Here is a 452883-nt window from a genome sequence, read left to right as displayed (position 1 = left end):
TCGCCTTTGCTGTCACCCGCCGCGCCGACATCACCATCGGAGCGCTGTTCGCCTTTTCCGGCCAGATCTTCGCGCTCTTCTTCTTCATCGCCTGGCAACGCTACTGGCTGGTCCTGCCGCTCTGTCTGGCGATCGGCGCGGCGGCGGCCTTTCTCTATACGGGGCTGGCGGCGACGGTCATCGGCCGGCATGTCCTGCAGCCCCTGGGGCGGTCCGAGCCCCATGCGGTCATTGTCGGCGGCTTCGCGGTGATGATCGTTCTCATGGAAATCGCCCGGCTGGCATCGGAAACCCGCTCGATCTGGCTGCCGCCGCTTCTCAAGACGCCCGTGACGCTTCTCTCCGTTGACGGCTTTGCGGTCACTCTGACTGAGATGCAGATGCTCAACATCGCGCTCATGCTGGGCGTGCTGGCGCTTCTGGCGCTTTGGCTGGCGCGCGCCTCATGGGGGCGTCGCTGGAAGGCCGTGCGAGACGATCCGCTCGCGGCCGAACTGCTCGGCGTGGACAGCCGCTCGGTCTTCATCGAGGCCTATGTCGGCGCGGCGCTGGTCGCGACATTCGCCGGCCTGCTGATGACGGCCTATTACGGCACGATGGATTTCGGCGCGGGGCTCATGTTCGGTTTGAAGGTCGTCATGCTCGGCGCGCTGGGCGGTTATGCCTCACCACTGAAATCGGCCGCCGGTGGCGCGATCCTCGGCTTTGCCGAAACGCTCTGGACCGCCTTCGGGCCGCTGGCGCTGCGCGATATCGTGATGTTCTCGGCGCTGGTCTATATTCTGGTCATGACGCGGCGCGAGCAACTGGCGCCGTGATCCGTCACACGCTTTCGGGCAGCTTCCAGTCGATTTCCGTCATCCCCTGATCGCGCAGGAAAGCGTTGGTCTTGGAGAACGGCTTGCTGCCGAAAAAGCCGTTATGGGCGGATAGCGGCGACGGGTGAGGGGACTTGATGACCAGATGGCGTTTCGCGTCCACGAAGGCCGCCTTCTTCTGTGCGTAGGAGCCCCAGAGGATGAAAACGACCGGATGCGGCAGTTCGTTGACCTGCCGGATGACGGCGTCGGTGAACTTTTCCCAGCCCTGACCCTGATGCGAGGCCGCCTGGCCGCGTTCGACCGTCAGGACACTGTTGAGCAGCAGCACGCCCTGCTTCGCCCAGCTTTCCAGAAAGCCGTGGCGGGCGGGCACGATGCCGAGATCGCTTTCCATTTCCTTGTAGATATTGACGAGCGATGGCGGCGACCGCACGCCCGGCTGCACGGAGAAGCAGAGCCCATGCGCCTGCCCGTCGCCGTGATAGGGATCCTGTCCCAGAATGACGACCTTGACCTTGTCGAGGGGCGTGAGATCGAGCGCGCGGAAATATTCAGAGCCTTTCGGGAAAATCCACTTCCCGGCCTCTCTCTCGGCCTGCAGGAATTGCTTCAGCTGCGTCATGTAGGGGCTGGCGAATTCGCCGGCGAGCGCCACTTTCCAGCTTTCCTCCAGCCGCACGGTCTCGCTCATGGCTTCACCCATTTGTCGCGTGCCGAATCGTCCTCGTCCTTGGCGGCAACCCAGGCGCCATGCGAGCCATCGGCATTGTGTTCCTTCTTCCAGAAGGGGGCGGCGGTCTTCAGGAAGTCCATGACATAGTTCGCGCCATCGAAGGCCGCCTGCCGATGCGGGGCCGTGGCGCTGACGAGAACAATCCGCTCGCCCGGCATGATCTTGCCATAGCGGTGGATGACCGAGAGGCCGATCAGCGAGAAGCGACCGACCGCGTCTTCGGCAATGCGCTGAAGCTCGGCTTCCGCCATGCCGGGATAATGTTCGAGCTCAAGGGCGGATAGCCGGCCACCTTCGTCGCGGCAGAAGCCGGTGAACTGCACCAGCGCTCCCACACCCGGCCGCCCCTCCGTCAGGCGCGCAGCCTCGGCCGAAGGATCGAAATCCTCGTGCTGGACGGCGATATGGAGCGTCAGAGACATGAGGCTCAGCCTCCGGTCATGGGCGGGAATATGCCGATTTCGCGGACGCCCGCAATCTTCTCCGAGTGGTCCGCATGTTCCTGATTGAGTGCCACGCGGATCGCTTCCGGAAACCTCAAGGCCTCGTCATACTCTTCGCCGAGCGTCTTGAGATAGGCGAGCAGTTCACCAACCGTCGTCACCTCTGCCGGTAGGTCGAGGTCTTCCTCGCCCTTTCCGATCTTCTCGCGCACCCAGGCGAAATAGACGAGTTTCACGCTCATTCTTCATCCACCACATGTTTCAGGCCGGCGCGGAAATAGTCGTAGCCGGTATAGATGGTGATGATCGCAGCCGCCCAGAGCAGCACGATGCCGACGAGCACGGTATGGGGCACATAAGCCTCGCCCGCCGGACCCACGATGAGGAAGCCGATCGCAATCATCTGGATCGTCGTCTTCCACTTGGCGATGCGGGTGACGGGCACGGAGACCTTCAGCGCGGCCAGATATTCGCGAAGCCCCGAAACGAGAATTTCACGGCAGAGGATCGTGATTGCCGCCCAGAGCGACCAGCCGGCGATCGTCCCGTCGGCGGCCATCAGCAGCAGGATCGACGAGACAAGCAGCTTGTCAGCAATCGGGTCCAGCATGCGGCCGATATTCGACGTCTGCTTCCAGATGCGGGCGAGATAGCCATCGAAGAAATCGGTGATGGAGGCCGCCGCAAAAAGCCAGAAGGCAATCCAGCGCGCAAAATTCGTCGCATGCAGATGTCCTTCTATGAAGAAACAGAGCACGATCAGCGGGACCGTGATGATCCGGGCATAGGTGAGAAGATTGGGAATGTTATAGGCGCGGGATGCCATTTTCGCGGATTCGCCTGTTCAGTTTATGGGCATAAGAGAAGCCCTTGCGACTCAAAGGTCAACGCCGAGCTCAGCTTATCTCATGAAATATTGGTGAAATCCGCGCGTTCAATGGCAGGCGCGACAAAAATGCGAGATGCTGCGCCAATATCAGCGTGGCCGGCTCAACCCGGCCCCTCGTGAAAATGATTGTAGACGAGACGGGCAACCGATTCCGAAATGCCTTCGACCGTCATCAGATCGGAAATGCCGGCGCGGGACACCGCCTTCGCCGTGCCGAAATGCTTCAGCAGCGCGCGCTTGCGCTGTGGCCCGATGCCGGCGATTTCGTCGAGCGGGTTCTTGACCATCTCCTTCTTGCGCCGGGCGCGATGCGAGCCGATGGCGAAGCGATGCGCCTCGTCGCGCAGACGCTGGATGAAATAGAGAACCGGATCGCGCGGCGGCAGCGAGAAATCCGGGCGTCCTGTCGCAAAGAAGCGCTCGCGCCCGGCATCGCGGTCGACGCCTTTGGCCACGCCGATGGCCGTCACGGCATTGGTGATCCCAAGCTCTTCGAGAATGGCGCGCACGGCCGTCATCTGCCCCTGGCCACCATCGATGAGGATGACATCGGGCCAGGCCGGGAAGCCGCGATCCTCGGCATCAGCGGTTTGCGGCTGTGTGCGGTCCGGAATTCCTTCTTCCTTGATCAGCCGCGAGAAGCGCCGCGTCATCACCTCGCGCATCATGCCGAAGTCGTCGCCCGGCGTGATCTCTTCCGACTTGATGTTGAACTTGCGGTATTGATTCTTCACGAAGCCTTCCGGCCCCGCCACCACCATGCCGCCGACGGCATTCGTGCCCATGATATGCGAGTTGTCGTAGATCTCGATGCGGGTCGGGACATAGGAAAGCTGGAACGTCTCGGCAAAACCCTTGAGCAGCCGCGCCTGCGAGGATGTCTCGGCAAGCTTGCGCCCATGCGCCTCGCGCGCATTTCCCAGAACATGCTCGATCAGGTCGCGCTTCTCGCCGCGCTTCGGCGCCAGGATTTCCACCTTGCGGCCCGTCTTTTCGCTGAGCGCTTCGGAAAGAAGGTCGGCCTCCTCGACATCTTCCGAAAGCAGGATCTGCCGGGGGCAGGGCTTGTCGTCATAGAATTGGGCGAGGAAGGCATTGAGCACCTCTCCGCTGGTGAGTGCCGAATCGGCGCGCGGGAAATAGGCGCGGTTGCCCCAGTTCTGCCCGGTGCGGAAGAAGAAGACCTGAATGCAGGTGAGCCCGCCCTCGTGATGGATCGCGAAGGCATCGGCATCCTCGACGCTGGCCGGATTGATGCCCTGATGGCTCTGCACATGCGAGAGACCGGAAAGCCGGTCGCGCAGCACGGCGGCGCGCTCGAAATCGAGATCGTCCGCGGCTTCCGCCATAGACTTGGCGATCTGTTCCTTCACCGCCTTGCTCTTGCCCGAGAGGAAATCGCGTGCTTCCGACACCAGTTCGGCATAGCCCGCCGTGCTGATCTCGCCCGTGCAGGGGCCGGAACAGCGCTTGATCTGGTAGAGCAGGCAGGGGCGCGTGCGCCCCTCATAGGAACTGTCGGTGCAGGTGCGCAAGAGAAAGGCGCGCTGCAGCGAATTGATCGTGCTGGCCACCGCCGTTGCCGAGGCGAAGGGCCCGAAATAGTCGCCCTTGCGCGCCCGCGCGCCGCGATGCTTGTAGATCGCAGGTGCCGGGTGATCGCCAGTCAGAAGGATATAGGGAAACGACTTGTCGTCGCGCAGCAGAACGTTAAAGCGCGGGCGCAAGCGCTTGATGAGATTCGCTTCCAGCAGAAGCGCCTCGGTCTCCGTCCGCGTCGTGACGAATTCCATCGCGGTCGTGGCGGCGACCATATGGGCGATGCGGTTCGAATGAACGCGCCCCTGCGCGTAATTGCCGACGCGCTTCTTCAGCGAGCGGGCCTTGCCGACATAAAGAACGTCGCCCTTCGCGTCTAACATCCGGTAGACGCCCGGGCTGTTCGGCAATTGCTTGACATATTCGCCGATCAGTTCGGCGCCAGTCAGGCCGGTGGCGGCGGCAAGGTTTTCCGACCACTCGATGGCCGGCGCAGGTCCGGCCTCGACAGCCTCCGGCAAATCGTCCTCATCGTCTTCGGGCGTCTCGCCATAAAGGACGCCACCATCTTCCAGCTTGCCGCTCGTCATTCCGCCTTACCGAATCATTCTCTCAGAGCCTGCCATTGTAGCGGCCCGCCGACCTGTTTGCGGCATTATATAGGGATCACTCGGCCAGTCCTGCCACATCCGGCGTTTCCCACGCCAGATGTTGACCGCCGTCGAGCGCGATCATCTGACCGGTGACGGAGGTGGCGCCATGGAAATAGGCAATGGTGCGGGAAAACTCCGAAAGGTCCGGTCCCTTGCCGAGAAGCAGCGCGCCGGTCTGCTGTTCGAAATCCTGCCGCGACTGCCTTGCATTCGGCAATGTGGGGCCGGGGCCGATGGCATTCACGCGGATTCGCGGGGCGAGCGACATCGCCATCGTCTTCGTTGCCATCAGCATGGCGGCCTTGGAGAGCATATAGGAGTAATAGTTCGGCGTCGGGGCCCAGACGCGCTGGTCGATGATGTTGACGATCAGGCCCTTTTCATCCGCATCGAGCAGACGCGCATATTCGCCCGCGAGAATCGACGGTGCGCGGACATGGACATCGAAATGTCCGTCCCAGGTGGCGCGGTCGAAATCGGTCACCCAGTCCGGCTGGAAGAGCGAGGCATTGTTGACGACAACGCCGAGGCCACCCAGCGCCTTGTGCGCCTGCCGGATGAGGGCAAGCGTCTCGGCTTCGTCGCGCAGATCGGCCTTCAGCGCGACCGCGTCGGCGCCCGAGTCGCGCAACGATTGCGCGAAATTCTCCGCCTCGTCGATGGAAGAGTTGGCGTGGACGGCGATGGAAAAGCCCAAATTCGCCAGCCCTTCGCAGATCGCTCGGCCGATGCGCCGGGCGCCGCCCGTCACGAGCGCCGACTTCTTTGGCAATACATGGTCAGACACGCTTGACTGCTCCGTTTGCGGGGTTGCTCAAGTTACAGGCCAAAAGAGACCGTGTAAAATCGGGAATGCATATTAAGGAGTTATTAAAGAATTTGGCTCCGATTTCGACATAAGGGTAAACATAGTTATAATAGACAGGCATTATTGTACCAATATATGGCTGGTTTTTCGGTTATGGTTAACGAATTGCCTGTTGTAAATCGACAACATCACCTTTCGGACTTCTTTTTGACACAACAATTTCACAATCTGGCTCTTGGAATTCCTCATTCTGATATCAAATTGAGACTCAACCGGAGAGGGATCAAACCGGATTTTCGGACTGCCCACATGAATGATCTCGGGCAGGCCGTAGTGAAAAGGAGAATGTTATGCGTAAAATGATCATCGCTCTTGTGGCTTCGGCTGCTTCTATCGCTTCGGTATCGGCCGCTTATGCAGCTGACGCCATCGACTCTGTTCCGCAGGCTCCGTCTGCACCGGTCTCCGCACCGGTCGTTGGCAACTGGGCCGGCGGCTACGTCGGCGCAACCGGTTCCTGGAACTGGGGTCAGATCAAGAACTCTGGCTACGCCAATGCTTTCGGTCTCGGCGGCTACGCTGGCTATAACTTCCAGGACGGCCAGCTGGTATACGGCGTTGAAGGCAACGTGGATTACAACGGCGCACAGCGCACCACTGCCGGCATCAAGACCGAAACCGGCGTACAGGGCGCTCTGCGTGCACGCGTCGGCGTCGACATGAACCCCTTCATGCTCTACGGCGCAGCCGGTGTAGCTGCTGGTAGCGTCAAGGTTTCCGACGGCGCTGGCAACAATGACTCGCGTGGCGTTATCGGCTGGACCGCTGGCGTCGGCGCTGAAACGAAGCTGACGGAAAACGTAACGGCTCGCGTCGAATACGACTTCACGTCGTTCGGCAACCGCACCTACGTTCTCGGCGGCACCAACGTTTCGCGTGGCTACGACCAGAACGCTGTCAAGGTCGGTATCGGCTACAAGTTCTGATCCGCTTACCCAAGCGCATCAACGGAAAGGCCCGGCTCGCGCCGGGCCTTTTTGCATTTGTGATGTGACGCTGATGCAGTCAGTCCTGACGGACGACTGGATCAGGCCTTCATTGCGATTTGAATTCCGGATAGGCCGGGAAAAGCGTCTCGTAACTGCTCAGGAACGCGCGATGTCCGGGCCATATCTGTTCCCACTGGCCGGCAAAGCGCAGCCCGAGATATCCGGCAAGCGCGGCGACCGCGACATGCCCGCCGGTCAGGCCGTTTTCGAACGAAACCGGATTGGCCTCCAGATGGGCAAGGCCCCGCGTCACCTTTGACCACTGCTTGTCGAGCCACGGCTGATGGATTTTCTCCTCCGGCCGGAAGCGGCGCTCATAGACATGGGCGAGCAGGCAATCGGTGATCCCGTCGGCGAGGGCCTCCAGCACTTCAGCCTGCGTCCGCGCTTCTGCGTCGGTGGGGTAGAGCTTTCCGCCGCTGGCGCGATCGAGAAACTGCATGATGGCGCGGCTGTCGAAGACCGCGGAACCGTCGTCGCGCAGCAGAACCGGGATCTTGCCGAGCGGATTGTTGCCGATCAGCAGCGCCGGCTCGTCGTCGGTCTTGACGATCTCGCTTTCGACCGGCAGGCCGGCCTGGCGTGCGGCCATGCGGACCTTGGCGGAATAGGGCGAGGCGGGGGAGTAGAGAATTTTCATCAGCGCACCGGGGGAATATTGATGGATTTCAGGGGGCAGGCGTCGGCATCGACTTCCATGCAGTCGCGGAACTGCAGGTCCTTGGTCATGCAGATGCGAATTTCTTCCAGCATCTTCGAGGAGCAGGAGACGGCGATGCCTTTCGGGCTCATGCCGGGATTGGCAGCCAGAAACGCCTTCTCGATATCGCCGGGATTGGCGCTCTTGCCCTGGTCGAGCCTTGCGAGCGCCGGCGGGATCTTGACCTTGTCATAGGCGCTGCGGACGGTCTGCAGATAGTCGGCCTGTTTGAGGCCCGAGCAGGTGCCGTGCTTGCGCCATTCATGGCCGATGAGACCCATGGACGGGATGATGTCGAGATAACGCCGGCCGAGATTGTCGGGGATGCGATCCGATTCGCGCGTCGGGCAGAATTCCGGATAGCCGCTCTCGTTCTGCGGCCACAGCCCGTGCACGATGAAGCCGAAATCCTTGGACGGATCGCATTGCATCGTCTTCTGCCCCTGCGGATGCGTGGCGCACCAAGAGGGTGACCACGACAGCGACAGGACGTAGAAGTCGAAGCCCTGCTTCGGTTGGTCGCTGGCGCTGAGCGCCGGGCTGGCACCGAGCGTGGCGAAGGCAAGAACAGCGGCGAGGCCGGTGGAGATCGTCGTCCGCATGGCGCTCACCTGACAGACCGGCACTGGCGGCCGTCGACATACCAGGGGTCGAGGCCGGCGATGCAGAAGCGCACCCGCTCGCCAAGACCCGCATATCCCATGCCGCTCTCGATCATGTACCAGAGATCGCGGCGGTGACCGTCATTCATGTCCACCTTGGCATGGCAATAGACGCGCTGGATCGGATGCGTCTCGTCGCGATAGTCGACGCGGGTGTTCGAGACCTTGTCGAAGCCGACAATGTCGAGATTGGCCTGCAGATAGCGGCTGGCCTTGTAGTCGAAGCGGCTGTCGATGAAAGAAAGAACGCTGCTGTCGGCACAATCCGATGTGCCGGCATAGGCCGCGCCGCCGGTGAACAGGGTTCCGGCCAGCGCACAGATCGCTGTGGCCGTGGAAAGTTTCGTCATAGGCTTCCCCCAAGGATATGAAATATCTTGCGAACGAAGAATGGGGAGTTTGGCGGCACATTGCAAGTGACGATCCCGCGACGGCAGGGCGGCCTCAGATCGCCTCCCGGCCATCGCGCCTAGTCCTCGCCGCGCAGCCACATGTTGCGCGTGGAGGCGAAACGATCCTGCGCCAGAAGCGTCTTCAAAACCGGCAATATCCGCTTCAATTCCTCATGCAGCGTGAAGGGCGGATTGACGATGATGAGGCCGGAGCCGCTGAGGCCCGTGGTCTCGCGGTCGCTGCGCACCGCAAGCTCCGCGCATAGCATTTTCGGGATCTCGGTTTCCTTCAGCGCGGCATGGAAGTCGGCAATCGGCGCGCCTCTCTTGATCGGATACCAGAGGCAATAGGTGCCGCCCGGAAAGCGGCGATAGGCCTTCACGAGCCCGTCCACCAGCCGCTCATACTCGCCCTCGATCTCGAAGGGCGGATCGACGAGCACGATGCCGCGCTTCTCCTTCGGCGGCATATGCGCGCCGAGCGAAAGCCAGCCGTCAAGTTCGGTGACGCGCACATGGTAGTCGCCTTCAAAGAGGTTGCGCAGTGTCTCGCAATCTTCCGGATGCAGCTCCATCGCGGAAAGCCGGTCCTGCTCGCGCATCAGGATGCGGGTCAGTTTTGGCGAGCCGGGATAGAGCTTTACGCCGCCTTCCGGATTCAATGCGCGAACCGCATCGAGATAGGGCGCGAGGAGCGGAGCGACATCCGCCGGCAGTTCGGCGGCGATCAGCCGCCCGATGCCGTCCAGCCATTCCCCGGTCTTCTGCGCCTCGAGTGAGGAGAGGTCGTAAAGCCCGATGCCGGCATGCGTATCGACGACGCGGAAGGCCTTGTCCTTCTGCTGGAGATAGACGATCAGCCGGGCGAGCACGGCATGCTTGAGGATATCGGCGAAATTGCCCGCGTGGTAGATGTGCCGGTAATTCATTCCGTGCCCCGATCGGTCTCATGAAATCATGTCATGGCCGGCTTTTTCGTCTTCCGGCGCATTTTCGCTTCGCATATACCTGTCAGCCATGAACATTGCGACCCCCGATCTCACCCGCCCGCGCAAAGGCTTCTCGGCCTGCCCGCATGACTGTCCCTCGACCTGTGCGCTGGAAATCGACATCGGCGCGGATGGCCGCATTGGCCGCGTTCATGGCGCGAAGGCGAACAATTACACCGATGGCGTCATCTGCGCCAAGGTGGCCCGCTATGCCGAACGGCTCTACCATCCCGACCGGCTGCTGAAGCCGATGAAGCGCAAGGGCGCGAAAGGGGCGGGGAGCTGGACGGATATCAGCTGGGACGACGCGCTGGACGAGATTGCCGAAGCCTTCGTCAAGGCAGAAGCAGCTCACGGGGCAGAGGCCGTCTGGCCCTATTTCTACGCCGGCACGATGGGGCTGGTGCAGCGCGATTCCATCGAGCGCCTGCGCCATGCCAAGCGCTATTCCGGCTTTTTCGGCACGATCTGCGTCAACCCGGCCTGGACAGGCGTCACCATGGCGCTTGGCCGGCTTTCAGGCGTCGATCCGCGCGAGATGGTGAAATCCGATTGCGTCATCATCTGGGGCACGAATGCCGTGTCCACCCAGGTCAATGTGATGACCCATGCGATCAAGGCGCGCAAGGAACGCGGCGCAAAGATCGTCGCCATCGACGTCTATGACACGCCGACGATGAAGCAGGCAGACGTCAAGCTGATCCTCAAGCCCGGCACGGACGCAGCACTTGCCTGCGCCGCCATGCATGTCGCCTTCCGCGACGGCTATGCCGACCGCGCCTATCTCGCCAAATACACCGACGATCCGGCGGGTCTTGAGGCCCATCTGGCCACCCGCACGCCGCAATGGGCCGCCGAGATCACCGGCCTGACGGTCGAGGAGATCGAGGACTTCGCCCGCCTCGTCGGCACGACAAAGCGCAGCTTCTTCCGCCTCGGCTATGGCTTCACCCGCAGCCGCAACGGCACGGTCTCCATGCATGCGGCCCTGTCACTACCGACGGTGCTGGGCAGCTGGCAGCACGAGGGCGGCGGCGCTTTCCACACGAATGCCGATATTTTCGGCATGACGACCGGGCTGATCAAGGGCGCGAGCTATGCCGATCCCTCGGTGCGCGCGCTCGACCAGTCGCAGATCGGCCGCGTGCTGACAGGAGATGCGGAAGCGCTGCGCAACGGCCCGCCGGTGACGGCCATGCTGATCCAGAACACCAATCCGGTGAATATCGCCCCCGAACAGCGCGTTGTCCGCGAGGGCTTTGCCCGCGAAGATCTCTTCGTCGCGGTCCACGAGCAGTTCCTGACCGAGACGGCCGAAATGGCCGATATCGTGCTGCCGGCCACCATGTTCGTTGAACATGACGACATCTATCGCGGCGGCGGCCAGAGCCATATTCTCCTCGGGCCGAAACTGGTTGAGCCGCCGGAAACGGTGCGCACCAATCTCTTCGTCATCGAAGAACTCGCCAGTCGCCTCGGCGTCGCCGACACGGCAGGCTTCGGCATGAGCGAGCGCGACCTGATCGCAACCGTTCTCCGCCCCGGCGAGCTGGAGCAGCTGGATGGCGAGAAGTGGATCGACCGCAAATTGCCCTTCGAGGAAGCCCATTTCCTCAACGGCTTTGGCCATGCCGATGGCAAGTTCCATTTCCGCCCCGACTGGATGGGGCAACAAGCCAGCACCCGTCCGCCGGACAATGTCGGCATTCTCGGCCCGGCCTCGCGGCTGCCGGAATTCCCGGACTATTGCGCGGTGATCGAGGAGACGGATGCAGCCCATCCTTTCCGTCTCGCCACATCGCCGGCCCGCAACTTCCTCAACTCCTCCTTCGCCGAGACCAAGACGTCACGCGAGAAGGAAGGCCGGCCGGAAGTGATGATCAATCCGGATGACGCCGCAGGGCAGGGCATTGAAAACGGCGACATCGTGCGCCTTGGCAATGCGCGTGGCGATCTTCGCCTGCACGCCCGTGTCACATCCGAAGCCCGCAAGGGCGTGCTGATCGCCGAAGGCCTGTGGCCCAACAAGGCGCATCTCGACGGCGAGGGCATCAACGTGCTGACTGGCGCCGACTGCGTCGCGCCCTTTGGCGGGGCTGGTCTTCATGACAACAAGGTTTGGCTGGTCAAGGCATGACGTTTTTCAGGAAGGCCGGCGCGCGGATTGTCGAGAACCTCCATGCCTACAAGGGCTGGAACAACCTCTACCGCCTGATTATCGACTATACGCGTTCGGACGGCGAGACCGCCCGGCTGATACGCGAAGTCGTGGATCACGGCTCGGCGGGGTCGATCCTGCTTTACGATCCGGCACGGGATGTCGTGGTTCTTGTCCGCCAGTTTCGCACCGCGACCTTCTATCTCGACCGCGATCCTTTCGTGCTGGAGGCCGCTGCCGGCTTGCTGGATGGGGACGATCCGGAAGAGGCGGCTCGCAGGGAGGCGCTGGAGGAGACGGGCTATCGCGTTGGCAAGGTCTTTTCCCTGTTTCCGATGTTCGGATCGCCAGGTGCTCTCGCCGAAGAGGTCCACCTCTTCGTCGGGCTGATTGATACAAGCAACCGGGAAGCAGCCGGCGGCGGTCTGGCCGACGAGCATGAAGATATCGAAGTGGTCGAACTCCCCCTCGATACCGCGTTTTCGATGATCGGCGAGGGCCGGCTTCCCGACGCCAAGACGATCATTCTTCTGCAATGGGCGGTCATGAACCGCGCATTGCTTCAGGCGGGCTGATCAGCGCCGCCGCGCGCTTCCGAATTGAACATCAGCCGAGCGACAGGACGCACTGCGCTTCGTCCGAGCCACCGGGCAAGGTGCCGTTGGCGAAGGCCGCAAGCACGGCGCGGTAGATGCGATGCTCCTGCTTCAGCACGCGTGCCGCCAGCGCGTCCGACGTATCGCCTGCCAGAACCGGCACGACCGCCTGGGCCAGGATCGGGCCTTCATCCATGCCTTCTGTGACCAGATGCACCGTGCAGCCCGCCACCTTCATCCCCGCGTCAATGGCGCGCTGATGCGTGTGGAGACCGGCAAAGAGCGGCAGCAGGGACGGGTGGATATTGAGGATGCGGCCCTCATAGGGCCGGATGAATTCGGCCGAAAGCAGCCGCATGTAGCCGGCGAGGCAGATGATGTCGGGCGCGATCTCGGCAAGCTTGGAAAGGATCGCCGCCTCATGCGCGGCCTTGCTCTCATAGTCGCGGCGCAGGAAGGCGTAGGTCGCAATGCCTAAGCCTTGAGCCTTGGCAAGCCCGCCCGCATCCGTCTTGTCGGAAATCACAGCGACGATTTCGGCCGGAAAGTCCTGCGCGTGGGCGGCCTCGGCCAGCGCGAGCATGTTGGACCCGCTGCCGGAGATGAAGACGACAACGCGCTTGCGCTGACCCGCCATCGCGCCTGTCATAGCGTCAGCGCGCCCTTGTAGACCGTGCCATGCGCGCCTTCTGCGCGGGCGACCATGCGGCCAAGCTTGAAGACGGTTTCGCCTTCCGCTTCCAGCACGGCAGCAACCTGATCGGCCTTGTCGGGCGAAACGACGGCAATCATGCCGACGCCGCAATTGAAGGTGCGCAGCATTTCGTTCGGTGCCACGCCGCCGGTCTTGGCCAGCCAGGAGAACACAGCCGGTGCCTTGACGGCGGCCAGATCGATCTCGGCGGCCAGATGCTTCGGCAGCACGCGCGGAATGTTTTCCGGGAAGCCGCCGCCGGTGATATGGGCCAGCGCCTTGATCGCACCCGTCTCGCGGATCGCCTTCAGAAGCGGCTTCACATAGATGCGGGTCGGCGTCAGCAGCGCTTCGCCGAGCTTCTTTTCCGGCGCAAACGGCGCCGGGGCATCATAGGAGAGGCCGGACAACTCGACGATCTTGCGCACCAGCGAGAAACCGTTGGAGTGAACGCCCGAGGAGGAGAGGCCGAGGATCACGTCACCTTCGGAGACTTCTTCGGACGGCAGAAGCTGGCCGCGTTCGGCAGCACCGACCGCAAAGCCGGCAAGGTCGTAATCGCCCTTGGAATACATGCCCGGCATTTCCGCCGTCTCGCCGCCGATCAGCGCGCAGCCGGAGATGAGGCAGCCTTCGGCAATGCCCTTGACGATCGCCGCACCCTGATCCGGGTCGAGCTTGCCGGTGGCAAAATAGTCGAGGAAGAAGAGCGGTTCGGCGCCCTGCACGACGAGGTCGTTGACGCACATGGCGACGAGGTCGATGCCGACCGTGTCGTGGAAATCCGCGTCGATGGCAATCTTCAGCTTGGTGCCGACGCCGTCATTGGCAGCAACGAGGACCGGGTCCTTGAAACCGGCAGCCTTCAGGTCGAACAGGCCGCCGAAGCCGCCGATCTCGCCATCCGCACCCGGCCGGCGCGTCGAGCGGACGGCAGGCTTGATCTTCTCGACCATGAGGTTGCCGGCATCGATATCGACGCCCGCATCGCTATAGGTCAGTCCGTTGCGTCCATCCGCGCTCATGAGCGATCTCCGCTGCGATTTCCGGTATGCGCCCGCCATTCGCATGACATCCCCTCATATGCAAGACGCAACGCCTGCATCGCGCCGATTTTCACCAGATAACGCCGGCTTTGCCCTTGGAATTACCTCTTTGGCATACGAAGTAGAAGGCTGGAAACAGCCGTTTCGCCGGAGCGCGTGCATGAACATCGCCAACATCATCACCGTCGGTCGGCTGCTCTGTGTTCCCGCCGTGCTCTATTGCCTGCTGCATGGCGACATGCGGCTGGCCTTCTACATCTTCCTCATTGCGGGCCTCTCCGATGCGGTCGATGGGGCGATTGCTCGCAGGTTTAATCTGCGCACCGAGCTCGGCGCCTGGATGGACCCGGTGGCAGACAAGCTCCTGATGGTCTCTGTCTTCGTGATGCTGGCCTGGCTCGGCCTCATTCCGGACTGGATCGTCTTCCTTGCCGTCACGCGTGATGCGCTGATCGTCGGTGCTTTCCTCGTAACCACCCTGATCGGCAACCCCATCAAGGTCGCTCCGCTGATGGTTTCGAAGATCAACACGGCGTTCCAGATCGCGCTGGTTGTGACGGTTCTGAGCGACCAGGCCTTCGGTCTCGGGCTCGGTCCGCTCGTCACAATCCTTCTCTATCTCACGGCGCTCTTGACCTGCGCTTCCGGTGCGTCCTATCTCGTCGTCTGGATGCGGCACGTGGCCGGATCAAAATAAGCGCCGTGGACGGATGCCATGACCAGCAAACTCAGCTCGCACAATCTGAAACGTCAGCTCGCCTTCTGGCTTGTTGGGCTCGTTTTCCTGATCATTTTCCTCATGGTCTTCAGCTCGATCCTGCTGCCCTTCGTGGCCGGCATGGCGCTGGCCTATTTCCTTGATCCGGTGGCCGACTGGTTCGAGCGGCGCGGCCTGTCGCGCCTGATGGCGACCATCGTCATCCTCGTGCTCTTCGTCGTCTTCTTCGCGCTGGCATTGGTTCTTGTGGTGCCGCTGCTGGCCAGCCAGTTCAACCAGTTCCTGAAGGACCTGCCGGGCTATATCACCGCGTTGCAGCAGCTCATCACCAAGGCGAGCCCGGACATGCTGCCCGCCTGGGCGCGCGATCAGATCGGCGCGCTGAAGGACAATTTTTCGAGCATCCTGGGTGAGGGGACAAAGTTCCTCGCCACGCTGTTCGAGCAGATCTGGAATTCCGGCAAGGCGATTGTCGATGTCGTGTCGCTTCTCGTCGTCACTCCTGTTGTCGCTTTCTACCTGCTGCTCGACTGGGACCGCATGGTTGCCTGGCTCGACAATCTGGTTCCGCGTGATCACGTCCAGACGGTGCGCGCGCTCTCGACTGAAATCGACAAGACGATTGCCGGTTTCGTCCGCGGGCAGGGAACGCTCTGCATCGTGCTCGGGATCTATTACGGGACCGGGCTTGCGCTGACGGGCCTCAATTTCGGGCTTCTGATCGGCCTGTTTGCCGGCGCGATCAGCTTCATCCCCTATATCGGATCGACCGTCGGCCTCGTGCTCGCCGTGGGTCTCGCGCTCGTTCAGTTCTGGCCGGATTATCTCTGGATCGGCCTCGTGGCGCTCGTCTTCCTGTCGGGGCAGTTCCTTGAAGGCAATATCCTGCAGCCGCGTCTGGTCGGCCATCGTGTGGGCCTGCATCCGGTCTGGCTGATGTTCGCCCTGTTCGCCTTCGGCCTGCTGTTCGGCTTTGTCGGGTTGCTGGTTGCGGTGCCGGTTTCGGCCGCCATCGGCGTGCTGGTGCGCTTCGCCATTTCGCGCTATCTGGAGAGTGACCTCTATTACGGGCGGCAGCATCAGCTGCGCGACCTTCACCATCAGGCAGCGCAGATCAGCAAGAACAAGACGGTCGAGTGATCTCGAACGTCAGGGATGAGTAGTATCATGGCGCGTAATGCCGGTGATCACCAGTTGCCGTTGGAATTCCCGATCGAGGAGCAGACCTCGCGCGACGATCTGCGCGTGGCTGCCCCTCTCAAGGCCGCCGTGCGGATTGTCGATGGCTGGCCGAACTGGCCGTCGCCGGTCGTTGTCCTTGTCGGCCCCGTCGGTTGCGGCAAGTCGCATCTTGCCAGCATCTGGCGCGAGAATGCTGAAGCCGTCAGCATCGATCCGGTCGCGGGCTCCAACGCCGCGCTGCACGCCGCAACGCATCCTGTTCTTTTCGAGGATGTCGATCGCCGCACCTTCGATGACACGGAGCTCTTCCACGTCATCAACTCGGTTCGCGAAAACGGCACCTCTCTGCTGATGACGGCGCGCACGTCGCCATCCACCTGGGATGTCGAACTTCCGGACCTCAAGTCGCGCCTGAAGGCTGCAACCGTGGTCGAGATCGGCGAGCCGGACGAGGAGCTTCTGGCCGAGGTGCTGATGAAGCTCTTTTCCGACCGGCAGGTGGCCGTCGAGGACAAGCTGATCGCCTACATCGCCGCCCGCATGGAGCGCTCCACCGAGGCCGCGCGCCGCATTGTCGACACGCTCGACAGGCTTGCTCTGTCCAGGCAGATGAAAATCAATCGCGCGCTGGTCGCCGAAGTCCTCTCCGCCTTCGAAGAGGACGATGACAGGGATTCCGATTGACTGTCACGAATCCGTCGTCAAACTGTAATACGGCCGCTGGACAGTGGCTTGAAATGCGAGGATTTCTGACCCCATGGATACTTCGGCGCCTGCAGCAAACATAAACGAACCCCAAGTCGAAGACGTCATCGCCGCGCCCGGCGAAGAATGGTTCGACAAGCCGGAGCGCTTCGTCAACCGCGAGTTTTCCTGGCTGCAGTTCAATCGCCGCGTTCTCGAAGAAACCTTGAACAACGCGCATCCGCTGCTCGAACGCGTGCGCTTCCTGTCGATTTCGGCGACGAACCTCGATGAATTCTTCATGGTGCGCGTTGCCGGCCTCGAAGGTCAGGTCCGCCAGAACATCGCCATGCGCTCGCCGGACGGCAAGACGCCGTCCGAACAGCTCGACGCCATCCTCCACGAGATCGACAATCTGCAGATGGAGCAGCAGGCGGCACTCGCCGTGCTCCAGCAGAACCTCGCCCGCGAGGATATCCTGATCGTCCGTCCCTCGGCGCTGGGGCAGGAAGACATCGCATGGCTCGGCGATGAGTTCGTGCAGTCGATCTTCCCGGTTCTGACGCCGCTCTCCATCGACCCGGCGCATCCGTTCCCGTTCATCCCGAACCTCGGCTTCTCGATCGGTCTTCAGCTCGAAAGCAAGACCGGCCGTGAACCGATGACCGCACTGCTGAGGCTTCCCGTCGCGCTGCCGCGCTTCATCCGTCTTCCCGATGCCGGCAACACGATCCGCTACATCACGCTGGAAGATGTGGTGAGCCTCCACACCGGCAAGCTCTTCCCGGGCTATGAGGTGCGCGGCTACGGAACGTTCCGCATCATCCGCGACAGCGATATCGAAGTCGAGGAAGAGGCCGAAGACCTCGTGCGTTTCTTCGAAACGGCGCTGAAACGCCGCCGCCGCGGCTCGGTGATCCGTATCGAGACAGACTCCGAAATGCCGGACAGCCTGCGCAAGTTCGTCGTGCAGGAACTCAATGTTCCCGACAATCGCGTCGCCGTTCTGCCGGGTCTGCTGGCGCTGAACACCATGTCCGAGATCTGCAAGACCCCGCGTGAGGATCTGCTGTTTGACCCCTATAATCCGCGCTTCCCCGAGCGCGTTCGCGACCATGGCGGCGATTGCCTTGCCGCCATCCGCGAGAAGGACATGATCGTCCACCATCCGTATGAAAGCTTCGACGTCGTCGTGCAGTTCCTGCTGCAGGCCGCGCGCGATCCGGACGTTCTGGCGATCAAGCAGACGCTCTACCGCACCTCCAATGACAGCCCGATCGTCCGCGCGCTGATCGATGCCGCCGAAGCCGGCAAGTCGGTGACGGCGCTGGTTGAACTCAAGGCCCGCTTCGACGAAGAGGCCAATATCCGCTGGGCCCGCGACCTCGAACGCGCCGGCGTGCAGGTCGTCTTCGGCTTCATCGAATTGAAGACACATGCCAAGATGTCCATGGTCGTCCGCCGCGAGGAGGGGAGGCTTCGCACCTATTGCCACCTCGGCACCGGCAACTATCATCCGGTGACAGCCAAGATTTACACCGACCTGTCCTTCTTCACCTGCAATCCGGTGATCGGGCATGACATGGCCAATATCTTCAACTTCATCACCGGCTATGGCGAGCCGGAAGAGGGCATGAAGATCGCGATGTCGCCGACGACGCTGCGTCCGCGCGTGCTGCAACACATCGCCGAAGAAACCGAACATGCCAAGGCCGGCCGCCCGGCCGCGATCTGGATGAAGATGAACTCGCTGGTCGACCCGGAAATCATCGATGCGCTTTATCGCGCCAGCCAGGCCGGCGTTCCGGTCGAGCTCGTCATTCGCGGCATCTGCTGCCTGCGCCCGCAGGTTCGGGGACTGTCAGATAATATTCGGGTCAAATCCATCGTCGGCCGCTTCCTTGAACACAGCCGCATCTTCTGCTTCGGCAATGGTCACGGTCTGCCCTCGGACAAGGCGCGCCTCTATATCGGCTCGGCCGACATGATGCCGCGCAATCTCGATCGCCGCGTCGAAACCCTTGTTCCGCTTCACAATAAGACTGTGCATGAGCAGGTTCTTTCGCAGATCATGCTGGCAAACCTCATGGACAACCAGCAGAGCTACGAGATACTGGAAGACGGAACCTCGAGGCGTGTTGATGTCGCTGAAGGCGAAGAACCCTTCAATGCACAACAATACTTCATGACCAACCCCAGCCTGTCCGGCCGCGGCGAGTCATTGACCACGGGGGCACCGAAACTGTTTGCTGGCTGGAAGCCGGCGAGAAAATGAACCTGGGACAGAATGGTAGAACCTGACGCACAGGGGCGCTTGCCCGGCATCGCCCCGGTCTCCGTCGTGGATATCGGGTCGAACTCGATCCGTATCGTCGTCTATGAAGGCATGAACAGATCGCCCGCCGTGCTCTTCAACGAGAAGATGCTGTGCGGGCTCGGCCGTGGCGTGGCCTCGACCGGCCGCATGGAGCCCGAAAGCATCGCCAAGGCGCTGAAAGCGCTCACCCGCTTCAAGGCGCTCTCCGATCAGGCGCGTGCCCGCAAGATGTATGTGCTGGCAACCGCTGCCGCCCGCGAGGCTTCCAACGGCTCGAAGTTCATCCAGGAGGCCGAGGCGATCCTCGGTTGTGAAATCCGCGTGCTGACCGGCCCGGAAGAGGCGATGTTCTCCGCACTCGGCGTCATCAGCGGCTTCCACAATCCGGATGGCATTGTCGGCGATCTCGGCGGCGGCTCGCTGGAACTGATCAATGTCCATGGCGGCAGCTACGATTCCGGCATCACCCTGCCGCTCGGTGGCCTGCGTCTGGCCGATCTCTCCGGCAACTCGATCGAGAAGGCCACGGCACTGGCCCGCAAGATGCTGAAGGACGAGACCTGGCTGTCGATCGGCGAGGGACGTGCCTTCTATGCGGTGGGCGGCACATGGCGCGCGCTGGCCAAGCTTCACATGGAGCTGACGAATTATCCGCTGCATATGATGCACGGCTATGAAATCACCACCGCCGAGGCGATGGATCTTCTGGCCCATATCGCCGAGACGCGTGACGTCAAGGAACTGGCCTGGCAGACGATCTCCAAGAACCGTCGCATGCTCCTGCCTTACGGCGCGGTTGCCATGGCCGAAACGCTGAAGATCATGAAGCCGTCCAAGGTCGTCTTCTCGGTGCTCGGCGTGCGCGAAGGCTTCCTCTATTCCCTGCTGGATGACGAAGAACGCGCCAAGGACCCGCTACTGGCTGCAACGGAAGAGCTGGCACTTCTCAACGCCCGCTCGCCCGAACATGCCCGCGAACTGGTGGCCTGGACGGACAAGGTCATGCCCGCCTTCGGCATTCAGGAAACGGAAGAAGAGGCCCGCTATCGGCAGGCCGCCTGCTTCCTCGCCGATGTCAGCTGGCGCTCGCATCCGGATTATCGCGGCATCCATTCGCTGAACGTGATTGCGCAAAGCTCGCTGGCCGGCGTCACCCATCCGGGCCGCGCCTATATCGCGCTTGCCAACTACTATCGCTATGAGGGCCTGCGCGACGACGGTTCGACGGCAGCACTCCTGAGCATTGCCACGCCGCGCCTGCGCGAACTTGCGAAGCTTCTCGGCGGCCTGCTGCGCGTGGTCTATCCGTTCTCGGCGGCCATGCCCGGCGTCGTCAACGACCTCAGGTTTGAAAAGCCGGCCAACAATCCCGATCTCGATCTGGAACTGGTCGTGCCGGAACGCCTGCGCAATTTCAGCGGCGAGCGGGTCGATGGTCGCTTGCAGCAGCTGGCGAAGCTGACCGGCAAACGGCTGGGCTTCCGCATCGCCTGAACGGACAAAACGAATCCGCCGTCAAGCACTTGGCGGCGGTTCCTGAATCACTTTCGGAAGACAGAGCCGGCATGGCATCTCCTCAAACATTGCCCAACATGACCGCCGATTGCGGACGCTGTGCAGGCCTGTGCTGCGCGGCCTTCGCTTTCGAGAAGTCCGACATGTTTGCGATTGAAAAGCCGGTCGATGAAGGCTGTCCCAATCTGAAAGCCGATTTCAGCTGTCGCATCCATGGCGAGCGGGTGGAGCTAGGCTTCAAGGGCTGCACGCTGTTCGACTGTCACGGCGCCGGCCAGCGCGTCACGCAGGAGATTTTCGGCGGTCGCACCTGGCGCGATGATCCGGCACTTGCCGCGCCCATGTTCGAACTCTTCCGCAAGATGCTGAAGATCCACGACTATCTGCGGCTGATCATCATTCTGGAAGACCTGCCGCTGAGCGACGAAGAAGCACGCGCGGTTGCAGGCTTCCGCTCGGTCCTCGTGCCCGAAAAGGGCTGGGACAGGCATTCTCTTGACGCGTTCGAGGAAATGCGCGTTGTCACCGAATTCGAGCGTTTCGCGGCGAACCTCAAGGCGAGCCCCGCCGCGCGAGCCTTGCAGGCTCGGTTCTCAGGCCTCTGAAACTTCTGAGGCTTCCGTCTCGACGACAGGCGCTTCGAGCTCGACCGCTTCAATCTTCCGATTGACGAACTTGATCGCCAGCTGACCGTCGATGAGTTTCAGCGCGCGGTCGCCGAAAAGCTCCTTGCGCCAGCCATGCATGGCCGGAACATCGGCCTTCTCGCCTTCAGAGGCGATCTTTTCCAGATCGTCCGTATTGGCGATGATCTTGGCTGCCACGCCCTCGCGCTCCGCCGTCAGCTTCAGCAAAACCTTCAGCAGTTCAACGGCCGACTGCGTGCCTTCATTGGGCTGGTAGGGCTTGGCAATCTTCGGCAGCTCTTCCTTCGGGATATCCAGCGCCTCGTTGACGGCGGCTATGATCGCAGCGCCCGATGCCGAGCGTTCCCAGCCGCGCGGAACGGTGCGCAGCTTGCCCAGTGCCTCGGCGTCGCGCGGCTGCTGCTGCGCGATCTCGTAAATGGCGTCGTCCTTCAGGATACGCCCGCGCGGCACGTCGCGATTGCGCGCTTCGCGCTCGCGCCATGCCGTGACCTTCATCAGCACGGCAAGCTCGCTCGGCTTGCGCACGCGCATCTTCATGCGGGTCCAGGCGTCGTCGGGATGGAGGTCGTAGGTTTCCGGCGTTTCCAGCACGGCCATCTCGTCTTCCAGCCAATGGGCGCGGCCTTCGCGCTCCAGTTCGGCCTTCAGCGAGGCATAGATGCCGCGCAGATGCGTGACGTCGGCGAGCGCATAGTCCAGCTGCTTCTGGCTGAGCGGACGATGGCTCCAGTCGGTGAAGCGCGACGACTTGTCGATATGCTTGCCGGTGATCTTCTGCACGAGTTGGTCATAGGAGACGGAATCGCCGAAGCCGCACACCATGGCCGCCACCTGCGTGTCGAACAGCGGATGCGGGATGATGCCGCCGAGATGGTGGACGATTTCCAGATCCTGACGGGCAGCGTGAAACACCTTGACGACCGAAGCATCGGACATCAGGTCGAAAAACGGCTGAAGATCGAGCCCCTTGGCGAGCGGATCGATGAGCGCCTCGTGATCGGGGCTGGCGATCTGGATCAGGCAGAGCTGGGGCCAGAAGGTGCTCTCGCGCAGGAATTCGGTGTCTACGGTAACGAAATCGCTTTTCGCAAAGATATCGCAGGCTGCTTTAAGTTCGGCGGTCGTTTCAATCATGAACTCAGTTTCAACGCTTCGGCAGGCCGTGGCAAGGGCGGATTACGCAAATGCACGTCGTCCGCTCCGTTGGCCCCCGGGGAGCGGTGTCAGCATCTTTCGATTGCGTAAGCCTGATATACCTTTCTCTGTGGCAGAGATGCGGGCCGAGTCAATATCTCCAAGGCCCTCAAACGCCTAAACCACCCGGAGAAATGCCGTCATGCCCGTCTTTTGATGCTCGATGATGTGGCAATGGATCACCCAGTCGCCGAGATTGTCTGCGACGAGCCCCAGTTCTGCCACCTCGTCCGCCTGGATGAGATAGGTGTCCGTGAAGATCGGACGCACCGCGCCTTGCGAAGAGGAGAGCACTTTGAAGCTCATGCCATGCAGATGGATCGGATGCGCATGCGGCGTCCGGTTGGCAAGCCTGAGGATATAGGTCTTGCCATGCTTGAGCTCGGCAAGCGGGGCCATCGGGTCCGGCGTGTCGCCGCTCCACGGCGTCTTGTTGATCGCCCAGAAATTATAGCCGAGCGACCCGCAGAAGCTTTCCTTCGGCGGCGCGCCTTCCGCCGTCGCCGTCAGTTCCAGCGGCACGACCTCCGCATCCTTGACGATCGGCGCGCTCACCGGATTGGCGGGCAGGGCTTTCAGATCGCGCAGGTCGCGCTTCAGCGATGCGCCGACGGCGCGGAAGCGGGCGAGCGGATAGGTGGGGGAGGTCCGGTAATTGGTCAGCGTGGCGATCTCGCCTTCGGTGTCCGGCATCCGGAGCGCCAGTTCGATCCGCTGGCCGGGGCCGGCCTGATAGCGGTCGAGCTTGAAGGGTTCCGCAACCGGATTGCCGTCGAGCGCGATAACATTCGCCTCCGCGCCATCGACGCCGAACGAATAGATGCGCGTCACATCGGTAATCGCGATGCGCACGCGCACGATACCGCCGGCCGGAACGTCATAAACCGGATCGTCCTGCCAGTTGGCGGTCCTGTAGGTGCCATAGGTGCCGGCCTTGGCCGCATCGCGCGGCTTGAACGGATCGATGAATTGTCCATCGCCGCCGAGTCGCCAGTCGCGCAGGTTCAACACGGTCTCATGGTCGAAGGTGGGATCGGCGGGGTTCTCGACGATGAGCATGCCCGTCATGCCCCGGCCCATCTGGACCAGCGTATTGCAATGCGGGTGATACCAGAAGGTGCCGGCATCCGGCGGGGTGAAGGCATAATCGAACGAGTCGCCAGTATAGACATAAGGCTGGGTGAGGAAGGGCACACCATCCATCTTGTTGTCGATCCGAAGCCCATGCCAATGGATCGTCGTCGGTTCCTTCAGCTGGTTGACGAGTCGCGCCGCAAAAGCCTGCCCCTTCTTGAGTCGCAGCGTCGGGGGCTGCGGCCCGTCATTCCCGGACGTGGCGTTCCATGTCATGATGCCCTTGGTCGGCTGGTCGCCCTTGAGCAGTGCCTGCGTCTCGCCCGCCGTCAGCGTAATCGGCGCTGCGGCTGCCGCGCGGAAACCACCCGCAATCCCAAGTCCTGCGCCATAGGCGCCAACGACGGCGCCGGCTTTCAAAAGGGTGCGGCGGCTCAACACGACCATGAGGAAACTCCTATTAACAGCCGTTTTCTAGGCGTGTTAAAACTTGACAGCAACCGTCATTTTATGACGCCGCAAAACCATTTTGCCGCAGTCAAAAATGGCTCGGCCTTGACAAATCGGATGGCCCATGCGTTTGTCCGCCCAATTTCGAAATGCGGGCGGTCGAACCGCGCCAGCGCTCCCGGCCCGCCCCAATTCCAGGATAAGACGCATGACTATGCACCGTTACCGTAGCCACACCTGTGCAGCCCTCCGCAAGTCGGACGTGGGCTCCAATGTACGCATCTCGGGCTGGGTACATCGTGTACGAGATCACGGCGGCGTTCTCTTCATCGACCTGCGCGACCATTACGGCATGACCCAGGTCGTTGCCGACCCGGACAGCCCGGCCTTCAAGGATGCTGAAACCGTTCGCGGCGAATGGGTCATCCGCATCGACGGCAAGGTCAAGGCGCGCTCGGAAGACACGGTCAACAAAGGCATGGCGACCGGCGAGATCGAACTCTACGCCACCGAGATCGAAGTTCTGTCCACCGCCAAGGAACTGCCGCTGCCGGTCTTCGGCGAGCCTGACTATCCGGAAGACGTGCGCCTGAAGTACCGCTTCCTCGATTTGCGTCGCGAGACGCTGCACAAGAACATTGTGAAGCGCACGCAGGTCATCACCGAGATGCGCAACCAGATGTCGGGTGCCGGCTTTGGCGAATACACGACGCCGATCCTGACGGCCTCGTCGCCGGAAGGCGCGCGCGACTTCCTCGTGCCGAGCCGCATCCATCCCGGCAAGTTCTTCGCCCTTCCGCAGGCGCCGCAGCAGTACAAGCAGCTGCTGATGGTGGCCGGCTTCGACCGCTATTTCCAGATCGCACCCTGCTTCCGCGATGAAGACCCGCGCGCCGACCGCCTGCCGGGCGAATTCTACCAGCTCGACGTCGAAATGAGCTTCGTGACGCAGGAAGACATCTGGTCGACCATGCAGCCGATCATGACCTCGGTGTTCGAGAAGTTTGCCGAAGGCAAGCCGGTGACGAAGGACTGGCCGCGCATTCCTTACGACGTGGCGATCCGCAAGTATGGCACCGACAAGCCGGACCTTCGCAACCCGATCGAGATGCAGGCTGTTACCGAGCATTTTGCCGGTTCCGGCTTCAAGGTTTTCGCAGGCATGATCGCCGCAAACCCGAAGGTCGAAGTCTGGGCGATCCCGGCCAAGACCGGCGGTTCCCGCGCTTTCTGCGACCGCATGAATGCCTGGGCACAGTCCACCGGCCAGCCGGGCCTCGGCTATATCTTCTGGCGCAAGGAAAACGACGTTCTGGAAGGCGCTGGTCCGCTTGCCAAGAACATCGGCCCTGAGCGCACCGCAGCCATTGCCGAACAGCTCGGCCTTGGCGATGGCGATGCCTGCTTCTTCGTCGCTGGCGAACCGGAAAAGTTCTACAAGTTTGCAGGCGAAGCCCGCACCCGCGCCGGCGAGGAACTGAACCTCGTCGACCGCGACCGTTACGAGCTTTGCTGGATTGTCGACTTCCCGTTCTACGAATGGAACGAGGACGAGAAGAAGGTCGACTTCTCGCACAACCCCTTCTCCATGCCGCAGGGTGGTCTGGACGCGCTTGAGAACCAGGATCCGCTGACGATCAAGGCCTACCAGTACGACGCCGTCTGCAACGGCTTCGAAATCGCCTCCGGTTCGATCCGTAACCAGTCGCCGGAAACCATGGTCAAGGCCTTCGAGATCGCCGGCCTTTCGCGCGAAGACGTTGAAGAGCGTTTCGGTGGCATGTACCGCGCCTTCCAGTACGGCGCGCCTCCGCACGGCGGCTGCGCATTCGGTATCGACCGCGTCATCATGCTGCTCGTCGGCGCGAAGAACCTGCGCGAAATCACGCTCTTCCCGATGAACCAGCAGGCGCAGGACCTGTTGATGAACGCACCGGCTCCGGCCTCGCCGAAGCAGCTCATGGAGCTGGAACTTCGCGTCATGCCGAAGAAGAAGGATTGAGGCGGGTGACGGGGAGCCGGCTTCGGCTTCCCGTCGTTCGACAATGGGCGTTGGATATCGCCGCGACCGCCGTCTTATCGTTCAGCGTGCGTAACGCTTTTCGCTGCGGTCTTGATCCGTTGGGCTCGTTGCCTCGACCGCGTCGAACATCGCCCTCAGGACAGCATCGACATCGCGAATTTGCTGCTTGATCCTGCGGCGCTGCAGGCTCGGAGGCATGGTCTGGCTTCTGTGGCGCAAATCGCGCTTGATCTTCGAAAGGTGCTGGGCGTCCAGTTCCATGATGGTGGGGAAATCCGGGCTGACTTTGATTTCCACAGTGACCTTTTCCCGCTTGGTAGGCTTCTGACCCTTCAGCGTGAATTGCTCTGGAAGAAAAGGCGCATCCTGTCGCCGCCCGGCGGTGTCGTCCGAAGCAATAGCCAAAGCCTTTTCAAAGATGTCTTTCGGTATCTTCATGCCGGATCACACTCCAGTGCCTTCAATTATCATGCATTTGTGTCTACGCAAAATTAAAGACCCCTGGCCCTTCAGATTTCTTTGAGGAAAATGACCCGTCGTTTTCCGTCTGAAACATGTTGCATGACTTCAAACCTTGTTCCGGGCAAAAACAGCACCTCGTCTTCATTCGGAAATTCGGACACCGGCCCGATGATCCTGCCGCGTCGGGAAAGGATCATCATCGTTGTGTCACCTGCAAATGCCTTAGGATCGGTCCGAGACGCGCTCAGAAACCCGAATTCCTGGAAAGTCTCGATCTTGTCCAATTGCATGCCGATCTCTGGCGGCAGGAATATCCGGCGCATGGCCCAGCCTGAGAAGAGAGGAAGCTTTTGCGCCCCGGTCGCAATCGCCGTCACAAATGGTTTGATCTCTTCAATGGCAAAGGAGTCGCCCTCGCGGAGAATGCGATTGACGGTCTGGAAGGGCTGGCGCCCCAGCACATCGTCCAGCGTATAGACATGAAGGCAGACAATCTCTTCGTCAGTTAGGTTGAAGTCCCGGCCCGCCTCCAACGCTTGAGCCAACCCTGCCGAAGTCTGAACCTCATAAAAGCCGTCATAATCCAGCAGGGCAATCAGGCAGGGAGCGACCGAACTTATCTGCACGTGTGTTCCATCAAAACGGCGTCAACCGATGAATGTAACGTATGCGAGAAGTTGTATCGTCTTCAATGAAAATCTTCGGATGCGCTCGTGATCGACCGCATGCGCAAAGCGGGGCCGAAAGGCAACACGGCCCGCCTCATAAGCGGGCCGTGTTGCTTTATTCCGAGGCCTTCAGTCTGGCCGAATGCTGCGCCTGCTGGCGCTCCAGCATCCAACCCGGATATTCCGGGGGCAGGGCACTGACGGCATCGAGTGACGCCAGTTCTTCCTGCGTCAGGCGAATGCCGGTTGCCGCCAGATTGTCGTCCAGCTGCTCGACGGTCTTGGCGCCGATGATAACCGACATCACGAACTGCTTGTTGAGCACATAGGCCAGCGCAATGCGGGCCACCGACACGCCACGGGCATCCGCGATCAGGCGCATCGCGTCGATGCAATCGAAGGCGCGATCCTTGTTGACCGGCGGGAAGTCGAAGGTCACGCGGCGGCCATCGTTCGGCCCTGCACCTTCGCGGCTGTACTTGCCGGAGAGGAAGCCGCCGGCCAACGGGCTCCAGACCATGAGGCCCATCTTTTCCTCTTCGAGCAGCGGCACGATGTCCCGCTCGAGGTCGCGTCCGGCGATCGTGTAGTAGGCCTGCAGCGTCACCGGCTTGTCGAAGCCGTGCTTGTCGGCGATGCCGCGCGCCTTGGCAATGCGCCATGCCTGCCAGTTGGAAACGCCCCAGTAGCGGATATGCCCCTGACGCACGAGGTCTTCCATGGCGCGCACGGTTTCCTCAAGCGGCGTCACCGGGTCGGTGCCATGGATCTGATAGAGGTCGATATAGTCGGTCCCGAGCCGCTTCAAGCTCGCCTTGACGCCGTCCATGATATGTCCGCGCGAGGTGCCGATATCGTTGCGGCCCGGTCCGACCGAGCCGTAGACCTTCGTCGCCAGCACGATATCGGAGCGTGCGCGGCCGGAATTCTTCATCGCCTGCCCGGTAATTTCCTCCGAAAGTCCTTCGGAATAGACGTCCGCCGTGTCGATGAAGTTGACGCCCGCATCGAGCGAGCGGGCGACGATGCGGTCGGCGATCGACTGGTCGAGCGTGCCAATGGCCGTCCAGTAACCCTTGCCGCCAAAGGTCATGGTGCCGAGGCAGATTTCGGAGACGACGAGGCCGGTATTTCCCAATGTCTTGTAGCGCATGGAAAAGGTCCTTGAATCTGTATCTGAGGAATTGATCCGCGTCTGGATGCGGGTAGCCGGCAGAGGGGAACATGTGGCCGACGACGTTTCGATTTGGTCATCGTATTCCGGCATTTCAATATCGGATTTGTCAGGTCGCCAAATAAAAAGGGCCGGCGATCGCTCGCCGGCCCCTTCGAGAAGATTGTCGCGCCAGTTACTGGTTGGCGTTGACCGAAACGCCGAGCACCTGCGGCAGCGTCTGCGGTGCGCCCATGGCGGCGCCCATGATCATCGGAGCCGCAACGGGGCTTGCCGGCGCTGCCTTGATCTCCAGGCTCTTCGGGTCATCGAGGAACTTGGCAACGGCAGCCGAAACCTGGTTCTGCAGGTCCGGTACATTCAGCTGGGCGATCATGATCGGAACCATGCCCTTGAGCGACTGGGCAAACTGCTCGCCGGTCACGCCCTGTTCCTTGCCGAAATAGTCGAGCAGGCGCTTGGTGATCGAGGCGTCATCGAAGCGGATCGAGGCGCTGTTGAAACTCAGCTGCTGCAGCAGGCCCATCATCGTCATGCCAAGCGCCGCTTCGCCGGCCTTCTTGTCGGGATTGGACGCTGCAGCCTTCGTGGCATCCTGCATCGCCTTCATCAGCTGCGGCGTGTAACCTGACATGCTGAGAAGGAGATTGATCTTGCCGACGTCGCGGGCATCGATGGAAAGTTCGGTGATGTCGATCTTGCCGGTCGCGGAGGTCCACGAGCCCTTCGTCACCATGTTGCCATTGATGTTGGTCAGGCCAAGCTTGTTGATCGTTTCCTGGCCCTTCGGATCCTTGACGTCGGAGAGGTCGGCCCAGATGCCGGAAATGCTGGTATCGAAGCCGATGCCGGAGCTGTCCTCTGCAACGTTGATATTCGTTACCGTCTTTTCGATCTGGAAGACGCGCTTGCCGTCCTGCTCCACCGTGATCGGGCCGGTATGGGCGCTTTCATAGAGGATCATGCCGTCGATGCTGTCGGTGGAAGGCGTGCCCGGGATGCTCAGGCCATCGATCTGGATGTCCTTCGCCGTCACATGGCCGCCGTCCTTGCTGAGGTCGACATTCTGGAAAGCGACGTTGCCGGCATAGTAGCCGCCGTCGTCGGCTTCTTCGACATCGCTGAAGGTCACGTCGCCGATCGGCAGTTCCGTCGGCTTGTCAGCGCCTTCCACCTTGAGCTTGACGCCCTTTGCGACAACGGTCGTGTCGTCGGTCTTCACCGAGTCATAGGTGAACTGGCTGCCATAGGACGCGTAAGCTGCATTCAGCTTCTTCAGCATCTCTTCGCCGTCAAGTGCATAAGCATGACTGGAAATAAGGGCTGCCGCAGTGCCCGCAAAAAGTACTCGAGTCAGATTGAAGTGTCTCATGGATGTCCTGTCCCCAGGTTAAGCGATCAGCCGCCGATAGAATTGACGCACGGACGAAAGCTTATATTCGCTCGTCCGCGCGCCTCCAACAAAAATCGGCGTCCTGGGGCAGGACATCTTTGGGTCTACTTAACGACCAGTTCGAAACCGTCAGAGGAATAGGACGAGACGCCTCCCACGAGGTATTGGTCATATTGCGCACCGATCCGGAAGGTGTCCGGCCCGTGATAGCCTCTGGCCGGCGTATAGACGACATCCCATCCGCCGACGGTCACGCCCTTGCAGCCGCTCTGCACCTGATTTCCGGAATGGTGGGTCCACTTAAATGAAACGGCCCCATGCTGAGGCGCCCTTTCGACCAGCATCTTGGGTCTGGCCGGCTGCTGACAGCCGACGCTCCTGTCCGCCATCACATGGAAGAAGCCAAGGCTTGTCGATTTGTTGGCCGAAACTACGCGTCTCAGCGTGCTGGCATCGGCCTGTTGGGTCAGAAGGGACGCGAAAAGCGCTACGGCTACGAGCTTTACGGAAGTTTTCAAAGGAAGCCTCTGTATCTGAGAGTTGAAATTACGCCAAAGTTCATTCTGTCCCTTAATGATGTTGTAGCCTTACAATTCGGAAGATGGCCACCCTAAATTCTTGGGGGTTCGAGCCTGCCCTGTTGCGGAGACCGGCGGGCGCCAGACGCGCTCATCCACAGGCGTTTCAGCGGCTTTTGTTGCCGGGAATCACCTGAGCCGCTAAGTCAAGCCCATGGGACAAAGCATTCTTCCGCCCGATGGCGGCGACGACAAGATTCAACCGGTTGACCTCAAGGCAGCGCTTGAAGAGCGCTACCTTGCCTACGCGCTGTCGACCATCATGCACCGCGCGCTCCCCGATGTGCGCGACGGCCTGAAACCCGTGCATCGGCGCATCGTGCATGCCATGCGCGTGCTGCGCCTCGATCCGGGGCAGGCCTACAAGAAATGCGCCCGCATCGTCGGCGACGTCATGGGTAAGTTCCACCCGCATGGCGACGCCTCGATCTATGACGCGCTGGTGCGCCTCAGCCAAGATTTCGCCATCCGCTATCCGCTCGTGGACGGGCAGGGCAATTTCGGCAATATCGACGGCGATAGCCCGGCGGCCATGCGCTACACCGAAGCGCGCATGACCGATGTGGCGACGCTCCTGCTCGAAGGCATCGATCAGGACGCGGTCGATTTCCGCCCGACCTATAACGAGGAAGACGAGGAACCCATCGTCCTTCCCGGCGCATTCCCGAACCTGCTCGCCAACGGCTCCTCCGGCATCGCTGTGGGCATGGCGACCTCCATTCCGCCGCACAATGCGCATGAGCTTTGCGATGCGGCGCTGCATCTGATCAAGCATCCCGATGCGCCGGTCGAAAAGCTGGTCGAATTCGTCATCGGCCCCGATTTCCCGACCGGCGGCATCATCATCGAAGACCGTGCCTCGATCGTTGAGGCCTACAAGACCGGCCGCGGCGGCTTCCGTGTGCGGGCCAAGTGGGAGCAGGAAGACCTCGGCCGCGGCGGCTACCAGATCGTCATCACCGAGATCCCGTATCTGGTGCAGAAGTCGCGCCTCGTCGAAAAGATCGCCGAACTGCTGATCGCCCGCAAGCTGCCGCTTCTGGAAGATGTGCGCGACGAGTCGGCCGAAGACATCCGCCTCGTTCTCGTGCCGAAGAGCCGCACCGTTGATCCGACGATCCTGATGGAATCGCTCTTCAAGCTGACCGAGCTTGAAAGCCGCATCTCGCTCAACATGAACGTGCTGAGCATGGGCAAGGTGCCACGCGTCATGGCGCTGAACGAAGTCTTGCGCGAATGGCTCGACCATCGCCGCGAAGTGCTTCTGCGCCGCTCGCGCTTCCGGCTCGCCGCCATCGACCGCCGCCTTGAAATCCTCGGCGGCTATCTGATCGCCTATCTTAATATCGATGAGGTCATCCGCATCATCCGCGAGGAGGATGAGCCGAAGCAGGTCATGATGGCGCGCTTCAGCCTCACCGACCTGCAGGCCGAATCGATCCTCAACATGCGGCTCCGTTCGCTGCGCAAGCTTGAGGAATTCGAGATCAGGACCGAGCATGACGGTCTGACGGCGGAAAAGGCCACGATCGAAGCGCTGCTCGCCTCCGACGAAAAGCAGTGGCAGACGGTCTCCTGGGAAATCAGCGAGGTCAAGAAGACATTCGCCAAGGCGACCGAGATCGGCCGCCGCCGCACGCAATTCGCCGAAGCGCCGGACACCGACGATCAGGCGATCCAGCATGCCATGATCGAGAAAGAACCGATCACCGTCGTCATCTCCGAAAAAGGCTGGATCCGCGCACTTAAGGGCCACATGTCCGACGTGTCGGGCCTGACCTTCAAGGAAGGCGACGCGCTGAGGGTCGCTTTCCCGGCGCAGACGACCGACCGCATCCTGCTGCTGACGACGGGCGGCAAGGCCTACACGCTGGGCGCTGACAAGCTGCCGGGCGGGCGCGGCCATGGCGAACCGCTGCGCATCATCATCGACATGGAAAACGATCAGGACGTGCTGACAGCCTTCGTCCATGATCCGTCGCGCAAGCTGCTTCTCTCCTCGCAGGCCGGCAATGGCTTCGTGATCGCGGAGACGGAACTGGTCGCCAATACCCGCAAGGGCAAGCAGATCATGAATGTCACCATGCCCGACGAGGCCAAGCTTGTCGTGCCGATTGAAGGCGACCATGTCGCCATCGTCGGTGACAACCGCAAGATGCTCGTCTTCCCGCTGAGCCAGATTCCGGAAATGACGCGCGGCAAGGGCGTACGTCTCCAGCGCTACAAGGATGGCGGCGTTTCCGACATCCGCTGCTTCGCGCTTGAAACGGGCCTCACCTGGGATGACAGCGCCGGCCGCAGCTTCACCCGCAACAAGGACGAACTGGTCGAATGGATCGGCGAACGCGCCTCTGCCGGCCGTCCCGTCCCGCGCGGCTTCCCAAGGTCAGGCAAGTTCTCGGGGTAATTTTGGAAGGGGGCGGCGCTATTTCAACGGGACGCAGAAGTCCCTGAAGAACCGCGTCGCCCCTTCTTCGTCGATCTCGCCGGCGGCGACGGAGAGGACCAACGTATAGAGCTGACCTTCGTCTGCGTCTATTTCCCAGCCATTTTCCATCAGGAATACAGCTGCAGCGACGATTGCGATCCGCTTGTTGCCATCAATGAAGGCATGATTTTTCGCCAAGCCGTAAAGATAGGCCGCGGCAAGTTCCATCAGGTCTTCGCAGCAATAGGCGGCCTTGTTGAGCGGGCGAGCGAGCGCAGATTCCAGCACGCTTTCGTCGCGAAGCCCATAGGCGCCGCCGAAGCGCTCGATCTGCATTTCATGAAGTCGTTCGACAATCTGCCGGTGCAGAAAAACGGGCGCGCTCATTCTGCGAGCTTCTTCAGAGCAGTTTTGTACTTGTCCATGAAGCGCTCGGCATGCTGAATCTGCCGCGTGAAGTCGCTGTCGGCGGCGCGAATGGTCCATTCCCCATTCGCCTCGGAAATCTCCAGCGAATCCCCGGCCTTCAGCCCAAGCCGGCTCAGAACTTCCTTCGGAATGATGATGCCTTCGGAATTGCCGATCTTGCGGATGGTGACGTTCATGAGATGCGCCTTTGTTGATGTTGTAACGGCGTTATAACATCAAAGGGCCTCCACTTCAATCAGACGCCCTCCTCGTAAAGGTCGGGCGTGAAACGTGTCCAGCCGGCGGGCAGGAGGTGCTCCTGCGGCTGGAAGCGGACCTTGTAGGTCATCTTCTTCGAGCCACGCACCCAATAGCCGAGATAGACATGCGGCAGGCCGAGATGCTTGGCCGTGCGGATATGGTCGAGGATCATGTAGGTGCCGAAGGAGCGCTTCTCGAGATCCGGGTCATAGAAGGAATAGACCATCGAGGTCCCGTCGGTCATCAGATCGGTTAGCGCGACACCCAGCAGCCTGCCGACATTGCCGATGCCCGAACCTTCCACCCGTTCGCGATATTCAATCACGCGCGTATTCACATGCGTGTCCTCGACCATCATCGCGTAGTCGAGAACGGTCATTTCAGACATGCCGCCATTCTGGTGGCGATGGTCGAGATAGCGGCGGAAGAGTGAGAACTGCTCGGACGAGGGTTCCGCCTCAAGCTCGGTCGCAATCACATCGTCATTGATCGCCATGACCCGCCGCATCGACTTCGTCTGCTCGAACTCGTTGACCAGAATGCGAACGGAGACACAGGCCTGGCAGCGTTCGCAGGCCGGACGATAGGCAATGTTCTGGGAACGGCGGAAACCACCCTGGGTCAGAAGATCGTTGATTTCCGGTGCCTTGGGACCGATCAGGTGGGTGAATACCTTCCGCTCCATATGCCCCGCAAGATAGGGGCACCTGGCAGGGGCCGTCAGATAGAATTGCGGAGATATCCCGACCTGCGTGTTCATTCTGCCGCTTTGCAAACCTTCCCGGACCGAACCGATTTCATGAACTTAGCATGGCGCAAGAATGAAAAAGGTCAACCCTGAAGCCTGTATACAGGCTGGCCCGATACCCAGGTTTCTACGATCCGGCCGGAGAAGCGCGCGTTTTCGAACGGCGTGTTCTTCGAGCGCGAGAGCAGGCCTTCGGTGGTCGCAATCCAGGGCATGTCGAGATCCGCAAACGAGATATCGGCGGCACTGCCCGGCTTCAGCGAGCCTGCCGGCAGGCTGTAGATCGCGGCGGGCCGCGTCGAGAGCGCGTCGATGAGACGGGAAAGGGTAATGCGTTCTGCATGATAGAGCCGAAGGGCTGCGGCAAACAGTGTTTCGAGCCCGACCGCGCCATCGGCGGCATCGGCGAAGGGAACGCGCTTCGTGTCCACATCCTGCGGATCATGCGAGGAGACGATGATGTCGATATCGCCAACGGCCAGCGCCTCGACCATGGCGACACGGTCGTCTTCGGTGCGAAGGGGCGGGGAGACCTTGAAGAAGGTGCGATACTCTCCGATGTCGTTTTCGTTGAGCGTCAGATGGTTGATCGACACGGCAGACGTCACCTTCACGCCGCGCTTGCGGGCAAGCTTGATCGCCTCGACCGATTCTGGGACCGAGATCTTCGCCGCATGATAGGTGGCACCCGTCAGGCCGGCGATGCGCAGGTCACGCTCCAGCGGAATGATCTCCGCCTCGCGCGGGCTGCCGGAAAGACCGAGCCAGCTTGCAAACAGGCCTTCATTCATCACGCCATTGACGCCAAGATAGGGATCGCGCGGCTCCAGCGCCACGACGGTGCCGAAATGGCGCGCATAGGTCATCGCACGGCGCAGAACCTGGCTGTCGGGGATTGCATGCTTGCCCTGCGTCAGGCCGACGGCGCCCGCCTTCTTGAGGAGGCCAAATTCCGTCATCTCCTCGCCGGCAAGGCCCTTGGTGAGGGCCGCAGCCGGATAGACATGGATGGCCGACTTGTCGCGCGCGGTCTTCTTGACGAATTCCACGAGTGCGATGTCGTCGATCACCGGATCGGTATCCGGCATGGTGACGATCGAGGTGATGCCGCCGGCCGCTGCCGCGCGGCTGGCCGACTTGATCGTTTCGCGATGTTCGCCGCCCGGTTCGCCGATGAAGACGCGGGTGTCGACCAGGCCCGGCATGGCCAGCAACCCGCCCATGTCGCGAACGTCCGCGCCGGCGGGAATGGATTTCGCAGCGGCAGCGCCGATGGCGGCGATCTTGCCGTCTTCGATGACGATGGCGCCAACCTCGTCCATGTTCTGCGACGGGTCGATGATACGGAGATTGGTGAGAACGGTCACGGTCATGCGCGCGGCCCCTGGTTCTGCGAGACAAGGAGGGCTTCCATCACCGCCATGCGCACGGCGACACCCATTTCCACCTGTTGGCCGATCACGCTTTGCGGCCCGTCGGCAATCTCGGAGGCGATCTCGACGCCACGGTTCATCGGACCGGGATGCATCACAAGCGCACCTTCCCTGGCCGCCTTCAGCTTTTCGGCATCGAGCCCGTAGAAGCGATAATATTCGCGCACCGATGGCACGAAGGAGCCGGACATGCGCTCGCGCTGGAGCCTCAGCATCATCACGACATCCGCATCCTTCAACCCTTCCACCATGTCGTGGAAGACCTCGACGCTCATGTCGGCAATGCCCGACGGCAGCAGCGTCGGCGGGGCGACGACCCGCACCCTGGCGCCCATGGCGTTCAGCAGGATGATGTTGGAGCGGGCGACGCGCGAATGCAGCACATCGCCGCAGATGGCGACCGTGATGCCGGAGAGCCGGCCCTTGGCGCGGCGGATCGTCAGTGCGTCGAGCAGGGCCTGTGTCGGATGCTCATGCTGTCCGTCGCCGGCATTGATGACCGAGCAGGAGACTTTCTGGGAGAGGAGGGCGGCGGCACCGGCCGAGGAATGGCGGATGACCAGCACGTCGGGATGCATCGCATTCAGCGTCATCGCCGTGTCGATCAGCGTTTCGCCCTTTTTGACCGACGAATTGGCGACCGACATGTTCATCACATCCGCGCCCAGCCGCTTGCCGGCAAGCTCGAAGGATGATTGCGTGCGGGTCGAAGCCTCGAAGAAGAGGTTGATCTGGGTGAGCCCCCGCAGCGTGGAGGTCTTCTTCTCCCGCTGCCGGCTGATCTTCACGGCCTCGTCGGCCTTGTCGAGCAGATACTCGATATCGTGTGGCTGGAGACCCTTGATGCCAAGGAGATGGCGATGCGGAAAGAAGTCCATGGAACCGCCTCATGTAATGAGTTTGGGGGCTCTATAGTCAGTGTGGCTTTACCCGGCAAGCGGCGTATGAGAAGGATGGTTGAAAGGGGCCTCTCATCCCCATGCTTTTTTGAACGAATCCGGATAGAACGCGGCCATGACTGACAAGACAGAAGACGATATCTTCGCGAGCCTGAACCAGCCGCCGCTCTGGTCCGGCATCAATGCCTATCGCTCCGACCCGCTGCTGGTGGACCTGACCGCCGGCATGTCGCGGACGCTGCGTGACGAATTCGACGGCATCGGCCGCTACGCAACGCTGGCCGAAAGCCAGGAATTTGCCCGCATGGCCAATGAAGGCGCGCCGAAACTGCGCACCCATGGCCCGCGCGGCGAACGCCTCGATGTTGTGGATTTCCACCCGGCCTATCACGCGCTGATGCGCCGCTCCATGGCGAGCGGCCTGCACAGTTCCGTCTGGGACCAGACGCTGGAGGAGAAGGGGAAGGGCCATTCGGCGCGTGCCGTCCGCTTCTTCCTGACGTCGCAGCTCGAAAGCGGCCATCTCTGCCCGCTGACCATGACCAACGCCTCGCTGGCAGCGATTTCCGCCTCGCCGATCCTGCAGAAGGAATGGGCGCCGCGCATTCTTTCGCGCAAATATGATAGCTCCAACCGTCCCGCCGGCCAGAAGAGTGCCGTGACGCTCGGGATGGGCATGACCGAAAAGCAGGGCGGCACCGATGTCCGCGCCAATCGCTCGGCCGCCGAAAAGGTCTCCGACGGTATCTATCGCCTGACCGGCCACAAGTTCTTCATGTCCGCGCCGATGAGCGATGCCTTCATCATGCTCGCCAATACGGAAGAGGGCATGGGCTGCTTCCTCGTGCCCCGCCTGCTCGAAGACGGCACCGCCAACGGCCTGCGGTTCCAGCGGCTCAAGGATAAGATCGGCAACCGCTCGAACGCCTCCTCGGAAGTCGAATTTTCCGGCACCTATGGCTATCTCCTGGGCGACCCGGATGCCGGCATCCGCACCATTCTCGACATGGTGACGCTGACCCGGCTCGATTGCGCCGTGTCGTCTGCCGGCCTGATGCGCGCCAGCCTCGCCGAGGCAGTCCACCACACGCGCGGCCGCTATGCCTTCGGCAAGACGCTGATCGACCAGCCGCTGATGACCCGCGTTCTGGCTGACATGGCGCTGGACGTCGCAGCCGCCACCGGCCTCGTCTTCCGCCTTGCATCCTCCTTCGACAAGGCCGGGGAAAATCCGGAAGAGGCAGCCTTTGCCCGCGTGATGACACCGGTCGTCAAATACTGGGTCTGCAAGATCGCCCCGTCGCTGATCTATGAAGCGATGGAATGCATCGGCGGCAGCGGCTACATCGAAGAACGCCCGATTGCCCGCCACTACCGCGAAGCCCCGGTCAATGCGATCTGGGAAGGCTCCGGCAATGTCATGGCGCTCGACGTGTTGCGCGTGCTGCGCAAGGGCAAGGACCTGTTCGAAGCCGTCTTCGCCATGATCTCCCGCGACCTTGGGCCCACGGGCCCGAAGACCGTGGACGTGCTGCGCGCCGCAGCGTCGCTGTGCGAACGCGATGAAAGTGCCGCCCGCCTCTTCGTCGAACAGCTCGCCATGGCCGCCGCCGCCGCCGAGCTTCGCCGCATCGGGGCAGGGCGCATCGCCGATGCCTTCGCCGAAAGCCGTCTGGCGACCGGCTGGCGCTACACCTACGGCATGCTCGACATGCGCTTTGATGCGCGGTTTATCGTCGAACTGCTTTATCCGGCGACGTGAGCCGTCAGATAAAGCGCCAGCGGAATGGTGAAGAACGAGGCCGCCGTCTGAAGCGTGGTGACGGCGGCATAAAGTGGTGCGTCGCCGCCCATCTGTTTGGCGAGCAGATAGCCGTTCATCGCCGTGGGCACTGCGCCACAGATGCAGAGCGCCATCAGCGTCACGCCCTGAATGCCGATGGCAATGCCGAACAGCACGATCATGAGCGGTGTGAACAGCAGCTTCAGCCCGACCGGCCAGAGCGCCGTCGCATTCGGGCGCAGCGCGTCGGAAATTCTGAGCCCTGCGCCAAGCATCATGAGGCCGAGCGGGAGCGAGGTGTTGGCCACCATCTCGACCGTTGCCTCCAGCGGCGGGTAGAGGCGGATATGCAGCAGATTGAAGGCCACGCCGGTCGCACAGCCCAGTATGATGGGATTGCGGATGAACTGCTTGACGAAATCGCCCATCGTCCGCCCGCTTCCGGTCATCGCCAGAAGCACGCCGACATTGATGATATTGAGCGGTAGCACGATGATCGCCATCACATAGGCGACAACCTCGATCCCCGGCTTGCCGTATAGCTTCTCCGCAACCGCCAACGCCACAAACCCGTTCCACCGGCTCGTCGTCTGGAAGATCGACGTATAGGTCGAGGCCGAAATGCCGGCACGCCGGGCGATCGGCCAGCCCACCAGCAGGACAATCGTAACAGCCACGACCATGCCAAGTGCCGCCACCGTGATCTTGCCCGCCGGCAGGCTGCCGAAATTGGCAGTCGACAGCGTGGTGAAAAGCAGCGCCGGGAAAAGCACATAATAGCCCAGCCGCTCCAGCCCATCCCACATCGCCGCCGGCAGCCACGGCGCACGCTTGAGAAGCGCACCGAAGATGACGACGAGAAAGACGGGCAGGATGCTTTCGAAGATGGGGAGCATGAAGAGCTTTCGGATGGAATGCGATCAGGTCGGAATAAGCGGCGCGACCTCGCGCTCGCGTTCGGCCTCGCTTAGGCGCAATCCTTCGATGACGCCAGCCCGATCCGCTGCGTTGCGGTTCTGACTCATCTTGCTCTTGCCTTGAAGTGCGGTGATGGGCAGTCGAACACCGACAATGGCGCGCAACTGCATCTCTATGAATTCGCAGGGCGCATCATCGACACGCCACGCCTTCGCCCGCTTGCCCTCATGAAGATCGGTCAGCCGCGACACCAGCGCATGCAGGCGGTCACGGTCATCGAAGAATTCAATCGTGCCGACTGCCTCGATTATCTGATAATTCCATGTTGGAACAACCTTGCCATGCTCGGCCTTGGAGACATACCACGACGGAGAGACATAGGCGTCCGGTCCCATGAACAACGCCATCGCATGGCCGATCACCGGCGTGCGCCAATGCGGATTGGCGCGGGCGACATGCCCGTAAAGCGTTCCGAACTCCCCCTCGCTGTCATCGAGAAACAGCGGCAGCGGCGTAACCATCGGCCCTTCGGCGCTGGCGGTCACAAGGGTCGCGAGACCCGTTGAGCGGATCGCCTGGAAGATCGTCGCCCGGTCGGACAATGCGAAGGCAGTTGGTATGTACATGTCGAGCTTTGCGGTCGGAGTGCGTTTGTCCAAGGCTCTCAAAGCCGGTGGCGGATTGCAAGCGTCGTGGCCGATTGCTGCATCAAACCTCGTGATGAATGGCACGCGTCCCACAATCCTGTGCAAACCCGTCTGTCTCCATTGCGGGTGACAGCACGCCGGCCTAATCACCATCGGGTGACTTTGCCGAAAGACTGATTGCAACCATGACCGCCATGACCGCCGAAACCGTTGAAACGCCTGCAGCGCCTGAGAAGGAACTGCCGGTGCGCGACCGTGTGCAGACGCAAGGCCGCATCTTTCAGGCGGGCAGGGCGCTGCTGGCCGAGGGCGGGTTTCAGGCTTTCGGTGTCAATGCGGTTGCCCGCAAGGCCGGCTGCGACAAGCAGCTCATCTACCGCTATTTCGGCGGGCTCGACGGGCTTGTCGATGCCATCGGCGAAGACCTCGCCGGCTGGGTGACGCAGCACGTGCCGGAGGATCAGGGCGGGCGCTTTCTGCTCACCTATGGCGACCTGATGGAACGTCTGGCCGAGCTCTATGCCGATGCGCTGCGCGCCGATCCGCTGATGCGGCGCATTCTCGTCTGGGAACTTTCGGAAAACTCGCCGCATATCGCCCGCATGGCGGAGGCCCGCGCCAAGGGGATTGCGCAATGGATCGAACGCATGCGCGGTTCGCTGACGCCTCCGAAGGGCGCCGACACGGTGGCTCTCAACGCCGTCATCATCGCTGCCGTCCAGCAGCTGGTTCTTGCAGCCGAAACCTCCGGCAGCTTTGCCGGCCTGCCGCTGAAATCGCAGAAGGATTGGGCGAGGGCCGTTTCCGCCGTCGCCCGCATGGCCCGCGCAGCCTACGCCTGAGGTCTTTCCAGTTCTTGCGTACTGCGGCTATCCGGCAGCAATCGCTGACGCCGGAGGCGAATTATCCACACACAATCCACAGCCCGCCGCCCCGTCGTTAACCTTAACAAATGGTTTACGTTGCGCCTTTGCGCGTTAACTGGAATGGTTGCTCAATGGTTAATTTCAGCCGGGCTCGGGGCATGATGCCGCGAGGGCTGTTGCGTGAACCCGCCCTGTCCTGTGGGGCAGGCGGGAGGGTGTGTGATGCGTATGGACACCGGGCGGAACAGGGTGGTGGCGACGGCCTGCCTGGCGGCAATCTTTGCCGTATTGGCAGTCAGTCTCGTGGTTCCGTTTGTGATGGTCGCCGTCATGGGGCTGGTCGACCGGCTGCTGATGCATCTCTGGTATGGGGTGCTGCCGGATCTGATGCCGAAACTCATCGCCCGCTGGATGCCGCAGGCTGCCGGATCTGGGGAGACCGCAGCATGAAGTGGTTCCTCGTCTTCTGGCTCGGCCCGATCATCTTTCTCGGCGGCTGGTATGGCCTGTCCTACTACGACATCAATTTCGGCATCTTCATGCTGACGCGGCAGGCGCACGAACTCGTGCTGCAGCTCTATGGCGAGACGCTGGGGATCGACCCGCAATCGGTCGCGCCGCTCGTCGCCAAGGCCATCGGCACGGACAGCATCTTCGTCATCGCCATTCTGATCTTCCGCCGCCGCAAGAAGATTGCCGGCTGGTGGAAGGCCCGCCGCGCTCAGGCCTCGCCGGAGGCGGCCCTGCGCAGCGACGACAATCTGTCCAATGCGCCCTGGAGAATAAAGGACGCCGCGGCAGAATCGATCCGCTCCGCCCGCTTGGCTCTCGATACGTCCATTTCCAGCAGCGCCCGCTCGGCGGCGACTGTCGAAAGCCGCTCGTCCCAGTAAATGAAGGGCAGGGCGGTCTTCGCCTCCATGTTGCGGACGAAGGCGCGGGTTGCCTGAACGCGCGGGCCAGCACTGCCATCCATGTTCATCGGCAGCCCGATGACAAAGGCCGCAACCTTTTCCTTGGTCGCAAAGCCCAGAAGGGCATCCGCATCCGGCCCGAACTTCACCCGTTTGATCACCGGCCGCGGTGTGGCAAAGCGCAGTCCGATATCCGACAGCGAAAGCCCGATCGTCTTCGTGCCGAGATCAAGGCCGGCAACCGGCTGGCCGGCGGGCAGTGTTTCGGCAAATTCTTCAAGCGTGAGGATGGTCATGCGATGCGGCGGCTCCTGAGGCGAATTTCCACTCTGCATAACAGAGCGAACCGTTCTTGCCAAAACCACCCTGTCGCGGGCTGGCGTCTTGGCCTATAAGGCGACGAACCCCCTCCGGAACAGTCCATGCTTGCCATCTTCTCCATCACGCTGCCGATCTTCGTGCTGATCGGGACAGGCGTCATCGCCGGCCGCTTTCTGGGCCTCGAGCGCGGGGACCTGCGCGGGCTTTCGAATTTCGTCTGGTACTTCGCCCTGCCGGGGCTCATCCTGCGCGCCTTCGTTCTGCACCCGATCAGCGACTTCCTCCACCTGAACTATCTGCTGCTCTACATGACTGCCTCGCTGCTGACCTTCGGCATATCCCTGTCCGTGGCCCGCTTCGCGCGCGGCAAGACACTCACCGAAAGCGCATTGATGGCGCTCGGGTCTTCCAGCAGCAATAGCGGTTTTGTCGGCTTTCCCGTTGCCTCCCTCGTTGTCGGGCCGCTGGCACCCATCGGTCTGGCGCTGAACATGATCGTGGAAAACCTGATCATCCTGCCGGCCGGAATGGTCCTTGCGGAGGATGGTCAGAGAGGTGGCGCGGGCGCCCTGACGGCTCTTCGAGCCTCACTGATATCGCTGATCCGCAATCCGCTCATCATCTCGCTCTTCATCGGCGCGGCCATCTCGGCCTCGGGGCTCGACTTCAAGGACCTGTCGCTGTTTCATGCAATCGACATGCTGGCCAATGCGTCGGGCGCGGTCGCGTTGTTCATCGTCGGGGCAACGCTCGCCTCCACAAAGGCCACCGGCAGCCTGTTGCCGGATGCCGCGCAGGTCTCGATCGGCAAGCTGGTGCTGCATCCGCTGAGCGCCCTTGCCGTGGCCTTCCTGATGCCGGGGCTGGAGCCGGAAATGCGCAAGATGGCGATCATCTTTGCGTCGTCTCCGATGCTCACCGTCTACCCGATCATCGGCCAGCGCTTCGGCTATCAGGACATGAGTTCGGCAGCACTGCTGATGGCCACGACCGCCAGCTTCTTCACCATCTCGATCATGCTGGCGCTGGTCTGAAATTCACCAATGCGCGACGCGGTCGCCGCCGGTGAATTGCGCGCTCTTCGGCGTGTATTCGAAAAGCTCGATGCGAACGCCGTTCGGATCGGTGATCCAGCTTTGCCAGGTGTCGTCACAGCCGTGGGACTTGGCGGACGCATCGACCCCGCAATCGCGGATATGGGCAATGGCCTCGTCCATGTTCACCACCTCGAAGCAGATGTGGTTGATCTGGTTGCGTTTGGAATATTCCGCCTCCGCATTCTCGAACACCTCGACATGCGTGTCGCCGCCGGCGTCGAGATAATAGCCGAAGACGCGACCCTCGCGCGTGAAGTTGAACACTTTCTCGAAGCCCAGCACGCGGCTGTACCACTCCGCCGTCGCATCGATATCGTGCGCGAAAATGCAGACATGGGCGATCTTGCGGATGATTTTCTGTTTCATGGGGGTAAACTCCTCCTGCTCCCTGATCCGAGTATAGGCCAATCCGCGTAACGTGAAAGTGTGAGGCTGGGGGTTGATCCTCTCGCGCCAGCCCCTAATCTGCACCCGCCCTTGGGCTTGTGTGCGTCGCATGACGTCCGGCCCATCCCCCGCAAGACATCCAGGGAGAGTTCCCATGAAAATCACATGGCTCGGCCATTCGGCCTTCCGTCTCGACACCGCCAAGGCGAAGATCCTCATCGACCCCTTCTTCACCGGCAATCCGGGCTTTGAAGGCCTCGACGCCAAGGACGCCACCAGGGATATTACCCACATCCTCCTGACCCACGGCCATGGCGACCACGTTGGCGATACGCTTCAGATCGCTGCCGACACCGGCGCGACGGTTGTCGCGAACTTCGATCTCTGCATGTGGCTGGCCAACAAGGGCCTGAAGAATTTTTCGCCGGGCAATACGGGCGGCACGATCGGCATGGAAGGCTTCACCGTCACCTTCACCAACGCGCTGCATTCCTCAGCGCAGATCACCGAGGATGGCGTTTCCCATTCGCTCGGCAGCGCCAATGGTCTTGTCCTTCATTTCGATGACGAGGCGTCGCTGTTCCACATGGGCGACACGGATATCTTTTCCGACATGGGCCTGATCAACGAGCTGCACCAGCCCGATATCGGCATCGTGCCGATCGGCGACCGCTTCACCATGGGTGGCGCGGTGGCCGCTCTGGCCGCACAGCGCTTCTTCAACTTCAAGACCGCGATCCCCTGCCACTATGGCTCGTTCCCGATCATCGACCAGACGGCGGAGAAGTTCATCGCCGGCCTCGACGGCACGAAGACAAAGGTGGAAGCCCCGAAGGCCGGCGGCAGCGTCGAGGTCTGAGCCACGCTCTGTCGCAATTGGGCCGGGTCTACTTGTCCTTGATCCGGTCCCAGACAGCCGAGTATAGCGCCGGCTGTTCCGGCAACCCGAAGAGGCCGGTCATGGCCTCTTCAAAATCCCCGAACGTCTCGATCCGCTGCGCCTCGCTCTCGCCGTTTCGGCTGATCTTGAGGGCGCGGTTGAACAGCGTGTTTCGTCCGTCTTCTGTCACGCGCGCCATCATCAGGTTCGTTGGAAACGGCGCTTTGTCCCACCGGGCGCAGACGAAATTGGCCGCTTCGAAATCGGGCTGAAATGCCGGCGAACGCTCGAAGCCATAAAGCCCGTACCAGCCTTCAGATGTCTGCCGCTCCAGCACCTCTTCGCCGGTGTCTTCATCACGCCGAACGCGATAGGTCTCGCCGACAATCTCCTGAGGCTCGGCACTGTCGAGTCTGAACGGCATCATCGGCACGCCGCCGCCAAAGCCGCAATCCGCGAGATAGGTCTCATTACCGATGGTGACGATGAACGCCATATGACTGCGCGGCCCACCGCGCGGCGCACCGTTTCGGACTCGCGCCATGATCGGCATTGCCTTGAAGCCAAGCGTCGACAGTGCCGTGCCCAAGAGCGCATTCACCTCGAAGCAATAGCCGCCCCGCCGGTTCTCGACCAGCTTGCGCCACAGCGCCGCCGGATCAAGGTCCGGCACCTTGCCGGTCAGCGGGTCCATGTTCTCGAAGGGGATGTGACGCGCCTGGGCAAGCTGGAGGCGGCCAAGCGTCGCCGGGCTCGCCTCGGATGGCGTCTCGGCAATGCCGACGCGGGCCAGATAGGCCTTGAGATCAAACTGCATGGTCGCTTCCTCCATCCGCGTCAGGCTAGCTTTCCGGATGCAGAAGGCAAGGGGAGGCGCGCTGCGCCGGTTCTGCTCTCAAAAGCCCGGAAAAGCGTTGCATCCGCCAAGCGGGCTGATTATAGCGGTCGCTCAGTCTCTAGAACGATAATCCTTGACCGGAGTTCACCCGATGTCCGTCGATCTCGCCACCGTTAAGCGCGTTGCGCGCCTTGCCCGTCTCGCTGTTTCCGAAGAGGAAGCGCAAAAGATGGTCGGCGAGCTGAATGGCATGCTCGGCTTTGTCGAGCAGCTGTCGGAAGTCGACGTCAAGAATGTCGAGCCGATGACATCGGTGACACCCATGGTCATGCGCAAGCGCGCCGACGTCGTCAATGACGGCGACAAGGCGGCCGATATCATTGCCAATGCGCCGGCCACGACCGAGAATTTCTTCATGGTGCCGAAAGTGGTCGAATAAGACCGCCGCCGACCCGCACATCGCCAGAAGCCCCGATTTCAAGACGAAACGATCGCACCATGACCGAACTGACCAGCCTCACCATTGCCGAAGCCCGCACCAAGCTCGCCGCCAAGGACATCTCCGCCGTCGAACTGACGGACGCCTATCTGTCCGCCATCGAAGCCGTGAACCCGGTGATCAACGCCTATGTCACCGTGACGCCTGAAAAGGCCCGCGAGATGGCCAAGGCCTCCGATGCCCGCATCGCGGCCGGCAAGGCAGGGGCTCTCGAAGGCATTCCGCTCGGCATCAAGGACCTCTTCGCCACGCGCGATGTCCACACGCAGGCCTGCTCGCACATTCTCGACGGCTTCAAGCCCAAATACGAATCGACCGTCAGCCAGAACCTCTGGGACGATGGCGCCGTCATGCTCGGCAAGCTGAACATGGACGAATTCGCCATGGGCTCGTCCAACGAGAGCTCCTACTACGGCCCGGTCATCAATCCGTGGAAGGCCGAAGGCTCCAATCAGCAGCTCGTTCCCGGCGGCTCGTCGGGTGGTTCGTCCGCAGCCGTCGCCGCGCAGCTCTGCGCTGGTGCGACCGCCACCGACACCGGCGGCTCGATCCGCCAGCCGGCCGCCTTCACCGGCACGGTCGGCATCAAGCCGACCTATGGCCGCTGCTCGCGCTGGGGCATCGTTGCCTTCGCCTCCTCGCTCGATCAGGCCGGCCCGATCGCTCGCGATGTGCGCGACTGTGCTATCCTGCTCAAGTCCATGGCCAGCGTTGACGCCAAGGATACGACCTCGGTCGACCTGCCGGTTCCGGATTACGAGGCCGCTATCGGCCAGTCGCTGAAGGGCATGAAGATCGGCATTCCGAACGAATACCGCGTCGAAGGCATGCCGGAAGAGATCGAAAAGGTCTGGCAGCAGGGCATGGAGTGGCTGAAGGATGCTGGCGCCGAGATCGTCAACATCTCGCTGCCGCATACGAAATATGCGCTCCCGGCCTATTACATCGTCGCGCCTGCCGAAGCCTCGTCCAACCTTGCCCGCTATGACGGCGTTCGCTACGGCCTGCGCGTCGAAGGCAAGGACATTGTCGACATGTATGAGAAGACGCGTGCCGCCGGCTTCGGCCAGGAAGTCAAGCGCCGCATCATGATCGGCACCTACGTACTCTCCGCCGGTTACTACGACGCCTATTATCTGCAGGCGCAGAAGGTCCGCACGCTGATCAAGCGTGACTTCGAAATCGCCTTCGCCAACGGCGTCGATGCGATCCTGACGCCGGCAACCCCGTCGTCCGCCTTCGGCATTGCCGACGAGGATCTGGCATCCGATCCGGTCAAGATGTACCTCAACGACATCTTCACGGTAACGGTCAACATGGCAGGCCTTCCGGGCATGTCGGTTCCCGCCGGCCTCGACCACAAGGGCCTGCCGCTCGGCCTCCAGCTCATCGGCAAGCCGTTCGAGGAGGAAACCCTCTTCCGCACGGCCCATGTCATCGAACAGGCCGCGGGCACTTTTTCACCGAAGAAGTGGTGGTAAGAGCCCTCAATCATCCATGAAAAGCGGCGCGGAACACTTGGGTCCGCGCCGTTTTCATTTCTACTCACCGGTTGTCGAGCTGAGCACGAACCAGTTCGAGACCGCGCATCGTGATGCGGTAGGGCTTGCCGCCTGACGAGGCGATCGCCCGCTTGCGTTTCAGCTTGCGGAACGTGACGATGTCGATCTGGCTGAAGATCCAGCCTTCTCGCGTGTTCAGACGAAGCGTCTCGATCTTGCGGTCGTCGTTGCGGATGAGTTCGATATTGCCGCCCTGGGCGAGCAGGTGGAGAATGCGCTGTTCGGCGCTGGAAATGTCCATGGTCGTGAAGTCCGGATGGCGCCCGAATGGGCGCGTGAAAACGTATCCGACGCCGCAAGGGCATCGGGCTCGATTTCAACAGGGCCCGGCGCGCGAAACGTGTTTCGCGGGCAGGGCCTTTACCGGGACTCCGATAGACTGAACATAAGGCACTCCTTGGTGCTCCATGAAGGTAGGTATGCCTGCCCCTCGGTGTCAAGCGCGTCCCAGCTTATATTAGCTGTTGAAAACCGACCGAGGTACACGCGGCAAGACGCTGACTTTGCGGCACACGCTTCTCACGCCCGCCGCGCCGCGCAATACTCTTGTCGCTCTCGAGTGGGGATGAGGGGCTGCAGGATGGCAACGATACGCAATGCGCGTGCGGACGAAGCGGATGTTCTGGCGGCCATTGGCTTCCGGGCTTGGGATTCGTCGTCCGAGGGGTGGGGGGATGCTCCCGACATTCGCGAGAGCGCCTACCGCTCCTTCGAGACCTTCACGCGCAACAACTGGCTTTCGATCGACATTGCCGAGCGAGCAGGGCAGCTTGTGGGCTGGGCAGCGCGGGAGAAGCTCGACAACAGCATCACCGATCTTTGGGTCGATCCCGTGTTCCAGCGGCAGGGCGTCGGCGCCGCACTTCTCGAGCATCTGGAGCAGGAGATTGCTGAACACGGTCATGAGACCGCGTTGACGCAGGTCCACTCGGAGAACTCTGCCGCGCTCGCCTTCTTCCGCAAGGCCGGCTACGGCGTGTCCTGGATGACGACGGCGTGGTCGCCGAAGCTAGACAGAGACGTTGACACCGTCGGGCTCGTCAAGCGTCTCGTCGAGGAGACCGGTGGCGAGGGCTACAGCGAGTTCTGAGCCGCCTGGTCTGCGAGCATCTGGTCACGCATGCGGGCGAAGAGATCGCGGTTGCGGCAGAAGCGCGGCGCCTGCTCGGGCTCGTCATTGTCTTCGAGCCAGTCGGCGCAGTCATGCGGGCGGCTGCAGGCAAGGCAACGCTGCCCGGCACGCTTCATCACGTTGCGATGATCGGGCAACTCTTCCAGATGCGCGGTCAGGCCGAGTTTGGCGGTCATGGCTTCGAGCAGCATGGCGTGTTCGTTGACCCGGATGAAATAGTTGAGGATACTCATGCGTCTTCTCCATCGATGCCGTCACGATCGATGAAAGCCGTGCGGCCCGCCTTGATCCTGCTCAAGTCCGCCGAATACCCTCGAAAGCCGCAAATCCCTTGCGCCTTCCGGCCAATTGTTTTACCGGAGGGCTTCGAAATCCCATTGATGCCGAGAGCTTTTCCATGACCATTGTCGATGTCCGCACGCCCGACCCGAAACGCTTCATCCCCGGCGCCACCGGCGACTGGGAAGTCGTGATCGGCATGGAAGTCCATGCACAGGTTCTCTCGAAATCGAAGCTCTTCTCCGGTTCTTCGACCGAATTCGGCCGCCCGGAAAACACCAATGTCTCGCTGGTCGATGCCGCGATGCCCGGCATGCTGCCGGTGATCAACGAGGAATGCGTCAAGCAGGCGGTGCGTACAGGACTTGGCCTGAAGGCGCAGATCAACCATCGCTCGCTCTTCGACCGCAAGAACTATTTCTATCCCGACCTGCCGCAGGGCTACCAGATCTCGCAGTTCAAGGACCCGATTGTCGGCGAAGGCAAGATCGTGATTTCGCTCGGTCCCGACCGTCAGGGCAACTTCGAGGATATCGAAATCGGCATCGAGCGCCTGCACCTGGAACAGGACGCCGGCAAGCTGATGCATGACCAGCATCCGACCATGACCTATGTCGACCTCAACCGGACCGGCGTCGCGCTCATGGAAATCGTCTCCAAGCCGGACATGCGCTCGGCCGATGAGGCCAAGGCCTATATGACGAAGCTGCGCACCATCGTGCGCTATCTCGGCACCTGCGACGGCAACATGGACGAAGGCTCCATGCGCGCCGACGTCAACGTCTCCGTCCGCAAGCCGGGCGGCGAATTCGGCACGCGCTGCGAAATCAAGAACGTCAACTCCATCCGCTTCATCGGTCAGGCGATCGAATACGAAGCCCGCCGCCAGATCGCCATTCTGGAAGACGGAGGCTCGATCGATCAGGAAACCCGCCTCTTCGACGCCGGCAAGGGCGAGACGCGCTCCATGCGTTCCAAGGAAGATGCGCATGATTACCGCTACTTCCCCGATCCGGACCTGCTGCCGCTCGAATTCGACAACGCTTTCGTGGCCGAACTCCTGAAGGACCTGCCGGAACTGCCCGACGACAAGAAGGAGCGTTTCGTCAAGGATCTCGGCCTCACCGTTTACGACGCCTCGGTGCTCGTGTCGGAAAAGGCAATTGCCGCCTATTTCGAAGCCGTTGCAGAAGGCCGCGACGCCAAGATTGCCGCCAACTGGGTCATCAACGACCTGCTGGGTGCCTTGAACAAAGCCGGCAAAGACATTGAAGAGACTCCGGTTTCGCCCGCCCAGCTCGGCGGCATTATCGACCTCATCAAGGACGGCACGATCTCCGGCAAGCTCGCCAAGGACCTCTTCGAAATCGTCTTCAACGAAGGCGGCGATCCGGCGAAGATCGTCGAAGAGCGCGGCATGAAGCAGGTGACGGACACCGGCGCGATCGAAAAGGCCGTCGATGAAATCATCGCCGCCAACCCGGATCAGGTCGAAAAGGCCAGGGCCAAGCCCACGCTTGCCGGCTGGTTCGTTGGCCAGGTCATGAAGTCGACCGGCGGCAAGGCCAACCCGCAGGCTGTCCAGGCGCTCGTCAAGGCCAAGCTGGGGATCGAGGAATAATGTTCTTCGTCCGCTCGGCCAGCGAACAGGACCTGAAGAAGGTGCAGACGCTGCTGGCGGAGACCTGGCGTGCGACCTATGTGCCGTTTTACGGCACGGAAAAGGTCGAGGCGCTGATTGCCGAATGGCATTCGCCTGAGGCGCTGAAGAAGCGCCTCAAGACCCCGCATTCGGAGTTTCTGGTTGCGGATGATGGCAAGGTGCTGGCCGGCATGGCCTATGCCGCGATGGCGGACAAGCCGGCAAAGACGGCGATCCTGCATCAGCTCTATGTGCATCCCGATTTCCAGCGTCAGGGGATCGGGCGCGATCTCTTCGCGGAGATCGAAACCTGTTTCCCGGATGCCGATACGATGCGGCTGGAAGTCGAGCCGAAAAACGCCGCTGCCATCGCCTTCTATGAAAGCCATGGCTTCGTGGCGGCGGGTGAGGTTTCGAACTGCGGCGGCGGCCAGTCGGGCATCCCCGCACTCCTGATGGAAAAGCCACTCGCGACCTGAGTGGCGCTTTGAGAGGTCTCAATGTTCTTCATCCGCTCCGCCGGTGAGGCCGATCTTCCCAAGGTGCAGACGCTGCTCGCCGAAACATGGCGCGATACCTATCGCCCTTTCCATGGCGACCATGTCGTGGAAGCGATGATCGCGCACTGGCATTCCAGCGCCTCGCTCGCCAGACGCCTGCATCGTCCGGACTCGGAATTTCTGGTGGCCGATGATGGCAAGCAACTGGCCGGCATGGCCTTCGCAGCGATGTCGCGAAACACGCCGAAGCTCGCCAATCTGCACCAGCTCTACATTCATCCGCTCTGGCAGGGGCAGGGGATCGGCACGGATCTCTTTGCCGAAATCGAGACCTGCTTCCCGGATGCCGACCGGATGCACTTGGAAGTCACGGCCGAGAACGAGCGCGCCATCGAGTTCTATACCAAGGTCGGTTTCCGCGAGATCGGACGCATCGACAATGTCGGCCCGCCGGGCGCGAAATTGCCGGCCATCCTCATGGAAAAGACGCTGGCCTTCTAACTTTCGGAGACACCTCGTGAAAGCCGTCTATTTCGAACGCTTCTGCGAACCGCCCCGCATCGCAACCCTGCCGGACCCTGAGCCGGGCGTTGATGGCGTCGTCGTCAAGATCGAGGCGACGGGGCTTTGCCGGTCCGACTGGCACGGCTGGATGGGCCATGACAGCGATATCGTCCTGCCGCATGTTCCGGGCCACGAACTTGCCGGAACGGTGGTCGCCACCGGCCGCAACGTGATGCGCTGGAAGAAGGGCGACCGCGTCACAGTGCCCTTCGTCTCCGGCTGCGGTCGCTGCGCCGAATGCGCGTCGGGCAACCAGCAGGTCTGCGAGGCACAGTTCCAGCCGGGATTTACCGCCTGGGGCTCCTTTGCCGAATATTGTGCCATCGATTATGCCGACGCCAATCTCGTGCGCCTGCCGGACAGCATGGATTTTGCGACCGCCGCCGGCCTCGGCTGCCGCTTCGTCACCTCGTTCCGCGCGGTCGTCGATCAGGCCCGCGTGCAGCCCGGCGAATGGGTCGCCGTCCACGGCTGCGGCGGCGTGGGCCTGTCGGCCATCATGATTGCCAACGCCATGGGCGCGAATGTCGTCGCCGTCGATCTGTCGGACGACAAGCTGGCGCTCGCGAAGAAGCTCGGTGCCGCCGTGACGGTCAATGCGCGCAATGTCACCGATGTGCCCGCCGCCATCCGCGAACTCACCTGCGGCGGCGCGCATGCCTCGGTCGATGCGCTCGGCCATCCGACCACCTTGTCGAATTCCATCCTGTGTCTGCGCCGTCGTGGTCGCCATGTGCAGGTTGGTCTGCTGCTGGCCGACCAGTCGCGTCCGCCGGTGCCGATGGATCGCGTCATTGGCTGGGAGCTGGAGATCAAGGGCAGCCATGGCATGCAGGCGCATCGCTATGGCGCGATGTTCTCGATGATCGAGACGGGCAAGCTGAAGCCCGAACTGATGATCGGCCGGACGCTGAGCCTCGACGAGGCGCCCGAAGCCCTGATGGCGATGGACCGATTCGACGGCGTCGGCATTGGCGTGATCACGCGCTTCTGAAGTGATTTGGGGGGCTGGACCGAGGCACGGCCGATCACTTCAGCCGCTTGCGCAAGCCGTCGAGAATGACTTCGCTCACCTTGTCGTAATCGTTGTTGAAATGGTGGTCGCCGGGAAGCTCCGCCACTTCGATACCCTTGTCCTTCAGGTCCTTGCAGACGGCCTCGTCGTCGCCCGTGCCGCCGATGCATTGCACGAGCTTGGGGTCCACCTTGGCGATGGCATCGAGCGTCGTGCCGCCCTGATAGCTTCCCTCCGCGCCGAACCAGCCGGTCACCGAAATCTCATAGTCGACCGATTTCGTCAGCGCGAGCAGCGACATGAACTTCACTGGAGCCCTCTGCCGATCGGTCAATGCATCATAGGCCGAGGGGAGCACGTCCGCGCCGAAGGAATAGCCGAGCAGAAGGACGTTCTTCACCTTCCACTTCTTGCGATAGGCGTCGATGATCCGCCCCAGATCCTTCGCGGTCGTCGCCTGGTCCTTTTTCTTCCAGAAATAGCGCAGCGAATCGACCCCGACGACCGGAATGCCTTGGGTCTGGAGATATTCGCCGATCTGGCTGTCGATGTCGCGCCAGCCGCCGTCCCCGGAATAGAAGATCGCCATCGTGTCGTATTTCGGCGTTGCCGCGAGCTCGGTCAGCGGCAGGCCGAGATCGTTGGCCGCGACATCGTTGGCGGCAACCTGCGCCTTGACCGTTTCGAGCAGAAGATCGCCGGACGCGTTATCCACCTTGACCACCTTCACGTCCTGATGGGCCGCAACGATCGAAGCGACATTGCTCTTCCCATCGGCAGGGGCGTTCGGTGTCTCGAGCACGGTGACCGGGGCCGGCAAGGCGTCGTCCGTCAGCCCGTAGATATAGCCGTTCGGTGTCGGCTGCTTCGTGGCCGGTGTGCAGAGCTGTTTGGTCAGCGGGATTTCGGCGGTCGGATCGACCGCAATCGCTTCCTCGATCGTCGCCGGTGGCGACTGCGCGATCATGGCGAGAACCAGCGCGCCACCCGGCCCTTCACCGGCCAGAACCGGCGCATGATAGGCACTGTCGCCGGCGTGCCGCTGAACCTGCTGCGACAGCGACTCGATGTCGGAGATCATGTAGATGCAGTCGTCTTCATTGTCTTGCGCCATCGAGGCGACATAGGCCTTGTAGTCGATGCCGACGACGGCAGCACCCGAGGCGACGAGAGCGCTGAGGCGATCATCGTCCTTCTTCGTCCAGCCCTGAGGACCGGACAGCAGAAACACCATGGATTTCAGGCTGCCGCTCGGCAGAACGATATGGGGGGAGGGAATGAGGCCTGTGTCGTAGGCATTCTGGTCTTCGGCTTTCGAACCATACGCAGACGCGGCCAGTACCGAGCACAGCCCGGCCAGCAGCCAGTTTCTGAATTTCATTTCCCGACGACTCCTCTCAGGCCACCACCGATCAGGACCGTCACATCCATGATCGCCATGACAGGCGACGCATTGCCCGACACGGCAATATAGCGTGCTTCCCATCGCGGCGCGAACTTCGATTTGTAGGCCTTGAGGCCTTTGAAATTGTAGAAGCGCTCGGCATGTTCGAAGATGACGCCGCCAATGCGGTCCCAGACGGGAGCGGAATCCCGCTTCGACATGCCTGACAGGGGCGCCATCCCCAGATTGAACGTCTGGAACCCTTCGTCACGAAGATATTCTATGATCTGAACGAAGAGGAAATCCATGGATCCATTCGGCGCATCGGGCAGGAAGCGCATGAGATCGACAGACGCTTCCAGCTTGGCATCCGTGATGAGCAAGGTGGCGAACGCGACAATCCTGCCACGCTGCCTGAGCAGCGCCACGGGTTGTGAACGGATATAATCGGGCTCGAAGGAGCCGAGCGAGAAGGTCTTCTCGCGCGCGTCGTGCTGCTGGAGCCACGAGTCGGAAACCGCCTGCAGCTCGTCCATCACCGCATCGACCTCGGCGCCCGCATTCGCGACATGAAATTCGAGGTCTTCACGCTGCGCCTTACTGATGGCATGGCGCAGGTTGGACATGCGTCCGCCTTTCAGCTGAAAATCCGGCAGTGAGACCTTCGCCGCCTCGCCAAGCTTGTAGGCCCTGAGGCCCGCATCGGCACAGAAGCCGAGGAGGGCGGGCGTGATCTGATAGAATACCGCGCGTGCGCCATTGGCATGCGCCATCTCGACAAAGCGCCAGAGCAGCTCCGTCGCTTCCTCTTCATCGCCGACCGGGTCGAAAAGTGCCACCCAGGAGCGGCCCTGGATGCCATACATGATGAAGCAGGTGCCACTGTCCGAAAGCAGGATCTGCTTGTCGCCCATCCGCACCAGATTGGCATCGGCAGTCCCCTGAGCCATCACGATGGGCAGTGCCTTTTCCAGCGAATCCCCCGTCGGCAGTTTCGGGCGAAACTTTGCCGGACGCAGCAGGCTGTAGATGGCGACTGCCGAAGCCGCCATTGCCAGACCGGCGGCCGCCCGAAGGCCGCGCGGTACTTCGTCGGCAATCTCGAATTCCCACCAGAGGCTGTCCGAGTAGTCGACGTCGCGATAGACGAAGAAGAGCAGCGTGACGGCTGACGCGACGATGACGGCCATGGCCGCGACCCAGGACGGGGCCAGCGCCTGATGGATCAGCGACGCCGGGCGCTTGAACCGCTGATGCGTCATCGACAGCGCCAGAATGAGCGTGATCAGCAGCGAGGCCTCAAGTGCCGAAACGCCGCGCAGGTTGGCGAAGAACAGTGCCGCGATGCTCGTCGCAAGCGTGAACCACCAGGCGGCATCGAGCCTGTTGGACAGCCCCCGCGCGGCAATGAAGATCCCGAGTCCCAGAAGGCTCGTGATGAAGTGCGCGCTCTCGACGATCGGGACCGGCATGTAGTTTTCGAGCCGCACCAGCTTGTCGTCATTGGTCGGCGTGACGCTCGAAAAGATCAGGATCGCGCCAGTCAGGACCGAAAGTGCCGCAACGAGCGCCGGTGCCAGCCGTGGTTCCAGCTGCCGGAACGCGGCAGCGACCGGCACCAGCGCAAAGCGGCGGGTTTCGACGAGGATGAGGGCAAGTGCCGCAATCAGCAGCGGCAGGACATTGTAGATCAGCCGGTAGAGAAGCAGACTGCCGAGAAGGCGATCGACCGGCACATGCGCGCCGAGTGCGGAAACCATCACCGCTTCGAAAATGCCGATGCCGGCAGGCACATGGCTGATGATCCCGAGGCCGGTCGCTGTGGAATAGATCGCGAAGAACACGGGCCAGCCGATCGCGTCCTGCGGGATGAGCACATAAAGCGCGGTGGCAGAGGCTGCCATGTCGAGCGCGCTGACCAGGAACTGCTGTGACGCGGTCTTGCTGTCGGGCAGGCGAACGGTGAGGAGCCCGAGGCTGATCCTTCGCCCGCCGCGCCCCATGACGAGGAGGGTGGTCATCACCAGAAGGATGACGATTGAGATGCCGCGGATCAGGGTCGCGTCGAGGCCCGCCAGGGCTGACAGGCGTGGCGCTGTGACAAGAACCGAGATCGCAGTGACGCCAAGGATGCCAAGCCCGAAGGCGAGCGTGACGAAAGCGACGACCTTGCCGATCTCTTCCGGCGTCAGCCCAAGGCGGAGATAGGCCCGGAGACGGATGGCGCCGGCCGACAGCGCGCCGAAGCCCGCCGTGTTGCCGATGGCATAGGCGATGAAGGACGTGATGGCGACCGAGACCAGCGGCAGCTTTTTCTTGCGCACATATTCGATCGCATTGAGATCGTAGCAGATCAGTGCCGCGAAGCTCAGCGCGGTGAAGAGAAGCGACAGCAGGATTGCGGATGTGGGTGTGGCGGAGAGCGCATCGCGCACATCCTCGATGCGGATTTCCGTCGTCAGCTTGTAGATGGCATAGGCCGTCAGGCTGCTGACAATGAGGATCGCCGCGAGCATCAGATATTCGCGATAGCGCTCGAAGAGGTAGAGCAGCCGGAAGACCGCACCCTTCCTCTCTTCGGCGACCGGATTGTCTGTCTCTGTCACGCGTGTCATCAATTTGGTAAGGCCCCTGCAACGTTGTCGGAGCGGTGTTCTTTCATCATGACGAATTTGCGGCGAGGCATTTGGCTGACCCAAAAATAATCTTACATTTTCGCGTCTTCATACAGTCTCAATGTGAACTTGATTCTGTCTGTTCCAAAGCCCGACGGAACTTCCACAAAGCCGCAGGATGAATATTCCGCAGGCGCGAAAGGCTCTGGACATTCGGTGCTTCTGGCTGCATAAGCGGACTAGGGCCGGGCTTGAGAAGAGTCCCGCTGTCGAACGTCATATCCAAGGCTTTGCGATGAAGAACCTACTCCTTGAACTTTTCACCTGGTGGAATGGGCAGACCATGGGCACGCGCTTCTTCACGTGGCGCAAGGGCAAGCGGGTCGGCGAAGATCAGTTCGGCAACATCTATTACGAAGGTCCGATGTCGACCTACGGTCTGCAGAAGCGCTGGGTGATCTACAAGGGCTATGCAGAAGCGTCGGCGATTCCGCCGGGCTGGCATGGCTGGATGCATCACCGCACGGATGTTCCGCCGACAAAGCAGGACTACAAGGCGCATGACTGGCAGAAGCCGCACCACGCCAACCTGACCGGCACTGCCGCCGCATACCGTCCGCAGGGCTCGCTTGCAGAAGCCGGCCAGCGTCCGCGCGTCTCCGGTGACTATGACGCCTGGACCCCGGGCAACTGACGCCTTGTGGCCACAATCGGCATATACCGGTCGTGGCCATTGACGGTTGAAAGAGGCGAATCTTGCGAGCAACGGCTAAGCTTTCATACGGCAGAGGGCTGCTGACAGGCCTTCTTGCGGTCGTTGCGCTCGGCTTCACCGGCGAGGCGCAGGCTGCGCGTATATCCAACGCGGTTGCCGTCTTTGCCGGTCTCGACAAGATCACCGGTCGTGTCACATCCTTCGATGTCTATATCAACGAGACGGTCCAGTTTGGGGCCCTTCAGGTGACGCCGAAGGTCTGTTACTCGCGTGACGACACGGAAGCCCAGAAGGTTGACGGTTTCGTCGAGGTCGATGAAATCACCCTCGATCGCAAGATCCGCCGCATCTTCACCGGCTGGATGTTTGCCGACAGCCCCGGCCTCAACGCCGTCGAGCATCCGATCTATGACGTCTGGCTGACCGGCTGCAAGCAGAAGTCCGACGTCCCACCACCGGATGCGGCCTCCAAGGCGAACTAATCTTACTTTTAAATCGAAAGTTTACATCGTCCCTCTACCGTGGCGAGCAATTTTAGGGCTCGGCGGAGAATTCATGTCAATTTGGATAAAGGCATATCTGGCTCTCGCCTTTGTCATCGGCTGGGGTACTTTTATCTATGCGCGGGAGCTTTCCAGTGCAGATGACGAGAAGGGCGCCCAAAAGCCGATTTGGTTCGGAGGTATTCAGAATGTCTACCTGGTCTCACGGATTCTAAAGAAGCATGCCGTGAACGGAAACCGCCTCGCGCTCTGGGCATATTGGTTGAATCTTCTGATTTTTGCAGTGATGCCAATTCTCATGGTTATTCTTGTCTTTCAGGGACCGGGGAAACAGTAATATGCATGCTGCCTGCAAGGGTGCGGCTTAACTCCGCGCGAAATCGATATCCGGCCGCGATACTGCGTCAGCCAGCAATATCTCGTACTGCGCCTTCGGCACATCGATGGCGCCGAATGTCCTCAGGTGTTCGGTGGTGAATTGCGTGTCGAGCAGGCGGAAGCGCCGTTCGCGCAGGCGTTCGACCAGATGCACGAGGCAGATCTTGGAGGCGTTCGTCCGGCGCGAGAACATGCTCTCGCCGAAGAAGGCGGCGCCTAGCGATACGCCGTAAAGGCCGCCGACCAGTTCGCCATCTTCGAAGGCTTCGACGGAATGGGCGTGGCCCATCTCGTGGAGCTGGCCGTAGAGATCGAGGATCGTTTCGTTGATCCAGGTCGTCGGGCGATCGTCTGCCGGCTCGCCGCATTTCAGCATGACGTCGCGAAAGGCGGTGTTGACACGGATATCGAAGGGGGATTTGCGCATCATCTTGGCAAGGCTGCGCGAGACGTGAAAACCGTCGAGCGGGATGATGCCGCGCAGTTCCGGCTGCACCCAGAAGAGCTCCGGATCGTCAGCGGATTCGGCCATGGGGAAGAGGCCGATGGAATAAGCGCGCAGCAGGATTTCCGGTGTCAGTTCCGGGTCCTGTAGCTGCGCGCTCATGATGCTCGTCTTTACTCCGCCGGCTTTTCCGCCAGGTACTTTTCCAGCCAGTGGATGTCATAATCGCCATTGGCGATATCCTGGTTGGAAATCAGGTCCTGGAAGAGCGGCAGCGTCGTCTTGATGCCGTCGATGACAAACTCGTCAAGCACGCGGCGGAGCCGCATCATGCATTCGACGCGGGTGCGTCCATGCACGATCAGCTTGCCGATGAGGCTGTCGTAATAGGGCGGGATCTTGTAGCCCTGATAGGCTCCCGAATCGACGCGAACGCCCAGTCCACCCGGCGCATGGAAATGCGTGATCGTGCCCGGCGAGGGAACGAAGGTGCGGGGATCTTCCGCATTGATACGGCATTCGATGGCGTGACCGGAGAACTTGATCTCGTCCTGCGTGACCGAGATGCCGCCGCCGGACGCGATGCGGATCTGCTCATGCACGAGGTCGATGCCGGTGATCGCTTCGGTGATCGGATGCTCGACCTGAAGACGGGTGTTCATTTCGATGAAATAGAACTCGCCGTTTTCGTAGAGGAATTCGATCGTACCGGCACCGCGATACTTCATCTTCTTCATGGCGTCGGCGCAGATCTGGCCGATGCGCATGCGCTGCTCGACATTCAGGGCAGGGGAGTTGGCTTCTTCCCAGACCTTCTGGTGGCGGCGCTGCAGCGAGCAGTCGCGTTCGCCCAGATGCACGGCATTGCCCTCGCCATCGCCCAGAACCTGGACTTCGATATGGCGCGGCTTGCCGAGATACTTTTCCATGTAGACGGCATCATTGCCGAATGCGGCCAGAGCCTCGGAACGCGCCGTCGAAACGGCTTCTTCCAGCTCTTCCTCGGTCTTGGCGACCTTCATGCCGCGTCCACCGCCGCCGGCGGTTGCCTTGATCAGGACCGGGAAGCCGATCTCACGGGCAATTTCCAGCGCGTTTTCCGGCTTCACTTCGCCGGCCGAGCCCGGAACGACCGGGATGCCGAGTTCGACAGCCGTCTTCTTGGCGGTGATCTTGTCGCCCATCAGGCGGATATGTTCCGCCGTCGGCCCGATGAAGGTGATGCCATGGGCGTCGAGAATGTCGGCGAACTTGGCGTTTTCAGACAGGAAGCCATAGCCCGGATGCACGGCGTCAGCGCCGGTGATCTCGCAGGCCGCAACGATCTGGTGGATGTTGAGATAGCTGTCGCGCGACGGCGGCGGGCCGATGCAGACGCTCTCGTCGGCGAGGCGAACATGCATGGCATCCGCATCGGCGGTCGAATGGACGGCGACGGTCGCGATCCCGAGTTCCTTGCACGCCCGGAGGATGCGAAGCGCGATCTCGCCCCGGTTGGCAATGAGGACTTTGGAAATCATGGGACGCCCCTTATTCGATGATGATCAAGGCTTCGCCGAATTCCACCGGTTGGGCGTCCGTGACGAGGATTTCGACAACCTTGCCCGAGCGCGGTGCCGGAATCTGGTTCATGGTCTTCATGGCCTCGATGATGAGGATCGTCTGGCCTTCCTTGATGGTCTGGCCGACTTCAACGAAGGGCCGTGCGCCGGGAGCCGGCGACAGATAGGTCGTGCCGACCATGGGCGATGCGACCGTGTTCTTCGGGTCGCGGGCAGCAACGGCCGGAGCCGCGGCCTCTGCCGGTGCCACGGCAGCGACGGGGGCCGGTGCGGGAGCCGCTACGCTGTAAGGCATGTGCATGGCTGCGGGAGCAGCGCGCGAAACGCGGATGCGAAGCGCATCCTGTTCGACTTCGATTTCGGTGAGGTCGGTTTCTTTCAGGATGTTCGCGAGGTCGCGAATGAGGGCCTGATCGATGCCGGTCTTCTTCTCTGCCATGAAAATCGTCCTGTTCTTATTCTTCTCAAGCTCGCCTTTGACGACCGCGCGCGACATTGTCGCTGCGCCAGCCGGGCGGCGTCGGGGTTCTTCTATAGTCTGGACTTCAGGCAAATGGAAGCCATTGCTTGCCGTAGCGGCACGCACGGTGAATAACCGCGCATGCGCGCCACAAAGCGGTGTGGAAAACTCGTTCCTCAGCAGGTGGCCTTGCCGCAGGCGCGCATGTTGGCGACCTTCTGGGTGAGCACGTCGAGGCCGGCAGCACCCGGGATCATGTCATTTCCGATGATATAGGCGGGCGTGCCGTTGATACCGAGTGCATCGGCCAGCTGGTAGGACGACTTGACGCTCTGCTCGCCGGCATTGGCGGCGACCTGCTTGGCGATTTCGGCCTTGGAGACGCCGAGGCTTTCGGCAACCTTCAGCGCGGCGTCCTTGTTCGCATGGCCCGTGCCGCCCAGAAGCGCCATATGGAACTGGCCGTATTTTTCCGGCGCGATGGCGCGGAAGGCCAGCGCGATCTTGTGCGCCTCGATCGAATCCTGACCGAGGATCGGGAATTCCTTGAGCACGAAGCGGACATTCGAGTCCGACTTGATCAGCGCCGACATGTCCTTGATGGCGTGCTTGCAATAGGTGCAGTTGTAATCGAAGAACTCGACGATCGTCACGTCGCCCTTAGGGTTGCCCAGGACGAGGTCGGAGGCGTCGGAGAAGAGCGCCTGCTTGTTCTTGTCGATGGCGCCGGAAGCCTTGGCCGCCGTCGCCTGATCCCGCTTGGCCTGCAGCGCCTCCTGCGCTTCGATCAGGACCTCCGGGTTGTCGATCAGGTACTGGCGCACGATGTCGCCGATTTCCTTCTTCTGGCCATCGTCGAAGGCACGGGCCGGAGCCGTGGTCGCCAGAATGGACGCGACAACGAAGGCGCCTGATGCCAGCAAGTTCATGATCTTCGATGCCATTTCTGTCTCCTGGTTGCTCGGCTGTTTTTGGCGCGAAGCGGCATAACAGACGGCAATTATGTTTGGCCTGTGGCAGGACGCCCGGCGCTAAAATCATCTCCTTGCTCTTTACAATCGGCGGGGCCTGAATACAAACCGCAAAACCGGACAAAATGACCTGCTCGCGGGAATGTGAAGAGCTTGCCCCGTGATGCAGCGGACAATCGAGGAGACTGCCTTGGCCGACCTTTCGACACGTGGAAATGTTGAACCTTTCCACGCCATGGATGTTCTGGCCGAGGCGACGAAGCGCCGCGCTGCCGGCCATGCCGTCATCTCGATGGCCGTTGGCCAGCCATCGCATCCCGCTCCGAAGGCAGCACTTGCCGCCTCGCGCGCAGCCCTCGAACACGGCCGCCTCGGCTATACCGATGCGCTGGGCCTGCTGTCCCTGCGTCAGGCTTTGTCCTCGCATTATCAGGATCGCTACGGCGTCTCGATCGATCCGCAACGCATCGCCGTGACCACGGGATCTTCCGCTGGCTTCAATCTGGCCTTCCTGGCGCTTTTCGATCAGGGAGACTGGGTGGCGATCGCGCGTCCCGGCTATCCCGCCTATCGAAACATCCTCAAGGCACTCGGGCTCAACGTTCTGGAAGTCGCCGCCGATGCCGCCAGCGGCTTCACGCTGACGCCGGACAATCTGGACGCCGCGGCAAGTCAGGCCGGCATCCGCCTGAAGGGCGTCCTGCTCGCCAGCCCCGCCAACCCGACAGGGACGGTGACGGGTGCGAGGGCACTGAAGGCCCTGGCGGACTATTGCCGAGCCAATGCCATCCATTTCATCTCCGACGAGATCTATCACGGCCTCACCTATGCCGGTGAGGAGACGACCGCGCTTTCGGTGACGGACGATGCGATCATCATCAACTCGTTTTCGAAATACTATTGCATGACCGGCTGGCGCATCGGCTGGATGGTGCTGCCGGAAAACATGGTCCGCAGCTTCGAGCGCATCGCCCAGAGCCTCTACATCTCCGCACCCGAATTGTCGCAGATCGCCGCCGAGGCGGCATTGGGCGAGACGGAGGAGCTTGAGCGGGTCAAGGACAGCTATCGCCAGAACCGCGACATTCTTCTCGAAGCCCTGCCACGCATAGGCCTGACGCTCGCGTCACCCATGGACGGTGCCTTCTACGCCTATGCGGATGTCAGCCGCTTCACCAATGATTCGATGGCCTTCGCCCGCCGGATGCTGGCCGAAACCAATGTCGCGGCAACGCCCGGCATCGACTTCGATCCGATCGATGGCCATCACACGATGCGCTTCTCTTATGCGGGGGCCACGGCAGAAATGGTGGAGGCGATGGAGAGAATAGAGCACTGGCTCAAGGCGTTCTGAAGAGATCTGCGGGATTGAACCTGCAATTTGCCAATGATTGCCTTGGAATTCCGCTCCCGAAGCCTATATTGGCGAAGCCCCCGGGCATCTGGCCGATTTTGCTTTAGAGGTTCTTATGAAATCATTGGAGTTGCTTGTAGAACGCATCATTCTGTCGAGCCGCTGGATATTGGTCATCTTCTATCTGGGCCTTGCCGCAGCTCTTGCACTTTATGGCTTCTCGTTCCTTCTGAAATTCATCAAGATCGCTTCCAATGTCATGGTTTCGAGCGAAGAGGACATGATTCTCGCCATGCTCGGCCTGATTGATGCCGCACTGGTCGGTAGTCTGATCGTCATGGTGATGATTTCGGGCTACGAGAACTTCGTCAGCCGTTTCGACGAGGCTGAGGCCAATGTCGACAACAAGGAAGTTTCGTTCCTTGGCAAGCTCGACTCTGGCAGCCTCAAGATCAAGGTGGCCTCATCGATTGTTGCGATTTCCTCGATCCACCTGCTGCAGGTCTTTCTGAACGTCAATCAGTACACCGACACGAAGATCGTCCTGCTGACAGGTATCCACCTTGCCTTCGTGATCTCGGCCCTGATGCTCGGCTATCTTGAGAACATGATGTCAAAGACGAAGACGGATGTTCGCAAGCGCTGATGATTTGAACTAGCGGCGGGCAAAGGCGCGCAGGAAGGTCTTGACTGCGCGCTCTGCCATGCCGGCGCATTCCTCTTCGCTGGGGAAGCGGCCGAGCTGGAATTCCGTTCGCCACTCGGCGGTCAGCAGCGCCAGATACTGCCGCGCGGCAAGGGCCGCGTCGTCGAATTCGAGATAGCCGTTCAACGCAAGCTGCGACAGCTGCGCCGCCACCATCGAGCGCTTCCGGCCTGAGCCGAATTCACGCCAGACCGTGAACAGTTCCGGATAGCGACCGCTCTCGTTCTCTGCCAGCTTCAGCAGCCAGCGGCTCGTCTTGTTCTGCGTGACATGGTTGAGCAGACGGGCTGAAAATGCCGTGAGTTCGGCCTCGAGATTCTCCGGCCTCTCCGGAAAGTCTTCCATCAGCAGGAGAAAGTTCGCCGCAGACTTCTCGGTCAGGGCTGCCACGACGTCCTTGAAGAGCCCGTCCTTGTCGCCGACGTGGTTGTAGATCGTCTGGCGCGAGACGCCGGCCTTCGTTGCCACCGCGTCGATGCTCGCGCCCGTGTAGCCATCCTGACAGAAAACTGTCGCGGCCGCCTCTAGGATGCGGTCACGCTTGGATTTGGCAAGGTCAGGTGTTTCGGCGGTTTCAATGTCCATGAACCCGAAATAATCCTTCCATCAAAAATATTCAAGTTGGACACTCTTGTCCAATTGGACAATAGTGTCTAAAAATATGGGCGGAAACGAATTTTGTGGCGGCGAACTCCCAATGCTGCCTCGTCCACCCCCGAAAAAACTGGAGAGATTTCGATGAAGTCCTCGACGCTTTACTACGCCCTGATTCTGGGCTTCCTGTCCGCTGTCGGCGTCTCCGCGCTGGATATCTACCTGCCGGCGCTGCCCTCGATCGCCAAGGATTTCCGCACCGATGGCAGCACGCTGCAGCTCAGCCTGACCTCCTATTTCATCGCCATGGCGATTGCACAGATCGTCTATGGCTCGGTCTCCGACATGTATGGTCGCCGTCCGCCGCTGATTGCCGGCATGACCATCTACATGATCGGTGCGATCGGTTGCGCCCTGGCGCCGAGCGTTCACGCGCTGATCGCCTTCCGCTTCATTCAGGGGCTGGGCGCCGGGGCAGGGGCTGTGATTGCCCGCGCCGTTGTCCGCGATCTGCATACGGGCCCGGAAGCGGCTCGCCTCATGTCGCTCCTCATGCTGGTCTTCAGCATCTCGCCCCTGCTGGCGCCGCTGGCCGGCAGCCTGATCGTGTCCTTTGCGACCTGGCGCGATATCTTCTGGGTGTTGACGGCCTTCGGCCTTATCGGCGTCCTCCTCGTGACCTTTGTTCTCAACGAGACACGGACGAAAGAGAAGCGGCTTGAAAGCAGCCTCAGCGGCGCGTTCAAGAACTACGGACTGCTTCTGATCGATCCGCACTTCATGGGCATCGTCGGCATCGCCGCCTTCGGCATGTCGAGCTACATGGTCTATGTCTCGAACTCGTCCTTCGTGATCATCGAGCATTTCGGCCTGTCGCCTTCGGCCTATGGAATCATGTTTGCGCTGAATGCGATCCCGTTCTTCGTCTTCTCGCAGATGAACGCGCGTCTTGCGAAGCGCTACGGCCTGCGCCGGGTCGTTCGGACCGCCGCCTTGCTCTATTCCTCGATGATGGTTCTGCTGCTCGCGACCCGTCTTGCCGGCATCGATAACTTCCTCCTGATGACCGTGCTGCTTCTCGCCGGCTACGGCTTCCTGGGCCTCGTCGTGCCGTCCTCGGCCGTGCTGGCGCTGGAGGCCCACGGCCGCATTGCCGGTACGGCTTCGGCGCTGATGGGAACGCTGCAATTCGTGGCAGCCTCGGCCGTGACGGCGCTGGTCTCGCTCTTCTTCAACGGGACGTCGATGCCCATGATTGCCGGCATCGGCCTCTGCTCGATGATGGTGGTGCTATTCAGCCTGCTGACGCTGCGCCCGGTCGCCCGGACGATTGTCGCGGCGGAGTGACGCCCACGACGCAAACGACTGTCTGAAACTGAAAAGGGGAGCCGGAAGCTCCCCTTTTGTATGTTGCGATGAGGGATGTTGTCCTCAGTCGATATCCGCGACGTCCACATCCGCGCCACCGGTGACGCGGTGCGCAAGGGCTGCTTCCATGAACTCGGTGATCTCGCCATCGAGAACATCGCCAGGAGCCGAGCTTTCGACGCCCGTGCGCAGGTCCTTGACCATCTGGTAGGGCTGCAGGACGTAGGAGCGGATCTGGTGGCCCCAGCCGATATCGCTCTTCGACGCAGCTTCGGCATTTGCCGCCGCTTCGCGCCGCTCAAGTTCGGCCTCGTAAAGGCGCGAGCGCAACATTTCCCACGCCTTGGCGCGGTTCTTGTGCTGTGAACGCTCCTGCTGGCAGGCGACCACGATGCCGGAGGGCATGTGCGTGATGCGCACGGCCGAGTCGGTCGTGTTGACGTGCTGACCACCGGCGCCCGACGAGCGATAGGTGTCGATGCGGCAATCGCTTTCGTTGATGTCGATCTGGATCGAATCATCGACGACCGGATAGACCCAGACGGACGAGAAGGACGTGTGCCGGCGCGCGTTGCTGTCATAGGGCGAAATGCGCACGAGACGATGCACGCCCGACTCGGTCTTCAGCCAGCCATAGGCATTCTCGCCCTTGACGAGGATCGTCGCGGACTTGATGCCGGCTTCTTCGCCGTCATGCATTTCCAGGATTTCCACCTTGAAGCCCTGACGCTCGGCCCAGCGCGTGTACATGCGCAGAAGCATGTTCGCCCAGTCCTGGCTCTCGGTGCCACCGGCACCCGAATGGACTTCCAGATAGGTATCGTTGCCATCGGCTTCACCGGACAGCATCGCTTCGACCTGAAGCCGTGCAAACTCGGTGCGCAGCGTGCGGATCGAATCTTCGGCATCCTTCACGATGCTGTCATCGTCCTCGGCCTCGCCAAGTTCGATCAGCTCGATATTGTCCGTCAGCTCGGATTCGAGCTTCTTCAGACCGTTGATGCTCTTGTCCAGGTTCTGACGCTCGCGCATCAGCTTCTGGGCTTCGGTCGGGTTATTCCAGAGATTGGGATCTTCTGACTTGTTGTTGAGCCAGTCGAGACGTCTTATCGCCTGATCCCAGTCAAAGATGCCTCCTCAGCAGGCTTATGGCCTGCTTGATTTCGTCGACAATGTTCTCGATTTCGATACGCATGGGTCCGTTTCTGATCGTTGGTATAAGCTGGCGATGACATAATTTCTTGAGGGGCGGATGTAAACCCGCGAAACGAAAAAGCAAAGCGCGGGGAGGGGCTGTTAGCCGCTTTCGGGAGACACCGCTTTCGTCGAGGTCGCTAGCCCAAGAAATACGATGATCGACTGGTTCAGTCGCAGCATGTCGCGCTCTGCCAATTGCCCGATCCGTTTTCCGAGCTTCGACTTCTGCACAGTCGTAATCTTGTCAACCATCAGGCAGCTTTCGCGGATGAGGCCGTTTGTCTTCGACGGCTCTACCATCAGCCGGAAGAGAGGCGCTTCGGTCGTGTCGGATGTGAAGGCGCAGACCGTGATGGACTGTGTGGCTGCAAAGGCGTCGTCCTGAATGATGACAACAGGACGGGGCTTGCCCGCAGAATCATTCCCGCCGGCCACGGTCCAGATCTCGCCGCGCGTCATTCGCCTGAAAGCTCGGAAATGGCGTCGATGAAGTCCTGATCGTCATGCGCAGAAGCGCTCTGTGCAACGGCCACCGATTGCCTCAACGCCTCCGCGCGAAAACTGTCGGACCGCGTATCCGGCACCCAAATCTGCACTGGCCTCAAACCTTGAGCGCGCAACCGCGCCCGATATTCGGAGACCTTTTCCCGTGAAGACTTTCGCGCAGATCCAGAGGCCATGACACATCTCCCGTGGGTTACATGTAACCTATCACGCGTGACGCGACATGGCCAGCAGTTCGTCAGAACAGGCCCGGCTGTCCCTGCTTCACCGCATCATTGGCCTGCGGCGACTGGTTCATGATCTGCTCCGGCGTCGCATAGTCTTCGCCGCCGATGACGGAGAAGACATTGGCGGGGCCGGTGCCGGGTTTGAAGGCTTCCACGATCGTGTTCGGATCGCCGGGGCCTGCTTCCATGCCGGTCTTGCGGTCGACGGCAATCAGTTGCATGCCTTCCGGAACGATGAACTTCGACGGGGTGATGTCCTTGTCGGCATCCTGCATGAACTCGTTGAAGATCGGTGCGGAAAGGTGACCACCGGTGCCGCCGCGGCCCATCGGCTGCGGGTTGTCGTAGCCGATATAGACGCCGGCGACGAGGTCGGGTGTGAAGCCGACGAACCAGGCGTCCTTTTCGTCGTTTGTCGTGCCGGTCTTGCCGGCGACGTCGCGGTCGAGCTTGACCTGGCCTGCCGCCGTGCCGCGCTGCACCACGCCCTGCATCATCGAGGTGATCTGGTAGGCCGTCATCGGGTCGAGAACCTGCTCGCGCTTGTCGTCGACAACCGGCTCTTCCTGGTTCTTCCAGTCAGCCGCGTTGCAGTTTTCGCAGACGCGGTCCTCATGCTTGTAGATCGTCTTGCCGGTGCGGTCCTGAATGCGGTCGATCAGCGTCGGCTTGATCTGCTTGCCACCGTTGGCGATCACCGAATAGCCGGAGACCATGCGCATCACGGTCGTTTCGCCGGAGCCGAGCGACATCGCGAGGACCGGCTGCATGTGATCGTAGATGCCGAAACGTTCGGCATATTCGGCCACCGTGTCCATGCCCATGTCGTTGGCGAGGCGCACTGTCATCAGGTTTCGCGACTGTTCGATACCGCGGCGCAGTGTCGACGGACCGGAGAAGTCGCCGCCATAGTTCTTCGGCGACCAGACCTGACCGCCGGGGAGCTGCAGCTCGAACGGCGCATCCATGACCACCGAGGCGGGCGTGTAGCCGTTGTCGAGCGCGGCCGCGTAAACGAAGGGCTTGAACGACGAGCCAGGCTGGCGCATGGCCTGCGTGGCGCGGTTGAATTCCGACTGCGCGTAGGAGAAGCCGCCGACCATGGCGAGAACACGGCCCGTCTTCGGGTCCATGGCAATCATGCCGCCCTGGATCTTCGGCGGCTGGCGCAGCTTGTATTGGCCGGGCTTGCCGTCGATGGCCTGCACATAGACCACATCACCCGGCTGGAAGATGTCGATCGGGGACTTCGCCTTCGTCATCAGCGACTTCGAGGAGCGATAGGCCCATTTCATGTTGGCGTCGTCAATGCGGCCGCGCTCGCGCGCCGCGTCAACCTTGCCTGCCGGGTCATGCTCGGGACGGATGCCGATGTCGACACCCTTCGAATCGGTCGCCAGCACCACGGCAAGCTTCCACTCCGGCACGTCGCGCATTTCATCGAGCTTGGAGAGTGCCGGACCCCAATCGCCGGCGACGGCGATATGATTGATCGGACCGTGATAGCCGCGCTTGATGTCGAAATCGATCAATGCATCCTGCAGCGCCTTGCGTGCATAGATCTGCAGCTTCGGGTTCAGCGACGTGCGGACCGAAAGGCCACCTTCATACAGCGACTTCTCGCCATACTGCGCGATGATCTGGCGGCGGGCTTCCTCGGCGAAATAGTCGGAGGCGAAGAGGTAGGTCCCGTTCTTGCGGCCGGTGACGCCCAGCGGTTCCTTCTTGGCGGCGTCGCCATCGTCCTTGGCGACGTAGCCGTTCTCGACCATGCGGTCGATCACCCAGTTGCGGCGTTCAAGTGCTGCATCAGGATGGCGGAAGGGATTGTAGTTGGCCGGACCCTTGGGCAGCGACGCCAGATAGGCGCATTCGGCGATCGAAAGTTCCGTGACAGACTTGTCGAAATAGGTCAGCGCCGCCGACGCGATGCCGTAGGAGTTCAGGCCGAAGAAGATTTCGTTGAGGTAGAGCTCGAGAATGCGATCCTTGGAATAGGTCTGCTCGATGCGCAGCGACAGGATGGCTTCCTTCGCCTTGCGCGACATGGTCTGGTCGGACGAGAGCAGGAAGTTCTTCGCCACCTGCTGGGTGATCGTCGAGGCGCCAACCGGGCGGCGACCGCTGCCGACATTCTGCAGGTTGACGAGGATGGCGCGTCCGAGGCCCACCACGTCGAGACCGGGATGGCTGTAGAAATTCTTGTCCTCGGCCGAGATGAAGGCGGCCTTGACGCGGTCCGGGATCGCCTGGATCGGCAGGTAGAGCCGGCGCTCATGGGCATATTCGGCAATGAGCTGGCCGTCACCGGCATGAATGCGGGTCGTCACGGGCGGCGCATAATTCGCCAGTACTTCGTAGTCGGGCAAATCCTTCATGACCGTGTTGAGGTAGATCGCGGCGGCAGCTGCAGCGCCGAAAAACAGGATCGCGCTCAATCCGAAGAAATATCCGATCAGTCTAACCATGTGCCTTTACCGGTTTGCGTGTTCCGGAGACATCGTCAGCCGGGACCGCGTTCACCTTCATCAAAATGTGTCAGGGCGCGCCGCGCCATTGTTGCAATGTGCGGCCTTCCTCCGGACGCAGGCCATTTCTCGCACTGCGTCATTAACTCGTCTGTAAGGGTCCGAATGTGCGGAAAATAGGGCCTTCAACCCACTTCCGGAAAATCACTACACCAATCCGGTATGCCTGTTACTTATCCGACACAGGGGGATTCGTCAAAACCCGCGCCTTGTCAAGACGATGCACCCTTCCTTGCAGGTTACCCACCGAGCTTCTCGCGGTAACGCTTCACCGCGTCGGCGATCAGAGTGACCAGCTTGTCGCGGAAATCGGCCCGCTGAAGCTGCTTCACATCCTCGGGATTCGACAGGAAGCCGAGTTCGAGCAGCACGGATGGCACGTCCGGAGCGGTGAGCACGCGGAAGCCTGCCGATCGGTGCGGATTGTTGATCAGCCCGATCTGCCCTTCGAAGGAGTGAACGATGGAATTGGCAAGGCTGATCGAAAAGGCCTGCGTTTCGCGGCGCGTCAGGTCGATCAGGATGTCGTTGACCTCCGAGGGTTCCTTTTTAACCTCGACGCCCGCCACTTCGTCCGAGGTGTTTTCGCGTCTGGCAAGCTCGTCGGCAAGCTTGTCCGAGGCGCGGTCGGAGATCGTGTAGACGGTCGCCCCGCGCGTCGATTTCTCGCGCAGCGTATCGGCATGCAGCGAAATGAAGAGGTTCGCCCCGCGTGACCGGGCGATCTGCACGCGCTCTCCCAGTGAAAGGAAAATATCGGTGTCGCGGGTCAGGAAGGCCTTTATGCCCGGGCGCGTGTTGAGCTCCCTGGCAAGCGTCGTTGCGAAGTCGAGGGTGATGTTCTTCTCGTAGACGGGGTTCTTTCCGGAGGTCACCGCACCGGTGTCGATCCCGCCATGGCCAGCATCGATCGCCACGGTGAAGACGCTGTCAGGCGAGGGGGGCTGCTGCGGCGCAAGCGGCACGACGGGTGCGCTGCTGCTTTCCGAGTTGCCCCAATTGCCCTGCTTCTTCATCGCTGCATATTGGTCGGGCGTAACGATCGCGCCGTCGAGCACCAGCCGCCAGCCTTCGCCTTCGTCGTTCTTGCGCGCCTCGGCAACCTCAAGCCCGGCCGGGAGCTTGGACGTCAGGACAAGGCGCGTGCGCCCCGCGCTCATCGCACCGAAGCGGATGCGCTCATAGATGCCGCGGGCTTCCAGCTGCTCCGGCGGGAAGGCGAAATTCACCGTGCCGGCGATGTCCACGACAATCCGGTTGGGGCTTTCAAGATAGTGAACCGTGAAGTCCGGCTTGACGTCGAAGTCGATCACGATGCGCGTGCGCGCTTCGTCTCCGGCAATGCGGGCAGCCTTCGCATTGAGCTCCGTGGCGGATGCCGGAAAACTGAGAAACGACAGAAAAAGATGTGCCAGAACGAGACAGAACGCAGCCGTTCCTTGGCTTGGTCTCAGCAGGCGACCGGCATTGCTCAGCATCCGATGCGTTCCCTCTCAAGTGACGGCATGTATGACGGCCTGCTCCCCTGAAACGCCTGCGCCAGCGGGAAATCGCCGCGTTCATGACGGGTTTCGGAACAGTGGGCAACCCCGGCTGCCGGAGAAATCGTTCAACATTATGACGGCCGTTTCGGGAAGCGAGGCTTTTTCCTTGCTATTGTGACGGTTTGAACATAAAAGCTTGACCCAGGATAAAAGTATCGACGGGATAGATTCATCCCATCCGGCTGCCCACCGAAAATTGTGGCGCCCGTGACGAATCATCAGCCGTCGATGATGCTTTTATTCGCAGTGTGTTCAGGTATTTCCGGCGGTTGCCGGACAGAAACGGTGGTCTCCACCAAGCTCTTTGGAAGAGCAATTCATCGGGCCCGCAGGGGCCTATGGCTTTGGCGTTCTCGACTGGTATTCGACGTTGTCGCACCTTGTTCCGTCCCTCATCCCGAGAAGTGGGAGCCCGGTTTACCCGGTTGACGGAGCCTCGTTGCGCATGAATGCCCCCCGATCGGGAACATTTTATTCCGGCGCGCCGGCTGGCTTCATTCACAAGATTTCCGAGATGAACTTACGAATGGCCTCCATGCTGCCGCGCCGAGGAGTGCAGCATAAATGGCAGACAGAATGCTTATCGATGCGTCTCACGAGGAAGAGACGCGCGTCGTTGTCGTACGTGGCAACCGCATAGAGGAATTCGATTTCGAGTCGCAGCACAAGAAACAGCTGCGTGGGAATATCTACCTCGCGAAGGTCACCCGAGTGGAGCCTTCGCTCCAGGCCGCCTTCGTTGACTATGGCGGCAACCGTCATGGCTTCCTGGCTTTCGCCGAAATCCATCCGGATTACTACCAGATTCCGCTGGCCGACCGTCAGGCGCTTCTCGCTGAAGAGGCCGAACAGGTTCGCCGCGAGGACCGGGACGACCACGACGAGCCGGAAGCCGCCGCACCTGCTGCTGATCCCGCTGCGGCCGAACAGCCCGAGGCTGATCTTTCCGCACTGGTGACCGAAACACCGGTCGCCGTCGAGGCCGAGCCGGCTGAAAAGCCGAAGCCGCGCCGCAAGAGCCGCCGCAAGCCGAAGGCTGGCGAAGAAGTCGAAGCCGCCGCTGTCGAGCCCGCCGCTGAAACGGCCGAGGCCGTTGAGGGCGCTCCCGAAGAGGCCTCCTCCGACGACGACAGCAATCCGGACGTGATGGCTGCCGAAATCGACACCGATACGATTTCCGAAGAGTTCACGCCGCAGCGCAGCCGCCGTCGCAATCGCCGCGATGACGATGATGATGATGACGATCACGCTGAAAAGGAAGTGATCGACTCCATCGGCGCCGAAGACGCAATGGAAGAAGTTCCGGACCGCGTCGTGCGCAAGCCGCGCAAGCAGTATCGCATCCAGGAAGTCATCAAGCGCCGTCAGATCCTCCTGGTGCAGGTCGCCAAGGAAGAGCGCGGCAACAAGGGTGCTGCTCTCACCACCTATCTGTCGCTTGCAGGCCGTTACTCGGTCCTGATGCCGAACACGGCGCGTGGCGGCGGCATTTCCCGCAAGATCACCCAGCCGACGGACCGCAAGCGCCTGAAGGAAATCGCTCGCGGTCTCGACGTGCCGCAGGGCATGGGCGTGATCCTGCGCACCGCCGGTGCCAACCGCACCAAGGTCGAGATCAAGCGCGACTTCGAATACCTGATGCGCCTGTGGGAAAACGTCCGTACGCTGACGCTGAATTCCACCGCGCCCTGCCTCGTCTATGAGGAAGGCTCGCTGATCAAGCGTTCGATCCGCGACCTTTACAACAAGGACATTTCCGAGATCATCGTTGCCGGCGAGGAAGGCTATCGTGAAGCGAAAGACTTCATGAAGATGCTGATGCCGAGCCACGCCAAGGTCGTTCAGCCCTATCGCGACGTGCATCCGATCTTCTCGCGCTCCGGCATCGAGGCCCAGCTGGACCGCATGCTGCAGCCGCAGGTGACGCTGAAGTCCGGCGGCTATCTGATCATCAATCAGACCGAAGCGCTCGTCGCCATCGACGTGAACTCCGGTCGCTCCACCCGCGAACATTCGATCGAGGAAACGGCGCTTGCGACCAACCTCGAAGCCGCCGAAGAAGTTGCCCGTCAGCTTCGCCTGCGCGACCTTGCCGGCCTCGTTGTCATCGACTTCATCGACATGGAGGAGAAGCGCAACAACCGGTCCGTCGAAAAGCGTCTGAAGGATCACCTGAAGAACGACCGCGCCCGCATCCAGGTCGGCCGCATCTCGCATTTCGGTCTTCTCGAAATGTCGCGCCAGCGTATCCGCGCCTCGGTGCTGGAATCGACGACGCAGGTCTGCTCGCATTGCGGCGGCACCGGTCACGTCCGTTCGCAGTCCTCCGTCGCGCTCCACGTTCTGCGCGGTGTCGAGGAATATCTGCTCAAGAACACCACGCATGACATCACGGTCCGCACCACGCCGGACATTTCGCTCTATCTGCTCAACCAGAAGCGCGGCACGATTGTCGATTACGAAGCCCGCTTCGGTCTCTCGATCTTCATCGAGGCCGACGCCGCCGTCGGCGCGCAGCATTTCGCCATCGATCGCGGCGATCCGGTGGAAAACCCGGTCAAGGTCGAATCGCTGATGCTGATGCTGCCTGAGCCGGAAGAAGAGGAAGACATCCCCGTCGAAGAGATCGACGATGAGGATGAAGACGACATCGTCGTCGCCAAGGCGCCTGCCGAGGCGAAGTCTTCCGACGATCAGAATGGCCGCAAGCGCAAGCGCCGTCGGCGTCGTCGCGGTCGCCGTGACGATCAGGACGGTCAGAACCCGCAGGCCAATGCCGGGCAGGGCGATGATGGCGGTGAAGGTGACGACGAGGGCGATGAAGGCGACGACGAAGGTGATGCCGATGGCGCACCGGCATCCGCCTCGTCCTCGGATGACCAGCCGAAGCGCAAGCGCCGCCGCCGCGGCAAGCGTGGCGGTCGCCGTACCCGTGACGAAGACGGTGTAGAAGCCGGAAGTGCCGACGATGCCGAAGGCAATGATGAAGGCGACGACGACGGCGCCGATGAGGGCGATGAGGCCGCAGAGGTTGTCGCTGTCGAGCGTGTCGAAGCCATGGCTGTCGCTGAAGTCGCCGCCGAGCCGGTTGCCGTAGCGCCGGCCCCGGTCGTCGAAGCCCAGCCTGCTGAAGAAGCGCCTGCTGCGGCAGCGCCTGTCGTTGAAGCAGCTCCCGAGCCTGCCCCTGTTGCCGAGGCAGCAAAGGAAGAGCCGGAAGCGGAAGAAAAGCCGGCGGCCCGTACGGCACGCACGAGCGCCTCGTCTGGCCCGATCGCCACCGAGCCGGTTCTCACCTCCGGCAGCACGACCGAAGGCGGCGAACCGAAGCCGAAGAAGGTCGGCTGGTGGAAGCAGCGTGGCGGCTTCTTCTGAGGCCATCTGAAAGTCTGAATCAGAAAACCCGCCGGGCTCATGCCTCGGCGGGTTTTTCATTTCAGGGATGGAAACCCGGTCCCGGGGGGAACTGCTCGCTCAGGGGGAGAACTGCTCGCTGAGAATCCGTTCCGACCAGGAGTTGTCCGAGTCCGACAGGATGCTGACGCTCATGTCGCGCGCCTGGCGGATGCGGACATGATTGATCGACTTGACCTCCTGGTGGTCGGCGACCGCATTGACCGGCCGCTTCTCGCATTCGAGCACGGTGATATCGACGACCACCTTTTCCGGCAGCAGCGCACCGCGCCAGTGGCGCGGACGGAAGGCACTGACGGGGGTCAGCGCCATCAGTGGCGTGTCGAGCGGCAGGATCGGCCCATGGGCGGAGAGATTGTATGCCGTGGAGCCGGCCGGCGTCGCCAGCAACAGACCGTCGCAGGTGAGTTCGGCCAGGCGTGTCTTGCCGTCGATATCGACGCGCAGCTTCGCCGCCTGATAGGATTGCCTGAGCAGCGAGACCTCGTTGATGGCAAGCGCCGTATGCTTGTTGCCGTAGGCGTCCTCGGTCTTCATTTCCAGCGGATGGATGACGTTCTCCGTGGCCGCCGCGATCCGCTCATGCAGCTTCTCGACGCTGTAGCGGTTCATCAGGAAGCCGACGGAGCCCTTGTTCATGCCGTAGATGTGCTTGGACGAGTTCATCGCCTTGTGCAGCGTCTGCAGCATGAAGCCGTCGCCGCCGAGCGCCACGATCACATCCGCCTCTTCAAGCGGCGTATCGCCATAGCGCGCCACAAGCTCCTGACACGCCGCCTCTGCATCGGGTGCAGACGAGGCGGTGAAGGAGATGGTCCTGAATTCGATTGTCATGCAGATGCCCCGGCGATGCGTTGCGCCGGAACCTACATTAAAGCCAATGACATCCGCAAGACACGCGGCCTGTATCGATCGAAGATGGGACAAAGGAAAGGGTGGTGCCCCCAGAGAGACTCGAACTCCCGACCTACTGATTACAAATCAGCCGCTCTACCAACTGAGCTATAGGGGCAACGCGCGGGGAACTAGCATATTCCCCGTTTATGTAAAGTAAAAACTGCGCTTTGTTCAGCGCAAGGGCATCACCCCCGCGCGAGAAACTGCCGGCTGGCGTAAAGCGCGATTGCCGCGGCATTGGAGACATTGAGCGATTTGATCGCGCCCGGCATGTCGAGACGGGCAAGCGCGCTCACCGTTTCCCGGGTCTTCTGCCGAAGTCCCTTGCCCTCGTTGCCCATGACCAGCGCGATCTTGCCGCCCGAGAAGCTTTTCTCCAGCTCCGCCGGCCCTTCCGAATCAAGCCCGATCGAGAAGAAGCCGAGCTTGTGCAGTTCGGCGAGCGCGTCGGCGAGATTGGTGATCTGGATATAGGGGATGAGTTCCAGTGCCCCCGAGGCGGATTTCGCAAGTACACCTGATTCTGTCGGGCTGTGTCGCTGCGTGGTGATGACGGCACCTGCGCCGAACGCGACGGCCGAACGCATGATGGCGCCGACATTGTGCGGGTCCGTCACCTGGTCGAGCACCAGAACGAGCGGGCTGTCGATCAGCGCCTCCAGGCGACGCACCGGCAGCGGCCGCGTTTCCAGCATCACGCCCTGATGGATCGCCTCGGGGCCGACAATCTTCTCGATCTCCTGCGGCGTGACGATCACCAGCGGGCAGGGCGGGTTCGCCTCGTTGATCTCCAGCCGCTGCAACGCATTCAACGTTGCCGACAGGCGGATCAGCTGGCGCTGCTTGTTGTCCAGCGCGGCGCGGACCGTGTGGAGTCCATAGAGGAAGACCTGTTCGGGTGCCAACTGCGGCGCTTTCCAGTCTTCCGCGCGCGATTTGCGGCGGTCCTTGGGGGAGGGCGTGGGGATTTCGCCCCGCTCGCGTTTCTGGTCGCGGTGCGCGCGGCGCAGCGTCGCGTAATGCTTGTCGCGGTCGGAGCCGCCGGTCTTTTCATCTTTGCTCATGCGCCTCATATAGTCGTTTCGTAAGCCGAGGTCATCGCTGAGCTTTGGACTTTGACAAAAAAAATACAAAGCCTTGTTGACAGACAGGAGAAGGCCAGACTATTACGCCGCCCATGCCGTCGGGCGGTTCTGCCGCTCGAAGGCTCGAAGCGACGGACAAGCGCAAGCTTGCACGAACGCCGGATGGAAGGGTGCCCGAGTGGCTAAAGGGGACGGACTGTAAATCCGTTGGCTAAGCCTACGTTGGTTCGAATCCAACCCCTTCCACCAACTTCGCTTCCCGCGGGTATAGCTCAATGGTAGAGCAGCAGCCTTCCAAGCTGAATACGCGGGTTCGATTCCCGCTACCCGCTCCAATTTTTCTCCCCGATTAGAATTTGTTACGTCTGCTGCTTCAAGTCCGCGCGGCTCGGCTCTTGCCTTACGTCAGTTGAGCCTCTTTCGAAGCGCCGGCGCGCGCGCCAAATCTCCCGGACGTCCAGCAATTAAAGGCTTGCGCAATGGCGCGGAAAGCCTTAAACGCCACGTCCAAACCGGTCCTGCCGGTCCGCCCAAATTTTCACATGAGGACATGTTCACATGGCAAAAGGTAAATTCGAGCGCAACAAGCCGCACGTCAACATTGGCACGATCGGTCACGTTGACCATGGCAAGACGTCCCTGACGGCTGCGATCACGAAGTATTTCGGCGAGTTCAAGGCGTACGACCAGATCGACGCCGCTCCGGAAGAAAAGGCCCGCGGCATCACGATCTCGACGGCACACGTTGAGTATGAGACGGCAGCGCGCCACTACGCTCACGTTGACTGCCCCGGCCACGCCGACTACGTCAAGAACATGATCACGGGTGCTGCCCAGATGGACGGCGCGATCCTGGTTTGCTCGGCTGCTGACGGCCCGATGCCGCAGACGCGCGAACACATCCTGCTCGCTCGCCAGGTTGGCGTTCCGGCCATCGTTGTCTTCCTCAACAAGGTTGACCAGGTTGACGACGCAGAACTGCTGGAACTCGTCGAACTCGAAGTTCGCGAACTGCTTTCGTCCTACGACTTCCCGGGCGACGATATCCCGATCGTCAAGGGCTCGGCTCTTGCAGCTCTCGAAGACAGCAACAAGACGATCGGCGAAGACGCCATCCGCGAGCTGATGGCTCAGGTTGACGCCTACATCCCGACGCCTGAGCGTCCGATCGACCAGCCCTTCTTGATGCCGATCGAAGACGTGTTCTCGATCTCTGGCCGTGGTACGGTTGTGACGGGTCGCGTTGAGCGCGGTATCGTCAAGGTTGGTGAAGAAGTTGAAATCGTCGGCATCCGCGCCACGTCGAAGACGACGGTGACGGGCGTTGAAATGTTCCGCAAGCTTCTCGACCAGGGCCAGGCCGGCGACAACATCGGCGCCCTGATCCGCGGTGTGAACCGTGATGGCGTTGAGCGTGGCCAGATCCTTTGCAAGCCGGGTTCGGTCAAGCCGCACAAGAAGTTCAAGGCAGAAGCCTACATCCTGACGAAGGAAGAAGGCGGCCGTCATACGCCGTTCTTCACGAACTACCGTCCGCAGTTCTACTTCCGCACGACGGACGTTACGGGCATCGTAACGCTTCCGGAAGGCACGGAAATGGTTATGCCGGGCGACAACGTCACGGTTGACGTCGAGCTGATCGTTCCGATCGCGATGGAAGAAAAGCTGCGCTTCGCTATCCGCGAAGGCGGCCGTACCGTCGGCGCCGGCATCGTTGCCTCGATCGTCGAGTAATCGACGAGCGAAGACGGTGGCGAAAGCTGCCGACGGCGACCAAAGATGTGCAAATGGCGCGCAAGCGCGATTTGCACGCGGCGCCGGCATCGTTGCCTCGATCGTCGAATAATTAGATTTCCCGAAAGGGAAACTGAAAAGCCCCGCTGGAGACAGCGGGGCTTTTTGTTTTAGTGATTGCGTACTTAAGGCGTGAAAGTTAGAAACAGCTTCAAGATGTTTTTTCTCGTCAGAACCGCATTTCTTTTCACGCTTGCCGTGTTGCCGGCTGTCACTGTGCCAACTGTCGCGTTGGCGCGCTGCCCCGATCGCCCCGCCTGCAAGGGATGCGGCTGCAAGGGCGGTCCCGGCTATCGCGGGCCGGACGGCAGATGTGTGGGCTTCAAGCAATTGTCCAAGGTCTGCGGCAATCCGCCGGAGACCTTCTGCACGTTTGAAAACGCGCCCGGCACAGGGGCAAACCGGGAATGCGCGCTCGGGCTGGACAAGCCCGAGCCGCCTGCAACCGAGGAATAGACCTCAGTCCACCGTGATTTCCAGATAGTCGCCGCTGCGGTCGTGATAGACCTTCACGTTGATCATGCAGTCGCCCTGAAGGAGCAGGCGGCGCGCATCGCGGGTGATCGTTCCGTCGCGGATCATGCGTTCGGCCTTGGCGCGGTTGTCGACGGAGGCGAAGAACGAGTCCGGCTCGTCGCCACGCTGGCGGACGCCGAACTTGTAGTAGTTCGCCCGATCCTGACGGATGATCTGCCAGGGCTCGCGCAGGCGCTCGCCATTGGAATTGTAAAGATCTTCCTGCCCGATATAGGCGTTATATTCATCGACCAGTTCATCCGCCTTTGCGGGCGTGACGCCGATCAGCAACGGCAGCAGCAGGGCCGCACCCATTGAACGTTTCCCAAACATGAAATGTCCCCTCGTGAATGTCATTCGTTGGAAGACGCTATCGTAATTTCCATGCCTGGGGGAGAGGGGTGGACGGTTTCTCGTCTGACGCCCTTGAGAACATTTTTGCGATGGTTAGTCTCTGCGCCGGCGAGTCAGCATTCCTGACATTCGCTGCATCGGTATCGAGGAGGTAACACGATGAAAAAGCGTATTCTTTTCACGGGCGGTTCCGGCAAGGCTGGTCGTCACGTCATCCCGTGGCTCATCGCCAAGGGCTATGAAGTCCACAACATCGACCTCGTTCCGCTTAATGTCCCCGGCGTCACCAATCTGACGGTCGACATCACCGACCTCGGCGAAGTCTTCAATGCGCTCACCATGCATCGCGACTTTCCGGATCTCGAATCGGGCAGGGGCGTGCAGCCCTTCGACGCCGTCGTGCATTTCGCCGCGGTGCCGCGCATCCTCATCCTTCCCGATAACGAAACCTATCGCGTCAATGTCATGGGCACCTACAACGTCATCGAAGCCTCGGTGAAGCTCGGCATCCGCAAGGTGATCATCGCCTCCAGCGAGACGACCTATGGCATCTGCTTTGCCGAGGGTGACCGCGATCCGCACTATCTTCCCTTCGACGAGGACTACGACGTCAACCCGATGGACAGCTACGGCCTCTCCAAGGTGATCAACGAAAAGACCGCGCGCGCCTTTTCGGAGCGGACGGGCGCCGACATTTATGCGCTGCGCATCGGCAACGTCATCGAGCCGAACGAATATTCGCGCTTCCCCGGCTTTGTCGCCCACCCGGAAACCCGCCTGCGCAATGCATGGAGCTATATCGACGCGCGCGACCTCGGCCAGATCGTGCATCTGTGCATCGAGAAGGATGGCCTCGGCTACCAGGTCTTCAATGCGACGAACGACACGGTGACGACCGACTTGTCCACAGCCGAACTGGCGCAGCGCTTCTTCCCCAATGTTCCGCTCAAATGGCAGCCGGTGGGTGACGAAGCGATGATTTCGAACCGGAAAATCCGCGGAGTCCTGGGCTTCAGGGAAGAGCATAACTGGCGCAAATACGTCTGAGGCGCAGGGTGGCATCGCTGCAACGTGTGGATAGAATATCCCGCATTGCAGCAAATTTGCTGTTTGTTAACCGCTTCTCGGTCTACACTTCCTGCCGAACCGGGGAGGACAACGCGCGGTCTCCGATCTGAGGAGGCCGCCGAAAACCTGAAGGCAGGAAACCGGCTTCATGCGGAACAAATATCTCGTTGCGGCGCTCGCACTCGTCGCATTCAGTGCCTGCGAAGCGCATGCCGACAATCGCCCGCTCATCTGGGACGTGTCGCGCATCGGCGACAACGGTCTGAAGCTGCGGACCGGTTTGCAGGGCTCCAGCACCATGGAGCCGACCGCGGGCGTGACGACCGAGGTTCTGGCGGATGATGCCGGGGCAATTTCGTCTGTCCCGCTTTCCATCTGGGGATCGATCCTGTTGCACAGCTCCAGGTCTCCCGCATCGCTGCGCACCACGCAGGCAGCCATGGACTATGACGCCAATGCCGGACGGGCCCGCTTCCTCCTGTCCGAGAAACGCAGCTGGATCGAGACGGCAGCCATGGACGTTGTCAGCCGCCGGACCGTTGCGCTGAGCGCCGGAGCGGAAGGGAAGGCCGGGATTGCGGCCTCCCAGACATTCCGCCTGGAGTTTCCGGATCTCGGCGCCGCCTTCGCGACGACGGGCGTTGCCGATAGTGGTGCGCGCACCTTCACCAAGGCGATCTCCATCGAGAAGAAGCTCACCCGCCGGGCAACGGTGACGGCGAGCCTCACCGAGACCGACCGGCAGCCGACGGCCAGCCTGCGATTCGACTATTCGGTCAAGTGGTGATCCAGGCGGTGTCGCCGGCCTTGTCCTTCAGTGCGATGAGGTCGCTGATCAAATGACCGTTGATCCTCAGTCCCTCGATCTTGGCGGAGCGGATGTCGACGTTCGAGAGGTTCACATTCTCGAGCCGTGACGCCGACAGATCGACATCGCGGAGCGTCGCCGCGGTCAGGCAGACATGGCCGAATGTCGCATTCGACATCATCACATCGGTAAACGCCGCATCGCAGGCGCTGGCATTGACCACCGAGGCCTTGTCGAGATTGACATTGTAGAACTCGGAACTTTCCAGATCGACATCGTCGAAGCGCGATTGCGCAATCATCTGGTCGCGAAACTGAACCATGGTCTTCCTCCCCGGTTTCAACTCGACAGCACCAACTCACATCATGAGCCGTCGAGTGTATCACCGTCCGGCGACATTTGGCAAAGCCGGGCTGTGATCGGGGAGGGGCAAGAAAATCTGCACAAGTGCCGAAAGACGCTTGTCATTCGCGAGCAACTTGAATATGTACGCCCTCGTTCGGGATGCGGCTTGCGTTCCTTGCAGCCTTTGTAGGGGTATAGCTCAGTTGGTAGAGCGGCGGTCTCCAAAACCGCAGGTCGTAGGTTCGAGCCCTACTGCCCCTGCCATTTGCAAAGCAAAGTGAAAACGGCCACCCCGAGCAAAACCGCAAAACAAATGTCGTATTGCTCTTGTATTCGAGAGATTCGCCGTTTATGTAGCGGTAAAACAGACACGCGGCGCGTCGGGCTGGACGAACAGCTTTACGCGCCTTAATGGCGTAGGCATCAATGGCATCGAAGATGAACCCTTTCACGTTTCTGCAGCAGGTTCGCGCTGAAACGCTCAAAGTAACGTGGCCCAGCCAGCGCGAGACGGTGATCTCGACGCTGATGGTGTTTGCCATGGCTTTCTTCGCGGCTGCGTTCTTCTTTGGCGCAGACCAGCTCTTCGGCCTGCTCGTCGGCCTCGTGCTGAATGTTGGCAAGTAATAAGGCGGATATGAAGATGGCTGCGCGCTGGTATATTGTCCACGCTTATTCGAATTTCGAAAAGAAGGTCGCCGAGGATATCGAGAACAAGGCTCGCCAGAAGGGCTTGAGCCATCTGTTCGAAAAGATCCTCGTTCCGACCGAGAAGGTTGTTGAAGTGCGCCGCGGCCGCAAGGTCGACAGCGAGCGCAAGTTCTTCCCCGGTTACGTTCTGGTGCGCGCCAACCTCACGGATGAGGCGTTTCACCTGATCAAGAACACGCCGAAGGTCACCGGTTTCCTGGGTTCCGACTCCAAGCCGGTTCCGATCCCGGATAGCGAAGCCGACCGCATCCTCAATCAGGTGCAGGACGGCGTCGAGCGTCCGAAGCCGTCTGTCTCGTTCGAGATCGGCGAGCAGGTTCGCGTTTCCGACGGTCCGTTCGCATCGTTCAACGGTACGGTTCAGGATGTCGATGAAGAGCGTTCGCGCCTCAAGGTCGAAGTCTCGATCTTCGGCCGCGCAACGCCGGTCGAGCTGGAATACGGCCAGGTCGAGAAGCTTTAAGGTTTTGGGCGGACGGTTTCGTCCGTTCATTCAGCGCGTGGAAGGCGAGGGGCTTTAGCCGGTCCCGTTAATCGCCGCACCACGCAACCGCAGCCGCCGGCATTGCCGGCATAGCGCGCCCCAAAAGGCGCATTTGGAAAGGCAGAGAAATGGCTAAGAAAGTTGCAGGCCAGATCAAGCTGCAGGTCCCGGCAGGTTCGGCAAATCCGTCCCCGCCGATCGGTCCGGCACTCGGTCAGCGTGGCGTAAACATCATGGAATTCTGCAAGGCGTTCAATGCCGCTACGCAGGAAATGGAAAAGGGCATGCCGATCCCGGTCGTCATCACCTATTACCAGGACAAGTCCTTCACGTTTGCGATGAAGCAGCCCCCGGTCTCCTACTTCCTCAAGAAGGAAGCGAAGATCAAGTCGGGTTCCAAGACCCCGGGCAAGGCTTCTGCTGGTTCGATCTCGCGCGACAAGATCCGCACGATCGCTGAAGCCAAGATGAAGGATCTCAACGCCGCCGATATCGAAGGCGCGATGGCCATGGTCGAGGGCTCTGCCCGTTCGATGGGCCTCCAGGTAGAGGGTTGATCGATATGGCTAAGCTCGCAAAGCGCATTCAGAAGACCCGCGAAGGTGTTGACCCGAACAAGATGTACGGCCTGTCCGAAGCCATTTCGATGGTCAAGGAACGCGCTGTCGCCAAGTTCGACGAAACCGTTGAAATCGCGATGAACCTCGGCGTTGACCCGCGCCACGCCGACCAGATGGTCCGCGGCGTTGTCAACCTGCCGAACGGCACGGGCCGTACGGTTCGCGTTGCTGTTTTTGCACGTGGCGCCAAGGCTGACGAAGCCAAGGCTGCAGGCGCTGACATCGTCGGCGCTGAAGACCTCGTTGAAATCGTCCAGGGCGGCAAGATCGACTTCGATCGCTGCATCGCGACCCCGGACATGATGCCGCTCGTCGGTCGTCTCGGTAAGGTTCTCGGCCCGCGCGGCATGATGCCGAACCCGAAGGTTGGCACCGTGACCATGGACGTGAAGTCTGCTGTTGAAGCCTCCAAGGGCGGCGCAGTTGAATTCCGCGTTGAAAAGGCCGGTATCATCCACGCTGGCGTTGGCAAGGCATCCTTCGACGCCAAGGCGCTGGAAGAAAACATCAAGGCATTCGCCGACGCCGTCATCAAGGCGAAGCCGGCTGGCGCCAAGGGCAACTACGTCAAGAAGGTCGCGATCTCCTCGACGATGGGCCCGGGCGTGAAGGTCGAAATCTCGACCGTTACGGCCTGATTTTAAAGTTTGAGCTTTCTGGAAAGAAGGCTTTGAAAAGTTTCCGGCCTCACTGAGGGGCCGGAATTTCCGGGGTCAAACCCGGAATTCCTGTCCGAGATTGCAGGTGGGCGACCTTAATCAAGTGGCCTGCATGAGACGGGTAAGAACGGATTTTCCCGCTGGATGGCGGCATTGTCCGGTTCGAACCTCGGTTGCCTTGTGTTCCGGTTTTCCGGGCGCGAGGGGACAGGATCCTCGAGCGTTGCTCATGGGTCACTCCGATCCTTGAGCGGCAAAAGGTAACCGGCCGTAACCCGGGTTTCGGGAACGGCCAACTGGAGATAGGCAGTGGAAAGAGCGGAAAAACGCGAATTCGTCACGGAACTGAACGAAGTCTTCAAGGCTTCGGGCTCGGTTGTCGTGGCCCACTACGCCGGCGTCACCGTTGCGCAAATGAACGACTTCCGTTCGAAGATGCGCGCAGCTGGCGGCACCGTCAAAGTCGCGAAGAACCGCCTGGCCAAGATCGCTCTTCAGGGTACGCATGCGGAAACGATGACGGATCTTTTCAAGGGGCAGACGCTGATCGCGTATGCCGCTGATCCGATCACGGCTCCGAAGGTAGTCATGGACTACGCCAAGACCAACGACAAGCTCGTTATTCTCGGTGGTTCCATGGGCTCGACCGCGCTCGACGCGAACGGTGTGAAGTCGCTTGCGACACTCCCGTCTCTCGACGAGCTGCGTGCAAAGCTCCTGGGCATGATCCAGACGCCCGCTACGCGCATCGCAGGTGTGGTTCAGGCTCCGGCCAGCCAGCTTGCTCGCGTGTTTGCTGCGTATGCCAAGAAGGACGAAGCCGCATAAGGCGGTTTTTTGCTGCATTTAACCAAACAGTTCGAACCGAACACTAAGGAACTAAGAAAATGGCTGATCTCGCTAAGATCGTAGAAGACCTCTCGGCTCTCACAGTTCTGGAAGCTGCTGAGCTTTCCAAGCTGCTCGAAGAAAAGTGGGGCGTTTCCGCCGCTGCTCCGGTAGCTGTTGCTGCCGTTGCCGGTGGTGCAGCTGCTGCTCCTGCAGAAGAAGAAAAGACTGAATTCGACGTCATCCTCGTCGACGCTGGTGCAAACAAGATCAACGTCATCAAGGAAGTCCGCGCCATCACCGGTCTCGGCCTCAAGGAAGCCAAGGACCTCGTCGAAGGCGCTCCGAAGGCTGTCAAGGAAGCTATCTCCAAGGGCGAAGCTGCTGACCTCAAGAAGAAGCTTGAAGAAGCCGGCGCTAAGGTCGACGTCAAGTAATATGCGCTTCGGGGAAGGGCGGTTTATCCGCCTTTCCCCGAACGTTTCCGATCTGGAACTTTTTACCCAAAAGCCCCGCCGGGCTTTTGGGTAATGGGTTCTTCAAGAGGATGGTTCGAAGGCCAAGCATCCGGCAATCCGGCCAGATGGCTTGTCTCTTCGAACGAGTTTGATCGAACCTATATCGACGGAGCCACCTGGCCAGTGTTTTCCGTCCGTTGCAGGCCCGGATGCATAGATTTGAAGGAGCGACGATGGCTCAGACCCTTTCGTTCAATGGTCGTAGGCGCGTACGCAAGTTTTTTGGTAAAATCCCCGAAGTCGCAGAAATGCCGAACCTCATCGAGGTTCAGAAGGCATCCTACGACCAGTTTCTGATGGTTGAAGAACCCGCGGGCGGCCGCCCGGACGAGGGGCTTCAGTCCGTTTTCAAGTCCGTTTTCCCCATCACCGACTTCTCCGGCGCTTCCATGCTGGAATTCGTATCCTACGAATTCGAGCCGCCGAAGTTCGACGTCGATGAATGCCGTCAGCGCGACCTGACCTACGCAGCGCCGCTCAAGGTGACGCTGCGCCTCATCGTGTTCGATATTGACGAGGACACGGGCGCGAAGTCCATCAAGGACATCAAGGAACAGAACGTCTACATGGGCGACATGCCGCTCATGACCGACAACGCGACCTTCATCGTCAACGGCACCGAGCGCGTCATCGTTTCGCAGATGCACCGTTCGCCGGGCGTCTTCTTCGACCACGACAAGGGCAAGTCGCACTCGTCCGGCAAGCTTCTGTTTGCTGCCCGCGTGATCCCGTATCGCGGTTCCTGGCTCGACATCGAATTCGACGCCAAGGACATCGTCCATGCGCGTATCGACCGCCGCCGCAAGCTGCCCGTTTCCTCGCTCCTCATGGCGCTTGGCATGGATGGCGAAGAAATCCTGTCGACCTTCTACAACAAGGTCCAGTATCAGCGTGACGGCAAGGGCTGGCGCATCCCGTTCCAGCCGGACGCGCTCAAGGGTGCCAAGGTTACGGCCGACATGATCGACGCCGACACCGGCGAAGTCGTTGTCGAAGCCGGCAAGAAGCTGACCCCGCGTCTGCTTCGCCAGCTGTCCGACAAGGGCCTCAAGGCCCTGAAGGCATCCGACGAAGATCTCTACGGCGCATATCTTGCCGAAGACCTGGTCAACATGCAGACGGGTGAAATCTTCCTCGAAGCCGGCGATGAGCTGGACGAGAAGACGCTGCGCGTCGTGCTGGATTCCGGTTTCGAAGAACTGCCGATCCTCGACATCGACCACATCAACGTGGGCGCTTACATCCGCAACACGCTGGCTGCCGACAAGAACGAGTCGCGCCAGGATGCGCTGTTCGACATCTACCGCGTCATGCGTCCGGGCGAGCCGCCGACCATGGAATCGGCCGAGGCCATGTTCCAGTCGCTGTTCTTCGATGCCGAGCGCTACGACCTTTCGGCCGTTGGTCGCGTCAAGATGAACATGCGTCTCGACCTCGACGTCGCCGACACGGTTCGCGTTCTGCGCAAGGAAGACATCGTTGCCGTCGTCAAGATGCTCGTTGAACTCCGCGACGGTCGCGGCGAAATCGACGACATCGACAACCTCGGCAACCGTCGTGTCCGCTCCGTCGGCGAACTGATGGAAAACCAGTACCGTCTCGGCCTGCTCCGCATGGAGCGTGCGATCAAGGAACGTATGTCCTCGATCGAAATCGACACGGTCATGCCGCAGGACCTCATCAACGCCAAGCCGGCAGCCGCTGCCGTCCGCGAATTCTTCGGCTCCTCGCAGCTGTCGCAGTTCATGGACCAGGTGAACCCGCTTTCGGAAATCACCCACAAGCGCCGTCTTTCGGCTCTTGGCCCGGGTGGTCTGACCCGCGAGCGCGCTGGCTTCGAAGTCCGCGACGTTCATCCGACGCACTACGGCCGTATCTGCCCGATCGAAACGCCGGAAGGCCCGAACATCGGTCTGATCAACTCGTTGGCTACCTTCGCACGCGTCAACAAGTACGGCTTCATCGAAAGCCCGTACCGCAAGATCGTTGACGGCAAGGTGACGAATGACGTGATCTACCTCTCCGCCATGGAAGAGGCCAAGTATTACGTCGCTCAGGCCAACGCCATCCTCGACGAAGACGGTGCGTTCTCGGAAGAGTTCGTTGTTTGCCGTCACGCCGGTGACGTTATGCTGGCTCCGCGCGACACCATCAACCTGATGGACGTTTCGCCGAAGCAGCTCGTTTCCGTCGCTGCGGCTCTGATCCCGTTCCTCGAAAACGACGACGCCAACCGCGCTCTCATGGGCTCGAACATGCAGCGTCAGGCCGTTCCGCTTCTGCGCGCTGAAGCGCCGTTCGTCGGAACCGGCATGGAGCCGGTCGTTGCCCGCGACTCCGGTGCTGCCATTGCAGCCCGTCGTGGCGGCGTGGTCGACTTGGTTGACGCAACGCGTATCGTTATCCGCGCTACCGAAGACCTCGATCCGTCGAAGTCTGGCGTCGATATCTATCGCCTGCAGAAGTTCCAGCGTTCGAACCAGAACACCTGCGTCAACCAGCGTCCGCTGGTCAACGTCGGCGACGTTCTGAACAAGGGCGACATCATCGCTGACGGTCCTTCGACCGATCTCGGCGATCTGGCGCTCGGCCGCAACGCGCTCGTCGCGTTCATGCCCTGGAACGGCTACAACTACGAAGACTCGATCCTGCTGTCCGAGCGGATCGTGGCCGAAGACGTGTTCACCTCCATCCACATCGAAGAATTCGAAGTGATGGCGCGCGACACCAAGCTCGGTCCGGAAGAAATCACGCGTGATATTCCGAACGTCTCCGAAGAGGCTCTGAAGAACCTCGACGAAGCCGGCATCGTCTACATCGGCGCTGAAGTTCAGCCGGGCGACATCCTCGTCGGCAAGATCACCCCGAAGGGCGAAAGCCCGATGACGCCGGAAGAAAAGCTTCTGCGCGCCATCTTCGGCGAAAAGGCTTCCGACGTTCGCGACACGTCCATGCGCATGCCCCCGGGCACGTTCGGCACGATCGTTGAAGTTCGCGTTTTCAACCGCCACGGCGTTGAAAAGGACGAACGTGCGATGGCCATCGAGCGCGAGGAAATCGAGCGTCTTGCCAAGGACCGCGACGACGAACAGGCAATCCTTGACCGTAACGTCTACGGCCGCCTGATCGACATGCTGCGTGGTCACACGGCCGTTGCCGGTCCGAAGGGCTTCAAGAAGGGCACCGAGCTTTCCAACCAGACGATCTCGGAATATCCGCGTTCGCAATGGTGGATGTTCGCCGTCGAGGACGAAAAGGTCCAGGGCGAGATCGAAGCTCTCCGCGGCCAGTACGACGAATCCAAGTCGCGCCTTGAACAGCGCTTCATGGACAAGGTCGAAAAGGTCCAGCGCGGCGACGAAATGCCCCCGGGCGTCATGAAGATGGTCAAGGTCTTCGTCGCTGTGAAGCGCAAGATCCAGCCGGGCGACAAGATGGCCGGCCGTCACGGCAACAAGGGTGTGGTTTCGCGCATCCTGCCTGTCGAAGACATGCCGTTCCTGGAAGACGGAACCCATGTCGACGTGGTGCTGAACCCGCTCGGCGTGCCTTCGCGCATGAACGTCGGTCAGATCCTTGAAACGCACCTTGGCTGGGCTTGCGCTGGCATGGGCAAGAAGATCGGCGCGATGCTGGAGGCCTACAAGGCCGGTGCAGACATCCAGCCGCTTCGCGACACCATCGACAGCGTCATCGGCACCGGTCCGAAGGGCGAGCCGATCAAGGACTATGACGACGACTCGATCGTTCGCCTGGCCGAACAGACCAAGCGTGGCGTTTCGATCGCGACGCCGGTCTTCGACGGTGCTGTTGAAGCTGACATCAACGTCATGCTGAAGCAGGCAGGCCTGAAGGAAACGGGTCAGTCGACACTGTACGACGGTCGTACCGGCGAGCAGTTCGACCGTCAGGTCACGGTTGGCTACATCTACATGCTGAAGCTGAACCACCTTGTCGACGACAAGATCCACGCACGTTCGATCGGTCCTTACTCGCTCGTGACCCAGCAGCCGCTGGGTGGCAAGGCGCAGTTCGGTGGTCAGCGCTTCGGGGAAATGGAAGTCTGGGCGCTCGAAGCTTACGGCGCAGCCTACACGCTGCAGGAAATGCTCACCGTCAAGTCGGACGACGTGGCGGGCCGCACCAAGGTCTACGAAGCCATTGTCCGTGGCGACGACACGTTCGAAGCCGGTATTCCGGAATCGTTCAACGTTCTCGTCAAGGAAATGCGCTCGCTGGGTCTTTCGGTCGAATTGGAAAACACCAAGATCGATCCGAACGCGGCCACCGACCAGCTTCCCGACGCTGCGGAATAAAATGTGGGCCACGCGCCGGAAACGGCGCGTGGTTCTCCGGACCAGGCCTTGAGAGGCGGGCGAGGGGATTGTTGCCGCAATTCGCGGCTATCACGTTTTACAGAGCAACCCACCGGTTCCCGGGTATTTGACCGGTCGCGGTTGCGAATGGGCCTAGACGGCCCGACAAGGAGACAGGCATGAACCAAGAGGTCATGAATCTTTTCAATCCGCAGGCGCCTGCGCAGGTGTTCGATTCCATCCGGATTTCGATCGCGTCGCCTGAAAAAATCCTTTCCTGGTCCTACGGTGAGATCAAGAAGCCGGAAACGATCAACTACCGCACGTTCAAGCCGGAACGCGACGGTCTCTTCTGCGCGCGCATCTTCGGGCCCATCAAGGACTACGAATGCCTGTGCGGCAAGTACAAGCGCATGAAGTACAAGGGCATCATCTGCGAAAAGTGCGGCGTTGAAGTCACGCTGTCGCGCGTTCGCCGTGAGCGCATGGGCCATATCGAGCTCGCTGCTCCCGTTGCCCATATCTGGTTCCTGAAGTCGCTGCCGAGCCGCATCTCCACGCTGCTCGACATGACGCTGAAGGATGTCGAGCGCGTTCTCTACTTCGAAAACTACATCGTCACCGAGCCGGGCCTCACCTCGCTGAAGGAGCATCAGCTCCTCTCCGAAGAAGAGTACATGATCGCTGTCGACGAGTTCGGCGAAGACCAGTTCACCGCCATGATCGGCGCAGAAGCCATCTATGACCTTCTGGCCACGATGGACCTGGAGAAGATCGCCGGCGACCTGCGTTCGGATCTTGCTGAGACCACCTCGGATCTCAAGCAGAAGAAGCTGATGAAGCGCCTGAAGATCGTCGAGAACTTCATGGAGAGTGGCAACCGTCCGGAATGGATGATCATGAAGGTCGTCCCGGTCATCCCGCCGGACCTGCGCCCGCTGGTTCCGCTCGATGGCGGCCGTTTCGCGACGTCGGACCTGAACGATCTGTACCGCCGCGTCATCAACCGTAACAACCGTCTGAAGCGCCTGATCGAACTGCGCGCTCCGGGCATCATCATCCGCAACGAAAAGCGCATGCTGCAGGAATCTGTGGACGCGCTCTTCGACAACGGCCGCCGTGGCCGCGTCATCACCGGCGCCAACAAGCGTCCGCTGAAGTCGCTGTCCGACATGCTCAAGGGCAAGCAGGGCCGCTTCCGCCAGAACCTGCTCGGCAAGCGCGTCGACTATTCCGGCCGTTCGGTCATCGTGACGGGTCCGGAACTGAAGCTGCACCAGTGCGGCCTTCCGAAGAAGATGGCGCTCGAACTGTTCAAGCCCTTCATCTATGCCCGCCTCGACGCCAAGGGTTACTCCTCGACCGTCAAGCAGGCCAAGAAGCTGGTTGAAAAGGAAAAGCCGGAAGTCTGGGATATCCTCGACGAGGTCATCCGCGAGCATCCGGTTCTCCTGAACCGCGCACCGACGCTGCACCGCCTGGGCATCCAGGCCTTCGAACCGATCCTGGTTGAAGGCAAGGCCATCCAGCTGCATCCGCTCGTCTGCACGGCCTTCAACGCCGACTTCGACGGTGACCAGATGGCCGTTCACGTGCCGCTGTCGCTCGAAGCCCAGCTCGAAGCCCGCGTGCTGATGATGTCGACGAACAACATCCTGCACCCGGCAAACGGTGCACCGATCATCGTTCCGTCGCAGGACATGGTTCTCGGCCTGTACTACTTGTCGATCCTGAACCAGAACGAGCCGGGCGAAGGCATGGCCTTCTCCGACCTCGGCGAGCTGCATCACGCCCTTGATAACAAGGTCGTCACGCTGCATGCCAAGATCAAGGGCCGGTTCAAGACGGTTGACGCCGAAGGCAAGCCGGTTTCGAAGATCTATGACACGACCCCCGGTCGTCTCATCATCGGCGAACTGCTGCCCAAAAACGTCAACGTGCCGTTCGACATCTGCAACCAGGAAATGACCAAGAAGAACATCTCCAAGATGATCGACACGGTCTACCGTCACTGCGGCCAGAAGGACACGGTCATCTTCTGCGACCGCATCATGCAGCTCGGCTTCGCACACGCCTGCCGCGCCGGCATTTCCTTCGGCAAGGACGACATGGTCATCCCGGCTTCCAAGGCCAAGATCGTGGACGACACCGAAAGCCTGGTGAAGGAATACGAACAGCAGTACAATGACGGTCTGATCACACAGGGCGAAAAGTACAACAAGGTCGTCGACGCCTGGGGCAAGGCGACCGAAAAGGTTGCCGAAGAGATGATGGCCCGCATTAAGGCCGTCGAATTCGACCCGGCGACCAACCGCCAGAAGCCGATGAACTCGATCTACATGATGAGCCACTCGGGTGCCCGCGGTTCACCGAACCAGATGCGTCAGCTCGGCGGCATGCGCGGCCTGATGGCACGTCCGGATGGTTCGATCATCGAAACGCCGATCATCTCGAACTTCAAGGAAGGTCTGACCGTTAACGAGTACTTCAACTCGACCCACGGTGCCCGTAAGGGTCTCGCAGACACCGCCCTGAAGACGGCCAACTCCGGTTACCTGACGCGTCGTCTCGTTGACGTTGCCCAGGACTGCATCGTCACGCATGTCGATTGCGGCACCACAACCGGTCTCACCATGACGGCTATCGTTGACGCCGGTCAGGTCGTGGCCTCCATCGGCGCACGTATCCTCGGCCGTACGGCTCTCGACGACATCGACAACCCGATCACTGGCGAGAACATCGTCAAGGCCGGGACGATGATCCTCGAGCCCGATGTCATCGAGATCGAAAAGTGCGGCATCCAGTCGGTTCGCATTCGCTCGGCACTGACCTGCGAAATCCAGACCGGCGTTTGCGGCGTCTGCTATGGTCGCGACCTTGCACGCGGCACGCCCGTCAACATGGGTGAAGCCGTGGGCGTTATCGCGGCTCAGTCGATCGGTGAACCGGGCACGCAGCTGACCATGCGTACCTTCCACCTTGGTGGTACGGCGACCGTGGTCGACAGCTCGTATCTTGAAGCCTCGTACGAAGGTACGGTCCAGCTCAAGAACCGCAACGTGCTGCGCAACTCCGATGGCAACCTGGTTGCCATGGGCCGCAACATGGCGGTCACGATCCTCGACGAACGTGGCGTCGAACGCTCCTCGCAGCGCGTCGCCTACGGTTCGAAGCTGCTCGTGGACGACAATGACAAGGTCAAGCGTGGCCAGCGTCTGGCAGAATGGGACGCCTATACGCGTCCGATGCTGACGGAACTCGAAGGCACGGTTGAGTTCGAAGACGTCGTTGACGGTATCTCGGTTCTCGAGTCCGCCGACGAATCCACCGGCATCACCAAGCGTCAGGTTATCGACTGGCGTTCGACCCCGCGTGGTATCGACCTCAAGCCGGCCATCGTCATCAAGGACAAGAACGGCGCGATTGCCAAGCTGTCGCGTGGCGGTGAAGCCCGCTTCCTCCTCTCGGTGGATGCGATCCTCTCCGTTGAGCCGGGCTCCAAGGTGAGCCAGGGTGACGTTCTCGCCCGTATCCCGATGGAAAGCGCCAAGACCAAGGACATCACCGGTGGTCTGCCGCGCGTTGCCGAACTGTTCGAAGCCCGTCGTCCGAAGGACCATGCCGTCATCGCCGAGATCGATGGCACGATCCGCTTCGGTCGCGACTACAAGAACAAGCGTCGCATCATCATCGAGCCGTCGGAAGACGGTGTCGAGCCGGTCGAGTACCTGATCCCGAAGGGCAAGCCCTTCCATCTTCAGGATGGCGACTATATCGAAAAGGGTGACTACATCCTCGACGGTAACCCGGCTCCGCACGACATCCTGGCAATCAAGGGCGTGGAAGCACTCGCTTCCTACCTCGTGAACGAAATCCAGGAAGTCTACCGTCTGCAGGGCGTGGTCATCAACGACAAGCACATCGAAGTGATTGTCCGTCAGATGCTCCAGAAGGTTGAAATCACCGACGCCGGTGACTCGACCTACATCGTCGGCGACAACGTTGACCGTATCGAACTCGACAACGTCAACGACGCGCTCATCGAAGAAGGCAAGAAGCCTGCCTTTGGCGATCCGGTTCTTCTCGGTATCACCAAGGCATCGCTGCAGACGCCGTCCTTCATCTCGGCTGCATCCTTCCAGGAAACGACGAAGGTGCTCACCGAAGCCGCGATCGCTGGCAAGACCGATGGTCTGCAGGGCCTGAAGGAAAACGTCATCGTCGGCCGTCTGATCCCGGCTGGTACCGGTGGTACCATGACGCAGATCCGCCGCATCGCCACCTCGCGCGACGAGCTCATCCTCGAAGAGCGCAAGAAGGGTTCGGGCGCGGACGAAGCGACCCCGATGCTGCAGAAGATCGCAGCCGAAACGGTTCCGGCCGGCGAATAAGCCGGTCGAAAGATCCCGAAATGAAAGAGGCCGCCGGAGCGATCCGGCGGCCTCTTTGTTTGTTGATTGTGGAGGTGGGTTGAAGGTCGAGGCGTAGTCTGCTGCTGAGGCTTGGTTGCTGCGTCCTGGGGAGTAAACGATTTTTCGCAGGAAATGCCCCTTCAACTCTCGACAGGAGGGGGATTTCATTTCACTTTGTAATTATTGCACGCTGATGGCCTGGGGGGGCCTGATGACCGATAATTGCCAGCTATGCCGCTCTGCCGCCAAAGATATTGTTTCGCGCTTTGACCGTCATGGAAAGCCACTCGTCACGGTGCGGTGCAAAGGATGTGGCGTGGTAACCAATGATCCTATTCCGGACATGGAAACGCTGGCGCAATTCTACGCCCAGCACTACCGGAGGGAATACAAGGGTGCCAGCAAACCGCGCAAACGCCAGGTCTGGCGCAATTTTGGCCGCACCCTGCGGCATTTCCGGACCTTTGCGGACGTTTATGGCAAAGTCCGGACCTGCATCGACATCGGCGCGGGCAGCGGCGAGTTTCTCTATCTCGCAAAGGCCTCTGGCATCGCGACACGCGGCGTCGAGCCGAACATCGACTACGCCGGCTACTGCCGGGAAGATCTCGGTCTGGAGGTCAGGACGGGCAGGCTGGAGGACTTCGACTTTTCCAGCGACCGGTTCGATCTCATTCGGCTCAGCCATGTTCTCGAACATCTGCCCGAGCCGGTCGTCACGCTGAGACATCTCGCCGGGATGCTGGCCGAGGATGGCGTGCTCTATGTGGAAGTGCCGGACATCGCCGACGACGCGCAGCGCAAGCTCAAGGGCAGGTTGTTTCACTTCGGCCATATCTTCAACTTCAACCCGTTCACGCTCCGCGTCGCTGCGGGTCTCGCCGGGCTTGTCGAAGCGCCATCGACTGCAGGGCGCTGCGCCGGAACGACAGGCGTGTTTTTCATGCGGGCGCCGGGTGTCGTGACATTCGATGCGGGCGTCATGGCCCGCGAGGCGGACCGGATGCGCCAGGTGATGGCGGATCACTACGCGAATGTCGTTCCGGAGGGCAGGGGAAGCCGTTCTCTGCTGCGCTTTGGCAAGCGCATGTCCGAGCGCCTCTCAGAGGTCGTTGCAGGCGCCGCCTTCCGCGACAATGCCGCGATTGCGCGGCACTTTGCACGGCGATTGTCCAGCGACACTGCTCAAAAGGGAATGGCCCCGGCCGCCGGCGTCCTGGCGGACGAGGCAGGCCGGGTGAAAGTCGTCACGCAAACCGTATGATGGCGACTTCGCCTTCCAGGGCACCCTGGAAGGCGGAGGCATGCGGCTCGTCTACCGGAATTTCGGTCAGGGTCCCGATCTGGTCGAGATCGGCCTCGATGAAGCCTTCATCGGCCAGCGCGTTCAGCGTCGTGCGCACCGCCGTGTCGTCATCCGGTGCGGTCAGCATGACGTGAATGTCGACACCTTCACCTTCCTTGATATACGCCTTTCCGATAATGATGAAGACGAGCGGAAGATCGGCAATGTTGTCGTTGTCGGGAGTATTCATGAAGGGCCTCGAAGAATCGGCGTCGAAACGACAACCTTTGGGATGAAGAATCGGCGGGATGTGACCGCGCGAAGGGGTTAAGCGATTCTTAAACGCAAGCGGCGCGGAAACACAGGCATTTTTGTTAAACGGCAACCAGATTTGCGCATTCTCCGGCTCAAAAGCCCGCGTTACCGGGCTTTCAGCGCGGTGGCCTCCAAGAAAATTGCGTGGATGGCCTTGACTGTGACCCCTTAAGACAGTAAACGCCACGCCATCAGAGCCGATGTGAGGTTGGCTGTTTCGGAATGACTCGTTCTGGATGACACCTCAAACAAGGCCCTTATATCGCACGCGAAGCATTGATTGCAGCATGCAAGACGTCGCAAGGCGTCCTCTGCTTTATCGAGGGCTTTCTCCTTTTTGAGGGGAATAGCCCTGATTTTGCGCATTAATGTGCCCCGTGTAAACGCCCGAGAGGGTAACGAGACAAGACTTAAAGGGATGGGTATATGCCTACCGTAAACCAGCTGATCCGCAAGCCACGCCAGGCACAGGTTAAGCGCAACAAGGTTCCCGCTCTGCAGCAGAACCCGCAGAAGCGCGGTGTATGCACCCGCGTTTACACGACGACCCCGAAGAAGCCGAACTCGGCTCTGCGTAAGGTTGCCAAGATTCGCCTGACGAACGGCTTCGAAGTCATCGGTTACATCCCCGGTGAAGGCCATAACCTTCAGGAACACTCTGTGGTCATGATCCGCGGCGGCCGCGTAAAGGACTTGCCGGGTGTGCGTTACCACATCATCCGCGGCGTTCTCGACACCCAGGGCGTCAAGAACCGCAAGCAGCGTCGTTCGAAGTACGGCGCGAAGCGTCCGAAGTAAGAATTCCATGGGTCGGCGGGCTAGTCCCGCCATCGGCCGTTAAAACAGTTGAGAGACGAATAATATGTCCCGTCGCCACAGAGCAGAAAAGCGTGAGATCAACCCCGATCCGAAGTTCGGTGATCTTGTCGTTACGAAGTTCATGAACGCCATCATGCTGGACGGCAAGAAGTCTGTTGCCGAAACCATCGTTTATGGCGCCTTCGATGCCGTTGAAGGCAAGTCGAAGCAGGAGCCCCTGAACGTCTTCCATCAGGCGCTCGACAACATTGCTCCGCACGTTGAAGTCCGTTCGCGCCGCGTTGGTGGTGCAACCTACCAGGTCCCGGTCGACGTTCGTCCGGAGCGCCGTCAGGCTCTCGCTATCCGTTGGCTGATCGCTGCTGCTCGCAAGCGCAACGAAACGACCATGGTTGATCGCCTCTGCGGCGAACTTCTTGATGCCTCGAACAACCGTGGTTCGGCTGTCAAGAAGCGCGAAGACACCCACAAGATGGCTGACGCGAACCGCGCGTTCTCGCACTATCGCTGGTAATCTCGACAAGGAAGGCAGACCACTATGGCCCGCGAATATAAAATCGAAGACTACCGCAATTTCGGTATCATGGCGCATATCGACGCCGGCAAGACGACGACGACCGAACGCATCCTTTACTACACCGGCAAGTCCCACAAGATCGGCGAAGTCCATGACGGCGCCGCTACGATGGACTGGATGGAGCAGGAACAGGAACGCGGCATCACGATCACGTCTGCTGCCACCACGACCTACTGGAAGGGCCGTGACGGCAAGACCCGCCGCTTCAACATCATCGACACCCCCGGCCACGTTGACTTCACCATCGAAGTCGAACGTTCGCTGCGCGTTCTCGACGGTGCGATTGCCCTTCTCGATGCCAACGCAGGCGTAGAGCCGCAGACGGAAACCGTCTGGCGTCAGGCTGAGAAGTACAACGTTCCGCGCATGATCTTCTGCAACAAGATGGACAAGACCGGCGCTGACTTCTACCGTTCGGTAGAAATGATCAAGACCCGTCTTGGCGCGACCGCTGTCGTTATGCAGCTGCCGATCGGCGCTGAAAGCGACTTCCTCGGCGTTGTCGACCTGATCGAGATGAACGCGCTCGTATGGCGCGATGAATCGCTCGGCGCACAGTGGGATGTCGTTGAAATCCCGGCTGACCTGAAGGCCAAGGCTGAAGAATATCGCGAAAAGCTGATCGAGACGGTTGTCGAGATCGACGAAGAAGCGATGGAAGCCTATCTCGAAGGCGTCATGCCCGACAACGACAAGATCCGCGAACTCGTTCGTCGCGGCACGATCGACGTCAAGTTCCACCCGATGTTCTGCGGCACTGCCTTCAAGAACAAGGGCGTTCAGCCGCTGCTCGACGCAGTTGTCGACTACCTGCCTTCGCCGCTCGACATTCCGGCGATCAAGGGCATCGACTTCAAGACTGAAGCTGAAATCGAGCGTCATGCCGATGACAGCGAGCCGCTTTCCATGCTCGCATTCAAGATCATGAACGACCCCTTCGTCGGTTCGCTGACCTTCGCCCGCATCTATTCGGGCAAGCTCGAAAAGGGCGTTTCGGTTCTCAATACGGTCAAGGACAAGCGCGAGCGCGTCGGCCGCATGCTGCAGATGCACTCGAACAGCCGCGAAGACATCGAAGAAGCCTTCGCAGGCGACATCGTTGCTCTGGCTGGCCTCAAGGAAACGACGACGGGTGACACGCTCTGCGATCCGCTGAAGCCGGTTATCCTCGAGCGCATGGAATTCCCGGAACCGGTTATCCAGATCGCAATCGAGCCGAAGTCCAAGGGCGACCAGGAAAAGATGGGCCTCGCGCTCAACCGCCTGGCTGCTGAAGACCCGTCCTTCCGCGTCAAGACCGACCAGGAATCCGGCCAGACGATCATCGCTGGCATGGGCGAACTTCACCTCGACATCATCGTTGACCGTATGCGTCGCGAGTTCAAGGTTGAAGCCAACGTCGGTGCTCCGCAGGTTGCCTACCGCGAAACCATCACGCGTCAGCACGAAGAAGACTACACGCACAAGAAGCAGTCCGGTGGTACCGGCCAGTTCGCGCGCGTCAAGCTCATCTTCGAACCGAACCCGGAAGGCGACGAATTCAAGTTCGAATCCAAGATCGTCGGCGGTGCTGTTCCGAAGGAATACATCCCGGGCGTTCAGAAGGGTATCGAAAGCGTTCTGTCTTCGGGTCCGCTCGCAGGCTTCCCGATGCTCGGCGTCAAGGCGACGCTCATCGACGGCGCCTTCCACGATGTTGACTCTTCGGTTCTGGCGTTCGAAATCGCTTCCCGCGCCTGCTTCCGTGAAGCAGCGAAGAAGGCCGGCGCTCAGCTCCTCGAGCCGATGATGAAGGTCGAAGTCGTAACGCCGGAAGACTATGTCGGCGACGTTATCGGCGACCTGAACTCCCGTCGTGGCCAGATCCAGGGCCAGGAACAGCGCGGCATCGCGATCGTCATTCAGGCACATGTGCCGCTGGCGAACATGTTCAAGTACGTCGACAACCTGCGCTCCATGTCGCAGGGCCGCGCACAGTACTCGATGGTCTTCGATCATTACGCGCCGGTTCCGTCGAACGTCGCACAGGAAATCCAGGCAAAGTATTCCGGTCAGAAGTGACCGGAATACAACCGAACCTTTTTTGAATTTGATGGCCCTGAACGGGGCCCAGGAATGGAGAGCCGGAAATGGCAAAAGGTAAATTCGAGCGCAACAAGCCGCACGTCAACATTGGCACGATCGGTCACGTTGACCATGGCAAGACGTCCCTGACGGCTGCGATCACGAAGTATTTCGGCGAGTTCAAGGCGTACGACCAGATCGACGCCGCTCCGGAAGAAAAGGCCCGCGGCATCACGATCTCGACGGCACACGTTGAGTATGAGACGGCAGCGCGCCACTACGCTCACGTTGACTGCCCCGGCCACGCCGACTACGTCAAGAACATGATCACCGGTGCTGCCCAGATGGACGGCGCGATCCTGGTTTGCTCGGCTGCTGACGGCCCGATGCCGCAGACGCGCGAACACATCCTGCTCGCTCGCCAGGTTGGCGTTCCGGCCATCGTTGTCTTCCTCAACAAGGTTGACCAGGTTGACGACGCAGAACTGCTGGAACTCGTCGAACTCGAAGTTCGCGAACTGCTGTCGTCCTACGACTTCCCGGGCGACGATATCCCGATCGTCAAGGGCTCTGCTCTTGCTGCTCTGGAAGATAGCAACAAGACGATCGGCGAAGACGCCATCCGCGAGCTGATGGCTCAGGTTGACGCCTACATCCCGACGCCTGAGCGTCCGATCGACCAGCCCTTCCTGATGCCGATCGAAGACGTGTTCTCGATCTCGGGCCGTGGTACGGTTGTGACGGGTCGCGTTGAGCGCGGTATCGTCAAGGTTGGTGAAGAAGTTGAAATCGTCGGCATCCGCGCCACGTCGAAGACGACGGTGACGGGCGTTGAAATGTTCCGCAAGCTTCTCGACCAGGGCCAGGCCGGCGACAACATCGGCGCCCTGATCCGCGGTGTGAACCGTGATGGCGTTGAGCGTGGCCAGATCCTCTGCAAGCCGGGTTCGGTCAAGCCGCACAAGAAGTTCAAGGCAGAAGCCTACATCCTGACGAAGGAAGAAGGCGGCCGTCATACGCCGTTCTTCACGAACTACCGTCCGCAGTTCTACTTCCGCACGACGGACGTTACGGGCATCGTAACGCTTCCGGAAGGCACGGAAATGGTTATGCCGGGCGACAACGTCACGGTTGACGTCGAGCTGATCGTTCCGATCGCGATGGAAGAAAAGCTGCGCTTCGCTATCCGCGAAGGCGGCCGTACCGTCGGCGCCGGCATCGTTGCTTCGATCGTCGAGTAATCTCGACTAGTCGATAATGGCTTGGGGCAGGGGCTCTGAAGGGTCCCTGTCTCGCTTTAGGTAAGAACAAAAGATTCAAAACAGTTCTGCCAGGCGGAACATGTTGAACAAGGACGAAACGAATGAACGGCCAGAATATCCGCATCCGCCTGAAGGCGTTTGATCACCGGATCCTCGATGCCTCCACGCGCGAGATCGTGTCGACCGCAAAGCGCACCGGCGCTTCTGTACGCGGTCCGGTTCCGCTGCCGACCCGCATCGAAAAGTTCACTGTCAACCGGTCGCCCCACGTTGACAAGAAGAGCCGCGAACAGTTCGAGATGCGCACGCACAAGCGCCTCCTCGACATCGTGGACCCGACCCCCCAGACGGTTGACGCGCTCATGAAGCTCGACCTCGCTGCCGGCGTCGACGTAGAGATCAAGCTGTAAAAAGCTGAAAGTCCGGCGCAAGCCGAAACAACAAGGAAGGTACGTGGCCGCATGGCCAACGTCTTCTAGAAACGGGAAACCAAAGGACATCATGTCCGGATGGAATCCTTAAACAAGAGGCAAGAGGGAGCTTAACGCTCCTAAAGGACTCTCAAAAGGAATGAACCGATGCGTTCAGGTGTGATTGCACAGAAAGTGGGAATGACACGCGTCTACAACGATGCGGGTGAGCATATCCCGGTAACAGTATTGCGACTGGAAAACTGCCAGGTGGTAGCCCAGCGCACGGAAGACAAGAACGGCTACACGGCTGTTCAGCTCGGCGCCGGCTCCTCGAAGGTGAAGAACACCTCGAAGGCCATGCGCGGCAATTTTGCTGCCGCAAGCGTTGAGCCGAAGGCGAAGCTCGCTGAGTTCCGCGTTTCCGCCGACAACCTCATCGAAGTCGGCAGCGAGATCGTTGCTTCGCACTTCGTCGCTGGCCAGCTCGTCGACGTCACCGGCACGACCCAGGGTAAGGGTTTCGCCGGCGCCATCAAGCGTCACAACTTCGGCGGTCTGCGTGCAACGCACGGCGTTTCCGTTTCGCACCGTTCGCACGGTTCGACGGGTAACAACCAGGACCCGGGCAAGGTCTGGAAGGGCAAGCGCATGGCTGGTCACATGGGCCAGACACGCGTCACCACCCAGAACCTCGAAGTCGTTTCGACCGACGAAACGCGTGGCCTGATCCTCGTCAAGGGTGCAGTTCCCGGTTCTAAGGGCGCATGGATCCTCGTTCGCGATGCAGTGAAGTCCGGTGCGCCGGATAACGCTCCGCGCCCGGCTGGCGTCCGCGCCGCAGAAGCTAAGTAAGGGAGCCTTGATTATGGATCTGACCGTCAAAACCCTCGAGGGCAAGGACGCAGGGAAGGTTTCTCTTTCCGACGCAATCTTCGGCCTCGAAGTCCGTGAGGACATTATCGCTCGCATGGTGCGCTACCAGCTCGCTGCCAAGCGCCAGGGCACCCATCAGTCTCTGACCCGCGGCGAAGTTTCCCGCACGGGTGCAAAGATGTTCAAGCAGAAGGGTACGGGCCGCGCCCGCCATCACTCTGCACGCGCTCCGCAGTTCCGCGGTGGTGGTAAGGCTCATGGTCCGGTTTCCCGTGACCATTCCTACGACCTGCCGAAGAAGGTCCGCGCTCTGGCCCTGCGCCATGCGCTGTCCGCCAAGGCGAAGGCTGAAGAGCTGATCATCGTTGACAACCTGGTTGCCAACGATGCCAAGACCAAGGCTCTTGCCGGTGCATTCGCCGGCCTCGGCCTGACCAACGCTCTCATCATCGGTGGCGCCGAGCTTGACACAAACTTCAAGCTCGCTGCTCAGAACATCCCGAACATCGATGTTCTTCCGGTTCAGGGCATCAACGTTTATGACATCCTGCGCCGCGGCAAGCTCGTGCTTTCCAAGGCTGCGGTTGAAGCTCTGGAGGAGCGGTTCAAATGACTGATCTTCGCCACTACGATGTGATCCGCACTCCCGTGATCACGGAAAAGTCGACGCTGGTTTCCGAACAGAACCAGGTTGTATTCAACGTCGCCAAGGACGCTTCGAAGCCTGAAATCAAGGCTGCCGTAGAAGCGCTCTTCGGTGTGAAGGTCAAGGCTGTGAACACGCTGGTCCGCAAGGGCAAGACGAAGCGTTTCCGCGGCTTTGCCGGCAAGCAGTCGGACGTCAAGAAGGCCATCGTCACGCTCGTTGACGGTCAGTCCATCGACGTCTCCACCGGACTGTGAGGGTAAACGACAATGGCATTGAAGAATTACAACCCCACGACCCCGAGCCAGCGTCAGCTGGTCATCGTGGACCGTTCTGGCCTCTATAAGGGCAAGCCGGTCAAGTCGCTGACGGAAGGTCTGACCTCCAAGGGCGGCCGCAACAACATGGGCCGCATCACCGTGCGGTTCCAGGGCGGCGGTCACAAGCGGACTTACCGTCTCGTCGATTTCAAGCGTCGCAAGTTCGACGTTGAAGGCACGATCGCGCGTCTCGAGTATGACCCGAACCGCACCGCCTTCATCGCACTCGTGAACTACGCTGATGGCGAACAGGCCTATATCCTGGCTCCGCAGCGTATCGCTGAAGGCGACAAGGTCATCGCTTCGACCAAGGCAGTGGACGTGAAGCCCGGCAACACCATGCCGCTTCAGTACATCCCGGTCGGCACGATCATCCACAACGTCGAACTGAAGCCCGGCAAGGGCGGTCAGGTTGCCCGTTCGGCTGGCGCTTACGCCCAGCTCGTCGGCCGCGACCAGGGCATGGCGATCCTTCGTCTGAACTCGGGCGAACAGCGCCTCGTTCATGCGACCTGCCTCGCCACGATCGGCGCCGTTTCGAACCCCGACCACGGCAACATCAACGACGGCAAGGCTGGTCGTTCGCGTTGGCGCGGCAAGCGTCCGCACGTTCGCGGCGTCGTCATGAACCCGGTCGACCACCCGCATGGTGGTGGTGAAGGCCGCACCTCCGGTGGTCGCCATCCGGTGACCCCGTGGGGCAAGCCCACCAAGGGCAAGCGCACTCGTTCGAACAAGTCGACCGACAAGTTCATCATGCGCTCGCGCCACCAGAAGAAGAAGTAAGAGAGGTAGTCATAATGGCTCGTTCAGTTTGGAAAGGCCCGTTTGTTGACGGCTATCTTCTCAAGAAGGCTGAGAAGGTCCGCGAAGGCGGTCGTGCGGAAGTGATCAAGATCTGGAGCCGTCGCTCCACGATCCTGCCGCAGTTCGTTGGTCTGACGTTTGGCGTCTACAACGGCAGCAAGCACATCCCGGTTGCTGTCAATGAAGACATGGTCGGCCACAAGTTCGGTGAATTCGCTCCGACCCGTACCTACTACGGTCACGGCGCGGACAAGAAGGCGAAGAGGAAGTAATCATGGGCAAGGCTAAGACAGAACGCCGGCTTGCCGACAACGAAGCGCAGGCAATTGCCCGCACGCTCCGCGTCAGCCCGCAGAAGCTCAACCTTGTTGCCGCGACCATTCGCGGCAAGAAGGTCGACAAGGCTCTCGCCGAGCTTGAATTCTCGCGCAAGCGCATCGCAAGCCAGGTCAAGAAGACCCTGGAATCGGCGATCGCAAACGCTGAAAACAACCACGATCTCGACGTCGACTCGCTCGTTGTCGCAGAGGCTTATGTTGGCAAGTCGATCGTCATGAAGCGTTTCCACGCTCGTGGCCGCGGCCGTGCATCGCGTATCGAAAAGCCCTTCGCGCACCTGACGATCATCGTTCGGGAAGTTGAACAAGGGGAGGCCGCATAATGGGCCAGAAGATTAATCCGATCGGCTTCCGTCTGGGCATCAACCGGACCTGGGACAGCCGTTGGTTCGCCGACAACGCCGAATACGGCCAGCTGCTCCATGAAGACCTGGCGATCCGCGCCTACCTCATGGAAGAGCTCAAGGCTGCCGGCATTGCCAAGGTGGTCATCGAGCGTCCGCACAAGAAGTGCCGCGTCACGATCCACTCGGCTCGCCCGGGCCTGATCATCGGGAAGAAGGGCGCTGACATCGAGAAGCTTCGCAAGAAGATCTCGACGATGACGAACTCGGAAACGCACCTCAACATCGTTGAAGTGCGCAAGCCGGAAATCGACTCGACGCTCGTCGCCCAGTCGATCGCCCAGCAGCTCGAGCGTCGCGTGGCTTTCCGCCGTGCGATGAAGCGTGCCGTTCAGTCGGCCATGCGTCTCGGCGCCGAAGGCATCAAGATCACCTGCGCCGGCCGTCTCGGCGGTGCAGAAATCGCACGCACCGAGTGGTATCGCGAAGGTCGCGTGCCGCTGCACACGCTCCGCGCTGACATCGACTACGGTGTGGCCGAAGCTGAAACCGCGTTTGGCATCTGCGGCATCAAGGTCTGGATCTTCAAGGGCGAAATCCTTGAACACGACCCGATGGCCTCTGAGCGCCGCGCAACCGAAGGCGACGCGCAAGGGTCGAACAACCGTGAACGTGGTGAGCGTAACGAGCGCCGCCGCGAGAACGCTTGATCTACGCTGGCGAAAGATAAGCTCGGAGAAGTAAGAAAATGTTGCAGCCAAAGCGTACAAAATACCGCAAGCAGTTCAAGGGCCGCATCCATGGCGTTGCCAAGGGCGGTTTTGACCTGGCTTTCGGTGAATTCGGTCTGAAGTCCCAGGAGCCGAACCGTGTGAATGCACGCGAGATCGAAGCGGCCCGCCGCGCGATCACGCGTTACATGAAGCGCGCCGGCCGTGTGTGGATCCGCGTATTCCCTGACGTCCCGGTCACGAAGAAGCCGACCGAAGTCCGCATGGGTAAGGGTAAGGGTTCGGTCGAATATTGGGCATGCAAGGTCAAGCCCGGCCGTATCATGTTCGAAATTGATGGTGTCAGCGAAGAAATCGCCCGCGAGGCGCTTCGTCTCGGCGCCGCCAAGCTCTCTGTCAAGACGCGCTTCGTGCAGCGTATTGAAGAGTAAGGAGTGACTGAGATGAAAGCTTCCGACGTCCGCTCTTTGAGCGCCGATCAGTTGAACGATGAGCTTGCCAAGCTGAAGAAGGAGCAGTTCAACCTGCGCTTCCAGAAGGCAACCGGCCAGCTCGAAAAAGCAGCCCGCGTGAAGGAAGTCCGCAAGGACATCGCACGCATCAAGACCATTGCGGCCCAAAAGGCAGCAGAAGCCAAGGCTTGAAGGATACAAGAATATGCCGAAACGCATTCTGCAGGGCACCGTAGTCAGCGATAAGAACGACAAGACCGTTGTCGTTCGCGTTGAGCGCCGTTTTGCCCATCCCCTGCTTCAGAAGACCGTTCGCCGGTCCAAGAAGTACAAGGCGCATGACGAAACCAACCAGTACAAGGTCGGCGACGTCGTTTCCATCGAGGAATGCGCACCGATCTCCAAGGATAAGCGCTGGACGGTTGTTGCCGCCCAGTAATTAACGGAGTTTTGGGGCAGGGGCCTTGCCTTTGTCCCAGAAATCTGTATGAAGCAGCCATTGGCGTAAGGGACGCTGGAATCAGCGTCCTTTTGCTTTACGCGCTCGGCAGGTCCTTGATTGGATACCACCTTGCAAAAGATCCTTCCGCGCGAAAAACATCCGGGCGTGTTCCCGAAAGCCTGTTTCGGTTTTCGGTCCTGAACATGCCGCTTTGAATGTGTCCATAAGCTGGAATAGGGGCCTCCCTGGAGGCCAACCGTTCCGGTCAATAATAGAAGGCGACCTGACATGATTCAGATGCAGACTAACCTCGACGTTGCCGACAATTCCGGCGCGCGTCGTGTCATGTGCATCAAGGTGCTGGGCGGCTCCAAGCGCAAGTACGCTTCCATCGGCGACATCATTGTCGTTTCGATCAAGGAAGCCATCCCGCGCGGCCGCGTCAAGAAGGGCGATGTTATGAAGGCGGTTGTCGTTCGCACCGCCAAGGACATCCGTCGTCCGGACGGCAGCGTCATCCGCTTCGATAACAACGCAGCCGTTCTTATCGACAACAAGAAAGAGCCGATCGGCACCCGTATCTTCGGACCGGTTCCGCGCGAACTTCGCGCCAAGAACCACATGAAGATCATCTCGCTGGCTCCGGAAGTGCTGTAAGGAGCTGACCGATGCAAAAGATTCGTAAAGGCGACAAGGTTGTCGTTCTGACCGGCAAGGACAAGGGCAAGTCTGGCGAAGTCGTCAGCGTCAGCCCGAAGGAAAACCGTGCGGTCGTCCGTGGTGTGAACGTTGTTGTTCGTCACCAGAAGCAGACGCAGACCCAGGAAGCTGGTCTCGTCCGCAAGGAGGCCTCCATCGACCTCTCCAACCTCGCGATCGCCGACCCCAAGGACGGCAAGCCGACCCGCGTCGGTTTCAAGATCGAAGGCGACAAGAAGGTTCGCGTGGCAAAGCGTTCGGGAGTTGTGATCGATGGCTGAGACCAAGTACGAGCCCCGGCTCAAGAAGGACTACGTTGAGCGTATCCGCAAGGCGATGCAGGAGCAGTTCTCCTACGCCAACGAAATGCAGATCCCGAAGCTCGACAAGATTGTCATCAACATGGGTGTGGGCGAGGCAACTGCCGACTCCAAGAAGCCTACTGTTGCTGCTGCCGACCTTACGGCAATCGCCGGCCAGAAGGCCGTCGTGACCCGTGCCCGCAACTCGATTGCAGGCTTCAAGGTTCGCGAAAATATGCCGATCGGCGCAAAGGTTACCCTGCGCGGCGCTCGCATGTATGAATTCCTTGACCGTCTCGTGAACATCGCTCTTCCGCGCGTTCGCGACTTTAGGGGCCTGAACCCCAAGAGCTTTGACGGCCGTGGCAACTTCGCCATGGGCATCAAGGAGCACATTGTGTTCCCTGAAATCAACTACGACAAGGTTGATCAGATGTGGGGCATGGACATCATCGTTTGTACGACGGCTCCCAACGACGACGAAGCACGGGCTCTTCTGAAAGAGTTCAACTTCCCGTTCCGCGCGTAATCGTTACGGCAAGCGTTTAGAAGGAAACACAACATGGCGAAAGTCAGCGCAGTCGAAAAGAATAAGCGCCGCCGCAAGCTGGTAGCCGGTCAGGCCACCAAGCGCGCCGCGCTCAAGGCTGTGATCATGAACCAGGAACTGCCCATCGAGGAGCGGTTCAAGGCAACCCTGAAGCTTGCGGCTCTGCCGCGCAATGGCTCCAAGACCCGCATCCGTAACCGTTGCGAAGTCACTGGTCGTCCGCGCGCTTACTACCGTAAGCTCAAGATGTCGCGTATCGCGCTCCGTGAACTTGGCAACTTCGGCTCCGTGCCGGGCCTTGTTAAGTCGAGCTGGTAAGAAGGAGACAGGCAAATGACGATGACTGATCCTTTGGGCGATATGCTCACACGTATCCGCAACGGCGTATCCCGCCGCAAGTCCTCCGTAACGACGCCGGCTTCCAAGCTGCGCGCTCGCGTACTGGATGTCCTGCAGGCTGAAGGCTACATCCGCGGTTACTCCGAAGTAACGTTCGACAACGGCAAGACCGAACTGTCGATCGAACTGAAGTACTATGAAGGCGCGTCCGTGATCCGTGAGATCGCCCGCGTTTCCAAGCCGGGCCGCCGAGTTTATGTCTCGGTCAAGTCCATTCCGCAGGTCGCGAACGGCCTCGGCATCACCATCCTTTCGACTCCGAAGGGTGTGATGGCCGATCACCAGGCTCGCGAACAGAATGTTGGTGGCGAGGTTCTCTGCTCGGTCTTCTAAGACCCGAGCAGGATCTCCATAACGAACAGACAGGTTTGAAAAAATGTCTCGTATCGGTAAAAAGCCCGTTCCGGTCCCTGCAGGTGTGACGGCTTCTGTCGAAGGACAGAAGGTTTCCGCAAAGGGCCCGAAGGGCGAGCTGCACTTTGTCGTCAATGACGAAGTCCTCGTAAAGTTTGAAGACAACGCTGTCGTAGTGACTCCGGCGACGCAGACGAAGGACGCTCGGTCCAAGTGGGGCATGTCCCGCACGATGATCGAGAACATCTTCAAGGGCGTCAAGGATGGCTACGAGCGCAAGCTCGAAATCAACGGCGTCGGTTACCGCGCAGCGCTTCAGGGCAAGAATCTGCAGCTCGCGCTCGGTTTCTCGCACGACGTTGTTTATGAGCCGCCGCAGGGCATCACCATTGCCGTTCCGAAGCCGACGGAAATCGTCGTCTCTGGCATCGACAAGCAGGTTGTCGGCCAGGTCGCTGCTGAAATTCGCGAATATCGTGGCCCCGAACCCTACAAGGGCAAGGGCGTCAAGTACGCGAACGAACGCATCGTCCGCAAGGAAGGCAAGAAGAAGTAAGGATAACGCGATATGGCTAGCAGGAAAGAAACTCTTGTGCGTCGCGCCAGCCGCGTTCGCCGACAGCTTAAGAAGGTGGCCAATGGCCGCGCGCGGCTCTCCGTACACCGCACTTCGAAGAACATCTACGCGCAGATCATCGATGATGTTGCCGGCCGCACGCTGGCAGCTGCTTCGACCCTCGACACCGGCCTCAAGTCTTCGCTGAAGACCGGCGCCGATGTTGCTGCCGCCGCCGCCGTTGGCAAGCTCGTCGCCGAGCGTGCCGCTGCTGCCGGCGTCAAGACGGTCATCTTCGACCGTGGCGCGTTTCTCTACCACGGCCGCGTCAAGGCGCTCGCCGAGGCAGCCCGCGAAGGCGGTCTGGAGTTCTAAGTTTGGATCCGGGGCGGTTTACTGCCCCGGCTTCCGTTCGGGCGTCCGAAGTATTTCCAGGAAAAGCGTGAAACGGTTTTCCGTCCGGGAATGCGAAAAGAGATGGCCCGGTTTCGCCGGATCGAACTGAACCTTTAAAGAGGGCAGGGCGGTCCATTATTGTTTGCCGATTGCACCCGGAAAAGAAAAAGGAAGAGGACAATGGCACAGAAAGAACGTGCACCGCGCGAAGAGCGTCAGGGCCGTGAAGAGCGCGACAGCGAATTTGTCGACAAGCTCGTAGCAATCAACCGCGTTGCCAAGGTGGTCAAGGGTGGCCGTCGTTTCGGTTTCGCAGCACTCGTCGTTGTCGGCGACCAGAAGGGCCGCGTCGGCTTTGGTCACGGCAAGGCTCGTGAAGTGCCGGAAGCGATCCGCAAGGCAACCGAATCCGCCAAGCGCGATCTGATCTTCGTTCCGCTGCGCGATGGCCGCACGCTGCACCACGATGTGCACGGCCGTCACGGCGCCGGCAAGGTTCTGCTTCGTTCGGCCAAGGCCGGTACGGGTATCATCGCAGGCGGCCCGATGCGCGCCGTTTTCGAAACCCTCGGCATGCATGACGTCGTCGCCAAGTCGACCGGTTCGTCGAACCCCTACAACATGGTTCGCGCAACGTTCGACGCCCTCAAGCATCAGGTTCACCCGAAGGACATCGCAGCTCAGCGCGGCATCAAGTATGCAACGCTTCAGGCTCGCCGTGCTGCCTCCGGTTCTGCCTCTGAAGAATAAGGGGATTTGAACAATGGCTAAGAAAGCAACCGCTGTCGCCAAGAAGACCCTGGTCGTCGAACAGATCGGCTCGCCGATCCGCCGTCCGGACATTCAGCAGAGAACGCTGATCGGTCTCGGCCTCAACAAGATGCACCGTCGTCGTGAACTGGAAGATACGCCTTCCGTCCGCGGCATGATCCGTGCCGTCAGCCACCTCGTTCGCATCGTCGAAGAGAAGTAAGACGGGGAGACCAAGATGAAACTCAACGAAATCAAGGACAACGAAGGCGCTCTGCCTTCGAAGAAGCGCCTGGGTCGCGGTATCGGCTCTGGCAAGGGCAAGACCGGTGGTCGCGGCGTCAAGGGTCAGAAGGCTCGTTCGGGCGTTGCCATCAACGGCTTCGAAGGCGGCCAGATGCCAATCTACCGCCGTCTGCCGAAGCGCGGCTTCAACAACATCTTCGCTGCTGAATACGCAACCGTTTCGGTTGGCCGTATCCAGGCTGCGATCGATGCCAAGAAGCTCGACGCCAAGAAGACGATCGATGCTGCTGCTCTCGTTGCAGCCGGCGTTATCCGTCGCGCCAAGGACGGCGTCCGCGTTCTGTCGGACGGCGAACTGAAGGCGAAGGTCGAACTCGAAGTCAGCGGCGTCTCCAAGGCTGCTGCTGAAAAGATCGAGAAGGCCGGCGGTTCGGTCAAGGTTCTCGGCGAACCTGCTGCAGAATAATCATTGAAAATTGATCGCCCGGTGTCTTCACACCGGGCGATTTTGCTTCCATATGAAAGCCTCGCGGTCCAGGTGTCGTTGCTTCGACGTCCGGGACGTAACCAGAGCGCGGGTGAGGCATCGGGCGGCGGATTGTCGCATGGAGGCCTGCGTTTCGACCGGGCCATTTGATAAAGCGCTTTTTCGTTTGACATCTGCCCGAAACAATTGAATTCAAAGCGTGCTCGTGGCGTTCAGCCGGGGCGTGTGGGAACTAGGTCGTCGCCGACCTGCCGCTGATCAGCGGGGGAGGGGCGAGGGCCGCGCGGAGAAATAGATGGCTTCTGCAGCGGAACAATTGGCTTCAAACCTGAACTTTGCGACCTTCGCAAAGGCTGAGGATCTCAAAAAGCGGCTCTGGTTTACGCTTGGCGCGCTTCTCGTCTACCGTTTCGGCACCTATATCCCGCTTCCGGGCCTGAACCCCGATGCCTTTGCCAATGCCTTCAAGGGCCAGTCCGGCGGCATCCTCGGCCTCTTCAACATGTTCTCGGGCGGCGCCGTTTCGCGCATGGCGATCTTCGCGCTCGGCATCATGCCTTACATCTCAGCCTCGATCATCGTGCAGCTGATGACCTCAGTCGTGCCGGCGCTCGAAAACCTGAAGAAGGAAGGCGAGCAGGGCCGCAAGGTCATCAACCAGTACACCCGCTACGGCACGGTTCTGCTCGGTGCGCTGCAGGCCTATGGCATTGCAGTCGGCCTTGAGCATTCGAACGGCGTTGTCGCGGAGGCGGGCTGGTTCTTCCGCATTTCGACCGTCGTCACGCTGCTCGGCGGCACCATGTTCCTGATGTGGCTGGGTGAACAGATCACCTCGCGCGGTATCGGCAACGGCATCTCGCTGATCATCTTCTCGGGGATCGTCGCAAACCTTCCGCACGCTCTCGCCGGCACCCTCGAACTCGGCCGTACCGGCGCGCTTTCGACGGGCGTGATTCTCGCCGTGCTGATCGTTGCTGTTCTCGTCATCGCCTGCATCGTGTTCATGGAACGCGCCCAGCGCCGCCTTCTGATCCAGTATCCGAAGCGCCAGGTCGGCAACCGCATGTTCCAGGGCGACACCTCGCACCTGCCGCTGAAGCTCAACACCGCCGGCGTTATTCCCGCCATCTTCGCCTCGTCGCTGCTGCTGTTGCCGGCGACGCTCGCTGGCTTCTCCAATGCCTCGACGCTGCCCTCATGGGCGACGACGGCCATTGCAGCGCTCGGCCACGGCCAGCCGCTCTACATGGTTGCCTATGCGGCACTCATCGCCTTCTTCTCGTTCTTCTACACCGCGATCGTCTTCAACCCGACGGACACGGCCGATAACCTGAAGAAGCATGGCGGCTTCATCCCGGGCTATCGCCCCGGCGAGCGCACCGCCCAGTATATCGACTACGTTCTGACGCGCATCACGGTGCTCGGCGCGATCTACATGGTGCTGGTCTGCATCCTGCCGGAAATTCTCATCGCTGAGACAGGCGTGCCCTTCTACCTTGGTGGTACATCGCTTTTGATTGTTGTCAGCGTCACCCTCGATACGGTAGCACAGGTTCAAGGTCACCTTATCGCTCAGCAATATGAGGGCCTGATCAAGAAGTCGAAGCTCCGTGGAGGAAAGAGGGGAAAATGAGACTGATTCTTTTGGGGCCGCCGGGCGCGGGTAAGGGAACCCAGGCCCAGCGGATCGTGGAGAAGCATGGCATTCCCCAGCTCTCCACGGGCGACATGCTGCGTGCCGCCGTCAAGGCTGGCACGGAAGTTGGCAAGCGCGCAAAGGCGCTTATGGACGCGGGTTCGCTGGTCAACGATGACGTGGTGATCGGGATCGTTTCAGAACGCATCGATCAGCCGGACTGTGCCAAGGGTTTCATTCTCGACGGTTTCCCGCGCACGCTGGTTCAGGCTGATGCGACGGAAAAGATGCTCTCCTCAAAGGGGATGAAGCTGGACGTGGTCATCGAGATGCAGGTCGACGACAGTGTGCTCGTCGATCGCGTCTCCGGCCGCTACACCTGCGCCAGCTGCGGCACCGGTTACCATGACCGCCTGCAGAAGCCGAAGGTGGAAGGTGTCTGCGACAAGTGCGGCTCGACCGAGTTCAAGCGTCGTCCCGACGACAACGCCGAAACGATGACGACCAGACTTCGTGCCTACTACAAGGAAACGTCGCCGCTGATCGGCTATTACCATGCCAAGGGTCTCCTCAAGAGCATCGACGGCATGGCTGAAATCGACGAGGTCACGACCTCGATCGAAACAATTCTCGGGAAGCTTTGAGCTTTCCGAAAATTTCTAGGCGGAACGGTTGCTTTTTTGCAGCGATTCCGTTAATGACCGCGCAACTCGCGACAGGCAAGTCGATCGGCGCGGACTCTGGAAGACAGGAGCCCGGGCGCGGTCGTATTGACATGTCCCGGTCAATATATTGGAACCGCGGCCTTTCGGGGCCGAAAAACAGGAACTCCCCGCCTGGGAAGGCCGGGATATGAAGGAGAATACGCGTGGCACGTATCGCTGGCGTTAACATCCCGACTGCAAAGCGCGTTGTCATCGCGCTTCAGTACATTCACGGGATCGGCCCGAAGTTTGCTCAGGAGATCATCGAGAAGGTCGGTATTCCGGCTGAACGTCGTGTGCATCAGCTCACCGACGCCGAAGTTCTCCAGATCCGCGAAACCATCGACCGCGACTACGCAGTCGAAGGCGACCTGCGTCGCGAGACCTCGATGAACATCAAGCGTCTGATGGATCTGGGCTGCTACCGCGGCCTGCGTCATCGTCGTTCGCTTCCGGTTCGCGGTCAGCGCACGCACACCAATGCCCGCACCCGCAAGGGTCCGGCCAAGGCAATCGCCGGTAAGAAGAAGTAATTCTTGATGAATTGCGACAGGCGGGTAGCGAGTGGGGTTGTCCCGTTCGCTATCCGCTTTCCGCTATTTGTCACGAAGGTGTAGCCGCTGGAACTACGGCGGCGTAGAGATCAACGAAAGGAAATACCATGGCCAAAGAAGCCGCACGCGTTCGCCGTCGCGAACGTAAAAACATCACGTCGGGCGTTGCACACGTCAACTCGACCTTCAACAACACGATGATCACCATCACCGACGCACAGGGCAACGCCATTGCCTGGTCGTCTGCTGGCGCCAAGGGCTTCAAGGGCTCGCGCAAGTCGACCCCGTTCGCCGCACAGATTGCTGCCGAAGACTGCGCCAAGAAGGCTCAGGAGCACGGCATGAAGTCGCTCGAAGTCGAAGTTTGCGGCCCCGGTTCCGGTCGCGAATCGGCTCTGCGCGCTCTGCAGGCTGCCGGCTTCATGATCACCTCGATCCGTGACGTGACCCCGATCCCGCACAACGGCTGCCGCCCGCGCAAGAAGCGCCGCGTCTGATCATCGGAATTCACCATGCTGGCAGCCTTGCTGTCGGTGCTTCAATGCTCGGCCGTCACGATTGGATGGTGACGGCGAACGGAAGGTAAAGAAACATGATTCAGAAAAACTGGCAGGAATTGATCAAGCCGAGCAAGGTCGAGTTCACCTCTTCGGGTGCGACCAAGGCGACGCTGGTCGCCGAGCCGCTTGAGCGCGGCTTCGGCCTGACGCTCGGCAACGCGCTGCGCCGCGTTCTTCTGTCCTCGCTGCGCGGCGCTGCCGTCACGGCGGTTCAGATCGACGGCGTTCTGCACGAATTCTCGTCCATCCCGGGCGTTCGCGAAGATGTCACCGACATCGTCCTGAACATCAAGGAAATCGCCATCAAGATGGAAGGCGACGATGCCAAGCGCATGGTCGTCCGCAAGCAGGGTCCGGGCACGGTCACCGCTGGCGACATCCAGACCGTCGGCGACATCGAGATCCTGAACCCCGATCACGTCATCTGCACGCTCGACGACGGCGCTGAAATCCGCATGGAATTCACCGTCAACAACGGCAAGGGCTATGTGCCTGCAGAGCGCAACCGCGCTGAAGATGCGCCGATCGGCCTCATCCCGGTCGACAGCCTGTACTCGCCGATCAAGAAAGTGTCCTACAAGGTGGAAAACACCCGTGAAGGCCAGGTTCTTGACTACGACAAGCTGACGATGACGATCGAGACCAACGGCTCCGTCACCGGCGAAGACGCCATCGCATTCGCAGCCCGCATTCTCCAGGACCAGCTCTCGGTTTTCGTCAACTTCGACGAACCGCAGAAGGAAGCCGAAGAGGACACGGTTACCGAACTCGCCTTCAACCCGGCCCTCCTCAAGAAGGTCGACGAGCTGGAGCTTTCGGTCCGTTCTGCGAACTGCCTCAAGAACGACAACATCGTCTACATCGGCGACCTCATTCAGAAGACGGAAGCCGAAATGCTCCGCACTCCGAACTTCGGTCGCAAGTCGCTGAACGAAATCAAGGAAGTTCTCGCTTCCATGGGCCTGCACCTCGGCATGGAAGTGCCCGCATGGCCGCCTGAGAACATCGAAGATCTCGCCAAGCGCTACGAAGACCAGTATTAACACAAACCAATCAGACTACGGGTCTTCCGGCCCGCAAGTGAAGGAGAATAGCAATGCGCCATCGTAATTCCGGCCGCAAGCTGAACAGAACCGCAAGCCACCGCAAGGCAATGTTCGCGAATATGGCTGCCTCGCTCATCACGCATGAGCAGATCGTCACCACCCTGCCGAAGGCGAAGGACCTGCGTCCGATCGTTGAAAAGCTGGTTACCCTCGGCAAGCGCGGCGACCTGCATGCTCGTCGTCAGGCCATTTCCCAGGTCAAGGACATCGACGCCGTACAGAAGCTGTTCGACGCGATTGCCACCCGCTACGCTTCGCGTAACGGCGGCTACCTTCGCATCATGAAGGCCGGCTACCGTCAGGGCGACAACGCTCCGCTCGCCGTCATCGAATTCGTTGACCGCGACGTTTCCGCCAAGGGCGCAGCCGACAAGGCTCGCGTTGAGGCAGAAGCTGCTGCTGAAGCCGAAGCTGCCTGATCGTCTGATCGAGCTTGAATGAATGAAGGCCGGGTGCTCACGCAGCACCCGGCCTTTTCTTTTTGCCTGTTTCCGGTTGTCGCCTACGGCAAGAGGTGCAGCCAGACCGGGATCGTGAGAATGGAGAGTGCTGTGGCCGCGATGACGGCGGCGGCGTTCACCCGCTTGGCGACCCCGTAATATTGCGCAAAGAGATAGGCATTGACGCCCGGCGCCATGGCTGCCGTGATGACGGAGGAGCGCAGGTCCGCCACGCTCGCCGAGAACACGGAATGTGCCAGAAGATAGGTGATGGCTGGATGCAGAAGCAGCGAGCAGCCGCAGATCATCACCACCGTTGCCTTGTCGCCATCCAGCCGATAGCGCCTCAGCACCGCTCCCAGACCGAAAAGCGCCGTGGGTATGGCGGTCGCCGCCAGCATGCCGGCGGCAGACTGGACGGAGGCGGGAAGCGTGAGCCCTGTCAGATTGACGGCAAAGCCCGCCGTGATCCCGAAAATCAGCGGCTGAACGGCAACGGAGCGGACGATCCGCGCCGCGATGTGGCGCCTGGACAGGCCGTGGCCATGTGACTTTGCGATTTCCATGCAAAGAATGCCGAGACCATAGAAGATCGGCGCGTGCAGGGAGATGATGGCGAAGTTGCCCGCCAACGCCTCCGTGCCATAGGCGCGCTCTGTAATTGGCACACCGAGGAGCAGCGTGTTGGAGAACAGGCAGGCAAAGCCGATTGCCACCGCATCCGGCAGTGCACGCTTGAAGATGAGGATCGCGCCTGCAAGCCCGACAAAGAAGCTGATCAGCGCGCCGAGATAGAAGCTCAGGAGCAGACCCGCATCATAGGCGCGGGAGAGATCGAGCGCGGAGATCGACTTGAAGAGCAGGATCGGTGCGCCGATGTTCTGCGCATAGCGCATCAACCCGTCGACAGCCTCTTCCGAGAGAATCTTCATCCAGGCGGCGGCATAGCCGAGGCCGAGAACGAGGAAGACCGGGAGGATGACGTCGATGGTGGAGTTCAAGGGCGGGCACTCGGTGGGAGGATGGCTTGGTCTCTACCGATCACGGGCCGGCGACACAAGGCAAGGCACATCCGGGGGAGGGGCGACACATAGCGAAATATAAATCGATTTAAAACATTGAACGGTGCGTTCATGGTTTTGACGAAAAGCATTTAGCAACTCTTGATATGGGTCAAGCAGGGGCAGGAAGGCAAGCTTACTATCGTGGGCATCTCATCAAGCAAACGAGGTCTGAGATGTCTGATGTCATGTTTGAAACCAAGCAGGAAGAGTTGATCATTCCCGCTCTTGGTCCTGTCTATGCCAGTGTGGCCCAGCCGATGGCATGGAGTGTTTTCCGTCTCGCGGTCGGCGGCATGCTGGCCATCGAGGGATGGCCCAAGATGATGGCGCCGTTCGCACAGGTCGGCTTTGTCGAATCCCTCGGCTTCCATCCCGGCTGGGTCTGGTCGCCCTTCCTCGCCGGCCTGCAGTTCTTCGGCGGCATCCTGATCGCCGTCGGCCTTTTCACGCGGCCGATCGCTCTGGCCAATGCGGTGATGCTCGCGATCACCCTGTGGTTCCACTATGCGCATCCCTATCCGTCGGTATTGTTGACGCCTGAAGGCATCGCGGCGCTCAAGGCCGGCAGTCCCTTCTTCAATCCGGCAGCCGCAGCGCGGTTCGCGGATGGTGGTGCTGCCTTCCTGGCTCAGGTGCAGGACAAGGCGATCCTCGCCTCGCTCTTCTGGACCGGCGGCGCATTCCTCTACGCGGCCTTCGGCGGCGGCTATCTGTCGCTGGACAGGCTCTTCTTCAAGAAGCAGTTCTGATCGACGGCTTATGGATCGAAGGGGCCTATTTCGGGCCCCTTTTGCGTTTGGACAGGCGCAAGGTACTCTATTCCGGGACGTGGATGGTCGCCTTGATATGCTTGAGATGCGCCACGATGGTGAAGGTCATGATGATGACGAGCGACCACGAGCTCCACTTGCCGACATGGACAACCGACCACGCGCCGATCTGGTTGGGGTAGCGCCAGACACCGAAGAAGGTCGCGAAGTTTTCCGCCAGCCAGATGAAAAAGCCGATCAGCACGAAGGAGAGCGACCCAGCCATCCAACGAGGAAATTCTACAGGTTCGTCACCGCTTCCGGTCCCTTGGCAAACACGGAACCCATACAGACATCGATCAGCCGTTCGCGTGGTTCAAATACGAGAATGTCCGGATGCGTCGTTCCGCTAAAGGCGCGAAGTCCGGGTGAGTTGATGACATGTTCACGCATGAGATTTATCTCGGGCTTTGATGGTTCGTTCGACCCGGTTGTTCATTCCTCCTTATAGCGGATCGGCTTCTTCTTCAGCACACCGTTCGGCGCGTCCTCCTCCAGAATGGCGAGGGTGCGTTGCAGGAAGCTGCGGATAAACCGGTCATGTCCGCCAAACTCCGCGCCGCTTGAATTCCAGAGCTGGCCGATTTGAGCGTCGGAGACAGAGGGGACTAGGATGGCTTTCAGATAGAATCTCAACTCAGATGTATGCGATGGGTTGCGTCGTTCCGATAGTTGAAGTCCAAACCTGATTACATCGTCCAGAGAGGCAAACATCTCAAAATCCTGGATCATAAACGACGTGAACGATCTGAAAGCCGGAGATGTGACTAGCTTCTTGGTCATGGGATCGTCGTTTCTTGGATAGGCTGTATTCACATAGAAGCCGTTTTGACGTCTGGGGTCGTGAACGATATGCACACCTACGCCGTACGTTTGACGGATACGGGGTTCCGAATATGGAGTATCGCGATATGCCTCAATTCCCGTTCTGAAACCGTATCGTTTGGTAATGAATTCGTCTTTAATGGTGCCAGAGGCTACCTGTTGAACAATTTCTGCGTTTGATGCAATGACGTCGTTAACATAATAAGTTGCATCCTTGTCGCTGTCAAAGCTTCCGTTCCGGTGGACCGCACCGCTTACGATAGCCCAACGACTTGCGGGCGGTCCCATCCGCTCAAGTAGTTCTTCCGCAGATTTTCCTGAGTGAAACCTGAGCGTATGCGCGCCATTATAACCTTCCTCCTTGAGGAGATCTACTCGAGGTGGAATAGGCGAATCGCTAACACGTATGATGTGGCCAATGCCACCGGTCGCTCCACCCCCATCCGTCCAGCGCCCGCCATCGGCGCTGCCCGCCGGAGCACGCGGCTGGCTAGGGTTGAAATTCGCCTTCAGGAGAAGACTGAACTGCCTTCCCGCATCAAGGACAAGTTCTGCGGCGAGCCGGTGCGCCGCTGCGTGGAGTTTTGCTGAAAGTGAAACCATCGCCTTATCCTTTCTGTTGCCAAAAGGATAAGGCCGGTCGGACAAGCGTGGAAAATCGGCGGCGGCCCTTTACGCCTTCGCCAGCCGCTTCGCCTTCATCCGCTCCTTGCGCCAGTTCATGATCGGCTTCTTGAAGAGGCGGAAGCCGAGGAGCAGGGCGGTGAGCACGATATAGATCATCTGTTCGATGATCAGCACCTTCGTCGCCATGACGAAATGGGTGACGCCGGCGATGATCACGAGATAGGAGAGCTTGTGCAGCTTGTTCCAGCGCGGCCCGAGCCTGCGGATCGAGAAGCGGTTCGAGGTCAGCGCCAGCGGGATCAGCATGATGAAGCCCAGCATGCCGATGGTGATATAGGGCCGCTTGACGATATCCGGGATGATGGCGGCAAAGTCGAGCGCGCGGTCGAGTGTCAGATAGACCGTGAAATGGAAGAGCACATACCAGAAGCCGAGGAGCCCCAGCGCCCGGCGATAGGCGATCAGGTTCGGCCCGCCGAGGACAAAGATCGGCGTGATGGCGAGTGTGGCGAGCAGGAAGCGGATCGCCCAGAAGCCGAGATTATGCTCGAAGGTCGCGACCGGATCGGCGCCCAGATTGCCGGTGGCGCCGAGATAGAAATACCAGACCGCCGGCACGAGGCCGAGGATGTAGAGCGCCCAGATTTTCACCGGAAGCCAGTTGAAGGGCTTGGTGCGGGCCGCTGCGGGCTGAGTGGAAGTCGCGGTCATGGTTACAAGTCCTCAGGTGCCGCCGGCCGGAGATGGCCGGGCGGCTGGAAGGCGTTGGCCTAGAAGTCTTTCTTGATCAGGTCCATGCCGGCATAGAGGCTTGCGACCTCTTCATAGCCGTTGAACATCAGCGTATCGCGCCGCTCGCCGCCGCCGCCGAAAAAGCCGGTCTTGCCGCCGATGCGCCGCTCTGTCGCCTGGCTCCAGCGCGGATGGTCGCGCTGCGGGTTGACGTTGGAATAGAAGCCGTATTCGTTCGCTGCGGCCTTGTTCCAGGTGCAGGGCGGCTCCTTGTCGGTGAGCGTGATGCGCACGATCGACTTGATGCTCTTGAAGCCATATTTCCACGGCACGATGAGCCGGATCGGCGCGCCCGACTGGTTCGGCAGCGCCTCGCCATACATGCCGACGGCAAGAAGGGTCAGCGGCTGCATGGCCTCGTCAAGTCTCAGTCCATCGACATAGGGCCAGGGCAGCGGCTGGAAATAGCCTTTCTGGCCGGGCATTTCTTCAGGCCGCACAACGGTTTCGAAAGCGACATACTTGGCCGAGGCCAGCGGCTCCACCTTCTTCAGCAGTTCGGAAAGCTGGAACCCATCCCACGGGATGACCATGGACCAGGCTTCGACACAGCGGAAGCGATAGATACGCTCCTCGATCGGCATCGTCGCCAGCAGATCCTCGAAGCCGAAGGTCTGCGGCTTGGCGACCATGCCATCCACCTTGATCGCCCAGGGCAGCGGCTTGAACTTGCCGGAATTCTTCGCGGGATCGGACTTGTCCGTGCCGAATTCGTAGAAGTTGTTGTACGTGGTGGCGGACTCCTTTGGCGTCACCGTCTCGCCCTTGGCGTCATCCACCTTGTTGCCGATGCGGATCGGCGTCGCGGCAAAGGCGGACCCGCCGGTCAGCGCGAGCCCGCCTGCGGCGGCGGCGCCTGCAATCAGCTGGCGTCGATTGAGATAGACGCTCTTCGGCGTAATTTCTGACGAGGGTATGCGGGGCGGACGATAGGTCATGGTTCTCTTCCATCGCTTCATTCGGCTTCTTGCAGGACTATACGCTGCAAACAGCCGGAAGGTTTCATGGCAAGAGCAAAACAGGTTCCGCCATCACATGGAAGAGGGCGCCCGGCCACGATTTCGTGAGCGCAGCGTGGCTTGAACTCAGCCGCCGGTGAAGGTCCGCGTGAGAATGTTGAGATAACCGGCAGGCATCGCAAGCCAGAGGATCAGCAACACGAACACCGCAAGGACGAGCTTGCCCGCCAGTGCCGGGTTCGGCCCGCCGCCGCCAGGTCGGCGCGGCTTCTGGCGCTCGGCCTCACGGGCAGCTTCAGCCTTCTTCTTCTGCCAGTCTTTCAGGCTCACGAGGTTTTCGTCGTCGTTCTTTCCGGCCATGTGCATCTCGCAGTCTGTCAGGCGCATTGGGCGACAGGATAAACCTCTCGCTTGTGAATGTCATGTGATTGGTCGCCTAGTCGCACCAGCCGCGCCGCCGGCCTTCCCAGGTGCGGGCCAGCCCCTCGCGAACAAGAACGTCGCCCAGCGACTTTCCATCGCGCATCACCACGCGGAGCTTGCGGCCATAGCGATCGGTGTCGCGGTCAATCGGCTTGAGGTCGAAGGGGCCGGCATTCAGCAGTTCCAGCAGCCGCTGCTTGGCCGCTTCGCCCAGCGCCTGCTCGTAGGGGCAGCGGGCAGGGTGAAGTTCGGGCGTGTCGATATCGGCGATCCGGATCTTGTCGCCCGAGAGCCTGAACGTATCGCCATCCACCACGCAATTCACCATTCCGGCGCCGCCGCAGAAGGTGAAGCGCGTGGCCCGCGCGATGGATGCGGTGGTTTCAGGAGAAGGGCTCAGGTCGGGCGTGTTGCGCGCAGACGCCCTTTCGGTGAGGTTCGACACCTCCTTTTCGGGCAAGATGATCCATATGGCCGCCAGCACGGCCGCTGAAACCATCGTCCTGAAAATATGCCGCAGCATCTGTCCGCCCCACGAATCTCGCAAAGCGAACCCTAACGGGCGAACCGTTTCGATTTGCTTAGCGGGGGGGGCGTACCGGGGCGTACCGGATCGGGCCTAACCGATAGTGACAGCCCAGGTCGCTTGCTGTAGGACGAACACATAAATTTGAGGTGCGTTTTGCCACATTCAGGGCATAGAACGCCAAGAAACAGCTAAGCCCCGAGGAAAAGCCCATGCCTGCTTATCGTTCGAGAACCACGACCCATGGCCGCAACATGGCCGGTGCGCGCGGCCTTTGGCGCGCCACGGGCATGAAGGACGGCGATTTCGGCAAGCCGATCATTGCCGTGGTCAACTCCTTCACGCAGTTCGTGCCGGGCCACGTCCACCTGAAGGATCTCGGCCAGCTCGTTGCCCGCGAAATCGAAGCCGCCGGCGGTATCGCCAAGGAGTTCAACACGATCGCCGTTGATGACGGCATCGCCATGGGCCATGACGGCATGCTCTATTCGCTGCCGAGCCGCGAACTCATCGCCGACAGCGTCGAATACATGGTCAACGCGCATTGCGCCGACGCCATGGTCTGCATCTCCAACTGCGACAAGATCACTCCCGGCATGCTGATGGCCTCTCTGCGCCTCAACATCCCGTCGATCTTCGTCTCCGGCGGCCCGATGGAAGCCGGCAAGGTGGTTCTGAAGGGCAAGAAGCAGGCGCTCGACCTCGTCGACGCGATGGTTGCCGCTGCCGACGAGAGCTACACCGACGAGGAAGTCAACGCTATCGAGCGTTCGGCCTGCCCGACCTGCGGTTCCTGCTCCGGCATGTTCACGGCCAACTCGATGAACTGTCTGACGGAAGCGCTTGGCCTGTCGCTGCCCGGCAACGGCTCGACGCTGGCAACGCATGCCGACCGTCGCCGTCTCTTCGTCGAGGCCGGCCACCAGATCGTCGACATCACCCGCCGCTACTACGAGCAGGACGACGTCAACGTCCTGCCGCGCAATGTCGCCAACAAGCAGGCGTTCGAGAACGCCATGGCGCTCGACATTGCCATGGGCGGCTCGACCAACACGGTTCTGCACATTCTCGCCGCTGCTCATGAAGCCGAAATCGACTTCACCATGGACGATATCGACCGCCTGTCGCGCAAGGTGCCGTGCCTGTCGAAGGTCGCGCCCGCCAAGAACGACGTCCATATGGAAGACGTTCACCGCGCCGGCGGCATCATGGCGATCCTCGGCGAACTCGACCGTGGCGGCCTGATCAACCGTGACAGCCCGACGGTTCACGCCGCAACGCTCGGCGATGCGCTGGACCGCTGGGACATCATGCGCACCAATTCCGAAACGGTTCGCAACTTCTTCCTCGCTGCCCCCGGTGGCGTGCCGACGCAGACCGCGTTCAGCCAGGACGAGCGTTGGGAAGAACTCGACATGGACCGCAAGTCCGGCGTCATCCGCTCGGTCGAACATCCCTTCTCGAAGGATGGCGGTCTGGCTGTTCTGAAGGGCAATATCGCGCTCGACGGCTGCATCGTGAAGACGGCCGGCGTTGACGAAAGCATCCTGAAATTCACCGGCCCGGCCGTCGTTTACGAAAGCCAGGACGCTGCCGTGAAGGGTATCCTGAGCAACGAAGTCAAGGCCGGCGACGTCGTCGTCATCCGCTACGAAGGCCCGAAGGGCGGCCCGGGCATGCAGGAAATGCTCTATCCGACGAGCTACCTGAAGTCGAAGGGCCTCGGCAAGGCCTGTGCACTGCTCACCGACGGCCGCTTCTCGGGTGGTACGTCCGGCCTCTCCATCGGCCACGTCTCGCCGGAAGCCGCCAATGGCGGCCTCATCGGCATCGTCAAGACCGGCGACACGATCGAGATCGACATCCCGAACCGCACGATCAACCTGATCGTCGGCAAGGAGGAACTCGACAAGCGCCGCTCTGAGCAGGACGCCAAGGGCTGGAAGCCGGAAACGCCGCGCAAGCGCAATGTCAGCCAGGCGCTGAAGGCCTATGCCGCCTTTGCGACCTCCGCCGACAAGGGCGCCGTCCGCGTTCTGCCGGACGAGTACAACTAAGACAAAGGCCGTCAGACGGTCGATTGACGATAGAAAATGGCGCCGAACTCATTGCTGAGTTCGGCGTATTTCGTTGGTGAATAGCCGGTGAAGTGCCGGAAGTTCCGGATGAAGTGCGGCTGGTCGTAAAAATGGTCGAGCGCGTCTTCATTGAGACGCGACACGTTGCCGTCGCGTGCGAATGCTCGATAAAGCTCTTCGAAGGCCAGAATGCCCTGAAGTCGTTTCGGAGCGATGCCGATACGCTGGTTGAAGATCGTCTGCAGATGCCGCCGCGAACAGCCAAGGCGGTCCGCTATCTCTTCGATATTGAGGCGAAAGTTGTTCTGCCACATCAAATGAACAGCGGCGTTCGCCAGCAGGTCCGCGCGGTCGCTCTCCCTGCGGAAGCTCTCGAGCAGGAAGTGATGGGTAAGGCGTACAGCCTCCCCGAGGCTCGCCGCGGACGACAGTCGTTCCCGCAGCCTGCGGCCAGCCTTGCCCAGCAGCGCGTCTGCCGGCGCGATCGACGAGAAGATATCGCTCATGTCTCCGCGAAGGAAGCGTGCAAGCCCGGACGGCTTGAACTCGATGCCGATGGTGGTCGTTGGGGCAACGCTGGAAGACAGTGTCGTCGGCTCATCCCAGACGCCGATAAAAACCACCTCGCTCTCCCGGGTGGCGCGGCCATACCGCTCATTGCCGGCGTCGAGGCCGTTTCGCCACGGCACGATCAGCTTAGGCCGGCCGTTCGGAACGACGATGCGCGCGTCAGTTGCCGGAATGCCGGCCGGCGCTTCGAAGACCCAGAAGTGATGAATGAAGGGGGCAATCGAGGGGTGCGGCACAATGGTCGTCAGCTTCATCGCTTCTCCCGCATGCGGAACGAAAGGACTTCCCAAAAATACAATTCAAGCGGCCGGAACCGCGCTAGAAGAGCGCCACGGGACAGGCAATATTTCTGAGCCCGACCGCAAACGCTTTCAGGATATCACACCATGTTTATCGCCCGTATTCTCTTTTCGGCAATCCTTATGATCGGGGCCTTGCTTCACGGCTACGGCTCGTTCCTCGCATTTCCTGATCGTGGTCCGGCACTTGTCTGGTCGCTGGGGTCCAGCGCCTTCGCCATCTTTCTGGCCGCCATTTGCGTGCTCTGCGCCTACCGCACGACCGACAGGGCGCTCGCGGCCGTCTGCCTTGCCGGCTGCCTCGCCTGGGTTGCCGTCGTGATCGCCTTTGGACTGTCGATAGGCAATGTCGTTGATCCGCGCGTTCTCTATCACGCGGTTACGGGACTGGTTCTGGCTGGCCTGGCGCTCTCGAGCATCGTTGCCTCTGGCCGGGTGGCCAAATAGCGGGCCCTATTTCGAAGGTGCTGGCCGTTCGAACCTGTTGTAATCGTCCTCAAACACCTTCAGCCGGTCTTCATAGGCCTTGCGGATACAGGCCACATCCGCCTGACAGGCCTGCCGCACCTTCAGCCAGGCGGTCTGCTGGTCCTGCAACTCGCCGCGGACGCCCATGGCATACATGCCGGAGAGCCATTTGAATTCGGTCGCCATGCGCACGTCGAGATCGTTGAGTTCGCGATTGGCGCAAATGGCTGTCTCGTCGGGGGCTAGCGCCTTGGCGTCGCAGTCAAAGCTGGCCGCACGGGCGGCATGACCTGCCAGTCCCGTCAAAGTGACAAATCCAAGGGCGAGGGCGGTTCGGACGATCGTCTTCATGGAAACTCCTTCTCGGGCGGTCGATCTGGCCTTTGCCGCACAGGCCGCGCATGCCTTCGGTCCAGACCGGCTTTTCTAGAATGCTTCGGCGGGCATGACTGTTCCCTGGGGCACAAACACAAAAGGCGCCCTTGCGGGGCGCCTCACATGTTTCAAGGATTTGGCAGCTTCACTTGCGATAGAGCAGCCAGCTCTTGGTTGCGTCCTTCTTCATGCCGTCTTCGAAGAGCAGCGCCCGGTTGCGGCCGGAATTCTTGGCGCAATAGAGGGCAATGTCGGACTTCGAATAGATCTCGTTCGGATCCTCGCTGTCGCAGGCCATGGATACGCCGAGCGAAAGGGTGACCGGGCCGTAGTCGATGCCGGTCTTGGAGTTCTTGAACGGGGTCGCTTCCAGCGCCTTGCGGATACGTTCCGCGATCTGCAGGGCTTCGCCTTCGGTGTTGCCCTCGATGATGATGGCGAATTCCTCGCCGCCGGTGCGGGCCACGAACACATCCTTGCGGACATTGGCCTTGATGACATTGCCGACGGTGGCAAGGATCTTGTCGCCGACCGGGTGGCCGAAACTGTCGTTGATCTTCTTGAAGTGGTCGATGTCGCAGAGCACGAGTGCCGTCAGCGACATATGCCTCTTCTCGCTGTAGATCAGTGCAAGCTTGTCGTCGAAGGCACGGCGGTTTGCGAGCCGCGTCAGCGAGTCCGTATTGGCGATGCGCTTGTACTCGTCGAGTTCCTTGCGCACGAGGTCCATTTCGGCGGACTTCTCGACGACGTTCTGCACCATGACGGCGCCCTGTGCCATCGTGTCGCCGGTCGCGTCGGACAGGATGCTGATCGCGTTGCGCAGCAAATCCGCGCTCGACGCATTCTTGGTGTTGATGCGCGTGAAGGTCTCGCCCAGCAGCTTGTTATAGCTTTCCAGCGACGTCTGCTCCTGTTTCAGGAGGCGCAGCAGGCCTTCAAGCTCGGAAAGAACCTTGGTATGCGCGCCCTCGACAAGATTGGCACGATGCTGGTCGCCGAAATACTGCTCACCGATCGCATCCAGCTCGCGCTGCGTTGCCTTGTTGCCAAGGGCGGCCAGCTCACGGGTCAGCTTGGGGTTGGAGCCGATATAGGCTTCGTAGAAAAGCTCATAATTTCGCGGGATCGGCGGAACGCCCATGCTGCGCATGGCATAGGTGACTTGTGCAGCTATGTCCGGTACCTGGACCCTTGGTTGCACAGGCGTCGACGACATAAAATACCCCCAAATACTCAAAATGCATATTGAAAGTTCTAGGGGTAATTTCTTTGAAAAGCATTAATTATAGATCGGACTGCCTCAATTTATTGAAGAGTCACTAAAATAAAAAAAAGCCGCGGACTTCAGCGACGACTGCGTCGGTTGCCCGCGGCTACTCTGATGTACCAAACTGGATCAACCGAGGTTGAGTTCCTTAAAGAAGTCATTCCCCTTGTCATCGATGACGATGAAGGCCGGGAAGTTCTCGACTTCGATCTTCCAGACCGCTTCCATGCCGAGTTCCGGGAATTCCAGAACCTCGACCTTCCTGATGCAATCCTGTGCCAGCCGCGCAGCCGGACCGCCGATCGAGCCGAGATAGAAGCCGCCATGGCGCGCACAGGCGTCGCGCACCGCCTTGGAGCGGTTGCCCTTGGCGAGCATCACCATCGAGCCGCCGAAGGACTGGAACTGGTCGACATAGCTGTCCATGCGGCCGGCCGTTGTCGGGCCGAAGGAGCCCGAGGGCATGCCTTCCGGCGTCTTGGCCGGACCGGCGTAGTAAACCGGATGGTCCTTCATGTATTGCGGCATCTCGCCGCCGGCTTCGAGGATCGAGCGGATCTTGGCATGCGCCAGGTCGCGCGCCACGATGATCGTGCCGGTGAGCGAAAGCTGCGTCTTGACCGGATGCCTGGTGAGTTCGGCGAGAACGTCCTTCATCGGCCGGTTGAGGTCGATCTTGATGACGTGTTCGGAAAGCTTCGCCTCGTCGATTTCCGGCATGTACTTCGACGGTTCCGTCTCCAGCTGCTCGATGAAGATGCCGTCCTTGTTGATCTTGCCCTTGGCCTGACGGTCTGCCGAGCAGGAAACGCCAAGCCCGATCGGCAGCGATGCGCCGTGGCGGGGCAGGCGGATGACGCGCACGTCATGACAGAAATACTTGCCGCCGAACTGCGCGCCGACGCCGAGCGACTGCGTCAGCTTGTGGATCTCCGCTTCCATTTCGAGGTCGCGGAAGGCATGGCCCGTTTCCGAGCCCTCGGTCGGCAGCTCGTCGAGATAGCGCGCCGAGGCGAGCTTGACGGTCTTCAGGTTCATTTCGGCCGATGTGCCGCCGATGACGATCGCCAGATGGTAGGGCGGACAGGCCGAGGTGCCGAGCGTCAGGATCTTTTCCTTCAGGAACTCGACCATGCGGTCATGCGTGAGCAGGGAAGGGGTTGCCTGATAGAGATAGGTCTTGTTCGCCGAACCGCCGCCCTTGGCCATGAACAGGAACTTGTATTCGTCCGTGCCTTCCTCGTAGATGTCGATCTGCGCCGGCAGGTTGTTGCGCGTGTTCTTTTCCTCGAACATCTTCAGAGGCGCGAGCTGCGAATAGCGCAGGTTCTTCTTCTGGTAGGCATCGAGAATGCCCTTCGCCATGGCCTCGTAATCACCGCCTTCGGTCCACACGCGGCGGCCCTTCTTGGCCATCACGATCGCGGTGCCGGTGTCCTGGCACATCGGCAGGATGCCGCCGGCAGCGATATTGGCGTTCTTCAGCAGGTCATAGGCCACGAAACGGTCATTCTCGGTGGCTTCCGGATCTTCGAGAATGGTCGCGAGCTGCTTCAGATGGCTCGGCCGCAGAAGATGGTTGATGTCGGCCAGCGCCGTTTCCGCCAGAAGCCGGATACCTTCCGGCTCGACGGTCAGGATATCCTGACCGCGAAACGTTTCGACCGAAACGTAATCGCTCGAAATTTTCCGATAGGGCGTTGTGTCAGGACCGAGGGGAAAAAGATCGTCTGCCATCTGGACAGTCTCCGCTGGGAAAAAGAGGTCGGAGACTGTCTAATCATCTGATTTTTAAAATGCAATTGCCGGATGGAAGGGTTGGCGGCATTCAAACGGTTTAGTCCGTCAAAGCTTAATCCGCATCTTCCAATTGCGCCTGAAGCAGCGGCGCCAGGTAGGCTTCGATCGGAGCAAGGTCGAGGTGGCCAATATGCCATTGCCGGTCGCATTCGCGTAGCGCCTCATAATAGGGGCCTCGGTTTTCGCGAATCCGCTCGGGCACGATCTTGCGTCCTGGCAATAGTGAGCCGATCCGAACGCAGAGCAGGTAATAGCAGACGGCCCGCGCGGTGCGCCCATTACCTTCGACGAAGGGATGGATCCAATTAAGCCGCCACAGCCCATAACCTGCGAGTTGCGTAGGCGTGAGATTATCCCAGTTTTCATGGATGAAGGAAATGAAGCGATCCATGAGATCTGGCACATCGCCAAATGGCGGCGGCTTATGGCTGCCAACGTAGATCGGTTCTTGGCGGAACCGCCCGCCGAACTGCGAGATTGCCGCAACCGCAGTATGGTTCAGCGCCCACAACATATATTTGTCGATCGCCTGCGGCCCTTGCTGGATACCTATTTCGATAAAGTTGGTGAGAAGGTCGTATTGCCGGAGGAGGTTTTTCTCCAGCATTGCTTCGTAGAGATCCGGATATTGGCTTTCAGTCACAAGCATCGCCACCCTCCCAGTCGCCAGTGACCCCCGCTGCTAATCTGTGCGAAGTCTGACGGTCTTGGCCGATTGCCGAGCGGATTCCTTGGTGATTGACGAGCCTGCGGGAGCATTTCCGTAGGCAAAGCTTGCGCGTTGCTCAGCAAGCATCTCCTCGGTGAGCTTTATCTGCCGCGACTTTGCAATCAATGCATCGAGCTCGGGCCGGGCGGGAGCCGGAGCCAAAGCGGGTTTTCTCGCCACCATATCGTTCTCCTGCGGATGCCGTGCTCGTCAAAGCGGCACAGAAAATCCCCAATTCATCTCGCCAGCGATCCTAGCGCAGCCGACGAGTCGCGGCTATCGAAATTCCCGAATTTGGGAGGTGAGCCCGCTATCCGGCCTCACCCGATCATCAGCTCCGGCCGCACGATCGCGTCATACTCTTCTCCGCTCACCAGCCCGCTCTTCAGCGCCTCTTCGCGCAGCGTCGTGCCGTTCTTGTGTGCGGTCTTGGCGATCTTGGCGGCGTTGTCGTAGCCGATCTTGGGGGCAAGTGCCGTCACCAGCATCAGTGAACGTTCCAGCGCAGCCTTGATATTGTCCTCGCGCGCCTCGATGCCCCGCACGCAGTGCTCAGTGAAGGAACGGGCGGCGTCGCCGAGCAGTTGCACCGACTGCAGGAAATTGTAGGCCATGACGGGATTGTAGACATTCAGCTCGAAATGGCCCTGGCTTCCTGCGAAGGTCAGCGTCGCGTGATTGCCGAAGATCTGCGCGCAGACCTGCGTCAGTGCTTCCGACTGTGTCGGGTTGACCTTGCCGGGCATGATGGATGAGCCGGGCTCGTTTTCCGGCAGCGCCAGTTCGCCGAGGCCGGAGCGCGGGCCCGAGCCCAGGAAGCGGATATCGTTGGCAATCTTGAAGAGGGCCACGGCGGCCGCATTGATCGCGCCATGCACGAAAACCATGGCGTCATGGGCGGCCATGACCTCGAACTTGTTGGGCGCTGTGATGAAGGGCAGGGCGGTCAGTTCGGCAATGTTGAAGGCAACCTGTTCGGCAAACCCTTGCGGTGCGTTGAGCCCCGTGCCGACGGCCGTGCCGCCCTGCGCCAGGTCGTAAAGGCCGGGAAGGCTTGCCCTGATGTTGCGGATCGCCGTGCCGACCTGTGCCGCATAGCCGGAGAATTCCTGGCCGAGCGTCAGCGGCGTGGCGTCCTGCGTATGCGTGCGGCCGATCTTGATGATATGGCCGAATTCCTTGCACTTGGCGTCGAGGGCCACATGCAGTTCTTCCAGCGCCGGAATGAGGTGCCCGGTCACTTCGGTCGCCGCCGCCACATGCATCGCGGTCGGGAAAGTATCGTTGGACGACTGGCTCATGTTGACGTGATCGTTCGGATGGATCGGGTTCTTCGAACCCATCTGGCCGCCCAGCATCTCGATGGCGCGGTTGGAGATCACCTCGTTGACATTCATGTTCGTCTGCGTGCCGGAGCCCGTCTGCCAGACAGAGAGCGGGAAATGCGCATCCAGCTTGCCGGAAGACACTTCGCGCGCCGCCTTGATGATGACATCGCCGATCTCGGGCGAGAGCTTGCCAAGTTTCATGTTGGCCTTGGCGGAGGCTTCCTTGATGAGCCCCAGCGCCCGGATGATCGCGGCTGGCTGCTTTTCCCAGCCGATCTTGAAGTTGCCGAGCGATCGTTCCGCCTGCGCCCCCCAATATCGGTCGCTGGCGACTTCGATCGGGCCGAATGTATCGGTTTCGGTGCGGGTGGCGGACATGGCGGATCTCCGGAAAGGCTGCAGCGAGGGATGTGAAGCCAATATAGGTGCGGCGAGACAGAGTGAAATAACCCCAAGGGAAAAATCCTAAGGGCCTTGTATATTTCTATAATTCATGATTTCTGGAAATATGGAAAAGAAAAACGCACTCGCCGCGCTCTCCGCTCTCGGGCACGATCAGCGGCTCGAAATTTTCAGGCATCTCGTGAAGCTCGGGCCGAAGGGCGCCGTTGCGGGCGACATTGCCGCCGCGCTGTCGTCCTTGCCGAACACGCTTTCCGCCAATCTCTCGGTGCTGTCGCAGGCGGGGCTGGTGGAGAGCGAGCGGGAAGGGCGACATATCCGTTACCGTGCTGACATGAACACGATGCAGTCTCTCCTCGGATTTCTGATGGAAGACTGCTGCGGTGGCGACGCATCGCTCTGCGTTCCCGCCTTTGATGCGCTCAAGCGCTGCTGCTGAGAGGCTTTTATGCTCAATATTCTCATTCTCTGTACCGCCAACTCCGCCCGTTCGATCCTTGGCGAGGCGCTGATCAACCGCCTCGGGGAGGGCCGCTTCAAGGCCTATTCCGCCGGCTCTCATCCGCGTGGCGAGCCGAACCCGGATGGGCTGGCGATGCTGAAGGACAAGGGATACGACATCTCCGCCTTTGCCTCGAAGAGCTGGGACGTCTTTGCCGAGCCCGGCGCGCCGAAGATGGATATCGTCATCACCGTCTGCGACAGTGCGGCGGGTGAGGCTTGCCCGCTCTGGCCGGGTACGCCGGTGAAGGCGCATTGGGGCATTCCCGACCCGGCGCATCAGGGCGAGACCGCAGACGCCCGCCGTGCGGCATTCGAAGAGGCCTATCGACTGCTGGAACTGCGGGTCAGGGCACTGACGAGCCTCCCGGTGGAATCGATGACCACGCAGGACCTGCGCAGCGCGCTTGCCGACATCGGCAGGCTGGACGGCGCAACGCAGATGGCGCGGGAGGCCTGAATGCAGGCGTTCTCGCTCGACCGTCGCCTTGCCGCCGAATTCATCGGCACGGCAATCCTCCTGGCAACCGTCGTTGGCTCGGGCGTCATGGCCGAGACCCTTTCGGGCGGCAACGTGGCCATCGCGCTTCTGGGCAACACCATTCCCACCGGCGCGATCCTCTATGTGCTGATCACCATGCTTGGCCCGGTCTCCGGCGCCCACTTCAATCCGGCGGTTACACTGGCCTTTTCACTCCATGGTGACATCGCCCCCAGGCATGCCGCGCTCTATGTCGCCGCCCAGCTGGCCGGCGGTGTAGTCGGCGTCTGGCTGGCACATCTGATGTTCGATCTCACGCTCCTGCAGATATCGACAAAGGCCCGCTTCGGTGCCGGCCAATGGGTTTCAGAAATAGTGGCCACGGCCGGGCTGGTTCTGACGATCTTCGCCACGTTGCGGTCGCGGCCCGAGGCAATTGCGCAGGCAGTCGCGCTGTTCATTGTCGCCGCCTACTGGTTCACGGCATCGACGTCCTTCGCCAATCCGGCCGTGACCATCGCCCGCGCGCTCAGTGACACGTTTTCGGGCATTCGCCCGCAGGATGTACCCGCCTTCATCGCCGCGCAGATCGCAGGCTGCATTCTTGCACTTGCCCTGCTGCGCTGGCTGTTCGCCGCGCGCCGTCCCGCCTGAAACGATCCCGTGCCCTATCTGCCACAGCGCTGAAAAAAACGATTCGGCCTCTTTGGTCGCGCGTGCGCCTTCATTTCTTAAGCAAAAATTAAGCCTATAATTTTAACAAGTGTTTAGGCACTTCAGGCCGCCGCAAAACGGAAGTAATCCCGTCGTTCAATGGGCAAGGGAATATCCGGGCGCCTATGGCCGTTATCTCTTCGTTCGGCTAGCAGTGGATCGACCCCTACGCATTCCGAATATTGAATTTCAGCCGGCCCAGTGGGCCGAAGGACAGAGTCTGATATGAAAATGACCTCCAAAGCCGCCTTGCTCGCCGCTGTTACGGGAGTGGTCTTTGCCGCGCAGACCTCGGGTGCTTTTGCTCAGCGCTCGCTCTTTGACATCCTGTTCGGCGACCAGCCCCGCTACGACCGACGCGGCGCTACCCTGGAGGGCCCTGTTGGCGGTGGACCGGTCGGCAACTCAGCACGCACTGGCGCCGGGCGCGCGCCGGCCGATTTCGATGCGTCCGACCCGGATCCGCTGCCGACGGTCAAGAAGTCGCAATATTTCACCTACAAGCCGGAAGCCGAGCGCCTTGTGAAGGTTCCTGCCTTCGCGGGTCCGGTGGTCACGGGCTCGGTCTCTCCCGATAGCGCGACTGCGCCGGTCGCACCGGTGACGGTATCCCTGCGCGCCGAAGACGGCGTCGCCTCCGCGATGGAAAGCTTCTACGCCAAGGGCGACAACTATCTGTGGATCACCAACGTGGGTGTGGCGGACCGCGCGCGCGCGGCCATCTCCGTTCTCGGCAAGGCAGGAGACGTCGGCCTCAATCCGGCCGACTACAAGGTCGAGGAGCCGGTTCTGTCGGGTGATGCCGCTGCCGATCGCCAGAAGCTGATGACGTTCGAGCTGGAAATGACCAAGGCTGTCCTGACCTATGTTCAGGACGACGTTCGCGGTCGCATCGATCCCAACCGGATTTCCGACTACTACGAATTCAAGCGCAAGGACGTGAACCTCAAGGGCGCACTGGCCGTCATGCAGCGCAGCCCCGACGTGGCCGCCTATCTGTCGAGCCGCGATCCGTCGAGCCCGCAGTTCCAGGCGCTGAAGGCCGAGCTTGCCAAGCTGAACGGTGTCCAGACCACCGACCAGCAGCCGCCGGTCCAGGTGAACCTGACGTCGCTCCTGCGTCCGGGCGGCAGCAGCCCGGAGCTCTCCAAGATCGTCGAACTCATCAAGCGCCACGGCTCCGACAGCCTGAAGGCCGAGAACGCCATGGCACTCGAAGCCTACACCGGCTCCCCGGACTATTCGCCGGAGATCGTCGATGTCGTGAAGGCCTTCCAGCAGGAAAAGGGCATGAAGCCTGATGGCGTCATCGGCAAGGGCACGATCCGTGCTCTCCAGGGTGGCGAGACGCAGGGCAACAAGCTCAACAAGGTGATCTATGCGATGGAGCAGCTGCGCTGGCTGCCGAACGATCTGGGCAGCCGCCGCGTCTTCATCAACCAGCCCGCCTTCATGGTCTACTACTTCAATGACAACAAGCAGCAGCTGGCGATGAAGGTCGTGGTCGGTGGCGTCAACCACCAGACCAACTTCTTCCAGGACCAGATCGAGACCGTCGAGTTCAACCCCTATTGGGGCGTGCCGCGCTCGATCATCGTCAACGAGATGATGCCGAAGCTGCGCCAGGACCCGTCCTATCTCGACCGCATGGGCTATGAAGTCAGCGTCCGCGGCAAGGTCGTCTCGTCCTCGAGCCTCGACTGGGGTCGCAATCCGGACGTCGACGTGCGCCAGCCCCCGGGCAACGCCAACGCGCTCGGCCAGCTGAAGATCCTGTTCCCGAACAAGTTCTCGATCTACATGCACGATACGCCGCAGAAGGCCTTCTTCGCGCGTGACATGCGGGCGCTCAGCCACGGCTGTGTCCGTCTCTCCGATCCGCGCGCCATGGCCGCCGCCGTTCTCGGCGTCGACAAGGACAAGATCGCGTCCGACATCGCAACCGGCAAGAACATGTCGGTTCCGGTTCCGACCAAGATCCCGGTCTATGTCGCCTATTTCACCGCCTGGCCGGATGCCGATGGCAAGGTCCAGTTCTTCGACGACGTCTACAATCGCGACACCTATCTGCAGCGCGCCATGGACGCGACCAGCAAGGCCCGCGCCCAGAGCTGAGCAAAGAGCTGAAACGACGATCTTTTGGAAACGGCCTTCGGGCCGTTTTCTATTTGGCGAGAAGGGTGCGGACGAGGTCCGGCGTCAGTTCGTCGAAGTGACCGATGATGCGCGTCGGGTTCAGTGTCTCGACCGGCACATCCGAATAGCCGAAAGGGACGGCGATCGAGGGTATGGCGGCGTTCTGAGCTGCCAGGATATCGTTGACGCTGTCGCCCACCATCACGCTCGCTGCAGCGTTGCCACCCGCGCGCTCCACCGTCTTGAGGATATGCGCCGCATCTGGCTTGCGGACCGGGAATGTGTCGCCGCCGGCAATCGCATCGAAATAGATGTCCAGCTTCAATCCTTCGAGCAGCGGCAGCGCCAGCTTCTCGAGCTTGTTGGTGCAGACGGCAAGGCGGAAGCCTTCAGCCTTCAGCGCCTCCAGCGACCGCACGACGCCGGCATAGGGCAGGCTTTCACCCGGCATTCCGTCCAGATAGTGCCGGATGAAGAGATCGAGAAGCTCGCCGAGCCGCGCTTCGACAAGCGGCCTGCCGCGCAGCTTGAAGCCGCGCTCGATCATCGCGCGAGCACCTTGTCCGACCAGAAAGGTCATGTCGTCGTAATGGACTGGCTCGATCCCTTCGATCGCAAGCACATGGTTCAGACCGGCCATCAGGTCCGGGGCCGTATCGACGAGCGTGCCGTCGAGATCGAAGACAACGGTGGGGGTGGCGGGCATGAGGGCAGGGCTCCTGAGATGATCGATCTCTCGATAGTGCGGCGGTGCTCTGCCCGCAAGTCTTGTTCACTCCGTCGGGGGTTGTCTTCACGATGTTTGCATTTGGACTTCCGTTTGCCCTCGCGCCCGTGTAAAAGCCCCTTCATTCCAAGGAATTCAGGAGTTTTTGGCGCATGGACGCCCGCCAGATGAAGATCAAGGCTGCCGAAGCAGCGCTCGCCCATGTTGAAGACGGGATGCGGCTCGGCATCGGCACAGGCTCGACGGCGGAGGAATTCGTCCGCCTGCTGGCCGAAAAGGTTGCCGACGGCTTCCGGATCCAGGGGGTTCCGACGTCGGAGCGTACGGCGCGTCTGTGCCTCGAACTCGGCGTACCGCTCAAGTCGCTCGAAGAACTGCCGGAACTCGATCTGACGATCGATGGCGCCGACGAAGTCGACGGGCAGCTTCGGCTGATCAAGGGCGGTGGTGGTGCCCTGCTGCGCGAGAAGATCGTCGCGGCGGCATCCCGCAAGATGATCGTGATTGCCGACGAGACCAAGCTTGTCGAGACGCTTGGACATTTTCCGCTGCCGATCGAGGTCAATCCGTTCGGTCTGGCTGCAACGCGCATTGCCGTCGAAAAGGCGGCGTCCGCCCTGGGTCTGACAGGTGACATCGTGCTCCGTGGTGCATCGAAGGAAACCTTCATGACCGACGGTGGACATTACATTCTCGACGCATCATTTGGCCGTATTCCTGATGCAGAGGCCCTTTCCAACAGGCTGCATGCGATTCCGGGTGTGGTCGAACACGGACTGTTCATCAATCTGGCATCTGCTGCCGTCATCGCCGGACCGGCGGGCGCTCGAATGCTGACAGCGAAAGAATAACGGGAGTTAATAGCTATATGTTGAAGTTTGCCGCTTTTGGCCGCGTTGCGGCCGCCGCACTCATTGTCACGGGCTTCGGGTTCGCAACCGTTTCCAGGGCCGCCGAAGTCACTGACGAGCAGCTCAAGGCAGCTTACGCCGCCATCAAGGCAACTGGCGCGACCGTTCCGTTCGATTCGATCCTGCCGAATATCGCGGAGCAGATGAAGGCGAACTTCATTCAGGCCTCGCCGAACTATCAGGACATGATCTCGTCCACGGTTGACAGCGAAGCCCTCGCACTGGCAGCGCGTCGCGGCGACCTGGAGAAGGAATCGGCAACGATCTATGCCAAGACCTTCACCACTGACGAACTCAACACCATTGCCAACTTCTTCAATTCCGACGTCGGCAAGAAGTTCCTGAAGGACGTTCCGCTCGCCAATCGCGAACTCTTCAAGGCTGCCGACATCTGGAGCGCCGGCATTCAGCGCGACCTGTCGAAGAGCGCCGGCGACAAGCTGGAAAAGATGATCGGCGACAAGATCAAGGCCGGTCAGGCTCCGGCTCCGCTTCCGGCGGATGCAGTGCAGCCGCAGAGCGACAATGTGGCACCGGCGGCAGATGCACCGGCGGCCAAGGCACCTGCCGAGAAGGCGCCTGCTCCGAAGGAAAAGGCACCGGCACAGAAGGCGCCTGCCAAGGAAAAGGCGCCTGCTCAGAAGGCTCCCACCCCGCAGCAGTAAGCGGCCAGTAACGCTTTTCAAGAGCCCGGTCAGTCCGGGCTCTTTCTGTTTGAACGGTGTGTCATCCGCACCGCTCTCGGGACGGCTTGCAAAGGCGCTCAAATCGTCCCAAATGACAGGAAACATCGTCCTTTCGCATCGGCCCGGTTCGCGGCCTCTCCAGGAGACATCACGTGTCAAACTACGATTACGACCTCTTCGTCATTGGCGGCGGTTCGGGCGGCGTCCGCTCGGCCCGTGTCGCGGCAGCGCTCGGCAAGAAGGTCGCAATCGCCGAAGAGTATCGCTTCGGCGGCACATGCGTCATCCGCGGCTGCGTGCCGAAGAAGCTCTTCGTCTACGCCTCGCAATTCCCCGAACATTTCGAGGATGCCGCCGGTTTCGGTTGGACGGTCGGTGAAAGCTCCTTCGACTGGAAGGCGCTGGTCGCTGCCAAGGACAAGGAAATCACGCGCCTCGAAGGCCTCTATCGCAAGGGTCTCGAAAACGCCAAGGCCGAGCAGATCGACAGCCGCGCCGAGCTTGTCGACGCCCATACGGTGAAGATCGTCAAGACCGGCAAGACCGTGACGGCCGAGCGCATCGTGGTTGCCGTCGGCGGACGCCCGAACCCGCATGCCGCGCTGAAGGGTCATGAATTCTGCATCTCCTCCAACGAGGCCTTCCATCTGGAAGAACTGCCGAAGTCGATCCTGATTGCCGGCGGCGGTTATATCGCCGTCGAATTCGCCAACATCTTCCATGGCCTCGGGGTCGACGTGACGCTGATCTATCGTGGTGCGGAAATCCTCTCGCGCTTCGATCAGGACCTGCGCCGTGGCGTTCATGCCGCGATGGAAGCCAAGGGCATCAAGGTGCTCTGCCATGATCTCATCGAAGAGGTGTCGAAGACGGGCGAGGGCTTCACGGCGCGTACCAAGAACCACGGCACGCTCGATGTCGGCCTCGTCATGCTGGCACTTGGCCGCGAACCCAATACGGAAGGGCTCGGACTGGACAAGGCCGGTGTCGAAACCGATCACAAGGGCGCGATCATCGTCGACAAGTATTCGCGCACCAATGTGCCGTCGATCTTCGCACTCGGCGACGTCACCGACCGGGTACAGCTGACCCCCGTGGCGATCCACGAGGCCATGTGCTTCATCGAGACGGAGTACAAGGGCAACCCGACATCGCCGGATCACGACCTGATCGCCACCGCCGTCTTCTCCCAGCCGGAGATCGGCACGGTCGGCCTGTCCGAAGAGGATGCCGCCAAGAAATATGCCGAGCTCGAAGTGTATCGCGCCGAGTTCCGCCCGATGAAGGCGACGCTCTCGGGCCGGTCGGAAAAGATGCTCATGAAGCTCATCGTCAACGCCGCCGACCGCAAAGTCGTGGGCGCCCATATCCTCGGCCACGAGGCCGGCGAAATGGCCCAGCTTCTCGGCATCACACTGAAGGCCGGCTGCACGAAGGACGACTTTGACCGCACCATGGCCGTCCATCCGACGGCGGCGGAAGAACTCGTGACGATGTACACGCCGAGCTACCGCGTGAAGAACGGCGAGCGGGTCTAAGCCCCGCTCTCTGTCGCGCTCGGGGCGATACCAGCCATGACAGCGCCCGAATGGCCCAGCCGAGGCCTGCCCAGTCTGGCCCGTTCAACGGGTCTTCAAGGGCAGTGCCGGGCAGGGGGCGTTCGTGTGTCCGTTTGCCTGCGTTGAACCTGTAACGCATCGTCAGCTCCTTTCGTCCGTACTCAGACTGAGCTAGCGATGTTGGAATGCAGACTGTAGAGCGTGGAATGAAAAGCCCGTTTCATCCATGAACGATATGACACGCCGCGAAAGTCGGTATGTTTCCGGGAAGCGGGTTTGACGGGAATGACGGATGGCTGAAGCAGGCTGGGACGATTTGCAGCTTTTCTGGGAGGTTGCGCGCGAGGGGGGCTTGAGCGGTGCTGCCGCGAGGACCGGCATCAGTGCGCCCACCATCGGGCGTCGCATGCTGGCGCTGGAGCGGACGCTGGGGCGCACGCTGTTCCGCCGCAGCAAGTCGGGATACGAACTGGCGCATGACGGTCAGGTGCTTTTGGAACGGGTGCGTGCCATGCGCGCCGTGGCGGAAGGCATCACGACCTGGCATCAGGATGCATTCTCGCTGCCGATTGTCGCCATCGCTGCCGATAAATGGGTAGGAAGGCTTCTGGCAAGCCAGATCGCGGAAATCCGTGGGGCTGGCGATTCCTACCGCATCTGCTGCAACTCCGTCTCCGTCGGCTTCGACCTGACCTTCCGTTCAGCCGATGTGGCGATCCTGCCGGAATGCCCCACATCCGGAAATCTCGCCGCGCTGCGTTCTGTCACGATGCGCTATGCCATCTATCGCAGTGCCGCCGCTGCGGTGCCTGCCGAGGCCCGATGGATATCGATGGGCACCGACGCGGTCCTGGCTGCTGCCGACCGCTGGGTCTTTGAAAATCACGAGCCGAATATCATGATGTGGACGGGCGACCGTGTTCTGCTGCCTGAGCTGATTGCCGCCAGCGACTGCCAGGGCGTTCTGCCGGTTCATGTCGGCGATGCCGACCCTCGACTGGCCAGGCAGGGGGAGGTGCTTGAGTCACTCGACCATTCGCTCTGGATTGTGGCCCATGACGACGATCGTCACCGCGACGAAGTGCGCACGGTCATCGACCGGCTGGCGGCTTTCCTGAAGAGGCACAAGGCTGCGTTTTGGGGCGCATGAATGCGGATCGTCACCCTTTCAGCCAATCGATCGCCTGTGGCCAGAGTGTCTCCTTGAAGCGCGACTTGAAGAAACCGATATGGCCGATCGCTCCGCCTGCCTCGATGGGGTCGGCCCAGCGCCGCTCGACGGGTGCATTGCTGTAGTATTTTATCAGTCCGTCCATGGCAGTCGGTGTGCCCCACGGATCGTCCTTCACGCCGATGGCGAGAATGGGCGTGGTCACGGCAGCATAGGCCTCACGCGCCTTGAGGACAGGGTCGTTGAAGAAATAATCCTTGTCGCGGCACCAGCGCGCCCAGTCGCGAAAGACGCCGCCGGGCAGTTCTATGCCGATGCCCGCCCATTGCGGCACCCTGCCGGTCAGCACGGCTAAGGGCACGCCGATGAGGTTCATGGAGGTCAGCACCTTCCAGGGCTCTGCCGTGCCACGCCAATAGCCCGACATGGGGACGATCATCAGATAGCGCTGGAACGCGGCATGTCGTCCGCTCAAACCAAGCGCCTGTCCTCCATAGGATTGCCCGACCCCCACAATTGCCTTGCTTGGAACGACTGCCTTCAAGGCGTCCAGCGCGGCGGGAAGGTCCTTGTGGGCCCAGTCACGCATGCTGATCCGACGTCCATCGAACCGCGCATCACGGGAGCCGCCCGTTCCACGATAGTCATAGGTGAGTGTGGCGGAGAATCCGTGTTCTGTGACAAGGGTTTCGGCAAAGCTGCGGTAGAAGCCCCGTGGCACCGCCGTTGCGGAGGAGATGAGGGCCGCAGGTCCATCGCCGGGACCGGTGGTCAGCGTGCCGGCAAGCGGAAATCCATCTTCCGCGTCGATGCGGATATCTGTCCTGTGAATCTGATAGGACATGCTCATGGCGCACCTCCCATGCAGCCAAGATTTGACGTTTACGTGCACGTTAATAAAATCGCCGCGGCTCGACAAGAGAGATTGCGAAGCAAACGCGCCACAGCCGTCACAATTCGCGGGCCGCGATCCTTTGCAAAACCTTAAACTGCGGGTATAAGCCGGCCAAATTCGAAAATATGCGGGCCGCAGCGAAAGCTTTGCGTTGCCGCGAGGGAAGGGTGAGTGAAATGACGAGGAACTGGAACCCGCAGAGCTGGAGGCAGAAGCCCATTCAGCAGGTGCCCGATTATCCGGATGCCGCCGCGCTGAAGTCGACTGAAGAGCGTCTTGCCACCTATCCGCCGCTGGTCTTCGCCGGTGAAGCCCGCCGCCTCAAGACGGCGCTTGCCAGCGTCGCCAATGGCGACAGCTTCCTGCTGCAGGGCGGCGACTGCGCCGAGAGCTTCGCAGAGCATGGCGCGGACAATATCCGCGACTTCTTCCGCGCCTTCCTCCAGATGGCTGTTGTGCTGACCTTCGGTGCGCAGATGCCGGTCGTCAAGGTCGGCCGCATTGCCGGCCAGTTCGCCAAGCCGCGTTCGTCCAATATCGAGCGCCAGGGCGATGTCGAGCTGCCGAGCTATCGCGGCGACATCATCAACGGCATCGAATTCACCGAGGAAGCCCGCATTCCGAACCCGGAACGCCAGATCATGGCATACCGCCAGTCTGCCGCGACGCTGAACCTGCTGCGCGCCTTCGCCATGGGTGGCTATGCCAACCTGGATAACGTGCATCAGTGGATGCTTGGCTTTGTCAAGGAATCGCCGCAGGGCGAGCGTTATCGCAAGCTTGCCGAGCGCATTTCCGAGACCATGGAATTCATGCGCGCCATCGGCATCACGTCCGAGAACAACCATGTCCTGCGCGAGACCGATTTCTTCACCAGCCACGAAGCCCTGCTTCTCGGCTATGAGCAGGCGCTGACCCGCGTCGACTCGACGTCGGGCGACTGGTACGCGACCTCCGGCCACATGATCTGGATCGGCGACCGTACGCGCCAGCCCGACCATGCCCATGTCGAATACTGCCGTGGCATCAAGAACCCGATCGGTTTGAAATGCGGCCCGTCGCTGTCGGCTGAAGGCCTGATCGAGCTGATCGATCTGCTGAACCCCGCCAACGAAGCCGGCCGCCTGACGCTGATCTGCCGCTTCGGCCATGACAAGATTGCCGAACATCTGCCGCGCCTCATCCGCGCCGTGGAGAAGGAAGGCAAGAAGGTCGTCTGGTCCTGCGATCCGATGCATGGCAACACGATAACGCTCAACAACTACAAGACGCGCCCCTTCGAACGCATCCTGTCGGAAGTCGAAAGCTTCTTCCAGATCCATCGCTCCGAAGGCACGCATCCGGGCGGCATCCATATCGAGATGACCGGCAAGGACGTGACGGAATGCACGGGCGGTGCCCGCGCGCTGACCGGCACGGATCTAGGCGATCGCTACCACACGCATTGCGACCCGCGCCTCAACGCGGATCAGGCACTCGAACTGGCCTTCCTCATCGCCGAGCGGATGAAGCAGAGCCATGACGAGAAGCGTGCGCTGGTGGCTAACGGCTAAGTTTTCCTGAGCCTCTGCCTCAGCGTTTCGAATTTGATTGTCCGGGAGCAATGCGTGAAGCTTGCTCCCGGATTTTCTTATTGCAGGGAGCGCGAGAGGCATGGCGGGCGAAACACACGAAGGCGGCTGTCTTTGCGGAGCGGTGCGGTTCAGGGCGCGGGGTGCACTGCGCGCCGTCGTTGCCTGCCATTGCACGCAGTGCCGCAGGCAGTCCGGTCACTATTGGGCGGCCACGAACGTGCCGGATGTGGATCTGACAGTCGACGGTGATGAGAGCGTCATGTGGTACAGCGCCACACCGGGCATTCGCCGGGGCTTCTGCAAGACTTGCGGCTCCTTCCTCTTCTGGAAGATGGAAAGCCTTGACTACACGTCCATCGGGGCGGGGACGTTTGACGGCGGCACGGGCCTGATCATCGACCAGCATATCTATTGCGCCGACAAGGGCGACTATTATGATATCCCGGAAGGCGCTCCGGCCTATCCCGGCGCAAGCCCGGTCATTCAGACTGCCGGATAAATACGAGAGAAAAGCGCAATGATCCTGAATACGGAAAAGAGCTTCGGCCTCGTTTCCATTCTCTTTCACTGGATCATGGCGGCGCTGTTTCTCATCCAGTTCTGGATCGGTCTGACCATGGAGAGCGAACCGGTCCTTGCCGCAAAGCAGGCTTTAATCGCACGCCATGTCTCGATCGGCATTCTCATTCTTGCTCTGTGGGCTATCAGGATCGTCTGGACCCTGTGCAATCGACGCCCGGCGCTGCCGGGCGGCATGCAGCAGGGGGAGCGCAGACTGCCCCGCGCCAGCCACGTTCTGCTTCTGGCGCTGTTCGGCATCATTCCGCTGACCGGCTGGCTGCTCGTGTCGACGATGGGCGGACTTCTGCCTTTCCAGATCTTCGGCCTGTTTGCCCTACCGCGCTTCGGGCTCGGCGCGTCCCTCCACGCCGCTGGAATCTGGAGCGTTTTTCACGCCTTCCTGGCCTATTTCATGCTAATTCTGGCGGCGGTGCACGCGCTCGCGGCGCTGCGCCATCAGTTCACGCTGAAGGACGGATTGATGGTCCGCATGCTGCTGCCGGGGCGCAGCCTGATCGATGAATAGAGCATGTCCAGCAAAAGTGCTTTAGCGGTTTTGCGTCAGGACTGCGGAGAAACAAATGGAGAGATAATTTCAGGTGACCCACCGGAAATTATCTCGGCGGCAGGGAGTGGCCGCCTGCCACATGCTTCATGGGAGGAAAACATGGAAGCTGCACGCAAGCTGGAGCCGCAAAGCCGGCGCTATGGTCTGACGCCAAACGATTGCCGTCTTGACGAATTCCGCCGTCTGGTAGAGCGGACGGCCAATCTCGCCGACTATCCGAACGCGAGCGCCATCGAGAAGAATGTCGTCATCTACGACAGCGCGGCGCTCGGAAAGGCAGCCAGTGCAGATGAAGAGGCGGTCCTGGCCGAGCTTTGCGATCTCCTCATGCAGGGTCCCGGCGTTGCTGTCTTCAAGCGCGCCTTCACCGATCTCGCGGTGATCGATCGTGCAAGCCGGGTCTTCGCCGACATCATTGACGAGCAGCACCGCACCAAGACTGGCGGTGGCGATCATTTCGCCAAGCCCGGCGCCAATGACCGCATCTGGAACTCGCTGGAGAAGCATTGCCTGGCGGATCCGGAGAATTTCGCGCTCTACTATGCCAACCCGATCATCGAACTGGTCAGCCGCGCCTGGCTTGGCCCGGCCTACCAGATGACCGCGCAAGTGAACCGCGTGAACCCCGGCGGCGCGTCGCAGACCCCGCATCGCGACTACCATCTCGGCTTCCTGACGGCCGCGCAGATCGGTCGCTACCCGGCGCATGTTCATCAGCTCTCTCCCGTGCTGACACTGCAGGGCGCAGTCGCCCATTGTGACATGCCGCTCGAAAGCGGCCCGACGCTCTTCCTGCCCTTCAGCCAAGCCTACGAGCCGGGCTATGTCGCGCTGGAAAGGCAGGAGTTCAAGGACTATTTCGCCGCCAACCACGTGCAATTGCCGCTGGAGAAGGGCGACGTCGTCTTCTTCAATCCGGCGCTTTTCCATGCCGCCGGCTCCAACATCTCCAAGGACATCCTGCGGGTTGCCAACCTGCTCCAGGTCTCGTCCGCCTTCGGCCGCGCCATGGAAACGGTCAACCGGACACGTATGTGCGCCGAGCTCTATCCGGCGCTCGTCAAGCTGAAGGGCGAGGGGAGGCTGGACGCGGCGGGCATCTCCAATGCCATCGTGGCTTCAGCAGAGAGCTATTCCTTCCCGACCAATCTCGACCGCGACCCGCCGATCGGCGGCATCGCCCCAAAGCCGCAATCGATCCTTATGGCCGAGGCTCTTTCCGAGGGCTGGACGACTGAACGTTTCGAAGCGGCCCTTGCCGCCTATGACGAGAAACGTCAAAGCTGAGCGAAGCAGGGGAAGAGGATCAGTCATGAGTGAAAATTATGCGCGTCTGGACGGCCGCGTGGCCGTCATCACTGGCGGCACGCAGGGTTTGGGAGCGGCGGTCGCCCGGCTCTTTGCCGAGCGTGGGGCTGCCGGAATTGTCACCTGTGGTCGGTCGAAGGAGAAGGGCGAGGCCGTTGCCGCTGCGATCTCGTCAGCAACCGGCGTGCCGGTCCATTTCGTCGCTGCCGACCTCGGCTCCGCTGATGCACCTGCAGAAGTCATGAAGGCTTGCGACGAACGGTTTGGTCGCGTCGATGCCCTCGTCAACGTTGCGGCGATTACCGATCGCGGCTCGATTATCGACACATCGCCGGAGCTTTTCGACCGCATGTTCGCGATCAATGTACGCGCGCCTTTCTTTCTCATGCAGGAAGCGGTGAAGATGATGATCCGTGACAAGGTGGAGGGCACGATCGTCAATATCGGCTCGATGTCAGCCATGGCCGGCCAGCCGTTTCTCTCGGCCTATTGCGCGTCGAAGGGCGCGCTCGAGACTCTGACGAAGAACACGGCCTTCTCGCTGCTGAAGAACCGCATCCGCGTCAACCAGCTGAATATCGGCTGGATGGCGTCTGACGGCGAGGATCGCATCCAGCGCGACTATCACGGGGCGTCAGACGATTGGCTCAAGAAGGCCGCCGCTGCTCAGCCCTTTGGTCGGCTGGTCGATCCGCAGGAAGTGGCGCGCGCCTGCGCCTATCTGTCCTCGCCGGAATCCGGACTGATGACCGGCTCGGCGATCTGTTTCGATCAGGTTGTCTGGGGAGGGTATGAGTCCGGACCCGCGCCATCAGCACCGATGACACTCTGACGCGGGTTAGGAGGGATCAGCCGGGGCAGCCAGCGTTGCCGCGTGCCCAATGGTTGACACCGGCCGAGATCTTGGCGTGCAGCTCGCCCTGCATCAGCGGCCCAAAGGCCTGCAGCCGTGCCGGATCGCCCTCGGCCATGATGACGAGCAGCGGACGCGATTCCGGGCTATGCTTGGCAACAAGCAGCAGGCGCGGCTTGCCGCTGAAGGAATTCAGCTCCGGCGCCATCCTGTATCGTGCGAAAGCCGGATCCTTGGTGCGGAACCAGCAGGCATTCGCGCCGGTCGTAATGCGCTCCATCACGGGCAGGGCGGCGGAGCGAACGGTTGTCGGGGCTTGCGCAGCCTTCTGCGACTGGCAGGAGGACAGTGCCGCGGCAGACAGCACGACTGCGGCGGAGAGCTTGAGAAAGGCGCGCATGGAAAACCTTGTGGTCTTGAGAAATCAGGCGGCGATGACGTCGAGCGCCGAGGCAAAAAGGCCACGGCCGTCCGAACCGCCATGGGCGGCTTCGATCAGGTTTTCCGGATGCGGCATCATGCCGAGCACATTGCCCCTGGCATTGATCACGCCGGCAATGTCGTTCATCGAGCCGTTCGGATTGGTGCCTTCGGCATAGCGGAACACGACCTGGCCCTTGTCTTCCATCGCCTTCAGCGTCTCGGCATCGGCGAAATAGTTGCCGTCGTGATGCGCGACGGGGCAACGCAGCACCTGACCTTTGGCATAGGCGCGGGTGAAGGCCGTCTCGGCATTGGCGACTTCGAGCTTGACTTCGCGGCAGACGAATTTCAGCGAAGCATTGCGCATCAGCGCGCCTGGCAGCATGCCGGCTTCGAGCAGGATCTGGAAACCGTTGCAGACGCCCAGAACCTTGACGCCCTGTTCCGCCTTCTCGCGGATCGCCTGTATGACCGGCATGCGCGCCGCAATCGCGCCGCAGCGCAGATAGTCGCCATAGGAGAAGCCACCGGGGATCACGATCAGATCGACATCCGGCAACTCCGTTTCCGTCTGCCAGACCGTGACGGGCGCCTTGCCCGAAATCTTGGTCAGCGCCGCGATCATGTCGCGGTCACGATTAAGCCCGGGAAGCTGAACGACGGCAGATTTCATGGCTTTCAAAGCTCCAGTGTTCTCGAAAGCAAGTCTCTTTCGAATAGTGGTGGCAATAGGTCCATGCGGCTGGATCGTCAATTGGATTTTCCACCCGGTCCCCAAAACTTCGCCGGCGCCTAATCAACAGAATAGCGATCCTGTGCGGCTTCAGAAAATTCGCGCAGATCGAGCCGTCTTTCCGTGCGCAGCAATCGCTCTTCCAGATTGTGGATGAGTTCGTGAAGGTTGCTGATGTCGACCTGCTGCGCGGCCACGAGGCGTCTGAGTGCGATGTTGTCGGTTCGGAGGTCGCGAATGGATCTGTCTGTTTCGTCACTACGTGCATGCAAGCGCCGTAAGAGTTCTTGCAGCAGTTCCTGGCGAACTTCACTCATTTGAGACCCGTCAGGGTTCCCATTCGATCACCGAACAGGCGCGCCTTCTGAGCATCGTTTCGCGCCTGCCCCTCGGCGAGAAGCTTCAACGTCTCGCGAGATGTAGCGCGAAGCTCCTGCAGGTCCTCATTGAGCCGACGTGACTTCTCATCAAGCTTCAACAGCTCTTCGTATATCATCTCGGTCGTGATCGTCGACACGGCCTGTCGCTCCACCTTTAATTGAGAGCGATAGTATAATTCTCAATTACCGTGTTCGCCAGAAGTTTCTCGCACATGGCCTTCAGGTCGGCTTCGGCCTTGGCCTTGTCGGCGCTGTCGATCTCGATGTCGAAGACCTTGCCCTGGCGGACATGGCCGACGCCATCGAAGCCGAGCGCGCCGAGCGCGCCTTCGATTGCCTTGCCCTGCGGGTCGAGAACGCCATTTTTCAGCGTGACGGTTACGCGTGCCTTGATCACGTCTAATCCCCTGACGGTTTTACTTGACCAGAACCGGACCCGTGCCGCGCACAGGCTCGTTTTCGTTGATGATGCCGAGACGACGGGCGACTTCCTGATAGGCCTCGATCAGCCCGCCGAGATCCTTGCGGAAGATGTCCTTGTCCATGCGCTTCTTGGTCTCGATGTCCCAGAGGCGACAGCTGTCCGGCGAAATCTCGTCGGCCAGAACGATGCGCATCATGTCGCCTTCGAAAAGGCGGCCGCATTCGATCTTGAAATCGACAAGCTGGATGCCGGCGCCGAGGAAGAGACCCGAGAGAAAGTCGTTGCAGCGGATGGCGAGCGCCATGATGTCGTCAAGCTCTTGCGGGCTTGCCCAGCCGAAGGCCGTGATGTGCTCTTCGGAGACCATCGGGTCGCTGAGCTGGTCCGACTTGAAGTAGAACTCGATGATCGAGCGCGGCAGAACCACGCCTTCCTCGATACCGAGGCGGGTCGAGAGCGAGCCGGCGGCGACATTGCGCACGACGATCTCGAGCGGAATGATCTCGACTTCCTTGATCAGCTGCTCGCGCATGTTCAGCCGACGAATGAAGTGCGTCGGAATGCCCATGCGGTTCAGATGCGAGAAGATAAACTCGCTGATGCGGTTGTTCAGCACGCCCTTGCCGTCGATGACGGCATGCTTCTTGGCGTTGAAGGCGGTGGCATCATCCTTGAAGAACTGGATCAGGGTGCCCGGCTCAGGTCCTTCGTAAAGGATCTTGGCCTTGCCTTCGTAGATACGGCGGCGACGGTTCATGAAATAATCGACCTGTTCGGCGCATGTCGCTGGAATGACTCGACATGCTTGTTTTAAGTTTTGCGGCTCCTTAGCCGATCTTGGGGCATTTAACAACGCTTGGCTTCCGCGATCCCCGGTTTCGTCCACCAAGGGTTCAGTTCGGCGGCCTGAGATTGCTCAGGAACTGCGCGAAAGTCATCGTGCCTTCCGGCCACGGGCCATGCCCGGAATCGGCATTGATATGGCCGGATTCGCCCGCATCGAGGAGAAGCGAGCCCCAGGCAGCGGCAATCTCGTCGGCATGTTCGAACGTCCCGAACGGATCGTTGCGGCTGGCCACCGTCATGGACGGGAAGGGCAGCGGTTCGCGCGGATAGGGGCCGAACGTCATCAGATGCTTCGGCCGGATCGTCGGGTTGGCCACGTCCGGCGGCGCAACGAAGAAGGCGCCGGCAACAGGCTTCTTGAACAGCGGCACGGCATGGACGACGGCCGGCACGCCCAGCGAATGGGCAACCAGCACGACCGGCTTTTCCGCCGCATTCACCTCTTCGGCGACACGCGCAACCCAGTCCTCGCGCACGGGCTTGGACCATTCGGCCTGCTCGACGCGGCGCGCGGTGGAGAGCTTGTTTTCCCAGCGTGTCTGCCAATGACCGGGACCGGAATTGGTGTAGCCGGGAATAATGAGAATTTCGACGTCCGATACTTTCATAGCCCTTATGTCTGCCTTCCTTGCGCAATCGTCAAGAACCCGAATGCAGCTTATGTTGCAATGCAAAAAACAAAAGTGATTTCAAGATCTAAGACGAAAGTTTGGGCTTGCGCGCGTTTTCTGTCAGGGTACTCTGGCGTTCAGAACCACTTTGGGAGGAGTGAATATGCTCGGTTTGATGCAGGATTGGCCGCTGCTTTGCCACAAGGTTATCGACCACGCTGGCCTGTTTCATGGCAGGCGCGAGGTGATTTCCCGGTCTGTCGAGGGACCCATCCATCGCACCGATTATGCCACGGTGCGCCGTCGCTCGCTACAATTGGCAAAGCGGCTGGAGAAGGATGGGATCAAGGTCGGTGACCGGATCGGGACGCTGGCCTGGAACACCTGGCGGCACCTTGAAGCCTGGTACGGCATCATGGGCTGCGGCGCTGTCTACCATACGCTGAACCCGCGCCTTTTCCCGCAGCAGATCGCCTGGATCATGAACGATGCGGAAGACCGTTTCCTCTTCGTCGACATCACCTTCATGCCGATCGTCGAGAAGATCGCGCCGCTGGTTCCGTCGCTTGAAAAGGTGATCGTGCTGACGGATGCCGCCCATATGCCGCAGACGAGCCTGCCGAATGTCGTGCCTTACGAGGACTGGCTGGCGGAAGTCGATGACGATTACGTCTGGAAGGACCTCGACGAGCGCGCCGCTGCCGGCATGTGCTACACATCCGGCACGACGGGCGACCCGAAGGGCGTCGTCTATTCGCACCGCTCGAACGTGCTGCACTCGCTGATCTGCATCCAGCCGGATGCCATGCAGCTTTCCTCGCGTGACCGCCTGATGCCGGTCGTGCCGCTCTTCCACGCCAATGGCTGGGGGATTGCACTCTCGGCCCCGATGGTGGGCGCAACGCTCGTCATGCCGGGACCGGGCATGGACGGCAAGTCGATCTACAGCCTGCTGACCAACGAACGCGTGACCGTCACGGCGGCCGTGCCGACCGTCTGGCTTGGCCTGTTGCAATTCATGGAGAAGGAAGGCGGCAAGCTGCCGGATCTCCGCTCGGTCGTCATTGGCGGCTCGGCTGCCCCGCGCTCGATGATCAAGACCTTCAAGGAGAACTATGACGTTGACGTCGTCCATGCCTGGGGCATGACGGAGATGAGCCCGGTCGGGTCGCTCGGCAGTCTCAAACCTGAATATGACAAGCTCGAGGGCGAGGCGCGCTACGATGTCCAGATGAAGCAGGGCCATGCGCCCTTCGGCGTCGAGATGAAGGTAACGGACGACGAGGATGTCGAGCGTCCGTGGGACGGCAAGACCTTCGGCCGGCTCAAGGTGCGCGGGCCGGCGGTGGCGAGCTCCTACTACAAGGGCAGGGGCGCCGAGCAGTTCGATGAGGGCGGCTGGTTCGACACGGGCGACGTCGCCCATATGGATGCTGAAGGCTACATGCAGATCACCGACCGCTCCAAGGACGTGATCAAGTCCGGCGGCGAATGGATTTCCTCGATCGATCTGGAAAATCTCGCGGTTGGCCATCCCGATGTGGCCGAAGCGGCGGTGATTGGTGTCGCCCATCCCAAATGGGACGAACGCCCGCTGCTGATCATCGTGAAGAAGGAAGGCCGCAATCCGTCCAAATCCGATATCCTCGGCTTCATGGACGGCAAGATCGCCAAGTGGTGGATGCCGGACGATGTCGTCTTCGTGGATGCCATCCCGCATACGGCCACCGGCAAGATCCTGAAGACCGAACTGCGCGAGCAGATGAAGGAATACAGGCTGCCGATGGCGTCGTAAGTTCGGGGTCACGGGCCGGTGATGATCGCGCCGGCTCGTGGGAACTCCTCATCCGGCCCTTCGGGCCACCTTCTCCCCAAAGGGAGAAGCGGGAATATGTGCAGCAGCGTCGCGGGCCTCCTCGCCCCTTGGGGAGAGGTGCGCCGAGCGCGGTGGAGGCGCGGTGAGGGGGCGTCACGGCAGGACGGTCGAGGAATTGACGGGACAAAAAATCCCCGCCCAACAGACAGTTGAGCGGGGATTTTGATTCAGACTCTCAAGCGTGTCCTCACGTCCGCAGCACCCGGTAGATCGCCGGGATGACGAGAACGGTCAGCGCGGTCGACGATGCCAGCCCAAAGAGTAGCGAGATCGCCAACCCTTGAAAGATCGGGTCGGTCAGGATCACCGCCGCGCCGATGATGGCGGCCAGCGCGGTGAGCAGGATCGGCTTGAAGCGGATCGCACCGGCCTCGATCAGCACATCGGTCATCGTCCGACCTTCCATGTCGCTGTTGCGGATGAAATCCACCAGCAGGATCGAGTTGCGGACGATAATGCCGGCCAGCGCAATGAAGCCGATCATCGAAGTCGCCGAGAAGGGCGCACCGAACATCCAGTGGCCGGCGAGAATGCCGATGAAGGTCAGCGGCACCGGCGTCAGGATGACCAGCGGCAGCTTGAACGAGCCGAACTGCGCGACGACGAGGATATAGATCCCGAGCAGCGCCACCATGAAGGCCGCACCCATGTCGCGGAACGTGACCCATGTCACCTCCCACTCGCCATCCCAGAGTAGCGTCGGATGACGCTCGTCTTCCGGCTGGCCATGCAGCGCGATGACCGGCTTCGGCAGGTCCTTCCAATCCATTTTGTCGAGCGCATCCTGCACCGCAAGCATGCCGTAAAGCGGTGCCTCGAACTGACCGGCGAGCTCCGCCGTCACCATTTCCGCGCTGCGGCCATTGTGGCGGAAGACGGGGAAGGAGGAGAGCTCGTTCGTGACCTTCACGACATCGCCCAGCTCGACCACGCCATTGCCGCCGGGCAGGACATTGGCCGGGATCGGCGTTGTCAGGAAGGCCTCGTTGAGCTGCTGGTCGCCCTTGGCCCGCTGAACCCGGATCGGGATCGGCGTACGGCCGTTGCCGCGATGCGAATAGCCGACTGTCTGCCCGCCATTGAGGATCGAGATCGTGTTGAACACGTCGCTTTCCTCGACATGGAAGAACTCGGCCTTGTCGGTATCCACCGTCAGGCGGACGCGCTCAGCCTGCGTGCCATAGGAATTGTCGATATCGACAATATAGGGAACGCTGCGGAACGCTTCCTCGACACGGGCGGCCACCTTGCGGCGCGTTTCCGGATCGGGGCCGTAGATTTCGGCAAGCAGCGTCGCCATGACCGGCGGCCCCGGCGGCGGCTCGACCACCTTCAGGCTCGTGCCGGCAGGAACCGAAAGCTTTGCGATGCGCTGGCGGATGTCCAGCGCGATCTGGTGGGACGAGCGGTCGCGCTCGCCCTTGCCGGTGAGGTTGACGGCGACATCGCCCATATAGGGCTGGGCGCGCATATAGCTGTGGCGCACGAGCCCGTTGAAGTTGAAGGGCGCGGCGGTCCCGGCATGGGTCTGCACGGAGACGACCTCAGGCAGGTCAACGACGACGCGCGCGATATCCTGCGCCACCCGGTCGGTCGCCTCGACGGAGGCGCCTTCCGGCAGATCGATCATGACGGAGAGTTCCGACTTGTTGTCGAAGGGCAGCAGCTTCACCGTGACATGCTTCGTATAGAACAGGCTGAGCGAGCCGAGCGTCAGCGCGCCGACGGCCAGCAGGAAGATCCAGCTGCGCGCCTTCGTCTTCAGGATCGGCCGGGCAACGGCCGCATAAAGCTGCCCGAGCTTGCCGCCATGCGCCTCGTCATGATGGACAACGGGCGCCTTGCCGCTGACCTTCAGCATCAGATAGGGCGTGACGATCACGGCGACGAAGAAGGAGAAGATCATCGCAGCCGAAGCATTGGCCGGGATCGGGCTCATGTATGGCCCCATCATGCCCGAGACGAAGAGCATGGGAAGGAGGGCTGCTACCACGGTCAGCGTGGCGACAATCGTCGGATTGCCGACTTCCGCCACGGCCTCGATGGCCGCACGCCGGCGGGACCGCGTGTCATGCATGCCCCAATGCCGCGCCGTGTTCTCGATGACGACAATGGCGTCATCGACCAAAATGCCGATGGAGAAGATGAGCGCGAAGAGCGAAACGCGGTTCAGCGTATAGCCCATGACATTCGAGGCAAAGAGCGTCAGCAGGATCGTCACCGGAATGACGATGGCCACCACCAGCGCCTCGCGCCGCCCGATGGCGAGCCAGACGAGGAGAATGATCGAAACTGTCGCGAGCCCCAGATGGTAGAGCAGCTCGTTGGCCTTCTCATTGGCCGTTTCGCCATAGTTGCGGGTGACTTCCAGATGCATGTCGCCGGGGATCAGATCGCCCTTCATGAGCTCGACCCGTGCCAGCACGGCCTCGGCCACCGTCACCGCATTGGAGCCGGCGCGCTTGGCGACGGCCAGCGTGACGGACGGGACGCGCTCAACGCCCCCATCAACGCCCTTGTCAGTCTTGGTGACGGTCGCGACACGCAGGTCGGCGGTATCCGTCGTCAGCGAAATGGTTGCGACATCGCGGACATAGACCGGCCGGCCATCGCGCGATGTCAGCAGCAGGTTGCCGATCTCGGCGGGCGTCGAGAGCGTTTCGCCGGCAATCAGGCCAAGTTCCTGATTATCCTTCCGGACGGTGCCGGCGGGGAAGGCGCTGTTGGCGCTCTGTACCTTGCCGGCCAGCTGCTGCAGCGTCACGCCATAGAGCGCAAGCTTGGCCGGATCGGGCGCAATGCGGATCTGCTCGCCCGTCTCGCCGACCAGATAGGTCAGGCCAACATTGTCGATCTTCGAGACTTCGGTGCGCAGCTCGCGCATGATGCGGGTGAGGTCATTGGCGGTAATGCGATCGGCTGCTTCCGACTTCGGCGACAGCGTCAGCGAGACGATGGCGACATCGTCAATGCCTCGCCCGACGATCATCGGCTGCGGAATGCCGAGCGGGATCTTGTCCATGTTCGCCATGACCTTGTCATGGACGCGCAGCACGGCAGCATCGGAGGACGTGCCGACCTTGAAGCGCGCCGTGACCATGACATTGTCGTCGCCGGACTGCGAATAGACATGCTCGACGCCGTCGATGCTCTTGACCACCGTTTCCAGCGGCTCGGTGACGAGCTTCACGGCATCTTCCGCCTTCAGCCCCGGCGCCTGCACGATGATATCGACCATCGGCACGGAGATCTGCGGCTCTTCCTCGCGCGGCAGGCTGATCAGCGCCACCATCCCGAAGGCGAAGGCGGCCAGCAGGAAGAGGGGGGTGAGCGGCGACTTGATGAAGGCCTTGGTGAGACGCCCGGCAATGCCGAGATCCCGCATGCCCGCATCCTCGGCGTCTTCATGATGATGCTCAACCGGCCAGGGGCCTGGCTCTTCATGGCCCGGCGTGGTTGGATTCTTGTTGTTATCGTCGGTCATTTCGGTGTCACCACGGCATCGCCAGCTTTCAGACCGGTCAGAACCTCGACCATGGGCGGATTGCTGTCTTCCATCTTTTCGCCAAGGATGACGGCACGCTCGACAGACTTGCCGCTCTCTTCGACGCTGACAAAATCGATGCCGGAGCGGGTGACGATTGCTGCTTGCGGCACGAGAAGCGCCTTGCGCGTCGCCACCGGAATTTCCACCAGCACGCGGGCATTGACGAAATCGGAATTGAGCTTGGCCACCTCAACGTCAGCGGCGACACGGCCATTGGTGATTTCCGGATAGATCTTGACGAGCTTGCCCGTTTCCTTGGCCCCGCCGGCGGAGATGTGAATGCTCGCGCCCTGTTTCAGCGCGCTCGCATGCCGTTCGGGAATGGCAAGACGCAGGAAGAAGCCGCCACCGCCGATGGTCGCCACCGGCTCGCCGCCCATGATGACCGCACCCTTGGTCACGGGAACCTGCAGCACACGCCCATTGGCCGGTGCCAGCACATCGCCTTCCTTCTGCTGTTCGACAGAGACGGAGCGCTGCGCAGTCAGAGCCACGATCTGGCTGCCCAGAACATCGACGCTGGTCTTGAGCTGGTCGAGTTGCTGCTGGGTTGTGATGCCCTTGCCGACCAGCGCCGTGCCACGGGCAAGCTCTGACTGTGCATTGGCAAGCTGCGTTTCAAGCGCCTTCAGCTGCGCGTCATAGGCGGCCAGCTGGAAGTCGATCTTGTCGTCGCGCACGACCGCAATCGTCTGCCCGGCCTTCACAACATCGCCTTCGGTGACGGTGAGCTCGGTGATCACGCCGCCAATGCGCGCGCGTGCCGGCACCGTGTCCTTGGCCTCAACCTGGCCGTAAACGGCTTTCCACTCGGTCATGTCGGTCGGCTGCAGCGTGAGCGAGCCGGCCAGCGCCGGGTTCGCGAGCGCCAGCAGGCCGGCGACCATCCATGTCTTTTGCATCGAGGCAGTCCTTCAGAATGCGCAGCCGGCCTTGATGCCGAACCGCTTGAAGATCATCGCAGCCGGGCAGAACCCGGTGAATGCGGATTGTAAGAGGTTAGCCCCGATGAAGACTGTAAACCAGACGAAATAGGGGGATACGAAAACGGTCAGCAGGACCGAAAGAAGGGTCATGATGCCGGCAAAGGCGAGAACGGCGCGGTCGAGTGTCATGGCAGAGACTCCAGTCTGTTTTGAATTCAGGAAAACATATATATAATAAGATATATGTTTCAAGCCCTAAAGCTTGTTATTCGTCAGTTTGGCCGATGTTCTAATGAATGAGTGACCGGCCTGCACGAGACACGGCAGGCCGGTGACGGGTGCTACTGGGATTTCATCCAGTTCTTTCTGCCGACGCCACCCTTCTGACCGCCTGCGGCATTGAAGCGGGCATGTGCCGCAGCGATGAACTCGTCGTGACTGACCATTCCGTCATGATCGGTGTCCATGGTTTTGAAGCGACCTGCCTTTGACGTCTGCATCTGGGCCTGGCGCTTCGCATTGCCCGTTCCCGATGCTCCGGGACCCATTCGCACGGCCATGTATTCTTCAAGGGTCAGCTTGCCGTCGGAATTCGAATCCATGGCGCCAAAGACACCTTCCGCCCATGCATCGACTTCAGCCAGAGAAAGCCGTCCGTTGCCGTCTGTATCCATGGTTTTGAAGGGCGTGTTGTCGGGCGGTCCCATACGCCCCGCACCGGCGCCTTGCTGCGCGACCGCACCGCCCGCCAGAAGGGATAAGGCGAATGCCGTTGCAAGTGCCTGTCGAGTGTAGTTTGACATGATCTTTCTCCACTAATCTGACCCGCAGGAGGGACACTAGTGGAGAAATCACATAATTAGATTGATATGTATCAATCGCTAATTAAACAGGCTTACGCCTCACCGAAGACCCGGCGAAAGATCGTGTCGACATGCTTGGTGCAATTGCCGAGCTCGAACGTCTCGCGGATTTCTTGTTCGGACAGTGCTGCGCGACCCCCTTCGTCGGCAGGCAGTTTCTCCAGGAAATCCGCGCATCGTCCATGATCAAAGCGCGGTGAAGCCATTGTCCACGAAGAGATGCGCCCCATTGACGAAGCTCGCATCGTCGGAGGCGAGGAAGAGGGCGGCTTTTGCCACCTCTTCCGGCTCGCAGATCCGGCCCTGCTGCGCGGCAAGCGCTGCTTCCGAGACATCGACGCCGAGTGCCTGCAAGTCCGTCACTTCGCGAAGCCCGTGCGGCGTGCGCACGAAACCGGGGCAGACGGCGTTGCAGCGGATGTTGCGGTCGCGGAATTCGACGGCAATGGCGCGGGCAAACATATGCACGGCCCCCTTGGTCGTATCGTAAAGCACTTCCATGGGCGTCGCCGCGACTGCGGAGATGGAGGAGGTGCAGACGATCGACCCGCCGCCAGAAGCAATCATCCCCGGAAGCACGGCCTTGGTCATCAGGAACATCGACTTGACGTTCACATCATGCAGCCAGTCCCATTCCTCCTCGGTCGTCTCAAGGAAGGGCTTGATGACGATCGTGCCGGCATGATTGAACAGCACCGTGACCGGCCCGTATGCCGCCTCGATGGCCTTCACGGCAGCGTTGACCTCATCGGCCTTCGACACATCCGCCTGCTGGAACATCGCGACGCCACCGGCCGCTTCAATTTCCGCAACCTTGGCCGCACCTGCCTCCGCATTGTGGTCGATGATCGCGACCTTTGCGCCTTCCGCCGCAAACAGGCTGGACGATGCCCCGCCCATGCCTGTGGCTCCACCCGAAACGATTGCGACCTTGCCTGCCAAACGTCCTGCCATGTCAGAAACTCCTGATGTTACTGAAAGCACGATAGAAGGTCAGGGCGAGTCGTCAAACGAAAGAAGCCGGCAGCTTGGCACTACCGGCTTCAATTCAGGCTTTTGCAGAAAGGCTTACGCCTCGCCGAAGACCCGGCGGAAGATCGTGTCGACATGCTTGGTGTGATAGCCGAGGTCGAACTTCTCGCGGATGTCCTCTTCCGAAAGGGCAGTACGAACCTCGTCGTCGCCGAGCAGTTCTTCCAGGAAGTCGGCACCCTTTTCCCAGACCTTCATCGCATTGCGCTGGACGAGGCGATAGCTGTCCTCACGCGACACGCCGGCCTGGGTGAGGGCCAGAAGAACGCGCTGGCTCATCACCAGGCCCTTGAACTTGTTCATGTTCTTCAGCATGTTTTCCGGATAGATCACCAGCTTCTCGACAACGCCGGCGAGCCGGTTCAGCGCGAAATCGAGCGTGATCGTCGTGTCCGGGCCGATGCCGCGTTCGACGGAGGAGTGCGAAATGTCGCGCTCATGCCAGAGCGCCACGTTTTCCAGCGCCGGCACCACCGACATGCGCACGAGGCGGGCGAGACCGGTGAGGTTTTCCGTCAGAACCGGATTGCGCTTGTGCGGCATGGCCGACGACCCCTTCTGGCCGGGCGAGAAGAACTCTTCCGCTTCCAGAACTTCCGTGCGCTGCATGTGGCGGATTTCGATGGCGACGTTTTCGATCGACGAGGCGATGACGCCGAGCGTCGCAAAGAACATCGCATGACGGTCGCGCGGAATAACCTGCGTCGAGATCGGCTCGGGCTTGAGGCCGAGCTTTTCGCAGACATGTTCCTCGACGCTCGGGTCGATATTGGCAAACGTGCCGACAGCGCCCGAGATCGCGCCGGTCGCGACTTCAGCGCGCGCGGCAACCAGACGGTCGCGGTTGCGGCTCATCTCGGCATAGAAACGGGCAAAGGTCAGGCCCATCGTCGTCGGCTCGGCATGGATGCCATGCGAACGGCCGATGCGCACCGTGTCCTTGTGCTCGAAGGCGCGCTTCTTCAGCGCAGCCAGCAGCTTGTCCATGTCGGCCAGCAGAATGTCGGCGGCGCGGACGAGCTGGATGTTGAAGGTCGTGTCCAGCACGTCCGACGAGGTCATGCCCTGATGCACGAAGCGCGAGTCCGGACCGATGAATTCCGCCAGATGGGTGAGGAAGGCAATCACGTCATGCTTGGTGACAGCCTCGATCTCGTCGATCTTGGCAACGTCGAAGTTGGCGGCGGAACCCTTGTCCCAGATGTTCTGCGCGGCCTCCTTGGGGATGACGCCGAGATCTGCGAGCGCGAAGCAGGCATGGGCCTCGATCTCGAACCAGATGCGGAACTTGGTTTCCTGCGACCAGATGGCCACCATTTCAGGGCGGGAGTAGCGCGGGATCATGGGCCTTCGCCTTTGCGGTTTGGAATATCGTTGCCCGCGCCATAGCAAACATGGCCGGCAATCTCAACGCATGCCGGACATGAGACACAGCCTATCGGCGCGGTTGATTAAGCGCGGCCGCGTTCTGCCGCCTCGCGGATCGCCGAAATGTTGCTGCTATAGCTCTCGACGCTGCCGCCCTTGAAGACGGCGGAGCCGGCCACGAGCACATTGATGCCCGCCGCTGCGGCCGCCGGTGCGGTTTCCGGCGTAATCCCGCCATCGACTTCCAGCTCGATCGGACGATCGCCGATCATGGCGCGGACGCGCTTGGCCTTTTCGGTGACGGCGTGGATGTATTTCTGTCCGCCAAAGCCGGGGTTGACGCTCATCAGAAGAATGAGATCAACATCGTCGAGAATATATTCGAGCACGCTTTCATGCGTCGCTGGGTTCAGCGAAACGCCGGCCTTCTTGCCAAGCGCCCGGATCGCCTGCAGCGAGCGATGCAGATGCGGGCCGGCTTCGGCATGAACGGTGATGTAGTCGCAGCCCGCCTTGGCGAAGGCTTCGAGATAGGGATCGGCCGGCGAAATCATCAGGTGGCAATCGAAGACGGCATCCGTATGCGGGCGCAGCGACCTGATGATATCCGGCCCGAAGGTGATGTTCGGCACGAAATGCCCGTCCATGACATCGAGATGGATCCAGTCGGCCCCGGCGGCAACGACGTCGCGAACTTCCTGCCCGAGCTTCGAGAAGTCCGATGCCAGGATCGAGGGCGCGATGCGGATGGGTTTCATGGGGCTTGCCTCCGTAAATTCGTTGCCGCGCCGTAACATCGCTTTCCCGCGGCGGCAATGGCGCGGGGGAGGAGGCCTCTCCTTTAAAACGATATTATTGTGTCTGGCCCTGTTTCGTGGGCGTTTGCGAGGCTGGAGGGACAGGCTGCTGAAAGGCGCCGTTGCGCCATGCCATCAGACGATAGATGTTTTCGGCGCGGAAATGATCCTTCGCGAAGGTCACCGTCCCGATTGCCGTGTCGAAGCTTCCGCCGGCAATGGAGGCGGCCAGATCCTGCTTGTCGCTGATCATCGCTTCCGCCTTTTCCACGATCTGCGCGGCGGCATGCGCCGGCAGGACATAGCCCTCCGCCACGATGTTCTGCTCGCCGAGCGCATGCACGATGGCCGAGGCTTCCGGCTGCTCGCCCCAGCGCACCGGAATGGCGGCGAGAACGCCATCGGGCAGCGCAACGCCCTCGTCGGCGGCAAGAAGCTGATCCCCGCCCATGAAGCTGATCCCGGTTCCGGCCGCGTCCCGCGCAATCACGGCGATGTCGCTTCGCGCACCTGCCACGTAAACGGCGGACACGCCCGCCTTCTGCAGGCGCCGAACCAGGATTTTCTGGTTGTCAAGGCTGGGCCTGAAGGCCTCGGCCAGAACGGGCTTGATGCCCTTGGCCTCCAGCTCCAGTCTAATATTGGCGGCCAGTTCATGCGAATTCAGCGTGCCGTCGTCAAGAAGCGCAATTGCCGAACCGGCCCATGCGCCCGCGATGAAGCCCGCCGTGGCGCTTGCCTCCTCGCCGGGGCGGGAGCTCAGCGAATAGATCGGCCAGCCATGCTTGACCGCATCTTCGAAGAGAACCTTCGAACGTGCCGACAGCGTGATGGCCGGAATGGACGCATCCTTCAGCGCCTGTGCACTGCCGATGAGAGAGTCAGCACAGAGGAAGCCGATGGCGACAGAGGCACCGCCGGCAATCAGGCGGCTCGCGACATCGACGCCGGATTCGGGCGCGCAGCTTTCCGGCACCGCCAGGATCCTGTTGCCCGCCGCCTCCGCCTGGGCCTTCGCGCCTGCCATGATCTGCTTGCCGAGGACCGCAAACGGTCCGTCATCGGGCGCAACAACGCCGATCGTCAGGCCCTTGGCCTCTGCCAGACCGGCAGAAAGCAGGCTGAGAAGAGCGGCGGTTGTCAGGAGGAGCTTGGTCATCCGGTGCGGCATCCGTTTCGTATCGTGTTGAAAAGAATAGTGGGATGCGGTGTCCGCTTCAAACGGAATTACCACGTGTCGGGCGAAAACGGCAATTTGTCGGTATCGGGGCGATGAATCTTAAGATTCCCTGCTTATGTTTATGGTTGAAGAACAGACTGGAGAATGAAGTGTTGAGCGCACCCGGTATCGATCCGAAGCTCTATCGCGACGCCATGGCCCGCTATGCCGGCCATGTGCAGATCGTGACGACGGCGCATGAGGGCGTGCGACGTGGCGTGACCATTACCGCCGCCTGCTCGGTCTCCGACAGTCCCGCGATGGTTCTCGTCTGCCTCAACCGCCAGAACGAGCATAACGACATCTTCCTCGAAAGCGGCGTCTTCGCGCTGAATACGCTGGCGGCGCATCACAAGGGTCTGGCCGACACATTTGCCGGCTTCACCAAGCTTCCCGCCGAAGAGCGTTTCGCCATGGCCGAATGGGACGAGCTTGTCACAGGCGCGCCGGCGCTGAAAGATGCGATCGCCACCTATGACTGCCGCATCGTCGACACGAAATCGGTCTCGACCCACAACATCTTCTTCGGCGAGGTTGTCGGCCTGCGCCTGGGCTCCAAAGATCAGTCTCTTGTTTATATGGACCGGAGCTATCACGCGATATAGAGTCCTCCTCACGAGATGAGGAGACTCCAGAGTTCATGACCGGCATGACTGCGCGGCCGCTGCCGCAATCCATCGACGAGACCGCCAGCCTTCTTGAGAGCCATGATTATCTCGCCTCGCGCTCGCTCGCGACGGTGCTTTTTCTGGCGCTCAAGCTGAAGCGTCCGCTTTTCCTGGAAGGCGATGCCGGCGTCGGCAAGACGGAGGTCGCCAAGGTTCTGGCGAAAGCGCTCGATCGGCCGCTGATCCGCCTGCAATGCTATGAAGGCCTCGATATCTCGTCCGCCGTCTACGAGTGGAACTATCCCGCGCAGATGCTGGAAATCCGCCTCTCGGAAGCCTCCGGCGCCACCGATCGCGGCGAGATGGAAAACAGCATCTTTTCCGAAAAGCACCTGATCCGCCGTCCGGTCCTGCAAGCCATTTCCGCGCCCGCCGGCCGCGCGCCGGTCTTCCTGATCGACGAACTCGACCGCACCGACGAGGCGTTCGAAGCCTTCCTTCTCGAAGTCCTGTCCGATTTTCAGGTGACGATCCCCGAATACGGCACGATCCGCGCCGAGGAACCGCCCATCGTCATCATCACGACGAACCGTACCCGCGAGGTGCATGACGCGCTGAAACGCCGCTGCCTCTATCACTGGGTCGGCTATCCGGATGCGAAGCAGGAGCTGGAAATCGTCTCGCGCAAGGTGCCGGGCTGCAACGACATGCTGGCGCGCCAGGTCGTCGCCTATGTGCAGAAGCTGCGCGAGGTCGATCTGTTCAAGAACCCCGGCGTTGCCGAGACCATCGACTGGGCGACCGCGCTGACCGAACTCGACCGCGTTGCGCTCGATCCGGAAACCATTGCCGACACGCTCGGCACGTTGCTGAAATATCAGGACGACATCTCGCGCATTCAGGGCGGCGAGGGCACCAAGATCCTCTCCGAAGTGAAGGCCGAATTGCTGGCCGCAGGCTGATACGATGGATGTCTCGGGCGAAATCGCTGGGCGCAGGGCAGATGACGGCAGGCTTGCCGACAACATCACCTATTTCGCCCGCGCGTTGCGCAAGGCGGGGCTGAAGATCGGCCCCGGCGCGGTGATCGACGCTGTGGAGGCCGTCGAGGCCATCGGCATCGGTTCGCGTGAGGAATTCTACACCGCGCTCTTCTCGGTTTTCGTCAAGCGCCATGAGGACAAGGCCGTCTTTGATGAGGCCTTCCGCCTGTTCTGGCGCTCGCGCGAACTCATCGCCAAGATGATGCAGATGATGCTGCCCGGCACGCCGAATGTCGGCCAAAAGGAAAAGAACCGCGCCGGCCAGTCCCGCGCCGCCGATGCGCTGGTCGCCGAAAAGGATCGCCGCAGCGCCAAACCTGAAGAACCGGAAATCGAATTCGACGCCCGCTTCACCATGTCGGGCTCTGAAGTGCTGCGCAAGATGGACTTCGCCCAGATGTCGGCGAAGGAGCTGGCCATTGCGAAGGCCGAGATCGCGAAGATCCATCTGCCCTTCGACGAGGTCCGTACCCGCCGTTTCCGCCCATCGAACCGGCCGCTGATCTTCGATGCCCGCCAGACCCTGCGCGCCAGCATGAAGACGGGCGGCGATCTGCTGCTGCCGAAATTCAAGAAGCGCCGCACCGTGCATCCGCCGCTGGTGATCCTCGCCGATATTTCCGGCTCGATGAGCCAATATACCCGTATCTTCCTGCATTTCCTCCACGCCATGACGGAAAAGCGGCGGCGCGTTCACACCTTCGTCTTCGGCACGCGGCTGACCAATGTCACCCGCCAGATGCGCCACAAGGACCCGGACGAAGCGCTCGACGCCTGTTCGGCTGCCGTCACCGACTGGTCGGGCGGCACGCGCATCGGCGAGACACTGCGCGAGTTTAACCGCCTCTGGGCGCGCCGCGTTCTGGGGCAGGGCGCCAGCGTGCTCCTCATCACCGATGGGCTGGAGCGTGACAGTATCGAGGAGCTGGAAACCGAGATGGACCGGCTGCACCGCTCCTGCCGGCGCCTGATCTGGCTGAACCCGCTGCTGCGCTTCGATGGTTTCGAGGCCCGCGCCCGCGGCGTCCGCGCCATGCTGCCCCATGTTGACGAGTTCCGCCCGGTGCATAATCTGGAAGCGATCGGCGATCTGGTGGCCGCGCTTTCGGGTGAGGGCGGCGGGCGCAAGGCTGATCCGAGACGGTATCTGGGGCGGGTTTGATCGGGGCGGCGTCATCGACCCCCTCTCTTGCAAAATCTACGACTTAGCCGTTGGCTAAGATCGTGATTTTGCTTTCTCCCCCTCCAAGGGGGAGATGGGGAGAATGCCGCGCCTCCTCGCTCCAATCTCCCCCCTGGAGGGGGAGAAAGGAATTTCAGCATCTTAGCTTCAGCTAAGTGCTAGAAATTCCAAGAGAGGGGGCATGGTCCCCATATGAGTACAAACGGAGGCGCTTATGAACGACATGGCTGGCTTAGACGATCCGCTCTCGATTGCGGAAGGCTGGAAGGCGGAAGGGCGTGATGTGGCGCTGGCGACCGTTATCGAGACCTGGGGTTCCGCGCCGCGCCCGGTCGGCAGCCATCTGGTGATCGACGGCGAAGGCAATTTCCACGGTTCCGTCTCCGGCGGCTGCGTCGAAGGCGCGGTCATCACCGAGGCCATGGATGTCATCGGCTCAGGCAGCCCGCGCATGCTGGAATTCGGCGTGGCGGATGAAACGGCCTGGCGCGTGGGTCTCTCCTGTGGCGGCCGTATCCGCGTTTATGTCGAGAAGGTCGCCTGATGCGCATCGAAATCCTGAAACAGTTGAACGAAGCCAAGCGCGCCCGCCGCGCCGTTATCCTCGTGACCGACATTTCCAATGGCGAGGACCGTCTGGCCTTTGAAGGCGATACGCTGCCGGGGCTTCCCGCAGAGGCGCTGACCAAGGCTTTTCTCACGGGCAAGTCGGGGCTGGTGGAACTGGACGGCTGGAGCTTCTTCCTGAACGTCCACGTTCCGCCGCCGAAAATCGTCGTCATCGGCGCGGTCCATATCAGCCAGGCGCTCGCCGTCATGGCGCCTGCGGCCGGCTTCGATCTGGAAATCATCGACCCGCGCACGGCCTTCGCCACGCCCGAACGCTTTGCCGGCGTGACGCTGACGGCCGACTGGCCGGAGGATGTGCTGAAGCATCGCCCGCTCGATGCCTTCACGGCGCTCGTCGCGGTGACTCATGATCCGAAGATAGACGACTATCCGCTTGTTTCCGCGCTGAAAACCGGCTGCTTCTATGTCGGCGCGCTGGGCAGCCGCAAGACCCACGCCAAGCGCATCGATCGACTGAAAGAGGCCGGCTGTTCCGACGCGCAGATCGCCCGCATCTCCGCGCCCATCGGGCTCGACATCGGCGCATCCTCGCCCGGTGAAATCGCCGTTTCGATCCTCGCTGACATCATTCAGGCGCTGCGCAAGCGGCCCATCGGGGCAGGCGCATGATCTTTGGCGCGGTCCCGGTTGCCGAGGCGAAGGCCTGCGTGCTCGCCCATTCGGTGATGTTCGAAGGTGGACGCCTGCCCAAGGGACATGTCGTGACGGAAGCGGATATCGTTACGTTAGCCGCCGCCCGCGTCGAGACAGTGATTGCCGCGCGCCTTGAGCCCGGCGATATCGGCGAAGACGAAGCCGCATCCCTGGTCGCCGAGGCCCTCAAGGCCGAAGGCTTCAGCGCATCGCCCGCCGCAACCGGCCGCGTCAATTTCCATGCCGAGGCGAATGGTCTCTTCCGCGCCGACCGCGCTCTGGTCGATGCCTTCAATGCCATCCACCCCGCGCTCACGCTCGCCACACTTGCCGACCGCGCGCCGGTGCGCAAGGGCGATCTCGTCGCCACGATCAAGATCATCCCGCTCGCCGTCGCTGCCGATCTGGCGGAACGGGGCAGGGCGCTGCTCGCCTCCGGCTCCGCCTTCTCGGTCACGCCGTTCAGGAGCCTGACCGCTGGCCTGATTGCCACCATGCTCCCCTCGCTCAAACCCTCCGTCATGGACAAGACGCGGCGGCTGACCGACGACCGGCTCCGCCCGAGCGGCAGCCGGATCGCCGAGGAAACGCGCTGTTCGCATGACGCGAAGGCCGTGGCGGGCCATATCGCCGACTTTGCCAGCCGTTACAGCCTCGTCATCGTCTTCGGCGCATCCGCCATGACGGACGAAGATGACGTCATCCCCGCAGCCATCCGTCTGGCGGGCGGCGAACTTGCCATTGCCGGCATGCCGGTCGATCCGGGCAATCTTCTGGTTCTCGGCTATGTCGGCAACGTGCCGGTCATCGGCGCGCCGGGCTGCGCCAGAAGCCCGAAGGAAAACGGCTTCGACTGGATCCTGAACCGCATTCTTGCCGGCGAGCGGCCCCATCAGGCCGATGCCGCAGCTCTGGGCGTCGGAGGCCTTCTCATGGAAATTCCGCTGCGCCCGCTGCCGCGCGAAAAGGCAACCGAGGAGCCGCATCGTCCAACCGTCGGCATTGCCGTTCTCGCCGCCGGCCGCGCCAGCCGTATGGGCGGCGAGAAGCACAAGCTGCTGGCCGAATTTTCCGGCGAACCGCTGGTCCGCCGCAGCGTTGAAGCCGCCCTTGGCAGCGGCGCTGAAAAGGTCGCGGTCATGACGGGCCATCGCGCCGAAGAGGTCGAGCAGGCGCTGGATGGGCTTGACGTCGAAGCGCTGCGCAATCCCGATTTCGCCTCCGGCATGGCCTCCTCGATCCGCGTCGGCGTCGAGGCGCTGCGTGAGATGGACGGCGTCGTCATCGCGCTCGCCGACATGCCGGGCGTCACGTCGTCGGACTATTCCAAGCTGATCGAGGCGTTCCGCAGCGAGGGCGGTATCGCAATCGTGCGAGCGGTCTCCGCCGGCAAGCGCGGCAATCCGGTCATCCTGCCGAAGACGCTCTATCCGGCGCTGCTGCGCCTCGAGGGCGATGTCGGCGCGCGGCATATTATCGAGAAGAGCGGCCTGCCGGTCATCGATGTGGAGATCGGCGAGGCCGCCCATCTCGATGTCGATACGATCGAGGCGATCGAAGCGGCAGGCGGCGTTCTGAAGGGGTAAGCAATGGACAATGACCAGCTTGAGGAAATGTTTCAGGCCGTCGCCCCCATTTCGATCCGCCGCATGTTCGGCGGCAAGGGCATCTATAGCGATGGTGAGATTATCGCGATCTGGCTGCGCGACCGCATGTTGCTGAAGGGGGACGCCGAATGCGCCGCCCAATATGAGGAGGCCGGCGGCGTGCGCTGGACCTATCAGCACAAGAAAACCGGCAAGGACGTGTCCATGCCCTATTGGTCGATGCCGGAAATCGGCTGGGACGATCCGGACGAGATGGCGCAGCTCGCCCGCACAGCCTTGGGTGCCGCGCTTCGAAGCCGATAAAAAAGTCACACGTCGGCCCGTGTTTTCACGGAATTGATCCAGCCATGAAAAAGGCTGATTGGCGTACCTCATAAGAGCGTGTTAGCAATCGAGTCGTCCCGGCATTTTCCGCGGACACACGCCTCCAGGTAGCAAATGACCACTGTTCTTTCGGATGCCCAGTTCGGGCAAGCGCCGTTCTATTACAGAACGCGGGCCGCGATGACCTTTTGCGCGCCCATGATCACCAATGCGCTTCTCATGCCCTATTTCCCGGTCTGGCTTCAGTCGCTGCATCTGGCAGACTGGCAGATCGGCCTGATCACCGGCGTTCCGCTGATCGTTCGCGTCATTATCGCGCCCGTTGTCGCCGCACTGTCGGACCGGATTGGCGAGCGCGCGACGGTTCTGTTCTGGTCGGGGCTGACGTCGCTCATCACCTGCGGCGCCATGTTCTATTCGGTCACCTTCTGGCCGGTCCTGCTGATCTACGGGCTGCTCGGTGCATTCTATTCGCCTTACTCGCCGGTTGCCGAATCGCTGATGATGACCGGCGCGCGCCGCTGGGGATACCAGTATGGCCACATGCGCATGTGGGGCTCGATCCTCTTCATCGTGGCAACGCTCGCCGGCGGCTATCTGGTCGGCGCGCATGGGGCAAGCTCGGTGCTGCCGGCCATCACATTCGGCTTTTTCCTGACGGTTCTCGGTGGCCTGATCGCGCCGAAGACAGGCGTCAGCCGCCTGCGTCCGATCACCGAACCGGCCGTCGTGCTGCCTGACGAGCGGGTCTTCCGCAAGCCGGATTTCCTCCTCGTGCTGATCGGCGTCACGGTTTCCGGCTCCAGCCACGCAATGCTCTACACCTTCTCCTCGCTCTATTGGGAGCAGGTCGGCATCACCGGATCGCAGATCGGGCTTCTCTGGGGCGCGGGTGTCGCGGCGGAAGTCTGCGTGTTTCTGTGGTCGAGCTGGCTGCTGCGCCGCTTTTCGATCTGGCAGCTGATTTTTGCCGGAACGCTGATGTCGATCGTGCGCTGGGCTGCGTTCCCGCTGGCGACGGATTTCTACAGCTTCATTCCCTTGCAGGTCCTGCACGCGTTCACCTTCGCCACGGCCCATCTCGGCCTGCAGCGTCTGATCACGTTGCGCGTGCCGGGGCATCAGGAAGCAACGGCGCAGGGGCTGTATTTCTTCTACAGCAACATCTTCCTCGCCGTTTCGACCTTCTTCTGCGGCTTCGTCTTCAACCGCTTCGGCGGCGTCAGCTTCCTGTTCATGTGCGTGCTGGCGATTGCCGGAACGCTCTTCGTGCTCGCCGGCTGGCTCTATCAGCCCCAGAGGGCGGGGGCAGGCGGCAGGACGAACGACGCGTCGTAGACAAGGCCCGGCGTGCGGTCGCGCGCCAGCAGCAAAGGCCCGTCGAGATCGACGAAATCGGCATCCTGCGCAAGCAGCACGGCCGGTGCCATGGCGAGCGACGTTCCGACCATGCAGCCGACCATCACCTCGTAGCCGAGTTCACGGGCACGGTTCTTCATCTTCAGCGCTTCGGTCAGGCCGCCCGACTTGTCGAGCTTGATGTTGATCGCGTCATAGCGGTCGCGCAGCAATTCCAGCCCTTCCGTCTCATGGGCACTTTCATCCGCGCAGATCGGCACGGGATGCGGAATGCGCGCCAGCAATTCATCCTGGCCAGCCGGCAGTGGCTGCTCGATCAGGCCGATATTGCATTCGGCTGCGACGTTCAGATGATGCACCAGATTGTCAGCGCTCCAGCCTTCGTTGGCGTCGAGCACGATGGCGCTGTCGGGAGCGGCGGCGCGGATGGCGCGGATGCGCGATTCGTCGTCCGCTGTGCCGACCTTCACCTTCAGAAGCTTGCGATGCGCCCATTTCGCCGTCTGTTCGGCCATGTCCTCGGGCGAACCCAGCGAAATCGTGTAGGCGGTGACGAGCGGCCGCGCGATGCTGAGGCCCATCGCCTCCATCACCGTCATGCCGCGCTTCTTCGCTTCGAGATCCCAGAGTGCGCAGTCGACTGCGTTGCGGGCAGCCCCCGGCTTCATCAGCGACTGCAGGATGTTGCGATCCATGCCTTCCACGACCATCGGCAGAATGGCGTTGATTTCGGCCATGACGCTTTCAATCGTCTCTCCATAGCGGCGGTACGGAACACATTCGCCGCGTCCGGCGTTACCACCCTCGCGAATAGTGCACATGACGACGTCTGCCGATGTTTTGGAGCCGCGGGAAATGGTAAAGCTGCCTGCAATCGGGAAGCTCTCGATTGTGGCTTCGGCGTAACGGATCATGATTTTGCCTTGCACGAAAGTCGTTAATGGTGGGGTCGGGCTGTCGCCGGCGGGAGCTTGGTCTATATAAGAGTAAAGCATGGGACGCCAGAACTGAGGCGTCGGGGCAGCTGTCCCTCCGGGGATGCGTCAACGAGGATGAGTTTCTTGCCGGCACAAAAAGCCGTTTTCGAGGTCGAGGAGCGTGGCTCCGGCGCCGAGCGTGTTGTGACCCTTTCGGGTGATTGGCGACAGGCATCGCTGCGCGATGCGGGCCAGCAGATGATGGCGCTCGAGGGCGAATCGTTTTCCGGTCGCACAGTCATCGACATCGCTGCAGTCGAGCACCTCGATACGTCCGGCGCCTGGCTCATCCGCCGGCTGATCACGTCGGCGGGCGGCGAGACCGAAGTTGTCAACGCCAACAAGTCGCATCTCGATCTCATCAGTTCGCTCCCCGAGCGGCTGAAGGAGGATACGTCCCCGAAGCCGCCGCGCGACGGGCTCTTCGTGCGCCTGATGACCCCGATTGGCAAAGTCACGGTCGACCTGTGGAAAGATATCCTCATGTCGATGCATATTCTGGGCTCGGCAGTGAGCGGCGCGCAGCTGAAACTCGGTCGCGGCTCGGGCGTGTCGCCGGCATCGATCGTCAACCAGATCGATCGCATGGGCGTCGGCGCGGTGCCGATCATCATCCTCATGAGCTTCCTGATTGGCGCGATCATCGCGCAGCAGGGCGCGTTCCAGCTTCGCTATTTCGGGGCGGAAGTCTTCGTCGTCGACCTCGTCGGCATCCTGCAATTGCGCGAAATCGGCGTGCTCCTGACCGCCATCATGATCGCTGGCCGCTCCGGCAGCGCGATCACGGCGGAAGTGGGCTCGATGAAGATGCGCGAGGAAATCGATGCGCTGACCGTCATGGGCCTCAACCCCGTCGGCGTTCTGATCTTTCCGCGGCTTGTGGCTCTGATCATCGCCCTGCCGCTTCTGACCATCATCGCCAACTTCTCGGCCCTTTCCGGTGCCGCCGTCGTGGCATGGTCCTATTCGGGCATCACCTTCGAGGTGTTCCTGTCGCGCCTCAGGCACGCCGTCGACTATTCAACGATCATTGCCGGCCTGCTGAAGGCGCCGTTCATGGCGCTGGTCATTGGCGTCGTCGCAGCCGTCGAGGGGCTCAAGGTCGGCGGCAGCGCCGAATCGCTCGGTCTCCACGTCACGGCTTCGGTCGTTCGCGCCATCTTCGTTGTCATCCTCATGGACGGGCTCTTTGCCATGTTCTATGCGGCAATCAAGTTTTGAGGCGGGTGATGGCGGACGAAGTGCAAAACGACGACATCATCCTTTCGGTCAAGGACGTGACCGTGGCCTTTGGCACAAAGGTGGTGCTCGACAAGCTGAACCTCGATGTCCGGCGCGGCGAGATCCTCGGCTTTGTCGGCGCATCGGGCACCGGCAAGTCGGTTCTGATGCGCACGATCCTCAAGCTCGTGCCGCGCAGATCCGGCACGATCTCGATCCTCGGCCACGATTACGATTCGCTGGACGCCAAGGCACGCGTCGACATGGATACGCGGCTCGGCGTTCTCTTCCAGCATGGCGCGCTGTTCTCGGCCCTGACGGTGAAGGAGAATATCCAGCTGCCGATGCGGGAATATCTGGATCTGCCGCAGAAGATGATGGATGAGTTCGCGCGGCTGAAGATCGAGCTGGTCGGCCTTGAGCCGGATGCGGCCGACAAGTTTCCCTCGGAGCTGTCGGGCGGCATGATCAAGCGCGCGGCGCTCGCGCGTGCCCTGGCGCTCGACCCGGATCTGGTCTTTCTCGACGAACCGACATCGGGTCTCGACCCGATCGGAGCCGCCGAATTCGATGAACTGATTGCCCGCCTTCGTGATACGCTGGGTCTCACCGTCTACATGGTGACACACGATCTCGACAGTCTGTTTTCGGTTTGTGATCGTATCGCAGTTCTGGGGCAGAAACGGGTTCTGGTCGAAGGCACCATCGAGGATATGCTGGCCTTCGACGACCCATGGGTTCAGGCCTATTTCCGGGGAAAAAGGGCAAGAACGATTGTGAAGCCTGCCGCAAGCGGGCATGGATGAAATTTGAAACGGGCGAAAGCCTGATTGGCCGGACAATGGAAACCAAAGCGAATTACGCAATAGTCGGATTCTTCACGGTGGCAGTCGTCGCCGCGGCGTTTGCCTTCGTCTTCTGGATGTCCCAATACGGGCGTCAGGGGCCGATGTCAGACCTGATCATCCGCATCCCCGGTTCGGCGAACGGCCTGTCGGTCGGCTCTGCCGTGCGCTTCAACGGCATCCAGATCGGTTCGGTGAAATCGCTTGCCATCGACGCGACCGATCCGAACTATTCGGTCGCCTTCACGCAGGTCAATTCCGACGCGCCGATCTATGAATCGACAAAGGCCGTGCTGGGTATCCAGGGCCTGACGGGTGCTGCCTATATCGAACTGTCGGGCGGCAAACCCGGCGGCGTGAACCTGCTGGAAGAGGCCCGCAAGACCGGCCGTCCGCCGATGCTGATGGCCGATCAGTCGAGTGTGACCAACCTTCTGGCGACAGCCGACAAGATCATGAAGCGGGCCGACGATGCGATCAGCCAGATCCAGACCTTTGCCTCCGATGCGCGCGAACCGCTGACGCAGACCGTGAAGAATGCCCAGACCTTCAGCAAGGCGCTGGCCGACAATGCCGATGGCGTCAACAAGTTCCTCGCCAGCGTCGGCAAGCTCTCCGACACGGTAAACGGGCTTTCCGGCCGCCTCGACGGCACGCTTGCTTCCGTCGATGCCCTGATCAAGGCGGTCGATCCGAAGAAGATCGACAGCATCCTGGCCAATGCCGATACGGTGAGCGCCAACCTTGCCGCAAGCTCGGGCGAGATCAAGGTGTCGCTCGAGAAGTTCAACAAGGCTGCCGACAATATCTCGACGCTCGCCGCCTCCGCCAACGAGACGATCGCCAAGGCTGACAAGCTGATTGCCGCGATCGATCCGGCCAAGATCAGCGGTTCGGTCGATGATATTTCGAAGACCGTTGCGGATGCGCGCTCGGCGGTTGCCGACGTGAAGGCCGTGACGACCGATATCAACAACCGGCGCCAGCAGATCGACCAGGCCATCAATGACGCCACCGAGCTTGCCGCCAAGCTGAACAAGGCATCCAACCGTGTCGATGGTATACTGGCCAAGGTGGACGGCATGCTCGGCTCGGGCGATGGGTCTTCCCTGATGGCGCAGGCGAAGGAAACGCTGGCCGCCTACAAGGAGGTCGCCGTGACGCTGAATGCCAAGATCGGACCGATCGCCGACAACCTGTCGCGGTTCTCGTCTCAGGGTCTCGGCGGGATCCAGGCGCTGGTTGGCGACATGCGTCAGGCGGTTGACAATCTCAACCGCACGATCACCAATTTCGACAACGACCCGCAGCGTTTGATTTTCGGCGGTGATCAGGTGAAGACTTTTGACGGACGCAACCGTCGTTGAAGGCAAGAGTGAGGTAGTGTTGTGCAGGCTTTGACGACGACAACTCGAGTGACGAAGTTCGGTGCCGCCCTGGTTCTGGCCGGCACGATGGCCCTGTCCGCCTGCGCGACCTCCGCGCCGAAGGACACGTTCGGGCTGACCGCCACGCCATCCGCCTCCGGTCCGACGCGCAAGGGCAGGCAGGTGCTGATTGCCAATCCGGTCGCCACCCAGATGCTCGACAGCCAGAATGTCGTCGTTCACGTCTCCGGTCAGGAATACCAGTTCCTTGGCGACAGCCAGTGGTCCGACAGGCTGCCGAAGCTCGTGCAGCTGAAGCTCGCCCAGGCCTTCCAGAATTCCGGCAAGGTTGGCGGTGCCGGCCTTCCGGGTGACGGCCTGGCGATCGACGAACAGGTCCAGACGACCATCAACACATTCGAGATTTCCGCGTCGGAAGGCATGGCCGTCGTCGACATCACCGCGCGCCTGCTGAACGATCGCAACGGTCAGGTCCGAGCCTCGAAGAACTTCCGTGCCGCGGTTCCCGTCTCCGGCACCGGCAACAAGGCCTATGTCGCCGCCATGAACGCGGCCTTCAGTCAGGTCTCTGGCGCACTCGTCGCCTGGGCGCTCGCGACCATGTGACGGTCGGCCTTCATCAGGTAGCGTTCGAAGATCGCCACCGTCTCGAAGACCGCCCGGTTTTCGGGGACGTTGCTGCGGATATTGTCCTGAAAGTGCTTGAGGTTCACCAGAACCTGCCGCGCGGCCGCACTCGTATCCTTGCGAAAGCTTGAAATCACCACGCCAACGCCCTTGTCGGCGACCCAGTCGGGATTGGGTCGCTCCTGCGGCATGGTGTTGGCGTTCTTCTCGACAATGACCGGCAGTCCCATGTGCAGCGCTTCCGCCACGCTGCCGGGACCGGGCTTGCCGATGAAGAAGTCGGCGAGGCGCATGTAGTCGGCGACATTGTTGACGAAGCCGACGGGGCGGCAGCCGGGCCGCCCTTCAAGCGATTTCAGCAGCGCAGTGTTGCGCCCGCACATGACGATCGATTCGATGCCGAGCCCGGTCTTGTCCAGCTGGTTCAGGATATTGTTGGTTGCGCTGGACGCGCCGTTGCCGCCGAACATGATGAGCGCCACCGGACCCTCTGCCGAAAGGCCAAGCTGTTGGCGCGTCGGCGCGTCGGCCGGTGCGGGCGTATAGAAATTGTCCTTGAGGATCATGCCGGACACGAGATGAATGTCCTGCGGCTTGTAGAAGCCCGTGGCTACCGCCTGCCGATAGGCCATGTCCGTGCCGCAGATCATGATCTGATCCTGATCTTCCATCCAGAAATGCGGTGGGCAATCGGCGAAGTCGGTGATGACGGTGGCGTAAGGCACGCTTGGAAGTGCGCGGCGCAGCGCGCCGTAGAGAACCCAGTTGAAATTCGGGATCACGGAGACGACGAGATCGGGGCGAGGGGTCGCCGGATCTTTCCAGCGTTTCGCCAGCAGCGGTTCGATCTCGGTGGCGTAGCGGGCGATGAAGCGTTGCAGAACGGGCAGTATCGCGCCCATGCCGGTGGTGACGCCGCGCTTGAGCGCGCTGTTATAGATGTCCTGCGCCTGCCAGGGCTCGATGGCGCTGAAGTTCGGCGCGACGGGTCGCAGCAACCTTTTCAGCGAGCCGGTCACGCGGCGCGTCAGCTTGTAGACGGGATCGATGGGCTCCAGCAGCGCCTGCAGATCGACGGGCGTCACCTGCCAGCCCGGCTTTTCCTTCTCGATCAGCCGCGTCAGCGCGGTCATGGCGTTGCGATGTCCGCCACCGGCGTCGAAGTAGAAGATTTCCAGGCGGGCGTCTGGCATTCCAGGGAGAGGGGGCAAGGCGTCACCTTCTAAAGCGCAAGATCGCATGCGCGAGGCCAACCGCAAGTTCGGTCACGGCCACCGGATATTACGATTGGAAGAAAGTTTTGTGACAATCGCAAGGCTTGGCGCAACCTTCACAGGGCGTGGCGCAATCCCGACTTGCCCTGAGAGGCCAAGGGCTTTAAGAGACTGGCCTTCAACGATTTCCGCTGATTTACTCGAGAGGCTGCTCATGAGCGCGACTGCTGGCTTTTTCACCAAGACCCTTGCTGAAACCGATCCGGATATTTTCGGCGCCATCGAGAAGGAGCTCGGTCGTCAGCGTCATGAAATCGAGCTGATCGCCTCTGAAAACATCGTTTCCCGCGCCGTTCTGGAAGCGCAGGGCTCGATCATGACGAACAAGTATGCCGAAGGCTATCCGGGCAAGCGCTATTATGGCGGCTGCCAGTTCGTCGATATCGCGGAAGAACTGGCGATCGAACGCGCCAAGAAGCTCTTCGGCGTCAATTTCGCCAACGTTCAGCCGAATTCCGGTTCGCAGATGAACCAGGCCGTGTTCCTCGCGCTGCTTCAGCCGGGCGATACGTTCATGGGTCTCGACCTCAATTCGGGTGGTCACCTGACGCATGGTTCGCCGGTCAACATGTCCGGCAAGTGGTTCAACGTCGTCTCCTATGGCGTGCGCGAGGGCGACAACCTTCTCGACATGGATGCGGTTGCCGAATCGGCCCGCAAACACAAGCCGAAGCTCATCATTGCCGGCGGCACGGCCTATTCCCGTATCTGGGACTGGAAGCGCTTCCGCGAGATTGCCGATGAGGTTGGCGCCTGGCTGATGGTCGACATGGCCCATATCGCCGGTCTCGTCGCTGGTCATCAGCATCCGTCGCCATTCCCGCATTGCCATGTTGCCACCACCACGACCCACAAGTCGTTGCGCGGCCCGCGCGGCGGCATGATCCTCACCAATGACGAGGATCTGGCGAAGAAGTTCAATTCGGCTGTCTTCCCGGGCCTCCAGGGCGGCCCGCTGATGCATGTCATCGCCGCCAAGGCCGTTGCCCTTGGCGAAGCGCTGCAGCCGGAGTTCCAGGACTATGCGGCCCAGATCGTCAAGAATGCCAAGGCGCTGTCGGAAACGCTGGTAGCCGGCGGCCTCGATATCGTCTCCGGCGGCACCGACAACCACCTGATGCTCGTTGACCTGCGCAAGAAGAATGCGACCGGCAAGCGTGCGGAAGCCGGCCTCGGCCGCGCCTACATCACCTGCAACAAGAACGGCATCCCGTTCGACCCCGAAAAGCCCTTCGTCACCTCCGGCGTCCGTCTCGGCACCCCGGCCGGCACGACGCGCGGTTTCAAGGAAGCCGAATTCAAGGAAATCGGCAACCTGATCGTCGAAGTCCTCGACGGCCTGAAGATCGCCAATTCCGACGAAGGCAATGCCTCTGTCGAAGGTGCTGTGCGTTCCAAGGTGGTTGAACTGACGAACCGCTTCCCCATGTATCCCTACATGGCGTAATAACCATGGCTCCGCGCCGATTCTGGCGCGGAGCCATGTTTTTGTTTGAGGAGCAGCCCGCATGCGATGCCCCTATTGTGGATCGCTGGACAGCCAGGTGAAGGACTCACGTCCGGCGGAAGATTCGTCCGCCATTCGCCGTCGTCGTATCTGCCCGGATTGCGGCGGACGCTTCACCACGTTCGAGCGTGTGCAGCTGCGCGAGCTGATGGTGATCAAGAAGACGGGCCGCAAGGTTCCCTTCGACCGTGAAAAGCTCGTGCGTTCCTTCGAGATCGCGTTGCGCAAGCGCCCGGTCGATCGCGACCGCATCGAGCGCGCCGTCTCCGGCATCGTCCGTCGTCTCGAAAGCTCCGGCGACACGGAAATCCCCTCCGAAGAAATCGGCCTCCAGGTCCTCGAAGCCCTGAAGTCGCTGGATGACGTGGGCTTCATCCGCTACGCCTCCGTCTATCGCGATTTCACCCATATCGAGGACTTCGCGCAGGTCCTCTCCGAGGTGAACGCCAAGATCTCGCGCGATCCCGGGGACCATTGACGTGACGTCCGCCTGCCATTCCGCCGATGAGGCTTTCATGGCGGAGGCGATCGCCCTGGGCGCCACACATCTGGGGCAGACCAGCACCAATCCCTCCGTCGGCTGCGTGATCGTGAAGGACGGCAATGTCGTCGGCCGCGGCGTCACCGCAAAGTCCGGCCGGCCGCATGCCGAACCGCAGGCGCTGGCCGAGGCCGGTGAACTGGCGCGCGGCGCGACCGCCTATGTCACGCTCGAACCCTGTTCCCATTTCGGCAAGACGCCACCTTGCGTCAACGCACTGATTGCCGCCGGCGTCGCGCGCGTCGTCGTTGCCATCACGGATCCCGATCCCCGCGTCAGCGGCAATGGTATTCGCATTCTGCGCGAGGCAGGCATCGTAGTAGAGACGGGCCTGATGGAAGAGGCTGCCCGGCGCGGCCTTGCCGCCTATCTCACCCGGCAGACCGAGGGCAGGGCGCATGTCACCCTGAAACTGGCCGTTTCGAAAGACGGCTTGCTTGGCCGTCGCGGCGAGGGGCAGGTACGCATCACGGGAGCGCAATCGCGCGAGGCCGTCCAGCATCTGCGCGCCGAAAGCGACGCCATCCTCGTCGGCATCGGCACGGTGCTGGCTGACGATCCGGAGTTGACCTGCCGGCTTCCCGGACTGGAGGGGCGTTCGCCGGTCCGGCTGGTGCTTGATCGCGACCTGCAATTGCCGCTGTCATCGAAACTGGTTCGGACTTCTGGCGAGGTTCCGGTGATCGCCGTTGCTTCCATCGGCGAGGCTGCGCGCGATGAGAACTGGTTCGCCCGCCGCGCCGCGCTTCAAAAGGCGGGAGTTGAAATCGTCGAAGCGGGCACGCTCATCGACCTGCTTCGCCTGCTCGCCGCCAAAGGCCTCAGCTCTCTGATGCTGGAAGGCGGCGCGCGTGTGGCGCAGGACTTCCTCTATGCCGGCCTGGTCGATCGCATCTGGCTGTTTGCGGGATCCGGAACGGTCGGAGGAGACGGCGTCGTCTCGCCGGTCACGCCGGATCATCGTCCGGGTGGCTTTGCGCTTGTTTCCAGCGAAACGATCGGCGAGGATCGATTGGAAATTTTCGAAAGGATGCAATGAGATGTTCACGGGTATCGTCACCGATGTCGGCAAGGTGGAAAAGATCACGCCGCTCGCCGAAGGCCTGCGGCTTCGCATGGCCACGGCCTATGACCCGAAAACCATCGATATTGGCGCCTCGATTTCGCATTCCGGTGTATGCCTCACGGTGGTGACGCTGCCCGACGCGGGCTCGAATGACCGCTGGTATGAGGTTGAAGCCTGGGAAGAGGCGCTTCGCCTGACAACGATCAGCAGCTGGCGCGAAGGTTCCCGTGTCAATCTGGAGCGCGCGCTGAAGATCGGTGACGAGCTTGGCGGACATATCGTGTCCGGCCATGTCGACGGGATGGCGGAGATCGTCGCGATCGAGCCGGAAGGTGATGCGACGCGGTTCCGGCTCCGCGTGCCGCAGGAATTCGCGCGCTTCGTTGCTCCGAAGGGCTCCGTCGCCCTCGACGGCACGTCGCTCACGGTCAACGCTGTGTCCGGTTGCGACTTCGATATCCTTCTGATCCGGCACACGCTGGAGGTCACGACATGGGGTGACCGGAAGGTCGGCGACAAGGTCAATTTCGAGATCGACACCATGGCGCGCTACGCCGCGCGGCTTGCCGAGTTCAGGTAAGGCGAGAAAAGCGAAATCCCCCCGCGACTGGAGGAGCGGAGGGATTTCACGTCCGGGTTCGGCGGCTGGGCCGAAGGCGGATCATTACATGGTGTAGAACACCAGGCTGCCATCGGCCGCTTTCGTCGCGCCGGTGATTTCCTTCACTTCGACATTCTGGGCCGTCAGCTTCTTGACCAGCATCGGGTTCGCGCTGATCGTGGCCTGGATGGCCTTCAGCTGGCTTTCGGACGACGTTTCCTTAATGAAGGCCGCCTCAGCCTTCGGCAGCGAGGACACGCCGACGACCAAGAAATCGGCGCCGTTTGAGGCGCGGATGGCTGCGTCAGTCGGGGAGGTAGCAGACATGCTCGACGTTGCCGCTTCGGCCTGCTTCGTCATCTTGGCGTTTGCAACTTCAGCCGAACCGACGGTGGTGATGAGGGCTGCAAAGGTCATTGCGCCAATAGCTGTAAGCGAATTTCTCATGGGATATCTCCATCCTCAAATCTCGGGACCTCTGCAAATCGGCAGAGGCTTTAGACTTCGCGCTACGCCTCCCCATGAGGCGCATGTTCGACGCTCCGTCTCCCTGAAAGGTGCTCAGCGGTCTCGTTCTGCTGCCTTCCATGACCCAGATGCTAAGGCTGGCGTAGTTTTATGGCAACTTAATTGATTGTAATAACTACATGATTTTGTTAAATTAAATTCATGATCGTCGCCAAACTTCCGCCATGATGTCGCCCGACGCGGCGCCCGTTATCCTCTATGGTCCTGATGTGAAGGCGTTAGCGCAGGCGGTGCTTCGGTCCATCCGGCGGCGCGGGGGCGGCGAAAATACCGAATTTGCTTGCCAAGAGAGGCGGGGCATGGTTTGACCTGCCTCAATTCACCAGATTTTCAAAGATTGGACAGTCCCATGACCGAGGACCTCACGCCTCATCTCCTCATTGTCGAGGCACGCTTCTACGACGATCTTTCCGACGCGCTGCTCGACGGCGCAACGTCGGCGCTGAAGGCAGCCGGCGCGACCTTCGATGTCGTCACGGTTCCCGGCGCGCTGGAAATCCCAGCTGCCATCGCCATGGCGCTCGACGGCGGCGACACCGGTGGCGTTGTCTATGATGGCTTCGTCGCACTCGGCATCGTCATTCGCGGCGAGACCTATCATTTCGATGTCGTATCGAACGAATCCTCGCGTGCGCTGATGGATCTGGCTGTCAGCGAGTCGCTGCCTCTCGGCAACGGCATCCTGACGGTGGAGAATGATGAACAGGCCTGGGCACGCGTTCGGAAGTCCGAACTCGACAAGGGCGGCTTTGCAGCGCGCGCGGCACTGACGATGATCGCGCTGAAGGAAAAATTCGGCGGTTGACCATGACGAATGACAGTTCTGCAAAAACCGTAAAGCCGGCAAACCAGCGCGGCGCCGCCCGTCTCGCCGCCGTTCAGGCACTCTATCAGATGGATGTCGGCGGCTCCGGCGTGCTCGAGGTCGTCTCCGAATACGAGACCTATCGTCTCGGCCAGGAGATCGATGGCGACCAGTATCTCAAGGCTGATGCCTCCTGGTTCCGCTCGATCGTATCGGGCGTCGTGCGCGATCAGCTGAAGCTCGATCCGATGATCACCAGGGCGTTGCAGGAAGGCTGGACGCTCTCCCGCCTCGACAGCACGGTGCGCGCCATTCTTCGCTCCGGCACGTTCGAATTGATCGAGCGCAAGGACGTTCCCATTGCGGTTATTGTCAATGAGTATGTCGAGATCGCGCAGGCGTTTTTCGAAGAAGAAGAGCCGCGCCTCGTCAACGCCGTCCTCGATCGGATCGCAAAGCAGGTCAGGCCAAGCTGACAGGACAATTTCGGCAAGGGTGCATCGCGCATTTGCGTCCGGACTTGCCTGAAACCAGGGACCGCTGATGCCGGGTGAGGGGACTGCATGGACGCTGCCGTGACCAATCTGGGTGAGGCGCTGAAGAGCGCCAAGCGAAATGTAGCGATCCTTGCAACGGCTCAGGCGATCCAGGGGGCAGTCGCCCCCATCTCTATCTCTCTGGCGGCGCTGGCTGGCTATCAACTGCTGGCGGCCGACAAGGCGCTGGCGACAGCGCCGGCCACCGGCTTCAATGTCGGGACGGCCCTTGGGGCCGCCCTCATTGCGCTTGTGACGCGCTATGCGGGACGCAAGCAGGCTTTCATTCTCGGAGCGCTGGTTGCTTCCGCCGGCGCGCTTCTCGCCGCAACGGCTCTGATCAAGAGCAATTTCTGGCTTTTTGCCGCGGCCTTGCTGCTGCTCGGTACCTCGTCCGGCTTTGTCCAGAAGTTCCGCTTTGCCGCCGCCGATGCGTCGCCGTCGTTCTACAAGCCCAAGGCGATTTCCTGGATCCTTGTGGGCGGCGTCGTCTCTGCCGTGATCGGCCCGCAGATCGTGATCTGGCTGCGCGATAGCCTGCCCGGCATACCCTTTGCCGGTGCCTTCCTCGCAATCATCCCTCTGGCACTGGCGAGCATCGCGGTTCTCAGCATGCTCAGGCTTCCCGAGGTCGGCGCGAAACATGCCGACAGCAAACCGGCGCGACCGCTCACCGAGATCATCGGGACCCAGCGTTTCATCACCGGGATGCTCTGCGGGATCGGTTCCTATGCACTGATGACCTTCATGATGACGGGCGCGCCGCTCGCCATGGTCGTCGGCTGCGGCTATTCGCCCGAAGTCTCGACGCTCGGCATCCAGTGGCATGTGCTGGCCATGTTCGGGCCGAGCTTCTTCACCGGCCAGCTCATCACGCGCTTCGGTGTCGAGAAGGTGGTGGCCACTGGCCTCGTCGTGCTGATGGGCTGCGCAGTCGTTGCGGTGCTCGGCACGGCGATCTGGAACTTCTGGGGAGCGCTGATCCTCCTGGGGATCGGCTGGAACTTCGGCTTCATCGGCTCCACCGCCATCGTCGCTTCCAGCTACCGGCCGGAAGAGGCCGACAAGGTTCAGGGCTTCCACGACATCTTCCTCTTTACCGTCGTCGCGCTTGCCTCGTTGTCCTCCGGCAAGGTCTTCAACAGCCAGGGCTGGAACGTCATGGCGTACACGATCTGGCCGGTCTGCCTGATCTGCCTCGTCGCGCTTTTCATGCTGGTGCGGAAGTCTCCTCCGCACAAGCCGGGCAAGGTGCCGCCTGCGCCACCTTCCATCTATCAAGACTAGGGGTTGATCGACCTCAAGGCGCATTTTCTCTGGGCTGCAAAATTAAGCGCGCGCTCATTCGGGCGGGCCTTGACGTGCTCTCCCACTCCACGCACTCTCCCCTTGCAACAATGCGAGGGCGCGACGTTGGGAGGCGGAGCGCTGAAGGAGGAACTTGCGAATGACGATACTATTCGGCGTGATTGCATGTGGTTTGTTGTCTGTGGTCTATGCGATATGGGCCACGCAGTCTGTTTTGGCTGCCGACCAGGGTAATGAAAGAATGCGGGAAATCGCGGGTTATATCCGCGAGGGAGCGCAAGCCTATCTCACACGGCAGTACAAGACGATCGCCATAGTCGGCGTCATCGTGTTCATTGCGGCATGGTTGCTTCTGTCCGGAACGGCCGCCATCGGTTTCCTGATCGGCGCAGTGCTTTCGGGGGCAGCCGGTTTCATCGGCATGCACGTTTCGGTGCGCGCCAACGTGCGCACCGCGCAGGCCTCGTCCAAAAGTCTTGCCGGCGGCCTGGACATCGCCTTCAAGTCGGGCGCCATCACCGGCATGCTGGTGGCCGGCCTCGCGCTTCTCGGCGTCTCGGTCTACTACTATATCCTGACCGGCCCGCTGCACCACGAACCGGGCTCGCGTGAAGTCATCGATGCGCTGGTATCGCTGGGCTTCGGCGCCTCGCTCATCTCCATCTTCGCCCGTCTGGGCGGCGGCATCTTCACCAAGGGCGCGGATGTCGGCGGCGACCTCGTCGGCAAGGTCGAGGCCGGCATTCCGGAAGACGATCCGCGCAACCCGGCCACCATCGCCGACAACGTGGGCGACAATGTCGGCGACTGCGCCGGCATGGCGGCCGACCTTTTCGAGACCTATGCCGTCTCGGTTGTCGCAACCATGGTGCTGGCCGCGATCTTCTTTGCCGGAAGCCAGGTGCTGTCGAGCACGATGATCTATCCGCTTGCCATCTGCGGCGGCTCGATCATCACCTCGATCATCGGCACCTTCTTCGTGAAGCTCGGTTCCAACAATTCGATCATGGGCGCACTGTATAGAGGCCTGATCGTCACCGGCCTTCTCTCGATCGTCAGCCTGGGAGCCGCCACGTCGCTCACCATCGGCTGGGGCGAGGTGGGCACCGTGAACGGCCTTGTCGTCACCGGCAAAAACCTCTTCATCTCCGGTCTCGTCGGCCTCGTGGTGACGGCGCTCATCGTCGTGATCACCGAGTATTACACGGGCACCAACAAGCGGCCGGTCAACTCGATCTCGCAGGCCTCGGTGACCGGTCATGGCACCAACGTGATCCAGGGCCTTGCCGTCTCGCTGGAATCGACAGCGCTTCCGGCGATCGTCATCGTCGGCGGCATCATCTCGACCTACCAGCTTGCCGGCCTCTTCGGCACCGGCATTGCCGTCACGGCCATGCTCGGCCTTGCCGGCATGATCGTCGCGCTCGACGCCTTCGGCCCGGTCACCGACAACGCCGGCGGCATCGCCGAAATGTCGGAACTGCCGCCGGAAGTCAGAAAGGTGACGGACGCGCTCGACGCGGTCGGCAACACCACCAAGGCCGTCACCAAGGGCTATGCCATCGGTTCGGCCGGTCTTGGCGCTCTCGTCCTTTTCGCCGCCTATTCGAACGACCTGCAATATTTCGCGAGCCATTCGGACAAATATCCGTATTTCGCCAATATGGGCCCGATCTCGTTCGACCTGTCCAACCCCTACGTCGTCGCCGGCCTGATCTTCGGCGGTCTCATCCCCTACCTCTTCGGCGGTATCGCGATGACGGCGGTGGGTCGCGCTGCGGGCTCGATCGTCGAGGAGGTCCGTCGTCAGTTCAAGGCAAAGCCCGGCATCATGGCGGGTACTGAAAAGCCCGACTACGGACGTGCGGTCGACATCCTGACCAAGGCGGCGATCCGTGAAATGATCGTCCCGTCGCTGCTACCGGTGCTGGCGCCGCTCGTCGTCTATTTCGGCGTGCTGCTGATCTCCGGCTCGAAGGCCTCGGCTTTCGCGGCGCTCGGCGCATCGCTTCTCGGCGTGATCGTCAACGGCCTCTTCGTCGCCATCTCGATGACCTCGGGCGGTGGCGCCTGGGACAACGCCAAGAAGTCCTTTGAAGACGGCTTCGTCGACAAGGACGGCGTCCGCCATATGAAGGGTTCCGATGCCCACAAGGCCTCCGTCACCGGCGACACCGTGGGCGACCCCTACAAGGACACGGCCGGTCCCGCCGTCAACCCGGCGATCAAGATCACCAATATCGTGGCACTTCTGCTGCTGGCGGTGCTTGCCTGATATCCGACCTGAAATGAACAAGGCCCGCGATGGAAACATCGCGGGCCTTGTTGTTTTTGCATTCTCGTTTCGGGCGATGTGCGCCCGAAAGGGATCAATACTTCGGCGCGCCGCCCAGCAGGCCTCTTGCTGCCTGGGCACCGGAAGCGGCACCACCGGACAGGATGCGCTGCAGGAAGGTGAGTTCCGTACCGCCGGTCGGCGTCGTGCGCGAGATCATGTCGAACACCTTGCCGTCCTGCATCTGGTAGTTCGAGAGCTTCTCGACCGTGCCGTTCTTGTTGAAATAGACGGCCAGAACGCTCTGCGAAACCAGCGAAGGCTTCATGAACTCGAACTTGCGCTCACGCTTCTGCGAAATGTAGTAGAAGACTTCGCGGTCGAAGGTGGCGGTTGACGACGGGGTGCCGAGCGACAGAAGAACCTGCTCGCGGCTCGACCCGACGGGAACCAGCTTCAGCGTCTGCTCGTCCGCGATGAAGCCATTGTTGATGACTTCCCGCGATGTGCCCATGCAGCCTGATGTTACGATCGTCGAGGCAGCGAGGGCTACAAGCAGTGACGACCGCGCGATTGAGAGTTTTGACACGATAGCCAAAGTAATTCCTTTCCCGTGAGCGCGGGGCAAATACGCATTGCAATTCGTGCCTGCTTGGGTAAACCAGCTTTCACGATGATGCAACATCGGTCCGAGGCGGCAGCGCGCTTTCGAGCGTGGACAAATAATCAATACCGGGCTTTTTCATGATATTCGGGCTGTTCAGGAAAAAAAATAGCAACCAGGCCATCGTGACCCGGCAGTATGAGCATCTGACGCAGGCTGCGCGGCGTCCGCTGTTCTATTCGGACATGGGTGTTCCCGACACCGTTCTCGGTCGCTTCGAGATGCTGACGGTTGTCCTGATTCTCTATTTCCGCCGCACGGCGCAATCGGCGCGCAGCGGCCAGGAGATCGCCCAGGAGATCATCGACTACTTCTTCGAGGATATCGATCACTCGATCCGGGAGCTGGGCGTTGGCGACGTCGGGGTTCCGAAGCGCGTGAAGAAGTTTGCCCGCATGTATTATGGCCGGCTCGAATCCTATGCCTCCGCGCTCGACGGCGGCGATGTGGAAGCATTGAAGGCGGCGCTTCGGCGCAACATCCGGCCCGACGAGCCGGAAGCGCCTGACATGGCGGCGCTGGCAACCTACATGATCGAGGCGGAAGCAGCCCTCAAGGGCGTTACAGAAGATCAGATTGCGACGGGCGCGGCTCTCTTGCTTGAGCCGCAGCCGATGGAAAGGACATGAAGATGCAGCCGGTAAAAGAGAAAGGCGACGCACCGTTTTCCTACAAGGTCAAGGTTGGCCACATCTCGGCGAACCCGGTAACGGTGAAGCTCTCGGCGGATGCTCAGGAGCTCGAAGGCCTAGCAAAGCTCTGGCGCGTCGAGGCGGTCAGGCGGCTGGACAGCGAGCTGCAGATCGCGCGCTGGAAGAAGGACGGTGTTCGCATCCGTGGCCATGTCAGCGCAGAGATTGTTCAGTCCTGCGTCGTGACCCTCGATCCGGTCGAAACCGCGATCTCTGAAGAGATTGATCGCATCTATGTGCCGGAAGGTTCCCGGCTGGCGCGCCTGGTTCTCGACGACCGCGGCGAGATGGTGCTCGACCCTGAAGGCGAGGACATTCCCGAGCAGTTCAGCGGCGATACGATCGATGCGGGCGACGCGGTCTGCGAGGCGGTCGCGCTTGCGATCGATCCCTATCCCCGCAAACCGGGCGTCGCATTTTCCGATCATGTCGAGTCCACCGAGGCCGACGACAGCAAACCGTCGCCCTTTGCCGTCCTGAAGGACTGGAAGAAAACGGAGTGATCGTCTGGCGGCCGCGGAAAATTGCCTTGTTTGTGTGCGCCTTGAGCCTTGCCGGCAGGCAAATCCGTTTGAAACTCCGCAATTGCAGTTGTGCGCGGATTGAAAACGGGTATTTTGACCCCAATTTCGCAAGCGCAGGAATGCGCATGCGAACAGCAGGACAGGGTAACGCGTGGTAACAATCTCACTTGATGCGATGGGTGGCGACTTCGGTCCCAGCGTGGCGATTCCCGGAGCAGCGCGCGCGCTAGAGCGGCATCCCGATATGCGCTTCGCCATCTATGGGATCGAAGCCGAATGCCTTCCGATCCTCAACAAGTATCCGGCATTGAAGGCGAAATCCGAATTTCATCCGGTTGAAGTCGCCATCAGCATGGAAGAAAAGCCGAGCCAGGCGCTGCGCCGCGGCCGCTACAAGTCCTCCATGTGGAAGGCCATTGAAGCGGTGAAGCTCAAGGAAGCCGATGTGGCCGTCTCCGCCGGCAACACCGGCGCCCTGATGGCCATGGCGCTTTTCTGCCTGCGCACCATGGCCAATATCGAGCGTCCGGCGCTCGCCGGCATCTGGCCGACGATGAAGGGCGAAAGCGTCGTGCTGGACGTCGGTGCGACGATCGGTGCCGATGCCCAGCAGCTCGTCGATTTTGCCCTCATGGGCGGCGCCATGGCGCGTGCGCTCTTCGAACTGAAGCGCCCCTCCGTCGGCCTGCTGAATGTCGGCGTTGAAGAGGTCAAGGGCCAGGAAGAAGTCAAGGAAGCGGGCCGAATCCTGCGCGAATCCGATTTCGAATCCATCCGCTATGCCGGCTTCGTCGAGGGCGACGATCTCGGCAAGGGCACGGTGGACGTGGTCGTCAGCGAAGGCTTTACCGGCAACATCGCTCTGAAGGCAGCGGAAGGCACGGCACGTCAGCTCGCCACCTATCTGCGCATGGCCATGTCGCGCACGCTGATGGCCAAGATTGGCTATCTGTTTGCCAAGAGCGCATTCGACATGCTTCGCGACAAGATGGACCCGCGCAAGGTCAACGGGGCCGTGTTTCTCGGCCTCAACGGCATCGTCATCAAGAGCCATGGCGGCACTGACGCCGAAGGCTTCGCGGCGGCGGTGGAGGTGGGCTATGACATGGCCCGCAACAAACTGAACGAGAAGATCGAACACGATCTGAAGAATTTTCATTCCAGGCGTCTGCCCGTCAAGGTCGACGCGGATGACGACGGGGTTTGACATTTATGATCCGTTCCGCGGTGAGAGGCTTTGGAGCCTCGCTGCCTGCTCGCGTGGTGACCAACCGCGAGCTCGAAGGCCAGGTTGAAACCTCTGACGAGTGGATCGTCCAGCGGACGGGCATCCGTCAGCGCTATATTGCGGGCGAGGGGGAAACGACCGCATCCCTCGGGACTGCCGCTGCAAAGGCCGCGCTCGACCGGGCTGGCATGACAGCGGACGACATCGATCTCATCATTCTGGCGACCTCGACGCCGAACAATACCTTTCCTGCAACTGCTGTCGAAATCCAGCACCGCCTTGGCATGACCCATGGCGCGGCCTTCGACATGCAGGCCGTCTGTACCGGCTTCGTCTATGCCATGGCCACGGCCGACGCCTATCTGCGCGTTGGCCTCGCCAAGCGCGCGATCGTGATCGGTGCCGAGACCTTCTCGCGCCTTCTCGACTGGGAAGACCGCACGACATGCGTCCTTTTCGGCGATGGCGCCGGTGCGGTCGTTCTGGAGGCTGTGGAAGGCAAGGGCGACACATCCGACCGCGGCGTGCTGACGGCTCATCTTCGTTCCGATGGCGCCCATAAGGACAAGCTCTTTGTCGATGGTGGCCCCTCCACCACCGGCACCGTCGGTCATCTGCGCATGCAGGGCAGGGAAGTGTTCAAGCACGCTGTCGGCAATATCACCGACGTCATTGTCGCCGCCTTCGAGGCAACCGGGCTTTCGATAGAGCAGCTCGATTGGCTGGTTCCCCACCAGGCGAACATCCGCATCATCGAAGGTTCGGCCAAGAAGCTGGGCATTCCGATGGAGAAGGTGGTCGTCACCGTCGATCAGCATGGCAACACGTCTGCCGCCTCGATCCCGCTCGCGCTTGCGCAGGCGGCAGGTGATGGCCGAATCAAGGAAGGCGATCTCGTCCTTCTCGAAGCCATGGGTGGCGGATTTACCTGGGGATCGGTGCTCCTGCGCTGGTAGGACATTGGCCGCCTGAAATCTAATTTTCTTTGCTTTTCAACGCTTGACCGTTAACGGCAACGGAAATAGTCTCCTTTGGCTTGAGCAGCGTTCGCAGGTGTGAGGAGCATTGGCCTGCGGATCGTCGCTTTGAAGCATATGAGCGAGGCACCCGTTCCGTGGAGCCCGTATCAACAACAAGCTGTGATATGAGCGGGGAAAATGACAGGTAAAACCGTGACACGCGCCGATCTCGCCGAATCGGTCTTCCGCAAAGTGGGTCTTTCGCGCGCTGAGTCCGCCGAACTTGTCGAAACCATCATCGACGAAATCTGTAACGCCATCGTTCGCGGCGAAAGTGTGAAGCTATCGTCTTTCGCGACCTTCCAGGTTCGCGACAAGAACGAGCGCATCGGACGCAACCCGAAGACGGGTGAGGAAGTGCCGATTTCGCCGCGCCGGGTCATGACCTTCAAGGCGTCGAATGTGCTCAAGCAGCGCATTCTGAAGTCGCACCAGCAGCGTAAGGCCAAGCAGAAGCCTGCAGCGCCCGCATCCTGATCGGAACTGGCAGCAGGACGACCGTTCCTCGCCGTAAGCTTGGCCTGCAGGAAATCAGACGATGGAAAAGAGCCCCGACGCATTCCGGACGATCAGCGAGGTCGCAGACGATCTCGACCTTCCGCAGCATGTCCTGAGGTTCTGGGAAACCCGCTTTCCGCAGATCAAGCCGATGAAGCGCGGCGGTGGCCGGCGCTACTATCGCCCGGAAGACGTCGATCTTCTCAAGGGCATCCGGCATCTCCTTTATGATCATGGCTATACGATCAAGGGCGTCCAGAAGCTCCTGAAGTCGAACGGCAACAAGTTCGTCATCGCCATCGGCAATGGTGACATGGATGCCGTGGAGGCCCTGTCTCAGGCCGCCGCTGCCGAACAGGCGGCTGCCAAGGTTCAACCGCCGTCGCTTGAGGAAGACCAGATCGTCGGCAAGGCCAAGGCTCCGTCCACGCGTCGCTTCTTCGGCTTTGGCGCCTCGAATCAGGAGCCTGAAATGGGCTCTGCAGGGGTCGGCAAGGAAGACCGTGCGCTCCTCCAGGAGGCGCTCTATGACCTCCTGGAATGCAAGCGCCTGCTCGATCAGGTTCGCTGACGCCGAGGCGCCTGTCGTTACACCCATGCAATCCGTCGATTTATTCCGCAGGCCTCTTGCGCTTGCCATGCGACGCGGTTATGGAGTGCGTGCTTTCCATGAAGGCAGGTCGGAGCGTAGCGCAGCCCGGTAGCGCACTTGACTGGGGGTCAAGGGGTCGTGGGTTCGAATCCCGCCGCTCCGACCATTATTTCCCCCGATTTTCCAATGATTTCCGCGTAGGTCCTGGAGTGCATGACGTAACGTTATGCGCATCAGCTTTCCGCGCGGTTGCCGTCAGGCCTTGGAAGGCGCCTGCTGCCGCTGATAGTTCATCTCCAGCGCCCGGCAGCCCCAGATGATCCCGAGTATCATGTAGAAGTGCCGCCAGTGATCGGTGTCGATCACGTTGCCGATCCCGACATGGCCGACCAGAACGATCCAGGCGATCATCAGGTAGGGCTGCCAGGGGCGATTGCGCAGCAGGATGCGGAAGCCGGCAACGACCGTCCACACGATCAGCGTGATGTAGCTGACAAAGCCAAGCCAGCCGTAGGTGGTCAGCATTTTCAGCCAGATATTGTGTTCGTCCTCGGGGAAGATCGTGCTGAAAACCAGCGGGCCGATGCCGAGCGGCTTTTCCATCGCCATCATGAAACCCAGCCGATGCCGCTCGAAGCGGCCGAGATGGCCGCCGTCATAGGACTGGACAAGCTGGGTGCGGGCGGAGAAGAGGTCTGCCACCTGTTGAAACTGCAGCGCGATCACGATGGCCGCGACCATGAGTGCGACGCCCGCGAGGGCGAGCAGCAGAATCTTCAGGCGAAACGCTGAGGTCCGCTCCTTCAGAAGCATGATCATGACCAGCATTGCCGCCGCAAAGACATAGAGGCCCCAGGCTGCGCGCGAAAAGGCGAGCAGCAGGCCGAGCGTGATGATCAGCAGCGAGATCGCCCGCAATGGCAGGTGATAGGTCTTTCCGGTCAGGATGCCATGGATGAGATAGAGGGCAGGGGCGACGAGATAGGGGCCGAAGACGTTGGGGTCCTTGAAGGCGCCCATGGCCCGATCATAGCGGGTGAAGACTTCGGAGCCGGGAAAGGCGTGGAAATAGCCAAGGATGCCGAGCAGGGAGGTAATGACGGCCGCTGCCGTCCAGGCCTTGAACATCAGCTCCATGCGCTCGTAGCGATCTTCGAAGATCGCAGCATAGAAGATCGCCGTGAGCGCCAGGAACGCGCTGACGCCGAAATAGACGAAGCCGCCGGCGACATCGTTCATCTGCGTCAGCGAAAGCAGGCAGCCCGTCTCGACGGCGATCAGAAGCATGGCAAGCGGACCGGTGCCGCGCGTCAGCTTCAGGCCCAGGACGAACCATAGCCCCAGAAGCAGGGCGATGACCGCGTCGGTCGGTGCCGGTTCGCGGATGACGAACCCGGTCAGGAAGACGCCAAGCACCAGCAGCGCCGATCCCAGGAACCGGAACGTGGCAAGTCGCGGGCGGAAGGTCCCGCCACCCATGGCGTCAAGCGTGGTCAATAGGCGTTGTCCGTCTTGAGGAGCCGGATCGGCGTCATGATGAGGATCTTCAGGTCGAGCCAGAGCGACCAGTTTTCGATGTAGTAGAGATCGGCGGCAATACGGCCACGGATCTTCTCGTCGGTGTCGATCTCGCCGCGCCAGCCATTGATCTGCGCCCAGCCGGTCACGCCCGGCTTGACGCGATGGCGTGCGAAATAGGTGTCCACGACTTCGGCATAGACCCGGTCCTGCGTCTGGGCGGCGACAGCATGCGGGCGCGGCCCGACCAGCGACAGGCGGCCCTGCAGGACGTTGAAGAACTGCGGCAGTTCGTCGATGGAGGTCTTGCGGATGAAGCGGCCGACGGGCGTCACGCGCGGGTCGTTCTTGGTCACGGCCTGCTTTGCCGTCGGGTCGCTCATCTCGGTATACATCGAGCGGAACTTGTAGATTTCCACGACCTCGTTGTTGAAGCCATGGCGCTTCTGCTTGAAGATGATCGGGCCCCTGGAGGTGAATTTCACGGCCAAGGCCGCGCCCAGCATGATCGGCCAGAGCAGGGTGATGGCAAGGAGCGAGAAGACGATGTCGAAGACGCGCTTGGCAACCGAATCCCAGTCCGCGATCGGCTTGTCGAACACGTCGAGCATCGACACCTTGCCGATCCGCGAATAGGCGCGGGGACGGAAGCGCAGCTTGCTCGAATGGGCGGCAATGCGGATATCCACCGGCAGCACCCAGAGCTTCCGCAACAGGTCGAGGATGCGCAGTTCGGCGGAAAGCGGGAGTGCGATGATCAGGATGTCGATGCGCGCCGTGCGGGCAAACTCGACCAGCTCATCGAATGTCCCGAGCTTCGGATAGCCCGCGACCATGTCGGGAGAGCGGCGGTCGTCGCGGTCGTCGAATATGCCGCAGATCCGGATGTCGTTGTCGCTGATGCTTTCCATCTCGCGGATCAGATCGCGCGCAGGCGCACCGCCGCCGACGATGACCGCACGGCGCTCCATGAACCCGTTGCGCGTCCAGCGGCGGATTGCGTAGGCGACAAATGTTCGCTCGAGGGACAGCAGGCCTGCGCTCACCACAAAGCCAATGGCGGCGCTGGAAAAGAGCGCCGAGGCGCTGCCGCCACGATAGAGGACGACGAGGCAGAAGATGAAGGAGGCCGCGGCGAGACCACCCGCAACGCGCGGCGCGCCACGGCGCGGCGAGCGGAGAACCGGGAACAGGTAGCCGTCGAGCACCTGTGTCAGGAACGTCGCGAAAATGCCGGCGAGAGCGGCAATGAAGGTGACGGCCGGAATGCTCAGGACATGTGCTTCCGGGGCGGCAAGATAGAAGCCGAGGCAGGTGGCGGCGACCAGCACGGCTTCGCCGATACGGATGAGGCCGGCAACGATTGCAGGCTTCTTGCTATCGAGCGCAAACTGCGAGGCGATGCGAGCCGCATAGGGGTTCAGCGGCTTTGCGGGCGCAACCGACTTCACCTCGGTGTTCGCCGTTGCGTCCGAAATCTGCTTGCGGATCTTGTCGATGTCGAATTGATCGTGACGTTCGATCTGATTCATGGTGGCCGTCCATCTCTGAAGCTAGAAGATGCATAGCAGGCACCCTTGAAAGGATTGATTAAGTCCACCTGCAACCGGACAATTCTAAGAGATATGGTCAACAGACCCTTAAGGCCGGTTGCGGATTTCGACGTGAAGCGACTGATAGAGTTCGAGCATCCGCTGGCCCATGGCGTGGCTGGAAAATGTCTTCTCGAACGCGTCCATGTCCGGGCGTGTCATTTCGTGCCAGGTCGGATCGGTGGCGGCGCGCGCCATGACCTGTCCCATCGCCTGCCAGTCGCCGGCAGGCGTCAGTGCCGGATTGTTCTGTCCAAGCGCCTCCGGAATGCCGCCGACGCGTGCGGCGATGATCGGCTTTCCGGCCGCGACCGCTTCCAGGACGATATAGGGCATGGCCTCGGCGCGCGACGGCACGACCAGCGTCCGGGCCAGCCGAAACGCTTCACGCTGCTTCATCGCGGGCAGCATGGTGATGCGCTGGCCAAGGCCCAGTTGCACCATCATCTCCTGATATTTTTCCTGATCTGGGCCGTCACCGATCATTACGGCCGACATGGGACGGCCGACGATGCGCTCAGCTTCCGCAAAGGCCCGGATGAAGAGGTCGCCCCCCTTCAGGTCGCGCATCATCCCGATATACTGGAAATCCCGCGGTTCCTCGACGAGACCGGGCGAAATGAATTCGGTGCTGTCGATGCCGTTGTAGTTGACGAAGGCCTTTTTCGTCAGTCTGCCGATCTTCTCGATATAGGCGTCACGTTCGAACGCGCAGACGAAGACGGTCGCATCGCCCATCCGCTCGAGGATGCGCTCCAGCATGAAGACGGTCGATCCGGGAACGCCCGGACGAAAATGCAGGCTGCCGCCATGCGGGGAATAGAGGCGGGCTACGCAATACCTGTTGACCCGCAGCAGTGAGCCGATGACACGGGCAATTGCGCCACCCTTGGCGCCATGTCCGTGCAGAACATCCGGCTGCAAACTCTTGATTTGTTGATAGCTCTTCATGAAGGCGCCGAAGTCGGACGGACTGATGGCGCGATTGATGGGAATACGGGTGAGACCGAGTGCCAGATAGGGGCGGATCTGGTCGAACAGCTTGTCCTCGAAAGCACCACCGGTGGTGCTGTCGCAGACAATGCCGACCTCGTGGCCCGCCTTGCTGTGCTCGATGGCAAGATCGCGAACATGCCTGAATATCCCGCCGACGGGCGAGCGGAAACAATGGATGATGCGCATTTTGCCAGGTTCGGCCATAGCGGTCAGAACAGACGTTCGCGTACGTAGATCGTATCGCCTGCCAGGATCGCGTCGGTGATGGCGACACGTCCGGTCAGGACGCGCCCGTTGAGCTTGCGCGTAATGTCGGCACCGGACTGCAGCGCGCGCGGCGTGAAGCCACCGGCTGCGGCCACCGCATTCTGCACGGTCATGCCGGGGGCATAGGAATATTGTCCCGGCTGGCCGACTTCGCCCATGACATAGATGGGTCTATAGCGATCGACCTCGACCGTCACGTCCGGATCGCGCAGATAGCCCTTGCGCAATTGCGCAGCAATGGCCACCTCAAGCTCCTGCATCGTCTTGCCGCGCGCAACGACCGAACCGATCAGCGGGAAGGCGATGTAGCCGGACTGGTCGACACTGTATGTATTGGTGAGGCTCGGCTGATCAAAGACGGTGATGCGCAGACGGTCACCGGAATCGAGCCGGTAGGGCGCCATGAGCGACTGGCTGAATTCGCCGGAGGCGGGCGCAGTTGTATTGCACGCAGCCAGAGGCGCAGTCAGCGCGAGTGAGACAAATATAAACTTGCGTCTGCTGAGGTCGAGAGGCATCCCGCGGATAGCTCCGATAAAATTGAGGTTGAGGATGTTATCGATCGATTAGGGTTAATACCGGGTAAACCGGAGGCGGTGCCCGAGGCTTTTTTCGCGCAATCTGGCGCTGTCTGTCTGGCTCGCCTATGCTGCGGAAAATCAAAGAATTAACGAAAGAGTTACCATACGCGTTTACGCTTCGGCACAATTATGACGTCTATGGAGTGCGATATGTCGGGCGCAAAGCCGGGTCAGGATGTGGACATTGATCTCGGTCAGTTGTTCCGGGCTCTTTGGGAGCGGCGGCTTAAGCTTGTCGCGGTGACCGCTGGTGTCGCCGTGCTGGCTTTCGTCGGCACGCGCATGGTGGCTCCGGAATACAAGGGTGAGGCGCAGGTTCTGATCGAACTCCGCACCCCCGATTTCTCCGAGCGCACCCAGCCTGCCAACAGCAATGCCGATCCGATCCTCGACGATCTTGGCATTTCCAGCCAGGTGCAGGTCCTGCAGTCGACCGATCTGATCAAGCAGGTGGCCCGCGATCTCAAGCTTTCCGAGCGGCAGGAATTCGATCCTGCTGCCAACACATCGTTCTTCAAGCGGCTGCTGATTTCCTTTGGCGTCGTCAAGAACCCGCTCGATGTGGCTCCGGAAGAGCGTGTGCTGAAGACCTTCCGCGAGAAGCTGCAGGTCTATCAGGTCGAGAAGTCGCGCGTCATCGGCCTCAACTTCACCTCTGAAGATCCCAAGCTCGCCGCCGCCATCCCGAACAAGATGGCGCAGGTCTATCTCGCCATGCAGAGTGGCGCGAAGCTCGACACCGATTCGGAAGCGGCTCGCTGGCTGGAGCCTGAAATTGCATCGCTGCGCGAAAAGGTCCGCGAAGCTGAGAAGAAGGTGTCGGATTACCGCGCCACGACCGACCTGCAGCGCACAGGGCAGGACCAGACCTTCGCCGGTCAGCAGCTGACCAATGTCTCTGCGGAGCTGACACGCGTTCAGGCCGAACTGGGCAATGCCAATGCGCGAGCCGAATCGGTCCGCCAGGCGCTGAAGTCGGGTGGCCCGGTCGATACGATCGCAGATGTCATTGCATCGCCGACGATCCAGCAGCTGAAGGCGCAGGAAGCGCAGATCCAGAACCAGATTGCCGATCTGTCCATGTCTCTTCTCGACGGTCATCCGCGTCTGAAGGGGCTGCGGGCCCAGCTTGCCGGTATCCGCGAGCAGATCAATGTCGAGACCCGGAAGATCCTGAAGAGCCTTGAGAACGAGGCCGAGGTTGCCAAGCTTCGTCAGGCCCAGCTGGTCGCCCAGCTCAACAAGGCCAAGACGGCGTCCGCCAAGGCCGATGACCAGCAGGTTGGTCTCAATGCCCTGGAGCGTGAGGCCGCGGCCCAGCGTGACCTGCTGCAGACCTATCTCGCCCGTTATCGTGAAGCATCGTCCCGTGCAGGCAAGAATGCAGCGCCCGCCGATGCCCGCGTCATTTCAACCGCGGTCGTCCCGAACGAAGTCTATTTCCCGAAGGTCGGACCGATCGTGATGGTCGCCGCACTGGCCGCCTTCCTTCTCAGCGCCGTCTTCATCATGCTCGCCGAACTGTTCAGCGGCCGTGCCTGGAAGACCGTGACGCCGGAGACCGCACGCGTTGCCGCACCGGTGGCCGTTGCGGCGTCGCCGGAACGGATGCGTCCTTCCAGACTGCTCCGCGCCGTTCGCACGCGCCGGGAGAGCACACGGACACCTGCTGCAGCGGTTGGACCGGCGGTAGCGATCTCGTCGGTTCCCGAGGGCATGTCGAATGCGGATCCTGTCGTCGAGGCAGAGGAGGAGCATGAACAGGCGGATGTGGCCGCTCCTGCGAGCTTGCCCGCTGAAGACGCTTCGACAAACCAGGCTGTTCAGGCACCGGCTGCCGAAAAGGAAGTCGCCGCCGCTGAGCCTGAGGCCGAAGTCATTCCGCCCTTCACGACCCGCGTCATGGCGCGCCTCGATCGTACGCCAGAGCCTTCTGCCGCAGAAGAGCAGGCTGAAGAGGTCCATGAGGAACCCGCGGCTGCTACGTCCTCGGTCGATGCCCCCGCCGACGGCACGCTGGATGGCGGCGACGTGGTGGCCGTATCTCCGCTGGATGATGAGCAGGACGGCAACGACTTCTCCGTGGCGTCGGTCGCCCGATATCTGGCTGCGTCCGACAAGCGGATCGTCGCCTGCATATCTCCGACCGGTGACGATGGCTCGACCGCCTCGGTGGAACTCGTGCGCCGCATCTCCGGACTGGGATTCCGCGCCATCATCATCGACATGACCGGTTCGGCGCTTCCTTCACGCCTGATGGGCGACAGCACGAACCTGCAGGGCATTACCGACATTCTGGCGGGCAAGTCTTCGATCGCCAGCTGCATTCACGGCGACAAGTATTCGGAAGCCCACTTCATTCCGCACGGCACGGCAGATCCGGCACGCGCCATGCGCGGCGCTGATCGCCTGACGATGATCGTCGGCGCGCTGAGCGAAGCCTATGAGAAGGTGCTGATCGAATGTGGGCCTATCGACGGCCGCAGTGCCGAGCGGCTGACGCGCAACGACAATGCGGAAATCGTGCTGTCGATGCCGGGTGCCAGCGAAGAGAAGATCGCCCGCATCCTGGCCTCCTTCGAGGCAACAGGCCGCGATGAGGTCATTCTCATGAGCAACAGCCCGCTGCCTCCCGCCGGAAATGGCGACAGCCAGGTGGCCTGACGTCAGGTATCCGTTTCAGTCGTCCTGATCAGGGGCGGGCGAGCCTTGCTTGTCCGCCCTGAGCCGTTGGATGAGCGCGTAGAGAGGTCGGTTGCGCTTGATGGCGGCCTTCAGGCGCGTCGCCGCCGAAATGGCGGAAGCACCGATCCTGCCGCGCAGGCTGACCGGGATCATCACATCGTAATGCTGTGTTTCGACAGGGCACCAGCTCTTCTTGTAGAGCTGATAACCGATGCCGAAGTCGAACAGGGCGACGCGGTTGGCGCAGGCCTCTTCGATGATGAGATAGTATAGAAACTCGCCCGGGCTCGCGCCGGGCACGATATCGTCTTCTACGGATCCGAACTGGCAGATGACGTGATCGCCCTTGCGGGACAGGCCGGCAATGGCGACGATGGTGCGGTCATCATCCTTCATCCTCAGTGCATGAAGGCTGAGTGCCGTATTCGGGGCCTCCTGCGACGAATGGGCCGCATCCCTGAAGAAGGCCTGGACATTGTCTTCCCGAAACGGGTTCGGCAGGTGCATGGCCTGCAGCCGCTGCGCCTTCTGCCTGAAGAACGCCGTCAGGAGCGCGTCCTTCTCTTCCGGCGTCTCCGCGGTCACATGATCATAGCCGCCGGCCGCCTCGAACTGGCGGATCGACTTTCGATAGAGCTTGCGCTTCCGCTTGGCGTGGATCTGCTCCAGCGTCTCGTCCATCGTCGGGCGAAGGGGCAGCTGATAGGCCTTGTTCTGGTTCTCGATCCCACCGGGATAGAGCCACGGGACAGGAACGCCGCGCCATGTCTGCGGCATGTTGGTGAGCTGGATGAGATCCGCGCGGCCCGCCATCTGCTGACGGATGGAGGAAAAGATCGCCTTGAGGTCAGCCTTGCTGAGCCCTAGCGCAAAACTCTCGTTGAAGAGGCCCGTATTGAGGTTGGAATGGCGCGCGCCAATGAAGCGCGCAATTCTGCCGAGATCTGTCGAGACGATTTCAAGCGGCAGGATGAAGACGGTGCGACCCCGCATGCGCCCGACGACGATGGCGAGCTCCGGGCTCATGTTGGCCGCCCACGCCTTGCACCAGGTCAGCGACTGGTGCAGCGAGACATGCCGACCCGCCTCGAGCATGCGCCACTCCTGCTCGACCGGTTCGAAACTGTGATAGACGCAGATATCCGGCGCTGGGCGCGCCTGTGATGCCGCGGCTTCCATCGGAATGGCGTTCATGCGCGTCAGGACATCCTTGTTCGCGGGGCTGACCATCAGGTCCGCAGGGGCGGTTCGCACGCTTCTTCTCCCGGCACTTTTTGACCGTTTGCCCGATCATGCCGGCAAGGCGCCAAGGATTGGTTTATTTTGAAACGTCGCAGTGCGGAATTTGCGCTTGCGGTTAGCGCCTGCTTAACGCCGCTTGTCGTCGACGGGGCGTTCCATCCATTTGATGATGGCCATGGCGGGCGGCACCCAGAGGAGGCCCCCAACGGCAAAGAAGATGAGATGCGACCACCAGGGCGCATCCGCAAAGCGCGCCGAGGCAACCGAAAGCACGATCAGCACGTAAATGCCAATGAAGACGATCAGCCCAACCATGCCGATCAGTTTTCTCAAGCGAAGGGGCATAAGGTTACTCGTCTCCCGCGATGCTCCGGCATGTTGGCTCCGCGCCGGAGAAATCCGGCACCGAGCGGTCATGCGACCCTTTGGCGCTTGTAATGCACCGGCTTTGAGGGCAAATCAACAGTGGTTTCATAAAGGTGATGATCCATGGCGCATGTCACGGCAATACGACAGGAAACGGCGAAGACGGCGGGTGACGAACGGCGGCCCTTGCGCATCTGGCTTGGCCTCGTCGTCCTGGCGCTTTTTGCGCTCGTCATGGTCGGCGGCGCGACGCGGCTCACGCAATCCGGCCTCTCGATCACCGAATGGAAGCCGATCCATGGCGTCATGCCGCCGCTCAATGCGCAGGAATGGCAGGAGGAATTCGACCTCTACAAGCGCATCCCACAATACCAGCAGATGAACTCCGACATGACGCTGGAAGGCTTCAAGAGCATCTTCTGGTGGGAGTGGGCGCATCGCCTGTTGGCACGGAGCATCGGCATCCTGTTCTTCCTGCCGTTCCTGTATTTCCTCGTGAAGGGCAGGATCGAGCGGCGTCTGACGCTGCCGCTCTTCGGCATCTTTGTTCTCGGCGGGCTGCAAGGCGCAATCGGCTGGTGGATGGTGGCCTCGGGCCTGACCCAGCTGACAAGCGTCAGCCACTACCGGCTTGCCGTCCATCTCGTCATGGCCTGTCTGATCTTCTCGGCGACGATCTGGATCATGAGCGGCCTCACGCCGCATTCCTCGGATGCGGCGCCAAGGCGAGGGGCCGTGTTTGCCGGCGTCATCGCCTTCCTCGCTCTCTTCCAGATCTATCTCGGCGCGCTCGTCGCCGGCCTTCATGCTGGCCTTGCCTACAACACCTGGCCGCTGATGGACGGCGCCATCATCCCGGGTGATCTCTTCATCCAGAAGCCGTGGTGGATCAATCTCTTCGAAAACCCGAAGACGGTGCAGTTCGTGCACCGCTGCGGCGCCTATCTGCTGTTTGCGGCTGTAGTCGCGCAGGCCATCTGGCTTTTCCGCAACGCCCGCGGATCCACCCACTGCCGGCGCGGCATCGTTCTCCTGGCGCTGGTGACGATCCAGGCCGGTCTCGGCATTGCGGCCTTGCTGACGCAGGTGGACCTGCACGCCGCGCTGACCCATCAGGCCGGCGCACTCGTCGTGCTCGGCTTTGCCATCGCCCACTGGCGCGGTTTCATCGGCGAGTATCCGCGCGAAACACGGGCGGCGGTCTGATACGTCAGTCGCGTGACGGTTGTATCGGGCTGTGTTAACATACCCCCATGAGCCTGATCCGCAACGAACGCACCAAGCTTCTCGCCAACGCGCTTGATCGCGCGTCGACGGCCTGTGCTGCTGCCGGGTTTATTGCACCGGCGGTTGCGGCATCCGTCGGCAGCGGAACTATTCATATTTCGGTCGCGGCAGCATTCGCGACGATTGCTTGGCTTTTCGCGGCAGTCGCATTACATTTTGCAGGGAGACATGTTCTCGGGAGACTGCAACCATGACTGACGCAATGGTCTTTTATTTCTACATCCTGCCGCTGCTGATCGCGGGTCTGGGGTGGGCTATCGTTCTCCTGAACGATTGGAGCGACCGGCGACACCGCAACATGCACCCGGGCGAGTGAACTCCCGGATGCGTTTACGGCCGGGCGGGTGGCGCTTCACCCCCAGCGATAGCCCGAATAGGGCTTTTCCATCACGATTCCCTGGAACACCTGATGGCCGGCGACTTCGCCTCCTGCGCCGGCTGTGACCATGACCGGAAGGAAGTGTTCCGGTGTGGGGAAGTGGCAGGCGCGGGCATCCGGGTTGTCCCACCAATGGGCCAGCCGCTTGTCGCGCTCGCCCATGTCGGGGCTTTCCAGCGTCTCCTTCAGCCAGTCGTCGAAGGCTTTTGCCTGGGCCACATGACCTGCGTCGGTCGAGCCGAACATGCGCATGTTGTGGTAGGAGAGGCCGCTGCCGACGATCAGGATGCCTTCGTCGCGAAGCGGTGCCAATGCCCGACCGAGCGCAATATGGAAGGCGGGATCGAGGTCGCTGCGCATCGACATCTGTATGACCGGAATATCCGCGTCCGGGAAGGCGACCATCAGCGGCACGAACGTTCCGTGATCATAGCCACGCTCCGCATCCGTCCGTGTCGGGATACCGGCATCGGCCAGAACCTTGCGGACATGTTCGGCGATGTCGGGGGCGCCAGGTGCCGGATACTTGATTTCGTAGGTATGCGGCGGGAAGCCGTAATAGTCGTAATACATGCCGGGTTTCTCGGCCGTAGAAATCGTGACGGTATCGACGTCGTCCCAATGCGCGGTCACGGCAAGAATGGCCTTCGGCCTTTCCGGCAATTCGCCCTGCACGGTTTCAAGAAATGCCCTGAGATCGGACCAGCCGCCGAAGCGGGTGTTCCCATCCATCACATGCCACGGACCGCCGCCATGGGGAATGAAATATACCGGTTGCTTCTGAGACATCGCAGCACCTCTATCGATCTGTTGAGATCAATATAGGGAATTCGATTGTCTTCGCCACGAAGATTTTCTGGATAGATCGTTCGATAATCGCGAACAGACGTCACTCCGGTCGATGGCAGACGGCCTCGATGTTGTGGCCATCCGGATCGAGTACGAAGGCGCCGTAATAGTTCGGATGATAATGTGCCCGGATACCGGGCGGGCCATTGTCTTTCGCGCCGGCCTTGATCGCAGCATTGTAAAACGCATCGACCGAGGCTCGGTTGGGAGCCTGGAAGGCGACATGCAGGCGGCCCTGCAGTGCGCCGCCGATGCCGATCCAGAAGGATGGCTTGCCGGAGACACCGTAGCCCGCACCCTCATAGGTGCCGGCAGTCTCCTCAGCCGTGACCTCCATGCAGCGCTCGGCCCCAATGGTGGGCATGATCGCATCGTAGAATGCCTTCGACGTCGCATAGTCGGAGACGGAAATGCCCATATGATCGATCATTGTCTCTTTCCCCCAAAAGAGTAAGCGCGCGGCGATCAGGCCGCGAGCATCAGGTCCATGTTCTGCACGGCGGCGCCCGAAGCGCCCTTGCCGAGATTGTCGAGCAGTGCAACCAGGTTGACATGCGGCTGGCCCGGCGTGCCGAAGACGAAGAGCTTCATCGTGTCCTTGCCGGCAAGCTCGACGGCATCGACGCGCGGCAGCTTGGCGGAGACTTCAAGCGGCACCACCTCGACAATGGACTGCCCGGCATAATGCTCGACCAGAACCTTGTGGATCGTCTCGACCGACTGGCCGCCCTTCAGGTCTTCCAGGAACAGTGGAACCTGCACGATCATGCCCTGCGGGAAGCGACCGACTGAGGGCGAGAAGAGCGGCGAGCGGTCGAGAAGGCCATGGACCTTCATTTCAGGCACATGCTTGTGCTTCAGCGTCAGACCATAGACGAAATTGGGGGAGGCGATGTGATCCTCGCGGGAGGCATCTTCCATCTGGGCAATCACGGCCTTGCCGCCGCCCGTATAGCCGGACACGGCATTCACGCTGACCGGATAGCCATCGGGAAGGATTCCGGCGGCCCGCAGCGGCCGGATGAGGCCGATGGCGCCCGTCGGATAGCAGCCGGGATTGGAGACGCGCCGCGCCGCCTTGATCCTGCCAGCCTGCGCCTTGTCCATCTCGGCAAAGCCATAGGCCCAGTCCGGATCGACGCGGAAGGCGGTCGAGGCGTCGAGCAGGCGGACATTGTTATTGCCCTCGGTCATCTTCGCCGCTTCGATCGACGCGTCGTCGGGCAGGCAGAGGATCGCGATGTCGGCGGAGTTCAGCATGTCCTCGCGCATAGCGGCATTGCGCCGCTCGGCTTCCGGAATGGACAGGATCTGAAGATCGCGGCGTTCGGCCAGACGCTGCCGGATCTGCAAGCCTGTGGTGCCGTGTTCGCCATCAATGAAAATCTTCGGAGCCATGTTTTCCATCCTGCACTTGAATAGACCGTCTGCGACGCAGCGCGCCGCTTTCGGCCTGATATATAGCGCCTTCTACATGGCGACAATGGCGCTCATGTGAATGGATGCATGGCAAAGATGAATGGAAGCGAGTTACCGGCTGTCGCCGCTCTTGTCGCGGACGACGGTCGAAAGCGCTTCCCACATGTCGGCACCGGCTTCGAAGACGGAAACGCTGGCCTTGTAGGCCATGGTCGTCTCGATCATGTCGACGGCTTCCTGGGCGAAATCGACATTGGAGCTGTCGGGGGAGGTTGCGGTTCCCGATCGCGCCGTCGAGGCAGAAACGCCGCCGCCGGCATTCGCCTTCGTGGTCGTTACCAGCCGGTCATAGCCGGGCGTCAGCGCATTCGCCACATTGCTCGCGGTTGATGCCGCGCGCTGCTGCTGCGCCAGCATGCCGGAAAGTGCGGTGTTCATGGCGGAGGAAATGGAACTCATGGCATGGGTCCGGAGCTTCGATTCCCGCCATGATAATCTTGGGACGTAAGCGAATGCTGAAGCTGATCCGGCAAATTTGATTGAATGCGACGCATTCACTCTGCGCGGCTAAACCCGTAGGCACGCTCGACGCGCGCGATGCGCATCTCATAGGTCTGGTACCAATCGCGCCGGCCAAGCGTCTGGGCGGCGAGGTGGTCGACATTCCGCTTCCACGCTCGGATGGCCCCTTCGTCCTTCCAGAAGGAGTTGGTGATGCCGAAGCCATCCGCGCCGCGGGCGCTTTCCACGCCGAGAAAGCCAGGCTGCTCCCGCGCCAGCCGCTCCATTGCATCGGCCATTTCGCCATAGCCGTTGTCGCCCTCGGTTCGTTGCGACGAGAAGCAGACGACGTAGTACGGCGGTTCGGGAAGCTTTGCCTGGGCGCTCATCGCTTGTCGCCTTTGTTACTTGAGGAAGGCGTCAGCCTCGGCCCGTTGCTGAGGCGTCGGCGTCATGTCCAGATAGGTCAGCATTTCGTCCCGTAATTCCGGTTCGCTGCGCAGGCGTTCGTAAGGGACAACGAGGTAACCGAAATTGTTCTCGTGCAGCCAGGTATATGTCATGCCGTAAACCTGCCGGGCGCCTGCCTCGCCGAACGAGTGCGCCCAGTTGCGCCGGGCCCGGGTCGCCTCGATCTTCGCGAACGGGCGGCTGACGACGACGATGCGGCAATCGGGCTCGATCTTGGTGATCGCCGGCAGCATGAAGGACTGGAGCGGGTGCTTCAACACGATGAAGCCGCAGCCGGCTTCTGCGGCCTTCTGCCGCTGCTTGGCAATCCATCCGGCGAAGAACGGTTCGAACGCATTGACGCGGGGCGTCGCCTCCAGCGTGTTTTCATCAATGCAGAGCCCGAGCACCTGCTTGTATTCTGCGGGCTCGTAGGCATTCGGTGTCCGCTCATCGACCGTGTGGACATGCGGCGGGCAGGAATAGGCCCCGCACTTGTCGAGATAGCCGGCAACCGACGTGGAGCCGGAACTCCATGAGGCCAGAACGAGGATGATTTTGACGTCTTCCGCCTTCACGCGCGCGAATCTCCATGAACAATGGCGGAAATTTCGCAGCCGAAGCTTTCCTCAGGCCATTCGCCTGAAACGAAAAAGGGCCGCCCGAGGGCAGCCCTTTCGAAAGTCTGTGGTCCCAAAGCGCATCCGCGCCCTGAGCCAAACGCGATTAGCGCTTGGAGAACTGGAAGGAGCGGCGGGCCTTGGCCTTGCCGTACTTCTTACGTTCAACAACGCGGCTGTCGCGCGTCAGGAAGCCGCCCTTCTTCAGAACGGGGCGCAGGCCCGGTTCGAAGTAGGTGAGAGCCTTGGAGATGCCGTGACGAACAGCACCGGCCTGGCCGGAAAGACCGCCGCCAGCAACCGTTGCGATGATGTCGAACTGGCCGCTGCGGGCTGCTGCAACGAGCGGCTGCTGCAGGATCATCTGCAGAACCGGGCGTGCGAAATAGGCGCTGTAGTCCTTGCCGTTGACGAGGATCTTGCCGGAGCCGGCCTTGACCCAAACGCGGGCAACAGCGTCCTTACGCTTGCCGGTGGCATAGGAGCGGCCCTGAGCGTCGACCTTGCGGACGTGAGCCGGAGCAGCGACAGACTCGGAAGAGCCTGCGAGGGACTTGAGAGCAGAAAGGTCAGCCATAATCAGGCGCTCCTGGTGTTCTTGGAATTCAGCTTGGCAACGTCAAGCGTGACGGGCTGCTGGGCTTCGTGCGGATGGTTCGAGCCGGCGTAAACGCGCAGGTTCTTCATCTGGCGACGGCCGAGCGGACCGCGCGGGATCATGCGCTCAACGGCCTTCTCGATGACGCGTTCCGGGAACTTGCCTTCGATGATCTGGCGAGCCGTGCGCTCCTTGATGCCGCCCGGATAGCCGGTGTGCCAGTAGTACTTCTTGTCGGTGTACTTCTTGCCGGTCAGGACTGCCTTTTCGGCATTGATGACGATGACGTTGTCGCCGTCGTCAACGTGGGGGGTGTAAGTAGCCTTGGTCTTGCCGCGGAGGTGCATTGCAATGATGGTGGCGAGGCGGCCGACGACAAGCCCTTCGGCGTCGATCAGGATCCACTTCTTCTCCACCTCGGCAGTCTTCTGCATGAAGGTAGACATAGTCTCTTCTCTTTCGTTCGATCTCCGGAAACCGGAGCGTTTCTTGTTGCTTGAATTGACGGTGAGCCGCCAATAATGAAAGCGGCCCCAATCGGGACCGCGTTCTGTGCCGGCTTATACCTGCGGGTGAAAAAGGCGTCAAGCGCGCCCGATTTGGCGCTTGAAAAAATAAGACATAAGAATCAAAGGCTTGTATATGTGGTATTATTTTACCGCATGATTTTACCTATTTCCCGGGTTGCGAATAGGTGGCCGTGGCATGCGCGATGAGTTCGCGTGTGTCGACGCGCTCGATGGCGATCTCGATCACCGACAGCCGTTTGCCGATCTTGAGGACACGGCCAACGCCGTCGAGCGGCACCGGATCGGGCCGGCTGAGGAAGTTGATATTCATATTGGCCGTCACCGCCATGGCGACCGGGCCGATATGGGCGAGAAGCGTCACATAGGCCCCGACATCGGCCAGCGCGAACATCGCCGGTCCGCTGACAGTGCCGCCGGGACGCAGATGCAATTCGTTCGGTGTAAAACGTAATGTCGCCGTTCCGGAGGCAACATTGATCACCTCGAAAATCCGCCCCTGACTGTGAACCTGCGGAAATTCCCGCTCCAGAAACTCATTGATCTGTTCAGCCGTCAGTACGGGTGTCATTGCAATCTCCTCCGGTTTATAAAAGTATCGATACGCCTTTTTTGTTCAACTATAAACAATTTTGTCCGGAGGAAAACATGGCTGACGTCGTATCCCTGAAGGCCGATGGCGCGCCGAGCCCGCTCATCGTCGAAGAAGCAAACGGGATCTTGCGGCTGACGCTGAATTCTCCGCCGGCCAATGCGCTGTCGATCGCCATGATGGAGGCGCTGAAGTCTGAAATCGCGAGGGCGGGCACCGAAAAGTCCGTCCGTGTCATCATTCTCGCTGCCCGCGGCAAGGTCTTCTGCGCCGGCCATGACCTGAAGGAAATGACGGCCCATCGCGCCGATGCCGACCGGGGCAGGGCCTTCTTTGAAAAGACCTTCGCGCTTTGCGCCGAACTGATGCTGTCGATCACCCATTGCCCGAAGCCGGTGATTGCCGAAATCGAGGGGCTGGCAACGGCCGCCGGCTGCCAGCTTGTCGCGACCTGCGATCTGGCGATCTGCACCGACGTGGCCACCTTCTGCACGCCGGGCGTCAATATCGGCCTCTTCTGCTCGACACCGATGGTGGCCGTCTCGCGCGCCGCACATCGCAAGCAGGCCATGGAAATGTTGCTGACCGGCGAGACCATCGACGCCAGCAACGCCAAGGATTTCGGCCTCGTCAACCGCATCGTGCCGAAGGAATATCTGCGGCAGGTCGTCGACAAATACGCTGCGGTCATTGCGTCGAAATCACCGCTGACACTGAAGATCGGCAAGGAAGCCTTCTACCGCCAGATCGATATGCCGCTCGAAGAGGCCTATGCCTATACCGGCCGCGTCATGACGGAAAACATGCTGGCGCGCGACGCCGAGGAGGGCATCGGTGCCTTCCTCGACAAGCGTCACGCCGAATGGACGGGCGAATAAATCGCCACCATTCTCGCGGCCATCGCGGCCACCATGTCGCGAACCTCCTGCGGCTCCAGAACCTCGATTTCGGGGCCAAGCCGCAGGAACTCCGTTGCCGCCTGCCGGGCGGAGCCGATGGGCAAGGTCGCTTCGCGCCATCCGTCGGGCCCCGGCTCGCTCATTTCCATGCGCTTGTTCGCGTAACCGCTGTTGAAATGGGGCAGCATCTTTGCGCCCCAGTCGGAAAGCCGCACGCGGGCGACGTTCGGATGCATTTCCGCATCCAGCCGCTCGGTATTGTCGCGCCAATGGGCGGCGAGATCGAAATCGCGGGGCGGCTCGAATGTCTCCTCGGTGACGATCAGATCGAGGATGCGGGCGATGCGATAGGTCAGCGCCGCATCCTTTGAGCGTGCGACCAGATACCAGGCACCCCCCTTCAGCACGAGGCCGAGCGGCTGCGTCTCGATCGTCTTTTCCTTGCGCCATGTCTGGTAGCGCATGCGGATGACCTTGTGGTTCCAGACCGCATCCGTGATCGCCTCCAGATGCGCCGGCTGTTCACCCTCGCCAAACCAGGCGATCGTGTCGAGATGAAAACGGCTGCGCATCGCGGCGGCACTCTTGCGCAGATCTTCCGGCAGCGCGACGGCAAGCTTCTTCTCCGCGCTCGCCATCACTGCGCCAAGCCCGAGGTCGGTGCAGGGCCGGGCAGGCCACTCAGGAACAGCGCCTGCGCCTCCTTGGTCGAAAGCCCGTTCAGCCGCACGCGATAGCCATCGAGCAGCCGATAGCCGCCCTCCGGACCACGCTCGCTATAGACGGGAATGCCGGCAAGCGAGAGCTGGTCGATATCGCGATAGATGGTGCGCAGCGACACGCCATTCTCTTCGCTGAGCTCGGTCGCGGTCACAAGGCCGCGGGCCTGCAGTGTTGTCAGGATGTTGATGAGGCGGCTCGCCCGCATAGGTCAGTGTCTCCGAAAATTTTCGCGATCGTGCCGGAATGAATATGACATATTCTGACAGGTATGGGGACGTAACCTGACATGATCGTCAATCGAACGAGGAGAGAGACACCATGACCGGCAACGACCACATCACGCTCCACTACATGCCGCAAACCCGCGCCGCCGGCACGCGGATCATTCTGGAAGAGCTCGGCGCGCCCTACGATCTTCATGTCATGAACATGAAGACGGGCGAAAACCGCGAGCCCGGCTATCTGGGGATCAACCCGCTCGGCAAGGTGCCGGCGATCGAACATCGCGGCAAGCTGGTCACGGAGCAGGTGGCGATTGCCATCTATCTCGGCGATCTCTTTCCCCAGGCAGGCCTGACGCCGGCTGTCGATGATCCGGACCGCGGGCCCTATCTGCGCTGGCTGGTTTACTACGCGGCCTGCTTCGAGCCGGCACTCATGGACAAGTTCAGAAACGTCGATCCCGGTCCGATCACCCAGTCGGTCTACGGGACCTATGACCTGATGCTGGATACGCTCGAAGGCGCCCTGTCGAAAGGTCCCTATATTCTGGGCGACCGGCTGAGCCTTGCCGACATCCAGTGGGGCGTCGCGCTCAACTGGACGATGATGTTCGGCATCGTGCCGCAGCGCCCGCGCTTCGTCGAATATCGCGACCGGATTGCATCCCGCCCATCCTTCGCCAAGGTGTGGAATGAGGATGTCGCCTTTGCGGAGAAGCATGCGGCTCTGGCCGCCGCAAAGGCCTAAGCGAGTTTCAATGCCAGCGCGCCGGCGGTAATCACGCCGCCGGCCACATAGCGCCAGATGGTGCCGTTTTCGCGGAAGACGAAGATGGAGATCAGAAGCGCGAAGACGATGGATGTCTCGCGCAACGCGGCGACCAGCGCGACCGGCGCTTTCGTCATCGCCCAGAGCGCAACGCCATAAGATCCGATGGAGCCCGCGCCGCCAATCGCCGCCCGCCACCAGTTTGTTTTCAGATGTTCGCTGACGCGGACACGGCCACGCGTGTAGAGCGCATATCCGAAGAGCACGATCGGCGGCAGGATCGAAATCCACAGCACATAGGAGATCGGATCATTGGCCGTGCGCGCGCCCCAGGCGTCGAAAAGCGTGTACATGCCGATCATCACCGCATTGAGCAGCGCCAGACCCGCAGCCTTGGCGCTATTGGCGCGAACGCCCAGCGCCATGATGAAGATGCCGCCGGAAATGCAGCCGATGCCGATCAGGGCGTGGGTCGAAACGGTCTCGCCGAAGACGGTGAAGCTCAAGGCCGTCACGACAAGCGGAGCCGCGCCGCGCATCAGCGGATAGACAAGCGCGATGTCTCCCAGCCGGTAGCTTGCGGCAATCAGCAGGAAATAGATCGTCTGCAAGACGACCGAGGCCATCAGGAAAGGCCAGATCTGCCAACCGGGCATCGGGAAGAAGGGCAGGACAATCAGCGAGATCACCGCTGCACCAAGAGAAATCATCGCCGTATTGAGAACCTTGTCCTCGCCGCCCTTGATGATGGCATTCCAGCTGGCATGGAAGAGGGCGCCAAGGAGCACCAGGAGCGCGACATCGAAAGGCAAGGGAACACCGGCAGGAATGAAATATGACAGTTGCGTGACAGTGCGCCCGTCATCGTTCGGCGTCAAGCGGTCGTCGTTCTGCCGTCTTGTCAGGCCAGAAAACTCCGTATATGGTCGGCAAATGTGAACATAAGGAGAACGAATTGTCTCTGGATCCGCGTATTTCCCTCATCACGCTCGGCGTGGAGGATGTCCAGCGCTCGACCGAGTTTTACGAGCGGCTTGGCTGGAAGAAGAGCTCGGCTTCGCAGGACGCGATTACCTTCATTCAGCTGAAGGGAACCGTGCTCGCCTTGTTCTCAAGGGGTTCACTGGCCGAGGATGCGCATGTCGAGAACACGCCGAAAGGCTTCTCCGGTGTGACGCTTGCCCACAATGTCGCAAGCGAGATCGGGGTGGATGCGGTCTACAAGTTCGCACTGTCCTGCGGTGCAACGCCGGTCAAGCCACCGGAGAAGGTCTTCTGGGGCGGCTATTCCGGATATTTTGCCGATCCCGATGGCCACCTCTGGGAAGTCGCCTGCAATCCTTTCGTGCAGCAGGATGCGTCCGGCCACCTCGTCATGCCGGAATAGGAGCTCACCGGCGGCAGAAGACCGAGAAGATATCGTCGCACGGGTCCGGCTCCTGGATGCAATGAAGCACCGGGCACTGGCCGTTTGCCGAGGGAATGGTCACCTGTTCTGCGACCTGATGCGGTCCGCAATAGGCGCCGCTGCGCACATAGCGGTCGTAGAGCGGGAGGTTTGCCACCCGCTTCGAGGGATAGCGGAAGATGGCGGCCTTCTGCGTCGCGAGGATGCCCTGAACCCGCTCGCAGCTCATGGTCGTCGAATTGTATCGGGAAATCGCGCCTGCCTGACCGGCCGTCATCGTGACGGCAAGGGCGGCAGCGACAGGGAGCATGAACTTTATCATCGGACTGCCCTTTCAATTCGGGTCGGGGATTTCAATATGAACGGAATAGGGGAGCAAACTGTTCCCCATTAAGGCGGCCCACTTGTGGCGGAGGCGAGCGTGAACCACGATTTTTATCCCGATGATCTTATACGAAATATTCTGACGTCAACGAAGACGATCGCGCTGGTGGGTGCATCGCCCAAGCCCGAGCGGCCGAGCTATGGCGTGATGGCCACTCTGCTGAGGAAGGGATACAAGGTCATCCCGGTCAATCCCGGTCAGGCCGGCAAGCAGATCCACGGCCAGACGGTTGTTGCAAACCTCGCCGATATCGATGTCCCGGTCGACATGATCGACGTGTTCCGCGCACCGGAGCAGATGGGTGATGTGATCGATGATGTCTTCAAGATGAAATCGCATCCCAGATATATCTGGGGCCAGCTCGGCGTGCGCGATGATGCGGCCGCGGCGCGTGCCGAGGAGAAGGGCATCACGGTTGTCATGAACCGTTGCCCCGCAATCGAGATCCCGCGCCTCGGCCTCTGAGATCGCTGTTCAGCCCTGCTGAAACTCCGGATGCGCGCGCAATTCGCTCATCGTCTCATGGTTGGGGCAGAAATGCGCGTAGTTCTCGGACGCCGTCCCGGCATCGAGCTCGTGACGGCAGCGGCCCTTGTCCTCGCAAAGTGCGCAGGCCGTCTGCAGGCCGCGATAAAGGCCAGGCTCGTCATAGTGGACGGCATCCGGGTCGATATTGAGCGCCCGCATCAGGCGCTCCATGTCGTCGGCGGCAGAGGCGCCGTGGCGCACGATGGCCGCCAGCATCTGCGGGTTCACGCCGACATCGGTCGCCAGCATTGCCAGCCCCTGATCCCCGAGCGCTGAAAGCTCATCAAGTTCGCGCGCGATCTCCTGCCGTTCCTGCCACCAGGACTGAACCCGGCCACGAAGGCTCTGGAAGACATTGTGCTCGGTTTTGGCCATGGCGTGCGGCATTGGGGCTCTCCTCAACTTGCTTTCCGCCATTTTTGATCGACGAGAGCCTTTCCGCCTTGATCCTGATCAAGTCTCGTCAGCGCGTTTCTCTGGCCTGGCCGATCGCCACTTAGGCTTTCCAATTTTGCCCTTTGAATTAGACAATAAATCCTCGCACGGCCCGAAATGACCTGTTACCCGTTACAGCCTCGGTTCAAAGAAACATCTCTTCGGGAGGATCAAAGATGACCGCCACCACTCCGGGTTTTTCCACGCTTGCCGTTCATGCCGGTGCCAAGCCGGATCCGACGACCGGCGCGCGCGCCACGCCGATCTATCAGACGACCAGCTTCGTCTTTAACGATTCCGACCACGCTGCAGCGCTGTTCGGCCTCCAGCAGTTCGGCAACATCTACACGCGCATCATGAACCCGACGCAGGCGGTTCTGGAAGAAAAGGTCGCGGCCCTTGAAGGCGGCACGGCAGCGCTGGCCACGGCCTCCGGCCATGCCGCACAGCTGCTGATCTTCCACACGATCATGGAGCCGGGCAAGAATTTCGTCGCGGCCAAGCGCCTCTATGGCGGCTCGATCAACCAGTTCGGCCATGCCTTCAAGAACTTCGGCTGGCAGGTGCGCTGGGCCGATCCCTTCGATCTCGCCGAACTCGAACGCCAGATCGACGCCGACACCCGCGCGGTTTTCATTGAAAGCCTCGCCAATCCGGGCGGCACCTTTGTCGATATCGCAGCCATTGCCGAAGTCGCGCACAAGCACGGCCTGCCGCTCATCGTCGACAACACGATGGCGACGCCGTATCTCATTCGTCCGCTGGAGCATGGCGCCGACATCGTCGTTCACTCGCTGACCAAGTTCATGGGCGGCCATGGCAATTCCATGGGCGGCATTCTGGTCGATGGCGGCACGTTCGACTGGTCGAAATCCGGCAACTATCCGATGCTGTCCCAGCCGCGTCCGGAATATAACGGTCTCGTGCTGCATCAGGTCTTCGGCAATTTCGCCTTCGCCATCGCTGCCCGCGTTCTCGGCCTGCGCGATTTCGGACCCTCGATCTCGCCCTTCAACGCCTTCCAGCTCCTGACCGGCATCGAGACGCTGCCGCTGCGCATGCAGCGTCATTGCGAAAACGCCCTTCAGGTCGCAAGCTGGCTCAAGGCACATGAAAAGGTCAGCTGGGTTTCCTATTCCGGCCTGCCGGATGACCCGAATAATGCCCTGCAGAAGCGCTATTCGCCGCGCGGCGCGGGCGCCGTCTTCACCTTCGGTCTCAAGGGTGGCTATGCCGCCGGCAAGACCTTCGTGGAAGGCCTCAAGCTCTTCTCGCATCTCGCCAATATCGGTGACACCCGCTCGCTGGTCATCCATCCGGCATCGACCACGCACAAGCAGCTGACGGAAGCCCAGCAGATTGCAGCCGGCGCTGGTCCGGACGTTGTTCGCCTGTCGATCGGCATCGAGGATGCTGCCGACATCGTCGCCGACCTTGAGCAGTCGCTCGCAGCCGTCTGAGTGACAGGAACGCCGGAGACCGACATGACGAAGGCCTATAAATTCGACCTGTCCGCAATCGAGCCGGAGGAGGGCGCGCCCGCGCCCGACCGGCTCATCTCCGGCGATCCCCGCTTCACGACCTGGAATTTCGAAGAAGCCGACGGCGGCATTTATGCCGGCGTCTGGCAGGCAACGCCCGGCAAGTGGCGCGTCGTCTATGACGAATGGGAATATTTCCACATTCTCGAAGGTCACTCTATCCTGACGGAGGAGGGCGGCGAGCCCGTCCACCTCAGGGCCGGTGACAGCATGATCGTCCGCCCCGGTTTCACCGGAACCTGGGAAGTGATCGAGACGACCCGCAAGGACTACGTGATCCGCCTTTAGAACCCATCCGCGATCGCAGGACGGCGCGAGCCGTCTTGCACCCGCCAATTTGCAGGTATATACCCGCATCATGACTCATCCGTGTTACTGCATCGCGCTGCGCAAAGTATCGCGTCGTCTGACAGCCGTCTACGACGAGGCCTTCGCGCCGCTTGGGATTACGGTGTCGCAGTTCAGTCAGTTGCGAAACATCAAGCGCAAGCAGCCGGTTTCGCTGACGGAACTGGGGGAAATTCTGGAGCTTGACCGCTCGACGGTCGGCCGCAACACCAAGGTTCTGCAGCGCATGGGCCTGGTGGCGATGGCGGCTTCGCCGGAGGACCAGCGGGAGACGGTACTCACCTTGACCGATGAGGCACAGGCCCTTTTGAAGCGCGCCATGCCGATCTGGAATGACGTGCAGGCTCGCATCGAGGCCAAGCTCGAAGCTGCGGAATTTGATCGCCTCATCGGGGCGCTTGGGGACTTGTAATTTTTACGCCAATGCGGGCATATACCCGCATCAACGGAGAGCAACATGATGTCGAAGCGAGTCGCGGCCTTTCTTGCCGCCCGAGGCATACATTACGGCTGGCTGGTCATCGGCATCACCTTTCTCACCATGCTGGCAACGGCCGGCGCGATGGGCTCGGCGGGTGTCCTGATCCGGCCGCTCAGCAATGAGTTCGGCTGGACCACGGAAGAAATCTCCACCGCGATGGCAATCCGTCTCGTTCTATTCGGGCTGCTTGGTCCGTTTGCCGCCGTGCTGATGAACCAGTTCGGCATTCGCGCCGTGGTGACGACCGCAGCCGCCCTGATCTCCATCGGCATTCTTTGCTCGCTTTTCATGACGCAGCTCTGGCAGCTGATGCTCTTCTGGGGGCTCTTCGTTGGCGTGGGAACGGGCCTGACGGCGCTGGTTCTGGGCGCGACGGTGGCAACGCGCTGGTTCGAATCACGCCGTGGTCTCGTCGTCGGCCTGATGACGGTCAGCAACGCGACCGGGCAGCTGATTTTCCTGCCGATCCTGGCAAGCCTCACCGAGCACTATGGCTGGCGCACCGCGCTATCGCTCATGGTGGTGATCCTGGCCGCAGCCATCGTGCTGATGCTGACCTTCATGCGCAACTACCCGGCCGATGTCGGTCTAGCCCCCTTCGGCGGCAAGGCGATTGAGCCCCCGCCGCCGCGCGCGGCCTCCTTTGGCGAAATGATGATGACGCCGCTGGTTGTTCTGCGGGGGGCGATCGGCAAGCCAGTCTTCTGGGCGCTGTTCTTCTCCTTCTTCGTCTGCGGGCTCAGCACCAACGGGCTCGTCCAGACGCACTGGATCTCCATCTGCGGCGATTTCGGCATCCTGCCGGTGGCTGCTGCCGGCCTGCTCGCGACGATCGGCATCTTCGATTTCATCGGCACGCTGGGGGCCGGCTGGCTCTCCGACCGTTTTGACAATCGCTGGCTTCTGTTCTGGTTCTATGGTCTGCGCGGCCTGTCGCTGATCGCGCTCTCCATGTCCGGCTTCGATTATGTCACGCTGTCGCTCTTCGCGGTCTTCTACGGGCTCGACTGGGTGGCGACCGTACCGCCGACGGTCAAGCTGACGGTGGCAAACTTCGGTCGCGCGCAGGCCAACATCGTCTTCGGCTGGGTCTTCGCCGCCCACCAGCTCGGCGCGGCAACGGCCACCTTCGGGGCGGGCTATATCCGCACCGACTACGAGACCTTCATGCCAGCCGTCTATATTGCGGGCTTCGCCTGCCTGATTGCCGCACTCGTGGTTCTCGGGATCAACCGTGGCCGCAAGCCGCAGCCGCTTTCGGAGCAGCCGGCCTGACGCGAGAGGCATCAGGAACAAGCTGACGCGCCAGACGTTCTCGTCCCGGGGTCAAGTGGCCCCGGGGAGAGATGTGCCATGGCTGATGTCAGCAAGATTTTTTCAAAATTCGCGACCAAGACTGCCAAACTGGCCGGCCGTCCGGCGACCTTCGTGCTCGCGGTCGCCATCGTTGTTCTATGGGCCGTGACCGGTCCGCTCTTCGGCTTCTCGGATGTCTGGCAGCTCGTCATCAATACCTCGACGACAATCATCACCTTCCTGATGATCTTCCTGCTGCAGAATTCCCAGAACCGGGACAGCGAGGCAATTCAGGCCAAGCTCGATGAACTCATTCTGGTCGGTGCGGCGCAGAACCGTTTCGTCGGCGTCGAAAAGCTCGATGAAAAAGAGCTCGACAAGCTCAAGAAGCAACTGGAAGAGCGGGCGCGCACCGTCGGGGAAACACTGGAGGAGCGCGCCGGAGACGCAGGCTGACGCTGAGTCTAGACTAGCGCAGCAAGATGCTCAGCACCGGTGCAAACAGCACGTTCACCAGACCGACCAGAACCATCACCAGGCTGGCGATCGAGCCTTCCTCGCGGCCGATCTGGTTGGCGCGGGCAACACCGGCACCATGCGCGCCCATGCCGAAAAGCGCGCCGCGGGCCATGGCCGACTTGAGCGGTAGAATGTTCATGAGGACATCGCCGAGAGCCGCGCCGATGACGCCCGTGACGACCACGAAGATCGCCGTCAGATCCGGCACGCCGCCAATATCCTTCGACACCGTCATCGCAAACGGCGTGCTGAACGAGCGCGCCATCAGGCTGAGCCGCAGCGTTCCGTCAATGCTGAGCAGGCTTGCAAGTCCCCAGGCGGTGACCATGGCGGTCGTGCTGCCGACGACAACGCCGAAGGCGAGCGCCGGCCAGTAGCGGCGGATTGTGGCGCGCTGTTCGTAGATCGGAACAGCGAACGCAACTGTCGCAGGCCCCAGCATGGCGACCAGCCAATGCGTGACATGAATATATTGCGTGTAGCTCTGCTTCAGGATCAGGGCGAGGATGATCAGCAGAACCGGCGCGACCAGCAGCGGCGACAGCCAGGGGCTCGGATGGCGACGGTAGACCTGGCGGGCGGCGAGGTAGATGCCGATCGTCGCGGCAGGCCAGAAGATACTGGCGAGAATTGTTTCAATGAGCGCGGGCATGACGGTCTCCAACCCTCATCATCAGGCGGTAGCTGACATCGACGGCGAGCGCCGTGACGATCATGACCATGGTTGCGCCAACCAGAATGACGGCGAAAATCTTGACGCCGAGCAGGCCCAGGAATTCGCGATGGTCGAGCACCGCCAGAACCGCTGGAATGAAGAAGAGCAGCATTTCGGCCAGAAGGAACTTCGCACCGCTGCGCAGGCTGACAATGTTGATGCGGCCGGTGGCCAGAAGGCCCAGAACGAAAAACAGCCCGATCACGCTGCCGGGAACCGGAAGACCGAGAAGGTGGACGACGGCTTCGCCGGCCTGCCAGATGAGAATGAGCAGAGCGATCTGGAATACGGCGCTGACATGCATCATCCGACGGACGGAGAGTGTGATTTGGCGCGTTGTCATCTCTATGGCTCCTGATTTCGTGCTGGAAATATATGCTGCACTGCGATATGAGTAAAATGAATTGATCTCATGAATGTAAGTCCTGATTGGAATAGTCATGGAGCTGCGGGCATTGCGCGTCTTCACCGAGGTTATCCGCCAGGGTGGCTTCTCTCAGGCCGGCAAGACGGTCTTCCTGACGCAGTCGGCAGTGAGCAAGGCGGTGCGGCAGCTGGAAGACGAGCTGGGTTTCGCGCTGATCGACAGGTCAGGCCACAAGCCGGCGCTGACGGATGCCGGGCGCGTGGCCTTCCGGCATGCTCAGACCATGCTGACCCAGCGCGAAGACCTACTGACGGAACTGTCGGAACTGAAGGGCCTCAAGCGTGGCGCGCTGCGCCTCGGCCTGCCGCCCATCGGCAGCGACATCCTTTTCGCGCCCATTTTCGCAGAGTACCGCACCCGCCATCCGGACATTGAAATCCAGTTGGTCGAGCACGGCAGCCGGCGGCTGGAGGAAATGGTGCTGGCGGGCGAGGTCGATCTCGGCGCATCGCTGCTGCCGGTTCCCGAGGCGCTCGATTGGCAGGAGGTGACGCGCGAGCCGCTTCACGTCCTGATCGCGGAGGGCCATCCGCTGTCAAGGCGGCCCGAGATCGCCCTTGAGGAGCTGAAGGACATGCCGCTCATCTTTTTCGACAGCGGCTTCGCGCTCAATCCGATCATTCTGGAAGGCTGTCGTGAGGCTGGTTTCGAGCCGACCATTGCGGCCCGCAGCGGCCAGATCAACTTCATCGTCGAACTGGTCGGTGCAGGCCTCGGCGTCGGCTTTTTGCCGCGTCTGATTGCCGATCTGCGCGTGCGCCCCGGCGTGGTTCACGTCCCGGTCCATTCGCCGGCGATGAACTGGCACATGGCATGGGTCTGGCGCCGTGGTGGCTATCTCTCCTTCGCCGCCAAGGCCTGGCTCGATCTCGCCCGCGAGGTCACCATGAAAGCTTCAACGTCTCCAGCCCATGGAAGTGATACACATCCTTGACCTCAGGCGTTTCTGCCAGACGCAGACCCGGCAGGCGATCGAAGAGGATGGGCAGAACGGTGTTCATCTCCAGCCGCGCCAGCGGCGCGCCGATGCAGAAGTGAATGCCGGCACCAAATGAGAGGTTCTGTCCTTCATCGCGCTGCGGCTTGAAGGCGAGGGGATCGGGAAACTTTGCCGGATCGAGATTGGCGGCGGCGAGGATCAGTCCCACCTTGTCGCCCTTCTTGAACGAATGCCCGAAGACCTCGACATCCTCCAGCGCCCAGCGCTCGAAGATATGCACCGGGGCCGAAATGCGGAAACATTCCTCGACCAGCCGCTCCGTCGTCGCCTCATCACTGGTGAGTGACTTGGGGTCGAGCCCGCTGCCGAGAATGATGTTCACCGCATTGCCGATCTGATGAACGGTCGCTTCGTGACCTGCATTGAGCAGCACGATCGTTGTCGAGACGAGCTCTTCTTCCGTCAGATACTGCCCGTCGCGCGCCGGCTGAACCATGAGGCTCAGCAGATCATCCTGCGGGTTGGCGCGCTTTTCGGCGGCAAGCTTTAGGACATAGTCTGCGAACTCGCGCGACGCCTGATTGGCGCGCGCCTCGTCCTCTGCCGTGCGGCCAAACTGGTACATGCGGACATAATCATGCGACCAGTCGAGCAATTGCCGGCACATGTCGTCCGGAACGCCGATCATGCGGGCGATCACCGTCACCGGCACGATCTCGGCAAAGGCGTTGAGGAGTTCAACCTCTCCCTTCGGCTGGAACCCGTCGATCAGGCTGTGGGCCAGCGCCGCGATCTCCGGCCGCAACTTCTCGATATGGCGCGAAACGAAGGCGCGGTTGACCAGCGTGCGCAGCCGCGTGTGCTCCGGCGGCTCCAGTTCGAGGAGCGATTTCGATTCGGCGCGATCAAAATCGGCGAGCTTCGGATCGGCCGGCCCAAGGCCTGCTTCCTCGCGGCTCATGATATGGGTGATCTGCCGCCCGAAGCGACGGTCACGCAGGAGCGCATTCACGGCATCATAGCGCGTGAAATACCATTGCTTCTGCTCCCGCCAGTAAAAGGCCGGGCCGATATCGATCAGCGCCGCATAGGCGGGATTGGGGTTCTGGTAGAAGCCGGGATGGCGTGCGTCGAGAGAGACTTCGGCGCTTGCCTTGTCGATGGTCAGAAAGTTCTGCACGGGATCCGCCTCACGCTTCCGCCGGGACGGGCGTCGGCTTGCCGTCCTTGTCGAGCGCCACCATGATGAAGATGGCGTTGGTCACCTTTTCCATGCGGTCGCTGAGATAGCGCTGCGCCCAGACCTCGACATTCAGCGTGATCGATGTCCGGCCAACGGCCTGGATGTCCGAATAGACGCAGAGCGTGTCGCCGATCTTCACCGGCATGGCAAAGGCCATTTCCTTGACGGCTGCAGTGACCACACGGCCCCTGGCGCGCTCGGCGGCGCGGATGCCGCAGGCAAGGTCCATCTGCGCCATCACCCAGCCGCCGAAAATGTCGCCCGCCGCGTTCGCGTCGCCCGGCATGGCGAGCGTTCTCAGCGTCAATTCACCCTTCGGTCCGAGCGTATCCGGCATGTCATTCTCCACGATTCTTCAATGTGTTGAGGATCGCTTGACACGATCTCCAAGTCAAATTCGAGGCGGCGATTTCCGCCATTAGATTGAAATGCGGGGTCGATGCGGTTAAAGAGGGCGTCCCTGAAACGTTTTAGTTCATAACTGAAACTGACATGCCGCGTGAGTGGCAGGAGGTAGCATTGGCCGTTGATAACCTGCTGGCGAAGATGACACTCGAAGAGCAGGCTGCCCTGCTGTCTGGTGCTGATTTCTGGACGACAGTTGCGATTCCACGGCTGAAGATACCGAAGATCAAGGTCTCGGACGGACCGAACGGTGCGCGCGGTTCGGGCTCGCTGGTCGGTGGCGTCAAGTCTGCCTGTTTCCCCTGCGCGATCTCCATCGGCTCCAGCTTCGATCCGGCGCTGGCGCGTGCCATCGGCAAGGCGCTGGCGGAAGAGGCGAAGTCGAAATCCGCCCGCGTGCTTCTTGCCCCGACGGTCAACATTCACCGCTCGGGCCTCAACGGCCGCAATTTCGAATGCTATTCGGAAGACCCGTTTCTGACCTCTGAAATCGCCGTCGGCTATATCGAGGGCGTCCAGGGCGAGGGGATTGCCGCGACGATCAAGCATTTCGTCGGCAACGAATCCGAGATCGAACGCTTCACCATGTCCTCCGACATCGGCGAGCGGGCCCTGCGCGAACTCTACCTGCCGCCGTTCGAGGCGGCTGTGAAGCGCGCCGGCGTGCGCGCCATCATGTCCTCCTACAACCGCCTCAACGGTACCTTTACCAGTGAGCACCACTGGCTTCTCACGCAGGTTCTGCGCGTCGAGTGGGGCTTTGACGGCATCGTCATGTCCGACTGGTTCGGCTCCCATTCGACGGTCGCCTCGGTTGCCGCAGGTCTCGATCTCGAAATGCCTGGTCCGACGCGCGATCGTGGCGAGAAACTCGTCGCAGCCGTCAAGAACGGCGAGATCGATGCAGCCAAGGTCAAGGAATCGGCAGGTCGCATGCTGGATCTCATCCGCTGGGTCGGCGCTTTCTCCAATCCGGAAATGCATGCAGAGATCGCCGAAGACCGGCCAGAGCACCGGGCATTGATCCGGCGCGCCGGTGCGGAAGGCACGGTTCTCCTCAAGAACAACGGCGTCCTGCCGCTCAACAAGAACGAGACCGGGACGCTTGCTGTCCTCGGACCCAATTCTGCAGAGGCGCGCATCATGGGTGGCGGGTCGGCCCAGATCAACGCGCATTACTCGGTCACGCCGCTCGAAGGCATCAGGAAGGCGCTTGCCGGCTCCAATGCCATCTTCCATGTGAAGGGCGTTGCCAACAATCGCCTGGTCAAGCTGCATCGTGGCCCGGTCCATATCGACTATTTCAACTCGACCGATCTTTCGGGCGCGCCGGTCCATGCCGAGGACATCGACATGTCCGAACGCTTCTGGATGGACCCGATCAGCAAGACGTTCGACATCAATGCCTTCTCCGCGCGCGTCACCTTCACCTTCACCCCGGAGGCCGATGGCGAACATGTCTTCGGGCTGGTCTCCGCCGGCCGTTCCCGCCTGAGGGTTGCCGGACAGGATACGATCGAAAACTGGGACAGCTGGACGCGCGGCGCCAACTATTTCACCGCCGGCAATGACGAGGTTCGCAACGCCGTGGCACTGAAGGCCGGGGTGCCGGTTCAGGTCGTCGCCGAGTTCCGTTCGCCGGTTGCAGGCGACGGCGGCCTTCACCTTAACGCGATCCGCATCGGCGTCGAACTGCCGCTTGGCGACGCCGAGTTCGAAGAGGCGTTGAAGAGGGCGGAAGCCTGCGATGTCGCCATCATCTTCGCCGGACGTGAGGGCGAGTGGGATACCGAAGGTAACGACCTGCCGGACCTGCGCCTGCCTGGACGCCAGGACGAGTTGATTGCGCGCGTTGCCGCAGTCAACTCCAAGACCGTCGTCGTGCTGCAGACCGGAGGCCCGGTCGAAATGCCGTGGATCAACGACGTCGCTGCGGTGCTCCAGTCCTGGTACCCCGGGCAGGAGGCCGGCAATGCGATTGCCGACGTGCTTTTCGGCTTTGCCGAACCCGGTGGCCGCCTGCCGCAGACTTTCCCGCTGCAGCTGTCAGACAATTCCGCCATCACCGGCGATCCGCTCGTCTATCCGGGCAAGGAAGGGCATGTCGAATATCGCGAGGGCGTCTTCGTCGGCTATCGCCATCACGATACGCGCAAGATCAAGACGCTTTTCCCCTTCGGCCACGGCCTGTCCTACACAAGCTTCTCCTGGGGGCGTCCGAAGATCAGCGCCGAGGCGATGGGCAATGATGGTCTCAAGGTGACGCTGAATGTGACGAATACCGGCAAGCGGGCAGGGGCTGACGTCGTCCAGCTTTACGTGCGCCCGGTGTCCCCCAAGGTCGAGCGCCCGGAAAAGGAACTGCGCGCCTTCCGCAAGATCAGGCTTGGACCCGGCGAGGCGAAGCAGGTGGATCTCTGCATCACGTTGCGGGACCTTTGCCGCTTCGACGAGGACGCGCGCTGCTTCATCGCCGACGCCGGCGAATACGAGGCCGTGATTGCGGCAAGCGCGGAAGATATCCGTCACACCTGCCGTTTCCGTCTGGACCAGGAATGGACGCTCTCCGTCGGCCGCTGAGCGTAGACTCGGGTCATCCGCGCGGGCAGGCTGCCTTGACCTTTTTCAGCGCAGAAGCTGCTCCATTCAGCGGGAATTTTGTTTCCGCAATGCCGGCTTTGGTCGAGGCGAATGAAATCGCCTCCGCCTTGCCCAATGCGGCGGTGAGATCGTCCTTGCTCTTCAGATCGAGATAAAGCAGGCTGTCCATGTCGGCATAGGTCATGTCGCGCTCGAAGCTTTGCGAGCCGACCTTGATCGAGAACCGGCCGACGAACTCGGGATTGTCACCAGGCGGTGTAAACCCGCCAGGCGGGCCGAAGGCCATCGCCAGCGTGCCGGGCGCACCGCATTCGATGGTCAGCTCACCGCCCGCTGCATTGCAGATGCGTGCCACCATGCGGCTGCCGCCTTCGCCTTCCTCCATGGACGCGCCCCATTTGCTGCAATCGTCGGCTTGCGCGCCTGCGGCAACAACGAACATCACACTCGCCAGGATCAGTCTCATCGCTATCTCCATCCGGTGACCGAAAGGTATCATTTACCATTCGTTGCTAGCCTCTAACGTGACGGCTGCACATGCGACTGAGCTTATGCGCCTCGATTTATGCTCGCAATAACCTCGGTAACAGACATCGGCGGCGTGTTGCGATCCCGCGTCTGGAAGAGAGATGAGTATGGTGTTCTCGACTTCTCTGGCGCGGAGCGCGTCCTCGGCGGCGCTTGCCTGCCTGATCCTCTCCGGCTGCTATGATTCCGACCCGATGTCGGTCGCCGATATCGGTCCGCGCGGGAAGACCCATGCCGTCCCGCTGGCGCCGGTCAGGTCGCCTTCGAGCAACGTGGCCTATCCCATTCTGGAAGGCCCGGTTGGAAAGATCGAGCGCAGCCAGAGGGCGGCAAACCCCAACCAGGACTTGATCGAGCTGCCGGAGACGGCGCCATCGCAGGCGCCGCTGAACGATGCGGCGAGCCAGCCGCTGCCCGCCGCGACAGAGGCAAACGCCGCCGCGAAAGGCAACGAAGTCGACATGGACAAGCTCTTCGGCTTTTCCGGTCAACCGGCGCAGCAGGGACAGCAGGATCAGGGCCCCCAGATTGCCGAGGGCGATGTCGACGCTCCGGTAATTGACGGTGTCGGGACCGACAACCTTCGCGACGTGTCGAAGACCCGCAGCATTCCGGTCGATGACGCGGTCGCCAGACCGGCCGAGGTTCAGGAACAGAAGGTCGCCTATATTCCCCGGTTCAATGATCCGATGTCCGTTCCCGAAAGCCACGGCGGCATGCCAGCCTCGGAGAAGAGTTGCCGGCAGACGCTGCAGAAGCTTGGCGTCGTCTATGCCGATATTCCCGGCATTCACGATGGACCGAGTTGCGGGATCGACTATCCCGTGCAGGTGCAGTCGATCAATGGCGTGCGCATCCTTCCTGCCGCCAAGCTGAACTGCGGCATGGCGGTGACGTTCGCGCGCTGGGTGAAGGACGATCTCGTGCCGACGGCCCGCATCCGCTACTTCTCCGGCGTCAATACGATCCGGCAGATGTCGTCCTATTCCTGCCGCCCGATGAATTCGAAGCGGGGCAATCCGTGGTCTGAGCACGCCAAGGGCAACGCCATCGATGTCGGCCAGATCATCCTGAACAATGGCGAGGGGATCGACGTGCGCAAGCCCGGCTTCTTCTCGTTCCGGCAGAAGGGTCTGCTGAACTCGGTGCGGGCCGACTCCTGCAAGTATTTCAACACGGTGCTCGGCCCCGGCGATCCCTATCACGGTGACCACTTCCATTTCGACCTGCGCAGCCGCAAATCGGGGCGCCGCTATTGCAGCCTGGATTGAGTTGTACGCCGGACAAAAAAAGAGGCCGGAAGACCGGCCTCGAAAGGGTGCTGTGACGATGGGGGCGTCAGAGCTTGCAGACGCCATTCCGGAGCGGGGGCCGGAAGCAAAATCGAAAGCGTCTGCGAGGCTTTGATACCGGCTCAATGCTTCATTTGGATGACACGCGCCGGATAAGTGAGCGATACGGCGACGATAGATCCGCGTTCCACTGCGTCTCTGTGGAAAACTCGAGGATCAGTCCATCAGCCGCATTTCATTCGGCTGGATGCGCACCGCCGAAAGCGATGAGAGGAAGTTCATGCCGAGCAGGCTCGTGTCCAGCCGGCCTTCCTGCGCGACAGCCGCCGAAACATTCTTCCGCACGATGGGGCCGATGGCGAGTTCCGGGATCGTCACGGGTGCTGCCTTGGCCATGCCATTGGCCGTTGTCACCGGCATGGAGAAATTAAGGTTCTCCGGCTTCAGCCCGGCCCGTTTGGCATCCTCATAGGTCAGCGTCACCTGGCTGGCGCCTGTGTCGATGAGCATGCCGATGCGCTCTCCGTCGACATGGGCATTCACCGCAAAGTGACCGCCCTGGGTGCGGCGGATCACCACTTCATTCTCGCCGTTGAGGCCGGTCAGGACCACCGAATGCCCGGGCATCAGTTCGGCAAGCATCCGCCGCCCGACATGCTTGGCCTCATCCTGGTAGACGTAAGCGCCGACACAGACCAGGGCGACGGCGGCCCATATGGCGAGATAGGTGAGATTGCGGCGCAGCTGGCCGCGTGAAGCGACCGCGCCCGCACCGATCATGATGGCAATCGGAAGCAGGTAGATGAAATGCCCGAAATCGTCATTCGTCATCCCGAGGGTCTGGCCGCTTCCGTGGTTGAACAGAAGCAGGGCGAGACCAATCCCCAGAATGGCAAGAACGACGCCGAGCGATCTCATGAGGCGGGGCCACCCTCTGCGAGCATCCTGCGCCGCGTGATACGGCGAGGCTTGCGTTCAACCGTCTCCAGACGGGCAGGGAGCACCGCCATCACCGCCTGTCGCTCCGCGTCCGTCATTTCGATCCAGCGGGCGAGCTCGTCGAGCGTCCGGCCACAACCGAAGCAGTAGCCGGTCTTGTCATCAATCGAGCAGACGAGAATGCAGGGGGATTCCATGAGGGGCTTCTTCGATTTTCACTGGGTCTAATATCGGCAGGTCAAACGGCGACCGCAAGGGCAACACAAAGTGCGATTTCGCAAATCTGCTCGGTCGCCCCCAGGGTATCTCCCGTATGTCCTTGAATTTTGCCATGAACAAGGCGCGTGAACAGCGCAATTGCAAGCCCCGCGACAATCGCGCCGGCAATGGCAGGTCCGGCCCCGAGACCGGGCAGGATCGTGAGGGCATAGATCAAGCCGCCGGTGATCAGCGCGGTCTTGAGCGCGGCAGCATCCGGCTGACCGACCGCGGCGGCAACCCCGTCTGCGCGCGCCGGCGGCAATGCCGACCAGTGCCAGACAAGTGCCGCGCGCGAGGCGGCGTTGATGCCGACCATCGCAAGACCCGCAGCGAGCGGTCCGAGGGAGGCAATGCCGGCCAGCGCCTCTGTCCGCAGTCCCAGAGACAGGATGAGCGCAAGCCCGCCATAGGCACCAAGCCGGCTGTCCTTCATGATCTCCAGCATCCGCTCGCGTGTCCGCCCGCCGCCAAGCCCATCGGCGCAATCGGCCAGCCCGTCTTCGTGCAGCCCGCCGGTGAGGAGGATTTGAAGCGCCAGCGAGAGAAGTGCCGCCAGTTCCGCCTTCACGCCGAAATACAGGAAAATGCCGAAAAGAAGGGCCGGGGGCAGAGCGATCAGGGCGCCCGCGACCGCAAATGTGCCGCTCGTGGTCCGCATCGAACCATCATGGCCGACAAAGAAGCGAGCCGGCATCGGAATACGGCTCAGGAAGCCGAGCGCCCGCGCGGTCTCGCTTACAAGTTCATCCGGTCCCACCATTCTGGCCTGCTCCCCAAAAACCCTGGTCTCCGCGACGTCACGCGTCGCTTTTGCCGTTGCCTCGCGGCATCCGGGACAATATGAAAGCGGCATCAATGCCTGCCTCCAACTGAAATGACAAGGATACTGGGTCCATGAGCGTGAGTGGATTGCCGTTCGATGATTTTCGCGAACTTCTCAACAACCTTCCCGGCCCCGATGTCCGCGCGCTGGAAGCGGCCCGCAAGCGCGATGCGCAGCTGACCAAGCCGCCGGGCTCGCTCGGACGCCTCGAGGAAATCGCCTTCTGGCTCGCCGCCTGGTCTGGCCGGTCTCCGCAGGTGACGCGTCCGCTGGTCGCCATCTTTGCCGGCAATCACGGCGTCACGCGCCAGGGCGTTTCGCCCTATCCGCCGGAAGTCACCGAGCAGATGGTGGCGAATTTCACCGCCGGTGGCGCCGCCATCAACCAGATCTGCGTGACGCATGATCTTGGTCTCAAGGTCTTCGATCTGGCCCTGCAGATTCCGACGGGTGACATCACGCAGGAAGCGGCGCTCTCCGAGCGCGACTGCGCCGCCACCATGGCCTTCGGCATGGAAGGCATTGCCGGCGGCACTGACCTTCTCTGCATCGGTGAAATGGGCATCGGCAACACGACGATTGCCGCGGCGATCTTCTACGCGCTCTACGGCGGCAAGGCCGAAGACTGGGTTGGTCCCGGCACGGGTTCTGCCGGCTCTGTCCTCCAGCGCAAGATCGACGCCGTCGAAAAGGCCATTGCCTTCCACAAGGATCATCTGAGTGATCCGCTCGAAGTCCTGCGCCGCGTCGGCGGCCGCGAAATCGCCGCCATGGCCGGCGCAATCCTCGCTGCCCGCGTGCAGAAGATCCCCGTCCTGATCGACGGCTATGTCGCGACCGCGGCCGCAGCCATCCTGAAGGCCGCCAATCCGTCCGCACTCGACCATTGCCTCATCGGCCATGTGTCGGCCGAACCCGGGCACCTTCGCGCCATCGAACGCCTTGGCAAGACGCCGCTTCTGGCGCTTGGCATGCGGCTCGGCGAGGGCACGGGTGCGGCGCTGGCTGCAGGGATTGTCAAGGCTGCGGCTGCCTGTCACTCTGGCATGGCGACCTTCGAAGGCGCAGGTGTTTCCAACAAGGCTTGATGCATGCACGGAACCGGCAAGCCGCCCTTTGTAAAAGAGACAGGCTTTCGCCATTTCGTCTCGGCGGCGCGCTATTCCTGGCAGGGCTTCCTGCGTTTGCTGCAGGAAGCCGCCTTTCGTCAGCAGCTGGGCGGTTTCGTTCTGGGCATCATCGTGCTGCTTCTGGTCGGCGCGACGTTCGAGCGCATCTTCATCTTCGCCGGTCTGATGATGGTGCTTTTCGCCTTCGAGGCCGTCAACACGGCGATTGAAGAGCTGGTCGACCATCTGTCGCCCGAGTTCTCGATATTCGGCCGACATGCGAAGGATCTCGGATCGCTCGCCTGCGCCTGCCTCATCGGCCTCAATGCGGCCTATCTCGCTTACGCGGTTGCCGAAGTTTATCTGCGCTGAATGGAGCCGCCGTCAGGCGAAGGAGCGCCGGCGCTTCTCGTTTGAATGGGCTTCCCTGACCGCGGGCACGGTCTGCAATACGCGCTTCGGCGGCAGGATGGCAATCACCTCGGTTCCCTCGCGCAGCTTCGAGCGGAGAACAAACTCGCCGTTGTGCTTGGCGAGGATCGCCTGAACGATCGGCAGGCCAAGGCCGGTTCCCTGCTCGGCGCTCTTGATGGCAATCGAGCCCTGTCCGAAGGCCGAAAGGACGACCGGGATTTCATCCTCGGGAATGCCCGGGCCATTGTCGCGGATTGCCACATATTGCCCGCCGCCGGCGGTCCAGCCGAGCTTGACCGCGACTTCCCCGCCTTGCGGGGTGAATTTCACCGCATTGGACAGCAGATTGAGGATCACCTGGCGCATCGACTTCTCGTCGGCCCAGACCGGCGGGAGGCCCGTTTCAAACTGTTCGGTGATCCGGATATTCTTTGCGCGTGCACGAAGCTGCACCATGCCGATGCAGTCCTCGGTGATTTCTTCCAGCTTGACGGATTCCTCGTGCAGCTCGTAGCGGCCGGCCTCGATGCGGGAGAGATCGAGGATTTCGTTGATGAGGTTGAGGAGATGCTGACCGGACCGATGGATGTCGCCGACATATTCCTTGTAGGTCGAGTTGGACATGGGGCCCAGAACTTCGTGCTCCATCACCTCCGAGAAGCCGAGGATCGCGTTCAGCGGTGTCCGCAGTTCATGCGACATAGAGGCGAGGAAGCGGGATTTCGCCAGGTTTGCATCTTCGGCGCGGCGCCGCGCCTCGTCGGAGATGGATTTGGCGACTTCGAGTTCGGCGATCAGGTCGTCCTTTTCCGACTGGTAGGACAGAAGCTGGATGCTGGTGCGACGCAGCCGGCCGGTAAAGAAGACGAAAAACACCATGGCCGCCGTGAACATGGCGATCAGGCCGATTTCCATCGGCTCACGGTCGCGCCAGTAGAGATAGACAATGGCTGCAACGGTCGGAAGGAAGGTGACGAGCACCGCGCCATTCAGCATCGAAGAGGTCAGCGCAGTGGCACTGAGAACGATGAGAAGGGCCGCACCCTTGAACGTGAGATAGGATCCGATATCGCAGCTTGTGCAGCTCTGGCTGGCAAAGAGCGCCCAGCAGAAGCCTATGGCCAGCTGCAGGGCAAGCAGGCGGCGTGTCCAGTTGGCTGCCGTCTCATCCTTGATAAGCTGACGGCTCTTGATCTGCTGGAGCGCGAAGACATGGATGGCATGGACGATCAGCGTCGTCAGCGCCCACACGAGCGTATATTGGCCCATGTTGAAGGCAAGGCTGAAGGCGCCGATGCCGCAGGCAAGGATGGGCACGGCAGCTGCGCTGTCGAGGCTCGCGTCGATGAAAAGCGTGAGGCTTTCGCGCTGAAACTGGGTGGAACCTGCGTCGCCATTCTGCAACTTGGCGCGTGTTTCCCGGATCGTCCTGTTCAGCCCGGCATTGCGGCTCGCCTTGGACAGGTCCACGACGTTTTTGTCCGGAGATGTGCTGACGCGCTCGGGCATGGACTGATACAACTTCAGACGCGGAAACGATGACCAAATTCTAACTGGAAAGAGTTAAGAAGAAGCTTCCGGAAAGGATTCATTTGCCATTCTGGACGGCGCGCAGAGCCCGCCTGACAAGCGCCGCAATTTGCGTGATGGCAGGGAGATGAAGATGTTTTCACCAAGGGGAGAAGGTGACCATGAGACTGTTTGACGGGGGGAAGGCGCCCAATCCGCGCCGGGTGAGAATGTATCTCGCCGAAAAAGGCATTGCGGTCGAGCTTGTGCCGGTCGACATGGGAGCGCTTGGCCACAAGTCGGCGGAGATTGCCGCGCGCAATCCGCTGCAGCGCCTGCCGGTCCTGGAACTTGACGACGGTTCGAACCTTTCGGAGTCGATCGCGATCTGCCGCTATTTCGAGGAGCTTCATCCCGACCCACCTCTCTTCGGTCGCGATGCGCGCGAAAAGGCGTTTGTCGAAATGTGGAACCGCCGCGTCGAGCTTGGCTACCTCATGTCGGTGGCCGCGGCCTTCCGGCACATTCATCCCGCCATGAAGGATTGGGAATTGCCGCAGCTCCCCGAATGGGGCGAGATCAACAAGCCGAAGGCGATCGATTTCCTGCGCTTCATGGATGTGGAACTTGCGGACCGCCCCTTCGTTGCAGGCGATATGTTCACCGTTGCGGATATCACGATGTTCATCGCCTTCCAGTTCATGAAACCCGCCCGGATCCAATGCCCGCCGGAGCTTGCGAACGTGCTTGGCTGGTACGAGCGGATCGCCTCGCGACCGTCGGCAGAGGCGTGAGGCCTCAGCATTGAGCGACGCAGGATTGAGAGAACTGCTGGATGACATCGCGCGTTGCCGGCTTTGCCGCGACGCGCCCTTGCGCGGTGAGGCGCACAGGCTGCCGCACGAGCCGAGGCCGGTGGTCGTGGCGTCGTCCACGGCGAAGATCCTGATTGCCGGCCAGGCCCCGGGTCTGCGCGTTCATGAAACGGGCATTACCTTCAACGATGCGTCGGGCAACCGCCTGCGCGACTGGCTGGGTGTGACGCGCGACGAGTTCTACGATGTGAACCGTTTCGCGATCGTACCCATGGGTTTCTGCTTTCCGGGCTATGACGCCCACGGCGGAGACCTGCCGCCGCGCAGGGAATGCGCACCGCACTGGCGTGCGGCGGTGATGGCCGCCATGCCGCAGGTGGAACTGATCCTCGCCGTCGGCCAACATGCGCAAGGTTGGCATCTGGGGCAGCTGGTCAGGGAGAACATGACCGAGACGGTGCGGCACTGGCGCGACTATCTTGAACCGACTGGCGGCATTCCGGTCCTGCCGCTGCCGCATCCAAGCTGGCGCAACACCGGCTGGATCAAGCGGAACCCGTGGTTCGAGAAAGAGTTGTTGCCGGTCCTGAAAGAGCTTGTGCACCGCAAGATAGACTGAAACAATCGGCATCATCATCGCCGGATTCGTTCGTCAGGAACCTCCCGGCCAAGAGCGCATCGCGGATTGTCGCGCGCGAACCATAATCCTTTTTTTAGCCGACCGTGCTAGTGTCAGAAGGATTGTGCATGTTGAAAGGAAAGACCATTGGATCGTCTGGACCGCAAAATCCTGCGCCTGCTGCAGGAGGATTCCACCCTTGCCGTTGCAGATATCGCCAAGAAGGTGGGCCTCTCGACGACGCCCTGCTGGCGGCGCATCCAGAAGATGGAAGAAGATGGCGTCATCCAGCGCCAGGTCGCCGTCCTTGACCCGGTCAAGGTCAACGCCAAGGTCAACGTGTTCGTCTCGATCCGCACGAACGCGCATTCGATCGAATGGCTGAAGCGCTTCTCCGAGGTGATTGCCGAGTTTCCGGAAGTGGTCGAGTTCTACCGTATGAGCGGTGACGTGGATTACCTGCTGCGCGTCGTCGTTCCGGATATCGCCGCCTACGACGCCTTCTACAAGCGGATGATCGCCAAGATCGAAATCCGCGATGTCTCGTCTGCCTTCGCGATGGAGCAGATCAAGTACACGACCGAACTGCCGCTCGACTACATGTCGCTGGAATCGTCCAAGTCGAACGAGGACTGATCGTTCGGCAGACGACGCGGAGGCAAGCTCCGCGTCGTGCGCATTTCAAGATGTCAACGCGCATACCAGTCGGCAAACGGGTCCGGCAGCGTCTTCCAGCGTTCGGGCTGATAGGCGGTGTCGGCAACGAGACAATCGTTGAGCAGGTCGGTGATTTCTTCCTCGTTCATCGGGTCGGTGCCGATAAAGACGATTTCCTGCCGACGGTCGCCCCAGACCGGGTCCATATAGGGCGCCATGCGCTCCTTGAAACGCTTGTCCTGGGGCCATTGATCCTTCGGCACGGCAGCCCACCAGAGCCCCATCTTGCCCGTACGCACGAGCGCGCCGGCCTGGCTGAGTTCCCCGACATAATGCGGCTTGGTTGCCAGCCAGAAAAAGCCCTTGGCGCGGACGACACCCGGCCAGGAACGGTCGAGAAACGCCATGAACCTCTCCGGATTGAAGGGGCGGCGCGCGCGGTAGACGAAGGACCGGACGCCATATTCTTCCGTTTCGGGGATATGGTCCTTGAAGCCATGCATTTCCTTGAACCAGAGCGGGTTCTGCTCGGCCCGTTCGAGGTCGAAGCGACCCGTGCCCATGACCTCGGCAAGATCCACTTCGGCGAAATCCGTCTCGATGATCCGCGCGTCAGCGTTCAGCGAGCGGAGGATGGCGCGCGCTGCGGCGCGTTCGTCCGGCGTGGCCGTGCTCACCTTGTTGAGAATGATGACATCGGCAAACTCGATCTGTTCGACCAGCAGGCCGACCAGGGTCCGGTCGTCGCCTTCGCCTGCCGTTTCGCCCCGGTCTGACAGGAAGTCGGCAGAACCGTAGTCCTTCAGAAGATTTGCCGCATCGACCACGGTGACCATCGTGTCCAGCTGCGCGACGTCGGCCAGGCTCTGGCCTTCCTCATCGCGGAATTCGAAAGTGGTGGCGACGGGCAGGGGCTCCGAAATGCCGGAGGACTCGATCAGCAGGTAGTCGAAACGCCCCTGTTCGGCGAGTGACCGGACTTCCCGAAGCAGGTCGTCGCGCAGCGTACAGCAGATGCAGCCGTTGCTCATCTCCACCAGCTGCTCGTCGGTGCGCGACAGGTTCGCCCCGCCATCACGCACCAGTGCTGCGTCGATATTCACCTCGCTCATGTCGTTGACAATGACCGCGACCTTGCGGCCTTCGCGATTGTTCAGGATGTGATTGAGCAATGTCGTCTTTCCGGCGCCAAGGAATCCGGAAAGGACGGTGACGGGCAACTTTGTCTGCATGTGAACCTCGAAGAGAATGTATGTTATAACATTACATATCGACGCGAACGTCGGGCGTCAACCGTTGAAAATGGGCGCTTTGTTAACGCTGCTCGGCTAGCGTGCGGGCAAGCAGGGCTTCCAGGGACGTACGAGATGGTCGCAAATGAGAAATCCGGCAGTGATCTGGCCGGCTCGGATCGCGCGGCGCGTGGCGTCGCGCTGGGACCATTTTTCGTACTGGCAATCCTCTTCCTTGCCATCGCAGCCTATGATCTCTCAGACGGCATCCTCTTCCTGGGGGCATAGACGATACGCTGAGGGCGGTGCAGATCCGTCAATTGCTCGCCGGCAAGGGCTGGTACGATCTGACCCTGTCGGGCATTGCCATGCCCGGCCCCTATGTCTCGCCCTGGTCGAGGCTGATCGATGCGCCTTATGTGGCGATCACATGGGTACTGTCCCATCTGATGCCGATCGAGCAGGCCGTGAAGCTTGCCTTCAACCTCTGGCCGCCGGTCCTGATGCTGGTCTTTGCGTGGTTCAGCGCCGGCTGCATGAAAAAGCTGATGCCGGCCGGGCAGCGTCCGGCACTCTTGCATGTCCTCGTTGCGGCGCTGGCCATGTCCTACGCGTCGCTCGAATTCGTGCCGGGCCGGATCGACCATCACAATGTGCAACTGGTGACACTGGCAGCCGCAAGCTATGGCGTGCTGTGCTGGTCTGTTGCCGGCGGCGTGCTGATGGCCGTGGCACTCGCGCTTTCCGTCACCATTGGTCTCGAGACACTCCCGTTGATCACCGTCCTGTGGGCAGGGCTGGGGCTTGCCTGGATCGGCAAGCGTCCGGGTGCGGATGACATCTTCAGGGCATTTTCTGCTTCGATTGCCATCGCTGCGCCGCTCGCAACCCTGGTCTTTGCGGGACCGGCCGTCATGTTCGGCGTGCACAATGACATCTTCTCGGCGCCATATCTGGCCGCCTTTACCGGTTTCGGGCTGATCTCGGCGCTGGCTGCCACGCTTCTGCCGGCGAATGCCGCCATGGCCACGCGGTTCGCTGCGCTCGCCATCCCCGGTCTGCTCCTGCTGGCCGGCATTGTCGCCACGATGCCCGGCGTACTGGCCGGTCCCTATGCCATCATTGATCCGCTGTCTCGCAGTCTGTGGCTGGAGCATGTCGATCAGGAGCACACCGTGCTCCTGCTGATACGATCCGGGCAGATCTCGGCGACTTTCAATCTGGCGCTTCAGGTCACCATCAGCCTGTGCGCCGGCGGATTGGCCCTGCGAAGCCTGAGGGCCGGGCAGGCCGGACCAGCCGTCGTGCTGGCCATGGGCGTTGCGGCCTTCATGGCCAATCTCGATGCCTTTCGCTTCATCCGGTTTCCCGCCGCGATCCTTCCGCTTTTCATCCCGCAGATGCTTGGCCATATCGCGTCGCGACCGCCACAGGCGCAGAAGCGGCTGGTTTCCATTTTCGGTGCGATTGTTCTCGGATCCGCCTGCGTGTTTCAGGCGATTGCCAGCTTGATGCCGGTTCAGCGCGAACTGAACGCCGTCGATGCGGCGGACTTTCTGATGAATGACACATGTTCGGCGGCTGACAGGAAGGCGATGAAGGCGCTTCCCCTTGGACGCTACATGGTCACGCCGGCCGTCGGGTTGGCAATTCTGGAGCAGCAGGTTCCCGGCGTGGATGTGGCCGACATCAGCTATCATCGGGCGTCGCCGGGGATGCGCCTCATGTTCGAAGCTCTCTATTCCGCCGATCCTGCAGCCCGGAAGGAGGGGCTTTCACCGTTCGACTACGTGGCATTCTGCACCTATCCGGAGGCGGCAAAGGCGCGCTTCACGCCGCCGGGCGGATCACTCTTCGAGGCGCTCCTCAAGGATGCGGCCAATCCCGCCCTGATCCCGCAGCCCGTCGCGGGAAGTCGCCATCTCAAGCTTTATCGGATTGATCACGACCGTCTCTGATGCGGTCGCCGAATTTCTTCTCGAACTCGCGCACAGCGTCCTTTCCGACCCACCGTTCAGTCTTGTCCTTGCTGGCGGCGAGCCTTTCGGCCAGCGCCCAGGCAGGTTCCCGGCAGGCGACGTTCCGCTTGCCGATCTGGCGCAGCGCCCAGTTGACGGCCTTCTTGACGAAGTTGCGGGGATCGCCGGCATGCCGTTCGATGAGCGGCAGGAAGGCAAGGATATGCGCGTCCGGCTCCTTCTTCAGATGCACGGCAGCCCAGGCCATCATGGAAAAGGCCGTCCGGCGGACGAACTCGCGCTCATCTGCCGCAAACTCCGGGATGAGGACCGGCCAATGCCCGCTTTCGACAAACAGATCGGAAACGGTGTCGACGACCTCCCAGGAGTTGAAATCGCCGGCCCAGCTCCAGGCTTGTTCCAGGGAGAGCTTCCGCGGTTCCGCAGTCATGGCTGCAAGCAGCCGTGCCTCGCGGATGTCGCTCCGCCAGAGATCGAGCGCGCGAGCATGGTCCTTCTTGATCAGCCGCGCGATCCTGCGCATGTCATCCGTGGAAATGCCAAGGGCGGTGCTGGTCTCGATGCCAAAGCGCGCCATTCCGGCGACATTCGTTGCGTTGCCAAGAGACTTCAGGGTGGCGACGATGTCCGCGACACTTGAGGCGGGGTTGAGGTCCATATCAGGGCTCTCCGGGACGAAAAACCAGGCGCAGCGACTTCCAGGCCGGGTAATCCTGCCGAAAGCGCGCGGCATTGTCGATCTTTGCGCATTCGCTGGCGGCGGCAAGCACCGCCGCAACCGTCGCCGAATGTCGCGCATCACCGCCGGGCGGATCGCCGAGCTGCGGCGGTCCGTCCAGATTGCCGTCGGGGCGGAAGTTCAGCAGAAGCGCAACAGCCGGGTAGGGCGGGGCATAGCCCTTTGGAGCCTGGAAACAGCGCCCGATCGCCGCCGACACGCCTCTGCTGACATCAGCAACAACGTCCTGTCCGGCAGCAGCACCCGTCAGGGCGCCGAGATGCAGCGCCATGACGAACAAGCTGAGCCGCAGGGCGATGCCCGGTATCATTTTTCGAGCCGCGCCAGCAGGGAGGATGTATCCCACCGATTGCCGCCCATGGCCTGCACGTCGCCATAGAACTGATCGACAAGAGCGGTCACCGGCAGCTTGGCGCCGTTGTTGCGCGCTTCCGAAAGCACGATACCGAGGTCCTTGCGCATCCAGTCGATGGCAAAGCCGAAGTCATAGCGGCCTTCGTTCATCGTCTTGTGGCGGTTTTCCATCTGCCAGGAGCCGGCCGCCCCCTTCGAGATGACCTCGATCACCTTCTCGATATCGAGACCGGCGCGCTTGCCGAAATGAATGCCCTCGGCAAGACCCTGTACGACACCGGCAATGCAGATCTGGTTGACCATCTTCGTCAGCTGGCCGGCGCCGGCAGGGCCCATCAGGCCCACCATGCGGGCATAGGCGGAGATGACGGGCTTGGATTTTTCGAACGTCGCTTCATCGCCACCGCACATGACGGTCAGAACCCCGTTTTCCGCGCCCGCCTGTCCACCGGACACCGGCGCATCGACGAAGCCGAGACCCTTTGCCTTGCAGGCCACCTCGAGTTCGCGCGCGACGTCCGCGGACGCCGTCGTGTTGTCGATGAGGACGGCGCCAGGCTTCATGCCGGCGATGCAGCCCTCGTCACCCAATGTCACCGACCGGAGATCATCGTCATTGCCGACGCAGGTGAAGACGAAATCCGCATCGCGCGCGGCCTCCGCAGGCGTCCGAAACGCTGAACCGCCAAACTGCGCCGCCCAGGCTTCGGCCTTCGAAAAGGTGCGGTTATAGACGGAAACATCATGCCCGCCCTTGGTCTTGAGATGTCCGGCCATGGGATAACCCATGACGCCGAGACCGATGAACGCGACTTTGGCCATGCGATGCGACTCCGATGCTCATTTTGTCAGGCCATTCTTGTAGAACATCGGCGGGCGAAATCAAATTGCCGCGCGGGGTATGACACTCGGTCAGTCGCCCTGTATCAGCGCGATCCCGCCGCCATCCATGTCGATGAGCGTCACGCCGCCATCTTCCAGCGCCTTGCGCAGCAGCGCCGGCGTCGAGCGGTGCACGGCATGGGCGTTCGCCTCGTAGTCCCTGACGGTGCCGCGTGAAACGGCCGCACGCTCTGCCAGATCGGCCTGCGTCCAATCGAGATAGGCACGCGCGGCGCGGCACATTTCCGGTGTCAAATTCATGTGTTTTCCGTCAGCATGCATACGGTTGAACTTCGCCGAAAAAATACCCATATCTGTCGATATCGATCAAATATATCATTTTTTATAGCTCGCGCCAAGAGGAGACGCCGATGCCACACGCAACACCCCTAATCTCAACCTTGGTCGGGGGCTTCGTGCTGGCTTTCATTCTGGGCGCAATCGCACATCGCTTCCGCCTGCCGCCGCTGGTCGGCTATCTGGTCGCGGGCATTCTCGTGGGCCCCTATACGCCCGGTTTCGTCGCCGACCAGAACCTTGCGCCGGAACTGGCCGAAATTGGCGTGATCCTGCTGATGTTCGGCGTCGGCCTTCATTTCTCGCTGAAGGACCTGATGTCGGTGCGCCTCATTGCCGTGCCGGGCGCCATCGTGCAGATCGGCTTCGCGACGCTGCTCGGCTGGGGCATGGGCTATCTGATGGGCTGGACGACCGGTGGCAGTCTCGTCTTCGGCCTCGCACTCTCCGTTGCCTCGACGGTGGTCTTGCTCAAGGCGCTTCAGGAGCGGCGCATGGTCGAGACGGAAAAGGGGCGCATTGCCGTCGGCTGGCTGATCGTGGAAGACCTTGCCATGGTGCTGGCGCTGGTCCTGATCCCCGCCGTCGCCTCGGTCGGCAGCGGCGAGCGCCTGAGTGATCCTCTCGCGGTCGCTCTCGTCGATAAGAGCGGCATCGATATCGGCATCGGCGGATTGATCGCGCTGACGTTGCTGAAAGTCGCGCTCTTTGTCGCCGTCATGCTCGTCTTCGGGCGCAAGGTCATCCCGGCCATCCTGCACCGCATCGCCCATTCGGGCTCGCGTGAGCTGTTCCGTCTCGGGGTTCTGGCGATAGCGCTCGGCGTTGCCTTCGGCGCGTCGCAGCTGTTCGGCGTCTCGCTGGCGCTCGGTGCATTCTTCGCCGGCATGGTGCTTTCCGAAAGCGAACTCTCTCACAGTGCAGCCCGTGAAAGCCTGCCGTTGCGCGACGCCTTCGCGGTTCTGTTCTTCGTGTCCGTCGGCATGCTGTTTGACCCGCATATCCTGGTCACGCAGCCGCTCGCCATCCTTGCCACCGTCTTCATCATCGTCATCGGCAAGTCGGCGGCGGCCTTCCTGATCGTCATCCTCTTCCGCAAGAGCGTGTCGACGGCGCTGACCATTTCGGCCAGTCTGGCGCAGATCGGCGAGTTCTCCTTCATTCTTGCCGAACTCGGTGTCGGCCTGAAACTGCTGCCGGAAGAGGGGCGTGACTTCATTCTCGCCGGTGCCATCATCTCGATCGTGCTGAACCCGCTGATGTTCTTCCTGACGGAGCGTCTGCGTCCCCGCTTCGAAGACGCGGCCGCCCGCCGCGCCGCCCGGAAGTCGCCGCAGACCGAGGCCGCCGCGCCCGTGGCCGAGGACGAAAAGGTCGAGACCTTTGAGGAGGATACGAGAACACCGGTCGCCCACGACGGCCACTGCGTTCTGGTGGGCTATGGCCGCGTCGGCCGCATCGTCGCCGCCAACCTCAAGACGGCCAAGATCCCCTTCGTGGTCATCGAAGAAGCCGACAGGCTCGTCAGCGATCTGCACGCCGAGGGCATCGATGCGATTGCCGGCCATGCCGCCTCGGCCGGGCTGCTGTCGCTTGCCAATATCGCCCGCGCACGAAGCCTGGTCGTGGCCATCCCCGATGCCTTCGAGGCCGGCAATATCGTCGAAAGCGCCAAGAAGATGAATGGGCGCCTGCTGGTTATCGCCCGCGCCCATTCGGACGCAGAGGTTGACTATCTCAGCAATCACGGCGCCGACACGGTGATCATGGGCGAGCGCGAAGTGGCCAACGGCATGCTCAAGCGCCTCGACCAGATCCTTCACTCGGATATGTCGGAACCCGGCCCGGTTGTCGGTTGAGGACGCGGCAGGCTGGATTCGAGCCAGCTGATGAAAGCCCGCTCGCTGGCGTTGAGGCGGGCAAAGTGGCGCGCCACCAGCCAGTAACGGCCGTAGTCCATAGTCAGGTCAAACGGTCTGACCAGCCGGCCTGATGCAATCTCGCCAGCTGCGAGAACGGTATCGGCGAGCGCGACGCCCTTGCCTGCCAATGCACTCTGCAGGACGATGCCATAGTCGGAAAAGACCGGGCCGCGGGTTTCGGCCTCCGGCACGACGCCCGCAAAGGCGAGCCAGCGGGTCCAGTGGTCGCGGCGCTCTTCATGCAGCATGGGATAGCGGAGCAGGTCGGCCGGTTGATCCAGTGCAGCGCCGTCGGCCAGCAGTTGCGGCGAGAGAACCGGGGTCATGGACACGGCATAAAGCAGTCGCGACTGCGTCCCCGGCCAGGAACCGTTGCCGGACGAATGGCGGATGGCGATGCGGGCCTTGCTGGTGCGCAGATCGATGACCTGCGGATCGGAATCCAGCGTCACCTCGATCTCGGGATGTTTCTGCTGGAAATCGGAAATATGCGCGCCAAGCCAGCCGGCGGCAAAGGCAGGCTCTGCACTGATGACAATCGCACGGCGCTGTGAGGCGGGAGCGATTGCATCAAGGGCCGCACTCATGCTGTCGAAAGCCGGTGTGAGCGCATGGATGAGGACGTGGCCTTGCTCGGTCAGCGTGACGGATCGATGATGCCGCTCGAAGAGGGTGGCCCCGATTGCGTCTTCCAGCTCGCGGATCTGCCGGCTGATCGCGGCCTGCGACACATGAAGCTCGTCGGCTGCCGCCGTGAAACTTGAGAGCCGTCCCGCAGCCTCAAAGCTGCGCAGCGCGGTCAGCGGCAGGCGTCCTCGCTTCATATCCCGACTTCCCATAACCTGATGTTATCAGAGCCGACATTAAACTCGTTTGAACGGCGAAGGCAAGTTGGATGGAATGCGTGTCAAAGGAGCATTCCATGCCAAACGCGGTGATCGAAATTCTACAGGCAACCATAGCGCAAATCACATTCCAGCCGCCGTCTGCAAAGACGGAGCGGGCTGCAGGTGAATTGAATCAAGACGGGCACCCTTTACCGGGGCGCCCGTCAATCCTTCAAAATTGGTCGATCCTTCAAAACTGGCCAATCCTTCAAAACTGGCTTGTCCGCTGGAGGATCGTCTTGCCGGCTATTCGCTCTTCAGCCGCGCCACCACGAGATGGCCGGGCGAGGGCTGGCCGTTCTCCATGCGGACATTGATATCCGTCATCGAGACAATGTCGAAACCGGTCGCCGCGAGGCGGTCGGTGACATAGCTCTGCGAATGCACGAAACGCTGGCTCGGGCCGACCTTGTAGCCCAGCGGGCCGATTTCGGCGTCCGACCGCGTCTCGGAAGAGAAGACAAACAGTCCGTTGTCTTCAAGATTTTCCGCCACGCCGAAGAACAGCGGCTCCAGCGCGCCGATATAGGGCAGCACGTCGGCTGCCGTCACGAGCGCGAACGGGCCGTCTTCGTTGTCATCGAGATAATCGACGCCTTCGGCCACATAGAGCGTTTCGTAGAAGTCTTTTTCGTGGGCGATCTCGACCATGTTTTCGGAGAGATCGAGCCCGACCATCTCGCCATTGACCATGTCGCGCAGCGATGCACCGGTGAGCCCCGTGCCACAGCCGAGATCGAGCAGGCTGTCGAACGGCCCGAGCTTGAGCTCCTGCAGCTTCTGGCGGATCATCACCGGGACGCAGTAGCCGAGCTGCTCGACGAGGATTTCCTCGAAGGCTTCGGCATGCTGGTCGAACAGCGTCTCGACATAGGCGTCGGGCGCCTTGATCGGCGTTTCGCCGCGGCCGAGCGCAGCCAGCCGCACGGAAGCCCCGCCGTGATCTTCGGGGTCGAGTGCCAGAACCTCTGCGTAAGCCTTTTCGGCCGCGTCGAGGTCGCCGGACTTTTCAAGTGCGAGCGCACGGTTATAGGCCTCTGCGAGGGCCTCTTCGTCGATTTTTGCGGGTGCTTTTGCCATGCGCCGCTTTTAGTGCGCGCTTTACATTCCCGCAACTCAATTATGATCGCTCAGTGAATGATGAATTCGCCTGACAGCGCTCTCCATTCGGTTGCCGAGATCAGTTTGCGGTGAACGTAGCGGACCGAATGCAGCGGCCCGTCCAGTTTCTCCCGCCAGAATTTCAGGAAGTTCTTCATTTCCGGAAAGTCCGGCGCAAGATCGTAGTGCTGCCAGAGATAGCTCTGCAGCACGCTCGGGTGGTCGGGCATCCTGTAGAGGATCTCGGCCGTGGTCAGTCCGTAGCCTTTGAGTTGCAGTTTCATTTCTTCGTTCATGACAACCCCATGTCGTTGATGACGAAATGATGACGCATCCAGTCTGCGCCTGGATGGTTAACTGCTCCTTAAGTGCTTGCTCCCTGTCAAAATATTGTCTTTTCGAATCAGATGATTAGCAGCCTCACAGGGAGGCTGCTGCCAGTCCGTCAACGTTTCAGGTGCCGGGTCAGCCGCGCTTCCAGCACGTTCCAGAGATTGCGCAGGATCTCGACGATGACGAGATAGAAGATCGCTGCCCACAGATAGGTCTGGTAGTCGAAGGTGCGCGAGAAGGCGTATTTCGTTTCGCCCATCAGGTCATAGACGGTGACGATCGCGACGATGGCCGAAGCCTTCACCATCAGGATGATCTCGTTGCCATAGGGGCGCAGCGCCACGATCAGCGCCTGCGGCATGATGATCTTCCAGAACGAGATCCGTTTGTTGATGCCAAGCGAAATGGCGGCCTCGCGCTGGCCGCGCGGCACGCTCTCGATGGCGCCGCGCAGGATTTCCGCCTGATAGGCGGCCGTGTTGAGTGCGAAGGCGAAGACCGCGCAGTTCCAGGCATCCTTGAAGAACCACCAGAGCCCGACAGACTCAAGCTGCGGCCTGAAGCTGCCGAGCCCGTAATAGATCAGGAACACCTGCGCCAGAAGCGGTGTGCCGCGGAAGAGGTAGACATAGACATAGGCGATGCCGGAGAGGATGCGGCTCTTCGACATCCGTGCGAAGGCAAGCGGAAACGAAATGATCGCCCCGCCAATGATCGACACGGCAACGAGGCCCAGCGTCACCTGCAGGCCGCTGATATAGCGGGGCCCGTATTTCGCAAATTTCTCCCAGTCCCAGTTGTTGAACATCATCAGGGCCATGCCGCCGAGCAGCAGGACCCACAGGAGTACAAACCCCATGCCGACAAGGCGCGTGCCGGTGATCGGCTGGGCGACGGCAGGTGGTGCCGGCTGCGGCGGAAGCAGCGTGTCGACATGGCTCATCGCGCGGCCTCCGAACGGCGCGCCCAGACTTCGATGCGCGAGAAGAACACGGACGAGATGATGGCAAGGATCAGGAAGAGCAGGCAGGCAATGCCGTAGAACAGGAACGGTTCCTTCGTCGATTTCGCTGCAACACCGGTTTCGCGAAGGATATCGCTGAGGCCGACCACCGAGACAAGGGCTGTGTCCTTGAGCAGTGACATCCAGAGATTTCCAAGCCCGGGCAGGGCGATCCGAATGAGCTGCGGAATGATGACGAGGACCATGGTCTTGCCGGAGCGAATGCCGAGTGCTGCACCTGCCTCATACTGTCCGCGCGGGATCGCCTGGAAGGCAGAGAGCAGCACTTCCGAGCAATAGGCGGAGAAGACGACGCTGAGCGCGATCATGCCGGCGAAGAAGGCATTGATCTCGATGCGTCCATCATACCCGAGTGCAGATAGCCCCGTCTGGATCAGGATCTGAAGGCCATAATACACGATGAAGAGTGTGAGCAGTTCCGGCAGGCCTCGGAAGATCGTGGTGTAGATGTTGGCTGCCATCCGCGCATAGGAATCCTCCGATCGCTTGCCCAATGCCACCAGAAAACCGAGCGCCAGACCGACAGGCAACGTGACAATGGCCAGACTTGCCGTCACGAAGACGCCGGAGGCGATCTCGTCGCCCCAGCCCGTGTCGCCGCATGAAAGCAGGCCCTTGCCCGCAAGGAGTGTGAAGACCCCGACCGGTCCGCAAAATGGATCTATGACATGCCCGATCATGGGCAAAAGATCGTTCATCCGGAATTTTCCCCTGCCGCTGCTTTGCAGCGATCTTGTTATTGAGCATGTCCAGGAAAATCAGAAGCCGGTTTTCCGTTCGGAAATGCGTATAAAGATACTCAAACAAAACGGGCGGAAGGACAAGCCTGCCGCCCGCTGAATTTTAGGCCGTCAACGATCACTTGCCGTAGACGTCGAAGTCGAAATACTTGTCCTGGATCTTCTTGTAGGTGCCGTCGGCGCGGATGGCGGCGATGGCCTTGTTGATCTTCTCGCGCAGTGCGTCGTCGCCCTTGCGCACGGCAATGCCGGCGCCTTCGCCGTTGATGACCTTGTCCGTCGGAAGCACGGTCAGGATCTTGCAGCAATCGCCGTCCTTGCTCTTCACCCACTGCGTCAGAACCACGACGTCGTCGATCACGGCATCGACGCGACCGGCGGCGACGTCGAGCTTGTACTCGTCGGAGGTCGGATAAAGCTTCAGCTTGGTGTCAGGCAGATGCTTTTCGGCATAGTTGGCATGTGTCGTGGAGGTCTGTGCACCGATCGTCTTGCCCTTCAGGTCGTCAGGCGTCTTGGCGGTGCTGTCCTTCGGAACGGCGATTGCCGGCGGCGTGTTGTAGATCTTGTCGGTGAAGTCGACGAGCTTCTTGCGCTCGTCGGTGATCGACATGGACGACAGGATCATGTCGAACTTCTTGGCCTGGAGGGCAGGGATGATGCCGTCCCATTCCTGGCTGACGAAGGTGCAGTCGGCCTTCATCTGGGCGCAGAGTGCGCGGCCGATATCCATGTCGAAGCCGAGGAACTGGCCACTGGCATCGAGATATTCGAAGGGCGGATAGGTCGAATCCGTACCGATGACGAGCTTGTCGGCGGCCTGCGATGCGCCGGCGAAAAGCGTCAGCGCCAGCGCTGCGGCGGTTGCGATCTTGCGGGAAAGAGCCATGTTGTCCTCTCTGTTGGTGGGCGCCGTTTGTTATGTCGTTGGACGCCGGATATCTGCGACGCCGGGTTGTGGGGGCATGTCTTGAGGCGTTGCCGCCCGGACGATGGCACGACCGGCCAGATGAAAACTTCCTTTCACCTTGCGCGTGATATTCGGACTCTTTCTGAAAAAAATGCAACAGGAATATGCGCGCCGCCCGCAAAATGCCGGTGCTTTCCCTGGCCGCGCGCGCCGTTCGAGGTGCTGCAAGATGAACGTGGTGTTCAGCACCGGTTCATGGCAACGGAATAGCTTTCGACATCAACTGGAACGAAAAGTGCCCCATTCACGTTCCAGGTTTGGAATCATCATACCGGCGAACAAAGGAACACCGATGAAAGCCAGGAAACACCTCCTCACCCATGTCTTCGTGTCGCTTGCAGCCTTGCCTGTCGCGATGCCACCGGCGTTCGCGGCCAATGTCCCCGCAATCGGCCAGGCAGCACAGATCCCGACGCAGGCTGGTCTCAATCTGCCGGCACATTTGAACCGTTCGGCCGCCGACATTCTCGTCGCGCAGGCCGAAGAGCCGAAGCCGGAGCCGCCTCCGGGCGAGGAGGGCAAGCCGAAGAAGAAGCCGGAAGCCCCGGCAGAAAAGCCGCCGGCCGAGCCGCCGAAGGCCGAAGCTCCCAAGGCCGAGCCTCCGAAGCCTGAGCCGCCCAAGCCTGAACCGCCGAAGCCCGAACCGCCGAAGCCGGAGCCGAAGGCTGAGGCTCCGAAACCTGCTGCTCCTGTAGCAGAGCCGCCGAAGGCTGAAGCGCCAAAGCCGGCCGCACCGAAGGCCGAAGCTCCGGCTCCCGAAGCCCCGAAGCCCGAAAAGAAGCGCCCGCCGGAGCCTGATGCCCAAGCAAAGCCCCCGGCCGAGAAGCCCGCTGCCGAGGCTCCCAAGCCTGCCGCCGAGCCGAAGCCTGAAAAGCCGGCCGCGGAGGCACCCAAGCCTGCGGAGACCAAGCCGGCCGAGCCTAAGCCCGCAGAGCCGAAGCCTGCCGAAAAGCCTGCCGCCGAAGCTCCTAAGCCGGCTGCGCCGGCCCCTGCCGAGCCCAAGCCGGAAGCCCCCAAGGCTGACGCCCCGAAGGCTCCGGCCGATGCGGCACCCGCTGCCAAGTCCGCCCCGGGTGCTGAAAAGCCGGTGAAGCCGGGCGAGCCCTCGAAGCCCGCCGCTGCAGGCGAAGCACCGGCGCCAGCTGGTGCCACCAAGGAGGCGCCTGCCGCCGTTGCACCGAATGGCCAGCAGGCTCCGGTGCTCGATAGCGCGAAGTCCGCCCCGGTCCTCGACAGTGCAAAGCCCGCACCGGGTGCTGCACCTGCCGCTCAGCCGAATGCCGCACAGCCACCGGCACCGGGTCAGCCCGCTGCGCCGCCAGCCCCTGGACAGGCACCTGCGACCTTGGCGCCGGCAGCGCCTGCCGGCCAGCCTGCGCCTGTCGGTGATCGCCGTCCGCCGCCACCGCCGCCGACGTCTGACGCCGATGCACAGGCTCCGCTGCGCAACGCGCCGCCCCCGCCGCCTCCGCCGCAGCTTGCGCCGAATTCGGCTGGCTGGGATCGTGGCCAGCGCATGCAGGCGCCGCCTCGCTATGACGCCCCCAGGGACGCCCAGGTTGAGGGCCGTGTAGACGGTCGTGACGTGCTCAGCATCCTCGGTCAGATGATCGTTCGGGGTGGTGATAGCGATCGCTTCAACCGCGGCGCCGAGGACTCGTATTTCGACCAGCTGCCGGGTGGCCGGACGCGTGAAACGATCGAGCGCCCCAACGGCGTGATGATCGTTACGATCCGCAACCGCTATGGCGATGTCATCCAGCGTTCGCGCATTGGCCGTGACGGTCGCGAGACGGTGCTCTTCTATGCCCCCGATCTCGAGCAGCGGCCGGACCGCGAACGGGTCTTCCGCGACCCGTCTCTCGACCTGCCGCCGATGCAGCTCGACATCCCCGTCGATGAATACATCATCGACACGTCGAGTGCCCGCAACCCGGACTATTACGACTTCCTGCGCGAGCCGCCGGTGGAACGGGTTGAACGCGTCTACTCGCTCGATGAGGTCCGCTATTCGGCCCGTATCCGCGACAAGATGCGCCGCATCGACCTCGACACGATCCACTTTGCCACCGGCAGCGCGGAAGTGTCGATGAACGAGGCGGGCTCGATGAAGCGGATTGCCCAGGCGATCAAGAAGATCATCGACAAGAACCCGGGCGAGACCTTCCTGATCGAAGGCCACACGGATGCCGTCGGCTCGGACCAGTCCAACCTGGTTCTCTCCGACCGCCGTGCCGAATCGGTCGCCGTGACGCTCTCCGAACTCTATGACATCCCGCCGGAAAACCTGGTCACCCAGGGTTACGGCGAGCGGTTCCTGAAGGTTCAGACCGCCGGTCCGTCCGAGGAAAACCGTCGTGTCACCATCCGGCGTATCACGCCACTCGTCCGTCCGGTCGCCAACCGCTAAACCGGCGTCCTAACGCCACAACAACGGAACCCGGCAGCGTCCTCGCTGCCGGGTTTTTCGTATCCGGTGCCCGCTTAATGGCTCCATGGTGTTGGAGTTCGGGCGTGTCTCTCCAGCATTGCGCTTGATGCCTGCTGTCGCTCATCACAGCCGAAGTTCGATGACCCGCACCCCAAATAAGATAACGAATGCGATCGTCAGGTTTGCTTTCCATGAGGGTGACGTCGCAGGTTCGCCCGGAGGTCAATGAAAAGTGGGGACGGATAGGAGGCGCGCTTCAGGACTTGCAGCATCCGCAGGCCAGGAGGCGGCGCCATTGCCGGAAGGTCCTGTCGATTAGGGATAGATGGCGCTTGGCCCGTATCGTCCGTGCGCCGTTGTTGAATGTCGTGCGCGAGCATCCCCCACGGCGGTACCGAACGACGCGTTCCAGCCATCGTTGACCATCATGCTCCAGAACGAAAAACCCCGGCAGCGGATCCGCTGCCGGGGTTTCTTGTTTCCGTAACCGGAGAGCCGGGCTTAGCGCAGGCGACCGGCGGCGTGGGCGAGCATGGTGTAGACCTTGCCCGTGTCCGAGGTCAGGTAGGACTGCGTGATCGTCTTGTCCGGATCGTTGCGGGCAACGTCTGCCAGCAGGTTTTCGAAGTCTGCGATGTAGCGGTCGACGGCGGCGCGGAACTCGCCTTCACGCTCATACTTGTGCTTGATTTCGTCGAACGTTTCCTGGCCCTTCAGCGTGTAGAGGCGACGCGTGAAGATGTCGCGCTCGCCGCGCTGGTAACGACGCCACAGGTCGACCGAGGCATCGTGATCGATGGCGCGGGCGATATCGACCGACAGCGAATTCAGGCTCTCGACGACATGGCGCGGGTTGCGGGCAACCGGTGCCGGCTGTGCGGCGCGACGCTCGAACTGGGCTTCCTCGCGGGACGCGCCCTTGAGGAGATCGCTGATCCAGCCGCCCTGCTGCGAAGCCTGCTGCGGCTGGGCAGCGCGCGGAGCCGGGGCATCCATGACGGCTGCGGCCTGGCGAGCGACCGGGGCTTCCTGGCGGACCGGCTGAGCCGGAGCCGGGGCAGGCTGGTAGGCCGGCTGCGGCTGGTAGGCGGGGGCTGCTGCCGTGGCAACGGCTGCTGCCGGGCGCGACACGGTCGACAGTTCCTGACCGCGCGAGATGATGCGGGACAGGTCCTGCAGGGCCTTGATCTGCTCGGAGACGGCCTTGCGCATGTTGGCAGCGCTTTCCTTGGCCTCTTCCGGAAGGTCGAAGGCGCCGCGCTTGACTTCGGCGCGGGTCATGTCGAGCTCGCGGCGGATGTCGGTCGCGGCCTTGCGGACTTCTTCGGTCGCGCCAGAGAAGCGACCAACGGCCTCTTCGACGGCGGACTTCATGGCGTCGCGCATGCGCTGGCTGGTGGCCTCCGACTTCAAGCCGGTTTCGGCCAGCAGGCGGTCGATGTCGGACACGGTGCCGGTGATGCCGCCGCGCAGGCTTGCGGCGATCTCGTTGGCGCGGCGTTCGGCCTGGCTGAGAGCACCCTCGAGCGTGCGGCCGGCTTCTGCCGTGGCTTCGGTCAGCGACTGGCGAAGCGTCTGGGCGGCTTCCTGCGAGCGCATTTCTGCGGCCGAGAGAACGCGGTCGGCATCGGCATAGGAGCTTGCGAGGCTGGAGCGAAGGTTGGTGGCGATATGGCCCGTCCGCTCTTCGACTTCCGCCATGGCATCGCCGACGAGGGCGCCGAGCGAGCGCATGGTGCGTTCGATTTCTTCCGAACGACCGATGAGGCCGATCGAGAGGTCGCGCAGGGCCGACTGGCGCTCTTCCAGCGTCGAGGCGAGGTTCGACTGGGCAGCCGAAACAAGCTCGGAGGCCTGGCTGAGCACACGGGCATGATCGTCGAAGCGGCCGGAAATGCCGGCGATCTGGCCGAGCGTGTTGTTTGACAGATCGACGAGCTTCTCGGACTTGCCTTCAAGAAGGCGCGTCGCCGCGGTCATGACGTCCGCAGCCTTGGCTGCCTCCGTGCCGATGCGGCTTGCGGTCTGGTCGAGACGGCTGTCGGCAGCCGACAGCGTCGTTGCCGACACGTCGAGGACTTCTGCGAGGTTGCGGTTCGAGGCCTGCAGCTGCGTGATGAGGCTGGAGACGTTGTCGCGCAGGCTCGTTTCGGTGGCGTTGAGCGCCTCCGTCGTTTCGGCTGCGCGCTGGCCGATCGCGTCAAGTGCTTCGCCGGTCCGCGAGGTGAGGGCGGCGATGAGTGCGTCGTTCTCCTTGCGGATCTGTGTGGCGCTGTTCTCGGCGGCGCTGGAGATCCGGGCCGCGGCCGTGGCACTGGCATTGGCCAGAAGGTCCGCTGCCGGCTGTGCGCGCGTTTCGATCAGCTTCGACATCTCTTCGGCGCGGCCGGCGAGCATGGAGTTCAGCTCGCGGGTGCGCTCGTCGAGCGTCGTGCGGATCGTCTCGTGGCGAGCGGCGAGTGCACGTTCGGCATCGCTGAGGCCGCGGGCCATGGCTTCGCCACGCTGTGCGAGTTCCTGGTCGGCGTGGGCGATGCGACCGGTGAGCTCGTCGGCACGCTGTGCCGCCTGGCTCGCCAGTTCTTCTGCCCGTGCTGCAGCCAGCTGCGCCAGCTCTTCTGCGCGTGCCGCCGTTTCGCTGGTGAAGCGGTTGGTGGACTCGGCGAGGTTGGACGTGACCTTGTAGGCTTCCTGACCGATGATGTTGGTGACTTCGGTGGCTGCCGCAGAAAGCGACGACACGAGGCCGGAGGTCTTCTGGTCGATGGTCGTGGCAAGACGCTCCCCTGCCTCGTTGGCAAGGTTGGCAACGTTCTCGCTGGTGGTGCGCACGCGACCTTCGAGAGCGGTGAGCGAGGTCTCGATCTTGCTGCCGGAATCTTCCAGATGCGAGGAGATGTTGCCGAGGGCTGCGTCCATCCGGCCGCTGACCGTCGAGGCCAGCTGGTCGATTTCGCGGGCGGCATCCGAGAAGCGGCCGGCAACGGCGCCGGTGGTGCCGATCACGGTGTCGTTGAGGCGCGCAGCGCTCAGTTCGACGGCGTCGCGCAGCGCAGCTTCACGCTCTTCCAGCGACATTTCCAGCATGCCGGTCGCAGCCGCGATCGATGCGCCGATGGCGGTCGCCTGTTCGTTGAGCGTGTCGCCGAGCTGGCCGATGCCGTTCGAGATCGTGTCGGCAATGTTGCCATGGCTTGCCGAGAACATGCGGCTCATCTCGTTGATGCCCGAGTTCACGGTGATGTCGAACTGCGCATGGCCGCCCTGCAGCATGGCCGCAAACCGGTCCTGACCATTGCTGATCGTGCCGGACAACGCGTCTTCGTGGCTGCGCAGAACGCCTTCGAGATTGTCGATATTGGCGGACATCGTCTGGGCCGAAACGGCAACCGTCTGCGACAGCAGGTCTTCCGCCTTGGCGTGGCCGGCGGTGAAGATCGTGGCGGTCTTTTCGAGGTTGTCGGTGAACATCGCCTCTGCCTGGTCGATGCTGCTCTTGATCGCCGATGCGGTCTGGTCGAGGCCGGAGGTGAAGAGCGTTTCGGTCCGCTTCATGGTCGACTCGAAGCGGGTAACCGCCTCGCTCGAACCTTCGGCAAAGGCCGAGTTGACGCGTTCCAGGCCTGCCTCGATCGCGCCGGCGGCGCGGCCGGTGCTTTCGGCAAACGTCGTCTCCATGCTGGCGATACGATCGTCGAGCGTGCTGCGCAGCGTGTCGGAGGCAATGCCGATCGAAAGCTGCAGGCTGGCTTCGCCTTCATCCAGTGCGCCGGCAATGCTGTCTGCGCCACGGGTGATGACGGTTTCGATGGAGTTGCGGCGCTCTTCGAAGGCGCGGTCGAAGGCTTCCTCATGCGCCATCAGCGAGTTGGAAAGCTGCGACGTGCCTTCGGTCATGATGGTGGCAATGCGTTCTTCGCCGCCGACCAGCGCTTCCTCCAGCGAGGCAGCGCGCGTGTTGAACTCGCTGCTGAACTGGTTGCGCGCCTCGTCGAGGCCGGTGAAGATCCGTTCCTGTCCCTGCGAAAGAGCGGTCTCGAGCGATGCCGCGCGGGTGCTGAATTCGGAGGTGAACTGGTCGCGTGCCTGTTCGAGACCACCGAAGAGGGAGCTCGAACGCTCGGCCAGAACATTGTCGATCCGGATGTGAACGTCGTTGACCGACTGGCTGAGCGACTGGCTGTGCTGGCTGATCGTGCTGTCGATCATCTCCTGGCCGGTGCTGAGCGTCGTGGCAAGAGCGAAGGTCTGGTCGGAGAGGGCGGAGCTCAGGCGCTCGATGCTGGTGCCGAGCAGGCCCTGCATGGCGTCCTGATGCGTGCCGACCGTGGAGGTGACGCGGTCGAGGCTGTCGTTCAGCTTCGAGCCAAGCTCGCCGGCACGGCGATCGAAGGCTTCGCTGAAGGCCGAGAAGCGATCGTCGAAGGCGGCGCTGACACTGCCGATCGTCGATTCGAGCTTCTCTTCGAAGAAGCCGGTGCGCAGGTCCATATCCATGACCGCTTCGTCGGCCGCAGACTTGAGGTTCTGGCGGAAGGACGCGCCCTTTTCGTCAAGAGCGGTGTTGAGCGATGCAATGAGGTCGTCGAGACCCGTGACGATGGCGCTCTGGCCGACGGCGAGGCTGTCGTTGATTTCCTGCGTGCGGGCAATCAGCGTTTCGTTGAGCTGGCGCGTGCGTTCGGCCAGAGCCGCATTCAGCTTCGACGTATTCTGGTCGAGCGTGGAGGCGCGCGTTTCGAACTGCGACAGAAGCTCGTTGCCGCGGTTGGTGAGCGCGAAGCTCAGCTCTTCAAGTCGCGTGTCGAATTCGTTGGCGAGTGCAAAGCCTGCCGAATTCAGCGTCGAAAGCAGCGTGTCCGACTGCGTGGCGAGCATGGAGCCGATCGTGCTGGCCGCCGTTTCCGACTTCTCCATGAGCAGGGCGGAGCGCGTGTCGATCATCGAGGCGAAAGCTTCGCCGGTGATTGCCATCTGTGCGGTGAGTGATTCGGTCGCGCCTCGCATGTCGGAGGCAAGGCTGTCATGTGCGCCGGAAATGGACGAGCGGAGGCGCTCGGAGTGATTGATGATTGCTTCGCGTTCGGAGCTGAGTTCGTTGACGAGGGTGCGGACGCGCACTTCGTTTTCCGAATAGCTGCGCTCCAGCGCATTGACCTCGGAATGGACGAGCGTTTCGAGTTCGGTGGCGCGTGCAATCGTGCGCTCGATGCCTTCGCTCATGGCCGAGACTTCACGGCGAACGGCCTGGCCGATCGTCATGATACGCTGCGAGGCCATGGTTTCCGGTTCGCTGAGGCGGAGTGCAACTTCTGCCATGGAACGGGCGGCCGAGCGCATTTCCTGGGCGCGGGCCAGAATGAGGCCGAAGCCGATGATGAGGAGAACCGGGACAATGACAATGCCGGCCAGCGTCAGGAATCCGGGGCTTGTCAGCGTGCTGGCGACATTTTCGGTGCCGGCCTTCGGCGTCGAAAGCGCCAGATAGCCGAGCGCGATCGAAATGACGATCCAGATGAAGGCAAAGAGGATGGCGCTGCGAATCACGGTGCGCCCGGCACGGGTGTCGAGCGAGCGCAGCAGCGATGTGGAGGTCCGACCCGAAGGATCGTTGGCCGGTGCCAGATAAGGCGATTTGGGAGCAGGTTCAGGACCGAGTTCGCGTGCGAAATCAGGCCGTGCTTCAGATGCGGACTCGGCACTCATGGCTCTTGCAGCTCTCCCATCACCCGGACGCGCATAATTGCTCGCCGGCTGCGAAGCGGCCTTCGGCTTGGCGGTATCGTCAAAGTCGATCTGGAGGGCTTTCTCCAAAGCGTCAAACGCAGCCTGTTCAACAGGTTCGTTGCCCTTTTTTGTCGCCATGCTTTTTACGCCTCGTTACGCACTCTACTCGATGACGGGAAGGGAGGCTGTCGCATCCCGTACCGTCAAGCCTTGCACAAGCTCGGATGAATAGACCTTTCTTGTCTTCGGGTTAACCCGCATGACCTGATCTATCCACCAGAACCTGACTTCGCAGTCAGGCCCGTCGCGCATACTATCATGCGCGCCTTACGCTTGGCCACCTGTCATCATTCGGGACAGCACCGGAAGCGACCAATCCACCTCCAGCCGACCCTGTCTTCATGCGGGACGCAGCTCCCACACCATTTCCGACCGTATCGTTCCGGCACAATAGCTTAAATGCCGGTCAAGAGAGGAGTCCTTATTAATGCGGGGCTTTCGCCAAGCGCGCCCGTCCCACATGGCTCATCGTCTTTTTTCTACCAATTACGGACGTTTAGAGGATGTTAACCATGAATTAAGTTTTCCGTCCAGTTTCTGCCCGCTTTTAATCGGATGGCGAGTTTTGGCTGCTTTCATGCGCTTGTTCCCGGCGGCATCCGATGACCGGGTTCAAACTATAAAGATAAAAGGAAAACAGGTTATGGCATCCTACAACATCGCGTTCGCCGCCCCTGAAGCGCCGCAGGGCTATGGCCCGTCCGCTTCCAAACCGATCGATCTCGTTCACCTCGCACGCCAGACCATGGGCGACCGGACGGTTGAACTGGAGGTCCTCAAGATTTTCGCCCGTCAGGCCCGCCAGTGCCTCGCGGAACTCTCCGTCGCCGACCAGGATGGCAGGATTGCCACCGCGCATCGCCTCAAGGGCGCTGCCCAGGCTGTCGGCGCTTTCCCGCTTTCGAAGTTCGCCGAAGAAATGGAAGCCGGCGCCCTTGACGCCGCGCACATGGCCAAGATGACGGCCGCTGTCGCCGAGACCGAGAACTTCATCAACCGTCTCTGCCGCTGAGCCTCAAGCCGCGACGGAACACCGAATATGAGAAAGGGCGCGTTGCCATGGCGACGCGCCCTTTTTGAATGTCTGCTCCGGATGCGAAGTTAGGGGTTCTGCTTCTGCTTGCGCCGGGTCTGCAGCTCTTCCAGAATGCGCGCCACTTCCATCTCAAGCGCCACTTCGCTGCGCGGCTTTTCAGGCGCAATCTCGCGGGCGACAGGCAATTGCTGTGCGGCAGCGGCCGAAGCGCGTGCGGTCGCCGGACCAACTCCCGGCATCGGCTGAACAGGTGTCCTCTGGGCCGAGCGCGGCGTGGAGGCGGCCTGGCGGTCGTTTGCCTGCATGCGCTCGCTCAGCAGGCGCTCGAAAGTGGAAACCTGGCGACGCGAAGCGTCGGCCTGCCGGGCGGCCTGCATGGAGGCGGTGGTTGCCGCATCGTTGAGGATGCGCGAGCGCAGCATTTCGATGATCGATTCGGCATTGGCTTCGGCAACTGCCGCTGCAGACTGCTTGCCTGCGTCTTGTGCCGGGGCAGGTGCTGCGGGCTCCTGGCGGTAGCCCTGCACCTGCGGCTGCGGCGGGTAATCCTTTGCATCGAAGGCGGCGTTGGGGCCGTAATTGTAGGTGTCGTCTTCGACATCCTCGGACGGCTGTTCCTGATCCCAGTTGTTGGCGGGGGCCGCGACCGGCTGAGGTCTGGCGGGCTGCGCCTGACGCTGCGGTGCCTGGCGCTGCTGTGCCTGACGTTGGGGCGCTTCGGCAGCAACCTCCGTCGGTTCGGCACGGCGCTGCAGGGCGGCGGTCGCTGCGGCAGCGGCGCTGGCAGCCGTTGTCTCTTCCAGTCCGATACGGCTTTCGATGACCACATCGGTCGGGCCACCGATCAGCACGAGATGTTCGACATTGTCGCGGCGGATCAGCACGACGCGTCGGCGGGCATCGACCACGGCGGCGTCGATCACCGAAAGGCGCTTGGCGCGTTCACGACCGGTGATTGCCATCAACGGAGATACGGGCCGCTCACGCAGATATTTCAGCACGCCCGCATAGGCGATCAGCGCGAAGCCAACCACCGCGACCGCTATGACGAAATTCGTCGCCGTCTGCCCGTTCAAGAAGTCCATTTGTCCCCAACCCCTAACCGCACGCCAATGGGACTCATGTCGTTGACGGCGCGAAAGGCCCGTAAGGCGACACGATACTCAATACCCCGAAAAAACCGGCAAGGATTGCCGGCTGACCCCGCCGATCGTGCAAACGTGTCGCCATCCATTTCAGTTGAAACGTAACGATGCGTGCCGCCGCCTGCACGAGACTACACAAGACCTCCAACTCCGTCGAATCCTGCGCTAAAACAATTTGAAAAGCTTTTGTTTTAAAAGCAAGCGCCCGTCCCAAAAAGAGCGGTGGAGAACTGGCACCCGGCCACGAAAAGCGCCGCGGTGTTTTCGCAAGCGGTCTTGAACTTGGGCGGCAATACTAGTGAATTGGAACCGGCTCCGCATTGATTCCTTCTGATGTTGACCTGAGACAGGTGAACGCGGCGCAGACAAAGAGGCATTGATGACGCAATTCAAGCAGGCGGACGATTACAATCCGCCGATCGTGAACAGACCCGCGGGCGCGGGTGCCTGGCTGCGCATCGTCGTGCTTGCAGCTGCGCTGACACTGTCGGCGCTTGCCTTTGTCGTGTTCAAGGACCAGCTGGAAAACGAGATCGTGCTCGGCATTCTGGGCGTTCTGGCCATGTGCGGGATCTTCTTTCTGGTCTCCGCGCTGATCGGTTTCATCGAGGTGATGCCGGCGCCGCGCACCGAGGCCTATGCCAACGCATTCCTCGATTCCCATCCCGATGGCGCGATCGTCACCGACCGCAAGGGCAGGGTGATCTACGCCAACCGCGCCTATGGCGAGCTGACGGGGGCGCGTGCGATTGCCTCGACACAGACACTCGAAGCGCTGCTTTCGCGCGATCCCGATTCCAACCAGGCGCTGTTTCGGCTGGCCAACTCGCTCCGCGAAGGCAAGGCGGGTTTCGAGGAGTTTCGTCTGCGCAAGCCGCTCGGCCTGGCGGCCTCGGCAAAGTCCGAAGCCCACTGGTACCGCTTGAAGGCCCGCCTGCTGCCGGTGGTCGATGGCGAAAAGCAGCCTCTCTACATCTGGCAGATCAGCGACATCACGGCCGAACGCGAGAAGCAGGAACGCTTCTTCCGCGAACTGCAGAACGCGATCGACTATCTCGACCACGCACCGGCCGGCTTCCTCTCCGCAGGACGGCGCGGCGAAATCTTCTACATCAATGCCACACTGGCCGGCTGGCTTGGGGTGGATCTCACCACCTTCCAGCCCGGAAGCCTGAGCTTGTCGCAATTGCTGGCCGGGCAGGGGCTGGCGCTCCTCCAGTCCATCCAGGCCGAGCCCGGCCGGGAACGGACCGAGACGATCGATCTCGACATGCGCAAGATCAACGGTCAGGGCCTGCCTGTCCGTCTCGTGCATCGCGTCTCCGCCACGACCGATGGCGCGCCTGGCGACAGCCGGACGATCGTGCTTGAGCGCACGGGCCTCGGCGACAGCCAGCAGGCGGGCTCTGCCGCGTCTGCGCGCTTTAACCGCTTCTTCAACAACACGCCGATGGCCATCGCCTCGGTCGATGGATCAGGCAAGATCCTGCGCACCAACGCGCCCTTCATGACGCTCTTCTCCGACATCGTCTCCCGCGACGAGGTCGAGAAGGGGGCGCCGCTGGAGCGCATCGTCCATGAAGGCGATCGCGAGATGCTGGCGGATGCGCTGGCCGCCGCCCGCGACCGGCAGGGCAATATCGCACCGTTCGATTCGCGCCATCCGGTCCAGGAAGGCCGTCATTTCCGTTTCTATGTGAATGCCGTCATCGACCAGAGCGATGAGGCCCCGGAAGAGGCTGCCATCGTCTACGCCGTGGAAAACACGGCGCAGAAGGAACTCGAACAGCAGATGGCGCAGACGCAGAAGATGAACGCGGTCGGCACGCTCGCCGGCGGCATCGCGCATGACTTCAACAACGTGCTGACCGCGATCCTGCTCTCTGCCGACCATCTCCTTCTCCAGGCGCGTCAGGCGGATGCAAGCTTCGCCGACCTGATGGAAATCAAGCGCAACGCCAACCGCGCCGCCGTGCTGGTCCGTCAGCTGCTGGCCTTCTCGCGCAAGCAGACCATGCGTCCGACGGTGCTGAACCTGACGGATGTGGTCGGAGACCTGCGCATGCTGGTCGATCGCCTGACGTCGTCCAACGTCAAGCTCGAAATCGACTATGGCCGCGATCTCTGGCCGGTGAAGACGGACCTGTCGCAGTTCGAGCAGGTGCTGATCAATCTCTGTGTGAACGCCCGCGACGCCATGCCGAATGGCGGGACGATCACCATCCGCACCCGCAATATCAACGGCTCGGACGTGCCGGCGATGAACCTGCTCGGCATGCCGGCGGAAGATTTCGTCATGGTCGAAGTCGAGGATACCGGCACGGGTATCGCGCCCGAAATCATGGACAAGATCTTCGAGCCCTTCTTCACGACCAAGGAAGTGGGCAAGGGCACGGGTCTTGGCTTGGCCATGGTCTACGGCATCATTCGGCAGTCCGGCGGCTATATCTATCCGGAATCGGAAGTCGGCAAGGGAACGAAGTTCCGGCTCTTCCTGCCGCGCCACATTCAGGAGATCACGGCGCAGCCGGCGGGCTCTGCCAATGCCACGCAGGCCGATGGCAGCCCGGCAACACCTGAGCACAAGGTACTCGGCGCGTCCGCCAACGAGCAGGAGATGGACCTGACCGGCAATTCGGCGGTCGTTCTTCTGGTCGAGGACGAGGAAGCAGTCCGCCGCGGCGGCAAGCGCATGCTGGAGACGCGCGGCTACACCGTGCATGAGGCGGGCTCGGGCGTCGAAGCGCTCGACATCATGGAAGAACTCGACGGCAAGGTCGATATCGTCGTCTCCGACGTCGTCATGCCGGAAATGGATGGGCCGTCGCTGCTCAGGGAGCTGCGCAAGAAATATCCGGACATGAAGTTCATCTTCGTCTCCGGCTATGCCGAAGATGCCTTCGCCCGCAACCTGCCGCAGGACGCCAAGTTCGGCTTCCTGCCCAAGCCCTTCTCGCTCAAGCAGCTGGCGCAGGCCGTGCGTGAAATGCTGGATGGCTGAGACTGAGGCGATATCGCCTCAGAAGTCGAAATAGCCCGCGACCGGAACGTGGTCGGACGGCTTTTCCCAGGCGCGGACGTGCTTTTCGACCGCGACGGATTGCAAGCGGTTGGCGGCTTCCGGCGAAAGCATCAGATGGTCGATGCGGATACCGTTGTTCTTCTGCCATGCACCGGCCTGGTAGTCCCAGAACGTATAGACCGGCACGCCGTCGCTTGAGGCGCGCAGGCTGTCTGTAAACCCGAGATTTTCAAGACGGCGGAAGGCCTGTCGTGTCTTCGGCAGGAAGAGCGCGTCGCCCGCCCAGACGGCCGGGTCGTGGCAATCATGCGGCTCGGGGATAACGTTGTAGTCGCCGGCCAGAACCAGCGGCTCCTCCAGCGCGAGGCGCGACTTGGCGAAGTCTTCCAGACGCGCCATCCAGGCGAGCTTGTAGGGATACTTGACCGGATCGTCCGGCGGATTGCCGTTCGGCAGGTAGATCGAGCAGACGCGCAGCGCACCCTTCTCGGTCGAGAACACCGCTTCCATGAAGCGCGACTGTTCGTCAGCATCATCGCCCGGAAGACCGCGCGTCACCTCGTCCGGCGAAACCTTGGAGAGGATGGCAACGCCGTTGAAACCCTTCTGCCCATGCGTCTCGACATGATAGCCGAGCGCCTCGATCTCGAGGCGGGGGAAGTTCTCGTCCACCGACTTGATTTCCTGAAGGCAGACGATGTCGGGATCGCTTTCCTTCAGCCAGGTGCAGAGATTTTCAATACGGGCGCGGACGCCGTTGATGTTCCAGGTCACGATCTTCATGGCGTCCGCTTTATGCAAGTTGTGAAGTCAGGATATCAGATGGCGAAGCTGGTGCCGCAGCCGCAGCTTGCCACCGCATTGGGGTTCTTGATCTGGAAGGACTGGCCCAGCAGATTATCGACAAAATCGATCTCCGAACCTTCCATATAGACAAGCGACATCTGGTCGATCAGCACGCGCGCATTGTCGCGCTCGATGACGATATCGTCGTCCTGCCTGTCGCCGGTCAGGTCGAATTTATAGGAAAAACCGGAACAGCCGCCGCCCTCGACGGAGATGCGCAGCGCGTTCTTGTCGGCTTCTGCGGCGAGGATCTTAGCGATTCGCTTGGCCGCGCTTTCGGTCATGGTTACGTTCACATCAGTCATGTCTTCATCCTCCGGCCGGGTTCAAGGTCCGGCGGTTACGTGGAATCCCGCATAAAATGGGGGCAATTTCGATCCCGATCAATCTCTTCCTGTGCGTTCGGTCAAGTTTTTCGCCGCGGCTCCCGCAAATTCGGCGTGAACTTCTTTCAAGAGAGGTCTGGTGCGGCTATGTAGGCCAGAGATTGAACAGTTGCAGAGCGAAAATGACTTTCGACAGGAACAGGCTTGGATTCGGCTATGGCGAGCGCGCCATCTACGCGGCTGACCCCTGGACATCTCGCGGACGGCTCTATCCCGAAACGGCGAGCCCGACGCGCAGCGACTTCCAGCGCGACCGCGACCGCATCGTCCACACGACCGCCTTTCGTCGCCTGAAGCACAAGACGCAGGTCTTCATCGCCAATGACGGCGATCACTACCGCACGCGCCTGACCCACACGATCGAGGTCGCGCAGATTGCGCGTGCGCTGGCGCGTGCCATGAAGTTGGACGAGGATCTGGCGGAAGGCGTGGCGCTGGTCCACGATTTCGGCCACACGCCGTTTGGGCACACAGGCGAGGATGCGCTCGACGAATGCCTCAAGCCCTATGGCGGCTTCGACCACAATGCCCAGTCGCTTCGTCTCGTCACCAAGCTCGAGCGCCGCTATGCCGAGTTCGACGGGATCAACCTCACCTGGGAAAGCCTGGAAGGCCTCGTCAAGCACAATGGTCCGCTGATGGACAAGCAAGGCAACGGCACGCGTGGCCCGGTCCCGCAGCCGATCCTCGACTATTGCGCGCTGCATGATCTGGAGATTTCGAGCTTCGCCAGCCTTGAGGCCCAGGCCGCCGCCATTGCCGATGACATCGCCTACAATACGCATGACATAGACGACGGTCTGCGCTCCGGCTATCTCACCTTCGAAATGCTGGAGGAAATTCCGTTCCTCGCCGGCCTGATGGCCGAGGTGAGGGGCCTTTATCCGGCGCTCGACCCGTCGCGCTTCACCCATGAGATCATGCGACGGCAGATCACGCGGATGATCGAGGACGTCATATCTGTCGCCCAGCAGCGGCTGGCCGAACTCAAGCCGCAGTCGGCGCAGGATATCCGCAATGCCGACCGCATGGTCATCGAGTTCTCCGATGCGATGCGCGAGACGGACAAGGCGATCAAGGGCATGCTCTTCAAGCGCATCTATCGCCACCCGGAAATCATGCGCATCCGAAAAGGTGCCTCAGACATCGTGGTCGACCTCTACAAGGCCTTCATGGACGACCCCAAGCTGATGCGAAAGCACCACTGGTACGACCATATTTCCGAACTGCCCGAAGCCGCCAAGGCCCGGCAGGTGGGCGATTATCTGGCCGGCATGACGGACACCTATGCGATTGCGACGCACCGGCAGCTGTTTGACCAGACTCCGGATTTGCGATAGGCAGCGCCGAAATGAGCTAAGCCGCGCACAGATCTGCGGCGGCTTGGCGATGACATCTGCGAAATAGCAATGAAATGAAGCACAGGCGCGGCTCTTGAAGATCGCGATACGCTTCAGGTCGTGGGAAACGAGACCTATGAATATCTTTCATGATTTTGCCAACAAGATCAAAGCTGTCCTGAACGACATCGACGTCTTCAAGGAAAAGGGCGCAGGCGCGGATCTCTCGCGCATCACGGTCGAGGCGCCGCGCGATCCGGCCCATGGTGACGTGTCGACGAATGTCGCCATGCTGCTCGGCAAGCCGCTCGGGCTCAACCCGCGCGACTTCGCAAACTTCGTCGTCGAAAAGCTTCGGGCCGATCCCGATATCGCAGACGTCAGCGTCGCTGGCCCCGGCTTCATCAACATCCGTCTTGCGCCCATCTACTGGCAGAAGCTGCTGAACGCGATGGTTTCGGCCGGCGAAAGCTTCGGCCGTTCGGATCTCGGCAAGGGCCGCAAGGTCAATGTCGAATATGTCTCGGCCAACCCGACCGGCCCGATGCATGTCGGCCATTGCCGTGGCGCCGTCGTGGGCGACACGCTGGCAAACCTGCTCGCCTTCACCGGCCATGAGGTGACCAAGGAATATTACATCAACGATGCCGGCTCGCAGATCGATGTGCTCGCCAAGTCGGTGTATCTCCGCTACCGCGAGGCGCTGGGCGACAAGGTCGGCGAAATCCCGGCCGGCCTCTATCCGGGCGACTATCTCGTCCCCGTCGGCAAGGTTCTGGCGGAGCAATACGGCACGAAGCTTCGCGCCATGCCGGAAGACCAGTGGATGCCGATCGTCAAGAACGCGGCCATCGACGCGATGATGGTGATGATCCGCGAGGATCTGGCGGCGCTGAACGTCCATCACGACGTCTTCTTCTCCGAGCGCACGCTGCACGCCGACAACGGCGACCTGATCCTCTCGGCCATCAACGACCTGACCTACAAGGGCCATGTCTACAAGGGCAAGCTGCCGCCGCCGAAGGGCCAGGTGCCGGAAGACTGGGAAGACCGCGAGCAGACCCTGTTCCGCTCGACCGATGTCGGTGACGACATCGACCGTCCGCTGATGAAGTCGGATGGCAGCTTCACCTACTTTGCCGCCGACGTTGCCTATTTCAAGAACAAGTACGATCGTGGCTTCAACGACATGATCTATGTTCTCGGCCAGGACCATGGCGGCTACGTCAAGCGTCTGGAAGCCGTCGCCAAGGCGGTGTCCGGTGGCGCCGTTCACCTGACGGTTCTGCTCTGCCAGTTGGTCAAGCTCTACCGTGACGGCGAGCCGGTGAAGATGTCGAAGCGTTCGGGCGATTTCGTCACGCTGCGCGACGTGGTCGATGAAGTCGGCCGCGACCCGGTTCGCTTCATGATGATCTATCGCAAGAATTCCGAACCGCTCGACTTCGACTTCGCCAAAGTTACTGAGCACTCCAAGGACAATCCTGTCTTTTACGTGCAGTATGCGCATGCGCGCTGCGAATCAATTTATCGTCAGGCGCACGAAGTCTATCCGGATCTTGACCTTGCAAATCTTCCGTTTGATGACAAGATTGCGTCAATGATAGACGATCCGGCAGAGTTGCAGCTTGTCGCCAAGCTGGCCGAATACCCCCGGATTATCGAGGCTGCGGCGGTGTCGCAGGAGCCGCATCGCGTTGCTTACTACCTCTACGACCTTGCGGGCGTGTTCCATGGACACTGGAATAAGGGTAAGGAAAATACCGGCTTACGGTTTGTTAACGATAAAAACAGAGAATTGACCGTGGCCAGGCTGGGATTGGTGAGGGCAGTGGCATCCGTTTTGAAGTCGGGACTCGGGATTACCGGGACGGCTGCGCCAGACGAGATGCGGTGACCGTCGCCATTTGCCCATAATGTCCTGGCAGGTAACGCAAGCTTTTGCGAGTGGACAATATGGCAGATAACAGACGCGCCGGTGAACGGACAATCTTTCGCGGGGACGTAGAAGGAAACGATACTCTCGCGGAGATTTCCAAGGCGCTGGAGACGGAGCGGCGTTCGCCGATCGCCGTCGGGGCCGGCTTCATCCCTCCGGCCGGGGGGCAGTCGTCGAACATCCCTGCCATGGCCGATCTCGAAGATGAGCTCCTGCGCGAGTTTGCCCTTTACGAAGGGCCGCGCGAAACCGCTTCGCGTGAGCCCGCCCGAAAGGTTGAGCCGAGCTTCGAGCCTGTTGCCCGTCCGGCCGCGCCTGTGCAGGCGCCGGCGGCAGCTCTCGACGATGACGACGATACGATGCCGCCGATGGATGCGGGCAGCATGTTCCGTGCCGCCCGTCCCGCGCAGGTCGTTCGCGCCGCTGCCGCGCCTGAACCGGTTGCTGAAGCCCCGCGGATCGAGCCGGAGCCGCCCGTCGTGTTCGCCTCCGAACCGGATGCCGAGATCGAATTCGCGCCGTCTCTGGACCGTGCGGACGCTTCCGTCGAGGCTGCCGATGAACCCGTAGAGTTCTCGGGTCCCGTACCGGATCTCGCCGGCTGGGACCTCGAAGAGGAAGATGCGGTTATCCAGTCTGCAGTCGCGCCTGTGGCCGAATCGGTCGAAGAGCCGGTTGCCGTCGAAGAAGAGCCTGTCTTTGCCGGCCCGGTTCCCGATTTCGATTTCGGCGATGAAGCCGTCTTTGCCGGTCCCGTGCCGGAGATCGAGCTTGACGATGTGTTGGCTGAGCTCGCCGATGAGCCGGTTTTCGCCGGTCCTGTCCCTGATTTCGATTTCTCCGACGATGACGCCGCGGATGTGGCTGTCGCGGATGCTGCGCCCGCGAGTGTGGCTCTGGAGGAGGAACTGGAACAGTCTCTCGGTGCGCTCGACCTCGCACCCGAGGCTGCGGCCGAACCGGCATCCCCGTTTGCTGCCTGGAAGAACGATCGTCTGGTGGCGCTTGAAACGACAACGCCGGCTTGGCTTTCCTCTGCAGCGCTTGCACCAAAGACGCTGCCTCCGGCTGAAGATGTTTCCGCAGTTGCTGCTGCCGTGGCGAAGCACGAGCTTGCTGCCGCGCCTGCAGAGCCTGAAGTCGTTCACGAAGCCGAAGAGGTTGAGGTTGCTGCGTCCGCGGAGCCGGAGGCCGATCTTCTCGGTGAGTTCGAGTTCGATCTGAACGAGGATGATCTTGTAGCGGCCGAGGTGACGACACAGCACGAGGCCTCGACGTCTTACGAGGCTGATGACGCTCTGGAGCACGACGCGCCGGCGATACATGCCTTGAAGGACGCGCCCGCTGACGATGTCGCGTCCTATATTTCCGTCGAGCCTGAACTCCCGTCTTTCGCGGCAAAGACTGCTGCCGTGGCAACACCGGTCGTCGCCGATCCCGCCTTCGAAATGCCGGACTGGCTTCATTCCGTCCGCAAGGACCCGGTTGCGCCGCAACCCGTTGCCGAAAAGAACGCCGATTTCGACTTCAAGGATTTCGAGTTCGATTTCGATGAGGATGCGATTGAGGCGGAAGTCTCGCGTGCCGTGATGTCTGAACTCCAGACGGCCACCGCACAGCCGCCTGTCGATGAAATGCCCTTCGATCCGAGTGCGATCACCGAGATCGAGGACCGCATGCCTGCCTCCTTCGGCAACATGGATGTTCCGCAGGTTCCTGAGCAGGATGGCGAGACGCTCCCGAAGCCGGTGTCCGACTTCGATTACGATATCGAAGCGGAGATGGCAGAGCTGTTCGCCTTCGGCAACAAGTCCAAGGCACAGGCTGCGGATGCACAGGCCGCGAACCAGCAGGCTTCGTCCGACGATAGCGATGCCGATGGCCTCGCCAACGAGCTCATCCGCTCGATTCATGAAACACCTGCCATTCCGGCCGGCCGCGCCTTTGACATGGCGGAAATCAACGCGACGTCGACAAGCTTCGTCTCGCGGTATGCGCGCGTTGCTGCGTTTGCCGCTCTGGTCGCGTTCGCGGGCTTCGGCGCGGTAGTGCTTTGGCGTTCGGGCGATGTACCGGGTGTCGCAGGGGACGGAACGCCCCGCGTCATCATGGCCGACAAGTCGCCGATCAAGGAAGTTCCCGACCAGCCGGGCGGCAAGCAGGTGCCGAACCAGGACAAGGCGGTCTACGACCGCGTTGCCGGCAAGTCGCCGGAAGTGGTCAAGCAGGGCAGCCTGATCGCCAATGCCGAAGAGCCGGTCAACGTCGCCGCAAAGACCCTGGGTGATGAAGGCACGCAGCCTGCAGAATCTCAGGTTCCCGGTGTGTCCGATGCCACGGCTACCAATGACGCCGACGCCCGCCTGCCGGCAACGCCTTCCCAGCCGGGTGTCGATGGCCAGAAGACGAACGAATCGGTCGCGCCCCGCAAGGTGAAGACGATGATCGTTTTGCCGAACGGCACCTTGGTCGCCCGCGAAACCAATGCCCCGGCTGAACCCGTGGCCCAGCAGAAACCCGCTGCGGCAGATGCCGCGATGACCGCACCGGCTGCAACGGCCAAGGTCGAAGCGTCCCAGCCCGCAGCAACGATTGCCCCGGCAAACGGCGCACCTGCAGCGCAGGCCACACAGCCCGCAACGGCTGACAAGGCTCCGGCGACCAAGTCGGCACCCATGCCGATCCCGACCGCGCGTCCGGCCGAACAGCCGGTCAATGTTGTCGGTACGGTCACGCAGCGCGGCAATGTCGTCGGTCAGCAGACCGCAGCGGCTGAAAAGCCCACAGCCGCTCCGCAGGCACAGGCTCCCGCTGCCAAGCCGGCACCGCAGCCCGCTGCAGCGCCGGTCGCATCCAGCGCGCCCGCCGGTGCCTATGTGATCCAGATCGCATCGCTTCCCTCTGAGGCCGAGGCGCAGAAGTCCTACGCCAACCTCTCGGCCAAGTTCTCCTCGGTGATCGGCGGCAAGAGCCCGGATATCAAGCCCGCAGAAATCCCGGGCAAGGGCACGTTCTACCGCCTGCGCATCGTTGCCGGCAGCAAGGACGACGCGATTGCGCTTTGCTCCCGCTACAAGGCGGCGGGCGGAAGCTGCCTCGTTTCCCGCTGAGAGAAAATCCGTTGAATATTCAAACCATCGCCGCCTGTCAGGGCGGCGATGCTCGCTTTATGGATGGATCATGACAGACACACGCGCGCTCATCCTCGGCTGCTCCGGCCCGGTTCTCACGGACGAAGAGAAGGCCTTCTATCGCGACGTACAGCCCTGGGGCTTCATTCTCTTCGGTCGCAATATCGAAAGCCTCGACCAGATCAGGCGGCTGACCGATGATCTCAGAGAAACCGTTGCGGGCCGGCATGCGCCCGTCCTGATCGACCAGGAAGGCGGCCGCGTGCAGCGCATTCGCCCGCCGCTCGCCGACAAGTACCCGTCCGGTGCCGACCTCGGTGCGATTTATGCAGAGGACAAGGAAAAGGGACTGCGCGCCGCCTGGCTCATGTCCCGCCTTCACGCCTTCGATCTCCTGAAACTCGGCATCGATATCGATTGTCTGCCGGTGCTCGATGTTCCCGTCGCGGGCGCACATGACGTGATCGGCAGCCGCGCCTATGGCCATGATCCCGAGACCGTCACCGCCATGGGGCGCGCCGCAGCGCAGGGGCTGAAGGATGGCGGCATGCTGCCGGTCATGAAGCACATGCCGGGCCACGGCCGCGCCGGCGCCGATTCGCATCATAACCTGCCGGTCGTCGACGCCTCGCGCGAGGTGCTGGAAGCGCATGACTTCGCGCCGTTCCGCGCCCTGCGCAACGAATTGATGGCCATGAGCGCCCATGTCGTCTACACGGCAATCGACGCGGAACGACCGGGCACGACGTCCAAGATCGTCATCGACGAGATCGTTCGCGGATATATCGGTTTCGATGGCCTGCTGATGTCCGATGACACCTCGATGAATGCGCTTGCCGGAACAATTGGGGAGCGCGCGCGCGACATTGTTGCGGCGGGCTGTGATATCGTGCTTCACTGCAATGGCGTGATGGCGGAAATGCAGGCCGTCGTCGCCGAAGCGCCGGTTCTCGCCGGCAAGGCGAAGGCCCGTGCTGATGCAGCGATTGCCGGCTTTGCCAAGCCCGACGCTTCGGATGAAGCCGCATTGCGCGCCGAGTTCTTCGCGATGTTCCCGTCTGCCTGACCGGCAGGCCTGGGGGCACCCCGGGGCCGGCCTAAGGGGCAGGAAGTTCAGATGGCCGAAGGGCAGAAGCCGGCGTCCGCGCCGCTTGAGAAATTGTGGGACGCGGATGCGGAGCGTGGGGTCACCGAACCCGCGTTGCTGATCGACGTCGCCGGTTTTGAAGGGCCGCTCGACCTGCTGCTGCATCTGGCCCGCACGCAGAAGGTCGATCTGTCGCGCATTTCCGTTCTGGCGCTGGCCGAACAATATCTGGTCTTTGTCGAACAGGCCCGCGCGATCCGCATCGAGCTGGCCGCCGACTATCTCGTGATGGCTGCCTGGCTCGCCTATCTCAAATCACGCCTTCTCATTCCGCAGGCGCCCAAGGATGGCGAACCCTCCGGCGAGGAAATGGCGGCAAGCCTGGCCTTCCGGCTGAAGCGTCTCGAAGCCATGCGCGGTGCTGCCGAGAGGCTGGTCAACCGCGACAGGCTGGGGCGCGATTTTTTCCCGCGCGGTGCGCCCGAACTGATCCCCGTCGAACGCCGCTCCGCCTTCGAGGCAAGCCTCTACGACCTTCTGACCGCGTACGCGGCCCTGCGACAGCGACAGGCGGTGACCAATGTGGTAATCGCCCGCCGAAAGGTCTGGTCGCTGGTGGAGGCCAGAACGCTGCTGTCGCGCATGGTTGGCGAGATTTCGGACTGGGTGTCGCTGGACATGTATCTGGCGCGCTACACCATCGATCCGCAGGAGCGCCGCACCATGATCGCCAGCGCCTTTGCCGCATCGCTGGAGATGGCGCGCGAACGCAAGATCGAGATTCGCCAGGATGGCGCATTCAAGCCCATCTTCATGCGGCCGGGCGACAGGGCCTCTGAACTGGGTGAGGGAACTTCAGACGCATGACCATGGCCGAAACATCCGAATTGATCGACGTTACCGAGACGAGCATGGATGACCCGCGCTTTGTCGAGGCGTGCCGCATGGCGGAAGCCCTTGTCTTCGCCTCGGCGCAGCCGGTTTCCGAAGGCTTTCTGGCGGAGCGCCTGTCGCGCGGTGTCGATGTCGGCCTTGTCATGGCGACGCTGAAGAATGACTATGCCGCACGTGGCATCCACCTTGTCCGCGTCGAGGGACACTGGGCCTTCCGCACGGCGCCGGACCTCTCTTTTGCGCTCCGTTCCGACGAGCGCGAGCCAAGGAAACTCTCCCGCGCCGCGCTGGAGGTACTCGCGATCATTGCCTATCACCAGCCGGTGACACGCGCCGAAATCGAGGATATTCGCGGCGTCCAGACCTCGCGGGGAACGCTCGATGTCCTGATGGAGGCAGGCTGGGTGCGCTTCCGCGGCCGCCGCCGCACACCGGGCCGTCCAGTCACTTTTGGCACGACACGCGACTTCCTCGACCATTTCGGGCTGGAAGAGATCCGCGATCTGCCGGGTCTGGAAGAGCTGCGCGGGGCAGGGCTGCTCACGGGCCGCATGCCGCCGAACTTCAATATTCCGTCTCCCCTGTCCGATGACGAGTTGACCGAGGACGAAGATCCGCTGACGCAACTCGACCTCGAGGAACTCGGCCTCTTGACACCGGGCGGGAAAGAAGAGGAATAAGCTCCGCTTTTATCGGCCTGCCCAAAAGGCCCTCAATCCGGACGGTCTCATTGTCGAAGTCGCTCCCAAATCAGCACGTTGATCCCGAGGTCCGCAGCCGCCGAACGGCCGGCGTGACATTCGCCGCGCGTCTCGCCTTCGACGATATCCGCCACAGCTATCACGGCAAGGAAACCATCCGCGGCATTTCGCTGGTGGCGCAGCCGAGTGAAGTTCTCTGCCTTCTGGGACCGTCGGGATCGGGCAAGACGACACTGCTTCGCATCGCTGCTGGCATCGAGGTCCAGTCGAGCGGGCGGGTTCTTCTGAACGACCGTGAAATCGCTGGCCCCTCGACCTTCCTGCCACCCGAGCGTCGCGGCATCGGGCTGATTTTCCAGGACTTTGCGCTCTTTCCGCACCTGACGATCCTCGAGAATGTCCGCTTCGGTCTGACTGCCCTGCCCAAGAAGGCGGCAGTCGAAGAGGCGATGGCGGCCCTGGCGCGTGTCGGTCTCGACCATGCCGCCGAGAAATACCCGCATGCGCTGTCCGGCGGGGAGCAGCAGCGCGTGGCGCTCGCCCGCGCGCTTGCCCCGCGCCCTGCCGTTTTCCTGATGGACGAACCCTTCTCCGGTCTCGATTCCCGCCTCAAGGATTCGGTGCGGTCCGAGACGCTGGCGATCCTGCGCGAAACCCGCGCCACGGCCATCGTTGTCACGCATGATGCGGAGGAGGCGATGCTGATGGCTGACCGCATCGCGCTTCTGCGCGACGGGCGGCTGGTGCAATCCGGCCCGTCCGAAGAGCTTTACCGCCGTCCGGCCAGCCTGTTCGCTGCCGGCTTCTTTTCCGACATCAACATCTTTGCCTCGGTGGTTCGCGATGGCGCGGTGGAAACACCGCTCGGCCGCACGACAGTGAAGGGATTTGCAGACGGAACCCGTGTCAATGCGGCGGTTCGGCTGGCGGATGTCAAGGCAAGCGGCGAGGGTGGTCGCATCCCCGCAAGAATTCTCTCGCGCCGTTTTCTGGGCGTCGTCGAGGTGCTGAGACTGGCCGTACCCGGCGTCGAAGAACCGGTCCGCGCGCGAATTCGTGCCGACCAGTTGCCGCAGGGCTTGCGCGACATATCGCTAGACGTTAACGAACGCGACATAATGGTGTTTGAAAAAGACGCTTGAACGTCTTACATCGTTGGGGAACAAATAAGCCTCCGGTGTTCGGAGGCGACAGGAAGGAGATTCCGATGGGTTCTTTTAGCATGGTGCATTGGCTGATCGTTCTGGTCGTCGTGCTGCTGTTCTTCGGTCGTGGCAAGATCCCGGAATTGATGGGTGACCTGGCAAAGGGCATTCAGAACTTCAAGAAGGGCATGTCCGAGGAAGATCCGGCGGACAAGGCCAAGACGGTCGATCACAAAGCCGACGAAGCCAAGTAATATCAGCGCCGCCCGCGCAGTTCTGAGGTAATTCAATGCTGGATATCGGCTGGACCGAGCTCTTGGTCATCGCCATCGTTTTGATCGTGGTGGTCGGGCCGAAGGACCTGCCGCCCATGCTGCGCGCTTTCGGCAAAATGACGAAGCGCCTCCGCGTCATGGCTGGCGAGTTTCGCCAGCAGTTTGACGAGGCGCTTCGCGAAGCGGAGCTGGACGATGTCCGCCAGACCTTCTCCGATGCGCAGAAGCTCAATCCGGTCAATTCGCTAAAGGATGCACTGAACCCGCTGCGCCAGATGGGCAACGACATCCGCAGCGACCTGCAGAATGCTGCCAAGCCGGAGCCGACGAAGATCGGCGAACCCTGGAAGCCGGAACCTGAGGTCAAGCTCCCCGGCGAACCACCGACATTCCCTGTCGCTGAACCGGCGACAGTGACGCCGCCGACGTCGGCCGAAACGCCCGCCTCGCGCGATCCGGCTCCCGAAGCGAAGAAGCCCGCCCGCAAGCCGCGTGCGGCCAAGGAGCAGGCTGTGGCGGAAGCCGCCCCTGTGGACGCCGCGCCTAAAGCAAAGGCCGCACCGCGCAAGAAGGCTGCCGTTGTTGCCGAGACTGCCGCTGTCGCTCCGGAAGCCGTGAGTGCCCCGGTCAAGAAGCCTGCCTCCCGCAAGGCCGCGGCCGCGGCTGCCAAGGTCGAGCCGGCTGCTGAAAAGGCGGCCAAGCCGAAGAAACCCGCCGCCAAGGCCAAGAAGACGGGTGATGCATGACCGACAATATTGAAGACAAGCCGCAGCCGCTGATCGAGCATCTGGTCGAACTGCGCGCGCGCCTGATCAAGTCGCTGGCAGCGTTCTTCGTCGCATTTCTGGTCTGCTTCTTCTTCGCGAGAGACCTCTTCAACCTGTTGGTCATCCCCTACAAGTGGGCTGTCCTCTGGGCGCATCTTGATCTGAAGAAGGCGGAATTCATCTACACGGCGCCGCAGGAATTCTTCTTCACGCAATTGAAGGTGGCCATGTTCGGCGCCATGATCCTGGCCTTTCCGGTTATTGCCTCGCAGCTCTATCGTTTCGTCGCGCCCGGCCTCTACAAGAACGAACGCGCAGCCTTTCTGCCGTTTCTGATCGCATCGCCCGTGCTGTTCCTGCTCGGCGCGGCGCTGGTCTATTTCTTCTTCACCCCGATGGTGATGTGGTTCTTCCTGCGCATGGAAGTGTCCGGCTCCGAAAGCCAGGTTGCTATCCAGCTGATGCCGAAGGTCTCGGAATATCTGAGCCTGATCATGACGCTGGTGTTCTCCTTCGGTCTGGTTTTCCAGCTTCCCGTCGTGACATCGCTTCTGATCCGCGCCGATATCCTGCGCACGCAGACGCTGGTGGAGAAGCGTAAATACGCCATCGTGATGGCCTTCGTGGTCGCCGCCGTGCTGACGCCGCCCGATCCGATGTCCCAGATCGGCCTTGCGCTGCCGACGATCCTTCTCTACGAAATCGCAATCTATGCAGGTCGACTCATCGAGAAGGGTCGCGGCAAGGAGAAGGCTGCGGACGAAGAGCAGGCGACAGCAACTGACGTCGCCTCATCCTCCGCGTCTGAAGACGGCGGGGCGTGACGACCGGCCCTGCCCAATGACTCGGGGCGGGGCTTTTTGAAGACGAAGCTGCCACCCTTCGGAACTGACCCGTCTTCGAAGGCTGAAGTTCAATGCTCGACATCAAATGGATCAGGGAAAATCCGGCAGCGCTTGACGCTGCTTTGGCGAAACGTGGCGCTGAGGCCCTGTCGGCTTCCGTCATCGCGCTCGATGAGAAGCGCCGCTCCCTCGTCCAGTCAGTGCAGGACATGCAGTCGCGCCGCAACTCGGCCTCCAAGGAAATCGGCGCCGCCATGGCGCAGAAGAACACCGAGCTTGCCGAAAAGCTGAAGGCCGAAATGGCCACGCTCAAGGAAACGCTTCCGAGCGCCGAAGAGGAAGAGCGCAAGATCAGCGCCGAACTCACGGACATGCTCTCGCGCATCCCGAACATTCCGCTGGACGATGTACCGGTCGGCAAGGACGAGCATGACAACGTGGTCAAACGCGTCGTCGGCAACAAGCCCGGCTGGAACCATCCCCCGCAGGAGCATTACGAAATCGGTGAAGGCCTCGGCTACATGGATTTCGAACGTGCCGCCAAGCTTTCCGGCGCGCGCTTCACGGTTCTGACGTCTCAGCTTGCCCGCATGGAACGCGCGCTCGGCCAGTTCATGCTGGACCTGCACACCCGCGAACACGGCTACACGGAAGTCTCCTCGCCGCTGATGGTGCGCGACGAGGCCATGTATGGCACGGGCCAGCTGCCGAAGTTTGCCGAAGACCTTTTCCGCACGACCGACGGCCGCTGGCTGATCCCGACGGCGGAAGTGACGCTGACAAACCTCGTTTCCGGCGAAATCCTCGACCAGGACAAGCTGCCGCTGCGCTTCACGGCGCTGACCCCATCCTTCCGCTCGGAAGCCGGTTCCGCCGGTCGCGATACGCGCGGCATGCTGCGCCAGCACCAGTTCTGGAAATGCGAACTCGTTTCGATCACCGATGCCGAAAGCTCGATTGCCGAACATGAGCGCATGACCGCCTGCGCCGAGGAAGTGTTGAAGCGCCTCGGCCTGCATTTCCGCACCATGACGCTCTGCTCGGGCGACATGGGCTTCGGCGCGCGCAAGACCTATGACCTTGAGGTCTGGCTGCCGGGCCAGAACACCTATCGCGAAATCTCGTCCTGCTCGGTCTGTGGCGATTTCCAGGGACGCCGCATGAATGCGCGTTACCGCAACGCCTCCGAGAAGGCGCTGAACTTCGTTCACACGCTCAATGGTTCCGGCACCGCTGTCGGCCGCTGCCTCATCGCCGTGATGGAGAACTATCTGAACGAGGATGGCTCGATCACCGTTCCGGACGTGCTTCTGCCCTACATGGGCGGCATCACCCGGATCGAGAAGGCAGCCTGACCCGATGCGCATCCTGCTCACCAATGATGACGGCATTCACGCTCCGGGGCTCGCCGCCCTGGAGCGCATTGCCCGCACACTGACGGACGACGTCTGGATCGTTGCGCCGGAAACCGACCAGAGCGGGCTTGCGCATTCGCTGACGCTGAACGACCCGCTGCGCCTGCGCAAGGTGTCCGACCAGCGCTTCGCCTTGCGCGGCACGCCGACTGATTGTGTCATCATGGGTATTCAGGAAGTGATGGAGGGCAAGCCGGATCTCGTCCTGTCCGGCGTCAACTCCGGGGCCAACATGGCCGATGACGTGACCTATTCCGGCACCGTTGCCGGTGCCATGGAAGGCGCGCTGCAGGGCGTGCGTTCGATCGCGCTGTCTCAGGCCTACATCTTCGACGGCGAGCGGAAGGTTCCGTGGGACGTTGCGGAGACGCATGCGCCCGCACTTCTCGACAAGCTGATCGGCGTCGAACTGCCGGCTTTCAGCTTCCTGAACGTCAATTTCCCGAATTGCCGGCCGGAAGAGGTCAAGGGCATCGAGGTGACGAATCAGGGCAAGCTCACCTTCGGCCTCCTGGCCGAACAGCGTCGCGACGGCCGCGGCTTCCCCTATTACTGGCTGAAGTTCGACGGCCGGAAATCCGACCTGAAGACGGGGACGGATGTGAATGCACTCGCCGAGGGCCGCATTTCGGTGACGCCGCTGATGCTGGACCTGACCGATTATGCAGCGCAGAATGCGCTGAAGACCGCGCTTTCTCTGGAGTAGCTCTTTGGAACCCGGACTTGGCGATAGGGAAGAGTTTGCAGCGCTGGTCATGCGGCTGCGGTCGGATGGCATTTCCAATGCCAGCCTCTTCAATGCGATCGAGCAGGTCCCGCGCGGCCTCTTCGTGCCGCCGACCTTTGCCCGCGAGGCCTGGTCGCGGCACTCGATCCCGATCGAATGCGGTGCCTTTGCAGAAGGCGTCGATCTCGCTGCCAAGGTGGTGCATTTCCTGAACCTGCATCCCGATCATCGCGTTCTCGAAATCGGCACGGGTAGCGGCTACACCGCAAGCCTCATGGGCAAGCTGTGCCAGCGCGTCCTGACGGTCGATCGTTACCGGACGCTGGTCGAAAACGCCCATGGCCGCTTCGGCAAGATCGGCGGCGGCAACATCTTTTCCCGTCAGGCCGACGGCATGAACGGGCTGCCGGGCGAGGGCACGTTCGACCGCATTCTCGTCACCGCAGCCTTCACGACAATGCCGCGAATCTTCGCCGAGCAGGTCGTTCCGGGTGGCGAAATGCTGGCGCCGATGATTCTCGAAGATGGCCGCTGCGTGATGATCCGCTTCACCAAGGTGGGTGTCCGCTTCGAGCGGACGGAACTCTTTGAAGTGCCTTATCTGCCGCTGGAACCGCATATGGCGAGCGCTCTCTGAAGCGCCTGTCCGGGCAGGGCAACCAGCCGGCAGGATTGGCAAATCACGAAAAATAGTGACCTCCTGATACGCCGCCTTAACCCTGCGGTAACCCTAACGCGCTTTAATGGCTTCACGAGAGTTTCTTGTAGAGACGGGGCCAGTAATGCGTAACAGAATTGCGTCAGCGTACAAAAATCCGGCAGTTCGGTTCATTGCGATTGCTTTGTTGGCCGGCACTGCGGCCGGTTGCAGTTCCGATGCGACCCGCTTTGACAGTTTCTATCATTCTGCCGACAACATGAGCACCGGGTCGATCCAGGGCTCTGGTGGCAACGGTCGGGTTCCGACCCCGAGCGCCGATGTGGCCTCTGCCGGCAACCTGCCGCCGCGCTCGGATCTTTCCGATCCGATGAGCCAGCCGCTTCCTCCGGCCCAGAACGCGCAGTACGGCTCGCCGCTGCCGGTTTCGTCGAATGCCCGTGTCGTATCGAGCTCGCCCGTTCAATCCGCGGCTCTCGGTGCGCCTCTGCCGCCGGCTGCGCCTGCCGCCTCTGCGCCGGTTCGTCAGGCTGCCAACACGACTGTGCCTGCCAAGAGCAGCAGCAATATTCGCATGATCAAGGGGCCCGATCCGATCTCGACGGGTACGACGCCGGCGTCTCAGCCTGCCGCGCCGTCGAAGCAGGTCGCGGCAATCGAGCCGCAGTCTGCAGGGCAGGCAAAGGTGGCGCAGGCCCCGACGAAGATCCCTGTTCCCACCAAGGGCCCCCATCAGGAAGCCGTTCTGCCGTCTGCGCCTCAGGCCGAGAAGAAGAAGGTTGCGACCGCAGAGGCCAAGGATGGCGCCAAGGGTGCAACGCATAAGGTTGCCTCGGGCGAGAGCCTGATTGCCATCGCCAAGAAGAATGGCGTCACCGTGGAAGCGCTGCGCGCCGCCAATGGCCTGACGAGCAACGCCGTCCGCGCCGGCCAGGAACTCAAGATCCCGGCTTCTGCCCAGAAGGTCGCCGAAAAGCCCGCGACCGAAAAAGTCACCGCCGACGACATGACGACGGCCTCCGTCTCGCAGAAGCCCGACGCGCCGCTGAAGCCGAAGGCAACGCAGCCGGCTGCTGCTGCCGCCGCGGCGCCTGCCGAATCGAAGGACAGTGTTTCTTCGGCTACAGGCAACCAGGTTGCCTCCACGGCACCCGCTGAAACCGGCATCGGCAAGTATCGCTGGCCGGCAACCGGCGCAGTCATTGCCGCCTATGGCGCCAATGTCGAAGGCCAGCGCAACGACGGTATCGACATCTCCGTGCCGGAAGGCACCCCGGTCAAGGCTGCTGAAAATGGCGTTGTCATCTATGCCGGCAATGGTCTTGAAAAGCTCGGCAATACGGTTCTGATCCGCCACTCCGACGGCAAGGTCACGGTCTACGCCCATCTCAAGAGCATCGACGTCAATCGCGGTGACAAGGTCAATCGCGGTCAGGTGGTCGCCGACTCAGGGATGTCCGGCAACGCCTCGCGGCCGAAGCTGCACTTCGAAGTCCGCAAGAACTCGGCTCCGATCAACCCGATGTCCTTCCTGGAATAGTCCGACTTTCCCCGCAGAGTATTGCGTATCGGGGACTGCGTGAAGGGGCCGGCGGCAACGTCGGCCCCTTTGCCGTTTCGGGACATGTTGCGGAGCCTTTCGATTTGCTGAGAGCGGGGTTCTGAGGCCCGAAAACAATGAAGCCGCCAGGTGGGGGACCTGGCGGCTTGTCAGATGGGCGCTAATTGGGGGCTGCGCCCGAGGCTTTCGCCTCAATCGGCAGCGGTTTCGGTTGGGGGCATCCGCTGCACGAGATCCATAATGGCGACAAATGCATGAATTTAGGTAAACCTAATCTGCAAAATTTCGCATATACGAAGAGGTATGTATTCGCGCACCCGGCAATTCATCGCGAGGGGCAGCTTCCCTCTGGGCGAGTGATGTTCTATGAGAAACCCGGACCAATCTCCTCAGCCTATAGGGAAAAGAACATGACTGCCATTGTTGACATTATCGGCCGCGAGATCCTCGACAGCCGTGGCAACCCGACTGTCGAAGTCGACGTCATCCTTGAGGATGGCAGCATGGGCCGCGCGGCAGTTCCGTCGGGTGCATCCACGGGCGCTCACGAAGCCGTGGAGCTTCGCGATGGTGGCAAGCGCTATCTCGGCAAGGGCGTTGAAAAGGCAGTCGCTGCGGTCAACGGCGAAATCTTCGACGCCATCGGCGGCATGGACGCCGAAGACCAGATCGCTCTCGACCAGGCCATGATCGAACTCGACGGCACGCCGAACAAGAGCCGCATCGGCGCAAACGCCATCCTCGGGGTGTCGCTGGCTGCTGCCAAGGCTGCTGCTGACGCCGCTGGCCTGCCGCTCTATCGCTACGTGGGTGGCGCCGGCTCGTGCCTCCTGCCGGTTCCGATGATGAACATCATCAATGGCGGCGTACATGCCGACAACCCGATCGACTTCCAGGAATTCATGATCATGCCGGTGGGTGCTGAAAACATCCGCGAAGCCGTCCGCATGGGCTCGGAAGTCTTCCATACCCTGAAGAAGGAACTGGCAGCCCAGGGCCACAACACCAACGTTGGTGACGAAGGCGGCTTTGCACCGGGCCTCGAAAGCGCACCGGCTGCCCTCGACTTCATCATGAAGTCGATCGAAAAGGCCGGCTACAAGCCGGGCGACGACATGTTCATCGGCCTCGACTGCGCCTCGACCGAGTTCTTCAAGAACGGCAACTACGTTTACGAAGGCGAAGGCAAGACCCGCAGCCCGGCCGAGCAGGCCCACTATCTTGCTGACCTCGTGGCCCGCTACCCGATCATCTCGATCGAAGACGGCATGTCTGAAGACGACTGGGAAGGCTGGAAGATCCTGACCGATCTCGTCGGCGCCAAGTGCCAGTTGGTCGGCGACGACCTGTTCGTCACCAACTCGGCACGCCTGCGCGACGGTATCAAGATGGGTGTTGCCAACTCGATCCTCGTCAAGGTCAACCAGATCGGTTCCCTCTCCGAGACGCTCGACGCCGTCGAAACCGCCCACAAGGCCGGCTACACCGCCGTCATGTCGCACCGCTCCGGCGAAACGGAAGATTCGACCATTGCCGATCTCGCCGTCGCCACCAACTGCGGTCAGATCAAGACCGGCTCGCTCGCCCGTTCGGACCGGCTCGCGAAGTACAACCAGCTCATCCGCATCGAGGAAGGTCTCGGCAGCCAGGCAAAGTATGCCGGCCGCTCGATCCTGAAGGCCTGAGCTGCCTGAGGGCCGTATGGCCCTCCATAACGATACATGAAGAGGCTGCGGCATCCCTGCTGCAGCCTTTTTCGTTTCCGCTCTGGCGTGGTCAACAGAGCGTTAATCTCTGCGTTCTAATGTGTCTCTCAAAGAGTATCGCGTCACGGGTAATTCGATGTTGACCAAGCAGTACAGGAAGCGGCGGTTCGGCCGTTTCGTCTTGCCGGCGATTACGGCTGCATTCCTGGCCTATTTCGGCTATCATTCCGTCCATGGCGAGTTTGGACTGAAGGCGACCGAGAAGTTCCTCCAGCAAAAAGCCGAGAGGCAGCAGAAGCTTGCGACCCTGCAGGTGAAGCGCAAGGCGCTGGAGCGGCAGGTTTCGGCGCTCAGCGACGGCTCGATACAGAAGGATATGCTGGACGAGGAGGCGCGTGCGCAGCTCAATATGTCCCGCCCCGATGAGATCGTTATCTTTCACTGATTTCGGCAATATAACCGAAATCGGATTAATTTGATTTTTGCGTTATATTTCAAATACTTCCAATAGATGCTAGCTATGCGTTTAGGGCATTGCTGTTTTTCCTGACTTTGCCTATGGTGGTGGCCAAGGAAAAACATCAAGCCTGGGGAGGTTACTGCATGGCTCCGCGTAAACCCGCGTCTGCTGCTGCCCGCAAGTCCGCCAAAGCCGACGCTGCGGAAAAGATTTCCGAATTCAACAAGGAACAGGAACTCGCCGCCTACCGCGAGATGCTGCTCATTCGCCGCTTCGAAGAAAAGGCCGGCCAGCTTTATGGCATGGGCTTCATCGGCGGGTTCTGTCACCTCTATATCGGCCAGGAAGCTGTCGTTGTCGGCATGCAGATGGCGCTGAAGGAAGGCGATCAGGTCATCACCGGCTATCGTGATCACGGCCACATGCTGGCCTGCGGCATGAGCGCCCGTGGCGTCATGGCCGAGCTGACCGGTCGCGAAGGCGGTCTTTCCAAGGGGAAGGGCGGCTCGATGCACATGTTCTCCAAGGAAAAGAACTTCTACGGCGGTCACGGCATCGTCGGCGCACAGGTATCGCTCGGCACCGGCCTCGGCTTTGCCAACCACTACCGTGGCAATGACAACGTCTCGCTCGCCTATTTCGGCGACGGCGCTGCCAACCAGGGTCAGGTTTATGAGAGCTTCAACATGGCCGCTCTCTGGAAGCTCCCGGTGATCTACATCATCGAGAACAACCGCTACGCCATGGGTACTGCCGTATCGCGTGCCTCCTCGCAGACGGACTTCTCCCAGCGTGGTGCCTCCATCGGCATCCCGGGCCTCAAGGTCGACGGCATGGATGTTCGCGCCGTCAAGGCCGCAGCGGATTACGCTGTCGAGCATTGCCGCTCCGGCAACGGCCCGATCATCCTGGAAATGCAGACCTATCGTTACCGTGGTCACTCCATGTCTGACCCGGCCAAGTATCGTTCGAAGGACGAAGTGCAGAAGATGCGCTCCGAGCATGACCCGATCGAACAGGTCAAGGCGCGCCTGATCGAGAAGGGCTGGGCCACGGAAGATTCGCTCAAGGACATCGACAAGGAAGTCCGCGAGATCGTCGCCGATGCTGCCGATTTCGCCCAGGCAAATCCCGAGCCGGCCGTATCGGAACTCTATACCGATATCCTGCTTTGACAGCGGGCTCCGCCTTCGGGAGTGAAGGCGGAGCTTTCGCATGCCGCGCGCCGCGATATGCTGGCGCTGATCAAGAATTTTAAGGCCGAGCGCCTGAAACGAATTGGGTGAGGACCATGCCGATTGACATCCTGATGCCTGCACTGTCTCCGACGATGGAGGAAGGCACGCTCTCCAAGTGGCTGAAAAAGGAAGGCGACAAGGTCGTCTCCGGCGACGTGATCGCCGAAATCGAAACCGACAAGGCAACCATGGAAGTGGAAGCTGTCGATGAAGGCGTGATCGGCAAGCTGCTGGTCGCCGCCGGCACCGAAAACGTCAAGGTCAACGCGCCGATCGCAGTTCTGCTGCAGGAGGGCGAAAGCGCCTCCGACATCGGTTCCGCCGCGCCGAAGGCTGCGCCTGCTGCCGAGCCCGCTCCTGCGGCGGCACCGGCTCCTGCGCCTGCTGCATCCGCTCCCGTTCCGGCCGCGCCGAAGACGGAAGCCGCTTCCGATCCGGCAATCCCGGCCGGCACCGAAATGGTGACGATCACGGTGCGCGAAGCGCTCCGCGACGCCATGGCCGAAGAAATGCGCGCCAACCCGGACGTCTTCGTCATGGGTGAGGAAGTCGCCGAATATCAGGGCGCCTACAAGGTAACCCAGGGCCTCCTGCAGGAATTCGGCCCGAAGCGCGTCATCGACACGCCGATCACTGAGCACGGCTTTGCCGGCATCGGCGTCGGCGCTGCGATGGCCGGCCTTCGTCCGATCGTCGAATTCATGACCTTCAACTTCGCCATGCAGGCGATCGACCAGATCGTCAACTCGGCCGCCAAGACGCTCTACATGTCGGGTGGCCAGATGGGCGCTCCGATCGTGTTCCGCGGCCCGAACGGTGCTGCCGCTCGTGTGGCTGCCCAGCACAGCCAGGATTACGCAGCCTGGTACAGCCACATTCCGGGTCTCAAGGTCATCCAGCCCTACACGGCAGCCGACTTCAAGGGCCTGCTCAAGGCGGCGATCCGCGACCCGAACCCGGTCATCTTCCTCGAAAACGAAATCCTCTACGGCCAGACCTTCGAAGTGCCGAAGCTGGACGATTTCGTCCTGCCGATCGGCAAGGCCCGCATTCACCGTGCCGGTAACGATGTCACGCTGGTATCGTGGGGCATCGGCATGACCTATGCCGTCAAGGCCGTGGACGAACTGACCAAGCTCGGCATCGATGTCGAACTCATCGACCTGCGCACCATCCGTCCGATGGACCTGCCGGCGATCATCGAATCGGTCAAGAAGACCGGCCGTCTCGTCACCGTCGAGGAAGGCTATCCGCAGTCATCCGTCGGTGACTTCATCGCCAACCGCGTCAGCCGCGAAGCGTTCGACTATCTCGACGCCCCGGTCATCACGATTGCCGGCAAGGACGTGCCGATGCCGTATGCGGCCAACCTTGAAAAGCTGGCTCTGCCGAATGTCGGCGAAGTTATCGATGCCGTGAAGGCCGTTTGCTACAAATAAGGGGAGGGCGAGGACATGCCGATCAATATCACGATGCCGGCCCTTTCGCCGACCATGGAAGAGGGCAACCTCTCCAAGTGGCTGGTCAAGGAAGGCGACACGATCAAGTCCGGCGATGTCATCGCCGAAATCGAAACCGACAAGGCGACGATGGAAGTCGAAGCCGTCGATGAAGGCACGATCGCCAAGATCGTCGTTCCCGCCGGCACGGAAGGCGTCAAGGTCAACAGCCTGATCGCCATCCTGGCCGCTGAAGGCGAAGACGTGAAGGCCGCTGCTGCCGGTGGTGCATCCGCTGCCCCGGCACCGAAGGCTGAAACGGCGCCCGCCGCTGCTGCACCTGCCGCCGCACCGGCTCCGGCTGCTGCTGCGCCCGCCGCAGCTCCTGCCGCCGCCGTCTCTTCGGCTGCACCTGCCGGCAACCGGCCGTTCTCCTCGCCGCTGGCACGCCGCCTGGCGAAGGAAGCCGGTCTCGACATCGCTGCCATTTCCGGTACCGGCCCACATGGCCGCGTCGTCAAGTCTGACGTCGAGAAGGCTGTTTCGTCCGGCACCGGCAAGGCCGCACCTGCCGCCGCTGCTGCTCCGGCCGCCGCACCCGCTGCTGCAGCATCCGCCGCGCCGCTCGCCAAGCAGGCTTCGGAAGAGGCCGTTCTCAAGCTGTTCGAGCCGGGCTCCTACGAGCTCGTGCCGCATGACGGCATGCGCAAGACGATTGCCAAGCGCCTCGTCGAATCCAAGCAGACGATCCCGCATTTCTATGTGACGGTCGATTGCGAACTCGACGCGCTTCTCGAACTGCGCGCCCAGCTCAACCATGCGGCCCCCCGCAAGGATGACCGCGCAGCCTACAAGCTCTCGGTCAACGACATGATCATCAAGGCGCTGGCTCTGGCGCTGCGCGACGTTCCGGACGCCAACGTGTCCTGGACCGATACCAACATGGTCAAGCACAAGCACGCCGATGTCGGCGTTGCCGTCTCGATCCCCGGTGGCCTGATCACGCCGATCATCCGTCGCGCCGAAGAGAAGAGCCTGTCCACCATCTCCAACGAGATGAAGGACTATGGCAAGCGCGCCAAGGAACGGAAGCTGAAGCCCGAGGAATATCAGGGCGGCACGACCGCCGTGTCCAACATGGGCATGATGGGCGTCAAGCACTTCGCAGCCGTCGTCAACCCGCCGCATGCGACCATCCTCGCAGTCGGCGCAGGCGAACAGCGCGTCGTCGTCAAGAACGGCGAAATGGTCATCGCTCAGGTCATGACGGTGACGCTCTCCACCGACCATCGCTGCGTCGATGGTGCGCTGGGTGCCGAACTGCTCGGAGCCTTCAAGGCCTACATCGAAAACCCGATGTCGATGCTGGTTTGATCAGCGCGAACCTGCCGAAACGCAGACGTGACTTTGCATTGTGTTGGCCCCATTTATAGAGGGGCCAACAACGCAAGGACGAGGTGAGTGGCGATGACGAAGGAACCCGGTGACATGATCCTGCCGATGCTGCGCGAAATGCGCAAGGAGACGCGGGAGGGATTTGAGGAGGTCCGCAACGAGTTTGTGGATGTCCGGAAGCGTCTCGACAAGCTGGATGAGGGGCAGAAGAATTTTCGCAATGCTCTTTCAGCTGACAGTCTGATGTCCAAATTTGTCATCGGCGACTTTGAGGAGCGGCTTGCCGCTCTGGAGCGCAAGTTCGACGATATCATGAAGGCGAAGTGATCAGCACATGAAAACCATCCTCGCCTATGGAGACAGCCTGACCTGGGGTCATGATGCGGAACGACTGGGCCGTCATGCCCATGAGGACCGTTGGCCCTCGGTCCTGCAAAAGGCTCTCGGCCATGGCGTCCGCGTGATCCCGGAAGGGTTGGGTGGTCGCACGACGGCCTATGAAGATCAGTTGGCCGATTGCGACCGCAATGGCGCGCGCATCCTGCCGACGCTGCTTCATACGCATGCGCCGATCGATCTTGTGATCCTGATGCTCGGCACGAACGACTTGAAGCCTTCCGTCGTTGGCACCGCCCATGGCGCAGCCAAGGGTGTGGCCCGTCTCGTCCAGCTCATTCGCTATCACGCCTGGCCGTTTGAATACGAGACGCCGGAAATCCTGATCGTCTCGCCGCCGCATGTGCGCGAGACGGCGAACTCTGACTATGCGGCCGCCTTCGCGGGCGCAGTGGAACAGTCGAAGATGCTCGCGACCTTCTATCGCGACATGGCAGACGAAATGGGCTGCGGCTTTTTCGATTCGGCCTCGGTTGCCGTCGCGACGCCGGTCGATGGCGTCCATCTGGATGCCGAGAATACACGGGCCATCGGACGGGCATTGGAGCCCATCGTCCGCATGCAGCTCGGGATGTGAATGAGGGGAGTTGATCAGGGTCAAGGAAGAGATCGGCGTTGCGGGTAGCCTGACAGTGTCAAACGTTTCTGAAGGGGATCGGACATGTCGAACACACCGCACGAACTGCACGAGGAATTCCCGGAATATGCCGCCAAGATCCGCCATCTGCGCGAGATTGACGGCCACTTCTATCGCATCTCGAACGAGTATCACGAGGTGAACCGGGCCATACATCGCGCCGAGACCGATATCGAACCTGCTGATGACTTCCATGTGGCTGAGATGCGCAAGAAGCGCATGCAGCTGAAAGATGAAATCTACGCGATGCTGGTGGGCCACGAACAGGTCGAACCCATCGTCTGAGGTGGGCGGACATCCGCTCCCTTGAAAAAAAGAGGAGTGGAGACGCCCATGTCGAATGCTTATGATCTCATTGTTATCGGCTCCGGCCCCGGCGGCTATATCGCCGCCATCCGGGCTTCCCAGCTGGGGCTGAAGGTCGCCGTGGTCGAGCGCGAGCATCTGGCCGGCATCTGCTCCAACTGGGGCTGCATCCCGACCAAGGCGCTGCTGCGGACCGCCGATGTGATGCACACGGCAAGCCATGCCAAGGATTACGGTCTTGTGCTGGAAGGCACGATGAAGCCGGACATCAAGGCAATCGTTGCCCGCTCGCGCGGCATTGCCGCCCGCATGAACAACGGCGTCGGCTTCCTGTTCAAGAAGAACAAGGTCGACATCATCTGGGGTGAAGCCAAGATCACCAAGCCGGGCGAGATCGTCGTCGGCAAGAGCGCCAAGCCGGTGGTTCAGCCGCAGGGTCCGGTTCCGAAGAACACGCTGGGCGAGGGCACCTATACCGCCAAGCATATCATCATCGCGACCGGCGCCCGCCCGCGTGCACTGCCCGGCATCGAACCCGATGGCAAGCTGATCTGGACCTATTTCGAGGCGATGAAGCCGGAAGAAATGCCCAAATCCCTACTCGTCATGGGCTCGGGCGCCATCGGTATCGAATTCGCCAGCTTCTACCGCACCATGGGCGTCGATGTGACCGTCGTCGAAATCATGAAGCAGGTTATGCCGGTCGAGGACGAGGAAATCTCCGTCTTCGCCAAGAAGCAGCTCGAAAAGCAGGGCATGAAGATCATGCTCGAAGCGAAGGTCGCCAAGGTCGACAAGGGTGCAAACTCCGTCACCGCCACGATCGAGAAGAAGGACGGCTCGGTTGAGAAGATCACCGCCGACCGCATGATCTCCGCCGTTGGCGTTCAGGCCAATATCGAAGGCATCGGCCTTGAGGCCGTCGGCGTGAAGACTGATCGCGGCTTCATCGTCATCGACGGCTACGGCAATACGAACGTGCCTGGAATCTACGCCATCGGCGACGTTGCAGGCCCGCCGATGCTCGCCCACAAGGCCGAGCACGAAGCGGTCATCTGCGTCGAGAAGATTGCAGGCGTGCCGAACGTTCACCCGATGGACAAGAACAAGATCCCCGGCTGCACCTATTGCAATCCGCAGGTAGCCTCTGTCGGGCTCACGGAAGCCAAGGCGAAGGCCGAAGGACGCGACATCCGCGTCGGCCGCTTCAACTTCGCCGCCAACGGCAAGGCCGTGGCGCTCGGCGAAGACCAGGGCCTGATCAAGACCATCTTCGACAAGAAGACGGGCGAGCTGATCGGCGCGCACATGGTCGGTGCGGAAGTCACTGAACTCATCCAGGGCTTCGTGGTCGCCATGAACCTCGAGACGACCGAGGAAGACCTGATGCACACGATCTTCCCGCATCCGACGATCTCGGAAACGATGAAGGAAAGTGTGCTTGACGCCTATGGCAAGGTTCTGAACGCCTGATTTGGAAAGTCGCCGCAAGGTGACATTGGCGAGGGGCTTGGCAAGCTCCGGCTTTGCAACGATAAATGGCTCGGATGGCGGCGGGCTCTTGAACGGGCGCCGCCAGTCCATATGTCAGGCTGGAACAAACTCGGAGAGTAAAGATGCATGATGCATTTCAAGTCGGCTGGTTGATGGCCATCATCATCGGCGGTATCGCAGGCTGGCTCGCTGGCAAGTTCATGAACATGCCGAGCGGCATTTTCATGAATATCATTCTCGGCATCGTCGGCGCGGTTGTCGCCAATGCCGTTCTCGGCGTTTTCGGCATCGTGATCTTCGGTGGCTGGCTCGCCTATCTGATCGCCGGCTTTATCGGCGCCTGCATTCTTCTCTTCGTGGTCAAACTCATCCGGAGCTGATCCGGAAAGGACTGAAATTTCATGGTCACCATTCTCGACAACGTCGCTGGCGATGCAAAGCGCGTCCGCCACCCGGAAAAGGCACACAAGCCGGATACCGAAATCCTGCGCAAGCCGGACTGGATCCGCGTGAAGGCGCCGGTGTCGAAGGGCTATCAGGAAACGCGCGAGCTCGTGCGTTCCCACAATCTGGTGACCGTTTGCGAGGAAGCCGGTTGTCCCAACATTGGCGAATGCTGGGACAAGAAACATGCGACGTTCATGATCATGGGCGAGATCTGCACCCGCGCCTGCGCCTTCTGCAACGTGGCGACCGGCCGTCCGCTGCCGCTTGATCTCGAAGAGCCCGCCAATGTCGCCAAGGCCGTCAAGCAGATGGGCCTCAGCCATGTCGTCATCACCTCCGTGGACCGCGATGACCTGGAGGACGGTGGCGCTGAACATTTCGAAAAGGTGATCTGGGCGATCCGCGAGGCCTCGCCGGCGACGACCATTGAAATCCTGACGCCGGACTTTTTGAAGAAGCCCGGCGCGCTGGAGCGGGTCGTGGCGGCCAAGCCCGATGTCTTCAACCATAATCTCGAAACCGTGCCGGGCAACTATCTGACGGTGCGGCCGGGCGCACGCTATTTCCATTCCATCCGCCTCTTGCAGAGGGTGAAGGAACTCGACCCGACCATGTTCACCAAGTCCGGCATCATGGTGGGCCTCGGCGAAGAGCGCAACGAAGTGCTGCAGCTGATGGACGACCTGCGCACCGCTGACGTCGATTTCATGACCATCGGCCAATATCTCCAGCCGACCCGCAAGCACCACAAGGTGGAAGCTTTCGTGACGCCGGAAGAGTTCAAGGCTTACGAGACGGTCGCCTATTCCAAGGGCTTCCTGATGGTGGCGTCCTCGCCGCTGACTCGCTCGTCGCATCATGCGGGCGATGATTTCGCACGGCTGAAGGCGGCTCGGGAACGGAAGCTTCAGGCGGCGGAATAGGGCGGCTTTGATTTTCGGTTCTTTTTCATGATACGATCCTTCAAGGATAAGCAGACCGAAAAGATATTCGAGAGCGCCAATTCGCGTCGGCTGCCGGCGGAAATTTCGGTTCGGGCTCGGCGAAAGCTGATGTCTTTGCATGCTGCTAATATGCTCGATGATCTCAGGGTGCCGCCGAGCAATCGCCTCGAGCGCCTGAAAGGTGATCGAGAGGGGCAATACTCGATCAGGATCAATGATCAGTGGCGCATCTGCTTCCGGTTCGAGGATGGCGACGCTTTCGACGTCGAAATTTGTGATTATCATTGAGGCGGCCAATGCTTTTCGTTCCGACAGATCCTATTCATCCCGGCGAAATCATCAGGGAAGAGTTCATGGCAGACTATCAACTCACCCAACAGAAGCTGGCGAGCGAGATCGGCATCGAGCAGGATCGCTTGGGCGCGGTTTTGGATGCAGCGGCCGCGCTTGATGCGGACCTGGCGCTGCGGCTCTCTCGTTATTTTTCAAACTCCCCGGAATACTGGCTGAACCTGCAACGAACCTATGATCTGGCCGTTGCGCTCAAGCAGTCGAAGGGGCTGGATGCGATCCGGCCTATTCAGGCGGCCTGAGTTCGAATTGTTGCAGCTTCCGAGTTGATTTTGCCGGTCTTCGACCGTATTTCCCAATCATGCCCCAGTTCGAAACCCGCCGCCCAGTACCGCAATCTCCCGACCAGATGTTCGCGCTTGTCGCGGATGTGGAGCAGTATCCGCAATTCCTGCCGCTTTGCGAGGGCTTGGTCGTCCGCAGCCGCAAGGAGCGTGATGGCAAGGCGTTGCTGGTGGCGGACATGACGGTGGGCTACAAGGCGATCCGCGAGACCTTCACGACGCAGGTTCTGCTGAACCCGGCTGAGCGCGCCATCGACGTCAAATATCTCGACGGGCCATTCCGCTATCTCGACAACCGCTGGCGCTTCAACGCACTGCCGGATGGCGGCTGCGAAGTGCATTTCTTCATCGACTACGAATTCAAAAGCCGTATTCTCGGCGCGGTCATGGGCTCCATGTTCGACCGTGCCTTCCGCATGTTTTCGGAAGCCTTCGAGGCGCGGGCCACAAAGATTTACGCCACGCCCGCCTGACGGCCGCGTGCACGAAAGGGAACGACATGAGCTTCTTCTCCAAAATCGCATCGATCTTCGGCGGCGGCGCATCCTCGGGCGAGGCCAAGGGGGCGGCGAAAGAGCATATGCGCGAGATCGCCGGGCTCCGTGTCTTCGCAACCCCGCAGCGCGAAGGCGCACAGTTCCGTCTGGCCGGTCGCATCGAGAAGGATCAGGACGGCGTGACGCTGACGCGCGAATTCGTTCGCGCAGACCTCTTCTCGACGGAGGACGACGCCGTTGACATCACCTTCCGCAAGGCGGAGCAGATCATCAGCCAGAACGGCAAAGCCCTGTTTGCCGATGGCGCGACGACAGGTCGTGCATAAGGAAATATCACCCTGCGGTGACTTTTCGTCAAACTTAGAAGCACAACGAAAAACGGCGCCACAAGGCGCCGTTTTCCTGTTTGTGGACTGCCTGACGATCAGAGCATGAGGCGGTACTTGGCGAAGCCGTTCTCGCCGGCGCCTGCATCTTCAATCTTCGCGCCCTTAACGTCGCCGGCATACTGCTTGCCCTTCGCGCCCGTTTCGAAGACGGCCGTCGTGCCGGGCATGGCCTTGAAGCGCCAGTTGCCATCGGCGGACGGGTTGATCGTGCCTTCCTGAACGATGTAGCGCACGATTACGTCGCGGTTCGTATCCGGAGCCACGAAGACGATCTTGTCACCCGCGATTTCCGGGAAGTTGCCGCCGCCGCCAGCGCGATAGTTGTTGGTGGCCACGACGAACTTCTGTGCAAGGTCAATCGGCTTGCCCTGGAATTGCAGGTTGACGATACGACCGGCGCTCTCGCCGACCTTCTTGCCGTCCTTGTCATACATGGCCGGCTGCGACAGGTCGATTTCGTAGGTCACGCCGTCGATCACGTCATAGTTATAGGACGGGAAGTCGGGGTTGAGGAGCGGCGCATCCTTTGCGCCTTCCTTGACCTGATTGAACATGCCCGCAGACATTTCCAGCCAGCCCTTGACCTGCGCGCCAGTAATGACGACCGCGCGAACTGTGTTCGGGAACAGGTAGAGGTCGGAGACGTTCTTGATGGCAATGTCACCGGCGGGGACATCCGTGTAGTAGTCTGCGCCGCCACGGCCGCCGGCCTTGAACGGAGCGGCAGCCGAGAGGACCGGAAGATCCTTGTACGGCGTCTCCTTCAGCATGTCCTTGATATACCAGCTCTGTGCGTTGGAAACGATCTGCACGGACGGGTCATCGGCCACGAGGGCGAAATAGGAATAGAGCGGTGCCGAGGTCTTGCCGACCGGCGTGCGGACGTAAGCCAGCGTCGCCTCATGCTCGTCCTTCACCGCCGCGACGATTTCCGGCTTGTCGGTGACATCTGCGACGACCTTCTTGGCATCGTCGCGGTGATAGATCGGGCGCGCCTCGGTCGTGAAATCAACGACCTTCCAGCCCTTGCCGTCCTTTTCGATCAGCAGGTCGATCAGGCCCATATGCGAGCCCCAGAAGCCGCCCATGACGGCGGGCTTGCCGAACAGCGTGCCCTTGACGGCATCGACATCATGCATGCCGTCCCAGGTTTTCGGACCGGGGAAGACGAGATGCTGGTGGCCGGTGAAGACGGCATCAATGCCATCGACGGCGGCAACGTAAAGCGAGGCATTTTCCATGCTGTCGGTCGGCTTGGCCGCATCGATACCAGAGTGCGAAAGCGCGATCACGATATCCGCACCCGCTTCCTTCATCGCCGGCACCCAGGCCTTGGCGGCGGAAACGATGTCACGCGCCATGGCCTTGCCTTCGAGGTTCTTGGCGTCCCAGATCATGATCTGCGGCGGCACGAAGCCGATGAAGCCAACCTTCACGGTGCTTTCATTGCCGGCGCCGTCCTTGATCTTCTTGTCGAGGATCACATAGGGCTTGAAGAAGAGTTCGTCCTGCTTCGGATCTGACGCCAGCTTGCCCTTGGTCAGGTTGGCGCAGACAATCGGGAAATTCGCGCCGCCCAGCACGTTGAACATGAAGTCGAGGCCATAGTTGAACTCGTGGTTCCCGAGCGTGCCGACATCGTATTTCAGCACGTTCATGGCCTTCATGACCGGATGCATGTCGCCGGCCTTCATACCCTTCTTGTAGGCCATGTAGTCGCCCATCGGGTTGCCTTGCAGAAGGTCGCCGTTGTCGATCAGCATCGAGTTGCCGGCTTCGGCACGGATCTTGTCGATGATCGAGGCCGTGCGCGCCAGGCCCATCGTGTCGTTGGGCTTATCCGCATAATAGTCATACGGCATGATGTTCACATGGATGTCGGTCGTTTCCATGATGCGCAGATGCGCCTGGTTTGCGGCCGCGCGCGCTGCAAAGGGATGCAGCATGATCATCGCCGCGCCGGCGGCAGCGCCACCGAGAAGCGAGCGGCGCGTCAGGGTGAATTTCGGGTGTTCGAGCGTCATGGAAGTTCTCCAGTAATTGCGCGGGAGCGGGGTCTTCTGCCCCCGATGGGCGGCGCTTCTTGAAGCGGCGCTGCATCTTGGCGGCGTTTGACGACAGCAAGATGTCAGCAATCGAAAAGTTTGACCAGATGGAAAAACATTAACAATATTCCGAGATCGAAGAGAAAATGTTTCCCTTCGGCTTACAGGCCCGCGTTCGGCCGATCGATGATTTCCCGGAGCGCGAAGGACGAGTTGATCTTCACGACATGGGGCAGGGCGGAGAGCCAGTCGCGGTGGATGCGCTCGTAGTCTTCGAGATCCTTTGCTGCGACCCGGAGAATGTAGTCGTATTCGCCTGACATCAGATAACAGACGACGACATTCGGACAGCGGCGAACGGCTGCCTCGAACTCTGTCAGCGTCTTGGCGAACTGGCCGGACAGTGAGATATGGACGATGACCATCATCTTGTAACCGATCGCCTTGTTGGACAGGCGGGCGTGATAGCCGGAAATGACACCGGACTTCTCCAGAATATCGAGGCGGCGCGAACACGCCGATGCGGACAGTCCGACCCGCTGTGCCAGGTCCGCATTGGAAATTCGGCCGTCCTTCTGAAGCTCCCTCAGAATCGCAGTATCGATCGTATCGAGTTCGGACAACGCAATCTCCTTCGAATTTTTGACACAAAACGCAAGAATATTCGAAAAATGTGTTCTGAGCAAAGTGCATTTGCAAGGACGTTCGACGCGCTTTCTCCTTTAATCGACGCATTATCGACCCGTGTTCAGCGGGCGGAAATACATCGAGAGGAACAAGAATGATCGTCGGCTGTCCCAAGGAAATCAAAAATCACGAGTATCGCGTCGGCCTGACGCCGGGCGCTGCCCGCGAATATGTGGCCCATGGTCACCAGGTGTTGATCGAGAGCGGGGCGGGTGCCGGCATCGGCGCGGATGACGCGGCCTACGAAGCCGTCGGCGCCAAGATTGTTGCGACGGCCGCCGAGATTTTCGCGAAGTCAGACATGGTCGTGAAGGTCAAGGAGCCGCAGCCGCAGGAGTGGGCGCAGCTTCGCGAAGGCCAGATCCTCTACACCTATCTCCACCTCGCGCCCGATCCGGAACAGACAAAGGGCCTTCTGGCCTCCGGCGTCACCGGCGTGGCATACGAAACCGTGACGGATGCCGCAGGCGCGCTGCCGCTTCTCGCTCCGATGTCGGAAGTGGCCGGGCGTCTCTCGATCCAGGCCGGTGCGACAGCGCTGCAGAAAGCCCATGGCGGCCGCGGCGTGCTGCTCGGTGGCGTGCCGGGCGTGCGTCCGGGCAAGGTCGTGGTGATCGGCGGCGGCGTCGTCGGTCTGCATGCGGCGAAGATGGCTGTCGGCCTCGGCGCGGATGTGACCGTGCTCGATCGTTCGCTCCCGCGCCTGCGCCAGCTCGACGACATCTTCCATGGCTCGATCCACACGCTTTACTCCTCGATCGACAATCTCGAGCGTGAAGTCTTCTCGGCCGATCTCGTCGTCGGTGCGGTTCTCATTCCGGGTGCGGCGGCTCCGAAGCTCGTCTCCAAGGCCATGCTCTCCTCGATGAAGCCGGGCTCGGTCATCGTCGACGTCGCCATCGACCAGGGGGGCTGCTTCGAGACGTCGCATGCGACGACTCATTCCGACCCGACCTATGTCGTGGATGGTGTCGTTCACTACTGCGTCGCCAACATGCCGGGCGCGGTGCCATACACGTCGACCCACGCACTCAACAACGCGACTCTCGTCCATGGTTTGGCGCTGGCAGACAAGGGCCTGAAGGCGATTGCCGAGGATCAGCATCTGCGCAATGGCCTGAATGTCCACAGGGGCAAGATCACCAACAAGGCCGTTGCTGAAAGCCTGAGCCTCGACCTCGTTTCGCCGGTCGATGCGCTGAAGGCCGCGTGAACTCGGCTCTTTGATCGACATCATCTATGAAATCGGACCGGCGTCTCCACCTTCCTCTGGAAGTGGACGGCGCCGGTTCCTATATGCGGCTCATCCGACAACGCATTGAACTCCCCGAGAGATTTGGTGGTCCACTTCGGCTCCCTGATTGGAGAGCTATCCCCTGTTGCCGGGTTGCCGGTGTCGGTTGCAGTTGAACCGGTCGACTTCACGAAGTTTTTATCGTGTTTGAATTGCTCTGTGGGCAGTTTGCTTTCGTAACGCCGTATTAAGGAGCAAGCGTCCATGAAACTCGTCATTCTCCATGTGTGTCTTGAAGTTCGCCCTCCTGACACTCTATGTAGGGAATGAGAAATTTCGATGATTCCCGGATCAGCTGCGAAATCCGGACCCAACGTTTGAAGGTAGAAGATGAGCAATCCTGTTGATACCGCAATGGCACTGATCCCGATGGTCGTCGAACAGACCAATCGCGGCGAGCGGTCCTATGACATCTATTCGCGGCTTCTGAAGGAACGCATCATCTTCCTGACGGGCCCGGTCGAAGATCACATGGCGACGCTCGTTTCGGCGCAGTTGCTCTTCCTCGAAGCCGAGAACCCGAAGAAGGAAATCGCGCTCTACATCAATTCGCCGGGTGGCGTCGTCACCGCCGGCATGGCCATCTATGACACGATGCAGTTCATCAAGCCGGCTGTCTCGACGCTCTGCATCGGTCAGGCTGCTTCGATGGGTTCGCTGCTTCTGGCCGCTGGCCACAAGGACATGCGCATTGCCATGCCGAACGCCCGCATCATGGTTCACCAGCCCTCGGGCGGTTTCCAGGGCCAGGCGTCCGACATCGAGCGCCACGCGCGCGACATCCTGAAGATGAAGCGTCGCCTGAACGAAATCTACGTGAAGCACACGGGCCGCACCTACGAAGAAGTCGAAACGGCACTCGACCGCGACAACTTCATGGACGCGCAGGAAGCCAAGAACTGGGGTCTGGTCGATCAGGTCTTCACCTCGCGTGAAGAGATCGAAGGCCCGGCCGGCGCCTGATCAGCTGGGGATTGGCGCCATTCTTGACAAGGATCAAGGCCGGCGTCAGCCTAAGGTGCAGGATATGGAATTAATGCTATGTTGAATTTTTATGACATAGCATTCAGTTGAGAGTGGGGGATTCGTTGCAAGCTGCCGGATAAAGTGATTTGTTCGGATCAGCTAGTACCCCCGGAAACCCTTTCCGATGCGACACGAGGCGCAGATCCAAAGGGTGGAAAAGGTTCCGTGTATTCCCTCAGCGGGTAACGCCGGTATGCTTGGAAGGAAAGTGACATGAGCAAGGTCAGCGGTAGCAGCGGCGGTGACTCGAAGAATACCCTTTATTGCTCTTTCTGCGGCAAGAGCCAGCATGAAGTGCGCAAGCTGATTGCCGGACCAACGGTCTTCATCTGCGACGAGTGCGTCGAACTCTGCATGGACATCATCCGTGAAGAGAACAAGACCTCGATGGTCAAGTCGCGCGATGGCGTGCCGACCCCGCAGGAAATCATCAAGGTCCTGGACGAATACGTCATCGGCCAGCAGCAGGCGAAGCGCATCCTCTCCGTAGCGGTTCACAACCACTACAAGAGGCTGGCGCATGCCTCCAAGAATGGCGATGTGGAACTGGCAAAGTCGAACATCCTTCTGGTCGGCCCGACCGGCTGCGGCAAGACCTATCTTGCCCAGACGCTCGCCCGCATCATCGACGTGCCGTTCACCATGGCGGACGCCACGACGCTGACGGAAGCCGGCTATGTCGGTGAAGACGTCGAAAACATCATTCTGAAGCTGCTTCAGTCTGCGGATTACAATGTCGAGCGCGCCCAGCGCGGCATCGTCTATATCGACGAAGTTGACAAGATCTCCCGCAAGTCGGACAACCCCTCCATCACGAGGGACGTGTCGGGCGAGGGCGTTCAGCAGGCGCTTCTCAAGATCATGGAAGGCACGGTTGCTTCCGTTCCGCCGCAGGGTGGCCGCAAGCATCCCCAGCAGGAATTCCTGCAGGTCGACACGACGAACATCCTGTTCATCTGCGGCGGTGCCTTTGCTGGTCTCGACAAGCTGATTTCGGCCCGTGGCGAGAAGACCTCGATCGGTTTCTCGGCCAGCGTCAAGTCGCCGGAAGATCGCCGCGTCGGCGAAGTTTTGCGCGAACTGGAGCCGGAAGATCTGGTCAAGTTCGGCCTCATCCCGGAATTCATCGGTCGTCTGCCGGTTCTGGCAACGCTCGAAGACCTGGATGAAGATGCACTGATCCAGATCCTGTCCGAGCCGAAGAACGCCCTGATCAAGCAGTATCAGCGCCTTTTCGAGATGGAAGATGTCGAACTGACCTTCCACGAGGACGCCCTGCGCGCCATCGCCAAGCGGGCCATCGTCCGCAAGACCGGTGCCCGCGGCCTTCGTTCGATCATGGAAAAGATCCTGCTCGACACGATGTTCGAGCTGCCGGCCCTGGAAGGTGTCCGCGAAGTGGTCATTTCCGACGACGTGGTCGAAGGCAAGGCACGTCCGCTCTACATCTATTCGGAGCGGAACGAAGAAAAGGCCAACGTATCGGCGTAACCGCCACAATACATCGTATGCAATAGACAAGCCCGGGGCCAAGTCCCGGGCTTTTTTCATGGGTTTAATGTCGTTAAATCGTCGTAATCCGGGTCTTTTTGAGTTGCGTACTATGTAAAGTACCGCGATAGTGAACGCAGAATCCGCGTGGGAATACAGCGTATCGCGGCACCAAGTTGAGAGCCGGCAAGCCTCGCGACAGCGGAACGGGGCAAGGTTGGATCTGAAGGCGGGACAATGGGTGGATACGCGTTGATTGTCTTGAAAAGACATCCGTGAGACTCCACTTAAGGAGCGGTAATGAGAAGCATCGGGGCTCCCCGCCCGATGCGAAGGGTGGCCCAGCTGGGAACCCTATGGAAAGGAACTCACATGACCAAGAAGACGTTGCCTGCAGACAGCATTGCCTATCCGGTACTGCCGCTGCGCGACATTGTCGTCTTTCCGCACATGATCGTGCCGCTCTTCGTCGGCCGTGAAAAGTCCATCCGCGCTCTGGAAGAGGTGATGGGCTCTGATCGCCAGATCATGCTGGTAACCCAGATCAATGCGAGCGACGACGATCCGAAGCCCTCCGCGATCTATACCGTCGGCACGGTTGCCAATGTCCTCCAGCTGCTCAAGCTGCCCGATGGGACCGTCAAGGTTCTGGTCGAGGGCCGCGCACGCGCTGAAATCGATGGCTACACCGAACGCGACGAGTTTTACGAAGCGATGGCGCATGTTCTCTCCGAACCTGCCGAAGATGCCGTCGAGATCGAGGCCCTGTCTCGCTCGGTCGTTTCCGAGTTCGAGAACTATGTGAAGCTGAACAAGAAGATTTCCCCGGAAGTGGTCGGCGCTGCCAGCCAGATCGAGGATTATTCGAAGCTCGCCGACACGGTTGCCTCGCATCTCTCCATCAAGATCACCGAAAAGCAGGAAATGCTCGAAACGGTGAGCGTCAAGACGCGTCTTGAAAAGGCGCTCGGCTTCATGGAAGGCGAAATTTCCGTCCTCCAGGTCGAGAAGCGCATCCGGTCGCGCGTCAAGCGCCAGATGGAAAAGACGCAGCGCGAATATTACCTCAACGAGCAGATGAAGGCGATCCAGAAGGAGCTCGGCGACGGCGAAGACGGCCGTGACGAGATGGCCGAACTGGAAGAGCGCATCAAGAAGACGAAGCTTTCCAAGGAGGCCCGCGAAAAGGCGGATGCCGAGCTGAAGAAGCTGCGCCAGATGAGCCCGATGTCGGCGGAAGCCACCGTCGTGCGCAACTATCTCGACTGGTTGACCGGTCTGCCCTGGGGCAAGCGCTCGAAGGTAAAGGCCGACCTGAACTTTGCCGAGGAAGTGCTCGCCGGCGATCACTTCGGCCTCGACAAGGTCAAGGAACGCATCGTCGAATATCTCGCCGTTCAGGCGCGCTCGAAGAAGATCAAGGGTCCGATCCTTTGCCTCGTCGGCCCGCCCGGCGTCGGCAAGACCTCGCTCGCCCGCTCGATCGCCAAGGCGACCGGCCGCGAATATGTGCGCATGGCACTTGGCGGCGTCCGTGACGAAGCCGAGATCCGTGGTCACCGCCGCACCTATATCGGCTCGATGCCCGGCAAGGTCATCCAGTCGCTGAAGAAGGCGAAGAAGGCCAACCCGCTCTTCCTGCTCGATGAAATCGACAAGATGGGCCAGGACTTCCGCGGCGATCCGTCTTCTGCTCTGCTCGAGGTGCTCGATCCGGAACAGAACGCAACGTTCATGGACCACTATCTGGAAGTCGAATACGACCTTTCGGATGTGATGTTCATCACGACGGCGAACACGCTGAACATCCCTGCGCCCCTCATGGACCGCATGGAGATCATCCGCATCGCCGGCTACACGGAAGATGAGAAGCGGGAAATCGCCCGTCGTCACCTTCTGCCGAAGGCGATCCGCGATCATGCCCTGCAGCCGAGCGAGTTCTCGGTCTCCGACGACGCGCTGATGGCGGTGATCCGCCAGTACACGCGCGAAGCCGGTGTCCGTTCGCTGGAACGCGAGCTGATGAAGCTCGCCCGCAAGGCCGTGACCGAAATCCTCAAGGGCAAGGCGACCTCGATCGAGGTGACCGCCGAGAACGTGTCCGACTATCTTGGCGTTCCGCGCTTCCGCCACGGCGAGGCTGAACGCGAGGATCAGGTCGGTGTTGTCACGGGCCTCGCCTGGACGGAAGTCGGCGGCGAGCTGCTGACGATCGAAGGCGTGATGATGCCGGGTGGCAAGGGCCGCATGACGGTGACCGGCAACCTGAAGGACGTGATGAAGGAATCGATTTCGGCGGCGGCCTCCTATGTCCGCTCGCGCTCCATCGATTTCGGCATCGAGCCCCCGCGCTTCGACAAGGCCGACATCCACGTCCACGTGCCGGAAGGTGCGACGCCGAAGGATGGACCGTCTGCCGGTGTCGCGATGGCAACGGCGATCGTGTCGATCATGACGGGAATTCCGGTTTCGAAGGATGTCGCCATGACTGGCGAAATCACCCTTCGCGGTCGCGTTCTCCCGATTGGTGGCCTGAAGGAAAAGCTGCTTGCGGCACTCCGCGGCGGCATCAAGAAGGTGCTGATCCCGGAAGAAAACGCCAAGGATCTGGCGGATATTCCGGACAACGTGAAGAACGAGATGGAAATCATCCCGGTCTCGCGGATGGGCGAAGTCCTGCAGCACGCGCTGGTTCGCCAGCCCCAGCCGATCGTCTGGGAGCCCAAGCCTGACACAACTGTCGTTGCTGTCGATTCGGGCGAAGAAAGTGGTGTAGGCGTCGCGCATTGACGCGATCCGGCCTCAATTGCGCCGGAATGAACCTGATAAGAACCCGAGGCCGGCAGAAATGCCGGCCTTTTTTAACGAAAACGGCGCGCAAACCCCTGCAAAACAAGGGATTGAGCGCATTTTCGGTTGCGGTGGACGCGCTCCTGCGTATTCTGCCCGCGATGACCAATCGAATCGTTTCATACCAGTAAGAAAGGGGTGGAAACATGAACAAGAACGAGCTCGTATCCGCAGTTGCGGAAAAGGCTGGCCTGTCCAAGACCGATGCTGCATCGGCTGTTGACGCTGTGTTCGAAGCAATCCAGGGCGAACTGAAGAATGGCGGCGACGTCCGTCTCGTTGGCTTCGGCAATTTCTCGGTTACCCGCCGCGAAGCTTCCACCGGCCGCAACCCGTCCACGGGCGCTGAAGTTGCCATCCCGGCCCGCAACGTGCCGAAGTTCTCGGCCGGCAAGGGTCTGAAGGACGCCGTCAACTAAGATCGGCTTTCTGCCTGCCACCCGCCAGTTTCGACTGGAACAGGCAAGCAAGAGTTTTGAGACCCGGTGCGTTCGTCGCACCGGGTCTTTTTGTATCTTCGGTCCAGTGAAGCGGCAGATATGTCAGCAATCTTGCCGCAATTGCGAATTCGTCCTATCAATGGCGCGTCGGCTTGTCCGGCAATCGTTCTCAGGGCGGGGTGAAACTCCCCACCGGCGGTAAGGGGTTCGCCCCGAGCCCGCGAGCGCCGCAGCTTCGATGAGAGGGTGCGGGTCAGCAGATCCGGTGTAATTCCGGAGCCGACGGTCACAGTCCGGATGAAAGAGAATGAGGCCCATGTCTGCCGTCGTGTCCGCGTTTCGCGGCGCGATGAGAGGCGTGGAATTCTCATGCCCTGATTTGTGTCGATCCTGTTCTGGGAAAGTGAACATGAATCAGATTGGAAATCTTCGCCAACGCTATCCGGCGATCGCTGCCGCCGCCATCATGGTCCTCGCGGGCGTCGCCTTTGCCGCGATCAACGTCCTCACCCAATGGGTGACGATGAAACTGGGCTTCGGCTCGGTCTCCACCGCCTTCTGGCAATATGGCATCGCATTGCTGTTTTCGCTGCCCTATCTCTGGCGCACCGGGATCGGCACCATGCGGACGCGCTATCCGGCAAGCCACATCATCCGGGTAGCATTTTCCGTCTTCGGTGTTCAGGCCTGGGTGATGGGGCTCGCGCATGTCCCGATCTGGCAGGCCATCGCGCTCGTCATGACATCACCCTTCTTCATCATTCTCGGCGCGCGGATCTTTCTCGGCGAACGCGTGGGCCCGGCTCGCTGGGCCGCGACCGCCACCGGCTTTGCCGGAGCGATGATCATCCTGCAGCCATGGGCGGATACGTTCACCTGGGCAGCGCTTCTGCCGGTCCTGGCCGCACTTCTTTGGGGCGCCACCTCGCTCTACACGAAAAGCCTGACCCACGACGAATCACCCGAAACCATCACCGTCTGGCTGTTGCTGCTGCTGACCCCGGTCAACGGCGCCTTCGCGCTGGCCTCTGGCTTCGAGATACCCCATGGCTCGGCGCTGGCGATCTTCGTGATCCTGGGACTGCTGACTGCGATTGCGCAATATCTACTGACGCTCGCCTACGCCACGGCGGATGCCGCCTATGTCCAGCCGTTCGACGATCTGAAACTGCCGCTCAACGTTCTCGCCGGCTGGCTGGTCTTCGGTTATGCGCCGGCGGGCACGCTCTGGCTCGGCGCTGTGCTGATTCTCGGCGCGTCCCTTTTCATCATGACCTACGAATCACGGCGGGAGAGGGCGGTCGCTCCGGCCGCCGAATAAGCGCAAACGAAAACGGGGGCCGAAGCCCCCGTTTCAAACTGCCCTGCGTCTGTTTCAGAACGCGTGGAACGTGATCGTGGTCAGCGTCCGTTCGACATCCGGGATGCTGACGAAGATGTCGTTGACGTAGCGGCCGATATCCTGGCCGTCCGGAACATAGATTTTCGCGATGAGGTCGTAGTCGCCGCTCGTCGAATAGAGCTCGGAGACCACTTCCTTCTCATAGATCTTGTTGGCAACTTCGTAGGTCTGGCCCGGCCGGCAACGGACCTGGGTAAAAATGCAGCGCATGTCGCCTCCATCTGTGTTGATTCTTCCTGGCTGCGGCAACATTAGCCAAAGCCCGGTGGCATTTGAAGTGTCGCGCCCTTGCCATCGGCCCGCCGGATACGGCAAAACATCTGCGGGAGGGCTTAAATACACCCGATCGTTCAGGAGGACCCCATGTCCATGCCGCCCGAAGAATTCTATGGCAACAACAAGCCTCAGAATGAAGAGCCTGTTCAACCCCGATGGCTGGTTGTCTCGCGCATGACCTCGGCGCTGGTCTTTCTACGCACCGGCTTCATTGGGGCTTTCATCGCCATTGCTGCAATTCATCTGCTGGGGCCGCGATTCGGATATGGCGGCAACGCGTATGATCTCGGCGGCCTTGTCATCGGATTCGGTCTTGGCACCATTTTCGAGATCGTTCGTCGCAGGCAGGGGGAAAAGTCTCCCGAAGCGTCGACCGGCCAGTCCTGAGTTGATGAAGGTCAAGGCGGGCAAAGACCGCCGCGCCTATCCAGACAGCCAGTAAGCTCCTTGTCGGGGAATCGGATCGCATGACCATTCTGGCATTCATCACGGCAGTGCTGGCGCTCCTGCTGGCGCCCGGGCCCACCAATACGCTGATGGGCGTGGCTGGAACCCAAAGCGGCATTGCCATAGCCGCGCGACTGATTCCTGCAGAACTGGCCGGCTACCTCACTGCAATCCTGCCACTGACGATCGTCGGCTCGCGATTCTTTGCGGAGTTTCCGGTTGCCTCGCTTGTGCTCAAGTCGGCCGCCGCCGTCTGGGTGATGTTTCTCGCCATCCAGCTGTGGGGCAGGGCACAGCAGGAAGGGCGCCTGGGGACGGTCACGGCAGCCAGAGTCTATATGACGACCGCGCTCAATCCGAAGGCCCTTGTCGTCAGCTTCATTCTTTTGCCGTCGACCAGCGATCCGGCTTTCATCTCGCGCCTTGCCACGTTCTGCGGTCTCGTCGTCGCTGTCGCACTTGTCTGGATGAGCGCCGGAAGTCTGCTGAGTGGCGGAAACCCTGGGAAACGGGCACGAATCGTGGAGCGCGTCGCCTCTGTCTGGCTGGCGGCCGTGTCCGTCCTGCTGATCGTCACTGTTCTGAAAAGCTGAATTCGATCAACACGAACACCGAACACGCGACTGTCATCAGTGCGTTGGCGGCTGTTCTTCATGTTGTTTGGGAAAGAATGGTGGGCGATGAGAGACTCGAACTCCCGACATCCTCGGTGTAAACGAGGCGCTCTACCAACTGAGCTAATCGCCCGCCGCGTTGGTGGGGGTGATCTATTCGCAAAGACTGTGATCCGCAAGAGGGCGATTGGCATTTTTCGCATTTTTTTTGACCTGCGGCGATCATTCCGGGCATCTGTCAAAAAAATGTCGTCAGCGCGATTTTTTGTTTTCAAATCTGCTTGACACTCATCCGTCTACCCCCTAGAAACCGCCTCACCGAACGAGGCGGCGACGCGGTTCGGGAAAATGCGCGGGTGTAGCTCAGTCGGTTAGAGTGCCGGCCTGTCACGCCGGAGGTCGCGGGTTCGAGCCCCGTCACTCGCGCCATTCTCTTTCTTAACAGTAAGATATGAGAATAGGTTCATCGAAAAGGTGAACGCAATTTCCTCCTCCATCCAATACCTGAAGCTGTGTTTCGTTGCTCGCGACTCACGTCGTAAACTTGCGCAGCTGCGCGTCGTTCGGGCGCAGGTCCTCTGTGCTTCAGCTGTGGAAATGTATCGTGCCTGCAGTGCTGATCGAACATTTCTTTCGAATTGACCCTCGTCATATTGCGCTGCGAAACGGTGCTGCGGCATCTGTGTCGTGAATTGGTAAAGTTCATGATGTTAATCGCTGTTTTGCGGTTCAAATCGCTTGCGCCGCAAGACGGGCTGCGCTAGTCACGATGACGTTGCAACGAAGACCTACGCCCTGTCGGCAACTGCCCGGCGCGCCCGACGCGACCGCTCTCAAGGACAGGCAAGGACGGACAGAATGACAGATCTCCTTAGTTCCTATCTCCCGATCGCGATCTTCATAGGCGTGTCGCTGATTATCGGCATCTCGCTGTTGATCGCGCCCTTCGCACTTGCGTTCAAGGCGCCCGATTCGGAAAAGCTTTCCTCGTTCGAGTGCGGGTTCAACGCATTCGATGATGCGCGCATGAAGTTCGACATCCGCTTCTATCTCGTGTCGATCCTGTTCATCATCTTCGACCTGGAAGTCGCTTTCCTGTTCCCCTGGGCCGTGTCGTTCAGCAGCATCGGTTGGGTCGGTTTCTGGTCCATGATGGTCTTCCTCGGCGTCCTCACGATCGGCTTCATTTATGAATGGAAGAAGGGAGCACTCGAATGGGAGTGACATCCGGCAACACCACGCTCGTCGCGCCGCAGCCGAAGGGGATCATCGATCCCTCGACCGGCAAGCCGCTTGGCGCGAACGACAAGTTCTTCGGTGAAATCAACAACGAGCTGGCCGACAAGGGCTTCCTCGTCACCGCAACGGACGAGCTCATCACCTGGGCCCGTACCGGCTCGCTGATGTGGATGCAGTTCGGTCTGGCCTGCTGCGCCGTTGAGGGCCTGATGCAGGCTTCCGGCCCGCGTTACGACATGGAGCGCTTCGGCGTTGCTCCGCGCGCATCACCGCGCCAGTCGGACGTCATGATCGTTGCTGGCACTCTGACCAACAAGATGGCGCCCGCTCTGCGCAAGGTCTATGACCAGATGCCCGAGCCCCGTTACGTCATCTCGATGGGTTCCTGCGCCAATGGCGGCGGCTACTATCATTATTCCTATTCGGTCGTGCGTGGTTGTGACCGCGTCGTTCCGGTAGACGTTTATGTTCCGGGCTGTCCCCCCACGGCCGAGGCTCTGCTCTACGGCGTGCTGCTTCTTCAGAAGAAGATCCGGCGCACCGGAACGATCGAGCGCTAAGGCTGAAGGGTTAAGCAATGAGCGAAGCACTGAACGAGCTTTCGGTCCGGATCGGCGAACAGAAGGGTTCGCTGGTTCTGGCGTCGGAAGTTGCCCATGGCGAACTGAGCATAACAGTCGCGCCGGAAAACATCCTGGATGTTCTGCAGTTCCTCCATGACGACGCTGCCTGTCGTTTCGTCAATCTGACGGATATCTGCGGTGTCGATTATCCGGGCCGTGAAGAGCGTTTCGAGGTGGTCTATCACCTTCTGTCGCCGTCGAAGAATTTGCGTATCCGCATCAAGGTTTCGACGAGCGAAGACAAGCCGGTTCCCTCCGCCTGCGATATCTATCCGGGCGCAAACTGGTTCGAGCGCGAAACCTACGACATGTACGGCATTCTTTTCTCGGGCCATCCCGATCTGCGCCGCATCCTCACCGACTACGGTTTCGAGGGGCATCCGCTGCGCAAGGACTTCCCGATGACCGGCTATGTCGAAGTGCGCTACGACGACGAGGCAAAGCGGGTGGTCTATGAACCCGTGCAACTGCGCCAGGAGTTCCGCAATTTTGACTTCCTCTCGCCCTGGGAAGGCACGGATTATGTGCTGCCCGGCGACGAGAAGGCAGCGAAGTAAGGGGCGGAAGACATGACAATGACGAAAGAACATTCCGTCCGCAACTTCACGATCAACTTCGGTCCCGAGCATCCGTCGGCACACGGCGTTCTGCGTCTGGTTCTCGAACTTGACGGCGAAATCGTCGAGCGCGCGGACCCGCATATCGGCCTTCTGCATCGCGGCACCGAAAAGCTGATCGAAGCCAAGACCTATCTGCAGGCCGTTCCCTATTTCGACCGTCTCGACTACGTCGCGCCGATGAACCAGGAACATGCGTACTGCCTCGCGATCGAGAAGCTGCTGGGCATCGACGTTCCGAAGCGCGGTCAGTTGATCCGCGTGCTCTTTTCGGAAATCGGCCGCATCCTGTCGCACATCATGAACGTGACCACGCAGGCCATGGACGTTGGCGCGATGACGCCGCCGGTCTGGGGCTTCGAAGAGCGCGAAAAGCTGATGGTGTTCTATGAGCGCGCCTGTGGCGCGCGCATGCACGCAGCCTATTTCCGTCCGGGTGGCGTGCATCAGGATATCCCGCACAAGCTGGTCGAAGACATCGCCGCCTGGTGCGATCCCTTCCTCAAGGTTCTCGACGATATCGAAGGCCTGCTGACCGGCAACCGTATCTTCAAGCAGCGTAACGTCGACATTGGCGTCGTGTCGCTGGAAGACGCATGGAAGTGGGGTTTCTCGGGTGTGATGGTTCGCGGTTCGGGCGCTGCCTGGGACCTGCGTCGCGCGCAGCCGTATGAGTGCTACTCGGAACTCGACTTCGATATCCCGATCGGCAAGAATGGCGACTGTTACGACCGTTACCTGATCCGCATGATCGAAATGCGCGAAGCCGTGAAGATCATGAAGCAATGCTGCGCACGCCTGCTTGGGAGCGAAAAGGTTGGTCCGGTTTCGGCACTCGACGGCAAGGTCGTTCCGCCGAAGCGTGGCGAGATGAAGCGCTCGATGGAAGCGCTGATCCACCACTTCAAGCTCTACACCGAAGGCTTCCACGTTCCGGCCGGCGAAGTGTATGCGGCTGTCGAAGCGCCGAAGGGCGAATTCGGCGTCTATCTTGTCTCCGACGGTTCCAACAAGCCGTATCGCTGCAAGATCCGCGCCCCGGGCTTCGTGCATCTTCAAGCGATGGATTTCCTGAGCTCCGGCCACATGCTGGCAGACGTGACGGCGATCCTTGGCTCGCTCGACATCGTGTTCGGTGAGGTTGACAGATGATGTCTCGGATCGCCCTGGCGACTTTCATCATGGTTCTGGCGTCTGCGGCCTCCGCCGAGACGCTCGGTGGCAATACGGGCAAGAATGCGCCCCAGCCGCCGTCCACGATGAAGGATCTTCTTGGCCAGGGCTACGAGATCAAGGCCGCCGTTCCGAACGGCGCCAAGTTCGTGATATTTATGCAGAAAGACCAGTCGGCCTACGCTTGCGAATTCGTGTCCGTCACGAATACCAAATGCGGTGCCATCAACTGACAAGGCGTGAAAGAGAATGTCCGTTCGACGACTAGCCGATGATAACGTCCAGCCGCAGAGCTTCGCCTTCAACGAAGCCAACAGCGCGTGGGCGGCTGAAACGATCAAGAAGTATCCTGCTGGCCGCCAGCAGTCGGCGGTGATCCCGCTGCTGATGCGCGCTCAGGAACAGGATGGCTGGGTCACGCGTGCGGCGATCGAAAAGATCGCGGACATGCTGGAAATGCCCTATATCCGCGTTCTCGAAGTCGCGACCTTCTACACGCAGTTCCAGATCAAGCCGGTCGGTACGCGCGCTCACGTTCAGGTCTGTGGCACCACGCCCTGCATGCTGCGCGGCGCCGAAGACCTGATCGCGGTCTGCAAGAAGAAGATCCACCACGATCCGCTTCACACCAACGAGAGCGGTACGCTGTCGTGGGAAGAAGTCGAATGTCAGGGCGCCTGCGTCAACGCGCCGATGGTTGTCATCTTCAAGGACACCTATGAGGACCTGACGCCGACGCAGCTTGAATACATCATCGACCGTTTCGAAGCCGGCAAGGGCGGTGACGTCACCCCCGGTCCGCAGATCGATCGGGTCTACTCGGCTCCGGCCGGTGCGCCTGTGACACTGACATCCGATACGCCGGCACCCAAGGCTGCCAAGCCCGTTGAGGCTGTGGCTCCGGTCGCGCCCGCTGCTGAAGCACCGGCTGCCGCTGCAAAGGCAGACGCCAAGCCGTCGCTCGATGATCCGAACCGTCCTGCGGCCGTCGAAAAGCCGGCAACACCGGACGACCTCAAGATGATTTCCGGCGTTGGCCCGGTTATGGAAACCAAGCTTCATGATCTCGGCATCTACACGTTCGCGCAGATCGCCAAGTGGACCGAGAAGGAAATCGCCTGGGTCGATGGCTATCTCGCATTCCGCGGCCGCATTGTCCGCGACGACTGGATCAAGCAGGCTGACGCGCTGGCGCGCGGCGGCGAAGAAGAATATGTGCGCGTTTTCGGCAAGAAGCCGCGTTGAGAGGTGAGACATGCTTAAAGACGAAGATCGCATTTTCACCAACCTTTACGGTCTCAAGGACAAGTCCCTGAAGGGCGCGATGTCGCGCGGCCACTGGGACGGCACCAAGCAGATCATCGAAAAGGGTCGCGACTGGATCATCGAGGAAATGAAGGCTTCAGGTCTTCGTGGCCGCGGTGGCGCTGGCTTCCCGACGGGTCTCAAGTGGTCGTTCATGCCCAAGCAGAGCGACGGCCGCCCGCATTACCTCGTCGTCAATGCCGACGAATCCGAGCCCGGTACCTGCAAGGACCGCGACATCATGCGCCACGATCCGCATACGCTGATCGAAGGCTGCGTGATTGCCGGTTTCGCCATGGGCGCAAACACCGCCTACATCTACCTGCGCGGCGAATACATGCGCGAGCGTGAAGCCCTGCAGGCGGCCGTAGACGAGTGCTACGATGCCGGCCTTCTCGGCAAGAACAACAAGAACGGCTGGGACTTCGACGTCTACCTGCACCACGGTGCAGGCGCCTACATCTGTGGCGAAGAAACGGCACTGCTCGAAAGCCTTGAAGGCAAGAAGGGCCAGCCGCGCCTGAAGCCGCCGTTCCCGGCCAATATGGGCCTCTATGGCTGCCCGACCACGGTCAACAACGTCGAATCGATCGCCGTTGCCCCGACCATCCTGCGTCGCGGCGCCTCGTGGTTCTCCTCGATCGGCCGTGCGAACAATGTCGGCACCAAGCTGTTCATGGTCTCCGGTCACGTCAACAAGCCCTGCACCTTCGAAGAAGCGATGGGCCTGTCCTTCCGCGAGATCATCGAAACGCATTGCGGCGGCATCCGTGGCGGCTGGGACAACCTGCTCGCCGTCATTCCGGGTGGTGCTTCGTGCCCCGTCGTCAAGGGCGAGGACATGAAGGATGCCATCATGGACTTCGACGGCATGCGCGAAGTGAAGTCTTCCTTCGGCACCGGCGGCATGATCGTCATGGACAAGTCCACCGACATCATCAAGGCCATCTGGCGCATCGCCGCCTTCTTCAAGCACGAGAGCTGCGGTCAGTGCACGCCCTGCCGCGAAGGCACGGGCTGGATGATGCGCGTTCTCGAGCGCATGGTGAAGGGCAACGCGCAGAAGCGCGAAATCGACATGCTGTTTGAAGTCTCGAAGCAGATCGAAGGTCACACGATCTGTGCATTGGGTGACGCTGCCGCCTGGCCGATCCAGGGTCTGATCCGCAATTTCCGTCCGGAAATCGAAAAGCGGATCGACCAGTACACGGCCAACGCCATGGCGCACGGCGCGGTTCTGGAGGCTGCCGAGTAAGCTTCCATGAACGCTCAGCGCAACGATCATCGTGACGACATGTCCGCGCCGCATGATGCGGTTGCGAACCTTGTTCGAGCGACGAATGAGGCGATGGAGGCGTTCATGAAGACCGACTGGACGAAGGACAGGGACAAGGAAGAGGGCGTTGCGCTCAATCCGCTGATGGCCAACCCGGCCATCATGATGGCAGCGGCAACGGCTTACGGGATCCGGATGACGGGCCAGTGGGCAAGTCTCTTCCTCAATGCACTGCAGGATCAGGCAGACCGCGCGAATGCGGAAACCCAGGAACCTGCTGTCGCGGATGTGGCGCCTGCTGCCGAGCCGGTCGTGGCGAAGGTTGCAGAAGCCGAACCGGCGGAGCCGGTGGTCACTGGTGCGCCGAGCAAGGCTCGCTCTGCGAAGCCGGCGGTCGAAGAGGTGATCGAGAAGCATGCGCGCAAGGCGGTCAAGTCTGCCAAGGCGCGCAAGTCAGCCGAAAAGGCTGCGGTGGTTAAGACCTCGGCTTCGGCCAAAGACGACTTGAAGCGGATTTCGGGCATTGGCCCGAAGCTGGCCAATGTGCTGATCGGTCACGGTGTGGTGACATTCGCGCAGCTGGCGAAAATGGACGAAGCAGCGCTTGCTGCGCTCGACGCGGAACTTGGCCTTGAAGGCCGGATTTTGCGGGATGATTGGGCAGGGCAGGCACGGACGATCTTGGCGACCGGACACTGAGCCGCAAGGCTTGGTTCAAGGGCGTGAAATGAAATAGGCGAGGGTGGTCCGCATCAAGGACTGCGCGGACCACGACAGAAACTCTGGCTTGATGCGCGGTTGAGCGCGGAAGCGGGAAGGCGAATATGGCGAAGCTGAAAGTCGACGGTAAGGAAATCGAAGTTCCGGATCATTTCACGCTGTTGCAGGCGTGTGAGGAAGCCGGGGCGGAGGTGCCGCGCTTCTGTTTTCACGAGCGGCTGTCGGTTGCCGGCAACTGCCGCATGTGTCTCGTCGAGGTCAAGGGTGGCCCGCCGAAGCCGGCAGCTTCCTGCGCCATGGGCGTGCGCGACATCCGCGGTGGCCCGAACGGCGAACTGCCGGAAGTCTACACCAATACGCCGATGGTCAAGAAGGCCCGCGAAGGCGTGATGGAATTCCTGCTGATCAACCATCCGCTGGATTGCCCGATTTGCGACCAGGGTGGCGAATGCGACCTGCAGGACCAGGCCATGGCCTTCGGCATGGATGGCACGCGCTACAATGAAAACAAGCGCGCCGTCGAAGACAAGTATATCGGCCCGCTCGTCAAGACCGTGATGAACCGCTGCATTCACTGCACGCGCTGCGTCCGCTTCACGACGGAAGTCGCGGGCATTTCCGAACTCGGCCTGATCGGTCGCGGTGAAGATGCCGAAATCACCACCTATCTCGAGCAGGCCATGACCTCCGAGCTGCAGGGCAACGTTGTTGACCTCTGCCCGGTTGGCGCACTGACCTCCAAGCCCTTCGCCTTCACGGCCCGCCCGTGGGAGCTGAACAAGACCGAGACGATCGACGTCATGGACGCGCTGGGCTCCTCGATCCGCGTCGACACGCGTGGTCGCGAAGTCATGCGCATCATGCCGCGCATCAATGAAGACGTGAACGAGGAGTGGATCTCCGACAAGTCGCGCTTCGTCTGGGACGGCCTGCGCACGCAGCGCCTCGACAAGCCCTATGTCCGCAAGGACGGCCGCCTGGTTCCGGCGACCTGGGGTGAAGCCTTCGCTTCGATCAAGGATGCCGTTTCCAAGACCTCTGGCTCGAAGATCGGCGCGATCGCCGGCGATCTCGCCTCCGTCGAGGAAATCTATGCGCTTGGCGAACTGATGGCCGCGCTTGGCTCCAAGAATGTGGACGCCCGTCAGGATGGCGCATTTGCTGATCCGTCGCTCGGCCGCACTTCCTACATCTTCAACCCGACTGTTGCCGGTATCGAGAAGGCAGATGCCTTCCTGCTCGTCGGCTCGAATCCGCGCTTCGAAGCGGCCGTTCTCAACGCCCGCATCCGCAAGCGCTGGCGCCAGGGCGGCGTCGCCGTTGGCGTGATCGGTCAGGATGGCGAATTCCGCTACGGCCACGAATATCTCGGCGCCGGCACCGATACGCTCGCAGCCGTTGCTGATGGCTCGAACGGCTTCGCTGAAAAGCTGAAAGCCGCCAAGAACCCGATGATCATCGTCGGCCAGGGCGCACTCAAGGGCGCAAACGGCGCGGCTGTTCTTGCTGCTGCCGCCAAGATCGCTGTCGAGTATGGCGCTGTCACCGACGAGTGGAACGGCTTTGCCGTCCTGCACACGGCAGCCTCGCGCGTCGGCGCACTCGATCTCGGCTTCGTGCCGGGTGAGGGCGGTGCGGATGCTGCAACGCAGGTAGGCACGATGGATGTTCTCTTCCTGCTCGGCGCTGACGAACTAGACTTCTCGGCCAAGAAGGCCGGCTTCACGGTCTATATCGGCAGCCATGGCGACGCCGGCGCTTCCGCCGCTGACGTCATCCTGCCGGGTGCCGCCTACACGGAAAAGTCCGGCACCTGGGTCAACACCGAAGGCCGCGTCCAGATGAGCGCGCGCGCCGGCTTCGCACCGGGCGATGCCCGCGAAGACTGGGCGATCATCCGTGCGCTTTCCGACGTGCTCGGCAAGAAGCTTCCCTTTGATTCGCTTGGTGCATTGCGTGCAAAGCTCTATGCAAGCCACCCGCATTTCGCCCAGCTGGACGCGATCCAGCCCGGCTCTGCGGCTGAAATTGCTGCATTGGCGAAAAAAACCGGTGCTCTGGAGAAATCCGCATTTGCAAGCGCGGTCAAAGACTTCTATTTGACGAACCCGATAGCGAGGGCCTCTGCCGTCATGGCTGAGTGTTCCGCGCTGGCGGCCAACAACTTCAAGGTTGCCGCGGAGTAAGGGCAGGGATCATGGACCAGTTTTTCTTCACCTATGTCTGGCCGGCGCTGATCATTGTAGGGCAGTCCCTGCTGCTGCTCGTCGCGCTGCTGCTCTTCATCGCATACATCCTGCTCGCAGACCGCAAGATCTGGGCTGCCGTCCAGATGCGTCGCGGTCCTAACGTGGTGGGTCCCTGGGGACTTTTCCAGTCCTTCGCCGACCTTTTGAAGTTCGTGCTCAAGGAACCGGTCATTCCGGCAAGCGCCAACAAGGGCGTCTTCCTTCTGGCGCCGCTGGTTGCCGTGACGCTGGCACTGGCCACCTGGGCCGTCATTCCATTGAATGCCGGCTGGGTGATCGCCAACATCAATGTCGGCATCCTCTATGTCTTCGCGATCTCCTCGCTCGAAGTCTACGGCATCATCATGGGTGGCTGGGCTTCGAACTCGAAGTATCCCTTCCTCGGCGCGCTCCGCTCCGCCGCGCAGATGGTGTCCTACGAAGTCTCGATCGGTTTCGTGATCGTCACGGTTCTTCTGACCGTCGGCTCGCTGAACCTTTCCGACATCGTCATGGCGCAGAACACGGGTTTGGGCACCAAGCTTGGCCTGCCGCCGTCGCTGCTCGACTGGAACTGGCTCGCGCTCTTCCCGGTCTTCATCATCTTCTTCATCTCGGCGCTTGCTGAAACGAACCGTCCGCCTTTCGACCTTCCGGAAGCGGAATCGGAACTCGTGGCCGGCTTCATGGTCGAATACGGCTCCACGCCCTACATGATGTTCATGCTCGGCGAATATTCGGCCATCGTCCTGATGTGCGCGCTGACGACGATCCTCTTCCTTGGCGGCTGGCTGCCTCCGGTTGATGTATGGTTCCTGAACTGGGTGCCTGGCGTTATCTGGTTCATCCTCAAGGCGTCCATGGTGTTCTTCATGTTCGGCCTGGTGAAGGCATTCGTGCCGCGCTACCGCTACGACCAGCTGATGCGCCTCGGCTGGAAGGTCTTCCTTCCGCTGTCGCTCTTCTTCCTGATCGTAACCGCATTCGTACTCAAGCTGACGGGATGGGCGTGATTATGGCCTCTGCTTCCCAATTCGTTAAGTCGCTGTTCCTGCGCGAGTTTGTCAGCGCCATCGGTCTGACCATGCGCTACTTCTTCCGGCCCAAGGCGACTGTGAACTACCCGTTCGAAAAGGGCCCGGTCTCTCCGCGCTTCCGTGGTGAGCATGCGCTGCGCCGTTATCCGAATGGTGAAGAGCGTTGCATCGCCTGCAAGCTCTGCGAAGCGATCTGTCCCGCACAGGCCATCACCATCGAAGCCGGCCCGCGCCGCAATGACGGCACGCGCCGTACGGTTCGTTACGACATCGACATGGTGAAGTGCATCTATTGCGGCTTCTGCCAGGAAGCCTGCCCGGTCGACGCCATCGTCGAAGGCCCGAACTTCGAATTCGCGACGGAAACGCGCGAAGAACTTTATTACGACAAGGCCCGTCTTCTCGACAACGGCGACCGCTGGGAGCGGGAAATCGCGGCCAATATCGCAATGGACGCACCGTACCGGTGATCCGCATCTGACATGAAACGCGCTTCGCCAGTCTGGGCGGGCGCGCAAAAGGGGCATGGCGCGCCGGCAACCGGTGCGTCTCACCGGATGGGCCGGCGACGGACCGTCGTCCTCCGGAAAGCTGAAAAAGGCATCGACATGGGTCTTCAGGCTCTATTCTTTTATCTGTTCGCCTTCATCGCCATCGCATCGGCGTTCATGGTGATTTCGGCGCGGAACCCGGTTCACTCCGTCCTGTTCCTGATCCTGACCTTCTTCAACGCGGCCGGGCTCTTCCTGCTGACCGGCGCCGAGTTCCTGGCGATGATCCTTCTCGTCGTCTATGTCGGCGCGGTGGCGGTTCTCTTCCTCTTCGTCGTGATGATGCTCGACGTCGACTTCGCGGCCCTTCGCACGAAGGCGCTGGAATATGCCCCGATCGGCGGCCTGATCGGCATCATCCTGGCGCTCGAACTGATCTTCGTGATCGGCGGCTCCACGATTTCGCCTGAGATTGCCAAGAAGGCGGCGGTTCCGATCCCGGCACTGACGGAGCGCAGCAACACGCAGGCGCTCGGCGACGTGCTCTACACGCACTACATCTACTTCTTCCAGATCGCCGGACTTGTTCTTCTCGTTGCGATGATCGGCGCGATCGTGCTGACGCTGAAGCATCGGACGAACGTCAAGCGGCAGAACATTTCGGCCCAGGTGGCCCGCACACCCGAGACGGCGGTCACGATCGTCAAGGTGAAGCCGGGGCAGGGCATCTAAGGCAGGCGACCGGACATTCAAGGAAAGACAATCATGGAAATCGGTATTTCCCATTATCTCACGGTCAGCGCCATTCTCTTCGTGCTGGGTATCTTCGGGATTTTCCTGAACCGCAAGAACATCATCGTCATCCTGATGTCGGTCGAGCTCATCCTGCTCGCGGTCAACATCAACATGGTGGCCTTCTCGACCTTCCTGCATGACATTGCAGGCCAGGTCTTCGCTCTGTTCATTCTGACCGTTGCGGCTGCTGAAGCGGCCATCGGTCTTGCAATTCTCGTCGTCTTCTACCGCAACCGCGGCTCCATCGCGGTCGATGACGTCAACGTCATGAAGGGCTGATCGAACCATGGACATGCTCTACAAAGCCATCGTCTTCCTTCCGCTGATCGGCTTCCTCATTGCAGGCCTCGGTGGCAACACCATTGGCGCAAAAGCCTCCGAATTCGTCACGACGAGCCTCATGATCGTCGTTGCTGTGCTGTCCTGGGTGGTCTTCTTCAACGTGGCGCTGGGCCATCATGAGGAAGTGATCAAGGTTCAGGTTCTGCACTGGATCCAGTCCGGCGGCCTCGACGTCTCCTGGGCGTTCCGCATCGACACGCTGACCGCCGTCATGTTCGTCGTGGTCAACACCGTGTCGTCGCTCGTGCATCTCTACTCGATCGGCTACATGCATCACGACCCGCATCGGCCGCGCTTCTTCGCTTACCTTTCGCTCTTCACCTTCGCGATGCTCATGCTCATCACGTCGGACAACCTGCTGCAGATGTTCTTCGGCTGGGAAGGCGTGGGTCTGGCGTCCTACCTGCTCATCGGCTTCTGGTTCAAGAAGCCGTCGGCCAGTGCTGCCGCCATGAAGGCCTTCATCGTCAACCGCGTCGGCGACTTCGGCTTCGTTCTCGGCATCTTCAGCGTCTTCGTGCTGTTCGGCTCGATCAATTTCGACACGATCTTTGCAGCCGCTCCGACCTACATTCCGGCCGCAGGGCAGGGCAAGGTTGTCATCAACCTGTTCGGCATGCAGCTTGACCAGGGCCACGCGATCACCGCGACCTGCCTGCTGCTGTTCCTCGGCGCGATGGGCAAGTCTGCTCAGTTCCTGCTGCACACCTGGCTTCCGGACGCCATGGAAGGCCCGACACCGGTTTCGGCACTTATCCATGCTGCAACCATGGTCACCGCCGGCGTCTTCCTCGTCGCCCGCATGTCGCCGCTGTTCGAACTGTCGCCCGATGCGCTGACCGTCGTCACGATCATCGGAGCCATCACGGCCTTCTTCGCCGCGACCGTCGGTCTCGTCCAGAACGACATCAAGCGCGTGATCGCCTATTCGACCTGCTCGCAGCTCGGTTACATGTTTGCGGCCCTCGGCGTTGGCGCCTATGGCGCGGCCGTTTTCCACCTCTTCACGCACGCCTTCTTCAAGGCGCTTCTGTTCCTTGGCGCCGGCTCGGTCATCCACGCCGTCGATGGCGAGCAGGACATGCGTTACATGGGTGGCCTTCGCAAGCACATCAAGATGACCTACTGGGCCATGATGATCGGCACGCTTGCGCTCACGGGTGTTGGCGTTCCCTTCACCGTCATCGGTACGGCCGGCTTCTTCTCCAAGGACGCCATCATCGAAGCGACCTATGCCGCGCACAGCGCCTCCGGTCAGTTCGCCTTCTGGCTCCTAGTCATCGCCGCCTTCTTCACGAGCTTCTACTCGTGGCGTCTGGTTCACATGACCTTCCACGGCAAGCCGCGCGCCTCGCATGAGGTCATGCACCACGTGCATGAATCGCCGGCTGTCATGCTGCTGCCGCTGCTGATCCTGTCGATCGGTGCGCTGTTCGCAGGCTTCCTGTTCCATGATCATTTCTTCGGTGAAGAATATGCGGAATTCTGGAAGGGTGCGCTCTTCACGCTCCCGACCAACGAGATCCTGCATCACGTTCATGGTGTTCCGGCGCTGGTGAAGCTCAGCCCCTTCATCGCCATGGTGCTCGGCTTCCTGCTGTCCTACTGGATGTACATCGTCTCGCCGAATGTGCCGAAGGTTCTCGCCGAACAGCATCGCGTTCTCTACCAGTTCCTCTTGAACAAGTGGTACTTTGACGAGATCTACGACTTCCTGTTCGTCCGCTCGGCCAAGTGGCTCGGCAACTTCCTCTGGAAGGAGGGCGATGGCCGCGTGATCGATGGCTTCGGCCCGAACGGTGTTGCTGCCCGTGTCATGGATGTGACCGGTCGCGTTGTCCGGCTCCAGTCCGGCTACCTTTACCATTACGCGTTCGCGATGCTGATCGGCATTGCCGCGCTTGTTACCTGGATGATCGTCGGGAGTGCCCTCTGATGACCGATTGGCCAATTCTGACCGTCGTCACCTTCCTGCCGCTGGTCGGCGTACTGTTGCTGCTTTTGACGCGTGACGACTCCCCGTCCGGCCGTCGCAATGTGCTGAGCATCGCGCTGCTGACCACTGTTGTGACCTTTGCCGTGTCGCTGTTCATCTGGATCGGCTTTGACAATGCCAATCCCGGCTTCCAGATGGTCGAAAAGCATGCCTGGCTGAACACCGGCATTTCCTATGCCGTCGGTGTCGATGGCATTTCCATGCTCTTCGTGATCCTGACGACCTTCCTCATGCCCTTCTGCGTGCTCGCCAGCTGGTTCGCCGTCGAGAAGCGCATCAAGGAATACATGATTGCCTTCCTGATCCTCGAAGTGCTGATGCTCGGCGTGTTCGTCTCGCTCGACATCGTTCTCTTCTACGTCTTCTTCGAGGCAGGCCTGATCCCGATGTTCATCATCATCGGCGTCTGGGGTGGCAAGGATCGCGTCTACGCATCTTACAAGTTCTTCCTCTACACGCTGCTCGGCTCGGTGCTGATGCTGCTTGCCATCATGGCGATGTACTGGGACGCCGGCACGACCAGCATTCCGGAACTGCTGAGCCACAAGTTCCCCGCGGGGATGCAGACCTGGCTGTGGCTTGCCTTCTTCGCCTCCTTCGCGGTGAAGATGCCGATGTGGCCGGTCCACACATGGCTTCCCGATGCGCACGTTCAGGCACCGACCGCGGGTTCGGTTATCCTGGCCGGCATCCTCCTGAAGCTCGGCGGCTATGGTTTCATCCGCTTCTCGCTGGCCATGTTCCCGGTCGCGTCCGAGCACTTCGCACCCTTTGTCTTCACGCTGTCGGTTCTGGCGATCATCTATACGTCGCTGGTCGCCCTCATGCAGACGGACATCAAGAAGCTGATCGCCTATTCATCGATCGCCCACATGGGCTATGTGACCATGGGTATCTTTGCAGCCAACGTTCAGGGTCTGCAGGGCGCGATCTACCAGATGCTTTCGCACGGCATCGTCTCCGGCGCGCTCTTCCTCTGCGTTGGCGTTGTCTATGACCGGATGCATACCCGCGAGATCTCGGCCTATGGCGGTCTGGTCAACAACATGCCGAAATATGCCGTCGCCTTCATGATCTTCACGATGGCGAATGTGGGCCTGCCGGGCACCTCGGGTTTCGTGGGTGAATTCCTGACGCTTCTCGGTGCCTTCCGCGCCAACACCTTCGTGGCTCTGTTTGCCGCAACAGGTGTCATCCTCTCGGCGGCCTACGCGCTCTGGCTCTATCGCCGAGTCATCTTCGGTGCGCTGGACAAGGATACGCTGAAGAGCCTGCTCGACCTGTCGGCCCGCGAAAAGCTCATCCTTTATCCGCTGGCCATCGCCACCATCTTCTTCGGCGTCTATCCTGCTCCGGTCTTCAATGCGACCGCAGCTTCCGTAGACCTGCTGCTCAAGAACTATACTGCTGCAATCGAAGCCGCGCATTCTGTCGCGGTCACGATGAACTGACGACGGGATTTACGAGATCATGACCGCAGAAACGCTCATTGCCAGCCTGCAGCTTTCGCTTCCGGAGCTGGTTCTCGCTGTCGGCGCGCTGATCCTCTTGATGATCGGCGTCTTCTCCGGCGACAAGTCGGCGGGAACTGTCACCGGCCTTTCGGTGCTCCTGCTGATTGCCGTCGGCGCGCTTGTCGTCTTCAAGGGTGTCGATGGCACTGCTTATGCAGGCGCCTATCGCTCGGATGCCTTCGTTCGCTTCATGAAGCTGCTGTCGCTCGGCGGCTCCATCGTCGCGCTCGTTCTTGCCATCGGCCATCGCCGGTCGGAGCCTGATATGCGCTTCGAATATCCGGTGCTGATGGTGCTTGCGACGCTCGGCATGATGCTGATGATTTCGGCCAACGATATCATCTCGCTCTACCTGTCGCTCGAACTGCAATCGCTGGCGCTCTACGTTGTCGCCGCGATCAACCGTGACAGCGTTAAGTCGACTGAAGCCGGCCTGAAATATTTCGTTCTCGGCGCGCTCTCTTCGGGCATGCTGCTTTACGGCATGTCGCTGGTCTACGGCTTCACCGGCCAGACGGGCTTCTCCGAAATCGCCGCTGCGTTGACCGCCGAACATCGTTCGCTGGGTCTCGTCTTCGGCCTGGTCTTCGTGCTCGCCGGCATCGCCTTCAAGATTTCGGCCGTGCCGTTCCACATGTGGACGCCGGACGTCTATGAAGGTGCGCCGACCCCGGTCACGGCCTTCTTCTCGGCAGCACCCAAGGTTGCCGCCATGGCGATCCTCATCCACCTCGTTGCCGTTGCCTTCAAGCCGATCGTGCACGACTGGCAGCAGATCATCGTCTTCATCTCGATTGCCTCGATGGCGCTCGGTGCCTTCGCCGCGATCGGCCAGACGAACGTCAAGCGTCTGATGGCCTATTCGTCGATCGGTCACATGGGCTATGCGCTGGTCGGCATTGCTGCCGGCAACCAGGAAGGCATTTCAGGCGTCCTGATTTACCTGCTGATCTACTCGGTCATGTCGCTCGGCGCATTCGCCTGCATCCTCGCCATGCGCGTGAAGGACGGCGGCGCTGTTGAAGGCATCAACGATCTCGCGGGCCTGTCCAAGACCAATCCGGCCATGGCCCTGGTTCTGACGCTGCTGATGTTCTCGCTGGCCGGCATTCCGCCGCTCGCAGGCTTCTTCGCCAAGTATTTCGTCTTCATGGCTGCCATCAAGGCGAACCTTCTGACGCTCGCAATCCTCGGCGTTCTGTCGTCTGTTGTCGGTGCCTACTACTACCTGCGCATCGTCAAGGTCATGTGGTTCGACGATGCCAAGCACGAGTTCGTGCGTCCGGCAGGTGAGCTGAAGCTGGTCTATGGCCTCTCCGGTCTCTTCGTCATCGGCTATCTGCTGATCGGTGGACCGCTGGGTGCGGCGGCTGAAGCCGCTGCCCGTTCCTTCTACTGATGGACGGCATCGAGTCTCGCCGGAAGCCGGATACCGGCTTTCGGCACATTGAACTGAATGAAACGCAATCGACCAATCTCGAATGTCTCGAACGTGCGCGTGCTGGCGATCCGGGCAATCTCTGGGTCACCGCGCGCAAGCAGACCGGCGGTCGGGCGCGACGCGGCCGGTCCTGGGTGTCCGAGCCCGGCAATCTCTATGCTTCCCTGCTTCTGATCGATCCTGCGCCGCTTGACCGCCTTGCGAGCCTTCCGCTCGCGGTGTCGCTGGCCGTATATGACGCGATCCGGCGCGAACTTCCCGCCGATGTCGATGTCAAGATCAAGTGGCCGAACGACGTCCTTGTCGAGGGCTGCAAGGTGAGCGGCATCCTTCTGGAAGGTGAAGCTCTGCCACAGGGGCATCATGCGCTCGTGATTGGCTGCGGCATCAACATTGCCCACAAGCCTGCCGAAACTCTCTATCCGGTGACATGTCTTGCCGAGCGCGGCGCCACCTGCAGCCCGGACATCCTGTTTGCCCGCCTTTACGAGGCGATGGAGCATATGTTGAAAGTCTGGAACCGAGGCGAGGGTACGTCCATTCTCGTCGATCGGTGGCGGCAGGTCGCCAAGGGTATCGGCGAGCCGGTGGCGGTGAACCTTCCCGATCGCTCATTGCAGGGAATTTTTTCCGGGATTGATCCGCAGGGCATGCTATTGCTCGATCTTCCCGATGGGACGCGCCAGGCAATCGCTGCCGGTGATGTATTTTTCTTGAAAGCCGGAAGAAGTTGAGAATGGCGAAATCTGAAGACCTGGTATTTCTGCCGCTCGGTGGTGTCGGCGAAATCGGCATGAATCTCGCGCTCTACGGCTTTGGTCCCCCGGCCAAGCGCCAATGGATCATGGTCGATTGCGGCGTGACCTTCGCAGGTCCCGATCTGCCGGGCGCCGACCTCGTGCTGCCCGACATTGCCTTCATCAAGGAGCGGCGCACCGACCTCAAGGGCATTATCATCACGCACGCCCATGAAGACCATTATGGCGCGCTGTCGGATCTCTGGCGCGAGCTCAATGTGCCTGTCTACGCCTCGCCGTTTACCGCCGGCATGCTGGAAGCAAAGCGCGAATACGAACAGAGCCGCGGCGAAGTGCCGATTACCATCTTCAAGGCCGGAGACCGCATCAATGTCGGTCCCTTCGAGATCGAGGCGGTGGCCGTCACCCATTCGATCCCCGAGCCGATGTCGCTTTTCATCCGCACGCCGCTGGGCAATCTGGTTCACACCGGCGACTGGAAGATCGACATGTATCCGTCCGGCGGGCCGCTGACGGATGAAAACCGCTTCCGCGCCATCGGCGACGAGGGCGTTCTCGCGCTGATGTGCGACAGCACCAATGCCATGCGCGAAGGCATTTCACCCTCCGAGAAGGAGGTGGCGGAGAGCCTGACCAAGATCATCGAGCAGGCCGAAGGCCGCGTCGCGATTACCACCTTCTCCTCGAATGTCGGCCGCATCCGCTCCATCGCCCAGGCCGCCGAACGCGCCGGGCGCGACGTTCTCCTGCTCGGCAGTTCGATGAAGCGCGTCACTGATGTGGCGCGCGACTGCGGTCTGATGGAGGGCGTGAAGCCGTTCATCAGCGAAGACCAGTATGGCTACATCCCGCGCGACAAGGTCGTGGTGATCCTGACGGGCAGCCAGGGCGAGGCGAGGGCGGCTCTGGCCAAGCTTTCGCGCGACGAAATGCGCAATGTGGCGCTGGCGCCGGGTGATCTCGTCGTATTTTCCTCGCGCACCATTCCGGGCAATGAAAAGCCGATCCTCGACATCTGCAACGGCCTGATCGACCAGGGCATCAAGATCATCGGAGACAGCGATGCCCTCGTGCATGTCTCCGGTCACCCGCGCCGTGCGGAACTGCGCCAGATGTATGAATGGGTCCGCCCGAAGATCCTCGTTCCGGTTCATGGCGAGGCCGCGCATCTGAATGCCCAGGCAGAACTGGGCAGCAGTGCCGGTATCGAGACGGTCCAGCAGGTTCGCAACGGCGACATGCTGCGTCTTGCGCCGGGACCGGCCGTGATCCTCGAAAAGGTGCACTTCGGCCGCATCTACAAGGACGGCAACCTGATCGGCGACTTCGACGAAGTGGGAATTGGCGAACGCCGCAAACTCGCTTATGTCGGACATGTCGCCGTGAATGTCCTGCTCGACGCACGCTACGACTTCGTGGATGACCCGGATGTAGTCAGCTTTGGCTTGCCAGCCTTCGACGATGAAGGCGATGCCATGGATGACGCCATCTATGATGCCGTTCTGGGAGCCGTCGAGAGCATTCCGCGCGCGCGCCGGAAGGACCTTGAAGCCGTCAAGGAGTCCGTTCGCCGTGCGGTGAGGGCGACGGTCAACCAGAGCTGGGGCAAGAAGCCGGTCGTGACCGTGTTTCTGAACCGGGTTACCTGAACCGGAATTGAGGAGAGAGACATGCTGGGAAGGGTCAATCACATCGCAATCGCCGTCCCGGATCTCACCGCCGCGACCACGGTCTATCGGGATACGCTGGGGGCGAAGGTTTCGCAGGCGCAGGCACTGCCTGAGCATGGCGTGACCGTCGTCTTCGTGGAGCTGCCGAACACCAAGGTGGAACTCCTCGAACCACTGGGCGAAAACTCTCCGATCGCGGCTTTCCTCGCCAAGAACGCCTCCGGCGGCATGCACCACATCTGCTACGAGGTCGCCGACATCATCGCGGCGCGCGACCAGCTGGCGGCCGGTGGTGCCCGCGTTCTGGGCGATGGGACGCCCAAGATCGGCGCGCATGGCAAACCGGTTCTCTTCCTGCATCCGAAGGACTTTCAGGGCACTCTGGTCGAGCTGGAGCAGGTGTGACGCTTTGGCGCAGCGCCATTTGGTTCACTGTCCAGCATAAGTATCTGATTTTCATCAAGGGCGATGAAAGCACGCAATCCGCGTGCTCTTTGCAGGCGGCACAGGTTGGGCGTAGATGATGGTCTGGCTGCGTTTTGATGTCGGGCGTCGGGAGGATGTCGCGTGAACTGGTTCTTTGGCTTTGCCGTCTATTTCATCATCTGGTGGCTGACGCTGTTTCTCATCCTGCCCTTCGGCTTCCGCAGCCAGCAGGAAGAGGGCGAGCGGCTTCTCGGAACCGTGGCAAGCGCGCCTGCGCATCACCGGGCCTGGCGGACCTTTCTGTTAACGACGTTGGTCGCCGCTGCGATCTTCGCCGGCTGGTTTCTGATCTCGATGTATTTCGGCTTTACCTTCGATTCCATCCCGCAATTTTACCCGGACTACCGCTCACTCTGACGCACGCGTGATACGCACCTGAGGACCAACACGCATGGTGGCGGTCCGCCGAGGCCTGGACGTCTGGACAATCTCTGGAAAGTATGAAGCAGCGAAGAGGGCGCCTCAGCCATTCATCCGCGCTGTTCGAATGAAAGCAAAAAAAAACAAGGCCTTTTGAGCCTTGTTTCCAAATTCTTCGCGTGACCCTTAGCCGTTTCCGGCGGCAGCGACTGAGCGCGCCTACGATCTGATCCTCCCAAGACTTGACCGCGAAATTAGCAGAGTTTGTTGATCTCTGCCTGTTTTGTAGGCTGAACCTAGCGAATTGATTTGGGCTTGTCATCAGGTTTTTTTGCATTTTTGACACAGTTGTCGGAATTTTTCCTATTGACAATGAAATTTCACATTCTCGTCATGCGGGTCTTGCCGTTACGTAAGATGCCGCCGTTACGGCAGCTTGTGTGTGTCGTTCTGGCACGTATGCGCAGGCGGGTTTTCTTCCGGACCGGAAGCGTTTAAGAACGCTTCGAATTCGACAACCGCAAGCCCGATTCTCCAGCCTCTGGAGACGGCTTTTCGTCTGGAACCCGTCATGCGTCTCTCCCGCTTCTTTCTGCCCATCCTCAAGGAAAACCCCAAGGAGGCGGAAATCGTCTCCCACCGCCTGATGCTGCGCTCGGCCATGGTCCGCCAGCAGTCGGCCGGCATCTATTCCTGGCTGCCGCTCGGCAAGCGTGTGCTCGACAAGGTCTGCAAGATCGTTCGCGAAGAGCAGAACCGCGCCGGCGCCATCGAGCTGCTGATGCCTACTTTGCAGTCAGCCGAGCTGTGGCAGGAAAGCGGTCGTTATGACGACTACGGCAAGGAGATGCTGCGCATCAAGGACCGTCAGGACCGCGCCATGCTCTATGGTCCGACGAACGAGGAGATGATCACCGACATTTTCCGGTCCTACGTCAAGTCCTACAAGCACCTGCCGCTGAACCTCTATCATATCCAGCTGAAGTTCCGTGACGAGATCCGTCCGCGCTTCGGCACGATGCGTTCGCGCGAATTCCTGATGAAGGATGCCTATTCCTTCGACCTGACGAAGGAAGGCGCGATCCATTCCTACAACAAGATGTTCGCGGCCTATCTGCGCACCTTCTCGCGCCTTGGGCTGCGCGCCATCCCGATGCGTGCAGACACCGGCCCGATCGGTGGCAATCACAGCCATGAATTCATCATCCTGGCTGAAACCGGCGAGTCGGAAGTGTTCTGCCACAAGGATTTCGTGAATTTCGACATTCCGGCCGAGAACACCGATTTCGACGATGTGCCCGCGCTGCAGTCGATCTTCGACAAGTGGACCTCGGCCTATGCCGCAACGTCCGAAATGCATGATGCGGCCGAGTTCGACGCGATCCCCGAAGGTGACCGTCTTTCCGCGCGCGGCATCGAAGTTGGCCACATCTTCTACTTCGGCACGAAATATTCCGATCCCATGGGTGCCAAGGTCCTGGGTCCCGACGGCAAGGAACACATTGTCCACATGGGTTCGTACGGCATCGGCCCGACACGCCTCGTTCCCGCCATCATCGAAGCCTCCCATGACGAGAACGGAATCATCTGGCCGCGCTCCGTTGCACCGTTCGATGCGACGATCATCAACATGAAAACCGGTGACGCAGGCTGCGATGAAGCCTCTTCGCGCATTTACGAAAGCCTCGCGAATGCCGGGAAGGACATACTGCTGGATGACACGGACGAACGGGCGGGTTCCAAATTCGCAACGGCCGATCTCATCGGCGTTCCGGATCAGGTCATTGTCGGCCCCCGTTCGGTGGCCAGTGGCGAAGTGGAACTGAAGGACCGCAAGACCGGCGAGCGTCAGACCCTGACGATCGAGGCGGCGATCAACAAACTCATCGGCTGACAGCCGATACGGAGACGACATGGCGAAAGGCGACAGCGGCGCAAGCGCAACGGCAAACCGGATCACGAAAACGGGGCCGTTTTCCGCCTTCGAACGCATGGTGGCCTGGCGCTATCTGCGCGCCCGGCGCAAGGAAGCGTTCATTTCGGTCATTGCCGGCTTTTCCTTCGTGGGCATCATGCTGGGTGTGGCGACGCTCATCATCGTCATGGCGGTGATGAACGGCTTCCGCACCGAGCTGATCTCGCGCATCCTCGGCGTCAACGGGCACATGATCATCCAGCCCGTCGACACGCCACTCAACAACTATAATGAACTCGCCCAGAAATTCTCCGCCGTTCCCGGCGTGAAGATGGCCATTCCGCTGGTCGAGGGGCAGACGCTGGCGTCTGGCAAGAACGGCGCCGGCTCCGGCGCCCTTGTGCGCGGCATTCGCGCCGAAGACATCACCAAGCTTAAATATGTCGCCGACAATATCAAATCCGGTGACCTCGTGGGCTTTGCCGCCGGCGACGGGATCGCCATCGGATCGCGGCTCGCCGCATCATTGGGAGTGGGCGTTGGCGACACGGTGACACTGATATCACCGGAAGGTGACGTGACGCCGATGGGTGTCAATCCGCGCGTCAAGTCCTACAAGGTCTCGGCCGTCTTCGAGATCGGCATGTCGGAATATGATTCCAGCATCATCTTCATGCCGCTGGAGCAGGCACAGCTCTATTTCAACGCCGACGGCATCGTCCAGTCGATCGAACTCTTCGTGAACAACCCGGACAAGATCGACGAACTGCGCGAGCCGATCGAAAAGGCTGCCGGTCGACAGATCTTTATCACCGACTGGAGACAGCGCAATTCGACCTTCTTCTCCGCCCTTCAGGTCGAGCGGAACGTCATGTTCATGATCCTGACGCTGATCGTGCTGGTCGCAGCCCTCAACATCATCTCCGGCCTGATCATGCTGGTGAAGGACAAGGGACACGACATCGCCATCCTGCGCACGATGGGCGCGACGTCCGGGGCGGTCATGCGCATCTTCTTCATGACAGGCGCCGCGATCGGCACGACGGGCACATTTGCTGGCCTGATCCTCGGCGTCGTGGTGTGCCTGAATGTGGAGCGCATCCGGCAGTTCTTCTCCTGGCTCTCGGGGACGACGCTCTTCAATCCGGAACTCTATTTCCTGAGCCAGCTGCCGGCCGAGATGAACCTTGGCGAGACGCTCTCCGTCCTCGTCATGGCGCTGGCGCTGTCCTTCCTCGCCACGATTTTCCCGGCCTGGCGCGCCGCCAAGCTGGACCCTGTCCAGGCGCTGAGATACGAATAAGAAGGCTCCCAACCCGATGAAGCAGCAACCAGTCCTGGAACTGAAGAACATCCGGCGCAGCTACGGGCAGGGCGATCAGGAACTGTCGATCCTCAAGGGCGCCAATTTCACGCTGAGAAGCGGCGAGACCGTCGCGCTTGTCGCGCCCTCCGGCACCGGCAAGTCGACGCTTCTGCACATTGCCGGTCTGCTTGAGCGGCCAAGCGAAGGCGATGTCATCGTCAGTGGCCATTCCTGCGCCGAAATGTCCGATGACGAACGCACCGCCGTGCGCCGTGCCGAGATCGGCTTCGTCTACCAGTTCCATCATCTCCTGCCGGAATTCAGCGCGCTGGAGAATATCATGATGCCGCAGCTCATTGCCGGCCTGTCCCGCAAGGACGCCTCAGAGCGCGCCGAGCAGTTGCTGGCCTACATGCGTATCGGCCATCGCGGCACCCATCGCCCGGCAGAACTGTCCGGCGGTGAGCAGCAGCGCGTGGCGATTGCGCGCGCGGTCGCCAACGCGCCGCAGATCCTGCTCGCCGACGAGCCGACCGGCAATCTCGATCCGGATACCGCCGGCTACGTCTTCGAAGCGCTCACGGCGCTCGTCCGGCAGTCCGGCCTTGCGGCCATGATCGCGACCCATAACCACGAGCTCGCCTCGAAGATGGATCGCCGCATCACGCTGGACGAGGGCAGGGTTCTCGAATTCTGAGAACCACGCCCAGGGTCGCCAACCTTCCCACTTCCGCTCCCTGAGCCTTTTCGGACGGGCACCTCCGCGGTGCGCGGCCGAGTCTTGCTTTGATTTCAGACACTTCCGAGAATCTTTCGGAGGGGTGCTTGACTCTGTGAACGTAATGAGAACATTATGTGAACATAAGTGGAAAGGAGCCCGCTATGACTGACATCCTTCGTGATCTCGCTGCATTCGCATCCATGACCATGTTCGTCGCCACCATGTCTCTCATCCTCATGGCCATGTGAATTTAGGGGACGCTTCGGCCTGTCACTGCGATACGACTGGACAGGACACCTGCTGATTTCCCACAATGCGACCTTGATTCAGAAAATGGAGAATGGGCGATGGGCGATCTGGTAACGGGTAAGCCGGCAGCGACAGGCGCTACCGGAGCGCAGACCGGTCCCGGTTTCGTCCATCTGCGTGTGCATTCCGCCTTTTCGCTTCTCGAAGGGGCGCTGCCACTCAAGAAAATCCTGTCGATCGCCGTATCTGACGAGCAGCCGGCGATCGCGATTACCGATACCAACAATCTCTTTGTTGCCCTGGAATTTGCCCAGAAGGCGATCTCGGACGGGATTCAGCCGATCATCGGCTGCCAGATGTCGCTCGACATGCAGGACGCCACCGAGAACGATCGGCGGGGCGGCGTTCAGGCGTCTCTCGCCAAATTGCCGTCGCTGATCCTGCTGGCCTCGACCGAGCGGGGCTATGATCGGTTGATGGAACTGGTCAGTCGTGCCTATCTCGACGGTGAGGGCAATCAGGCGGCGCACCTGCTGTTGTCCTGGCTGGAGGATGGGACGGATGGGCTGATTGCCCTGACGGGAGCCACGACCGGTCCCGTGGACATGGCGGTCAAGGACGGCCATGCGGCGCTGGCGGCGCAGCGCCTGCTGTCTCTGGCGCGGCTCTTTCCCGGTCGCCTCTATGTCGAGCTGCAGCGGCAGGAAGGCTATAGCCGCCGGCATGAGCAGAAGATGATCGATCTTGCCTACCGGCACGATCTGCCTCTGGTTGCCACCAACGAGGCCTTCTTCCCGGCGCGCAAGGATTTCGATGCCCATGATGCATTGATGGCGGTGGCGCATAACGCCATGGTGTCGGATGACAACCGTTTCCGCCTGACGCAGGACCACTATCTGAAAAGTCGCGCGGAAATGTGCGCCCTGTTTTCCGATCTTCCCGAGGCGTTGCAGAATTCCGTCGAGATCGCCAGGCGGTGCTCGTTCGTGCTGAACACTCGCAAGCCGATCCTGCCACGCTTCACCGGCGCGACGGACGATGCGGAAGAGGCCGAGCGTGCGGAGTCGGAAGAGTTGAAGCGTCAGGCGATCGAGGGCCTGGCAATGCGCATCGAAACGCTGGGAATAGCGCCGGGATATACCCGCGAGGAGTATGATGAACGGCTGGCCTTCGAGTTGAGCATCATCGAGCGCATGAAGTTCCCGGGCTACTTCCTGATCGTTGCCGACTTCATCAAATGGGCCAAGCAGCACGACATCCCGGTCGGCCCCGGCCGCGGTTCGGGTGCAGGCTCGCTCGTTGCCTATGCGCTGACGATCACCGACGTTGATCCGCTCCGCTTCTCGCTGCTCTTCGAACGCTTCCTCAATCCGGAACGCGTGTCGATGCCCGACTTTGATATCGACTTCTGCCAGGACCGCCGCGAAGAGGTCATTCGCTACGTCCAGCAGAAATATGGCCGCGAGCAGGTCGCGCAGATCATCACCTTCGGTTCGCTCCAGGCTCGCGCCGCACTCCGCGACGTCGGTCGCGTGCTCGAAATGTCCTATGGCCAGGTCGACAAGATCTGCAAGCTCGTGCCGAACAATCCGGCCAATCCGACCCCGCTTTCCAAGGCGATCGAGGAGGAGCCGAAGCTTCAGGAAGAGGCCGATCGCGAGCCCGTTGTCGCGCGGCTTCTCGACATTGCGCAGAAGATCGAGGGTCTTTATCGCCATGCCTCTACCCATGCCGCCGGGATCGTGATCGGCGACCGGCCGCTGTCGCAGCTCGTGCCGATGTATCGCGATCCGCGCTCGGACATGCCGGTCACCCAGTTCAACATGAAGTGGGTCGAGCAGGCGGGCCTCGTAAAGTTCGACTTCCTCGGTCTGAAGACGCTGACGGTCCTGAAGACCGCCGTCGACTTCGTGGCCAAGCGCGGCATTGCGGTCGATCTGGCGGCCCTGCCGCTTGATGACAAGCTCACCTATGACATGCTCTCGCGCGGCGAGACGGTCGGCGTGTTCCAGGTTGAAAGTGCCGGCATGCGCAAGGCGCTGATCGGCATGCGGCCGGACTGCATCGAGGACATCATCGCGCTTGTGGCGCTCTATCGTCCGGGTCCGATGGAGAACATCCCGGTCTACAACGCCCGCAAGCACGGCGAGGAGGAGATCGAGTCGATCCATCCGATGATCGATTATCTCCTGAAGGAAACGCAGGGCGTTATCGTCTATCAGGAACAGGTGATGCAGATCGCCCAGGTCCTGTCCGGCTATTCGCTCGGCGAGGCCGATCTTCTGCGTCGCGCCATGGGCAAGAAGATCAAGGAGGAGATGGACAAGCAGCGCGCCCGCTTCGTCGAAGGCGCGGTCAAGAATGGCGTGTCCAAGGCGCAGTCCGACATCATCTTCGACCTTCTGGCGAAATTCGCCAACTACGGCTTCAACAAGTCGCATGCCGCCGCCTATGCCATCGTCTCCTATCAGACGGCGTATATGAAGGCGCATTACCCCGTCGAGTTCCTGGCGGCGTCGATGACGCTCGACATGCAGAACACCGACAAGGTCAACGATTTCCGCCAGGATGCCCGCCGTCTCTGCATCGAGGTCGTGCCGCCGTCCGTCCAGACCTCGTTCCGTCATTTCGAGACGGGCGAGAACCGCATCTACTATTCGCTTGCGGCGCTCAAGGGTGTCGGTGAGGCGGTGGTCGATCATATTGTCGCCGTGCGCGGCGACAAGCCTTTCGCCTCGCTCGAGGAATTCTGCCTGCGCATCGATGCCAAGCTCGTCAACCGGCGTGTGCTGGAAAGCCTCATTCACGGAGGCGCATTCGACTGCTTCGGATTTGACCGGGCAGTTCTTTCGGCCGGCATCGATCGCATCATCGGCTATGCCCAGCGCGAGAGCGAAAACCGCGCAAGCGGTCAGAGCGACATGTTCGGGGGCGGTGCGGCTGGCGAGGAAAAGTTGACCTTCCCGACCGTGACGCCGTGGCTGCCTTCGGAACGTCTCATGCGCGAATTCCAGGTTCTCGGCTTCTATCTGTCGGCACACCCGCTCGATTCCTATAGCGAGGTGCTGGCCAAGATGCGTGTGCAGAATTTTGCCGACTTCGCCGCTGCCGTGAAGCAGGGCGCCAGCGCCGGGCGGCTTGCCGGAACGGTGACCTCGAAGCAGGAGCGCAAGACGCGGACCGGCAACAAGATGGGTATCGTGAATTTCTCTGACGCCACCGGCCAGTTCGAGGCGGTGCTGTTCTCCGAAACCCTCAACCAGTACCGCGACGTGCTGGAGGCCGGCAAATCCTTCGTCATGACGGTGGCCGCCGACGAGCGCCCCGAGGGGATCGGCCTGCGCATCCAGACGCTGAACTCTCTGGAAGAGAAGTCCGTGCAGATGCAGAAGGCTTTGCGCGTCTATGTGCGCGACAGCGGTCCGCTGAAGGCGGTTGCTCCGCATCTCAATGCCCGGGGTGACGGTCTCGTCTCATTCATCGTGATCAAGGATTCGGGCCGGCGCGAAATCGAAGTGGAACTACCGGGCCGCTACCGCATCTCGCCGGAAATCGCCGCAGCGCTCAGGGCAGCGCCCGGCATTCTCGATGTTGAGCTTGTGTGATTGCCGTTGAGCTGGCGATCGGCTCAACCCTTGTTGACCGTCTTGTCGGCCAGCTTGTTCGCCGGCTTGTCGGTCGGATCGGTCAGCGTGATGAAGTTCGTGCCAAGGCCGGTCTCGCTGAGGCTCTCGACATCCGTCACCGTGATCGAAGAACCTTCGCCAAGAAACTCGCCGAGCTTCTGCTTGGCTTCGTCGCTCATATGAACGCGATCCAGGGCTGCGGTAACCGAATCGGCTGTCGCCATGTCGGCATCTTCAGTGATCCCGAGGCGCTTCTTGGCGGCATCGGGAATTCGGTTTGACAGGCTGAACCCATACCATTCCGCAAAACCAGTGCGGGGATCGACGTTTCGGGCCTCGACGAAGTGGGTGCCCAGTGCCTTGGGTTCGTTGTCGAGCGTGACGGGGGCGCGGTAGATTTCCGCAAAATTGCGCCGGATCACCAAGATCCCGTTCTGCGGTAGCGGCCGCCCGGCCTTGGTGAAGAGGGCCGCGACCAGAGCGTCATCCGCCATGGTGCCATCCAGCAGGCCGCTATCCTTGCGGAATTTTGCGATCGCAGCATTGGTCTGCGCTCCGGCGGCGCCATCGACCGTACCCGCATCGTAGCCGAACTGGTTGAGGAGCGCCTGAACCTCCGGCATGACGCTGCGGTGGTCGGCGCGCGTGATGAGAACATAGATGGGCTCGCGCGGTTTTTCCGGGCGCAGGCTTGCTTTCGACTGCGAGGCGGCATCATTCATCGCCAGCTCGGTCCCGGCAACGGCGCTTTGTGCAGGGGCGGGCGCCATGGCGACATCGCTCATGAAGGTCGGACCGACCGGCGAAGAGACGGGACGCGGAAGCGTTGCGCTGCGGATGCGCTGCGGCTCGACGGGCGCGTCGGTGATGACCACATGCGCGCCGCGCTCCGTCATCTTGAAGAGCTCTTGTGCAAAGGCCGCCGGCAGGCGCACGCAGCCATGCGAGGCCGGATAGTTCGGAACGCTGTTTGATTCGTGCAGCGCGACGCCCGACCATGTGATGCGCTGCATCCACGGCATCGGCGCATCGGAATACTTGTTCGAACGATGGAACTTCTGCTTCTCCAGGATGGAGAAGATCCCCGTCGGCGTGTCGTGTCCGGGCTTGCCGGTCGAGACCTTGGAGGTCGCAACGACCTTGTCGCCGTCATACACCTTGAGCGACTGAAGGTCGCGCGAAACGATAATCTGCAGGGCTTGCCCGTCGCCAGCCATGGCGTGACCGAGCCCGAAGGCGGCGATGAAGACACCAATGGAAAGAATGCGCCCTGTGAGCATGATCCGCCGTCCAAAATCTTGAGTGATTGCCGAATGCTAAACCAGTAGTTCTTAAAGAATGCTGTCTTTCGGGTGGTGACTCGTCAGCGCGAGCGGCCATCCGTCGGACGAAATGTATAGCCGGTCTCGACACTGCGATTGCCGAACTTGTCGCGCAGGATATCGATCGCGGCTTCCGCCTTGGCGCGCCGTGCCGCCTGCTGGTCGACGAGGTCCTGCGGGTCCGCCAGCGTCGTTTCCCCCAGCGTTGTCACGCCGATGCCGATCAGGCGGAATTTGGCGCTGCCGACTTCCTTCTCGAGCATCGAAATTCCGGTGCGGAATATGCGGTCCGCCAGTTGCGTGGGGCTGTCCAGGCTGAAATTGCGCGACCGCGACTTGAAGTCATGGGTCTTCAGTTTCAGGACCACTGTCTGTCCCGCAAGACCACCGCGCTTGAGGCGGCGGGAGACTTTTTCCGACAGGGCGCGCAGATGGGCGGCCAGCGCATCAAAATCCGAAATGTCCTCGAAGAATGTCGTCTCGGCCGACACGCTCTTGGCCTCGCCGTCGCTGTGAACCTGCCTGTCGTCCTCGCCGCGGGAGAGCCTGAAGAGCCGCTGGCCCATCGTGCCGTAGCGCCGCATCAGTGTCGCTTCATCCATATGCTGCAGCTGGCCGATTTCGCGGATGCCGTCCTGTGCCAGCTTTTCGGCAAAGGCGCGGCCCACGCCCCAGATCAGCGTGACCGGTTTCGGCGCCAGGAACGACAGGGCCTCCTCGCGCCCGATCACGCTGAAGCCGCGCGGCTTGCGCATGTCGGAGGCGACCTTGGCGAGGAACTTGCAATAGGAAAGCCCGACCGAGACCGTCACGCCCACTTCGTCTTCGACCCGGCGTGCGAAGCGGGCAAGCAGCCGCGCAGGGGGCTCGTGGTGGTGGATGAGCTCGGTTCCCCGGAGGTCGAGGAACGCCTCGTCGATCGACAGAGGCTCCACGAGCGGCGTCAGGTCCTGCATCATCTGCCGAATCTGGCGGCCGACGCGGCTGTATTTCTCCATGTCCGGCCTGACGACGACGGCATCCGGGCATGCCTCAAGCGCCTTGAACATGGGCATGGCGGAGCGCACGCCCCGGATGCGGGCAATGTAGCAGCAGGTGGAAACAACGCCGCGCTTGCCGCCGCCAACGATCACGGGCTTGTCCGCAAGCTCCGGATTGTCGCGCTTTTCAACAGAGGCATAGAAGGCGTCACAGTCGATATGGGCGAGATGAAGAGCGTTCAGTTCCCGATGCCTGACCAGCCGCGGGCTGCCACAGCCCTTGCAACGCTCCGCATGGCTCGCGACCTGCTCGAAGCAGTCACGGCAGAAGCCCGGCAGAGTGTCGTCGCCCGTCATGAGTCTCTGGAACAAAGGTTGAACATCGAGACATTAGGCGAAATCCGTCGCGGGCTCAAGGGCCTGATGGGCCGGAAAAATGGGCCTTGATGATCGGGGCGGCTTCGGCCCAGTCGCGGACGATGCGGGCCGTCTCCGGCGGCTTCGGCGCCATCGCATGAACCTCCGATGGCGGGGCAAGGCTCAGGAGCAGGCAGTCCGGCAGGTGCTCGGAGACCGAGGCGAGATTGTGGGCCATGTCATCCAAGAAGACGACGGGTGCCGTGTGCCGGTCGCGGATCATCGAGGCGATGGGTCCCTTGGCCGTCTCGACGGCAACCATCGGGAAATGCAGTCCCAGTGTGTCGAGAAGCTGGCGTCGCTTGGCCGTGAACTTCGGCGGCATGGCGGTCAGGAAAACCACATCCGCTTCTTCTGCGAGCGCCGGCAGGGCCGACATCACATGCTGGAACGGCGTCTGCCAGACATGCTGCTCGTCGAAAAAGTCGTGAAGCGACTTCTGAACCACCTCTTCGGTGACCGGTGTCTCATCATCCGTCCGCACAACGTTTCCGGTCAGGCGGAAGGAGCGCGGCAGGAACTTGAGGCCTTGCGCATTCAGAAAGCGCTGGTAGGGCGCGATGAATTCCAGGATGACGTCGTCGACGTCGCTGATGATGAGCGGTCGGCCGGTCAGGCGGATGTGGCTGAGATCGGTCATGTCAGGCTCCTGTTCCGTCATAGTAGGGCCCGCTGAGCTTCTGCCATGCGGCCGCAACCGTTTCCGGAGGAATGCCGGATTTCGCGCTGAAGGCCATGAGGCTCGGTTCGTGTGCCATGACGAATTCCATCAGCGCGGATGCAAAGCCGGGCTCGCGCGAAAACTGCCTGAGCGACGACGCGTCCACACCGCTCAGCGCCAGGAACCGCGTCAGCATGTCCGGCTCTTCACCGAGCCATGTGAGAATGGCGACCGCAATTTCTTGCGCATCCGGCGCGGCGCCGGCGTTCTTCTCGGGCTTCAGGCGCATTATCTACCCCGGGTTACGAATTATTCAAACAAATCTGAGTAGTGTTCTCGGGAACAACTTCAGGAATCGCGACGTTCGCGATGGACGATCTGGTTCTATCGCAGTCTGCAGGCGACGGAAACAGATTCCCGCGTAATCTGCAGGGTGGCGACGTCGGCGATCGGCCGTGGCAATCGCCACCCGCTGACCTCCTGATGTTCGAATGAAAGGCGACGGATAGAAGCATGGTCAAACGCGTGATGATCGTCGAGGACAATGAGCTCAACATGAAGCTCTTCCGAGACCTGATCGAGGCATCGGGATATCAGACGATTCAGACCCGTAACGGTATGGAAGCGCTCGACCTCGCACGCCTGCACAAACCGGACCTCATCCTGATGGACATTCAGCTGCCTGAGGTCTCCGGCCTCGATGTGACGCGCTGGCTCAAGGAAGATCCGGAGCTTCACCCGATCCCGGTGATTGCCGTGACCGCCTTCGCGATGAAGGGCGACGAGGAGCGTATCCGCCAGGGCGGCTGCGAGGCCTATGTCTCCAAGCCGATTTCGGTGCCGAAGTTCATCGAGACGATCAAGACCTATCTGGGCGACGCCTGAGGAGTGCGGACATGACAGCGCGCATTCTGGTCGTTGACGACATCCCGGCCAACGTGAAGATGCTCGAGGCACGGCTGCTGGCCGAGTATTTCGATGTCATCACCGCCGAGAACGGCTTTGCCGCGCTGGAGCTCTGCGACAAGACGCAGGTCGATCTCATTCTCCTCGACATCATGATGCCGGGCATCGACGGGTTCACCGTCTGCGAGCGGCTGAAGGCCAACCCGCGCACCGCCCATATTCCGGTTGTCATGGTGACGGCGCTCGACCAGCCTTCCGACCGGGTCCGCGGGCTCAAGGCCGGCGCTGACGACTTCCTGACCAAGCCGGTCAACGACATGCAGCTCATGTCGCGCGTCAAGAGCCTGCTTCGGCTCAAGGCGCTCTCCGACGAGCTGCGGGTGAGGGCGGAAACCGCACGCAAGTTCGGCATGCCCATCGATGATATCGCGCTGGAGAACGAGGCGAGCGAGCCGGGGCAGATCCTCCTCGTCGATGCCCGCGCTTCGTCCCAGGATCGCGTCATCAGGGCGCTTCGGCCGATCGCCGACGTCACTGCCATCTCCGACCCGCAGGCGGCCCTCTTCTACGCTGCCGAAAATGCGACCGAGCTGGTCATCGTCAATTCCAATCTCGAAGACTACGATCCTCTCCGCCTGTGTTCGCAGCTTCGTTCGCTGGATCGGACGCGCTTCATTCCGGTCCTCTTGATGGCGGATCAGGATTCAGGCCCGGTGATCGTTCGTGCACTCGAACTCGGCGTCAACGATTACATCGTGCGACCGGTTGATCCGAACGAGCTGGTGGCCCGCAGCCTGACGCAGATCCGGCGCAAGCGCTACAATGACCGCCTGCGCTCCAGCGTCGAGCACACGATCGAGCTCGCCGTCACCGATGGCCTGACCGGGCTCAACAACCGTCGCTATCTCGACAACCATCTGAAGCTGCTCTTTGACCGTGCCACCGCGCGGGGCAGGTCGCTTTCCGTCTGCCTGACCGATATCGACCGCTTCAAGTCGATCAACGACACCTATGGCCACGATGCGGGCGACGAAGTGCTCAAGGAGCTTGCCGCGCGCATTCGTTCGACCGTGCGCGGTGCCGATCTCGCCTGCCGCTATGGCGGCGAGGAATTCGTCGTGGTGATGCCGGACACCTCGCTGGACATGGCCACAACGATCGCCGAGCGCCTGCGTGGCGCGATCGAAGGCAAGCCTTTCCATCTTGCGGCAGCAGGTCTGGAACTCAATGTGACGGCATCGCTGGGGATCGCGGCTATTTCTCAGGCAGTCGAAAATCCCACACAGCTCATGAAAGCGGCGGACCAGGCGCTTTATGAGGCAAAGAATGCCGGTCGCAATCGCGTCGTTGCTGCCGCGGCCTGAGACTTTCCACAACTTTTCAATCTGATAGCTGCGAGCCTCACCTTACGTGAGCCTTTTCGGCCTGCCTCTGGCCGAAAATGCGACCGTTCGTCGTTATCCGGTTCAGAGCTGATAGATAAGCCTCTGATTCAGTGTACTAAATTTCTACGCTCGGATGCCGGATTAGTCAGGGCGTATCATTGTCATCCAGTATAAATATATCAGTCGAGAAGGATATTTCGCGTCCTTGCGATGATTTTCTGACGAAAAGCGGTAGTCAAACCGCCCTAAAATTAACCTTCAAATTATATCGCGGTTTGAGCTGGTTAAGAAATCGTTGATTTTTTTTAGAAAACGGGCGATCTTTTGGGCAATGAAGGATGTCTGAAGACATTCAGTTACCCCATGATGTCAGGTCCGCCGCATCTCCTGGGTCGTGGGGTTGGCTGACCAGCGAGCGGTATGAGCGGTTTCCTCGTGCCGCCACCGTGAGCTGGTCAGCCGCCGTTTCCCTCATCAACATGTTCCCTGAAAAATTGGCGCGTTCGCCGTTGATGTCTGCTCAACGGCTGCGCAGCTGTGCTGCCCCGTTTGGGGGATGAGCACAGTCTGTTGGCGCATGGCCATGCCCCAAAAAGAAACGGGGCCTTGCGGCCCCGGTCTTAAACGGAAATCAATCAAGCAGATTACTTGATCTTGGTTTCCTTGAACTCGACGTGCTTCTTGACGACCGGGTCGTACTTCGTCTTCGTCATCTTGTCCGTCATGGTACGGCTGTTCTTGGTGGTGACGTAGAAGAAGCCCGTGTCGGCAGTCGACAGAAGCTTGATCTTGATGGTTGTTGCTTTCGCCATTTTTCAGTGCCTCAATAAAAAGCGTCGCCGAAGCGGTGTATCCGGCTCAGGCGAAATCTGGCGCGAAACTACAAATCGCGCCCGAAAAGTCAAGCCTTTTTGGGCCGGAAAATCATTCGCAGCCCGGAAAGCACAAAATAGAGGCCGAAGAAGAAGGCAATCGCCCAGGCAAATCCCTGCTGGCCGTAGCCATATTTCGCGCTGGCATCCATGGCCGCGCCAATGACCTGAGGGCCGGCCACGGTTCCAACCGCATAGCAGAAGATGAAGGCCGCGTTTGCGGCGACCAGATCCGCACCTGTCAGCCGCGAACCGAGGTGGCTGAGCCCAACCGTGTACAAACCGGCCACAGAGCCTCCCCAGAAGAGAAGGACAACGGCGAGCAACTCCCAGCTATCCGAGAGAAAGGGCAGCGTGAAGGCCCCTATGAGCCCGCAAAAGGCCATGATGAACAAGAGGATGCGCCGATCCTTCAACCGGTCCGAAATCAGGCCGAGCGGGATCTGGAAAAGCATGTTGCCGAGGCCCATGAGCGTCAGCAGCAGTGCTGCCTGTGCTTCCGAGAAGCCGCTTCGCGTCGCATAGATCGGGAAGAGCGACAGGCCGCCCGCCTCGACCGCGCCGAAGACGAAGACGGCCGCGGTGGCTGTGGGCACCAGCAGGATGTAGCGCATGAAATGCAGTTCCGGCTTTTCGTCGATCACCGGGCATTCATCCCGTGCGATAAAGACCGGAACCGCGGCAATCAGCAGGACAACCGCCCCCAGCAGGAACGGATAGATCCCGTCGCTGCCGATTCGCGCGAAGATGAGAGGCCCAAGCGCGAACCCCACCGACAGCACCGTCGCATAGACGCCGAGCGCCAGACCTCGCTTCTTGGGAGGCGCAGAGGCGTTGATCCAGAATTCCGACAGGATGAAGAGCGTCGTCGTCGCGCCGTGGAAAACGATTCGCAGCGGGAACCACAGCCAGAAATTCTCCGCGAAATAGAAACCGGGTGCGCTGAGGGCTGCCAGCAGTACGGCACCGATCATGGTTGCCGGCACGCTGAAACGATGGGCAAGCTTGGTCGTCACCGGTGCTGCTGCCATGGCTGCGATGCCGGCCATGGCGGAATTAAGCCCGATGAGCGTCGAGGGAACCCCCCGCTTTTCCAGAATCATCGAGAGCAAAGGCAGACCAAGACCGATGGCCACGCCAACGGCCGTCACCGATGCGGTGGCGGCGATGAATGACGGCCACCGGATGTTTTCCGGATCTTGCGAACTCTTCTGCACGGGCAATTCCATGAAATTCTCAAATCTCTTCGCGGACGAACTTGCCGCTGCGCATGTAATAGAAGGGAACCGGCAGGTCGACAGTCAATTCCGGCGAAATTTTCAGCATGGCTGCGATATCGGCAAGGATGGCTAGCGTGATGCCGGGCATCTTCAGGTCGCCGATTTCCTCGACATTGACCCATTCCAGCGCTTCAAGCTCGGCGCTTGGGCGCAGGCCGGAAAGGTCGAGGTTCACCTCTTCGGCAAACAGCGCGAAGAAGCGGGTGTCGAACCGGCGGGAACGACCGGGCGGCGTAATCGCTCGGCCCACGAGCCGCAGCGGGCTGATATCAGGTATGAAGGGCAGCGCTGCCTTCAGCCTGTCGTGTGGCTGTCCTATCGCAAGGCCAGCCTCCTCATAAGTCTCGCGGATGGCGGCAACAGCCAGCGCCCGCATGCGCGCCTCGGTCATCCGGGCACCGGACTTGTAGGCCAGCTTGCGGGCGATGCTCTCCTGGAGCGAGCCGGAAACGAGGATGCGCGAATCGGTCGGGTCGCGGCGCCCGCCCGGAAAGACATAGACGCCCGGCATGAACTTGTGCTTGTCGCTGCGCCGTCCCGACAGAACCTGCGTCTTGCCCTGATCGCGCCGCAGCAGCAGGAGCGTCGCCGCATCGCGTGGGCGCAAGGTCGGATATCCGCCTTGTGCTGCCAGCGTTGCCGCGTTGGGGAGATAGGCCTGGCCCGGCGCTTCCGTCATGTCCGGTCCTCCGGCTCCTCTTTCGGGTCGTTTGGATCAACGCCGCCGAAGCCGTGCATACGCAGTGCCCATTGCAGTCCGATGACACCGCCCTTGATGGGTTGGATAATGGCAACAGCGCAGAGAACGGTGAGCGGCACCCAGATCAGGAACTGTACCCAGAGTGCCTTCGGCAGGTAGTCGTCGGTCAGCATGTAAGCCGTGAGCAGCACATGGCCGACGACCACGATGACGATATAGGGCGGAAGGTCGTCAGCCCGCTGGGCCGTGTAGTCCGTCCCGCAGGCTGCACAGGCATCGACAGGCTTCAGGAACGCTTTGAATAGCCGGCTGGAGCCGCAGGCGGGGCAGGTGTTGAGGAGGCCGCGCCGGATCGAGCGCCAGAGCGGGCGATGCTCCTCATCGATCACGACATTGCTTGTATCCGTGTTTACACTCATCGTGCTGCCTCCCATGTCGCCCGAAGGCGCTGGCCACTTAGCGGCGGCCACGCGGCGGCCGTGTTCCCGGCCGTTTGACAGGCTTGCGGCCTGACTTGTGGAACGATCGGGCCGCCGTCGGCATGCGCCGGCCCTCGCTCAGCATCTCGAACCGCAGCGAACCGGCAAGCGGGATGGCTTCGGCCAGGCGAACCTCGACATTGTCGCCAAGACGGTAGCCAAGCCCGGTCTTCTCGCCCGTCAGCGCCTGATGCGCTTCGTCATATATGAAATAATCCATGCCGAGTGTCGAGACCGGCACGAAACCATCCGCGCCGAACTGCGGCAGCGAGATGAACAGGCCGGACTTCGTCACGCCAGAGACGCGCCCGTCGAAGCTCTCGCCAATGCGGCCGGCCAGATGATGCGCGATCAGGCGATCGACCGTGTCGCGCTCGGCGGCCATGGCGCGGCGCTCGAAGGTGGAGATTTCGGCCGCGATGTCGTCGAGGACTTCTTCCTCCTCCATCGTCAGCCCGCCTTCGCCAAGGTTCAGCGCCTTGACGAGGCCGCGATGCACGATCAGGTCGGAATAGCGGCGGATCGGCGAGGTGAAATGCGCATATTTCATCAGGTTCAGGCCGAAATGCCCGAGATTTTCCGGGCTGTAGATCGCCTGGCTCTGTGAGCGCAGCACCATTTCCGAAACCATGGTCTCGACAGGCGTTCCGCGCGCCTTGTCGAGGATCTGGTTGAAATGGCTGGAACGCAGGTTTCCGCGCGCCAAGGTCATTTCCAGCGTGCCAAGGAATTCGCGCAACACTTCCTGCTTGGCGAGCGAGGGCGTGTCGTGGACGCGGTAAAGCAGCGGCTGGCGCGCCTTCTCCAGCGTTTCGGCGGCGGCGACATTCGCCTGGATCATCATCTCTTCGATCAGCCGATGCGCATCCAGACGCGGCGGCACGAAGACGCGGTCCACCGTGCCGTCACTCTTCAAGAGGATCTTGCGCTCCGGCAGATCGAGTTCCAGCGGCTCGCGGCGATCACGGCCGACCGTCATGATGCGATAGGCATGCCACAGCGGCTTGAGGATCGGATCGAGAAACGGCGCGGTCTTCTCGTCGGGGTTCCCGTCGATGGCTGCCTGTGCCTGCTGGTAGGAGAGCTTGGCCGCGCTCTTCATCATGACGCGATGGAACGTATGGCCAGCCTTCCTGCCCGCCTTGGAAAAGACCATGCGGACGGCAATCGCCGGGCGGTCCTCGCCCTCGCGCAGCGAGCAGAGATCGTTGGAAATCCGCTCCGGCAACATCGGCACAACGCGATCCGGGAAATAGACAGAGTTGCCGCGCTTCAGTGCCTCACGGTCGAGCGGCGAATTCGGCCGCACATACCAGGAGACGTCGGCAATGGCGACGGTGACGATCACGCCGCCCGGATTGTCGGGCGAGGGGTCGTCTTCGGCATAGACCGCGTCGTCATGGTCCTTCGCATCCGCCGGGTCGATTGTGATGAGCGGCACCTTGCGCCAGTCCTCGCGCTTCGACATCGAGGCGGGCTTTGCAGCCTCCGCCTCGGCCATCACCTTGTCCGGGAAGATATAGGGAATGCCATGCGCATGAATGGCGATCATCGAAATCGCCTTTTCAGAGGCGACCGAACCGATGACCGAGAGGATTTTTGCGCGCGCCAGACCGAAACGGCCCAGGCGCAGCGCCTCGATCTCGACCAGATCGCCGTCCTTGGCCTCGCCCGTGAAATCCGGATCGACGACCAGCTCTTCGCCGCGCCGTTCGATCGGCAGCACGCGACCGCCGCCGCCGGGGCTTTCGCGGAAGACGCCCATGCCGGCATTCTTGCGCTTGTCGAGAACCTTGATGATCCGCGCGGTGTAGGCGGGGCCGGCGCGGTCGCTCGAGGGGAAGATCTTCGCCAGAACGCGGTCGCCAAGACCGGCCACAGGGGCCTTGTCGCGGCCGGAACGGCCAGCATTCGAAGACTGGCGGATGGCGACCGCCGGAGCGACGCCCATCTCCTCCAGCCACTCGGCCGGACGCGCGATCAATTCGCCATCCTTGCCGCGAACGGTAATGTCGAGAACGGTCACGGGCGGCAGCGCGCCGGGGCGCACCAGCGACTTGCGGTTTTTCTCGACCATGCCTTCGGCTTCGAGATCGCGCAGCATGTCTTTCAGCGCAATGCGGTCGTCGCCCTTGATGCCAAAGGCCTTGTAGAGCTCGCGCTTGGAGGCCTTTTGCGGATAATCGGCAATGAAACGCAACACGACTTCGCGCGAGGGCAATTGCCCATAGACAAAATCCGGGGCTGGCGCGGCAGTCTTGCTACCACGCTTGCCGCCACGGTTTGCAGCTGTGCCGTGCGTGACGGCACCATCGATGTCATCGTGCCGCTTGCGTGTCATGGATCAGTCCTTCTTGGCTTTCGGCGCTGCCTTTGGTTTTGCCGGAGCCTTCGCCTTGGCAGGCGCTTTCGCCTTGGTTGTCTTTGCCGCTGCCGGCTTGTCGGCAGCCGCCTTCGCGGTCTTGGTCGACTTCGCTGCGCGCGTGCCCTTGGCCTTCGGCGCAGGCATCTTGCCGGCCTTTTCCGTGATCAGCGCCAGGGCCTCCTCGACCGTCACCGATTGCGGATCCTTGCCCCGCGGCAGCGTCGCATTGACCTTGCCCCAGTTGACGTAGGGTCCGTAACGGCCCTCGCGGACGGTCATCGCACCGCCGCTCGGATGCTCGCCCAGATCCTTCAGCGCCGTGGCACCGGCACGCGCCGGCTTGCCGCCACGCGCCTGCTTTTCGGCAATAAGCGTGACCGCGCGATTGAGGCCGACCGTGAAGACATCTTCGACGGATTCGAGGTTCGCATAGGCGCCGTCATGCAGCAGGAACGGCCCATAGCGGCCTATGCTCGCGGAAATCACCTTGCCGGTTTCCGGATGAACGCCCACTTCGCGCGGCAGCGACAGCAGCGACATGGCGCGTTCCAGCGTCGTCGTATCCGGCTTCCAGCCCTTCGGCAGGCTGGCGCGCTTGGCTTCCTTGCCATCGCCGCGCTGGACGTAGGGCCCGAAGCGACCGGAGCGCAGCGACACTTCCTCGCCGGTTTCCGGATCGGTGCCCAGCACCGTCGGACCATCGGCAGCACCCCCGTCCTCGGCATTGGCGTCGGCGGAAAGCTGGCGCGTGAAGTTGCATTCCGGATAGTTCGAGCAACCGACGAAAGCGCCATATTTGCCGAGCTTCAGCGACAGGTTGCCCGTGCCGCAGACCTGGCATATGCGCGGATCGGACCCGTCCTCGCGCTTCGGGAAGACGAGAGGAGCCAGCGCCTCGTTCAGCGCGTCGAGCACGTTGGTAACGCGCAGTTCCTTCGTATCCTCGATCTGCGCGAAGAAGTCGTTCCAGAATTCGCGGAGAACCTTCTTCCAGTCGAGTTCGCCTGCCGAGATCTTGTCGAGCTTTTCTTCCAGATCGGCGGTGAAATCATATTCGACATATTTGGCGAAGAAGTTTTCGAGGAACGCCGTGACAAGACGGCCCTTGGCATCCGGGATCAGCTTGCGCTTGTCGATGGTCACATATTCGCGGTCGCGCAGCGTGGCGATCGTCGCGGCATAGGTGGAGGGTCGGCCGATGCCGAGCTCTTCCATCTTCTTGATCAGCGAGGCTTCCGAATAGCGCGGCGGCGGTTCGGTGAAGTGCTGCGACGCATTCACCTTCTGCTTGCCGAGCTTTTCGCGGGCATTGATCTCCGGCAGGCGGCCATCGTCCTCGCCATCTTCCGCCGGCTCGTTTTCCTCGCGCTGGTCGGTATAGGCGGCAATGAAGCCGTCGAAACGGATGACAGAGCCAACGGCGCGGAGACCCGCCTTGCGGCCGGAATTGTCGGCAAGGATTTCAACCGTGGTGCGCTCGATTTCGGCGCCCGCCATCTGGCTCGCGATACCGCGCTTCCAGATCAGTTCATAAAGGCGCAGCTGGTCGTGATCAAGGAAGCGGCGCACCTTGTCAGGCGAACGCGAGAAATCCGTGGGACGGATCGCTTCGTGCGCTTCCTGGGCATTCTTCGCCTTGGTGGAATAGAAGCGCGGCTTTTCCGGGCAGTAGCGCGGGCCGAACTGATCGACGATGGCTGCACGCGCCGCGTCGATCGCTTCCGGCGCCATCTGCACGCCGTCCGTACGCATATAGGTGATCAGACCGACGGTCTCGCCGCCAAGGTCGATACCTTCATAGAGCCGCTGCGCGATCTGCATGGTGCGCGAGGCCGAGAAGCCGAGGCGGGAGGAGGCGGCCTGCTGCAGCGTCGAGGTGGTGAAGGGCGGGCCGGGATTGCGCTTGACCGGCTTGGCCTCGACCGACTCGACCGCATAGGCCGCGCCTTCGAGCAGACCCTTCAGGTCATTGGCCTGTTCGCCATTGCCGATCGACTTGTTCTGCAAACGCTTGCCGTCTGCCGATACAAGGCGCGCTTCGAATTCGTCGCCGCGCGGCGTCTTCAGGATGGCCGAGAGGTTCCAGTATTCTTCCGAAACGAAGCGCTCGATCTCGGACTCGCGATCGCAGACGAGACGCAGCGCCACCGACTGCACGCGGCCGGCCGAACGCGCGCCGGGCAGCTTGCGCCACAGAACCGGCGACAGGTTGAAGCCGACGAGATAGTCGAGCGCGCGGCGGGCGAGATAGGCGTCCACCAGCGGAATATCGATGTCGCGCGGCTGCGCCATGGCATCGAGAACGGCCTTCTTGGTGATGGCGTTGAAGACAACGCGCTTCACCGTCTTGGAGCCGATCACCTTTCTCTTCTTCAGAAGATCCAGCACATGCCAGGAAATGGCTTCCCCTTCGCGATCCGGGTCGGTTGCGAGAATGAGGCCGTCGGCATCCTTCAGGGCGTCGGCAATATCCTTGACGCGCTTGGCGGAAGCGGCATCCACCTCCCAGGACATTTCGAAATCCTGATCGGGAAGCACCGAGCCATCCTTGGCCGGCAGATCGCGGACATGGCCGAACGAGGCGAGCACCTTGTAGCCGGGGCCGAGATACTTGTTGATCGTCTTGGCCTTCGCAGGCGATTCCACCACGACTACATTCATCATACTATCCAGATCCGCTCGGGGCTCTAGCGCGGGAACACGCAAAAAGGGGCGGACGCATTTGAGGTCGCAATTTTACACCCCGACATGGACAGGGAATTCGCTGCGGTCAAGGGGGCGAGCCCAAATTTCGCGGCCACTAAACCGTATGCAACCATCAATGGTTGCAATGAATGTTGCAATTATAGATTATTTCACTATGCTTGCGCTTCAAGGGACGCCGCACGAATGCCAATGCATTTTTATGGGAAAAGAGAGCGTAGGACATGAATTCGATCCATCGAAATAGTGGAACCGACGCCGGGAAGACAAAGGAAAACATCGCCTATCTGAGGCAAATGCTGGGAGAGCTGCGGCTCGTCGCCAAAAGCGAGGGGGCTGATCTGCTCTGCTATCTGATCGAAATGGCCTATGTGGAGGCTGGCGACATACAGTCAGGCCGCAGCCGACTCAGCCCGCGTCCCGAGCGGGCGCTCAATAGTCAAGGCTGACCAGGCCACCCTTGTGGCGTACGAGGCGGCCGGCAAGGTCCAGTTCCAGGAGCACAAGATAGACCGCCTGCGGCGAAAGGCCCGTGTGGCGGACAATGTCATCGATCTCTGCCGGCGTCGGGCCGAGAGCATTGACGATCCGAAAGCGGTCGTCATCGTCCGGCGGCTCATAGCTTTCCAATGGCTGCTCGGGATCCGGCTCCCTGGCATCGGCGGCGGAGAAGAGGTCCGTCTCCACAAGTGGCCTCAGTGCCTCGATGACATCTTCCGGCGTCGTGACAATGGTCGCCCCGTCCTTCAGCAACTGGTTCGTCCCGTGGCAGCGCGGATCGAGCGGGGAGCCCGGAACAGCAAAGACGAGCCTGCCGAAATCCGCGGCCCGCGCGGCCGTAATGAGGGAACCCGAACGCGACGCGGCCTCTATCACGACCGTACCGAGAGAGATGCCGGCAATCAGCCGGTTTCTTCTGGGAAAGTCACGCGCCCGGGCTTCCCAGCCGAAGGGCATCTCGCTGACGACCAGCCCGCCGCCGTCGCAGATCGCCTCGTAAAGCGGCAGGTTTTCAGGCGGGTAGGGGCGATCGATGCCGCCGGCCAGCGCGGCAATGGTTCCGGTCGACAGGCTCGCCCGATGCGCGGCCGTATCGATCCCGCGTGCGAGGCCTGAAATCACCGAGAAGCCGGCCCGACCCGCTTCGCTGGCAATCATCGCCGCAAACTTTGCGCCGGCCACGGAGGCGTTGCGCGAACCGACAATGCCGAGCGCGGGTGCATGGAAGGCTGCAAGGTCGCCCTTGACCGCAAGAAGCGGCGGTGCCCCGTCGATCTGGCGCAGTGCCGCCGGATAGTCCGGCTCGCCGATGCCGATGAATTGAGCACCATGCCGGCGGGCGGCTTCAAGCTCAGCAATCGCGTCCTGTTCGCTGGCAACCCGAATGGCGCGCGATGATCCGCCACGCGCGGACAATTCCGGCAGCATGGCAAGTGCCGTTTCCGCTGTCCCGAAATGGTTGATAAGGTCGCGGAAGGTGACGGGGCCGACATTGTCGGAGCGGATGAGCCGAAGCCAGGCGATGCGCTGCTTGTCGGTCAGTCTGATGCCCTTCGCAGCGCGCTCCGCCATATGTCCGTCCCGTTTATCCCTTCTGGCCGATCCTGCTTTCCGTGCCGGCGAGAAGACGCTCGATATTTGCCTTGTGCTTGATCCAGGTAATCACCGTCATCACGGCAAGCGCGACGGCAATCCTGTGATCCCCCGCGAACCACTCTACAACCGGAACCAGCAATGTTGCAACCAATGCGGAAAGTGAGGAGTAGCGGGTGATCTTCGCGCAGCCCAGCCACAGGACGGCGAAGACGATAACCATCAGCGGTGCAAGGCCGAGCAGCACGCCGATATAGGTCGCAACACCCTTGCCGCCCTTGAACTTGAGCCAGACCGGATAGAGATGGCCGATGAAGGCGGCAAAGCCGGCCGCAATGCCGGCCTCAAGCGAGATGAAATGGGCGGCCACGACCGCCGCAACCGTCGCCTTCAGCGCGTCGAGCAGCAACGTCGCGGCGGCCAGCTTCTTGTTGCCGGTGCGCAGCACGTTCGTTGCGCCGATATTGCCGGAGCCGATCTTGCGCACGTCGCCGAGCCCGGCCGCGCGGGTGAGGATCAGGCCGAACGGGATCGAGCCAAGCAGATAGCCGAAAACCACGGAGAGAAGGATGGGAGGTGTGAGCATGTCCACGGCGAGCACCAGTCAATGAAAGAGTTGGGATCGGTCATAGCGCCATCCGCTCCGCACCGAAAGCGGGATGCGGGCGGACAAGCAAAAAAGCGGAGGATTGCTCCCCCGCTTTTCTTGATTTCTTCGATGATCGGAAGATCAGATCGAATAGTACATGTCGAATTCGACCGGATGCGGCGTCATTTCGAAACGCATCACTTCGACCATCTTCAGTTCGATGAAGGCATCGATCTGGTCGTCGTCGAACACGCCGCCGGCGGTCAGGAACTTGCGATCCTTGTCGAGGCTTTCGAGTGCTTCGCGCAGCGAACCGCAAACCGTCGGGATCTTCTTCAGTTCCTTCGGCGGCAGGTCGTAAAGATCCTTGTCCATGGCCTTGCCGGGATGGATCTTGTTCTTGATGCCGTCGAGGCCGGCCATCAGCATGGCAGCAAAGCCGAGATAGGGGTTCTGTGCCGGGTCGGGGAAGCGAACTTCCACGCGCTTGGCCTTCGGCGAGGAGCCGAACGGAATGCGGCAAGACGCCGAACGGTTGCGAGCCGAATAGGCGAGCAGCACCGGCGCTTCATAACCCGGAACGAGACGCTTGTAGGAGTTCGTCGTCGGGTTGGTGAAGGCATTGATCGCCTTGGCATGCTTGATGATGCCGCCGATATAGTAGAGGCACGATTCCGACAGGCCGGCATATTCGTCGCCCGCGAAGGTCGGCTTGCCGTCCTTCCAGATCGACTGGTGAACGTGCATGCCCGAGCCGTTGTCGCCGAAGATCGGCTTCGGCATGAAGGTTGCCGTCTTGCCGTAAGCGTTGGCGACCTGGTGCACGACATACTTGTAGATCTGCATCTTGTCGGCGTTGCGCACCAGCGTGTCGAACTTCACGCCAAGCTCATGCTGGGCGGCAGCGACTTCGTGGTGATGCTTTTCAACGACCACGCCCATTTCGGTCAGGATCGTCAGCATTTCGGAGCGCATGTCCTGCAGGCTGTCGACCGGCGGAACCGGGAAATAGCCGCCCTTGACGCGCGGACGGTGGCCAAGGTTGCCGGTCTCGTAGTCGGTGTCGTCGTTGGACGGCAGTTCCGACGAGTCCAGCTTGAAGCCCGTGTTGTACGGGTCAGCCTTGTACTTCACGTCGTCGAAGACGAAGAATTCAGGCTCAGGACCGACGAAGATCGTGTCGCCGATGCCGGAGGCCTTGAGATAGGCTTCGGCCTTCTTGGCGGTGCCGCGCGGGTCGCGGTTATAGGGCTCGCCGGAAACCGGGTCGAGAATGTCGCAGACGATGGCCATGGTCGACTGCGCGAAGAACGGGTCCACATGAGCCGTTTCCGCATCGGGCATGAGCACCATGTCGGACTCGTTGATGGCCTTCCAGCCGCCGATCGACGAACCGTCGAACATGACGCCGTCGGCAAACATGTCTTCATCGACGCAGGTTACGTCCATGGTCACATGCTGCAGCTTGCCCTTGGGATCCGTGAAGCGGAGGTCAACGAACTTCACGTCGTTGTCCTTGATCTGCTTCAGAATATCTTTCGATTTCGCCATTTGAGTTTATCCCTTTTTGATGACGACAGGTGTTTCCAGTCCCTAATGTCCCGACCCGTTTCCGGGGCAGGGTCAGATGGCGTCGAGGCCCGTCTCACCGGTACGGATACGGATGACTTCCTCGATATTGGACACGAAGATCTTTCCGTCGCCGATACGGCCGGTCTGCGCCGCCTTGCGGATCGTCTCGATGACGGTTTCCGCATTCTCGTCCGCAAGCACCACTTCGACCTTCACCTTGGGGAGGAAGTCGACGACATATTCGGCGCCGCGATAGAGTTCAGTATGGCCCTTCTGACGGCCAAAGCCCTTGGCTTCCGTCACAGTAATACCCTGCAGACCAACTTCCTGCAGCGCTTCCTTCACTTCGTCGAGCTTGAAGGGCTTGATGATCGCTTCGATCTTTTTCATGAGAAAATACTTCTCCGCTTCTCCCGTTGACGTGAGGCGAATATTCGCCCCGCGCCCCAATCAATGCAGATATCGTGCCAATTGCCTGATGTTGCGGCAAAATTCGGTTGATATCCGACTGGTCATAAAGAGTTTTCACCCAAATCGGCTTAAAAGGCCAGTGGCATTCGGAGAATTCTCCGCGAAATTGCGATGCATGGTAGCAGAGCCCTCTGACACAGGTCCGATTGCCGAACGAGACATGCCTGATACATGCGCATTCGTTAATCAAATGCACAAAAAACGCCCAAAAATTGGTCGCGGAAACGCCTTTTCGGGAAACGGGGAACGGGATGACGCAAGAATTTGAACGAATTCTCATCGGTCCGCGTGAAATGGGCGAGGTGGATGCGGACGCAGCGGCGTCCGGCATCGACTCGTTTCGGCTCATGCAGAATGCAGGCGAGGCGGTTGCTGCTCTGGCGCTCGCTCAGTATCCGCAAACCCTCCGTTTCGCGGTCCTGTGCGGTCCCGGCAACAATGGCGGCGATGGCTATGTCGCGGCCGCCGCACTTGCGCGTTCCGGCGCTAACGTCGCTGTCTACGGCCTCGGGGTCGAAGGCCTGAAAGGCGATGCGGCACTTGCCCGGGCGGCATTCGAGGGCGAGGTGAAGCCGCTTTCAGCTTACGCGCCCAGAGCACAAGATGTGATCGTCGACGCGATCTTCGGTGCCGGCCTCAGCCGGGACGTTCCGGACGACGTGGCCAGGGTCATTGCTGAAAGCGCCCGGTTGAGGCTCCCGGTCATCGCCGCCGATGTCCCGTCGGGTCTCGACGGCGAAACGGGCGAGATCCGCGGCGCTTCCTTTGCTGCTCAGCATACCGTCACGTTCATGGCGCGGAAGCCGGGTCATCTTCTTCTGCCGGGACGGGAACTCTGCGGCACCCTTCACGTCTGCCACATTGGCATCCCGATGCGCCTGGTTGCGGCGCGTGCAGGCAGGCTCTGGGAAAACGGCCCGGAACTTTTCTCCGCAGCGCTGGCCGGGCCGACGGCCGACAGCCACAAATATGCCCGTGGCCACGTTGCCGTCTTCTCGGGCGGGCCAACGAGTTCCGGGGCCGCGCGGCTTTCCGCCATGGCGGCCCTCAAGGCAGGCGCCGGTGCGGTGACGCTGGTGTCTCCACCCGATGCGCTTGCCGTCAACGCCGCGCATCTCAACGCAGTCATGCTGCGCGAGGCGGACGGTCGCGCCATCCGCGCCATGCTCAGCGACCATCGCGTCAGCGCTTTCGTGGTCGGTCCCGGCTATGGCGTCAGTGCCTCGCTGCGCGAACTGGCGCTCTCGCTTCTCACAAAGCCGACCGTTCTCGACGCCGACGCGCTGACGGCCTTTGCCAGCGAGCCGAAGTCGCTGTTCGAGGCCATTCGCGCGGAAGGCGCGACCGTCGTCATGACGCCACACGAGGGGGAATTCGGCAGGCTGTTCCCGGATCTTGCCTCTGCCGGCGGCTCGAAGGTCGAGCGGGCGCGCAAGGCCGCCGCACGCTCAGGGGCCGTGATCGTCTACAAGGGCTCGGATACGGTCGTTGCGGCACCCGACGGTCGTGCCGTCATCAACACCAATGCGCCTGCCGATCTGGCGACCGCCGGTTCCGGCGACGTGTTGGCCGGCATCTCGGCCGCCATGCTGGCCCATGGAGCGCCTGCCTTCGAGGCGGCCTGTGCGGCCGTCTGGATCCATGGCCGGGCCGGACAGATTGCGGGCAGGGGGCTGACGGCCGAGACGCTTGTCGAGGTCATCCCGCAGGCGGTCCCGGAGACCGTCTGAGCGGCAGAGACAATCAGGCTGTTTCAGGATCGCGAAGGACGATCGCGCGCGCCGTTTCTCCGGCGGCCAGCGGCGGCGCAAAGGGTTCCCGGATGATGAGGCAGCCGGCCTGCGCCAGCACGTTCATCATCGAGGAATCCTGCTTGTCGAACGGTGTCGCGACAAGCCGCCCCTGTTCGTTGCGGTCGAGCGTGGCGCGCAGGTGGTCGCGCCGCTTGTCGTTTTCGCCGAGCGCCCTGGCCACGATCACATCGGCCTCGCGCTTTGGCGCTGCCAGACCTGCGAGTTTCGCCAGGACCGGCTCCAGGAACAGCAGGCTGCAGACCAGGCTCGAAACCGGATTGCCGGGCAGGCCGATGACGACCATGTCGCCGAGCGAGCCGACCATCAGCGGCTTTCCGGGGCGCATGGCGATCTGCCAGAAATCCAGCTGCATGCCGGCGTCCTTGAGCGCCTTCTGCACGAGGTCATGGTCGCCGACGGAGGCTCCGCCGAGCGTGACGAGAACGTCGAGCCGTGCGGCGCGCGCCGCGGCGATCCGCGCGGCAAGATCTTCCATCGTGTCGCGGGCAATACCGAGATCGGTTATGTCGGCGCCGCAGTCGCGTGCAAGGGCTGCAACCGCAAACGTGTTCGACGCGATGATCTGGCTTGCCGCGCGCGGCTCGCCGGGCCGCACCAGTTCGTCGCCCGTGGCGAGCAGGCCGACCCGGGTGTGCCGCCTGACCGAGAGTTCAGCATGGTCCATCGCCGCAGCGACCATGAGGCGCGATGGCGTCATCACGGCGCCGGTCTTCAGGATCGTTTCACCTTCGCGGAAATCCTGACCCCGCGGCCGGATATGCCGGCGTGGTTCGGGAAAGAAGCTCATCCCGATCGTACCATCCTCATGGCGAATGGCGTCTTCCTGCAGGAGGACCGCATCGGCGCCTTCCGGCACCGGCGCGCCGGTGAAGATGCGCACCGTTTCTCCCGGTCCGACAACACCGTCGAAGGCATGGCCCGCGGCGGATTCGCCGATCAGCGTGAGCCGCACATCGGCACGCGCGTCCGCGGCGCGGATCGCGTAACCGTCCATGGCGGAGGAGTCGAAGGGCGGCTGGGTGAGCCGGGCTGTCAGATCCGAGGCGAGAACGCGGCCGGCGCAGGCGTCAAGCGGCAGCGTTTCGCTCTCGGAAATGGGCTTGGCGAGCGCGAGCAGCCGGGCGAGCGCCGTATCAACCGGCAACAATGTCATCGCCCGCTCCGCCCTCATACGAATAATCGCCGGACTTGCCGCCAGACTTCGCCAGCAGGCGGATGGGGCCGATTTCCATGCCCTTTTCGGCGGCCTTGGCCATGTCATAGATCGTGAGACAGGCGACAGAACACGCTGTCAGCGCTTCCATCTCCACGCCCGTCTTGCCGGTCAGCTTCGCCGTCGTCACGACGCGATAGCCGGGCAGCGTCGGCACTTCCTCGATCTCCACCGTGACCTTTGTCAGCATCAGCGGATGGCACAGGGGAATGAGGTTCGAGGTCTGCTTGGCGGCCATGATGCCGGCGATGCGTGCGGTCGCAAGCACGTCGCCTTTCTTGGCCGAGCCGGAGCGAATGAGCGCCAGCGTCTCCGGCTTCATGCGAATGAAGCCCTCGGCACTCGCCGTCCGCTCTGTCTCAGCCTTGGCACCCACATCGACCATGTGGGCGTCGCCCTTTTCGTTGATATGGGTCAGCCCGTCCGTCATTCGGCTGCAACGCTTGTTGCCTGACCGGTGAGCAGCAGGCGCGTTGCCGCAGCCACGTCCGCCTGCCGCATCAGGCTTTCGCCAACGAGGAAGGTCGAAATGCCGCTCGCCTTCAGGCGCTGGCAGTCGTCGTGGGTGAAAATGCCGCTTTCGCCGACGAGAAGCTTGTCGGCAGGCACCATCTTTGCAAGCCGCTCGCTGACGTTGAGACTGACTTCGAAGGTTCTCAGGTTGCGGTTGTTGATGCCGAGGAGCGGCGAGGTGAGCTTGAGCGCCCGTTCCGTTTCCTCTTCGTCATGCACCTCGACCAGAACATCCATACCGAGCGAAAAGGCTTCGTCTTCGAGCCGGCGGGCTTCGTCGTCGGAGAGGCTCGCCATGATGAGAAGAATGGCATCCGCACCCCAGGCGCGTGCTTCATGGACCTGATAGGTCTCGAACATGAAATCCTTGCGCAGGGCGGGAAGCGAGCAGGCCTTGCGGGCTTCCGTCAGAAATTCCGGTGCACCCTGAAAGCTGGGCGTGTCGGTCAGCACGGACAGGCAGGCTGCGCCGCCGGCTTCATAGGCTGCGGCCAGAGCCGGCGGATCGAAATCGGGACGGATGAGCCCCTTCGAGGGGCTTGCCTTCTTGATCTCGGCGATCAGGCCGAAAACACCTGCGTCCTGTTTCGCCTTCAGAGCTTTTGCAAAACCGCGTGGCGCCGCTTGGTCGGCTGCCCGGGCTTTCAGTTCTGCGAGCGGAACGGCAGCCTTTGCAGCGGCGATTTCCTCGCGCTTGTAGGCTTCGATCTTTTTCAGGATATCAGTCACGGGAGGCTCCTGCCCATTCGCTTATTCGGCGGAATTCGACACGGCAATCAGCGTGTCGAGCGCGCCAGCGGTAGCGCCGCTTTCGAGCGATTCGATGGCGATCGTCATGCCGGTCTTGATGTCTGCGGCAACACCCGCCACCACCAGGGACGCAGCCGCATTGGCGAGCGCAATATCCCGATAGGCGTTCTTCTCGCCATCGAGAACGGCACGCAGAGCCCTCGCATTCTCTTCGCCATCGCCACCGCGAATGTCATCGAGCGTCGCCGTCTCCAGACCGAAATCGGCCGGGGTGAGTTTGAAGGCGCGGATCTTGCCGTCTTCCAGGGCCACGACATCCGTCGTCCCGGTTGTCGTCACTTCGTCAAGCCCGCTGCCATGCACGACCCAGACGCTTTCCGAGCCGAGTTCACGCAGCGTCTCTGCGATAGGATGCAGCCATTGCGGCGAGAAGACGCCGACCAGCTGCCGCTTGACGCCAGCCGGGTTTGCAAGCGGTCCTAGAATGTTGAAGATCGTGCGCGTGCCGAGTTCGGCGCGGGCAGGGCCAACATGGCGCATCGCCGAATGATGGAGCTGCGCAAACATGAAGCCGATGCCGGCCTCGCGAATGCAGGCCGATATTTCCTGCGGCCCGATATCCAGTTTCACGCCAAGCGCCGTCAAGGCATCGGCGGCGCCAGACTTCGAGGAAAGGGCCCGGTTCCCGTGCTTGGCAACGGGCACGCCCGTACCCGCCACGATCAGCGATGCGAGCGTCGAGATGTTGTAGGTCTTCATCCCGTCGCCGCCGGTGCCGACGATATCGACGGCATTGGCCGGGGCATCAACCCGAAGCATCTTCTCGCGCATGACGCCGACGGCGCCGGCAATCTCCGGCACGGTCTCGCCGCGAACGCGAAGCGCCATCAGGAAGCCCCCGATCTGCGCCAGCGTGGCTTCGCCGCTCATGATGATCGAGAAGGCGTCCCGCGCCTCCTCGACATTCAGGCTTTCGCCGGCCGCGACCTTTGCGATGTGCTGCTTCAAGTCAGGCATGAAAACTCCCCCGGCTCGCAAGCCGCCTTATCGCGTGACCGCCTGCTGGGCGAGCGTCTGGTTGATCGAGACGCCGTACTGGCCCTGCAGCTTGGTGACCATTTCGTCGAGCATGTCGTCGCCGGCAGAATTGGCGAGCTGCTCGATCTGGCGGTTGTCGCCAGCGAGCGGATCGACATTCGTGTCCGTGCCGGTTGCCGTGACCTGCAGAATGATCTTCTCGCTCTTGTCCGCCGTCCATGCTGCATCGGCATGACCTTCGGCGCCACCGAATGCTGCGGCAATTGCCTGCGGGCTGAGAACGGCATCCTCGGCGTTGCGCTTGATGCCCGTCTTTTCCTCGACATTCACGCCAAGACCTGCCGCAACCTCGGCAAGCGCCTTGCCGCCCTTGATGTCCTTCAGGATCGCCTCTGCCTTCGCATCGACTTCCTTCTGCGTCTGCTCGGTCGTCCAGTCGGCGAGAACGCGATCGCGAACCTCATCCAGCTTGCGGTCGCGGGCGGCGATGACATCCTTCACGTCGAACCAGACATAGCCGTCCTGGCCGATGCTGATCGGCAACGCGTCGACGCCCTGTTCGGTCTTGAAGACCTCGCCCAGAAGCTTCTGCTGGGCAGGAAGGTCCTTGACGGGCTCGCCCTTCATGTCCTTGCCTGTCGCATCAACGGCCTCGACCGTCATGGAGCTGAGCTTTAGCTGCTTGGCAGCTTCTTCAAGCGACGCGCCCGATGCGCGCAGGTCTTCGTAGCGGTCGCGGACATTCATGATGTCCTGTGCGGCCTGCGCGAGGGCGATTTCGCGACGGATCTTGTCCTTGACCTGATCCAGCGAGCTCTGGCTGTCGGGCTTGATGTTTGTGACGCGCAGGATGACCGGGCCGAACGCGCCCTCGACAACACCGCTGACGCCGCCATCGGCGGGAATGGCAAAGGCTGCTTCGGCGATCTTCGGATCCGGAACCTTGGACTTCTCGAAATTGCCGAGCATGACGTCAGCAGGCTTACGGCCGGTCTCCTCGATGAACTTGTCGAAAGTGATCTCGCCCGATTTCAGACGCTGGTCCGCCTTGTCGGCGGCGGCCTTGTCCGGGAAGGGGAGCAGTTCGATCGACCGCGAGCCCGGCGTCAGGTAGCGGCTCTTGTTCTTCTCGTAGTCCGCCTTGATGTCGGCATCCGAGATCGCAGCCGCGTCCTGAATGTCGGCGGGCTCGAGCTTCATGTAGGTGAACTTGCGGTATTCGGGCGCGCGATAGGCCGCCTTGTGCTCGTCATACCACTTGGAGAGCACGTCATCTGCCGGCGGCTTGACGGCTTCGACATTCGACGAGGACAGAAGTACATACTTGATGTCACGCGTCTGCGAACGATACTGCGCCATTGCGTCCGTCAGCGTCTTGGGTGCCTTGAAGCCATCGGCAATGGCGTCGACGAGCTGGCTGCGGATCGCAACCTTCGTCTGGCTCTGGATATAGTCCGCTTCGGTGAAGCCTGCATTGCGCAGCGTTGCGGCAAAGACCTGGCGGTCGAACTTGCCGTTGGCAGCACGGAAAGCCGGCTCCTTGGCGATTTCTTCGGCGAGACGCGCCTCGGAAAGACCGAGCTTCATCTTGATGGAAAGCTGATCGAGTGCAGCACCGGCAGCGAGCTGCCCGAAGACCTGCTGTTCGATGCCGAACGCACGCGCCTGCTCGGGCGTGATCCGCTGGCCGATCTGGCGCGAGATGCCGGAGATCTGCCGTTCATAGGCCAGACGATATTCATGCATCCCGACCTTCTGGTCGCCCACCGTAATGACGGCGTCCGGCGTGCTGGCGACGAGCGAACGGGAAACACCCCACACGCCGAACGAGCCGACCAGTAGCACGAAGAAGATTTTGGCGACCCAGGTTTGCGCGCCGCGCCTCAGGAGATCGAGCATTGACGAAGGTGTCCTCGCATTGATCCGGGCCGACTGACCCGACATGAACGGTTTTTTGCGTGTTCCATAAAAGAAAAGCAAGGCAACGTGAAGCCTTTAAAGCGTGTCAGGGAAAAGTGCGCGGTAGTTTTGCGATAAGGTCGGGGTCAAAACCGGGAGCAGAAGCATGATCTCAAGGAGAACATCTCCTGGCATGGTTCCAAAGAAAACCGGTCGCTCCCGGCTGAAACCGGTGCGGACCAGTATGTTCAGGCGATGCGCTTGCTGGAGCCGAGCTTGATGACATCCTTGCCGATCAGCTCGCGCTGGGCAAGCCAGAGCGCGGCGTCGGACGGGGTCAATGCCTTGGAGAACAGGAAGCCCTGGGCCTGATCACAGCCGAGCTCGATGAGCTTTTCCGCTTCTTCGCGGGTTTCCACGCCTTCCACGAGAATCGCAAGGTCGAGCGCATTGCCGAGGGTGAGGAGGGCGGTCACCAGCGCCTGATTGTGCTTGTTGTGCGCAATGCCGGTGATGAAGTTGCGGTCGATCTTCAGGCGGTCGATCCGCATGTCGATGAGATAGGAGAGCGACGAGTGCCCCATGCCGAAGTCGTCCACCGCGATCTTGAAGCCTGCCTTCTTGAGGCGGACGAGCTGGTGGTTTGAGCTCTTGGTGTCGAACAGCGTCTCTTCCGTGATTTCGATCTCGATCCGGTCGGGATCGATATTGTATTCGGCTGCGACCTCGATGAACATGTCGGCAGGCGAGACGTTGGCGAATTCGCGCGGCGAAATGTTGACGGCAACCGGGATGTCGAGGCGCCCGGCATCACCGATGGCGCGCAGGAATTCGCAGGCCTTCGTCAGCATGAAGCGCGTCACATGGTGGCCCATATGCGCATTGGCCGCGACTTCCCCGATTTCCTGCGGATTGACGTGGCCGAGAACCGGATCGTACCAGCGCATCAGGGTCTCGAAACCGATGACGTCGCCATTGATCAGCGAGACCTGCGGCTGGAAGACGGCGCGCACGTCGCCATTGGCAATCGCCGCCGGCAGTGTTGCCTCGATGAGGCGCTGCCGGTTCAGGCGTTCGCGCAGCGTGCTGTTGAAGACCGAAACGAGACGTCGGCCACGCTCCTTGGCGTCGTAGAGCGCCATGTCCGCGGCAGCAAAGAGACCGTCGGGTTCGCGTGCATGTTCCGGTGCAAAGGAGACGCCGGCGCTGGCACCGCTTCGCGTCTGCAGACCGCCCTCGATGATCGGATCGCGAAAGCCTTCGACGACCCGGGTCGCGAAGATGCGCGAGCGCTCGGTTGCTCCGGTACCGGAAATGACGGCCGCGAACTCGTCGCCGCCCAGGCGCGCAAGAAGATCCTCGGGGCCGGAGAGGGTTCTCAGCTTGCGCGTGAAGGCCAGAAGCAGCTTGTCGCCGGCACGGTGACCATAGGTGTCGTTGACGGCCTTGAAGCGGTCGAGGTCGAAGAGCACGAGGGCGAGTTCGTCCGTGCCGCTCAGTTCGGAAAGCCGGGCATTTAGGGCTTCATTGAAAGAGGCGCGATTGGATAGTCCGGTGAGGGCGTCCTGCCGGGCGAGCACTTCGAGTTGCTTGTTCGAATCCACGATATGCGCGTTGGCATTGTAGAGCGATTTCGCCAGAGCTCGCGCTTCGAGTGCGCTGCGCGTGCGGGCAAGAAACTGTCGTTCGGCCTCGAACGTGTTACGGACGATGATGACCGTCAGGACCACCGCGTTCGCACCGATGAGGAAGCCCGTCGACGTTCCCGAAAACAGCATGATCGTGTCGAGCGCAAACAGCGGTGGCGTCAGGAATGCAAGTGCTGCAATCGCGTAGGCGGCATCCTGGATCAGCGTGCCAGCCGTGATCCCGGTGATGATGAAGATGACATAGCTGTCGTGGCTGTCGGCGATATTGGACAGCGCAATCGGAACGATCGACCAGCAGATGCCGCTCATCAGCGCGCCAAGCGCCAGGAAGTTCAGGACCAGCTGGGGATTTCGCTTCAGCGTTTCGCGCCGGCGAATGCCGATGACATAGGCGAAGCGCACCGCATTGATCACCAGCACGGCCACGAGCCAGTAAAGCACCGGCCGGCTGGGCCTGTCGATCACGAGAAGGGCGGCCAGCGAAATGGCGATGAAGCTGTTCATGGCAAGCGACAGAAACAAGCCGGACAAGGCCGACTTCGCCTGCGCCACCTTCATCGCTTTTTCAAATCTGCTCGCGTCCGACAATAAACCGCCCGCCGTTCATCAATGGCTATTAAACATAGTGAGTCAGTAATAAGAATGGATTAATAGAGTGTGTGCCCAGATTGTGCAAAGGGTGATTGTTCGCCCGTTGGGAACGATCTGTACCGGCCCGGGGTTTACAGCCTTGCGTCCGGTATGCCAAAAGCCGGCCATCCCGATCCCCAGACATCAATAAGGATAAAGTCGTGAAACCGGAAGAAATCCGCAAGCTCGAGGCCTATCTGAAGCGCAATCTCAATCCGGCCCTCGTCGTGAAGGCGCGCCCGCGCAAGGACGATTCCGCCGAAGTCTATCTCGAGGACGAGTTTCTCGGCGTGATCTACAAGGACGAGGAAGAGGGCGAACTGTCCTATAATTTCTCGATGGCCATTCTCGATATCGATCTCTGAGACCCTGCCGAAGCCTCCTGTGGCGCGTTCGTTCTGTTCGCGCCGCAGCAATTGCCAAAAGCGAATAAATTCATAAATTTGATATATTTATCCTCGCGCGTCCTCTTTGTGCGGGAGCTCTCTTGGGTTGACTTTTTTGTGCGCTGCATATAAAGATGCGGCCTCTTCTCGAACTCAAGGGTGAAGCAATGTTCAATTTTGATGAAGCCAGCCACAAGAGCAAGGAAGCCATGGACACGATGCTGAAGAACTATTCGGCCGTCACCAAGGGTTTCCAGGCGATTGCGACTGAAGCGGCGGATTTCTCCAAGAAGTCCTTCGAGGACAGCGTGGCTCACGTTGAAAAGCTTGCAGGCGTGAAGAGCATCGAAGCCGCCGTCGAGCTGCAGACCTCCTTCGTCAAGGCTTCCTTCGACAAGATGGTCGCCGAAGCCACGAAGATCGGCGAACTCTACGCTGAAGTCGCAAAGACCGCCTATGCTCCGTACCAGAGCGCCCTGAACAAGGCGAACGTCCAGGCTCCGCAGTTCAACGAAGCTGCCTGATACCCGACGCCTCACAGGCGTCTTGAAAGAGTTTTGGAAACCGGCTCCCTTGTGGGCCGGTTTTTGTTTTTTCGGCCAGGATAGCGCGTTCTGTTTCGCGCAATCGGCGTCTCTCTCACGAAGAAATGTAGGGGCTTGCCCGCCTCGGCCATCATTTCCCGTTGCGGACCGGCCGGAAGGCCTTAAAATAGCACGACGGCGCACTTAGATAGGAACTTGGCCTCCCCGGCCGGGCGCGTGTACACAGCCGGCCGAAAGAATGGAAATGCCGAAGGAGTTTATCTGGAAATGATCGTCATGCCGGTCCAAATGCAGGCTGAAAATGATGATGACAACAGGACGGGCAGCAATCGCGGCACCGCCGTGATCACACGAACCAAGCCGAAGACAAAGCGCCCCAGCCTCTATCGCGTCCTGCTTCTCAACGACGATTATACCCCGATGGAATTTGTGATCCACATTCTGGAGCGTTTCTTCCAGAAGGATCGGGAGGCCGCGACCCGCATCATGCTGCATGTCCATAACCATGGCGTCGGCGAGTGCGGAATTTTCACCTACGAGGTGGCGGAGACAAAGGTGACGCAGGTGATGGATTTCGCCCGGCAACACCAGCATCCGCTGCAATGTGTCATGGAAAAGAAGTGAGGGAAAATCGTGCCGACATTTTCGCCAAGTCTGGAAAAAGCGCTCCATCAGGCCCTCACGTTTGCCAACGAGCGCCATCATGAATATGCAACGCTGGAGCATCTGCTTCTCGCGCTGATCGAGGATACGGATGCCGCCGCCGTCATGGGCGCTTGCAATGTCGATCTCGACGCGCTGCGCAAGACCGTCATCGACTATATCGATACCGAACTCGGCAGCCTGGTCACCGGCTACGAGGAGGATTCCAAGCCGACCTCGGGTTTCCAGCGTGTCATTCAGCGCGCAGTCATCCACGTCCAGTCCTCGGGTCGCGAGGAAGTGACGGGGGCAAACGTGCTTGTCGCCATTTTCGCCGAGCGCGAAAGCCACGCCGCCTTCTTCCTGCAGGAGCAGGAAATGACCCGCTACGACGCGGTCAACTATATCTCGCACGGCATCGGCAAGCGTCCGGGCTCAAGCGAAGTCCGCGCCCCGCGTGGCGTGACCGAGGAAACCGAGAACGGCCCGACTGCCCAGCGCGGCAGCAACGAGCATGAGGAAGGCGAGGGCAAGAAGAAGCAGGATGCCCTGAAGGCCTATTGCGTCAACCTCAACGAGAAGGCCAAGGTCGGCAAGATCGACCCGCTGATCGGCCGTCACGACGAGGTCAACCGCACGATCCAGATTCTCTGCCGCCGTTCCAAGAACAACCCGCTTTATGTGGGCGATCCGGGCGTGGGCAAGACGGCGATCGCGGAAGGTCTCGCCAAGCGCATCGTAGAGAAGAAGGTTCCGGAAGCGCTTGAAAACGCGACGATCTTCTCGCTCGACATGGGTACGCTTCTCGCCGGCACCCGCTATCGCGGCGATTTCGAAGAGCGCCTGAAGCAGGTCGTCAAGGAGCTGGAAGACTATCCCGGCGCTATCCTCTTCATCGATGAAATCCACACCGTGATCGGGGCGGGAGCCACGTCCGGCGGCGCGATGGATGCATCGAACCTCCTGAAGCCGGCGCTCTCCTCCGGCGCGATCCGCTGCATCGGCTCGACCACCTACAAGGAATATCGCCAGTTCTTCGAAAAGGACCGCGCGCTCGTCCGTCGCTTCCAGAAAATCGACGTCAACGAGCCGTCCATCGATGATGCCATCGACATCATGAAGGGCCTCAAGCCCTATTTCGAAGATTACCACAAGCTGAAATACACGAACGACGCCATCAAGGCGGCGGTCGAGCTTTCGGCCCGCTACATCTCCGACCGCAAGTTGCCGGACAAGGCGATCGACGTGATCGATGAGGCCGGTGCCGCACAGATGCTGCTGCCTGCCTCGCGTCGCCGCAAGACGATCACAGACAAGGAGATCGAGGCAACGATCGCCACCATGGCCCGCATCCCGCCCAAGACCGTGTCGAAGGACGACGAGATGGTTCTCGCCAATCTCGACAAGGAACTGCGCTCGGTCGTCTACGGTCAGGACAATGCCATCGACGCGCTGTCGTCGGCGATCAAGCTGGCGCGTGCCGGCCTGCGCGAGCCGAACAAGCCGATCGGCTGCTATGTCTTTGCGGGTCCCACGGGCGTCGGCAAGACGGAAGTTGCCAAGCAGCTGGCCTCGTCGCTCGGCGTCGAACTGCTGCGCTTCGACATGTCGGAATATATGGAACGGCATACCGTGTCGCGCCTGCTTGGCGCACCTCCCGGCTATGTCGGCTTCGACCAGGGCGGTCTGCTGACCGATGGCGTCGACCAGCATCCGCATTGCGTGCTGCTGCTTGACGAAATCGAGAAGGCGCATCCGGATATCTTCAACATTCTGCTACAGGTCATGGACCACGGTTCGCTGACCGACCACAACGGCAAGAAGATCGACTTCCGCAATGTCATCCTGATCATGACGACCAATGCGGGCGCGGCTGAAATGGCAAAGTCGGCCATCGGCTTCGGATCTTCGAAGCGGACGGACGAGGATGTCGAGGCGATGAACCGCCTGTTCACGCCGGAATTCCGCAACCGTCTCGACGCGACGATCCAGTTCGCGCCGCTGCCGCCGCAGGTCATCCATCAGGTGGTCCAGAAGTTCGTGATGCAGCTCGAGGCGCAGCTCTCGGAACGCAACGTGACCTTCGAACTCACCGACGAAGCGACCGACTGGCTGGCCAAGAAGGGCTACGACGACAAGATGGGTGCCCGCCCGCTGTCGCGCGTCATCCAGGAAAACATCAAGAAGAAGCTCGCCGATGAAATCCTCTTCGGCAGGCTCAAGAAGGGCGGCGTGGTCCGCGTTTCCGTCGATGGGGACGAGCTGAAGCTCGACTTCATCCCGGAAGGCGCCAAGATCGAGCCGAAGCCGGAAGCCGAGGAAGAGGCTGCCGCCAAGGCCGCCATCAAGTCCCCGGCCAAGCCCAAGGCCTCGCGTGCGAAGAAGAACGCGCCCGTCTGATCTGATATGCGACGCGGCCTCCATGGCCGCGTCGTTCCCGCCTTGCCATCCCCGGATTTCCTGACATGAGTGAACGATGACGGACATGCTCCCCGAGCAGTCCCGCCGCTACTGGTTTGTCCAGGGCATGAAGGGGCTCTTTTCGCTTCCCGGCTTCATCCTCATGTCGGCCTTTGTCGGCTTCACCGCGCTGGCGTTTCAATCGGGCCTGACGCGTGGGGAGGCGGCGTTTCTCACCTTCTTCGTCTGGGCGCTGCCCTCGCAGATGATCGTCGTCGGCGCGATTTCGTCCGGCATGGGCGTGCTTGCGGCCTTTCTGGCCGTCAGCCTCGCCTCGATCCGCATGACGCCGATGGTGGCCGCACTGGTTCCGGAAATCCGTGAGAAGAAGACCTCCTCGGCGCTCCTCATCTTTCTCTCGCATTTTGTTGCGATCACCGCCTGGGTCTATACGCTGAAAAAGGTGCAGGACATTCCGCGTGAAGGAAGGCTGGCCTTCTTCGCCGGTCTCGGCATCACGCTGACGCTCGTCAACACGGCCATCGTCTTCGGCCTTTATGGCGTTGTCTCGCAGCTGCCGCCGATTGCCGCCGGCACGCTCTATTTCCTGACGCCGATGTATTTCGTCATGTCGATCTGGGAATCGGCCCGTCAGCCTGTGATCTATTGGGCGCTGGCGCTCGGCGTGATCATCGCGCCGGCGTCGCACTATGTCGCGCCGCAGATCGACATGCTGGTCACAGGCCTTGTTGCCGGCACGTTCGCCTATGTCATCGACCGCTCCAGACGGAGGCGCGCGTCATGACCGCACAGGACATCGGCGTCTTCGTTTTCATCCTGATTGCCGGTACGCTCGGCACCGATATCTGGCGCTGGCTCGGTGTCTTCGGAGGCAAGCAGCTTTCCGAGGAGAGCGAGGCGCTGGTCTGGGTCCGCTCCGTCGCGACGGCACTGGTCGCCGGCGTCATCGCCAGCCAGGTTCTCTATCCCGGCGGCGTTCTGGCCGGCACGCCGGTAACGCTACGCATCGGGGCGGCTGCCGCCGGCTTCGCCGTCTTCCTTTTGCTCAAGAAGAACATGCTCGCCGGCATTGCCGTTGCGCTGGCTGTATTGGCCATCGGCCTTCATCTTCTGGGGATCTGAAAGCGGCTCAGAGCGCCGCCTTCAGCTTTTCGGCATTCGCCTTCAGGATCTCCATATCCTCCATCTTGCCGCTATGCGGCTTCATCGCCATGCCTTCGAAGCGCGGGATGATGTGGAAATGCAGATGGTAGACGGTCTGGCCCGAAGCCGGCTCATTGAACTGCACGATCTGGATACCGTCGGCGGCAAAGGCCTTCTTGGCGGCCACGGCAATCTTCTGCACGACCGGGATCGTCTTCGACAGCACAGCCGGATCGGCATCGAGCAGGTTGCGCGACGGTGCCTTCGGGATGACCAGCGTGTGGCCGGGCGATTGCGGCATCACGTCCATGAAGGCGAGCGTGTCGGCATCCTCATAGACCTTGAAGGCCGGAATTTCGCCGCGCAGGATCTTGGCGAAGATGTTGTTGTCGTCATAGGTCGCGGACATGTCATGTCTCCCTGTCGTCTTGTGCCGTCACGGCTGCTCTTCGCCCTTCCGGAAAGGGCTGTGTTCGGAAAGATATTCGCCGGTTTCGGTGATGGCCTCGCGCTCGCGCTCCAGATAGTCGGCAACCGCGTTGCGCAGGCCCGGATGGGCGATGTAATGCGCCGAATGGGTCGTCACCGGCAGATAGCCGCGCGCCAGCTTGTGCTCCCCTTGCGCGCCCGCCTCGACCCGGTCGAGCTTGTGGGCCAGCGCGAAGTCGATCGCCTGATGATAGCAGACCTCGAAATGCAGGAAGGGATGATCCTCGATACAGCCCCAATGCCGGCCGTAAAACGCATCCTCGCCGATGAAATTGATCGCGCCGGCGACATAGCGCCCGTCGCGCTTCGCCATGACGAGCAGGATATCCTCCGCCATCCGCTCGCCGATCAGCGAATAGAATTCGCGGGTCAGATATGGTCGGCCCCATTTGCGGCTGCCGGTATCCATGTAGAAGGCGAAGAACTGGTCCCAGATATCTTCCGTGAGATCGCTGCCGGTCAGCCAGTCTATGCTGAGGCCGTTCTCAAGGGCCGAGCGCCGCTCCTTGCGCAGGTTCTTGCGCTTGGAGGAGGAGAGTTCGGCGAGGAAATCGTCGTGGCTCCCATAGCCCTTGTTGATAAAGTGAAACTGCTGGTCGGTGCGATGCAGATAACCATCCGCTTCCAGCACCGCGAGATCGTCTTCCTGAAGAAAGGTGACATGGGCCGAGGATAGTCCCAGCCGGTCCGTTTCCTCGCGCAGCGCCTGCGCAAGCGTGGCCTTCAGGTCGGTCCGGCCATCCGCCACCAGTAGGCGAGGGCCGCTGGCCGGCGTGAAGGGAACCGTGCACTGGAATTTCGGATAATAGCGCCCGCCGGCCCGCTCGAAGGCATCCGCCCAGGCATGGTCGAAGACATATTCGCCCTGGCTGTGCGACTTGCCGTAACAGGGGAGTACTGCGGCGAGCTGTCCGTCATCACCGGGAAGCCCGATATGCCGGGGCTGCCATCCGGCGCGGGAGACCGCCGAGCCGGAATCTTCCAGCGCCGAGAGATAGGGATGCGAAACGAAGGGATTGTAGGGGATACGCCCGCCACGCGCGGCACCGTCGAGCCTATCCCACTCCGCCTTCGGGACGGAGGAAATCTTCTCGATGATGCGAATGGCGGGCTTGGGCATCAGGCGGCTTTTGTCTCGCGCGGGTCGAAACCCTCGAAGGTCATCTGGTCGGCATTGTCGAAGGTCTGCTTGATCGCAGCCTCGTCACGCACCGTCCAGGTGATGACGGGAATACCCTTCTTACGCAGACCGTCCGTGAACGGATTGGGCAGATGGGCGTAATGATAGGAGGTGAAGTCGAGACCGATTTCCATCTCCTTCGCCTGCCGATCCCAGATCTCCGGCTTGTCGCCATAGGCGGTGAGGCCAACGGGGTAGGGCACGCCGATTTCCTTGAGTTCCCGCAACAGCCAATGGTCGAAACTCATCAGAGCGACCTGGCCCTGATAGCCTTCCAGCACGTCCAGAACCGATTCGACGAAGCCGTCGTCATCGCCTGCACGGCCCTTGAGTTCGATGACCAGCGGAACCTTGCCCTTGACGAGGTTCAGCATGTCCCTGAGCCGCGGCACGCGATCCTTCGTGCCGCCGATCGAGAGCAACGCAAGCTCGGACGAGCTCTTCGAGCGCACATCGCCTGGAATATTGCAGAGCCGCTGCAGTTCGTCGTCATGAAAGACGACCGGCACGCCATCGGCAGCATATTGCAGATCACATTCTATCGCAAAACCGGCGTCCACGGCGCGGGAGAAGGCCGAGAGCGTGTTTTCCCAGACGGTCTTGTTCATGTCGTGAAAGCCGCGATGCGCGATCGGGCGTTCGGTCAGCCAGGCAAAGTCAGACATCACGCGATTTCCAGAATGGCGTCGATCTCGACGGAGGCATTCAGCGGCAGGCAGGCCATGCCGACGGCAGCGCGGGCATGCTTTCCGGCTTCGCCGAGCACGTTGACCAGCAGGTCGGAGGCGCCATTGATGACGAGATGCTGATTGGTGAAATCAGGCGCGGAGGCGACGAAGCCGTTGATCTTGATCAGCCGCTTGATGCGTCCAAGATCGCCACCGAGCGCAGCCGAGGCCTGGGCGAGAATATTGATGGCGCAGAGTTCAGCCGCGCGCCTGGCGGCATCGAGCTCGACATCCTTGCCAACGATGCCGGTCACGGCGACCTTGCCGCCCTCGATGGGAAGCTGGCCGGAAAGATAGAGCGTGTTGCCGGAAATGACGTAAGGCACATAGTTCGCAGCCGGCGCGGCAGCGACGGGGAGGGTGATCCCCAGTGTTTCGAGTCGCTTGGAAATTTCGTCAGTCATATGTCACTCCAATCTTGCCGATCGCCTTTGCGCCGGCAATCAGTCTATCCTGTGTCCCGGCAATCACCATTGCCTGATTCCAACGCTCGGTCTTCATCATGAAGGTAATTTGACGCTCGCCTTTTTAAAGGCCACTCATTATAGCATCGGGAAAATCATGCGGCTCTGGCCCGGAGGAATAGAATGTTTCGGCGACACCTTGCAAAGGCTTTTTGCGCGAGTGCGGCGATCGCGGCTTTAGGCCCGCTGCCTGCCACCGCTGGAGCCGCCGACGGGCTTGTCGCGCATCGGGCGATTTATGATCTCGTCTTGAAACACTCGTCGGAAAATTCCGGCATCGACGACATGTATGGCCGCATGGTCTATGAGTTCACAGGCTCGGCCTGCAAGGGCTTCAACGTCAAGTTCCGCTTCGTCACCGCCGTCGACATGGGTGGCGAAAAGCGCCTGACGGACCAGCAGACGATGACCTTCGAGGATCTGCCGAAGGGCCAGTTCCAGTTCGAGACGAAGTCCTATTCCGACGACAAGCTGAGCCAGAATGTGCGCGGCGAAGCGCAGGCCGGTAAATCCGGGCTTCAGGTCAGCCTCAACCAGCCCGAGCGCCGCAAGCTGGAGCTTGCCAAGAGCAGCTTCCCGACCGAGCAGATGATCGAGGTGATCGAAAAGGCCCGGGCCGGCGTGCACTTCTTCGAAACCCGCGTCTTCGACGGCTCCGACACGGGCGACAAGTCCCTCTACACGACGACCGTCGTCGGCGATCTGGTGAAGCCTGATGCCGCCAAGCCGGATATGGACGGGGAGAACCCGGGCGTGCTGGCCAGCGAGGCCTATTGGCCGGTGACGGTGGCCTATTTCGACGACAAGACGGGCAAGGACGTGCTGCCGACCTATCGCGTCTCCTTCAAGCTCTATGGAAATGGCGTGACGCGCGACATGGTCATGGACTATGGCGACTTCGTCCTTTCCGGCAAACTCACCGAACTGGATCTTTTGAAGAGCGATCCGGGCTGCAAGTAACGCTTCCAGCCTGAAAATTGGCCTTAAATCGGCTCGGGGGCTTGTGTTTTACGCGACTCCATTATAAAGGCCGCCCATTCCACACGTGGGGCTAGGGACTTTCCGGGAGAAATCCGGATGTTCCGCCGGTGGCGCGAAAGCGTCGTTGTCCCACGGAGGTTCAACCGGAAAAGGACACGATAAGCATGGCATTGCCTGATTTTTCCATGCGTCAGCTGCTTGAAGCTGGCGTACACTTCGGCCACCAGACCCACCGCTGGAACCCGAAGATGAAGCCGTATATCTTCGGCGACCGCAACAACGTTCACATCATCGACCTCGGCCAGACCGTCCCGATGCTGCACACGGCCCTCAAGGCTGTCAGCGACACGGTAGCCGGCGGCGGCCGCGTTCTCTTCGTCGGCACCAAGCGCCAGGCGTCGGAAATCATCGCTGACGCTGCCAAGCGTTCGGCTCAGTACTACGTCAACTCCCGCTGGCTCGGCGGCATGATGACGAACTGGAAGACGATCTCCAACTCGATCCAGCGTCTGCGCAAGCTCGACGAAATCCTGAATGGCGAAGCCCAGGGTTACTCGAAGAAGGAGCGCCTGAACCTTGAGCGCGAACGCGAAAAGCTTGACAAGGCTCTCGGCGGTATCCGCGACATGGGCGGCACCCCGGACCTGATGTTCATCATCGACACCAACAAGGAAAAGATCGCCATCGACGAAGCAAAGCGTCTTGGCATCCCGGTTGTTGCGATCATCGACTCGAACTGCGATCCGGACGCGATCGACTACCCGATCCCCGGTAACGACGACGCTTCGCGCGCCATCGCTCTTTACTGCGACCTGATCGCACGCGCTGCCATCGACGGCATTGCACGTCAGCAGGGCGCATCGGGCCGCGACCTCGGCGCTTCGGCTGAAGCCATGATCGAGCCGGCTCTTGCAGAGGCAGAAGGCGAAGCCTGATAGGCCTATATTGACGGCGCGGGCCTGCCCCGCGCCCGACAGGGCTTTTGAAGTCCGGGGCCGCCAGCAGCACATGTCTGGCGGCTTTCGTTTTATCACGATGCGGTTCTTCATCACCCTGTAACAATTCGCGGGCGAGTTAGGCCCAAAATGAAATGGTGCGCGATTCCGCACCGCTCGAAATAAAAGAGGCGAGACATGGAAATTACCGCTGCAATGGTCAAGGAACTGCGCGAAAAGAGCGGCGCAGGCATGATGGACTGCAAGAAGGCACTTGCCGAAACCGCTGGCGACATGGAAGCCGCGATCGACTGGCTGCGCGCCAAGGGCATTGCCAAGGCCGACAAGAAGTCGGGCCGCACGGCTGCCGAAGGCCTCATCGCGATCGCTTCCGCCGGCCACAAGGCTGTTGTCGTCGAAGTCAACTCCGAAACCGACTTCGTTGCCCGCAACGACGCATTCCAGGACCTCGTCCGCGGCATTGCCCAGGTTGCTCTCTCCACCGACGGCACTGTTGAAGCTGTTGGCGCCGCGACCTACCCGGCAACCGGCAAGTCCGTCACCGACTCGATCAAGGACGCAATCGCCACGATCGGCGAAAACATGGCGCTCCGTCGTTCGGCCGCCCTCGAAGTCGAGCACGGCGTTGTCGCGACCTACATCCACAACGCTGCCGGCGACGGCATCGGCAAGCTCGGCGTTCTCGTCGCTCTGAAGTCGGTTGGCGATAAGGCCGTCCTGACCTCGATCGGCCGTCAGGTTGCCATGCACATTGCTGCAACGAACCCGCTCGCCATCCGCGCCGAAGAAGTCGACCAGGCTGCTGCCGACCGCGAACGCGCGATCTTCATCGAACAGGCACGCGCTTCCGGCAAGCCGGACTCGATCATCGAAAAGATGGTTGACGGCCGCATGCGCAAGTTCTTCGAAGAAGTTGCACTTCTCTCGCAGGCATTCGTCGTGAACCCCGACCTGACGGTCGGTGCTGCTGTCAAGGAAGCCGAAAAGGAAGCTGGCGCCGCGATCGAAGTCGTCGGCATGGCTCGTCTTCTGCTCGGCGAAGGCATCGAGAAGGAAGCCTCCGACTTTGCAGCCGAAGTGGCTGCCGTCGCCAAGGGCTGATCGAATTCCATTAAGGAAAACTGAGGGGCATCGCGTGACAACGCGGTGCCCTTCGTGTATGCGGCGATAGGTCATATCTATGGCTGCGGCCTCGCCGCGCCGATACCAGCCGCCCCTGCGGCATCTATTCAATCACGGAGCGTTCATGTCGTCCTCACCCCTCTACAAGCGCGTTCTCCTCAAGGCCTCTGGCGAAGCTCTGATGGGTGATCAGGGCTTCGGGATCGACGTTGCTGTCGCGGACCGGATTGCGGCGGATATCGCCGATGCGCGCAAGATGGGAGTCGAAGTGGGCGTCGTCGTCGGCGGCGGCAACATCTTCCGCGGCGTGGCGGTTGCCTCCAAGGGCGGAGACCGCGTGACCGGCGACCATATGGGCATGCTGAGCACGGTGATCAATTCGCTGGCGCTGGCGACTTCGCTGCGCAAGCTCGACATCGACACGGTCGTTCTGTCGGCCATTGCCATGCCCGAGATTTGCGAAAGCTTCTCGCAGCGTGCTGCCATCTATCATCTCTCGCTCGGCCGCGTCGTGATCTTCGCCGGCGGCACGGGCAACCCCTATTTCACCACCGATTCCGCAGCAGCGCTCCGCGCCGCTGAAATCGGTGCGCAGGCCCTTTTCAAGGGAACCCAGGTCGACGGCATCTATTCCGCCGATCCCAAAAAGGTTCCCGATGCGACCCGCTTCGACCGATTGACGCATAAGGAAGTCCTCGATAGGGGACTTGCTGTCATGGACGTCGCGGCTGTTGCACTGGCGCGGGAAAACTCGATCCCGATCGTCGTTTTCTCGATCCACGAGCGCGGTGGCTTCCCGGCAATCTTGACCGGCGGCGGCCGCGGGACCATCGTAACGGACAACTGACGGAGACACGGCTCGATTCTGTGTCGAGCCCTCGTGTCACATGAATAATGGAGTAAAGACCATGGCAGGTGGTGCCGATCTCAACGATATCAAGCGCAGGATGGATGGCGCCGTAACGGCGTTCAAGAGCGATATTGCATCGCTGAGAACCGGACGCGCGTCCGCAAACCTCCTCGATACGGTGATGGTGGAAGCCTATGGTTCGCGCGTGCCGCTGAACCAGGTTGCCAACATTACGGTTCCCGAGCCGCGCATGCTGGGCGTATCGATCTGGGACAAGCAGATGGTCAGCGCGGTCGATCGCGGCATCCGCGAGTCCAATCTGGGCCTCAATCCGATCGTCGACGGCCAGAACCTGCGCATTCCGCTGCCGGAGCTCAACGAAGAGCGCCGCAAGTCGCTGGTCAAGCTCGCGCATGAATATGCTGAAAAGGGCAAGGTTGCCGCGCGTCATGTGCGCCGCGACGGCATGGATGCCTTGAAGAAGGCTGAAAAGGATGGCGATATCGGCCAGGATGAAAGCCGTGTCCTTTCCGAAAAGATCCAGAAGATGACCGATGACACGATCGTCGAGATCGACAAGGCTCTGGTCGATAAGGAAAAGGAAATCATGCAGGTCTGAGGTTTTTCCTTGGGCTTTTGGGGGCGCTCGAATTTGGACGGGGCGATGGATAACGCGGGGCAGGCAGGGGTTCCCAGGCATGTCGCCATCATCATGGATGGCAACGGCCGTTGGGCCAAGGCAAGAGGCATGCCTCGCGGTTTCGGTCACCGCAAGGGTGTGGAAGCCGTGCGCGAGGCGGTGAAGTCCGCCCGCCATTTCGGCATTTCCTACCTCACGCTCTATGCCTTCTCGTCGGAAAACTGGCGCAGGCCTGCCGATGAGGTGAGCGACCTGATGGGGCTGCTCAAGCTCTTCATCAAGCGCGATCTGGCAGAGCTTCATGCCGCCGATGTACGGATTCGTGTCATTGGCGAGCGCGAGCGCCTGTCAGGCGATATCCTGCAGTTGCTGCTCGAGGCCGAGGAAACGACGAAGGCCAACAAGGGCCTGGTTCTCGTCATCGCCTTCAACTACGGCGCCCGTGACGAGATTGCGCGCGCCTGCCGGCGGATTGCACAGGACGTCGCTGCCGGAAAGATCGATCCCGAGGATATTTCGGCAGAGATGCTCAACGACCGGCTCGATACCGCCGATATGCCGGATCCCGATGTGATCATCCGTACCAGCGGCGAAGAACGGCTGTCGAACTTCCTGCTCTGGCAGGCCGCCTATAGCGAGCTCGTCTTCGTGCCGGAGCTCTGGCCGGATTTCGACAGAAGCGTCTTCCGCAGGGCCCTTGAGACCTTTGCCGCTCGCGATCGCCGCTTCGGCGGTGTGGAGAGTGCGGAGAAAGCCGTCGGCTCACCATGAGCGAGGAACTGCGGCTCCGGATCCTCTCTGCCATCGTTCTCGCCATCATCGTTCTGGCCGCGACCTGGATGGGTGGCGTCTATTTTGCGGTTCTGGCCGTCGTCATTGCGCTTCTGGTCTATTACGAATGGACGAAGATCACCGATGCGCAGCGCCTTGACCCGGAGGCTTACTGGGTCGGGTGGGGCGCGATCGCGCTGGTCGGCTTCGACGTGCTTGTCGAGCTGGGCACCGAGGCCTGGAACGAATATATCTGGGGCGGTGTTGCGCTGCTTTTCGTCTACGCTCTGATCCGCGCGAAGAATCGCTGGAACCCGGCCGGTATCGTCTATGCGGGCCTGACCGGCGTATCGCTGGCCGAAATCCGTGGCGACGACTTCACCGGCTTCATCGCCATGATCTTCATCTTTGCCGTTGTCTGGGGAACGGACATCGCGGCCTACTTCACCGGACGCGCGATCGGCGGCAAGAAACTGGCGCCGTCCATTTCGCCGGGCAAGACCTGGTCTGGCGCCATCGGCGGTGCGGTCGCGGCCATGATCTGCGGTTCGCTGGTCGTGCTGTCCTACATGAAGCATGTTTCGCTCTGGATCGTCGGGCTCGCGCTTGTCCTGTCGGTCTTCAGCCAGATCGGCGATCTCTTCGAATCGTTCATGAAGCGCCGCTACAAGGTCAAGGATTCGAGCCATCTGATCCCCGGCCATGGCGGCGTGATGGATCGCATAGACGGCCTCGTTTTCGCCTGTTCCTGCGCCTTCATCCTCAAAATGCTTCTCTCATCTTGGAATCACGGTGTGGGAACCTTTATATTGGGCGCAGTTTCGCAATGATGTCCGGAAGCCGCGATCAGGCGGGCTTTTCGACCTGGAGGATTTCCGATGCACGCGGTTGAAACAGTGGCCGGATTCATGGGCGGCTACATCGTGCCGTTCATCCTCGTTCTCTCGTTGCTCGTTTTCGTGCACGAGATGGGGCACTATCTGGCCGGACGCTGGTCCGGCATCCGGATCCTGGCCTTTTCGATCGGCTTCGGCCCGGAACTGGTCGGCTGGACCGACAGCCACGGCACGCGCTGGAAAATCTCGATCATCCCGCTCGGCGGCTATGTCCGGTTCTACGGCGATGACGATGCCTCCAGCCGTCCCGATTTCGAAACGCTGGAAAAGCTGAGCGACGCCGAGCGCGCGCAGACCTTCACCGGTGCAAAGCTGTGGAAACGTGCGGTCACCGTGGCCGCCGGCCCGATTGCCAACTTCATCCTCGCCATCGCCATCTTCGCGGTGATCTTCTCGATCTACGGCAAGCCGGTCAGTGACCCCGTCGTTTCGGAAGTAAAGGCCGGCAGCGCCGCCGAACAGGCCGGCTTCAAGCCTGGCGACCGTATCGTCTCGGTCGACGGCAACGCGGTTGCGACCTTCACCGACCTGCAGCGCTATGTCAGCATGCGCCCGGGCATCCGCATCGACGCCAAGGTCGAGCGTGCGGGTCAGACCATCGATCTGTTCGTCACGCCGGTTTCCACCGAAATTCCCGACAATTTCGGCAACAAGATCGAAGTCGGCATCATCGGCATCATGAGCAATGCGCAGTCCGGCAACTTCCGAGTCGAGACGTTGAACCCGATCCAGGCCGTGGGCGAGGGCGCCCTGCAGAGCTGGCATGTCGTGACGGGAACGTATGACTACATTTCCAACATGATTGCCGGACGGATGAAGGCTGATCAGCTCGGTGGGCCGATCCGTATCGCGCAGGCTTCGGGTGAAATGGCGTCCCTCGGAATTGCGGCTCTCCTCCAGCTTGCAGCGGTGCTTTCCGTTTCAATCGGACTTTTGAACCTGATGCCGGTTCCGGTGCTTGATGGCGGCCATCTTCTGTTCTATGCAATCGAAGCCGTGAGGGGACGGCCGGTGGGACCCGCCGCGCAAGAGATTGCGTTCCGGATCGGTCTTGCTATGGTTCTGTCTCTCATGGTGTTCGCCACCTGGAATGACATCGCCCGGCTTGTCAGCTGATTTTGTTTTGGAAATGGTTTGTTTACCCTGTTTGAAGCGAGGCGTGTCGATTGAGCCACGCTTTGAATTGAAGTAAACAGAATTTAACCTCCGGCCTTGCTTGTATGGCAAAAGCCGTTAAAACGGCAAGCATGACCGGAGTCGTTCTTTGGGCTGTCTACGGCCAAGGTAAAAAAGGTAAAGTTTGAAATGAAGGCTGGTTCAAGATTTTTGAACGCTGTATCGGCAGTTGCGTTGTCTGCCGGCGTTGCGGGTGCGGGCGTCATAGTATCTCTGCCCGATGATGCAGCTGCAGCGGTCATCCGCCGTGTCGAGGTTCGTGGGGCAAACCGCGTCGGTGCACAGACAGTCAAAGACAATTTGACGATCCAGCCTGGCAAGGATTTCAGCCCGTCCGATATCGACGCGTCCGTTAAGCGTCTTTATTCGACCGGCTTCTTCTCGGATGTCCGCATCAACGTGTCCGGTGGGACGCTTGTTGTCAGCGTGAACGAGAACCAGCTCCTCAACGCCGTCGTGTTCAACGGCAACAAGAAGCTCAAGGACGAGAAGCTGGCTGCGGCCGTGCAGTCGCGTCCGCTCGGGCCGTACAGCCAGGCGATGATCGATAGCGATATCGCAGCCATCAAGAAGGCCTATGCCGCGATCGGTCGCTCGGACGTCACGGTCACGACCCAGACATACAATGTCGGCAGTGGCCGCGTGAACCTTGCCTTCGACATCAATGAAGGCGAGCGCACGAAGATTTCCCACATCAACTTCGTCGGCAACCGCGCGTTTGGCGATACCCGCCTGCACAGCGTTCTCGCCACGAAGGAATCGGGCATCCTGTCCTTCATCACGCGTCAGGACATCTATGATCCGGCCAAGATGAAGGCGGACGAAGACGCGCTGCGTCAGTTCTACTATAACCACGGCTATGCCGACTTCCGTATCGTTTCGGACGACGTCCAGCTCAACGAGCAGACGAACGAGTACACGATCACCCTCACGGTTGATGAAGGCGAGCAGTACAAGATCGGTAACGTCAACGTTCAGTCGACGGTTCCGGGCGTCAATGGTGACGATCTGAAGTCGCTGGTTGTCAGCCGTTCGGGCGACACCTACAAGGCGCGCGATATCGAAAAGTCGGTTTCCGCCATTTCCAAGCGTGTTGCCTCTGCCGGTTATCCGTTTGCCCGCGTCACCCCGCGCGGCAACCGCGAAGTTGGCAGCAACACGATTTCTGTGGATTACCTGGTTGATCAGGGCGAGCGCGCCTATGTCGAGCGCATCGAAATCCGCGGCAACACGATCACGCGCGACTACGTTATCCGTCGCGAATTCGATCTGGCCGAAGGCGATGCGTTCAACCAGGAAGCCATCCTGGAAGCCAAGCGCCGTCTCGAAAAGCTCGGCTACTTCTCCGCCGTCAACATCTCGACCGCTCCGGGCAGCTCGCCTGACCGTGTTGTCATCATCGTTGACGTGCAGGATCAGCCGTCCGCTTCGTTCGGTATCGGCGCAGGTTACGTGACTGGCGGCGAAGGCTTCGTTCTCGAAGCTTCGATCGAAGACAAGAACTTCCTCGGTCGCGGTCAGTACATCCGCGTTGCTGCCAGCGGCGGTCTCAAGACCCGCAACTACTCGCTGTCGTTCACGGAGCCTTATTTCCTCGGCTACCGTCTCGCAGCCGGCTTCGACATCTACAAGACGACGGACTCGAGCCAGTCGAACTACACGTTCGACACCGAAGGCTTCAACCTTCGCATGTCGGCACCGATCACCGATGAGCTGACCGCTTCGGCGACTTACGCTTTCGCGAAGATCAACTACAAGAGCAGCAACACGGCAGCGCTTTCCGCTCCGTACCAGAATGTTGTTGCCAACAGCCCGTGGTATCGTTCGTCGATCGCCACCACGCTGTCCTACAACTCCCTGGATGACCAGAAGGCTCCGCATGAAGGCTTCGTCGGCAACATCACGCAGGAAGTTGCAGGCCTCGGCGGTGACTCGCGTTACTACAAGCTGAGCGGCAAGGTTCGCTATTACCACACGCTGTCCGACGAAGCCGACATCATCGGTTCGTTGAGCGTGGGTGGCGGTGTCATGCGCTCGCTCAAGGGCGGCGCGCTGGTATTCGACCAGTTCAAGATCGGCTCCAACGAAATCCGTGGCTTCTCGTCGACCGGTATCGGTCCGCGCATGGCAAACGGCGACGTTCTGGGCGGCCTGAACTACTTCACGGCTTCGGCTGAAGCGACGTTCCCGATGCCGGGCATTCCGGAAGACTACGGTCTGCGCGGTGCGGTCTTCGCCGATGCGGCGACGCTGTTCGGCAACTCGGTCGATCTTGGTGGCCAGTCGGCTGTCGGCATCAGCCAGTCCTGGCGTGCATCCGTCGGTGCCAGCGTGATCTGGGCTTCGCCGTTCGGTCCGCTGCGCGTGGACTACGCTTTCCCGGTCAAGAAGCAGTCTTTCGACCAGGTCGAAAGAATCAAGTTCGGCATCCAGACGAATTTCTGATAAAGCCTGTCCGGAACACGAAACACGGTTATCCGTTCTGGGGCTTGGCCTATGGAAAGAGATATGTTTTTCCCGCGTCACGAAGGTGTGGCGCTGGGGAAGCTTGCGGAGCGCCTTGGCGCTTCGCTTAACAAGCCTGAACACGCAGATGTGCTGATCCGATCGGTCGCGCCGGTATACCGCGCGGTCGACGGCGACATTTGCTACATGCTTTCACGCAAGAACAAGAGTGAGCTGGAGACCTGCAAGGCCTCCGCGATCATCTGTGACGAAGCGCTTGTCTCGCTGGTGCCCGATCATGTTCCGGCACTGGTGGCGAAGAACGCGCATGCGGCCTTCGCGCTCGCCGGCCAGATCCTGCACCCGTCTGCCGTTCGTCCCGAGACGATTGCGCAGGGCGAGGGCGTGTCGCCGCTCGCCGTCGTTCATCCGACCGCCAGTCTCGAGCCGGGCGTCACCGTCGAGCCTCATGCGGTCGTCGGTGCACATGTTGCCATTGGCTCCGGGACCCGCATCGGTCCTGGCGCGCTGATTGGCAATGGCGTGAAGATCGGTCGCGACTGCACGATTGCAGGCGGCGCCAGCATTCTGTGCGCGCTCATCGGCAACAACGTCATCATCCACAACGGTGCCCGCATCGGCCAGGATGGCTTCGGCTATGCGCCGGGTCCGACCGGCATGATCAAGATCGTCCAGATCGGCCGCGTCATCATCCAGGACCACGTCGAAATCGGCGCCGAGACGACGATCGATCGCGGCACCATGGACGACACCGTCATTGGTGAAGGGACCAAGATCGACAATCAGGTGCAGATCGGACATAACGTCCGCATCGGTCGCCACTGCGCGCTGGTCAGCAAGGTTGGCATCGCCGGAAGCGCCAAGATTGGCAACGGCGTGCAGATCGGTGGTGCGGCTGGCATCAACGGACACATCACGATCGGCGATGGTGCGCAGATTGCAGCACTCAGCGGCGTCATGAGCGACGTGCCGCCCGGCGAAAAGGTGGCTGGTCAGCCAGCGCGTCCCATCAAGGAGTTTTTCCGCGAAATCGCCGAGCGCGCGGCGAGGTCCGGCGGGCGAAAGGCAAAAGGCGGAGAGAGCGCATGAGCGAAGACGTGAAATCGCAATTGGCAACGGCGGAAATTCAGGAGCTCATGGCTCTGCTTCCGCATCGCTATCCTTTTCTTCTTGTCGACAAGATCATCGAGATCGACGGCGACAATTCCGCGATCGGCATCAAGAACGTGACGGTGAACGAGCCGCAGTTCATGGGGCACTTCCCCGGTGAGCCGATCATGCCGGGCGTATTGCTCGTCGAAGGCATGGCGCAGACTGCTGGCGCCATCTGCGCCCGCATGCAGGGCGCTGGCCCGAAGCTCGTCTATTTCATGACGATCGACAACGCGCGCTTCCGCAAGCCGGTTCGCCCCGGTGACCGCGTCGAGTATCATGTGACCAAGCAGAAACAGCGTGGCAACATCTGGAAGTTCCACTGCGACGCCAAGGTCGACGGCCAGCTCGTGGCCGAGGCTGACATCGGCGCCATGCTGCATAACAAGGACTGATAATGAGCAAGATCGCAGGCAGCGCCCGGGTTCACCCGATGTCGGTCGTCGACGAAGGCGCCGAGATTGGCGAAGGCGTTGTCATCGGGCCCTTCTGTCATGTCGGTCCCAAGGTCATTCTCGGTGACAATGTCGAGCTGGTCAGCCATGCCGTCGTCATTGGCCGTACGACCGTGGGTGAAGGCACGCGCATCTTCCAGTCTGCCGTGATTGGTGGCGATTCCCAGAGTGCCAAGCACAGCGCCGTCGACACGACCCTCGAGATCGGTCGCAACTGCACCATCCGCGAAGGTGTCACGATGAACACCGGCACGGTGGAGCACGGCGGACGTACGGTGGTCGGCGACAATTGCCTGTTTCTGGCCTATTCGCATGTCGCGCATGATTGCCGCGTCGGCAACCATGTGATCATGTCCAACAACGTGCTTCTGGCGGGCCATGTGATGGTTGGTGATCACGCGATCATCGGTGGCGGCGCCGCAGTCCACCAGTTTACCCGTATCGGACGCAATGCCTTCATCGGCGGCCTCTCGGCCGTCGCCTATGACGTGATCCCCTATGGCATTCTCAATGGCAATCCCGGCCTGCTCGAAGGCCTGAATGTCGTCGGCATGAGCCGTTCGGGCATCGACCGCGCCGTGATCCATCGCGTCCGTCACGCCTACAAGGCCATTTTCGAAGGCGAGGGCTCTGTCCGCGACAAGGCGGCAGCGATCCGCAGCGAATACGAGGATTGCCCGCAGGTCGTCGAGATTCTCGATTTCATCGCGGCCGACGCCGATCGTGCGCTGTCGACGCCTGCCCGCCGCCGCAAGGGTTGAGACGCCATGCTGGCCGGCGATGGTGCAGCGTCCGGCAGGTTGGCGATCATCGCCGGTGGTGGCCTGCTTCCGCATTACCTGGCGGATGCGGCGCGGCGCAACGGCGAGAACCCTCTGATCATCCAGTTGCTTGACGAGCCTGCGCCGGAGTGGCGCGGCTTTGATGTCGAGCACGCCTCCGTCGGCGATTTCTCCGGGATGCGGCGGCATTTCCAGCGCTATTCGATTTCCCGTGTCGTTTTGTCCGGCTCCGTGCGGCGGCGTCCCGAGTGGCGGCAGATCCGCCCGACGCTCGGCTTCCTGGCGCAGGTTCCCTTTGTCCTCAAGACGCTGCGCCGCGGTGGCGACAACGCCGTGCTGGAAATGGTCATCGGATTGCTGGAGGCGCTGGGATGCAAGGTCATCGGGGCGCACGAAATCGCGCCGGACCTGCTGGCGAGTGCCGGCCCCGTCGGAGCCCTGAGGCCTGACACCGAGGCTGAAGACGATATCCGGGTTGCCATCGATGCAGCTCTGCAGCTCGGCCGGCTCGATATCGGGCAGGGGGCGGTCGCGGTGGGCGGGCGCGTGGTGGCGCTGGAGGGGCCAGAGGGCACCGACGCAATGCTGGCCCGTGTTGCCGAAATGCGTGCCAACGGCCGGATCTCGCGCCGACGCAAGGGCGTCCTCGTCAAGCTCGCCAAGCCGCAGCAGGATGAGCGCGCCGACCTGCCGGCGCTTGGCCTCGTGACACTGGAAAATGCCCGGCTTGCAGGCCTTTCCGGCATTGTCGGCGAGGCTGGACGCGCCCTCATACTCGATCGCACCGAACTTGCCCGTGCGGCGGATGCAGCCGGCATGTTCGTTCATGGCGTCGAGATCGCCAGACCGGAGGTTCGATGATGCGCACGCTGAAGCTTGCCGTCATTGCTGGCGAAGTCTCCGGTGACATTCTCGGTGGCGATCTGGTTGCAGCGCTCCGGCGCTCGGGCCGCGACGTGGAGCTCATCGGCGTCGGTGGCGACCGTCTGCAGGGCGAGGGGCTGAAATCCCTGTTCGATTTTTCCGAACTCTCGGTGATGGGCATTGCCGATGTGCTCGCCAAGCTGCCCTCGCTGATCCGCCGCATCCGCCAGACGGCGGAGGCAATCATCGCCGCGCGTCCGGATGCGCTTCTCATCATCGACAGTCCCGATTTCACGCACCGTGTCGCCAGGCGCGTGCGCAAGGCTCTGCCTGATCTGCCGGTCATTCAGTATGTCTGCCCCAGCGTCTGGGCGTGGAAGGAATATCGCGCGCAGGCGATGCTGGACTATGTCGATCTGGTTCTGGCCGTCCTGCCGTTCGAGCCGGTCGTCATGCAGCGGCTCGGGGGACCCAAGACCATCTATGTCGGGCACAGGCTGGCAGCGGATCCTGATATCCTGCGGGTTCGTGCAGCACGCCAGGCCCGCGAGCCGGCGGCTGCTCCCACGATCCTGTTGCTCCCCGGATCGCGCAGCTCGGAGATCAAGCGTCTCACCGATGTGATGGGCGAGGCCGTCAGCGAGATCAAGGCGCGACACCCGGATGCCAGGTTCCTTCTGCCCGCCGTGGCAAGACAGGAGGCCTTTATCCGGCAAAAGATTTCCACCTGGACCGTTCAACCCGAATGCGCCACCGGCGATGCATTCAAATGGGAAGCCTTTGCCAAGGCCGATGCGGCGATTGCGGCGTCAGGAACCGTCATCCTCGAACTCGCCATGGCGGGCGTTCCTGCCGTGTCGATCTATCGGACCGATCCGATCATCAAGTTTCTGGCAAGCCGCATCAAGGTCTGGACCGCGGCACTCCCGAACCTCATTGCCGACTATCCCGTGATACCGGAATATATCAACGAGCTGCTGCGCCCCGGTGCTCCCGTTCGCTGGGTGGATCGGCTGATGACCGACACGCCGCAACGCGCGGCCATGCTGGCGGGCTATGCGGATGTCTGGTCGCGCATGAATGTGGAAAAACCCTCCGGCGAGCTCGCTGCAGAGGCGCTTCTCAGTCTTCTGGTCGGACGCCCCAGCCGTCCCTAAGCGCGGGTCAACCGGGCTTCTACCTTTCATTGGCCAAAACGAATCGCCATTTCCCTGCGAAGGTGCACCATCGCAAGTGTTGCTTCGGCAGAGTGTTTGCCGCCTCCTGACGCTCCATTTCATGACAATCCGCAAGCCTCATTCTCTCCGCACCGAGCCCCGTCACGAAAATTGAACAGGCCTGTTCCTAACGTTGAAATTTTCTGGTGCAGGTCCGGGAAAGGTAGCAAAAAAGGTTCTGATCAATGATGCGGAGAATGTGCGATGAAACGAAGAGATTTGCTGTGGGGGGCAGGAGCCCTGGCCCTTGTCGGCGGCAGCGCGGCGGCTATCAGCTTCTATCAGACGGGCTCGTCGGAGGCCTATGAAGCCGCGGCTCTCGACGCCAGGTCAACACTGGCTCAAAACCCTGATCTGAAAGATCTTGTCCGATATGCCACGCTGGCCGCCAATGGGCACAATACCCAGCCATGGCGCTTTCACCTGACAGACGGCCGCATCGAGATCCGCCCGGATTTGAGCCGCCGTACACCTGTCGTCGATGCAGACGATCATCACCTCTTCGTCAGCCTTGGCTGTGCTGCAGAAAACCTGTCGCTTGCGGCACAGGCACGCGGCATGCCCGGGGACGTCCGCTTCGATCCGGCCGGCGAAGGTGCGGTCACGTTCGACTACGCGCGCGGCGCAGCCGTCCAGTCTGTCCTGTTTGATGCAATTCCAAAGAGACAGTCGACTCGTAGCGAATATGATGGCCGCGCGGTCACGGCAGATGACTTGAAGGCGCTTGCTGATGCGGCTGCCGTCCCCGGCGTGGATGTCAAGCTCATCACCGACAAGCCCGGGATTGCCAGGGTCCGCGATGTCGTCGTTGCGGCCAACAGCGTGCAGATGGCTCAGGATGGATTCATGCCGGAGCTCAAGAGCTGGCTGCGCTTCAATCCGCGCGCTGCCATGTCGATGCGCGACGGTCTCTTCACCGCCACCGGCGGCAACCCCGCCATCCCGTCCTGGCTCGGGCCGATCATGCTGGATCTCACGATGAGCGCCAGCTCGGAGAATGACAGGTACAGCGCCCAGATGATCTCATCGTCGGGCATCGCAGTCTTTACCGCGGAGAAGGCCGATCATGAGCATTGGGTGCTGGCGGGCCGCGCATGCCAGCGCTTCACGCTGCAGGCAACTGCTCTCGGCATGAAGGTGGCCTATATGAACCAGCCGGTCGAAGTCGAAAGCTTTCGTCCGGAACTCGCCTCTCTGATCGGCCTGCCGGGCAGACGGCCCGACATCGTCATCCGCTTCGGCTATGCGCCGGCACTGCCATATTCGTTGCGCCGACCCGTCGAAGCCGTGCTCGTCTGACAGGGCGATAAGGCGCAACGATACGGCAATACCGTTCGAAGCCATGTTGGCGGCGGCTTCAATGCCGCCCACTGCCCATAAAAAAGCCGGCGCTGAGCCGGCTTTTTCGTTTGTCTGGTGAGAGAGCGCTTAGCGCTTGTCGACCTTCACATAGTCGCGCTTCGGAGCGCCCGTGTAGAGCTGGCGCGGACGGCCGATGCGCTGCTGCGGGTCTTCGATCATTTCGTTCCACTGTGCGACCCAACCGACGGTGCGGGCAAGCGCGAAGAGAACCGTGAACATGGTCGTGGGGAAGCCGAGCGCGCGCAGCGTGATGCCCGAATAGAAGTCGACGTTCGGGTAGAGCTTCTTTTCGACGAAATAGGGATCGTTGAGGGCGATCTTTTCGAGTTCCAGCGCAACCTTCATCAGCGGATCATCGCCATGGCCGGTCGCTTCCAGCACTTCATACATCGTCTTCTGCATGATGCGGGCGCGCGGGTCATAGTTCTTGTAGACGCGGTGACCGAAGCCCATCAGGCGGAACGGATCGTTCTTGTCCTTGGCCTTGGCGATATATTCCGGAATACGGTCAACCGTGCCGATTTCCATCAGCATGTTGAGGGCTGCTTCGTTGGCGCCGCCGTGAGCCGGGCCCCAGAGGCAGGCAATGCCGGCCGCGATGCAGGCAAACGGGTTGGCACCGGACGAGCCGGCGAGACGAACGGTCGATGTCGAGGCGTTCTGCTCGTGGTCGGCGTGAAGGATGAAGATGCGGTCCATGGCGCGGGCCAGAACCGGGTTCACCTTGTATTCCTCGCATGGTACGGCAAAGCACATGTGCAGGAAGTTGGCGGCGTAATCGAGATCGTTCTTCGGGTAAACGAAGGGCTGGCCGATATGGTACTTGTAGGCCATGGCGGCGATCGTCGGCATCTTGGCGATCATGCGCAGCGAAGCGACCATGCGCTGGTGCGGATCGGTGATGTCGGTCGAGTCGTGATAGAAGGCGGAGAGCGCGCCAACCGTGCCGACCATGACGGCCATAGGATGGGCGTCGCGGCGGTAGCCGGTGAAGAAGCGGCTCATCTGCTCGTGAACCATCGTGTGGCGCGTGACGCGCGTGTCGAAGTCCTTCTTCTGCGCAGCCGTCGGCAGTTCGCCGTAAAGCAGCAGATAGCAGGTTTCCAGGAAGTCGCCCTGTTCGGCGAGCTGCTCGATCGGATAGCCGCGGTGCAGGAGCACGCCTTCGTCACCGTCGATATAGGTGATCTTGGATTCGCACGATGCCGTCGAGGTGAAGCCCGGGTCATAAGTGAACATGCCGGTATTCTTGTAGAGTGCGCCGATGTCGACGACGTCCGGCCCGATCGTGCCCTTTCGGACCGTCATATCTGCCTTCTTGTCGTCGAGAGTGAAAACCGCATTATCGGCCATGTTTGCCTCCGGGAGTTCGATGATAGCCACGGCTGCGCCGCGGGCACTGAATGAGACTATGGCGAATTTGCTATCCGATTTATGAGCCCCTGCCAAGCACTCCTTGTGGCGAATTGTGCATGCGCGAAATCAACTTTCGGAAGTTTCACATCACTTTGCTGCATTTTTCAAAACGCAGATTTCATTCAATCGATTAAAAACAACATGCTGAAATTTAGGGACTTTTTTCGTCATGAAACGTGGCGCTTGCGCGTGTCCATTTTAGGTTGCAATCTGTCAGGGTTGCGAGGCCGGGGGCGGCGGCGTGGGGACGGATCACGACATTCTGGAGGTGGATGACGCGCCGCAGCGAAGGCGTCCGCCGCCGCGTGCCCCGGGTGCATTCCAGCCGATCCGCAGCGGGAAGAAGCCGCGTCTCTTATGGCCGAATTTCCCGCGCGCATGGGCACGCCTGCGACTTTCGCTTCTTGCGGCCTTCGAAGAGGAGGCCGCCCATGGCCACCTCTTTCTGCTCTACCCTGTCTTCATGATCATCGGCGCGGTCTGGTGGTTCTCAGCGCCGCAGGATCCGCCCGCCGTCAGGCTGATCGCCTGGACCGTTGTCCTGTTGCCGCTCGCTTATGTCACCCGCTACGCTGCGACGCCAGTTCAGGTGCCGGTACGCCTCGGCGTCTTCGTTCTGGCGGGCGCGCTCGCCGCATGGTGCCAGACGGCGCGCAGCACGACGGTCGTCATAGACAGCCCGATCACCACGACGATCACGGCGCGGGTCATCGATGTCGAAATGCGGGAGGCCGGGCGGTGGCGCTACACGGTGGAAATTCTCAAGACGGAGAAGCCGAGACTGAAGCGCCCGCCGACCGCGGCATTGCTGGGCGTGCGCGGGCAGGGTGCATCCTTTCCTCCGGGCACAGTCATCAAGGGACTTGCACGTCTCCAGCCGCCCGCAGGACCGGCAATCCCCGGGCTGAACGACTTTGCCTTCAGCAGCTATTTCAATGGAATAGGCGCGATCGGCGGCTTCATGGGGCACCCGCATACGGTCGACGCCGGTCCGCCCGCGTCCTCCAGCCTCTCCCGCGCCTTTCAGGACTGGCTTTCATCCGTTCGCAGCGCCATCAACCAGCGCATTCTCTCCGTCTTGCCCGGCGATACGGGCGCATTCGCCAGCGCGCTGGTGACGAATGATACGGCGGCCTTCTCCAAGGAGGGGATGGAGGCCCTGCGAATCTCCGGGCTCGCGCATGTCATCTCGATTTCCGGCCTGCATATGGTGCTGGCCGCCGGCATCTCGTTTGTCGGTCTGCGCATGGTGTTCAGCCTGTTTCCGGGCTTCATCCAGTCGCGTCCCGCCAAGACCTATGCGGCGATCGGCGCCATTACCGCCAGCGGTCTCTATCTGCTGATCTCCGGCATGCCTGTGCCGGCCGTTCGCTCCTTCATCATGCTGGCTGTCGGAATGGGCGGCGTCATTGCGGCGCGGACGGTTCTGACCCTCAGAAGTGTCGCACTCGCGACCTTCGCGATCCTCATCGTCTCGCCGTCAAGCGCGCTGGGTCCCAGTTTCCAGATGTCCTTTGCCGCGGCGGCGGCACTCATCTCCGGTTATTCGCTCTGGAAGCTGCGGCCCACGGAGTTTCGCCGGTTGAGCGGGCTGCCGTTCTATGCGGCAGTGCTGCCGGCCATCCGCGCGGTGGGTGGCGTCATGCTCACGTCCGAAATCGCCGGCATAGCCACCGCGGTCTTCTCCGTCACGCATTTCCATCGACTGACGCTGCTGGGAACGCTCGGCAATGTCGCCGCCATGCCCTTCATCACCTTCATCGTCATGCCAGCCGGTTTTCTGGCGGTCCTTCTCATGCCGTTCGGACTGGACTACTATCCACTCATCATCATGGGGCTCGGTCTTCAGGGGACCATGGCCGTCGCCCGCTTCGTATCCTCGCTCGGAGGTGACATCGTCACGGGGCAGATGGCGCCATGGGTTCTGCCGGCAGCAAGCCTCGCCTTCGTTCTGGCCATTCTTCCCCACAGCCGGCTTTTCCGTCTGGTGGGAGCCAGCCTGTTCACCGCGACACTCGCCCTCATCGTAGCGTTCGGTTCGGCTAAGCGTCCGGACATGGTGATTGCCGAAACTGCCGATCTCGTCGGCATCCGCTCCTCGCATGTGCTTGCGACCAACACGGCTCGACCGCCCAGCTTCATCATGGACCAGTGGACGCGAGCGCTTGTGGTGAAGGAGGTTGCAAGCCCGGATCCGGCCGCAAAACTGGTGCTTGAGCGCGAAGGGCCGCGAAAGCCGCTGACGGAGGCCGATGAATGGAAGGTCGAAGACGCCATGGAGGCCGCAGGCAAGAGCGTTCCAACCGGAACATTCGTCTGCTCTGGTCGCGACTGGTGCATGGGCAAGCTTGCAGACGGTCTGCTGATTGCGACCTTCACTGATTTTGCGTTTCAGGGGGCGGCGTGCCGGCAGGCCCAGATCGTGATCGCCGCAGCCTTCCTGCGCCAGCCGGAATGCGGGCAGGGCGAAGCCCAGATTTTCGACCGCAATGCACTCAGGCGCCGTGGCGCACTTGCGCTCTACCTAGAGCCAGCTTCGAACGAACCCTCAGAAACGTCAAATGCCGGAGCGTCCCCGGCATTTCGCATCATCGGTGCACTGGACGGCCGCGACCGGCCCTGGCTTCGCCATCACTTCTACAACTGGCGAAGCAACAGCTACGGCGAAGCCTATCACGCCGATCAGTGGTAGCGGCGGATGAGGCCGACAAGCTTGCCCTGGATCTTGACCCGGTCGGGGCCGAAGATGCGGGTCTCGTAGGCCGGGTTGGCAGCCTCGAGCGCAATCGAGGCACCCTTGCGGCGGAACCGCTTCAGGGTGGCTTCCTCGTCATCGATGAGGGCGACAACGATCTCGCCCGGGCTCGCATTCGACGTATTACGGATGATGACCGTATCGCCGTCGAGAATGCCGGCATCGATCATCGAATCGCCCTTCACCTCCAGCGCATAGTGTTCACCATTGCCCAGCATCTGCGAGGGAACGGCAATGTCATGCGTGTTGTTCTGGATCGCCGAAATCGGCACGCCGGCGGCAATGCGCCCCATGACCGGGACCGAGACGCTGGCATCGTCATTGGCGGCGACCTGCGGCTTCGGCGGTTCCGGTGCCTTGCCGAGACTGCCCTCGATGACGCTTGGCGAGAAGCCGCGCCGCGGCTGCAGGCTCGGCGTATAGGCCTCCGGAAGCTTGATGACTTCCAGCGCACGCGCCCTGTTGGGAAGCCGCCGGATGAACCCGCGCTCTTCGAGTGCGGTGATCAGCCGGTGAATGCCCGACTTGGAAGCCAGATCAAGCGCATCCTTCATCTCGTCGAAAGATGGCGGGATGCCGGACTCCTTCATCCGCTCGTGGATGAAGAGAAGCAGTTCCTGTTGTTTGCGCGTCAGCATGGCGACACCCCGAAGAATCAAGTGAAACAAATCCAGAACGGACACTATATGTTCCATTTGTGTTCCGCAAGGTCCTAAAGCCCGCTTAATGGAAAGGCCCCATCGCGAAAAAAATCGGGGTCGCTCTCGGGCGGTATTCGGGATTGCAATGATCCCGGCAAAAGAAACGCGATTGGTCAGCGTCGGGTGCCTCCACTAGCCTTCCCGACAATAGCCCAGGGCCTGTTGAAGCCGGAGGTGGGCTTTGCATGTCGCGGTAGTCTTTCGACGAGCGCGACATGGCTCAAACTTTTCAGAGGGAGGAATTCTATGAATCGCATTCAAAGGGCGTTGTCTGGCGTCGCCGCCGTCGCAATCTGCGCCGCCATGTCCGGCACTGCCAATGCGCAGCCGACCGAGGTCATTCACTGGTGGACGTCCAAGGCGGAGTCGGCCGGGATCAAGGTCATCGCCGACGCCTTCAACCAGGGCGGTGGCGAATGGAAGGACGAGGCCGTGGCTGGCTCCAGTGCGGCCAAGACGGCAGCGATCAACCGCATTGTCGGCGGTAATGCGCCGGATGTCGCGCAGTTCAGCATGGGCGCCGACATCAACAATCTTGTCGAAAGCGGCCTGCTGGCCAATCTCGATGCCGTTGCCGCAGCCGGCAACTGGTCCAAGATTGTTCCGGCCTCCGTCATGAGTGCCATCAGCCGCGATGGCCATGTCTATGCCGTCCCGGTCCAGCTTCAGGCGACCAATTTCCTCTTCGCCTCCAAGGCAGCACTCGACAAGGTCGGTGCGACCATGCCGAAGACCTGGGACGAGTTCTTCGCCACCGGCGACAAGCTGCGTGCCGCCGGCATCGTGCCTTACGCACAGGCCGGTGACCGCGATGTCTGGTTCATGAACACGTTTGGCGCCGTTCTCGCCTCGGTGGGCGGGGCGGAGGGCTGGAAGCAGTTCACCGGGCCGAAGGGCGCGGAATATGTCCGCTCCGACGCGTTCAAGCCGGTGGCCGAAATCCTCGCCAAGCTGCCGAAATATGCCGATAGCGGCGTTTCCGGCCGCCAGTGGAACGTGACGAACCAGATGATCCTGAAGGGCGAGGCGGGCTTCTTCATCATGGGCGGCTGGGCGATTGGCGAAATCGTCGCCTCCGGCAAGAAGCCCGGCGAAGACGTTCTGTGCTCGATCGGCCCGAACAATGCGCCGGCCGTGGTCAATGGCGACGTCTGGGCGATGCCGGCCAAGGGCGGCAACCTGACCGAAGCCCAGAAGAAGATCGCCGAGCTCACCACCTCGGTCGAGGTGCAGACGAAGTTCACGACCGCCATGGGCTCGCTGCCGATCCGCAGCGGTGTGGACGCCTCTGGCTACAATGCCTGTGCCGCCGCCGGCGCCAGTGCGATCGAGAAGGGCAATTCCGTTTCGGCCCTGATGATCCCGTTCTCGCCGGAAAAGGTCGGGGCGATCGGCGCCGAGATGAAGGTTCTCTGGGCCAAGGCAGATGCGAAGCCGGAAGACTACGTCAAGGCGCTCGCCGGCGTGCTTGAAAAATACTGACCTGATCAGGTCCGGCCGACCGGCATTGCCGGTCGGCATCCATTCTCGTCAGCATTCTCCGGGGTTAGAACAATGCGTGGGCTTTGGCGCGGACGGTTGCAGGTCACACTGGCCATGCTTCCGGCATGGATCATTGTCATCGGCGTCTTCATAGGCGCGATGATCTGGACCTTTGTCATCTCGATGACGAATTCCAGACTGATCCCGATCTATAAATTCAATTTCTTCGACCAGTATGTACGGTTGATGGGCAATGACGGCTGGCTGGTTTCGGTCGGCAACCTGGTCGTCTTCGGCGTGCTCTTCATCGCGATCTGCCTTGTCCTCGGCTTCCTCATGGCCATCATGATGGACCAGAAGATCCGGGGCGAAAGCCTGTTCCGGACGATCTTCCTCTATCCCTATGCCATGTCCTTCGTCGTCACTGGCCTTGTCTGGCAGTGGGTGCTCAACCCGACGTTCGGCATTCAGGCGACGGTGCGCGGCTGGGGTTTCGATACGTTCGTCTTCGACTGGATCGTCCGCCCCGACCGCGCCATTTTCGTGCTGGTTCTGGCAGCCGTCTGGCAGGGCAGCGGGCTTGTCATGGCGATCCTGCTCGCCGGTCTTCGCGGCGTCGATGAGGATCTGTGGAAGGCGACAAAGGTCGACGGCATCGCCAAATGGCGCGTCTACACCTCCATCGTCCTCCCCATCATCGCGCCGATGGCGGCAACCGCGACGGTTCTGCTCTCCGTTGCCGTCGTCAAGGCCTACGACCTCGTCGTTGCGCTGACCGGCGGCGGTCCCGGCAATGCAACGGAAGTGCCGGCCAAATTCGTCATGGAAAACCTGTTCGAACGCCAGAACGTGGCGCTGGCCAATGCGGGCGCGATCATGATGCTCGCTGCCGTCGTCATCGTCGCCACGCCCATCTACTATGCGCGCCGTTCCATGGCGCAGAAAGCGGCAGGCTGAGCCATGGCGCAACGGCAAGAGAAAAACATCGCCCGGTTCGGCGTCTATGCCTTTCTGGTCATCATGGCGGCCTTCTTCCTGATGCCGCTCTATGTGATGGTCGCGACATCGCTGAAGACCATGGACGAGGTGCGCGGATCATCGATCTTCGCCTTTCCCCTGCGTCCGACGCTGGAGGCCTGGGCGACGGCGTGGAATTCCGCCTGCACGGGGCTCACCTGCGCGGGCGTCTCCGTCGGCTTCTTCAATTCGCTGAAGATCATGATCCCCTCGACCTTCCTGTCGATCATGCTGGGCGCGGTGACGGGCTATGCGCTCTCGTTCTGGCGGCCGAAGGGGGCGGGCGTGATCTTCGCCGTTCTCGTCGTGGCGGCCTTCATTCCCTACCAGGTCTTCATCTATCCTCTGGTCCGGGTTCTCTCCCAGGTCGGCCTCTATAACAGCCTTGGCGGCATCATCATGGTGCATGTCATCTTCGGCCTACCGATCATGGTGCTGATGTTCCGCAACTACTATGCCGGCCTGCCGCGCGATCTCTTCAGTGCGGCGCGCGTCGATGGCGGCGGCTTCTGGGATATCTTCTTCCGGCTGATGCTGCCGCTCTCGCCGCCGATCATGATCGTGGCGGTGATCCTGCAATCCACCCACATCTGGAACGACTTCCTTTTCGGCCTCGTCTTTGCCGGCTCCGACAACCGGCCAATGACCGTGTTGCTCAACAATATCGTCAACACGACGCAGGGCGAGAAGGCCTACAATGTCGACATGGCCGCGACCATTCTGACGGCCCTTGTTCCTCTCGTAATCTACCTCGCATCCGGACGCTGGTTCGTCCGCGGCATTGCCGCCGGTGCAGTGAAGGGATAACCGATGACCGCTGTTTCCATCAAAGACCTCGAAATCCAGTTCGGCTCCGTCAAGGTTCTCCAGAACCTCAATCTCGACATTGCCAGCGGTGAATTCATCGTGCTCCTCGGCTCGTCGGGCTGCGGAAAGTCGACGCTGCTCAACTCCATTGCCGGCCTGATCGACGTGCATGGCGGCAAGATCCTGATCGGCGACAAGGACATGACCCATGCCGAGCCGAAGGATCGCGGCATCGGCATGGTTTTCCAGTCCTATGCGCTCTATCCGCAGACGACGGTCGAGGGCAACCTGACCTTTGGCCTGCGCATGGCAAAGCTGCCGAAGGACGAGATTGAGCGCCGTGTTGCCCGGGTCTCGGACATGCTGCAGATCAAGCCCTATCTCAAGCGCCGGCCGGCAGCGCTTTCGGGTGGCCAGCGGCAGCGCGTGGCGATCGGGCGCGCACTGGTGCGGGACGCCGATGTCTATCTCTTCGACGAGCCGCTTTCCAACCTCGACGCCAAGCTGCGCGCCGAATTGCGCGTTGAGTTGAAGACGCTGCATGAGGACATCGGCAAGACGATGATCTATGTCACGCATGACCAGGTCGAGGCGATGACGCTCGCGACCCGCATCGCCGTCATGCAGAACGGCGTCATCCAGCAATTGGCCTCGCCGGAAGAAATCTACAATCGCCCCGCCAATCTCTTCGTCGCCGATTTCATTGGTTCGCCGGCCATGAATTTCCTGTCAGGGACGCTTGGCGCGGTGGGCGAGCGGGTGGAGTTCCGTCTGAAGGACGGCCATGTGCTCGATGTCAGCGCCTATCCCTTCGCCAAGCGGCCGAGCGCGCCGATGGAGGCCATTCTCGGCATCCGCCCGGAGCATCTGGCGATCTCGCCGCGCGAAGGACTGTTGCCGCTCGACATGGCGGTCAACGTGATCGAGACGATGGGCGCCGACACGGTGATCTGGGGAACCTGCGGGGCTGAGAAGATTTCCGTGCGGGTCAACAGCGAACTCAAGCTCAACCCGCCGCGCGGCAGCATGCTGAAGCTCGGATTCTCGCTCGGCAGCGCCTCGCTGTTCTCTGCGGCGGACGGCCTGCGCCTCTAAGCCTCGCTCATTCTTTAAAAACGTGGTGCCTGACAAGACATGACTGACGAACTCTGGATCGAAGAAACCCTCGCCAAGCTGACGCTGGAAGAAAAGGTGTCGCTGCTTTCGGGCGCGAATTTCTGGGAAACCGTGGCGATCGAGCGCCTCGGCGTTCCCGCCGTCAAGGTTTCCGACGGGCCGAACGGCGCGCGTGGTGGCGTGACGGAAAACGGGCCGACGGCTGCGGTTTTCCCCTCCGGCATTGCGCTGGGCGCCAGCTGGAATCCGGAGCTTCTGAAAGAGGTCGGCAAGGCGTTGGCGGAAGAGGCGCGCACCAAGGACAGCAATGTTCTCCTCGCGCCCACCGTCAACATGCATCGCGGTCCGCTCAATGGCCGCAATTTCGAATGCTATTCGGAAGACCCGCACCTGACGACGGAAATGGCACTGGCCTATATCGGCGGGCTGCAGTCTCAGGGCATCGGCGCCACGATCAAGCATTTCATCGGCAATGAGAGCGAATATGAGCGCATGACGATGTCCTCCGACATCGATATCCGCACCTTGCGCGAGATCTACCTGCCGCCTTTCGAAGCGGCGGTGAAGGCCGGAATCTGGGCGCTGATGTGCTCCTATAACCGGCTGAACGGCACGTTTACCAGCGAGCACAAATGGCTTCTGCATGATCTCCTGAAGGTCGAATACGGCTTTGACGGGCTGGTCATGTCCGATTGGACCGCTGTCAAGAGCGTGGCGGAAAGCATGAATGCCGGTCTCGACCTCGAAATGCCCGGTCCCGCGCTTTACCGCGGCAAGAAACTGCTCGAGGCGATTGACCGGGGCGAAATCGATCTCGACATGGTGACGGACGGTGCGCGCCGCGTGCTGCGTCTCGTCGATCGGTCCGGCGTCCGCAGGGTGGCGCGCGTGAAAGAGGAGAGGTCCGTCGATCTCCCTGCACATCGCGCGCTCATCCGCCGCGCCGTGGCGGAGGGCTCGGTTCTGCTGAAGAACAACGGCGTATTGCCGCTCGATGGAAAGAAGCCGCTGAAGCTGGCTGTCATCGGCCCGAATGCCGCTGCGGCGCGGATCATGGGGGGCGGCAGCGCGCGGGTGAACGCGCATTACCGGGTGAGCCCGCTGCAGGGCTTACTTGCCCGCGACAATGTCGAGGTGCTTTACGAAGAGGGATGCACCAACCATCTTCTGCTGCCGGTCGTGACAAGCCCGATGACGACGCATTTCTACAACAACGAGGATTTCAGCGGGCCGGCGGTCTTCACCCGGCAATATCCGGGTTCGGACGCCAAGTGGTTCGGTTCGCACGAGCCGGGCGTCAATCTGGATGTGTTTACGGCGCGCTCTTCCTTCGAGGTGACGCCGGAGCGGAGCGGCCGCTACGAACTGGGCCTCGCCAATGCCGGTCTTGCCAGACTCTATGTCGATGACGTGCTGACCATCGATGGCTGGGACGGCTGGGCCCCGACGGGGGCGACCTACTATCATTTCGGCGGCGACGAGCGTCAGGTCGAGATCGAGCTCGAAGAGGGCCGGACCTATCATTTCCATGTCGACTATCGTTCGACGACGGGCGTCATGGATGGCATCCAGGCCTTCCGTGTCGGCCTGTCGCTGCCGCCGGGCGAGGCGGGGCTTCGCCGTGCTAAACGGGTTGCCGCCTCTGCCGACGTCGCCATCGTCTTCGTTGGCCGGACGCCGGAATGGGACAGCGAAGGGCGCGATCTTCCCGGCATTGATCTTCCCCGTGCCCAGGATGAGCTGATTGCCCGCGTGGCGGCAGCCAATCCCCAATGCATCGTCGTGCTGCAAACCGGCGGCCCTGTCGCCATGCCGTGGAAGGACGATGTCGCGGCGATCCTGCAAAGCTGGTATCCGGGGCAGGAGCTTGGCCACGGCGTGGCCGATGTTCTCTTCGGCGATGCCGAACCCGGCGGCCGTCTGCCGCAGACGTTCCCGGCTGTGCTCTCCGCCAATCCGACGGTCGGTAACTATCCGGGCGAGAACGGCCATGTCGCCTATCGCGAGGGTGTGTTCATCGGCTACCGGCACTATGACCGGTCAGGCGGCGAGGGCGTTCTTTATCCTTTCGGCTTCGGCCTTTCCTACACGACATTTGAACTGGGCGAGCCGAAAGCATCGTCAACGACGATCCGTCCCGGAGACCGCTTCACGGTCACCACACCCGTTCGCAACGCTGGCAAGCGGGCCGGCAAGGCCGTGGTTCAGGTCTACGTGTCGCCCCCGCCGGGTCATGACCGGCCGCTGAAGGAACTGCGCGGCTTCAGTGCGCTCACGCTTTCCGCCGGCGAGGCGGCTGAGGCCGATGTGACGCTCGGCATGCGATCGCTCGCCTATTTCGATGCGGGGCGCAATGCCTGGCGGGCGCCTGCAGGCGACTACACGATCCTGATCGGAACATCCTCCGTCGATCTGCCGCACAGTATCCCGGTCACACTGGAGAGTGACTGGGAAGAGGTCTGTGCGGTGGCGGCCCCCTGATGTGAGGGGTCGCGTCGAAGCCGACTCCCCCGGCGGATTCGGAGCCTTTCCGCTTCCCCTCGAGGCGGAAAGGCTTTCCGTTTGTCGGGTTCGATCAACGTCTTCGGATGGCCGGCTTCCGCATGTGCCAAACGACGTCTAGTGCGTTGGCTCGGACGTCCGATGATAATCGTAGGGGCAGGGCTGCAAGTTCTGCAGGATGGCGCTCATCTGGTCGACCATCCAGTTGCGGGCGTCACTGCGCAGGGTCTGGCCGCCATGCCAGAGCAGCCTAACCTTGAAATTGGGCATGACAAAAGGTAGCGGCAGCCATCGCAGGCTAAAGCGCTCGGAGAAGCTGTCCGCCGCACGCGACGGCAGCACGCCGATGAGGTTGCTCTGACCGATGACGAAGGGAAGGGCGGTGAAATGCGGCAGAACGATATGCACCTGCGCCGGCTCTGAACCGCCGACCGTCGCCAGGCTCGAAACCTGCCAGTGTTCGGAAGCGCCGGTCACCACGGCGTGACCATGTTCCAGAAACGCCTCCAGCGACAGCGTGTCGCCGATGGTCGGGTGATCCTTGCGGATCAGCGCGACATAGTTTTCCTCGAAAAGGTCACGCTGTCTCAGATCCGGGTCGATCTTCTTCAGATTGCCGACGGCGAAGTCGATCTGCCGGAGTTTCAGCTGTTGTTCGACCTCATGGACGGCAAGCGGCACGATGTCGAGCCGGATTGACGGCGCAATGCTGGCAAGTCTGGCCGCGAGCGGCGGCAGGAAGGTCATTTCGCCGAGATCCGAAAGGGCGATGGTGAAATGCTCCTTCGCCTCTGCCGGAACAAAGGCCTCGTCGGCTCTCAGAGCATGATCCAGCCGGTGGAGCGCAGTGGCGCATTCGCGGTAGAGATGCGTGGCATGCGCGGTGGGCGACATGCCCTGCGGTCCGCGCAGAAACAGCGGATCGCCGGTGAGGTCGCGGAGCCGCGAGAGCGCCTGCGACACGGTCGGTTGCGACATGTTCAGCCGGCTGGCCGCCGCCGTGACGGTCTGGCACTCATGGACGGCAACGAGAATACGCAACAGGTTCAGGTCTTGCATGCGAGCCTCCTCCCGAGATGCTCTCCAATTTCATCGATCAGACGCGTGGAGCGACCCCATCGAAAACGCTCAGCAGTCTGGCGAAGGTCGTCGTCACGGGCGTCTCAATGCCCAACGCCTCGCCGGCCTTGCTGACCGCTCCCGTGATCGTGCTGATCTCCATGCGCCGGCCGGCAAGCCGGTCCTGCAGCATGGAAGGCTTGTGCTGCCGATGGTTGGCAAAGGCATGCTCGATCGCTTCGCGGATATGATCGGCATCGACTGAAAGGCCGCGCGCCTTGGCGACCGTGACGACCTCGTCGACAATCGTGAAGACGATCTCGCGCGTTTCCTTCCCGTCACCCATTTCCCCGACCGTCAGGCCGGTTACGGCGGCGAGCGAGTTGAGGGCGGAGTTGAAGGCAAGCTTCTCCCAGATCGCCACTTCCACATGCGGGTCGAGCGTGCAGTGGAGCCCTGCGTCATCAAGGGCATTTGCGATCGCCTCCAGCGTTTCAGATTTCTCGCCATTCGCCGCCCAGACCTTGATCTCGCCTTCGCCGGGAACGTTGATCAGGCCGGGTTCGATCAGGGTCGAGGGCCAGTTTGTCATGCCCATGACGATCCGGTCGCGGGATATGAAGGCCTCGATCGCCTCGACATTGCCGATGCCGTTCTGGACTGTCAGCGCCCAGGTCTGTGGACCGATGGCGTGTCTTGCCGCCTCCATGGCGGAGGTCGTGTGCATGCCCTTGGTGAAGATGATCAGCAGGTCGAAGGCACCCGTGTAGCGATCCGCCGGCCCGACCGGCAGGCTATAGGCCCTGTCGCCAAAGAGGCCTTGCATGCGCAGCCCATGCGCTCCGATCGTCTCGATCATGGCGGCAGAGACTTCGATCAGGGAGACGTCATGACCCTTCTCTGCCAGACGTCCGGCAAAGAGGCTTCCCATGGCGCCAGCACCGATTACAGCGATCTTCATGCTCTTCCTCCCTTGTTCTCCGGCTCTCTTCCTCAGCCGTCGCCTGAGGCTGAAATACCTTTATTAGAATAGTTTGTCATCAAATATTTTGACATCAAACTATCTTGTCGGTTTGAGGTCGGTTGGATAAGGTCCATTCGTATCGAGAGGCGGGAAAGATTGAAGATGAGGAGCGGCTGGCGTCTCTGCCCGGGTTTCCGGGCTGATCCAGAGCCTGCATCCCGACCGCCGGAGGAGGAGGAAGACCGATGGATAACATTCAACTTTTGATCGACAACGAGGACCGCGCAGCACTTGCCGGCGGAGCCTATGAGCGCATCGATCCGGTGACGGGCGAGGCCGCCAGCAGGGCGGCTGCCGGCCAGCCGGATGACGCCAATTCTGCCGCCGCCGCTGCTGCTGCCGCCTTTCCGCAATGGTCGGCAACCGGCCCCGGCGAGCGCCGCAAGCTGCTTTTGAAGGCCGCCGACATCATGGATTCCAAGACGGGCGAATTCATCCGCCTGATGACGGCCGAAACGGGCGCGACGGCCCCCTGGGGCGGCTTCAACACCATGTTTGCCGCCAATATCCTGCGCGAGGCTGCGGCGATGACGACGCAGATATCGGGCGAGGTCATTCCCTCAGACAAACCCGGCACGCTGGCCATGGGCGTGCGTCAGGCCGCCGGCGTCTGCGTCGGCATCGCGCCATGGAATGCGCCGGTCATTCTCGGCACACGCGCCATCGCCATGCCGCTCGCCTGCGGCAATACGGTGATCCTCAAAGCCTCCGAAATGTGCCCCGGCACGCATCGCCTGATCGGTCAGGTGCTCCGCGAAGCGGGCTTCCCCAAGGGTGTCGTCAATGTCGTCACCAATGCGCCGGCCGATGCGGCCAAGGTTGTCGAGGCGCTTGTTGCGCATCCGGCGGTCAAGCGCATCAACTTCACGGGGTCGAGCCGCGTCGGCAAGATCATCGCCAAGCTGGCGGCCGAGCATCTGAAGCCGGTTCTGCTCGAGCTCGGCGGCAAGGCGCCCTTCGTCGTCCTTGACGATGCCGATATCGATGCGGCCGTCAATGCCGCCGCTTTCGGCGCCTATATGAACCAGGGCCAGATCTGCATGTCGACCGAGCGCATCATTGTCGATGCCAAGGTCGCCGATGCCTTCGTTGCAAAGCTGGCTGCCAAGGCGAAGTCGTTGCCGGCCGGCGATCCGCGCGGCCATGTCGTTCTCGGCTCGCTCGTGACGCCGGAAGCGGCGGTCCGCGTTCAGGAAATGGTCGATGACGCCGTTGCCAAGGGCGCTTCGCTCGTGGCCGGCGGCAAGCACACGGGTTCCATCATGGAAGCCACGCTGGTCGATCACGTCACGCCCGCCATGCGCATCTATTCCGAGGAATCCTTCGGCCCTGCCAAGAGCGTCGTCCGCGTCAACGGCGATGAGGAGGCAATCCGCGTTGCCAATGACACGGAATACGGTCTCTCGTCTGCCGTCTTCAGCCGCAATGTCGAGCGCGCCATGGCGGTTGCCCGCCGGATTGAAAGCGGGATTTGCCACATCAACGGTCCGACCGTCGGCGACGAAGCACAAATGCCGTTTGGCGGCGTCAAGGCTTCGGGTTACGGTCGCTTCGGGGGGCGTGCGGCGATTGCGGAATTCACCGATCTGCGCTGGATCACGGTGGAAGACCCGCAGCAGCACTACCCGTTCTGAGACCCAATCGGAGAGCGACCGTGACTTCAGCAGCCAAAGCCGTCGAGGAACTGCCCGGCCAGAACGAGACAGACAGTCTGATTCCGGCGGCCTTCAGGGATGTCATCGGCTATCACCTTCGGGTGGCCCAGGAAGTGTCGTTTCAGGCGTTCAGCGCCATGCTTGAAAAGACCGATCTGAAGCCGGGCTGGTATTCGATCCTCACGATCCTCGCCGAATACGACGGTCTGACCCCTTCTGAACTGAGCAAGGTCTGCGGTCGCGACCGCTCGACGCTCACCTCGACGCTGAAGGGGCTTTCCATTCGCGGCCTGATCGAACGGCGGCAGAACCCGGACGACCAGCGCAGCTACAGCGTTCGTCTCACCGATGAGGGCCGCAAGATGCAGGCGCGGCTGCATGCTTTCGCGCAGGAACATGACCGCCGCCTCGACGCCATCGTCGGCGAGGACAAGGAAGCTCTGGTTGCAATCCTGGCAAGGATTGTCGGCGCGCTCGGCAAGGGCTGAGCCATAGCTCACTGAACAGACAGGCATGATTGCTTCCGGCCGCCTGGCGTCCGGATCATGTAATTCCTTGCGCTTTTGACACCGGAACCTGGCTTTCCAGCCACCTTTGAACAGAATGAAAGAGAGTCACATTCATGATGGACACCAAGGCTCCAACGATTACCGCCGGCGGCGCCCTGCTTGCACGCCTCAAGGCTGTGGGCGTCGACTATATCTTCGCCAATTCCGGGACCGATTTTCCGCCGATCATCGAGGGACTGGCGGAGGCTTCCGCCAACCAGATCCCACTCCCCAAGGCGATCGTCATTCCGCATGAGAACGCCGCCATGGGCATGGCGCATGGCTATTATCTGGCGACGGGTCGCGCCCAGGCCGTGATGGCGCATACCAATGTCGGCCTTGCCAACTGCGCCATCGGCGCGATCAATGCGGCAACCGAACATGTCCCCATGCTCGTCTTTTCCGGCCGAACGCCGGTTGTCGAGAAAGGGCGGCTTGGCGCGCGCACCGTGCCGATCGGCTGGGGCCAGGAAATGCGGGACCAGGCGGCCATGATCCGCGAGGCGGTGAAATGGGACTATGAGCTGAAATTCCCGGAACAGGCCGTCGATATCGTCGATCGCGCCTATGCGATTTCCAATTCGACGCCGCGCGGGCCGGTCTATCTCAGCCTGCCGCGCGAGGTTCTCTGCGAGCCTTGCCCGTCGGATGCGCTGGAAGGCCCGGCAACGATTGCCGCCGCGACCGCTGGACCGCGCCGCGCCGATATCGAGGCTGCCGCCAAACTCCTGAGCGAGGCGAAGAACCCGCTGATCATCGCGCAGCGCGGTGCGGGGTCATCGGAAGCTTTCCGGACCCTGTCGCGCCTTGCCGATGACTGGGGCATCGCGCTTTGCCAATATTGGGCGATCCAGCTCGCCGCGCCGACCGACCATCCGATGGCCGTGGGCGGCGATCCGGCCGAGTGGATTGCCAAGGCCGATCTGGTGCTGGTCATCGACTGCCTTGCGCCCTGGTCGCCCGACATCCATACGCTGCAGCCCGGCTGCAAGGTCGTGCATATCGGCGAAGACCCGCTCTACGCGCGCTTCCCCGTCCGCAACTTCCCATGCGATCTCGCGCTTGCCGGCGATACGGCCGATGTCATCATCGAACTTTCCGCGGCCGTTTCGCGCTTCCTGCCGCAGACCGAAGATGTCCGCAAGGCCCGCCGCGCCAAGGTCGCGGCCGCCGCCGCCAGGCGCCGCACCGATGTTCTGGAGCGCGCGGCCGCCGGCCGTGGCCCGGTCATGACCAAGGCCTTTGTCAGCACCTGTCTTTCGAAGGCGATCGAGGGCAGGGACGCCGCGGTCCTTTCCGAACTGGGCGTGCCGCTGGAGGAACTGACCCTGCAATCGCCGGACACCTGGTATCAGGAGCCGCATTCCGGCGGACTTGGCTGGTGCTTCCCGGCAGCGCTCGGCATGAAGCTCGCCCGACAGGACAGGCTGATCATCGCCACGATGGGTGACGGCTCCTACATGTTCTCGAACCCGGTCGCCTGCCACCAGATCGCGGAAGCGGCAAATATTCCGCTTCTCATTCTGGTTCTCAACAATTCCGAATGGGGCGCGGTGCGCCAGTCCGTCCTCGGGGTCTATCCGGACGGGTTCGCTGCGAAGTCGAACGCCATGCCGCTTGTCTCGCTCTCGCCGTCGCCGGATTTCACGAAGGTCGCCGCCGCGAGCCGCGCCTGGACGGCCAAGGTCACCGAGGCCGACGATCTGATGCCGACGCTGCAGGCGGCGATCGAGCAGGTGATGGTGGAGAAGAGGCAGGCCCTGGTGGAAATCCGGATCGCCTGAAGAGGATCAGCCAGGCCGGATAAAGGAGGTTGATGACGGCATCTGGCTCGTCACCTTCATGCAATATGACCTAGGTTATATCGATCTCGAACAGAGGACCTTGCAGACAATCGTCAACCCGTTCGGCACGAGGTTGTCACCCATGTCTTAGGTACAATCTGTTACCTATCTCTTCGGTACGGACAATTGTTTACGTGGTGAGCGCGCAGGGATTCGAACCCTGGACCTACTGATTAAAAGTCAGTTGCTCTACCGGCTGAGCTACGCGCTCCCGCGTGAGTCCGGTTGGCAGAAGCGAACCGGGCCGGAAAGTGCGCGGAACATATGCACGAGGCCCTGCCGGGTCAACCCGGAAAATGGCCAATTCTGCGACCATTTGGCGCTTTTTCCAGCGATGCCGAAAAGATGATTGGCGGGTGAGGGGAGCGGGGGCTATATGGGCATCGGTTTTTGACCTGCCGACGCAGCCTATGTCTGGTGCGGGCAAGGAGTGTTGATGCTGACGGTTGCCGGAATATCCCTTCTCAGCGCGCTTGTTGCGGGCGCCCTGTCATTCCTGTCGCCCTGCGTGCTGCCGCTGGTACCACCCTATCTCTGCTACATGGCGGGCGTCTCGGTCGAGGACTTCCGCAATGGCGGTCAGGGTGTTGCAGCCTCGCGCTCGCGCAATGCCGTCATCCTGTCTTCCGTCTTCTTCACGCTCGGTTTCGCCACCGTGTTCGTGGCACTGGGCGCCGGCGCATCGGCGGTCGGGCTCCTGCTTCGGCAATATATCGACGTGCTTGCCAAGGTCGGCGGCGTGATCATCATCATCATGGGGTTGAATTTCCTTGGCGTCTTCCGGCTGGGCTTCCTCGCCCGCGAGGCGCGCTTCCAGTCCTCGGCAAAGCCCGCGACGCTGTCCGGCGCCTATGTCATGGGCCTTGCCTTCGCCTTCGGCTGGACACCCTGCATCGGTCCGGTGCTCGGTGCCATCCTGGGCATTGCCGCAGCGTCCGACACGGCGGGTTCGGGCGCGTTCCTGCTTGCGGTCTATTCGCTGGGCCTTGCCGTGCCCTTCTGGATCGCCGCCTTCTTCTCGGGCGCGTTCATGCGCTTCCTCTCGCGCTTCCGCCGACATCTGGGCTCTGTGGAAAAGGTCATGGGCGGCCTGCTGGTTCTCACGGGAGTGGCATTTCTGACCGGATTCGTCGCCAATGTTGCAATCTGGTTCCAGCAGACCTTTCCAATACTGGGACAAATCGGCTAACTCGCACGACGAAAATCGGTCGAGGCAACGATATGGCGGATGTTACCGGGCTTGTACTGCCGTTCTTCGGGCTGATCCTGATCGGATATCTCGTCGCACGCTGGAAGAAGATGCCTGCAGACGCGCTTGGATGGCTGAACATCTTCATCATCTACGTCGCGCTGCCTTCGCTGTTCTTCAAGCTCATTTCAAGGACGCCGATCGAGCAGCTGACGCGATTCGACTTTATTGTCACCGATATCGGTACGACCTACATGGTCTTCGGCGTGATCTTCGTCATCGGCTGGCTCGGCCGCGAGGCGACGATCCCCGAGGCGACGGTGCAGGGGCTGGCGGCGGCCTATGGCAATATCGGCTATATGGGGCCGGGGCTTGCCCTGCTTGCCTTTGGCGAGCGCGCGGCGGTGCCGGTGGCGCTGATCTTCTGCTTCGAGAACATGCTGCATTTCATCGTTGCGCCAGCATTGATCTCGCTGGGCGGCAAGGAGAGGCGCCCGGCCATGATGGTGGTGCGCGACATCGTGCTACGGATCGTGCTTCATCCCTTCATCATCGCGACGGCGATCGGCTTCGTCGCAGCCGCCGTACATGTCCAGCCGCCGATCCCGCTGCAGAGGCTCATCGACTATCTGGCGCAGGCGGCGGCCCCTTGCGCGCTCTTTGCCATGGGCGTCACGCTGGCGCTGCGCCCGCTGAAACGCATCCCGGCGGAGATCGTCTATATCGTTCCGGCCAAACTCGTCCTTCTGCCCACGCTCATGTATCTGAGCCTGAGCGCCGCCGGGAACTTCGCCCATGTCTGGATACAGACCGCCGTTCTCCTGGCCGCCTTGCCGACAGCGACCAATGTCTTCGTCATCGGCCAGCAATACGATGTCTGGCAGGAGAGGGCGTCGGCAACGGTGCTGATCACCACGCTCTTCTCGGTGCTGACGGTGTCCGGCCTGCTCTACCTGATGCGGTCAGGCATGCTTCCGGGCGATCTTTTCCCTTAGGCCCGACGACAGCCCGCGCAATCCGCGCCCGGGCGCAACGCCTTCCTGCATGACAAGATTGCGCAGGGGCGGCAGCAGTTCCAGGAGGTGAAGACCCGCGGCGCGGACAAGCTGCACCGGCAGGAAATTCGAAAGAAGCGACCGGTTGAGAAGATCGACGCTCGCCGTGCGGCTCAGCACGTCCGGTCTGCGGCTGCGATCGAACGCGTCGCCGACGGCGCTCGGGCCTTCATGGTCGCGCTTCATGCCGAGAAGATCGCAAAGCGCGATGATGTCGCGCAGGCTCAGATTGAGGCCCTGCGCGCCGATGGGCGGAAAGGCGTGTGATGCCTCGCCGATCAGCGCCAGCCGGCCCTTGCCGAAACGGCTCGCCGTCATGCCCGAGAGCGGCCAGCCCTGCGGCTTGCCATCGACCGTCACCTTGCCGAGCATGGACTGCATGCGGGTTTCGATGCGGAGCGAGATGTCCTCGTTGGAGAGCGCCAGAAAGGCTTCTGCCTCGGCTGACGCCTGCACCCAGACAAGGCTCGAACGCGCGCCCGGCAACGGCACCTGCGTGAATGGGCCGGTCGGCGTGTGGAACTCGGTCGACACATTGCCATGCGGGATGGTGTGGGCAAAGTTCAGGACAACGGCCGTCTGCGGATAGGACCAGCGGCGCACGGCAATCCCTGCCGCCTCGCGCAAAACCGACTTGCGGCCATCGGCCGCCGCGACAAACCCGGCTTCCACCACGCGACCGTCGTCCAGCGTCATGACGATGGCGTCATCCCGGAATTCCGCGCCCGAAATCCGTCCCTCGATCGGATGAATGTTGTCATCGCGGCCGATGATCTCGCCAAGCACCTCAAGGGCTGCCGAATTGGGGAAATTGTAGCCGAAGGCGCCCAGACCGATTTCGGAGGCCCGGAAGGGCACTGTCGGGGCGCGGAAGAGCCGGCCGGTCCCGTCAATGATCTGCATGGTTTTCAGCGCCGCAGAGCGTCCGGAGAGCGCGCCCCAGACGCCGAGGCCTTCGAGGAACGCGATGGACTGGTCCATCAGCGCCGTCGTGCGCCCATCCTGGTTCTCCGGAGCCGGCCCGATCAGGGCCACGGAATAGCCAAGTCTTGAAAGCGCGATTGCCGCAATGCGTCCGGCAAGGCCGTTGCCGGCAACGGCGATGTCAAAGCGTTCCATGATTACAAACCTTTGAGGTGTCATATCGTGTCGCGAAACATATAGAGGTGCTGCCCCGTTGCTTCCATGCCTTTTGCGAAACGATGAAACTTATTTTCTGCGACATCTTGTAACGGCCCCATGAATTGGGACAATGCAGGCGTTGTTCGAGGGTGAAACGGCGAATCAATGAAGATCTTCAATTACCGGCGTGTTCCTTATGCGGAGATCCGCGCGTTCTCCGTCCATATTCTGACTGCGTCCGGATCGTTTCTTGCATTCCTGGGCGTCGTTGCCGCGGCCGAATCCCGCTTCGTCGACATGTTCTGGTGGCTGGGCCTTGCTCTCGCCGTTGACGGCATCGACGGGCCGATTGCGCGCAAGGTGCGGGTCAAGGAAGTTCTGCCGAACTGGTCGGGCGACACGCTGGACAACGTGATTGACTATGTCACCTACGTACTCTTGCCGGCCTTCGCGCTCTATCAAAGCCACATGATTGGCGAGCCCTGGTCCTTCGTCGCCGCCGGTCTGATCGTGGTGTCGAGCGCGATCTACTATGCCGACATGGGCATGAAGACGGACGAGAATTTCTTCTCCGGTTTTCCGGTCGTCTGGAACATGGTGGTCTTCACGCTCTTCGTCATCAAGGCCAGTGAAGTGACCGCCTTTGCCGTCGTGGTCGTCTCGGTCTTCCTGACCTTCCTGCCGATCAACTTCCTGCATCCCGTTCGCGTGAAGCGGCTGCGGCCCCTCAACCTCACGGTTTTCGCGATCTGGTCGGCGCTCAGCATTGCCGCGCTGCTCCTGCATTTCGATTCACCGCAATGGCTGGTCTGGGGCGTCGTGATCAGCGGCCTGTATCTCTATGTCATCGGCGCCGTGCTGCAGGCATTCCCGTCGCTCGGGCGCAACGACGGCTGAGACAAGGAGGCGTGTCGATGAGCGTGTTGAAGCAAGCCGGCGCTCTGACCGCCCTTGTCCTGACGGCATCCTTTGCGCAGGCTGCAGACAAGCCGAAGATCTGTTTCGTCTATCCGGGACTGAAGACCGATGGCGGTTGGTCGGAGGCGCAGGAGCGCGGACGGCTCGAGGTCGAGAAACAGTTCGGTGACCGGGTTCAGACCAGCTTTGCCGAGAGTGTCCCTGAAAGCGCGGCTGCAATGCCGGTTTTCGACAAGCTCGCCGCCTCCGGCTGCAACATGATCTTTGCCACCGCATTCGGCTACATGGATGCGGTTCTGGCCACGGCCGCCAAATATCCCGCCGTGAAGTTTGAGCATCTGGCGGGCTTCAAGACGACCCGCAACGTCGCGGTCTACAACGCGCGCTTCTACGAAGGACGCTATCTGACGGGACGCATTGCGGCGAAGATGTCGAAGGCGGGGCAGGCGGCCTATATCGCCCCATTCCCGATCCCCGAAGTCATGCAGGGCATCAACGCGTTCGAACTGGGCGCTCAGTCGGTCGATCCGCGTTTCAAGACGAAGGTCTACTGGACCGGGGCGTGGTTTGATCCGGACAAGGAGGCGAAGGCGGCGCGCGCTGCCGCGTCCGACGGCATCGACATCATCACCCAGCAGACGGATTCAACCGCGCCGATGCAGGTCGCCGAAACCGGCAATCTCCGCGCCTTCGGCTATGGCGCCGATCTCGGCCGCATCGGCCAGCTCGCCCAGCTAACGGCCATCGTCTACAATTGGGGCGCCTACTATACTGCGCGCGTCAAGGCATATCTCGACGGAAGCTGGGGCGGTGAGGTCAACTGGGACGGGCTTTCGTCCGGCATCATCACCATGGCGCCCTATCGCAATATGCCCGCCGATATCGTCAAGTTCGCGCAATCGAGCGAGCAGAAGATCGCAAGCGGTGCCCTGAAACCATTCCATGGCCCGGTCCGCACCCAGGCCAGCAAGACCTGGCTGAAGAAGAGCGAAACGGCCGCAGACAGCGTGCTTCTGTCCATGGATTTCTTCGTTCTCGGCGTTGTCGGCGACATTCCGAAGACCGGCCAGTGAGCTTGCCTCTTTCGACCGATTTTGCAATCGGTGCCGAGTCTGCTAGAGGGGCCGGATAAAGATCTACCGGAGCCCATGACACCCATGACCCGCACCTGCCTCGCCGTTGTTCTCGCCGCTGGCGAAAGCACCCGCATGAAATCCTCGCTCAGCAAGGTCCTGCATCCGATCGGCGGGCTGCCGATGATCGGACACGTCGCTGCCAAGCTGAAAGCGGCAGGCATTGACGATGTGGCGCTGGTGGTCGGGCGTGACGCGGACAAGGTGGAGACGGCCGCTCGGCAGGCCGGGATTGCCGTGGAAGGCCACGTCCAGACCGAACGTCTTGGCACCGGCCATGCGGTTCTGGCCGCAAGGGCTGCCATCGAACGCGGATATGACGATCTGGTCGTCGTGTTTGGCGATACGCCGCTTGTCGAACCGGAGACGCTCAGCCGTGCCCGTGCCGGGCTTGCCGATGGCTATGATGTCGTCGTCATCGGCTTCGAGGCTGCCGATCCGACCGGTTATGGCCGTCTGTTGACGAAGGACGGCGAGTTGCTGGCGATCCGCGAGCACAAGGACGCCAGCGAAGAGGAGCGCAAGGTCACGCTCTGCAACGGTGGCATGATGGCCATCAACGGCCGTCGCGCGCTGGAACTGCTCGGCAAGATCGGCAATGACAACGTCAAGGGCGAATACTATCTGACAGACCTGGTCGAGGTTGCCCGCGCCAATGGCGGCAGGGCAAAGGCGATCGTGGCGCCGGAAGAAGAACTGGCCGGCTGCAACACGCGGGCCGAGCTCGCCGAACTCGAGGCGCTGTGGCAGAAGCGTCGGCGCCTGGAGATCATGCTTTCGGGTGTCACCATGATCGCACCGGAAACGGTGTTCCTGTCGCATGATACCGTGATCGGCCAGGACGCGCTGATCGAGCCGAACGTTGTCTTCGGTCCCGGCGTCACGGTCGAAGGCGGTGCGGTCGTACACAGTTTCAGCCATCTTGAAGGTGCCTATGTGTCGAGCGGCGCGACCGTCGGCCCGTTCGCGCGCCTGCGTCCCGGCGCCAATCTCGGGCCTGATTCGAAGGTCGGCAATTTCTGCGAGGTCAAGAAGGGCGAGATCGGCAAGGGCGCCAAGGTCAACCATCTGACCTATATCGGCGATGCGACGATCGGCGCGGGCGCCAATATCGGCGCGGGTACGATCACCTGCAACTATGACGGCGTGAACAAGCACCTGACCGAGATCGGCGAAAATGCCTTCATTGGCTCGAACTCCGCACTCGTTGCGCCGGTGAAGATCGGCAACGGCGCCTATGTCGCCTCCGGCAGCGTGATCACATCCGACGTGCCGGATGATGCGCTGGCGCTGGCGCGTGCCCGACAGGAAACGAAGCCGGGCAGGGCGAAACTGATCCGTGAGCGGATCCAGGCAATTCGCGCCGCACTGAAAGCGGGCAAGAGCTGATTTCATATTAACAAGAGTTTCCGAATGTGACCTGCGGGCCGATTGCACAATCGGCGAAATCCGCTAGGAAATCGCTTCAATATTATTTGCTGGAGTTTGCCCCGCATGTGCGGAATTGTTGGAATCGTTGGTCGTGAACCTGTTGCCGGTCGTCTTGTGGACGCTCTGAAGCGCCTCGAATACCGGGGTTACGATTCGGCAGGTGTCGCGACGATCGACAACGGCAAGCTTGACCGCCGGCGCGCCGAGGGCAAGCTTTTCAATCTGGAAAAGGTGCTCGACCAGAACCCGCTCGCCGGCAAGATCGGCATCGCCCACACCCGTTGGGCGACCCATGGCGCTCCGACCGAAAGCAATGCGCATCCGCATTTCGTCGGCAATGTCGCCATCGTCCATAACGGCATCATCGAGAACTTTGCCGAACTGAAGGAAGAGCTGATCGCCGGTGGCGCGGTCTTCTCCTCGCAGACCGACACCGAGGTCGTCGCCCAACTTGTGGCGCGCGAAATCAAGGCCGGCAAGTCGAAGCGCGACGCCGTACAGTCGGTGCTGAAGCGCCTGACGGGTGCCTATGCGCTGGCGCTGATCTTTGCCGACGAGCCGGACACCATCATGGCCGCCCGCTCCGGTCCGCCGCTCGCCGTCGGTTATGGCAAGGGCGAGATGTATATGGGCTCTGACGCGATCGCGCTCTCGCCCTTTACCAACGAGATCTCCTATCTGCATGACGGCGATTGGGCGATCCTCACCACGGGCGGTGTCGAGATCATGGATTTCGACGGCAACCCGGTCGAGCGCCCGAAGCAGATTTCGGCGGCCACGGCCTATGTCGTCGACAAGGGCAATCACCGCCACTTCATGGAAAAGGAAATCTACGAACAGCCGGAAGTCATTTCCCACGCGCTCGGCCACTATGTCGATTTCGGCAGCACGAAAGTGCGCGATTTGCCCGGCTCGATCGATTTCTCCTCCATTGACCGATTGGCGATTTCGGCCTGCGGCACCGCCTATCTGGCCGGTCTCGTCTCCAAATACTGGTTCGAGCGCCTGGCGCGCCTGCCCGTCGAAATCGATGTGGCCTCCGAATTCCGCTATCGCGAAATGCCGCTGTCGAAGCATGGCGCAGCCCTCTTCATCTCCCAGTCTGGCGAGACCGCCGATACGCTGGCCTCGCTGCGCTACTGCAAGCAGGAAGGCCTGAAGATTGGCGCCGTGGTCAACGTGAAGGAATCGACGATCGCGCGCGAATCCGACGCCGTCTTCCCGATCATGGCCGGCCCGGAAATCGGCGTTGCCTCGACCAAGGCCTTCACCTGCCAGCTGACCGCACTTGCAGCGCTCGCCATCGGCGCGGCACGCCAGCGCGGCACGATGACCGAGGCGGAAGAGGTGGCTGCAGTCAAGCACCTCATAGAAATGCCGCGTGTCATGAGCGCCGTGCTCAACTCCATCCAGCCGCAGATCGAGACGCTGGCCCGCGAGCTTTCAAAGTGCAAGGACGTGCTCTATCTCGGCCGCGGCACCAGCTATCCGCTGGCCATGGAAGGCGCGCTCAAGCTCAAGGAAATCTCCTATATCCACGCAGAGGGCTATGCTGCTGGCGAGCTGAAGCATGGCCCGATCGCATTGATCGACGAGGAAATGCCGGTCATCGTCATTGCGCCGCATGACCGCTTCTTCGAGAAGACCGTGTCCAACATGCAGGAAGTCGCAGCCCGCGGCGGCCGCATCGTCTTCATCACGGATGCCAAGGGGGCAGCTGCCTCGACGCTCGATACGATGGCAACGATCGTCCTTCCGGAAGTCGACGAGATCATCTCCCCGATGATCTATTCACTGCCGGTCCAGCTGATCGCCTACCACACCGCCGTCATCATGGGCACGGATGTGGACCAGCCGCGCAATCTGGCGAAATCCGTGACGGTCGAGTGACCGTCTCGGACGGGCCGGCGGCGCGTCCCTATCCGTCCAAGTTGCTTTTTTGAGCAAGGCTTGAAAATCGTCAGCCGCGCGCTTGCCACGGTGTCCTGAGGTGGGGCATTGTTTGTGCAACGCGGCATGATTTGTCGCGCCGCTCCCGCATTCTGAAAGGCTCCCGACGCGCAATGTCCGAAGCTCCCAAACGCGAATTCGTCGCGACCCGCATCAGAAACAACTTCCTGACCGGACTGATCATCTGCGCACCGCTTGCCATCACGATCTGGCTCACGTGGTCCTTCGTGCAATGGGCCGACAGCTGGGTAAATCCGTATATTCCGGCGCGCTACAATCCCGAGCAGTTCCTGCCTTTCGCCATTCCGGGCTTCGGCCTGCTGGTGGCGGTTCTCTTCATCACGCTTGTCGGCTTCCTGGCCAAGAACCTCATCGGCCGATCCATCGTCCGTTTCGGCGAGTCCATCCTGCACCGCATGCCGCTGGTGCGTACGCTCTACAAGAGCCTGAAGCAGATTTTCGAGACGGTTCTCAACGAACAGTCGACCTCTTTCCGCAAGGTCGGGCTGGTCGAGTTTCCGTCGCCCGGCATGTGGACGCTCGGGTTTCTGTCTTCCGACGTGAAGGGTGAGATCGCCCTTCGGCTTTCCGATGCGGGAGAGGAGATCGTCACCGTCTTCATTCCGCCGACGCCGGTGCCGACAGCAGGCTTCCTGCTCTTCGTGCCAAGGTCCAAGATCAGGCTTCTCGACATGAGCGTGGAGGATGCCACCAAGTTCCTGATTTCGGGTGGACTGGTGACGCCGGACTATGCCAACGATGCGCTCGACAAGAAGTAGCTTTCGTCGGCTCCAAGCCCTGGCACGCGAGAATTACGTGTGAAATTGACATGTCTCAAGCATGAGACATTCAATGAGAAACGCCATTCTCATTCCATGATTCCCTCAATGATTGGCGCGGCTTTCTGCACGTGCCTGTAACGGGCCCAGTGGGCCGATATGTTCGGGCTGATGCACAGGTCGATCAGGACCTGAACCTTCGCCGACGCATCGAGGGCTGAGGTGTGAGGCCGGCTAGCCGGCCCTTAGGAAGCGGATCGCCTCGTCGCGGCGGTGGAAATAGAGAAGCTCGCGAATGCGGTCGCCACGCTCACCTTCGAGATTGGGGTCTTTGGTCAGGATATAGGCCGCATCCTTGCGCGCCATTTCCAGAAGGTCGCCATGGGCCTCGAGGCTTGCCAGATGAAAGCCCGGCGTGCCGGACTGGCGGGTCCCCAGAAGCTCGCCTTCGCCGCGCAGCTTCAGGTCTTCCTCGGCAATCAGGAAGCCGTCCTCGGTCTCGCGCATGATGTTGAGCCGCGCGCGGCCGTTTTCACTCAGCGGCCCCTTGTAGAGCAGAAGGCAGGTCGAGGCCTCGTCGCCGCGCCCGACGCGGCCGCGCAGCTGGTGCAGCTGGGCGAGGCCGAAGCGCTCAGCATGTTCGATGACGATGATGGTCGCGTCCGGCACGTCGACGCCCACCTCGATGACGGTGGTGGCGACAAGCAGGCGGGTCTCGCCGCTCTTGAAGAGACCCATGGCCTCATCCTTCTCCGCCGCCGTCATGCGGCCATGCACGAGACCGATGCGCTGCCCCAGCGCCTTGGTCAGCACCGCATGGCGCTCCTCCGCCGACATGAGATCGGAGACATCGGACTCTTCCACCAGCGGGCAGATCCAATAGGCCTTCTTGCCCTCGGCGGTCGCCGCACGCAGGCGCTCGACGATATCACTGAGGCGCTCCATGGGGATGACGGCCGTCTGGATCGGCTTGCGGCCTGCCGGCTTCTCGGTGAGCTTGGAGACATCCATGTCGCCGAAGGCTGCGAGCACGAGCGTGCGCGGGATCGGGGTCGCGGTCATCACCAGCATATGCGGCGAAAGCCCCTTGGCTGTCAGGCGCAGGCGCTGATGCACGCCAAAGCGATGCTGCTCGTCGACGACCGCCAGCAAGAGATTGGAATAATTGACATTATCCTGAAACAGCGCATGCGTGCCGATGACGATATCGGCCTCGCCACTCTCGATCCGCTCCAGCGCCTCACGTCGCTCCGCAGCCTTCATCTTTCCTGTCAGGAGAATGACTGAAATATCTGTATTCGATGTATATTTTAAGATCGTCTCCAGATGTTGCCGCGCCAGAATTTCGGTCGGTGCCATCAGCACAGCCTGACCACCGGCCTCGACGGCAGCGGCCATCGCCATCAGCGCCACGGCCGTCTTGCCGGAGCCAACATCGCCTTGCAGGAGCCGTAGCATTCTCAGGTCGCCGGCCATGTCCTCCAGCACTGCTTGAACTGCGGCTTCCTGGCTGCCGGTGAGCGAGAACGGCATGGCCTGACGGATGCGGGAGGACAGTTCACCCGTTGCATGAACCGGAATGCCCGTTGCCTTGCGAAGCCGCTGGCGGACGAGCGCCAGCGAGATTTGCCCGGCTAGGAATTCGTCATAGGCAAGCCTGCGCCGGGCGGGCGCCTGCAGGTCGAGATCAGCGGCATCGCGGGGATGGTGCAGCCGCTCGAAGCTCTGCTTGACCGAGGGGAAGCTGTGCTTGGCCGTGAGTGCGGCGTCCAGCCATTCCGGCAGATCGGGCAGGCGCTCGACGGCCGCTTCAACGGCTTTGCGCAACGCCTTGGACGAAAGCCCGGCCGTCATCGGATAGACGGGTTCGACCAGCGGCAGCTTGTCCAGTTCGTCGACCGTCGCGGCGTAGTCCGGATGGACCATGGAAGGTCGGCCGTTGAACCAGTTGACCTTGCCGGAAACGATCACATCCTCGCCGACGGGCAGCGCCTTTTCCAGCCAGTTGCCCTTGACGCGGAAATAGGTGAGCGCCAGTTCGCCGGTCTCGTCATGGATGAAAACACGATAGGGTGCGGAGGCGCTTCCGCGCGGCGGCGGCTGGTGGCGGTCCACGAAACCCTTGATCGTGACGATAGCACCTTCCGGGGCCAGCGCGATGCCAGGCTGGTTTCGACGGTCCATCAGTGAAGACGGAACATGAAGAACAAGATCCAAGATCCTGCAATCGTCTATGTTTTCCCGATCCAGAAGCTTGGCATAAAGATCGCCCGTGCGCGGACCGATACCGGGCAGCGTGGACAGGGGCGCAAACAGAGGATCGAGGATCGCGGGTCTCATGGCCCGAACCATGACCTTCAAATTCGCGTAAATGCAAGGCTGACAAGGCGATTTCCAAGGACTATAGAGACCGCAACACTGAGGAACGAAGCATGACCGGAACGACACGTTCGAGCGCCGACATCTCGCCGCGCCGCAAGCGCATTCTCTTTCGCGCCTGGCATCGCGGCATTCGCGAGATGGACCTGATCCTCGGCCAGTTCGCCGATGACGAGATCGCGACGCTCTCGGAAGAAGACCTCGACGAGCTGGAACGCATTATGGCCGAAGAGGATGCGGACCTCGTGAAGTACATCACCGGCGAGAAGCCGGTGCCTGAGGTTTACCAGACGCCGCTCTTCGCACGCATCGCCTCCTACCGGCCCGACTTCGACCCGATCCTGAAGCCGCAATCCTGATCACACGGAACGAGCAAGCCTGATGACATCTCCGCTGGACGTGAAGAAGCTTCTGGCCGCAGAAGGCCCGGGCGCCATTGCCGCCGTGCCGCCCGGCATGGAGGCGATGATCCTCGCCGACATGGCGCGTTCGGGTGCGGCCATTGCCTATCTCGTTTCGGATGGTCAGCGGCTGGCCGATCTTACGCAATTGCTCGCCTTCTTCGCGCCCGACATTCCGGTGCTGACATTGCCGGGCTGGGACTGCCTTCCTTATGACCGCGTGTCGCCCGGGACGGACGTTGCCGCCGAGCGGCTTTCGACGCTAGCCGCGCTCGCCCGCCATGCCAAGCAGCCCCATGCCGCGATCCTGCTCGCCACCGCCAATGCCGTCTTGCAGAAAGTTCCGCCGCGCGATGTGATCGAGGCGCTGGCCTTTTCAGCGCGACCCGGTCAGGTCATCCGCATGGAGGAGATTGCGGCGCGGCTGGAGCGGAACGGCTTCGAGCGTGTGCCGACGGTGCGCGAGGTTGGCGAGTTCGCGGTGCGCGGTGGTATTCTTGATGTCTATGTGCCGGGTGAGGCGGAGCCGGTTCGGCTCGACTTCTTCGGTGATACGCTGGAAACGATCCGCCATTTCGATCCGGCGAGCCAGCGCACGACGGGTCAGGCGCGTTCTCTGGATCTCAACCCGATGAGCGAAGTGTCGCTCACACCGGAAACGATCAGCCGCTTCCGCAAGAATTATCTCTCCATGTTCGGCGCGGCCACACGCGACGACGCGCTCTATCAGGCCGTCTCCGAAGGTCGGCGCTTTGCCGGCATGGAACATTGGCTGCCGCTCTATTACGACGAGCTGGATACCGTCCTCGACCAGATCGAGAGCTTCCGCATCGTCACCGACCATAGGCTGGAAGAGGCGGCGCGCGAGCGCGCCAACCTCATCGAGGACTATTACGAAGCACGTAAGAATGCCGGCGAACCGGGCAGGGGCCAGACGGCGCAATCGGCGCCCTACAAGCCCGTGCCGCCGGACCGGCTCTATCTCAACGCCGAACGCCTGTCGCAGATGCTCGCCGCGCGCGGTGCCATCCGCATCACGCCCTTTGCCGAAGACGAACTGGCCGGCCGTCGCGTCATGACGCCGGATGCCCGGCCGGGTCCGCGCTGGGCCAAGGCGCAAGGGTCTGAAGAGACAGGCGAGCGCATCAATGTCTTCGAGCTTGCCGTCAAGCATATCGCCGACAAGCGGGCTGCGGGCCGCAAGGTCGTCATTGCCGGCTGGTCGGAAGGCTCGCTTGATCGCCTGCTTCAGGTTCTTGCCGAACATGGCCTGCAACGCATCAAGCCGATCAAGGCCTTCTCTGAACTGAAATCGCTCGACAAGGGTGAGGCTGCTGCTGCCGTTCTGTCGCTGGAAAGCGGTTTCGAAGCGGGCGATGTCGTCATTGTCGGCGAGCAGGATATTCTCGGCGACCGCATGGTGCGCCGGGCCAAGCGCCGCAAGCGCGGAGCGGACTATATTTCGGAAGTGGCGGGCCTCGATGAGGGCGCGATCGTCGTTCACGCCGAACACGGTATCGGCCGCTTTGTCGGCCTGCGCACCATCGAGGCTGCCGGCGCGCCGCATGCCTGCCTTGAGCTGCAATATGCCGAAGGCGCGAAGCTCTTCCTGCCGGTCGAAAATATCGACCTTCTGTCGCGCTTTGGCGGCGAGGGCACAGAAGTCCCGCTCGACAAGCTCGGCGGCGTCGCCTGGCAGGCCCGCAAGGCCAAGCTCAAGAAGCGCCTGCTCGACATGGCCGGCCATCTCATCCGCATTGCCGCCGAGCGGCTGACGCGGCATGCGACGGTGCTGGCGGCGCCCGATGGCGTTTACGACGAATTTGCCGCCCGTTTCCCCTATGACGAAACGGACGACCAGATGTCGGCGATCGATGCTGTGCGCGAGGATCTGGGCGCCGGCAAGCCGATGGACCGTCTGGTCTGCGGCGACGTCGGCTTCGGCAAGACGGAAGTGGCGCTGCGCGCCGCCTTCATTGCCGCCATGAACGGTGTCCAGGTTGCCGTCGTCGTCCCGACGACGCTGCTTGCCCGCCAGCACTACAAGACATTCGTCGAGCGCTTCCGTGGCTTGCCGATCCGCATCAACCAGGCCTCGCGTCTGGTGACGTCAAAGGAACTGGCGCTGACGAAGGAAGAACTGGCGAGCGGCAAGACCGATATCGTCGTCGGCACGCATGCCTTGCTCGGAAGTGGGATCAAGTTCGCCAATCTCGGCCTGCTGATCATCGACGAAGAGCAGCATTTCGGCGTGAAGCACAAGGAACGGCTGAAGGATCTGAAGTCGGACATTCACGTGCTGACACTTTCCGCCACGCCGATCCCGCGCACCATGCAGCTGGCCATGACCGGCGTGCGCGAACTGTCGCTCATCACCACGCCGCCGGTTGACCGCATGGCCGTGCGCACCTTCATCTCGCCGTTTGACGGGCTCGTCATTCGCGAGACGCTGATGCGCGAGCATTATCGCGGCGGCCAGAGCTTCTATGTCTGCCCGCGTCTGTCGGACCTTTCGGAAATCCAGGACTTCCTGCGCGAGAATGTGCCGGAACTGAAAGTGGCCGTTGCCCATGGCCAGATGGCGGCGGGCGAGCTGGAAGACGTGATGAACGCCTTCTATGACGGTCAATATGATGTACTGCTGTCGACGACCATCGTTGAGTCCGGCCTCGATGTGCCGACCGCCAACACGATGATCGTGCATCGCGCCGACATGTTCGGCCTTGCCCAGCTTTACCAGCTGCGCGGTCGCGTCGGCCGCTCCAAGGTGCGCGCCTTCGCGCTCTTCACGCTGCCTGTCAACAAGGTGCTGACGCAGACGGCCGAACGCCGCCTCAAGGTGCTGCAATCGCTCGACACGCTGGGTGCCGGTTTCCAGCTGGCAAGCCACGACCTCGACATTCGCGGCGCCGGCAATCTGCTGGGCGAAGAACAGTCGGGCCATATCAAGGAAGTCGGCTTCGAGCTTTACCAGCAGATGCTGGAAGAGGCGGTCGCCGAAGTGAAGGGCATTGACGAGATTGTCGATACCGGCTGGTCGCCGCAGATTTCGGTCGGCGCCTCGGTGATGATCCCGGACGAATATGTTCCGGACCTGCATCTGCGCCTCGGCCTTTACCGCCGCCTCGGCGAGCTCGCCGATCCCTCCGAGATCGACGCCTTCGGTGCGGAGCTGATCGACCGCTTCGGCCCGCTGCCGATGGAAGTCCAGCATCTGCTGAAGGTCGTCTATATCAAGGGGCTTTGCCGGATCGCCAATGTCGAGAAGCTCGATGCGGGGCCGAAGGGCGTCGTCATCCAGTTCCGCAACAAGGAATTCCCGAACCCGGCAGCTCTCGTTGGCTATATCGCCAAGCAGGGCTCGATGGCGAAGATCCGTCAGGACCAGAGCGTCTTCCTGATGCGCGACCTGCCGCAGCCGGAGCGCCGGCTTGTCGCCGCCGCCCAGATCATGACCCAGCTTGCAGGTTTTGCGAAGAGCTGAACGCGCTTCGTCAGAATGCAGAAAAAACCGGATGGTCAGGGAAACCATCCGGTTTGAAGACTGGGGTCATTCAGCTTTCAAGCAATTCCAGCGAAAGTGGAAACCGGTTTCGCGTCCGGAATTGCGTCAACAAAAGTCTTACTTCGCAGCGCCGGCAGCGAACTTCATGTTGCGCGCGCTGATGCGGCGGACATTGCGCTGTTCGCCGATGATGGCGATCGTCGCGATCAGTCCTACGGGAACGATAACGGAAAGGATCATGTGAACTGCAAACATTTCGTCACCTCATGTCTTGTGCGCCGAATGGGAGGTTCCAGCGCCATTGGTGACGGTTTTATTGCACTGCAACTGAAACCAGCTTGAACGGCCCGTTCATCTGGCGTTCAGAATTGTTCAGGAACGCTTTTGGAAAATTGACAAAAGAAAAGCCGGATAGGGCAGGGAACCCATCCGGCTTCATCTTTAAGGCTGGAGGCCTTCTTAAATCAGAACACGGGTCGATTATACCCGTTTTGCGCATCGTCAGAATTCACATCTTCGTGACGCATTGCAACAATACTTGCGGCCACGGAGGCCGTGAACATGGCGGCGATCAATCCGGCGAGGGCAGACATGATGAGCATTTCAGTTCTCCTTCAGGTTCCGTATCCGGTTTATCGTACGGTTCGCCGGGTTGACGCAGTTACAACGGTGACAAGTCGCTCTTTCAATTCTGTCCCGAAATGGCTTTCGAGAAGTAGTTCAAGTCCAAGAGCGGCAAGTGCTGCGCCTATCATCAACACGGCAAGCATTTCCAAATCCTCAACGCCGGAACTTCAATTTGGTTCCATCCGCCTTTCATCGTCCGGCATGGTTGACAGATTATGAGAAGCGCCCTGAAGCGTTCTTGAATGGCGCATTCACAGGGCGTTCAGCTTCACGGATGCGCTGTCTTGGGCCATTTTGCTTGCAGCCGAAGAGCATCCGTGACAAAAGGCGGCGAACATTCTTGGGACCACAATGACCGTCGCTTTCTATCCAGGTTCATTCGATCCGATGACCAACGGTCATCTCGATGTGCTTCTGCAATCCCTGAACCTGTGCGAACGGGTCATTGTCGGGATCGGTATCCATCCCGGCAAGGCGCCGCTCTTCACCTTCGAGGAACGGTCGGAACTGATCCGCAGTTCCGTCGTCTCGGTGCTGCCCGATGCCGAGGGCCGGATCACGGTCGTTTCCTTTGCCAATCTTGCCGTCGACGCTGCCCGTCAGGCGGGTGCTTCTGTCCTGATCCGCGGGCTGCGTGACGGGACCGACCTCGACTACGAAATGCAGATGGCCGGCATGAACAGCCAGATGGCACCCGATATCCAGACGGTCTTCGTGCCCGCGGGCGCCACCTCGCGGCCCATTACCGCCACATTGGTCAGGCAGATCGCCCTCATGGGCGGCGATGTCAGCGCCTTCGTTCCTGCCGCCGTCCTCAAAGCGCTCACCGCCAAGACGGCGCGCACCTGATCTTCATTTTACGGAGCTTCCATGAAACTGTCTCACATCCTCGCTGCCGGCCTTGTTTCGATTGCCGCCTTCTCGGCTTCCGTTGCGCGCGCCGCCGACGAATTCCTGACCATTCAGTTGAAGGACGGCCCGGTCGTCATCAAGCTCGCCAACGACGTAGCACCCAATAGCGTCAAGCGCCTGGAAGAGCTGGCCAAGAAGGGCGAGTATGATGGCGTCGTGTTCCACCGCGTCATCGAAGGCTTCATGGCACAGACCGGCGATGTGCAGTACGGCAACTCGGCCAAGAGCTTCCAGCCGAAGATGGCCGGCATGGGCGGTTCCAGCCTGCCGAACCTGAAGGCTGAATTCTCCAAGGTTCCCTTCGAGCGCGGCACGGTCGGCATGGCCCGCGCACAGGATCCGGATTCCGCCAATTCGCAGTTCTTCATCATGTTCGCCCCCGGCTCCTTCCTCAACGGCCAGTACACGGTCGTCGGCAAGGTCGTTTCGGGCATGGAATTCGTCGACAAGATCAAGCGCGGCGAAGGCAGCAATGGCGAAGTTTCGAACCCCGACAAGATGATCAAGGTATCGGTCGGCAAGCCTTGAGGGCTGCGACTGATCCAAACCGTTAGACTGAAGGAGAGACCCAATGGCCGAGATCAAGGATCCGGAAAACACAATCGTCATGGAAACGACCAAGGGTAAGGTCGTCATCCAGCTTCTGCCGGATCTGGCCCCCGGCCATGTCGCGCGCATCAAGGAACTGGCCCGCGAAGGCGCCTACGATGGCGTCGTCTTCCACCGCGTCATCGAAGACTTCATGGCCCAGACGGGCGACGTGAAGTTCGGCAAGACCGGCGGCAAGGACTTTAACCCGGCACGCGCCGGCATGGGCGGCTCTGAAAAGCCGGACCTGAAGGCCGAATTCTCCAACATGAGCCATATCCGCGGCACCTGCTCCATGGCCCGTTCGCAGAACCCGAACTCCGCCAACTCGCAGTTCTTCATCTGCTTCACCGACGCGCCCTGGCTGAACCGCCAGTATTCCGTCTGGGGCCAGGTCATCGAAGGCATGGACAATATCGACAAGATCGAACGCGGCGAGCCCGTTCGCAATCCCGATACCATCACCTCGTTCAAGGTCGCTGCCGACCTCTGATCGCCTCGCGCGACATCAAATTGGCGCCCCGGCCTTTGCTGCCGGGGCGTTTTCATGTTTAGAGCAGTTCCGAGCCGAAAGTGGGAACCGGTTTCACGCCCGGAGCTGCGTTAGAACAAAGACAAGGGCGTCTGCAAAATGCCCCAGAGTACCGACAAGATCATGCGTGTAGACCTGTTCGACTTCGACCTGCCTGAGGAAAATATCGCGCTGCGGCCGGCAAGCCCGCGCGACAGCGCCCGCATGCTGGTTGTCAATGCCCATTCCGATCCGGTTCTTTCGGATCACGGCGTGCTCGACCTTCCGACATTCCTGCAGCCGGGCGATGCGCTGGTGTTCAACGACACCAAGGTCATCCCGGCGCAACTCGAAGGCTTCCGGACGCGCGAAGGCGGTGAGGGCGCGAGCATCTCGGTCACGCTGCATATGCGCGTCGATGCGGCGCGCTGGAAGGCCTTCGCCCGTCCCGCCAAGCGGCTGAAACCCGGCGACCGCATCCAGTTCGGCCACAACGGCGAAACCTGCATGCTGGGCACGCTCGACGCCACGGTCGAGGCGCGCGACGAGGCGGAAGTGACGCTTTTCTTCGATCTCTCCGGCCCGGCTCTGGACGAGGCGATCTTTTCCGCCGGCCATATCCCGCTGCCGCCCTATATTGCGGCGAAGCGTGCCGAGGACGAGAAGGACAAGGCCGACTACCAGACGATCTATGCCCGTGAGAACGGCGCGGTGGCGGCTCCAACGGCCGGCCTGCATTTCACACCGCGCCTTTTCGAGGCGCTGGACAAGCGCGGCATCGAGCGGCATTTCGTGACGCTGCATGTGGGGGCCGGCACCTTCCTGCCGGTCAAGGCAGACGATACGGCCGACCACAAGATGCATCATGAGCGCGGCTATGTGAGCACCGAGACGGCTGCCGCACTCAACGCCGTCCGGGCGCGGGGCGGGCGGATCGTCTCCGTTGGTACGACCTCGCTGCGCCTTCTCGAAAGTGCCGCCCGCGAGGATGGCGTGATCGAACCCTGGTCCGGTGCCACCGACATTTTCATCACGCCCGGCTATCGCTTCCGCGCCGTCGATGTGCTGATGACCAATTTCCACCTGCCGAAATCGACGCTCTTCATGCTCGTCTCCGCCTTTGCCGGCTTCGAGACCATGCATGCGGCTTACGAACACGCGATCGAAAACGGCTTCCGCTTCTATTCCTACGGGGATTCGAGCCTGCTTTTCAGGAATGACCGATGAGCCAAGCTTTCCAATTCCAGCTGAAGAACACCGACGGCAAGGCGCGCCTTGGCCAGATCTCCATGCCGCGCGGCGAAATCCGCACGCCGGCCTTCATGCCGGTCGGTACGGTCGGCACGGTCAAGGCCATGTATCTCGACCAGGTGCGTGATCTGGGCGCCGATATCATTCTCGGCAATACCTATCACCTGATGCTGCGCCCCGGCGCGGAGCGGGTCGCCCGCCTTGGCGGTCTGCACAATCTCATCCGCTGGGAAAAGCCGATCCTGACCGACAGCGGCGGCTTTCAGGTCATGTCGCTCTCCGGCCTTCGCAAGCTCGACGAGCAGGGCGTGACCTTCAAGAGCCATGTCGATGGCTCGCTGCACCACATGTCGCCGGAACGCTCCGTTGAAATCCAGGGCCTGCTCGACAGCGATATCCAGATGCAGCTCGATGAATGCGTGGCGCTGCCGGCCGAGCGCAAGGAAATCGAACGCGCCATGGAAATGTCGGTGCGCTGGGCGGAGCGCTGCAAGGTCGCCTTTGGTGATCAGCCCGGCAAGGCCATGTTCGGCATCGTGCAGGGCGGCGATCAGCCGGATCTGCGCGTCCGCTCGGCCGAAGCGCTGAAGGCGCTCGACCTCAAGGGCTATGCCATCGGCGGTCTGGCCGTCGGCGAGCCGCAGGCGGTCATGCTGGAAATGCTTGAGACCACTCTGCCGGTCCTGCCGAGCGAGAAGCCGCGTTACCTCATGGGCGTTGGCACGCCAGAAGACATCCTGAAATCCGTCGCCGTCGGCGTCGACATGTTCGACTGCGTCATGCCGACCCGCTCCGGTCGCCACGGCCTTGCCTTCACGCGCCGCGGCAAGGTCAACATCCGCAACGCCCGCCACGCCGAGGATCTCCGCCCGCTGGACGAGGCCTCGTCCTGCCCGGCCTCGCGCGACTATTCCCGCGCCTATCTTCATCATCTCGTCCGCGCCAACGAGGCGCTGGGCGGCATGCTGCTTTCCTGGCACAATCTCGCCTATTATCAGGAACTGATGCAGGGCATCCGCGCCGCCATTGCCGAAAACCGCTTTGCGGATTTCTATGCGGAAACGATGGAGAACTGGGCGAGGGGCGATATCGAGCCTGTGTGAGACGACCCATCATTTGGCCAATCGCAAAAAAACGCCCTTGAAAGGCGTATTTTTCTGTTGCTCAGGCTGCATTTGGTCTCTGGCGATTGCGGATGCGCGAGAGCGGTCAGAACGAGACCTTGATCCCGCCGCGAGCCACCAGCGAATAGGACTTGTCGCTGAAGGCCGCTGCCTCAACGCTGCCGAATAGGTCGAACTGCTGCGTGACCTTGTAGTTCAATCCAACGCTGAGGGATCCGCCAGCCTTTGCACGAGCCGCACCGCTGCCGACCGTAAAGCTCGTTCCGGCCAGATTGGCCGCAAATCCGTCCGGGCCGACGCGCTGGGCTGCGATCGCCGCCGCCTGAACGTAATAGCTTGATGTCAGGCCGCGATCGTCCTTCACACTGTGGGTCAGGCGCAATTCGAGGTGCTCCTCAAAGGATTGCGAAACGCTTCTGCCATTGCTGACATTCTGGCTCGAACCCGTCTCGGTATAGGGATCGCTGAAGGCGCCGACATAACGAAGGCGTCCCGTGGGTGTGAAGACCCAGCCATCGGCAAAGTTCATGTTGTAGCCGAGAGCCACTTCCGGTGACAGGAAGTAGCCATTCACCTTGCCGGTCGCCACTTCCGCGCCGTTGTTGATGTAACGCTGTGTCGTCGCGTTGATCGATCCGCCGGACAGCGTTGCGTCCAGATTGAACTTGTCGAAGCGGTAACGACCATAGAGCCCGCCGAAGACGGTGTCTGTCGTGACGTGATCGGCCGAAAGCGACCGGTTGGTGCGCATGCGCCCAGCCCCGAAGAAGCCTCCGACCCGCCAGGTCGTGTCGTTCCAGTCGTAGCCGACCATCGTGCCGCCCGAATAGGTTCGCTGCCCGCTCATGCTGCCGAAGGGATCCTGGAAATAGGCGCCGCCAAAGCTTCGGGACCAGACCAGATTGCCGTATCGATCAACCGTCTGGCCGGAGCCAATCAGCAGCGCACCGGTCGCATTGGCGGCAGCCGAGCTCGTCAGCACATTGGCAAATGCCGCCTGCGCCTTGTTGGTCCTCAGCTTCATGCGGTCCGGATAAAATCCGGCCTTGGCAGAGGATTGCGACTGTTCGTTGACAGAATCGCGCGGGAATACGTCGCCGATCCCGATGTCTTGAACGATGACGTCGTTGCTCAGCAGGTCGCTGATCACTGAAGACGTATAGCTGGCAACGATCGGTCCGGCGCTGTTCGCCGACAGGGGCGCGCTATTGTCCACGACGACGATGTCGCCGTTACCATTGACGAGACCCGAGGTTATCAGCGTCTGGGCGGTACCGCGCAAATTGATCGTGTTTGTATTCACCTGGTAGTTCTTCACGCCGAGCGTATAGCTGCCGGTGTAGAAGTTGGTCGTGTTGCCGGTCTTGTTGTTGTAATCGATGCCGTTGGTGAAAACCGATCCGTCATAGATATTGAACGTGTTCCCGCCCGCTCCGATGATGACGGCGGAGGTCAGGCCCGAGATGGTGCCGTAGTTGTTGAGCGTGGCATGGCCGCTCTCGAAATTGATGCCGTAACCGGCATAGGTCTGCCCGGCGCTCCACGCGGCCGTGCTGCTGATCGTTCCACGGTTGGTCACCGTTGCCGAGCTCGTGACCTGGCTGAGGATGCCGGATTTTCCGGAAATGGTGCCGTCGTTGACAATCGTCACAGACGAAGCAGTATTTGTGGCGTGAATGCCGAAAAAGGCGGAGCCGGAAATGCTTCCGCTACTCTTGTTCGTGATGGTAGCGCTGGAACCCGTAATGAAAATCCCGGTGTTGCCGCCGGTGATCGTATTGAAGTTCGCCACGTTCAGCCCGCCGGAGGCCGCAATGGCACTCCAGCCCGCGGCACCGATGATCGAACCGTTGTTGGTCAGATCCAGCGCAGCGCTGGAGTTGATCGTATGCGCACCCGCGCCGCTCAGAGTCCCGTTGTTTGTGCAGGTGCCGCTTGTAAAGCAGGCGGCAAGCGCCGCATCATTGTGTCCGACGGCAACCAGCACACCCAGCGCCACGGATTGCAAAAGAAAATGTCTGTTCATTCAAAGTCCCGCCCTCTGCCGAAGGCGTCTGGAGTCCTCCGGCCGATTTGATCGAAATGGAAACGCCGATGCGGCATCCGAAATGGATGAGGCATCGAGAACGAGCCGGAAACACCCCCGCATATTCCGCCGCGTTCGCTAAGCTACAGCCCTAGGTTAAGGCTTCAACCTTTTTCCAGGCTTATCCAATCCGTATTGTATATTGAATACATTATATTTTCCCCGGCGAGGATGCGCTGCTTGCCCGTCGGCGGTTCCCAGTTTAACCAACTGGTAACCATAATGTAAAAGATCGCTCTGCTGTTGCCGCTTTGCCTGGGTATTCCGCCCTTTTCCTGTCATGATTAAGGAACAGTTAGATTAAAAAGCGGCATAAGCGGCGGCGCGGGGAAGTTAGCGTCATCGTCCAACCCGCGAACGTTTTTGTACTGTGTAGCGTTGCAAGGGGACAATTCAGTATGGTGGATCGCCGCGTCAAAACGGGACTGCGTCTGCTTACGCTTTCTTTGGCTTTGGGTTCTCTTGCCGCCTGCGGCACGACCACCGCCACGAAGACCTCTTCCAAGCGCAGCAAGGAATACTTCGCAGAGTCGAAATATGGCGTGAAGGCCAGCCCGCGTGTCGTCTTCCACGGTCCCGTTCCCAAGGGCGGCGGCCGCGACATGGTCGGCAAGCCCTATGTCGTGAAGGGCCAGGTCTACTATCCCAAGGAAGATCGCAGCTATGACCGCGTCGGCTTTGCCTCGTGGTACGGTTCAGCCTTCCATGGTCGCTACACGGCAAATGGCGAAATCTACGATACCAGCGCGCTGACGGCGGCGCATCCGACATTCCCTCTGCCGAGCTATGCCCGCGTCACCAATACGACCAACGGCGCTTCCATCATCGTTCGCGTCAACGATCGCGGTCCCTATGAGCGCGGCCGCATCATCGACCTGTCGAGCAAGACCGCCGAGATGCTCGACATGAAGGGCCACGGCACCGCCAAGGTCCGGGTCCAGTATGTTGGTCGCGCCCGCATGGATGGACAGGACCAGGCCTTCCTGATGGCATCCTATGTGCCGAAGGGCAGCCGCATTCCGAGCCAGATTGCACCCGGCGTGATGGTCGCCTCCAATGACACGCGTCTGCCGGCAAGCGCATTGCCGGTTCGCATGCCGGCGCCTGTGGCCGCGGCTGCGCCGATGGTCGCGCCGACGCCGAAGCGTGCGCCGACACTTGCGCTGAGTGAGCCTGTCAACGAACCGATCCCGTTCCAGGTTCAGTCGCCTGCCTTCGTGATCCTTCCCGAAGTCGGCCCGGTGCCGCGGATCCGTCCCGGTTCCATGCAGCTGGCTTCCAGTCACGAGCGCAGCCTTGCATCGGGATATGCCGAAACTGAAGATCGCTCTGGCGCAAACGCGCCTTTCCGGGCATTGGTCGCAGAAACATACGAGTTGAACGCGGACAAGATTCGCGCATCCTATGTGAGCGATAACGGCGGCTGAGGCAGCATTCTTTATGGTCTGCCCTCGTGCGTGAATGAGACAGGGCTGAGACCATGAAAACCTGGGGAAGGGCTGCTTTTATCCTGACGGCAATCGTTGGGCTTTGGCTGTCGGCTTTCGCGCAGGGCATCGCCGGCGAACCGATTGCCACCAAGGCCAAGCAGGTCTTCATGATCGAGGCCGAAACCGGCACGATCCTTCTCAACAAGAAAGCCGACGAACTGGTTCAGTCCGCATCGCTGATGAAGCTGATGACGGCCGAGTATGTCTTTCACCTCCTGAAAACCGGCGCGCTGAAGATCGATACGGAATTTCCGGTGTCGGAACATGCGTGGCGCACGGGCGGTGCCTTGTCGCGCACGTCGACGATGTTTGCCGCGCTCAAGTCGCGCATCCGTGTCGAGGACCTTTTGAAAGGCGCCATCGTCCAGCAGGCGAATGATGCCTGCATCATTCTTGCGGAAGGTATCTCCGGCAGCGATGCCGCCTTCACCGAAAAGCTCAATGCACGCGCGAAGGAAATCGGCCTCAAGAAATCGACCTTCGCCAACTCGTCGGGCCTGCCGGATGACGGCAACCGGATGACGATGCGCGAGCTGGTCATGCTGTCGCGCGACCTGCATGACACCTATCCTGAATATTTCCCGTATTTCGCCATTCGCGATTTCGAATGGAACAAGATCAGGCAACGCAATCGCTATCCGCTTTTTGCGAGCGTCGAGGGCAGCGACGGCTTTGCGACGGGCTATTCCGAGGACGCAGGATACGGGATTGTCGCCACCGTCGAGCGCAACGGCGTGCGGCTTTATCTTGCCATGAGTGGCCTTGGCAGCCCGAAGGAGCGCGAAGACGAGGCGCGCAACATCCTGGAATGGGGCCTGAGTGCCTTCGAGAAGCGGCAGATCTTTGCCGCCGGCGAAGTCATCGGCGATGTGCCCGTCTACGGGGGGACTGATTCGCGCGTTAAGGTCGCCGCGAAGACCCCGGTTTCCATCTTTCAGGACAAGAGACTGCCCGATCGGGTGACCGCACGCATCGCCTATGACTGGCCTTTCAAGGCTCCGGTGGAAAAAGGCGCGAAGGTCGGCGCGCTAAGGCTGTACAACGGCGAGGAAGTGCTGCAGGAAGTGCCCGTTTACGCGCAGAACGATGTAGGCGGCGGTTCGCTGACAAGCCGCGCTCTTGACGCGGTGTGGGAGCTGCTGTTCTTCTGGCTCTAAGGATTGATAGCGGGCGATACGTCCGATCGGGAAAAGGCTTTGGCGGCAAACAACGGATTGTTCGTGACCTTTGAAGGCGGCGAGGGCGCCGGCAAGTCGACTCAGATTCGACTGCTGGCGGAGCGTCTGCGTGCCTCGGGATACGATGTGATCATGACCCGCGAGCCCGGCGGCTCTACAGGCGCCGAAGCCGTCCGCCACGTCATCCTATCCGGGGCAGCGGAAGAATTCGGTGTGCGAATGGAGGCGATCCTGTTCGCCGCCGCCCGCAACGACCATGTCGAAGAGCTGATCAAGCCTGCGCTTGCCGCCGGTTCGGTGGTGCTGTGCGACCGCTTCATGGATTCCTCGCGCGTCTACCAGGGCGTCACCGGCAACCTACCGCATGATTTCGTCGCCAATCTGGAGCGCGTTGCCATCAACGGTACGATCCCGGACTGCACGATCATCTTCGATCTTCCGGCGGAAGTCGGCCTTGCCCGCGCCCGCAAGCGTCTCGACGCGATCGATAGCGAGGCCTCGCCCGACCGCTTCGAAAAGGAAGAGCTGGAAACGCACAAGACGCGGCGCGAGGCCTTTCTCGACATTGCCGCAGCCGAACCTTTCCGGTGTCGCGTCGTTGACGCTTCCGGGGAGGTGGACGCCATTGCCGATGCGGTCTTCCGGATCGTCGAGCCCATGCTGCCGATCAGAAGCCGCCCTGTCAACAACCGGGCGAGTGCCGCCCGATGAGCGGCCCGGAAGACGCCATCCTGGATGGCGCGCGTCCTCCGGCCGAGACCCTGTCGTTATTCGGCCATGACGCAGCGCTTGCCTTCCTCGGCCGCGCCTACAAGTCCGGCAAGAGCCACCACGCCATCCTGATCGAAGGTCCGGAAGGGATCGGCAAGGCAACGCTGGCGTTCCGCTTTGCCAATCATGTTCTGGCCCATGCCGACCCGCAATCGGCGCCCGAAAGCGTCTCGGTGCCCGATCCCGCGTCCACGCATTTCCGGCAGGTCGCCTCCGGCGCGTCGCACAATCTCATTCACCTGACGCGGCCGTTCGACGAGAAGGCGGGCCGTTTCAAGAGCGCGATCACCATCGACGAAGTCCGGCGGGCAGGGCGCTTCTTTGCCCAGACCTCCGGCTCGGACAATTGGCGCATCGTGATCGTCGACACAGCCGACGACCTCAACCGCAATGCGGCCAACGCGATCCTGAAGATGCTGGAGGAACCGCCGAAGCGGGCGATGTTCCTCGTGCTCTCGCATGCACCCGGAAAGCTCCTGCCCACGATCCGTTCGCGCTGCCTGCCGCTGCCGCTTCGCCCACTGTCCGACCATGATCTGGAAAGCGCGCTGAAGGCCCTGGGCTTCGAAATAAATACGCAAAGCCGCGATGCACTCTTTGCGCAAGCCGGCGGCAGCGTCTCGGAAGCACTCAAGCTGGTCAACTATGGTGGCTTGGAAATTCTGAACGCCTTTCAGAACGTCCTCTCGCAGGCGCCCGGCGGTCAGCAACGGCAGGATCTGATCAAGCTGGCCGATGCCCTGTCGGCCAAAGGCGGCGAGACTATCTTTGCCTTCTTCACCGACAACCTGATCCGCCGGATCGAGGGGGGCGCCCGGACGGCTGCGATGAATGGCGATCTCGCAGGTGCTGCGCGCCTGTCGGAACTGTCATCCGCGCTCAAGGAACGGATCGACACCTCCGTCGCCTACAATCTGGACCGAAAGCAGATCGTCATGAACGCGATCGAGTCTTATCTCTTCGGCTAGAACAGCATCTTGAGGCCGGCGGCCGCGAGAACCGCGGCGAGTGCCGGTCGCAGATAGCGTTCGGGCATTCGGGGAGCAATCAGGCTGCCTCCGATCACGCCCGGTATCGAGCCCAGAAGCAGGGCTGACAGCATCAGCGGTTTCACCTCGCCAAGATACCAGTAGCCGGCACCGGCGATCAGTGTCAGCGGCACGGCATGCACGATATCCGAGCCGACAAGATCGCTGAGCTTGAGGAACGGATAGAGCAGCAGCAGGATGGTCACGCCCATGGCGCCCGCACCTACGGACGATGCCGTGACCATGACGCCCAGCGCAAATCCGAGCACCGTCGTGGCAATAGCGCGCTGCAAATCCGTGAGTGGCGCGCGCTTGCGCTGGATGTTGAGCGACAGCCTGACGATCAGCGGTCGGAACGCCAGCACCACGGCGACGACGACAAGCACGATCCCGAGGATCAGCGTCAGCATCGTGGATTGCGCGCCGTGGTCGACACCCGAGATGAAATAGAGTGTCAGAATGGCAGCCGGGACGCTCCCGAGGCCGAGCGCGCGGACGATCTTCCAGTCGATCGTTCCCTTCCAGCCGTGGATGCCGGTACCGACAATTTTGGTTGCCGCAGCAAAGAGAAGATCCGTTCCGACCGCCGAGGCCGGATGCACGCCAAAGACCAGAACCAGGATCGGTGTCATCAGCGAGCCGCCGCCGACGCCCGTCAGGCCGATCAGGAAACCGACCACAAGGCCGGACAGCGTATAGAGAAGATCGAAACTGTCTGTCGGGCCCAGCGGATCACCCTCCGGAGAGATCGCCGGCGGGGAACCGGCATGGGGATTTTCTCGGCACTGGATAGCGTTGGCGGGCAAGCCGTGTCAACGGATGGCGCTCACGAGAAAAACGGTGGTTTCGTTTGCGCGCAAAGTGGTTTAGAAGCCAAACCAACGTTTCAAGGCAGATAAAAGACATGACCGAAAAAGAGCGCTTCTACATCACCACCCCGATCTTCTATCCCAACGGCGCGCCGCATATCGGCCACGCCTATACGGCGATTGCGACCGACGTGATGGCGCGCTTCCAGCGGCTTGAGGGCCGCGAGGTTCATTTCCTGTCGGGCACCGACGAGCATGGCCAGAAGATGCAGCAGACGGCAGAGAAGGAAGGCATCACGCCTCTCGCGCTCGCCGACCGCAACTCGGCCGTTTTCCGCGATCTGCTGAAGCGCCTCAACTGCTCCAACGATGACTTCATCCGCACCACCGAAGAGCGTCACCGCATCGCGGTGCAGGCGCTGTGGAAGAAGATGGAAGAGCGCGGCGACATCTATCTCGCCACCTATGGCGGCTGGTATTCCGTGCGCCAGGAAGCCTATTTTGACGAGGGCGAAACGACGGTCGGCACGGACGGCGTTCGCCGCGAGCCGCTCGGCTCGCCGGTCGAATGGGTGGAAGAGGAAAGCTATTTCTTCAAGCTCTCCGCCTATGGCGACAAACTGCTCGAATATTATGAAACCCATCCCGACTTTGTTGGCCCGTCAGAGCGCCGCAACGAGGTCGTGTCCTTCGTCAAGTCGGGTCTGAAGGACCTTTCGATTTCGCGTACGACCTTCAACTGGGGCATCCCAGTTCCGGGCAATCCGGCGCATGTCATGTATGTCTGGGTTGACGCGCTGACCAACTACATCACCGCCGCCGGCTATCCGGACGAGAATGCGCCGTTGTGGAAATTCTGGCCGGCTGTCCACATCATCGGCAAGGACATCATCCGCTTCCACGCCGTCTACTGGCCGGCCTTCCTGATGTCGGCGGGCGTTGAACTGCCGAAGCGCGTCTATGCCCATGGCTTCCTCCTCAACAAGGGGGAGAAGATGTCGAAGTCGGTCGGCAACGTCGTTGACCCGTTCAACCTGATCGATCATTTCGGCCTCGACCAGATCCGCTATTTCTTCATGCGCGAAGTCTCCTTCGGGCAGGATGGCAGCTATAGCGACGAGGCGATTGCCACCCGCATCAATTCGGATCTCGCCAACGGCATCGGCAACCTTGCCAGCCGTTCGCTGTCGATGATCTTCAAGAACTGCGACGGCAAGATCCCGGAATGCGGCCCGCTGACGGACGAAGACAAGGCGATGCTCGCCCATATCGACGGCGTGATCGAAACGGCCCGCGCCGAAATGGGCAATTTCGCCATCCACAAGGCCGTGACCGCCATTATCGCGGCTGTGGCCGAAGGCGATCGCTACTTTGCCGGGCAGGAGCCCTGGGCGCTGAAGAAGACGGACCCGAAGCGCATGGAAACCGTGCTTTACGTCACCGCCGAAACGGTGCGCCAGATCGCGATCCTGTTGCAGCCCTTCATGCCGACCTCGTCAGCCAAGCTGCTCGATCTTGTTGCCGTTCCTGCCGACAGGCGCGGCTTCGACACGTTGGGCGCTGCCGGTCGTCTCGTCTCCGGCACGGCTATCGACCAGCCTACGCCGGTCTTCCCGCGCTATGTTGCGCCGGACGCAACGGCCTGAACGGGGACGAGAAGCGTATGCTGATCGACACGCATTGCCATCTAGACTTTGCCGATTTTGCCGATGAGCGTGACGCGCTCGTCGCGCGCGCCGGAGAGGCTGGCGTCAAGCAGATGGTGACGATTTCGACCCGGGTCGGCAAGTTCGATCAGGTCAAGGCGATTGCCGAAACCTATGCGAATGTCTTCTGCTCGGCCGGTACGCATCCGAACAATGCTGCCGACGAACCGGACCTGCCCGTCGAGGCCTATGTCGAGGCGTCAGCTTACGAGAAATGCGTCGCCATTGGCGAGGCGGGTCTCGACTATCATTACGACTATGCGACGCCCGAGGTGCAGAAGCCTGTCTTCCGCCGGCAGATTGCAGCGGCGCGCCAGACCGGTCTGCCGCTCGTCATCCACGCCCGCAGCGCCGACGACGACATGGCCGCGATCCTGCGCGAAGAAATGGGGAAGGGCGCCTTCGGCTTCATCCTGCATTGCTTCTCGTCCGGGCCGGAGCTTGCCCGCGTCGGCGTCGAGCTCGGCGGCTATATCTCGTTCTCCGGCATCCTGACCTTCCCGAAGTCGCAGGACCTGCGCGATATCGCCGCGACCGTACCGCATGACCGGCTTCTGGTTGAAACGGACGCGCCTTATCTGGCGCCGAAGCCGTTCCGCGGCAAGCGCAACGAGCCGGCCTATGTCGCCCATACAGCAGTCGTGCTCGCCGAAACAATCGGCCTCAGCGTCGAAGACACGGCGCGGCTGACGACCGAAAACGCCTTCCGCTGCTTCTCCCGGATGACGAGGGTCTGACGGCGTGGCGATCAAGCGGCGGTTGACCATTCTCGGCTGCGCCTCATCCCCCGGCGTTCCCCGCATCAATGGCGACTGGGGCGCCTGCGACCCGGCGAACCCCAAGAACCGCAGAACCCGCGCCGCGCTTCTCGTGGAGCAGATCGGCCATGATGGCGGAAAAACGACCGTTGTCGTCGATACCGGCCCGGATTTTCGCGAACAGATGATCGCCGCCGGCGTCCAGCATCTCGACGCTGTGATCTACACTCACGCCCATGCCGACCATCTGCACGGGATTGATGACGTGCGCGGCTACTTCCATGCCCAGCGCCAGCGCATCCCGATCTACGCCGATGCCTTCACCATGGATCGTATCCGCATGGGCTTCGGCTATTGTCTGGAAACGCCTGTCGGCAGCAACTACCCGCCCATCGTCGAGCCGCATCTCATCGAAACATCTGATATGCCGGTGACGATCTCAGGTGCCGGCGGGCCGATCACATTCAACCCGATCCTCCAGGTGCATGGCGATATCATGTCGCTGGGGTTCAGAATCGGCGACTTTGCCTATTGCAGCGATGTGAGCGACTTTCCTGAAATTTCACACGGAAAACTTCAGGACCTCGACACGCTGGTTATCGATTGCCTGCAATATCGGTTCCATCCGAGCCATTTGTCGCTCGAACAGGCGCTCGGCTGGATCGCGCGTTTCGCGCCGCGCCACGCGATCCTCACGCACATGCATATCCCGCTCGACTACGAGAAGGTGATGGCGGAAACGCCGGCGCATGTGGAGCCCGCCTATGACGGGCTCCGGGTCGAATTTGACGTGACCGATACGGTCAACGGGTGAAATAAGGTTCCAGATTCTTCCGGACACGTTCCAGAACCGGCGCGTCGACCGTCGTCGGGTCGAAAGCCGTGCCCGTGATTGCCTGATAAGCCTTCATGTAGACGGCGGACGTTTCCCGGATCAACTCATCCGGGATGGCTGGAATTTCATCCTTGTAAGGGTCGCAGCGCTCATTGACCCAGGCGCGCACGAAATCCTTGTCGAAGCTTTCCGGGCGTTCGCCCGCTTCGAAACGTGCCGGATAGCTCCCGGCAATCCAGTAACGGCTCGAATCCGGCGTGTGGATTTCGTCGGCCAGGATGATCTTGCCGTTCTCGTCCGTGCCGAATTCATATTTCGTGTCGACGAGGATCAGGCCGCGTTCAGCGGCCATCTGTTGGCCACGTGCGAAAAGCTTCAGCGCATAGTCCTTCAGCGTCGCCCACTGCTCTGCGGTCAGAAGACCACGGCTGACGATCTCGTCGGGTGTCAACGGCTCGTCATGGCCGCCATCGAAGGCCTTGCTGGTTGGCGTGATGATCGCCTCGGGCAGTTTCTGGTTCGCCTTCAGGCCATCGGGCAGTGTGATGCCGTACATCTCGCGCTGGCCGGCGTTGTAGAGCGTCAGGATCGAGGTGCTGGTCGTCCCGGCCAGATAGCCTCGCACGACGATCTCGACCGGCAGGATGTCGAGGCGCTTGCCGATGACGACATTCGGATCGGGATACTCGATCACATGGTTCGGGCAGATGTCACCCGTCTTGTCGAACCAGTAGCGGGCGATCTGGGTCAGGATCTGGCCCTTGTAGGGAATGCAGGTCAGGATGCGGTCGAAGGCGCTCAGCCGGTCCGTGGCGATGATGACGCGGCGATCGCCGGGCAGATCGTAATTCTCGCGCACCTTGCCCTTGTAGTGGTTCGGCAGCTCGGGGATCGTGGCGTCGGCGAGGACAGGCATTTTGACCATGGGACATCTTCCGGATAGGTGGCCGGCGCGCCGGCGGAACTTGCCAAACGGGAAACCTTCAACGGGCGCCCGCGTCGTCCCTTCGCTCTACTTGTGCGGCAGCGCGAGCGCAAGCCTGATGCAGCGCTCTCCAGCCTTCAAAAGCCGACCAGAGGACAATCTGGAGCGCGCAAACACGCGCCCCTGCCAACAGTCTCAGGCCACCCGCGTCTGCATCTCCATCGCCCCGAAGGGCGCGTTGACCTTGCCGCCCGTAATGAAGAACGCATAAACGTCATGTGGAACGGGCGAGGGTGCTGTCTCCGGTGCAAGCGCCGGCAGATCGACCGGCATCCGCCCGGCTGCATAAGCCTTCAGCCGCTCGGCCCAAGGGGCGAATCCACTGTCCGGATAGCAATGCGGGTTTTCGTCTTCGCCCTTTTGCAGGCGCAGATAGGCGAACGCGCCCGTGAGGTCGGCAATCATCGGATATTCCGCATGATCGGCCACGACGCAGGCCGTCCCATGGCGACGCAACAGATCGACGAATTCCGGCGTCACGAAGGTCGGATGCCTGACTTCGACGACATGCTTCAACCTTATGCCATCCTGCTCCTCGGGCAGAAGCGACAGGAAGGCACCGAAATCTTCATGGTCGAACTGTTTCGTCGGCATGAATTGCCAGAGGATCGGTCCAAGTTTCTGTCCAAGCTCGGTAATCCCGGAGGTCACGAACTTCATCACCGACTCGCCAGCTTCCGCAAGAACACGCCGGTTCGTGCAGAAACGGCTCGCCTTCAGCGAGAAGACGAAATCCTCCGGCGTTTCGGCCGCCCATTTCGCAAAGGTGGCCGGCTTCTGGCTCGAATAATAGGTGCCGTTGATCTCGATGGCGCGCAGCTTGCTGCTGGCAAAGGACAGTTCGTCCTTGGCCTTCAGCTTTTCCGGATAGAAATGCTTCTTCCACGGATCGAAGGTCCAGCCGCCAATGCCCGTGCGGATCGTTCCGGTCTCAGTCATTGGCGAACACTCCCATTCTATTCGGCAGCCTGCGTCCGTCGAACCGGCCGGCGCGCCAGCAGTTCCTTCAGGAAGTGACCCGTATGCGAGGCCTCGACCTTGACGATGTCTTCCGGCGTTCCTTCCGCCACGATGCGCCCGCCGCCATCGCCGCCTTCCGGACCAAAGTCCAGAATCCAGTCTGCGGTCTTGATGACCTCGAGATTGTGCTCGATGACGATGACGGAATTGCCCTGATTGACCAGTTCGTGCAGCATTTCCAGAAGCTTGGCGACATCGTGGAAATGCAGGCCCGTCGTCGGCTCATCAAGAATGTAGAGCGTGCGCCCGGTCGAGCGCTTGGACAGTTCCTTGGCGAGCTTGACGCGCTGCGCCTCGCCGCCCGAAAGCGTATTGGCCTGCTGGCCGACCTTGATATAGCCAAGCCCGACATCGAACAGCGCCTGCAGCTTGTCGCGCACCGAGGGAACGGCATCGAAGAACTCGACGCCTTCCTCGACGGTCATGTCGAGCACGTCGGCAATCGACTTGCCCTTGAAATGGACGTCGAGCGTTTCGCGGTTGTAGCGCTTGCCGTGGCAGACGTCGCAGGTGACATAGACGTCCGGCAGGAAGTGCATCTCGATCTTGATCACGCCATCGCCCTGGCAGGCCTCGCAGCGGCCGCCCTTGACGTTGAAGGAGAAGCGGCCCGGCTGATAGCCGCGCGCCTTCGCCTCCGGCAGTCCGGCGAACCAGTCGCGAATGGGCGTGAAGGCGCCGGTATAGGTCGCGGGGTTGGAACGCGGTGTGCGGCCGATCGGCGACTGGTCGATATCGATCACCTTGTCGATATGCTCGAAACCATCGATGCGGTCATGTTCGGCGGGATGCTCGCGCGCCCCCATGATGCGACGTGCCGCCGCCTTGTAGAGCGTTTCGATCAGGAAGGTCGACTTGCCGCCACCAGACACGCCGCTGACAGCCGTAAAGACGCCGAGCGGGATGGAGGCGGTAATGTTCTTCAGATTGTTACCGCGCGCGCCATGAACCTTGATTTCCTTACCCTTCTTGGGCTTGCGCCGCGTTTCAGGCACGGCAACGCCAAGCTCGCCGGTCAGATATTTACCGGTCAGCGATTTCGGGTTGGCCATGATATCGGCAGGCGAGCCTTGCGCAATGACCTGACCGCCATGAATGCCGGCAGCCGGTCCGATATCGACGACGTAATCGGCCGTCAGGATTGCGTCTTCGTCATGCTCCACGACGATGACCGTGTTCCCGATATCGCGCAGATGCTTCAGCGTATCGAGTAGCCGCGCATTGTCGCGCTGATGCAGGCCGATCGAGGGCTCATCGAGCACATAGAGCACGCCCGTCAGGCCGGAGCCGATCTGCGAGGCAAGCCGGATGCGCTGGCTTTCGCCGCCCGACAGCGTGCCGGAATTGCGCGACATGCTCAGATATTCGAGGCCCACGTCATTGAGGAAGCGCAGACGGTCGCGGATTTCCTTCAGGATGCGAACGGCAATTTCGTTCTGCTTGGCGGAGAGATGCGCCGGCAGATCCTCGAACCAGTTGCGCGCATTGCGGATCGACATCTGGGTGACTTCGCCGATATGCAGACCGGCAATCTTCACGGCCAGCGCTTCGGGCTTGAGGCGGAAGCCGTTGCAGGCCGGGCAGGGGCTATCGGCCATGAAGCGCTCGATCTCCTCGCGCGCCCAGGCGCTGTCGGTTTCCTTCCAGCGGCGCTCGAGATTGGTGACGACGCCTTCGAAGGTCTTTTCGGTCGTATAGGCGCGCGAACCGTCCTTGTATTCGAACTTGATCTTTTCCTTCGTGCCGAACAGGATCGCCTTCTGCGCCTCTTCCGGCAGGTCAGACCATTTCTGGCCGAGCTTGAAGCCATAATGTTTGCCCAGCGCTTCCAGCGTCTGGCCGTAATAGGGCGAGGAGGATTTCGCCCATGGCACAATCGCGCCATCGCGCAGCGTGCGATGCGGCTCGGGCACGATCAGTTGCGGATCGATCTTCTGCTGGAAGCCGAGGCCGTCGCAGGTCGGGCAGGCGCCAAAGGGATTGTTGAACGAGAAGAGGCGCGGCTCGATTTCCGGGATGGTGAAGCCGGAGACCGGGCAGGCAAATTTCTCAGAGAAAAGAACGCGTTCATGCGTTTCGTTCAGCGACTTGTTGGCCGATCCGCCGGCCGAGGTTTCCTCCGGTGGCAGCGGCTTGTCGGCAAATTCGGCAATTGCCAGGCCATCCGCCAGCTTCAGGCAGGTCTCCAGACTGTCCGCCAGTCGCGAGGCCATGTCGGGGCGCACGACGGCGCGGTCAACGACGACGTCGATGTCATGCTTGTACTTCTTGTCGAGCGTGGGCGCATCGGCGATTTCATAGAACTGTCCATCGACCTTGACGCGCTGGAAGCCCTTCTTCATCAGGTCGGCGAGTTCCTTCTTGTACTCGCCCTTGCGCCCGCGCACGAGCGGCGCGAGGATGTAAAGGCGCGTGCCTTCCGGAAACGCCAGGATCCGGTCCACCATCTGGCTGACCGTCTGGCTCTCGATCGGCAGGCCTGTGGCCGGCGAATAGGGCACGCCGGCGCGCGCGAAGAGCAGGCGCATGTAGTCGTAGATTTCCGTGACCGTGCCGACCGTCGAGCGCGGATTGCGCGAGGTCGTCTTCTGCTCGATGGAAATGGCGGGCGACAGACCGTCGATCTGGTCGACATCCGGCTTCTGCATCATCTCAAGGAACTGGCGCGCATAGGCCGACAGGCTCTCGACATAGCGGCGCTGGCCTTCCGCATAGATCGTGTCGAAGGCAAGCGACGATTTGCCCGAGCCGGACAGGCCGGTCATCACGATCAGCTTGTTGCGCGGCAGATCGAGATCAACCCCCTTCAGATTGTGCTCGCGCGCACCGCGAATGGAAATCGTCTTCAGTTCACTCATGGGATCCACCGGCTAGAAGGGGAGATGATGCCTTATGCCGAATTTACGGCAGGCCTGTCGAGGCAGATCAACGCTTCCCGCCGCTTTGCCCCAAACTCATTTCCCGAATCTGTTGACAAGCATTAACAAGTTCAATAGAACAAATAAAGAACATTTTTGGCGGTCGCGTTTAATTTCGTCGGGATGATAATGGGCAACACCCTGTCAAGATCTGGCAGCATGCCGTGCGGCATGGGAAATGAGTTGTGGATTGGCCTTTGGCTGCAGGCGTAAAGCCGGGCGCGACGGTTTAAGGTGGGCAATCTTTCGGGCAGAAGGGCCCGATAACGATCTTCAGAACAAGGTTTGGTAGTATGGCTGGCAGCGTGAACAAGGTTATTCTCATCGGCAACGTCGGGGCCGATCCCGAAATCCGTCGCACGCAGGACGGCCGTCCGATCGCCAACCTGCGCATCGCGACGTCTGAACAGTGGCGCGATCGCAATTCCGGCGAGCGCAAGGAAAAGACGGAATGGCACAGCGTCGTCGTCTTCAACGAAGGCCTCTGCAAGGTGGTCGAGCAATATGTGAAGAAGGGCGCCAAGCTCTATATCGAGGGTGCGCTTCAGACCCGCAAGTGGCAGGACCAGAACGGCAATGACCGCTATTCCACGGAAATCGTGCTGCAGGGCTTCAACTCGACGCTGACCATGCTGGATGGCCGTGGCGAAGGCGGCGGACGTGGCCAGGGGGGCGATTTCGGCGGCGACTATGGCGGTGGCAACGACTACGGTTCGTCTGCGCCCGCACCGCGCGGCGGCGGCGGTGGCGCCGGACGCGGCTCTTCCCAGCCAGCCGGCAATTTCTCGCGCGACATGGACGACGATATCCCGTTCTGATCGCGATTTGTGATCGGACATTTCCGGAGGCTGTCTGCCCATGGCGCAGCGCATTTCCAATGTCGCACTCATCGTGCGCGATTATCATGAAGCGATAGCCTTCTATTGCGGTGTCCTCGGCTTCGAGTTGCAGGAGGACACCTATCAGCCCGAACAGGACAAGCGCTGGGTCGTGGTGCGGCCCCGCGATGTTTCCGGGAATGTCGGAACCGGGATTGTTCTGGCACGCCCTTCGAGTGACGAGCAGGAGCCGTTTATCGGCCAGCAGGGCGGCGGCCGGGTATTCATGTTTCTGGCGACCGACGACTTCGATCGCGACCATGCCGACTATGTGTCGAAGGGCGTCACCTTCGTGCGTGAGCCGTTGGTGACCCCCTATGGCAAGGTAGCCGTCTTTTCGGATCTCTACGGCAATCTCTGGGATCTCATCCAGTTTGCCGACGGCCATCCGCTTGCTGTTTCAGAGCGCTGAAGTCCTCATAGGACCGATTTCAATCCATCGATGACGAATTGCACCGAAAGCGCTGCCAGCAGCACGCCGAGCAGACGGGTGAGGATAGCGCGGCCCGAGCGTCCCAGGAACCGGTCGATCCGGCTGGCCACGGTCAGCGAGACGAGAACGAGAAAGATGCAGATGCCGATGACACCGATCAGCTCGATGCGGTCGACCGGCGTGTGAAACGAGCCGGCGAGCAGGATCGTTGCCGAGATTGCGCCGGGGCCGGCGATCAGGGGCAGGGCGAGCGGGAAGACAGAGAGGTTGTGGACATGGTCCTCGACCACGGCCGTTTCCGACGTCTTCTGCTTGCGGGCCTCGCGGCGGTCGAAGATCATCTCGAAGGAGATGGCGAAGAGCAGCAGCCCGCCCGCGATGCGAAACGCGCCGATGGAAATTCCCATCGTGCTGAGGATCGCTTCGCCGGCAATGGCGAAGACGGCCAGGATGCCGAAGGCGATCAGTGCGCCGCGCAGTGCCGTGCGGCGGCGCTCCAGTCCGGTCATGCCATGAGTGAGTCCGAGGAAGATTGGCGCGAGACCCGGCGGATCTATGGTCACGACAAGGGTCGTGAACGCGTTGACCAGTTGCTCATATCCCGCCATGACATCCCCCTTTTGGCCATTTCGCCCGGCGTGGCGCGGCCTTTGTCCCGACGTTGATCCCAGTTTTCCGAAAGTTTCAAGCTTTTCCGCAAAAGGGGCGCAAAAGCTGTTAAGAACGAGGTCGAAAATTGGCGGCTGGCAACGCTTTCCGCTATAAAAACGGGATTGATTCCGAAACAAGAATGTGACCGATTTGACAGCGCAAATGACACCTGGCGGACGCGGCCCGAGCGAAATCGAGCCTATCTCCATCATCGAAGAAATGCAGCGTTCCTATCTCGACTACGCGATGAGCGTGATCGTGAGCCGTGCACTGCCTGACGTTCGCGACGGCATGAAGCCGGTGCATCGCCGCATCCTTTACGGCATGTCCGAACTCGGCGTCGACTGGAACAAGAAATACGTCAAATGCGCCCGCGTCACCGGCGATGTCATGGGTAAGTATCACCCCCATGGCGACGCCGCGATCTATGACGCGCTGGCCCGCATGGCGCAGGACTGGTCGCTCCGGCTGCCGCTCATCGACGGTCAGGGCAATTTCGGTTCTGTCGACGGCGACCCGCCGGCAGCCCAGCGCTACACCGAATGCCGCCTGCAGAAGGTCGCGCATTCGCTGCTCGACGATCTCGACAAGGACACGGTCGATTTCCGCGACAACTACGACGGCACGCTGTCCGAGCCGGTCGTCATTCCGGCCAAGTTCCCGAACCTTCTGGTCAACGGCGCCGGCGGCATCGCGGTTGGCATGGCGACGAACATTCCGCCGCACAACCTTTCGGAAGTGATCAACGGCTGCATCGCCGTGATGGACAATCCGGCCATCGAGCTCCTGCAGCTGATGGAACATATCCCGGGTCCGGACTTCCCGACGGGTGCGCTCATCCTCGGTCGCGCCGGCATCCGGTCTGCCTACGAGACGGGCAGGGGCTCCGTCATCATGCGCGGCCGTGCCCGCATCGAGCCGATGCGCGGCGATCGCGAACAGATCATCATCACCGAGATCCCGTATCAGGTGAACAAGTCGACGATGATCGAGAAGATGGCCGAACTCGTGCGCGACAAGCGCGTCGAGGGCGTCTCCGACATTCGCGACGAGTCCGACCGCGAGGGTTATCGCGTCGTCATCGAGCTGAAGCGCGATGCCAATGCCGAAGTCATCCTCAACCAGTTCTATCGCTACACGCCGCTGCAGACCTCGTTTGGCTGCAACATGGTGGCGCTGAACGGCGGCAAGCCGGAACAGATGATCCTGATCGACATGCTGAAGGCCTTCGTGTCCTTCCGCGAAGAAGTCGTCAGCCGCCGCACCAAATACCTGTTGCGCAAGGCCCGCGACCGCGCCCATGTCTTGGTCGGCCTCGCCATCTCCGTTGCCAATATCGACGAAATCATCAACCTCATCCGCCGTGCGCCCGATCCGCAGACGGCGCGCGAGCAGTTGATGGAACGCCGCTGGCCGGCCCAGGACGTCGAAGGCCTGATCCGCCTGATCGACGACCCGCGCCACCGCATCAACGAGGACCTGACCTACAACCTCTCGGAAGAGCAGGCCCGCGCGATCCTCGAACTGCGCCTGGCACGCCTGACAGCGCTCGGCCGCGATGAAATCGGCGACGAACTGAACAAGATCGGCACCGAAATCACCGATTATCTCGACATCCTGTCGTCGCGCCTCCGCATCCAGACCATCGTCAAGGACGAGCTGATCGCCATCCGCGACGAATTCGGCACGCCGCGCCGCTCCGAGATCGTCGAAGGCGGTCCGGATATGGAAGACGAGGACCTGATTGCCCGCGAGGACATGGTCGTCACCGTCAGCCATGCCGGCTACATCAAGCGTGTGCCGCTGACCACCTATCGCGCCCAGCGTCGCGGCGGCAAGGGCCGCTCCGGCATGGCAACGCGCGACGAGGATTTCGTCACGCGGCTCTTCGTTGCCAACACGCATACGCCGGTTCTGTTCTTCTCCTCGCGTGGCATCGTCTACAAGGAAAAGGTCTGGCGCCTGCCCATCGGCACGCCGCAGTCGCGCGGCAAGGCCATGATCAACATGCTGCCGCTGGAACCCGGCGAACGCATCACCACGATCATGCCGCTGCCCGAGGACGAAACAACCTGGGAAAACCTCGACGTCATGTTCGCGACGACCCGTGGCACGGTTCGCCGCAACAAGCTCGGCGATTTCGTCCAGGTCAACCGCAACGGCAAGATCGCGATGAAGCTCGAGGAAGAGGGCGACGAAATCCTCTCCGTCGAAACCTGCACGGAGCATGACGACGTGCTGCTGACGACCGCACTCGGCCAGGCGATCCGCTTCCCGGTCGATGACGTCCGCGTCTTTGCCGGCCGCAACTCCATCGGCGTGCGCGGCATGACGATGGCGGAAGGCGACAGCCTGATCTCGATGACGATCCTCAGCCATGTCGATGCCGATCCTGCAGAACGCGCGGCCTATCTGAAGCGCTCGGCGGCCGAACGCCGCGCCCTGGGCGTCGACGAAGAGGAAATCGCGCTTGTCGGCGAAGATGCCGGCGAAGTGACGGAACTGCCGGAAGAGCGCTATCAGGAACTGAAGGCACGCGAACAGTTCGTGCTGACGGTTTCCGAACGTGGCTTCGGCAAGCGCTCTTCGTCCTACGACTTCCGCATCTCGGGTCGTGGCGGCAAGGGTATCCGCGCCACCGACACGTCCAAGACCGGCGAAATCGGCGTTCTTGTCGCCGCCTTCCCGATCGAGGAGGCCGACCAGATCATGCTCGTCTCAGACGGCGGTCAGCTGATCCGCGTGCCGGTCAACGGCATCCGCATCGCCAGCCGCGCCACCAAGGGCGTCACGATCTTCTCGACGGCGGCAGACGAAAAGGTCGTCTCGGTCGAACGTATCAGCGAGCCGGAAGGCGACGACGAGGCAGACGCCTCCGCCGAGGCCAGTGTCGAGGCAGGCGAGGGCAGCGAGACGCCGCCTTCGGGCACTGCGGAGTGAAACAGAAAAGGGGCTGGCCTGAACGCCAGCCCCTTTTTTATGGGCAGTTAGTTTGACCAGGACGGTCACGCGTTGACCGTTTTCGATATTACTTGGTTGTGTTCGGGTTGGTGACTGCGGCCCTGATCTCGTCTTGAGACAGTGTGCCGTCACCGTTGCTGTCCACTTGCTTGAAGGCCTTGGCGATCGCTGCGGAGTATTCCTCTTTGGTCAAGGTCCCATCCAGATTCTGATCGAGCATCATGAGCTTGTCTGGTTGAATGGGGGACGCAAAGGCGCTGATCTTTTCGCCTTCCGTCTTTCTGGTCGCGTCCTGCAGCATCTCGTCAAAGGTGATTCGCTGGTCGCCATTCGCGTCGAGTTTGAAGTCGACCTCCTCGGCTTTCTGCCGAATGTCCGCCTGTTGCTCCTGGGTCGGAATGATGGTTACGCCGACATTCGTTCGCAGTTTTTGCCTCGCCAGTGGTGTGTAATACACGTCGAGGTCCTGCTTGGTAATCGTGCCGTCGCCGTCGATATCCTTTTGCAGAATACCGCTCAGGAACATGCTGCGGCGCTGAGCGCGTGTCACAGCCTCTTGCAACGTGAACATATCGCGGCTTGCTACACCGGCGCCATTGGTGACCTGATCGAAGAGACGTTCAAGCCGCCTTTGGGTCTCTTCCATGTTGCCTGGCTTGCCCTGAACAACAAAACTGATGAGCCAGTTGGGGACGGAGTTTTGTGGAATTTCCGAGTTCGCGCCGGGTGTAGACAGAGTGAGCACGGACGATAGAAAAACGACGCTGAACATAAAACCTCTCAATCAACGGTCGAATTGCGGGTGGTGGAAATAGGCACGCATAAATTGAAATATTTGTGAAGATTGGTTGTGCGATTTTAGACGTCAACCAACCTCTTCACAGATCAGCCCCACAGCTATTGCGAAGTGGGGCGCCGATTCCCAGATAACCCGTAACGCGTAACTGAAAGAGAGACCCCGATGCGCTTGCTGATTGCACTGATCCTGCCCTGGCTGACTTTCTTCACGATCGGCAGGCCGATTGCAGGGGTCATCTGCCTCATTCTCCAGATCACCCTGATCGGCTGGCTGCCAGCGGCGTTCTGGGCTGTTTATGCGCTGAGCCAGTACAACACCGACAAGAAGATCGAAAAGGCTTTGGGTCAAAGGGGCTGATAGACCTCATGGATGAGCTTGATCGGAACGAGGACCGCCTTTTCAATGATGCGTTTCTCGCCACCGTATACGACGCCTGGTATCCCTCCAAAGAGCGCGATGACTATGCGTTCTATCTGCCCTTTGCCCTGGCGGCCCGGCGCGTTCTCGATGTGGGCTGCGGCACCGGGACGTTTCTGAGCACGGTGCTCGGGCGTGGCCATACGGGCCATTTGACTGGAATCGACCCGAGTGCGGGCGTCATCGAGGTGGCAAGGCGCCATGCCGGAATCGCGTGGATTGAAGGCAGGCTCGAAGATCAGACTTGGTCGGAGACCTTCGATCTCGCAGTCATGACCGGCCACGCATTTCAGACCATTCGCGGCCACAGCGACATGAAACGGTTTCTCGGCTCAGCCGCTAGATCGCTGCGGGCAGGCGGCCTGTTTGCGTTTGAAAGCAGAAATCCCACTGCTCGTGCCTGGGAGTCCTGGCGTGACAGGCCATCCACCGCGATCCAGATGCCGGATGGTCGAGAGGTCACGGTTTCGACACGACTGACGTCGGATTTCAATGGAGAGACTGTCAGCTTCGTTCACACATTCACGGGCGATTTTGCAGGCTCGCCATTGCAAAGTGAAGGCACCCTGCAGTTCTGGAGCGAGCCGGTCCTAAGCGACTTGCTTCAGCAAGCCGGCTTCGTGATCGAAGCCCAGTATGGCGACTTCGCCGGCGTGGAGTTCGACCAATCAAGCGCTGAGATCGTCATCATCGCCCGCAAGATCTGAATCAATCAGCTTTCCTCGTCAATCCCGTCATTCGACAATTGCAGGATCGCGCCCGCCAGCGTTTCTGGCATCTGGGCGCCGGAGACCGCATATTTGCCGTCGAGGATGAAGAACGGGACCCCCGAAACGCCCATTTTCTGCGCGGCGTCGATCTCATCGACAACGGTATCCTTGTCCGCGTCGCTTGCCAGCAGTTTGCCGATCACATCGCCGTCCATCCCGGCCTCAACGGCGATCTCGACGAGCACCTTGTGGTCGCCGACATTGCGGCCTTCCGAGAAATTCGCCTTGAACAGGAGATCCGCGACCTTGCTCTGGACGTCGCGACCATGCTGCAGCGCCCAGTGGAGCAGGCGATGGGCATCCAGCGTGTTGGGCCCAACCTTGATCGCATCGAAATCATAGTCGATGCCGGCTTCCTTGCCGTACTCGACGATCTGCGCATGCGCCCGGTCGACATTCGCCTTGCCGCCGAACTTGGACGCGAGCCAGGCCTGATGGTCGATGCCTTCGGCCGGAATGTCCGGGTTCAGGCGATAGGGCCGCCAGGTGATGGAAACATCGGCCTGGCCTGCGGTCATGGCCAGCGCCTGTTCAAGGCGAGCCTTGCCCAGATAGCACCACGGGCAAACGACGTCGGAGACGATATCGATGGAAACGGTTCTCAAATCGGATTTCCTTTCGGACGACAAAACAGCAATTCAGAAACCAGCATATAGCCACTTTTCATTCGCAATTGCGGAAAAACAAGCAAACAGAGCGTTCGCTTTTCGGAACTCATCGCGCTCGCGCCGTCTCGTCCCACCAGGCCGGCAGGGAATATCCGTAGAGCGGTGTCACGGGCGGATGCGCAAGGTTCTTCCGGTGCGCCACCCATTGCTGGGCAATGTGGTAGAGCGGAATGACATAATAGCGTGACATCAGGACCCGATCGAGGGCCCTGATCGAGGCGATGAAATCGTCCTGGCCGCGTGCGCTGACGATGGTTGCCAGGATACGATCGATGCCCGGGTCCGCAACGCCTGCGAAACTGTCGGTCCCTTGCACGCTCCTGCTTGCCGATCCCCAGCGCCCGATCTGTTCTGCGCCCGGAGAGAGCGACGAACTGTACGATTTCAGAACCATATCATAATCGAAGGATTGCGACCGCTGCTGATACGAGCTGTCATCGACCGTGCGCACGACGATATCGACACCAATGGCGGTCAGGAACCTCTGGTAGGCCAGCGCCACCTTTTCCTGGTCTGGGCTCTGCGTCATGATCTCGAATGTCAGCGGCTTGCCCTTGCCGTCGACCATCTTGCCGTCGCGGATCGAATAGCCTGCCTCCTTGAGCAGATCGACCGAACGCTTGAGGACCTTGCGGTCACGCCCCGTACCGTCGGTCACCGGCAGCCGGTAGCTGCCATCAAGAAACTCCGGCTCCATATCCTTCTTCAGATCGCCGATCAGGGACAATTCCTTCTCGCTGGCCGGCACGCCGTAGCTGGAGAGATCGGAATTCTGCCAGAAGCTTTCCGTCCGGGCATAGACTTCGCCGAAGAGATTGCGGTTCACCCATTCGAAATCGAAGGCCAGCGTCAGCGCCTCGCGAACGCGCACATCCTGAAACAGCGGGCGTCGCGTGTTGAAAACGAAGCCGAACATGCCGGAGGGAAGCTTCGGCATGAACTCCTCGCGAACGACATCGCCCGATCGAACGGCCGGAAAATTGTAGGAATCGCGCCAATGCGTCGGGCTCCCGTCGGCATAGATGTCGACGTCACCCTTCTTGAAGGCTTCGAACAGCGTCTGGTCCTGCAGATAATAGTTGATGGTAATCCGGTCGTAGTTGGCGAGCCCGCGCATGGCGGGCAGGTCGTTGGCCCAATAGTTGGGATTGCGCTTGTAGACGATCTTTTCGCCCGGCTTGACCCTGTCGAACAGGTAGGGTCCCGAGCCGATCATCTGCGTGAGGCCGGATTGCTCAAACTTTTTTGGGTCGATCGCGTGCTTCGGAAGCACCGGCGAGAGCGCCAGAAGCATTGGAAACTCGCGATCGGCATCCTTGGTGAAGGTGAAGCGAACGCTGTTTTCGCCGACCTTCTCCATCTTCTCGACCTTCTTCAGGCGGTTGGAGAAGGGCGGTCGGCCATGGTCGCGCAGGAGTTCGAAGGTGAAGATCACGTCGTCTGCCGTCACCGGCTTGCCATCCGACCAGCGCGCGCGCGAATCGAGATTGAACTGCAGGTAGGTGCGATCGTCATCCATTTCGACGGACTTGGCCAGCAGTCCATAGAGCGTGAACGGCTCGTCTGCGGAGCGCAGCATCAGCGGCTCGAAGATAAGGCTGCCATATTGCGGATCCCAGAGCCCGCGGGCCGTCGTGCGCATGCCCTTGAGCACAAAGGGGTTGAGACTGTCGAACGTGCCGACCACGCCATAGGTCACCGAACCGCCCTCGGGCGCCTTGGGATCGGCGTAGGGAAAATGGTCGAAATCCGCGGGCAGGGCAGGTGCGCCGTGCATGGCAATGGCATGCGTGGGCTCGGCCCGCGAGACAGTCGCTGTGAGAACAAAGACAGCTGTCTGCACCACGGCAGCAATTGCGAGCAGCAATCTCAAATACCGGCCCTTCCATATGTGATCGATTCGCCGGCGAGGTTACCATGCAATGGGTCCAAAACGCGGCTTCGGGCGGTCCGCAGGCGCAAAAAACCGAATGCAGGGCTGGAAAAACCCTATTCACTTCTGTAACAGGAAGTGAAATTGCATGGGCCATTCAAATGCCTTATTTGGCCCACAGACACCGCGACGAGATTGAACGAGCGGGGCGCGTGACGCCTGAGCTTGTGGAACGATGACACCGGGAGACCAAAACCGAATGAATATCTCACTGAAGAAGTTCGCCGCCGCTGCTGTCGGCAGCCTGTCCCTGCTGGTAGCCGGCACCGCCGTCAACGCACAGGACGCAGCGCCGGAAGGCGCGCCGCAGGCTCTTCCGCAGGGCTGGTTCAAGGTCTGCACCAAGCAGGAAGACAATGACGTCTGCATCGTGCAGAACCTTCAGCAGGCGGCCAATGGCCAACTTCTGACGGCTGTCGGCCTCATCACCGTTTCCGGCAAGGTCAACCGCAAGCTCATCCAGGTATCGGTTCCTTCCGCTCGCGCCATCGCACCGGGCATCCTGATGCAGATCGACGGCGGCAAGGGCCAGAAGCTCGACTACGCCGTCTGCATGCCCGACAAGTGCATTGCCGAAGCGCCGCTGACCGATGGCCTGATCGCCGCGCTCAAGAAGGGCAACGAAGTGGTCTTCACCTCGATCAACTTCCAGCGCGCCCCGAACCCGATCAAGATCGCTCTTGAAGGCTTCGGCACCTCCTTCGACGGCGCTCCGGTCGAGCAGTCGAAGCTGGAAGAAACCCAGCGCGCCCTGCAGGAGAAGACGCTGAAGGAAGCCGAAGCTCGCCGCAAGAAGCTGGAAGACGCCCAGAAGGCAGCGACGCAGAACCCGAAGTAAGGTTCTGATCTGGAATACGAAAAAAGCCCGGAACGCGTTCCGGGCTTTTTTGTTTGGAGGGGCAGGACGTTTCTTGAACTCCAGCTTCCGCTGACGTCAATGTGCGATGATGGCCTTCGGCTTGTAATGCCCGGGATCGGCAGCCTCGAAGATCTGGGTGATCTGCGGGTGCCTCAGCGGCATGCCGCTTTCATCCGCCACGAGGTTCTGCTCCGAAACATAGGCGACATATTCCGTCTCTTCATTCTCCGCGAGGAGATGGTAGAACGGCTGTTCACGGGTCGGCCTGACCTCGGCAGGAATGGAATTCCACCATTCCTCGGTGTTGGCATATTCCGGATCGACATCAAAGATCACGCCGCGGAACGGAAAGATCCGATGGCGCACGACCTGTCCAATCTGATACTTCGCGATACCTTGCTTCATTGTCATATTCCTTTCACAGGAATATTTGGTGCAATTTTTGCAAAGCGCAAGAGGGTAGGTGTTGCAGAGCGGCCATACCCGCGTTTGCTTGCCATATCTTAACGCAGTCGCCGCATAATGGTCCCAGCAGCAAACTCGGGGGTCGATGATGACGATGGCCAATCTGGCGCAGCTTTCGCCTGGAATGACCGTGCGGGCAGACACGCTGCACCTTGCCGAAGTGGTCAGCGCTCTCAGCGCCGCGCTCGACATGACGGACGGCCAGCCGGTCGGCCACAGTGCCAGATGCTGCTGGATCGGCATGCATGTCGGCGAACGGCTCGGCCTCGAGACGTCCGAATTGCACGATCTCTTCTACATGCTCTTCCTGAAGGACCTTGGATGCAGCAGCAATGCGGCGCGCATCTGCCAGCTCTATGCAACGAATGACCACGAATTCAAGCGCAATTCCAAGCTGATGGATCAGAGCCTCGGTCAGGTTCTGCATTTCGTGGCGACGAATACGGCAGTGAAATCCGGTCTCGCCACCAAGCTCAAGACCATCCTGAACATCGCCAGAAACGCCGGCAACATCACGCGCGATCTCATCGAGACGCGCTGCGAGCGCGGCGCCGAGATTGCCCGCACCATGCGCTTTCCCGAGACCGTGGCGCGCGGCATTCTGGACCTTGACGAACACTGGGATGGTCGCGGCCATCCGCTCGGTCGCCAGCAGAACGACATTTCACTGCTGGCCCGCATTGCGCTTCTCGCCCAGGTCATCGATGTCTTTCACATCACCGGCGGTCGCGAGGCTGCGCTGAGCGAGGTGCGCAGGCGGGCAGGGACCTGGTTTGACCCTGAGCTTGTCACCCTCTTCGAGAGGCTCGCCAAGGACCAGTCTTTCTGGGCCGTGCTCGAAGGACAGGACATTGAAGCCCGGGTGTTCGCGCTCGAACCGGCCACGAACCGCACGCCTGTCGATGACGATCTGCTGGATGACATCGCCGATGGTTTCGCACAGGTCGTGGACGCCAAGAGCCCGTTTACCAGCGGCCACAGCAAGCGCGTTGCGCTCTATAGCGACATGATCGCCGAAGAACTGGGCATGGAGGTTTCGCGCAAGCGCTGGCTGGTCCGTGGTGCGCTTCTGCACGATATTGGAAAGCTGGGCATTTCCAACGAGATACTCGACAAGGCCGGCAAGCTGGATGAGGATGAGTGGCGTGCCATGAAGAACCATCCGGTGCTCGGCCAACATATCCTGTCGAGGATCGACACGTTTTCCGGCATTGCCTCGATTGCCATGAACCATCACGAAAAGCTCAACGGCAAGGGGTATCCCAACGGCATCGGCGCCGACGTACTCGATCTGGAAACACGCATCGTCACGGTCGCCGACATCTTCGACGCCCTGAGCGCCGACCGTCCATACCGCGCCGCGATGGCGACATCGAAGGCACTGTCGATCATGCGGGAGGAAGTTGGCACCGGTCTTGATCGCGATTGCTTCGATGCGCTGGTATCAGCCATCGGAAGGCTTGAGAACGCCAAGGCAAGCGCCGCACGGGAAACCGCAAGCGCGGTCTGATCCAATCATGGGCGGGCCCTGGACCAAGCCACGCAAGCTGGATCACATCGGCCCAGACCTCGGCAAATCGGCACACGTATGGACATTTATGTTCCATAATCTATCTTATCAGATTTGGATATGTTGCCAGGCAGATTCCATTTTCAAATGCAACGGAGACAATAATGGCCATGATTTCAGGAGGATGGAATGGCCCGCTCTTTTATGCAGTTGAGTTTGGACGAACGACGTATCATCGCGCAGATGAATGAGAAGAAGATCAGCCAGGCCGAGATCGCCCGCAGGCTCGGTCGGGATCGTTCGACCATCTGCCGGGAACTGCGGCGCAATTTCTGGCATGACCGAGAGGTCCCGATTGCCGAAGGCTACTGGCATGTGACAGCGCACCGGTTGGCGGCGGCTCGCCGGCGCCAGTATCGTAAACTGCTGCGCGATCCTCTTCTGTGCGCGGCCGTCATTGAGCGTTTGCAGGAGGGTTGGTCGCCTGAACAGATTTCGGGACGGATCCGGCTGTCGAGTGGTGCACAGACGAGGTTGAGCCATGAGACGATCTATCGGTATGTCTACTCGAAGGAAGGCCAAGATCAGCAACTGGCGCGATATCTGCCCGAAAGACGCAGAAGGCGCCGGCCCCGATATGCTCGCAAACCCCGAAGCCTCGTCTTTCCCATGGAATGCGCCATACGGAACAGACCTGAAAGGGTCAATTCCCGACAGGAATTCGGCCATTGGGAAGCGGATTTGATGATCTTCAGAAAGGAGCATGGTTCCGCCAACATAGCGACTGTTGTTGAACGAAAGAGCCGTTACACGGTGCTGTTTCGCAATAACGACCGGCGCTCGAAGCCGATCATGAACCAGTTGATCCATCATCTGACTCCCCTGCCCGCCGCAGCCCGCCAAAGCCTGACATTCGACAGAGGACTGGAGTTCACGTCATGGCGCGAACTGGAGACTGGCATGGGAGCGGCGGCATGGTTCTGCGATCCGCAGGCGCCCTGGCAGAAAGGCACCGTCGAGAACACCAACAAGCGTGTCCGGCGCTATCTACCCCCGGAAACCGTTGTACTGGACATCACCGATCAAGACATCCGGGCACTGTGCGATCGGCTCAACGACACGCCGAGAAAGTGCTTGGAGTATAGGACGCCCAAGGAAGTGTTCCGTCAGCATCTGTTGGCTATGGGCACATGAAGATGTAGATTTCCGCGACGCGTTGCATTCAAATTGGAACCAGCACCAAATCCTGGAGCCTCAGGACGTCTGCCCTTTGAAACCTATTGCCTCGGCGGTCCCTTTCTCATCAGGTCGGCATAGGCTTCGTCAGCCTGACGCTGTGCCACATAGAGCGCGTCCTGTGCATCCTGCATCCGCATCCGCGCATCGTCACGACGACGCCACAGGTCGTTTCTCCGGTCGCGATCCTTTTCGACCTTGATGTCGTTGCTGATCTGGTCGAGCTCATAGCGTGCGCTGTCGACCGCGGACTGCGCCGAGTGAACACGCCCGCCGATCTGCGCGTAATAGGAAAACTGCTGCATCTGGTCGGCCGGACACATGCTGGCATCCGTGCGTCCCTTCTGCCCGGCGGCCAGCCCGTTGGCAGGCGTGCAATAATTCCGGATGCCCTTCTGCCAGCCGGCATCCCACTTTGCCGTATCGACGGGCAGCTTGTATTGCGAGCAGGCTTTCTGATGTTCGGCAATATAGGATTGCGGCTCGCCGTTTTGGCCGTTCTGGAGCCCGAGCTGCTCCCAATCGACCGTCTGGCATTCGTTCTTGTTGAGTGTCGCGCAACCAGAAAGGAACAGCGACGCCACCATCGCCGCGCAGAACGCCAGCGTCACACAAAATCTGGAAGTCATCGCCCCATCAGCCCCCTGATATCCCCGGAGCAATACTAGGCAATCGGTTTTTCAAGTAAAGACCGTTTCGCGCCTGCCGATGCTGCGAAGCAGTTGACGTCGCGTTGCAAGCGGCTATAAGCGCAAGTCGGAAAACGAAATCGCTGGATCGCTTCAGCGAATGCCGTTTTCCGATAGCTGAAGAAATCGAGATTTTCTCTTTATCTTCAGACGGATGGAAGAGTGTCCGAGTGGTTTAAGGAACCGGTCTTGAAAACCGGCGTGCGGGAGACCGTACCGTGGGTTCGAATCCCACCTCTTCCGCCAAAGCGCCCCAAATTCCATCACTGTTCGACGAAGACTTTGAAGAGCCGGTTTCCGGTCCGCCGAACCGCCCGCAATGCCGTTGCGGCAAAAGCCGGCTTAAGCGCCAACGCGTTCGAAATGAACGAGTTCCCTTTCAAGGATATGGTGCACGCGCGAATGGATCTTCAGGTTCGGGATGACACCGGCCCGCCAGGCGCTGCGATAGACATCGCGGCTGCTGTCGTAGATCATTCCCCAGGCGATCAGGCTGGCGAGGATGGAGATGATGTAGATCTGGATGCGCATGGGTTACGGTCTAGCCGCAATTGAGGCAATCCTGCGGCAAATACAGAGGGTCACAGAAAGTTCATCCACGCCTGCCGGCTTTTGCGGCCGAAGATCGGGACGAGGCGCGAGGTGCGGTGGTTCCGCACCTCGACACAAACACGAGTGCCTCAGCCGACAAAGGCCCGTTCGATCACGAACTCCGCCGGCTTGTTGTTGGCCCCTTCGGTAAGCCCTGCCCGCTCCAGCAGTTCCTTCGTATCCTTGAGCATCGCTGCCGAGCCGCAGATCATGCCGCGATCAATGGCCGGGTCCAGCGGCGGAACGCCGAGATCGGCATAGAGCTTGCCGTTTTCCATCAGGTCGGTGATGCGGCCCTGGAACGGATAGTCCTCGCGCGTTACCGTCGCATAATGCTTCAGCTTGTCGCCGACGATCTCGGAGAGGATTTCATCGTTCCTGATTTCCTCGACGAGGTCGAAGCCGTATTGCAACTCGGCGACTTCGCGGCAGGTATGGGTGAGGATGACTTCCTCGAATTTCTCATAGGTTTCCGGCTCGCGGATCAGCGAGGCGAAGGGGGCGATGCCCGTGCCTGTCGAGAACATGTAAAGGCGCTTGCCGGGCGTCAGCGCGTCGAGCACCAGCGTTCCCGTCGGCTTCTTGCGCATGAAGACGGTATCGCCCGGCTGGATCTTCTGCAGCTCGGTCGTCAGCGGGCCGTCCGGCGCCTTGATCGAGAAGAATTCCAGTTCCTCGGCCCAGGCGGGGCTGGCGATCGAATAGGCGCGATAGAGCGGCTTGCCCTCGACCATCAGGCCGATCATCACGAACTCGCCCGAACGGAAGCGGAAGCTTTCCGGCCGCGTCATCCTGAAGCGGAACAGACGGTCCGTGTAGTGATGGACGAAGGTCACGGTTTCAGCGAAGACGCCGGCCGGCACCTCTGCCGCGACATCCTGTTTCAATACGGGTGCGTTCATTCTTGATCCAATCCGGGTGGGCGTGCCGCAGACAAACTTGAGTTTGAGAGGCAGATATTACATTTCCGACCGCCGGTGAAGCGACCTTGTTCTATTTGTCGCCTTTGACGGAGAATGCTTTGCCGCCATTCTCGCAAACCCTATATCTCAAATATACATTTAAGATTTGATATGCATCAATGGATGGCGGCAGCGTGGCGCCTTACGACGCCTTGCGACGCCAGCTGAACCCCTGCCCGGCCTCGGCCGCCTTGAAGGCCGGCTGGGTGTGCAGGCTGATCCCCGGCAGGCGATTTTCGGCAAGGCGCTTCAGTGCCGTCGCATTGGTGACGGCGAAGCTGTCAATGCCGCAGCGGATCATCAGCGGGATCTGGTCGATCAGCACATCGCCAACCGCCCTTACCTCGCCGTCGTAGCCCAGGCGCTCACGAAGCAGCGAGGCATGGCTGAAGGCGCGACCGTCGTTGAACGCCGGGAAAGCGAGTGCCACGAGCGCGATGCGCTCCAGATGCGGCGCAAGCTTCGTGACATCATCGGCAGGCGCGATCAGAACGCCGAAACCGCCCTCGTTGCTGGCTTCCATCTGCTCGAGGAATTCGGCAAGCGACAGGATCGGCCGAGCACCTTGCGGCAGAGCCTCGCCCTCGACGGGCAAGACCCATGCGTCATTCTCGACAAAGCCGGTTTCTTTCCAGATCTTGGTCATGCGTCAGTTCTTTCTCAAGCCGCCTTGGAGGACGGACCGTAAAGCGCGTCCTTGAACGGCTGCGGGCCAACCCGGCGATAGGTATCGATGAAGCGCTCGGCGGCGTCGGTGCGGATGGTAAGATAGGTGTTGACCACGGTTTCCACCGCATCCGTCACCTTCTCCGGCTCGAAGCCGCGACCGATGATTTCACCGATGGACGAGTTCTCGTCCGCCGAGCCACCCAGCGTGATCTGATAGAGTTCTGCACCCTTCTTTTCGACGCCGAGCAGGCCGATATGGCCGACATGGTGGTGGCCGCAGGCATTGATGCAGCCGGAAATCTTGATCTTGAGTTCGCCGATCTCCGCCTGGCGTTCAGCCGAGCCGAAGCGTGTTGACAACTCCTGCGCCACCGGAATGGAGCGGGCATTGGCGAGCGCGCAATAGTCGAGCCCCGGACAGGCAATGATGTCTGTGATCAGCCCGGCATTGGCCGTGCCGAGACCGGCCGGCTGAAGCGCACGATACAGCGGCTCCAGATCGGCGATCGCCACATGCGGCAGAATGATATTCTGCTCATGGCTGATGCGGATTTCGTCGAAGGCGTATTCTTCGGCGAGATCGGCAACGAGGTCCATCTGGCTGTCCGTCGCATCGCCCGGAATGCCGCCGATCGGCTTCAGCGAGATGGTGACGGAGGCATAGTCCGGGTTCTTGTGCGGATGTACATTCTGCTGCACCCAGCGTGCAAAGCCTTCATCCGACTTCTTCCAGGCGGCAAGGCTTGCCCAGCCCTCTGGCCGCTCAGGCAATGCCGGAGGGGCGAAATAGGTGGTGATGGCGGCAATGTCCTGATCGGGCAGCTTCAGCTCGCCATCCTTGAGATGCACGAACTCGGCCTCGATCTGACGCGTCAGTTCCTCGACGCCCGTTTCATGGACGAGGATCTTGATGCGGGCCTTGTACTTGTTGTCGCGGCGGCCGTGCAGATTGTAAACGCGCACGATCGCGGTCGTGTAGGAGAGCAGGTCTTCTTCGGGCAGAAAGTCGCGGATCTTCTTGGCGAGAAGTGGTGTACGCCCCTGCCCGCCGCCAACCCAGACCGCAAAGCCGAGTTCGCCCTTGTCGTTCTTCTTCAGCTGCAGGCCGATATCGTGAACCTGGATCGCCGCGCGGTCATGCTCGGCGCCGGTGACAGCGATCTTGAACTTGCGCGGCAGGAAGGAGAATTCCGGATGGACGGAAGACCACTGGCGTAGGATTTCCGCATAAGGCCGCGGATCGGCAGCCTCGTCGGCGGCGGCACCGGCAAAATGGTCGGCCGTGACGTTGCGAATGCAATTGCCCGAGGTCTGGATCGCGTGCATTTCGACAGACGCCAGATCCGTCAGGATATCCGGCGTGTCGGAGAGTTTCGGCCAGTTGTACTGGATGTTCTGGCGCGTCGTGAAATGGCCGTAGCCGCGGTCATACTTGCGCGCAACATGGGCCAGCATCCGCATCTGCTTCGCATTCAGCGTGCCATAGGGAATGGCGACGCGCAGCATATAGGCGTGAAGCTGGAGATAGACGCCGTTCATCAGGCGCAGCGGGCGGAAAGCATCCTCGGCGATCTCGCCGGCAAGGCGCCTCTCCACCTGGTCGCGGAACTGCGCGACGCGCGCGGACACGAAGGCGTGGTCGAATTCATCGTAACGGTACATGGTGTCTCCGGTATCAGAGCAATTCCAGGAAAAGTGTGAAGCGGTTTTCCGTCCGGAATTGCGTATGAAATTAGGCGGCGCGCGGGGCGTCGAAGGCGTTCTCGCCATAGCCGACGGTCGGGCCTTCAGCGCGGATGCGCTCGCGCAGGCGAATGGGGCGGATCGTTTCGCCCACCTCTTCCACTTCCACGAGGTTGACGTCCAAAATCTTGTTGGCCGCAAAATCGCGCTTGCCGATGGCTTCCAGCGAGGCTTCCGCTTCCGCGTGGCGGGCAATCAGTGCGTCCTGGAGCGAGGTCGTCCACTCGCCACTGGCATTCAGCCAGACGGCGATGCCGTCGCCGAGACGATTGGCGGTGAGAACCTTGTAGATCATGTCAAACTCCCATGGAGGCAGGCTGCTGCAGCGCTGCAAGGCTGAGCGGCGTGGATTTGTCGAAATGGGCTCCGGCGACGGCCTCGCCGATGACGACCATGACCGGGCCGGTCAGTTCGTCGAAATTTTGCAGGCTCGGCAGGTCGGCGATCGTGCCGTGGAACAGGCGCGCCTCGCGACGGCTGGCATTCTCGATGACGGCAACCGTGGTCTCGCGCGGCATCCCGCCGGCAATCAGCCGCTCGGCCACGGAGGCAGCAACCGTGCGGCCCATATAGACGGCAATGGTCGCGCCGGATACGGCAAGCCGAGCCCAGTCGGGCAGCACATCGCCGGTCATGTCGTGGCCGGTGGTGAAGACGAGCGACGAGGCAACGCCGCGCAGCGTCAGCGGCAATTCGAAATCGGCAGCAGCCGCAAAGGCAGAGGTAATGCCCGGCACGATCTCATAGGTCACGGCCGCCTCGCGCAGCGCCGCCATCTCTTCCGCCGCACGGCCGAAGATCAGCGGATCGCCGGACTTGAGCCGCACGACACGCTTGCCTGACTTGCCAAGATCGACCAGCAGATCGTTGATTTCATTTTGAGACTTTGAATGGCAGCCCTTGCGCTTGCCAACCGGAATGCGCTCGGCATCGCGCCGGCCCATATCGACAACGGCCTGGGGAACCAGCGCGTCATAAACGATCACATCGGCTTCCATCATGACGCGCTGGGCACGCAGCGTCAGAAGATCTTCGGCCCCAGGGCCTGCGCCGACGAGCCAGACATGGCCGGGCAAACCGGCCGAGGCGCTCAGGAGACGATCCGCCTCGGCCGCGGCGAGTGTTGCATTGCCGTTTGCCACGGCGTCCGCAACTGCGCCGGAAAAGAAACGACGCCAGAAGACTCGTCTCGAAACGCCCTTCGGGATCTTTTGTTCCACGCGGTCGCGATAATTTATGGCGAGGCGCGCCAAACGGCCGAGCGACGGCGACAGCATCTGATCGACGGCTGCGCGGATCATCTGCGCCAGAACCGGCCCTGCCCCTTCGGTGCCGATCGCCACGGCCACGGGTGCGCGGTTGACGAGCGCTGGCGTGAAGAAGTCGCAATAGTCGGGCTGATCGACGGCGTTGGCCGGGATTTTCAATGCGCGTGCGCGGTCGACAATGGCGCGGTCTTCCGCTTCATGGCCCGTCGCGGCAAAGACCAGAACCGCCTGATGCATCAGGGCATCGCCCTCCTCCGGCAAAACCTGCCGCAGGCCATGGGCGAAAATGAAATCAGCAAAGGCCTTTTCAGGCGCATCGGCGGCAACAATGATCTCCACTTGCGTGTTGGCAAGCAGGCGCGCCTTGGCATAGGCCTCGTCGCCCTCGCCATAGACAAGCGCCACCTTCCCCGCCACACGGAAGAAGGCCGGAAACACCGAAAGCTGGTCTTCTCTTGCAATCATGAATGCGCGCCTGATCTCACTTTGGCAGAATATTCTCTTTTCGGCACGAAAACCGGAAGGAACAGAAATGCGGATGGAGCACGGACAGGATATTTCTTTGCCCCGAACAAAAGCTTTCTGAGCAAATCCGCCCGGTTAACACAAGCTTCGATTTACAGCGCGGACATGGCTCAATAACGTCGAGTCACTTCAAAACCGTGAAAGGATCGCTTTATGGACTATGCGCCCGAGGTCATTGCCGCCCGCCTCCTCGATGTGATGGAGAAGGATGTCCTGCCCTTGACGCACAAGGGCGTCAATAGCGGCGCCAAGGTTTTCGGCGCGGCGATCCTGAAAAAGTCCGATCTGTCGCTGGTGATTGCAGGCACCAACAACGAAATCGAAAACCCGCTCTGGCACGGCGAAGTCCACACGCTGAAACAGTTCTACGAACGCCCTGGCGAGAAGAACACGAAGGACCTCATCTTCTTCTCGACGCACGAACCATGCACCATGTGCATGTCGGCGATCACCTGGGCCGGCTTCGACAACTACTACTATTTCTACAGCCACGAGGATAGCCGCGACGCCTTCGCCATTCCGCATGACCTGAAGATCATGAAGGAACTCTATGGCCTCGACGCCGGCGGCTACCATCGCCAGAACGCCTTCTGGAAGAGCTTCTATCTCGGCGACCTCGTTGCCTCATCGCCGGACGCGGAGCGGACCGCGCTGCAGGACCAGACGGCACGCATCAAGACGGAATATGACCGGCTGTCGAATGTCTACCAGTCCAGCAAGTCCGCCAATGCCATTCCCCTGAACTGAGACGAGAACCGAGACAGCATGACCATGGAACCCTCGCGCGACATCTCCCGCCTCATCGAAATCATGGCGGCGCTCCGCACGCCCGTGACCGGCTGCCCCTGGGACCTCGAACAGAATTTCGAGAGCATCAAGCCCTACACGATCGAAGAGGCCTATGAAGTCGCCGACGCCA

449 protein-coding genes, 9 tRNA genes, 5 pseudogenes and 1 riboswitch (2 of these 464 running past the window's edge) are annotated in these 452883 nt (G+C 61.2%); of the genes and pseudogenes, 279 read left to right on the top strand and 184 right to left on the bottom strand.

Annotated features, from left to right (window positions below; translation table 11 throughout):
• Window positions 1-818 carry the 3' portion of a branched-chain amino acid ABC transporter permease gene (locus LQK84_RS02560; protein ID WP_230827019.1) on the top strand. 79 nt of this gene lie to the left of the window's left edge, so only the last 818 of its 897 coding nucleotides appear in the window; the start codon falls outside the window, past its left edge; it ends in the stop codon at window positions 816-818.
• 4 nt (window positions 819-822) lie between these two features.
• Here LQK84_RS02560 and ung read toward each other — a convergent pair whose 3' ends face one another.
• The 6 genes from ung to LQK84_RS02530 form a co-directional block, all read right to left on the bottom strand.
• Window positions 823-1512: a uracil-DNA glycosylase gene (gene ung, locus LQK84_RS02555; protein ID WP_230827017.1), complete on the bottom strand. Its 690-nt coding sequence runs from the start codon at window positions 1510-1512 to the stop codon at window positions 823-825.
• Window positions 1509-1976 (bottom strand): molybdenum cofactor biosynthesis protein MoaE, encoded by a 468-nt coding sequence (locus LQK84_RS02550; protein ID WP_230827016.1) that lies wholly within the window; start codon window positions 1974-1976, stop codon window positions 1509-1511. The genes ung and LQK84_RS02550 overlap by 4 nt, the downstream gene beginning before the upstream one ends.
• Window positions 1977-1981: 5 nt before the next feature.
• Window positions 1982-2239 (bottom strand): molybdopterin converting factor subunit 1, encoded by a 258-nt coding sequence (moaD, locus tag LQK84_RS02545; protein ID WP_230827015.1) that lies wholly within the window; start codon window positions 2237-2239, stop codon window positions 1982-1984.
• The gene (gene pgsA, locus LQK84_RS02540; RefSeq protein WP_230827014.1) at window positions 2236-2823 is read right to left on the bottom strand and encodes a CDP-diacylglycerol--glycerol-3-phosphate 3-phosphatidyltransferase; all 588 of its coding nucleotides are present in this window, start codon (window positions 2821-2823) and stop codon (window positions 2236-2238) included. Before pgsA ends, moaD begins: the two co-directional genes overlap by 4 nt.
• Before the next feature lie 164 nt (window positions 2824-2987).
• Window positions 2988-5015, bottom strand: coding sequence for an excinuclease ABC subunit UvrC (gene uvrC, locus LQK84_RS02535; RefSeq protein ID WP_230827012.1), 2028 nt, complete (start codon window positions 5013-5015; stop codon window positions 2988-2990).
• 76 nt (window positions 5016-5091) lie between these two features.
• Window positions 5092-5865 carry an SDR family oxidoreductase gene (locus tag LQK84_RS02530; protein ID WP_230827011.1) on the bottom strand — a complete coding sequence of 258 codons (774 nt, stop codon included), beginning with the start codon at window positions 5863-5865 and terminating at the stop codon, window positions 5092-5094.
• Between the two features lie 371 nt (window positions 5866-6236).
• On the opposite strand from LQK84_RS02530, the gene LQK84_RS02525 reads away from it, so the two are divergent.
• Window positions 6237-6872 carry an outer membrane protein gene (locus tag LQK84_RS02525; protein ID WP_230827010.1) on the top strand — a complete coding sequence of 212 codons (636 nt, stop codon included), beginning with the start codon at window positions 6237-6239 and terminating at the stop codon, window positions 6870-6872.
• A 109-nt stretch (window positions 6873-6981) separates the two neighbouring features.
• Here LQK84_RS02525 and LQK84_RS02520 read toward each other — a convergent pair whose 3' ends face one another.
• From LQK84_RS02520 to LQK84_RS02505, 4 genes are all read right to left on the bottom strand, one after another.
• Window positions 6982-7575 carry a glutathione S-transferase gene (locus LQK84_RS02520; protein ID WP_230827009.1) on the bottom strand — a complete coding sequence of 198 codons (594 nt, stop codon included), beginning with the start codon at window positions 7573-7575 and terminating at the stop codon, window positions 6982-6984.
• Window positions 7575-8237, bottom strand: a complete 663-nt coding sequence (locus LQK84_RS02515; RefSeq protein WP_230827008.1) for a ribonuclease T2 family protein — start codon at window positions 8235-8237, stop codon at window positions 7575-7577. The genes LQK84_RS02520 and LQK84_RS02515 overlap by 1 nt, the downstream gene beginning before the upstream one ends.
• A 5-nt stretch (window positions 8238-8242) precedes the next feature.
• Window positions 8243-8647, bottom strand: a complete 405-nt coding sequence (locus LQK84_RS02510) for a hypothetical protein (RefSeq protein WP_230827006.1) — start codon at window positions 8645-8647, stop codon at window positions 8243-8245.
• 119 nt (window positions 8648-8766) lie between these two features.
• Window positions 8767-9618, bottom strand: coding sequence for a 23S rRNA (adenine(2030)-N(6))-methyltransferase RlmJ (locus LQK84_RS02505; protein ID WP_230827004.1), 852 nt, complete (start codon window positions 9616-9618; stop codon window positions 8767-8769).
• An 88-nt stretch (window positions 9619-9706) separates the two neighbouring features.
• Between LQK84_RS02505 and LQK84_RS02500 the strand changes: the two genes are divergently transcribed.
• Window positions 9707-11815: a molybdopterin-containing oxidoreductase family protein gene (locus LQK84_RS02500; RefSeq protein ID WP_230827003.1), complete on the top strand. Its 2109-nt coding sequence runs from the start codon at window positions 9707-9709 to the stop codon at window positions 11813-11815.
• Window positions 11812-12411: an NUDIX domain-containing protein gene (locus LQK84_RS02495; protein ID WP_230827001.1), complete on the top strand. Its 600-nt coding sequence runs from the start codon at window positions 11812-11814 to the stop codon at window positions 12409-12411. The genes LQK84_RS02500 and LQK84_RS02495 overlap by 4 nt, the downstream gene beginning before the upstream one ends.
• A gap of 31 nt (window positions 12412-12442) precedes the next feature.
• Here the strand turns inward: LQK84_RS02495 and purN are convergent, their stop codons facing one another.
• Both purN and purM read right to left on the bottom strand, forming a co-directional pair.
• Window positions 12443-13069 carry a phosphoribosylglycinamide formyltransferase gene (purN, locus tag LQK84_RS02490; protein WP_230827277.1) on the bottom strand — a complete coding sequence of 209 codons (627 nt, stop codon included), beginning with the start codon at window positions 13067-13069 and terminating at the stop codon, window positions 12443-12445.
• An 8-nt stretch (window positions 13070-13077) separates the two neighbouring features.
• Window positions 13078-14151 carry a phosphoribosylformylglycinamidine cyclo-ligase gene (purM, locus tag LQK84_RS02485; protein WP_230827000.1) on the bottom strand — a complete coding sequence of 358 codons (1074 nt, stop codon included), beginning with the start codon at window positions 14149-14151 and terminating at the stop codon, window positions 13078-13080.
• A gap of 181 nt (window positions 14152-14332) precedes the next feature.
• Between purM and LQK84_RS02480 the strand changes: the two genes are divergently transcribed.
• From LQK84_RS02480 to LQK84_RS02455, 6 genes are all read left to right on the top strand, one after another.
• Entirely contained in the window at window positions 14333-14869 is a 537-nt protein-coding gene (locus LQK84_RS02480; RefSeq protein ID WP_230826999.1) for a CDP-alcohol phosphatidyltransferase family protein, read from the top strand.
• A gap of 18 nt (window positions 14870-14887) precedes the next feature.
• Window positions 14888-16030 carry an AI-2E family transporter gene (locus LQK84_RS02475; protein WP_230826998.1) on the top strand — a complete coding sequence of 381 codons (1143 nt, stop codon included), beginning with the start codon at window positions 14888-14890 and terminating at the stop codon, window positions 16028-16030.
• 27 nt (window positions 16031-16057) lie between these two features.
• On the top strand, window positions 16058-16756 hold the full coding sequence (gene hdaA, locus LQK84_RS02470; RefSeq protein WP_230826997.1) for a DnaA regulatory inactivator HdaA: 699 nt from the start codon (window positions 16058-16060) through the stop codon (window positions 16754-16756).
• Window positions 16757-16829: 73 nt separating this feature from the next.
• On the top strand, window positions 16830-19031 hold the full coding sequence (locus LQK84_RS02465; RefSeq protein WP_269071734.1) for an RNA degradosome polyphosphate kinase: 2202 nt from the start codon (window positions 16830-16832) through the stop codon (window positions 19029-19031).
• A gap of 12 nt (window positions 19032-19043) precedes the next feature.
• The gene (gene ppx / locus LQK84_RS02460; protein ID WP_230826996.1) at window positions 19044-20567 is read left to right on the top strand and encodes an exopolyphosphatase; all 1524 of its coding nucleotides are present in this window, start codon (window positions 19044-19046) and stop codon (window positions 20565-20567) included.
• 164 nt (window positions 20568-20731) lie between these two features.
• Window positions 20732-21193, top strand: a complete 462-nt coding sequence (locus LQK84_RS02455; protein WP_230826994.1) for a hypothetical protein — start codon at window positions 20732-20734, stop codon at window positions 21191-21193.
• Here the strand turns inward: LQK84_RS02455 and rnd are convergent.
• Both rnd and LQK84_RS02445 read right to left on the bottom strand, forming a co-directional pair.
• A complete protein-coding gene (rnd, locus tag LQK84_RS02450) occupies window positions 21182-22372 on the bottom strand; it encodes a ribonuclease D (RefSeq protein WP_230826993.1) in 1191 nt (396 codons plus the stop codon). The genes LQK84_RS02455 and rnd overlap by 12 nt on opposite strands.
• A 177-nt stretch (window positions 22373-22549) precedes the next feature.
• Window positions 22550-23953, bottom strand: coding sequence for a multicopper oxidase family protein (locus tag LQK84_RS02445; RefSeq protein WP_230826992.1), 1404 nt, complete (start codon window positions 23951-23953; stop codon window positions 22550-22552).
• Window positions 23954-24170: 217 nt separating this feature from the next.
• On the opposite strand from LQK84_RS02445, the gene aspS reads away from it, so the two are divergent.
• Window positions 24171-25958, top strand: a complete 1788-nt coding sequence (gene aspS, locus LQK84_RS02440) for an aspartate--tRNA ligase (protein ID WP_230827276.1) — start codon at window positions 24171-24173, stop codon at window positions 25956-25958.
• Window positions 25959-26039: 81 nt separating this feature from the next.
• On the opposite strand, the gene LQK84_RS02435 is transcribed toward aspS, so the two are convergent.
• From LQK84_RS02435 to LQK84_RS02415, 5 genes are all read right to left on the bottom strand, one after another.
• Complete coding sequence (locus tag LQK84_RS02435; RefSeq protein ID WP_230826991.1) at window positions 26040-26417, bottom strand: hypothetical protein; 378 nt, start codon at window positions 26415-26417, stop codon at window positions 26040-26042.
• A gap of 71 nt (window positions 26418-26488) precedes the next feature.
• Entirely contained in the window at window positions 26489-27067 is a 579-nt protein-coding gene (locus LQK84_RS02430) for an ADP-ribosyltransferase domain-containing protein (RefSeq protein WP_230826990.1), read from the bottom strand.
• A 157-nt stretch (window positions 27068-27224) separates the two neighbouring features.
• Window positions 27225-28262 carry an aldo/keto reductase gene (locus LQK84_RS02425; protein WP_230826989.1) on the bottom strand — a complete coding sequence of 346 codons (1038 nt, stop codon included), beginning with the start codon at window positions 28260-28262 and terminating at the stop codon, window positions 27225-27227.
• Window positions 28263-28458: 196 nt separating this feature from the next.
• A complete protein-coding gene (locus tag LQK84_RS02420; RefSeq protein ID WP_230826987.1) occupies window positions 28459-29655 on the bottom strand; it encodes a hypothetical protein in 1197 nt (398 codons plus the stop codon).
• Between the two features lie 125 nt (window positions 29656-29780).
• Window positions 29781-30194 carry a hypothetical protein gene (locus LQK84_RS02415; protein ID WP_230826986.1) on the bottom strand — a complete coding sequence of 138 codons (414 nt, stop codon included), beginning with the start codon at window positions 30192-30194 and terminating at the stop codon, window positions 29781-29783.
• 214 nt (window positions 30195-30408) lie between these two features.
• Here LQK84_RS02415 and parC point away from each other — a divergent pair, with 214 nt between their 5' ends.
• Window positions 30409-32661: a DNA topoisomerase IV subunit A gene (gene parC / locus LQK84_RS02410; RefSeq protein WP_230826984.1), complete on the top strand. Its 2253-nt coding sequence runs from the start codon at window positions 30409-30411 to the stop codon at window positions 32659-32661.
• A gap of 18 nt (window positions 32662-32679) precedes the next feature.
• Here the strand turns inward: parC and LQK84_RS02405 are convergent, their stop codons facing one another.
• From LQK84_RS02405 to LQK84_RS02385, 5 genes are all read right to left on the bottom strand, one after another.
• The gene (locus LQK84_RS02405; RefSeq protein ID WP_230826982.1) at window positions 32680-33069 is read right to left on the bottom strand and encodes a type II toxin-antitoxin system death-on-curing family toxin; all 390 of its coding nucleotides are present in this window, start codon (window positions 33067-33069) and stop codon (window positions 32680-32682) included.
• Window positions 33066-33287 carry an AbrB/MazE/SpoVT family DNA-binding domain-containing protein gene (locus tag LQK84_RS02400; protein ID WP_230826981.1) on the bottom strand — a complete coding sequence of 74 codons (222 nt, stop codon included), beginning with the start codon at window positions 33285-33287 and terminating at the stop codon, window positions 33066-33068. Before LQK84_RS02400 ends, LQK84_RS02405 begins: the two co-directional genes overlap by 4 nt.
• A gap of 59 nt (window positions 33288-33346) precedes the next feature.
• Window positions 33347-34111 carry an arginyltransferase gene (locus tag LQK84_RS02395; RefSeq protein WP_230826980.1) on the bottom strand — a complete coding sequence of 255 codons (765 nt, stop codon included), beginning with the start codon at window positions 34109-34111 and terminating at the stop codon, window positions 33347-33349.
• A gap of 71 nt (window positions 34112-34182) precedes the next feature.
• Window positions 34183-35472: a dihydroorotase gene (locus LQK84_RS02390; RefSeq protein WP_230826979.1), complete on the bottom strand. Its 1290-nt coding sequence runs from the start codon at window positions 35470-35472 to the stop codon at window positions 34183-34185.
• Window positions 35469-36410 carry an aspartate carbamoyltransferase catalytic subunit gene (locus LQK84_RS02385; RefSeq protein WP_230826978.1) on the bottom strand — a complete coding sequence of 314 codons (942 nt, stop codon included), beginning with the start codon at window positions 36408-36410 and terminating at the stop codon, window positions 35469-35471. Before LQK84_RS02385 ends, LQK84_RS02390 begins: the two co-directional genes overlap by 4 nt.
• Before the next feature lie 136 nt (window positions 36411-36546).
• Here LQK84_RS02385 and LQK84_RS02380 point away from each other — a divergent pair, with 136 nt between their 5' ends.
• Window positions 36547-38193, top strand: coding sequence for an acyl-CoA dehydrogenase family protein (locus tag LQK84_RS02380; protein ID WP_230826977.1), 1647 nt, complete (start codon window positions 36547-36549; stop codon window positions 38191-38193).
• On the opposite strand, the gene LQK84_RS02375 is transcribed toward LQK84_RS02380, so the two are convergent.
• The gene (locus tag LQK84_RS02375; RefSeq protein WP_230826976.1) at window positions 38178-39110 is read right to left on the bottom strand and encodes an AEC family transporter; all 933 of its coding nucleotides are present in this window, start codon (window positions 39108-39110) and stop codon (window positions 38178-38180) included. The genes LQK84_RS02380 and LQK84_RS02375 overlap by 16 nt on opposite strands.
• 24 nt (window positions 39111-39134) lie before the next feature.
• On the bottom strand, window positions 39135-39758 hold the full coding sequence (locus tag LQK84_RS02370; RefSeq protein WP_230827275.1) for an FMN-binding negative transcriptional regulator: 624 nt from the start codon (window positions 39756-39758) through the stop codon (window positions 39135-39137).
• A gap of 206 nt (window positions 39759-39964) precedes the next feature.
• On the opposite strand from LQK84_RS02370, the gene LQK84_RS02365 reads away from it, so the two are divergent.
• From LQK84_RS02365 to LQK84_RS02355, 3 genes and pseudogenes are all read left to right on the top strand, one after another.
• A complete protein-coding gene (locus LQK84_RS02365) occupies window positions 39965-40621 on the top strand; it encodes a TetR/AcrR family transcriptional regulator (RefSeq protein ID WP_230826975.1) in 657 nt (218 codons plus the stop codon).
• A gap of 246 nt (window positions 40622-40867) precedes the next feature.
• A complete protein-coding gene (locus LQK84_RS02360) occupies window positions 40868-41095 on the top strand; it encodes a hypothetical protein (RefSeq protein ID WP_230826974.1) in 228 nt (75 codons plus the stop codon).
• Window positions 41092-41421, top strand: a pseudogene (locus LQK84_RS02355) (DUF6105 family protein); the annotation flags it as partial. The gene LQK84_RS02360 and the pseudogene LQK84_RS02355, both read left to right, overlap by 4 nt.
• Here the strand turns inward: LQK84_RS02355 and ruvX are convergent.
• Window positions 41367-41855: a Holliday junction resolvase RuvX gene (gene ruvX, locus LQK84_RS02350; protein ID WP_230826973.1), complete on the bottom strand. Its 489-nt coding sequence runs from the start codon at window positions 41853-41855 to the stop codon at window positions 41367-41369. The pseudogene LQK84_RS02355 and the gene ruvX sit on opposite strands and share 55 nt — an antisense overlap.
• Before the next feature lie 126 nt (window positions 41856-41981).
• Between ruvX and LQK84_RS02345 the strand changes: the two genes are divergently transcribed.
• Window positions 41982-42914 carry an AEC family transporter gene (locus LQK84_RS02345; protein ID WP_230826972.1) on the top strand — a complete coding sequence of 311 codons (933 nt, stop codon included), beginning with the start codon at window positions 41982-41984 and terminating at the stop codon, window positions 42912-42914.
• Between the two features lie 3 nt (window positions 42915-42917).
• On the opposite strand, the gene LQK84_RS02340 is transcribed toward LQK84_RS02345, so the two are convergent.
• Window positions 42918-43343 carry a VOC family protein gene (locus tag LQK84_RS02340; protein WP_230826971.1) on the bottom strand — a complete coding sequence of 142 codons (426 nt, stop codon included), beginning with the start codon at window positions 43341-43343 and terminating at the stop codon, window positions 42918-42920.
• 175 nt (window positions 43344-43518) lie between these two features.
• On the opposite strand from LQK84_RS02340, the gene LQK84_RS02335 reads away from it, so the two are divergent.
• A complete protein-coding gene (locus LQK84_RS02335) occupies window positions 43519-44223 on the top strand; it encodes a metal-dependent hydrolase (RefSeq protein ID WP_230826970.1) in 705 nt (234 codons plus the stop codon).
• A gap of 28 nt (window positions 44224-44251) precedes the next feature.
• On the opposite strand, the gene LQK84_RS02330 is transcribed toward LQK84_RS02335, so the two are convergent.
• Window positions 44252-45061 (bottom strand): arylamine N-acetyltransferase family protein, encoded by an 810-nt coding sequence (locus tag LQK84_RS02330; protein ID WP_230826969.1) that lies wholly within the window; start codon window positions 45059-45061, stop codon window positions 44252-44254.
• Between the two features lie 172 nt (window positions 45062-45233).
• Here LQK84_RS02330 and gatC point away from each other — a divergent pair, with 172 nt between their 5' ends.
• Entirely contained in the window at window positions 45234-45521 is a 288-nt protein-coding gene (gatC, locus tag LQK84_RS02325) for an Asp-tRNA(Asn)/Glu-tRNA(Gln) amidotransferase subunit GatC (RefSeq protein ID WP_230826968.1), read from the top strand.
• 59 nt (window positions 45522-45580) lie between these two features.
• Window positions 45581-47062 (top strand): Asp-tRNA(Asn)/Glu-tRNA(Gln) amidotransferase subunit GatA, encoded by a 1482-nt coding sequence (gatA, locus tag LQK84_RS02320; protein ID WP_230826967.1) that lies wholly within the window; start codon window positions 45581-45583, stop codon window positions 47060-47062.
• 64 nt (window positions 47063-47126) lie between these two features.
• On the opposite strand, the gene LQK84_RS02315 is transcribed toward gatA, so the two are convergent.
• Window positions 47127-47384 carry a YjhX family toxin gene (locus tag LQK84_RS02315; protein ID WP_230826966.1) on the bottom strand — a complete coding sequence of 86 codons (258 nt, stop codon included), beginning with the start codon at window positions 47382-47384 and terminating at the stop codon, window positions 47127-47129.
• A 339-nt stretch (window positions 47385-47723) separates the two neighbouring features.
• On the opposite strand from LQK84_RS02315, the gene LQK84_RS02310 reads away from it, so the two are divergent.
• Window positions 47724-48233: a GNAT family N-acetyltransferase gene (locus LQK84_RS02310; RefSeq protein ID WP_230826965.1), complete on the top strand. Its 510-nt coding sequence runs from the start codon at window positions 47724-47726 to the stop codon at window positions 48231-48233.
• Here LQK84_RS02310 and LQK84_RS02305 read toward each other — a convergent pair.
• Window positions 48218-48508 carry a DUF6455 family protein gene (locus LQK84_RS02305; RefSeq protein ID WP_230826964.1) on the bottom strand — a complete coding sequence of 97 codons (291 nt, stop codon included), beginning with the start codon at window positions 48506-48508 and terminating at the stop codon, window positions 48218-48220. The genes LQK84_RS02310 and LQK84_RS02305 overlap by 16 nt on opposite strands.
• A 164-nt stretch (window positions 48509-48672) precedes the next feature.
• Here LQK84_RS02305 and gatB point away from each other — a divergent pair, with 164 nt between their 5' ends.
• From gatB to LQK84_RS02285, 4 genes are read left to right on the top strand one after another with little or no spacing between them, the layout of a single operon-like run.
• Window positions 48673-50175 carry an Asp-tRNA(Asn)/Glu-tRNA(Gln) amidotransferase subunit GatB gene (gatB, locus tag LQK84_RS02300; protein WP_230826963.1) on the top strand — a complete coding sequence of 501 codons (1503 nt, stop codon included), beginning with the start codon at window positions 48673-48675 and terminating at the stop codon, window positions 50173-50175.
• A complete protein-coding gene (locus tag LQK84_RS02295) occupies window positions 50175-50675 on the top strand; it encodes a GNAT family N-acetyltransferase (protein ID WP_230826962.1) in 501 nt (166 codons plus the stop codon). The genes gatB and LQK84_RS02295 overlap by 1 nt, the downstream gene beginning before the upstream one ends.
• A gap of 21 nt (window positions 50676-50696) precedes the next feature.
• Window positions 50697-51197, top strand: coding sequence for a GNAT family N-acetyltransferase (locus LQK84_RS02290; RefSeq protein WP_230826961.1), 501 nt, complete (start codon window positions 50697-50699; stop codon window positions 51195-51197).
• Window positions 51198-51213: 16 nt separating this feature from the next.
• Window positions 51214-52254 carry a zinc-dependent alcohol dehydrogenase family protein gene (locus LQK84_RS02285; protein ID WP_230826960.1) on the top strand — a complete coding sequence of 347 codons (1041 nt, stop codon included), beginning with the start codon at window positions 51214-51216 and terminating at the stop codon, window positions 52252-52254.
• A gap of 34 nt (window positions 52255-52288) precedes the next feature.
• Here the strand turns inward: LQK84_RS02285 and LQK84_RS02280 are convergent, their stop codons facing one another.
• Together LQK84_RS02280 and mprF are read right to left on the bottom strand one after the other, a co-directional pair.
• Complete coding sequence (locus LQK84_RS02280) at window positions 52289-53656, bottom strand: AcvB/VirJ family lysyl-phosphatidylglycerol hydrolase (protein ID WP_230826959.1); 1368 nt, start codon at window positions 53654-53656, stop codon at window positions 52289-52291.
• The gene (mprF, locus tag LQK84_RS02275) at window positions 53653-56274 is read right to left on the bottom strand and encodes a bifunctional lysylphosphatidylglycerol flippase/synthetase MprF (protein WP_442966861.1); all 2622 of its coding nucleotides are present in this window, start codon (window positions 56272-56274) and stop codon (window positions 53653-53655) included. Before mprF ends, LQK84_RS02280 begins: the two co-directional genes overlap by 4 nt.
• A 295-nt stretch (window positions 56275-56569) precedes the next feature.
• Between mprF and LQK84_RS02270 the strand changes: the two genes are divergently transcribed.
• The 3 genes from LQK84_RS02270 to LQK84_RS02260 all read left to right on the top strand — a co-directional run bounded on the left by LQK84_RS02270 (window position 56570) and on the right by LQK84_RS02260 (window position 57829).
• Window positions 56570-56968 (top strand): NADH:ubiquinone oxidoreductase subunit NDUFA12, encoded by a 399-nt coding sequence (locus LQK84_RS02270; RefSeq protein ID WP_230826957.1) that lies wholly within the window; start codon window positions 56570-56572, stop codon window positions 56966-56968.
• Between the two features lie 98 nt (window positions 56969-57066).
• A complete protein-coding gene (locus LQK84_RS02265) occupies window positions 57067-57471 on the top strand; it encodes a DUF2155 domain-containing protein (protein ID WP_230827274.1) in 405 nt (134 codons plus the stop codon).
• A 73-nt stretch (window positions 57472-57544) separates the two neighbouring features.
• Entirely contained in the window at window positions 57545-57829 is a 285-nt protein-coding gene (locus LQK84_RS02260; RefSeq protein ID WP_230826956.1) for a hypothetical protein, read from the top strand.
• A gap of 27 nt (window positions 57830-57856) precedes the next feature.
• Here the strand turns inward: LQK84_RS02260 and aat are convergent, their stop codons facing one another.
• From aat to LQK84_RS02240, 4 genes are all read right to left on the bottom strand, one after another.
• Window positions 57857-58477 (bottom strand): leucyl/phenylalanyl-tRNA--protein transferase, encoded by a 621-nt coding sequence (gene aat, locus LQK84_RS02255; protein ID WP_230826955.1) that lies wholly within the window; start codon window positions 58475-58477, stop codon window positions 57857-57859.
• Window positions 58478-58488: 11 nt separating this feature from the next.
• Window positions 58489-59835 carry an acetyl-CoA carboxylase biotin carboxylase subunit gene (accC, locus tag LQK84_RS02250; protein ID WP_230826954.1) on the bottom strand — a complete coding sequence of 449 codons (1347 nt, stop codon included), beginning with the start codon at window positions 59833-59835 and terminating at the stop codon, window positions 58489-58491.
• 10 nt (window positions 59836-59845) lie between these two features.
• Window positions 59846-60316, bottom strand: coding sequence for an acetyl-CoA carboxylase biotin carboxyl carrier protein (accB, locus tag LQK84_RS02245; protein ID WP_230826953.1), 471 nt, complete (start codon window positions 60314-60316; stop codon window positions 59846-59848).
• Between the two features lie 197 nt (window positions 60317-60513).
• On the bottom strand, window positions 60514-61281 hold the full coding sequence (locus tag LQK84_RS02240; RefSeq protein WP_230826952.1) for a DsbA family protein: 768 nt from the start codon (window positions 61279-61281) through the stop codon (window positions 60514-60516).
• Window positions 61282-61498: 217 nt separating this feature from the next.
• Here LQK84_RS02240 and LQK84_RS02235 point away from each other — a divergent pair, with 217 nt between their 5' ends.
• Entirely contained in the window at window positions 61499-62662 is a 1164-nt protein-coding gene (locus LQK84_RS02235; protein ID WP_230826951.1) for a pyridoxal phosphate-dependent aminotransferase, read from the top strand.
• A gap of 115 nt (window positions 62663-62777) precedes the next feature.
• Complete coding sequence (locus LQK84_RS02230; protein ID WP_230826950.1) at window positions 62778-63308, top strand: TIGR00645 family protein; 531 nt, start codon at window positions 62778-62780, stop codon at window positions 63306-63308.
• A 9-nt stretch (window positions 63309-63317) separates the two neighbouring features.
• Here LQK84_RS02230 and LQK84_RS02225 read toward each other — a convergent pair whose 3' ends face one another.
• Entirely contained in the window at window positions 63318-63953 is a 636-nt protein-coding gene (locus LQK84_RS02225) for a TetR/AcrR family transcriptional regulator (RefSeq protein WP_230826949.1), read from the bottom strand.
• Between the two features lie 153 nt (window positions 63954-64106).
• Here LQK84_RS02225 and LQK84_RS02220 point away from each other — a divergent pair, with 153 nt between their 5' ends.
• Complete coding sequence (locus LQK84_RS02220; protein ID WP_230826948.1) at window positions 64107-65309, top strand: multidrug effflux MFS transporter; 1203 nt, start codon at window positions 64107-64109, stop codon at window positions 65307-65309.
• Between the two features lie 84 nt (window positions 65310-65393).
• Here the strand turns inward: LQK84_RS02220 and prfB are convergent.
• From prfB to LQK84_RS02195, 5 genes are all read right to left on the bottom strand, one after another.
• A protein-coding gene (gene prfB / locus LQK84_RS02215) for a peptide chain release factor 2 (protein ID WP_230826947.1) occupies window positions 65394-66525 on the bottom strand; the annotation gives its coding sequence in 2 pieces (ribosomal slippage) (window positions 65394-66455 and window positions 66457-66525; 1131 coding nt in all).
• 101 nt (window positions 66526-66626) lie between these two features.
• A complete protein-coding gene (locus tag LQK84_RS02210) occupies window positions 66627-66986 on the bottom strand; it encodes a type II toxin-antitoxin system PemK/MazF family toxin (protein WP_230826946.1) in 360 nt (119 codons plus the stop codon).
• Complete coding sequence (locus LQK84_RS02205; RefSeq protein WP_230826945.1) at window positions 66983-67207, bottom strand: antitoxin MazE family protein; 225 nt, start codon at window positions 67205-67207, stop codon at window positions 66983-66985. Before LQK84_RS02205 ends, LQK84_RS02210 begins: the two co-directional genes overlap by 4 nt.
• 62 nt (window positions 67208-67269) lie before the next feature.
• Window positions 67270-69726, bottom strand: a complete 2457-nt coding sequence (locus LQK84_RS02200) for a penicillin-binding protein 1A (protein WP_230826944.1) — start codon at window positions 69724-69726, stop codon at window positions 67270-67272.
• 299 nt (window positions 69727-70025) lie between these two features.
• Window positions 70026-71264, bottom strand: coding sequence for an N-acetylmuramoyl-L-alanine amidase (locus LQK84_RS02195; protein WP_230826943.1), 1239 nt, complete (start codon window positions 71262-71264; stop codon window positions 70026-70028).
• A 630-nt stretch (window positions 71265-71894) separates the two neighbouring features.
• On the opposite strand from LQK84_RS02195, the gene LQK84_RS02190 reads away from it, so the two are divergent.
• Window positions 71895-74702: an Rne/Rng family ribonuclease gene (locus LQK84_RS02190; protein WP_230826942.1), complete on the top strand. Its 2808-nt coding sequence runs from the start codon at window positions 71895-71897 to the stop codon at window positions 74700-74702.
• Between the two features lie 99 nt (window positions 74703-74801).
• Here the strand turns inward: LQK84_RS02190 and LQK84_RS02185 are convergent, their stop codons facing one another.
• From LQK84_RS02185 to LQK84_RS02175, 3 genes are all read right to left on the bottom strand, one after another.
• On the bottom strand, window positions 74802-75575 hold the full coding sequence (locus LQK84_RS02185; RefSeq protein ID WP_230826941.1) for an NAD kinase: 774 nt from the start codon (window positions 75573-75575) through the stop codon (window positions 74802-74804).
• 102 nt (window positions 75576-75677) lie between these two features.
• Window positions 75678-75753: transfer RNA gene (locus LQK84_RS02180), tRNA-Thr, on the bottom strand.
• A 70-nt stretch (window positions 75754-75823) separates the two neighbouring features.
• A complete protein-coding gene (locus LQK84_RS02175; protein ID WP_230826940.1) occupies window positions 75824-76702 on the bottom strand; it encodes a TrmH family RNA methyltransferase in 879 nt (292 codons plus the stop codon).
• 185 nt (window positions 76703-76887) lie between these two features.
• Here LQK84_RS02175 and LQK84_RS02170 point away from each other — a divergent pair.
• The 4 genes from LQK84_RS02170 (at window position 76888) to LQK84_RS02155 (ending at window position 78973) form a co-directional block, all read left to right on the top strand.
• Window positions 76888-76972, top strand: a tRNA-Tyr gene (locus tag LQK84_RS02170).
• 12 nt (window positions 76973-76984) lie between these two features.
• Window positions 76985-77058: transfer RNA gene (locus tag LQK84_RS02165), tRNA-Gly, on the top strand.
• A gap of 223 nt (window positions 77059-77281) precedes the next feature.
• Complete coding sequence (gene tuf, locus LQK84_RS02160) at window positions 77282-78457, top strand: elongation factor Tu (protein WP_230826922.1); 1176 nt, start codon at window positions 77282-77284, stop codon at window positions 78455-78457.
• Between the two features lie 216 nt (window positions 78458-78673).
• Window positions 78674-78973 carry a hypothetical protein gene (locus tag LQK84_RS02155; RefSeq protein ID WP_230826939.1) on the top strand — a complete coding sequence of 100 codons (300 nt, stop codon included), beginning with the start codon at window positions 78674-78676 and terminating at the stop codon, window positions 78971-78973.
• Between the two features lie 3 nt (window positions 78974-78976).
• Here the strand turns inward: LQK84_RS02155 and LQK84_RS02150 are convergent, their stop codons facing one another.
• Window positions 78977-79348, bottom strand: coding sequence for a hypothetical protein (locus tag LQK84_RS02150; RefSeq protein WP_230826938.1), 372 nt, complete (start codon window positions 79346-79348; stop codon window positions 78977-78979).
• A 198-nt stretch (window positions 79349-79546) separates the two neighbouring features.
• Here LQK84_RS02150 and LQK84_RS02145 point away from each other — a divergent pair, with 198 nt between their 5' ends.
• The gene (locus LQK84_RS02145) at window positions 79547-80434 is read left to right on the top strand and encodes an NAD-dependent epimerase/dehydratase family protein (RefSeq protein ID WP_230826937.1); all 888 of its coding nucleotides are present in this window, start codon (window positions 79547-79549) and stop codon (window positions 80432-80434) included.
• 169 nt (window positions 80435-80603) lie between these two features.
• Window positions 80604-81242: a hypothetical protein gene (locus LQK84_RS02140; protein ID WP_230826936.1), complete on the top strand. Its 639-nt coding sequence runs from the start codon at window positions 80604-80606 to the stop codon at window positions 81240-81242.
• On the opposite strand, the gene LQK84_RS02135 is transcribed toward LQK84_RS02140, so the two are convergent.
• Window positions 81232-81585 carry a pentapeptide repeat-containing protein gene (locus tag LQK84_RS02135; RefSeq protein WP_230826935.1) on the bottom strand — a complete coding sequence of 118 codons (354 nt, stop codon included), beginning with the start codon at window positions 81583-81585 and terminating at the stop codon, window positions 81232-81234. The genes LQK84_RS02140 and LQK84_RS02135 overlap by 11 nt on opposite strands.
• A gap of 211 nt (window positions 81586-81796) precedes the next feature.
• Between LQK84_RS02135 and LQK84_RS02130 the strand changes: the two genes are divergently transcribed.
• The 10 genes from LQK84_RS02130 to LQK84_RS02085 all read left to right on the top strand — a co-directional run bounded on the left by LQK84_RS02130 (window position 81797) and on the right by LQK84_RS02085 (window position 95420).
• Window positions 81797-81872: transfer RNA gene (locus LQK84_RS02130), tRNA-Trp, on the top strand.
• 162 nt (window positions 81873-82034) lie between these two features.
• On the top strand, window positions 82035-82235 hold the full coding sequence (gene secE, locus LQK84_RS02125; protein ID WP_230826934.1) for a preprotein translocase subunit SecE: 201 nt from the start codon (window positions 82035-82037) through the stop codon (window positions 82233-82235).
• 16 nt (window positions 82236-82251) lie between these two features.
• Complete coding sequence (gene nusG, locus LQK84_RS02120; RefSeq protein ID WP_230826933.1) at window positions 82252-82782, top strand: transcription termination/antitermination protein NusG; 531 nt, start codon at window positions 82252-82254, stop codon at window positions 82780-82782.
• A gap of 149 nt (window positions 82783-82931) precedes the next feature.
• Window positions 82932-83360: a 50S ribosomal protein L11 gene (gene rplK / locus LQK84_RS02115; protein WP_230826932.1), complete on the top strand. Its 429-nt coding sequence runs from the start codon at window positions 82932-82934 to the stop codon at window positions 83358-83360.
• Window positions 83361-83365: 5 nt separating this feature from the next.
• Window positions 83366-84061: a 50S ribosomal protein L1 gene (gene rplA, locus LQK84_RS02110; protein ID WP_230826931.1), complete on the top strand. Its 696-nt coding sequence runs from the start codon at window positions 83366-83368 to the stop codon at window positions 84059-84061.
• 330 nt (window positions 84062-84391) lie between these two features.
• Window positions 84392-84910, top strand: coding sequence for a 50S ribosomal protein L10 (rplJ, locus tag LQK84_RS02105; RefSeq protein WP_230826930.1), 519 nt, complete (start codon window positions 84392-84394; stop codon window positions 84908-84910).
• A gap of 59 nt (window positions 84911-84969) precedes the next feature.
• Window positions 84970-85347: a 50S ribosomal protein L7/L12 gene (gene rplL, locus LQK84_RS02100; protein WP_230826929.1), complete on the top strand. Its 378-nt coding sequence runs from the start codon at window positions 84970-84972 to the stop codon at window positions 85345-85347.
• Window positions 85348-85601: 254 nt separating this feature from the next.
• Window positions 85602-89744 (top strand): DNA-directed RNA polymerase subunit beta, encoded by a 4143-nt coding sequence (gene rpoB / locus LQK84_RS02095; RefSeq protein WP_230826928.1) that lies wholly within the window; start codon window positions 85602-85604, stop codon window positions 89742-89744.
• 179 nt (window positions 89745-89923) lie between these two features.
• Window positions 89924-94135 carry a DNA-directed RNA polymerase subunit beta' gene (rpoC, locus tag LQK84_RS02090; RefSeq protein WP_230826927.1) on the top strand — a complete coding sequence of 1404 codons (4212 nt, stop codon included), beginning with the start codon at window positions 89924-89926 and terminating at the stop codon, window positions 94133-94135.
• Between the two features lie 337 nt (window positions 94136-94472).
• A complete protein-coding gene (locus tag LQK84_RS02085) occupies window positions 94473-95420 on the top strand; it encodes a class I SAM-dependent methyltransferase (RefSeq protein ID WP_230826926.1) in 948 nt (315 codons plus the stop codon).
• Here LQK84_RS02085 and LQK84_RS02080 read toward each other — a convergent pair.
• Window positions 95404-95691, bottom strand: coding sequence for a transcriptional regulator (locus tag LQK84_RS02080; protein ID WP_230826925.1), 288 nt, complete (start codon window positions 95689-95691; stop codon window positions 95404-95406). The genes LQK84_RS02085 and LQK84_RS02080 overlap by 17 nt on opposite strands.
• Window positions 95692-96182: 491 nt before the next feature.
• On the opposite strand from LQK84_RS02080, the gene rpsL reads away from it, so the two are divergent.
• From rpsL to rplQ, 31 genes are all read left to right on the top strand, one after another.
• Entirely contained in the window at window positions 96183-96554 is a 372-nt protein-coding gene (gene rpsL, locus LQK84_RS02075) for a 30S ribosomal protein S12 (protein ID WP_075628830.1), read from the top strand.
• A 64-nt stretch (window positions 96555-96618) separates the two neighbouring features.
• On the top strand, window positions 96619-97089 hold the full coding sequence (gene rpsG, locus LQK84_RS02070; protein ID WP_230826924.1) for a 30S ribosomal protein S7: 471 nt from the start codon (window positions 96619-96621) through the stop codon (window positions 97087-97089).
• A gap of 24 nt (window positions 97090-97113) precedes the next feature.
• The gene (gene fusA / locus LQK84_RS02065) at window positions 97114-99213 is read left to right on the top strand and encodes an elongation factor G (protein ID WP_230826923.1); all 2100 of its coding nucleotides are present in this window, start codon (window positions 97114-97116) and stop codon (window positions 99211-99213) included.
• Between the two features lie 68 nt (window positions 99214-99281).
• A complete protein-coding gene (gene tuf / locus LQK84_RS02060; protein ID WP_230826922.1) occupies window positions 99282-100457 on the top strand; it encodes an elongation factor Tu in 1176 nt (391 codons plus the stop codon).
• 122 nt (window positions 100458-100579) lie between these two features.
• Window positions 100580-100888: a 30S ribosomal protein S10 gene (gene rpsJ / locus LQK84_RS02055; RefSeq protein ID WP_003507767.1), complete on the top strand. Its 309-nt coding sequence runs from the start codon at window positions 100580-100582 to the stop codon at window positions 100886-100888.
• Between the two features lie 168 nt (window positions 100889-101056).
• Window positions 101057-101743 carry a 50S ribosomal protein L3 gene (gene rplC, locus LQK84_RS02050; protein ID WP_230826921.1) on the top strand — a complete coding sequence of 229 codons (687 nt, stop codon included), beginning with the start codon at window positions 101057-101059 and terminating at the stop codon, window positions 101741-101743.
• A gap of 13 nt (window positions 101744-101756) precedes the next feature.
• Window positions 101757-102377 carry a 50S ribosomal protein L4 gene (gene rplD, locus LQK84_RS02045; RefSeq protein ID WP_230826920.1) on the top strand — a complete coding sequence of 207 codons (621 nt, stop codon included), beginning with the start codon at window positions 101757-101759 and terminating at the stop codon, window positions 102375-102377.
• A complete protein-coding gene (locus LQK84_RS02040) occupies window positions 102374-102667 on the top strand; it encodes a 50S ribosomal protein L23 (protein WP_230826919.1) in 294 nt (97 codons plus the stop codon). The genes rplD and LQK84_RS02040 overlap by 4 nt, the downstream gene beginning before the upstream one ends.
• A gap of 12 nt (window positions 102668-102679) precedes the next feature.
• Window positions 102680-103516 (top strand): 50S ribosomal protein L2, encoded by an 837-nt coding sequence (rplB, locus tag LQK84_RS02035; RefSeq protein WP_230826918.1) that lies wholly within the window; start codon window positions 102680-102682, stop codon window positions 103514-103516.
• Window positions 103517-103530: 14 nt separating this feature from the next.
• On the top strand, window positions 103531-103809 hold the full coding sequence (rpsS, locus tag LQK84_RS02030; RefSeq protein ID WP_109857965.1) for a 30S ribosomal protein S19: 279 nt from the start codon (window positions 103531-103533) through the stop codon (window positions 103807-103809).
• 2 nt (window positions 103810-103811) lie between these two features.
• On the top strand, window positions 103812-104198 hold the full coding sequence (gene rplV, locus LQK84_RS02025) for a 50S ribosomal protein L22 (protein WP_230826917.1): 387 nt from the start codon (window positions 103812-103814) through the stop codon (window positions 104196-104198).
• Window positions 104198-104929 (top strand): 30S ribosomal protein S3, encoded by a 732-nt coding sequence (gene rpsC / locus LQK84_RS02020; protein ID WP_109857963.1) that lies wholly within the window; start codon window positions 104198-104200, stop codon window positions 104927-104929. Before rplV ends, rpsC begins: the two co-directional genes overlap by 1 nt.
• Before the next feature lie 38 nt (window positions 104930-104967).
• Window positions 104968-105381 (top strand): 50S ribosomal protein L16, encoded by a 414-nt coding sequence (gene rplP, locus LQK84_RS02015; RefSeq protein WP_230826916.1) that lies wholly within the window; start codon window positions 104968-104970, stop codon window positions 105379-105381.
• A gap of 12 nt (window positions 105382-105393) precedes the next feature.
• A complete protein-coding gene (rpmC, locus tag LQK84_RS02010) occupies window positions 105394-105594 on the top strand; it encodes a 50S ribosomal protein L29 (protein ID WP_230826915.1) in 201 nt (66 codons plus the stop codon).
• 13 nt (window positions 105595-105607) lie between these two features.
• Window positions 105608-105841 (top strand): 30S ribosomal protein S17, encoded by a 234-nt coding sequence (gene rpsQ, locus LQK84_RS02005; protein WP_109857960.1) that lies wholly within the window; start codon window positions 105608-105610, stop codon window positions 105839-105841.
• 291 nt (window positions 105842-106132) lie between these two features.
• Complete coding sequence (gene rplN / locus LQK84_RS02000; RefSeq protein WP_007770138.1) at window positions 106133-106501, top strand: 50S ribosomal protein L14; 369 nt, start codon at window positions 106133-106135, stop codon at window positions 106499-106501.
• A gap of 11 nt (window positions 106502-106512) precedes the next feature.
• Window positions 106513-106824 carry a 50S ribosomal protein L24 gene (gene rplX, locus LQK84_RS01995; RefSeq protein ID WP_109857959.1) on the top strand — a complete coding sequence of 104 codons (312 nt, stop codon included), beginning with the start codon at window positions 106513-106515 and terminating at the stop codon, window positions 106822-106824.
• Window positions 106817-107374 (top strand): 50S ribosomal protein L5, encoded by a 558-nt coding sequence (gene rplE, locus LQK84_RS01990; protein ID WP_230826914.1) that lies wholly within the window; start codon window positions 106817-106819, stop codon window positions 107372-107374. The genes rplX and rplE overlap by 8 nt, the downstream gene beginning before the upstream one ends.
• 33 nt (window positions 107375-107407) lie before the next feature.
• Window positions 107408-107713 (top strand): 30S ribosomal protein S14, encoded by a 306-nt coding sequence (gene rpsN / locus LQK84_RS01985; RefSeq protein ID WP_112697861.1) that lies wholly within the window; start codon window positions 107408-107410, stop codon window positions 107711-107713.
• 15 nt (window positions 107714-107728) lie between these two features.
• Complete coding sequence (rpsH, locus tag LQK84_RS01980; RefSeq protein ID WP_109857956.1) at window positions 107729-108127, top strand: 30S ribosomal protein S8; 399 nt, start codon at window positions 107729-107731, stop codon at window positions 108125-108127.
• A 43-nt stretch (window positions 108128-108170) separates the two neighbouring features.
• Window positions 108171-108704, top strand: a complete 534-nt coding sequence (gene rplF / locus LQK84_RS01975) for a 50S ribosomal protein L6 (protein WP_230826913.1) — start codon at window positions 108171-108173, stop codon at window positions 108702-108704.
• A 12-nt stretch (window positions 108705-108716) separates the two neighbouring features.
• Window positions 108717-109079, top strand: coding sequence for a 50S ribosomal protein L18 (gene rplR, locus LQK84_RS01970; RefSeq protein WP_230826912.1), 363 nt, complete (start codon window positions 108717-108719; stop codon window positions 109077-109079).
• Between the two features lie 201 nt (window positions 109080-109280).
• Complete coding sequence (gene rpsE / locus LQK84_RS01965; RefSeq protein ID WP_230826911.1) at window positions 109281-109850, top strand: 30S ribosomal protein S5; 570 nt, start codon at window positions 109281-109283, stop codon at window positions 109848-109850.
• A gap of 13 nt (window positions 109851-109863) precedes the next feature.
• On the top strand, window positions 109864-110073 hold the full coding sequence (rpmD, locus tag LQK84_RS01960) for a 50S ribosomal protein L30 (protein WP_230826910.1): 210 nt from the start codon (window positions 109864-109866) through the stop codon (window positions 110071-110073).
• A gap of 15 nt (window positions 110074-110088) precedes the next feature.
• Window positions 110089-110562 (top strand): 50S ribosomal protein L15, encoded by a 474-nt coding sequence (gene rplO, locus LQK84_RS01955; RefSeq protein ID WP_230826909.1) that lies wholly within the window; start codon window positions 110089-110091, stop codon window positions 110560-110562.
• A 316-nt stretch (window positions 110563-110878) separates the two neighbouring features.
• The gene (gene secY / locus LQK84_RS01950; protein ID WP_230826908.1) at window positions 110879-112219 is read left to right on the top strand and encodes a preprotein translocase subunit SecY; all 1341 of its coding nucleotides are present in this window, start codon (window positions 110879-110881) and stop codon (window positions 112217-112219) included.
• Window positions 112216-112866, top strand: coding sequence for an adenylate kinase (locus LQK84_RS01945; RefSeq protein ID WP_230826907.1), 651 nt, complete (start codon window positions 112216-112218; stop codon window positions 112864-112866). The genes secY and LQK84_RS01945 overlap by 4 nt, the downstream gene beginning before the upstream one ends.
• A gap of 224 nt (window positions 112867-113090) precedes the next feature.
• Window positions 113091-113459, top strand: coding sequence for a 30S ribosomal protein S13 (rpsM, locus tag LQK84_RS01940; RefSeq protein WP_230826906.1), 369 nt, complete (start codon window positions 113091-113093; stop codon window positions 113457-113459).
• 128 nt (window positions 113460-113587) lie between these two features.
• Entirely contained in the window at window positions 113588-113977 is a 390-nt protein-coding gene (rpsK, locus tag LQK84_RS01935) for a 30S ribosomal protein S11 (RefSeq protein ID WP_003495225.1), read from the top strand.
• 95 nt (window positions 113978-114072) lie between these two features.
• Window positions 114073-115083, top strand: a complete 1011-nt coding sequence (locus LQK84_RS01930; RefSeq protein ID WP_109857947.1) for a DNA-directed RNA polymerase subunit alpha — start codon at window positions 114073-114075, stop codon at window positions 115081-115083.
• A gap of 53 nt (window positions 115084-115136) precedes the next feature.
• Window positions 115137-115565: a 50S ribosomal protein L17 gene (gene rplQ, locus LQK84_RS01925; protein WP_109857946.1), complete on the top strand. Its 429-nt coding sequence runs from the start codon at window positions 115137-115139 to the stop codon at window positions 115563-115565.
• A gap of 83 nt (window positions 115566-115648) precedes the next feature.
• On the opposite strand, the gene LQK84_RS01920 is transcribed toward rplQ, so the two are convergent.
• The gene (locus LQK84_RS01920) at window positions 115649-116587 is read right to left on the bottom strand and encodes an AEC family transporter (RefSeq protein ID WP_230826905.1); all 939 of its coding nucleotides are present in this window, start codon (window positions 116585-116587) and stop codon (window positions 115649-115651) included.
• A gap of 236 nt (window positions 116588-116823) precedes the next feature.
• On the opposite strand from LQK84_RS01920, the gene LQK84_RS01915 reads away from it, so the two are divergent.
• Window positions 116824-117399 (top strand): DoxX family protein, encoded by a 576-nt coding sequence (locus LQK84_RS01915; RefSeq protein ID WP_230826904.1) that lies wholly within the window; start codon window positions 116824-116826, stop codon window positions 117397-117399.
• 67 nt (window positions 117400-117466) lie between these two features.
• Here LQK84_RS01915 and LQK84_RS01910 read toward each other — a convergent pair.
• The 7 genes and pseudogenes from LQK84_RS01910 to LQK84_RS01880 form a co-directional block, all read right to left on the bottom strand.
• Window positions 117467-117685: pseudogene (locus LQK84_RS01910) on the bottom strand (DUF817 family protein); the annotation flags it as partial.
• A 14-nt stretch (window positions 117686-117699) separates the two neighbouring features.
• Complete coding sequence (locus tag LQK84_RS01905; RefSeq protein ID WP_230826903.1) at window positions 117700-117852, bottom strand: hypothetical protein; 153 nt, start codon at window positions 117850-117852, stop codon at window positions 117700-117702.
• Between the two features lie 42 nt (window positions 117853-117894).
• Complete coding sequence (locus LQK84_RS01900) at window positions 117895-118887, bottom strand: RNase A-like domain-containing protein (RefSeq protein WP_230826902.1); 993 nt, start codon at window positions 118885-118887, stop codon at window positions 117895-117897.
• 69 nt (window positions 118888-118956) lie between these two features.
• Window positions 118957-119622: a protein-methionine-sulfoxide reductase heme-binding subunit MsrQ gene (gene msrQ / locus LQK84_RS01895; RefSeq protein WP_230826901.1), complete on the bottom strand. Its 666-nt coding sequence runs from the start codon at window positions 119620-119622 to the stop codon at window positions 118957-118959.
• 59 nt (window positions 119623-119681) lie between these two features.
• Window positions 119682-120641 (bottom strand): protein-methionine-sulfoxide reductase catalytic subunit MsrP, encoded by a 960-nt coding sequence (gene msrP / locus LQK84_RS01890; RefSeq protein WP_230826900.1) that lies wholly within the window; start codon window positions 120639-120641, stop codon window positions 119682-119684.
• Between the two features lie 147 nt (window positions 120642-120788).
• Entirely contained in the window at window positions 120789-121022 is a 234-nt protein-coding gene (locus LQK84_RS01885) for a hypothetical protein (protein ID WP_230826899.1), read from the bottom strand.
• A 76-nt stretch (window positions 121023-121098) separates the two neighbouring features.
• The gene (locus LQK84_RS01880) at window positions 121099-121605 is read right to left on the bottom strand and encodes a thermonuclease family protein (protein WP_442966874.1); all 507 of its coding nucleotides are present in this window, start codon (window positions 121603-121605) and stop codon (window positions 121099-121101) included.
• Window positions 121606-121823: 218 nt separating this feature from the next.
• Between LQK84_RS01880 and ilvD the strand changes: the two genes are divergently transcribed.
• The gene (gene ilvD / locus LQK84_RS01875; protein ID WP_230826897.1) at window positions 121824-123668 is read left to right on the top strand and encodes a dihydroxy-acid dehydratase; all 1845 of its coding nucleotides are present in this window, start codon (window positions 121824-121826) and stop codon (window positions 123666-123668) included.
• A gap of 11 nt (window positions 123669-123679) precedes the next feature.
• On the opposite strand, the gene LQK84_RS01870 is transcribed toward ilvD, so the two are convergent.
• Window positions 123680-124513, bottom strand: coding sequence for a helix-turn-helix domain-containing protein (locus tag LQK84_RS01870; RefSeq protein ID WP_230826896.1), 834 nt, complete (start codon window positions 124511-124513; stop codon window positions 123680-123682).
• Between the two features lie 132 nt (window positions 124514-124645).
• Between LQK84_RS01870 and LQK84_RS01865 the strand changes: the two genes are divergently transcribed.
• Window positions 124646-125005: a hypothetical protein gene (locus LQK84_RS01865; RefSeq protein ID WP_230826895.1), complete on the top strand. Its 360-nt coding sequence runs from the start codon at window positions 124646-124648 to the stop codon at window positions 125003-125005.
• Window positions 125006-125011: 6 nt separating this feature from the next.
• Here LQK84_RS01865 and LQK84_RS01860 read toward each other — a convergent pair whose 3' ends face one another.
• From LQK84_RS01860 to fumC, 6 genes are all read right to left on the bottom strand, one after another.
• Entirely contained in the window at window positions 125012-125377 is a 366-nt protein-coding gene (locus LQK84_RS01860; protein ID WP_230826894.1) for a lysozyme inhibitor LprI family protein, read from the bottom strand.
• 169 nt (window positions 125378-125546) lie between these two features.
• Window positions 125547-126620, bottom strand: a complete 1074-nt coding sequence (locus tag LQK84_RS01855; RefSeq protein WP_230826893.1) for a GGDEF domain-containing protein — start codon at window positions 126618-126620, stop codon at window positions 125547-125549.
• A gap of 180 nt (window positions 126621-126800) precedes the next feature.
• Window positions 126801-128408: a fumarate hydratase gene (locus LQK84_RS01850; RefSeq protein ID WP_230826892.1), complete on the bottom strand. Its 1608-nt coding sequence runs from the start codon at window positions 128406-128408 to the stop codon at window positions 126801-126803.
• Between the two features lie 115 nt (window positions 128409-128523).
• A complete protein-coding gene (locus tag LQK84_RS01845; RefSeq protein ID WP_230826891.1) occupies window positions 128524-129120 on the bottom strand; it encodes a Fic family protein in 597 nt (198 codons plus the stop codon).
• A 33-nt stretch (window positions 129121-129153) separates the two neighbouring features.
• Entirely contained in the window at window positions 129154-129363 is a 210-nt protein-coding gene (locus LQK84_RS01840) for a hypothetical protein (RefSeq protein ID WP_230826890.1), read from the bottom strand.
• Window positions 129364-129500: 137 nt separating this feature from the next.
• Window positions 129501-130886 carry a class II fumarate hydratase gene (gene fumC / locus LQK84_RS01835; RefSeq protein WP_230826889.1) on the bottom strand — a complete coding sequence of 462 codons (1386 nt, stop codon included), beginning with the start codon at window positions 130884-130886 and terminating at the stop codon, window positions 129501-129503.
• A gap of 130 nt (window positions 130887-131016) precedes the next feature.
• Here fumC and LQK84_RS01830 point away from each other — a divergent pair, with 130 nt between their 5' ends.
• From LQK84_RS01830 to LQK84_RS01815, 4 genes are all read left to right on the top strand, one after another.
• Window positions 131017-131349, top strand: coding sequence for an ArsR/SmtB family transcription factor (locus LQK84_RS01830; RefSeq protein ID WP_230826888.1), 333 nt, complete (start codon window positions 131017-131019; stop codon window positions 131347-131349).
• Window positions 131350-131358: 9 nt separating this feature from the next.
• Entirely contained in the window at window positions 131359-131871 is a 513-nt protein-coding gene (locus LQK84_RS01825; RefSeq protein ID WP_230826887.1) for an arsenate reductase ArsC, read from the top strand.
• Window positions 131872-132546 carry an aquaporin gene (locus LQK84_RS01820; protein ID WP_230826886.1) on the top strand — a complete coding sequence of 225 codons (675 nt, stop codon included), beginning with the start codon at window positions 131872-131874 and terminating at the stop codon, window positions 132544-132546.
• A 285-nt stretch (window positions 132547-132831) separates the two neighbouring features.
• Window positions 132832-134721: a L,D-transpeptidase family protein gene (locus LQK84_RS01815; RefSeq protein ID WP_442966857.1), complete on the top strand. Its 1890-nt coding sequence runs from the start codon at window positions 132832-132834 to the stop codon at window positions 134719-134721.
• Between the two features lie 49 nt (window positions 134722-134770).
• On the opposite strand, the gene LQK84_RS01810 is transcribed toward LQK84_RS01815, so the two are convergent.
• The gene (locus LQK84_RS01810; RefSeq protein ID WP_230826884.1) at window positions 134771-135448 is read right to left on the bottom strand and encodes an HAD family hydrolase; all 678 of its coding nucleotides are present in this window, start codon (window positions 135446-135448) and stop codon (window positions 134771-134773) included.
• Window positions 135449-135621: 173 nt separating this feature from the next.
• Between LQK84_RS01810 and rpiA the strand changes: the two genes are divergently transcribed.
• The 4 genes and pseudogenes from rpiA (at window position 135622) to LQK84_RS01790 (ending at window position 139775) form a co-directional block, all read left to right on the top strand.
• On the top strand, window positions 135622-136320 hold the full coding sequence (gene rpiA / locus LQK84_RS01805) for a ribose-5-phosphate isomerase RpiA (protein WP_230826883.1): 699 nt from the start codon (window positions 135622-135624) through the stop codon (window positions 136318-136320).
• A 17-nt stretch (window positions 136321-136337) separates the two neighbouring features.
• Window positions 136338-136892: pseudogene (locus LQK84_RS01800) on the top strand (DUF2059 domain-containing protein); the annotation flags it as partial.
• 326 nt (window positions 136893-137218) lie between these two features.
• The gene (gor, locus tag LQK84_RS01795) at window positions 137219-138604 is read left to right on the top strand and encodes a glutathione-disulfide reductase (protein ID WP_230826882.1); all 1386 of its coding nucleotides are present in this window, start codon (window positions 137219-137221) and stop codon (window positions 138602-138604) included.
• A 313-nt stretch (window positions 138605-138917) separates the two neighbouring features.
• Complete coding sequence (locus LQK84_RS01790) at window positions 138918-139775, top strand: LysR family transcriptional regulator (RefSeq protein WP_230826881.1); 858 nt, start codon at window positions 138918-138920, stop codon at window positions 139773-139775.
• Window positions 139776-139785: 10 nt separating this feature from the next.
• Here the strand turns inward: LQK84_RS01790 and LQK84_RS01785 are convergent, their stop codons facing one another.
• Window positions 139786-140646: an alpha/beta hydrolase family protein gene (locus LQK84_RS01785; RefSeq protein ID WP_230826880.1), complete on the bottom strand. Its 861-nt coding sequence runs from the start codon at window positions 140644-140646 to the stop codon at window positions 139786-139788.
• 221 nt (window positions 140647-140867) lie between these two features.
• Between LQK84_RS01785 and LQK84_RS01780 the strand changes: the two genes are divergently transcribed.
• From LQK84_RS01780 to LQK84_RS01760, 5 genes are all read left to right on the top strand, one after another.
• Window positions 140868-142244 (top strand): class II 3-deoxy-7-phosphoheptulonate synthase, encoded by a 1377-nt coding sequence (locus LQK84_RS01780; RefSeq protein WP_230827273.1) that lies wholly within the window; start codon window positions 140868-140870, stop codon window positions 142242-142244.
• 100 nt (window positions 142245-142344) lie between these two features.
• On the top strand, window positions 142345-142764 hold the full coding sequence (locus tag LQK84_RS01775; protein WP_230826879.1) for a GFA family protein: 420 nt from the start codon (window positions 142345-142347) through the stop codon (window positions 142762-142764).
• A gap of 18 nt (window positions 142765-142782) precedes the next feature.
• Complete coding sequence (locus LQK84_RS01770; protein ID WP_230826878.1) at window positions 142783-143352, top strand: cytochrome b; 570 nt, start codon at window positions 142783-142785, stop codon at window positions 143350-143352.
• A gap of 141 nt (window positions 143353-143493) precedes the next feature.
• Window positions 143494-144681: a phytanoyl-CoA dioxygenase family protein gene (locus LQK84_RS01765; RefSeq protein WP_230826877.1), complete on the top strand. Its 1188-nt coding sequence runs from the start codon at window positions 143494-143496 to the stop codon at window positions 144679-144681.
• Window positions 144682-144706: 25 nt separating this feature from the next.
• Window positions 144707-145534 carry an SDR family oxidoreductase gene (locus LQK84_RS01760; protein ID WP_230826876.1) on the top strand — a complete coding sequence of 276 codons (828 nt, stop codon included), beginning with the start codon at window positions 144707-144709 and terminating at the stop codon, window positions 145532-145534.
• Between the two features lie 16 nt (window positions 145535-145550).
• On the opposite strand, the gene LQK84_RS01755 is transcribed toward LQK84_RS01760, so the two are convergent.
• From LQK84_RS01755 to LQK84_RS01725, 7 genes are all read right to left on the bottom strand, one after another.
• Complete coding sequence (locus LQK84_RS01755) at window positions 145551-145955, bottom strand: hypothetical protein (protein ID WP_230826875.1); 405 nt, start codon at window positions 145953-145955, stop codon at window positions 145551-145553.
• Window positions 145956-145979: 24 nt separating this feature from the next.
• The gene (purQ, locus tag LQK84_RS01750) at window positions 145980-146651 is read right to left on the bottom strand and encodes a phosphoribosylformylglycinamidine synthase subunit PurQ (protein WP_230826874.1); all 672 of its coding nucleotides are present in this window, start codon (window positions 146649-146651) and stop codon (window positions 145980-145982) included.
• Between the two features lie 119 nt (window positions 146652-146770).
• Window positions 146771-147028 carry a hypothetical protein gene (locus tag LQK84_RS01745; RefSeq protein WP_230826873.1) on the bottom strand — a complete coding sequence of 86 codons (258 nt, stop codon included), beginning with the start codon at window positions 147026-147028 and terminating at the stop codon, window positions 146771-146773.
• The gene (locus LQK84_RS01740; protein WP_230826872.1) at window positions 147025-147228 is read right to left on the bottom strand and encodes a hypothetical protein; all 204 of its coding nucleotides are present in this window, start codon (window positions 147226-147228) and stop codon (window positions 147025-147027) included. Before LQK84_RS01740 ends, LQK84_RS01745 begins: the two co-directional genes overlap by 4 nt.
• A 17-nt stretch (window positions 147229-147245) precedes the next feature.
• Entirely contained in the window at window positions 147246-147488 is a 243-nt protein-coding gene (gene purS / locus LQK84_RS01735) for a phosphoribosylformylglycinamidine synthase subunit PurS (RefSeq protein WP_230826871.1), read from the bottom strand.
• Between the two features lie 19 nt (window positions 147489-147507).
• A complete protein-coding gene (gene purC, locus LQK84_RS01730; RefSeq protein ID WP_112627588.1) occupies window positions 147508-148272 on the bottom strand; it encodes a phosphoribosylaminoimidazolesuccinocarboxamide synthase in 765 nt (254 codons plus the stop codon).
• A gap of 136 nt (window positions 148273-148408) precedes the next feature.
• Entirely contained in the window at window positions 148409-148969 is a 561-nt protein-coding gene (locus tag LQK84_RS01725) for an RBBP9/YdeN family alpha/beta hydrolase (protein ID WP_230826870.1), read from the bottom strand.
• A 166-nt stretch (window positions 148970-149135) separates the two neighbouring features.
• Here LQK84_RS01725 and LQK84_RS01720 point away from each other — a divergent pair, with 166 nt between their 5' ends.
• A complete protein-coding gene (locus LQK84_RS01720; protein ID WP_230826869.1) occupies window positions 149136-150767 on the top strand; it encodes a long-chain-fatty-acid--CoA ligase in 1632 nt (543 codons plus the stop codon).
• A gap of 268 nt (window positions 150768-151035) precedes the next feature.
• Here LQK84_RS01720 and LQK84_RS01715 read toward each other — a convergent pair whose 3' ends face one another.
• The 9 genes and pseudogenes from LQK84_RS01715 to LQK84_RS01675 all read right to left on the bottom strand — a co-directional run bounded on the left by LQK84_RS01715 (window position 151036) and on the right by LQK84_RS01675 (window position 160540).
• Window positions 151036-154233: an efflux RND transporter permease subunit gene (locus LQK84_RS01715; protein WP_230827272.1), complete on the bottom strand. Its 3198-nt coding sequence runs from the start codon at window positions 154231-154233 to the stop codon at window positions 151036-151038.
• A 95-nt stretch (window positions 154234-154328) separates the two neighbouring features.
• On the bottom strand, window positions 154329-155297 hold the full coding sequence (locus tag LQK84_RS01710; protein ID WP_230826868.1) for an efflux RND transporter periplasmic adaptor subunit: 969 nt from the start codon (window positions 155295-155297) through the stop codon (window positions 154329-154331).
• Window positions 155298-155309: 12 nt separating this feature from the next.
• The gene (locus tag LQK84_RS01705; protein ID WP_230826867.1) at window positions 155310-155510 is read right to left on the bottom strand and encodes a YgaP family membrane protein; all 201 of its coding nucleotides are present in this window, start codon (window positions 155508-155510) and stop codon (window positions 155310-155312) included.
• 152 nt (window positions 155511-155662) lie between these two features.
• Window positions 155663-156124 (bottom strand): EF-hand domain-containing protein, encoded by a 462-nt coding sequence (locus LQK84_RS01700; RefSeq protein ID WP_230826866.1) that lies wholly within the window; start codon window positions 156122-156124, stop codon window positions 155663-155665.
• A 92-nt stretch (window positions 156125-156216) separates the two neighbouring features.
• A pseudogene (locus LQK84_RS01695) lies at window positions 156217-156354 on the bottom strand (adenylosuccinate lyase); the annotation flags it as partial.
• A 16-nt stretch (window positions 156355-156370) separates the two neighbouring features.
• A complete protein-coding gene (locus tag LQK84_RS01690; protein ID WP_230826865.1) occupies window positions 156371-157138 on the bottom strand; it encodes an SDR family NAD(P)-dependent oxidoreductase in 768 nt (255 codons plus the stop codon).
• Window positions 157139-157252: 114 nt separating this feature from the next.
• Window positions 157253-158560 carry an adenylosuccinate lyase gene (purB, locus tag LQK84_RS01685; protein ID WP_230826864.1) on the bottom strand — a complete coding sequence of 436 codons (1308 nt, stop codon included), beginning with the start codon at window positions 158558-158560 and terminating at the stop codon, window positions 157253-157255.
• A gap of 107 nt (window positions 158561-158667) precedes the next feature.
• The gene (rpe, locus tag LQK84_RS01680) at window positions 158668-159342 is read right to left on the bottom strand and encodes a ribulose-phosphate 3-epimerase (RefSeq protein WP_230826863.1); all 675 of its coding nucleotides are present in this window, start codon (window positions 159340-159342) and stop codon (window positions 158668-158670) included.
• 94 nt (window positions 159343-159436) lie between these two features.
• Window positions 159437-160540: an ABC transporter substrate-binding protein gene (locus tag LQK84_RS01675; RefSeq protein ID WP_230826862.1), complete on the bottom strand. Its 1104-nt coding sequence runs from the start codon at window positions 160538-160540 to the stop codon at window positions 159437-159439.
• 170 nt (window positions 160541-160710) lie between these two features.
• Between LQK84_RS01675 and LQK84_RS01670 the strand changes: the two genes are divergently transcribed.
• From LQK84_RS01670 to LQK84_RS01635, 8 genes are all read left to right on the top strand, one after another.
• Complete coding sequence (locus LQK84_RS01670; RefSeq protein WP_230826861.1) at window positions 160711-161205, top strand: flavin reductase; 495 nt, start codon at window positions 160711-160713, stop codon at window positions 161203-161205.
• Between the two features lie 35 nt (window positions 161206-161240).
• Window positions 161241-162170, top strand: coding sequence for an AAA family ATPase (locus tag LQK84_RS01665; RefSeq protein WP_230826860.1), 930 nt, complete (start codon window positions 161241-161243; stop codon window positions 162168-162170).
• 4 nt (window positions 162171-162174) lie between these two features.
• Window positions 162175-163413: a vWA domain-containing protein gene (locus LQK84_RS01660; protein ID WP_230826859.1), complete on the top strand. Its 1239-nt coding sequence runs from the start codon at window positions 162175-162177 to the stop codon at window positions 163411-163413.
• Window positions 163414-163648: 235 nt separating this feature from the next.
• Window positions 163649-163978: an XdhC family protein gene (locus LQK84_RS01655; RefSeq protein WP_230826858.1), complete on the top strand. Its 330-nt coding sequence runs from the start codon at window positions 163649-163651 to the stop codon at window positions 163976-163978.
• Window positions 163978-164673 carry an XdhC family protein gene (locus tag LQK84_RS01650; protein ID WP_230826857.1) on the top strand — a complete coding sequence of 232 codons (696 nt, stop codon included), beginning with the start codon at window positions 163978-163980 and terminating at the stop codon, window positions 164671-164673. The genes LQK84_RS01655 and LQK84_RS01650 overlap by 1 nt, the downstream gene beginning before the upstream one ends.
• On the top strand, window positions 164670-166283 hold the full coding sequence (locus LQK84_RS01645) for an NTP transferase domain-containing protein (RefSeq protein WP_230826856.1): 1614 nt from the start codon (window positions 164670-164672) through the stop codon (window positions 166281-166283). Before LQK84_RS01650 ends, LQK84_RS01645 begins: the two co-directional genes overlap by 4 nt.
• Window positions 166284-166286: 3 nt before the next feature.
• The gene (locus LQK84_RS01640; protein WP_230826855.1) at window positions 166287-166607 is read left to right on the top strand and encodes a TfoX/Sxy family protein; all 321 of its coding nucleotides are present in this window, start codon (window positions 166287-166289) and stop codon (window positions 166605-166607) included.
• A 135-nt stretch (window positions 166608-166742) separates the two neighbouring features.
• Window positions 166743-167966: an MFS transporter gene (locus LQK84_RS01635; protein ID WP_230826854.1), complete on the top strand. Its 1224-nt coding sequence runs from the start codon at window positions 166743-166745 to the stop codon at window positions 167964-167966.
• Here the strand turns inward: LQK84_RS01635 and dgcA are convergent.
• Complete coding sequence (gene dgcA, locus LQK84_RS01630; protein WP_230826853.1) at window positions 167918-168901, bottom strand: N-acetyl-D-Glu racemase DgcA; 984 nt, start codon at window positions 168899-168901, stop codon at window positions 167918-167920. The two genes, LQK84_RS01635 and dgcA, sit on opposite strands and share 49 nt — an antisense overlap.
• 138 nt (window positions 168902-169039) lie before the next feature.
• Here dgcA and LQK84_RS01625 point away from each other — a divergent pair, with 138 nt between their 5' ends.
• The 4 genes from LQK84_RS01625 (at window position 169040) to LQK84_RS01610 (ending at window position 173024) form a co-directional block, all read left to right on the top strand.
• The gene (locus tag LQK84_RS01625; RefSeq protein WP_230826852.1) at window positions 169040-170185 is read left to right on the top strand and encodes an ABC transporter permease; all 1146 of its coding nucleotides are present in this window, start codon (window positions 169040-169042) and stop codon (window positions 170183-170185) included.
• Window positions 170186-170193: 8 nt separating this feature from the next.
• Window positions 170194-170991, top strand: a complete 798-nt coding sequence (locus tag LQK84_RS01620) for an ABC transporter ATP-binding protein (RefSeq protein ID WP_230826851.1) — start codon at window positions 170194-170196, stop codon at window positions 170989-170991.
• Between the two features lie 35 nt (window positions 170992-171026).
• Window positions 171027-172397, top strand: coding sequence for an MlaD family protein (locus tag LQK84_RS01615; protein WP_230827271.1), 1371 nt, complete (start codon window positions 171027-171029; stop codon window positions 172395-172397).
• An 87-nt stretch (window positions 172398-172484) separates the two neighbouring features.
• Window positions 172485-173024: an ABC-type transport auxiliary lipoprotein family protein gene (locus tag LQK84_RS01610; RefSeq protein ID WP_269071770.1), complete on the top strand. Its 540-nt coding sequence runs from the start codon at window positions 172485-172487 to the stop codon at window positions 173022-173024.
• Here the strand turns inward: LQK84_RS01610 and LQK84_RS01605 are convergent.
• Complete coding sequence (locus LQK84_RS01605) at window positions 172979-174256, bottom strand: glycosyltransferase (RefSeq protein ID WP_230826849.1); 1278 nt, start codon at window positions 174254-174256, stop codon at window positions 172979-172981. The genes LQK84_RS01610 and LQK84_RS01605 overlap by 46 nt on opposite strands.
• Window positions 174257-174473: 217 nt before the next feature.
• Here LQK84_RS01605 and glyA point away from each other — a divergent pair, with 217 nt between their 5' ends.
• The 4 genes from glyA (at window position 174474) to LQK84_RS01585 (ending at window position 178013) form a co-directional block, all read left to right on the top strand.
• The gene (glyA, locus tag LQK84_RS01600; RefSeq protein WP_230826848.1) at window positions 174474-175766 is read left to right on the top strand and encodes a serine hydroxymethyltransferase; all 1293 of its coding nucleotides are present in this window, start codon (window positions 174474-174476) and stop codon (window positions 175764-175766) included.
• A 61-nt stretch (window positions 175767-175827) separates the two neighbouring features.
• Window positions 175828-176304, top strand: coding sequence for a transcriptional regulator NrdR (nrdR, locus tag LQK84_RS01595; RefSeq protein ID WP_230826847.1), 477 nt, complete (start codon window positions 175828-175830; stop codon window positions 176302-176304).
• 1 nt (window position 176305) lies between these two features.
• Window positions 176306-177406, top strand: coding sequence for a bifunctional diaminohydroxyphosphoribosylaminopyrimidine deaminase/5-amino-6-(5-phosphoribosylamino)uracil reductase RibD (ribD, locus tag LQK84_RS01590; RefSeq protein ID WP_330166390.1), 1101 nt, complete (start codon window positions 176306-176308; stop codon window positions 177404-177406).
• Window position 177407: 1 nt separating this feature from the next.
• Entirely contained in the window at window positions 177408-178013 is a 606-nt protein-coding gene (locus LQK84_RS01585; protein ID WP_230826845.1) for a riboflavin synthase, read from the top strand.
• Between the two features lie 84 nt (window positions 178014-178097).
• On the opposite strand, the gene LQK84_RS01580 is transcribed toward LQK84_RS01585, so the two are convergent.
• Complete coding sequence (locus tag LQK84_RS01580) at window positions 178098-178481, bottom strand: hypothetical protein (protein ID WP_230826844.1); 384 nt, start codon at window positions 178479-178481, stop codon at window positions 178098-178100.
• 430 nt (window positions 178482-178911) lie between these two features.
• On the opposite strand from LQK84_RS01580, the gene ribH reads away from it, so the two are divergent.
• The 4 genes from ribH to LQK84_RS01560 all read left to right on the top strand — a co-directional run bounded on the left by ribH (window position 178912) and on the right by LQK84_RS01560 (window position 183486).
• Window positions 178912-179367, top strand: a complete 456-nt coding sequence (gene ribH / locus LQK84_RS01575; RefSeq protein WP_230826843.1) for a 6,7-dimethyl-8-ribityllumazine synthase — start codon at window positions 178912-178914, stop codon at window positions 179365-179367.
• Between the two features lie 2 nt (window positions 179368-179369).
• Window positions 179370-179843, top strand: coding sequence for a transcription antitermination factor NusB (gene nusB / locus LQK84_RS01570; RefSeq protein ID WP_230826842.1), 474 nt, complete (start codon window positions 179370-179372; stop codon window positions 179841-179843).
• A gap of 87 nt (window positions 179844-179930) precedes the next feature.
• On the top strand, window positions 179931-181190 hold the full coding sequence (locus LQK84_RS01565; protein ID WP_230826841.1) for an MFS transporter: 1260 nt from the start codon (window positions 179931-179933) through the stop codon (window positions 181188-181190).
• Window positions 181191-181350: 160 nt separating this feature from the next.
• The gene (locus LQK84_RS01560) at window positions 181351-183486 is read left to right on the top strand and encodes a sodium-translocating pyrophosphatase (protein WP_230826840.1); all 2136 of its coding nucleotides are present in this window, start codon (window positions 181351-181353) and stop codon (window positions 183484-183486) included.
• A gap of 94 nt (window positions 183487-183580) precedes the next feature.
• Here the strand turns inward: LQK84_RS01560 and LQK84_RS01555 are convergent, their stop codons facing one another.
• Window positions 183581-184084 carry an outer membrane protein assembly factor BamE gene (locus LQK84_RS01555; RefSeq protein WP_230826839.1) on the bottom strand — a complete coding sequence of 168 codons (504 nt, stop codon included), beginning with the start codon at window positions 184082-184084 and terminating at the stop codon, window positions 183581-183583.
• A 146-nt stretch (window positions 184085-184230) separates the two neighbouring features.
• On the opposite strand from LQK84_RS01555, the gene LQK84_RS01550 reads away from it, so the two are divergent.
• The 7 genes from LQK84_RS01550 to LQK84_RS01520 all read left to right on the top strand — a co-directional run bounded on the left by LQK84_RS01550 (window position 184231) and on the right by LQK84_RS01520 (window position 188869).
• Window positions 184231-184779, top strand: a complete 549-nt coding sequence (locus LQK84_RS01550; protein WP_230826838.1) for a ubiquinol-cytochrome C chaperone family protein — start codon at window positions 184231-184233, stop codon at window positions 184777-184779.
• A 2-nt stretch (window positions 184780-184781) separates the two neighbouring features.
• Complete coding sequence (locus LQK84_RS01545) at window positions 184782-185345, top strand: YceD family protein (RefSeq protein WP_230827270.1); 564 nt, start codon at window positions 184782-184784, stop codon at window positions 185343-185345.
• Between the two features lie 172 nt (window positions 185346-185517).
• On the top strand, window positions 185518-186573 hold the full coding sequence (gene plsX, locus LQK84_RS01540) for a phosphate acyltransferase PlsX (RefSeq protein WP_230826837.1): 1056 nt from the start codon (window positions 185518-185520) through the stop codon (window positions 186571-186573).
• A gap of 5 nt (window positions 186574-186578) precedes the next feature.
• Window positions 186579-187550 carry a beta-ketoacyl-ACP synthase III gene (locus LQK84_RS01535; RefSeq protein ID WP_230826836.1) on the top strand — a complete coding sequence of 324 codons (972 nt, stop codon included), beginning with the start codon at window positions 186579-186581 and terminating at the stop codon, window positions 187548-187550.
• Window positions 187551-187751: 201 nt separating this feature from the next.
• Window positions 187752-188090 carry an integration host factor subunit alpha gene (locus LQK84_RS01530; protein WP_109857889.1) on the top strand — a complete coding sequence of 113 codons (339 nt, stop codon included), beginning with the start codon at window positions 187752-187754 and terminating at the stop codon, window positions 188088-188090.
• A gap of 61 nt (window positions 188091-188151) precedes the next feature.
• The gene (locus tag LQK84_RS01525; protein ID WP_230826835.1) at window positions 188152-188682 is read left to right on the top strand and encodes a MerR family transcriptional regulator; all 531 of its coding nucleotides are present in this window, start codon (window positions 188152-188154) and stop codon (window positions 188680-188682) included.
• A gap of 110 nt (window positions 188683-188792) precedes the next feature.
• Window positions 188793-188869: transfer RNA gene (locus LQK84_RS01520), tRNA-Pro, on the top strand.
• A gap of 89 nt (window positions 188870-188958) precedes the next feature.
• On the opposite strand, the gene LQK84_RS01515 is transcribed toward LQK84_RS01520, so the two are convergent.
• The 4 genes from LQK84_RS01515 to LQK84_RS01500 form a co-directional block, all read right to left on the bottom strand.
• Window positions 188959-190200 carry an O-antigen ligase family protein gene (locus LQK84_RS01515; RefSeq protein WP_442966856.1) on the bottom strand — a complete coding sequence of 414 codons (1242 nt, stop codon included), beginning with the start codon at window positions 190198-190200 and terminating at the stop codon, window positions 188959-188961.
• Window positions 190197-191753, bottom strand: a complete 1557-nt coding sequence (locus tag LQK84_RS01510) for an undecaprenyl-phosphate glucose phosphotransferase (protein ID WP_230826834.1) — start codon at window positions 191751-191753, stop codon at window positions 190197-190199. Before LQK84_RS01510 ends, LQK84_RS01515 begins: the two co-directional genes overlap by 4 nt.
• A gap of 108 nt (window positions 191754-191861) precedes the next feature.
• Complete coding sequence (locus LQK84_RS01505) at window positions 191862-193013, bottom strand: glycosyltransferase family 4 protein (protein ID WP_230826833.1); 1152 nt, start codon at window positions 193011-193013, stop codon at window positions 191862-191864.
• A gap of 5 nt (window positions 193014-193018) precedes the next feature.
• Window positions 193019-193594, bottom strand: coding sequence for a polysaccharide biosynthesis/export family protein (locus tag LQK84_RS01500; protein WP_230826832.1), 576 nt, complete (start codon window positions 193592-193594; stop codon window positions 193019-193021).
• A 213-nt stretch (window positions 193595-193807) separates the two neighbouring features.
• Here LQK84_RS01500 and LQK84_RS01495 point away from each other — a divergent pair, with 213 nt between their 5' ends.
• On the top strand, window positions 193808-196321 hold the full coding sequence (locus LQK84_RS01495; protein WP_230826831.1) for an exopolysaccharide transport family protein: 2514 nt from the start codon (window positions 193808-193810) through the stop codon (window positions 196319-196321).
• A 15-nt stretch (window positions 196322-196336) separates the two neighbouring features.
• On the opposite strand, the gene LQK84_RS25190 is transcribed toward LQK84_RS01495, so the two are convergent.
• Both LQK84_RS25190 and LQK84_RS01485 read right to left on the bottom strand, forming a co-directional pair.
• Window positions 196337-197596, bottom strand: a complete 1260-nt coding sequence (locus LQK84_RS25190; RefSeq protein WP_230826830.1) for a GNAT family N-acetyltransferase — start codon at window positions 197594-197596, stop codon at window positions 196337-196339.
• A gap of 114 nt (window positions 197597-197710) precedes the next feature.
• Window positions 197711-197929 carry a DUF2842 domain-containing protein gene (locus LQK84_RS01485; protein WP_230826829.1) on the bottom strand — a complete coding sequence of 73 codons (219 nt, stop codon included), beginning with the start codon at window positions 197927-197929 and terminating at the stop codon, window positions 197711-197713.
• A 144-nt stretch (window positions 197930-198073) separates the two neighbouring features.
• On the opposite strand from LQK84_RS01485, the gene LQK84_RS01480 reads away from it, so the two are divergent.
• From LQK84_RS01480 to LQK84_RS25045, 3 genes are read left to right on the top strand one after another with little or no spacing between them, the layout of a single operon-like run.
• Entirely contained in the window at window positions 198074-199156 is a 1083-nt protein-coding gene (locus LQK84_RS01480) for a COX15/CtaA family protein (protein WP_230826828.1), read from the top strand.
• Window positions 199157-199203: 47 nt separating this feature from the next.
• A complete protein-coding gene (locus LQK84_RS01475; protein ID WP_230826827.1) occupies window positions 199204-199431 on the top strand; it encodes a hypothetical protein in 228 nt (75 codons plus the stop codon).
• Complete coding sequence (locus LQK84_RS25045; protein ID WP_269071713.1) at window positions 199428-199553, top strand: hypothetical protein; 126 nt, start codon at window positions 199428-199430, stop codon at window positions 199551-199553. The genes LQK84_RS01475 and LQK84_RS25045 overlap by 4 nt, the downstream gene beginning before the upstream one ends.
• 36 nt (window positions 199554-199589) lie before the next feature.
• Here the strand turns inward: LQK84_RS25045 and LQK84_RS01470 are convergent, their stop codons facing one another.
• The 9 genes from LQK84_RS01470 to LQK84_RS01430 all read right to left on the bottom strand — a co-directional run bounded on the left by LQK84_RS01470 (window position 199590) and on the right by LQK84_RS01430 (window position 205157).
• A complete protein-coding gene (locus LQK84_RS01470; RefSeq protein WP_230826826.1) occupies window positions 199590-200405 on the bottom strand; it encodes a DODA-type extradiol aromatic ring-opening family dioxygenase in 816 nt (271 codons plus the stop codon).
• Between the two features lie 100 nt (window positions 200406-200505).
• Entirely contained in the window at window positions 200506-200895 is a 390-nt protein-coding gene (locus LQK84_RS01465) for a VOC family protein (RefSeq protein WP_230826825.1), read from the bottom strand.
• A 35-nt stretch (window positions 200896-200930) separates the two neighbouring features.
• Window positions 200931-201863, bottom strand: a complete 933-nt coding sequence (gene argC, locus LQK84_RS01460; protein WP_230826824.1) for an N-acetyl-gamma-glutamyl-phosphate reductase — start codon at window positions 201861-201863, stop codon at window positions 200931-200933.
• 132 nt (window positions 201864-201995) lie between these two features.
• On the bottom strand, window positions 201996-202343 hold the full coding sequence (locus LQK84_RS01455) for a flagellar basal body protein (RefSeq protein ID WP_230826823.1): 348 nt from the start codon (window positions 202341-202343) through the stop codon (window positions 201996-201998).
• A gap of 95 nt (window positions 202344-202438) precedes the next feature.
• Window positions 202439-202774 carry an antibiotic biosynthesis monooxygenase family protein gene (locus LQK84_RS01450; protein WP_230826822.1) on the bottom strand — a complete coding sequence of 112 codons (336 nt, stop codon included), beginning with the start codon at window positions 202772-202774 and terminating at the stop codon, window positions 202439-202441.
• A 15-nt stretch (window positions 202775-202789) separates the two neighbouring features.
• On the bottom strand, window positions 202790-203413 hold the full coding sequence (locus tag LQK84_RS01445; RefSeq protein ID WP_230826821.1) for a hypothetical protein: 624 nt from the start codon (window positions 203411-203413) through the stop codon (window positions 202790-202792).
• A 148-nt stretch (window positions 203414-203561) separates the two neighbouring features.
• On the bottom strand, window positions 203562-204032 hold the full coding sequence (gene rpsI / locus LQK84_RS01440; RefSeq protein ID WP_230826820.1) for a 30S ribosomal protein S9: 471 nt from the start codon (window positions 204030-204032) through the stop codon (window positions 203562-203564).
• A gap of 2 nt (window positions 204033-204034) precedes the next feature.
• Window positions 204035-204499 (bottom strand): 50S ribosomal protein L13, encoded by a 465-nt coding sequence (rplM, locus tag LQK84_RS01435; protein WP_230826819.1) that lies wholly within the window; start codon window positions 204497-204499, stop codon window positions 204035-204037.
• 226 nt (window positions 204500-204725) lie between these two features.
• Window positions 204726-205157 carry a PaaI family thioesterase gene (locus LQK84_RS01430; protein WP_230827268.1) on the bottom strand — a complete coding sequence of 144 codons (432 nt, stop codon included), beginning with the start codon at window positions 205155-205157 and terminating at the stop codon, window positions 204726-204728.
• A 71-nt stretch (window positions 205158-205228) separates the two neighbouring features.
• On the opposite strand from LQK84_RS01430, the gene LQK84_RS01425 reads away from it, so the two are divergent.
• On the top strand, window positions 205229-206050 hold the full coding sequence (locus LQK84_RS01425; protein ID WP_230826818.1) for an enoyl-CoA hydratase: 822 nt from the start codon (window positions 205229-205231) through the stop codon (window positions 206048-206050).
• Here LQK84_RS01425 and LQK84_RS01420 read toward each other — a convergent pair.
• Both LQK84_RS01420 and LQK84_RS25185 read right to left on the bottom strand, forming a co-directional pair.
• Window positions 206026-206709 carry a helix-turn-helix transcriptional regulator gene (locus LQK84_RS01420; protein ID WP_330166389.1) on the bottom strand — a complete coding sequence of 228 codons (684 nt, stop codon included), beginning with the start codon at window positions 206707-206709 and terminating at the stop codon, window positions 206026-206028. The genes LQK84_RS01425 and LQK84_RS01420 overlap by 25 nt on opposite strands.
• Window positions 206709-206999 carry a helix-turn-helix transcriptional regulator gene (locus LQK84_RS25185; protein WP_330166388.1) on the bottom strand — a complete coding sequence of 97 codons (291 nt, stop codon included), beginning with the start codon at window positions 206997-206999 and terminating at the stop codon, window positions 206709-206711. The genes LQK84_RS01420 and LQK84_RS25185 overlap by 1 nt, the downstream gene beginning before the upstream one ends.
• A gap of 113 nt (window positions 207000-207112) precedes the next feature.
• On the opposite strand from LQK84_RS25185, the gene LQK84_RS01415 reads away from it, so the two are divergent.
• Window positions 207113-207763 carry a glutathione S-transferase family protein gene (locus LQK84_RS01415; protein ID WP_230826817.1) on the top strand — a complete coding sequence of 217 codons (651 nt, stop codon included), beginning with the start codon at window positions 207113-207115 and terminating at the stop codon, window positions 207761-207763.
• Here the strand turns inward: LQK84_RS01415 and LQK84_RS01410 are convergent.
• Window positions 207760-208596 (bottom strand): EamA family transporter, encoded by an 837-nt coding sequence (locus LQK84_RS01410; RefSeq protein WP_230827267.1) that lies wholly within the window; start codon window positions 208594-208596, stop codon window positions 207760-207762. The two genes, LQK84_RS01415 and LQK84_RS01410, sit on opposite strands and share 4 nt — an antisense overlap.
• A 143-nt stretch (window positions 208597-208739) precedes the next feature.
• Between LQK84_RS01410 and LQK84_RS01405 the strand changes: the two genes are divergently transcribed.
• The gene (locus LQK84_RS01405) at window positions 208740-209171 is read left to right on the top strand and encodes a VOC family protein (protein ID WP_230826816.1); all 432 of its coding nucleotides are present in this window, start codon (window positions 208740-208742) and stop codon (window positions 209169-209171) included.
• Window positions 209172-209175: 4 nt separating this feature from the next.
• Here the strand turns inward: LQK84_RS01405 and LQK84_RS01400 are convergent, their stop codons facing one another.
• The gene (locus tag LQK84_RS01400; RefSeq protein WP_230826815.1) at window positions 209176-209502 is read right to left on the bottom strand and encodes a hypothetical protein; all 327 of its coding nucleotides are present in this window, start codon (window positions 209500-209502) and stop codon (window positions 209176-209178) included.
• A 111-nt stretch (window positions 209503-209613) separates the two neighbouring features.
• Between LQK84_RS01400 and LQK84_RS01395 the strand changes: the two genes are divergently transcribed.
• On the top strand, window positions 209614-210042 hold the full coding sequence (locus tag LQK84_RS01395) for a CoA-binding protein (protein WP_230826814.1): 429 nt from the start codon (window positions 209614-209616) through the stop codon (window positions 210040-210042).
• A gap of 9 nt (window positions 210043-210051) precedes the next feature.
• Here LQK84_RS01395 and LQK84_RS01390 read toward each other — a convergent pair whose 3' ends face one another.
• The gene (locus LQK84_RS01390; RefSeq protein WP_230826813.1) at window positions 210052-210492 is read right to left on the bottom strand and encodes a DUF6455 family protein; all 441 of its coding nucleotides are present in this window, start codon (window positions 210490-210492) and stop codon (window positions 210052-210054) included.
• Between the two features lie 224 nt (window positions 210493-210716).
• Here LQK84_RS01390 and LQK84_RS01385 point away from each other — a divergent pair, with 224 nt between their 5' ends.
• The 5 genes from LQK84_RS01385 (at window position 210717) to LQK84_RS01365 (ending at window position 214662) form a co-directional block, all read left to right on the top strand.
• Window positions 210717-212000, top strand: coding sequence for an O-acetylhomoserine aminocarboxypropyltransferase (locus LQK84_RS01385; protein WP_230826812.1), 1284 nt, complete (start codon window positions 210717-210719; stop codon window positions 211998-212000).
• Between the two features lie 24 nt (window positions 212001-212024).
• A complete protein-coding gene (locus LQK84_RS01380) occupies window positions 212025-212369 on the top strand; it encodes a cupin domain-containing protein (protein WP_230826811.1) in 345 nt (114 codons plus the stop codon).
• A 70-nt stretch (window positions 212370-212439) separates the two neighbouring features.
• Window positions 212440-212841: a MarR family winged helix-turn-helix transcriptional regulator gene (locus LQK84_RS01375; RefSeq protein WP_230826810.1), complete on the top strand. Its 402-nt coding sequence runs from the start codon at window positions 212440-212442 to the stop codon at window positions 212839-212841.
• Window positions 212842-212886: 45 nt separating this feature from the next.
• Complete coding sequence (locus LQK84_RS01370) at window positions 212887-214185, top strand: MFS transporter (protein ID WP_230826809.1); 1299 nt, start codon at window positions 212887-212889, stop codon at window positions 214183-214185.
• 78 nt (window positions 214186-214263) lie between these two features.
• The gene (locus tag LQK84_RS01365; RefSeq protein WP_230826808.1) at window positions 214264-214662 is read left to right on the top strand and encodes a low affinity iron permease family protein; all 399 of its coding nucleotides are present in this window, start codon (window positions 214264-214266) and stop codon (window positions 214660-214662) included.
• 13 nt (window positions 214663-214675) lie between these two features.
• Here the strand turns inward: LQK84_RS01365 and LQK84_RS01360 are convergent, their stop codons facing one another.
• Together LQK84_RS01360 and LQK84_RS01355 are read right to left on the bottom strand one after the other, a co-directional pair.
• Entirely contained in the window at window positions 214676-215377 is a 702-nt protein-coding gene (locus tag LQK84_RS01360; protein WP_230826807.1) for an LrgB family protein, read from the bottom strand.
• Window positions 215361-215783, bottom strand: a complete 423-nt coding sequence (locus tag LQK84_RS01355) for a CidA/LrgA family protein (protein WP_230826806.1) — start codon at window positions 215781-215783, stop codon at window positions 215361-215363. The genes LQK84_RS01360 and LQK84_RS01355 overlap by 17 nt, the downstream gene beginning before the upstream one ends.
• A 97-nt stretch (window positions 215784-215880) precedes the next feature.
• Here LQK84_RS01355 and LQK84_RS01350 point away from each other — a divergent pair, with 97 nt between their 5' ends.
• Window positions 215881-216801 carry a LysR family transcriptional regulator gene (locus LQK84_RS01350; RefSeq protein ID WP_230826805.1) on the top strand — a complete coding sequence of 307 codons (921 nt, stop codon included), beginning with the start codon at window positions 215881-215883 and terminating at the stop codon, window positions 216799-216801.
• On the opposite strand, the gene LQK84_RS01345 is transcribed toward LQK84_RS01350, so the two are convergent.
• Together LQK84_RS01345 and LQK84_RS01340 are read right to left on the bottom strand one after the other, a co-directional pair.
• Complete coding sequence (locus LQK84_RS01345) at window positions 216749-217987, bottom strand: cytochrome P450 (protein WP_230826804.1); 1239 nt, start codon at window positions 217985-217987, stop codon at window positions 216749-216751. The two genes, LQK84_RS01350 and LQK84_RS01345, sit on opposite strands and share 53 nt — an antisense overlap.
• Before the next feature lie 10 nt (window positions 217988-217997).
• Window positions 217998-218387, bottom strand: a complete 390-nt coding sequence (locus tag LQK84_RS01340; RefSeq protein ID WP_230826803.1) for an acyl-CoA thioesterase — start codon at window positions 218385-218387, stop codon at window positions 217998-218000.
• A gap of 209 nt (window positions 218388-218596) precedes the next feature.
• On the opposite strand from LQK84_RS01340, the gene LQK84_RS01335 reads away from it, so the two are divergent.
• On the top strand, window positions 218597-221035 hold the full coding sequence (locus LQK84_RS01335) for a beta-glucosidase H (RefSeq protein WP_442966873.1): 2439 nt from the start codon (window positions 218597-218599) through the stop codon (window positions 221033-221035).
• Between the two features lie 13 nt (window positions 221036-221048).
• Here LQK84_RS01335 and LQK84_RS01330 read toward each other — a convergent pair whose 3' ends face one another.
• A complete protein-coding gene (locus LQK84_RS01330; RefSeq protein ID WP_230826801.1) occupies window positions 221049-221522 on the bottom strand; it encodes a hypothetical protein in 474 nt (157 codons plus the stop codon).
• A gap of 163 nt (window positions 221523-221685) precedes the next feature.
• On the opposite strand from LQK84_RS01330, the gene LQK84_RS01325 reads away from it, so the two are divergent.
• Window positions 221686-222855: an extensin-like domain-containing protein gene (locus tag LQK84_RS01325; protein ID WP_230826800.1), complete on the top strand. Its 1170-nt coding sequence runs from the start codon at window positions 221686-221688 to the stop codon at window positions 222853-222855.
• 237 nt (window positions 222856-223092) lie between these two features.
• On the opposite strand, the gene LQK84_RS01320 is transcribed toward LQK84_RS01325, so the two are convergent.
• Genes LQK84_RS01320 through LQK84_RS01310 form a run of 3 tightly spaced genes read right to left on the bottom strand, consistent with a single transcriptional unit; the run spans window position 223093 to window position 224836 of the window.
• Window positions 223093-223794, bottom strand: coding sequence for a TIGR02281 family clan AA aspartic protease (locus LQK84_RS01320; protein WP_230826799.1), 702 nt, complete (start codon window positions 223792-223794; stop codon window positions 223093-223095).
• A complete protein-coding gene (locus tag LQK84_RS01315; RefSeq protein WP_230826798.1) occupies window positions 223791-224012 on the bottom strand; it encodes a DUF1289 domain-containing protein in 222 nt (73 codons plus the stop codon). The genes LQK84_RS01320 and LQK84_RS01315 overlap by 4 nt, the downstream gene beginning before the upstream one ends.
• Window positions 224013-224053: 41 nt before the next feature.
• Window positions 224054-224836: an adenosylcobinamide-GDP ribazoletransferase gene (locus LQK84_RS01310; protein ID WP_230826797.1), complete on the bottom strand. Its 783-nt coding sequence runs from the start codon at window positions 224834-224836 to the stop codon at window positions 224054-224056.
• 134 nt (window positions 224837-224970) lie between these two features.
• On the opposite strand from LQK84_RS01310, the gene cobT reads away from it, so the two are divergent.
• Window positions 224971-225987 carry a nicotinate-nucleotide--dimethylbenzimidazole phosphoribosyltransferase gene (cobT, locus tag LQK84_RS01305; RefSeq protein WP_230826796.1) on the top strand — a complete coding sequence of 339 codons (1017 nt, stop codon included), beginning with the start codon at window positions 224971-224973 and terminating at the stop codon, window positions 225985-225987.
• A gap of 3 nt (window positions 225988-225990) precedes the next feature.
• Complete coding sequence (locus LQK84_RS01300) at window positions 225991-226380, top strand: diacylglycerol kinase (RefSeq protein WP_230826795.1); 390 nt, start codon at window positions 225991-225993, stop codon at window positions 226378-226380.
• 12 nt (window positions 226381-226392) lie between these two features.
• Here LQK84_RS01300 and LQK84_RS01295 read toward each other — a convergent pair whose 3' ends face one another.
• Window positions 226393-227931 carry a sensor histidine kinase gene (locus tag LQK84_RS01295; protein WP_230826794.1) on the bottom strand — a complete coding sequence of 513 codons (1539 nt, stop codon included), beginning with the start codon at window positions 227929-227931 and terminating at the stop codon, window positions 226393-226395.
• Window positions 227932-228113: 182 nt separating this feature from the next.
• On the opposite strand from LQK84_RS01295, the gene LQK84_RS01290 reads away from it, so the two are divergent.
• From LQK84_RS01290 to LQK84_RS01280, 3 genes are all read left to right on the top strand, one after another.
• Window positions 228114-228725, top strand: coding sequence for a glutathione S-transferase (locus tag LQK84_RS01290; protein ID WP_230826793.1), 612 nt, complete (start codon window positions 228114-228116; stop codon window positions 228723-228725).
• Between the two features lie 10 nt (window positions 228726-228735).
• Window positions 228736-229365, top strand: coding sequence for a uracil-DNA glycosylase family protein (locus tag LQK84_RS01285; protein ID WP_230826792.1), 630 nt, complete (start codon window positions 228736-228738; stop codon window positions 229363-229365).
• 147 nt (window positions 229366-229512) lie between these two features.
• Window positions 229513-230001, top strand: a complete 489-nt coding sequence (locus tag LQK84_RS01280; protein WP_230826791.1) for an Lrp/AsnC family transcriptional regulator — start codon at window positions 229513-229515, stop codon at window positions 229999-230001.
• Between the two features lie 53 nt (window positions 230002-230054).
• Here LQK84_RS01280 and zigA read toward each other — a convergent pair whose 3' ends face one another.
• A complete protein-coding gene (gene zigA, locus LQK84_RS01275; RefSeq protein ID WP_230826790.1) occupies window positions 230055-231254 on the bottom strand; it encodes a zinc metallochaperone GTPase ZigA in 1200 nt (399 codons plus the stop codon).
• Window positions 231255-231389: 135 nt separating this feature from the next.
• On the opposite strand from zigA, the gene LQK84_RS01270 reads away from it, so the two are divergent.
• Both LQK84_RS01270 and LQK84_RS01265 read left to right on the top strand, forming a co-directional pair.
• The gene (locus tag LQK84_RS01270; RefSeq protein WP_230826789.1) at window positions 231390-231542 is read left to right on the top strand and encodes a hypothetical protein; all 153 of its coding nucleotides are present in this window, start codon (window positions 231390-231392) and stop codon (window positions 231540-231542) included.
• Between the two features lie 17 nt (window positions 231543-231559).
• Complete coding sequence (locus tag LQK84_RS01265; RefSeq protein ID WP_230826788.1) at window positions 231560-233212, top strand: hypothetical protein; 1653 nt, start codon at window positions 231560-231562, stop codon at window positions 233210-233212.
• Here LQK84_RS01265 and LQK84_RS01260 read toward each other — a convergent pair.
• The 4 genes from LQK84_RS01260 to LQK84_RS01245 form a co-directional block, all read right to left on the bottom strand.
• Entirely contained in the window at window positions 233178-233891 is a 714-nt protein-coding gene (locus LQK84_RS01260; RefSeq protein WP_230826787.1) for a DNA alkylation repair protein, read from the bottom strand. The genes LQK84_RS01265 and LQK84_RS01260 overlap by 35 nt on opposite strands.
• A 1-nt stretch (window position 233892) precedes the next feature.
• Window positions 233893-234282 carry a hypothetical protein gene (locus LQK84_RS01255; RefSeq protein ID WP_230826786.1) on the bottom strand — a complete coding sequence of 130 codons (390 nt, stop codon included), beginning with the start codon at window positions 234280-234282 and terminating at the stop codon, window positions 233893-233895.
• Window positions 234279-235148: an NAD(P)-dependent oxidoreductase gene (locus tag LQK84_RS01250; RefSeq protein ID WP_230826785.1), complete on the bottom strand. Its 870-nt coding sequence runs from the start codon at window positions 235146-235148 to the stop codon at window positions 234279-234281. Before LQK84_RS01250 ends, LQK84_RS01255 begins: the two co-directional genes overlap by 4 nt.
• Before the next feature lie 90 nt (window positions 235149-235238).
• Complete coding sequence (locus LQK84_RS01245; protein ID WP_230826784.1) at window positions 235239-235469, bottom strand: helix-turn-helix domain-containing protein; 231 nt, start codon at window positions 235467-235469, stop codon at window positions 235239-235241.
• A 110-nt stretch (window positions 235470-235579) separates the two neighbouring features.
• Between LQK84_RS01245 and ybaL the strand changes: the two genes are divergently transcribed.
• The gene (gene ybaL, locus LQK84_RS01240; protein ID WP_230826783.1) at window positions 235580-237364 is read left to right on the top strand and encodes a YbaL family putative K(+) efflux transporter; all 1785 of its coding nucleotides are present in this window, start codon (window positions 235580-235582) and stop codon (window positions 237362-237364) included.
• On the opposite strand, the gene LQK84_RS01235 is transcribed toward ybaL, so the two are convergent.
• From LQK84_RS01235 to LQK84_RS01210, 6 genes are all read right to left on the bottom strand, one after another.
• Window positions 237325-238251, bottom strand: coding sequence for a LysR substrate-binding domain-containing protein (locus LQK84_RS01235; RefSeq protein WP_230826782.1), 927 nt, complete (start codon window positions 238249-238251; stop codon window positions 237325-237327). The two genes, ybaL and LQK84_RS01235, sit on opposite strands and share 40 nt — an antisense overlap.
• 309 nt (window positions 238252-238560) lie before the next feature.
• On the bottom strand, window positions 238561-239394 hold the full coding sequence (locus LQK84_RS01230; protein WP_230826781.1) for a class I SAM-dependent DNA methyltransferase: 834 nt from the start codon (window positions 239392-239394) through the stop codon (window positions 238561-238563).
• A gap of 50 nt (window positions 239395-239444) precedes the next feature.
• On the bottom strand, window positions 239445-239711 hold the full coding sequence (locus LQK84_RS01225) for an usg protein (RefSeq protein WP_230826780.1): 267 nt from the start codon (window positions 239709-239711) through the stop codon (window positions 239445-239447).
• Between the two features lie 149 nt (window positions 239712-239860).
• Window positions 239861-240691, bottom strand: a complete 831-nt coding sequence (locus LQK84_RS01220; RefSeq protein ID WP_230826779.1) for an ABC transporter permease — start codon at window positions 240689-240691, stop codon at window positions 239861-239863.
• On the bottom strand, window positions 240688-241470 hold the full coding sequence (locus LQK84_RS01215) for an ABC transporter permease (RefSeq protein WP_230826778.1): 783 nt from the start codon (window positions 241468-241470) through the stop codon (window positions 240688-240690). The genes LQK84_RS01220 and LQK84_RS01215 overlap by 4 nt, the downstream gene beginning before the upstream one ends.
• Window positions 241471-241630: 160 nt before the next feature.
• Window positions 241631-242401 carry a lysine/arginine/ornithine ABC transporter substrate-binding protein gene (locus LQK84_RS01210; protein ID WP_230826777.1) on the bottom strand — a complete coding sequence of 257 codons (771 nt, stop codon included), beginning with the start codon at window positions 242399-242401 and terminating at the stop codon, window positions 241631-241633.
• Between the two features lie 373 nt (window positions 242402-242774).
• On the opposite strand from LQK84_RS01210, the gene LQK84_RS01205 reads away from it, so the two are divergent.
• Window positions 242775-244892 carry an OmpA family protein gene (locus tag LQK84_RS01205; RefSeq protein ID WP_230826776.1) on the top strand — a complete coding sequence of 706 codons (2118 nt, stop codon included), beginning with the start codon at window positions 242775-242777 and terminating at the stop codon, window positions 244890-244892.
• A 522-nt stretch (window positions 244893-245414) separates the two neighbouring features.
• Here LQK84_RS01205 and LQK84_RS01200 read toward each other — a convergent pair.
• Window positions 245415-250778, bottom strand: a complete 5364-nt coding sequence (locus tag LQK84_RS01200; RefSeq protein WP_230826775.1) for a kinesin — start codon at window positions 250776-250778, stop codon at window positions 245415-245417.
• Between the two features lie 565 nt (window positions 250779-251343).
• Between LQK84_RS01200 and LQK84_RS01195 the strand changes: the two genes are divergently transcribed.
• Window positions 251344-251712, top strand: a complete 369-nt coding sequence (locus tag LQK84_RS01195) for an Hpt domain-containing protein (RefSeq protein WP_230826774.1) — start codon at window positions 251344-251346, stop codon at window positions 251710-251712.
• Window positions 251713-251801: 89 nt separating this feature from the next.
• On the opposite strand, the gene LQK84_RS01190 is transcribed toward LQK84_RS01195, so the two are convergent.
• On the bottom strand, window positions 251802-252821 hold the full coding sequence (locus tag LQK84_RS01190; protein ID WP_230826773.1) for a flagellar biosynthetic protein FliO: 1020 nt from the start codon (window positions 252819-252821) through the stop codon (window positions 251802-251804).
• A gap of 439 nt (window positions 252822-253260) precedes the next feature.
• Between LQK84_RS01190 and cckA the strand changes: the two genes are divergently transcribed.
• Window positions 253261-255882 (top strand): cell cycle histidine kinase CckA, encoded by a 2622-nt coding sequence (gene cckA, locus LQK84_RS01185; RefSeq protein ID WP_230826772.1) that lies wholly within the window; start codon window positions 253261-253263, stop codon window positions 255880-255882.
• 18 nt (window positions 255883-255900) lie between these two features.
• On the opposite strand, the gene xth is transcribed toward cckA, so the two are convergent.
• Together xth and erpA are read right to left on the bottom strand one after the other, a co-directional pair.
• The gene (xth, locus tag LQK84_RS01180) at window positions 255901-256686 is read right to left on the bottom strand and encodes an exodeoxyribonuclease III (protein ID WP_230826771.1); all 786 of its coding nucleotides are present in this window, start codon (window positions 256684-256686) and stop codon (window positions 255901-255903) included.
• Between the two features lie 35 nt (window positions 256687-256721).
• On the bottom strand, window positions 256722-257054 hold the full coding sequence (erpA, locus tag LQK84_RS01175) for an iron-sulfur cluster insertion protein ErpA (protein WP_230826770.1): 333 nt from the start codon (window positions 257052-257054) through the stop codon (window positions 256722-256724).
• 203 nt (window positions 257055-257257) lie between these two features.
• Between erpA and LQK84_RS01170 the strand changes: the two genes are divergently transcribed.
• The 29 genes from LQK84_RS01170 to LQK84_RS01030 all read left to right on the top strand — a co-directional run bounded on the left by LQK84_RS01170 (window position 257258) and on the right by LQK84_RS01030 (window position 285540).
• A complete protein-coding gene (locus LQK84_RS01170) occupies window positions 257258-258475 on the top strand; it encodes a deoxyguanosinetriphosphate triphosphohydrolase (RefSeq protein ID WP_230826769.1) in 1218 nt (405 codons plus the stop codon).
• Window positions 258476-258611: 136 nt separating this feature from the next.
• A complete protein-coding gene (gene argS, locus LQK84_RS01165) occupies window positions 258612-260372 on the top strand; it encodes an arginine--tRNA ligase (protein WP_230826768.1) in 1761 nt (586 codons plus the stop codon).
• Window positions 260373-260431: 59 nt separating this feature from the next.
• Window positions 260432-263524, top strand: a complete 3093-nt coding sequence (locus LQK84_RS01160) for an SPOR domain-containing protein (RefSeq protein WP_230826767.1) — start codon at window positions 260432-260434, stop codon at window positions 263522-263524.
• A gap of 70 nt (window positions 263525-263594) precedes the next feature.
• Window positions 263595-264611 (top strand): beta-N-acetylhexosaminidase, encoded by a 1017-nt coding sequence (gene nagZ / locus LQK84_RS01155; protein WP_230826766.1) that lies wholly within the window; start codon window positions 263595-263597, stop codon window positions 264609-264611.
• 51 nt (window positions 264612-264662) lie between these two features.
• Complete coding sequence (locus LQK84_RS01150; RefSeq protein WP_230826765.1) at window positions 264663-265499, top strand: segregation and condensation protein A; 837 nt, start codon at window positions 264663-264665, stop codon at window positions 265497-265499.
• Window positions 265500-265543: 44 nt separating this feature from the next.
• A complete protein-coding gene (scpB, locus tag LQK84_RS01145) occupies window positions 265544-266206 on the top strand; it encodes an SMC-Scp complex subunit ScpB (RefSeq protein ID WP_230827266.1) in 663 nt (220 codons plus the stop codon).
• 50 nt (window positions 266207-266256) lie between these two features.
• Window positions 266257-267369: an ABC transporter ATP-binding protein gene (locus LQK84_RS01140; RefSeq protein ID WP_230826764.1), complete on the top strand. Its 1113-nt coding sequence runs from the start codon at window positions 266257-266259 to the stop codon at window positions 267367-267369.
• 65 nt (window positions 267370-267434) lie between these two features.
• The gene (locus LQK84_RS01135) at window positions 267435-267626 is read left to right on the top strand and encodes a twin-arginine translocase TatA/TatE family subunit (RefSeq protein ID WP_112627486.1); all 192 of its coding nucleotides are present in this window, start codon (window positions 267435-267437) and stop codon (window positions 267624-267626) included.
• Window positions 267627-267661: 35 nt separating this feature from the next.
• The gene (tatB, locus tag LQK84_RS01130) at window positions 267662-268393 is read left to right on the top strand and encodes a Sec-independent protein translocase protein TatB (RefSeq protein ID WP_230826763.1); all 732 of its coding nucleotides are present in this window, start codon (window positions 267662-267664) and stop codon (window positions 268391-268393) included.
• Complete coding sequence (gene tatC, locus LQK84_RS01125; protein WP_230826762.1) at window positions 268390-269238, top strand: twin-arginine translocase subunit TatC; 849 nt, start codon at window positions 268390-268392, stop codon at window positions 269236-269238. Before tatB ends, tatC begins: the two co-directional genes overlap by 4 nt.
• Window positions 269239-269330: 92 nt before the next feature.
• Window positions 269331-270614 carry a serine--tRNA ligase gene (gene serS, locus LQK84_RS01120; protein WP_230826761.1) on the top strand — a complete coding sequence of 428 codons (1284 nt, stop codon included), beginning with the start codon at window positions 269331-269333 and terminating at the stop codon, window positions 270612-270614.
• Window positions 270615-270618: 4 nt separating this feature from the next.
• Window positions 270619-271380, top strand: a complete 762-nt coding sequence (surE, locus tag LQK84_RS01115; protein WP_230826760.1) for a 5'/3'-nucleotidase SurE — start codon at window positions 270619-270621, stop codon at window positions 271378-271380.
• A gap of 4 nt (window positions 271381-271384) precedes the next feature.
• On the top strand, window positions 271385-272038 hold the full coding sequence (locus LQK84_RS01110; RefSeq protein WP_230826759.1) for a protein-L-isoaspartate(D-aspartate) O-methyltransferase: 654 nt from the start codon (window positions 271385-271387) through the stop codon (window positions 272036-272038).
• Between the two features lie 208 nt (window positions 272039-272246).
• Window positions 272247-273599, top strand: coding sequence for a peptidoglycan DD-metalloendopeptidase family protein (locus tag LQK84_RS01105; protein ID WP_230826758.1), 1353 nt, complete (start codon window positions 272247-272249; stop codon window positions 273597-273599).
• Between the two features lie 431 nt (window positions 273600-274030).
• Window positions 274031-275305 (top strand): phosphopyruvate hydratase, encoded by a 1275-nt coding sequence (gene eno / locus LQK84_RS01100; RefSeq protein WP_230826757.1) that lies wholly within the window; start codon window positions 274031-274033, stop codon window positions 275303-275305.
• Window positions 275306-275462: 157 nt separating this feature from the next.
• Window positions 275463-275771: an FtsB family cell division protein gene (locus LQK84_RS01095; RefSeq protein ID WP_230826756.1), complete on the top strand. Its 309-nt coding sequence runs from the start codon at window positions 275463-275465 to the stop codon at window positions 275769-275771.
• Between the two features lie 158 nt (window positions 275772-275929).
• Window positions 275930-276961, top strand: coding sequence for a pyruvate dehydrogenase (acetyl-transferring) E1 component subunit alpha (gene pdhA / locus LQK84_RS01090; RefSeq protein WP_230826755.1), 1032 nt, complete (start codon window positions 275930-275932; stop codon window positions 276959-276961).
• 116 nt (window positions 276962-277077) lie between these two features.
• Window positions 277078-278463 carry a pyruvate dehydrogenase complex E1 component subunit beta gene (locus LQK84_RS01085; RefSeq protein WP_230826754.1) on the top strand — a complete coding sequence of 462 codons (1386 nt, stop codon included), beginning with the start codon at window positions 277078-277080 and terminating at the stop codon, window positions 278461-278463.
• 15 nt (window positions 278464-278478) lie between these two features.
• Complete coding sequence (locus tag LQK84_RS01080) at window positions 278479-279837, top strand: pyruvate dehydrogenase complex dihydrolipoamide acetyltransferase (protein ID WP_230826753.1); 1359 nt, start codon at window positions 278479-278481, stop codon at window positions 279835-279837.
• Window positions 279838-279930: 93 nt separating this feature from the next.
• The gene (locus LQK84_RS01075) at window positions 279931-280185 is read left to right on the top strand and encodes a hypothetical protein (protein ID WP_230826752.1); all 255 of its coding nucleotides are present in this window, start codon (window positions 279931-279933) and stop codon (window positions 280183-280185) included.
• A gap of 7 nt (window positions 280186-280192) precedes the next feature.
• A complete protein-coding gene (locus tag LQK84_RS01070; RefSeq protein ID WP_230826751.1) occupies window positions 280193-280831 on the top strand; it encodes an SGNH/GDSL hydrolase family protein in 639 nt (212 codons plus the stop codon).
• Window positions 280832-280915: 84 nt separating this feature from the next.
• Window positions 280916-281176, top strand: a complete 261-nt coding sequence (locus LQK84_RS01065; protein ID WP_230826750.1) for a YdcH family protein — start codon at window positions 280916-280918, stop codon at window positions 281174-281176.
• A 48-nt stretch (window positions 281177-281224) separates the two neighbouring features.
• The gene (gene lpdA, locus LQK84_RS01060) at window positions 281225-282670 is read left to right on the top strand and encodes a dihydrolipoyl dehydrogenase (RefSeq protein WP_230826749.1); all 1446 of its coding nucleotides are present in this window, start codon (window positions 281225-281227) and stop codon (window positions 282668-282670) included.
• Between the two features lie 143 nt (window positions 282671-282813).
• A complete protein-coding gene (locus LQK84_RS01055; protein ID WP_112627472.1) occupies window positions 282814-283071 on the top strand; it encodes a GlsB/YeaQ/YmgE family stress response membrane protein in 258 nt (85 codons plus the stop codon).
• Window positions 283072-283092: 21 nt separating this feature from the next.
• Entirely contained in the window at window positions 283093-284061 is a 969-nt protein-coding gene (gene lipA, locus LQK84_RS01050) for a lipoyl synthase (protein ID WP_230826748.1), read from the top strand.
• A gap of 27 nt (window positions 284062-284088) precedes the next feature.
• Window positions 284089-284370 (top strand): type II toxin-antitoxin system RelE/ParE family toxin, encoded by a 282-nt coding sequence (locus tag LQK84_RS01045; protein WP_230826747.1) that lies wholly within the window; start codon window positions 284089-284091, stop codon window positions 284368-284370.
• Window positions 284371-284378: 8 nt separating this feature from the next.
• Window positions 284379-284675 carry a HigA family addiction module antitoxin gene (locus tag LQK84_RS01040; RefSeq protein WP_269071699.1) on the top strand — a complete coding sequence of 99 codons (297 nt, stop codon included), beginning with the start codon at window positions 284379-284381 and terminating at the stop codon, window positions 284673-284675.
• Window positions 284676-284734: 59 nt separating this feature from the next.
• On the top strand, window positions 284735-285190 hold the full coding sequence (locus LQK84_RS01035) for a type II toxin-antitoxin system RatA family toxin (RefSeq protein WP_230826745.1): 456 nt from the start codon (window positions 284735-284737) through the stop codon (window positions 285188-285190).
• A gap of 26 nt (window positions 285191-285216) precedes the next feature.
• Window positions 285217-285540: an HlyU family transcriptional regulator gene (locus LQK84_RS01030; protein ID WP_230826744.1), complete on the top strand. Its 324-nt coding sequence runs from the start codon at window positions 285217-285219 to the stop codon at window positions 285538-285540.
• Window positions 285541-285638: 98 nt separating this feature from the next.
• On the opposite strand, the gene LQK84_RS01025 is transcribed toward LQK84_RS01030, so the two are convergent.
• Complete coding sequence (locus LQK84_RS01025) at window positions 285639-287627, bottom strand: bifunctional 2',3'-cyclic-nucleotide 2'-phosphodiesterase/3'-nucleotidase (protein WP_230826743.1); 1989 nt, start codon at window positions 287625-287627, stop codon at window positions 285639-285641.
• A gap of 182 nt (window positions 287628-287809) precedes the next feature.
• On the bottom strand, window positions 287810-288271 hold the full coding sequence (locus LQK84_RS01020) for an Lrp/AsnC family transcriptional regulator (RefSeq protein ID WP_230826742.1): 462 nt from the start codon (window positions 288269-288271) through the stop codon (window positions 287810-287812).
• Between the two features lie 158 nt (window positions 288272-288429).
• Here LQK84_RS01020 and ald point away from each other — a divergent pair, with 158 nt between their 5' ends.
• The 6 genes from ald to LQK84_RS00990 all read left to right on the top strand — a co-directional run bounded on the left by ald (window position 288430) and on the right by LQK84_RS00990 (window position 296757).
• A complete protein-coding gene (gene ald / locus LQK84_RS01015; protein ID WP_230826741.1) occupies window positions 288430-289548 on the top strand; it encodes an alanine dehydrogenase in 1119 nt (372 codons plus the stop codon).
• Between the two features lie 411 nt (window positions 289549-289959).
• Window positions 289960-290592: an ATP-dependent Clp endopeptidase proteolytic subunit ClpP gene (gene clpP, locus LQK84_RS01010; protein ID WP_230826740.1), complete on the top strand. Its 633-nt coding sequence runs from the start codon at window positions 289960-289962 to the stop codon at window positions 290590-290592.
• 276 nt (window positions 290593-290868) lie between these two features.
• Complete coding sequence (gene clpX, locus LQK84_RS01005) at window positions 290869-292146, top strand: ATP-dependent Clp protease ATP-binding subunit ClpX (protein WP_230826739.1); 1278 nt, start codon at window positions 290869-290871, stop codon at window positions 292144-292146.
• Between the two features lie 372 nt (window positions 292147-292518).
• Window positions 292519-294936, top strand: a complete 2418-nt coding sequence (lon, locus tag LQK84_RS01000; protein ID WP_230826738.1) for an endopeptidase La — start codon at window positions 292519-292521, stop codon at window positions 294934-294936.
• A gap of 206 nt (window positions 294937-295142) precedes the next feature.
• A complete protein-coding gene (hupB, locus tag LQK84_RS00995) occupies window positions 295143-295415 on the top strand; it encodes a DNA-binding protein HupB (RefSeq protein ID WP_230826737.1) in 273 nt (90 codons plus the stop codon).
• A 182-nt stretch (window positions 295416-295597) separates the two neighbouring features.
• A riboswitch (FMN riboswitch) is annotated at window positions 295598-295749 on the top strand.
• Between the two features lie 96 nt (window positions 295750-295845).
• Window positions 295846-296757 carry a DMT family transporter gene (locus LQK84_RS00990; protein WP_230826736.1) on the top strand — a complete coding sequence of 304 codons (912 nt, stop codon included), beginning with the start codon at window positions 295846-295848 and terminating at the stop codon, window positions 296755-296757.
• A gap of 54 nt (window positions 296758-296811) precedes the next feature.
• On the opposite strand, the gene LQK84_RS00985 is transcribed toward LQK84_RS00990, so the two are convergent.
• A complete protein-coding gene (locus LQK84_RS00985) occupies window positions 296812-297048 on the bottom strand; it encodes an Lrp/AsnC ligand binding domain-containing protein (RefSeq protein ID WP_230826735.1) in 237 nt (78 codons plus the stop codon).
• A gap of 153 nt (window positions 297049-297201) precedes the next feature.
• On the opposite strand from LQK84_RS00985, the gene LQK84_RS00980 reads away from it, so the two are divergent.
• Window positions 297202-297501: a hypothetical protein gene (locus LQK84_RS00980; RefSeq protein WP_230826734.1), complete on the top strand. Its 300-nt coding sequence runs from the start codon at window positions 297202-297204 to the stop codon at window positions 297499-297501.
• Between the two features lie 80 nt (window positions 297502-297581).
• Window positions 297582-298154: a hypothetical protein gene (locus LQK84_RS00975; protein ID WP_230826733.1), complete on the top strand. Its 573-nt coding sequence runs from the start codon at window positions 297582-297584 to the stop codon at window positions 298152-298154.
• Window positions 298155-298232: 78 nt separating this feature from the next.
• Here the strand turns inward: LQK84_RS00975 and LQK84_RS00970 are convergent.
• A tRNA-Val gene (locus LQK84_RS00970) sits at window positions 298233-298308 on the bottom strand.
• Between the two features lie 219 nt (window positions 298309-298527).
• Between LQK84_RS00970 and LQK84_RS00965 the strand changes: the two genes are divergently transcribed.
• The 25 genes from LQK84_RS00965 to dnaE all read left to right on the top strand — a co-directional run bounded on the left by LQK84_RS00965 (window position 298528) and on the right by dnaE (window position 326042).
• Window positions 298528-298604, top strand: a tRNA-Asp gene (locus LQK84_RS00965).
• Window positions 298605-299033: 429 nt separating this feature from the next.
• A complete protein-coding gene (locus LQK84_RS00960; RefSeq protein ID WP_109857788.1) occupies window positions 299034-299399 on the top strand; it encodes an NADH-quinone oxidoreductase subunit A in 366 nt (121 codons plus the stop codon).
• Window positions 299390-299974 carry a NuoB/complex I 20 kDa subunit family protein gene (locus LQK84_RS00955; RefSeq protein WP_230826732.1) on the top strand — a complete coding sequence of 195 codons (585 nt, stop codon included), beginning with the start codon at window positions 299390-299392 and terminating at the stop codon, window positions 299972-299974. Before LQK84_RS00960 ends, LQK84_RS00955 begins: the two co-directional genes overlap by 10 nt.
• Before the next feature lie 17 nt (window positions 299975-299991).
• Entirely contained in the window at window positions 299992-300594 is a 603-nt protein-coding gene (locus LQK84_RS00950) for an NADH-quinone oxidoreductase subunit C (RefSeq protein ID WP_230826731.1), read from the top strand.
• 18 nt (window positions 300595-300612) lie between these two features.
• Window positions 300613-301806, top strand: coding sequence for an NADH-quinone oxidoreductase subunit D (locus tag LQK84_RS00945; protein ID WP_230826730.1), 1194 nt, complete (start codon window positions 300613-300615; stop codon window positions 301804-301806).
• Complete coding sequence (locus LQK84_RS00940; protein WP_230827265.1) at window positions 301806-302060, top strand: hypothetical protein; 255 nt, start codon at window positions 301806-301808, stop codon at window positions 302058-302060. The genes LQK84_RS00945 and LQK84_RS00940 overlap by 1 nt, the downstream gene beginning before the upstream one ends.
• A gap of 16 nt (window positions 302061-302076) precedes the next feature.
• Window positions 302077-303072, top strand: coding sequence for an NADH-quinone oxidoreductase subunit NuoE (nuoE, locus tag LQK84_RS00935; RefSeq protein WP_230826729.1), 996 nt, complete (start codon window positions 302077-302079; stop codon window positions 303070-303072).
• Between the two features lie 10 nt (window positions 303073-303082).
• On the top strand, window positions 303083-304387 hold the full coding sequence (nuoF, locus tag LQK84_RS00930; RefSeq protein ID WP_230826728.1) for an NADH-quinone oxidoreductase subunit NuoF: 1305 nt from the start codon (window positions 303083-303085) through the stop codon (window positions 304385-304387).
• Window positions 304388-304393: 6 nt separating this feature from the next.
• The gene (locus LQK84_RS00925) at window positions 304394-305107 is read left to right on the top strand and encodes a helix-hairpin-helix domain-containing protein (protein ID WP_230826727.1); all 714 of its coding nucleotides are present in this window, start codon (window positions 304394-304396) and stop codon (window positions 305105-305107) included.
• Between the two features lie 125 nt (window positions 305108-305232).
• Window positions 305233-307314 (top strand): NADH-quinone oxidoreductase subunit NuoG, encoded by a 2082-nt coding sequence (gene nuoG / locus LQK84_RS00920; protein ID WP_230826726.1) that lies wholly within the window; start codon window positions 305233-305235, stop codon window positions 307312-307314.
• Between the two features lie 11 nt (window positions 307315-307325).
• Window positions 307326-308369 carry an NADH-quinone oxidoreductase subunit NuoH gene (gene nuoH, locus LQK84_RS00915; protein WP_230826725.1) on the top strand — a complete coding sequence of 348 codons (1044 nt, stop codon included), beginning with the start codon at window positions 307326-307328 and terminating at the stop codon, window positions 308367-308369.
• Window positions 308370-308371: 2 nt separating this feature from the next.
• Complete coding sequence (gene nuoI, locus LQK84_RS00910; RefSeq protein WP_230826724.1) at window positions 308372-308863, top strand: NADH-quinone oxidoreductase subunit NuoI; 492 nt, start codon at window positions 308372-308374, stop codon at window positions 308861-308863.
• Window positions 308864-309001: 138 nt separating this feature from the next.
• Window positions 309002-309616 (top strand): NADH-quinone oxidoreductase subunit J, encoded by a 615-nt coding sequence (locus LQK84_RS00905; protein ID WP_230827264.1) that lies wholly within the window; start codon window positions 309002-309004, stop codon window positions 309614-309616.
• A 33-nt stretch (window positions 309617-309649) separates the two neighbouring features.
• Window positions 309650-309958: an NADH-quinone oxidoreductase subunit NuoK gene (nuoK, locus tag LQK84_RS00900; RefSeq protein WP_109857779.1), complete on the top strand. Its 309-nt coding sequence runs from the start codon at window positions 309650-309652 to the stop codon at window positions 309956-309958.
• A gap of 7 nt (window positions 309959-309965) precedes the next feature.
• The gene (gene nuoL, locus LQK84_RS00895; protein ID WP_230826723.1) at window positions 309966-311957 is read left to right on the top strand and encodes an NADH-quinone oxidoreductase subunit L; all 1992 of its coding nucleotides are present in this window, start codon (window positions 309966-309968) and stop codon (window positions 311955-311957) included.
• Entirely contained in the window at window positions 311957-313468 is a 1512-nt protein-coding gene (locus tag LQK84_RS00890; protein ID WP_230826722.1) for an NADH-quinone oxidoreductase subunit M, read from the top strand. Before nuoL ends, LQK84_RS00890 begins: the two co-directional genes overlap by 1 nt.
• A gap of 19 nt (window positions 313469-313487) precedes the next feature.
• A complete protein-coding gene (nuoN, locus tag LQK84_RS00885) occupies window positions 313488-314930 on the top strand; it encodes an NADH-quinone oxidoreductase subunit NuoN (protein ID WP_230826721.1) in 1443 nt (480 codons plus the stop codon).
• Window positions 314930-315706, top strand: a complete 777-nt coding sequence (locus LQK84_RS00880; protein ID WP_230826720.1) for a biotin--[acetyl-CoA-carboxylase] ligase — start codon at window positions 314930-314932, stop codon at window positions 315704-315706. The genes nuoN and LQK84_RS00880 overlap by 1 nt, the downstream gene beginning before the upstream one ends.
• Window positions 315707-315708: 2 nt before the next feature.
• The gene (locus LQK84_RS00875; RefSeq protein ID WP_230826719.1) at window positions 315709-317379 is read left to right on the top strand and encodes a ribonuclease J; all 1671 of its coding nucleotides are present in this window, start codon (window positions 315709-315711) and stop codon (window positions 317377-317379) included.
• 21 nt (window positions 317380-317400) lie between these two features.
• Window positions 317401-317805, top strand: coding sequence for a methylmalonyl-CoA epimerase (gene mce, locus LQK84_RS00870; RefSeq protein ID WP_230826718.1), 405 nt, complete (start codon window positions 317401-317403; stop codon window positions 317803-317805).
• A gap of 162 nt (window positions 317806-317967) precedes the next feature.
• Window positions 317968-318243: a DUF1467 family protein gene (locus LQK84_RS00865; protein ID WP_230826717.1), complete on the top strand. Its 276-nt coding sequence runs from the start codon at window positions 317968-317970 to the stop codon at window positions 318241-318243.
• A 574-nt stretch (window positions 318244-318817) separates the two neighbouring features.
• Window positions 318818-320140, top strand: coding sequence for a proline--tRNA ligase (proS, locus tag LQK84_RS00860; protein WP_230826716.1), 1323 nt, complete (start codon window positions 318818-318820; stop codon window positions 320138-320140).
• A gap of 19 nt (window positions 320141-320159) precedes the next feature.
• Window positions 320160-321464 (top strand): lipoprotein-releasing ABC transporter permease subunit, encoded by a 1305-nt coding sequence (locus LQK84_RS00855; protein WP_230826715.1) that lies wholly within the window; start codon window positions 320160-320162, stop codon window positions 321462-321464.
• Window positions 321465-321480: 16 nt separating this feature from the next.
• The gene (locus LQK84_RS00850; protein ID WP_230826714.1) at window positions 321481-322164 is read left to right on the top strand and encodes an ABC transporter ATP-binding protein; all 684 of its coding nucleotides are present in this window, start codon (window positions 321481-321483) and stop codon (window positions 322162-322164) included.
• 371 nt (window positions 322165-322535) lie between these two features.
• Window positions 322536-326042 carry a DNA polymerase III subunit alpha gene (gene dnaE, locus LQK84_RS00845; RefSeq protein WP_230826713.1) on the top strand — a complete coding sequence of 1169 codons (3507 nt, stop codon included), beginning with the start codon at window positions 322536-322538 and terminating at the stop codon, window positions 326040-326042.
• A 23-nt stretch (window positions 326043-326065) separates the two neighbouring features.
• Here dnaE and LQK84_RS00840 read toward each other — a convergent pair whose 3' ends face one another.
• The 4 genes from LQK84_RS00840 to LQK84_RS00825 form a co-directional block, all read right to left on the bottom strand.
• Window positions 326066-327343, bottom strand: coding sequence for a L,D-transpeptidase family protein (locus LQK84_RS00840; protein WP_230826712.1), 1278 nt, complete (start codon window positions 327341-327343; stop codon window positions 326066-326068).
• 83 nt (window positions 327344-327426) lie between these two features.
• A complete protein-coding gene (locus LQK84_RS00835; RefSeq protein ID WP_230826711.1) occupies window positions 327427-328722 on the bottom strand; it encodes a DNA polymerase IV in 1296 nt (431 codons plus the stop codon).
• Window positions 328723-328777: 55 nt separating this feature from the next.
• Window positions 328778-329422 (bottom strand): hypothetical protein, encoded by a 645-nt coding sequence (locus tag LQK84_RS00830; protein ID WP_230826710.1) that lies wholly within the window; start codon window positions 329420-329422, stop codon window positions 328778-328780.
• Window position 329423: 1 nt separating this feature from the next.
• Window positions 329424-329732, bottom strand: coding sequence for a DUF3572 domain-containing protein (locus tag LQK84_RS00825; RefSeq protein ID WP_230826709.1), 309 nt, complete (start codon window positions 329730-329732; stop codon window positions 329424-329426).
• Window positions 329733-329956: 224 nt separating this feature from the next.
• On the opposite strand from LQK84_RS00825, the gene LQK84_RS00820 reads away from it, so the two are divergent.
• Together LQK84_RS00820 and LQK84_RS00815 are read left to right on the top strand one after the other, a co-directional pair.
• Window positions 329957-330328, top strand: coding sequence for a response regulator (locus LQK84_RS00820; protein WP_230826708.1), 372 nt, complete (start codon window positions 329957-329959; stop codon window positions 330326-330328).
• Between the two features lie 11 nt (window positions 330329-330339).
• Window positions 330340-331713 (top strand): PleD family two-component system response regulator, encoded by a 1374-nt coding sequence (locus tag LQK84_RS00815; RefSeq protein WP_230826707.1) that lies wholly within the window; start codon window positions 330340-330342, stop codon window positions 331711-331713.
• Window positions 331714-332378: 665 nt separating this feature from the next.
• Here the strand turns inward: LQK84_RS00815 and rpmG are convergent.
• The 6 genes from rpmG to topA form a co-directional block, all read right to left on the bottom strand.
• Window positions 332379-332546, bottom strand: a complete 168-nt coding sequence (gene rpmG, locus LQK84_RS00810; RefSeq protein ID WP_023512792.1) for a 50S ribosomal protein L33 — start codon at window positions 332544-332546, stop codon at window positions 332379-332381.
• An 89-nt stretch (window positions 332547-332635) separates the two neighbouring features.
• Window positions 332636-333835, bottom strand: coding sequence for an MFS transporter (locus tag LQK84_RS00805; RefSeq protein ID WP_230826706.1), 1200 nt, complete (start codon window positions 333833-333835; stop codon window positions 332636-332638).
• Window positions 333836-333842: 7 nt separating this feature from the next.
• Window positions 333843-334565, bottom strand: coding sequence for an NUDIX hydrolase (locus LQK84_RS00800; protein WP_230826705.1), 723 nt, complete (start codon window positions 334563-334565; stop codon window positions 333843-333845).
• Window positions 334562-335005: a DUF983 domain-containing protein gene (locus LQK84_RS00795; protein WP_230826704.1), complete on the bottom strand. Its 444-nt coding sequence runs from the start codon at window positions 335003-335005 to the stop codon at window positions 334562-334564. Before LQK84_RS00795 ends, LQK84_RS00800 begins: the two co-directional genes overlap by 4 nt.
• Before the next feature lie 37 nt (window positions 335006-335042).
• A complete protein-coding gene (rnr, locus tag LQK84_RS00790) occupies window positions 335043-337406 on the bottom strand; it encodes a ribonuclease R (RefSeq protein ID WP_230826703.1) in 2364 nt (787 codons plus the stop codon).
• Between the two features lie 3 nt (window positions 337407-337409).
• The gene (topA, locus tag LQK84_RS00785; protein ID WP_230827263.1) at window positions 337410-340091 is read right to left on the bottom strand and encodes a type I DNA topoisomerase; all 2682 of its coding nucleotides are present in this window, start codon (window positions 340089-340091) and stop codon (window positions 337410-337412) included.
• 266 nt (window positions 340092-340357) lie between these two features.
• Here topA and LQK84_RS00780 point away from each other — a divergent pair, with 266 nt between their 5' ends.
• The gene (locus LQK84_RS00780) at window positions 340358-340582 is read left to right on the top strand and encodes a hypothetical protein (RefSeq protein WP_230826702.1); all 225 of its coding nucleotides are present in this window, start codon (window positions 340358-340360) and stop codon (window positions 340580-340582) included.
• On the opposite strand, the gene dprA is transcribed toward LQK84_RS00780, so the two are convergent.
• The 4 genes from dprA to LQK84_RS00760 form a co-directional block, all read right to left on the bottom strand.
• On the bottom strand, window positions 340566-341705 hold the full coding sequence (dprA, locus tag LQK84_RS00775) for a DNA-processing protein DprA (RefSeq protein ID WP_230826701.1): 1140 nt from the start codon (window positions 341703-341705) through the stop codon (window positions 340566-340568). The genes LQK84_RS00780 and dprA overlap by 17 nt on opposite strands.
• 13 nt (window positions 341706-341718) lie before the next feature.
• On the bottom strand, window positions 341719-342312 hold the full coding sequence (gene plsY, locus LQK84_RS00770; RefSeq protein WP_230826700.1) for a glycerol-3-phosphate 1-O-acyltransferase PlsY: 594 nt from the start codon (window positions 342310-342312) through the stop codon (window positions 341719-341721).
• Window positions 342313-342456: 144 nt separating this feature from the next.
• The gene (gene glnA, locus LQK84_RS00765) at window positions 342457-343866 is read right to left on the bottom strand and encodes a type I glutamate--ammonia ligase (RefSeq protein WP_230826699.1); all 1410 of its coding nucleotides are present in this window, start codon (window positions 343864-343866) and stop codon (window positions 342457-342459) included.
• Between the two features lie 72 nt (window positions 343867-343938).
• Entirely contained in the window at window positions 343939-344277 is a 339-nt protein-coding gene (locus LQK84_RS00760; protein ID WP_112627428.1) for a P-II family nitrogen regulator, read from the bottom strand.
• A 332-nt stretch (window positions 344278-344609) separates the two neighbouring features.
• Here LQK84_RS00760 and LQK84_RS00755 point away from each other — a divergent pair, with 332 nt between their 5' ends.
• Window positions 344610-346088, top strand: a complete 1479-nt coding sequence (locus LQK84_RS00755; RefSeq protein ID WP_230826698.1) for an NAD(P)H-hydrate dehydratase — start codon at window positions 344610-344612, stop codon at window positions 346086-346088.
• Between the two features lie 13 nt (window positions 346089-346101).
• Here the strand turns inward: LQK84_RS00755 and LQK84_RS00750 are convergent, their stop codons facing one another.
• From LQK84_RS00750 to LQK84_RS00725, 6 genes are all read right to left on the bottom strand, one after another.
• Window positions 346102-347325 carry a molybdopterin molybdotransferase MoeA gene (locus LQK84_RS00750; protein ID WP_230826697.1) on the bottom strand — a complete coding sequence of 408 codons (1224 nt, stop codon included), beginning with the start codon at window positions 347323-347325 and terminating at the stop codon, window positions 346102-346104.
• Window positions 347306-347815 (bottom strand): cyclic pyranopterin monophosphate synthase MoaC, encoded by a 510-nt coding sequence (gene moaC, locus LQK84_RS00745; RefSeq protein ID WP_230826696.1) that lies wholly within the window; start codon window positions 347813-347815, stop codon window positions 347306-347308. The genes LQK84_RS00750 and moaC overlap by 20 nt, the downstream gene beginning before the upstream one ends.
• On the bottom strand, window positions 347812-348627 hold the full coding sequence (gene trpC, locus LQK84_RS00740) for an indole-3-glycerol phosphate synthase TrpC (protein WP_230826695.1): 816 nt from the start codon (window positions 348625-348627) through the stop codon (window positions 347812-347814). The genes moaC and trpC overlap by 4 nt, the downstream gene beginning before the upstream one ends.
• A 21-nt stretch (window positions 348628-348648) precedes the next feature.
• On the bottom strand, window positions 348649-349665 hold the full coding sequence (gene trpD / locus LQK84_RS00735) for an anthranilate phosphoribosyltransferase (protein ID WP_230826694.1): 1017 nt from the start codon (window positions 349663-349665) through the stop codon (window positions 348649-348651).
• Between the two features lie 27 nt (window positions 349666-349692).
• The gene (locus LQK84_RS00730; RefSeq protein ID WP_230826693.1) at window positions 349693-351585 is read right to left on the bottom strand and encodes a SurA N-terminal domain-containing protein; all 1893 of its coding nucleotides are present in this window, start codon (window positions 351583-351585) and stop codon (window positions 349693-349695) included.
• Window positions 351586-351833: 248 nt separating this feature from the next.
• Window positions 351834-353765, bottom strand: a complete 1932-nt coding sequence (locus LQK84_RS00725) for a putative bifunctional diguanylate cyclase/phosphodiesterase (protein ID WP_230826692.1) — start codon at window positions 353763-353765, stop codon at window positions 351834-351836.
• Between the two features lie 260 nt (window positions 353766-354025).
• Here LQK84_RS00725 and LQK84_RS00720 point away from each other — a divergent pair, with 260 nt between their 5' ends.
• The 6 genes from LQK84_RS00720 to LQK84_RS00695 all read left to right on the top strand — a co-directional run bounded on the left by LQK84_RS00720 (window position 354026) and on the right by LQK84_RS00695 (window position 358980).
• Window positions 354026-354229: a DUF3126 family protein gene (locus LQK84_RS00720; RefSeq protein ID WP_109857746.1), complete on the top strand. Its 204-nt coding sequence runs from the start codon at window positions 354026-354028 to the stop codon at window positions 354227-354229.
• A 188-nt stretch (window positions 354230-354417) separates the two neighbouring features.
• Window positions 354418-354774, top strand: a complete 357-nt coding sequence (locus LQK84_RS00715) for a phasin family protein (protein ID WP_230826691.1) — start codon at window positions 354418-354420, stop codon at window positions 354772-354774.
• 288 nt (window positions 354775-355062) lie between these two features.
• Entirely contained in the window at window positions 355063-355419 is a 357-nt protein-coding gene (gene clpS / locus LQK84_RS00710; protein ID WP_230827262.1) for an ATP-dependent Clp protease adapter ClpS, read from the top strand.
• A 9-nt stretch (window positions 355420-355428) separates the two neighbouring features.
• On the top strand, window positions 355429-357837 hold the full coding sequence (gene clpA / locus LQK84_RS00705; protein ID WP_230826690.1) for an ATP-dependent Clp protease ATP-binding subunit ClpA: 2409 nt from the start codon (window positions 355429-355431) through the stop codon (window positions 357835-357837).
• Between the two features lie 76 nt (window positions 357838-357913).
• Window positions 357914-358642 (top strand): AzlC family ABC transporter permease, encoded by a 729-nt coding sequence (locus tag LQK84_RS00700; RefSeq protein ID WP_230826689.1) that lies wholly within the window; start codon window positions 357914-357916, stop codon window positions 358640-358642.
• On the top strand, window positions 358639-358980 hold the full coding sequence (locus tag LQK84_RS00695; protein WP_230826688.1) for an AzlD domain-containing protein: 342 nt from the start codon (window positions 358639-358641) through the stop codon (window positions 358978-358980). Before LQK84_RS00700 ends, LQK84_RS00695 begins: the two co-directional genes overlap by 4 nt.
• A 7-nt stretch (window positions 358981-358987) precedes the next feature.
• On the opposite strand, the gene LQK84_RS00690 is transcribed toward LQK84_RS00695, so the two are convergent.
• Genes LQK84_RS00690 through LQK84_RS00675 form a run of 4 tightly spaced genes read right to left on the bottom strand, consistent with a single transcriptional unit; the run spans window position 358988 to window position 361802 of the window.
• On the bottom strand, window positions 358988-359410 hold the full coding sequence (locus LQK84_RS00690) for an HIT family protein (RefSeq protein ID WP_230826687.1): 423 nt from the start codon (window positions 359408-359410) through the stop codon (window positions 358988-358990).
• A 27-nt stretch (window positions 359411-359437) separates the two neighbouring features.
• A complete protein-coding gene (locus LQK84_RS00685; RefSeq protein WP_442966872.1) occupies window positions 359438-360613 on the bottom strand; it encodes a GNAT family N-acetyltransferase in 1176 nt (391 codons plus the stop codon).
• Window positions 360610-361335, bottom strand: coding sequence for a glycerophosphodiester phosphodiesterase (locus LQK84_RS00680; RefSeq protein WP_230826685.1), 726 nt, complete (start codon window positions 361333-361335; stop codon window positions 360610-360612). Before LQK84_RS00680 ends, LQK84_RS00685 begins: the two co-directional genes overlap by 4 nt.
• On the bottom strand, window positions 361335-361802 hold the full coding sequence (locus LQK84_RS00675; protein ID WP_230826684.1) for a RidA family protein: 468 nt from the start codon (window positions 361800-361802) through the stop codon (window positions 361335-361337). The genes LQK84_RS00680 and LQK84_RS00675 overlap by 1 nt, the downstream gene beginning before the upstream one ends.
• Before the next feature lie 183 nt (window positions 361803-361985).
• On the opposite strand from LQK84_RS00675, the gene LQK84_RS00670 reads away from it, so the two are divergent.
• The 15 genes from LQK84_RS00670 (at window position 361986) to LQK84_RS00600 (ending at window position 377489) form a co-directional block, all read left to right on the top strand.
• Window positions 361986-362822, top strand: a complete 837-nt coding sequence (locus LQK84_RS00670; RefSeq protein WP_230826683.1) for a cell envelope integrity EipB family protein — start codon at window positions 361986-361988, stop codon at window positions 362820-362822.
• 185 nt (window positions 362823-363007) lie between these two features.
• Window positions 363008-363778, top strand: a complete 771-nt coding sequence (rpsB, locus tag LQK84_RS00665; RefSeq protein ID WP_230826682.1) for a 30S ribosomal protein S2 — start codon at window positions 363008-363010, stop codon at window positions 363776-363778.
• A gap of 198 nt (window positions 363779-363976) precedes the next feature.
• The gene (tsf, locus tag LQK84_RS00660; protein WP_230826681.1) at window positions 363977-364900 is read left to right on the top strand and encodes a translation elongation factor Ts; all 924 of its coding nucleotides are present in this window, start codon (window positions 363977-363979) and stop codon (window positions 364898-364900) included.
• A gap of 145 nt (window positions 364901-365045) precedes the next feature.
• A complete protein-coding gene (gene pyrH, locus LQK84_RS00655; RefSeq protein ID WP_230826680.1) occupies window positions 365046-365768 on the top strand; it encodes a UMP kinase in 723 nt (240 codons plus the stop codon).
• 61 nt (window positions 365769-365829) lie between these two features.
• Entirely contained in the window at window positions 365830-366390 is a 561-nt protein-coding gene (gene frr, locus LQK84_RS00650; RefSeq protein WP_230826679.1) for a ribosome recycling factor, read from the top strand.
• A 45-nt stretch (window positions 366391-366435) separates the two neighbouring features.
• The gene (locus LQK84_RS00645; protein WP_230826678.1) at window positions 366436-367182 is read left to right on the top strand and encodes an isoprenyl transferase; all 747 of its coding nucleotides are present in this window, start codon (window positions 366436-366438) and stop codon (window positions 367180-367182) included.
• Window positions 367179-368012: a phosphatidate cytidylyltransferase gene (locus LQK84_RS00640; RefSeq protein WP_230826677.1), complete on the top strand. Its 834-nt coding sequence runs from the start codon at window positions 367179-367181 to the stop codon at window positions 368010-368012. Before LQK84_RS00645 ends, LQK84_RS00640 begins: the two co-directional genes overlap by 4 nt.
• Window positions 368013-368060: 48 nt before the next feature.
• Complete coding sequence (gene rseP, locus LQK84_RS00635) at window positions 368061-369194, top strand: RIP metalloprotease RseP (RefSeq protein WP_230826676.1); 1134 nt, start codon at window positions 368061-368063, stop codon at window positions 369192-369194.
• Window positions 369195-369383: 189 nt separating this feature from the next.
• Window positions 369384-371699: an outer membrane protein assembly factor BamA gene (gene bamA / locus LQK84_RS00630; RefSeq protein WP_230826675.1), complete on the top strand. Its 2316-nt coding sequence runs from the start codon at window positions 369384-369386 to the stop codon at window positions 371697-371699.
• A gap of 51 nt (window positions 371700-371750) precedes the next feature.
• Window positions 371751-372809, top strand: a complete 1059-nt coding sequence (lpxD, locus tag LQK84_RS00625) for a UDP-3-O-(3-hydroxymyristoyl)glucosamine N-acyltransferase (RefSeq protein ID WP_230826674.1) — start codon at window positions 371751-371753, stop codon at window positions 372807-372809.
• A complete protein-coding gene (fabZ, locus tag LQK84_RS00620; RefSeq protein WP_230826673.1) occupies window positions 372806-373267 on the top strand; it encodes a 3-hydroxyacyl-ACP dehydratase FabZ in 462 nt (153 codons plus the stop codon). The genes lpxD and fabZ overlap by 4 nt, the downstream gene beginning before the upstream one ends.
• Window positions 373268-373269: 2 nt before the next feature.
• Window positions 373270-374088, top strand: coding sequence for an acyl-ACP--UDP-N-acetylglucosamine O-acyltransferase (gene lpxA / locus LQK84_RS00615; RefSeq protein WP_230826672.1), 819 nt, complete (start codon window positions 373270-373272; stop codon window positions 374086-374088).
• A gap of 6 nt (window positions 374089-374094) precedes the next feature.
• The gene (locus LQK84_RS00610; protein WP_230826671.1) at window positions 374095-374970 is read left to right on the top strand and encodes an LpxI family protein; all 876 of its coding nucleotides are present in this window, start codon (window positions 374095-374097) and stop codon (window positions 374968-374970) included.
• Window positions 374967-376130, top strand: coding sequence for a lipid-A-disaccharide synthase (lpxB, locus tag LQK84_RS00605; RefSeq protein WP_230826670.1), 1164 nt, complete (start codon window positions 374967-374969; stop codon window positions 376128-376130). The genes LQK84_RS00610 and lpxB overlap by 4 nt, the downstream gene beginning before the upstream one ends.
• Before the next feature lie 264 nt (window positions 376131-376394).
• Window positions 376395-377489 carry an Acg family FMN-binding oxidoreductase gene (locus LQK84_RS00600; protein ID WP_230826669.1) on the top strand — a complete coding sequence of 365 codons (1095 nt, stop codon included), beginning with the start codon at window positions 376395-376397 and terminating at the stop codon, window positions 377487-377489.
• A 129-nt stretch (window positions 377490-377618) separates the two neighbouring features.
• On the opposite strand, the gene gltA is transcribed toward LQK84_RS00600, so the two are convergent.
• Window positions 377619-378905, bottom strand: coding sequence for a citrate synthase (gene gltA / locus LQK84_RS00595; RefSeq protein ID WP_230826668.1), 1287 nt, complete (start codon window positions 378903-378905; stop codon window positions 377619-377621).
• Window positions 378906-379209: 304 nt separating this feature from the next.
• Between gltA and LQK84_RS00590 the strand changes: the two genes are divergently transcribed.
• A complete protein-coding gene (locus LQK84_RS00590) occupies window positions 379210-381660 on the top strand; it encodes a ComEC/Rec2 family competence protein (RefSeq protein ID WP_230826667.1) in 2451 nt (816 codons plus the stop codon).
• On the opposite strand, the gene lexA is transcribed toward LQK84_RS00590, so the two are convergent.
• Window positions 381651-382361: a transcriptional repressor LexA gene (lexA, locus tag LQK84_RS00585; protein WP_230826666.1), complete on the bottom strand. Its 711-nt coding sequence runs from the start codon at window positions 382359-382361 to the stop codon at window positions 381651-381653. The two genes, LQK84_RS00590 and lexA, sit on opposite strands and share 10 nt — an antisense overlap.
• A gap of 309 nt (window positions 382362-382670) precedes the next feature.
• Between lexA and LQK84_RS00580 the strand changes: the two genes are divergently transcribed.
• The 5 genes from LQK84_RS00580 to LQK84_RS00560 all read left to right on the top strand — a co-directional run bounded on the left by LQK84_RS00580 (window position 382671) and on the right by LQK84_RS00560 (window position 389327).
• Window positions 382671-383906: an ABC transporter substrate-binding protein gene (locus tag LQK84_RS00580; RefSeq protein ID WP_230826665.1), complete on the top strand. Its 1236-nt coding sequence runs from the start codon at window positions 382671-382673 to the stop codon at window positions 383904-383906.
• A gap of 72 nt (window positions 383907-383978) precedes the next feature.
• Window positions 383979-384863: a carbohydrate ABC transporter permease gene (locus LQK84_RS00575; RefSeq protein ID WP_230826664.1), complete on the top strand. Its 885-nt coding sequence runs from the start codon at window positions 383979-383981 to the stop codon at window positions 384861-384863.
• Window positions 384864-384866: 3 nt separating this feature from the next.
• Window positions 384867-385730 (top strand): carbohydrate ABC transporter permease, encoded by an 864-nt coding sequence (locus tag LQK84_RS00570; RefSeq protein ID WP_230826663.1) that lies wholly within the window; start codon window positions 384867-384869, stop codon window positions 385728-385730.
• 3 nt (window positions 385731-385733) lie between these two features.
• Window positions 385734-386825, top strand: a complete 1092-nt coding sequence (locus tag LQK84_RS00565) for an ABC transporter ATP-binding protein (protein ID WP_230826662.1) — start codon at window positions 385734-385736, stop codon at window positions 386823-386825.
• Window positions 386826-386864: 39 nt separating this feature from the next.
• Entirely contained in the window at window positions 386865-389327 is a 2463-nt protein-coding gene (locus tag LQK84_RS00560) for a beta-glucosidase (RefSeq protein WP_230826661.1), read from the top strand.
• Window positions 389328-389465: 138 nt separating this feature from the next.
• Here LQK84_RS00560 and LQK84_RS00555 read toward each other — a convergent pair whose 3' ends face one another.
• Together LQK84_RS00555 and LQK84_RS00550 are read right to left on the bottom strand one after the other, a co-directional pair.
• Entirely contained in the window at window positions 389466-390407 is a 942-nt protein-coding gene (locus LQK84_RS00555) for a LysR family transcriptional regulator (protein WP_230826660.1), read from the bottom strand.
• A 37-nt stretch (window positions 390408-390444) separates the two neighbouring features.
• Window positions 390445-391368, bottom strand: coding sequence for a ketopantoate reductase family protein (locus LQK84_RS00550; RefSeq protein ID WP_230826659.1), 924 nt, complete (start codon window positions 391366-391368; stop codon window positions 390445-390447).
• A 248-nt stretch (window positions 391369-391616) separates the two neighbouring features.
• Between LQK84_RS00550 and LQK84_RS00545 the strand changes: the two genes are divergently transcribed.
• From LQK84_RS00545 to LQK84_RS25300, 4 genes and pseudogenes are all read left to right on the top strand, one after another.
• Entirely contained in the window at window positions 391617-393065 is a 1449-nt protein-coding gene (locus LQK84_RS00545) for an aldehyde dehydrogenase (protein WP_230826658.1), read from the top strand.
• A 20-nt stretch (window positions 393066-393085) separates the two neighbouring features.
• Window positions 393086-393574 (top strand): MarR family winged helix-turn-helix transcriptional regulator, encoded by a 489-nt coding sequence (locus LQK84_RS00540; RefSeq protein ID WP_230826657.1) that lies wholly within the window; start codon window positions 393086-393088, stop codon window positions 393572-393574.
• A 134-nt stretch (window positions 393575-393708) separates the two neighbouring features.
• Window positions 393709-395418, top strand: coding sequence for a thiamine pyrophosphate-requiring protein (locus LQK84_RS00535; RefSeq protein ID WP_330166387.1), 1710 nt, complete (start codon window positions 393709-393711; stop codon window positions 395416-395418).
• A 19-nt stretch (window positions 395419-395437) separates the two neighbouring features.
• Window positions 395438-395569, top strand: a pseudogene (locus LQK84_RS25300) (transposase); the annotation flags it as partial.
• A gap of 44 nt (window positions 395570-395613) precedes the next feature.
• Here LQK84_RS25300 and LQK84_RS00530 read toward each other — a convergent pair.
• Window positions 395614-395689 (bottom strand) — tRNA-Lys (locus LQK84_RS00530).
• 228 nt (window positions 395690-395917) lie between these two features.
• On the opposite strand from LQK84_RS00530, the gene LQK84_RS00525 reads away from it, so the two are divergent.
• Both LQK84_RS00525 and LQK84_RS00520 read left to right on the top strand, forming a co-directional pair.
• Window positions 395918-396667, top strand: a complete 750-nt coding sequence (locus LQK84_RS00525; RefSeq protein ID WP_230827260.1) for a cytochrome c biogenesis CcdA family protein — start codon at window positions 395918-395920, stop codon at window positions 396665-396667.
• 32 nt (window positions 396668-396699) lie between these two features.
• Window positions 396700-397662, top strand: coding sequence for an AEC family transporter (locus LQK84_RS00520; RefSeq protein ID WP_230826656.1), 963 nt, complete (start codon window positions 396700-396702; stop codon window positions 397660-397662).
• Here the strand turns inward: LQK84_RS00520 and LQK84_RS00515 are convergent.
• On the bottom strand, window positions 397630-398841 hold the full coding sequence (locus LQK84_RS00515) for a UbiH/UbiF family hydroxylase (protein WP_230826655.1): 1212 nt from the start codon (window positions 398839-398841) through the stop codon (window positions 397630-397632). The two genes, LQK84_RS00520 and LQK84_RS00515, sit on opposite strands and share 33 nt — an antisense overlap.
• A 168-nt stretch (window positions 398842-399009) precedes the next feature.
• Between LQK84_RS00515 and pcsA the strand changes: the two genes are divergently transcribed.
• The 5 genes from pcsA (at window position 399010) to LQK84_RS00490 (ending at window position 405055) form a co-directional block, all read left to right on the top strand.
• Window positions 399010-399741: a phosphatidylcholine synthase gene (gene pcsA / locus LQK84_RS00510; RefSeq protein WP_230826654.1), complete on the top strand. Its 732-nt coding sequence runs from the start codon at window positions 399010-399012 to the stop codon at window positions 399739-399741.
• Between the two features lie 17 nt (window positions 399742-399758).
• On the top strand, window positions 399759-400835 hold the full coding sequence (locus LQK84_RS00505) for a BMP family ABC transporter substrate-binding protein (protein ID WP_230826653.1): 1077 nt from the start codon (window positions 399759-399761) through the stop codon (window positions 400833-400835).
• Window positions 400836-400919: 84 nt separating this feature from the next.
• The gene (glmU, locus tag LQK84_RS00500) at window positions 400920-402284 is read left to right on the top strand and encodes a bifunctional UDP-N-acetylglucosamine diphosphorylase/glucosamine-1-phosphate N-acetyltransferase GlmU (RefSeq protein ID WP_230827259.1); all 1365 of its coding nucleotides are present in this window, start codon (window positions 400920-400922) and stop codon (window positions 402282-402284) included.
• 105 nt (window positions 402285-402389) lie between these two features.
• Complete coding sequence (gene glmS / locus LQK84_RS00495; RefSeq protein ID WP_230826652.1) at window positions 402390-404216, top strand: glutamine--fructose-6-phosphate transaminase (isomerizing); 1827 nt, start codon at window positions 402390-402392, stop codon at window positions 404214-404216.
• A gap of 173 nt (window positions 404217-404389) precedes the next feature.
• Window positions 404390-405055 (top strand): DUF502 domain-containing protein, encoded by a 666-nt coding sequence (locus tag LQK84_RS00490; RefSeq protein ID WP_230826651.1) that lies wholly within the window; start codon window positions 404390-404392, stop codon window positions 405053-405055.
• A 234-nt stretch (window positions 405056-405289) separates the two neighbouring features.
• On the opposite strand, the gene recG is transcribed toward LQK84_RS00490, so the two are convergent.
• Entirely contained in the window at window positions 405290-407395 is a 2106-nt protein-coding gene (gene recG, locus LQK84_RS00485; RefSeq protein WP_230826650.1) for an ATP-dependent DNA helicase RecG, read from the bottom strand.
• Between the two features lie 92 nt (window positions 407396-407487).
• Between recG and LQK84_RS00480 the strand changes: the two genes are divergently transcribed.
• On the top strand, window positions 407488-407793 hold the full coding sequence (locus LQK84_RS00480) for an FAD assembly factor SdhE (protein ID WP_230826649.1): 306 nt from the start codon (window positions 407488-407490) through the stop codon (window positions 407791-407793).
• Between the two features lie 22 nt (window positions 407794-407815).
• Window positions 407816-411319, top strand: a complete 3504-nt coding sequence (gene mfd / locus LQK84_RS00475) for a transcription-repair coupling factor (protein WP_230826648.1) — start codon at window positions 407816-407818, stop codon at window positions 411317-411319.
• 138 nt (window positions 411320-411457) lie between these two features.
• Here mfd and LQK84_RS00470 read toward each other — a convergent pair whose 3' ends face one another.
• Window positions 411458-411595 carry a hypothetical protein gene (locus LQK84_RS00470; RefSeq protein WP_162718473.1) on the bottom strand — a complete coding sequence of 46 codons (138 nt, stop codon included), beginning with the start codon at window positions 411593-411595 and terminating at the stop codon, window positions 411458-411460.
• A gap of 209 nt (window positions 411596-411804) precedes the next feature.
• Window positions 411805-411942: a hypothetical protein gene (locus LQK84_RS00465; protein WP_230826647.1), complete on the bottom strand. Its 138-nt coding sequence runs from the start codon at window positions 411940-411942 to the stop codon at window positions 411805-411807.
• 376 nt (window positions 411943-412318) lie between these two features.
• On the opposite strand from LQK84_RS00465, the gene coaD reads away from it, so the two are divergent.
• The 5 genes from coaD to tgt all read left to right on the top strand — a co-directional run bounded on the left by coaD (window position 412319) and on the right by tgt (window position 416332).
• Complete coding sequence (coaD, locus tag LQK84_RS00460) at window positions 412319-412816, top strand: pantetheine-phosphate adenylyltransferase (protein WP_230826646.1); 498 nt, start codon at window positions 412319-412321, stop codon at window positions 412814-412816.
• A 21-nt stretch (window positions 412817-412837) separates the two neighbouring features.
• The gene (locus tag LQK84_RS00455) at window positions 412838-413407 is read left to right on the top strand and encodes a peptidylprolyl isomerase (RefSeq protein WP_230826645.1); all 570 of its coding nucleotides are present in this window, start codon (window positions 412838-412840) and stop codon (window positions 413405-413407) included.
• 43 nt (window positions 413408-413450) lie between these two features.
• On the top strand, window positions 413451-413960 hold the full coding sequence (locus tag LQK84_RS00450; RefSeq protein WP_230826644.1) for a peptidylprolyl isomerase: 510 nt from the start codon (window positions 413451-413453) through the stop codon (window positions 413958-413960).
• Window positions 413961-414122: 162 nt separating this feature from the next.
• A complete protein-coding gene (gene queA, locus LQK84_RS00445; RefSeq protein WP_230827258.1) occupies window positions 414123-415205 on the top strand; it encodes a tRNA preQ1(34) S-adenosylmethionine ribosyltransferase-isomerase QueA in 1083 nt (360 codons plus the stop codon).
• Window positions 415202-416332 carry a tRNA guanosine(34) transglycosylase Tgt gene (tgt, locus tag LQK84_RS00440; protein ID WP_230826643.1) on the top strand — a complete coding sequence of 377 codons (1131 nt, stop codon included), beginning with the start codon at window positions 415202-415204 and terminating at the stop codon, window positions 416330-416332. The genes queA and tgt overlap by 4 nt, the downstream gene beginning before the upstream one ends.
• 106 nt (window positions 416333-416438) lie before the next feature.
• Here tgt and LQK84_RS00435 read toward each other — a convergent pair whose 3' ends face one another.
• Window positions 416439-418379 (bottom strand): autotransporter family protein, encoded by a 1941-nt coding sequence (locus LQK84_RS00435; protein WP_230826642.1) that lies wholly within the window; start codon window positions 418377-418379, stop codon window positions 416439-416441.
• A 458-nt stretch (window positions 418380-418837) separates the two neighbouring features.
• Here LQK84_RS00435 and LQK84_RS00430 point away from each other — a divergent pair, with 458 nt between their 5' ends.
• From LQK84_RS00430 to LQK84_RS00415, 4 genes are read left to right on the top strand one after another with little or no spacing between them, the layout of a single operon-like run.
• Window positions 418838-419866 carry a septal ring lytic transglycosylase RlpA family protein gene (locus LQK84_RS00430; protein WP_230826641.1) on the top strand — a complete coding sequence of 343 codons (1029 nt, stop codon included), beginning with the start codon at window positions 418838-418840 and terminating at the stop codon, window positions 419864-419866.
• Between the two features lie 53 nt (window positions 419867-419919).
• Window positions 419920-421086: a D-alanyl-D-alanine carboxypeptidase family protein gene (locus tag LQK84_RS00425; RefSeq protein WP_230826640.1), complete on the top strand. Its 1167-nt coding sequence runs from the start codon at window positions 419920-419922 to the stop codon at window positions 421084-421086.
• A gap of 39 nt (window positions 421087-421125) precedes the next feature.
• Complete coding sequence (gene tmk / locus LQK84_RS00420; RefSeq protein ID WP_230826639.1) at window positions 421126-421818, top strand: dTMP kinase; 693 nt, start codon at window positions 421126-421128, stop codon at window positions 421816-421818.
• Complete coding sequence (locus tag LQK84_RS00415; protein WP_230826638.1) at window positions 421815-422846, top strand: DNA polymerase III subunit delta'; 1032 nt, start codon at window positions 421815-421817, stop codon at window positions 422844-422846. Before tmk ends, LQK84_RS00415 begins: the two co-directional genes overlap by 4 nt.
• Here LQK84_RS00415 and LQK84_RS00410 read toward each other — a convergent pair.
• A complete protein-coding gene (locus LQK84_RS00410) occupies window positions 422843-423634 on the bottom strand; it encodes a sulfite exporter TauE/SafE family protein (protein ID WP_230827257.1) in 792 nt (263 codons plus the stop codon). The genes LQK84_RS00415 and LQK84_RS00410 overlap by 4 nt on opposite strands.
• 122 nt (window positions 423635-423756) lie before the next feature.
• Here LQK84_RS00410 and metG point away from each other — a divergent pair, with 122 nt between their 5' ends.
• From metG to LQK84_RS00395, 3 genes are read left to right on the top strand one after another with little or no spacing between them, the layout of a single operon-like run.
• Window positions 423757-425361 (top strand): methionine--tRNA ligase, encoded by a 1605-nt coding sequence (metG, locus tag LQK84_RS00405; RefSeq protein ID WP_269071697.1) that lies wholly within the window; start codon window positions 423757-423759, stop codon window positions 425359-425361.
• Between the two features lie 17 nt (window positions 425362-425378).
• A complete protein-coding gene (locus tag LQK84_RS00400) occupies window positions 425379-426158 on the top strand; it encodes a TatD family hydrolase (RefSeq protein WP_230826636.1) in 780 nt (259 codons plus the stop codon).
• Between the two features lie 4 nt (window positions 426159-426162).
• On the top strand, window positions 426163-426993 hold the full coding sequence (locus LQK84_RS00395; RefSeq protein WP_230826635.1) for an MBL fold metallo-hydrolase: 831 nt from the start codon (window positions 426163-426165) through the stop codon (window positions 426991-426993).
• On the opposite strand, the gene LQK84_RS00390 is transcribed toward LQK84_RS00395, so the two are convergent.
• The 3 genes from LQK84_RS00390 to uvrA all read right to left on the bottom strand — a co-directional run bounded on the left by LQK84_RS00390 (window position 426983) and on the right by uvrA (window position 431877).
• The gene (locus LQK84_RS00390) at window positions 426983-427930 is read right to left on the bottom strand and encodes a phosphoribosylaminoimidazolesuccinocarboxamide synthase (RefSeq protein ID WP_230827256.1); all 948 of its coding nucleotides are present in this window, start codon (window positions 427928-427930) and stop codon (window positions 426983-426985) included. The two genes, LQK84_RS00395 and LQK84_RS00390, sit on opposite strands and share 11 nt — an antisense overlap.
• 204 nt (window positions 427931-428134) lie before the next feature.
• Window positions 428135-428938, bottom strand: coding sequence for a DUF72 domain-containing protein (locus tag LQK84_RS00385; protein WP_230826634.1), 804 nt, complete (start codon window positions 428936-428938; stop codon window positions 428135-428137).
• Between the two features lie 17 nt (window positions 428939-428955).
• Complete coding sequence (gene uvrA, locus LQK84_RS00380) at window positions 428956-431877, bottom strand: excinuclease ABC subunit UvrA (protein WP_230826633.1); 2922 nt, start codon at window positions 431875-431877, stop codon at window positions 428956-428958.
• A gap of 353 nt (window positions 431878-432230) precedes the next feature.
• On the opposite strand from uvrA, the gene LQK84_RS00375 reads away from it, so the two are divergent.
• Both LQK84_RS00375 and LQK84_RS00370 read left to right on the top strand, forming a co-directional pair.
• Window positions 432231-432755 (top strand): single-stranded DNA-binding protein, encoded by a 525-nt coding sequence (locus LQK84_RS00375; protein WP_230826632.1) that lies wholly within the window; start codon window positions 432231-432233, stop codon window positions 432753-432755.
• A gap of 40 nt (window positions 432756-432795) precedes the next feature.
• Entirely contained in the window at window positions 432796-433227 is a 432-nt protein-coding gene (locus LQK84_RS00370) for a VOC family protein (protein ID WP_230826631.1), read from the top strand.
• 5 nt (window positions 433228-433232) lie between these two features.
• Here LQK84_RS00370 and LQK84_RS00365 read toward each other — a convergent pair whose 3' ends face one another.
• On the bottom strand, window positions 433233-433856 hold the full coding sequence (locus LQK84_RS00365; RefSeq protein WP_230826630.1) for a MarC family protein: 624 nt from the start codon (window positions 433854-433856) through the stop codon (window positions 433233-433235).
• Window positions 433857-434049: 193 nt separating this feature from the next.
• Here LQK84_RS00365 and gyrA point away from each other — a divergent pair, with 193 nt between their 5' ends.
• Window positions 434050-436839, top strand: coding sequence for a DNA gyrase subunit A (gene gyrA / locus LQK84_RS00360; RefSeq protein ID WP_442966871.1), 2790 nt, complete (start codon window positions 434050-434052; stop codon window positions 436837-436839).
• An 88-nt stretch (window positions 436840-436927) separates the two neighbouring features.
• Here gyrA and LQK84_RS00355 read toward each other — a convergent pair whose 3' ends face one another.
• Window positions 436928-437632 carry an EF-hand domain-containing protein gene (locus LQK84_RS00355; RefSeq protein ID WP_230826628.1) on the bottom strand — a complete coding sequence of 235 codons (705 nt, stop codon included), beginning with the start codon at window positions 437630-437632 and terminating at the stop codon, window positions 436928-436930.
• Between the two features lie 189 nt (window positions 437633-437821).
• Between LQK84_RS00355 and LQK84_RS00350 the strand changes: the two genes are divergently transcribed.
• Window positions 437822-438016, top strand: a complete 195-nt coding sequence (locus LQK84_RS00350; protein ID WP_230826627.1) for a YqaE/Pmp3 family membrane protein — start codon at window positions 437822-437824, stop codon at window positions 438014-438016.
• A gap of 8 nt (window positions 438017-438024) precedes the next feature.
• The gene (locus LQK84_RS00345; protein ID WP_230826626.1) at window positions 438025-438783 is read left to right on the top strand and encodes a class I SAM-dependent DNA methyltransferase; all 759 of its coding nucleotides are present in this window, start codon (window positions 438025-438027) and stop codon (window positions 438781-438783) included.
• Between the two features lie 5 nt (window positions 438784-438788).
• Here the strand turns inward: LQK84_RS00345 and LQK84_RS00340 are convergent, their stop codons facing one another.
• A complete protein-coding gene (locus tag LQK84_RS00340; RefSeq protein ID WP_230826625.1) occupies window positions 438789-439451 on the bottom strand; it encodes a DsbA family oxidoreductase in 663 nt (220 codons plus the stop codon).
• Between the two features lie 109 nt (window positions 439452-439560).
• Window positions 439561-441369, bottom strand: a complete 1809-nt coding sequence (locus LQK84_RS00335) for an extracellular solute-binding protein (protein WP_230827255.1) — start codon at window positions 441367-441369, stop codon at window positions 439561-439563.
• Window positions 441370-441646: 277 nt separating this feature from the next.
• Between LQK84_RS00335 and LQK84_RS00330 the strand changes: the two genes are divergently transcribed.
• A complete protein-coding gene (locus tag LQK84_RS00330; protein WP_230826624.1) occupies window positions 441647-442285 on the top strand; it encodes an invasion associated locus B family protein in 639 nt (212 codons plus the stop codon).
• A gap of 96 nt (window positions 442286-442381) precedes the next feature.
• Here the strand turns inward: LQK84_RS00330 and hspQ are convergent, their stop codons facing one another.
• Window positions 442382-442711, bottom strand: a complete 330-nt coding sequence (hspQ, locus tag LQK84_RS00325; protein ID WP_230826623.1) for a heat shock protein HspQ — start codon at window positions 442709-442711, stop codon at window positions 442382-442384.
• Window positions 442712-442859: 148 nt separating this feature from the next.
• Here hspQ and LQK84_RS00320 point away from each other — a divergent pair, with 148 nt between their 5' ends.
• Both LQK84_RS00320 and LQK84_RS00315 read left to right on the top strand, forming a co-directional pair.
• A complete protein-coding gene (locus tag LQK84_RS00320) occupies window positions 442860-444281 on the top strand; it encodes an HD-GYP domain-containing protein (protein ID WP_330166386.1) in 1422 nt (473 codons plus the stop codon).
• A gap of 189 nt (window positions 444282-444470) precedes the next feature.
• Window positions 444471-445475, top strand: coding sequence for an IS30 family transposase (locus LQK84_RS00315; protein ID WP_230826622.1), 1005 nt, complete (start codon window positions 444471-444473; stop codon window positions 445473-445475).
• A gap of 83 nt (window positions 445476-445558) precedes the next feature.
• Here the strand turns inward: LQK84_RS00315 and LQK84_RS00310 are convergent, their stop codons facing one another.
• Complete coding sequence (locus LQK84_RS00310) at window positions 445559-446128, bottom strand: DUF2799 domain-containing protein (RefSeq protein ID WP_230826621.1); 570 nt, start codon at window positions 446126-446128, stop codon at window positions 445559-445561.
• Window positions 446129-446362: 234 nt separating this feature from the next.
• Between LQK84_RS00310 and LQK84_RS00305 the strand changes: the two genes are divergently transcribed.
• Window positions 446363-446452 (top strand) — tRNA-Ser (locus LQK84_RS00305).
• A 96-nt stretch (window positions 446453-446548) separates the two neighbouring features.
• On the opposite strand, the gene LQK84_RS00300 is transcribed toward LQK84_RS00305, so the two are convergent.
• The 6 genes from LQK84_RS00300 to cysG form a co-directional block, all read right to left on the bottom strand.
• Window positions 446549-446737, bottom strand: coding sequence for a hypothetical protein (locus tag LQK84_RS00300; protein WP_230826620.1), 189 nt, complete (start codon window positions 446735-446737; stop codon window positions 446549-446551).
• A gap of 149 nt (window positions 446738-446886) precedes the next feature.
• Complete coding sequence (locus LQK84_RS00295) at window positions 446887-447699, bottom strand: ferredoxin--NADP reductase (protein ID WP_230826619.1); 813 nt, start codon at window positions 447697-447699, stop codon at window positions 446887-446889.
• A gap of 202 nt (window positions 447700-447901) precedes the next feature.
• Window positions 447902-448405, bottom strand: coding sequence for a DUF934 domain-containing protein (locus LQK84_RS00290; protein ID WP_230826618.1), 504 nt, complete (start codon window positions 448403-448405; stop codon window positions 447902-447904).
• A 14-nt stretch (window positions 448406-448419) separates the two neighbouring features.
• Window positions 448420-450090, bottom strand: coding sequence for a nitrite/sulfite reductase (locus LQK84_RS00285; protein WP_230826617.1), 1671 nt, complete (start codon window positions 450088-450090; stop codon window positions 448420-448422).
• Window positions 450091-450160: 70 nt separating this feature from the next.
• Window positions 450161-450466, bottom strand: a complete 306-nt coding sequence (locus LQK84_RS00280) for a DUF2849 domain-containing protein (protein ID WP_230826616.1) — start codon at window positions 450464-450466, stop codon at window positions 450161-450163.
• A gap of 1 nt (window position 450467) precedes the next feature.
• The gene (gene cysG / locus LQK84_RS00275; RefSeq protein WP_230826615.1) at window positions 450468-451904 is read right to left on the bottom strand and encodes a siroheme synthase CysG; all 1437 of its coding nucleotides are present in this window, start codon (window positions 451902-451904) and stop codon (window positions 450468-450470) included.
• A gap of 213 nt (window positions 451905-452117) precedes the next feature.
• Between cysG and LQK84_RS00270 the strand changes: the two genes are divergently transcribed.
• Window positions 452118-452711: a nucleoside deaminase gene (locus tag LQK84_RS00270; protein WP_230826614.1), complete on the top strand. Its 594-nt coding sequence runs from the start codon at window positions 452118-452120 to the stop codon at window positions 452709-452711.
• Window positions 452712-452735: 24 nt separating this feature from the next.
• Window positions 452736-452883, top strand: the start of a protein-coding gene (gene mazG / locus LQK84_RS00265; protein WP_230827253.1) for a nucleoside triphosphate pyrophosphohydrolase. 680 nt of this gene lie beyond the right edge of the window; 148 of the gene's 828 nt are visible here — the first part of the coding sequence; it begins with the start codon at window positions 452736-452738; the stop codon falls past the right edge of the window.

It is taken from the genome of Rhizobium sp. C4, assembly GCF_021026315.1.
Lineage (GTDB): Bacteria > Pseudomonadota > Alphaproteobacteria > Rhizobiales > Rhizobiaceae > Ensifer_A.
The sequence above is the reverse complement of the archived record's forward strand: the minus strand, read 5'-3'. Positions and strand labels throughout refer to the sequence as shown.

Coding starts and splice junctions, on each gene's coding strand:
- LQK84_RS00575 (WP_230826664.1), top strand. CDS start 383,979: ATGCGTGGGCTTTGGCGCGGACGGTTGCAGGTCACACTGGCCATGCTT.
- LQK84_RS00690 (WP_230826687.1), bottom strand. CDS start 359,410: ATGTCCGCGACCTATGACGACAACAACATCTTCGCCAAGATCCTGCGC.
- rpsE (WP_230826911.1), top strand. CDS start 109,281: ATGGCACAGAAAGAACGTGCACCGCGCGAAGAGCGTCAGGGCCGTGAA.
- LQK84_RS01270 (WP_230826789.1), top strand. CDS start 231,390: ATGGTCGCAAATGAGAAATCCGGCAGTGATCTGGCCGGCTCGGATCGC.
- LQK84_RS01810 (WP_230826884.1), bottom strand. CDS start 135,448: ATGCCCGCCACCCCCACCGTTGTCTTCGATCTCGACGGCACGCTCGTC.
- LQK84_RS00670 (WP_230826683.1), top strand. CDS start 361,986: ATGTTTCGGCGACACCTTGCAAAGGCTTTTTGCGCGAGTGCGGCGATC.
- LQK84_RS01710 (WP_230826868.1), bottom strand. CDS start 155,297: ATGCAAAAGACATGGATGGTCGCCGGCCTGCTGGCGCTCGCGAACCCG.
- LQK84_RS02390 (WP_230826979.1), bottom strand. CDS start 35,472: ATGACCGTGACCGTTCTCACCAATCTCCGTATCATCGACCCGTCGCAG.
- LQK84_RS01200 (WP_230826775.1), bottom strand. CDS start 250,778: ATGGCGACAAAAAAGGGCAACGAACCTGTTGAACAGGCTGCGTTTGAC.
- LQK84_RS00550 (WP_230826659.1), bottom strand. CDS start 391,368: ATGAAGATCGCTGTAATCGGTGCTGGCGCCATGGGAAGCCTCTTTGCC.
- LQK84_RS01225 (WP_230826780.1), bottom strand. CDS start 239,711: ATGAACGAAGAAATGAAACTGCAACTCAAAGGCTACGGACTGACCACG.
- LQK84_RS02360 (WP_230826974.1), top strand. CDS start 40,868: ATGCGTATGGACACCGGGCGGAACAGGGTGGTGGCGACGGCCTGCCTG.
- LQK84_RS02520 (WP_230827009.1), bottom strand. CDS start 7,575: ATGAAAATTCTCTACTCCCCCGCCTCGCCCTATTCCGCCAAGGTCCGC.
- LQK84_RS01095 (WP_230826756.1), top strand. CDS start 275,463: ATGTTGACCAAGCAGTACAGGAAGCGGCGGTTCGGCCGTTTCGTCTTG.
- uvrC (WP_230827012.1), bottom strand. CDS start 5,015: ATGACGAGCGGCAAGCTGGAAGATGGTGGCGTCCTTTATGGCGAGACG.
- LQK84_RS00950 (WP_230826731.1), top strand. CDS start 299,992: ATGAGCGAAGCACTGAACGAGCTTTCGGTCCGGATCGGCGAACAGAAG.
- zigA (WP_230826790.1), bottom strand. CDS start 231,254: ATGCAGACAAAGTTGCCCGTCACCGTCCTTTCCGGATTCCTTGGCGCC.
- tuf (WP_230826922.1), top strand. CDS start 99,282: ATGGCAAAAGGTAAATTCGAGCGCAACAAGCCGCACGTCAACATTGGC.
- rpsH (WP_109857956.1), top strand. CDS start 107,729: ATGACGATGACTGATCCTTTGGGCGATATGCTCACACGTATCCGCAAC.
- LQK84_RS01075 (WP_230826752.1), top strand. CDS start 279,931: ATGACGAAGGAACCCGGTGACATGATCCTGCCGATGCTGCGCGAAATG.
- LQK84_RS01505 (WP_230826833.1), bottom strand. CDS start 193,013: ATGGCCGAACCTGGCAAAATGCGCATCATCCATTGTTTCCGCTCGCCC.
- LQK84_RS01645 (WP_230826856.1), top strand. CDS start 164,670: ATGATCTTTGGCGCGGTCCCGGTTGCCGAGGCGAAGGCCTGCGTGCTC.
- LQK84_RS00565 (WP_230826662.1), top strand. CDS start 385,734: ATGACCGCTGTTTCCATCAAAGACCTCGAAATCCAGTTCGGCTCCGTC.
- lexA (WP_230826666.1), bottom strand. CDS start 382,361: ATGCTGACGCGCAAACAACAGGAACTGCTTCTCTTCATCCACGAGCGG.
- LQK84_RS00315 (WP_230826622.1), top strand. CDS start 444,471: ATGGCCCGCTCTTTTATGCAGTTGAGTTTGGACGAACGACGTATCATC.
- LQK84_RS00645 (WP_230826678.1), top strand. CDS start 366,436: ATGGATAACGCGGGGCAGGCAGGGGTTCCCAGGCATGTCGCCATCATC.
- rplL (WP_230826929.1), top strand. CDS start 84,970: ATGGCTGATCTCGCTAAGATCGTAGAAGACCTCTCGGCTCTCACAGTT.
- LQK84_RS01030 (WP_230826744.1), top strand. CDS start 285,217: ATGAGCTTCTTCTCCAAAATCGCATCGATCTTCGGCGGCGGCGCATCC.
- LQK84_RS00280 (WP_230826616.1), bottom strand. CDS start 450,466: ATGATCTACAAGGTTCTCACCGCCAATCGTCTCGGCGACGGCATCGCC.
- mprF (WP_442966861.1), bottom strand. CDS start 56,274: ATGACACGCGTGACAGAGACAGACAATCCGGTCGCCGAAGAGAGGAAG.
- LQK84_RS01375 (WP_230826810.1), top strand. CDS start 212,440: ATGACTCATCCGTGTTACTGCATCGCGCTGCGCAAAGTATCGCGTCGT.
- LQK84_RS00295 (WP_230826619.1), bottom strand. CDS start 447,699: ATGAACGCACCCGTATTGAAACAGGATGTCGCGGCAGAGGTGCCGGCC.
- fusA (WP_230826923.1), top strand. CDS start 97,114: ATGGCCCGCGAATATAAAATCGAAGACTACCGCAATTTCGGTATCATG.
- rplP (WP_230826916.1), top strand. CDS start 104,968: ATGTTGCAGCCAAAGCGTACAAAATACCGCAAGCAGTTCAAGGGCCGC.
- mfd (WP_230826648.1), top strand. CDS start 407,816: ATGACATCTCCGCTGGACGTGAAGAAGCTTCTGGCCGCAGAAGGCCCG.
- rplR (WP_230826912.1), top strand. CDS start 108,717: ATGGCTAGCAGGAAAGAAACTCTTGTGCGTCGCGCCAGCCGCGTTCGC.
- LQK84_RS01675 (WP_230826862.1), bottom strand. CDS start 160,540: ATGACCAAGCTCCTCCTGACAACCGCCGCTCTTCTCAGCCTGCTTTCT.
- LQK84_RS01465 (WP_230826825.1), bottom strand. CDS start 200,895: ATGATCGATCATATGGGCATTTCCGTCTCCGACTATGCGACGTCGAAG.
- LQK84_RS01700 (WP_230826866.1), bottom strand. CDS start 156,124: ATGTCAAACTACACTCGACAGGCACTTGCAACGGCATTCGCCTTATCC.
- LQK84_RS02210 (WP_230826946.1), bottom strand. CDS start 66,986: ATGACGCGCGGCGAGATCTGGACCGTGGCCGGCGGGAATGATTCTGCG.
- LQK84_RS01815 (WP_442966857.1), top strand. CDS start 132,832: ATGAAAATGACCTCCAAAGCCGCCTTGCTCGCCGCTGTTACGGGAGTG.
- LQK84_RS00270 (WP_230826614.1), top strand. CDS start 452,118: ATGGACTATGCGCCCGAGGTCATTGCCGCCCGCCTCCTCGATGTGATG.
- mce (WP_230826718.1), top strand. CDS start 317,401: ATGCTGGGAAGGGTCAATCACATCGCAATCGCCGTCCCGGATCTCACC.
- coaD (WP_230826646.1), top strand. CDS start 412,319: ATGACCGTCGCTTTCTATCCAGGTTCATTCGATCCGATGACCAACGGT.
- LQK84_RS01390 (WP_230826813.1), bottom strand. CDS start 210,492: ATGCCGCACGCCATGGCCAAAACCGAGCACAATGTCTTCCAGAGCCTT.
- LQK84_RS01620 (WP_230826851.1), top strand. CDS start 170,194: ATGGCGGACGAAGTGCAAAACGACGACATCATCCTTTCGGTCAAGGAC.
- LQK84_RS00610 (WP_230826671.1), top strand. CDS start 374,095: ATGCTGGCCGGCGATGGTGCAGCGTCCGGCAGGTTGGCGATCATCGCC.
- LQK84_RS01335 (WP_442966873.1), top strand. CDS start 218,597: ATGACACTCGAAGAGCAGGCTGCCCTGCTGTCTGGTGCTGATTTCTGG.
- LQK84_RS01045 (WP_230826747.1), top strand. CDS start 284,089: ATGATACGATCCTTCAAGGATAAGCAGACCGAAAAGATATTCGAGAGC.
- LQK84_RS01860 (WP_230826894.1), bottom strand. CDS start 125,377: ATGAAGACGATCGTCCGAACCGCCCTCGCCCTTGGATTTGTCACTTTG.
- lipA (WP_230826748.1), top strand. CDS start 283,093: ATGGTCACCATTCTCGACAACGTCGCTGGCGATGCAAAGCGCGTCCGC.
- LQK84_RS00855 (WP_230826715.1), top strand. CDS start 320,160: ATGGCGAAAGGCGACAGCGGCGCAAGCGCAACGGCAAACCGGATCACG.
- LQK84_RS00925 (WP_230826727.1), top strand. CDS start 304,394: ATGAACGCTCAGCGCAACGATCATCGTGACGACATGTCCGCGCCGCAT.
- LQK84_RS00365 (WP_230826630.1), bottom strand. CDS start 433,856: ATGGCGGGATATGAGCAACTGGTCAACGCGTTCACGACCCTTGTCGTG.
- LQK84_RS00350 (WP_230826627.1), top strand. CDS start 437,822: ATGCGCTTGCTGATTGCACTGATCCTGCCCTGGCTGACTTTCTTCACG.
- LQK84_RS02140 (WP_230826936.1), top strand. CDS start 80,604: ATGCGGAACAAATATCTCGTTGCGGCGCTCGCACTCGTCGCATTCAGT.
- LQK84_RS00700 (WP_230826689.1), top strand. CDS start 357,914: ATGACGGACATGCTCCCCGAGCAGTCCCGCCGCTACTGGTTTGTCCAG.
- rpsN (WP_112697861.1), top strand. CDS start 107,408: ATGGCGAAAGTCAGCGCAGTCGAAAAGAATAAGCGCCGCCGCAAGCTG.
- LQK84_RS01885 (WP_230826899.1), bottom strand. CDS start 121,022: ATGGCCGGAAAGAACGACGACGAAAACCTCGTGAGCCTGAAAGACTGG.
- topA (WP_230827263.1), bottom strand. CDS start 340,091: ATGAATGTAGTCGTGGTGGAATCGCCTGCGAAGGCCAAGACGATCAAC.
- aspS (WP_230827276.1), top strand. CDS start 24,171: ATGCACCGTTACCGTAGCCACACCTGTGCAGCCCTCCGCAAGTCGGAC.
- hdaA (WP_230826997.1), top strand. CDS start 16,058: ATGGCGCGTAATGCCGGTGATCACCAGTTGCCGTTGGAATTCCCGATC.
- argS (WP_230826768.1), top strand. CDS start 258,612: ATGAATATCTTTCATGATTTTGCCAACAAGATCAAAGCTGTCCTGAAC.
- LQK84_RS01355 (WP_230826806.1), bottom strand. CDS start 215,783: ATGACAACGCGCCAAATCACACTCTCCGTCCGTCGGATGATGCATGTC.
- LQK84_RS01260 (WP_230826787.1), bottom strand. CDS start 233,891: ATGGACCTCAACCCCGCCTCAAGTGTCGCGGACATCGTCGCCACCCTG.
- LQK84_RS00385 (WP_230826634.1), bottom strand. CDS start 428,938: ATGACTGAGACCGGAACGATCCGCACGGGCATTGGCGGCTGGACCTTC.
- LQK84_RS01565 (WP_230826841.1), top strand. CDS start 179,931: ATGGACGCTGCCGTGACCAATCTGGGTGAGGCGCTGAAGAGCGCCAAG.
- eno (WP_230826757.1), top strand. CDS start 274,031: ATGACTGCCATTGTTGACATTATCGGCCGCGAGATCCTCGACAGCCGT.
- LQK84_RS02225 (WP_230826949.1), bottom strand. CDS start 63,953: ATGGACATTGAAACCGCCGAAACACCTGACCTTGCCAAATCCAAGCGT.
- rplA (WP_230826931.1), top strand. CDS start 83,366: ATGGCTAAGCTCGCAAAGCGCATTCAGAAGACCCGCGAAGGTGTTGAC.
- LQK84_RS02185 (WP_230826941.1), bottom strand. CDS start 75,575: ATGACAATCGAATTCAGGACCATCTCCTTCACCGCCTCGTCTGCACCC.
- LQK84_RS00730 (WP_230826693.1), bottom strand. CDS start 351,585: ATGCTCGATCTCCTGAGGCGCGGCGCGCAAACCTGGGTCGCCAAAATC.
- LQK84_RS00450 (WP_230826644.1), top strand. CDS start 413,451: ATGGCCGAGATCAAGGATCCGGAAAACACAATCGTCATGGAAACGACC.
- cckA (WP_230826772.1), top strand. CDS start 253,261: ATGACGCAATTCAAGCAGGCGGACGATTACAATCCGCCGATCGTGAAC.
- LQK84_RS00980 (WP_230826734.1), top strand. CDS start 297,202: ATGTCCATGCCGCCCGAAGAATTCTATGGCAACAACAAGCCTCAGAAT.
- LQK84_RS01715 (WP_230827272.1), bottom strand. CDS start 154,233: ATGCGGGATCTCGGCATTGCCGGGCGTCTCACCAAGGCCTTCATCAAG.
- LQK84_RS01290 (WP_230826793.1), top strand. CDS start 228,114: ATGAGACTGTTTGACGGGGGGAAGGCGCCCAATCCGCGCCGGGTGAGA.
- LQK84_RS02310 (WP_230826965.1), top strand. CDS start 47,724: ATGGCAACGATACGCAATGCGCGTGCGGACGAAGCGGATGTTCTGGCG.
- LQK84_RS02370 (WP_230827275.1), bottom strand. CDS start 39,758: ATGTACATACCAACTGCCTTCGCATTGTCCGACCGGGCGACGATCTTC.
- rpsS (WP_109857965.1), top strand. CDS start 103,531: ATGGCTCGTTCAGTTTGGAAAGGCCCGTTTGTTGACGGCTATCTTCTC.
- LQK84_RS02240 (WP_230826952.1), bottom strand. CDS start 61,281: ATGGCATCGAAGATCATGAACTTGCTGGCATCAGGCGCCTTCGTTGTC.
- LQK84_RS00825 (WP_230826709.1), bottom strand. CDS start 329,732: ATGCGCCTGAAGCCCGAGAAGAACGCCGGCGCCGCGCCGGATGCGCAA.
- LQK84_RS01210 (WP_230826777.1), bottom strand. CDS start 242,401: ATGGCTCTTTCCCGCAAGATCGCAACCGCCGCAGCGCTGGCGCTGACG.
- LQK84_RS01580 (WP_230826844.1), bottom strand. CDS start 178,481: ATGAGAAATTCGCTTACAGCTATTGGCGCAATGACCTTTGCAGCCCTC.
- rplN (WP_007770138.1), top strand. CDS start 106,133: ATGATTCAGATGCAGACTAACCTCGACGTTGCCGACAATTCCGGCGCG.
- rpmD (WP_230826910.1), top strand. CDS start 109,864: ATGGCTAAGAAAGCAACCGCTGTCGCCAAGAAGACCCTGGTCGTCGAA.
- LQK84_RS01215 (WP_230826778.1), bottom strand. CDS start 241,470: ATGAACGATCTTTTGCCCATGATCGGGCATGTCATAGATCCATTTTGC.
- rpsQ (WP_109857960.1), top strand. CDS start 105,608: ATGCCGAAACGCATTCTGCAGGGCACCGTAGTCAGCGATAAGAACGAC.
- LQK84_RS02475 (WP_230826998.1), top strand. CDS start 14,888: ATGACCAGCAAACTCAGCTCGCACAATCTGAAACGTCAGCTCGCCTTC.
- aat (WP_230826955.1), bottom strand. CDS start 58,477: ATGAGCGCGCAGCTACAGGACCCGGAACTGACACCGGAAATCCTGCTG.
- LQK84_RS01720 (WP_230826869.1), top strand. CDS start 149,136: ATGCTCGGTTTGATGCAGGATTGGCCGCTGCTTTGCCACAAGGTTATC.
- LQK84_RS02040 (WP_230826919.1), top strand. CDS start 102,374: ATGACTGATCTTCGCCACTACGATGTGATCCGCACTCCCGTGATCACG.
- nuoN (WP_230826721.1), top strand. CDS start 313,488: ATGACCGCAGAAACGCTCATTGCCAGCCTGCAGCTTTCGCTTCCGGAG.
- nuoL (WP_230826723.1), top strand. CDS start 309,966: ATGGACATGCTCTACAAAGCCATCGTCTTCCTTCCGCTGATCGGCTTC.
- LQK84_RS00840 (WP_230826712.1), bottom strand. CDS start 327,343: ATGCTCACAGGGCGCATTCTTTCCATTGGTGTCTTCATCGCCGCCTTC.
- LQK84_RS01135 (WP_112627486.1), top strand. CDS start 267,435: ATGGGTTCTTTTAGCATGGTGCATTGGCTGATCGTTCTGGTCGTCGTG.
- LQK84_RS00320 (WP_330166386.1), top strand. CDS start 442,860: ATGACGATGGCCAATCTGGCGCAGCTTTCGCCTGGAATGACCGTGCGG.
- LQK84_RS01560 (WP_230826840.1), top strand. CDS start 181,351: ATGACGATACTATTCGGCGTGATTGCATGTGGTTTGTTGTCTGTGGTC.
- rpsI (WP_230826820.1), bottom strand. CDS start 204,032: ATGGCTGACCTTTCTGCTCTCAAGTCCCTCGCAGGCTCTTCCGAGTCT.
- LQK84_RS02455 (WP_230826994.1), top strand. CDS start 20,732: ATGTTTGCGATTGAAAAGCCGGTCGATGAAGGCTGTCCCAATCTGAAA.
- dnaE (WP_230826713.1), top strand. CDS start 322,536: ATGGGCGATCTGGTAACGGGTAAGCCGGCAGCGACAGGCGCTACCGGA.
- nuoE (WP_230826729.1), top strand. CDS start 302,077: ATGTCCGTTCGACGACTAGCCGATGATAACGTCCAGCCGCAGAGCTTC.
- rpmG (WP_023512792.1), bottom strand. CDS start 332,546: ATGGCGAAAGCAACAACCATCAAGATCAAGCTTCTGTCGACTGCCGAC.
- LQK84_RS00805 (WP_230826706.1), bottom strand. CDS start 333,835: ATGGAATTGCCCGTGCAGAAGAGTTCGCAAGATCCGGAAAACATCCGG.
- rpmC (WP_230826915.1), top strand. CDS start 105,394: ATGAAAGCTTCCGACGTCCGCTCTTTGAGCGCCGATCAGTTGAACGAT.
- tgt (WP_230826643.1), top strand. CDS start 415,202: ATGAGCCAAGCTTTCCAATTCCAGCTGAAGAACACCGACGGCAAGGCG.
- LQK84_RS02380 (WP_230826977.1), top strand. CDS start 36,547: ATGACTGACAAGACAGAAGACGATATCTTCGCGAGCCTGAACCAGCCG.
- LQK84_RS00355 (WP_230826628.1), bottom strand. CDS start 437,632: ATGTTCAGCGTCGTTTTTCTATCGTCCGTGCTCACTCTGTCTACACCC.
- LQK84_RS02515 (WP_230827008.1), bottom strand. CDS start 8,237: ATGCGGACGACGATCTCCACCGGCCTCGCCGCTGTTCTTGCCTTCGCC.
- LQK84_RS02395 (WP_230826980.1), bottom strand. CDS start 34,111: ATGAACACGCAGGTCGGGATATCTCCGCAATTCTATCTGACGGCCCCT.
- glyA (WP_230826848.1), top strand. CDS start 174,474: ATGAGCGCGACTGCTGGCTTTTTCACCAAGACCCTTGCTGAAACCGAT.
- ruvX (WP_230826973.1), bottom strand. CDS start 41,855: ATGACCATCCTCACGCTTGAAGAATTTGCCGAAACACTGCCCGCCGGC.
- nusG (WP_230826933.1), top strand. CDS start 82,252: ATGGCTGCGCGCTGGTATATTGTCCACGCTTATTCGAATTTCGAAAAG.
- LQK84_RS00390 (WP_230827256.1), bottom strand. CDS start 427,930: ATGCCTGTCCTCGCCGACGCCACGATCCCCGAGCTGCCGAACCACTAC.
- LQK84_RS02340 (WP_230826971.1), bottom strand. CDS start 43,343: ATGAAACAGAAAATCATCCGCAAGATCGCCCATGTCTGCATTTTCGCG.
- rplB (WP_230826918.1), top strand. CDS start 102,680: ATGGCATTGAAGAATTACAACCCCACGACCCCGAGCCAGCGTCAGCTG.
- LQK84_RS00880 (WP_230826720.1), top strand. CDS start 314,930: ATGGACGGCATCGAGTCTCGCCGGAAGCCGGATACCGGCTTTCGGCAC.
- nuoK (WP_109857779.1), top strand. CDS start 309,650: ATGGAAATCGGTATTTCCCATTATCTCACGGTCAGCGCCATTCTCTTC.
- LQK84_RS01475 (WP_230826827.1), top strand. CDS start 199,204: ATGAGCCTGATCCGCAACGAACGCACCAAGCTTCTCGCCAACGCGCTT.
- LQK84_RS02335 (WP_230826970.1), top strand. CDS start 43,519: ATGAAAATCACATGGCTCGGCCATTCGGCCTTCCGTCTCGACACCGCC.
- LQK84_RS00800 (WP_230826705.1), bottom strand. CDS start 334,565: ATGACGGAAGCGCCGGGCCAGGCCTATCTCCCCAACGCGGCAACGCTG.
- rnd (WP_230826993.1), bottom strand. CDS start 22,372: ATGATTGAAACGACCGCCGAACTTAAAGCAGCCTGCGATATCTTTGCG.
- LQK84_RS01255 (WP_230826786.1), bottom strand. CDS start 234,282: ATGATACCGGGCATCGCCCTGCGGCTCAGCTTGTTCGTCATGGCGCTG.
- tatC (WP_230826762.1), top strand. CDS start 268,390: ATGACCGACAATATTGAAGACAAGCCGCAGCCGCTGATCGAGCATCTG.
- LQK84_RS25185 (WP_330166388.1), bottom strand. CDS start 206,999: ATGCGGGCGAGCCGCCTCATCAACATCCTGACAACACTGCAGGCCCGC.
- LQK84_RS01250 (WP_230826785.1), bottom strand. CDS start 235,148: ATGGCCAAAGTCGCGTTCATCGGTCTCGGCGTCATGGGTTATCCCATG.
- LQK84_RS25045 (WP_269071713.1), top strand. CDS start 199,428: ATGACTGACGCAATGGTCTTTTATTTCTACATCCTGCCGCTGCTGATC.
- LQK84_RS01545 (WP_230827270.1), top strand. CDS start 184,782: ATGCAGCCGGTAAAAGAGAAAGGCGACGCACCGTTTTCCTACAAGGTC.
- secY (WP_230826908.1), top strand. CDS start 110,879: ATGGCTTCTGCAGCGGAACAATTGGCTTCAAACCTGAACTTTGCGACC.
- LQK84_RS01785 (WP_230826880.1), bottom strand. CDS start 140,646: ATGAGCATGTCCTATCAGATTCACAGGACAGATATCCGCATCGACGCG.
- LQK84_RS00545 (WP_230826658.1), top strand. CDS start 391,617: ATGGATAACATTCAACTTTTGATCGACAACGAGGACCGCGCAGCACTT.
- LQK84_RS02365 (WP_230826975.1), top strand. CDS start 39,965: ATGACCGCCATGACCGCCGAAACCGTTGAAACGCCTGCAGCGCCTGAG.
- LQK84_RS02345 (WP_230826972.1), top strand. CDS start 41,982: ATGCTTGCCATCTTCTCCATCACGCTGCCGATCTTCGTGCTGATCGGG.
- msrQ (WP_230826901.1), bottom strand. CDS start 119,622: ATGACCGCGACTTCCACTCAGCCCGCAGCGGCCCGCACCAAGCCCTTC.
- LQK84_RS01420 (WP_330166389.1), bottom strand. CDS start 206,709: ATGGCGAGCGCGGAGAAGAAGCTTGCCGTCGCGCTGCCGGAAGATCTG.
- LQK84_RS02220 (WP_230826948.1), top strand. CDS start 64,107: ATGAAGTCCTCGACGCTTTACTACGCCCTGATTCTGGGCTTCCTGTCC.
- uvrA (WP_230826633.1), bottom strand. CDS start 431,877: ATGAGTGAACTGAAGACGATTTCCATTCGCGGTGCGCGCGAGCACAAT.
- LQK84_RS02375 (WP_230826976.1), bottom strand. CDS start 39,110: ATGCTCCCCATCTTCGAAAGCATCCTGCCCGTCTTTCTCGTCGTCATC.
- glmU (WP_230827259.1), top strand. CDS start 400,920: ATGACCCGCACCTGCCTCGCCGTTGTTCTCGCCGCTGGCGAAAGCACC.
- LQK84_RS00695 (WP_230826688.1), top strand. CDS start 358,639: ATGACCGCACAGGACATCGGCGTCTTCGTTTTCATCCTGATTGCCGGT.
- LQK84_RS01295 (WP_230826794.1), bottom strand. CDS start 227,931: ATGCCCGAGCGCGTCAGCACATCTCCGGACAAAAACGTCGTGGACCTG.
- rplV (WP_230826917.1), top strand. CDS start 103,812: ATGGGCAAGGCTAAGACAGAACGCCGGCTTGCCGACAACGAAGCGCAG.
- ybaL (WP_230826783.1), top strand. CDS start 235,580: ATGCCACACGCAACACCCCTAATCTCAACCTTGGTCGGGGGCTTCGTG.
- LQK84_RS01650 (WP_230826857.1), top strand. CDS start 163,978: ATGCGCATCGAAATCCTGAAACAGTTGAACGAAGCCAAGCGCGCCCGC.
- trpD (WP_230826694.1), bottom strand. CDS start 349,665: ATGCCTGACTTGAAGCAGCACATCGCAAAGGTCGCGGCCGGCGAAAGC.
- rplQ (WP_109857946.1), top strand. CDS start 115,137: ATGCGCCATCGTAATTCCGGCCGCAAGCTGAACAGAACCGCAAGCCAC.
- LQK84_RS01690 (WP_230826865.1), bottom strand. CDS start 157,138: ATGGCAGGACGTTTGGCAGGCAAGGTCGCAATCGTTTCGGGTGGAGCC.
- cysG (WP_230826615.1), bottom strand. CDS start 451,904: ATGATTGCAAGAGAAGACCAGCTTTCGGTGTTTCCGGCCTTCTTCCGT.
- LQK84_RS02270 (WP_230826957.1), top strand. CDS start 56,570: ATGAAGAACCTACTCCTTGAACTTTTCACCTGGTGGAATGGGCAGACC.
- pcsA (WP_230826654.1), top strand. CDS start 399,010: ATGAAGATCTTCAATTACCGGCGTGTTCCTTATGCGGAGATCCGCGCG.
- LQK84_RS01585 (WP_230826845.1), top strand. CDS start 177,408: ATGTTCACGGGTATCGTCACCGATGTCGGCAAGGTGGAAAAGATCACG.
- clpP (WP_230826740.1), top strand. CDS start 289,960: ATGAGCAATCCTGTTGATACCGCAATGGCACTGATCCCGATGGTCGTC.
- LQK84_RS02230 (WP_230826950.1), top strand. CDS start 62,778: ATGAAATCATTGGAGTTGCTTGTAGAACGCATCATTCTGTCGAGCCGC.
- LQK84_RS01760 (WP_230826876.1), top strand. CDS start 144,707: ATGAGTGAAAATTATGCGCGTCTGGACGGCCGCGTGGCCGTCATCACT.
- LQK84_RS01450 (WP_230826822.1), bottom strand. CDS start 202,774: ATGAGCGCCCAGGCAAAGCTTCCCGAACCGCCGTACTACGTCGTCTGC.
- LQK84_RS01360 (WP_230826807.1), bottom strand. CDS start 215,377: ATGCCCGCGCTCATTGAAACAATTCTCGCCAGTATCTTCTGGCCTGCC.
- LQK84_RS01525 (WP_230826835.1), top strand. CDS start 188,152: ATGGAAAAGAGCCCCGACGCATTCCGGACGATCAGCGAGGTCGCAGAC.
- purN (WP_230827277.1), bottom strand. CDS start 13,069: ATGGCGGGTCAGCGCAAGCGCGTTGTCGTCTTCATCTCCGGCAGCGGG.
- LQK84_RS00465 (WP_230826647.1), bottom strand. CDS start 411,942: ATGCTCATCATGTCTGCCCTCGCCGGATTGATCGCCGCCATGTTCACG.
- LQK84_RS01655 (WP_230826858.1), top strand. CDS start 163,649: ATGAACGACATGGCTGGCTTAGACGATCCGCTCTCGATTGCGGAAGGC.
- LQK84_RS01870 (WP_230826896.1), bottom strand. CDS start 124,513: ATGAAGCTGACGACCATTGTGCCGCACCCCTCGATTGCCCCCTTCATT.
- LQK84_RS01380 (WP_230826811.1), top strand. CDS start 212,025: ATGACGAAGGCCTATAAATTCGACCTGTCCGCAATCGAGCCGGAGGAG.
- LQK84_RS02400 (WP_230826981.1), bottom strand. CDS start 33,287: ATGAACGTCACCATCCGCAAGATCGGCAATTCCGAAGGCATCATCATT.
- purB (WP_230826864.1), bottom strand. CDS start 158,560: ATGATCCCGCGCTACTCCCGCCCTGAAATGGTGGCCATCTGGTCGCAG.
- nuoG (WP_230826726.1), top strand. CDS start 305,233: ATGGCGAAGCTGAAAGTCGACGGTAAGGAAATCGAAGTTCCGGATCAT.
- LQK84_RS00555 (WP_230826660.1), bottom strand. CDS start 390,407: ATGCAAGACCTGAACCTGTTGCGTATTCTCGTTGCCGTCCATGAGTGC.
- rplD (WP_230826920.1), top strand. CDS start 101,757: ATGGATCTGACCGTCAAAACCCTCGAGGGCAAGGACGCAGGGAAGGTT.
- LQK84_RS01035 (WP_230826745.1), top strand. CDS start 284,735: ATGCCCCAGTTCGAAACCCGCCGCCCAGTACCGCAATCTCCCGACCAG.
- LQK84_RS01745 (WP_230826873.1), bottom strand. CDS start 147,028: ATGAGTGAAGTTCGCCAGGAACTGCTGCAAGAACTCTTACGGCGCTTG.
- nagZ (WP_230826766.1), top strand. CDS start 263,595: ATGACAGACACACGCGCGCTCATCCTCGGCTGCTCCGGCCCGGTTCTC.
- LQK84_RS00975 (WP_230826733.1), top strand. CDS start 297,582: ATGACCATTCTGGCATTCATCACGGCAGTGCTGGCGCTCCTGCTGGCG.
- LQK84_RS02315 (WP_230826966.1), bottom strand. CDS start 47,384: ATGGACATTTCCAGCGCCGAACAGCGCATTCTCCACCTGCTCGCCCAG.
- nuoF (WP_230826728.1), top strand. CDS start 303,083: ATGCTTAAAGACGAAGATCGCATTTTCACCAACCTTTACGGTCTCAAG.
- accB (WP_230826953.1), bottom strand. CDS start 60,316: ATGGCAGAGAAGAAGACCGGCATCGATCAGGCCCTCATTCGCGACCTC.
- LQK84_RS01915 (WP_230826904.1), top strand. CDS start 116,824: ATGTCTGATGTCATGTTTGAAACCAAGCAGGAAGAGTTGATCATTCCC.
- LQK84_RS01850 (WP_230826892.1), bottom strand. CDS start 128,408: ATGGCAGACGATCTTTTTCCCCTCGGTCCTGACACAACGCCCTATCGG.
- plsY (WP_230826700.1), bottom strand. CDS start 342,312: ATGCTCACACCTCCCATCCTTCTCTCCGTGGTTTTCGGCTATCTGCTT.
- fabZ (WP_230826673.1), top strand. CDS start 372,806: ATGAGCGAAGACGTGAAATCGCAATTGGCAACGGCGGAAATTCAGGAG.
- LQK84_RS02195 (WP_230826943.1), bottom strand. CDS start 71,264: ATGCTGAGCAATGCCGGTCGCCTGCTGAGACCAAGCCAAGGAACGGCT.
- LQK84_RS01365 (WP_230826808.1), top strand. CDS start 214,264: ATGGCTGATGTCAGCAAGATTTTTTCAAAATTCGCGACCAAGACTGCC.
- LQK84_RS00600 (WP_230826669.1), top strand. CDS start 376,395: ATGAAACGAAGAGATTTGCTGTGGGGGGCAGGAGCCCTGGCCCTTGTC.
- LQK84_RS00680 (WP_230826685.1), bottom strand. CDS start 361,335: ATGTCTGACTTTGCCTGGCTGACCGAACGCCCGATCGCGCATCGCGGC.
- ald (WP_230826741.1), top strand. CDS start 288,430: ATGATCGTCGGCTGTCCCAAGGAAATCAAAAATCACGAGTATCGCGTC.
- LQK84_RS02405 (WP_230826982.1), bottom strand. CDS start 33,069: ATGAGCGCGCCCGTTTTTCTGCACCGGCAGATTGTCGAACGACTTCAT.
- LQK84_RS00850 (WP_230826714.1), top strand. CDS start 321,481: ATGAAGCAGCAACCAGTCCTGGAACTGAAGAACATCCGGCGCAGCTAC.
- lpxA (WP_230826672.1), top strand. CDS start 373,270: ATGAGCAAGATCGCAGGCAGCGCCCGGGTTCACCCGATGTCGGTCGTC.
- purM (WP_230827000.1), bottom strand. CDS start 14,151: ATGAGCGCGGATGGACGCAACGGACTGACCTATAGCGATGCGGGCGTC.
- LQK84_RS00945 (WP_230826730.1), top strand. CDS start 300,613: ATGACGAAAGAACATTCCGTCCGCAACTTCACGATCAACTTCGGTCCC.
- scpB (WP_230827266.1), top strand. CDS start 265,544: ATGGATGACCCGCGCTTTGTCGAGGCGTGCCGCATGGCGGAAGCCCTT.
- LQK84_RS01245 (WP_230826784.1), bottom strand. CDS start 235,469: ATGAATTTGACACCGGAAATGTGCCGCGCCGCGCGTGCCTATCTCGAT.
- msrP (WP_230826900.1), bottom strand. CDS start 120,641: ATGACCTATCGTCCGCCCCGCATACCCTCGTCAGAAATTACGCCGAAG.
- tatB (WP_230826763.1), top strand. CDS start 267,662: ATGCTGGATATCGGCTGGACCGAGCTCTTGGTCATCGCCATCGTTTTG.
- ilvD (WP_230826897.1), top strand. CDS start 121,824: ATGCCTGCTTATCGTTCGAGAACCACGACCCATGGCCGCAACATGGCC.
- LQK84_RS01790 (WP_230826881.1), top strand. CDS start 138,918: ATGGCTGAAGCAGGCTGGGACGATTTGCAGCTTTTCTGGGAGGTTGCG.
- LQK84_RS00990 (WP_230826736.1), top strand. CDS start 295,846: ATGAATCAGATTGGAAATCTTCGCCAACGCTATCCGGCGATCGCTGCC.
- LQK84_RS00795 (WP_230826704.1), bottom strand. CDS start 335,005: ATGAGTGTAAACACGGATACAAGCAATGTCGTGATCGATGAGGAGCAT.
- LQK84_RS01930 (WP_109857947.1), top strand. CDS start 114,073: ATGATTCAGAAAAACTGGCAGGAATTGATCAAGCCGAGCAAGGTCGAG.
- lpxD (WP_230826674.1), top strand. CDS start 371,751: ATGGAAAGAGATATGTTTTTCCCGCGTCACGAAGGTGTGGCGCTGGGG.
- rplC (WP_230826921.1), top strand. CDS start 101,057: ATGCGTTCAGGTGTGATTGCACAGAAAGTGGGAATGACACGCGTCTAC.
- LQK84_RS00955 (WP_230826732.1), top strand. CDS start 299,390: ATGGGAGTGACATCCGGCAACACCACGCTCGTCGCGCCGCAGCCGAAG.
- lon (WP_230826738.1), top strand. CDS start 292,519: ATGACCAAGAAGACGTTGCCTGCAGACAGCATTGCCTATCCGGTACTG.
- LQK84_RS02305 (WP_230826964.1), bottom strand. CDS start 48,508: ATGAGTATCCTCAACTATTTCATCCGGGTCAACGAACACGCCATGCTG.
- LQK84_RS01080 (WP_230826753.1), top strand. CDS start 278,479: ATGCCGATCAATATCACGATGCCGGCCCTTTCGCCGACCATGGAAGAG.
- LQK84_RS00515 (WP_230826655.1), bottom strand. CDS start 398,841: ATGGAACGCTTTGACATCGCCGTTGCCGGCAACGGCCTTGCCGGACGC.
- tuf (WP_230826922.1), top strand. CDS start 77,282: ATGGCAAAAGGTAAATTCGAGCGCAACAAGCCGCACGTCAACATTGGC.
- LQK84_RS00415 (WP_230826638.1), top strand. CDS start 421,815: ATGAGCGGCCCGGAAGACGCCATCCTGGATGGCGCGCGTCCTCCGGCC.
- LQK84_RS01350 (WP_230826805.1), top strand. CDS start 215,881: ATGGAGCTGCGGGCATTGCGCGTCTTCACCGAGGTTATCCGCCAGGGT.
- fumC (WP_230826889.1), bottom strand. CDS start 130,886: ATGTCCGCCACCCGCACCGAAACCGATACATTCGGCCCGATCGAAGTC.
- LQK84_RS01070 (WP_230826751.1), top strand. CDS start 280,193: ATGAAAACCATCCTCGCCTATGGAGACAGCCTGACCTGGGGTCATGAT.
- LQK84_RS01535 (WP_230826836.1), top strand. CDS start 186,579: ATGATCCGTTCCGCGGTGAGAGGCTTTGGAGCCTCGCTGCCTGCTCGC.
- LQK84_RS01230 (WP_230826781.1), bottom strand. CDS start 239,394: ATGGCAAAAGCACCCGCAAAAATCGACGAAGAGGCCCTCGCAGAGGCC.
- LQK84_RS01840 (WP_230826890.1), bottom strand. CDS start 129,363: ATGGTGGCGAGAAAACCCGCTTTGGCTCCGGCTCCCGCCCGGCCCGAG.
- LQK84_RS00675 (WP_230826684.1), bottom strand. CDS start 361,802: ATGACTGACGAAATTTCCAAGCGACTCGAAACACTGGGGATCACCCTC.
- LQK84_RS01865 (WP_230826895.1), top strand. CDS start 124,646: ATGTTTATCGCCCGTATTCTCTTTTCGGCAATCCTTATGATCGGGGCC.
- rplE (WP_230826914.1), top strand. CDS start 106,817: ATGGCTGAGACCAAGTACGAGCCCCGGCTCAAGAAGGACTACGTTGAG.
- LQK84_RS01495 (WP_230826831.1), top strand. CDS start 193,808: ATGTCGGGCGCAAAGCCGGGTCAGGATGTGGACATTGATCTCGGTCAG.
- gatC (WP_230826968.1), top strand. CDS start 45,234: ATGTCCGTCGATCTCGCCACCGTTAAGCGCGTTGCGCGCCTTGCCCGT.
- frr (WP_230826679.1), top strand. CDS start 365,830: ATGGCAGGTGGTGCCGATCTCAACGATATCAAGCGCAGGATGGATGGC.
- LQK84_RS00285 (WP_230826617.1), bottom strand. CDS start 450,090: ATGTACCGTTACGATGAATTCGACCACGCCTTCGTGTCCGCGCGCGTC.
- LQK84_RS02295 (WP_230826962.1), top strand. CDS start 50,175: ATGTTCTTCGTCCGCTCGGCCAGCGAACAGGACCTGAAGAAGGTGCAG.
- LQK84_RS00570 (WP_230826663.1), top strand. CDS start 384,867: ATGGCGCAACGGCAAGAGAAAAACATCGCCCGGTTCGGCGTCTATGCC.
- LQK84_RS00640 (WP_230826677.1), top strand. CDS start 367,179: ATGAGCGAGGAACTGCGGCTCCGGATCCTCTCTGCCATCGTTCTCGCC.
- LQK84_RS00580 (WP_230826665.1), top strand. CDS start 382,671: ATGAATCGCATTCAAAGGGCGTTGTCTGGCGTCGCCGCCGTCGCAATC.
- LQK84_RS01485 (WP_230826829.1), bottom strand. CDS start 197,929: ATGCCCCTTCGCTTGAGAAAACTGATCGGCATGGTTGGGCTGATCGTC.
- LQK84_RS01300 (WP_230826795.1), top strand. CDS start 225,991: ATGCACGGAACCGGCAAGCCGCCCTTTGTAAAAGAGACAGGCTTTCGC.
- rplO (WP_230826909.1), top strand. CDS start 110,089: ATGAAACTCAACGAAATCAAGGACAACGAAGGCGCTCTGCCTTCGAAG.
- rpoC (WP_230826927.1), top strand. CDS start 89,924: ATGAACCAAGAGGTCATGAATCTTTTCAATCCGCAGGCGCCTGCGCAG.
- LQK84_RS02260 (WP_230826956.1), top strand. CDS start 57,545: ATGTCAATTTGGATAAAGGCATATCTGGCTCTCGCCTTTGTCATCGGC.
- LQK84_RS00370 (WP_230826631.1), top strand. CDS start 432,796: ATGGCGCAGCGCATTTCCAATGTCGCACTCATCGTGCGCGATTATCAT.
- xth (WP_230826771.1), bottom strand. CDS start 256,686: ATGAAGATCGTGACCTGGAACATCAACGGCGTCCGCGCCCGTATTGAA.
- bamA (WP_230826675.1), top strand. CDS start 369,384: ATGAAGGCTGGTTCAAGATTTTTGAACGCTGTATCGGCAGTTGCGTTG.
- rpsJ (WP_003507767.1), top strand. CDS start 100,580: ATGAACGGCCAGAATATCCGCATCCGCCTGAAGGCGTTTGATCACCGG.
- rplK (WP_230826932.1), top strand. CDS start 82,932: ATGGCTAAGAAAGTTGCAGGCCAGATCAAGCTGCAGGTCCCGGCAGGT.
- LQK84_RS00455 (WP_230826645.1), top strand. CDS start 412,838: ATGAAACTGTCTCACATCCTCGCTGCCGGCCTTGTTTCGATTGCCGCC.
- hupB (WP_230826737.1), top strand. CDS start 295,143: ATGAACAAGAACGAGCTCGTATCCGCAGTTGCGGAAAAGGCTGGCCTG.
- LQK84_RS02480 (WP_230826999.1), top strand. CDS start 14,333: ATGAACATCGCCAACATCATCACCGTCGGTCGGCTGCTCTGTGTTCCC.
- LQK84_RS00715 (WP_230826691.1), top strand. CDS start 354,418: ATGTTCAATTTTGATGAAGCCAGCCACAAGAGCAAGGAAGCCATGGAC.
- clpS (WP_230827262.1), top strand. CDS start 355,063: ATGATCGTCATGCCGGTCCAAATGCAGGCTGAAAATGATGATGACAAC.
- queA (WP_230827258.1), top strand. CDS start 414,123: ATGCGTGTAGACCTGTTCGACTTCGACCTGCCTGAGGAAAATATCGCG.
- LQK84_RS02290 (WP_230826961.1), top strand. CDS start 50,697: ATGTTCTTCATCCGCTCCGCCGGTGAGGCCGATCTTCCCAAGGTGCAG.
- LQK84_RS00780 (WP_230826702.1), top strand. CDS start 340,358: ATGAATTCGATCCATCGAAATAGTGGAACCGACGCCGGGAAGACAAAG.
- LQK84_RS00830 (WP_230826710.1), bottom strand. CDS start 329,422: ATGACCGATCTCAGCCACATCCGCCTGACCGGCCGACCGCTCATCATC.
- LQK84_RS02200 (WP_230826944.1), bottom strand. CDS start 69,726: ATGGTTAGACTGATCGGATATTTCTTCGGATTGAGCGCGATCCTGTTT.
- parC (WP_230826984.1), top strand. CDS start 30,409: ATGGGACAAAGCATTCTTCCGCCCGATGGCGGCGACGACAAGATTCAA.
- LQK84_RS00960 (WP_109857788.1), top strand. CDS start 299,034: ATGACAGATCTCCTTAGTTCCTATCTCCCGATCGCGATCTTCATAGGC.
- LQK84_RS01610 (WP_269071770.1), top strand. CDS start 172,485: ATGGCCCTGTCCGCCTGCGCGACCTCCGCGCCGAAGGACACGTTCGGG.
- LQK84_RS02420 (WP_230826987.1), bottom strand. CDS start 29,655: ATGAGACACTTCAATCTGACTCGAGTACTTTTTGCGGGCACTGCGGCA.
- LQK84_RS00890 (WP_230826722.1), top strand. CDS start 311,957: ATGACCGATTGGCCAATTCTGACCGTCGTCACCTTCCTGCCGCTGGTC.
- LQK84_RS02510 (WP_230827006.1), bottom strand. CDS start 8,647: ATGACGAAACTTTCCACGGCCACAGCGATCTGTGCGCTGGCCGGAACC.
- gatB (WP_230826963.1), top strand. CDS start 48,673: ATGACCATTGTCGATGTCCGCACGCCCGACCCGAAACGCTTCATCCCC.
- nuoH (WP_230826725.1), top strand. CDS start 307,326: ATGGACCAGTTTTTCTTCACCTATGTCTGGCCGGCGCTGATCATTGTA.
- LQK84_RS01425 (WP_230826818.1), top strand. CDS start 205,229: ATGGCTGACGTCGTATCCCTGAAGGCCGATGGCGCGCCGAGCCCGCTC.
- LQK84_RS01945 (WP_230826907.1), top strand. CDS start 112,216: ATGAGACTGATTCTTTTGGGGCCGCCGGGCGCGGGTAAGGGAACCCAG.
- LQK84_RS02205 (WP_230826945.1), bottom strand. CDS start 67,207: ATGGCCTCTGGATCTGCGCGAAAGTCTTCACGGGAAAAGGTCTCCGAA.
- erpA (WP_230826770.1), bottom strand. CDS start 257,054: ATGACTGATGTGAACGTAACCATGACCGAAAGCGCGGCCAAGCGAATC.
- rpe (WP_230826863.1), bottom strand. CDS start 159,342: ATGAAACCCATCCGCATCGCGCCCTCGATCCTGGCATCGGACTTCTCG.
- LQK84_RS02525 (WP_230827010.1), top strand. CDS start 6,237: ATGCGTAAAATGATCATCGCTCTTGTGGCTTCGGCTGCTTCTATCGCT.
- glnA (WP_230826699.1), bottom strand. CDS start 343,866: ATGGCGAAATCGAAAGATATTCTGAAGCAGATCAAGGACAACGACGTG.
- LQK84_RS00490 (WP_230826651.1), top strand. CDS start 404,390: ATGTCCGAAGCTCCCAAACGCGAATTCGTCGCGACCCGCATCAGAAAC.
- LQK84_RS01340 (WP_230826803.1), bottom strand. CDS start 218,387: ATGCCGGATACGCTCGGACCGAAGGGTGAATTGACGCTGAGAACGCTC.
- LQK84_RS01725 (WP_230826870.1), bottom strand. CDS start 148,969: ATGAAAGTATCGGACGTCGAAATTCTCATTATTCCCGGCTACACCAAT.
- LQK84_RS02280 (WP_230826959.1), bottom strand. CDS start 53,656: ATGAAATTCAGAAACTGGCTGCTGGCCGGGCTGTGCTCGGTACTGGCC.
- LQK84_RS02435 (WP_230826991.1), bottom strand. CDS start 26,417: ATGAAGATACCGAAAGACATCTTTGAAAAGGCTTTGGCTATTGCTTCG.
- LQK84_RS01770 (WP_230826878.1), top strand. CDS start 142,783: ATGATCCTGAATACGGAAAAGAGCTTCGGCCTCGTTTCCATTCTCTTT.
- gatA (WP_230826967.1), top strand. CDS start 45,581: ATGACCGAACTGACCAGCCTCACCATTGCCGAAGCCCGCACCAAGCTC.
- LQK84_RS00905 (WP_230827264.1), top strand. CDS start 309,002: ATGGGTCTTCAGGCTCTATTCTTTTATCTGTTCGCCTTCATCGCCATC.
- nuoI (WP_230826724.1), top strand. CDS start 308,372: ATGGCCTCTGCTTCCCAATTCGTTAAGTCGCTGTTCCTGCGCGAGTTT.
- LQK84_RS01415 (WP_230826817.1), top strand. CDS start 207,113: ATGACCGGCAACGACCACATCACGCTCCACTACATGCCGCAAACCCGC.
- LQK84_RS00330 (WP_230826624.1), top strand. CDS start 441,647: ATGAATATCTCACTGAAGAAGTTCGCCGCCGCTGCTGTCGGCAGCCTG.
- purQ (WP_230826874.1), bottom strand. CDS start 146,651: ATGAAATCTGCCGTCGTTCAGCTTCCCGGGCTTAATCGTGACCGCGAC.
- secE (WP_230826934.1), top strand. CDS start 82,035: ATGGCATCGAAGATGAACCCTTTCACGTTTCTGCAGCAGGTTCGCGCT.
- LQK84_RS00815 (WP_230826707.1), top strand. CDS start 330,340: ATGACAGCGCGCATTCTGGTCGTTGACGACATCCCGGCCAACGTGAAG.
- LQK84_RS01400 (WP_230826815.1), bottom strand. CDS start 209,502: ATGCTCCCTGTCGCTGCCGCCCTTGCCGTCACGATGACGGCCGGTCAG.
- LQK84_RS01615 (WP_230827271.1), top strand. CDS start 171,027: ATGGAAACCAAAGCGAATTACGCAATAGTCGGATTCTTCACGGTGGCA.
- LQK84_RS00435 (WP_230826642.1), bottom strand. CDS start 418,379: ATGAACAGACATTTTCTTTTGCAATCCGTGGCGCTGGGTGTGCTGGTT.
- LQK84_RS01065 (WP_230826750.1), top strand. CDS start 280,916: ATGTCGAACACACCGCACGAACTGCACGAGGAATTCCCGGAATATGCC.
- LQK84_RS01660 (WP_230826859.1), top strand. CDS start 162,175: ATGGATGTCTCGGGCGAAATCGCTGGGCGCAGGGCAGATGACGGCAGG.
- proS (WP_230826716.1), top strand. CDS start 318,818: ATGCGTCTCTCCCGCTTCTTTCTGCCCATCCTCAAGGAAAACCCCAAG.
- LQK84_RS00400 (WP_230826636.1), top strand. CDS start 425,379: ATGCTGATCGACACGCATTGCCATCTAGACTTTGCCGATTTTGCCGAT.
- rpiA (WP_230826883.1), top strand. CDS start 135,622: ATGGACGCCCGCCAGATGAAGATCAAGGCTGCCGAAGCAGCGCTCGCC.
- LQK84_RS01385 (WP_230826812.1), top strand. CDS start 210,717: ATGACCGCCACCACTCCGGGTTTTTCCACGCTTGCCGTTCATGCCGGT.
- LQK84_RS00875 (WP_230826719.1), top strand. CDS start 315,709: ATGGCGAAATCTGAAGACCTGGTATTTCTGCCGCTCGGTGGTGTCGGC.
- tsf (WP_230826681.1), top strand. CDS start 363,977: ATGGAAATTACCGCTGCAATGGTCAAGGAACTGCGCGAAAAGAGCGGC.
- LQK84_RS01170 (WP_230826769.1), top strand. CDS start 257,258: ATGACTTTCGACAGGAACAGGCTTGGATTCGGCTATGGCGAGCGCGCC.
- LQK84_RS01320 (WP_230826799.1), bottom strand. CDS start 223,794: ATGAGATCGCTCGGCGTCGTTCTTGCCATTCTGGGGATTGGTCTCGCC.
- purC (WP_112627588.1), bottom strand. CDS start 148,272: ATGAACCGTCGCCGCCGTATCTACGAAGGCAAGGCCAAGATCCTTTAC.
- moaC (WP_230826696.1), bottom strand. CDS start 347,815: ATGACGGACGGGCTGACCCATATCAACGAAAAGGGCGACGCCCACATG.
- dprA (WP_230826701.1), bottom strand. CDS start 341,705: ATGGCGGAGCGCGCTGCGAAGGGCATCAGACTGACCGACAAGCAGCGC.
- LQK84_RS02465 (WP_269071734.1), top strand. CDS start 16,830: ATGGATACTTCGGCGCCTGCAGCAAACATAAACGAACCCCAAGTCGAA.
- dgcA (WP_230826853.1), bottom strand. CDS start 168,901: ATGATCCGTTACGCCGAAGCCACAATCGAGAGCTTCCCGATTGCAGGC.
- LQK84_RS01370 (WP_230826809.1), top strand. CDS start 212,887: ATGATGTCGAAGCGAGTCGCGGCCTTTCTTGCCGCCCGAGGCATACAT.
- moaD (WP_230827015.1), bottom strand. CDS start 2,239: ATGAGCGTGAAACTCGTCTATTTCGCCTGGGTGCGCGAGAAGATCGGA.
- LQK84_RS01775 (WP_230826879.1), top strand. CDS start 142,345: ATGGCGGGCGAAACACACGAAGGCGGCTGTCTTTGCGGAGCGGTGCGG.
- LQK84_RS01150 (WP_230826765.1), top strand. CDS start 264,663: ATGGCCGAAGGGCAGAAGCCGGCGTCCGCGCCGCTTGAGAAATTGTGG.
- LQK84_RS01025 (WP_230826743.1), bottom strand. CDS start 287,627: ATGACGCTCGAACACCCGAAATTCACCCTGACGCGCCGCTCGCTTCTC.
- nrdR (WP_230826847.1), top strand. CDS start 175,828: ATGCGATGCCCCTATTGTGGATCGCTGGACAGCCAGGTGAAGGACTCA.
- LQK84_RS01325 (WP_230826800.1), top strand. CDS start 221,686: ATGAGTATGGTGTTCTCGACTTCTCTGGCGCGGAGCGCGTCCTCGGCG.
- LQK84_RS02190 (WP_230826942.1), top strand. CDS start 71,895: ATGGCAGACAGAATGCTTATCGATGCGTCTCACGAGGAAGAGACGCGC.
- LQK84_RS01055 (WP_112627472.1), top strand. CDS start 282,814: ATGCATGATGCATTTCAAGTCGGCTGGTTGATGGCCATCATCATCGGC.
- LQK84_RS00560 (WP_230826661.1), top strand. CDS start 386,865: ATGACTGACGAACTCTGGATCGAAGAAACCCTCGCCAAGCTGACGCTG.
- glmS (WP_230826652.1), top strand. CDS start 402,390: ATGTGCGGAATTGTTGGAATCGTTGGTCGTGAACCTGTTGCCGGTCGT.
- LQK84_RS00345 (WP_230826626.1), top strand. CDS start 438,025: ATGGATGAGCTTGATCGGAACGAGGACCGCCTTTTCAATGATGCGTTT.
- LQK84_RS01635 (WP_230826854.1), top strand. CDS start 166,743: ATGACCACTGTTCTTTCGGATGCCCAGTTCGGGCAAGCGCCGTTCTAT.
- LQK84_RS01480 (WP_230826828.1), top strand. CDS start 198,074: ATGGCGCATGTCACGGCAATACGACAGGAAACGGCGAAGACGGCGGGT.
- LQK84_RS02155 (WP_230826939.1), top strand. CDS start 78,674: ATGTTTTTTCTCGTCAGAACCGCATTTCTTTTCACGCTTGCCGTGTTG.
- cobT (WP_230826796.1), top strand. CDS start 224,971: ATGAGCGTGAGTGGATTGCCGTTCGATGATTTTCGCGAACTTCTCAAC.
- LQK84_RS01510 (WP_230826834.1), bottom strand. CDS start 191,753: ATGAATCAGATCGAACGTCACGATCAATTCGACATCGACAAGATCCGC.
- rplF (WP_230826913.1), top strand. CDS start 108,171: ATGTCTCGTATCGGTAAAAAGCCCGTTCCGGTCCCTGCAGGTGTGACG.
- LQK84_RS00290 (WP_230826618.1), bottom strand. CDS start 448,405: ATGACCAAGATCTGGAAAGAAACCGGCTTTGTCGAGAATGACGCATGG.
- hspQ (WP_230826623.1), bottom strand. CDS start 442,711: ATGAAGCAAGGTATCGCGAAGTATCAGATTGGACAGGTCGTGCGCCAT.
- LQK84_RS00375 (WP_230826632.1), top strand. CDS start 432,231: ATGGCTGGCAGCGTGAACAAGGTTATTCTCATCGGCAACGTCGGGGCC.
- rseP (WP_230826676.1), top strand. CDS start 368,061: ATGCACGCGGTTGAAACAGTGGCCGGATTCATGGGCGGCTACATCGTG.
- rpsC (WP_109857963.1), top strand. CDS start 104,198: ATGGGCCAGAAGATTAATCCGATCGGCTTCCGTCTGGGCATCAACCGG.
- LQK84_RS00755 (WP_230826698.1), top strand. CDS start 344,610: ATGACGCAAGAATTTGAACGAATTCTCATCGGTCCGCGTGAAATGGGC.
- LQK84_RS01040 (WP_269071699.1), top strand. CDS start 284,379: ATGCTTTTCGTTCCGACAGATCCTATTCATCCCGGCGAAATCATCAGG.
- LQK84_RS00470 (WP_162718473.1), bottom strand. CDS start 411,595: ATGTTTGCAGTTCACATGATCCTTTCCGTTATCGTTCCCGTAGGACTG.
- rplM (WP_230826819.1), bottom strand. CDS start 204,499: ATGTCTACCTTCATGCAGAAGACTGCCGAGGTGGAGAAGAAGTGGATC.
- rplX (WP_109857959.1), top strand. CDS start 106,513: ATGCAAAAGATTCGTAAAGGCGACAAGGTTGTCGTTCTGACCGGCAAG.
- LQK84_RS00835 (WP_230826711.1), bottom strand. CDS start 328,722: ATGACGGGCGACGACACTCTGCCGGGCTTCTGCCGTGACTGCTTCGAG.
- rpsL (WP_075628830.1), top strand. CDS start 96,183: ATGCCTACCGTAAACCAGCTGATCCGCAAGCCACGCCAGGCACAGGTT.
- LQK84_RS01780 (WP_230827273.1), top strand. CDS start 140,868: ATGACGAGGAACTGGAACCCGCAGAGCTGGAGGCAGAAGCCCATTCAG.
- LQK84_RS01195 (WP_230826774.1), top strand. CDS start 251,344: ATGGCATCCTACAACATCGCGTTCGCCGCCCCTGAAGCGCCGCAGGGC.
- LQK84_RS02495 (WP_230827001.1), top strand. CDS start 11,812: ATGACGTTTTTCAGGAAGGCCGGCGCGCGGATTGTCGAGAACCTCCAT.
- LQK84_RS00480 (WP_230826649.1), top strand. CDS start 407,488: ATGACCGGAACGACACGTTCGAGCGCCGACATCTCGCCGCGCCGCAAG.
- LQK84_RS01765 (WP_230826877.1), top strand. CDS start 143,494: ATGGAAGCTGCACGCAAGCTGGAGCCGCAAAGCCGGCGCTATGGTCTG.
- LQK84_RS01455 (WP_230826823.1), bottom strand. CDS start 202,343: ATGAGTTCCATTTCCTCCGCCATGAACACCGCACTTTCCGGCATGCTG.
- rpsB (WP_230826682.1), top strand. CDS start 363,008: ATGGCATTGCCTGATTTTTCCATGCGTCAGCTGCTTGAAGCTGGCGTA.
- LQK84_RS01820 (WP_230826886.1), top strand. CDS start 131,872: ATGCAGGCGTTCTCGCTCGACCGTCGCCTTGCCGCCGAATTCATCGGC.
- LQK84_RS01855 (WP_230826893.1), bottom strand. CDS start 126,620: ATGTCGTCGACGCCTGTGCAACCAAGGGTCCAGGTACCGGACATAGCT.
- rpoB (WP_230826928.1), top strand. CDS start 85,602: ATGGCTCAGACCCTTTCGTTCAATGGTCGTAGGCGCGTACGCAAGTTT.
- LQK84_RS01755 (WP_230826875.1), bottom strand. CDS start 145,955: ATGCGCGCCTTTCTCAAGCTCTCCGCCGCAGTCGTGCTGTCTGCCGCG.
- serS (WP_230826761.1), top strand. CDS start 269,331: ATGCTCGACATCAAATGGATCAGGGAAAATCCGGCAGCGCTTGACGCT.
- LQK84_RS01625 (WP_230826852.1), top strand. CDS start 169,040: ATGAGTTTCTTGCCGGCACAAAAAGCCGTTTTCGAGGTCGAGGAGCGT.
- ung (WP_230827017.1), bottom strand. CDS start 1,512: ATGAGCGAGACCGTGCGGCTGGAGGAAAGCTGGAAAGTGGCGCTCGCC.
- LQK84_RS01500 (WP_230826832.1), bottom strand. CDS start 193,594: ATGCCTCTCGACCTCAGCAGACGCAAGTTTATATTTGTCTCACTCGCG.
- accC (WP_230826954.1), bottom strand. CDS start 59,835: ATGATTTCCAAAGTCCTCATTGCCAACCGGGGCGAGATCGCGCTTCGC.
- LQK84_RS02150 (WP_230826938.1), bottom strand. CDS start 79,348: ATGGGTGCGGCCCTGCTGCTGCCGTTGCTGATCGGCGTCACGCCCGCA.
- LQK84_RS01085 (WP_230826754.1), top strand. CDS start 277,078: ATGCCGATTGACATCCTGATGCCTGCACTGTCTCCGACGATGGAGGAA.
- LQK84_RS02550 (WP_230827016.1), bottom strand. CDS start 1,976: ATGTCTCTGACGCTCCATATCGCCGTCCAGCACGAGGATTTCGATCCT.
- LQK84_RS01315 (WP_230826798.1), bottom strand. CDS start 224,012: ATGGAATCCCCCTGCATTCTCGTCTGCTCGATTGATGACAAGACCGGC.
- LQK84_RS01640 (WP_230826855.1), top strand. CDS start 166,287: ATGGACAATGACCAGCTTGAGGAAATGTTTCAGGCCGTCGCCCCCATT.
- LQK84_RS01205 (WP_230826776.1), top strand. CDS start 242,775: ATGAAAGCCAGGAAACACCTCCTCACCCATGTCTTCGTGTCGCTTGCA.
- gltA (WP_230826668.1), bottom strand. CDS start 378,905: ATGGCCGATAATGCGGTTTTCACTCTCGACGACAAGAAGGCAGATATG.
- LQK84_RS01330 (WP_230826801.1), bottom strand. CDS start 221,522: ATGAGACTGATCCTGGCGAGTGTGATGTTCGTTGTTGCCGCAGGCGCG.
- rpsG (WP_230826924.1), top strand. CDS start 96,619: ATGTCCCGTCGCCACAGAGCAGAAAAGCGTGAGATCAACCCCGATCCG.
- LQK84_RS01220 (WP_230826779.1), bottom strand. CDS start 240,691: ATGAGCCATGTCGACACGCTGCTTCCGCCGCAGCCGGCACCACCTGCC.
- LQK84_RS01190 (WP_230826773.1), bottom strand. CDS start 252,821: ATGGACTTCTTGAACGGGCAGACGGCGACGAATTTCGTCATAGCGGTC.
- pyrH (WP_230826680.1), top strand. CDS start 365,046: ATGTCGTCCTCACCCCTCTACAAGCGCGTTCTCCTCAAGGCCTCTGGC.
- surE (WP_230826760.1), top strand. CDS start 270,619: ATGCGCATCCTGCTCACCAATGATGACGGCATTCACGCTCCGGGGCTC.
- LQK84_RS01705 (WP_230826867.1), bottom strand. CDS start 155,510: ATGACACTCGACCGCGCCGTTCTCGCCTTTGCCGGCATCATGACCCTT.
- LQK84_RS00425 (WP_230826640.1), top strand. CDS start 419,920: ATGAAAACCTGGGGAAGGGCTGCTTTTATCCTGACGGCAATCGTTGGG.
- LQK84_RS01845 (WP_230826891.1), bottom strand. CDS start 129,120: ATGCTTGTGACTGAAAGCCAATATCCGGATCTCTACGAAGCAATGCTG.
- LQK84_RS01830 (WP_230826888.1), top strand. CDS start 131,017: ATGGAAAAGAAAAACGCACTCGCCGCGCTCTCCGCTCTCGGGCACGAT.
- pdhA (WP_230826755.1), top strand. CDS start 275,930: ATGGCTCCGCGTAAACCCGCGTCTGCTGCTGCCCGCAAGTCCGCCAAA.
- LQK84_RS00760 (WP_112627428.1), bottom strand. CDS start 344,277: ATGAAAAAGATCGAAGCGATCATCAAGCCCTTCAAGCTCGACGAAGTG.
- LQK84_RS02505 (WP_230827004.1), bottom strand. CDS start 9,618: ATGAATTACCGGCACATCTACCACGCGGGCAATTTCGCCGATATCCTC.
- LQK84_RS00820 (WP_230826708.1), top strand. CDS start 329,957: ATGGTCAAACGCGTGATGATCGTCGAGGACAATGAGCTCAACATGAAG.
- ribH (WP_230826843.1), top strand. CDS start 178,912: ATGACCGAGGACCTCACGCCTCATCTCCTCATTGTCGAGGCACGCTTC.
- LQK84_RS01905 (WP_230826903.1), bottom strand. CDS start 117,852: ATGCGTGAACATGTCATCAACTCACCCGGACTTCGCGCCTTTAGCGGA.
- pgsA (WP_230827014.1), bottom strand. CDS start 2,823: ATGGCATCCCGCGCCTATAACATTCCCAATCTTCTCACCTATGCCCGG.
- LQK84_RS00535 (WP_330166387.1), top strand. CDS start 393,709: ATGATGGACACCAAGGCTCCAACGATTACCGCCGGCGGCGCCCTGCTT.
- LQK84_RS01470 (WP_230826826.1), bottom strand. CDS start 200,405: ATGTCTCAGAAGCAACCGGTATATTTCATTCCCCATGGCGGCGGTCCG.
- LQK84_RS02145 (WP_230826937.1), top strand. CDS start 79,547: ATGAAAAAGCGTATTCTTTTCACGGGCGGTTCCGGCAAGGCTGGTCGT.
- argC (WP_230826824.1), bottom strand. CDS start 201,863: ATGGCTCCGAAGATTTTCATTGATGGCGAACACGGCACCACAGGCTTG.
- LQK84_RS02445 (WP_230826992.1), bottom strand. CDS start 23,953: ATGGTCGTGTTGAGCCGCCGCACCCTTTTGAAAGCCGGCGCCGTCGTT.
- LQK84_RS02385 (WP_230826978.1), bottom strand. CDS start 36,410: ATGGACTTCTTTCCGCATCGCCATCTCCTTGGCATCAAGGGTCTCCAG.
- nusB (WP_230826842.1), top strand. CDS start 179,370: ATGACGAATGACAGTTCTGCAAAAACCGTAAAGCCGGCAAACCAGCGC.
- LQK84_RS00430 (WP_230826641.1), top strand. CDS start 418,838: ATGGTGGATCGCCGCGTCAAAACGGGACTGCGTCTGCTTACGCTTTCT.
- LQK84_RS02135 (WP_230826935.1), bottom strand. CDS start 81,585: ATGGTTCAGTTTCGCGACCAGATGATTGCGCAATCGCGCTTCGACGAT.
- LQK84_RS02330 (WP_230826969.1), bottom strand. CDS start 45,061: ATGCAGTTTGATCTCAAGGCCTATCTGGCCCGCGTCGGCATTGCCGAG.
- LQK84_RS02425 (WP_230826989.1), bottom strand. CDS start 28,262: ATGCGCTACAAGACATTGGGAAATACCGGCCTCGTCGTCTCCGAAATC.
- LQK84_RS02175 (WP_230826940.1), bottom strand. CDS start 76,702: ATGAGCAAAGATGAAAAGACCGGCGGCTCCGACCGCGACAAGCATTAC.
- LQK84_RS00505 (WP_230826653.1), top strand. CDS start 399,759: ATGAGCGTGTTGAAGCAAGCCGGCGCTCTGACCGCCCTTGTCCTGACG.
- rpsK (WP_003495225.1), top strand. CDS start 113,588: ATGGCCAAAGAAGCCGCACGCGTTCGCCGTCGCGAACGTAAAAACATC.
- rnr (WP_230826703.1), bottom strand. CDS start 337,406: ATGACACGCAAGCGGCACGATGACATCGATGGTGCCGTCACGCACGGC.
- LQK84_RS01550 (WP_230826838.1), top strand. CDS start 184,231: ATGATATTCGGGCTGTTCAGGAAAAAAAATAGCAACCAGGCCATCGTG.
- LQK84_RS01160 (WP_230826767.1), top strand. CDS start 260,432: ATGGCAGATAACAGACGCGCCGGTGAACGGACAATCTTTCGCGGGGAC.
- LQK84_RS00300 (WP_230826620.1), bottom strand. CDS start 446,737: ATGCGCATCCAGATCTACATCATCTCCATCCTCGCCAGCCTGATCGCC.
- LQK84_RS02080 (WP_230826925.1), bottom strand. CDS start 95,691: ATGAATACTCCCGACAACGACAACATTGCCGATCTTCCGCTCGTCTTC.
- LQK84_RS00750 (WP_230826697.1), bottom strand. CDS start 347,325: ATGACATTGTTGCCGGTTGATACGGCGCTCGCCCGGCTGCTCGCGCTC.
- LQK84_RS01900 (WP_230826902.1), bottom strand. CDS start 118,887: ATGGTTTCACTTTCAGCAAAACTCCACGCAGCGGCGCACCGGCTCGCC.
- lpxB (WP_230826670.1), top strand. CDS start 374,967: ATGATGCGCACGCTGAAGCTTGCCGTCATTGCTGGCGAAGTCTCCGGT.
- LQK84_RS01665 (WP_230826860.1), top strand. CDS start 161,241: ATGACCGGCATGACTGCGCGGCCGCTGCCGCAATCCATCGACGAGACC.
- lpdA (WP_230826749.1), top strand. CDS start 281,225: ATGTCGAATGCTTATGATCTCATTGTTATCGGCTCCGGCCCCGGCGGC.
- recG (WP_230826650.1), bottom strand. CDS start 407,395: ATGAGACCCGCGATCCTCGATCCTCTGTTTGCGCCCCTGTCCACGCTG.
- LQK84_RS01310 (WP_230826797.1), bottom strand. CDS start 224,836: ATGGTGGGACCGGATGAACTTGTAAGCGAGACCGCGCGGGCGCTCGGC.
- LQK84_RS01530 (WP_109857889.1), top strand. CDS start 187,752: ATGACAGGTAAAACCGTGACACGCGCCGATCTCGCCGAATCGGTCTTC.
- clpX (WP_230826739.1), top strand. CDS start 290,869: ATGAGCAAGGTCAGCGGTAGCAGCGGCGGTGACTCGAAGAATACCCTT.
- LQK84_RS01235 (WP_230826782.1), bottom strand. CDS start 238,251: ATGAAGCGAGGACGCCTGCCGCTGACCGCGCTGCGCAGCTTTGAGGCT.
- LQK84_RS00520 (WP_230826656.1), top strand. CDS start 396,700: ATGGCGGATGTTACCGGGCTTGTACTGCCGTTCTTCGGGCTGATCCTG.
- LQK84_RS02500 (WP_230827003.1), top strand. CDS start 9,707: ATGAACATTGCGACCCCCGATCTCACCCGCCCGCGCAAAGGCTTCTCG.
- LQK84_RS00985 (WP_230826735.1), bottom strand. CDS start 297,048: ATGCGCTGCATTTTTACCCAGGTCCGTTGCCGGCCGGGCCAGACCTAC.
- ppx (WP_230826996.1), top strand. CDS start 19,044: ATGGTAGAACCTGACGCACAGGGGCGCTTGCCCGGCATCGCCCCGGTC.
- LQK84_RS01825 (WP_230826887.1), top strand. CDS start 131,359: ATGCTCAATATTCTCATTCTCTGTACCGCCAACTCCGCCCGTTCGATC.
- LQK84_RS00940 (WP_230827265.1), top strand. CDS start 301,806: ATGTCTCGGATCGCCCTGGCGACTTTCATCATGGTTCTGGCGTCTGCG.